308 protein-coding genes, 4 tRNA genes, 5 pseudogenes and 1 riboswitch are annotated in these 336,850 nt (G+C 64.4%); of the genes and pseudogenes, 107 read left to right on the top strand and 210 right to left on the bottom strand.

The genetic code is table 11. From position 1 onward, the window contains the following. Window positions 1-549 precede the first annotated feature (549 nt). A complete protein-coding gene (gene tyrS / locus ABEA18_RS13325) occupies window positions 550-1,860 on the bottom strand; it encodes a tyrosine--tRNA ligase (protein ID WP_345449858.1) in 1,311 nt (436 codons plus the stop codon). Window positions 1,861-1,904: 44 nt separating this feature from the next. Beyond that, a complete protein-coding gene (locus ABEA18_RS13320; RefSeq protein WP_345449857.1) occupies window positions 1,905-4,133 on the bottom strand; it encodes an AAA family ATPase in 2,229 nt (742 codons plus the stop codon). A 158-nt stretch (window positions 4,134-4,291) separates the two neighbouring features. Between ABEA18_RS13320 and ABEA18_RS13315 the strand changes: the two genes are divergently transcribed. After that, entirely contained in the window at window positions 4,292-4,927 is a 636-nt protein-coding gene (locus ABEA18_RS13315) for a GNAT family N-acetyltransferase (protein WP_345449856.1), read from the top strand. 19 nt (window positions 4,928-4,946) lie between these two features. On the opposite strand, the gene ABEA18_RS13310 is transcribed toward ABEA18_RS13315, so the two are convergent. Next, window positions 4,947-5,597 carry a DNA-3-methyladenine glycosylase gene (locus ABEA18_RS13310; RefSeq protein WP_345449855.1) on the bottom strand — a complete coding sequence of 217 codons (651 nt, stop codon included), beginning with the start codon at window positions 5,595-5,597 and terminating at the stop codon, window positions 4,947-4,949. A gap of 94 nt (window positions 5,598-5,691) precedes the next feature. On the opposite strand from ABEA18_RS13310, the gene ABEA18_RS13305 reads away from it, so the two are divergent. Continuing rightward, on the top strand, window positions 5,692-7,257 hold the full coding sequence (locus ABEA18_RS13305) for a DNA-3-methyladenine glycosylase 2 family protein (protein WP_345449854.1): 1,566 nt from the start codon (window positions 5,692-5,694) through the stop codon (window positions 7,255-7,257). Here ABEA18_RS13305 and ABEA18_RS13300 read toward each other — a convergent pair. The 9 genes from ABEA18_RS13300 to argC form a co-directional block, all read right to left on the bottom strand. Next, the gene (locus tag ABEA18_RS13300; RefSeq protein WP_345449874.1) at window positions 7,163-7,867 is read right to left on the bottom strand and encodes a maleylpyruvate isomerase family mycothiol-dependent enzyme; all 705 of its coding nucleotides are present in this window, start codon (window positions 7,865-7,867) and stop codon (window positions 7,163-7,165) included. The genes ABEA18_RS13305 and ABEA18_RS13300 overlap by 95 nt on opposite strands. A 112-nt stretch (window positions 7,868-7,979) precedes the next feature. Next, window positions 7,980-9,467 carry an argininosuccinate lyase gene (gene argH, locus ABEA18_RS13295; RefSeq protein WP_345449853.1) on the bottom strand — a complete coding sequence of 496 codons (1,488 nt, stop codon included), beginning with the start codon at window positions 9,465-9,467 and terminating at the stop codon, window positions 7,980-7,982. After that, the gene (locus ABEA18_RS13290) at window positions 9,464-10,669 is read right to left on the bottom strand and encodes an argininosuccinate synthase (protein WP_345449852.1); all 1,206 of its coding nucleotides are present in this window, start codon (window positions 10,667-10,669) and stop codon (window positions 9,464-9,466) included. The genes argH and ABEA18_RS13290 overlap by 4 nt, the downstream gene beginning before the upstream one ends. A 103-nt stretch (window positions 10,670-10,772) precedes the next feature. Beyond that, complete coding sequence (locus ABEA18_RS13285; RefSeq protein WP_345449851.1) at window positions 10,773-11,309, bottom strand: arginine repressor; 537 nt, start codon at window positions 11,307-11,309, stop codon at window positions 10,773-10,775. Then, window positions 11,309-12,310 (bottom strand): ornithine carbamoyltransferase, encoded by a 1,002-nt coding sequence (gene argF / locus ABEA18_RS13280; protein ID WP_345449873.1) that lies wholly within the window; start codon window positions 12,308-12,310, stop codon window positions 11,309-11,311. Before argF ends, ABEA18_RS13285 begins: the two co-directional genes overlap by 1 nt. After that, a complete protein-coding gene (locus ABEA18_RS13275) occupies window positions 12,307-13,554 on the bottom strand; it encodes an acetylornithine transaminase (RefSeq protein ID WP_345449872.1) in 1,248 nt (415 codons plus the stop codon). The genes argF and ABEA18_RS13275 overlap by 4 nt, the downstream gene beginning before the upstream one ends. A 107-nt stretch (window positions 13,555-13,661) precedes the next feature. After that, a complete protein-coding gene (gene argB / locus ABEA18_RS13270; RefSeq protein ID WP_345449850.1) occupies window positions 13,662-14,606 on the bottom strand; it encodes an acetylglutamate kinase in 945 nt (314 codons plus the stop codon). 11 nt (window positions 14,607-14,617) lie between these two features. Then, window positions 14,618-15,784, bottom strand: a complete 1,167-nt coding sequence (gene argJ, locus ABEA18_RS13265; protein WP_284989303.1) for a bifunctional glutamate N-acetyltransferase/amino-acid acetyltransferase ArgJ — start codon at window positions 15,782-15,784, stop codon at window positions 14,618-14,620. Further along, window positions 15,781-16,812 (bottom strand): N-acetyl-gamma-glutamyl-phosphate reductase, encoded by a 1,032-nt coding sequence (gene argC / locus ABEA18_RS13260; protein ID WP_345449849.1) that lies wholly within the window; start codon window positions 16,810-16,812, stop codon window positions 15,781-15,783. The genes argJ and argC overlap by 4 nt, the downstream gene beginning before the upstream one ends. Before the next feature lie 183 nt (window positions 16,813-16,995). Here argC and ABEA18_RS13255 point away from each other — a divergent pair, with 183 nt between their 5' ends. The 4 genes from ABEA18_RS13255 (at window position 16,996) to ABEA18_RS13240 (ending at window position 24,640) form a co-directional block, all read left to right on the top strand. Further along, on the top strand, window positions 16,996-18,084 hold the full coding sequence (locus tag ABEA18_RS13255; RefSeq protein ID WP_345449848.1) for a fatty acid desaturase family protein: 1,089 nt from the start codon (window positions 16,996-16,998) through the stop codon (window positions 18,082-18,084). Window positions 18,085-18,219: 135 nt separating this feature from the next. Continuing rightward, entirely contained in the window at window positions 18,220-19,185 is a 966-nt protein-coding gene (locus tag ABEA18_RS13250; protein WP_345449847.1) for a quinone oxidoreductase family protein, read from the top strand. 165 nt (window positions 19,186-19,350) lie between these two features. Continuing rightward, the gene (locus tag ABEA18_RS13245; RefSeq protein ID WP_345449871.1) at window positions 19,351-23,181 is read left to right on the top strand and encodes a Pls/PosA family non-ribosomal peptide synthetase; all 3,831 of its coding nucleotides are present in this window, start codon (window positions 19,351-19,353) and stop codon (window positions 23,179-23,181) included. 100 nt (window positions 23,182-23,281) lie between these two features. Continuing rightward, on the top strand, window positions 23,282-24,640 hold the full coding sequence (locus tag ABEA18_RS13240; protein ID WP_345449846.1) for a M1 family metallopeptidase: 1,359 nt from the start codon (window positions 23,282-23,284) through the stop codon (window positions 24,638-24,640). 13 nt (window positions 24,641-24,653) lie between these two features. On the opposite strand, the gene ABEA18_RS13235 is transcribed toward ABEA18_RS13240, so the two are convergent. The 3 genes from ABEA18_RS13235 to pheS all read right to left on the bottom strand — a co-directional run bounded on the left by ABEA18_RS13235 (window position 24,654) and on the right by pheS (window position 28,971). Next, window positions 24,654-25,277: a 4'-phosphopantetheinyl transferase family protein gene (locus ABEA18_RS13235; RefSeq protein ID WP_345449845.1), complete on the bottom strand. Its 624-nt coding sequence runs from the start codon at window positions 25,275-25,277 to the stop codon at window positions 24,654-24,656. An 80-nt stretch (window positions 25,278-25,357) separates the two neighbouring features. Continuing rightward, the gene (pheT, locus tag ABEA18_RS13230; protein ID WP_345449844.1) at window positions 25,358-27,907 is read right to left on the bottom strand and encodes a phenylalanine--tRNA ligase subunit beta; all 2,550 of its coding nucleotides are present in this window, start codon (window positions 27,905-27,907) and stop codon (window positions 25,358-25,360) included. A gap of 2 nt (window positions 27,908-27,909) precedes the next feature. Then, the gene (gene pheS, locus ABEA18_RS13225; RefSeq protein ID WP_078105647.1) at window positions 27,910-28,971 is read right to left on the bottom strand and encodes a phenylalanine--tRNA ligase subunit alpha; all 1,062 of its coding nucleotides are present in this window, start codon (window positions 28,969-28,971) and stop codon (window positions 27,910-27,912) included. 186 nt (window positions 28,972-29,157) lie between these two features. Between pheS and ABEA18_RS13220 the strand changes: the two genes are divergently transcribed. After that, window positions 29,158-29,811, top strand: coding sequence for an SIMPL domain-containing protein (locus ABEA18_RS13220; protein WP_345449843.1), 654 nt, complete (start codon window positions 29,158-29,160; stop codon window positions 29,809-29,811). 11 nt (window positions 29,812-29,822) lie between these two features. Here the strand turns inward: ABEA18_RS13220 and pcp are convergent, their stop codons facing one another. Both pcp and ABEA18_RS13210 read right to left on the bottom strand, forming a co-directional pair. Then, window positions 29,823-30,470, bottom strand: a complete 648-nt coding sequence (gene pcp / locus ABEA18_RS13215) for a pyroglutamyl-peptidase I (RefSeq protein WP_345449842.1) — start codon at window positions 30,468-30,470, stop codon at window positions 29,823-29,825. A gap of 60 nt (window positions 30,471-30,530) precedes the next feature. Then, window positions 30,531-30,947 carry a hypothetical protein gene (locus tag ABEA18_RS13210; RefSeq protein WP_345449841.1) on the bottom strand — a complete coding sequence of 139 codons (417 nt, stop codon included), beginning with the start codon at window positions 30,945-30,947 and terminating at the stop codon, window positions 30,531-30,533. Window positions 30,948-31,102: 155 nt separating this feature from the next. Here ABEA18_RS13210 and ABEA18_RS13205 point away from each other — a divergent pair, with 155 nt between their 5' ends. Beyond that, the gene (locus tag ABEA18_RS13205; protein ID WP_345449840.1) at window positions 31,103-31,324 is read left to right on the top strand and encodes a hypothetical protein; all 222 of its coding nucleotides are present in this window, start codon (window positions 31,103-31,105) and stop codon (window positions 31,322-31,324) included. 175 nt (window positions 31,325-31,499) lie between these two features. Further along, on the top strand, window positions 31,500-32,579 hold the full coding sequence (locus tag ABEA18_RS13200) for an Rv2578c family radical SAM protein (RefSeq protein ID WP_345449839.1): 1,080 nt from the start codon (window positions 31,500-31,502) through the stop codon (window positions 32,577-32,579). Window positions 32,580-32,603: 24 nt separating this feature from the next. Here the strand turns inward: ABEA18_RS13200 and ABEA18_RS13195 are convergent, their stop codons facing one another. After that, on the bottom strand, window positions 32,604-33,044 hold the full coding sequence (locus tag ABEA18_RS13195) for a (deoxy)nucleoside triphosphate pyrophosphohydrolase (protein WP_345449838.1): 441 nt from the start codon (window positions 33,042-33,044) through the stop codon (window positions 32,604-32,606). A 146-nt stretch (window positions 33,045-33,190) separates the two neighbouring features. Between ABEA18_RS13195 and ABEA18_RS13190 the strand changes: the two genes are divergently transcribed. Further along, a complete protein-coding gene (locus tag ABEA18_RS13190) occupies window positions 33,191-34,399 on the top strand; it encodes an MFS transporter (protein WP_345449837.1) in 1,209 nt (402 codons plus the stop codon). Window positions 34,400-34,417: 18 nt separating this feature from the next. Here the strand turns inward: ABEA18_RS13190 and ABEA18_RS13185 are convergent, their stop codons facing one another. The 5 genes from ABEA18_RS13185 to infC form a co-directional block, all read right to left on the bottom strand. Further along, a complete protein-coding gene (locus ABEA18_RS13185; protein ID WP_345449836.1) occupies window positions 34,418-35,335 on the bottom strand; it encodes a cation diffusion facilitator family transporter in 918 nt (305 codons plus the stop codon). A gap of 102 nt (window positions 35,336-35,437) precedes the next feature. Beyond that, a complete protein-coding gene (locus ABEA18_RS13180) occupies window positions 35,438-36,331 on the bottom strand; it encodes a TrmH family RNA methyltransferase (RefSeq protein ID WP_345449835.1) in 894 nt (297 codons plus the stop codon). Window positions 36,332-36,382: 51 nt separating this feature from the next. Beyond that, window positions 36,383-36,913 carry a 50S ribosomal protein L20 gene (gene rplT, locus ABEA18_RS13175; RefSeq protein WP_234753143.1) on the bottom strand — a complete coding sequence of 177 codons (531 nt, stop codon included), beginning with the start codon at window positions 36,911-36,913 and terminating at the stop codon, window positions 36,383-36,385. A gap of 117 nt (window positions 36,914-37,030) precedes the next feature. Beyond that, complete coding sequence (gene rpmI / locus ABEA18_RS13170) at window positions 37,031-37,225, bottom strand: 50S ribosomal protein L35 (protein WP_236816733.1); 195 nt, start codon at window positions 37,223-37,225, stop codon at window positions 37,031-37,033. Between the two features lie 119 nt (window positions 37,226-37,344). Continuing rightward, window positions 37,345-38,406 (bottom strand): translation initiation factor IF-3, encoded by a 1,062-nt coding sequence (gene infC / locus ABEA18_RS13165; RefSeq protein WP_425550524.1) that lies wholly within the window; start codon window positions 38,404-38,406, stop codon window positions 37,345-37,347. Between the two features lie 378 nt (window positions 38,407-38,784). Here infC and ABEA18_RS13160 point away from each other — a divergent pair, with 378 nt between their 5' ends. Continuing rightward, window positions 38,785-39,171: a DUF1844 domain-containing protein gene (locus ABEA18_RS13160; protein ID WP_236816723.1), complete on the top strand. Its 387-nt coding sequence runs from the start codon at window positions 38,785-38,787 to the stop codon at window positions 39,169-39,171. A gap of 85 nt (window positions 39,172-39,256) precedes the next feature. Here ABEA18_RS13160 and ABEA18_RS13155 read toward each other — a convergent pair whose 3' ends face one another. The 8 genes from ABEA18_RS13155 to ABEA18_RS13120 form a co-directional block, all read right to left on the bottom strand. Further along, on the bottom strand, window positions 39,257-40,591 hold the full coding sequence (locus tag ABEA18_RS13155) for an MFS transporter (protein WP_345449834.1): 1,335 nt from the start codon (window positions 40,589-40,591) through the stop codon (window positions 39,257-39,259). 58 nt (window positions 40,592-40,649) lie between these two features. Beyond that, entirely contained in the window at window positions 40,650-41,552 is a 903-nt protein-coding gene (locus ABEA18_RS13150) for an SseB family protein (protein ID WP_345449833.1), read from the bottom strand. Continuing rightward, window positions 41,552-42,298 (bottom strand): bifunctional 1-(5-phosphoribosyl)-5-((5-phosphoribosylamino)methylideneamino)imidazole-4-carboxamide isomerase/phosphoribosylanthranilate isomerase PriA, encoded by a 747-nt coding sequence (gene priA / locus ABEA18_RS13145; RefSeq protein WP_345449832.1) that lies wholly within the window; start codon window positions 42,296-42,298, stop codon window positions 41,552-41,554. The genes ABEA18_RS13150 and priA overlap by 1 nt, the downstream gene beginning before the upstream one ends. A gap of 59 nt (window positions 42,299-42,357) precedes the next feature. Then, window positions 42,358-42,516: a hypothetical protein gene (locus ABEA18_RS13140; RefSeq protein ID WP_172465499.1), complete on the bottom strand. Its 159-nt coding sequence runs from the start codon at window positions 42,514-42,516 to the stop codon at window positions 42,358-42,360. 1 nt (window position 42,517) lies between these two features. Continuing rightward, window positions 42,518-43,273, bottom strand: a complete 756-nt coding sequence (gene hisH / locus ABEA18_RS13135) for an imidazole glycerol phosphate synthase subunit HisH (protein ID WP_345449831.1) — start codon at window positions 43,271-43,273, stop codon at window positions 42,518-42,520. Continuing rightward, window positions 43,270-43,896, bottom strand: coding sequence for an imidazoleglycerol-phosphate dehydratase HisB (gene hisB / locus ABEA18_RS13130; RefSeq protein ID WP_345449830.1), 627 nt, complete (start codon window positions 43,894-43,896; stop codon window positions 43,270-43,272). The genes hisH and hisB overlap by 4 nt, the downstream gene beginning before the upstream one ends. Window positions 43,897-43,938: 42 nt before the next feature. Further along, on the bottom strand, window positions 43,939-45,057 hold the full coding sequence (locus ABEA18_RS13125; RefSeq protein ID WP_345449829.1) for a histidinol-phosphate transaminase: 1,119 nt from the start codon (window positions 45,055-45,057) through the stop codon (window positions 43,939-43,941). 91 nt (window positions 45,058-45,148) lie between these two features. Then, entirely contained in the window at window positions 45,149-45,508 is a 360-nt protein-coding gene (locus tag ABEA18_RS13120) for a LysM peptidoglycan-binding domain-containing protein (protein WP_345449828.1), read from the bottom strand. Between the two features lie 366 nt (window positions 45,509-45,874). Here ABEA18_RS13120 and lexA point away from each other — a divergent pair, with 366 nt between their 5' ends. Continuing rightward, window positions 45,875-46,624: a transcriptional repressor LexA gene (lexA, locus tag ABEA18_RS13115; protein WP_345449827.1), complete on the top strand. Its 750-nt coding sequence runs from the start codon at window positions 45,875-45,877 to the stop codon at window positions 46,622-46,624. A gap of 39 nt (window positions 46,625-46,663) precedes the next feature. On the opposite strand, the gene ABEA18_RS13110 is transcribed toward lexA, so the two are convergent. Both ABEA18_RS13110 and hflX read right to left on the bottom strand, forming a co-directional pair. Then, complete coding sequence (locus ABEA18_RS13110) at window positions 46,664-48,727, bottom strand: ATP-dependent DNA helicase (RefSeq protein WP_345449826.1); 2,064 nt, start codon at window positions 48,725-48,727, stop codon at window positions 46,664-46,666. Further along, complete coding sequence (gene hflX / locus ABEA18_RS13105; RefSeq protein WP_345449825.1) at window positions 48,720-50,282, bottom strand: GTPase HflX; 1,563 nt, start codon at window positions 50,280-50,282, stop codon at window positions 48,720-48,722. Before hflX ends, ABEA18_RS13110 begins: the two co-directional genes overlap by 8 nt. A 402-nt stretch (window positions 50,283-50,684) precedes the next feature. Between hflX and ABEA18_RS13100 the strand changes: the two genes are divergently transcribed. Continuing rightward, a complete protein-coding gene (locus ABEA18_RS13100) occupies window positions 50,685-51,299 on the top strand; it encodes a class I SAM-dependent methyltransferase (protein ID WP_236816702.1) in 615 nt (204 codons plus the stop codon). Here ABEA18_RS13100 and dapF read toward each other — a convergent pair. The 7 genes from dapF to ABEA18_RS13065 form a co-directional block, all read right to left on the bottom strand. After that, window positions 51,280-52,248, bottom strand: coding sequence for a diaminopimelate epimerase (dapF, locus tag ABEA18_RS13095; RefSeq protein WP_345449824.1), 969 nt, complete (start codon window positions 52,246-52,248; stop codon window positions 51,280-51,282). The genes ABEA18_RS13100 and dapF overlap by 20 nt on opposite strands. Window positions 52,249-52,279: 31 nt before the next feature. Then, window positions 52,280-53,221 carry a tRNA (adenosine(37)-N6)-dimethylallyltransferase MiaA gene (gene miaA / locus ABEA18_RS13090; protein ID WP_345449823.1) on the bottom strand — a complete coding sequence of 314 codons (942 nt, stop codon included), beginning with the start codon at window positions 53,219-53,221 and terminating at the stop codon, window positions 52,280-52,282. Window positions 53,222-53,227: 6 nt separating this feature from the next. Then, a complete protein-coding gene (gene miaB / locus ABEA18_RS13085) occupies window positions 53,228-54,856 on the bottom strand; it encodes a tRNA (N6-isopentenyl adenosine(37)-C2)-methylthiotransferase MiaB (protein WP_345449822.1) in 1,629 nt (542 codons plus the stop codon). After that, entirely contained in the window at window positions 54,831-56,093 is a 1,263-nt protein-coding gene (locus tag ABEA18_RS13080; RefSeq protein WP_345449821.1) for an aggregation-promoting factor C-terminal-like domain-containing protein, read from the bottom strand. The genes miaB and ABEA18_RS13080 overlap by 26 nt, the downstream gene beginning before the upstream one ends. Window positions 56,094-56,222: 129 nt before the next feature. Next, window positions 56,223-56,783 carry a regulatory protein RecX gene (locus tag ABEA18_RS13075; protein WP_345449820.1) on the bottom strand — a complete coding sequence of 187 codons (561 nt, stop codon included), beginning with the start codon at window positions 56,781-56,783 and terminating at the stop codon, window positions 56,223-56,225. Between the two features lie 46 nt (window positions 56,784-56,829). After that, entirely contained in the window at window positions 56,830-57,879 is a 1,050-nt protein-coding gene (recA, locus tag ABEA18_RS13070) for a recombinase RecA (protein WP_234753124.1), read from the bottom strand. Window positions 57,880-58,119: 240 nt separating this feature from the next. Next, the gene (locus ABEA18_RS13065; RefSeq protein WP_345449819.1) at window positions 58,120-58,359 is read right to left on the bottom strand and encodes a DUF3046 domain-containing protein; all 240 of its coding nucleotides are present in this window, start codon (window positions 58,357-58,359) and stop codon (window positions 58,120-58,122) included. Between the two features lie 41 nt (window positions 58,360-58,400). Here ABEA18_RS13065 and ABEA18_RS13060 point away from each other — a divergent pair, with 41 nt between their 5' ends. Then, on the top strand, window positions 58,401-58,898 hold the full coding sequence (locus tag ABEA18_RS13060) for a MarR family winged helix-turn-helix transcriptional regulator (RefSeq protein WP_284989330.1): 498 nt from the start codon (window positions 58,401-58,403) through the stop codon (window positions 58,896-58,898). A gap of 166 nt (window positions 58,899-59,064) precedes the next feature. Here ABEA18_RS13060 and ABEA18_RS13055 read toward each other — a convergent pair whose 3' ends face one another. The 16 genes from ABEA18_RS13055 to ABEA18_RS12980 all read right to left on the bottom strand — a co-directional run bounded on the left by ABEA18_RS13055 (window position 59,065) and on the right by ABEA18_RS12980 (window position 73,798). Next, complete coding sequence (locus ABEA18_RS13055) at window positions 59,065-59,517, bottom strand: helix-turn-helix domain-containing protein (RefSeq protein ID WP_345449818.1); 453 nt, start codon at window positions 59,515-59,517, stop codon at window positions 59,065-59,067. Window positions 59,518-59,649: 132 nt separating this feature from the next. Beyond that, a complete protein-coding gene (locus ABEA18_RS13050; protein WP_345449817.1) occupies window positions 59,650-60,153 on the bottom strand; it encodes a CinA family protein in 504 nt (167 codons plus the stop codon). Further along, window positions 60,150-60,752, bottom strand: coding sequence for a CDP-diacylglycerol--glycerol-3-phosphate 3-phosphatidyltransferase (pgsA, locus tag ABEA18_RS13045; RefSeq protein WP_345449816.1), 603 nt, complete (start codon window positions 60,750-60,752; stop codon window positions 60,150-60,152). Before pgsA ends, ABEA18_RS13050 begins: the two co-directional genes overlap by 4 nt. A gap of 9 nt (window positions 60,753-60,761) precedes the next feature. Continuing rightward, a complete protein-coding gene (locus ABEA18_RS13040) occupies window positions 60,762-63,614 on the bottom strand; it encodes an FtsK/SpoIIIE family DNA translocase (protein WP_345449815.1) in 2,853 nt (950 codons plus the stop codon). A 207-nt stretch (window positions 63,615-63,821) separates the two neighbouring features. Continuing rightward, window positions 63,822-65,513: a ribonuclease J gene (locus tag ABEA18_RS13035; protein WP_345449814.1), complete on the bottom strand. Its 1,692-nt coding sequence runs from the start codon at window positions 65,511-65,513 to the stop codon at window positions 63,822-63,824. 27 nt (window positions 65,514-65,540) lie between these two features. Then, window positions 65,541-66,452, bottom strand: coding sequence for a 4-hydroxy-tetrahydrodipicolinate synthase (gene dapA / locus ABEA18_RS13030; protein WP_345449813.1), 912 nt, complete (start codon window positions 66,450-66,452; stop codon window positions 65,541-65,543). 86 nt (window positions 66,453-66,538) lie between these two features. Next, window positions 66,539-66,901, bottom strand: coding sequence for a hypothetical protein (locus tag ABEA18_RS13025; RefSeq protein ID WP_345449812.1), 363 nt, complete (start codon window positions 66,899-66,901; stop codon window positions 66,539-66,541). Between the two features lie 59 nt (window positions 66,902-66,960). Next, window positions 66,961-67,449 carry a hypothetical protein gene (locus ABEA18_RS13020; RefSeq protein ID WP_236816689.1) on the bottom strand — a complete coding sequence of 163 codons (489 nt, stop codon included), beginning with the start codon at window positions 67,447-67,449 and terminating at the stop codon, window positions 66,961-66,963. A gap of 4 nt (window positions 67,450-67,453) precedes the next feature. Beyond that, the gene (gene dapB / locus ABEA18_RS13015) at window positions 67,454-68,212 is read right to left on the bottom strand and encodes a 4-hydroxy-tetrahydrodipicolinate reductase (protein ID WP_345449811.1); all 759 of its coding nucleotides are present in this window, start codon (window positions 68,210-68,212) and stop codon (window positions 67,454-67,456) included. A gap of 52 nt (window positions 68,213-68,264) precedes the next feature. Next, the gene (locus ABEA18_RS13010) at window positions 68,265-68,510 is read right to left on the bottom strand and encodes a hypothetical protein (protein WP_345449810.1); all 246 of its coding nucleotides are present in this window, start codon (window positions 68,508-68,510) and stop codon (window positions 68,265-68,267) included. Between the two features lie 4 nt (window positions 68,511-68,514). Next, a complete protein-coding gene (locus ABEA18_RS13005) occupies window positions 68,515-69,300 on the bottom strand; it encodes a hypothetical protein (protein ID WP_345449809.1) in 786 nt (261 codons plus the stop codon). A 2-nt stretch (window positions 69,301-69,302) separates the two neighbouring features. Then, window positions 69,303-70,202, bottom strand: a complete 900-nt coding sequence (locus ABEA18_RS13000; protein WP_345449808.1) for an ABC transporter ATP-binding protein — start codon at window positions 70,200-70,202, stop codon at window positions 69,303-69,305. Next, window positions 70,199-71,668, bottom strand: a complete 1,470-nt coding sequence (locus tag ABEA18_RS12995; RefSeq protein ID WP_345449807.1) for a PH domain-containing protein — start codon at window positions 71,666-71,668, stop codon at window positions 70,199-70,201. Before ABEA18_RS12995 ends, ABEA18_RS13000 begins: the two co-directional genes overlap by 4 nt. After that, the gene (locus tag ABEA18_RS12990) at window positions 71,665-72,150 is read right to left on the bottom strand and encodes a PH domain-containing protein (RefSeq protein WP_345449806.1); all 486 of its coding nucleotides are present in this window, start codon (window positions 72,148-72,150) and stop codon (window positions 71,665-71,667) included. Before ABEA18_RS12990 ends, ABEA18_RS12995 begins: the two co-directional genes overlap by 4 nt. A gap of 107 nt (window positions 72,151-72,257) precedes the next feature. Beyond that, window positions 72,258-72,419 carry an aureocin A53 family class IId bacteriocin gene (locus tag ABEA18_RS12985; RefSeq protein ID WP_345449805.1) on the bottom strand — a complete coding sequence of 54 codons (162 nt, stop codon included), beginning with the start codon at window positions 72,417-72,419 and terminating at the stop codon, window positions 72,258-72,260. A gap of 194 nt (window positions 72,420-72,613) precedes the next feature. Continuing rightward, the gene (locus tag ABEA18_RS12980; RefSeq protein ID WP_345449804.1) at window positions 72,614-73,798 is read right to left on the bottom strand and encodes a sensor histidine kinase; all 1,185 of its coding nucleotides are present in this window, start codon (window positions 73,796-73,798) and stop codon (window positions 72,614-72,616) included. A gap of 264 nt (window positions 73,799-74,062) precedes the next feature. Between ABEA18_RS12980 and ABEA18_RS12975 the strand changes: the two genes are divergently transcribed. Further along, a complete protein-coding gene (locus tag ABEA18_RS12975) occupies window positions 74,063-74,722 on the top strand; it encodes a response regulator (protein WP_345449803.1) in 660 nt (219 codons plus the stop codon). Between the two features lie 23 nt (window positions 74,723-74,745). On the opposite strand, the gene ABEA18_RS12970 is transcribed toward ABEA18_RS12975, so the two are convergent. From ABEA18_RS12970 to ABEA18_RS12940, 7 genes are read right to left on the bottom strand one after another with little or no spacing between them, the layout of a single operon-like run. Further along, on the bottom strand, window positions 74,746-75,201 hold the full coding sequence (locus ABEA18_RS12970) for a molybdenum cofactor biosynthesis protein MoaE (protein WP_345449802.1): 456 nt from the start codon (window positions 75,199-75,201) through the stop codon (window positions 74,746-74,748). Further along, window positions 75,191-75,691, bottom strand: a complete 501-nt coding sequence (locus ABEA18_RS12965) for a MogA/MoaB family molybdenum cofactor biosynthesis protein (RefSeq protein ID WP_345449801.1) — start codon at window positions 75,689-75,691, stop codon at window positions 75,191-75,193. The genes ABEA18_RS12970 and ABEA18_RS12965 overlap by 11 nt, the downstream gene beginning before the upstream one ends. Beyond that, window positions 75,688-76,263 carry a cyclic pyranopterin monophosphate synthase MoaC gene (gene moaC, locus ABEA18_RS12960; RefSeq protein WP_345449800.1) on the bottom strand — a complete coding sequence of 192 codons (576 nt, stop codon included), beginning with the start codon at window positions 76,261-76,263 and terminating at the stop codon, window positions 75,688-75,690. The genes ABEA18_RS12965 and moaC overlap by 4 nt, the downstream gene beginning before the upstream one ends. Beyond that, on the bottom strand, window positions 76,251-77,534 hold the full coding sequence (locus ABEA18_RS12955) for a molybdopterin molybdotransferase MoeA (protein ID WP_425550523.1): 1,284 nt from the start codon (window positions 77,532-77,534) through the stop codon (window positions 76,251-76,253). The genes moaC and ABEA18_RS12955 overlap by 13 nt, the downstream gene beginning before the upstream one ends. After that, complete coding sequence (locus ABEA18_RS12950) at window positions 77,518-79,077, bottom strand: molybdopterin-dependent oxidoreductase (RefSeq protein WP_345449798.1); 1,560 nt, start codon at window positions 79,075-79,077, stop codon at window positions 77,518-77,520. Before ABEA18_RS12950 ends, ABEA18_RS12955 begins: the two co-directional genes overlap by 17 nt. Next, window positions 79,074-80,342 carry a sensor histidine kinase gene (locus ABEA18_RS12945; protein WP_345449797.1) on the bottom strand — a complete coding sequence of 423 codons (1,269 nt, stop codon included), beginning with the start codon at window positions 80,340-80,342 and terminating at the stop codon, window positions 79,074-79,076. Before ABEA18_RS12945 ends, ABEA18_RS12950 begins: the two co-directional genes overlap by 4 nt. Further along, window positions 80,329-81,087 carry a response regulator transcription factor gene (locus tag ABEA18_RS12940; protein ID WP_345449869.1) on the bottom strand — a complete coding sequence of 253 codons (759 nt, stop codon included), beginning with the start codon at window positions 81,085-81,087 and terminating at the stop codon, window positions 80,329-80,331. The genes ABEA18_RS12945 and ABEA18_RS12940 overlap by 14 nt, the downstream gene beginning before the upstream one ends. A gap of 151 nt (window positions 81,088-81,238) precedes the next feature. On the opposite strand from ABEA18_RS12940, the gene moaA reads away from it, so the two are divergent. From moaA to ABEA18_RS12925, 3 genes are all read left to right on the top strand, one after another. Continuing rightward, window positions 81,239-82,369: a GTP 3',8-cyclase MoaA gene (moaA, locus tag ABEA18_RS12935; RefSeq protein WP_345449796.1), complete on the top strand. Its 1,131-nt coding sequence runs from the start codon at window positions 81,239-81,241 to the stop codon at window positions 82,367-82,369. Window positions 82,370-82,373: 4 nt separating this feature from the next. Then, window positions 82,374-82,640, top strand: a complete 267-nt coding sequence (locus ABEA18_RS12930; RefSeq protein ID WP_345449795.1) for a MoaD/ThiS family protein — start codon at window positions 82,374-82,376, stop codon at window positions 82,638-82,640. A gap of 80 nt (window positions 82,641-82,720) precedes the next feature. Beyond that, the gene (locus ABEA18_RS12925) at window positions 82,721-83,014 is read left to right on the top strand and encodes a hypothetical protein (RefSeq protein ID WP_345449794.1); all 294 of its coding nucleotides are present in this window, start codon (window positions 82,721-82,723) and stop codon (window positions 83,012-83,014) included. 25 nt (window positions 83,015-83,039) lie between these two features. Here ABEA18_RS12925 and ABEA18_RS12920 read toward each other — a convergent pair whose 3' ends face one another. The 9 genes from ABEA18_RS12920 to truB form a co-directional block, all read right to left on the bottom strand. Beyond that, window positions 83,040-83,501, bottom strand: coding sequence for a DUF1579 family protein (locus ABEA18_RS12920; protein WP_345449793.1), 462 nt, complete (start codon window positions 83,499-83,501; stop codon window positions 83,040-83,042). Between the two features lie 88 nt (window positions 83,502-83,589). Next, on the bottom strand, window positions 83,590-84,933 hold the full coding sequence (locus ABEA18_RS12915) for a M16 family metallopeptidase (protein ID WP_345449792.1): 1,344 nt from the start codon (window positions 84,931-84,933) through the stop codon (window positions 83,590-83,592). Window positions 84,934-85,086: 153 nt separating this feature from the next. Then, window positions 85,087-87,351, bottom strand: coding sequence for a polyribonucleotide nucleotidyltransferase (locus ABEA18_RS12910; protein WP_345449791.1), 2,265 nt, complete (start codon window positions 87,349-87,351; stop codon window positions 85,087-85,089). Window positions 87,352-87,605: 254 nt separating this feature from the next. Next, window positions 87,606-87,875: a 30S ribosomal protein S15 gene (gene rpsO, locus ABEA18_RS12905; RefSeq protein WP_028266602.1), complete on the bottom strand. Its 270-nt coding sequence runs from the start codon at window positions 87,873-87,875 to the stop codon at window positions 87,606-87,608. 188 nt (window positions 87,876-88,063) lie between these two features. Further along, window positions 88,064-88,918 (bottom strand): tryptophan 2,3-dioxygenase, encoded by an 855-nt coding sequence (kynA, locus tag ABEA18_RS12900; RefSeq protein ID WP_345449790.1) that lies wholly within the window; start codon window positions 88,916-88,918, stop codon window positions 88,064-88,066. 9 nt (window positions 88,919-88,927) lie between these two features. After that, on the bottom strand, window positions 88,928-89,911 hold the full coding sequence (locus tag ABEA18_RS12895; RefSeq protein ID WP_345449789.1) for a bifunctional riboflavin kinase/FAD synthetase: 984 nt from the start codon (window positions 89,909-89,911) through the stop codon (window positions 88,928-88,930). A gap of 118 nt (window positions 89,912-90,029) precedes the next feature. Beyond that, entirely contained in the window at window positions 90,030-90,479 is a 450-nt protein-coding gene (locus ABEA18_RS12890) for a hypothetical protein (protein WP_425550522.1), read from the bottom strand. A 2-nt stretch (window positions 90,480-90,481) separates the two neighbouring features. Further along, window positions 90,482-90,835, bottom strand: coding sequence for a hypothetical protein (locus ABEA18_RS12885; protein ID WP_234753100.1), 354 nt, complete (start codon window positions 90,833-90,835; stop codon window positions 90,482-90,484). A 2-nt stretch (window positions 90,836-90,837) separates the two neighbouring features. Further along, window positions 90,838-91,758 (bottom strand): tRNA pseudouridine(55) synthase TruB, encoded by a 921-nt coding sequence (gene truB / locus ABEA18_RS12880; RefSeq protein WP_345449787.1) that lies wholly within the window; start codon window positions 91,756-91,758, stop codon window positions 90,838-90,840. 86 nt (window positions 91,759-91,844) lie between these two features. On the opposite strand from truB, the gene ABEA18_RS12875 reads away from it, so the two are divergent. Continuing rightward, the gene (locus ABEA18_RS12875) at window positions 91,845-92,999 is read left to right on the top strand and encodes a pyridoxal phosphate-dependent aminotransferase (protein ID WP_345449786.1); all 1,155 of its coding nucleotides are present in this window, start codon (window positions 91,845-91,847) and stop codon (window positions 92,997-92,999) included. A 3-nt stretch (window positions 93,000-93,002) separates the two neighbouring features. On the opposite strand, the gene ABEA18_RS12870 is transcribed toward ABEA18_RS12875, so the two are convergent. From ABEA18_RS12870 to rimP, 6 genes are all read right to left on the bottom strand, one after another. After that, window positions 93,003-93,488 carry a nucleoside deaminase gene (locus ABEA18_RS12870; protein ID WP_345449785.1) on the bottom strand — a complete coding sequence of 162 codons (486 nt, stop codon included), beginning with the start codon at window positions 93,486-93,488 and terminating at the stop codon, window positions 93,003-93,005. 115 nt (window positions 93,489-93,603) lie between these two features. After that, window positions 93,604-94,113, bottom strand: a complete 510-nt coding sequence (gene rbfA, locus ABEA18_RS12865; RefSeq protein ID WP_236816645.1) for a 30S ribosome-binding factor RbfA — start codon at window positions 94,111-94,113, stop codon at window positions 93,604-93,606. Window positions 94,114-94,432: 319 nt separating this feature from the next. Beyond that, a complete protein-coding gene (infB, locus tag ABEA18_RS12860; RefSeq protein ID WP_345449784.1) occupies window positions 94,433-97,264 on the bottom strand; it encodes a translation initiation factor IF-2 in 2,832 nt (943 codons plus the stop codon). A gap of 166 nt (window positions 97,265-97,430) precedes the next feature. Then, entirely contained in the window at window positions 97,431-97,739 is a 309-nt protein-coding gene (locus tag ABEA18_RS12855; protein ID WP_345449868.1) for a YlxR family protein, read from the bottom strand. A 256-nt stretch (window positions 97,740-97,995) separates the two neighbouring features. Continuing rightward, window positions 97,996-98,976, bottom strand: coding sequence for a transcription termination factor NusA (gene nusA / locus ABEA18_RS12850; RefSeq protein ID WP_345449783.1), 981 nt, complete (start codon window positions 98,974-98,976; stop codon window positions 97,996-97,998). Continuing rightward, window positions 98,976-99,599, bottom strand: coding sequence for a ribosome maturation factor RimP (rimP, locus tag ABEA18_RS12845; RefSeq protein WP_345449782.1), 624 nt, complete (start codon window positions 99,597-99,599; stop codon window positions 98,976-98,978). Before rimP ends, nusA begins: the two co-directional genes overlap by 1 nt. A 167-nt stretch (window positions 99,600-99,766) precedes the next feature. Here rimP and ABEA18_RS12840 point away from each other — a divergent pair, with 167 nt between their 5' ends. From ABEA18_RS12840 to ABEA18_RS12830, 3 genes are read left to right on the top strand one after another with little or no spacing between them, the layout of a single operon-like run. Then, entirely contained in the window at window positions 99,767-100,768 is a 1,002-nt protein-coding gene (locus tag ABEA18_RS12840) for a DUF4439 domain-containing protein (protein WP_345449781.1), read from the top strand. Window positions 100,769-100,819: 51 nt separating this feature from the next. Further along, entirely contained in the window at window positions 100,820-101,548 is a 729-nt protein-coding gene (locus ABEA18_RS12835; protein ID WP_234753091.1) for a VIT1/CCC1 transporter family protein, read from the top strand. 35 nt (window positions 101,549-101,583) lie between these two features. Continuing rightward, entirely contained in the window at window positions 101,584-102,630 is a 1,047-nt protein-coding gene (locus ABEA18_RS12830; RefSeq protein ID WP_345449780.1) for an aminoglycoside phosphotransferase family protein, read from the top strand. A 72-nt stretch (window positions 102,631-102,702) separates the two neighbouring features. On the opposite strand, the gene ABEA18_RS12825 is transcribed toward ABEA18_RS12830, so the two are convergent. Genes ABEA18_RS12825 through ABEA18_RS12815 form a run of 3 tightly spaced genes read right to left on the bottom strand, consistent with a single transcriptional unit; the run spans window position 102,703 to window position 106,748 of the window. Then, the gene (locus ABEA18_RS12825; protein ID WP_345449779.1) at window positions 102,703-104,088 is read right to left on the bottom strand and encodes a pyridoxal phosphate-dependent decarboxylase family protein; all 1,386 of its coding nucleotides are present in this window, start codon (window positions 104,086-104,088) and stop codon (window positions 102,703-102,705) included. A 54-nt stretch (window positions 104,089-104,142) separates the two neighbouring features. Beyond that, entirely contained in the window at window positions 104,143-104,940 is a 798-nt protein-coding gene (locus ABEA18_RS12820; RefSeq protein ID WP_345449778.1) for a sulfite exporter TauE/SafE family protein, read from the bottom strand. Beyond that, window positions 104,937-106,748, bottom strand: a complete 1,812-nt coding sequence (locus ABEA18_RS12815) for a proline--tRNA ligase (protein WP_345449777.1) — start codon at window positions 106,746-106,748, stop codon at window positions 104,937-104,939. Before ABEA18_RS12815 ends, ABEA18_RS12820 begins: the two co-directional genes overlap by 4 nt. Before the next feature lie 608 nt (window positions 106,749-107,356). Here ABEA18_RS12815 and ABEA18_RS12810 point away from each other — a divergent pair. Genes ABEA18_RS12810 through ABEA18_RS12800 form a run of 3 tightly spaced genes read left to right on the top strand, consistent with a single transcriptional unit; the run spans window position 107,357 to window position 109,487 of the window. Beyond that, a complete protein-coding gene (locus ABEA18_RS12810) occupies window positions 107,357-108,121 on the top strand; it encodes an ABC transporter ATP-binding protein (RefSeq protein ID WP_345449867.1) in 765 nt (254 codons plus the stop codon). A gap of 8 nt (window positions 108,122-108,129) precedes the next feature. After that, a complete protein-coding gene (locus tag ABEA18_RS12805; protein WP_345449866.1) occupies window positions 108,130-108,873 on the top strand; it encodes an ABC transporter permease in 744 nt (247 codons plus the stop codon). Then, window positions 108,870-109,487 carry a TetR/AcrR family transcriptional regulator gene (locus ABEA18_RS12800; RefSeq protein ID WP_345449776.1) on the top strand — a complete coding sequence of 206 codons (618 nt, stop codon included), beginning with the start codon at window positions 108,870-108,872 and terminating at the stop codon, window positions 109,485-109,487. Before ABEA18_RS12805 ends, ABEA18_RS12800 begins: the two co-directional genes overlap by 4 nt. Window positions 109,488-109,563: 76 nt before the next feature. Here the strand turns inward: ABEA18_RS12800 and ABEA18_RS12795 are convergent, their stop codons facing one another. The 5 genes from ABEA18_RS12795 to dxr form a co-directional block, all read right to left on the bottom strand. After that, window positions 109,564-110,451, bottom strand: coding sequence for a GNAT family N-acetyltransferase (locus ABEA18_RS12795; protein ID WP_345449865.1), 888 nt, complete (start codon window positions 110,449-110,451; stop codon window positions 109,564-109,566). Continuing rightward, window positions 110,414-111,580, bottom strand: coding sequence for a flavodoxin-dependent (E)-4-hydroxy-3-methylbut-2-enyl-diphosphate synthase (gene ispG, locus ABEA18_RS12790; RefSeq protein WP_236816619.1), 1,167 nt, complete (start codon window positions 111,578-111,580; stop codon window positions 110,414-110,416). Before ispG ends, ABEA18_RS12795 begins: the two co-directional genes overlap by 38 nt. A 66-nt stretch (window positions 111,581-111,646) precedes the next feature. After that, entirely contained in the window at window positions 111,647-111,940 is a 294-nt protein-coding gene (locus ABEA18_RS12785; protein ID WP_236816616.1) for a YciI family protein, read from the bottom strand. A 32-nt stretch (window positions 111,941-111,972) separates the two neighbouring features. Continuing rightward, window positions 111,973-113,304 carry a M50 family metallopeptidase gene (locus ABEA18_RS12780; protein ID WP_345449775.1) on the bottom strand — a complete coding sequence of 444 codons (1,332 nt, stop codon included), beginning with the start codon at window positions 113,302-113,304 and terminating at the stop codon, window positions 111,973-111,975. 17 nt (window positions 113,305-113,321) lie between these two features. Then, complete coding sequence (gene dxr / locus ABEA18_RS12775) at window positions 113,322-114,506, bottom strand: 1-deoxy-D-xylulose-5-phosphate reductoisomerase (protein WP_345449774.1); 1,185 nt, start codon at window positions 114,504-114,506, stop codon at window positions 113,322-113,324. 38 nt (window positions 114,507-114,544) lie between these two features. Between dxr and ABEA18_RS12770 the strand changes: the two genes are divergently transcribed. Further along, window positions 114,545-116,011: a lipase maturation factor family protein gene (locus ABEA18_RS12770; RefSeq protein WP_345449773.1), complete on the top strand. Its 1,467-nt coding sequence runs from the start codon at window positions 114,545-114,547 to the stop codon at window positions 116,009-116,011. A 4-nt stretch (window positions 116,012-116,015) separates the two neighbouring features. Here the strand turns inward: ABEA18_RS12770 and ABEA18_RS12765 are convergent, their stop codons facing one another. The 7 genes from ABEA18_RS12765 to ABEA18_RS12735 are packed head-to-tail and all read right to left on the bottom strand — an operon-like array spanning window position 116,016 to window position 123,834. Next, the gene (locus ABEA18_RS12765; protein WP_345449772.1) at window positions 116,016-116,852 is read right to left on the bottom strand and encodes an HpcH/HpaI aldolase/citrate lyase family protein; all 837 of its coding nucleotides are present in this window, start codon (window positions 116,850-116,852) and stop codon (window positions 116,016-116,018) included. Beyond that, window positions 116,849-117,397 (bottom strand): MaoC family dehydratase, encoded by a 549-nt coding sequence (locus ABEA18_RS12760; RefSeq protein WP_345449771.1) that lies wholly within the window; start codon window positions 117,395-117,397, stop codon window positions 116,849-116,851. The genes ABEA18_RS12765 and ABEA18_RS12760 overlap by 4 nt, the downstream gene beginning before the upstream one ends. Continuing rightward, complete coding sequence (locus ABEA18_RS12755; protein WP_345449770.1) at window positions 117,394-118,146, bottom strand: CoA transferase subunit B; 753 nt, start codon at window positions 118,144-118,146, stop codon at window positions 117,394-117,396. The genes ABEA18_RS12760 and ABEA18_RS12755 overlap by 4 nt, the downstream gene beginning before the upstream one ends. A 2-nt stretch (window positions 118,147-118,148) precedes the next feature. Continuing rightward, on the bottom strand, window positions 118,149-118,916 hold the full coding sequence (locus ABEA18_RS12750) for a CoA transferase subunit A (RefSeq protein ID WP_345449769.1): 768 nt from the start codon (window positions 118,914-118,916) through the stop codon (window positions 118,149-118,151). A 19-nt stretch (window positions 118,917-118,935) separates the two neighbouring features. Next, window positions 118,936-120,099 carry an acyl-CoA dehydrogenase family protein gene (locus ABEA18_RS12745; protein WP_345449768.1) on the bottom strand — a complete coding sequence of 388 codons (1,164 nt, stop codon included), beginning with the start codon at window positions 120,097-120,099 and terminating at the stop codon, window positions 118,936-118,938. A 2-nt stretch (window positions 120,100-120,101) separates the two neighbouring features. Beyond that, on the bottom strand, window positions 120,102-122,222 hold the full coding sequence (locus ABEA18_RS12740) for an acetyl/propionyl/methylcrotonyl-CoA carboxylase subunit alpha (RefSeq protein WP_345449767.1): 2,121 nt from the start codon (window positions 122,220-122,222) through the stop codon (window positions 120,102-120,104). A gap of 4 nt (window positions 122,223-122,226) precedes the next feature. Beyond that, window positions 122,227-123,834, bottom strand: coding sequence for a carboxyl transferase domain-containing protein (locus tag ABEA18_RS12735; protein ID WP_345449766.1), 1,608 nt, complete (start codon window positions 123,832-123,834; stop codon window positions 122,227-122,229). 150 nt (window positions 123,835-123,984) lie between these two features. Between ABEA18_RS12735 and ABEA18_RS12730 the strand changes: the two genes are divergently transcribed. After that, window positions 123,985-124,614, top strand: a complete 630-nt coding sequence (locus ABEA18_RS12730) for an SACE_7040 family transcriptional regulator (RefSeq protein WP_345449765.1) — start codon at window positions 123,985-123,987, stop codon at window positions 124,612-124,614. 93 nt (window positions 124,615-124,707) lie between these two features. On the opposite strand, the gene ABEA18_RS12725 is transcribed toward ABEA18_RS12730, so the two are convergent. From ABEA18_RS12725 to pdhA, 3 genes are read right to left on the bottom strand one after another with little or no spacing between them, the layout of a single operon-like run. Further along, on the bottom strand, window positions 124,708-126,126 hold the full coding sequence (locus ABEA18_RS12725) for a dihydrolipoamide acetyltransferase family protein (protein WP_345449764.1): 1,419 nt from the start codon (window positions 126,124-126,126) through the stop codon (window positions 124,708-124,710). After that, window positions 126,123-127,133, bottom strand: coding sequence for an alpha-ketoacid dehydrogenase subunit beta (locus ABEA18_RS12720; RefSeq protein ID WP_345449763.1), 1,011 nt, complete (start codon window positions 127,131-127,133; stop codon window positions 126,123-126,125). Before ABEA18_RS12720 ends, ABEA18_RS12725 begins: the two co-directional genes overlap by 4 nt. Beyond that, the gene (pdhA, locus tag ABEA18_RS12715; protein ID WP_425550521.1) at window positions 127,133-128,299 is read right to left on the bottom strand and encodes a pyruvate dehydrogenase (acetyl-transferring) E1 component subunit alpha; all 1,167 of its coding nucleotides are present in this window, start codon (window positions 128,297-128,299) and stop codon (window positions 127,133-127,135) included. The genes ABEA18_RS12720 and pdhA overlap by 1 nt, the downstream gene beginning before the upstream one ends. Window positions 128,300-128,495: 196 nt before the next feature. Here pdhA and ABEA18_RS12710 point away from each other — a divergent pair, with 196 nt between their 5' ends. The 3 genes from ABEA18_RS12710 (at window position 128,496) to ABEA18_RS12700 (ending at window position 130,127) form a co-directional block, all read left to right on the top strand. Then, window positions 128,496-128,981 carry an Lrp/AsnC family transcriptional regulator gene (locus tag ABEA18_RS12710; RefSeq protein ID WP_345449762.1) on the top strand — a complete coding sequence of 162 codons (486 nt, stop codon included), beginning with the start codon at window positions 128,496-128,498 and terminating at the stop codon, window positions 128,979-128,981. Between the two features lie 139 nt (window positions 128,982-129,120). Then, window positions 129,121-129,534 carry a DUF4383 domain-containing protein gene (locus ABEA18_RS12705; protein WP_345449761.1) on the top strand — a complete coding sequence of 138 codons (414 nt, stop codon included), beginning with the start codon at window positions 129,121-129,123 and terminating at the stop codon, window positions 129,532-129,534. Window positions 129,535-129,563: 29 nt separating this feature from the next. Continuing rightward, complete coding sequence (locus tag ABEA18_RS12700; protein WP_345449760.1) at window positions 129,564-130,127, top strand: hypothetical protein; 564 nt, start codon at window positions 129,564-129,566, stop codon at window positions 130,125-130,127. Between the two features lie 145 nt (window positions 130,128-130,272). Here ABEA18_RS12700 and ABEA18_RS12695 read toward each other — a convergent pair whose 3' ends face one another. Then, window positions 130,273-131,889, bottom strand: a complete 1,617-nt coding sequence (locus ABEA18_RS12695) for a solute symporter family protein (protein WP_345449759.1) — start codon at window positions 131,887-131,889, stop codon at window positions 130,273-130,275. Beyond that, window positions 131,886-132,263 (bottom strand): DUF485 domain-containing protein, encoded by a 378-nt coding sequence (locus ABEA18_RS12690; RefSeq protein ID WP_059387841.1) that lies wholly within the window; start codon window positions 132,261-132,263, stop codon window positions 131,886-131,888. The genes ABEA18_RS12695 and ABEA18_RS12690 overlap by 4 nt, the downstream gene beginning before the upstream one ends. Window positions 132,264-132,427: 164 nt before the next feature. On the opposite strand from ABEA18_RS12690, the gene ABEA18_RS12685 reads away from it, so the two are divergent. Genes ABEA18_RS12685 through ABEA18_RS12670 form a run of 4 tightly spaced genes read left to right on the top strand, consistent with a single transcriptional unit; the run spans window position 132,428 to window position 136,157 of the window. Beyond that, window positions 132,428-133,594: a sensor histidine kinase gene (locus ABEA18_RS12685; protein WP_345449758.1), complete on the top strand. Its 1,167-nt coding sequence runs from the start codon at window positions 132,428-132,430 to the stop codon at window positions 133,592-133,594. A 15-nt stretch (window positions 133,595-133,609) separates the two neighbouring features. Further along, window positions 133,610-134,329 (top strand): LytR/AlgR family response regulator transcription factor, encoded by a 720-nt coding sequence (locus ABEA18_RS12680; protein WP_345449757.1) that lies wholly within the window; start codon window positions 133,610-133,612, stop codon window positions 134,327-134,329. Then, window positions 134,326-134,688, top strand: a complete 363-nt coding sequence (locus ABEA18_RS12675) for a DUF485 domain-containing protein (protein ID WP_234753064.1) — start codon at window positions 134,326-134,328, stop codon at window positions 134,686-134,688. The genes ABEA18_RS12680 and ABEA18_RS12675 overlap by 4 nt, the downstream gene beginning before the upstream one ends. Next, window positions 134,685-136,157, top strand: coding sequence for a sodium/solute symporter (locus ABEA18_RS12670; protein WP_345449756.1), 1,473 nt, complete (start codon window positions 134,685-134,687; stop codon window positions 136,155-136,157). The genes ABEA18_RS12675 and ABEA18_RS12670 overlap by 4 nt, the downstream gene beginning before the upstream one ends. Here the strand turns inward: ABEA18_RS12670 and ABEA18_RS12665 are convergent. The 7 genes from ABEA18_RS12665 to ABEA18_RS24670 all read right to left on the bottom strand — a co-directional run bounded on the left by ABEA18_RS12665 (window position 136,154) and on the right by ABEA18_RS24670 (window position 141,820). Next, window positions 136,154-136,738 (bottom strand): DivIVA domain-containing protein, encoded by a 585-nt coding sequence (locus ABEA18_RS12665; RefSeq protein ID WP_345449755.1) that lies wholly within the window; start codon window positions 136,736-136,738, stop codon window positions 136,154-136,156. The two genes, ABEA18_RS12670 and ABEA18_RS12665, sit on opposite strands and share 4 nt — an antisense overlap. 21 nt (window positions 136,739-136,759) lie before the next feature. Further along, window positions 136,760-137,683 carry a phosphatidate cytidylyltransferase gene (locus ABEA18_RS12660; protein ID WP_345449754.1) on the bottom strand — a complete coding sequence of 308 codons (924 nt, stop codon included), beginning with the start codon at window positions 137,681-137,683 and terminating at the stop codon, window positions 136,760-136,762. Next, a complete protein-coding gene (gene frr, locus ABEA18_RS12655; RefSeq protein WP_078105729.1) occupies window positions 137,683-138,240 on the bottom strand; it encodes a ribosome recycling factor in 558 nt (185 codons plus the stop codon). Before frr ends, ABEA18_RS12660 begins: the two co-directional genes overlap by 1 nt. Before the next feature lie 102 nt (window positions 138,241-138,342). Further along, the gene (gene pyrH / locus ABEA18_RS12650) at window positions 138,343-139,080 is read right to left on the bottom strand and encodes a UMP kinase (RefSeq protein WP_059387847.1); all 738 of its coding nucleotides are present in this window, start codon (window positions 139,078-139,080) and stop codon (window positions 138,343-138,345) included. 146 nt (window positions 139,081-139,226) lie between these two features. After that, on the bottom strand, window positions 139,227-140,063 hold the full coding sequence (gene tsf / locus ABEA18_RS12645) for a translation elongation factor Ts (protein WP_234753056.1): 837 nt from the start codon (window positions 140,061-140,063) through the stop codon (window positions 139,227-139,229). Between the two features lie 120 nt (window positions 140,064-140,183). Further along, on the bottom strand, window positions 140,184-141,086 hold the full coding sequence (gene rpsB, locus ABEA18_RS12640; protein ID WP_236816580.1) for a 30S ribosomal protein S2: 903 nt from the start codon (window positions 141,084-141,086) through the stop codon (window positions 140,184-140,186). Window positions 141,087-141,544: 458 nt separating this feature from the next. Further along, window positions 141,545-141,820, bottom strand: coding sequence for a hypothetical protein (locus ABEA18_RS24670; protein WP_425550520.1), 276 nt, complete (start codon window positions 141,818-141,820; stop codon window positions 141,545-141,547). On the opposite strand from ABEA18_RS24670, the pseudogene ABEA18_RS24665 reads away from it, so the two are divergent. After that, window positions 141,720-141,929, top strand: a pseudogene (locus ABEA18_RS24665) (peptidoglycan DD-metalloendopeptidase family protein); the annotation flags it as partial. The gene ABEA18_RS24670 and the pseudogene ABEA18_RS24665 overlap by 101 nt on opposite strands. A gap of 120 nt (window positions 141,930-142,049) precedes the next feature. Here ABEA18_RS24665 and ABEA18_RS12630 read toward each other — a convergent pair. Then, window positions 142,050-143,240, bottom strand: coding sequence for an acyl-CoA dehydrogenase family protein (locus ABEA18_RS12630; RefSeq protein ID WP_345449753.1), 1,191 nt, complete (start codon window positions 143,238-143,240; stop codon window positions 142,050-142,052). Between the two features lie 240 nt (window positions 143,241-143,480). On the opposite strand from ABEA18_RS12630, the gene ABEA18_RS12625 reads away from it, so the two are divergent. Continuing rightward, on the top strand, window positions 143,481-144,578 hold the full coding sequence (locus ABEA18_RS12625) for a hypothetical protein (protein WP_345449752.1): 1,098 nt from the start codon (window positions 143,481-143,483) through the stop codon (window positions 144,576-144,578). Window positions 144,579-144,670: 92 nt separating this feature from the next. On the opposite strand, the gene ABEA18_RS12620 is transcribed toward ABEA18_RS12625, so the two are convergent. Continuing rightward, entirely contained in the window at window positions 144,671-145,033 is a 363-nt protein-coding gene (locus ABEA18_RS12620; RefSeq protein WP_345449751.1) for an alpha/beta hydrolase family protein, read from the bottom strand. A gap of 84 nt (window positions 145,034-145,117) precedes the next feature. Here ABEA18_RS12620 and ABEA18_RS12615 point away from each other — a divergent pair, with 84 nt between their 5' ends. Next, window positions 145,118-145,996, top strand: coding sequence for an SGNH/GDSL hydrolase family protein (locus tag ABEA18_RS12615; RefSeq protein ID WP_345449750.1), 879 nt, complete (start codon window positions 145,118-145,120; stop codon window positions 145,994-145,996). A 233-nt stretch (window positions 145,997-146,229) separates the two neighbouring features. After that, window positions 146,230-147,642: a polysaccharide deacetylase family protein gene (locus ABEA18_RS12610; RefSeq protein ID WP_345449749.1), complete on the top strand. Its 1,413-nt coding sequence runs from the start codon at window positions 146,230-146,232 to the stop codon at window positions 147,640-147,642. Between the two features lie 158 nt (window positions 147,643-147,800). Here ABEA18_RS12610 and ABEA18_RS24660 read toward each other — a convergent pair whose 3' ends face one another. Beyond that, the gene (locus tag ABEA18_RS24660; RefSeq protein ID WP_425550526.1) at window positions 147,801-148,016 is read right to left on the bottom strand and encodes a hypothetical protein; all 216 of its coding nucleotides are present in this window, start codon (window positions 148,014-148,016) and stop codon (window positions 147,801-147,803) included. Window positions 148,017-148,447: 431 nt separating this feature from the next. Next, window positions 148,448-148,756: a hypothetical protein gene (locus tag ABEA18_RS12600; protein ID WP_345449747.1), complete on the bottom strand. Its 309-nt coding sequence runs from the start codon at window positions 148,754-148,756 to the stop codon at window positions 148,448-148,450. A 560-nt stretch (window positions 148,757-149,316) separates the two neighbouring features. On the opposite strand from ABEA18_RS12600, the gene ABEA18_RS12595 reads away from it, so the two are divergent. Together ABEA18_RS12595 and ABEA18_RS12590 are read left to right on the top strand one after the other, a co-directional pair. Then, window positions 149,317-150,168 (top strand): DUF427 domain-containing protein, encoded by an 852-nt coding sequence (locus ABEA18_RS12595; RefSeq protein ID WP_345449746.1) that lies wholly within the window; start codon window positions 149,317-149,319, stop codon window positions 150,166-150,168. A 382-nt stretch (window positions 150,169-150,550) separates the two neighbouring features. After that, window positions 150,551-151,195, top strand: a complete 645-nt coding sequence (locus ABEA18_RS12590; protein ID WP_345449745.1) for a GTP cyclohydrolase II — start codon at window positions 150,551-150,553, stop codon at window positions 151,193-151,195. 43 nt (window positions 151,196-151,238) lie between these two features. On the opposite strand, the gene ABEA18_RS12585 is transcribed toward ABEA18_RS12590, so the two are convergent. Both ABEA18_RS12585 and ABEA18_RS12580 read right to left on the bottom strand, forming a co-directional pair. Beyond that, window positions 151,239-152,237, bottom strand: a complete 999-nt coding sequence (locus ABEA18_RS12585) for an aldo/keto reductase family protein (protein WP_345449744.1) — start codon at window positions 152,235-152,237, stop codon at window positions 151,239-151,241. Between the two features lie 11 nt (window positions 152,238-152,248). Continuing rightward, window positions 152,249-153,301 carry a LacI family DNA-binding transcriptional regulator gene (locus tag ABEA18_RS12580; protein ID WP_345449743.1) on the bottom strand — a complete coding sequence of 351 codons (1,053 nt, stop codon included), beginning with the start codon at window positions 153,299-153,301 and terminating at the stop codon, window positions 152,249-152,251. A 188-nt stretch (window positions 153,302-153,489) separates the two neighbouring features. Here ABEA18_RS12580 and ABEA18_RS12575 point away from each other — a divergent pair, with 188 nt between their 5' ends. From ABEA18_RS12575 to ABEA18_RS12565, 3 genes are all read left to right on the top strand, one after another. Further along, window positions 153,490-154,197 (top strand): FadR/GntR family transcriptional regulator, encoded by a 708-nt coding sequence (locus tag ABEA18_RS12575; RefSeq protein WP_345449742.1) that lies wholly within the window; start codon window positions 153,490-153,492, stop codon window positions 154,195-154,197. Between the two features lie 205 nt (window positions 154,198-154,402). Beyond that, window positions 154,403-155,755, top strand: coding sequence for an MFS transporter (locus ABEA18_RS12570; protein ID WP_345449741.1), 1,353 nt, complete (start codon window positions 154,403-154,405; stop codon window positions 155,753-155,755). 29 nt (window positions 155,756-155,784) lie between these two features. Next, window positions 155,785-156,558: an SDR family NAD(P)-dependent oxidoreductase gene (locus ABEA18_RS12565; RefSeq protein ID WP_345449740.1), complete on the top strand. Its 774-nt coding sequence runs from the start codon at window positions 155,785-155,787 to the stop codon at window positions 156,556-156,558. 312 nt (window positions 156,559-156,870) lie between these two features. Here the strand turns inward: ABEA18_RS12565 and chrA are convergent, their stop codons facing one another. From chrA to ABEA18_RS12550, 3 genes are read right to left on the bottom strand one after another with little or no spacing between them, the layout of a single operon-like run. Further along, window positions 156,871-158,073, bottom strand: a complete 1,203-nt coding sequence (gene chrA / locus ABEA18_RS12560) for a chromate efflux transporter (protein WP_345449739.1) — start codon at window positions 158,071-158,073, stop codon at window positions 156,871-156,873. Continuing rightward, entirely contained in the window at window positions 158,070-159,125 is a 1,056-nt protein-coding gene (locus ABEA18_RS12555; RefSeq protein WP_345449738.1) for a YncE family protein, read from the bottom strand. The genes chrA and ABEA18_RS12555 overlap by 4 nt, the downstream gene beginning before the upstream one ends. Before the next feature lie 17 nt (window positions 159,126-159,142). Then, complete coding sequence (locus tag ABEA18_RS12550; RefSeq protein ID WP_345449737.1) at window positions 159,143-159,475, bottom strand: hypothetical protein; 333 nt, start codon at window positions 159,473-159,475, stop codon at window positions 159,143-159,145. A gap of 83 nt (window positions 159,476-159,558) precedes the next feature. Between ABEA18_RS12550 and ABEA18_RS12545 the strand changes: the two genes are divergently transcribed. Beyond that, window positions 159,559-160,077: a Chromate resistance protein ChrB gene (locus ABEA18_RS12545; protein WP_345449736.1), complete on the top strand. Its 519-nt coding sequence runs from the start codon at window positions 159,559-159,561 to the stop codon at window positions 160,075-160,077. Continuing rightward, window positions 160,074-160,505, top strand: coding sequence for a chromate resistance protein ChrB domain-containing protein (locus ABEA18_RS12540; RefSeq protein WP_345449735.1), 432 nt, complete (start codon window positions 160,074-160,076; stop codon window positions 160,503-160,505). Before ABEA18_RS12545 ends, ABEA18_RS12540 begins: the two co-directional genes overlap by 4 nt. 89 nt (window positions 160,506-160,594) lie before the next feature. Here ABEA18_RS12540 and ABEA18_RS12535 read toward each other — a convergent pair whose 3' ends face one another. The 3 genes and pseudogenes from ABEA18_RS12535 to ABEA18_RS12530 all read right to left on the bottom strand — a co-directional run bounded on the left by ABEA18_RS12535 (window position 160,595) and on the right by ABEA18_RS12530 (window position 162,444). After that, window positions 160,595-160,978: a hypothetical protein gene (locus tag ABEA18_RS12535; RefSeq protein WP_345449734.1), complete on the bottom strand. Its 384-nt coding sequence runs from the start codon at window positions 160,976-160,978 to the stop codon at window positions 160,595-160,597. Window positions 160,979-161,003: 25 nt separating this feature from the next. After that, window positions 161,004-161,291 (bottom strand): annotated as a pseudogene (locus ABEA18_RS24655) (helix-turn-helix domain-containing protein); the annotation flags it as partial. Between the two features lie 283 nt (window positions 161,292-161,574). Further along, the gene (locus ABEA18_RS12530; protein ID WP_345449733.1) at window positions 161,575-162,444 is read right to left on the bottom strand and encodes a MerR family transcriptional regulator; all 870 of its coding nucleotides are present in this window, start codon (window positions 162,442-162,444) and stop codon (window positions 161,575-161,577) included. Here ABEA18_RS12530 and ABEA18_RS24650 point away from each other — a divergent pair. From ABEA18_RS24650 to ABEA18_RS24645, 4 genes and pseudogenes are all read left to right on the top strand, one after another. Further along, window positions 162,443-162,793: pseudogene (locus ABEA18_RS24650) on the top strand (nuclear transport factor 2 family protein); the annotation flags it as partial. The gene ABEA18_RS12530 and the pseudogene ABEA18_RS24650 sit on opposite strands and share 2 nt — an antisense overlap. A 76-nt stretch (window positions 162,794-162,869) precedes the next feature. Next, entirely contained in the window at window positions 162,870-163,460 is a 591-nt protein-coding gene (locus tag ABEA18_RS12525; RefSeq protein ID WP_345449732.1) for an alpha/beta hydrolase, read from the top strand. Between the two features lie 288 nt (window positions 163,461-163,748). After that, window positions 163,749-164,165: a YybH family protein gene (locus tag ABEA18_RS12520; protein WP_345449731.1), complete on the top strand. Its 417-nt coding sequence runs from the start codon at window positions 163,749-163,751 to the stop codon at window positions 164,163-164,165. A 1,066-nt stretch (window positions 164,166-165,231) separates the two neighbouring features. Next, window positions 165,232-165,480, top strand: a pseudogene (locus tag ABEA18_RS24645) (DUF6994 family protein); the annotation flags it as partial. A 15-nt stretch (window positions 165,481-165,495) separates the two neighbouring features. On the opposite strand, the gene ABEA18_RS12510 reads toward ABEA18_RS24645, so the two are convergent. The 3 genes from ABEA18_RS12510 to ABEA18_RS12500 form a co-directional block, all read right to left on the bottom strand. Then, window positions 165,496-165,837: a hypothetical protein gene (locus ABEA18_RS12510; protein WP_345449729.1), complete on the bottom strand. Its 342-nt coding sequence runs from the start codon at window positions 165,835-165,837 to the stop codon at window positions 165,496-165,498. A gap of 190 nt (window positions 165,838-166,027) precedes the next feature. Beyond that, a complete protein-coding gene (locus ABEA18_RS12505) occupies window positions 166,028-166,453 on the bottom strand; it encodes a hypothetical protein (RefSeq protein WP_345449728.1) in 426 nt (141 codons plus the stop codon). Window positions 166,454-166,473: 20 nt separating this feature from the next. Next, the gene (locus tag ABEA18_RS12500; RefSeq protein ID WP_345449727.1) at window positions 166,474-167,040 is read right to left on the bottom strand and encodes a hypothetical protein; all 567 of its coding nucleotides are present in this window, start codon (window positions 167,038-167,040) and stop codon (window positions 166,474-166,476) included. Window positions 167,041-167,089: 49 nt separating this feature from the next. On the opposite strand from ABEA18_RS12500, the gene ABEA18_RS12495 reads away from it, so the two are divergent. After that, entirely contained in the window at window positions 167,090-167,695 is a 606-nt protein-coding gene (locus ABEA18_RS12495; protein WP_345449726.1) for a hypothetical protein, read from the top strand. A gap of 30 nt (window positions 167,696-167,725) precedes the next feature. On the opposite strand, the gene ABEA18_RS12490 is transcribed toward ABEA18_RS12495, so the two are convergent. Together ABEA18_RS12490 and ABEA18_RS12485 are read right to left on the bottom strand one after the other, a co-directional pair. Beyond that, the gene (locus ABEA18_RS12490) at window positions 167,726-168,721 is read right to left on the bottom strand and encodes an NYN domain-containing protein (RefSeq protein ID WP_345449725.1); all 996 of its coding nucleotides are present in this window, start codon (window positions 168,719-168,721) and stop codon (window positions 167,726-167,728) included. 336 nt (window positions 168,722-169,057) lie between these two features. Beyond that, window positions 169,058-169,564, bottom strand: a complete 507-nt coding sequence (locus ABEA18_RS12485; RefSeq protein ID WP_345449724.1) for a hypothetical protein — start codon at window positions 169,562-169,564, stop codon at window positions 169,058-169,060. 421 nt (window positions 169,565-169,985) lie between these two features. Between ABEA18_RS12485 and ABEA18_RS12480 the strand changes: the two genes are divergently transcribed. Next, window positions 169,986-170,123, top strand: coding sequence for a hypothetical protein (locus ABEA18_RS12480; protein WP_345449723.1), 138 nt, complete (start codon window positions 169,986-169,988; stop codon window positions 170,121-170,123). Window positions 170,124-170,240: 117 nt separating this feature from the next. Here ABEA18_RS12480 and ABEA18_RS12475 read toward each other — a convergent pair whose 3' ends face one another. The 4 genes from ABEA18_RS12475 to ABEA18_RS12460 all read right to left on the bottom strand — a co-directional run bounded on the left by ABEA18_RS12475 (window position 170,241) and on the right by ABEA18_RS12460 (window position 171,765). Continuing rightward, on the bottom strand, window positions 170,241-170,420 hold the full coding sequence (locus ABEA18_RS12475; RefSeq protein ID WP_345449722.1) for a hypothetical protein: 180 nt from the start codon (window positions 170,418-170,420) through the stop codon (window positions 170,241-170,243). Between the two features lie 87 nt (window positions 170,421-170,507). Further along, a complete protein-coding gene (locus ABEA18_RS12470) occupies window positions 170,508-170,867 on the bottom strand; it encodes a helix-turn-helix domain-containing protein (protein WP_345449721.1) in 360 nt (119 codons plus the stop codon). Beyond that, on the bottom strand, window positions 170,848-171,225 hold the full coding sequence (locus ABEA18_RS12465; RefSeq protein ID WP_345449720.1) for a hypothetical protein: 378 nt from the start codon (window positions 171,223-171,225) through the stop codon (window positions 170,848-170,850). Before ABEA18_RS12465 ends, ABEA18_RS12470 begins: the two co-directional genes overlap by 20 nt. Window positions 171,226-171,624: 399 nt before the next feature. Continuing rightward, entirely contained in the window at window positions 171,625-171,765 is a 141-nt protein-coding gene (locus ABEA18_RS12460) for a hypothetical protein (RefSeq protein ID WP_345449876.1), read from the bottom strand. Here ABEA18_RS12460 and mobF point away from each other — a divergent pair. Beyond that, window positions 171,743-172,988, top strand: a pseudogene (mobF, locus tag ABEA18_RS12455) (MobF family relaxase). The gene ABEA18_RS12460 and the pseudogene mobF sit on opposite strands and share 23 nt — an antisense overlap. Before the next feature lie 100 nt (window positions 172,989-173,088). Here the strand turns inward: mobF and ABEA18_RS12450 are convergent. From ABEA18_RS12450 to ABEA18_RS12430, 5 genes are all read right to left on the bottom strand, one after another. Beyond that, window positions 173,089-173,162: transfer RNA gene (locus ABEA18_RS12450), tRNA-Ile, on the bottom strand. Between the two features lie 100 nt (window positions 173,163-173,262). Next, on the bottom strand, window positions 173,263-174,459 hold the full coding sequence (locus ABEA18_RS12445) for a glycosyltransferase (protein ID WP_345449719.1): 1,197 nt from the start codon (window positions 174,457-174,459) through the stop codon (window positions 173,263-173,265). 110 nt (window positions 174,460-174,569) lie between these two features. Next, entirely contained in the window at window positions 174,570-175,475 is a 906-nt protein-coding gene (locus tag ABEA18_RS12440; RefSeq protein WP_345449718.1) for a DMT family transporter, read from the bottom strand. Continuing rightward, window positions 175,475-176,098, bottom strand: coding sequence for a CDP-alcohol phosphatidyltransferase family protein (locus ABEA18_RS12435; protein WP_345449717.1), 624 nt, complete (start codon window positions 176,096-176,098; stop codon window positions 175,475-175,477). Before ABEA18_RS12435 ends, ABEA18_RS12440 begins: the two co-directional genes overlap by 1 nt. A gap of 50 nt (window positions 176,099-176,148) precedes the next feature. Further along, entirely contained in the window at window positions 176,149-176,997 is an 849-nt protein-coding gene (locus tag ABEA18_RS12430; RefSeq protein WP_345449716.1) for a phage holin family protein, read from the bottom strand. 178 nt (window positions 176,998-177,175) lie between these two features. Between ABEA18_RS12430 and ABEA18_RS12425 the strand changes: the two genes are divergently transcribed. The 3 genes from ABEA18_RS12425 to ABEA18_RS12415 all read left to right on the top strand — a co-directional run bounded on the left by ABEA18_RS12425 (window position 177,176) and on the right by ABEA18_RS12415 (window position 179,122). Further along, window positions 177,176-178,405, top strand: a complete 1,230-nt coding sequence (locus ABEA18_RS12425) for a multidrug effflux MFS transporter (protein WP_345449863.1) — start codon at window positions 177,176-177,178, stop codon at window positions 178,403-178,405. A 69-nt stretch (window positions 178,406-178,474) separates the two neighbouring features. Then, on the top strand, window positions 178,475-178,654 hold the full coding sequence (locus tag ABEA18_RS12420; RefSeq protein WP_236816563.1) for a glycine zipper domain-containing protein: 180 nt from the start codon (window positions 178,475-178,477) through the stop codon (window positions 178,652-178,654). 60 nt (window positions 178,655-178,714) lie between these two features. Beyond that, window positions 178,715-179,122 (top strand): hypothetical protein, encoded by a 408-nt coding sequence (locus tag ABEA18_RS12415; RefSeq protein ID WP_059387862.1) that lies wholly within the window; start codon window positions 178,715-178,717, stop codon window positions 179,120-179,122. Between the two features lie 105 nt (window positions 179,123-179,227). Here ABEA18_RS12415 and ABEA18_RS12410 read toward each other — a convergent pair. Beyond that, a tRNA-Asn gene (locus tag ABEA18_RS12410) sits at window positions 179,228-179,300 on the bottom strand. 207 nt (window positions 179,301-179,507) lie between these two features. On the opposite strand from ABEA18_RS12410, the gene ABEA18_RS12405 reads away from it, so the two are divergent. The 3 genes from ABEA18_RS12405 (at window position 179,508) to ABEA18_RS12395 (ending at window position 183,571) form a co-directional block, all read left to right on the top strand. Continuing rightward, window positions 179,508-180,278, top strand: a complete 771-nt coding sequence (locus ABEA18_RS12405; RefSeq protein WP_345449714.1) for an MBL fold metallo-hydrolase — start codon at window positions 179,508-179,510, stop codon at window positions 180,276-180,278. 162 nt (window positions 180,279-180,440) lie between these two features. Then, a complete protein-coding gene (locus tag ABEA18_RS12400; protein ID WP_345449712.1) occupies window positions 180,441-183,074 on the top strand; it encodes a fibronectin type III domain-containing protein in 2,634 nt (877 codons plus the stop codon). A gap of 140 nt (window positions 183,075-183,214) precedes the next feature. Beyond that, window positions 183,215-183,571, top strand: a complete 357-nt coding sequence (locus ABEA18_RS12395; protein ID WP_345449710.1) for a cupin domain-containing protein — start codon at window positions 183,215-183,217, stop codon at window positions 183,569-183,571. Between the two features lie 79 nt (window positions 183,572-183,650). On the opposite strand, the gene ABEA18_RS12390 is transcribed toward ABEA18_RS12395, so the two are convergent. The 12 genes from ABEA18_RS12390 to ABEA18_RS12335 all read right to left on the bottom strand — a co-directional run bounded on the left by ABEA18_RS12390 (window position 183,651) and on the right by ABEA18_RS12335 (window position 197,022). Next, a tRNA-Asn gene (locus ABEA18_RS12390) sits at window positions 183,651-183,723 on the bottom strand. A gap of 60 nt (window positions 183,724-183,783) precedes the next feature. Continuing rightward, a complete protein-coding gene (gene dnaG / locus ABEA18_RS12385; RefSeq protein ID WP_345449708.1) occupies window positions 183,784-185,727 on the bottom strand; it encodes a DNA primase in 1,944 nt (647 codons plus the stop codon). Between the two features lie 60 nt (window positions 185,728-185,787). Continuing rightward, window positions 185,788-187,098, bottom strand: coding sequence for a deoxyguanosinetriphosphate triphosphohydrolase (locus ABEA18_RS12380; protein WP_425550519.1), 1,311 nt, complete (start codon window positions 187,096-187,098; stop codon window positions 185,788-185,790). 113 nt (window positions 187,099-187,211) lie between these two features. Beyond that, on the bottom strand, window positions 187,212-188,393 hold the full coding sequence (dusB, locus tag ABEA18_RS12375) for a tRNA dihydrouridine synthase DusB (RefSeq protein WP_345449707.1): 1,182 nt from the start codon (window positions 188,391-188,393) through the stop codon (window positions 187,212-187,214). A gap of 37 nt (window positions 188,394-188,430) precedes the next feature. After that, on the bottom strand, window positions 188,431-189,042 hold the full coding sequence (locus ABEA18_RS12370; RefSeq protein WP_345449706.1) for a response regulator transcription factor: 612 nt from the start codon (window positions 189,040-189,042) through the stop codon (window positions 188,431-188,433). After that, entirely contained in the window at window positions 189,039-190,196 is a 1,158-nt protein-coding gene (locus tag ABEA18_RS12365; RefSeq protein WP_345449705.1) for a sensor histidine kinase, read from the bottom strand. The genes ABEA18_RS12370 and ABEA18_RS12365 overlap by 4 nt, the downstream gene beginning before the upstream one ends. Before the next feature lie 22 nt (window positions 190,197-190,218). Further along, complete coding sequence (locus ABEA18_RS12360; protein WP_345449704.1) at window positions 190,219-190,995, bottom strand: ABC transporter permease; 777 nt, start codon at window positions 190,993-190,995, stop codon at window positions 190,219-190,221. Next, window positions 190,992-191,930, bottom strand: a complete 939-nt coding sequence (locus ABEA18_RS12355; protein WP_345449703.1) for an ABC transporter ATP-binding protein — start codon at window positions 191,928-191,930, stop codon at window positions 190,992-190,994. The genes ABEA18_RS12360 and ABEA18_RS12355 overlap by 4 nt, the downstream gene beginning before the upstream one ends. Window positions 191,931-192,034: 104 nt before the next feature. After that, the gene (locus tag ABEA18_RS12350; RefSeq protein ID WP_345449702.1) at window positions 192,035-193,465 is read right to left on the bottom strand and encodes a YibE/F family protein; all 1,431 of its coding nucleotides are present in this window, start codon (window positions 193,463-193,465) and stop codon (window positions 192,035-192,037) included. A 70-nt stretch (window positions 193,466-193,535) separates the two neighbouring features. Further along, on the bottom strand, window positions 193,536-194,510 hold the full coding sequence (locus ABEA18_RS12345; RefSeq protein ID WP_345449701.1) for a GNAT family N-acetyltransferase: 975 nt from the start codon (window positions 194,508-194,510) through the stop codon (window positions 193,536-193,538). A gap of 2 nt (window positions 194,511-194,512) precedes the next feature. Continuing rightward, window positions 194,513-195,898: a glycine--tRNA ligase gene (locus ABEA18_RS12340; RefSeq protein ID WP_345449700.1), complete on the bottom strand. Its 1,386-nt coding sequence runs from the start codon at window positions 195,896-195,898 to the stop codon at window positions 194,513-194,515. Window positions 195,899-195,981: 83 nt separating this feature from the next. Next, window positions 195,982-197,022 (bottom strand): DMT family transporter, encoded by a 1,041-nt coding sequence (locus tag ABEA18_RS12335; RefSeq protein WP_345449699.1) that lies wholly within the window; start codon window positions 197,020-197,022, stop codon window positions 195,982-195,984. 33 nt (window positions 197,023-197,055) lie between these two features. Here ABEA18_RS12335 and ABEA18_RS12330 point away from each other — a divergent pair, with 33 nt between their 5' ends. Beyond that, entirely contained in the window at window positions 197,056-197,286 is a 231-nt protein-coding gene (locus ABEA18_RS12330) for an RNA-binding S4 domain-containing protein (protein WP_345449698.1), read from the top strand. A gap of 71 nt (window positions 197,287-197,357) precedes the next feature. On the opposite strand, the gene ABEA18_RS12325 is transcribed toward ABEA18_RS12330, so the two are convergent. After that, entirely contained in the window at window positions 197,358-198,011 is a 654-nt protein-coding gene (locus ABEA18_RS12325) for an alpha/beta hydrolase (protein ID WP_345449697.1), read from the bottom strand. A gap of 75 nt (window positions 198,012-198,086) precedes the next feature. Here ABEA18_RS12325 and ABEA18_RS12320 point away from each other — a divergent pair, with 75 nt between their 5' ends. Together ABEA18_RS12320 and ABEA18_RS12315 are read left to right on the top strand one after the other, a co-directional pair. Further along, window positions 198,087-198,923, top strand: a complete 837-nt coding sequence (locus ABEA18_RS12320; RefSeq protein ID WP_345449695.1) for an SGNH/GDSL hydrolase family protein — start codon at window positions 198,087-198,089, stop codon at window positions 198,921-198,923. Window positions 198,924-198,990: 67 nt separating this feature from the next. Next, window positions 198,991-199,383, top strand: a complete 393-nt coding sequence (locus ABEA18_RS12315; RefSeq protein WP_345449694.1) for a hypothetical protein — start codon at window positions 198,991-198,993, stop codon at window positions 199,381-199,383. 1 nt (window position 199,384) lies between these two features. On the opposite strand, the gene metX is transcribed toward ABEA18_RS12315, so the two are convergent. Beyond that, window positions 199,385-200,506, bottom strand: coding sequence for a homoserine O-acetyltransferase MetX (gene metX, locus ABEA18_RS12310; RefSeq protein ID WP_345449693.1), 1,122 nt, complete (start codon window positions 200,504-200,506; stop codon window positions 199,385-199,387). A gap of 13 nt (window positions 200,507-200,519) precedes the next feature. Beyond that, a riboswitch (SAM riboswitch) is annotated at window positions 200,520-200,635 on the bottom strand. A 151-nt stretch (window positions 200,636-200,786) separates the two neighbouring features. Continuing rightward, on the bottom strand, window positions 200,787-202,103 hold the full coding sequence (locus ABEA18_RS12305; RefSeq protein WP_345449692.1) for a bifunctional o-acetylhomoserine/o-acetylserine sulfhydrylase: 1,317 nt from the start codon (window positions 202,101-202,103) through the stop codon (window positions 200,787-200,789). Window positions 202,104-202,349: 246 nt separating this feature from the next. On the opposite strand from ABEA18_RS12305, the gene ABEA18_RS12300 reads away from it, so the two are divergent. Next, complete coding sequence (locus tag ABEA18_RS12300) at window positions 202,350-202,988, top strand: VOC family protein (RefSeq protein WP_028266517.1); 639 nt, start codon at window positions 202,350-202,352, stop codon at window positions 202,986-202,988. A 120-nt stretch (window positions 202,989-203,108) separates the two neighbouring features. Here the strand turns inward: ABEA18_RS12300 and ABEA18_RS12295 are convergent, their stop codons facing one another. Next, complete coding sequence (locus tag ABEA18_RS12295; RefSeq protein WP_234750766.1) at window positions 203,109-203,873, bottom strand: CPBP family intramembrane glutamic endopeptidase; 765 nt, start codon at window positions 203,871-203,873, stop codon at window positions 203,109-203,111. A gap of 100 nt (window positions 203,874-203,973) precedes the next feature. On the opposite strand from ABEA18_RS12295, the gene ABEA18_RS12290 reads away from it, so the two are divergent. Continuing rightward, window positions 203,974-204,654 (top strand): histidine phosphatase family protein, encoded by a 681-nt coding sequence (locus ABEA18_RS12290; protein ID WP_345449691.1) that lies wholly within the window; start codon window positions 203,974-203,976, stop codon window positions 204,652-204,654. 14 nt (window positions 204,655-204,668) lie between these two features. On the opposite strand, the gene ABEA18_RS12285 is transcribed toward ABEA18_RS12290, so the two are convergent. From ABEA18_RS12285 to tdh, 11 genes are all read right to left on the bottom strand, one after another. Beyond that, window positions 204,669-205,460: a DeoR/GlpR family DNA-binding transcription regulator gene (locus ABEA18_RS12285; protein ID WP_345449690.1), complete on the bottom strand. Its 792-nt coding sequence runs from the start codon at window positions 205,458-205,460 to the stop codon at window positions 204,669-204,671. A gap of 23 nt (window positions 205,461-205,483) precedes the next feature. Further along, complete coding sequence (locus ABEA18_RS12280; protein ID WP_345449689.1) at window positions 205,484-206,323, bottom strand: class II fructose-bisphosphate aldolase; 840 nt, start codon at window positions 206,321-206,323, stop codon at window positions 205,484-205,486. After that, window positions 206,320-207,264: a 1-phosphofructokinase family hexose kinase gene (locus ABEA18_RS12275; RefSeq protein WP_425550525.1), complete on the bottom strand. Its 945-nt coding sequence runs from the start codon at window positions 207,262-207,264 to the stop codon at window positions 206,320-206,322. The genes ABEA18_RS12280 and ABEA18_RS12275 overlap by 4 nt, the downstream gene beginning before the upstream one ends. Window positions 207,265-207,272: 8 nt before the next feature. Then, window positions 207,273-208,223, bottom strand: coding sequence for an ROK family protein (locus ABEA18_RS12270; RefSeq protein ID WP_345449687.1), 951 nt, complete (start codon window positions 208,221-208,223; stop codon window positions 207,273-207,275). An 8-nt stretch (window positions 208,224-208,231) separates the two neighbouring features. Next, window positions 208,232-209,149 carry an SIS domain-containing protein gene (locus tag ABEA18_RS12265; protein ID WP_345449686.1) on the bottom strand — a complete coding sequence of 306 codons (918 nt, stop codon included), beginning with the start codon at window positions 209,147-209,149 and terminating at the stop codon, window positions 208,232-208,234. Window positions 209,150-209,400: 251 nt separating this feature from the next. Beyond that, the gene (hutI, locus tag ABEA18_RS12260) at window positions 209,401-210,624 is read right to left on the bottom strand and encodes an imidazolonepropionase (RefSeq protein ID WP_345449685.1); all 1,224 of its coding nucleotides are present in this window, start codon (window positions 210,622-210,624) and stop codon (window positions 209,401-209,403) included. Between the two features lie 11 nt (window positions 210,625-210,635). Beyond that, entirely contained in the window at window positions 210,636-211,748 is a 1,113-nt protein-coding gene (locus ABEA18_RS12255; RefSeq protein ID WP_345449684.1) for an NAD(P)/FAD-dependent oxidoreductase, read from the bottom strand. A 74-nt stretch (window positions 211,749-211,822) separates the two neighbouring features. Beyond that, entirely contained in the window at window positions 211,823-212,293 is a 471-nt protein-coding gene (locus tag ABEA18_RS12250; RefSeq protein ID WP_345449683.1) for a pyridoxamine 5'-phosphate oxidase family protein, read from the bottom strand. A 54-nt stretch (window positions 212,294-212,347) separates the two neighbouring features. Then, the gene (locus tag ABEA18_RS12245; protein WP_345449682.1) at window positions 212,348-213,748 is read right to left on the bottom strand and encodes a 6-phospho-beta-glucosidase; all 1,401 of its coding nucleotides are present in this window, start codon (window positions 213,746-213,748) and stop codon (window positions 212,348-212,350) included. Window positions 213,749-213,754: 6 nt separating this feature from the next. Next, entirely contained in the window at window positions 213,755-214,963 is a 1,209-nt protein-coding gene (locus tag ABEA18_RS12240; RefSeq protein ID WP_345449681.1) for a glycine C-acetyltransferase, read from the bottom strand. Window positions 214,964-215,022: 59 nt separating this feature from the next. Then, window positions 215,023-216,069 (bottom strand): L-threonine 3-dehydrogenase, encoded by a 1,047-nt coding sequence (gene tdh, locus ABEA18_RS12235; protein ID WP_345449680.1) that lies wholly within the window; start codon window positions 216,067-216,069, stop codon window positions 215,023-215,025. 115 nt (window positions 216,070-216,184) lie between these two features. On the opposite strand from tdh, the gene ABEA18_RS12230 reads away from it, so the two are divergent. Then, a complete protein-coding gene (locus tag ABEA18_RS12230; RefSeq protein ID WP_345449679.1) occupies window positions 216,185-217,129 on the top strand; it encodes a LysR family transcriptional regulator in 945 nt (314 codons plus the stop codon). A gap of 68 nt (window positions 217,130-217,197) precedes the next feature. Here the strand turns inward: ABEA18_RS12230 and ABEA18_RS12225 are convergent, their stop codons facing one another. The 11 genes from ABEA18_RS12225 to ABEA18_RS12175 form a co-directional block, all read right to left on the bottom strand. Next, window positions 217,198-218,382, bottom strand: coding sequence for a Gfo/Idh/MocA family protein (locus tag ABEA18_RS12225; protein ID WP_345449678.1), 1,185 nt, complete (start codon window positions 218,380-218,382; stop codon window positions 217,198-217,200). Between the two features lie 11 nt (window positions 218,383-218,393). Further along, complete coding sequence (locus ABEA18_RS12220; protein ID WP_345449677.1) at window positions 218,394-220,115, bottom strand: DUF4091 domain-containing protein; 1,722 nt, start codon at window positions 220,113-220,115, stop codon at window positions 218,394-218,396. 64 nt (window positions 220,116-220,179) lie between these two features. Continuing rightward, on the bottom strand, window positions 220,180-221,154 hold the full coding sequence (locus tag ABEA18_RS12215; protein WP_345449676.1) for a carbohydrate ABC transporter permease: 975 nt from the start codon (window positions 221,152-221,154) through the stop codon (window positions 220,180-220,182). Then, window positions 221,147-222,097: a carbohydrate ABC transporter permease gene (locus tag ABEA18_RS12210; protein ID WP_345449675.1), complete on the bottom strand. Its 951-nt coding sequence runs from the start codon at window positions 222,095-222,097 to the stop codon at window positions 221,147-221,149. Before ABEA18_RS12210 ends, ABEA18_RS12215 begins: the two co-directional genes overlap by 8 nt. Further along, window positions 222,094-223,416, bottom strand: coding sequence for an extracellular solute-binding protein (locus ABEA18_RS12205; protein WP_345449674.1), 1,323 nt, complete (start codon window positions 223,414-223,416; stop codon window positions 222,094-222,096). The genes ABEA18_RS12210 and ABEA18_RS12205 overlap by 4 nt, the downstream gene beginning before the upstream one ends. A 302-nt stretch (window positions 223,417-223,718) precedes the next feature. Further along, on the bottom strand, window positions 223,719-224,723 hold the full coding sequence (locus ABEA18_RS12200; RefSeq protein WP_345449673.1) for a LacI family DNA-binding transcriptional regulator: 1,005 nt from the start codon (window positions 224,721-224,723) through the stop codon (window positions 223,719-223,721). Between the two features lie 82 nt (window positions 224,724-224,805). Then, a complete protein-coding gene (locus ABEA18_RS12195) occupies window positions 224,806-225,423 on the bottom strand; it encodes a DUF5666 domain-containing protein (protein ID WP_345449672.1) in 618 nt (205 codons plus the stop codon). 243 nt (window positions 225,424-225,666) lie between these two features. Then, a complete protein-coding gene (gene gatB / locus ABEA18_RS12190; protein ID WP_234750787.1) occupies window positions 225,667-227,175 on the bottom strand; it encodes an Asp-tRNA(Asn)/Glu-tRNA(Gln) amidotransferase subunit GatB in 1,509 nt (502 codons plus the stop codon). Beyond that, on the bottom strand, window positions 227,175-228,746 hold the full coding sequence (gatA, locus tag ABEA18_RS12185; protein ID WP_345449671.1) for an Asp-tRNA(Asn)/Glu-tRNA(Gln) amidotransferase subunit GatA: 1,572 nt from the start codon (window positions 228,744-228,746) through the stop codon (window positions 227,175-227,177). Before gatA ends, gatB begins: the two co-directional genes overlap by 1 nt. Before the next feature lie 4 nt (window positions 228,747-228,750). After that, on the bottom strand, window positions 228,751-229,047 hold the full coding sequence (gene gatC, locus ABEA18_RS12180; RefSeq protein WP_078105822.1) for an Asp-tRNA(Asn)/Glu-tRNA(Gln) amidotransferase subunit GatC: 297 nt from the start codon (window positions 229,045-229,047) through the stop codon (window positions 228,751-228,753). A 136-nt stretch (window positions 229,048-229,183) separates the two neighbouring features. After that, the gene (locus ABEA18_RS12175) at window positions 229,184-230,608 is read right to left on the bottom strand and encodes a CitMHS family transporter (RefSeq protein WP_345449670.1); all 1,425 of its coding nucleotides are present in this window, start codon (window positions 230,606-230,608) and stop codon (window positions 229,184-229,186) included. A 226-nt stretch (window positions 230,609-230,834) separates the two neighbouring features. Here ABEA18_RS12175 and ABEA18_RS12170 point away from each other — a divergent pair, with 226 nt between their 5' ends. Both ABEA18_RS12170 and ABEA18_RS12165 read left to right on the top strand, forming a co-directional pair. Continuing rightward, window positions 230,835-232,652 (top strand): sensor histidine kinase, encoded by a 1,818-nt coding sequence (locus tag ABEA18_RS12170; protein ID WP_345449669.1) that lies wholly within the window; start codon window positions 230,835-230,837, stop codon window positions 232,650-232,652. Further along, the gene (locus ABEA18_RS12165; protein WP_284751375.1) at window positions 232,649-233,323 is read left to right on the top strand and encodes a response regulator; all 675 of its coding nucleotides are present in this window, start codon (window positions 232,649-232,651) and stop codon (window positions 233,321-233,323) included. Before ABEA18_RS12170 ends, ABEA18_RS12165 begins: the two co-directional genes overlap by 4 nt. A gap of 58 nt (window positions 233,324-233,381) precedes the next feature. Here ABEA18_RS12165 and ABEA18_RS12160 read toward each other — a convergent pair whose 3' ends face one another. Together ABEA18_RS12160 and ABEA18_RS12155 are read right to left on the bottom strand one after the other, a co-directional pair. Beyond that, window positions 233,382-233,762, bottom strand: coding sequence for a RidA family protein (locus ABEA18_RS12160; RefSeq protein WP_345449668.1), 381 nt, complete (start codon window positions 233,760-233,762; stop codon window positions 233,382-233,384). Window positions 233,763-233,819: 57 nt separating this feature from the next. After that, the gene (locus tag ABEA18_RS12155; protein ID WP_345449667.1) at window positions 233,820-234,332 is read right to left on the bottom strand and encodes a GNAT family N-acetyltransferase; all 513 of its coding nucleotides are present in this window, start codon (window positions 234,330-234,332) and stop codon (window positions 233,820-233,822) included. 471 nt (window positions 234,333-234,803) lie between these two features. Here ABEA18_RS12155 and ABEA18_RS12150 point away from each other — a divergent pair, with 471 nt between their 5' ends. After that, entirely contained in the window at window positions 234,804-236,153 is a 1,350-nt protein-coding gene (locus tag ABEA18_RS12150) for an LLM class flavin-dependent oxidoreductase (RefSeq protein WP_345449666.1), read from the top strand. Between the two features lie 23 nt (window positions 236,154-236,176). On the opposite strand, the gene ABEA18_RS12145 is transcribed toward ABEA18_RS12150, so the two are convergent. From ABEA18_RS12145 to ABEA18_RS12105, 9 genes are all read right to left on the bottom strand, one after another. Then, window positions 236,177-237,382 carry an AAA family ATPase gene (locus tag ABEA18_RS12145; RefSeq protein ID WP_345449665.1) on the bottom strand — a complete coding sequence of 402 codons (1,206 nt, stop codon included), beginning with the start codon at window positions 237,380-237,382 and terminating at the stop codon, window positions 236,177-236,179. A 16-nt stretch (window positions 237,383-237,398) separates the two neighbouring features. Beyond that, window positions 237,399-238,226, bottom strand: coding sequence for an inositol monophosphatase family protein (locus ABEA18_RS12140; RefSeq protein ID WP_345449664.1), 828 nt, complete (start codon window positions 238,224-238,226; stop codon window positions 237,399-237,401). Then, window positions 238,223-240,481 (bottom strand): NAD-dependent DNA ligase LigA, encoded by a 2,259-nt coding sequence (gene ligA, locus ABEA18_RS12135; RefSeq protein ID WP_425550518.1) that lies wholly within the window; start codon window positions 240,479-240,481, stop codon window positions 238,223-238,225. Before ligA ends, ABEA18_RS12140 begins: the two co-directional genes overlap by 4 nt. Before the next feature lie 122 nt (window positions 240,482-240,603). Further along, a complete protein-coding gene (locus ABEA18_RS12130) occupies window positions 240,604-241,224 on the bottom strand; it encodes a hypothetical protein (RefSeq protein ID WP_345449663.1) in 621 nt (206 codons plus the stop codon). A gap of 143 nt (window positions 241,225-241,367) precedes the next feature. Then, on the bottom strand, window positions 241,368-242,126 hold the full coding sequence (locus tag ABEA18_RS12125; RefSeq protein ID WP_425550517.1) for a PP2C family protein-serine/threonine phosphatase: 759 nt from the start codon (window positions 242,124-242,126) through the stop codon (window positions 241,368-241,370). After that, window positions 242,126-243,289 carry an adenylate/guanylate cyclase domain-containing protein gene (locus ABEA18_RS12120; RefSeq protein ID WP_345449662.1) on the bottom strand — a complete coding sequence of 388 codons (1,164 nt, stop codon included), beginning with the start codon at window positions 243,287-243,289 and terminating at the stop codon, window positions 242,126-242,128. The genes ABEA18_RS12125 and ABEA18_RS12120 overlap by 1 nt, the downstream gene beginning before the upstream one ends. Further along, window positions 243,279-243,914: a PH domain-containing protein gene (locus tag ABEA18_RS12115; RefSeq protein WP_345449661.1), complete on the bottom strand. Its 636-nt coding sequence runs from the start codon at window positions 243,912-243,914 to the stop codon at window positions 243,279-243,281. Before ABEA18_RS12115 ends, ABEA18_RS12120 begins: the two co-directional genes overlap by 11 nt. Continuing rightward, complete coding sequence (locus ABEA18_RS12110) at window positions 243,907-244,815, bottom strand: biotin--[acetyl-CoA-carboxylase] ligase (RefSeq protein ID WP_345449660.1); 909 nt, start codon at window positions 244,813-244,815, stop codon at window positions 243,907-243,909. Before ABEA18_RS12110 ends, ABEA18_RS12115 begins: the two co-directional genes overlap by 8 nt. 47 nt (window positions 244,816-244,862) lie before the next feature. Further along, on the bottom strand, window positions 244,863-245,777 hold the full coding sequence (locus tag ABEA18_RS12105; protein ID WP_345449659.1) for an SDR family oxidoreductase: 915 nt from the start codon (window positions 245,775-245,777) through the stop codon (window positions 244,863-244,865). 211 nt (window positions 245,778-245,988) lie between these two features. Here ABEA18_RS12105 and ABEA18_RS12100 point away from each other — a divergent pair, with 211 nt between their 5' ends. From ABEA18_RS12100 to ABEA18_RS12060, 9 genes are all read left to right on the top strand, one after another. After that, entirely contained in the window at window positions 245,989-247,572 is a 1,584-nt protein-coding gene (locus ABEA18_RS12100) for an acyl-CoA carboxylase subunit beta (protein WP_345449658.1), read from the top strand. Beyond that, window positions 247,569-247,823: an acyl-CoA carboxylase subunit epsilon gene (locus tag ABEA18_RS12095; RefSeq protein ID WP_345449657.1), complete on the top strand. Its 255-nt coding sequence runs from the start codon at window positions 247,569-247,571 to the stop codon at window positions 247,821-247,823. The genes ABEA18_RS12100 and ABEA18_RS12095 overlap by 4 nt, the downstream gene beginning before the upstream one ends. A gap of 197 nt (window positions 247,824-248,020) precedes the next feature. Further along, window positions 248,021-249,706, top strand: a complete 1,686-nt coding sequence (locus ABEA18_RS12090; protein ID WP_345449656.1) for a DUF885 domain-containing protein — start codon at window positions 248,021-248,023, stop codon at window positions 249,704-249,706. A gap of 283 nt (window positions 249,707-249,989) precedes the next feature. After that, window positions 249,990-251,402 carry a dicarboxylate/amino acid:cation symporter gene (locus ABEA18_RS12085; protein WP_345449655.1) on the top strand — a complete coding sequence of 471 codons (1,413 nt, stop codon included), beginning with the start codon at window positions 249,990-249,992 and terminating at the stop codon, window positions 251,400-251,402. Window positions 251,403-251,491: 89 nt separating this feature from the next. Further along, window positions 251,492-251,932 carry a YbjQ family protein gene (locus ABEA18_RS12080; protein WP_345449654.1) on the top strand — a complete coding sequence of 147 codons (441 nt, stop codon included), beginning with the start codon at window positions 251,492-251,494 and terminating at the stop codon, window positions 251,930-251,932. Window positions 251,933-251,969: 37 nt separating this feature from the next. Further along, window positions 251,970-252,656, top strand: a complete 687-nt coding sequence (locus tag ABEA18_RS12075; RefSeq protein ID WP_345449653.1) for a TetR/AcrR family transcriptional regulator — start codon at window positions 251,970-251,972, stop codon at window positions 252,654-252,656. 26 nt (window positions 252,657-252,682) lie between these two features. After that, window positions 252,683-255,205 carry an MMPL family transporter gene (locus ABEA18_RS12070; protein WP_345449652.1) on the top strand — a complete coding sequence of 841 codons (2,523 nt, stop codon included), beginning with the start codon at window positions 252,683-252,685 and terminating at the stop codon, window positions 255,203-255,205. 202 nt (window positions 255,206-255,407) lie between these two features. Next, complete coding sequence (locus ABEA18_RS12065) at window positions 255,408-256,109, top strand: Maf family protein (RefSeq protein WP_345449651.1); 702 nt, start codon at window positions 255,408-255,410, stop codon at window positions 256,107-256,109. Between the two features lie 122 nt (window positions 256,110-256,231). Next, window positions 256,232-258,040: an acetyl/propionyl/methylcrotonyl-CoA carboxylase subunit alpha gene (locus tag ABEA18_RS12060; protein WP_345449650.1), complete on the top strand. Its 1,809-nt coding sequence runs from the start codon at window positions 256,232-256,234 to the stop codon at window positions 258,038-258,040. Window positions 258,041-258,116: 76 nt separating this feature from the next. Here ABEA18_RS12060 and ABEA18_RS12055 read toward each other — a convergent pair whose 3' ends face one another. Then, window positions 258,117-259,526: an MFS transporter gene (locus ABEA18_RS12055; RefSeq protein ID WP_345449649.1), complete on the bottom strand. Its 1,410-nt coding sequence runs from the start codon at window positions 259,524-259,526 to the stop codon at window positions 258,117-258,119. Window positions 259,527-259,818: 292 nt separating this feature from the next. Between ABEA18_RS12055 and ABEA18_RS12050 the strand changes: the two genes are divergently transcribed. The 4 genes from ABEA18_RS12050 (at window position 259,819) to ABEA18_RS12035 (ending at window position 265,560) form a co-directional block, all read left to right on the top strand. Then, window positions 259,819-261,225 (top strand): MFS transporter, encoded by a 1,407-nt coding sequence (locus tag ABEA18_RS12050; protein WP_425550516.1) that lies wholly within the window; start codon window positions 259,819-259,821, stop codon window positions 261,223-261,225. 1 nt (window position 261,226) lies between these two features. Beyond that, window positions 261,227-263,473: a molybdopterin oxidoreductase family protein gene (locus ABEA18_RS12045; protein ID WP_345449648.1), complete on the top strand. Its 2,247-nt coding sequence runs from the start codon at window positions 261,227-261,229 to the stop codon at window positions 263,471-263,473. After that, complete coding sequence (locus ABEA18_RS12040; RefSeq protein WP_345449647.1) at window positions 263,470-265,032, top strand: FAD-dependent oxidoreductase; 1,563 nt, start codon at window positions 263,470-263,472, stop codon at window positions 265,030-265,032. The genes ABEA18_RS12045 and ABEA18_RS12040 overlap by 4 nt, the downstream gene beginning before the upstream one ends. Window positions 265,033-265,311: 279 nt before the next feature. Then, complete coding sequence (locus tag ABEA18_RS12035; protein WP_345449646.1) at window positions 265,312-265,560, top strand: SCO4226 family nickel-binding protein; 249 nt, start codon at window positions 265,312-265,314, stop codon at window positions 265,558-265,560. Between the two features lie 164 nt (window positions 265,561-265,724). On the opposite strand, the gene ABEA18_RS12030 is transcribed toward ABEA18_RS12035, so the two are convergent. Beyond that, the gene (locus ABEA18_RS12030) at window positions 265,725-267,515 is read right to left on the bottom strand and encodes an HNH endonuclease signature motif containing protein (RefSeq protein ID WP_345449645.1); all 1,791 of its coding nucleotides are present in this window, start codon (window positions 267,513-267,515) and stop codon (window positions 265,725-265,727) included. Window positions 267,516-267,619: 104 nt separating this feature from the next. On the opposite strand from ABEA18_RS12030, the gene ABEA18_RS12025 reads away from it, so the two are divergent. From ABEA18_RS12025 to ABEA18_RS12015, 3 genes are read left to right on the top strand one after another with little or no spacing between them, the layout of a single operon-like run. Beyond that, window positions 267,620-267,886, top strand: coding sequence for a type II toxin-antitoxin system Phd/YefM family antitoxin (locus ABEA18_RS12025; protein WP_345449644.1), 267 nt, complete (start codon window positions 267,620-267,622; stop codon window positions 267,884-267,886). Next, window positions 267,883-268,245, top strand: coding sequence for a type II toxin-antitoxin system RelE family toxin (locus ABEA18_RS12020; RefSeq protein WP_345449643.1), 363 nt, complete (start codon window positions 267,883-267,885; stop codon window positions 268,243-268,245). Before ABEA18_RS12025 ends, ABEA18_RS12020 begins: the two co-directional genes overlap by 4 nt. 9 nt (window positions 268,246-268,254) lie before the next feature. Next, window positions 268,255-268,791, top strand: coding sequence for a hypothetical protein (locus ABEA18_RS12015; RefSeq protein WP_345449642.1), 537 nt, complete (start codon window positions 268,255-268,257; stop codon window positions 268,789-268,791). Between the two features lie 14 nt (window positions 268,792-268,805). Here ABEA18_RS12015 and ABEA18_RS12010 read toward each other — a convergent pair whose 3' ends face one another. Then, on the bottom strand, window positions 268,806-270,221 hold the full coding sequence (locus ABEA18_RS12010) for an NAD(P)H-quinone dehydrogenase (protein WP_345449641.1): 1,416 nt from the start codon (window positions 270,219-270,221) through the stop codon (window positions 268,806-268,808). Between the two features lie 145 nt (window positions 270,222-270,366). On the opposite strand from ABEA18_RS12010, the gene ABEA18_RS12005 reads away from it, so the two are divergent. The 6 genes from ABEA18_RS12005 to ABEA18_RS11980 all read left to right on the top strand — a co-directional run bounded on the left by ABEA18_RS12005 (window position 270,367) and on the right by ABEA18_RS11980 (window position 278,541). Continuing rightward, window positions 270,367-271,167 (top strand): purine-nucleoside phosphorylase, encoded by an 801-nt coding sequence (locus ABEA18_RS12005; protein WP_345449640.1) that lies wholly within the window; start codon window positions 270,367-270,369, stop codon window positions 271,165-271,167. Between the two features lie 104 nt (window positions 271,168-271,271). Further along, window positions 271,272-271,877, top strand: a complete 606-nt coding sequence (locus ABEA18_RS12000; protein ID WP_345449639.1) for a hypothetical protein — start codon at window positions 271,272-271,274, stop codon at window positions 271,875-271,877. A gap of 116 nt (window positions 271,878-271,993) precedes the next feature. Continuing rightward, entirely contained in the window at window positions 271,994-272,725 is a 732-nt protein-coding gene (locus tag ABEA18_RS11995) for a YcnI family copper-binding membrane protein (protein ID WP_345449638.1), read from the top strand. A gap of 549 nt (window positions 272,726-273,274) precedes the next feature. After that, complete coding sequence (locus ABEA18_RS11990) at window positions 273,275-274,879, top strand: glycoside hydrolase family 68 protein (protein ID WP_345449637.1); 1,605 nt, start codon at window positions 273,275-273,277, stop codon at window positions 274,877-274,879. Window positions 274,880-274,984: 105 nt separating this feature from the next. Then, entirely contained in the window at window positions 274,985-276,640 is a 1,656-nt protein-coding gene (locus ABEA18_RS11985; RefSeq protein ID WP_345449636.1) for a glycoside hydrolase family 32 protein, read from the top strand. A gap of 152 nt (window positions 276,641-276,792) precedes the next feature. Then, window positions 276,793-278,541, top strand: coding sequence for a phospho-sugar mutase (locus tag ABEA18_RS11980; RefSeq protein ID WP_345449635.1), 1,749 nt, complete (start codon window positions 276,793-276,795; stop codon window positions 278,539-278,541). Here the strand turns inward: ABEA18_RS11980 and nirD are convergent, their stop codons facing one another. Then, window positions 278,542-278,913, bottom strand: a complete 372-nt coding sequence (gene nirD, locus ABEA18_RS11975; protein ID WP_345449634.1) for a nitrite reductase small subunit NirD — start codon at window positions 278,911-278,913, stop codon at window positions 278,542-278,544. Window positions 278,914-279,202: 289 nt separating this feature from the next. On the opposite strand from nirD, the gene nirB reads away from it, so the two are divergent. From nirB to ABEA18_RS11960, 3 genes are read left to right on the top strand one after another with little or no spacing between them, the layout of a single operon-like run. Then, entirely contained in the window at window positions 279,203-281,830 is a 2,628-nt protein-coding gene (gene nirB, locus ABEA18_RS11970; RefSeq protein ID WP_345449633.1) for a nitrite reductase large subunit NirB, read from the top strand. 13 nt (window positions 281,831-281,843) lie between these two features. Beyond that, window positions 281,844-282,878, top strand: a complete 1,035-nt coding sequence (gene cobA / locus ABEA18_RS11965) for a uroporphyrinogen-III C-methyltransferase (RefSeq protein WP_345449632.1) — start codon at window positions 281,844-281,846, stop codon at window positions 282,876-282,878. Between the two features lie 10 nt (window positions 282,879-282,888). After that, the gene (locus ABEA18_RS11960) at window positions 282,889-284,049 is read left to right on the top strand and encodes a uroporphyrinogen-III synthase (protein WP_345449631.1); all 1,161 of its coding nucleotides are present in this window, start codon (window positions 282,889-282,891) and stop codon (window positions 284,047-284,049) included. Here the strand turns inward: ABEA18_RS11960 and ABEA18_RS11955 are convergent. Further along, on the bottom strand, window positions 284,046-285,503 hold the full coding sequence (locus tag ABEA18_RS11955; RefSeq protein WP_345449630.1) for a sugar porter family MFS transporter: 1,458 nt from the start codon (window positions 285,501-285,503) through the stop codon (window positions 284,046-284,048). The genes ABEA18_RS11960 and ABEA18_RS11955 overlap by 4 nt on opposite strands. A gap of 133 nt (window positions 285,504-285,636) precedes the next feature. On the opposite strand from ABEA18_RS11955, the gene ABEA18_RS11950 reads away from it, so the two are divergent. The 8 genes from ABEA18_RS11950 to ABEA18_RS11915 all read left to right on the top strand — a co-directional run bounded on the left by ABEA18_RS11950 (window position 285,637) and on the right by ABEA18_RS11915 (window position 293,225). Further along, entirely contained in the window at window positions 285,637-286,647 is a 1,011-nt protein-coding gene (locus ABEA18_RS11950; RefSeq protein WP_345449629.1) for a LacI family DNA-binding transcriptional regulator, read from the top strand. Between the two features lie 141 nt (window positions 286,648-286,788). Then, window positions 286,789-287,670 carry an FAD-dependent oxidoreductase gene (locus tag ABEA18_RS11945; protein WP_345449628.1) on the top strand — a complete coding sequence of 294 codons (882 nt, stop codon included), beginning with the start codon at window positions 286,789-286,791 and terminating at the stop codon, window positions 287,668-287,670. A gap of 184 nt (window positions 287,671-287,854) precedes the next feature. Next, window positions 287,855-288,559, top strand: a complete 705-nt coding sequence (deoC, locus tag ABEA18_RS11940; RefSeq protein WP_234750836.1) for a deoxyribose-phosphate aldolase — start codon at window positions 287,855-287,857, stop codon at window positions 288,557-288,559. Window positions 288,560-288,612: 53 nt separating this feature from the next. Further along, a complete protein-coding gene (locus tag ABEA18_RS11935; RefSeq protein ID WP_345449627.1) occupies window positions 288,613-288,837 on the top strand; it encodes a hypothetical protein in 225 nt (74 codons plus the stop codon). A 357-nt stretch (window positions 288,838-289,194) separates the two neighbouring features. Beyond that, a complete protein-coding gene (locus ABEA18_RS11930; protein WP_345449626.1) occupies window positions 289,195-289,656 on the top strand; it encodes a hypothetical protein in 462 nt (153 codons plus the stop codon). Window positions 289,657-289,742: 86 nt separating this feature from the next. Further along, window positions 289,743-290,585: a COG1470 family protein gene (locus ABEA18_RS11925; RefSeq protein ID WP_345449625.1), complete on the top strand. Its 843-nt coding sequence runs from the start codon at window positions 289,743-289,745 to the stop codon at window positions 290,583-290,585. Between the two features lies 1 nt (window position 290,586). Then, the gene (locus tag ABEA18_RS11920) at window positions 290,587-291,096 is read left to right on the top strand and encodes a hypothetical protein (protein WP_345449624.1); all 510 of its coding nucleotides are present in this window, start codon (window positions 290,587-290,589) and stop codon (window positions 291,094-291,096) included. After that, window positions 291,093-293,225: a beta strand repeat-containing protein gene (locus tag ABEA18_RS11915; protein ID WP_345449623.1), complete on the top strand. Its 2,133-nt coding sequence runs from the start codon at window positions 291,093-291,095 to the stop codon at window positions 293,223-293,225. The genes ABEA18_RS11920 and ABEA18_RS11915 overlap by 4 nt, the downstream gene beginning before the upstream one ends. Before the next feature lie 13 nt (window positions 293,226-293,238). Here the strand turns inward: ABEA18_RS11915 and ABEA18_RS11910 are convergent, their stop codons facing one another. Both ABEA18_RS11910 and mfd read right to left on the bottom strand, forming a co-directional pair. Further along, window positions 293,239-294,045: a metal-dependent hydrolase gene (locus ABEA18_RS11910; protein WP_345449622.1), complete on the bottom strand. Its 807-nt coding sequence runs from the start codon at window positions 294,043-294,045 to the stop codon at window positions 293,239-293,241. A 3-nt stretch (window positions 294,046-294,048) separates the two neighbouring features. Next, window positions 294,049-297,777, bottom strand: a complete 3,729-nt coding sequence (gene mfd / locus ABEA18_RS11905; RefSeq protein WP_345449621.1) for a transcription-repair coupling factor — start codon at window positions 297,775-297,777, stop codon at window positions 294,049-294,051. 159 nt (window positions 297,778-297,936) lie between these two features. Between mfd and ABEA18_RS11900 the strand changes: the two genes are divergently transcribed. From ABEA18_RS11900 to nhaA, 3 genes are all read left to right on the top strand, one after another. Beyond that, window positions 297,937-298,434: a DUF2505 domain-containing protein gene (locus ABEA18_RS11900; RefSeq protein ID WP_345449620.1), complete on the top strand. Its 498-nt coding sequence runs from the start codon at window positions 297,937-297,939 to the stop codon at window positions 298,432-298,434. A 1-nt stretch (window position 298,435) separates the two neighbouring features. Beyond that, window positions 298,436-298,657, top strand: a complete 222-nt coding sequence (locus ABEA18_RS11895; RefSeq protein ID WP_345449619.1) for an SCO4848 family membrane protein — start codon at window positions 298,436-298,438, stop codon at window positions 298,655-298,657. Between the two features lie 186 nt (window positions 298,658-298,843). Then, complete coding sequence (gene nhaA, locus ABEA18_RS11890) at window positions 298,844-300,151, top strand: Na+/H+ antiporter NhaA (RefSeq protein ID WP_345449618.1); 1,308 nt, start codon at window positions 298,844-298,846, stop codon at window positions 300,149-300,151. Between the two features lie 385 nt (window positions 300,152-300,536). On the opposite strand, the gene ABEA18_RS11885 is transcribed toward nhaA, so the two are convergent. The 5 genes from ABEA18_RS11885 to ABEA18_RS11865 form a co-directional block, all read right to left on the bottom strand. After that, complete coding sequence (locus ABEA18_RS11885) at window positions 300,537-300,674, bottom strand: hypothetical protein (RefSeq protein WP_345449617.1); 138 nt, start codon at window positions 300,672-300,674, stop codon at window positions 300,537-300,539. A 68-nt stretch (window positions 300,675-300,742) separates the two neighbouring features. Continuing rightward, window positions 300,743-301,255, bottom strand: coding sequence for a Fe-S cluster assembly sulfur transfer protein SufU (gene sufU, locus ABEA18_RS11880; RefSeq protein WP_345449616.1), 513 nt, complete (start codon window positions 301,253-301,255; stop codon window positions 300,743-300,745). After that, window positions 301,252-302,586 carry an aminotransferase class V-fold PLP-dependent enzyme gene (locus tag ABEA18_RS11875; protein ID WP_345449615.1) on the bottom strand — a complete coding sequence of 445 codons (1,335 nt, stop codon included), beginning with the start codon at window positions 302,584-302,586 and terminating at the stop codon, window positions 301,252-301,254. The genes sufU and ABEA18_RS11875 overlap by 4 nt, the downstream gene beginning before the upstream one ends. A gap of 122 nt (window positions 302,587-302,708) precedes the next feature. Next, entirely contained in the window at window positions 302,709-305,363 is a 2,655-nt protein-coding gene (locus ABEA18_RS11870) for a helix-turn-helix domain-containing protein (protein ID WP_345449614.1), read from the bottom strand. 537 nt (window positions 305,364-305,900) lie between these two features. After that, window positions 305,901-306,143 carry a hypothetical protein gene (locus ABEA18_RS11865; RefSeq protein WP_345449613.1) on the bottom strand — a complete coding sequence of 81 codons (243 nt, stop codon included), beginning with the start codon at window positions 306,141-306,143 and terminating at the stop codon, window positions 305,901-305,903. 1 nt (window position 306,144) lies between these two features. Between ABEA18_RS11865 and ABEA18_RS11860 the strand changes: the two genes are divergently transcribed. Continuing rightward, window positions 306,145-306,882 carry a hypothetical protein gene (locus ABEA18_RS11860; protein ID WP_345449612.1) on the top strand — a complete coding sequence of 246 codons (738 nt, stop codon included), beginning with the start codon at window positions 306,145-306,147 and terminating at the stop codon, window positions 306,880-306,882. Between the two features lie 129 nt (window positions 306,883-307,011). Here the strand turns inward: ABEA18_RS11860 and ABEA18_RS11855 are convergent, their stop codons facing one another. Together ABEA18_RS11855 and ABEA18_RS11850 are read right to left on the bottom strand one after the other, a co-directional pair. Continuing rightward, entirely contained in the window at window positions 307,012-308,391 is a 1,380-nt protein-coding gene (locus tag ABEA18_RS11855) for a glycosyltransferase family 2 protein (RefSeq protein ID WP_345449611.1), read from the bottom strand. Next, a complete protein-coding gene (locus tag ABEA18_RS11850) occupies window positions 308,388-309,569 on the bottom strand; it encodes a polysaccharide deacetylase family protein (RefSeq protein WP_345449860.1) in 1,182 nt (393 codons plus the stop codon). Before ABEA18_RS11850 ends, ABEA18_RS11855 begins: the two co-directional genes overlap by 4 nt. Between ABEA18_RS11850 and ABEA18_RS11845 the strand changes: the two genes are divergently transcribed. Next, complete coding sequence (locus ABEA18_RS11845) at window positions 309,517-309,831, top strand: hypothetical protein (protein ID WP_345449875.1); 315 nt, start codon at window positions 309,517-309,519, stop codon at window positions 309,829-309,831. The two genes, ABEA18_RS11850 and ABEA18_RS11845, sit on opposite strands and share 53 nt — an antisense overlap. A gap of 489 nt (window positions 309,832-310,320) precedes the next feature. After that, window positions 310,321-311,484, top strand: a complete 1,164-nt coding sequence (locus tag ABEA18_RS11840; RefSeq protein WP_345449610.1) for a chitinase — start codon at window positions 310,321-310,323, stop codon at window positions 311,482-311,484. A gap of 203 nt (window positions 311,485-311,687) precedes the next feature. Here the strand turns inward: ABEA18_RS11840 and ABEA18_RS11835 are convergent, their stop codons facing one another. The 12 genes from ABEA18_RS11835 to ABEA18_RS11780 all read right to left on the bottom strand — a co-directional run bounded on the left by ABEA18_RS11835 (window position 311,688) and on the right by ABEA18_RS11780 (window position 331,185). Beyond that, complete coding sequence (locus ABEA18_RS11835) at window positions 311,688-312,131, bottom strand: hypothetical protein (protein ID WP_345449609.1); 444 nt, start codon at window positions 312,129-312,131, stop codon at window positions 311,688-311,690. Window positions 312,132-312,591: 460 nt separating this feature from the next. After that, complete coding sequence (locus ABEA18_RS11830; RefSeq protein ID WP_345449608.1) at window positions 312,592-313,596, bottom strand: dTDP-glucose 4,6-dehydratase; 1,005 nt, start codon at window positions 313,594-313,596, stop codon at window positions 312,592-312,594. Between the two features lie 31 nt (window positions 313,597-313,627). Further along, window positions 313,628-314,872 (bottom strand): nucleotide sugar dehydrogenase, encoded by a 1,245-nt coding sequence (locus tag ABEA18_RS11825; protein ID WP_345449607.1) that lies wholly within the window; start codon window positions 314,870-314,872, stop codon window positions 313,628-313,630. Between the two features lie 630 nt (window positions 314,873-315,502). Continuing rightward, a complete protein-coding gene (locus tag ABEA18_RS11820; protein ID WP_345449606.1) occupies window positions 315,503-318,184 on the bottom strand; it encodes a helix-turn-helix transcriptional regulator in 2,682 nt (893 codons plus the stop codon). Then, a complete protein-coding gene (locus tag ABEA18_RS11815; RefSeq protein ID WP_345449605.1) occupies window positions 318,181-320,958 on the bottom strand; it encodes a helix-turn-helix transcriptional regulator in 2,778 nt (925 codons plus the stop codon). Before ABEA18_RS11815 ends, ABEA18_RS11820 begins: the two co-directional genes overlap by 4 nt. Before the next feature lie 213 nt (window positions 320,959-321,171). Then, complete coding sequence (locus ABEA18_RS11810; protein WP_345449604.1) at window positions 321,172-323,931, bottom strand: LuxR C-terminal-related transcriptional regulator; 2,760 nt, start codon at window positions 323,929-323,931, stop codon at window positions 321,172-321,174. Then, the gene (locus ABEA18_RS11805) at window positions 323,909-326,473 is read right to left on the bottom strand and encodes a helix-turn-helix transcriptional regulator (RefSeq protein ID WP_345449603.1); all 2,565 of its coding nucleotides are present in this window, start codon (window positions 326,471-326,473) and stop codon (window positions 323,909-323,911) included. Before ABEA18_RS11805 ends, ABEA18_RS11810 begins: the two co-directional genes overlap by 23 nt. 345 nt (window positions 326,474-326,818) lie before the next feature. Continuing rightward, entirely contained in the window at window positions 326,819-327,403 is a 585-nt protein-coding gene (pth, locus tag ABEA18_RS11800; RefSeq protein WP_345449602.1) for an aminoacyl-tRNA hydrolase, read from the bottom strand. 105 nt (window positions 327,404-327,508) lie between these two features. Further along, on the bottom strand, window positions 327,509-328,081 hold the full coding sequence (locus tag ABEA18_RS11795; RefSeq protein WP_345449601.1) for a 50S ribosomal protein L25/general stress protein Ctc: 573 nt from the start codon (window positions 328,079-328,081) through the stop codon (window positions 327,509-327,511). Window positions 328,082-328,473: 392 nt separating this feature from the next. Then, window positions 328,474-329,454, bottom strand: a complete 981-nt coding sequence (locus ABEA18_RS11790; protein WP_028266439.1) for a ribose-phosphate diphosphokinase — start codon at window positions 329,452-329,454, stop codon at window positions 328,474-328,476. Continuing rightward, a complete protein-coding gene (gene glmU, locus ABEA18_RS11785; RefSeq protein ID WP_345449600.1) occupies window positions 329,451-330,959 on the bottom strand; it encodes a bifunctional UDP-N-acetylglucosamine diphosphorylase/glucosamine-1-phosphate N-acetyltransferase GlmU in 1,509 nt (502 codons plus the stop codon). Before glmU ends, ABEA18_RS11790 begins: the two co-directional genes overlap by 4 nt. Window positions 330,960-331,113: 154 nt before the next feature. Then, window positions 331,114-331,185: transfer RNA gene (locus tag ABEA18_RS11780), tRNA-Gln, on the bottom strand. Window positions 331,186-331,374: 189 nt separating this feature from the next. Between ABEA18_RS11780 and ABEA18_RS11775 the strand changes: the two genes are divergently transcribed. After that, window positions 331,375-332,061, top strand: coding sequence for a TetR/AcrR family transcriptional regulator (locus tag ABEA18_RS11775; protein ID WP_425550515.1), 687 nt, complete (start codon window positions 331,375-331,377; stop codon window positions 332,059-332,061). A gap of 904 nt (window positions 332,062-332,965) precedes the next feature. Here ABEA18_RS11775 and ABEA18_RS11770 read toward each other — a convergent pair. The 3 genes from ABEA18_RS11770 to rsmA are packed head-to-tail and all read right to left on the bottom strand — an operon-like array spanning window position 332,966 to window position 336,696. Next, window positions 332,966-334,801, bottom strand: a complete 1,836-nt coding sequence (locus ABEA18_RS11770; RefSeq protein ID WP_345449599.1) for an ABC-F family ATP-binding cassette domain-containing protein — start codon at window positions 334,799-334,801, stop codon at window positions 332,966-332,968. Window positions 334,802-334,840: 39 nt separating this feature from the next. Continuing rightward, window positions 334,841-335,818: a 4-(cytidine 5'-diphospho)-2-C-methyl-D-erythritol kinase gene (locus tag ABEA18_RS11765; RefSeq protein WP_345449598.1), complete on the bottom strand. Its 978-nt coding sequence runs from the start codon at window positions 335,816-335,818 to the stop codon at window positions 334,841-334,843. After that, window positions 335,815-336,696 (bottom strand): 16S rRNA (adenine(1518)-N(6)/adenine(1519)-N(6))-dimethyltransferase RsmA, encoded by an 882-nt coding sequence (rsmA, locus tag ABEA18_RS11760; protein WP_345449597.1) that lies wholly within the window; start codon window positions 336,694-336,696, stop codon window positions 335,815-335,817. Before rsmA ends, ABEA18_RS11765 begins: the two co-directional genes overlap by 4 nt. Window positions 336,697-336,850: the final 154 nt, after the last annotated feature.

Below are 336,850 nucleotides of genomic sequence, written 5' to 3'. Positions count from 1 at the left end.
AAAACAGACACAACCACAACCACCGGAAATAACGGACGGCCGGGCTGCACAAAATTTGAAACCAGCTGAAAACCAGACCCCACCCACAGGGGCGGACAAGGCCCGGCAAAATCAACCAATTCATATAAATAAATCGGTATCAACAAACTTGGCACACTATTGAGTTCTCAAACAACAGACGCAATTCGATTACTTCTCGGAACAAATTCAATTGAATTCGATGTTCCGCATTTCCTCGCTGCGATGTTTCTACTTTATTTCATTCATTTCCACTTTGCAAATCCAGGATTTCTCCGGAAATTCACCCAAATGGATCGAATTTCCCCACGGAGTCGATAAATCATCCAAGTCCCAGACTTTTCGCCTAAACCGGATTATTCACATTCAATGGGATTTTGTCGCGATTTATCCGCTTCAGCGGCAGCGACTCAGAAAACGATACACGCTCCTCCGGAGCCGCGCAAGTCGGCCCGGAGGAGCGTGCAATAGAGCGTGCAACAGTCCGTCTGGCTCGCCCCCACAGGAACGCGCCATGGAACTAAATAGGCGTCAGACGGTCACTTCGACAGTGGCCAGATTCTTCTTCCCGCGGCGCAACAACAGGTACCGGCCGTGAAGCAGTTCTGCCTGGTCGATCACAGCGTCGGGGTCGGTCACCTTGCTGTTGTTCACGTAGGCGCCGCCCTCCCCCACCGTGCGTCGGGCAGCGGACTTGCTCTCGGACAGTCCGGAAGCAACCAGGAGGTCGACGATGCCCAGGCCATCCGCACCGATCGAGGCAGACGGCAGCTCGGCAGTTGCGGATGCCAAGGTCATTTCGTCCAGAACCGAGAGATCGCCGTTGCCGAACAGCGCGGCCGAAGCAGCGATCACTTTCTCCGTAGCGTCGACTCCGTGAACCAGCGAGGTGACTTCGTAGGCAAGCCTGCGCTGGCCCTCGCGTGCGAACGGACGCTCGGCGACAGCGGCTCCAAGCTCCTCAATCTCGGCGCGGCTAAGGAAGGTGAAGACCTTGAGGCGGTCAACGACGTCGGCATCGGCGGTGTTGACCCAGAACTGGTAGAAGGCGTAGGGGCTGCACATGTGGGCGTCCAGCCAAATGGCGTTGCCTTCGCTCTTACCGAACTTCGTGCCATCCGAGTTGGTAATAAGGGGCGTGCCCAGGGCGTGGACAACCTTCCCGTCGACCTTGCGGATGAGCTCCGTGCCACTCGTGAGGTTGCCCCACTGGTCCGAACCTCCAGTCTGCAGCACGCAACCGTAGTCGCGGTTGAGCTGGAGGTAATCCATGCCCTGCAGGATCTGGTAGCTGAACTCGGTGTAGCTGATGCCCTCATCCGAGCTGAGGCGGGAGGCTACGGCATCCTTGCGGAGCATGGTACCCACGCGGAAGTGCTTGCCGATTTCGCGCAGGAAATCGATGGCACTCAGCGGCGCGGTCCAGTCAAGGTTGTTCACCATGCGTGCCGCGTTGTCTCCCTCGAAGCTGAGGAAGCGGCGGACCTGGGCCTGAAGGTAGCCGACCCACTCCGAAACGGTGTCCTTGGTGTTCAAGGTGCGTTCCGCCGTCGGGCGCGGATCGCCGATCAGGCCGGTGGAGCCGCCCACCAGGCCGAGCGGCTTGTGCCCGGCCAACTGCAGGCGGCGCATCAGCAGGAGCTGGACAAGGTTGCCAAGGTGCAGGGACGGAGCCGTGGGGTCGAAGCCACAGTAATACGTGATCGGGTCCCCGGCGAGGAGCTTTTCCAATTCCGTTTCATCAGTGGAAACGTGGATAAGGCCGCGCCATTTGAGCTCTTGCCAGATATTGGCAAAGCCCGGGTCGTTGTGTTGGGACTCGAGGTTGTTTACGTGTGACACGAGTTCTAAGTTAGCAGGATTGCCGTTCGGCTTGCTTGCATGGCTCAGCGCTCGATACCCGCGGGCAACGGCGCGGCGGTGATGAGGCGCAGCCGCTGCGTCGGACGGGTCATCGCGACGTAGAGATCGCCCACCTTCCCGTGTTCGTGGTTCAGCATGGCAGCAGGCTCAAGAACCACCACGCCATCGAACTCGAGGCCCTTGGCTTCCTTGGGGCTGATGACCACGATGTCCTGGGAGTAGCTGCCCGCTCCGGTGCCCACGCGGTGGCCATACACCCCGCGGAGGGCGGCTGCGGCGCGCGGCAGGAGGGCGCCGTCGGCGATCACCGCGAGGAGGCCGCCGTCGATCGCTTCCAGTTCTTCCGGAAGGATTTCAACGAGACGGTCCACCATCCCCGCTTCGTCCACGCGGTCCACGATGGGCGACCATTTGCCTTCACGCACGGCCTTGGGTGCCGAGACCACCAGCCCGGCGCGGTTCGCCATGCGGACTGCCGCTTCTGCGATCTGCGAGGGTGTGCGGTAGTTGACGGTGAGTTCTTCGAGCTGCCAGCGGTCCCCGAACGACGGCGCGAGGGCACTTTGCCAGGAATTCGCACCGGCGGAGGAACTCGTCTGGGCGATGTCGCCGACGATCGTGAAGGACTTCAACGGGCAGCGTCGGACCAAAAGCCGCCACTGCATGGGCGAGAGCTCCTGCGCTTCGTCCACCACAATGTGCCCGAACGCCCACGAACGGTCGCTCGTGGCCCGTTCCGCCGCCGTCAACCGCGTTTCGCGTTCCTGGTTCTGGTCCGCCAGTTCTTCGGCCGTCATCAACACGTCGACCCCCATGGCCTCCATGTTGACAAGGGTCTGCTTGGCGTTGGCGATGTCGCGGGCACGATCGTGCTCTTGCTGCGCCAGTCCCCTGCCAGCGGCAGGATCCAGCTCGCCGAGGAGCTCAGCGGCCTCGTCGAGCAGCGGAACATCGGCTTCCGTCCACGGGGCATCCGCCGGGCGAAGCAGAAGGGCACGCTGCGCCGGCGTGAGGTGCGGAGTGCAGGCCTCCAGGATGGCGGGCTTGCTGAAGAGCTCGGAGACAAGCTTCTCGGGAGTCATCGGCATCCAGCACAGGTTCAGGACGATCCTGACGTCGCGTGCCGAGCGGACGTCTTCGGCGAGGTAGGAACGGTCGGCGTTGTTGCCGATATTCGATTCCTCGACGATCTCCGTCAGCTGCTCCGTGAGTTCGCGCAGCAGAATCTTCACGAAGGTCACGCGCGCTTCGTTGTGCGGCTTGCCGGTGGCGCGCGCCCTGTCCCGGGCGCGGCGGACTTGCCGCACGGACAGAGTGAGCTTGCGGGAATCGACCTCGAGGATGCGGTCCTCGGCGGGAGTCCGCTGGCGGTTGGCCACGGCGTTGGCAATCACGTCAGCCATGTTCAGCTTGCCCTTGAGCGCTGCGACGTCGGGATCCTGTTCCGGGACGGCATGGATCCCGGGCATGAGGCGGCCCAGGCTCGCCATGACGACGCCGGTCTCGCCGAGGGAAGGCAGGACCCGCTCGATGTAGTGCATGAACGACGAGGAAGGCCCGACGAGCAGCACGCCCGCGGACTTCAGGCGGTCACGGTGGGTGTACAGCAGATAGGCGGCGCGGTGGAGCGCGACGGCCGTCTTCCCGGTACCGGGACCGCCTTGGACGACCAAGGCACCCGACATGGTGGAACGGATGATCCGGTCCTGCTCGGACTGGATGGTGCCGACGATGTCCGACATGCGCCCGGTGCGCTTGGAATTCAGGGCGGCAAGGAGTGCGCCCTCACCCTGGAGCGAGGCGTTGTCGGCCAGCATGCTGGCATCCAGGACATCGTCTTCGATCGCTTTGACCTCGCGGCCTTGCAGGATCAGGTGACGACGACGGCGGACGCCCTGCCGGTCGAAGGCGGTCGCCTGGTAGAAGTGGCCGGCTTCCGGGGCGCGCCAGTCGACCATAAGCCTCTGGAGGTCCGCGGTGGACAGTCCGATCCGGCCGATGTACTGCGCCTCCCCGGTGTCCAGGTCGAGGCGCCCGAACACGAGACGGTCGTCGACGGCGTCGAGCTGGGCGAGGCGGTCCTCGTACAGTGCCGCGAAGGCGTCCCTTTCGGAAACGTTCTGCATGGTTCCCACCGCTCCGGCGCGCCGGACCTGCGCCAGCTGTTGGCGCTTTTCCTCCCGCAGCTCATCCAGGCGCGAGTAGAGACCGGCCACGTACTCCCGCTCGTGGATCAAATCAGCGTCGTGCATCGAAACGTTCCCCTATCGAAAAAGACGGACCGTCCATTCTACAGCGGTTTTGCTTGACGTGCGTGAAACTGCCCGCACGCCGGTGCGTCATACAATGTTCACCCGCCGCTAACCCCCTGAGCTTTTCCATCCGCACCCAGTGGTGCTTAAATGCTGCAATGCAGCACGACGTTGCCCTTACGCGGCACGGCATCAGCCTGGTCCCGCTCTCCCCTTCACATGCCGGTCCGCTCTTCGATTTCGTAGACTCCGGGATGTGGTCCGGCATGGCCGCCGAGCAGCCCTTGAGCGCCGTGGAACTGGCCGAACTCTTCGCGGCCCGCCTCGAAGATCCGGCGACCATTCCGTTCGCGGTCGTCGAGCAGCGGACCGGCGCGCTGCTCGGAACCACCTCGCTGTGCGAGTACAGTCCCCGCCAGCGGCGCCTGGAAATCGGCGGCACTTTTTACGGGCGCCCGTTCTGGGGTAGCCATGTCAATCCCGCCGCGAAGCAACTGCTGCTGGCCCACTCCTTCGATGTGTTGGACGTCCACCGGGTTGCCTTCCGCTGTGACGCCCGGAATACGCGCAGCGCCTCGGCCATTCAGCGGCTCGGGGCCAGCTACGAGGGCACGCTGCGCGGGCACCGCTTCGCTCCGGACGGCAGCCGTTGCGACACCGCCGTTTTCTCGATCCTGCGCGACGAATGGCCGAACGTACGCGAGTCGTTGCTTGGCCGCCTGGCGCCGTTCGAAGTGCCCGACAACCACTGCGCGTATGTCGCCGAACCGACCCGGAGCGAACACGCTGCGTGAGGGATGCCCCCGGAGGCCTTTAGACGGCGCGGCTCCGGCCCGGCTTGTAGCGGGACACCGTCGGATCCCCGGAGAGCCAAAAGCGCCACGGGTAGTCGGCGGAACCGCCGTCGCCGGATACTCCGACGCGGAGACCACTCGCGACTGCTGATGGCTCAGCCGGGGTGACCGGAAGCTCGAGGCCGAATGGCTCAGCGAGAGCATCGCGGCCGCTGTCCGCCGTGGTCAGCCCCATTGCGGAGGCAAGCCGCGCCGGCCCGCTGGCAAGATCGGTCAGCGATCTCGACGCCGGACGGCGGGACCGTGCCAGGGCTTGCCCGGACACCACCTCACCCGCCCGCAACAGCAGCGCGGACGCAACGCCGTCGGGACCGCAGACAATGTTGGCGCAATAGTGCATGCCATACGTGAAGTAGACGTAGAGGTGGCCTGCCGGCCCGAACATGGGTGCGTTGCGGGCGGTGGGGCCGCCAAAGGTATGGGAGCCAGGATCGGGATGGGCCGAGCCCCGCGGACCCAGATACGCTTCCACCTCGCTGAGCCGGACGGATACCGTGCCCTCGGGAGTCCGGTGGCTGAGCACGGCGCCGAGGAGCAAAGGAGCAACGTCCCGCGGATCTCCGGAAAGAATGGCCCGGATGGCCTCCGTGGATTGGCTCTGCGTTGTCATGCCCAGACCCTAGCAAAATCCATCAGCTCGATCCGCCGCCGGCAATGTCCGATTTCCGCTAGGAAGAGCCTGCCGATGCTGAAAGGATGAAGCCATGGACTTTTGGCAGCGCTACCGTGCCATCGATGCTCGGGATCCCCGCTTCGACGGCCAGTTCTTCACCGCCGTGCGGTCGACGGGCATCTACTGCCGGCCGTCCTGCCCGGCACGGACACCCAAGGCAGAAAACGTGACCTTCTACGAAACCTCGGCCGCCGCGCACGAGGCCGGGTACAGGGCCTGCAAACGCTGCCTCCCGGAGGCGGTTCCGGGCACGCCTGCGTGGAACCTGCGCTCGGACGTCGCCGGGCGGGCGATGCGGCTCATCAACGACGGCGCGATCTCCCGCGTGGGCGTCGAAGGACTCGCCACCAGGCTGGGCTACTCCTCACGCCAGCTCAACAGGATCCTCAGCCATGAACTCGGCGCCGGGCCGCTGTCCCTGGCGCGGGCCAGCCGGGCGCAGACGGCCAGGACGCTCCTGGTCTCGACCTCGATGAAACTCTCGGACGTGGCTTTCGCTGCCGGATTCAACAGTGTCCGCCAGTTCAACGACACCATCAACGAAGTCTTCGCCCTGACACCGACGGCGCTCCGGGCCACCGCGAAGCCCAGTGGCCATCACGGCAGAGAGGGCGAGGCTACCTCCCTGACCCTCAACCTCCCGTACCGGGAGCCGTTCGACACAGGGATTTTCGATTTCCTCGCGGCCCGCGCGGTTCCCGGCGTCGAGCTGGCGAACTCCAGCAGCTATACGCGGACCCTCCGCTTGCCCCGCGGCAACGCGGCGTTCTCGGTGGATTACGACGCCGGGGCGCGCGGCGGCGCGCTGACCCTCGCCGTCAGTACCTTGGATCTCCACGATCTTCCCGTGCTCCTCAGCCGCGTGCGGCGATTGTTCGATCTCGACGCCGATCCTGTGGCCGTGGACGAGGCGTTGGCTTCCGATGCCAGGCTCTACTCATCAGTTCGCGATACGCCCGGGATCAGGGTCCCGGGCGCCGTGGATCCCCAAGAGCTGCTGATCCGGGCGATGATCGGCCAGCAAATCACCGTAGCCGCCGCCCGGACCGCGTTGACGCAACTTTCCGACGCCGGGACCCGCCTGCCGGAAGGGCACGCAGGATACACACTGGGCCTGGACCGTCTTTTCCCCACGGCCGGGGAGATCGCCGGCTCGGGGCGGGAACTGCTGAGAGGCCCGCAACGGCGCATAGATTCCGTGCTGGCCGCGGCAGCAGCCATGGCCAGCAGGGAACTCGACTTCGACTACGGTGACGACCCCCAAACGCTCGCGGACAAACTATTGCCGCTGCCCGGCGTCGGACCATGGACCGTGGGCTACGTGGCGATGAGGGTCATCGGCGACCCGGACGTCTTCCTCGCCAACGATGCGGCGGTTCGGAACGGCCTCAAGAATCTGGCTGCCGCGGAAGGCCTGCCTGCAGACTTCCGCAACGTGAGCCCGTGGCGTTCTTACGCCACGATGCACCTGTGGCGCGCAGCTGCAAGCAAACGCGTCAACGCTAGTGCGCCGCGGGAACGCTCGATGGCCACGGGAGAAGCTCCGGCAAGTCAACACCGTCCGCGTCGGCAGAGGCCCGCAGGCTTCCCAGGGTAGGCGTGCGCCCGGCGAGCCAGGCCGCGATGTCCGTGATCATGCCGTTGATGGCAACGGACTGCCGTCCCGAGCCGATGACCAGCTGCGGCAGGCCCAGGGGCTGAAGCACGAATTTCTGGTCTGCCGGCACGCGGGCAGAGAGGAAATCGAAGAGATGCTCGCAGAATTGCCGGCTCCAGGCCTCCGGGCCGCGACCGACTCCCAGGTCCGTGACGTGGATGACCAGTTCGCGCCAGAGCGCCAGGCCGCCGTCGAGCACTGTTCCGTTCCGGAAGCTGATCCGGGTGTTCCAGCCGGACTCCACAAGCCCGTCGAAGGCCCTCAGGGCCCGGGCGAGGGCGGCCTCGGTGGCGTCAAGGTGTTCCGCGAGGCTGTGGCTCGCCGCCAGCTCAATGGCCTTCGTACGGCCCTCGTAGCCGCCGTCGTAGATGTCAATGGTCTCGCCGCGCGCGGCGTATTCCAGCTGGCGGGCCATGGCGTTGGAGATGCCGGCAATGTGCGCCAGCACGTGGCCGCGGGTCCACCCGGGCAGCTCGGAGGGAGCTGCAACATCGGCTTCGTCGAGTTTGGCGACAACATCGGAGTGATCTCGGTCATAGCGCCATAGTATCCGACAGAGTTAACGGCTGTTAACGAGGATTAACTGGCAACGGCGGGCATTTCGTGGCAGCTTTTGCATAAAACACTGCCGCGAAATGCCCACCGGTGTGGACCTGCTTTGGTTACTGCGCGTACTGCCGAACCAATGCGAGTTCAGCTTCGAGGGCAAGCAGCTGGCGCTCGACGGCGGCCGGGGCCGTTCCGCCCTGGGAGTTCCGGCTATTGAGCGAACCTTCGGTGCTGAGCACGGTACGGACCTCGGGGGTAAGGTGCTCCGAAATGCCCGCGTACTCTTCGTCCGTCAGGTCCCACAGCTCAACGCTGCGCCCTTCAGCCAGTTTCACCGCCGCACCCGCGAGCTCGTGTGCCTCCCGGAACGGCACTCCCTGCCGGACAAGCCACTCGGCGATGTCCGTGGCAAGCGCGAAGCCTTGCGGTGCCAGGGATGCCATGCGTTCGGTGTTGAAGGTGAGCGTGGCGATCATGCCTGACACTGCCGGGAGCAGCACTTCCAAGGTGTCCGCGGCGTCGAAAACCGGTTCCTTGTCTTCCTGCAGGTCGCGGTTGTACGCGAGCGGCAGGCCCTTGAGCGTTGCCAACAGGCCGGCCAGGTTGCCGATGAGGCGCCCTGCCTTGCCGCGGGCGAGCTCGGCGACGTCCGGGTTCTTCTTCTGGGGCATGATCGAAGACCCCGTGGAGTACGAATCATGGAGCGTCACGAAGGAGAACTCCTTCGTGGCCCACAGAATGACTTCCTCGGAGACCCGCGAAAGGTCGATGCCGATCATCGAGCAGATCCATGCGAACTCGGCGAAGACATCGCGCGAAGCGGTGCCGTCGATCGAATTGTGGACCGCCGAGAAGAACCCGAGATCCGCGGCGACGGCCTCGGGATCCAGGCCGAGCGAGGAACCGGCCAAAGCGCCGGAACCGTACGGCGAGACGCCGGCGCGCTTGTCCCAGTCCTGGAACCGCTGCACGTCGCGCAACAGTGCCCAGGCGTGGGCCAGAAGGTGGTGGCTCAGCAGGACAGGCTGGGCATGCTGCAAGTGCGTCCGGCCGGGCATGGCAACGCCCTGGTGGGCCTTGGCCTGCTCAACGAGGGCATCGATCGTGGCGAGCACACCGCGGGCGATGATGCGTGCGTGATCGCGCAGGAACATGCGGCCCAACGTGGCCACCTGGTCGTTGCGCGAACGCCCTGCCCGGAGCTTGCCGCCCAGGTGGGTTCCCGCACGCTCAATGAGCCCGCGTTCGAGGGAACCGTGGACGTCCTCATCGCTCTCGGCGGGCTGGTAGGCGCCACTCGCGACGTCGTCATCCAGCAGGGTGAGCGCCGCGAGCATGCCTTCGAGTTCGCCGTCGTCCAGGAGCCCCGCTTTGTGCAGCACGCGGGCATGTGCCTTGGAGCCGGCGATGTCGTAGCGGGCAAGCCGCCAGTCAAAGTGCGTGGACTTGCTCAGTGCGGCAAGTGCGTCCGCGGGGCCGCCGGCGAATCGGCCGCCCCACAGCGCGCCGGTGTTCGTTGCTTCAGATTTTGTCCCCGAACGCTCCCCAACCTCGCTGCGCTCGGCCGGGGACCCCGGCGTCCGTGGGCCCACCGACGTCATTTGCCCGAAACCCGCAGGTCACGGCCTGCGGCGACCTTGGAGGACATTCCCCACAGCTCGATGAAGCCCTTGGCCTGCGACTGGTCGAAGGTGTCGCCCGTGTCGTAGGTGGCGAGGTCGAAGTCGTAGAGCGAGGTGTCGGAGCGGCGGCCGTTGACGATGGCCTGGCCGCCGTGAAGGACCATGCGGATGTCGCCGGACACGTACTTCTGGGTGTCCTCGATGAAAGCGTCGAGGGAGCGCTTGAGCGGGGAGAACCACTGGCCGTCGTAGACCAGCTCGGACCAGCGCTGGCCGACCGTGGCCTTGAAGCGGGCCTGCTCGCGCTCGATGGTGACGTCCTCGAGGTGCTTGTGGGCGGTAATGAGGGCCATGGCACCCGGAGCCTCGTAGATCTCGCGGGACTTGATGCCGACCAGGCGGTCTTCAACGACGTCGATGCGGCCGACGCCCTGGGCACCGGCGCGGCGGTTCAGTTCCTGGATGACCTGGAGCGGAGTGTGCTTGATGCCGTCAATCGCCACCGGGACGCCGGCTTCGAAAGTGATGGTGACTTCGTCCGGTGCCGGCGGGAATTCCGGCGTGGCCGTGTAGTCGTAGATGTCCTTGGTGGGAGCGTTCCAGATGTCCTCGAGGTAGCCGGTTTCGACGGCGCGTCCCCAGACGTTCTGGTCGATCGAGTACGGGTTCTTCTTGGTGGTCTCGATCGGCAGTCCCTTTTCCTCGGCGAAGGCAATGGCCTTGTCGCGGGTCAGGGCGAGGTCGCGGACGGGTGCGATGCACTTCAAGTCCGGGCCCAGCGTCTGGATGCCGACCTCGAAGCGGACCTGGTCGTTGCCCTTGCCCGTGCAACCGTGCGCAACGGTGGTGGCACCGAATTCGCGGGCGGCCTTGACGAGGTGCTTGACGATCACAGGACGTGAAATCGCGGAAACCAGCGGGTAGTGGCCCTGGTAGAGGGCGTTGGCCTTCAGCGTGGGCATGGCGTATTCGTTGGCGAATTCGTCGCGGGCGTCGGCCACGTAGGCCTCGACGGCGCCGCAGCCGAGGGCGCGCTGGCGGATGGTCTCCAGCGACTCGCCGCCCTGTCCGACGTCGACGGCCACGGCGATGACCTCGGCCCCGGTGGCTTCACCGATCCAGCCGATGGCTACGGAAGTATCAAGGCCACCGGAGTAGGCCAGAACAATGCGCTCAGTCACGAGAGTGCTCCTTTGTTGTTGCTTGCTTCTTTTGAGTCAAATGCTTGGTTCGGGCCGAAGGCCCGGGTGGAACAGTGCCGGGTGGTTCAGTTGCCGGTCTGGACTAGTTTCCCGGTCCGGCTTCCTGGGCCAGCTGGAGGAAACGGGCTGCCAGCTCTGCGCCGCCGTCGGGATCCCGGGCAACCAAAAGCAAGGTGTCGTCGCCTGCGATCGTACCCAATACCGACGGCATCACCGAGTGGTCGATGGCCAAGGCGAGGAAGTTCGCGGCCCCCGGCGGCGTCCGCAACACCGCGATATTGCCCGAAGCCTCCGCGGTGACCAGTAGCTCGCCGCAAAGGCGCGACAGGCGCGCGTCCAGGATTTCCTGGGTGACACCGCTCTTCGCATTGCGGTCTCCACCCTCGCCGGGCACCGCGTAGACCAGTGCACCGTCCTTGCCGCGCACGCGGACCGCCCCAAGTTCCACGAGGTCCCGCGAGAGGGTCGCTTGGGTGACCTGCACGCCGTCGTCCGCCAGCAAGGCTGCGAGCTCTGCCTGCGAGCGCACCGATTGGCCCGTCAGGATCGCGGTGATCCGCGCCTGCCGGGCGGTCTTGGTGGCTGGGCTGGCACCTTGCGATGCAGGATGGGTGGACACTAGAACGTGCTCTCTCCGGTGCCCTCAACGGGGGAAAGCCCGTCGACGAATGCGAGTCCCGAGCGGTGCATCAGCCAGGCCATGAGCGCCTTCTGCGCGTGCAAGCGGTTCTCCGCTTCGTCCCAGACGATGGACTGGGGTCCGTCGATGACACCCGCGGAGATCTCGTAACCGCGGTAAGCGGGCAGGCAGTGGAGCACGACGGCGTCCGGAGCGGCGTGTGCCATGGCAGCCTCGTCCACGGAGTACTCGCGGAAGAGCTGCATGCGGGCTTCTTTTTCGGCTTCCTGCCCCATGGACACCCAGGTGTCCGTAGCGACAACGTCGGCGCCGCTTAGGGCCTCCTTGGCGTCAGTGGTGATGAGCACGGACCCGCCGGTCTCGGCGGCGCGCTCCTCCGCTGCCGCAACGATGTCGGCGGCCGGCAGGTAACCTTCCGGACCCGAGATCCTGACGTGCATGCCCGCCGTGACCCCTGCGAGCAGATAGGAGTTGGCCATGTTGTTAGCGGCATCGCCCAGGTAGGCCATGGTGAGGCCCTTGAGCTCGCCCTTGTGCTCCTTGACCGCCAGGAGGTCTGCCAGCAACTGGCAGGGGTGGTAGTCATCGCACAGGGCATTGATGACGGGAACCTTGGAGTTTTCGGCCATGGCTACGAGGCCCGAGTGCGCCGAGGTCCGCCACACGATGGTGGAGACCATGCGTTCGAGGACCTTGGCGGTGTCCTCGACGGATTCCTTGTGGCCGATCTGCGCCTCACCCGGATTGATGATGAGCGCGTTCCCGCCCATGTCCGCGATTCCGGTAGCGAAGGACACACGGGTCCGGGTGGAGGTCTTGTCGAAGATGACAGCGACGGTCTTGCGCCCATTGCCGGCAGCTGCGAACGGTTGGACGCTGTACGGAGCGGCCTTCATCCGAACGGCGAGCTCAAGCACTTCGGCTTGCTCGGCCGGTGTGAGGTCAGTGTCCTTGAGGAAGTGACGGGTGGTGTTCACTATGCGTCCTTAGCGTTCAGGGGTGCAGCGTTCTGGGCTGCCGCGTTCTGGGCTGCCGCGGCTTTGATGATGCCCGGCAGCGCGTCGAGGAAACGGTCCGCTTGCTCGGTGGTCAGGATCAGCGGTGGAGCCAGCCGGATGGTGTGCGGGCCGGGGCTGTTGATGATGAAGCCTGCATCGAGCGCGGCCGTCACCATGGCGGGCGCGATGTCGGCGTCAAGGTCGAAGCCGATCAGGAGACCTTCGCCGCGCACTTCAGTGACGGCGTCGACGTCGGACAGTCCAGCCTGAAGGTGAGCGCCGACCCTGAGCACATTTTCCAGCACGCCTTGGTTTTCGATGGCATGCAGGGTAGCGAGCGCGGCGGCCGTGGCCACCGGGTTCCCGCCGAAAGTGGTTCCGTGCTGGCCCGCGGTCAGGAGCGACGACGTCGGCTCGCCGAAGGTGATGAGCGCGCCCACCGGGAAGCCGCCGCCGAGGCCCTTCGCGAGGGTCACGGCGTCCGGGACGATGCCGGCGTCTTCGCTGGCCAACCATTTGCCGGTTCGGCCGATACCGGTCTGGACCTCGTCCAGGACCAGCAGCGCGCCGGCAGCGGTGGTGGCTTCGCGGGCCGCCTGCAAGTACTCGACGCTGAGCGGGCGGACGCCGGCTTCGCCTTGGATGGGCTCGAGGAACACTGCGGCCGTGTTTTCGTCGACGGCGGCACGGAGGGCCTCGATGTCGCCGAACGGGATGTGCACGACCCCACCGGGCAGCGGCTCGAAAGGCGCCCGGTACGCTTCCTTGGCGGTCAAGGCGAGCGCGCCCATCGTGCGGCCGTGGAAGGCACCTTCGAGCGCGATGATCTTGGTGCGCGTGTCAGAACTGTTGCGCCGCGCCAGCTTGAACGCGGCCTCGTTGGCCTCAGTGCCCGAGTTGGCGAAGAACACCTTGGAGCCGGCAGGAGCGTTGGTGAGGGCCAGAAGCTTCTCGGCGAGCGCGATTTGCGTGGGACTCGTGAAGAAATTGGAGACGTGCCCCAGGGTGGCGAGCTGGCTCGCGATGACCGAGGTGACGAACGGGTGGGCATGGCCCAGGGCATTCACGGCAATGCCACCCAGGAGGTCAAGGTATTCCTTGCCGTCGGCGTCCCACACAAGGGCCCCTGCACCACGGACCAGGACACGCTGCGGGGTGCCGAAGACGCCCATGAGCGAAGAAGAGTAGCGGGCCAGCCAGTCGCTTCCGCTACTTACCCCAGTCATGACGGAAGCTTTGGTGCTCGATCCGGCGATGGGGGCCCGGGTGTGGTCGGGCACCGCGGAGCGGGCGGGGCCCCTATCGCCGGTCGGGCTCAAACCAACAGTTTCGTTCATGCGTTCACTTCCTCGTCGGGGACAACCTGGGTTCCGATGCCCGCGGTCGTAAAGGTTTCCAGGAGCATGGAGTGCGGCAGGCGGCCATCCACGATGTGCGCCTGCACCACTCCTTCGTCAATGGCCTTCAGGCAGGCCGTCATTTTCGGGATCATGCCGGACTCCAGTCGCGGCAGCATCTCCCGCAACTCAGTGGCCGTCAACGAGGAGATGAGCGAGGACTTGTCCGGCCAGTTGGCGTAGAGGCCCTCGACGTCGGTCAGGATCACGAGCTTGGATGCGCCCAGCGCCGAGGCGACCGCCGCCGCGGCGGTGTCAGCGTTGACGTTGAGGACCTGCCCCGTGGTAGAGCCTGTGCCGTCGCCTTCGTCAAGGATCTCGGGGGCGACCGTCGAAATCACCGGGATGCGGCCCGCGGCGAGAATGTCCTCGATACCCGTGGGATCAACACCCACTACTTCGCCCACCAAGCCGAGGTCCACTTCCTCGCCGTCCACCACAGTGCCGGTGCGCACGGCGCGCAAAAGGCCGCCGTCCTCCCCCGACATGCCGACGGCGTACGGCCCGTGGGAGTTGATGAGGCCTACGAGTTCGCGGCCCACTTGGCCGGTGAGCACCATACGGACCACGTCCATGGCCTCAGGGGTGGTGACGCGCAGGCCACCCTTGAATTCGGATTCGATGCCCAGCCGGCCGAGCATCGAATTGATCTGCGGGCCACCCCCGTGCACGACGACGGGGTGGATACCCACGTGGTGCAGGAAGACGACGTCTTCGGCGAAGGCGCGTCGGAGTTCCTCGTTGACCATGGCGTTGCCGCCGTACTTGATCACCATGGTGGTGCCGGCGAAGCGTTGGATCCACGGCAGTGCCTCGATCAGGGTCGCGGCCTTGTCCTGGGCATCACTCATGGAGGTGTTTTCGCGGGTGTGCGCAGTCATCGTCATCCCGTCTAGCTCGAGTAGGCGCTGTTCTCGTGCACGTACTCGTGCGTGAGGTCGTTGGTCCAGATGGTGGCCTCGGCGTCGCCGGCCTGCAGGTCGATTTCCACGAGCACCTCGCGGGGCTCGAGATCTACCAGGTTTCGGTCGTCGCCGATGCTGCCGTTGCGGCAGATCTGGATGCCGTTCATGGAGACGTTGAGCTGGTCCGGTTCGAAGACCGCGTCCGTGGTGCCCACCGAGGACAGGACGCGGCCCCAGTTCGGGTCCTTGCCGAAAATGGCCGTCTTGAAGAGGTTGGAGCGGGCCACGGAACGGCTGACGATTTCGGCGTCGCGCTCGCTCGCCGCGTTGAATGTGCGGATGGCGATGTCGTGGCTGGCACCTTCTGCGTCGCCGATCAACTTGCGGGCAAGCTCGGCGCACACCTGGGTGATTCCTGCGCCGAGCTGCTCGGCGGACGGGATGGCCTCGGAGGCCCCGGAGGCCAGCAGGACGACCGTGTCGTTGGTGGACATGCAGCCGTCCGAGTCGGTGCGGTCGAAGGTGACGCGCGTGGCGTCGCGGAGGACGACGTCGAGCTCTTCCGCCGGGACCTGGGCATCAGTGGTGAGCACCACGAGCATGGTTGCGAGGCCTGGCGCCAGCATGCCGGCGCCCTTCGCGATGCCCCCGACAGTGAACGAGTTGCCTTCGGAGTCGGTGCCGCTGAAGACTGCTTCCTTCGCCACGCTGTCCGTGGTCATGATCGCCGTAGCGGCGGCAGGACCGCCGTTCTCGGAGAGTTCCGCGAACGCCGCTTCGATGCCCGGGATGATCTTGTCCATAGGCAGCTGCTCACCGATCAGTCCGGTGGAGCAGACCACGACGTCGGAGGCAGAGATCCCGAGCACGGCTGCCACTTTCTCTGCGGTTGCGTGCGTATTTTGGAATCCCTGGGGACCGGTGCAGGCGTTGGCGCCGCCGGAATTCAGCACCACTGCGTCAACGCGCCCGTCGGAGAGAACCTGGCGGGACCAGTGCACGGGAGCCGCGGCGACGCGGTTCGAGGTGAAAACGGCTGCCGCGGCTTTCAGGGGGCCGTCGTTGACAACCAGGGCAAGGTCCGGATTCCCGGATGCCTTGATGCCTGCTTTGACGCCGGCGGCCCGGAATCCCTGGGGGGCGGTGATGGTCACGGGGCAACTCCTTGGACGTTGAGGCCGGCGGATTCGTCCAGGCCGAGGGCAATATTCATGGACTGCACAGCGCCGCCGGCGGTCCCTTTAGTCAGGTTATCGATGGCGCACGTGACAACCACGCGGCCGGAGTGCTCGTCGAAAGCCAACTGCATGACGGCGTGGTTGGAACCCTGCACCGATTTGGTTGTGGGCCACTGGCCTTCGGGCAACAGGTGGACGAACGGTTCGTCGTCGTACGCTTCAGCCCAGGCACTGCGGAGTTCGGCAGCGGTGACGCCGGCCTTGACCTTGGCTGTTGCAGTGCTGAGGATGCCGCGGCTCATGGGCGCGAGGGTGGGAGTGAAGGACACGGTGACCGGTTCGCCGGCGGCGTTGGAAAGTCCTTGTTCGATCTCGGGGGTGTGGCGGTGGCCGCCGCCCACGCCATAGGGACTCATGGAACCCATGACCTCGGACCCGATGAGGTTCACCTTGGCCGCTTTGCCGGCACCCGAGGTGCCGGAGGCCGAAACAATCACGACGTCGTCCGGCTGGAGAAGCTTGTTGGCGAAGCCAGGTGTGAGGGCGAGGAGGGCCGACGTCGGGTAGCAGCCGGGTACGGCAATCCGCTTCGCCCCCTTCAGTGCGTCGCGCTGGCCGGGGAGTTCCGGCAGCCCGTAAGGCCAGGCCCCGGCGTGCGCCGAGCCATAGAACTTTTCCCATGCCGCGGGGTCTTCGAGCCGGTGGTCCGCGCCGGCGTCTATCACCAGTGTGCCTTCCGGCAGCTGTGCCGCGATCCCGGCCGAAGCTCCATGCGGGAGGGCAAGGAACACCACGTCGTGCCCAGCAAGGTTTTCCACGCTGGTGTCTTCGAGAATCCGGCTGGCCAAACCATGGAGATGCGGCTGCAACTCCCCTAGTCTGGAACCGGCATTGCTGTGCGCAGTGATGGCACCGATGGTGACGTCCGGATGGCCTGCCAGGAGGCGCAGCACCTCTCCCCCGGCATAGCCGCTGGCACCGGAGACGGCAACAGAAATAGTCATGGCACGACTATACAGCAAAACTATTCATGGTTGCCGATATTTATGCATGATGTTTCGAAGCCCCCAAGAGGGCAGATCCCGGCAGGGCCGATTTGGGGGCGTATGCTGAGTAGAGGGTGATCTAGACCGTGCAGCCGATCGTCGGTTGCGCGTTGCCCGTTATTTATTACGGGGCAACTGCATATGTCACCGACTTCCACCACGGAACGTCCTACTAAAGGCGTCCGGCCGCCTAACGCCGTCGTGCTCAGCTATTCCGAGCTCCTCAAGACCGTCCGCGCGGAAGGTCTCTTAAAGCGCCGAGTCGGCTTTTATATCAGCGTTTTTGCTGCTTTGGTCCTCCTGCTGACCGGTACCTGGTTCGGCTTCGCGCTGATCGGTCCCAGCTGGTACCAGCTACTCATCGCCGCAGCCCTGGGCATCCTTTGCACCCAGCTGAGCTTCCTGGCCCATGAGGCCGGCCACCGCCAGATTTTTGCCTCCCGCAGGGCCAATGACTGGTCCGCCCGCATCCTGGCCACTTCGGTTGCCGGCATCAGTTACTCCTGGTGGGAACAGAAGCACGGCGCACACCACAACAATCCGAACGTGATTTCCAAGGACCCGGACATCAAGACCGGAGCCCTGGCCTTCCACGTTGAGGCCGCCGCAGGCAGGCAGGGACGCTTCGCATTCCTCACTCGCAGGCAAGGCTGGTTCTTCTTCCCGCTCCTCCTGCTTCTCGGCATCAGCCTGCAGTGGGAGTCGTTGATGTACATCTGCCGCCCCGGAGCCATCAAGCACCGCTGGGTGGAGACCCCCATCCTTCTGGCACGGCTTCTCGCACTGCCGGTCCTCGCCTTCACCTTCCTGCCGATTGGTATGGCATTTGCCTTCCTGGGCGTCCAGATCATGGTGTTCGGCTTCTACATGGGTGCTTCCTTCGCCCCGAACCACAAGGGCATGCCGGTTCTGCCGACCGACTCGCGCGTCGATTTCCTGCGTCGCCAGATTCTGACCGCCAGGAACATCTCCGGCGGACCCTTCATGAATATCCTCCTGGGCGGCCTCAACCACCAGGCGGAACACCACCTGTTTCCGGACATGGCCCGCCCACACTTGCGCCGCGCCTCGGAGATCGTTCGAAGCTACTGCGAGAAGCACTCCATCGCCTACACCGAAACCACGTTGATGCAGTCCTACGCCATCGTCGTGAGGTACCTCAATGAGGTCGGACTCGCCGCGGGCCGCGGCTTTGACTGCCCTGTTGCATCCGCGCACGGCAGGAACTGACACGCCCGGAATACCACCGGACACATTACGGCGAACCGCGGCCCCAAGCCGTTGACTGGACACTCGACGGACTCCGCTCCCTAGGATGGTTGTGTGAATGCGGGCACGAAAGTGCCTCGACGGAGAAGGAGACCCATGACGCATGCAATCATTGCCCGGCAAGCAGGAGGACCCGAAGTCCTCGAAGTCACCGAGGCAGAGGTTCCGGTCCCGGGCCCGCGCCAGCTCCTCGTCAAGGTTGCAGCCGCCGGCGTGAACTTCATTGACACTTATCAGCGCAGTGGCACCTACAAGGTCGAGTATCCGTTCACCCCCGGCTCCGAGTCGGCCGGCACCGTGGTGGCCATCGGCGCGGACGTGGTGGATTTCACCATCGGGGACAGGGTCGCTACCGCTGAAGGATCCCGCAGCTACGCGGAGTACACCCTGGTAGACGCCGACAAAGCGCTTCCGGTACCGGACGGCGTCGACGACCACACAGCGGCAGCCCTGCCGCTGCAAGGAATGACCGCGCACTACCTGATCAACTCATCTTTCCGCGTGGAACCGGGCCAGACGGTCCTGACCCATGCAGGCGCCGGAGGCGTGGGACTCATCCTGACGCAGTTGCTCAAGGCCCGGGGCGCCCGCGTCATCACCACGGTCTCCTCGGACGAGAAGGAAGCCCTTGCCCGGGAAGCCGGCGCGGACGAGGTCCTGCGCTACGCCGGATTTGCGGACAAGGTCCGCGAACTCACCGACGGCGTAGGAGTCAATGTGGTGTACGACGGCGTCGGCAAGGATACCTTTGACGGTTCCCTTGCGAGCCTGCGCATCCGCGGCTCTCTCGTCCTGTTCGGGGCGGCGTCCGGACCCGTGCCTCCCTTTGACCCGCAGCGACTGAACGCGGGCGGATCGTTGTCCCTGACACGCCCGACGCTTGGCCACTTCCTGCAGAACCCGCAGGAGCGGCGCTGGCGTTCGGCCGAAGTTTTCGGCGCTGCCGCCAGCGGTACGCTCAAGGTCCGGATTGGCGCAACGTACCCGCTGGCCGAAGCCGCCCAGGCACATCGCGATCTGGAAGCCCGCAAGACCACGGGCAAGGTACTGTTGGTCCCATAATCGAAGCAACGGCAACGCGACCGCTGACACTTTTTGTTCACCTCAATCCGAGAAGCTTCGAACGTGACCCAGGAACATGAAATCCCGGCGGACAGCTTGGAATTGCAAGTAGTGCATCTGCCCCAGCTGCAAGGCTCGGCAGCCGCACCGCCGGCACGCACGCTCATGGAGATCCTCCAGGACACGGCCCGGAGATTCCCGGAGGCCTCGGCCCTCGATGACGGGCACAAGTCGCTGAGTTATTCCGAGCTCTTGGCGCAGGTGCGCGGTTTTGCTGCCTCGCTCAACGCAGCGGGGCTGGGCCCCGGAGACAAGATCGGCGTGCGGGTCCCCTCTGGATCCAACGATCTCTATATCGCAATCCTGGCGATCCTCTCGATTGCGGCCGCCTATGTGCCTGTGGACGCGGACGATCCCGAGGAACGGGCTCGGCTGGTTTTCGGAGAAGCCAAAGTGTCCGCCGTCGTCACCAAGGGCCGCAGGATCGAAGTGTCTGCGGAGCGCCCGGCACCGCACCCGGCTCCGCGTTCCCCAAGGCTGGATGACGATTCCTGGGTCATCTTCACCTCAGGTTCCACGGGCACGCCAAAGGGTGTTGCGGTGCAGCACCGTTCCTCCGCCGCTTTTGTTGACGCCGAAGCCCGGATTTTCCTCCAGCAAGATCCCATAGGCCCGCAGGACCGGGTCCTCGCGGGCCTTTCAGTGGCCTTCGACGCTTCCTGTGAGGAGATGTGGCTGGCGTGGCGGAACGGTGCCTGCCTCGTCCCGGCCCCGCGCGCCCTGGTGCGTTCCGGCATGGACCTTGGCCCCTGGCTCATCAACCACGGGATCACAGTGGTGTCTACCGTTCCAACGCTCGCGGCCCTGTGGCCGACGGAAGCCCTCGAGAACGTGCGCCTGCTCATTTTCGGCGGCGAAGCCTGCCCGCCCGAACTCGCTGAACGCCTCGCGGTGGACGGCCGCGAAGTGTGGAACACCTATGGACCCACCGAAGCAACCGTCGTGGCCTGTGCGGCTCCCCTGGGCGGGGATGGCCCAGTCCGGATCGGATTGCCGCTGGACGGCTGGGACCTCGCCGTCGTCGATGCCGCCGGGGTTCCGGTCGCAGAAGGCGAGACGGGCGAACTGATCATCGGCGGCGTCGGAATGGCCCGCTACCTCGATCCGGTCAAAGACGCCGAAAAATACGCTCCCATGCCGTCCCTGGGGTGGGAACGTGCGTACCGCTCCGGCGACCTCGTCCGTTACGAGGAAGCCGGTCTCATCTTCCAAGGCCGCGCGGACGAACAGGTCAAGCTGGGTGGCCGGCGCATCGAACTCGGCGAGATCGACGCCGCCCTGCAGGCCCTCCCGGGAGTCGCAGGTGCCGCGGCCGCGGTCCGCACGACGGCGGCAGGGAACCAGATACTGGTCGGCTACCTGGCTCCGGCCGGACCCGAGGATATCGACCTCGCCGCTTCCCGCGAGTTGCTCACGGAAAGCCTTCCGGCCGCGCTGATCCCCCTGCTGACGGTCGTGGATTCGCTTCCGACGAAGACCAGCGGCAAAGTGGACCGGCATTCACTTCCCTGGCCGTTGGCGGGAGCGGGCGCGGCGGATGCCGACAAGGCACCCCTGAACCTGCCCGAGGACGCCCAATGGGTCGTTGAGCAATGGGAAAGCGTCCTCGGCTCCGGCGTCACCTCGCTCGACGCCGACTTCTTCGCCTATGGTGGCGGCTCCCTCGCCGCTGCCCAGCTCGTCTCGGCGCTGCGCGTGCGGTACCCCACCATTACGGTGGCCGAAATCTACGCGACACCCCGGGTCGGCGCCCTGATCGACGCCGCTCGCCAGTCTTTGCCCGAAGGCGGCATCCAGGGACCGGCGGCCGAACGCACGGTCCGTCCCACCTCCCGGAAATCGCAGATCTTCCAGACCCTGATGGGGATCTTCCTCAACATCCTGGTGGGCATGCGTTGGCTCACGTACCTCATGGCCGCGAACCATTTACTGGCCGACTTCGCCGGTTTCACAGCCGCTCCCGTGGTGTCCTGGTGGTGGATCCTGGCATCTTGGCTGGTGTTCGTCAGCCCGCCGGGACGCATGGGCATCTCGATTCTCGCCGCGCGAACCCTCTTGCGTGGAGTTAGTCCCGGAACCTACCCGCGCTCAGGCAAAGTCCACTTGAAGCTGTGGCTGGCCGAACAAATCCAGGACCTTTCGGGCGCCATCAGCCTCGCCAGCGCTCCGTGGGTTCCGTACTACGCCCGGGCGCTGGGTGCGAAGATCGGGAACAACGTCCATTTGCACTCCTTGCCTCCCGTCACAGGACTCCTGTCATTGGGCAGCGGCTGCAACATCGAACCCGAAGTGGATCTCTCCGCCTGGTGGATCGACGGTGACCACGTCCACATCGGCGCCATCCATGTAGGTGCAGGCGCCACTGTGGGCTCCCGCAGCACGCTCATGCCGGGAACCAGCATCGGCGCGGGTGCGCGCGTGGAGCCCGGTTCCGCGGTGTTGGGCAAGGTCAAGGCCGGGCATCTTGTTGCCGGCTCCCCCGCCGAACGCCGCGGCAAAGCCAAGAATGGCTGGCCCGAGACCCCGTCGTCGCACCATCTGATCGGCAGACTCTGGTTTGCGGCATTCGCTGCGGCCTCGGCGCTGCTTGCCTTGATCCCCTACATTTCGGCATTCGTCGCGGCGATGGTCATCCTGGCCTTCATCCAAGGCAGGAGTTCCCTGCAGGATGCCTTCCCGGAACTCCTGCTTGCCATTCCCTTGGCGGCACTGGCCTGGTTCCTGTGCAATCTCCTGCTGATCCTCGCGACCACCCGGATGCTCGGCGTCGGTCTCAAGGAGGGGTACTACCGGGTCCGCAGCCGCGTCGGCTGGCAGGTTTGGGCCACCGAACGCGTGCTGGACATGGCGCGGGACCTGCTCTTCCCCATCTACGCCAGCCTCTTCACCCCGGTGTGGCTGCGCCTGCTGGGCGCCAAAGTAGGCCGCAATGTGGAGGCTTCCACGGTGTTGCTGCTGCCACGCATGACGACCATCGGCGAAGGCGCATTCCTCGCCGACGACACCATGGTGGCTTCCTACGAGCTCGGCGGCGACTGGATGAAGATCGCGCCGGCCAAGATCGGCAAACGCTCGTTCCTCGGCAACTCCGGTATGACTGCCGCAGGCCGCAGCGTTCCCAAGAACTCACTCGTCGCGGTCCTGTCGGCGACGCCGGCCAAGGCAAAATCGGGCACCTCCTGGCTGGGCAGTCCGCCCGTCAGGCTGCGCCGGACCGCCGTCAACGCAGATCTGAGCCTCACCTTCAACCCACCGCTGGCCCTCAAGACCAAACGGGCCCTTTGGGAACTGTGCCGCTTGGTGCCGGTCATCTTGACCGTGGGGATCGCCGTCGGCATCATGGTGGTCCTCGACTGGATCGCCACCGAGACCTCCTACTGGCTTGCCGCCGTCCTTGGGGGCGTCGTGGTCCTCGCCGCGGGTGCCGTTGCCGCGGCAAGTTCGGTCGCCGCGAAATGGATACTGGTGGGACGCATCAAAGAGGGCGAGCACCCCCTGTGGAGCTCATTCATCTGGCGCAACGAAGTGGTGGACACCTTCATCGAGATGGTCAGCGCTCCCTGGTTTGCGCGTTCGGCATCCGGCACGCCGGCGTTGGTGTGGTGGCTCCGGGCCCTCGGAGCGAAAATCGGCCGGGGTACCTGGTGCGAGAGCTACTGGCTGCCGGAAGCCGACCTCGTCACTCTCGGCGAAAGCTCCACGGTCAACCGTGGCTGCGTGGTCCAGACACACCTCTTCCACGACCGCATCATGAGCATAGACACGGTGGTCCTCGGGGACGGCGCCACGATGGGCCCGCACGGCGTCATCCTGCCGCGCGCGAGCATCGGGGCGGGCGGAACGGTCGGACCGGCGTCGCTGGTCATGCGCGGTGAGACTGTTCCCGCAGGCACCTACTGGATGGGCAACCCCGTCAGCCCGTGGTCAGGACCGTAGCGTAAATTAGCAACAGGGCGTGAAATACCAGCCCACGACAACAGCAGCACAACGAGCTATACGGAGGCAGCCAGCACACATGAGCCCTAGCGAACCAGGAATGACCACAACTGCCGCCGATCCCTACACCCTGCACCACGGAAGCACTGCATTCCAGGTGCTGAGGTATGAATTGGATCTGGACTACAGCCTGGGCAGCAACCGGCTCAACGGCCGCGCCGTGCTTCGCTGCATGGCCTTCGAAGACGTGGACTCGGTGATGCTCGATCTGGTGGGCCTGAAGGCTTCCAAAATCCTCGTCGACGGCAAGAAAGTGCCGAAGTTCAGTACCCGCGGCGAGCACCTCGTGATCACCACCAAAGACCGCTTGCGGGCAGGCCAGCACTTCACGGTTGAACTCCGCTACGACGGCAACCCTAAGCCGCGCCGGGGCCTGTGGGGCGAAGTCGGGTGGGAAGAGCTCGAGGACGGCGTGCTGGTTGCCGGGCAGCCGAACGGCGCCGCTTCCTGGTTCCCGTGCAACGACCATCCGCGGCACAAGTCCAGCTACTTGATCAGTATCACCACCGACGACAACTACCGTGCGATCTGCAACGGCCGCCTCGTCTCCCACAGCAGGAAATCAAGCCGCGAAACGTGGGTCTACGAACAGGCCGAGCCGATGGCAAGCTATCTCGCCACGGTGCAAATCGGACGCTACCGGCTTCACCAGCTCAGCCCCGCCCTCAGTGGGGTCCGCACCGGGACGGCCCATCATGCAGAAGCCCTGCGGCAGGCTCCGGTGCCCCAGTTCGTTGCGGTCTCCCCCGGTTTGTTGACCGAGGCCCGCGAAGGCCTGGCTCGGCAGGCCGACATGATGCGCACCTTTGTGGAGTGTTTCGGTCCGTATCCCTTTGCCGAATACACGGCCGTGGTGACCGAGGACGAGCTGGAAATCCCCCTTGAGGCCCAGACCCTCTCGATCTTCGGCCGGAACCACATGGAGCAATCGTGGGATGCGCAGCGCCTCATCGCCCACGAGCTATCCCATCAGTGGTTCGGCAATTCGCTCACTGTGAGCAGTTGGCGGGACATTTGGCTGCATGAGGGCTTCGCCTGCTACGCCGAGTGGATCTGGTCCGAGGAGGCCGGCGTCATGTCCCTCGCCAACCGGGCAAGGGCTGCGTGGCGCAAGCTCGACGCCGGGGCCCAGGACCTGGTGATCGGAGACCCCGGACCCGAGCACATGTTCGATGACCGCGTCTACAAGCGCGGGGCCCTCGCCCTCCACGCCATCCGCCTTGAATGCGGTGACGCGGCGTTCTTCGGATTGTTGCGGCACTGGACCGGGGCCAAGCGCCACAGCTCGGTGTCCACGGCGGAATTCATCGCCGCGGCCAACGCTTACGTCCCGGGGCTCGACGCGGCCGGTGTCCTGGAACCGTGGCTGTACCAAGCAAGGCTGCCCGCTTTCGGCTGATCCTGAAATTCGGCTAATCCAAGGATTCAGCGGGCGATACCGCGAGGGCAGCAACCAGTCCGGCAGGAAGATCACGGCCGTCGGCGCTGGCCGGAAGCTCCAGGTCCCACAGCCCCGGCCTATCAAGCACCTCGAGGGAATCCGGGGCCACCCTGAGCCCTTCCCCCGTCATCTTCAACAAGGCTTCCTTGCGCGCCCACAAGCGTGCGCGCTCTTGCGCCCGGCGCCCGGGTCCCAGCGCCTTGAGATGGCGCCGCTCCTGTGCGGTCAGGGCAACGTCGTCAAAGCCGGCGAACTCCGTACCCGTCGCATTCTCCAGATCGACGCCCACCCGGAGCCCCGGTTCCGGATGCACGACGGCGGCAAACAACACCCAGCCCGACGACCGTGAGGCGCTGAGCGCCAAGGGTGCGGGGCCGCCGTCGAGCACGTATCCAGGCCGGCCATGCGCGATGTCCGGACCAGCACCGCATTCCGGGCACTCATAGACCGCCTGGAGCTTCGAGGCTGGAACACCCAGGAGGGTCGCGGCAAAGTTCTGCTGGGCCAACCTGGACGCCAGGAATTCCAGTCGCAGGACCGGGGCCATGGCGTCTGCCCGAAGGGTCTCGGCCGGAGACAGCAATTCCGCCGCCATCTTCTCGATGGCGGCGGAATCGGCAAGATCCAGGGACTGGAGGTGAACAGCCAGCCCTTGGATCCACGGGTTGATACTCGTCAGCGCTGGACTGCTCCGAATCGCTCTGCCGCGACGGCGACGGCGGCCTCGCGTGCCTCCGATGCCTCGTCGGCGGTCAAGGTGCGGTCCGTGGCACGGAACCGCAGCCCGAAGGCGAGCGACTTCTTGCCGTCTTCGATACCCTGGCCCGCGTAGACATCGAACAAGGCGACGTCTTCGAGGAGTTCGCCGGCGCCTTCCCGCAGGGCGGACAGGACGGCGTCCGCCGGAACCTCTTGCGGCACCACGAGGGCAACGTCCTGCGTGGCCACCGGAAAACCGGAGATGTGCTTGGCAACAATGACGTCCGGAGCGGCGTCGAACAGTGCGTCCGCGTTGAGCTCGAGCGCCACGGAGCGTGCCGGCATGTCATGTGCGGCGAGCAGCTTGGGGTGCAATTCGCCGGCGTAGCCCACAACGTCGCCGGAGCGGAGCGCCAACTGGGCGGCACGGCCCGGGTGGAACGCCTGGTGGCTGCCTTGGCTGACCACGAGCTCCACTCCGAGGACGTCGCCGACGAGCCGGGCAACATCCAGGGCGTCGGCCCAGTCCCAGGCCCGTGGAGTGTGGGACGCGGCTGCCGGGGAATCATGGCCCGTCAAAACAGCGGCGATGTGCAGCGGCTGGTCCGGGACGCCGTCGTACAGTCCGTCAAGGACCTCGTCGGAAGGCTTGACGCCCAGCGGCGGGATGGACGCCGTGCCCAGCTGGCCGTCGGGAAGGAACACCGAGCCTGCCTCGAAGAGCGCGAGGTCCCGGAACCCGCGGGAATGGTTGCGGCGGGCAACCTCGATCAGGCCGGGAAGCACGGAGGTACGCAGGTAACCGTGTTCCTCGCTGATCGGGTTGGCCAGTTTGAGGGCGGTGCGTGCGGCGCCCTCTTCTGCCACGCCGAAGGTGTCATTGGCCGACTTGGAGACGAACGGGTACGAGAGGACCTCGGTGAGCCCGGCGTCGGCCAGCGCCTGGACCACGCGGCGTTTCTGCTGCTGGGTCCGGGTCAGCCCGCGGCCGGGAGGGGCGACGGGAAGCGTGGCCGGGATGTTGTCGTAGCCAACCAGCCTCGCGATTTCCTCGGAGAGGTCTTCCTTGGTTTCCAGGTCATTGCGCCAGCTCGGTGCCGTAACCACATAGGAGCCGCCCACCTCGTCCCTCAGGACGATGGCGCCGAGGTCCTTAAGGGAACCCGTGATCTGCTCATCCGTGAAGTCGATGCCGATCCTGGAGGCCGCGTAACCGGCCGGCAGCTCGATGGTCACGGCGTCCGGTGCTGTCCCGACGTCGGTGCCGGCTTCGTCTGCCGTTCCACCGGCCAGTTCAACCAGGAGGTCAACGACGCGTTGGGCAGCAACGTTGGCAACCTGCCAATCCACTCCGCGTTCGAAGCGCTTGGACGCCTCTGACGGCAGCTTGTGCCTGCGGCGGGACCGCCCGATCGAGACCTCGTCGAAGTGCGCAGCCTCGACCAGGATGTTGGTGGTCGAATCGGAAACCTCGGTGTTGGCTCCGCCCATGACGCCGGCGATGCCGATCGCGCCGGAGTCGTCGGTGATCAGGAGGTCTTCGACGTCGAGCGCACGCACTTTGTCATCGAGGGTGGTGATCTTCTCCCCCGCGACGGCGCGGCGGACCACGATGTCGCCCGAAAGCTTGTCGAGGTCGTAGCAGTGGTTCGGCTGGCCGAGTTCCAGCATCACGTAGTTGGAAATGTCCACAGGCAGCGAAATGGAGCGGATGCCTGCCAGGCGCAGCCGGGAGACCATCCACGGCGGGGTGGGGCGGGTGGCGTCCACACCGCGGACCGTGCGGGCCACGAAGCGGTCACAACCGGGCTTGCCGTAGATGGGAGCGTCGTCGTTGAGCTTGACGCCGTAGCCGCCGGAGAGTGCCGCAGGGGCATTGACCTTCGCTGCCGGGTCCGTGAAGACGGTACCGGTGGCGTGGGCATATTCGCGGGCCACGCCGCGGATCGAGAACGCGTAGCCGCGGTCCGGAGTGACGTTGATTTCGGCGGCTTCGTCGTAGAGGCCAAGGAGGGTCATGGCGTCGGTGCCGATTTCGGGATCCAGGCCAATGCGGGAAAGCACCAGGATGCCGTCGTGGTCCTCACCGATGCCGAGTTCACGGACGGAGGCGATCATGCCTGCGGACAAGTGCCCGTAGGTCTTGCGCGCGGAAATGTGGAAGTCACCCGGGAGCACGGCGCCCGGGAGGGTCACCACAACCTTGTCTCCCTCGACGAAATTGTGGGCACCGCAAATGATGCCCTGTACGCCGGAGGGGTCGATGCCCTTGCCGGTCAGTGTCTGCTCCTGGCCTTCGGGGACCACGCGGACCTGGCACCAGTTGATGGTCTTGCCGTTGCTCTGCGGTTCCTTGACGAGGCTCAGGACCTGGCCCACAACGATCGGACCCTTGAGTTCGTCCGTGGGGCGGTGGACCGCTTCTTCTTCGAAACCGACCTTGACGAGTTCCGCCATGACGTCTTCGGCCGTTGCGTCGGCCGGAACCTGCGCGAATTCACGCAGCCATGAAAGTGGGATACGCACTGTTAGATCTCCATCCCGAAGTGCTCGCTGAAACGTACATCGCCTTCGATCATGTCGCGCATGTCGCCGACCTCGTTGCGGAACATGAGCGTGCGCTCGATGCCCATGCCGAAGGCAAATCCTGAATACTCGTCCGGGTCGATGCCGGCAGCGCGCAGGACGTTGGGATTGACCATGCCGCAGCCGCCCCATTCGATCCAGCGAGGGCCGCCCTTGGCACCGGGGTGCCAAATGTCCAGCTCCGCGGACGGCTCGGTGAACGGGAAGTAGTTTGGACGCAGGCGGATCTGTGCCTCGTCACCGAACATCTGCCGGGCGAAGTGCTCCAGAGTTCCGCGCAGGTCAGCCATGCTCAGCTTCTTGTCGATGGCAAGGCCCTCGAACTGGTGGAACACGGGCGTGTGCGTGGCATCGAGTTCATCGGTGCGGAATACCTTGCCCGGGCACAGCACATAGATGGGCACTTCGCGCTCCAGCATGGAACGTACCTGCACCGGGGAAGTGTGCGTGCGCATGAGCAGGTGCGCCTCGGGAGGCTCCACGAAGAAGGTGTCCTGCATTTCGCGGGCGGGGTGGTCGGGTTTGAAGTTGAGGGCGTCGAAGTTGAACCACTCGGACTCGACCTCGGGCCCTTCGGCGATTTCCCAGCCCATGCCGACGAAGATGTCAGCCACACGGTCCTGCAGCGTGGACAGCGGGTGGCGGGCGCCGGCACGGCGCCGACGCGGCGCTGCCGTGACGTCGACGGTTTCCTCCACAAGGATGCGGGCGTCATTTTCGGCTTCGAGCACAGCCGTCCGTGCCGCGAGCGCCTGGTTGACGCGGCCACGGGAGGAACCCATGAGCTTGCCCGCGGCGGCCTTCTGCTCCTTGGGCAGGCCACCGATTTCACGGTTGGCAAGGCTCAAGGGCGACTTCTCGCCAGTGTGCGCCAAGCGGACGGCTTTGAGTTCTTCGAGGGAGGATGCGGCAGCAATCGCGGCGACGGCTTCCTCAACGGCAGCGGTGATGGCGGCTTCATCCAGAGGGTTCGGGATGGCGGCGCCCGGCAAAGTGTCAGTCATCTACTGTTCTTAGCTACGAGTCGGAAATGGTCTTCACCAGGCAGAGCCATGGCAAAAGCAGGAGCGATGCTCGCTGGACGCGTCCGGCGGGCACTAACACCCAGTCTAGTAGAAGGGTTCGGCGGGGCTTTAACCCGTGACACCCTCCGGACGGCGTTCGCCGGCGCCCGGGGCTAGCATGGCCTCATGACACCGGTCCGCACCATCACTGTCACCGGAGAGGGAACCGCTGAAGCCGTTCCCGACCTGCTCACGCTCACGCTCGCCGTCGAGGTCAGGCGCGACGCCGCCGAAGCGGCCTATGACGACGCCGGAGAGATCGCCTCGGCCGTGACGGAGGCTTTGCGCGGGCATGGTGTGGCCGGTCTTGACCTGCGGACCCGCGGCCTCAATCTGCGTGCCGAACTCGTCTGGGCCGAAAACCAGGGGCAAAAGGTCAGCGGCTATGTTGCATCAACCACGCTGGTTGCCCGGGTCGGGCCGCCGTCAGCGGCCCCCGCGGCCATCTCCGCCGCGGTGGCTGCAGGCGGTGACAGCCTCCGCATCAACGGGATCGAACAAGGATTCACGGATGCCTCGGCTGTTGCGGCGCGGGCACAAGAGGCCGCATGGCGGGAAGCCGAAGCGAAGGCGGCCCGGTTTGCCGCACTTGCCGGCGGCCGGCTGGGGCAGGTGCTATCCATCGACCAGCGGCCGGTGCATGGATCGCCGGTGCCGATGATGGCCGGTATGCAGCGCGCCGCAGCGAGCGAAGGAGTGCCCATCGAAGCGGGCTCAGTGGCGGTTTCCACGAGCGTTGTGGTGCAGTGGGAGCTGGATTCGCCCGCGCCAGCCGAGTGAACAGCACCGGCCTAGTGAACAGCTCCGGCGGACAGCTTCGCGTCCACCGGATTCCCAAGCGCGGTGCGAACGACGACGGCGATCCCCCGGCCCATGTCCTGCGTCGCCATGCCGGGCGCGGCACTGCCCTGCGGCAGCTGCGCTGCGTCATAGGGGACGTGGATGAAGCCGCCCCGGGGGCGGGGCGCAACAGCTCCCGCGAGCTTGTGCATCAGGGCATAGAACACATGGTTGCAAACGTATGTCCCGGCAGTCTGCGAGACTTCGGCGCGGATTCCAGCGATCTGAAGTGCTCGCAGCGCGGACTTCAACGGCAGCGTGCTGAAGTACGCCGCGGGCCCTTCCGGCACCACCGGCTCGTCGATGGGCCTGTTTCCGGCGTTGTCCGGGATTCTGGCATCGTCGCAGTTGATGGCCACACGCTCCAAGGAGAGCCGGTCCCGGCCTCCGGCGAGCCCGACGCAGATGACCAGCTCCGGGCGCACCCTCGCCATGGCCTCGCCCAGGACCGCAGTGGATTCACCGAAAACGCACGGTAGCTCGAGCGCTTCCACTCCATGCCCTTCGGCGCGCAAAATTTCCTGCGCTTCGAGGACGGCAGCCCACGAGGGGTTGTTGGAATCGCCGCCAAAGGGTTCGAATCCCGTCAGCAGAATCATGAACCCACCCTAGCAACAGCCGGCCCGGCTTCCACGTTCTCCGTTCGAACTTATTGTGGATCACCGGATTCCGTGCGCAGCCTTGGTGGTGAAGCCGGCGCCCGCGCGGTGCAGGCACTCGGCGAGGAGTTGGAGGTAGCGCTCGTAGGGCTCGTCAGGGCCCCAGAACTGGTAGGCGGTCCGGTTGGCGGCCAGGGCCATGTTCAGTTGCAGGGCCGCGGAGACCTCGTCGCCCTCACGGGTGAGCACCCAGTCGCGCAGGTCCTCCAGGAACTGCTCCCCGAGGTCCCGTGTGGACTGGGCCAGGGTGGGCGAGTCGGCCTTGAGGCGGCGCTGGAGCGGCATGAGGGATCCGTGCTGTTCGGCGAATGCCGAGAGGACCGTGCTCAGGGCGGTCCATAGGGGCTCCTCGGCGGGGCGCGCGGCCATCAGAGCCCACCAGACCTTGCGTTCGTCCGGATCGCGGTCGAAGACCACGGCCTCCTTGCTGGCGAAGTAGGGCGCAGGCTCAACGCCGCGCTGGCCGCGCCATCTACACCGGCGCGCTCGCCTACACGCTTGCCCTGTCGCAGGCGCTGCGGGCTGAGTTGGATGGCACCGGCGTCGGGGTGCACGTGGTCTGTCCTGGCGTGGTGGCAACCGAGTTCCACGAGGTACAGGGCATGGACCTCTCCGCAGTCCCGCGGATGTCCGCCGACGACGTCGTCGCTGCCGCGCAGGCGGGCATCGCGCTCGGCGAAGGCGTCATCGCCCCGGGCCTGGAGGACTACAGCCTCCTCGACGAGGTGTTCCGTGCCGACCTGGCCGCGTTCGGCGGCCAGAGCCCGAAGCTCGCTTCCCGCTACCAAGGCTGACCGCCCACGCGCCTGGCCGGGCGCCACGAGCCGTAGCGCCCCTTCGGCAACGGGGACACTCTCGCCTCAGAATCCGCCGCCTTCCAGGGATGGCGCTACTTCAGCCAGGCAGATACCCAAGACGAACTTTCAACAGGCCTTGACAAGTGTTCGAACATATATTCGAATGGAGGCCATGAGATGGGACGCACAAGCACTTTCGCCACAACGTGGTCCGGCACCCGGAGACAACAGCAACAGCGGTCCGTCCGGAGCCGCCCCAGCAACGGACGCACTGCTGCCGCTGGCCGGGCTTGTGCGTTCCGTCTCAACCCCCGAATTCTCCGGAGTCACCTTCCATGAGGTCACCGCCAAATCGGTGCTCAACAAGGTGGCGTCCGGTTCCCAGATGCCTTTTGAATGGACGGTCAACCCCTACCGCGGATGCAGCCACGCCTGTGTCTACTGCTTTGCGCGCAAGAGCCACACCTATCTGGAGTTCGACGCCGGACACGATTTTGATTCCCAGGTGATAGTGAAGATCAACGCGGCGGAGGTCCTGCGCAGGGAACTGTCCAAACCGTCGTGGGGCCACCATCATGTGGCCCTCGGCACCAATACGGATCCCTACCAGCGGGCAGAAGGCCGCTACCAGCTGATGCCGGGGATCATCCGGGCCCTGGCCGATTCCGGTACGCCGTTCTCCATCCTCACCAAGGGAACCCTCCTGGGCCGCGACATTCCCCTCCTCAAGCACGCCTCCAGCCAAGTGCCCGTGGACCTGGGCATCTCGCTGGCCATGACCGACGAAGCCCTGGCCTCGGCGGTGGAACCGGGCACGCCTGCACCGCGCGCGAGGCTCAAACTCATCCGCCGGCTGCGCGAGGCCGGGCTGCGGTGCGGCGTCATGGCCATGCCTATCCTGCCGTGGCTGACGGACAGCGATGACGCTCTGGAGTCGCTCTTTGCGGCCCTGTCCGACGCCGGTGCCACTGGCGTGACGGCCGGGGCGTTGTACCTGAAGCCGGGCACGCGGGAATGGTTCATGCAATGGCTGGCGGCGCATCACCCCGGCCTGGTCGGCAAGTACCGGCATCTCTACGGTCAAGGCTCGTACGCTTCGAAGGAATACCGGACCTGGCTAAGCGGCCGTATCAACCACTTCAAGGCCCGTCACGGTTTCTCCGGGAGCAGCGGTTTCAGCCACAGGAACGCCACGGCGGGCAAGGAAACCTCGGCGTCCCTACCACCGGCTGGTCAGTCCACTCTTTTCTAGCAAATCGTTTCTAGCCAATCGTTTCTAGCAAATCAGCCCGGAGGCCACCCGCTCCAGCAGTGCACGGACAATCGGGAGGTCAGCAGGAATCCACGGCAAAGTGAACGCCTCGTCTCCATTGCCGAGCTGAACCCACCGGAGTTCGTCGTGGTCCTGGAGCGGACGCGGTTCGCCGTCAAGCAGTTCGGCGAACCATACCCTCATGACGGCCCGCTCGTTCAAGGGCCATCCGGCGGCTGCGCCCGGCTCAACCTCGGCCCCGAGTCGGACAGTGATCCCGAGTTCCTCGAGCAGTTCGCGGTGCAGCGCGTCTTCGAAGGACTCCCCCGCCTCCAGCTTGCCGCCCGGGAACTCCCACATTCCGGCGAATTGCGGCGGGGCGCTCCGTCTCGCAACGAGCAGCCTTTTCGGGTTTTCAAGGGAATCGACGACGGCGGCGCCCGCCACGCTTATCAGTCCAGTCACCGCAACAGTCTATGGGCCGTCAGATCGTCACCCCTGCCTATGGAAGTTGTCACATTCCGGGACATTCGCCGGAGACCCGCACTAAGCTTGAAAGTCGGCTTTATTCCCTACGAGTGGCATCCCGCTCGCCCCCAAGAAACAGGACGATGACCACTACCGCTGTCAGCAAGACCTCCCGAAAGACCGGAAGCCGCCACGTGTCGCTGGCGATCTTCGCCCTTGCCATGGGTGGATTCGCCATCGGGACCACGGAGTTCACCATGATGGGCTTGCTCAAGGAGATCGAGCAGGGACTCAACATCAGCACTCCCGAGGCCGGGAACCTGATTTCCGCCTACGCATTGGGGGTCGTAGTGGGTGCGCCGATCTTCGCGGCGCTGGGCGCCCGGCTCCCCCGCAAGCAACTTGCCTTGGGACTCATGCTGTTCCTCTCCATAGCGAACCTGACGTCCTTCATTGCACCGGACTACGGAACCATGTTGATCACGAGGTTTGCCTCGGGACTGCCGCATGGCGCCTTCTTCGGGATCGCCGCGGTCATTGCAGCGAGCCTGGTTGCTCCCACCAAGCGCGGTTGGGCGATTTCGATGGTCATGGGCGGACTGACCATCGCGAACGTCATCGGTGTTCCTGCGGCTACTTGGCTCGGCCAGACGTTCGGGTGGCGCCTGCTCTTCGTCGTGGTGGGCGTTATCGGCCTGGCCACCAGCGTGTTGTTGTGGAAGTTTGTCCCCTTTGAGCCTGCCCACCCCGAGGCAAGCATCCGGCGGGAACTTGGTGCCCTCAAGCGCATTCAGGTGTGGCTGGCGTTGCTGATCGGAATCATCGGTTTTGGCGGCTTCTTCGCCACCTACACGTATATCTCCCACACCATGACTTCGGTGGCAGGGATTCCGCAGGCGCTGATACCCGTGGTGGTTGCCCTCTACGGACTCGGCATGGTGGCAGGCAATATCCTGGGCGGCCGTATCGCCGACAAGTCGGTCATGGGAACCATCTACCGGGTCCTTCCGCTCATCGCCTTGGCGCTGGTGGCCTACGCCGTCGCGGCCCACTGGGCGTGGTCCGCATTCATCATGGTCTTCATCGTCGGCGGTATCGGCTCCATGCTTATCCCGCCGTTGCAGACGCGCCTCCTCGACGCTTCGCCGGACGCTCCGTCCTTGGCCTCTTCGCTCAACCACTCGGCCCTCAACATCGCTAACGCCCTTGGCGCGTTCCTCGGCGGCGTGGTCATCGCTTGGGGCTGGGGATACGTTGCCCCTGCCCTCGTCGGAGCTGTCCTGGCAATCCTGGGGCTCTGCGTCGCGGGCATCAGCGGCTGGCTGGAACGCAAGCGGCCACTGGCGGCATAATGCTGCCGACGGGCTTCCTCAGACCTGGACCCGCTCGACGTCGGGCTCCAGGTAGATGACCCTGGCGATCGGTACTGCAGTGCGGATCCTGAGTTCGGCGGCGTCGATCGCTTTGGCAATGGCCTGACCGGTATCTGCCGCGCCTACGCTGATCTTCGCAGCGACAAGCAACTCTTCCGGGCCCAGGTGCATGGTCTTGAGGTGGATGATGCGCGTGCCGTCGGACTCAATGGCTTCCGTGATGCGAGCGTTGTCCTCTTTGGTGGCTGATTCGCCCAGCAGCAAGGACTTGGTTTCCACCGCGAGCACCACGGCGATTCCCACAAGAAGCAACCCGATCATTCCTGTGCCCGCCGCGTCCCACAAGCCGTTGCCCGTGATGAGGGTCAGGCTCACCCCGAACAGCGCGAAAACGAGGCCCAGGAGAGCTCCGAAATCCTCCAGGAGAATCACGGGAAGTTCCGGTTGCTTGGCGTTGCGGATGAACTTGATCCAGCTTTGCTTTCCGCGCTGGGGATTGGATTCGTGAATGGCGGTGCGGAACGAGAAGGATTCCGCCACAATGGCGCCGAGCAGCACTGCCAGCGGCACCCACCAGAAATCGCCTTCGATGGCGTGCGGGTGCTGGAATTTCTCCCAGGACTCGTAGAGCGCGAAGAGGCCGCCAACACTGAACAGCACAATAGAGACGATGAAGGCGTAGATGTAGCGCTCACGGCCATAGCCAAAGGGGTGTTCGGGACTTGCGGCCCGCTGCGCCCGCTTCCCGCCAAGCAGCAGGAGCAACTGGTTCCCGGAGTCGGCGACGGAGTGGATTGCCTCTGCCAACATGGACGACGACATCGTCAGCACGAATGCGACGAATTTGAGCACAGCGATCGCCAGGTTGGCACTCAATGCCGCCACGATTGCCTTGGTACCGCCATTTGCAGCCACGAAAGCTCCACCTCTTCTTCGGTTCAGGGGATCTGAGTGAATCGGCACGAACGGACCGCGGGGTCGCGTCCTGCAAGCAATACCGTACCGGTTGAGAAATTGTCAGGAGTGCTGGGAGCGCGCGCTGGCGTAAAGGCATACTGTGGCGGCTGTGCCGAGGTTCAGGCTTTCCGCCGAACCGTAGACGGGCACTGCGACACGATGGTCAGCAAGCGCAAGCTCGGAGTCTGAAAGTCCTTGCGCCTCGTTACCGAACAGCCAGGCCGTCGGGGCTTCGAGGGCGTAGGCGGAAGTCGCTGCCGATGCACCTAGGCGGCGTGCCGCATTCTCGTCCTGAAGTTTGTCCAGGTTGAGGGTGCCGTAACCGTCCGCTGCGAGGATCCCGATGCCGCGCTCCTTGCAAAGGGCCACGAGCTCTTCAACGTCCGCACCCAGGACCACCGGCAGGTGGAAGAGCGAACCGGCCGTGGACCGCACGGCCTTCGGATTGTAAATATCCACGCTGGAGGCCGTCAAAACCACGGCATCCGCACCGGCAGCATCAGCGGCCCGAAGCACCGTCCCCGCATTGCCAGGATCGCGCACCTGGCACATGACAGCGATCAGCCGCGGACCGGCGTCGAGCACCGATTCAAGACTGACGTCCACAAAGCTGCAGACGGCCACAATCCCTTGGGGATTGACGGTGTCCGCCATGGCAGCCAGGACATCATCGTTCGCAAGCCGCAAGGCAACGCCGTCCGCGAGCTCGGCCAGTTCGGGAAGCCGGTCCAGGCAGCTTTCGCTCGCGAAGACTTCGTGTACGACGCCGGGCTCCCCTGCCGCGGTCCGCTCCCGGTGCAGGAGCAGCGCCTCGCGCACGGCCTGGGGGCCTTCGGCGAGGAACCGGCCACGCTTTAAACGCGCCGGGCGCCCTGCAAGCCTTGCGACATCCCTGACCCGATCGGCTCGGGGGTTGGACATCGGAAGTTCTTGCGGGCGCCCGGTTTCGTTCATATACAGAACTTTAGTGGCAGTTGCCACCGTCCCATGAACTGAGGCTACGTGCTACTCAGCAGCTTCAGCGGCAGGCTTCTTCGCAGCCTTGGCCTTGGGGGCCTTGGCAGCGGGCTCTTCCTCGGAAACGGAGGCCTTGACTGCCGGAGCAGCCTTGGTAGCCGCAGAAGTCTTGGCGGCAGCCTTCGGAGCGGCTTCGGCCTTGACGGCCGGAGCGGAGGTGTCGGCAGGCAGGGAATCCTTGGCAACCTTGACCAGCGCGGCGAAAGCGTTGGCGTCGGAAACGGCCAGCTCTGCCAGCATGCGGCGGTCAACCTCGACCTCAGCGGCCTTCAGGCCCTGGATCAGACGGTTGTAGGTCAGGCCGTTGGCGCGGGATGCAGCGTTGATGCGCTGGATCCAGAGGCGACGGAAGTCGCCCTTCTTCTTGCGGCGGTCGCCGTAGCTGTACACAAACGAGTGCAGCAGCTGCTCTTTTGCCTTGCGGTACAGGCGAGACCGCTGACCGCGGTAACCCTTGGCCCGTTCAAGGACAACCCGACGCTTCTTGTGGGCGTTTACCGCCCGCTTCACACGTGCCACGTGCGTACTCCTTCAAAATTCTTATCCCAAGCTGCTACTGCCGGAAACCCGGCCGGCCTGAGAAGGCTTTGGTGTAGTCGGCAGCTGCCGGATGGCAGCAACCAGAAAACTTGGAACTTAGATGCCGAGCATCCTCTTGATGACCTTGGCATCGCCCTTGAAGACGATCTTGTCGCCGGCAAGGCGACGGGTCAGGGTGGAGGACTTGTGCTCCAGGTAGTGGCGGCGGTTGGCCTGCTGACGCTTCAGCTTGCCGGTACCGGTCAGCTTGAAGCGCTTCTTAGCACCACTGTGGGTCTTCATCTTCGGCATGGGAACCGATCTCCTTACGTGTCCGCAGACTGGGTCTGCAGTTCTTTCGTGCAGCCACCCCATGAAGGGCGGCTACTGCTTTCGTGCCGGGCAGAGGGGATGCCCCTCCTGCGGCGTGACTAGTTGGTCTTGCGTGCCGCTGGCTTCGGAGCGGCCTTGGGGGCTGCCGGTCGAGCTGCAGGCTTTGGAACCGCGGGCTTCGCCATCGGTTTCGGTACTGGTGTAGCAGCAGGCTTGGGGGCAGCTGGTACAACAGGCTTCGGAGCTGCCTGCTCAGGAGCCTTTGCCGGTGCCGGAGCCTTCGCCGGCGCCGGTGCGGCAACCGGAGCGGCTTCCACCACAGGAGCCTTTTCGGCAACCGGAGCTGCTTCAACTACGGGAGCCTTTTCGGCAACTGGAGCTGCTTCCACCACGGGAGCTTCTTCGACCACCGGAGCTGCTTCAACCACGGGAGCCTCTTCGACAACCGTTTCCTCAGCGGCCGGAGTCTCTTCGACTTCAGCGGCCTCCGCCTCAACGGCTTCCGATACGGTCTCCTCGGCCTGGGTTTCCTCGGCCTGGGCCAAGAGTTCCGCCGGCAGCAAGTCCGCGAGTGACTGGGTCAGGGGAGCATCCTCGCCTGAAACGTCAATCCGGCCTGCGGCCTTGGCTTCATTCTGGGCCTTGGCTTCTGCACGCTGCGCCGCTCGGCGGGCCTCGGCCTTGGCCTCAGCCTTGTTTTTCAGCGGACCGATCACCATGACCATGTTGCGGCCATCGATGCGCGGGCTGGACTCAATCACGCCGACTTCGGCAACGTCCTCAGCGAAGCGCTGCAACAGGCGGATGCCCATTTCAGGGCGCTGCTGCTCACGTCCGCGGAACTGGATCATGGCTTTCACCTTGTCACCGGCACCCAGGAAGCGAAGCGCGTGGCCGCGCTTGGTCTCGTAGTCGTGGGTATCGATCTTCAGGCGGAAGCGGATTTCCTTGAGGACCGTGTTGGTCTGGTTCTTGCGGGCCTCACGGGCTTTGACAGCGGCTTCGTACTTGTACTTGCCGAAGTCCATCAGCTTGCACACCGGAGGCTTCGCCTGCGGTGCAACTTCAACGAGATCCAGGTCAGCCTCGGCAGCCAGACGCAGGGCGTCCTCAATACGGACGATTCCAACCTGTTCGCCGGCAGGGCCGACCAAACGCACCTCGGGGACGCGGATACGCTCATTGATTCTTGGCTCGCTAATGTCAAAGCTCCTGTTGTTGTGATGAGTATTCCACCGGCAAATAGAGAAGGCCCCCAATTGCTGGCGCAATCGAAGGCCTCGAAGATCGGAAACGGCCCCTCAAAGGAGGCGTTCGCACCATCCAAGGCTGACCTTGAACGGTGTCCGACCAGGTACCCGGCAACTTACATCCCCGAAGGGAAACGGCTGACGCGGGTGGGAGAGAACTCCGCTTGCAAACTGAAAATCAATTCTACAGAAATCGGCAACCAACCGCACATTAACGTTGGGTGGCCGAGCGCTGCGTGAGCCATGGAAAATGGCAACTTCCAGTCGGTCTGTGACAAGCTTACCAGCATGAGCACTTCAGACAGCAATTCCCTCGACCACGAGCCCGCCGGCACCGACGCCGGAGTAGGCCAGCAGATCCGCGACATTTCGGAAGTTCCGGCTGTTGAGGTCATCACCACCGGCGCCGTTCACCTCATGAGCGCCGCGGCCGTCAAGGTGGGCTTGGCCGACGACCCCCAAGCCGAGGAGCTCAAGGACCTGGACGAAGCGCGCAAACTGATCACCGCATTGGCCGGCCTGGTCACGGCCGCAGCTCCGGAAATCGGTTCGCAGCACGCGGGCCCCTTGCGCGATGGCCTCCGCTCCCTGCAACTTGCGTTCCGCGAAGCTTCCCTGATCCCGGACGAACCGGGCAAGGGCCCAGGCGAAAAGTTCACCGGCCCGGTCAACTGACACGGACTAACCCGTAGGACCGCGACGGCGGGCTGGCCTCTTTGGCCGGCCCGCCGTCGTCGTATTCTGGCGGCTTAGGCGCGACTCAGTTGGCGGGATCCCCGGCGCCAGCCTGGGTGATGGTCATGCTCCGGCGCCGACGAAGCTGGAGGAACAGCCCGGCAAGGCACAGCACCACTCCTGCCGTCCCGATGGCGACGAAGCCGGCCCACGGCCCCACGCCGTCGATGAAGAGCCCGGCGACCGGCGAACCGAAGGCCACGCCTGCTGTGAGGGCCGAGCCATACCAGCCCATTGCCTCGCCGCGCCGGTCCTCATCCACGATGTCGGCGACCTTTTCCGACGCCGCGGACAACACCGGCGCGCAGAGCAGACCGGGAAGCAGTGACAACAAAGCGAGGGTCCAGGTGTCCCCGGCGAAGCCCATCGGGATGGTCAGGGCCGCCATGCCCAGCAGGAGCAGGATGGGCGAGACGGGCCGGTGCATGGCGCCGTAGATGAGCCCGCCGACTACCGAAGAGGCGCACCAGAAGAAGAAAACAATTCCGATCTCGCTCTCGTGCCCGCCGCGCTGCAGCACCGCGACGATCCCGACGTCGGTGCCGCTCAGGACCATGCCGGATCCTGCGGCGACGGCAAACACGGCGGCGACTGCCGCAGTGAACCAGGTGAAGTTCCGGGCCATTTTTCCCCGCAGCCCGGAAGCTTGCGAGACCGTCGGTGCCATCTCTGAAGCGGCTTCCTGGAGATGGGCCGGCGCCGAGGCCACCACTGCGGCTTCGGCCGCATGGAGCTCATCGGCATCCCGGTCAGCCGTCTGGCCGGCATCCAGGACGCCCTCGCTGCGGGTGGGCGGGTTGAACCACAGCAGGAAGAGCCCGGCGGCCGAGGTGCACACGCCCACGATGGTCAGGCCGAGCACAGTGAACCCGCTCGTAGCCACCACTGCGCCCACTGCGGGGCCGATCATGAAGACCACTTCGGTGCCGATCGAGTCCAGGGCATAGGCCGAGCGCCGCTGCTCTCCATCAACCAGCACACCGAGCGACTGCCGGATGACGCTGAAGATCGGCAGCGTCAACAGGCCCCCCACGAAGACGAGCGGAAGGATCCATTCGTAGCTGACGTGCGGCACCACGGACCAAATCACCAGCTCAGACACCACCGAAGGAATAAGCGCCTTGCGCAAGCCGACAGTGTCCACGCGCCGCCCTCGCCACGGAGCGCCAATCGCGATGCCGATAGTGAACACCGCGGCGGCAGCACCGGCGGCGGCGTATCCCTTGCCCAGGGTCAGCACGATGTGCAGGGTGAGCAGAACTCCCGCTGCCGAGTGCGGTATGCGGGCCACCATGCCCACCAGCAGGAGACGCCGCACGGACGTGATGGACAGCATCTCCCGGTAGAGAGAGAAATTCACGAGCTACATCCCCTGTTCTGCCGAGGGCAGGACAAGGACGTTCCCCCTGTGCCTTCGGCTACTGTGCCGCCCGCTGCAGGCTGACTTCGATCGAGTCAACCCGCTCGGCGAACAATTCGTTCTGCGCCCAACGTCCGTTCAGCCCGGAGACGAGATCCTGCACCGCGGCGGCGTCCAGGCCGTCTTCGAGGTACAGCACCACGCGCAATTCAGGCCCGGGTCCCCCGCCGGCCATGGCCGATCCGTCGGCCGTGCGCGAAGCCATCCCCGATCCTGGCCGCATCTCCAGGCGCCGCACGGCCGGGTACATCCCTGCCAAGGAATTGAGAGCAGCCTCCAGTTCATCATCAAGGTACGACGGCGTCCAGTCGCGCTGCTGCGCCAATGACCACATGGCAGGCCTGCGCACCACGAAGGTGACATCCGAACCCGGATCCAAGACGAGCAGCTGGGCTCCCTCTGACACGGCAGACAACGCCGCCCGGGCCGCATAAACGGCGACGGGGCGGGCCTGCGGGTGCCACGATTCAAGGGCGGCAGCCGAGGTGAACACGGGCATGGCCGTGCGGCCGTCCGGCGCTTTCAATGTCACGAGCGCCATGTCGGCCTGCTTGTCGGCATGGAGACCGTCCACGCCCTCGGCTTCCTCGGCGAGCTGGGCCACCACCGGGACAAAGACCCTGGCCGTCGCCAACGAAGCCACCACACCGGCCTCGCTGCCGGTACCGGCGAGCAGGGCCGCGACGGCGGCGAGGTACCCGGCGTCGGCCGTTCCGTCGTCGTCGTCGAAATTATGGATCTTGGCGGCGTCTCCGCTCAGGTCGCGGCCCGCCCAGGGCTGGCCGGCAGAATCGCCTGATCCCCCGGCGCCCGCCAGGGCAGCAGCGATGTGCCCGGGCAACTGCCGGGGTGCCGGAGTCGAAGCCTTGTCAGCAGCCGGGGACTGTGGATCCTGCGACATCAGCGGCGGCCGGCGACGTCCAGGGCTTCCGGAAGCGTGAAGGCACCGGCGTACAGCGCCTTGCCGACGATCGCTCCTTCGACCCCGAGCGGCACAAGCTCCCGCAGGACGCGCAAGTCCTCGAGGCTGGAGATGCCGCCCGACGCAACGACAGGTTTGCCGGTCTTTTCCACCATCCGGCGCAACAGCTCGACGTTGGGACCCTGCAAGGTTCCGTCCTTCGTGACGTCGGTGACCACGTAGCGGGCGCAACCGGCCTCCTCAAGGCGGGCCAGCACCTCCCAGAGATCCCCGCCCTCCTTGGTCCAGCCCCGGCCCGCGAGCGTCGTGCCGCGGACATCGAGCCCGACGGCGATCTTGTCACCGAAGCGGTCGATGGCCCGACGGGTCCATTCGGGATTCTCCAACGCGGCCGTTCCGAGATTCACGCGGGCGACGCCGAGCTCGAGCGCGCGCTCGAGGGATTCGTCGTCGCGCAGTCCGCCGGACAGCTCAACCTTGACGTTCAGCTGCGAGACGACCTCGCTGATGAGGTCGGCATTGTTGCCGCGGCCGAAGGCGGCGTCGAGGTCCACCATGTGCACCCACTCGGCTCCGGCGTTCTGCCAGTTCAGTGCGGCTTCCAGCGGAGTGCCGTAGCTGGTCTCGGAGCCGGCTTCTCCCTGAAGGAGGCGGACTGCCTGCCCGTCCACGATGTCGACGGCGGGCAGGAGTTCCAGGACGGGCAGTTCAGAGGGGGTAGTCATTGATGTCCTCGGTGTCGTGGGGACGGGCGTCAGTTGCCCGGCAAGTTATTTGGCAGGCACTATTTGGCAGGCAAAGTGAAGAGGTAGGCAGCCAGCAGTGCCAGACCGGCGAGTACGTAGAACGAAATGGAGACCCAGGCGGGGCGTTTCTGCTGGTGGAAGGAGATTCCGCCGCCAACCAGCAGCCCGGCCGCGCCCATGAAGATAACGGACCACATCTTAGGTGGCGCCTCCGGCCTCGGTCGCTTGCGGCTGGGTTTTTGCTTGCGGGCGCAAGCCATCGACCCAGTTACGCAGGAGCCGGGCTCCGGCGTCGCCCGACTTCTCGGGGTGGAATTGCGTAGCGCACAACGGACCGTTTTCCACGGCGGCGATGAAGCGGGCACCGTGCTCGGACCAGGTCACCTTCGGCGGAGCCATGCGGGGCTGGACGACGTCGAATTCCCACTTCTGCACGCCGTACGAATGCACGAAATAGAAACGTTCGTGCTCGACGCCGGCGAACAACTTTGAGCCTTCCGGCACGTCTACGGTGTTCCAGCCCATGTGCGGGACAACGGGCGCCGGCAGGAGTTCCACCTTGCCGGGCCACTCGCCCATGCCTTCTGCCTCGGTTCCGTGCTCCACTCCGGCCTCAAACAAGACCTGGAGCCCGACGCAGATGCCCAGGACGGGCCGACCCCCGGCAACACGACGGCCGATCATCCGGATGGCGTCTACTGCCTTGAGTTCGCGCATCACCGTTTCGAAAGCGCCGACGCCGGGGACCAGGAGCCCGTCAGCATTCAGGACATCTTCGGGCTTGGCGCTCAACGTGACTGCCGCTCCGGCACGCTCAAGCGCCCGGACCGCAGAGCGGACATTGCCCGAGCCGTAGTCAAGGACCGTTACGGTCGGTTTTCCTTCAGGCGAGATAATGCGGCTGGCGGCCTTCGGATCCACGACAGCGCCATCCTTGAGGATGTGCCTACTCACAAGGCGCCCTTGGTGGACGGAATGCCTTCGACGCGGGGGTCGGACTCAACAGCGGAGCGGAGCGCACGGGCGAACGCCTTGAACTGGGCCTCCACGATGTGGTGCGGATCCCGGCCGGCCAGGACATTCATGTGAAGGCAGATGCCGGCGTGCAGGGTGATGGCCTCGAAGACGTGGCGGGTCAGCGAACCAGTGAAGTGTCCACCGATCAGGTGGTATTCCTGGCCGGCGGGCTCACCCCCGTGAACGAGGTAAGGGCGTCCGGAAACGTCGACGACGGCGTGGGCCAGCGCTTCATCCAAAGGGACCGTGGCCTCGCCGAAGCGCCGGATGCCCGCTTTGTTACCCAAGGCAGTGCGCAGGACCTCACCGAAAGTAATGGCGACATCCTCCACAGTGTGGTGGGCGTCGATGTGGGTGTCTCCGGTCGCCTTGACGGTCATGTCGATGAGCGAATGCTTGCAGAGCGCCGTCAGCATGTGGTCATAGAACGGCACCGAGGTACTGATATCCGAGACTCCAGTGCCGTCGAGGTTGATTTCAACCAGGACGGAGGACTCGCTCGTGGCGCGTTCCATGCGTGCTGTCCGGGCGGCCGCCGTGCTGGCGCCGTTTTCGCTCATTGATGATCCTTAGGAGGAAGGAGTGGTGGGACTTGTTCAAGTCTAGGCCGGTGCGGAGACCTGGCCGTCCAGCAAGGCTTCGAGCGCCTCGAGGAAGGCGGTGGTCTCGGGCTCCGTACCGGCTGTGACGCGGAGGTGGCCCGGTATGCCGACGTCGCGGATCAGGACCCCGCGCTCCAGGAGGCCTTGCCACAGGGCATGGGGGTTTTCGATTCCGCCGAAGAACACATAGTTCGAATCCGAGGCGGCCGGCTTGAAGCCCATGCGGCTCAACTCGCTGACAATGCGATCGCGTTGGACCTTGATGTCCTCGACGTCGGCCATGAGGGCTTCGCGGTGCCGGAGCGCGGCTAGCGCGGTTGCCTGGGTGATAGCGGAGAGGTGATACGGAAGACGGACCAAACGGATCGCATCGGCGACCTCGGGGGCAGCTGCCATGTAGCCGATGCGTGCTCCGGCGAGGGCGAAGGCCTTGCTCATGGTCCGGGAGACGATAAGGCGCTCCCGGCCAGGGAGGAGCGTCAACGCACTCGGAGTGTTGTCGTGGGCGAACTCGTGGTAGGCCTCGTCCACGATCACCACGGTCTGGCTCGCCTCGCCGGCCTCGTACACGGCTTCGACGACGTCCAGCCCGAGCCCCGTGCCGGTGGGGTTGTTCGGGGAGCAGAGGAACACAACATTCGGTTTGAGCTCGCGAACCTGCGCAGCGGCCGAGGCCGCATCGAGTCCGTAGTCTTCAGCGCGAACTCCCGCGATGTATCCCGTGTCGGTTCCGCTGGCCAGCAATGGGTACATCGAGTACGTGGGCGGGAAACCGAGCGCGGTCCGGCCCGGACCACCGAAGACCTGGAGGATCTGCTGCAGCACCTCATTGGAGCCGTTGGCTGCCCAGATGTTCTCGGCCGCGAGGTCATGGCCGAGGTATTCAGCAAGGGCCTCGCGTAGTTCGGTGAACTCGCGGTCCGGATAGCGGTTCAGTCCGACGGCGGCTGCCGCTACCGCTTCGGTGATGGCTGCCTGGACATCGGCCGGCACGCCATGCGTATTTTCGTTGACGTTGAGCAGAATCGGAACATCAAGCTGCGGCGCACCATACGGGCTCAGGCCGCGGAGGTTGGTCCGGAGGGGAAGTCGGTCAAGTCGCTCAAGCTGGTCACTCACCATGACAGTTTAAGGTGCCGCGGCCGATGCCCTGAAACTGTGACGGCCCGGCACCCTTCCAGACAAGCTGCCAGCCCGGTCAGCGTTGCTATTAAGTGGCCGGAATGAACAGTTGCTGGCCCGGCACGATGTGGCCGTCCTGAAGGTTGTTCAGCTGGATAATCTCGGCAACGACGTCGCGTGGATCCCGGGAAGGCGCGGCAATTCCCGCGATCCCCCACAAGGACTGGCCCACTTGTACCGTGACGCTCGTACTCGAGGTGGGCTGCAGCTCGGCGGCGGAATCAGCAGCCTTGGCCGGCGAATTCAGAAATCCCGCCAGGCTGAGCAGCACTGCGACCACGAGCATTGCCGGGACGCCGAAGAAGACCATGCGGCCCCGGCGGGTCAGGCGAAGCCGGCCCGGTGCCGTACTGCGGCCGGACCGGTGGGTGATGGTGATTGCGGACATGAGCTGAGCCCTTCTGAACAATGCCGCGTTCCGGAATCTCTGGTTGCGGCTGCCAATTCTTGCCTTCAGTCAGTGCTTGCAGGACGGCTATTCGTTGATCTGTTCGAACGATTCGAACGAACACTCGGATCCTGCATCACTTTTATAGAACACATATTCGAACCTTGCTATGACATTTTTAGCACCTATCAACGAACGATGTCGAGACTCGCTAGAACAAATGTTTGAAAAACGCCAGTGCCTGCCCTACGTTTGAGTGAAGGAAGAGCACTGAACCAGTGCAACAGGAGGGTCTGACATTTCAGGCCGACAGTCCCGGCAGGCGCCTCAGGCCGAACGGGCGGAACGGAAAGGGCGTTGGCGAACATGGCAGCGAAAGCCAATGGCAGCGGGCCGGCCTCAGCGCGGAGCCAGCAGCCGCAGAAGGCCCCCAAGAGCCTGACCGTCCGCCAGAAGAAAATCCTGGAGACCATCCAACGTTCGGTGAACGATCATGGCTATCCGCCGTCGATGCGCGAAATCGGGGACACCGTCGGCTTGGCGAGCCTGTCCAGCGTCACGCACCAGCTGTCACAGCTCGAGAAGCTCGGCTATCTTCGTCGCGATCCCAAGCGCCCGCGTGCAATGGAAGTCCTCATGCCGTTGACCCTCGACGGCGGCTCTGTCATACCCGGGGTTGAATCGCCGGCGAAACTCCGCAGCGCGGGCGGACTGGCCGTCACGGAACTCGCGAGTGCCAGTGACACGGCCATGGTCCCCCTCGTCGGACGCATTGCTGCCGGTGGACCCATCCTGGCGGACCAGACCGTTGAAGACGTACTGCCTCTGCCCCGCCAATTGGTAGGCCATGGCGAGCTCTTCATGCTGAGAGTCGCCGGTGATTCCATGATCGACGCCGCAATCTGCGATGGAGACTGGGTGGTGGTACGGCGTCAGAACGACGCACTCAACGGTGACATCGTGGCCGCACTCCTGGACGACGAAGCGACCGTCAAGACGTTCCGGCAACGGGACGGCCACACGTGGCTGCTCCCCCAGAACACGCAGTACGAACCCATCCTCGGCGACCACGCCACCATCATGGGCAAAGTCGTCTCGGTCCTGCGCTCCCTTTAGGACGCGCCCGCCCAGGACGGGTCCTTGAGCAAGCGCGCCTTAAGCCTTGGCTGACTCGGCGTAAAGCCGTTCGAGCGCACCCCGCACCACGGAACGGTCCGTGGTGGGCCAGAAGGGCGGCAACGCTGCCCTGAGGAAATTGCCGTAGCGCTCCGTCGAAAGCCGTGAATCCAGGACCGCCACGACGCCTTTGTCCCCCGTTGAGCGAATGAGGCGACCGGCGCCTTGGGCCAGCCGGATGGCGGCGTGCGTCGCCGAAACTGCCATGAAACCATTTCCCCCGGCCTGCGCCACGGCGCGTGACCGTGCGGTCATCAGGGGATCGTCCGGACGAGGGAACGGTATCCGGTCAATCACTACCAGCCGGCATGAACCGCCCGGAACGTCAACGCCCTGCCAAAGGGACATGGTGCCGAACAGGCACGTGTCTTCCTCCTCGGCAAATTGCCTGACCAACGCGGCCATGGTCGATTCGCCTTGGCACAGGATGTCCACGTCCAGCCGTGAGCGCATCGCCTCCGCGGCTTCCTCAGCCGCCCGTCGGGAAGAGAAGAGGCACAAGGCTCCGCCGTGCGAGGCCTTGATGAGCTCTTCAAGTTCGTCGAGGGCTTCGGGCGAGGTGCCGCGCCCCGGCTTGGGCAAGTGCTTGGCGACGTACAGCATGCCTTGCTTCGGGTAGTCGAAGGGCGAGCCTACATCCACGCCGGTCCAGCTGGGGGCGCCTTGGCCAGTCAGGCCCAGTCCTCCGGCTGTGGCCTCGAATGCAGAGCCGATAGCCAAGGTGGCGGAGGTCAACACCACGGTATGGCCCGCGAAGAGCCCTTCCCGGAGGCGTCCGGCAACGCTCAGTGGTGCGATATTGATGAGAGCAGGCGAATCCTCGTCGGGCGCTGTGTAGCCCTGTTGCGGATCAAAGGTACTGTTCCGGGAGAGCCACACGACTTCCCGGTTTTCCCGGGCTGAGAGCAGCCGTTCGCACAGCTCGAGGATCAACATCAGCCGGGAGCGCGCGAGCTGGCGTCCGCCGTCGACCGTATTGGACGAATCTCCCTTCGAGTCGGAAAGCGCTGCACGGCAGGCTTCCCGGAGCTGGTCCACGCAATCAAGTTGTTCGTCATTGAGCCCGTTGGGCAGGAGGCCCGAGGGCGCGCCGATGATCGCGAGTTCCAAGCGGTCCGCGGCGGCGTTCAGGGCGTCCACAGTGATGGCCGTGTGTTTGCGGGCACTCGAGGCAGCGGCATGGATCATCGCGACGGACAGCTGCCCGGACACAGCCCCGGTCACGCGGTCCTGGAGCTCGTGGGCCTCGTCCACCACGACAACGTCGTATTCGGGCAGCACGGCCAGGCCTTCGAAGGCGCTGACGGCGAGCATCGCGTGATTGGTGACCACGACGTCGGACTCCGCGGCACGGTGGCGGGCCAGCTCGCTGAAGCACTCTTCGGCCATGGGACACTTCTGCGCCCCGAGACACTCCATCGATGTGACGGATACTTGGCGCCAGGCCCGGTCCGTCACGCCCGGCATCAGTTCGTCCCGGTCCCCCGTCGTGGTCTTGCCGGCCCACTCGCGAAGCCGCAGGACTTCCTTGCCGAGCTGCGAGGCAGGCCCGCCGATGGCTGCGGCGAGATGCGGAACGCTCGTGTCCTCGCCGAGGGAGAACAACTGCCCCTCAGACGGCTCCTCGCTGGGGAACCCGCCCTCGAGCTTGTGCCGGCACACATAGTTGGCCCGGCCCTTGACCAGGGCGATGCTGACCGGGCGCTCCAGCTCAGGATTGATGCTTTCCAGGAGCCGGGGCAAATCCCGGCCTACGATCTGGGTCTGCAAGGCGAGGGTGGCCGTGGATACGAGCGTGGGCTTGTTGCTCTCCATCGCGTGCGCAATCAGCGGAATCAAGTACGCGAGAGACTTGCCCGTGCCCGTGCCAGCCTGGACCAGGAGGTGTTCGCCGGTCTCGATCGCCCGTGCCACCTGCCTGGCCATCTGGTGTTGGCCCGTGCGGTTCTGTCCGCCCATGCCGGCAACGGCTTTGTCGAGGAGTTCGAGGGCGGTCCGTTCCCCCACGGTTTCGCCGCGCTCCCCCGCCTCAGGATCAACCATTGTTGACGAACGACTCCAACTCGGCTGCCAGGTTCTCATGGACCATGGCCACCACGCGGGTGCCCTCCTCCTCATGCTCAAGGCTCAGGATTTCGGCATCGGTGTTGTGCAGCTTGTTGATGAGCTCACCCCGGTTGTACGGAATCAGAACCTCAAGGCGCACGCCAGGGCGCGGGATGGCTTCGCTGATGGCTCCAAGGAGTTCGGCAATGCCCTGTCCTGTGCGGGTGGACACGACGACGTGGCGGGGCTCTTTTTGCTTGAGCCGCTCCACGACAAACGGATCCGCGACGTCCGCCTTGTTCAGGACAATGATTTCCGGGATCTTCCGGGCATCCACTTCGCTGAATACCGTGCGGACAGCCGCGATCTGGCCTTCCGGATCGGGATGCGAAACGTCCACCACGTGGAGGATCAGATCGGCGTCGGCCACCTCTTCCAGCGTGGAGCGGAAAGCCTCCACGAGCTGGGTGGGCATCGAGCGCACGAAGCCGACGGTGTCCGAGAGGGTGTAGCCGATCCCGTCAGGCGTCTGGGCCTTCCGGACCGTGGGATCCAGGGTGGCGAACAACGCGTTCTCCACGAGGACACCGGCATCCGTCAGGCGGTTGAGCAGGGACGACTTTCCGGCGTTCGTGTAACCGGCGATGGCGACCGAAGGAACGGCATTACGACGGCGGTTGGCGCGCTTGGTCTCGCGCGATGGCTTCATCGCGGCTATTTCACGCCGTAGCTTGGCCATCCGCGTGCGGATTCGCCGGCGGTCCAGTTCGATCTTGGTTTCACCAGGACCACGGGAACCCATACCGGCGCCGGCACCACCCACCTGGCCACCGGCCTGGCGGGACATGGAATCGCCCCAACCACGCAGGCGCGGCAACAGGTATTCCAGCTGTGCAAGCTCAACCTGGGCCTTGCCCTCGCGGCTCTTGGCATGCTGCGCGAAGATGTCGAGGATCAAAGTGGTGCGGTCCACCACCTTGACCTTGACGATGTCCTCAAGGCCACGCCGCTGGGATGGAGCCAGTTCGGCGTCGACCACCACGGTGTCCGCGCCGGTGGACATCACAATGTCCTTGAGCTCGATGGCTTTGCCGGAGCCGAGGAACGTTCCGGGGTCCGGCTTCATGCGGCGCTGGACGATCCCGTCCAGGACTTCCGAGCCGGCCGTTTCGGCCAGGGCGGCAAGTTCCCTCAGGGAATTCTCGGCGTCGGCCAGGGTGCCTTCGGTCCAGAGGCCCGCCAGCACGACGCGCTCAAGGCGCAGCTGCCGGTATTCGACCTCGGTGACATCTTCAAGTTCCGTGGACAGACCCGCAGTACGGCCCAAGGCCCGGCGCTCGGCCAGATCCTCTTGATCGCCGTCGTAGATGCTGTGTTCTTCGTCCAGACGGGAAATCGCCTGGGCCTTGCCAAACACGCCCCGGGGTTCGTCGCGGTCCTGGACTATGGCAGGTGCGTCCTTGGAGAGAATCCGGTCGATGACAGCCTGGATTTCTTCAGGACTCATGTCCTGGGCGTCGGAATCGGGTCCGGTGTTCTTCTGCGTGGTCATGGTCTCCTTTAGGGGGTTCGGCATTTCCAGAATAGTGCCGATTCGTCTCTTGTGGCGCGGAATTCGCGCAGGGCTGATGCCTGGCAAGGCTCGGCCGATGGTCTGGGCTCTCCATCCGGAACGGTCTGCGCGGATTGCGTGCACAGATCCCAGGAGGGGAAGGGGACGATCTGCTGAGTGTCCAGTCGTCAAGAAGCAACGTCTGGAACGGACATGCCAAGGCGGAATGGCGCTGCAATGAAGCAGGCCTGCGTCGCGGGCGGTGCCGGCTACTCGGAGTCGGTTACTCGGAGATCAAGAACATGCGCATCAGACTATCAGACCCCGTCAAGCCCAGGTTGGACCGGTTTGTCGCGGTGCGCGGTTTCCCTTGCCCGCCGCTGGCCACTAATCTGGCAAGCTATGGAGTCTGCTCACTATTTCAGCGCACAGCCCGCGGGGCCGTTCACCCGCAAGCCCCTCACGGTGGAACTGGCCGGCGCGACCCGCCGGCTCCAGACATCGGGCGGCATCTTCAGCCCCGACGGGATCGACAAGGGAACAGCGATCCTGCTTTCCGAGGTTCCACCGCCGGCACCGCAGGGAAATCTGCTGGACATCGGCTGCGGCTGGGGTCCCATTGCGTTGACGATGGGGCTGATGGCGCCGCACGCGCGCGTCCACGCGGTTGATGTCAACGAGCGTTGCGTCACCCTGACCAACGAGAACGCCGCCCTGCTGGAGCTCGGGAATGTCACTGCGAGCCTGCCCGACGATGTCGACCCTGCCGTGATGTTCGACACCATCTGGTCAAACCCGCCCATCCGCATCGGCAAGGATGAACTCCACAATCTGCTGCTCAGGTGGCTGCCGCGTCTCGCTCCGGGTGGAAACGCCTGGCTTGTGGTGCAGAAAAACCTTGGAGCGGACTCGCTTCAGCGTTGGCTGGCCGATACCCTCGACGGTTCCTTCTCGATATCCCGGGAAAGTACGTCGAAATCCTTCCGCGTTCTGCGGATCAGGAAAGCGTCCCGCTAGCGACAATCACGGCGGGGCCGCTGAGCTCCACGTGTTCACGGCCGCTTTCTCCCGGGAAGAACCGCACGCCGACGACGCCGCCCGGCACCTTGACGCGCCATGTGTCGGGAGCGCCTTCCCCGGCCCAGTGGCGGATGGCGACGGCGGCCGCGCAGGCACCAGTGCCGCACGACTGGGTCTCGCCGACGCCGCGTTCGTGGACCCGCATGGTGATGTTGCCTATGCCGTCGTGAACGAGGGGCTCCGCGGGAACCACGAATTCGACGTTGGTGCCGTTGGTCGGCTTGGGATCAACGACGGGCGCCTTGAAGAGCTGCGTGGATTTGAGCTCGGACAGTTCAGCCAATGCCACTACAGTGTGCGGGTTGCCCATGCTGACAGAAAGGGCAGGCCGGGCGACTTCCAGCCCGTCGGCGCTGACGAGGGAGTCCATGGCCTTGCTGGTGGCATCCTTGGGGAAAATGAACTCCCAAGGACCCATGTCCACCGCAAAGCCCTCAGCGGTCCGGACAATCTTCTTGATGCCGCCACGCGTCCCGATGGTCAGGGATTCACCGGCGTTGAGCGTGACAAGGCCCTGCTCGATCAGGAATTGGACGAAGACGCGGACGCCGTTGCCGCACATCTCGGACAGCGAACCGTCGCCGTTGCGGTAGTCCATGAACCACTCGGCATCGGAGTCTGCTTCGAGCAGCTGGAGGCCTTCGGACAGAAACCGTGAAGGGACCGCCCGGATGAGCCCGTCCCCGCCGATGCCCACGTGGCGGTCACAAAGCGCTGCGACCTGCTCCGGGGAAATCTGGTGCGCGTCTTCGGGGTCCGCGATGAGGACGAAGTCGTTGCCCGTACCGTGCCCCTTGGAGAAGGCCAGGCCGTGAAGACCGGATGCGGGTACGGCACCGCCGGCAGCGGCAGGCTGCGGGGCGGAAAATGCAAGGGTTTCATCCATGGCTCAAGGCTACCTGCACTAAGGGTTGCGCCTAAATCACCGACGCCGGGCTCGCGCAAATTTCTGCCGCTTTGGCCACCAAATCCGGATCCTGCCAGTCAAGCCAATGGATCCGGGGGTCCGCCCGGAACCAGGTGAGCTGGCGGCGGGCGAATTGCCGGGTGGCGACGATGGTTTCTTCAGCCGCGGTAGCCGCGTCGGACTGGCCGTCGAGGACCCGGAGGAACTGGGCATATCCGAGCGCCCGCGATGCTGTCTTGCCTTGCCGCAGTCCGGCGGCGTCCAGCCGCGCGACTTCTTCAAGAAGTCCCGCGTCGACCATCCTCAGGACGCGCTCGGCCAAACGCTCGCGCAGTACTCCGCGGTCGACGTCGAGCCCTATCTGCACGGCCGGCTGGAAGTACTCTCGCTTCGGCATGAACGAGCTGAACGGGCGCCCCGTGAGCTCGAAGACTTCCAGCGCGCGGATGACGCGGCGTGCGTCACCGAGCCTTCCGGCGGACACGGGGTCGACGCGCTGCAGACGTTCCTGGAGGCCTGGAAGACCGGATGTCTCGTGCTCCAGCTCCAGCCGTTGCCGTACGCCGGGGTCCGTGCCGGGAAATTCCAGGACATCCAACGCTGCCCGGACATAAAGGCCGGAGCCGCCCACCAGAATCGCCCTCTTGCCGCGGTGATGAATATCGCGAATGGCGGCTCGGGAGTCGGCCTGGAAAGCAGAGACGCTCGCTTCCTCGGTGACATCCATCGTGTCCAGGAGGTGGTGGGGCACTCCCCTGCGTTCAGGGACGCTGATCTTGGCTGTGCCGATATCCATTCCACGGTAGAACTGCATGGCATCGGCGTTGATGACCTCGCCGTCGATCGCGAGGGCGAGCTGGACGGCGAGATCGGACTTACCGGAACCGGTGGGTCCGACGACGGCGATCACGGGCGGATTCGGATCCGCTGATCCGGCCGATACTGCTGTCATGCCGGGCTAGCCGCGCCGCACGGGAAGCGACGGCATGCCAAGGGAGACGCCCTTCAGGCTGCCGGACCCGGCGCCCCCGGCGCCCGGTGCCGGAGCGCCACAGGAATCGGCCTGCGAACGGTCCCAAGCGTCGCCGGCACGAGAGCGCCTCAAGCTGTAGTCCGCCGTCGTCGCCGGATCGGAGACGAGGTGGAAGGCAGCAGCCCCGGTGATCGTCACGGTGACGAAGTCGCCGGGCCTCGGGGTCTCTGCGCCCTCGGGCACGGAGAAGTGGACCAGCCGCTGGTCCTGGGAGCGGCCGGACAAGCGATGCGTTTCTTCTGCCTTGCGTCCGGACTGGGCCGTGACCAGGAGTTCAACCCGGCGTCCGAGCTGTTTCGCGTTCTCCTCGGCCGCGATGCGGTCCTGGAGGGCGGTCAGCCGCTCATAGCGTTCCTGGACAACGGCCTTGGGGAGCTGTTCCGGAAGCTCCGCGGCGGGGGTGCCCGGGCGCTTGGAGTACTGGAAGGTGAAGGCTGAGGCGAAGCGCGACTTCTCGACGACGTCGAGCGTGTCTTGGAAGTCCTCTTCGGTCTCCCCGGGGAAGCCCACGATGATGTCGGTGGTGATCGCGGCGTGGGGAATCTTGTCACGGACCTTGTCCAGGATGCCCAGGAACTTGGTGGAGCGGTAGGAGCGGCGCATGTCCTTGAGGACCTTGTCCGAGCCGGACTGGAGTGGCATGTGCAACTGCGGCATGACGTTGGGGGTCTCGGCCATCGCGTCGATGACGTCGTCAGTGAAGGCAGCCGGGTGCGGGCTCGTGAAGCGGACACGTTCGAGGCCCTCGATGTCACCGCAGGCGCGGAGCAGTTTGGAGAAAGCCAGGCGGTCCCCGAATTCCACGCCGTAGGAGTTCACGTTCTGGCCGAGCAGGGTGACCTCGACGGCGCCGTCGTCCACCAAGGCCTGGATTTCGGCCAGGATCTCGCCGGGACGGCGGTCCTTTTCCTTGCCGCGGAGCGACGGGACGATGCAGAACGTGCAGGTGTTGTTGCACCCGACGGAGATGGAAACCCATCCCGAGTACACGGAGTCACGCTTGGTCGGCAAGGTGGACGGAAAGACGTCGAGCGATTCCAGGATTTCGAGCTGTGCCTCGTTGTTGTGGCGGGCCCTGTCCAGCAACGCCGGGAGCGCCCCCACATTGTGGGTGCCGAACACGGCATCCACCCACGGAGCCTTGCGCACGATGGTTTCGCGGTCCTTTTGCGCCAGGCATCCGCCCACGGCGATCTGCATGCCCGGATGGGCAGCCTTGACCTGCTTGAGCTCCCCGAGGTTGCCGTAAAGCTTGTTGTCGGCGTTCTCACGGACTGCGCAGGTATTGAAGACCACGACGTCGGCGACGCCGCCCTCGAAGGGTACGTATCCTGCATCCTCCAGGAGTCCTGCCATGCGCTCGGAGTCATGGACATTCATTTGGCAACCGAAGGTGCGGACCTGGTAGGTGCCCTTTGCACCCTGCTCGGACGCGGGCTCGCTGACAGGGCCCGGAGCGGGCTGCTGAATGGGGGCTGGTGCTGGTGCTGCGGAAGGGGAACTCACCAATCTAGGGTAGCCCCTCGGACTAGTACCAGTTGAAGCCCATCTCATGCTGCCAAGCGTTGCAGGGCGAACCGTAGCGGTCGCGGATATAGCCTAGGCCCCAATCGATCTGTGTCCGGTAGTTGCTGAGCCAATCGCTGCCTGCCGAATAGTACTTGTCCGGCGGCAGCGCCTGCGCAACTCCGTAGGCACCGCTGCTGGGATTGGTGGCATCTGTCATCCAGCTTGATTCCTGGGTCCACAGCTGGGACAGGCACTGCATTTGGTCCTGGCCCCAGCCGTAGGCGCCGAGCCGGGAGGACGCATATTGCCGTGCACCTGCGGGGTCGTTGACGACGTTTCCTCCGCCACCGCCTCCCCCGCCTACGAAGCCGCCGCTGTTGTTGCTACTGCTGGCGCCTCCGCCGCTGCTGATGGGGGGCTGGACGGCTTGCTGCTGCGCCGCCCGCTGGTTGGCTGCCGCCAGGGCGTCGGCTTCAGCCTGGCGCTGTGCCGCCTCCCTCTTGGCCTCCTGGGCAGCCTGATAAGCGGCAAGCGCCACCTGGCCGTCTTGGTATTTCTGCGCGACTGCAGCAGAAGTGGACGTCAAGGACGCGAGCTGGGCGACCATGGTCTTTCGCTGGCCGTCCGTGGCGGCAACACTGTCTTCGGCGGCGCGCCTCGCAGACTCCGCGGCCTGGGCCTTTGCCGCGGCGTCACTGTCCAACTGGGCCAAGACATCGCGGGCAGCTTGTTCCTGCGCCGTTGCCGCGGCGGATGCCTGGGAAGCGCTCAGCGCGTCATCGTGCAGCTTCGCCGTACGATCGAGGACCTTGTTCAGCAAGGCGAAATTTTGAATATTGTCCGGTGCGATGGCGGCATTCGCTAGGGACCACGGCCCAGGATCGAAGCCGCCCGACTCGTATGCCTTGACCACCAGGGAGGAAGTGGCCTTCTTCAGTGAATCCGCTTTTGCCTTCGCCTGTTGGGACGCCTCAGCCAGTTTCTGCGTGACTGCCTGCTGATGCTGCAGGGCGTCATGGGCCTTCGCGTATTCAGTTCCCGCCTTGATGGCTGCCGCCCCGAGCTCGCCGGACTTCTGTTGAAGGCTGGCCAATAACTGGTTGATGCGGTCCACTTCGGCGCTTGCGGCGGCTTCGTTCCCTTGGGCCTGCTGTACCTCTGCCCAACTGGGGTACCCCGACGGCGGGGCATCGTCGTCCGCGGAAGCCGGGCCTGCTTGGAGAAGCGACGCGACAAGCAAGGGCACAATGATTGCCGAAAGCCGTAACGACAACGGATTCATTGGATCTGACCTGCTTCCCGACTCGGAACACTAGTCCAGAACCCTAGCCGAAGACCGCCAAGAAGCCATCCCTCCCCGCCGCCCGGGACAATACTCACAGGCAGCTCTCAGTTACGCCGGCGACGCCGCCTAGCCGATGTCGCCTGCTTCACCACCACCGCGCACCCCTGCACCGTGGGACTCCGCGTCCCCCGACGATGCTTCGTCCAGGACCTCGCCGACAATCCGGAACGCCGCCGATGGTTGGTAGCCCTTACGGGCAAGCATCGACGCGAGCCGCCGGGTTTGCTTGTCCCGCTCGGTCCTGTCGGAGAGGTCTGTTCCGGCCCTCAAACGGCGGGCGACCAGGTCCCTGGCAGCGTTCCGCTCGTCGTCATCGCTCACTTGCGCGAGCGCTTTCTCGGCCGTTTCAGCGTCGATGCCTTTGTCTGCTAATTCGCGTCTCAAGGCACCCCGGGCGAGTTTCCTCGACTGCGCACGGCTGCGGACCCACATCTCCGCGAAGTCGGCGTCATCAATGAGCCGAACTTCCTCGAAGCGATCCAGAACGGCTTCAGCCACGTCTTCCGGCACATTCCGTTCAGCCAGTTTGCGCGCAAGCTGAAACCTGCTCTTGGGAGAATTGGTCAGTTGACGGAGCACAATGGCCCGTGCAACTGCTTCCGGATTGGCTTCAAGGTCTGCTGCCACGGACGAATCCGCAGACGGACCCCAGGACCGGGAGTGGCCCTCGCGCTTAGCCGTCAACGGCCTTCAGCTTCGGCGATTTCTCGGCTTCGGCAGGCTTGACTACTCCGACGCCAAGCTTTTCCTTGATGAGCCGCTCGAGGTCCGCTGCCAGCTCCGGGTTGTCGCGCAGGAAGCGGCGGGAGTTCTCCATGCCCTGCCCAAGCTGGTCACCGTCGTAGGTGAACCATGAACCGGACTTCTTGATGATGCCGTGCTCGACGCCCATATCGATGATGCCGCCCTCACGGGAAATGCCCTGGCCGTAGATGATGTCGAACTCCGCGATCTTGAAGGGCGGAGCCATCTTGTTTTTGACGATCTTGGCCTTGGTGCGGTTACCTACAGAATCCGCGCCTTCCTTCAGCGTCTGGATGCGTCGGACGTCGATGCGGATGGAAGCGTAGAACTTCAGGGCCTTACCACCGGTAGTGGTTTCCGGGGAACCGAAGAAAACGCCGATCTTCTCACGGAGCTGGTTGATGAAGATAGCAGTCGTCTTCGTCTGGCTCAGGCGGCCGGTGATCTTACGAAGGGCCTGGCTCATGAGACGGGCCTGGAGGCCGACGTGGGAATCGCCCATTTCGCCTTCGATTTCAGCGCGGGGAACCAAGGCGGCGACGGAGTCGATCACGATGACGTCCAAGGAGCCTGAGCCGATCAGCATGTCCATGATCTCGAGCGCCTGCTCACCCGTATCCGGCTGCGAAACCAGCAGGGCGTCTGTATCGACGCCCAGTTTTGCAGCATACTCGGGATCGAGGGCGTGCTCGGCGTCGATGAATGCCGCGATGCCGCCCTGGCGCTGGGCGTTGGCCACAGCGTGAAGTGCGACGGTGGTCTTACCCGAGGATTCCGGACCGTAGATTTCGACGACACGGCCACGAGGCAGCCCGCCAATACCAAGAGCGACATCCAAGGCGATGGAACCAGTGGGAATAACTTCGATGGGCGCCCGGACTTCGTCCCCAAGGCGCATGACCGAGCCCTTGCCGAATTGCTTGTCGATCTGGGCTAGCGCTGCCTCGAGCGCCTTCTCACGATCCTGATTTGCCGCCATGGTTCACACCTCTGATGCTTTCTCGCTGTGGACTGGCCTGAACGGCCGCTTTCCTGTCTCATCCGACGCTAGTACCTGCCGCTGACAATTTTGTGTGCGACTTCGCCTATGTGGACAACTACGGGTGTCGAAAGACACGGAAACCGCTCCGCCAGGATCAATTTTCCTCTGAATGGAGCATAGCCTCATCCGAACAGATATTCGAACAAATTTGCGGGCGTGTCCGCCAGGAACCGGAACTCAGAACGTTCCGGAGCCCTTGTCTGCGGGCTTGATGTCCCTGCCGAGCCGTCGCTCCGGAGGAACGTCCTGGACGTCGCACAGGGCAAGCCAAACGTCGCGGGGGCTGTAGCCCGCTGCCAAGGCATCGTCTGCCGTGCGGCCGCCGACGCCGGCCAATACAAGGGAGCTACTGAGGACCCGGGAGTAGCCAGCCCCGAATTCATCGTCCATCAGCCGCCAGAAGTCACTGATCCGCACCAATAGAGTCTCTCATGGGAGCGGACTCTAGAATGGTTGTCATGAGCAACACTCCCGACGACGCGCCAGAGATGGTGGAGGTTGGCGACAACGTCGACGCCGCCCTCCAGCAGGTTGAACACCAGCTGAGCATGTTCTGGCGACGCGCACGATCGCTGTCCCACCAGTTATCCCGCCAGGTCCATCCCGACATGGAGCCGGCTGCCTACGGACTGCTGACGATCATCCGGAAAGAGGGGCCAATCCGCCTAACGGAGCTCGCCTCGTGCATCGGCGTCGGGAAGCCGTCGGTGAGCCGCCAGATCGCGTTCCTGGAGAGCATCGGCATGGTCTACAAAGAGGCCGACCCCCAGGATGGCCGCGCACAGTCCATCCGGCTCACCCCCAAGGGGGAAGAAAAGATGCACCAGGTCCAAGACGCACGCCGGCAGGTGTTCCGGGAGCGCCTGGGTGAGTGGCCTTTGGAAGAAATCCAGACGCTGGCGGACTACATTGAACGGCTCAACGCTGCCTACGGCGAAGGAATCGGCAAGGACTGACCGCGCCAAGCCCACAAGAGACCAAAGAAGGAGGGCCTCCATATGGAGGCCCTCCTTCTTGCTTCAAGCATGTGCCGATGTTTCGGCGCAGACGTTTCGGCGCAACGGGATCCCGCAGCGAGGGCTGAACCTCACGCCGCCAACTGCGTGCCGGCGCCCGGTCCGCCTAGCGGGCTCCGGAGAGCAGGCCTTGGGTGAAATCGTCGTTCAGTTCGGCGCTCAGCTCGCGGTCAAGATCGCGGCCATAGCGCTGCGCAAATTCCTGCGGGACGGTGTCCGGAACAGCGACGCCTTCGGCGACGGCAACCCGGTCACTGACTTCGCGGAGCATGCCGGACAACGGAACGTCCAGAGCCGAGCAGATCGAGGACAGCAGCTCTGAGGATGCTTCCTTCTGGCCGCGCTCAACTTCGCTCAGGTAACCAAGGGAAACGCGGGCGCTGTGTGAGACTTCGCGGAGCGTACGGCCCTGGCGCTGGCGGACGTCCCGCAGGACATCACCAATTTCGTGACGCAGAACAACCATTTTGCGCTCCTTCTGTTCGCTCGGTGCCTTCTCGGCCAAGCCCACATCCTTCCAGCGGACAACGCCGTTTACGGATACGGGCTGCTTAACCATCTGTATCGCCTTGCTCCCTCGTGAGTCCGGTTCACCTTGCCGGTGTACCGGTTGTTTTTTACATCCTAGGCGCCCCGGCCATTCCGGGGCGACACAATGTAACAACTATTGGGCCGCTGTTTTTGTTCCCGGCTACTTTACGTGCGGTAGGTCGGCATGGACAAGGCACTCCAGCAAGCGCTCCAGTGCAGCTGCTGTTGCCTGCGCACGGATACTTGGCCGATCTCCCGGAAAGGAGTAGGCATGCGCTGTGGCTCCGCCCTGCGTGGCCACGCCAATGAAGACCGTGCCAACCGGCTTCCCGTCGTGCGGCAAAGGCCCCGCAACCCCCGTAGTGGAGACCCCGACGTCGGCCCCGCATGCGTGCCTGGCACCGTCGGCCATGGCCGCAGCCACCTCTGCGTCGACGGATCCGACCGCGGAAAGCAGCTCTTCGGAGACCCCCAGGATTCCGGCCTTGACCGCGTTCTGATAGGCGACCACCCCGCCCTGGAGCATGCCTGACGCCCCTGGAGTATCAGCGAGGGTGGCGGCAACCATCCCGGCGGTCAGGGATTCCGCGGTAGCCACAGTGATGCCCCGCTCGATGGCGAGAGCGACGGCGGACGCGGCCACCTCATGAGCGGCGGGGCTCATGCGCGCTTGCCGGCCGCGCGAAGTTTTGCGGCTTCAATCACGTATTCGACGCCGGTCCACACCGTGATGACGAGGGCGACGGTCATGACCCAGAAGGCCACGCTGAGGAGCCACGGAGCGAAAGAATTCAGCGGCAGGATGTAAAGGAAGATGGCGACAGTCTGGACGACGGTCTTCAGCTTGCCGCCACGCGAGGCCGGCATCACTCCATAGCGGATGACGAAGAAGCGCAATGCCGTGATGCCCCATTCGCGCACGAGGATGAGGATGGTGATCCACCATGGCAGCTCTCCCAGCGCCGAGAGGAGAACAAGTGCCGAGCCGATCAGCAACTTGTCGGCAATCGGGTCCGCGATCTTGCCGAAGTTGGTGACGAGGTTGCGGCTTCGGGCGATGTCGCCGTCGAGCTTGTCCGTATAGATCGCCACGGCGAAGGCCACCACGGCGGCCCAGCGCCAGAGGCCGTGCTGGCTGTTGTCCTCCAGAAGGAACCAGACGAAGAACGGAACCAGGACAATTCGGAGCATCGTCAGGATGTTGGGCAGATTCCAGATATCGGAGCTGCTGGAACCGGCTTTGCTGCCGTCGGATGTAGTCACCCCTCTAGGCTACCGTCCGGTCAATGACCAGGCGTCTTCGCCGCCCTCGTCTTGGTCCTCGATACCATCTGCGCCGTCGTGGTATTCCGTGACCTGCTTGCGGCGCTCGAGATCGGTGGCCACGAGGTCCTCTGCGTAGCCGCCGACCGCGATGTTCGCGTTCGCGTTCTCGCTCAGGGCGGCCGTGTGCGCGTCGGGCGTGGCCGGAGCGTCCTGGCCCTTCATGGCCGCAAGCACGGGAGCGAGGTCGTCGGGCTTGACCAGGACATCGCGGGCCTTGGAACCCTCGGATGGACCCACGACGCCGCGCGACTCCAGCAGGTCCATGAGGCGGCCGGCCTTGGCAAAGCCGACACGGAGCTTGCGCTGCAACATCGACGTGGAGCCGAACTGGGTGGTGACCACAAGTTCGGTGGCCTGAAGCAGGACTTCAAGATCGTCTCCGATGTCGTCGTCGATCTGCTTCTTCTGCGCCTCGGGCGCGACGTCGTCACGGTAGACGGCCTTGAGTTGTCCCTTGACGTGTTCCACTACCCGGTGGATTTCGGACTCCGTAACCCAAGCGCCCTGCACGCGCATCGCCTTGGAGGCGCCCATGGGCAGGAAGAGCGCGTCACCCTGGCCAATGAGCTTTTCCGCGCCGGGTTGGTCCAGGACCACCCGGGAGTCGGTGACAGAGGACGTGGCGAACGCCATACGGGAGGGGACGTTCGCCTTGATCAGGCCGGTGACGACGTCGACGGAAGGACGCTGGGTGGCCAGGACCAAGTGGATGCCGGCAGCACGGGCGAGCTGGGTGATGCGGACAATCGAGTCTTCGACGTCGCGTGGGGCCACCATCATGAGGTCGGCGAGCTCGTCCACGATCACCAGCAAGTAAGGGTAGGGCTTGATGATGCGCTTGGAGTCAACCGGTGGAACGACCTTGCCAGCGCGGACAGCCTTGTTGAAGTCATCGATGTGCTTGAAGCCGTAGTTGGCGAGGTCGTCGTAGCGGGCGTCCATTTCGCGCACTACCCACTGAAGTGCCTCGGCAGCTTTCTTGGGGTTCGTGATGATGGGCGTGATGAGGTGCGGAACACCCTCGTACGCGGTCAGTTCGACGCGTTTGGGGTCCACCATGACCATGCGGACCTCGTCGGGCGTCGCGCGCATCAGGATCGATGTGATCATGGAGTTCACGAACGACGACTTACCGGCACCAGTAGCACCCGCCACGAGCAAGTGGGGCATCTTGGCGAGGTTCGCGACAACGTAGCCGCCCTCGACGTCCTTGCCGACGCCCATCACCATGGGGTGGTCGGTCCGCCTCGCGTTCTGGCTGCGCAGGACATCGCCGAGGGACACAGTTTCGCGGTCCGTGTTGGGGATCTCGATGCCGATGGCCGACTTGCCCGGGATGGGGCTGAGGATACGTACGTCACTCGATGCAACGGCGTAGGAAATGTTCTTGGACAGGGCCGTGACGCGCTCCACCTTGGTGCCGGAAGCAAGTTCGATCTCGTAACGGGTCACGGTTGGCCCCCGGCTGAAGCCGGTGACAGTGGCGTCCACGTTGAACTGTTGCAAGGTGTCCGTCAGGGCGGCCACGACGGCGTCGTTCGCTTCCGTGCGTTCCTTCGGGATGGAACCGGGCGTCAGGTTGTCCGAGGACGGCAGGGTGTAGGTGACGTCCCCGGCAAGCGAAAGTTGCTCGGTGCGCTGCGGGATCGGCGTCGGGGGTGGTGGCGGACTGACGGGCGCCGAAGGCACGATGACCGGGGGGACGACGGCGGTTGGCACGACCAGTGGGATCGCTTCGGTCGCGTTGTCCGCAACCGCCTTCGGGCTTCCAAGTCCCTGCGCGGCTTTGATCTTCTCGACGGCGATTTCGGCCTGCGTCGGCCTCCGAACCCCGGGCGGAACTGCCGGCCCGCCCTTTGCGGGAGGGGCGTCGTCGTCGACGATTGCGTGTTCGAAGGCCTCGTCGCCGACATAGCCCTCAAGCGTGGGGTCGTCGTCGTGATCCTTGCCGAAGAAGCGCTTCCGTCGCTTCTTCTTTGGTTCAACGGCCGCTTCGTTTTCGTAGAGGTAGCTGCGGTCGTGGGAATCGCCGCGCTGCGCGTCGGCATCCACCAAGTCAACGCCCATGAGGTGCTCGTAGGCGCCGCGTATACGCCGGGGTATGGCGCCGAACGGCGTGGCCGTGACAATCAGGAGGGAGACGAACGCCAAGGCGCCGTAGACGATGACAGGCACTGCGGGGTGGATGGCGGCAAGAGGCGAGGCTGCGAGGAAGCCGAGCATCCCGCCCGCGCGCCGGAGGCCTTCGAAGCCATCGGCGACAGTCGGCTGACCCCCGATGATGTGGGCCAGTCCTGTGCCGGCGAACGTCATGATCAGGAAGCCGATGCCCACGCGGTTGTTGCCACGGCTGTCCCACGGCTGCCGGAAGAGCCGGAAAGCGCAGACGAAAAGCATGAGCGGAAGAAGCAGGGATACCCAGCCGAAGGTTCCGTTGACGATGCTGTAGACAACGTCCGGGAACCAGCCTTTGAATCCCCACCAGGCGAAGGTTGCTATGAAGACACCGAGGGCCAGGTTGAAAAGCGCGGCGCCATCCCGGCGGTCCGCGGGATCAAGGTCACTGACGTCGTAACCGATCCGGCGGACGCCCGCGCCCACCACGTGCCCGATTCCCAGCCAGACGCCGGCAAGCGCGCGCAGGATCCACGGCTGTTGGGGTTCGACGACGGTGGCTTGCTTGCCGCGGGCCGTGCCTGTGCCGCTCCGGCCGGTCTTAGCCGGGGTCCGGCCGCTGCCTGAGCCGCCGGATTTGCTATTGGAGCTGCCTCTAGGCGCGGAGGTAGTACGAGTCGCCATATTGGCCACGCTACCCCAACCCGTCCGGAAACCCGCGGATTTCAGGGGCACGGAGGAACCATGTTGCCCCTCCTGGACATTCTGCGGACCCGGTATTGAGGCGAGCCCGGCCTGAAACACGAACGGCCCGGTTCGCTTGAACCGGGCCGTTCGGAGCCTGACACCGATGCCTGTGCCGGCGCCGCCTGCAGGCCTATGCCTCCGGGATTAAGCTTCCAAGACCAACGGGATGATCATGGGGCGCCGGCGAAGCTTGCGGTTGACCCACGTGCCGATCACACGACGCACCACTTGCTGGAGCTGGTGGGTGGTGTGTTCCGCGTGGTGGAGCACTGCGTCTTCGAGGGCTGCGTTGATCTTGGGGATAATCTCGTCAAAGACGGAATCGTCCTCGGCTACGCCGCGGGCGTGGATTTCCGGGCCCGAGACGATCTTGCCGGTGGTCCGGTTGATAACGGTGATAACGGAGATGAAGCCCTCGTCGCCGAGGATCCTGCGGTCCTTGAGGTCGGCGTCGGTGATTTCACCCACGCTGGAGCCGTCCACATAAACGAAGCCCACTTCCACCTGGCCCACCACATTGGCTTTGTGGTCCCTGACGTCAATGACCGTGCCGTTGTCGCTGAGGATAACTCGGTCCGATGGGACGCCGGAGTCCTCCGCCAGGTTGCCATTGGCGATGAGGTGCCGCATTTCGCCGTGCACGGGCATCGCGTTGAGGGGCTTGAGGATGTTGTAGCAGTAGAGCAGTTCGCCCGCAGCGGCGTGGCCGGAGACGTGCACTTTGGCGTTGCCCTTGTGCACGACGTCGGCGCCAAGCTTGAGCAGCCCATTGATGATCCGGTAGACAGCATTCTCGTTGCCCGGGATGAGGCTCGAGGCCAGAATGACGGTATCGCCCTGACCGACCACCACGCGGTGGTCACCGTTGGCCATCCGGGACAAGGCCGCCATGGGTTCACCCTGTGAGCCCGTGGACATGAGGACCACCCGGTGGTCCGGAAGGTTGTCGATGTTCTTGATATCCACGAGGATTCCAGGCGGGACGTCAAGGTAGCCCAGTTTCGCGGCGATAGCCATGTTGCGCACCATGGAACGGCCCACGAAGGCGACATTGCGGCCATGCTTGGCGGCGGCGTCGAGCACTTGCTGGACCCGGTGCACGTGCGAGGAGAAGGACGCAACGATGATGCGCTTCTTGGCTTGGCCGAACAAGCGGTCCAAGGTGGGACCGATTTCCTTTTCCGCGGTGGTGAAGCCAGGGACGTCCGCGTTGGTGGAGTCGGCCATGAACAGGTCCACCCCTTCTTCGCCGAGTCGGGCGAAGTGGCGCAGGTCCGTGATGCGGCCGTCCAGCGGCAATTGGTCCATCTTGAAGTCGCCCGTATGCAGCACGTTGCCGCCGGCGGTGCGGATGAAGACGGCCAAGGCATCCGGAATGGAGTGGTTGACGGCAACGAATTCGCATTCGAAGGGGCCGAACTGCTCCGCCTGTCCTTCGGCGACCGTGAGCGTGTACGGCTTGATCCGGTGTTCCTGGAGCTTGGCCTCGACGAGGGCAAGCGTCAGCTGGGAGCCGACCAACGGCAGGTCCGGACGCAGGCGAAGAAGGTACGGCACAGCGCCGATGTGGTCTTCGTGGCCGTGCGTCAGGACGATGGCAACGACGTCGTCCAGCCTGTCCTCGATGTAGGAGAAATCGGGCAGGATCAGGTCAACACCCGGCTGGGTCTCTTCGGGGAAGAGCACGCCGCAGTCAACTACCAGCAGCTTGCCGTTGATTTCGAAAACGGCCATGTTGCGGCCGATCTCCCCCAGCCCGCCAAGGGGCACAATCCGGAGTGTTCCCTGCGGAAGTTTGGGCGGGGTGACAAGTCCGGGAAGGGCGGTTTGGGTCATAATGCGCTACTTTCCGGCGGAATCGTTCTAGACAGTGAAGTCCATTCCAGCTTCCGCCAAGTCCTCGCGGATGATTGCGATCTCGGCGGTGTCCGGCTCCACGAGGGGCAAACGGACAACCGAGTTGGGCAGGACTCCCTGCCATTTAAGAATTTGTTTGGCGGCAACGGCGCCTTGGACCCGGGTCATGGTTGCGCGGATCACGGGCTCGAGTTCGAAGTTGATCTTGCGTGCCGTGCCAAGGTCGTTCGCGTTGATGGCGTCGATGAGCTCACGGAAACGGCGGGTAACGACGTGGGTGGTGACGCCAATCAGGCCTACCGCACCCATGGCCATCCACTGGAGGGTCAGGCCGTCGTCCCCCGAGTAGAAGAGGAGGTCGGTTTCGGCCATGACGCGGGTGGCCGCGGCGAAGTCGGCTTTGGCATCCTTGACCGCAACGATGTTGGGGTGGGCGGCCAGGCTGATCATGGTCTCCGGCGTGATCTGGATGGAGGAGCGTCCGGGAATGTCATAGAGCATGACGGGGAGCTCGGTGGCGGACGCGATGGCCTCGAAGTGGGCGCGGACGCCGGCCTGGCTCGGCTTGTTGTAGTACGGAGTGACGATCAAGAGTCCGTCGACGCCGAGCTTCGCGGCTTCCTGGGAGAGGTGCACCGAGTGCGCAGTGTCGTTGGTTCCGGTTCCCGCGATGATGGCCGCGCGACCGCCTACGGCATCCTTGACGGCGCGGAACATGCCAAGGTTTTCCTCATCGGTGAGCGTGGATGTCTCCCCGGTTGTTCCGGTGACGACCAAGCCATCGCAGCCGTCGTCAACAAGCTTGACTGCCAGTTCCGCTGCCTGCTTGTAGTCAACTTCGCCGTCCTTGGTGAACGGGGTGACCATGGCGGTCAGAAGGGTACCGAGAGCAGGAACGTTCGCACGAGAGTCAGACATATGAAAAACGTTACCCTGTCAGCTCCGGGTTAGGAGAATGGGGCCCGCGTGATTGTCGTCAAATTCAACGAAATGGGAGCAAGGCCTCAGGCTGAAGCGTCGCTATGGCGCCCGGGCTTGGCCGGCGCCTCCGGCGAGCAATACAGCGCAACCGCTGACTCCCGCAAGCGGTCCGCCCACGCTCCCAGCCGCTGGGCGGCCCGCACATAGTCGAACAATTCAACGGGGGTCAACGATTCGAGGTCAGCCTCCTCGAGCCGCCTGGCGAGTTCGGCGCCCGGCTGCTGTTCGCCCAGAACGGTTCCCTCGCGCCTCCACTGCACATCCTCAGGCGGCTCGCCCGCCACAAGCTGCCGGAAGAGGAAATCGACGACGCCCGGGCTCATCGCCTTCATGGGCCCATCCAGGCCTTGGGGATAGCCGTTCGGCCGCTTCGAAGGATCGTTCATGCAGCCATGGTATTCGAACATATATTCGAATACAAGGTGTGTTTCCTTAGCGACAGCCGCTACCGCTCCGCTGCGGTGGGCTCAGTGCGGAAGAGGCGCACGGCGTCGCGCATGGATTCCCTTGCGCGCTTGCGGTCGCCCGCGGCATCGTAGGCGCAACTGAGCCGGAACCAGGAACGCCAGTCCTCGGGGGCGGCCTCGGCCTCCACGCGGTACTTCTCAAACTCGGCGTCCGCGGCGGCACGCACGATGCGGCCTCCCGGTGTGCGGGGCAAGTTGTCCACGGGCAGCCCGCCTTCGGCTTCGAGCACCTTCGCCATCTTCTCCGTGCGCGCACCGAACACAAGCTCGCGGATCAGCGCCCACGCTCCGATGATGGGAAGCACCAAGTAGGCAGCGCCGATTCCCTTGGCTACCAGGTTCGCGTCACTGAGCAGCAGTATCGAGCGCTCGAAGGTGACCACGAGGTAAAGAACCAACAACAAGGTGACGGCACCCACCCAGATCTTGGTGCGGTTCTGCTTGAATGCGTTCCAGAGCGAGCCCATGCGCCTACAGCCCCAGATCCAGATAGCCGTCCAGGCCGACCGTCAGCCCGGGGTGGGACGCCACATTGCGCAGACCCAGCAACACGCCGGGCATGAAGGACGCCCGGTCGAAGGAATCGTGGCGTATGGTCAGCTGCTCTCCCGGCCCGCCGAGGAGCACTTCCTGATGTGCCACGAGTCCCCGCAAGCGAACGCTATGGACTCGGACACCATCTACATCGCAACCACGGGCACCGTCAAGGGCGGTGTTCGTGGCATCCGGGCTAGCCGGGACGCCGGCTTCTTCGCGGGCGGCGGCAATGAGCTGGGCCGTGCGGACGGCTGTGCCCGAGGGAGCATCAACCTTGTTCGGGTGGTGCAGCTCGATGATTTCCACCGATTCGAAATACTTGGAAGCCTTGGCGGCGAAGGCCGAGGCAAGGACGGAGCCGAGGGCGAAGTTGGGGGCGATCAGGACGCCTGCCTCCGGGTTCGCCGCAAGCAAGTCCCGCAGCGTCGCGAGCCGCGCGGCGTCCCAGCCGGTGGTGCCGACAACAGCGTGCATGCCGTGTTCGACGGCGAAACGGACGTTCGCTTCGGTGCTGTCCGGAACGGTCAGGTCCACGACATACTTCGCGCCGGCGTCGAGCAGGGTATCAAGGGAATCGCCGCGGCCGAGCGCCGCGACGAGCTTCATGTCGGCGGCTGCCTCCACCGCTTTGACGGCTTCGATACCCATGCGGCCCTGGGCGCCGAGCACGGCGACAGCAAGTTGTTCGGTCATGCCCTTAACCCTACCGGGCTGCGCGCCGGGGATTTTCGCCGGTGGTTCACTCCTAGTCGCGGGATGAAGCGGCAGATCGCGGCCGTACTAGCTTTCGAAGGCCCAACACGATCAGCCCCAAAACCGAGCCAGCAACGACTGCGAGGATGAGCATGGCAACGATTGGAATCACCAGGGAATCGGCGCCGATCTCTTCCTGGGCCGCCTCGAGCCCCGGGATGCTGATTGCGATAACGAGCGCCGCCACCACCAGCGAGGGCACAAGGAACCAAAGCCACGATCGGGTCTTCTTGGACATGGGATCACTTTCCTTTCAATCGCAGGGCAGCGAGAAGAAGCACTCCGCAGGACCAAATCGCAAGAAGCAGGAGCGCTCCCCAGGGCCCGAGGTTGTCCCCTGGCTCGGGGGTGGTGCTGATCGCTTGCCCGACCAGTATCCCGACGGTGATATTCGCTACTGCCGTAGCGCCCTGCACCCCGCTCAATCCGGCGATGAGGAGCGTGATCGGCGCAAGCCAAAAAACGGTGATGATGACGATCGCAGCGACCGTGGCTGAGCGCACTGCGTACCCGAGGCCTGCGCCGAAGCATGAAGCGAGCACGACCGTAGCGATCGAACGCACTACCCCTCCGAGGGAGTCAAAAGAGAAGGGCGCAGGTGTCCCGCCCGACACGGCAGCGAACACGCCGACCATGAGCATGGCGAGCAACGCAAGCGCGGCCGCGACCCCGCTGTACCCGAGTGCGCTCGCCGCAAGGAGCCGTCCGCGGCGCGGGACGAGCAACATTCGAAAACCGATCGCTCCCGTCTGGTAATCGCGGCCAACGCCGATTGCCGCAGCCAGAGCTGCCACGAACGCGAAGATGTCGATCCCGGCCGTCGCGATACCTGTCAGATCCGGTGCCGACGAAGACACCTTTCGATAGATCGCTTGTCCAACGCCGAGCGCGAGCGGCACGGCTACTCCAAGCGACAGCACGGCTACAGACGTTCGGGTCCGGATGATCCGGGCCGTCTCTGCAAACACGAGGTCGGCCGGCCGTTGCGCGTCTTGCCGGCGAGCGATTCGGATGGGTGGGCGCGGCATCCTCAACGAGCCTCTCCTTCGATCTTCGTGTCCACGATCCGTCGATACACATCGTCAAGCGAGACGCTCTCGGTGCGTAGCTCATCCAAGACAAGCCCATGGGCAGCCGCAAGGGAGAACAGCTCACCCGCTGTAAGGTCCGCGACGACGACGGCGCGACCGTTCGCTTCGACGATGGTGGCGCCGTTTCCCTCTGCGAGCGCAATGAATGAGCTGACGTCCTCGCTGACGACGTGGACCCGCGCCCCGGCTCCTCGTGCAAGGTCGGCAAGGCTGCTTCGGAGTTTGAGCACGCCGTTGTTGATCAGCACGACGTCGTCAGCCACGAGCTCGAGCTCGGTGATGATGTGCGACGAAAGGAGAAGCGCCGCGCCCTCATCGCGAAGTTGGATGAGCAAGTGACGCAGCCACTGGATACCCGACGGGTCGAGACCGTTGAGCGGCTCGTCGAGGACGTAGTTGCCCGGGTTGCCCAAGATGGCTGCGGCGAGGGCGAGACGTTGTCTCATGCCCAGGGAAAGCTCGCGCACCTTCCGTCTGCGGGCGTCACTAAGGCCGACCATGTCCAGCACGCGTTCGGCCCGGGCCTTGTCCACGCCCTGAACACTTGCGCAGTACCGCACGAGCTCGATCGCGCGGAGGTCAGGGATCAACGCCCCGGCGTCGAGTACCGCCCCAACGCTCTGGCGTGGGTTCGGAAGCTCTCCATATGGGCGACCGTCGAACAACGCCCGTCCCGAATCGGGCTTCTCAAGGCCGAGAGCGGTTCGCATTGTGGTGGTCTTGCCAGCGCCGTTAGGCCCGATGAAGCCGACGATACGGCCGTCGCCAACGCTGAAGGTAACGTCATCAACCCGTGTCCGTCCACCGTATGACTTCGTGAGTCCGATCACTTCGATCATGATGCGTGCACCTGGACACGCGAGAGCGCCTCCATCAGCGTCGCGTGACCCGGGTCCGGAAGGAAGCCTCTGATCGTCCGTGGCACTGTGCCGCCGGCACGGAACGCGACCACACAAAATCGCCGGCCGGACGCGTTGCCGTAGACCGTCATCGAGGTGGGGCTTGTTGAGGGGAGTACCCACGTCCTGGTGCCAAGCACCCCAGACCTCAGTCGCCACAACCGGCCGTCAGTGGAGAAGTCGGCGCGCTTAACCGCCGCTTGCGCCACTGCGGTCGCGATCACGGCGGACGCTATGATCGTGACGACAAGCGGCGGTGAGACCAAAGCCGCAAGCGTGCCCGCCGCGACGCTGCCCGCAAGCAAGCCTGCGCACCACCCCAGGACCGGATTGATGCCGGCGACCTCATCGCCGCTGACGATCCGGAATTGCGGAAGGTACTGTTCGAGGAATCCGTCGATGTCTGAGTGGCGTGCAATCGGGATCACAACTGTACGGCTCGCGCTGCCGGCCCCCTGCGCACGCACGATTACGCGCAGCGAGTACCGCCTGAACACGCGCATCACCACGTTTTGCCGCATTTCAAGTGCGTCGATTCGGTCGACGCGAATGGATTGGTCCATGGTCGATATCAGCCCGTGCGATACCCTCATCTTCACCGTGCCGTCGGAATCGGGTTCCACACGGACGAGCATCTTCGCATATTTCAGATAAGCCACTAAGGCTCCGTACGCGACACTCGCGGCGAGCAGCAAGGGCATCGCAGCCAGCACAAGGGCCGGATGCGCTTGCCACTGGTCTCCAACCCACTCGAACTGAGCAACACCGCTGTTCCCCGTGATCCGGGTGGTCAACGACCAAAGCACCGGAATGAGAAGCACGTACTTGCCGTAGGTGATGGAGATAAGCCAACAGTCCACGTTCCGAAGCGAGACCGTGCTCGCCACTCCTGAGGACGTTTCGATAACGCATCCCACAGGTGCCTCTTGCCGGGCGGACCCTGCGGCAGTATTGACGTCCTTGGCCCTCAGGGTCGGACGAACACCGTAAACGCGCGCGATCTCATCGACCTGGTCACGTGTGACCGCGTGGAGAAGCGGGCTGGCGCGCCCTCCCGCTGTACTCTGCACCCGCACTTCGAACAGCTTCCACAACCGGTCCAGGCCGCCCTGCGAGAGATGGACACCAGCGATATCGCTGCGAGCGATGGTCAAGGTCTCCCGCGAGAAGAGGCCTCGTCGATAGTGGAAGCCGTCCGAGCGGACATCCCACGTGGTCGCCACGTAATCGTAGAAGATCACATAGATGCGCGTGTAGACGAAGTATGCGAGGAGCACCCACAACGCCACGGCAATCCCGCCTTGGAACGTGGAGATCGCGACTGCGAGCCCGATGACGATGAGTACAGACTGCGGCAGCGCCTTCAGGAATCTGACAAGCATCAGCAGTGGTGAGTTGTGCATCATTCGGCCCCCCTATCGACGTTTTTCAACGCTCCACGCAACCGCTCAGCATCCCGGTCGTCGAGACAGGGAACCATGAATTCCCTGCCCAGTACGCCTACGTGCACACTTGCAAGTCGAAAGTTGCGCAGCACGGGACCGCGTCGAAGCCGGACGTAGAGAATCTGTGCCCTCGGCACAAAGGTCTCACGTTGAATCCACCGGCCTTGACCGATCGACAGGCCCATCGGCTCCACTCCATAACGGAAGGTAAGGGCTCGTCGAGGGTTGACCAGCAGGCACTCCGTGACCGTCGAGGCAACGGTCACTCCCACCAAGACAGTGAGGACGATTGCGAGCCAGCCTTCGTGAAAGACCAGGCGCAAGCCGAACAGCACCATGCAAGCAATCAGCCCAGTACAGACAGACGCGATGTTCCACACTGTCACCGCGCGGCGGCTCACCGCTGCCGAAAACATCGCGCCGGCGACATCTGTCTCCGCCACTCTTGCCATCCCCCTCGCTGTAGTCATCGCGCGAGTTGCTCGCGCACGGGTGGTGTGAAACGGGAAAGGGCGACTCACGTGTGGCTGAACGCGCCCTTTCCCACTGCTCACAGCCCGAGGATGTCTCGGATCCGCCGAACGATCCAATCGATCGTCCTGCCGGCGTTGAGCCAGTCCAGCACCGTGCGCCAGTTGGCCGTCACCCAGTTGACCGCCCGGGAACCCAAGTGCATGACTGCTCGGATGACAGCCAGAATGATGGCAGGCATCGACCCACCTCACCTTCCTCTCAGTGCGACATTGTTGTCGCCACTGACTACGATTCATCCCGACCTCCCGTCTCAAACACCGTCATCCGTATCGAGTTAGACATCGTTCGAATGCACCCGTTTCTCTCGCAATGCGACCCAACGTTCGCGGACCCGAATCCTCTGACCGCGAAATCTGTTGGACTACTGGACCGCTAGAGCCTCGGCAACGTCGCCGTCACGGTCCACCCCGTTTCATCACCGCCTGCCTTGAACGTTCCGCCCAGCAGCATCACTCGGTCGTTCATCCGCTTGAGCCCATACCCCGTCGCTTCAGCCGTCTCGTCCCGCCTGCCGCCGGACGGAGCATTCCAGACCTGCAATGTGATGCATTCGCGATCAGACGTCACCGCCAAACGAATCGACGGACTCTCGCGAGCGTGCCTCATCACGTTGGTGGCTGCCTCACGTGCGATGTGCACGAGAGTGGTCTCGATGCTGTTCGAAATTGACATCTCACTACCGGGGAAGGAGAGCTCTACCGAGGCTCCCATCGAGCCGAGTCCAAGACGTAAGGACTCCAACGTCGCTGCCAAGGACACTGCACCTGCCCCGGATTCTCCGACCGTCTCGTCCGTCCCCTGGACTAAACGCAGCATCCGTCGGATGTCTGTGAGGGCTTGTGTCGCGGCATCGGTGATCGCACGCCTTGATGTCTCGCGAGCCACGGGGTCGTCCACCAGTTCGAGGGCCCGGGCCTGCATCACAACGGTCGTGATGTCGTGGGCAATGATGTTGTGCAGCTCATCAGCGATTCGATCCCGCTCCATCTGTACGGCGGCCGCCGATTCTCTTTTGAGCCGATCAATGTCAGCAGCAAGCCGATGTTCCCTCACTCGACCTCCGCGGAACGCCCAACCGATCAGTCCCGAAGCAAGGCCAACGGCAACGCTGCCGATCCCGCCGCCTTGTGCAAGCCCTTGGCCAACCCCTGCCGCAGCCATCCCCCACCCCACTGTGATGACGCAGTATGAGACGCTCAGCCACCGACCGCACGTACTCGTGACCAAGCCGACCGAGACGGCGAGAGCCAGAGAGTAAGTCCCACCAGCACCAAGAAGTATTGCGACGAGGCCGCATGCCGCGAGCACTGTCGCCGCTATGGGAGGCCGCCACGCGAAAGCACCGATTGCGATGAGCGCGCCCACGTAAACCGTCGCGGTGGGCATCGGTGTCCGGGCAAGTAGCGCCAGCACACCATCCACCAGCAGCCCCACCGCGACGACGGCCGCCAATGCGAGACGAGCACCAGCCGGCAACGCTGTGTACGCCCAGAAGCCCCGCCAACCGGCAGACCCGTGGGGTTTGCGGGTAGCCTCTGCCGGAGCGCTTCGCTTCATCCCCCAATTATCCAGATGAAGCGCGCGGACGCTCAGGCACATAGGCTGATTGCCCTACCCGGCCGGTCGAAGATCGGCGGGCTCCAGGCGGAACGCCAGCCCGCTTACTACGCTCGCTCCGAACACGGTCGAATCCCTTCTGCCTGAAAGCACCAGCAAGCTAATCGTCGCAGCCGGCCGGCACAGGGTCTGCCGACGAAAGTCGACTCCTTGCGCAACTTTCGTCTGATCTGAGAGTCGACTCCCGCCGCCTAAACTGTAGGAATGGAAGGCGTGCGTGTTCTGATCGTCGATGACGAAGCCCTCGTGCGACACGCATTGCGCATCTTCCTCGAGTCAGCTCCGGCCACAGTTGTGGTGGGAGAAGCCGTTAATGGAACGGAAGCCGTCGAGCAGTACCGCATATTGCAACCGGACGTCGTGCTCATGGACATACAGATGCCGGTGATGAACGGCATCGAGGCGACAGAGATGATCACTGCCGAATACCCGGACGCCCGGGTGCTTGCAGTGACCACGTTCTCCTCCGAAAGCCACGTCATAGCCGCGCTCAGGGCCGGAGCCTCTGGCTATCTTGTGAAGGACACGCATCCGGACGAGATCGTCAGCGCCATCTTGGACGTGCACGCTGACAGGTCAGTGCTCTCGCCGCGCATAGCTCGTGGACTCATTGCAGCCGTCCGCGACACGGCCAACCCCAACGGTCATGTCGCGCTCTCCCGCGCCCAAGCGCTCACGGAACGCGAGCTATCGATTGTGGTGTTTCTCGCGCAGGGTATGTCAAACGCCGAGATAGCACAGGCTCTCCACCTCTCCGAGGCGACCATCAAGTCGAACCTCGGCCGCATCATGAGCAAATGGGACGTGCGCGACCGCGTCCAAGTACTCATCCATGCGGTGCGCACAAATCTCGTGACGTTGTAGCACTCGCGATGCCTGCGCCCGTGCTACTCCCCGGCCCCGACCCACTCGACCGTGCCGTCGCTGAAGAACTGTTCCTTCCAGATGGGCACTTGGGCCTTGATCCTGTCCACAAGCTCCGAGCACACAGCGAAGGCCTGTCCTCGGTGTGCGGCGGCAACGGCGCAGACGAGCGCAGGTTCGCCGATCTCCAGCATGCCGATCCGGTGTGCTGCCCAGATACGGACAGGCTGGGCTGCCTCCCCCGAGTGCTCCGCCACGAGCTTCGCGACAACATCGGCCATGACCTGGTGCGCAGTGGGGTGGGCGCTGTAGCTGAGCCTGTCGACGGGTTTGCCGCCGTCGTGGTTGCGGACCACGCCGCTGAAGCTCACTACCGCTCCCGCCGTGTCCGATTCAACCGCCGCTATGGCCTGGTCCACGGAAATCGGCTCCGCGCTGAGGATCGCGCTGATGACTTCGAAGTCGGTTTCAGTGGTCATGACTTCCCTCCAATTGATCGCAAAGGTGGGCGATGACGGGATCAAGGACGGCAAGGCCGTCCATTACGCCCTTCGGCGAACCCGGCAGGTTAACAATGAACGTCTTGCCGGCTGTACCTGCATGGCCCCGGCTCAACATCGCCATGGGGGTCTTGGCGGCACCGGCGCGCCGGATGCCTTCCATGAGCCCCGGTATTTCGCGGTCAAGCAAAGGCAAGGTGACTTCCGGAGTGCGGTCATCGGGGCTCAGCCCGGTGCCGCCGCTGGTAATCACGACGGCGGGTTCCAGGGTCAGCAGCGCACGGATGGCGGCACCGACAGGCTCACCATCCGGGACCACCATGACGGGGATGGTCTCGTAGCCGTGTTCGACCAACCAGTCCAGGATCACGGGGCCGCTCTTGTCCTCGTAGATTCCTGCCGCGGCACGGTTGGACGCGATGACAACGCCGGCCTTCCGCGGACCACGGGCAGGTTCGCAGGCGTTCATGCGCTCTCTCCTTCGCCGGCCGCACCGGACGAGGCAGGAAGGGCCCAGTCGCCGCTCTTTCCGCCGCTCTTGGCCAACACTTGGATACCGCTGATGACAGCGTGCTTATCCACGGCCTTGATCATGTCGTAGACGCTCAAGGCAGCAACCGAGGCCGCAGTCAAAGCTTCCATCTCCACGCCCGTGACGCCCCTGGTCTTCACCGTTGCCAGGACAACCACGGTGTCCGGGCCGAGTTCGAAGTCCACAGTGACCTTGGAAATCGGCAGCGGGTGGCACAGCGGGATGAGTTCGGGCGTCTTCTTGGCTGCCATGATGCCGGCAACGCGCGCCACCGCAAGGGCGTCGCCTTTCGGAAGGTCACCGGCGCCGAGCAGGGCGAGCACCTCGGACGTGCTGTGGACGGTGGCGGTGGCGGTGGCCTCCCGCGTGGTCACGGCCTTTTCGGAGACATCGACCATTTGGGCTGTTCCGTCTTGGCGCAAATGCGTGAGGCCGCCGCCATCTTGGCGCAAGTGGGTGAGGCCGCCGACGATGCTTGCGGGATCTGGAGTGTCATTCACAACATCCATACTTCCACTTCCGCCCCGGCGTCGAGTTCCGTGACTGCTGCAGGCACCTGGACCAACGCGTTCGAGTTGGCCAGCGCATGGATGAGATGCGAGCCGGGACCCCCTTCGAGCTTGACCGTTCCGCCGGGAAGAAGGGTGCCCCGGCGGACCTGGTGCTTACCGGCGGGCGAGGTCAACGACTCCGCAAGGCGCGCCTGCAGGCTCGGCCGCAATGCGGGGCTGCCCACGACGGCCGCGAGCGCCGGGCGAAGGAACATTTCGAAGGACACGAGGCAGCTCACGGGATTGCCCGGGAATCCCAGGAAGGGCAGGCCGTCGAACGTTCCAATCCCTTGGGGGCCGCCGGGTTGCATGGCCACCGACACGAATTCAACCGGCTGGTCCGTCATGGCCTGCCGGACCACTTCGTAGGCACCCTTGCTGACGCCTCCGGTACTGACGATGAGATCGACGGTACCGCCCAGGCTGCGAAGGAGCGCCAGCAGCTCGGTGGGATTGTCGCCGCTGATTCCCGTCCGCGTGACGTGGAGGCCGGACTGCAGCATGGCGGCTTCGAGCAGGGTTCCGTTGGAATCGTAGATCTTCCCTTCCGGCAGGGACATACCGGGTTCCACGACTTCATCGCCGGTGGTGACCAGGAGCACGCGCACAGGCGTGCGGACCTCGACGGCGGTCATCCCCAGGGCGGCGAGCAACCCCAATTGCCCGGGTCCGAGGGCCGTTCCCCCGCGCAAGGCAACGGTTCCCGCGGTGATGTCGCTCCCGGCGTCGCGGACGAACGTTCCGGGCTCAGTGGTGGGAAGGCGGACGGTTGACGGGACACCGGGGACGGGAAAGACATCAGGCACTGCCTGTTCGATGGGCACGACGGCGTCGGCACCCTCCGGCATCATGGCGCCGGTCATGATCGGGGCTGCGGTGCCAGGCATCAGCCGGACCGGTGCCGCGCCGGCCGGGACGGGATCCACGACCGTCAGCTCCGCACCGGCGTCGCTCCCTGCGTGAGGGGCGAGGTCCGCCGCGCGGACGGCAAAACCGTCCATCTGGGAGTTGGCGAAGGGCGGCAGGCTGAGCGGGGCCAAGACGTCGGCGGCAAGTACCCGGCCGAGCGCCCCCATCAACGGCAGCTCTTCGGTGCCGTCTATGTGTGCAAGGCCGGACAGCAGCTCCTGGACGGCTTGACGGTGGGCTGCGACGGATCGTGCCACGAGGGTTCCTCCCGGGTTGTTTCGCTCAGACCTACCCAGCCTAGTGTCAGTTTGCGGTGACATGGATGGTGTGGAACCCCGTGGCGCCGTCCGGTGCCACGGGGGTTTGGGCTTCGGGCTGCGGGGTACCCGTGGCATCGGTGGCACGGACCTGGACTTCATGGTTCCCGGAGCCCAACTCAAGGCCCAGCTGCCATTGGTACCACGTGTCCGACGAGATCCCCGGGGCGAGCTTGGCTTCGTGCCAATTGCCGCGGTCGACGCGCAGCTCCACACGGGAAACGCCGCGGTGTTGGGCCCAGGCGACACCGCCGAACTGGACCGTTCCGGCCTTGACCGAGCGGCCGTCGCGGGGCACGTCGATGCGGGACTGCGTCTTGATGGGACCGTGGTCGCTCCAACCGCGCGGGACCCAGTAGCCCTGGTCGTCGGCGAAACGGGTGACCTTCAGTTCGGTCAGCCATTTGGTGGCCGAAACATATCCATAGAGGCCCGGGACGACCATCCTGACGGGGAAGCCGTGCTCCAGCGGCAGGGGTTCGCCGTTCATTCCGACAGCGAGGATCGCGTCGCGATTGTCAGTGAGCGCTTCGAGGGGGGTTCCGGCGGTCCAGCCGTCCGTGCTGCGGGACAGCACCATGTCCGCCCCGGGCTTGGGTCCGGCCATGGCGAGGAGTTCGCGGACCGGCCAGCCCAGCCAGAGGGCGTTGCCGATCAGGTCTCCGCCGACTTCGTTGGATACGCAGGCGATGGTCACGTAGCGCTCGATCATCGGCTTGCTCAGCAGCGTGGCGAAGTCCAACTGGATTTCGCGTTCCACCAAACCGGTCACCTTGAGGGTCCAGTCCGGCGGATTCACGGCCGGCGGGATCAACGCAGTGTCGATCCGGTAGAAGTCGGGGTTCGGTGTGACGAGCGGCTGCAGGCCCGGCAAGGAGAGTGCCGCGCCGTCGGGAACCTTTTGCGGGGGCGTCACCGGGGCGGGCAGGGCAACCCCGCGGCGGAAATCGGATGCCACCGTTCCCGCCCTCCGCACCAAGGTGGTGATGATGCCTGCCGCCGCCGCGGCGATTGCGGTTCCACCCAGCAATTGCATGAAGCTTCGGCGGGCCAACGGCATGTCGGCTGCAACGGGCACGGGTCGCCAGGTTTCCAGCCTCTGGATCAGGAGCCGGAGGAACAGCATGGTGACGATGGTGGCCACGACGGGCGCGATTGCCGCAGTGGGCGCGGCTTGGGCACGGGTCAGCACGGCAGCCAGCCCCGCTGCTCCAGCGAGCAAGGCAAGGGCCAGCCCCGCTCCCTTTCGCCGATACTCCAGGAGGCCGGCGACCGCGGCGAGAACCAAGGTCACCAGGGCGATGCTGACGATCAAGGCAAGTTTGTCGGCGGTGCCGAAAAGGTTGACGGCCAGTTCCTTGGCCCAACCCGGCACGGCGTCGATGACCACACCGCCCAGCGCGGAGACCGGCGAGACGGACGGGCTCAGGAACCCGGCCAGCAACTCGCCGGCCGCCACCCCGAGTCCGATGGCCACCACGCCGCACGCCGCCGCCCACCGGACGGCCGTCCTGGTACTGGCTTTCTTCGAAGTGGTCCTGCTCATGATGTGCCTGCCTGTTTGGGGCTCTCTGACGGAACAGTGTCCGCATGAACTGTTTGCATCGGAAATACCTCGGCGTGGGCTGGGGTGGCCTGTGCACCCGAAGGAAGGCGGAGCGTGAAGCGGCAGCCCTCGCCGGTGTTCGCCACCGTGACCGTGCCGCCGTGCGCCTTCACGATGCCCGCCACCATGCTGAGCCCCACGCCTGCTCCGCTGTACCGCGGCGGACCCCCTTCGACGGGCTTTCCCGCTCCGCGGGAACGGTCCTTTTGCCAACCGGTCTCGAAAACGTGGGCGAGATCCTCGTCGTCGATGCCGCCGCAGCTGTCCACGACGTCGACGACGGCGTCGCTTCCGTCGCGTCCGACGCGAACCATGACCCCGCCGTCGGGCCGGCTGTAGATAATCGCGTTAAGCACCACGTTCCGGACGGCCCTTCCCAGGCTCGGGCCGTCCGCGACGGCCATGCACTCGCGGTCGCCGCCGCCGTCGAGCCGGATGCCGCGCTGGGCGGCGAGCGGTGCGAGATCGGCGATGGCGTCGCTCACGAGGTCGTAGAGGTCCAGGGATTCCGCGCTCAGCCGGAGCGTTCCGGCCTGGATTTTGGACAATTCAAGGAGGTCGTTGACCATGACGGCCATCTGGTCCGTCTGGGCGATGATCTTGCGGTAGTAGGCGGGCACGTCGGAGGCCATGCCGTCTTCCAGCGCTTCGGCCATGGCCCGCATGCTGGCCAAGGGCGTCCGGAGGTCGTGCGAGATCCAGGAAACCAGTTCGCGGCGGGCGGTTTCGACTGCGGCTTCCCGTCGCCGGGATTCCTCGAGTTTGATGCTGCTCGCTTCGAGTTCCTGGGCGAGCTGGGCAAGCTCGGAGTTCATTGCCGGTCCGGCCCGCCGCGATCCTGATTGTGGCAGGAAGGAGCCATCGAGGGCTTCTCCGCTGCCGAGGCGTCGCGTTGCCGCCACGAGCCGGATGGCGTTGCGGGACACCCCGGCCCCGAGGACAAGTGAAATCGCTATTGCCACGGCCGAGGCCACCCCGAGGATGTACCACATGACTTCGAGGTCCACGGCGGAAATGAACATCGCATTGAAGGCGCTCACCATCCCGGCCACGAGAACGGCAACCGTGGCAACCACCACGAGGCAGATCTGCACCAGGATCGACGCGCCGCGCAGGAAACGCAGCAAGGCAAGGGTCAAGGCGCCGATGAGGACAGCCCACAGCAGCATCCAGCCCAGGATCGTGAACATTTCAGCTGCCTGCATGTCCACCTTCCTTCGCGTCAAAGCGGTAGCCGACTCCCCAGACGGTCTTGAGCAGCACCGGGGTGGTGGGGTTGTCCTCGATCTTTTCGCGCAAGCGACGGACGTGGACTGTCACGGTGGACAAATCCCCGAAGTCCCAGCCCCACACTGCCTTGATGAGGTCCTCACGGCTGAACACTTGGTTGGGCCGACGGAGCAGGAAGGCCAGCAGATCGAACTCACGCACCGTAAGCATGAGGGGTTTGCCATCCTGGAGCACTGTGCGGGACGCCGGATCCAATTCGAAGCCGGCGAGTTCCACGGGAGGTTCCGGGCTGAATTCCCGGATGCTCCGGCGCAACACGGACTTCACGCGGAGGACAAGCTCGCGGGGTGAGAAGGGTTTGGTGACGTAATCGTCCGCTCCGGTTTCCAGGCCCAGGATCCGGTCGTCTTCCGTACCAAGAGCGGTGACCATGATGATGGGAACGCTCATGGCCAGGCGCAACCTGCGGCACACTTCCACGCCGTCGAGTCCTGGCAGCATCCGGTCCAGGATGACAAGGTCGGGCCGCCTGGCGGCCGCGAGGCTCAGTGCGGTGAAGCCGTCGCCCGCGAGATCGACCTGGAAGCCAGCCTGGACCAGGTAGTCCCGGACGACGTCGGCGATGGTCTGTTCGTCTTCGACCAGCAGAATGCGGCGATTGCCGACTTCGGCAGGGTGCGGGGCGGACTGCGTGTTCACACCTTCAGCATAGATTCGCATGGTGCCCGCGGTATGTGTTCCGGGCGCCGCCGGGCCAACCGTATGCATTCCGTAAGAAGTCACGCCATTCCTTGCCTTCCACGGGAGCAGACGACGAACGTGACCGGTGTGCGATATCACGCTCGGGCCCTGCCTGGCGTAGCCTGAACCCATGAGTGTTCAGCTAGGCATGCCGTTGCCCCCTACGGGCGACGGGACGGGAAGCAGCGTTTCTGCGCCCCCGCCGCGCCCTGCAGGAACTCCCCTGGGCCTGTTCGACCGTTACGGACGCCGGGCCACCGATATGCGTTTGTCCCTGACTGACAAATGCAACCTGCGCTGCACGTACTGCATGCCGGCCGAGGGCCTCGAATGGTTGTCCAAGCAGGCTGTCATGACCGCCGCCGAGATTGTCCGGCTGGTGCGGATCGGCGTCGAACAACTCGGGGTCCGCGAACTTCGCCTCACAGGAGGCGAGCCCTTGGTGCGTGCCGACCTGGTGGACATCATCTCGGCCCTCCGCAAGGCGCACCCCGAGCTGCCGATCTCCATGACCACCAACGGCGTCGGACTCGACAAAAAAGCGGCGGCGCTCAAGGACGCCGGACTCACACGCATCAACGTCTCGCTCGACTCCCTGCACGAAGAAACGTTCACGAAGCTCACGAGGCGACCCTTCCTGGACAGGGTATTGGCCGGCGTCGATGCCGCCTGGGCTGCAGGGCTGGGTCCGGTCAAGATCAATGCCGTCCTCATGCGCGGAATCAACGACGCCGAGTCCCCCGACCTCCTGGCCTGGGCCGTGGACCGCGGCTATGAGCTGCGCTTCATTGAGCAAATGCCCCTGGACGCCGATCACGGTTGGACACGGCGGGACATGATCACGGCGGCAGAGATCCGCGAACTGCTTTCACGCGACTTCGCGCTGACCCCGGACCCGCGCGAACGGGACGGGGCACCGGCTGAACGATTCGAAGTACGACGGCGGGACCCGGCATCTGCGGACGCCACGGGTCCGCTTCTGGGCACCGTCGGCATCATCGCCTCCGTCACCGAGCCGTTCTGTTCCGATTGCCGGCGCACACGGATCACCGCCGAAGGCAAGATCATGAGCTGCTTGTTCTCCCGCGAGGAATTCGACCTGTTGGGACTACTTCGCTCCGGAGCGGACGACGAGGAACTCGCCCAACGCTGGCAGGACGCCATGTGGATCAAACCCAAGGCGCACGGCATGGACCACACGGGCCTCGGCGCACCCGACTTCGTCCAGCCGGACCGCAGCATGAGCGCGATCGGAGGCTGAGGCTTTGCTCGTACGATACTTCGCTGCCGCGCGCGCCGCGGCGGGCGTCGAAGAAGAACACCACGATCTTCCTGAAGGGACCGGCCTGGACGGGCTGATCGCGGCCGTGCTCGCCGTCGAACGTCCCGAACCACCGGCTGGAACACCGCCCCTGGCCCGGATCATTTCGCGCAGCAGCTTCCTGCGCAATGAGGTAGCGGTCCGCGACCGATCGGCGCCTCTCGGTGCGGACGACGTCGTCGACGTCCTCCCGCCGTTTGCCGGCGGCTGAGCCAGCCACGGCCGAGGGGTGGTTCCCCGGGTCCAAGGAGCCTACGCTGTGCCTATCCGCGAAACAGCAAAGGAACAGCCATGTACACCCTCCTGATCGAACACGCTGTGAACGACTTCGGCGCATGGAAGCGGTCGTTCGACTCGGATCCGGCGGATCGCGCCGGCTCCGGCGTTATCTCCTACCGGGTCTCCAGGCTTGTGGACGATTCGCAGCGGGTCCTGATTGAGCTTGATTTCGCCGAACGGGAGCAAGCTGAATCAATGCTGAACACCTTGCGGATAAAGGTGTGGAGTGGACCAGGAAGGCCGGCCTCGCTCGACGGGATGCCAGATGCGCGGATAGTCGAGTCGATGGAGGCCAGGGTCCTCTGAGTGATGTGCCTGCTGGACGTGAGCCTTAGACACGCCTGCAGACAGAGACCATGAACGGGCTGAACGTCGGGGCATCCCCGAGCCTCAGCTCCGCCATATGGGTCAGCACGCCGCCGTCCACCTTGAAAGTGTGCCGCGCCGTCCCGCGGGGGCTGCGCCGTTCCAGCCTCAGTGTGCCGTCTTCCCAGTGACCCCGGGCCGGAGCTTCCGGGGGCCTGCCCATGCTGTCCACGTAGTACCACAAGGTGTCCCCGTGGTCCGGGTCAACGGTGAAGACACCGTGCCCCTCGAAATGGGTGCCGTCGGGCTCAATGTGCCGGTAGCTCTGCACCAAGGCGTAACCCCCTGCCGCGCGCGAGAAGGTCACCTCGGCGTCGGCGGTCCGGGCAGGTCCCCAGGGCGACGCCGAGAGCTCGGTGCTCCCCCGCCAATGCCCCAGGAATGCCTCCAGCGCAGTATGTGCATGACTCTTCAATGGCTCGTTCATGGCGACTCCTGCGCAAGACGGTGGATACGTCACCATCATGTTCCCGATCGAGCAGGCGCGTCCAGCCTTCCCCACACCGGACATCGGTTCAGAGGCCGAACGTCTCGGTTTCCTCGAAGGGCCCGACGACGGTCACGGTGCGGGGGGCTTCGGCGAGCACCCGGGCGAGTTCCTGGACCTGGTCGGCTGTGACGGCCTTGATGCGGGCCAGCGTTTCATCGATGTCCTGGAATTCGCCGGAAACGAGTTCGGCGCGGCCAAGGCGGGACATCCGGGATCCGGTGTCTTCAAGGGCCAGGACGATTCCGCCGCACAATTGGCCCACGGCCTTGCGCAGTTCTTCGTCGGTGATTCCGTCGGCAGCGAGCTTGTCTAGTTCGGCGCCCAGGAGTTCCAGAACCTGCTTGACCTTCGACGGCGTGCAGCCGGCGTACATGCCGAAGTAGCCTGCGTCCGCGTAGGCGGAAGCAAAGGAATAGGTGGAATAAACGAGGCCTCGCTTTTCGCGGATCTCCTGGAAGAGACGCGAAGACATGCCACCGCCAAGGACCGCGTTCAGGACGCTCATCACGAAGCGCCGATCGTCTGTAGCCACGATCGAAGGGCAGCCCATGATGATGTTGGCCTGCTCCACGGGACGCTTGATCACATGCAGCCCTGCGGTGCCCGTGATATCCGCCCGCTCGGTGGAGCGGCGCTCGACGGGGGCAGCGGTGTCCTTCAGCTCCCACCCGGCCGTCCGCAAGGCATCGACCACGAGGCGGCAAACGACGTCGTGGTCCAGGCCGCCGGCTGCGGTGATGACGATTTCGTCCGGCCGGTAGTAGCGCTGGTAATGTGCCCACACGGAATCGCGGGACACGGCCTTGATGGCGGCAGGGGTGCCACCGATCGGGCGTCCCAGCGGATGCACGCCGAGTACCGCGGCCACGAAGTTTTCATGTGCGACGTCGGTGGGGTCATCGCTGTCCATGGCGATTTCCTCAAGGATCACGTCGCGTTCCTGTTCAAGTTCCGCAGGATCGAGCACGGCGCCAGTGATCATGTCGGCAATGACGTCGATGGCCATGGGGAGGTCCGTGTCCAGTACCCGGGCGAAGTAGCAGGTGCTTTCCTTTGCCGTGGCCGCATTCGATTCACCGCCGACCTCGTCGAAAGCGGACGCGATCTCAAGGGCGGTGCGCTTCCTGGTGCCTTTGAACAGGAGATGCTCCAGGAAGTGGGTGGAGCCGTGCTGGCCGTCTGCCTCGTCCCGGGAACCGACTCCCACCCAGAATCCGATGGTTGCCGAACGCTGCCCGGGCATGGCCTCGGTGAGCACCCGGACGCCTCCCGGAAGCACTGAGCGCCGGACAACGGAGCCGCCTTCGGCGCCATGGATCAATTCGCCGCCGGGCACGGTCTGCGCCAATGGGAGGGGTACGACAGTCATCAAGACCTTTCAGTTCTGCGGGAAATCACGGGTGCCAAATCTGGCTGCAATCGTACCAGCGGGCGCATCGCCCCCGGGACGGGAATTCATTGTTAAACCGGGCAGGACCGGTGGACATGTCCACCGGTCCTGCCGCGTGTTTGCCGGTTCAGGCTACTCGGCGGAAACTTCAGCCTCTTCGGCGGGAGCTTCTTCAGAGGCGGCGCCTTCTTCCTCGGCCACAACCGGGGAGAGGGAGAGCTTGCCGCGGTCGTCGATCTTGGTGATCTCGACCTGGATCTTCTGGCCCACGGAGACGACGTCGTCGACGTTGTCCACGCGCTTGCCGCTGGCCAGCTTGCGCAGCTCCGAGATGTGCAGCAGGCCGTCCTTGCCCGGGGTCAGGGAAACGAACGCACCGAAGGTGGTGGTCTTGACGACCGTGCCCAGGTAACGCTCACCGATTTCCGGGATCTGCGGGTTGGCGATGGCGTTGATCGCGGCGCGGGCTGCTTCTGCAGACGGACCGTTGGTAGCGCCGATGTAGACGGTGCCGTCGTCCTCGATGGAGATGTCGGCGCCGGTGTCTTCCTGGATCTGGTTGATCATCTTGCCCTTGGGGCCGATGACCTCACCGATCTTGTCAACGGGGATGTTGACGGCGATCACGCGCGGTGCGAACTCGGAGAGCTCGTCCGGAGTGTCGATGGCGGCGTTGATGACGTCCAGGATGTGCAGGCGGGCTTCGCGGGCCTGCTTCAGGGCTGCAGCCAGGACCGATGCCGGGATGCCGTCGAGCTTGGTGTCGAGCTGGATGGCGGTGACGAACTCGGAAGTACCGGCAACCTTGAAGTCCATGTCGCCGAAAGCGTCTTCGGCGCCGAGGATGTCGGTCAGGGCGGCGTAGCGGGTCTGGCCGTCAACCTGGTCGGAAACCAGGCCCATGGCGATACCGGCAACAGCGGCCTTCAGCGGCACACCTGCATTGAGCAGGGACAGCGTGGAGGCACAAACGGAACCCATCGACGTCGAACCGTTGGAGCTGAGGGCCTCGGACACCTGGCGGATGGCGTACGGGAATTCCTCGCGGGACGGCAGCACCGGCATGATGGCGCGCTCTGCAAGGGCGCCGTGGCCGATTTCGCGGCGCTTCGGGGAGCCGACGCGGCCGGTCTCGCCCGTGGAGTACGGCGGGAAGTTGTAGTTGTGCATGTAGCGCTTGCGCGTGACGGGAGACAGCGAGTCGATCTGCTGTTCCATCTTCAGCATGTTCAGCGTGGTGACACCCATGATCTGGGTTTCGCCACGTTCGAAGATGGCGGAACCGTGAACGCGGGGCAGGACCTCTACCTCGGCAGTCAGCTGGCGGATGTCCGTCAGGCCACGGCCATCGATGCGGATCTGGTCCTTGAGGATGCGCTGGCGCACAACCTGCTTGGTCAGGGAGCGGAAGGCTGCGGAGAGTTCCTTCTCGCGGCCCTCGAACTCGCCGGCGAGGGCACTGAGGACTTCGTCCTTGAGTTCGTCGGAGGCGTTGTCGCGGTCCTGCTTGTCGGCGATCTGGAAGACAGCGGCAAGCTTTTCGGCGGCGGAGGCTTCAACCGCGGCGTAAACGTCGTCCTGGTAGTCCAGGAAGATCGGGAACTCAACCGTCGGCTTGGCAGCGCGGGCAGCCAGGTCGGCCTGGGCTTCGCACAGCGCCTTGATGAAAGGCTTGGCAGCTTCGAGGCCCTCGGAAACAACTTCTTCGGTGGGTGCGGTGGCGCCCTGTTCCTTGATGAGGTTCCAGGAGTTGTCCGTGGCTTCGGCTTCAACCATCATGATGGCGACGTCGTCCCCGTCGGGACCCGACACAACACGTCCGGCGACAACCATGTTGAAGACGGCGTTTTCGAGCTGGGAGTGCTTCGGGAAAGCAACCCACTGCGAACCCTGTTCGTCGGCGACGAGGGCAACGCGGACGCCGCCGATCGGGCCGGAGAACGGGAGGCCGGAGAGCTGGGTGGACATCGACGAGGCGTTGATGGCAACGACGTCGTAGAGCTCGTCCGGGTTGATCGCCAGGACGGTGACGACGATCTGGACCTCGTTGCGCAGGCCCTTGACGAACGCGGGGCGCAGCGGGCGGTCCATGAGGCGGCAAGCGAGGATAGCCTCAGTGGACGGGCGGCCTTCACGGCGGAAGAACGAGCCCGGGATGCGGCCGGCGGCGTACATGCGCTCTTCGACGTCGACGGTCAGCGGGAAGAAGTCGAAGCCTTCACGCGGGGACTTGCCTGCGGTGGTTGCGGACAGCAGCGCGGTGTCTTGGTCGATGTAGACCATCGCGGCGCCGGCTGCCTGCTTGGCGAGGCGGCCGGTTTCGAAGCGGATAACACGCTTGCCGAAGCGGCCGTTGTCGATGATGGCTTCTGAGAACTGGATTTCGGGACCCTCCATTGAGAGTCACCTCCGTTTCTTGTTTAGCGGAAGTCCTCCCGCATCGACCCAGGCCAGCGTCTGTTCCTGGCCTGTACGACACCCGGTCATCGATCGAGACCCACGGGCTGCGCCTTCATCACAGAAGGCTGTTCCCGGGGATCACTACCGAGGACCGCGAATGCGCGATGCGGTTGAACTCCTGTTAAGTGTTGGATTTAGTTATGGAGAAAAGGCGGCCCGGTCCGCGGAGGATCGGGCCGCCCGAAGTCAAACTAGCGGCGCAGGCCGAGGCGCTCGATGAGCGCACGGTAGCGGGCAATGTCAGTCTTCTTGAGGTAGCCCAGCATGCGCTTGCGACGACCAACCATAGCCAGCAGACCGCGCTGGGTGTGGAAGTCGTGCTTGTGCTCCTTCATGTGCTCAGTCAGATCCTTGATCCGCTGAGTCAGGACTGCAATCTGGACCTCCGGCGAACCAGTGTCGCCCTTGGACGTTGCGTATGCCTCGATGATGGACTGCTTAACAGCGGCTTCAAGTGCCACGTGAACTCCTAGAGTTGTGCCGTGCGTCCCGATTCAGCGCCTCGCTGCCGGGTTGTGATGTGCCAATGACCGCACACAAAACAGGTCCAGCCGCCACGGACTGCAGCCGGATCCATCCCTCAGTTTACCGGCAGCCCGGCAATCTTGTCGAAAGCTGCCGTGTGACCCTCCTCAAAGAGGAGCGCCACTCACTGCCCGATCTCGGTCCGGACTGCGAAAAGCTCAGGGAAGAACGTCAAATCGAGCGCCTTCTTCAGGAAGGAAACGCCGCTTGAACCTCCGGTTCCCGTCTTCATGCCGATGGTCCGCTGCACCGTACGGAGGTGCCGGAAGCGCCACAATTGGAAGTTGTCTTCCAGGTCCACCAGTTCCTCGCAGGCTTCGTAAGCCGGCCAGTTGTCTGCGGCATTTTCGTAGATGTGCTTGAAAAGGGGCAAGAGCCCAGGGGTGAACTCGTGGGCCTGCGTCACGTCCCGGTCCAGGACGGAGCGTGGGACGGCGTAGCCGTGCCGGTCCAGGTAGGCCAGGAATTCGTCGTAGATGCTCGGAGCGTTCAAGAGCTCCTCCAGCATGGTTCTGGACTCCGGATCCGATTCGAACACCGGCAACATCTTCGCGTTCTTGTTGCCCAGGATGAACTCGACGGCGCGGTACTGGCTCGACTGGAACCCGGACGCATTGCCCAGGAAGCCGCGGAACTGGGAGTACTCGGTAGGGGTGAGCGTGGCGAGCACCGACCATTGCTCGGTGAGCGTCTTCTGGATGTGCTTGACCCGTGCGATGGCCTTGAGCGCGGAGCCGAGGTCGTCCTGGCGCAGCCAGGTGGCCGCACTCCGGAGCTCGTGCAGGACGAGCTTCAGCCAGAGCTCGGTGGTTTGGTGCTGGATGATGAACAGGAGTTCGTCATGGTGCTCCGGCTGGCTGACAGGTTGCTGGGCGCTGAGCAGCAAGGGCAGCTGCAGGTAGGAGCCGTAACTCATGCGTGAGCTGAAGTCCTTGACGATGCCTTCGTCGAGTGGCCGGGTGTTCTTCTCAACGCTCACGGCGCGGGGCTACTTGTCCAGCAGGAGATCGTGGGCCTGGGCGACGTCCAGGCGCATCTGCTCTACGAGGGCCTCGGGTCCGCGGTAGGCCACCATGCCCCGCAGCCTCGAAGTGAATTCCACCACGACGGTCTGGCCGTAGAGGTTGAAGTCCTCCACTTCCTCCTCCGGGCGGTCGATCACGTGGGCTTCCACCTGCCGGCTCACGCCGTCGAACGTGGGGTTGGAACCGACCGAAATCGCGGCGGGCCAACGGGTTCCGGATTCGTCCACGAGCCAGCCGGCATAGATTCCATCCGCGGGGACGTAGCCCGTGGCGCCGTGGTCCAGGTTCGCCGTGGGAAAGCCCAGGGCGCGTCCCCGCGCGGCGCCGTGGACCACTTCGCCGCGCATCCTGTGCGGGCGGCCGAGGACGGCAGCCGCGGTCTCGACGTCGCCCTCGGCGAGGGCCTCGCGCACCCAAGTGGAGGAACAGCGACGGTCCGTGCCGCCGTCGTCGTGTACGGGAAAGCCTTCCGCCCCGAATTCGTTGACCACGTGGACGCCGAATCCGAGTTTCTTGCCCAATTCCTGCATGGTGCCGACGTCGCCGGAATTTCCCACGCCGAAACGGAGATCGTGGCCCACAACAACGTGTGCCGCGTGAAGCCCGTCGAGCAGGACGTTGACGACGAATTCCTCGGGCGTCATGGCTGCAAGCGTGAGGTTGTACTTCATGACGAGGACGGCATCCACGCCCGTGTCGGCCAGGGCATCGAGCTTGTCCTGCAAGCCCATGAGGAGCTCCGGTGCGGAGCCGGGCCGGTGGACCAAGGCCGGGTGGGGATCGAACGTCACGACGACGGACCGCGCGCCGTGCTCCCCCGCGGTGCGCAGAAGCTGCGTCAGCACCTGCTGGTGTCCGCGATGGACGCCGTCAAAGTTGCCGATGGTAACGACGCTGGGACCGAAATCCTCGGGGACCTCGGTGGGATCGTTCCAGATGTGGACCATCAACCTCGCCTTTTACTGCTGGTATTCGCTATGCCCGGGCGCCTGGTCCGGCGCCGGAATTCTCTAAGGTTACCCGCTATCCCAAGGCTGGCATGCCCGGGTGGCGGAGCCCCGATTTCTAGTGCGGGAGCCGTGCCGGGCGCCGACGGTAGAGCCACAACAGGCCCAGGACCGGCAGGATCAACGGCACAAAGCCGTATCCGCGTCCGAACAAGGACCACACGGTGTCGTGCGGGAAAGCCACAGGATCGAAAAGGCTGATAGCGCCAACCACCACCACTCCGACCATCTCAACAAGGACGGCCGCCAGGGATACCTTGAACCACGTGCGGCCCGGCTTCGCGAGGGAGACCGTGGCCACGATATACACCACAGCGGCGAAGGCCGAGAGGATGTGGGCCAAGGGAGCATCCGAGAACTTGGTCAGGATCTGGTAGCCGGCACGGGCCGTCGCCGAGATAGCAAAGACTGCGTAGACCGCAATCAATAGCCTCCCGGGCCCGGTATTGCGGGTGTCCTGGTTCTTCTTCCCGGTGGTTTCAACAGTCACTTCGTGTGCTTCTTCCAATGTCAGTACCAGATCTGGTTCATGCGGGCCGCCATGACCAATGCGGTGACGCCCACGGCGCCCATGACGAAATTGCTCCAACGGGTCCGTTCCAGGATGGACCAGTACACCGCGACGACGGGGAGGATGAGCGCCGTGATGATGTAGCCCCAGAATTCCCAGGGCTCCCCCGCGATCTTTTCACCCATCGCGACGCGGATGATCGATCCCACCAGGTAGACCAACAGGACGAGTTCGACGGCGGCAACGGACAGTATGGTGACGTCGTTGGGGGCCTTCTTCATGATGCCCGCCACGACGCAAATGATGGTGGACAGCAGGCCCACTACAAGGACAGCGTAAAAGTATCCGTCCATGGCTAGTGTGCCTGCTTTTCGTTGTCAGGCGCGAACACCAGGACGGGCTTGGCGAAACTCCCCGCATCGGCCAACAACGCCACGAGCTCCCCTGATGGCGAGAACGCAGCAGCTGGATTCTCGGCGGTGGCTGCGTCGGCCGTGCCGGCAGCGGGTCCCGCGGCGATCCTGCGGCCAAAGGAGATCTCGGTGGTTTCGGCGTCGCTCAACTCCCGGTTGGGCATGAGCGCGCGGGCGGCGGCGGACATGTCGAGGACTTCCAGTTCCTCGGCAAGCTGTTCGAGGGTGCGGGCCTGCTCCAGGGAGTACGGCCCCACTTGGGTGCGGCGCAGCACCGTGAGATGGCCGCCGACGCCGAGAGCCTCGCCAAGGTCGCGCGCCAGCGCGCGGATGTAGGTGCCCGAGGAGCACTCGACAGTCACATCGACGTCTACGACCCTGCCGTCGTCGACCCTCCGGATGGCGTGGATCTCAAAACGGTGGATGGTCACCGGCCGGGCGGCGAGCTTGACCTCTTGACCCGAACGGACGCGCGCGTAGGACCGTTCGCCGTTGACCTTGATGGCGCTGACGCTGCTGGGAACCTGCTGGATCTCGCCGCTGAGCTGCGCGACGCCGGCACGGATGGCTTCCTCGGTGACTTCGGCGGCGCTGCGGCTTTCGGTGATGTCGCCTTCGGCATCGTCCGTGATGGTTGATTCACCGAGCCGGATGGTGGCGGAGTACGTCTTGGAGGTGCCGACGATGTAGGTCAACAGTCTCGTGGCCTTGTTGATGCCAAGCACGAGGACCCCGGTGGCCATGGGATCCAGGGTCCCTGCATGGCCCACTTTCCGGGTACCGGCCAGTCGCCGCATCCGTCCAACCACATCGTGGCTGGTCCATCCTTGCGGCTTGTCAACGATTACCAGTCCAGAAAGCACGCCTCCCAGTATATCCGCGCCGAGGCATGCATCCTGCGGCCCGCTGCTTCCCTGAACGGTCCGGGAGCGCGGCTAAGATGGCTCCCATGCATGAGCTTGCCGCACACGTCCGCGAAGTGCCCGTCAACCAGATCCGCGAAATTACCGAGGCCGCCTGGAGCACCCCCGGGGCAATTGTCCTCAGCATCGGCGAGCCCGGCTTCGCGCTCCCCCGGCACATCCTGGACGCGGGGATCGCCTGCCTGGACAGGGACGAGACCAACTACACCCCCAATGCCGGGATCCCGGCGCTGCGGGAGGCCTTCGCCGACCGGTTCCGTGCCCACAACAAGGTGGATCTCGGGGCGGAGCGTGTGTACGTCGTCGACGGGGCCCAGCAGGGACTGCACTTCGCGATGAGCCTGCTCCTCTCCCCCGGCGACGAGATCCTGATTCCCAATCCGGGCTACCCCACTTTTGCCATGACAAGCCATTTGCTGCACGCCGTCCCGGTGCGGTACCCGCTCTATCCCGAGCACGAATTCCAACCCCGCATCGCGGACATCGAGGCACTGATCACTCCCCGTACCAAGGTGTTGGTCCTGAATTCGCCGTCCAATCCCCTGGGCGCGGTAATCTGCGAGGAAACAACACGCCAGCTCGTGGAATTGGCCGTCAAACACGATCTGTGGATCATTTCGGATGAATGCTACGAAGCCTTCACCTTCGACGTTCCGCACACGAGTCCCGCCCGCTTCGACAGCACCGTTCCCGGGGAGGCGCGCGTCTTCACGTCCCTGACTTTGTCCAAAACGTACGGGCTGACAGGGCTGCGGATCGGGGCGCTCATTTGCCCGCCGGGCCTGGAACCGAAGATGAACAACGTCATGGAAGCGATCGTTTCCTGCGTGGCTTCGCCTTCCCAGTACGCGGCAGTCGCGGCGCTGACCGGGCCGCAGGACTATGTGGACACCGCTCGGGAGCATTACCGTTCAAACCGCGACGCCGCCTCGGCAATGCTCGCGGAAAAGCGCATTCCCTTCTTGGGCGCGCAGGGGGCTTTCTATCTCTGGGCGGACGTCTCGCATGTAAGCGGCGGGGACGTGCGTGCTTGGGTGCGCACCTTCCTGGCGGACTCTGGAGTGGCCGTGGCGCCGGGCACCGCGTTCGGTTCCATCGGCGAGGGGTGGATCAGGATCGCGTTGTGCGGTGACCACCAGCAACTGCTCGACGGCGTCGGGCGGCTTCCGGCAAGGCCGTGAACCTCAGTATTTGGTCCGGTTCTTGTGCCCGCGCCACGCATCGAAGGGAGCCTCCGATGCGGCGACCTCCGCGTGTTGGACGGGCAGCAGTTCAGGCCTGTTGCCGTCGAAGTATTCGTAGAACACGGCATCGTCGAAGCCAGCGGCCGCGGCCCCGTGCCGATCAGCGGCAAAGTAGACCCGGCTTACCCTGCCCCATAGGGCAGCCGAGAGGCACAAAGGGCACGGTTCGCAGCTTGAATAGAGCACCGAGCCGCTGAGATCGAAGCTTCCCAGTTCCGACGCCGCCCGCCGGATGGCCACCACTTCTGCGTGCGCTGTGGGGTCGTTGTCGCGGGTGACCCGGTTGACGCCGTCATGGAGCCGTCCGTCCGGGGTGACCACGACGGCGCCGAAAGGGCCGCCGCCGTCGGCCACGTTCTGAACCGCTAGCCGCACGGCGTGTTCGAGGTAATCTTCGGGACTCTGAGCTGCATCGTGCGCCGACATGCTCCGATCTTAGCGACGGCCCATCAATTTGGCCCGGCTATTCCGCTTAAACAAGAAGGACCGGATCCGGCAGCCCTAAGAGCTGCGGAACCGGTCCCACCCGGGAAGCGCTGGACTACTTGCCGCCGTCTTCGTCGATGTCTTCATCGGCACGGAGGTCGATGTCTTCTTCATCAAAGTCGTCTTCGTCGATGTCCGCATCTTGCGGGGCATCGCTCTTGTACGGGTCAGCATCGCCTGCGTGCTTGGCTCCGGCGGCCAGCGCGGCCACCTCGGCGTCGCGCTGCTTGGCGGTGCGCAACAGCTCCTCAAGGTTCGAGGCGTTGACCGGAATGAGGTCGGCAACGAATTCCAAGGTGGGAGTCAGCCGCACGGTGATGTTACGGCCCACTTCCTGGCGCAAAACACCCTTGGCCTTCTCCAACGCCCGAACGGCATCAGAATGAGCGGCTTCGTCGCCGAAGACGGTGTAGTACACGGTGGCGTGCTGAAGATCGTTGGTGACGCGGGCATCGGTAATAGTGATGCCCTCGACCCGAGGATCCTTGATCCGCCGGCCCAGTGCCTCAGCAACAACAACCTTAATCCGCTGCGCCAACTTGGCAGCGCGTGCCGGATCAGCCATTTCTACTCCTAAATTTCGCGTACGACGGCGCGTTAGCAACTTGCGTACTTAAGTCTAAAAAATGCCACTCGCTAAAAAGGCCCGGAACGGACCGAGAGGTCCCCGCGGAGGCCCGTGGAGCCGATATGGGGGCCCGGAACGGACCGAGAGCTTCCCGCTGAGGTCCGTGGAGCCGATATGGGGGCCCGGGAGTGGCATCGGGCCTGCCGAAGCTGGGCGGCCGACGTCGTAAGACGTCAGCCGCCCAGCGTAGGGGCGGGGCCCCCATATCGGCGGAACGGGCCGGAGCCGCCCGAGAGCAGCACCGGCCTGCGACACCTTAGACGCGCGGCTTTTCGCGCATCTCGAAGGTCTCGATGATGTCACCTTCGTTGATGTCGTTGTACGAGCCAAGACCGATACCACACTCGAAGTCCGTGCGGACCTCGGTGGCGTCGTCCTTGAAGCGCTTGAGCGTCTCAACGGTGAGGTTGTCGCCGATGACCTTGCCATCGCGGCTGACGCGTGCCTTCGTGTTACGGCGGATGATGCCCGAGCGCACGATGGAACCGGCGATGTTTCCGAACTTGGAAGAACGGAAGACTTCGCGGACCTCGGCGGTACCGAGCTGGACTTCCTCGTACTCCGGCTTGAGCATGCCCTTGAGGGCCAGCTCGATGTCATCGATTGCCGAGTAGATGACGGAGTAGAAGCGCATGTCCACGCCTTCGCGATCGGCAAGGTCGGCCACGCGCTCGGCGGGCTTGACGTTGAAGCCGATGATGATGGCGTTGTCCACCGTGGCGAGGTTGACGTCGTTCTGCGTGATGGCACCCACACCGCGGTGGATGACGCGCAGTTGAACGTCTTCGTCGCCGACGTCGATCTTGAGCAGTGCGTCTTCGAGGGCTTCAACGGCACCGGAAACGTCACCCTTGAGGATGAGGTTGAGGGTGTCGATCTTGCCCGCGGCAACTGCCTGGTCGAAGTCTTCCAGGCTGATGCGCTTGCGACGCTTGGCCAGTGCCGCGTTGCGGTCGGCTGCTTCACGCTTTTCAGCGATCTGGCGGGCCGTACGCTCGTCGGATGTCACCAGGAAGGTGTCACCTGCACGCGGAACGTTGGACAGACCCAGGACCTGGACCGGACGGGACGGAAGCGCGACGTCGAGGGCGTTGCCGTCTTCGTCGAACATGGCACGGACGCGGCCGTGGGCCGTACCGGCCACGATCGTGTCGCCGACGGCCAGGGTACCGGACTGGACCAGGACGGTGGCCACGGAACCGCGGCCCTTGTCCAGGTTCGCTTCGATGGCAATGCCTCGAGCGTCCTTGTCCGGGTTGGCGCGCAGGTCCAAAGCGGCGTCTGCGGTCAGCAGGACGGCGTCGATCAGTTCGTCGATGTTGATGTTCTGGCGGGCAGAAACCTCAACGAACATGGTGTCGCCACCGTATTCTTCGGGAACCAGACCGTACTCGGTGAGCTGGCCCTTGACCTTGTCCGGGTTCGCACCTTCCTTGTCGATCTTGTTGACCGCGACGACGATCGGCACGTTGGCCGCTTGTGCGTGGTTGAGTGCTTCCACCGTCTGCGGCATGACGCCGTCGTCGGCTGCGACAACCAGGATGGCGATGTCGGTGACCTTGGCACCACGTGCACGCATGGCGGTGAACGCCTCGTGACCGGGGGTGTCAATGAAGGTGATGTCGCGCGGAGTGCCTTCGTGGATGTGGCTGATCTGGTAGGCACCGATGTGCTGCGTGATGCCGCCGTGTTCGCCGGCAACCACGTTGGTCTTCCGGATGGCGTCGAGCAGTCGGGTCTTACCGTGGTCAACGTGACCCATGACGGTGACAACCGGGGGACGCGGTTCGAGGACGTCGTCGCCTTCGGCTTCCAGTTCGGCATCGAGGTCGATATCGAAGGAGTCGAGGAGCTCGCGCTCTTCGTCTTCCGGCGAAACTACCTGGATCTTGTAGCCGAGTTCAACACCCAGCAGGCCGAAGGTGTCTTCGTCCAGGGACTGCGTAGCCGTTGCCATTTCACCGAGGTGGAACAGTACGGTCACCAGCGCGGCGGGGTTCGCCTCGATCTTGTCGGCGAAGTCCGTAATGGACGAGCCACGACGGAGCCGGACTACGGTGTTGCCGTCGCCGCGGGGTACGGATACGCCGCCCAGCGACGGAGCACTCATCTGCTCCAGTTCCTGACGCTTTGCACGCTTCGACTTGCGCTGCTTGCCACGTCCTGCGCCACCCTTGCCGAAGGCACCCTGGGTACCGCCGCGTCCGCGGCCACCCTTGCCGAAGCCACCGCCGGCGGGAGCTCCGCCACCGGTGCCTGCGCCAGGAGCGCCACCCGGACGGCCGGGACCGCCACCACCGGGACGGCCAGCGCCACCCGGACGGCCTGCGCCACCGGGAGCGGGACGCTCGGTGCGGTTGGGCATCATGCCCGGGCTGGGACGGTTTCCTGCGGGGCCACCTGCGGGACGCGGAGCGCCCGGACGGGGAGCACCGGGGCGCGGAGCACCCGGACGCGGACCACCGGAACCGGCTGCGGGACGGGGACCGCCTGCGCCGGCCGCGGGACGCGGACCGCCGGGACGTTCGCCGTCAGTGCGGCCACCGGAACGCGGCATGCCCTGCGAGGTTGCGAAGGGGTTGTTGCCCGGACGGGGAGGACGCTCGCCGTCGCCACGGCCGCGGGGCATGCCCTGCGAGGTCGCGAACGGGTTGTTGCCCGGACGGGGGCCGCCGGGCCGCGGAGCCTGGCTGCCCGGACGTGCCGGGGCAGGGGCTTCGGCCTTGGGTGCCGGACGGGCACCCGGCTTGGCGGAGATTGGACTTGCTGCAGCTGCGGGAGCCGCAGGCGCCGCCGGGGCCGGGGCCTCAGCCTTGGGGGCGGGAACCGGAGCCTTGGGCGCAGCGGGGCCCGGAGCCGGGCGGGATGCTGCGGGGGCAGCGGGGGCTGCAAGGCGAGGTGCTGCCGGGGCAGCGGCCTTTGCGGCGCCGGCACCCGGGTAGGCGTCGCGAAGCTTCTTCACGACGGGTGCCTCAATTGTTGAAGAGGCGGAGCGAACGAATTCGCCCAATTCCTGCAGTTTCGTCACTGCATCTTTGGAAGTAATACCGAGCTCTTTGGCGAGCTCATGTACGCGGACCTTGGCCACATTTCTCCTGTCTCGGTCCGCACCGAGCCAGGCACGAACCGTCTAATTCTTACTGCGGGCCCCTGCCGCGAACGCGGCGGATAGGCCCTGTGCAGAGCGCAACAAAGTTGTCATCGTTGCGCACTCATCGTTGCGCACTCATCGCTGGGAACTCATCGGGTTTCCATCAGTTTTCTGACCCGCTTTCAGGTTTGGACGGTTTTCCTGCTTTCACTTCAGTGTCAGCAGGGGGTATGACTGCCGCCAGGTAGCTTTCGACGGCGGTGACTTCACTTGCGCCCGCGAGGGCCCTAGCGAAAGCACGCCGTTTGCTTGCCAGCGTCAGGCATGTGGTGCTGGGGTGCAGCCACGCACCCCGGCCAGTCATCCGGCGTCGTTCATCCACCAGGACGACGGGTGACCCGCCCCCTTCGGCGACAAGCCGGATCAACTCGCTCCGCTTGCCTTGTTTCCGGCATCCGATGCAGGTGCGCACAGGCTGGTGCCTGGTGTGAAGCAGTTCAGTCACTGGGTGTATCAACCTGCCTCAGTGTCTTTACCTGTCTTCTGCGGTTCTGCTTTGCTCGGCGCCCGCCCTTGCCTTGCCGGGGTTATTGCCCCGCAAGTCGCGAGCACGCCAAAGCGCACGGATACCGGGCATAGACCCGGTTCCATTTATTCTAAGCCCCCGAGGGCCCGGCCACCGAATCCACAAGGTGCGCGGATCCGGGGCTGGGCGCCATGTGGTCTGTTTAGTTACCCTTGTCCGGAGCGGCGTCAGAGACGATGTCGATCCGCCAGCCGGTCAGCTTGGCTGCGAGCCGGGCGTTCTGGCCTTCCTTGCCGATGGCGAGGGACAGCTGGTAATCGGGAACAACCACCCGGGCGGAGCGCGTGGCTTCGTCGGTGATGGTGACGGAATTCACGCGCGACGGCGACAGGGAGTTGGCGATGAAGGTCGCCGGGTCTTCGCTGAAGTCGACGATGTCGATCTTTTCGTCGTTGAGTTCGGTCATGACTGCGCGGACGCGGGAGCCCATTTCACCAATGCAAGCACCCTTGGCGTTGATGCCGGGGGTGTTGGCTTTGACGGCCATCTTGGTCCGGTGTCCGGCTTCGCGAGCCAGTGCCACGATCTCGACCGAACGGTCCGCGATCTCCGGGACCTCCAGCTCGAAAAGCTTCCGGACGAGGCCCGGGTGGGAGCGCGACAGCGTGATTGAGGGTCCCTTGGCGCCGCGGTGGACGTCCACAACGAACGCACGCAGGCGGTTGCCGTGGGTGTACTTCTCCCCCGGAACCTGCTCGGGCGGCGGCAGCAGCGCTTCCACGGAACCGAGGTTCACCTGGATCATGTGCGGGTTGTTGCCCTGCTGGATCAGGCCGGCGACGAGTTCGCCTTCACGGCCCTTGAATTCGCCGAGGACGTTGTCGTCCTCGACGTCGCGCAGGCGCTGCAGGATGATCTGCCGTGCGGTGCTCGCCGCAATGCGGCCGAATCCCGCAGGAGTGTCCTCGAACTCGCCGATGGCTTCGCCGTCGTCGTCGATTTCCGTGGCCCAAATGGTCACGTGCCCGCTCTTGCGGTCCAGCTCGGCACGGGCCTTTTCGAAAGCGCCCGGCGTCTTGTGGTAAGCCACCAGGAGCGCCTGCTCGATGGTGGGAATCAGGAGGTCCAGCGGGATTTCACGCTCACGCTCCAGGAGTCTCAGCGCACTCATGTCAATATCCATTAGGCCTCCTCGGAAGGTCCGTTGTACTCGTCTTCCAGCACGGCCTCGTTGAGGTGGCTGAACTCTATCTCGACTTTTCCTTGGCGGATCCTGTCGAAAGGAATTTTCACGGGTTCGCCCTGCTTGGGCTTCATGCCCTTCTTGACCTCTTGCTCGGGAACCAGGGTGACGCCGTCGTCGTCGACGGACTGGATACGCCCGGTCAGGTTCTCTCCCTGGATCACGTTGACCTTGACCATGCGTCCGCGGGCCCGGTGCCAGTGGCGGGGCTCCGTCAGGGGCCGGCCGACGCCGGGCGAGGAGACCTCGAGGTCGTAGGGGCGGCCGTCGGTGCGGGGATCGTTGTCCAGTATGTCCGAAAGGGCCCTGGAGATTTCCGCGATGACGTCAAGGCTGACGCCGCCGGTTTCCTCCTGGGGCAGGTCGATGACCACGTGGACTACCCGGTGCGAACCGGCAACCTGGATGGCAACATCCTCAAGATAGAGCCGGCTCGCCAGGACGGCAGGCGCCAAAAGCGCCTTCAGCCTGCTCTCCTCGGGGTTGCGGACCTCGTGTTGCGCTGGACTCGTCGGATCCGTTCCAGCCTGGTCTGTTGAAGTCGTGGCTTCCGAATGACTCACTGGCCAGCCGCCTCCCGATAGATGATGTTGTGACTACTAGCTTAACGACATTTACGGCGGCGTGGTGCACGGGGGCTCCTCTGCGGGGAGGCAAGTTGTCCGCGGGCGTGACACCATAGTCTGTTGTGAACCACGAGACTGTTGAGAAACCACGGAGCCATGGCTGGATGAGGACCCTCCTGCTGGCTTTCCTCGCAGTCCTCGTTCTAGGAGTCGGCGCCGTGCTTGTCCCGCGGGACGCCCCAAGGCCCCCAGCGGTGCCGTTTTCCGAAACTGCCCGTTCCGAAGCGCTCTCTTCGACCGAGACGCTCCTGGGGAGCGCATCGCTCGTGGAGAGCACGGACACTGTGACGTTGCTGACAAGCCAGGCGCAAGCGCTGCTGCAACCTTCCGGCTCTTCGGGATCGAATACCTCCGCGGCTTCCCCAAGCCTCGGTGCCACCCAGGAGCGCCCAACGAGGGCCGGCTTTGTCTCCTCGCTCGCCTCGAGCGCTTCCCGTCGCTTGGCGGACGCCGCGGACGCCGACGGCGGCATGGCGCGGCTGCTAGCCGCCGTCGGGACTGCCCAGCTGCTTGAGTCATCGCGGCTGGCCGCAACCTGGGGCTTGCCGCTACCGGCGACCCCGGCCGGGGCGAGTACGGCCCCGACACCGCCGCCCAGCTGCACTGCCTCGCCGGCCACGTCGACGGCACCGACACCCGGAACGGCGGCCACCAAGGCCGATCTGCCCGCAGCCCTTGCCGCCGTCGTCAGCTCCGAACAGGAGGCGATCTATGCCTACCAAGTGGCCCTGACCAAGCTGGACGCGAAGGCATCGGCGACCGCAGCCACCTGGTTGGCGCGCCATCAGGAGCTGCTCCGGGGAGCGGAGGCCCAGGGTCGGCTGCACTGCATCGCGACACCGCCGCGGGAAGCCGGCTATCGCCTGCCTGCCACTTTCGCCGCCAAACCCGCACTCGCGTTGGGAAGCATGGAAGCCAGCTCGCTGACTGCCTATGCCGACCTCGTGGCATTGTCAGAGGGCGAGACGCGCCAATGGGCTATCGACGGGCTTGTCGACGCCGCCAAACGCAGCCAGGCCTGGGGAACTCCGGTTGGCCCGTTCGCCGGACTGTCGATCGACACCACGGCACTCCCCCCGCTGCCGAGCGGCACTCCGGCTCCATAGGAAAGCCTTTCTTTGCTGGCGGCAGCAGTGTTCAAGTGCTTGGCTTGTACCATGGCTTCCATCGAAACTGCAGCCCTGCATGAGAACGAACCACACGCCAACGACCTCGCCCACCGGCTCAACTGGCTTCGGGCAGGCGTCCTTGGCGCCAACGACGGAATCGTCTCCGTTGCCGCCATCGTGGTGGGCGTCGCCGGCGCCACGACGAACACCGGCGCCATCCTCACCGCTGGAGCGGCCGGACTCGTGGGTGGGGCGGTGTCCATGGCACTCGGCGAGTACGTATCCGTCAGCAGCCAGAGCGACAGCCAAAAGGCGCTCATCGAGAAGGAACGGCGGGAGCTCGCCGAGGAACCCGAAGAAGAGCTGGCCGAATTGACTGCGATCTATGAGGCCAAGGGCCTGCGGCCCGAAACCGCGCGGAAAGTCGCTGCGGAGTTGACGGAGCACGATGCCTTGGCCGCTCACCTTTCGGCCGAATTGAATATCGACGAGGACGACATCGTCAGCCCGTGGCATGCGGCCTTCGCGTCCGCCATTGCCTTCACCCTCGGCGCGGTGCTGCCCATGCTTGCGATTCTGCTCCCGCCCCCGGGGCTGCGTGTACCGCTGACCTTCATTTCCGTTCTGCTCGCGCTCGCAATCACCGGAGCCATAGGAGCATGGATCGGCGGCAGCTCGAAGACCCGCGCCGCCGTGCGCGTCGTCATCGGCGGAGCCCTTGCGCTTGCCGCGACGTTCTTCATCGGAAGCCTCCTGGGCTCCTCCGGAGTGGTCTGAACCACTCCCGGACCGGCTTGGGTAGGCTGACAGTGATGACTACCTTCGTTTCGATCCCTGGCGACCTCCAGGCACGCTACTCCCGCACAGCGGAGGGGCGGGCGTGGCTCTCAGGGCTGCCCGGTCTGATCGACGCCAGCCTGGATCGCTGGCAGCTGACCGTTGACCTGGAACCCGGCGCGCAACCCTGGAACGGCCACGGCGGCATCGTCATTCCGGTCCTCTACAACGGCGCCCGTTCGGTGCTCAAGATAGCGTTCCCGCACGAGGAGGCCCTCGTTGAACGGCATGCGCTGGCCCTCTGGGGCGGTGCCGGGGCCGTAAAGCTGCTCGACGCCGATGCGGCCTCCTGCGCGATGCTCCTGGAGCGGCTCGACTCCGTCAGCTGGCTGCAGGGCGCCCCGATGGAAGAAGCCCGAGACGTCTGGGGATCGCTCGTGAGGGAACTCGGCATCGAGCCGGACGAGCGGCCAGAATGGAAAGAGTTCGAGCACATCGCGGCCCGTGCCGAGCGCTGGAGCGATGAGTTGCCCGCCGACTGGGAGCAACTTGGCCGGCCCTTCCCCCGATGGCTCCTCGAAGCCGCTTTGGAGGTGTGCCAGACCCGTGGCGCTGTCGGGCGCCGGGCGGGCAGGGATGTCCTGGTCCATTGCGACCTGCACTTCATGAACATCCTGCCCCATCTCAATGGCACCCCGAATGGCGCCCGCAATGGCGCTGCGTCCATCGGAGAACGCGCATACGTGGCGATCGATCCGCAACCGAAGATCGGAGAGGCGGAATTCGCCGTCGCACCGATCTTGTGGAACCGTATCCGCGATCTCTCCACGACGGCTCCGGAAGTTGCCCTTCTGGAGCGCTGCGCGGACTTCAGCGCCGCGGCCGGCCTGGACAGCGAAGCCGCCAGGGAATGGAGCCTGGTCCGCGAGATCGAAAACGCCCTGTGGTATGCCGGAAAACCACGGCATGAGGGCGATCTGGCACGCTCGTTGTGGGTGGCCAGCACCCTCGCAGGACGGCCCCTGGACGGGCTGCCCGCCGCGCACGATCTGCCCGAACCGGGACTGGCAGCATCGAACTAGCTTCAGTGGTCCGGGCGCCGAGTCGTCCAGACGCCCGGCTTCCGGACGCGCCGAGTCTTCCGGACGCGCGGCTTAGGCGGTGGCCTCCAGCGCATCCTTGATCGCCTGCACCGCGATATCCAGGTCTGCCGAATCCGTGGACCAGTTGGTGACCGAAACACGCAGGATATCCCTGCCCTGCCAGCGCGAACCGGACATCCAGACCCTTCCGTCGGCCATGATGTAGTCCGTCACGGCTCGGGTCCTCTCGTCTGAACCGAAGGCCAGGGACAACTGCGTGAACACCACATCGTTGAGGACCTCGACGCCGGGCACTTCGGCGAGCCGCCTGGCCAGTTCCGCGGCACACTCCGCACGTCCCGCCACAAGCTCCCGCACGCCATCGGCGCCCAAAGACCGCAGGGCCGCCCACACCGGCACTCCCCTGGCACGGCGGGACAACTCGGGTACCTTCTCCATGGGGTCGCCGGGGCCGTGGTCATCCTGCATCAGGTATTCGGCATGCATACCGACGGCGGACCGCAGGGCAGCCACGTCGCGTACCACCACGATCCCGGCGTCGTATGGCACGTTGAGGGTCTTGTGGGCATCGGTTCCCCACGAATCGGCCAACTCGACGCCCTCGACCAGATGATGCAGTCCCGGCACCGCCGCCGCCCATAAGCCGAAAGCCCCGTCAACGTGGACCCACGCGCCGTGATCCTTCGCAGCCGGAATCGCCTCGAGGAAAGGATCGAAGGCTCCGGAATGCAGGTTCCCGGCCTGAAGACACACGATTGCCGGACCGGAACCGGATTCCAACGCAGCCCGCAGGGCGGCTGGATCGATCGCGCCTTGATGGTCCGCTGCGACAACTTCGGGTGCGCCGAAGCCCAGGAAGCGCAGTGCCATGTCCAGGCTCTCGTGCCGCTCGGCTCCGACCAGGACACGCAGTTTCGGCGCGCCTTGGAGTCCTCCGGCGTTGACATCCCAGCCGACGTTGGCCAGCTGGCGCCATCGGGCCGCCGCGAGGGCCGTGAAGTTGGCCATGCTGGCGCCGGTCGCGAATCCGACGTCGGAGGCTTCAGGAAGTCCGAGCAGCTCAAGGAGCCATCGCCCGGCGGCCTCTTCGATCCCGGCAGTGGCGGGTGTGGCGAAGCGCAGGCCGGAGTTCTGGTCCCATGCGGAAACCATCCAGTCCGCGGCCATCCCGGCCGGCACCGTACCGCCGATGACCCAACCGAAGAAGCGCCCCGATTGCATGGCCATCAGCCCGGGCTCGGCGTGTTCGGCGAGGAAATCTATGACCGAGGCCGGGTCCAGTCCCCTGGCCGGCAAGGCTCCGCCGAAGGTCGCCGTGATGTCATCGGCCGCGGTATTTGGCCGTACCGGCCGCCCAGGCAAGGCCCTCAACCACTCCCGGGTGTGTTCCAACGCACGTTCGAGTGCCCGTTCATAGTCGCCGGAATCGACCCACATGAGTGCATGCTACGCCCGCGGCTTCCCTCCGGCCATCGCTTTCGACGCCGTGCGCTACTTGGCGAAGTAGTCGTTCCAGACGTCCATGCCGAGTTTGACGATCAACGCGCCGACCACGATCAGGAACACGATCCGCACAAAGCCGCTGCCTTGTTTCACTGCGGTCCGCGCGCCCAAATAGCCGCCTGCCATGTTGGACAAGCCCAGCACAGCCCCGACGCCCCAAAGCAGCGATCCGTGCGGCAGGAAGAAGAACAGGGCACCGGCGTTCGTGGCCATGTTGACGATCTTCGCCTTGGCGCTGGCCTCAAGGAAGGCATAGCCCATGGCGGAGACGAGGGCGATCACCAGGAACGAGCCTGTTCCGGGACCAATCAGGCCGTCATAGAACCCGATCACGGCGCCAATGGCGCACGCCACGACGTAGTGCGTGTGGCCGTCATGACGCAGCGCGGTCAGCTCGCCTGCATTGGGCCGCAGCGCAGTGAAGAGCGCGACGGCGATGAGGGCCACCACGATGATGGGTTTGAAGACGCTCGCTGGAAGGTTGGCCGCCAGGACGGCTCCGCCGAAACTGCCCGCGAGGGCAATCACCGCCATGGGTATGGCCGTCTTGAGGTCAGGGCCAACCCGGCGGTAGTAAGTGACAGCGCTGGTTGTCGTCCCGAAGATGGAGCCCATTTTGTTGGTGGCCAGCGCCTGGACCGGGGTGATCCCCGGAACCAGGAGCAAGGCGGGGAGCTGGATCAGTCCCCCGCCGCCCACCACTGCATCGATCCAACCGGCCGCGAATCCAGCCACCACGATCATGATGAGCGTGGTGAGCTGGACCGACTCGAAGCCGGAGATCACTTCTGGCGTACGGCGTTGACCACGTAGTCGGCAGCCTTCTCGACTGCCACGTTTTCGGCCTCGCCGGTGCGACGGTCCTTGATCTCCACAACACCGTCTACCAAGCCACGGCCGACCGCCACGATGGTGGGGACGCCCACGAGCTCGGCGTCACCGAACTTCACGCCCGGGGAAACCTTGGGGCGGTCGTCGTAAATCACGTCGAGGCCGGCCGCCTCGAGTTCGGCGGAAAGCTTCTCGGCTGCCGCGAAGATTTCCTCGCCACGTCCGACGGCGACCACGTGGACATCCGCGGGGGCCACGGAGCGCGGCCAGATCAAGCCACGGTCGTCGTTGTTGGCCTCGGCCAGGGCGGCAACGGCACGTGTCACCCCGACACCGTAGGAGCCCATGGTGACCACGACCTGCTTGCCGTTCTGGTCGAGGACCTTCAGGTCGAGGGCCTCTGCATACTTGCGTCCGAGCTGGAAGATGTGGCCCATTTCGATGCCGCGGGCAGTCTCCAGGGGACCGGAGCCATCCGGGGCTTCGTCTCCCGCGCGGACCTCGGTGCATTCAATGACGCCGTCCCAGGTGAAATCGCGCCCGGCTACGAGACCGAAGACGTGCTTGCCGTCTTCGTTCGCTCCGGTGACCCAGCTGGTACCGGAGACAACCCGGGGGTCAACAAGGAAGAGCAACTTGGACGTGCCTTCGAGCCCGAGAACGGCCTCGGCGAGGACCAGTCCGGGGCCGATGTAGCCCTTGACGAGTTCCGGGATCTTCTTGAGGTCTTCCTCGTTGGCCGCTTCGAGCCCGATCTCCCCGGCAATGGGCAAGAATGAACCGATGTTGGCTTCGACGCGCTTGAGGTCCACCGCGCGGTCACCGGGAACGCCGATGACCACGATCTGACGCTCGCCAGTGGGCAGCGTGACGGCGAGGACCACATTCTTGAGGGTGTCGGCGGCAGTCCAGGCGCCGCCGTCGGAATCGCTGCGCGGGGCGAGCTGGTTGGCAGCCGTCACGAGGGTGTCGATAGTGGGTGTGTCCGGGGTGTCCAGGACCCGTGCCGGAGGCGCGTTGCTGAAATCGATCTCGGCCGGGGCCACGGTGGTCACGGCTTCGACGTTGGCGGCGTAGCCGCCTGCCGAGCGCACGAAGGTGTCCTCGCCGATCTCGGTGGGGTACAGGAATTCCTCGCTCTTGGATCCGCCCATGGCGCCTGCCGTGGCGGCAACGGGGATGACCTCAAGGCCAAGGCGCTCGAAGATTTTCAGGTACGCGGCGCGGTGGGCCGCGTAGCTCGCGTCCAGGCCGGCGTCGTCGACGTCGAACGAGTAGGAATCCTTCATGATGAATTCGCGGCCGCGGAGGAGGCCTGCCCGGGGGCGTGCTTCGTCGCGGTACTTGTTCTGGATCTGGTACAGGCTCAGCGGCAGGTCCTTGTACGAGGAGTACAGATCCTTGACCAGGAGGGTGAACATTTCCTCGTGAGTGGGGGCGAGAAGGTAATCGGCACCCTTGCGGTCCTGGAGGCGGAACAGCCCTTCGCCGTATTCGGTCCAGCGGTTGGTGGCCTCGTAGGGTTCCCGGGGCAGCAGCGCCGGGAAATGGACTTCCTGGGCGCCGATGGCGGCCATTTCCTCGCGGATGATCTGCTCGACTTTGCGCAGGACGCTCAATCCCAAAGGCAGCCAGGTGTAGATGCCCGGTGCGGCACGGCGGATGTAGCCCGCGCGGACCAGGAGTCTGTGGCTTGCGACTTCGGCGTCGACGGGATCTTCACGCAAGGTGCGCAGGAACAGCTGGGAGAGGCGAAGGACCACGGGTCAGAATCCGTTTCTATGGCAAGAGCTGGCAAAAACTACTGTGTACCAATCTACCGGCTTGCGGCCGGGGAACCTGCCGGGGCCCATCCCCCGGGTTTCTCCCGAGGGCGGCACCCCACCAAACGAAGATGAGCCACGCCATGGTGCGAGGAAGCCCCTGGCCGCTGGGCGGCTGGTCATCCTGCCATGGCGTGGCTCAGCGGCTGGTCGGCCGCGCGCGTTGTCTCCGAGGCTTAGTCGGACGTGCCGAATGCCTTCGAAAGATCAACGCTTACAGTCATTTGTTGGTGTTTCCTCCCTGAAACCGCCCGCGCCCCAGCGACACGGCTGGTTTTGAATTTATGTGATGGTGGACACTTTTTTCAAGGGCTTGGACTAACCAATTTTTGCAGGCCCTGGCCCTGGCCCTGGCAACGAACAACGCGGGGTCACTTAGCGCCCATCCGGAGGTCCGACATGGGCCGTAAGTGACCCCGCGTTGCAGATCCGTCCCCGAGGCTCACAGTTGACGCGCCTGTGTATCGGACTTACCTTTTATTCATCACCTGATGAATAAATCGGAGGCCGCGATGTCCCACAGCCCAGCGGAAAGTCCCGCACCAGGCATGTCCCCTGCGCCCCCGGCGGTCACAGTGGAGGGCCTGCACGTCACGCGCAGCCACAAGAAGATCCTGCGCGGCCTGGACTTCGCCATGCGGCCTGGGCGCATCACGGGCCTGCTGGGACCGTCCGGGAGCGGCAAGACAACCCTCATGCGCTGCATCGTCGGAGTCCAGCGACTGACAGCCGGCAGCGTGGAAGTATTGGGCCGTCCAGCGGGTACGCCGTCATTGCGGCACGACGTCGGATACGTCACCCAGGCGCCGAGCGTCTACACGGACCTCAGCGTCGAGGCGAACGTCAGGTATTTCGGAGCCATGCACGGCGTCTCGGCGGCCGACACGGCGGAGGCGATTGCCGCCGTCGGGCTCGAATCACTGGCACGGCGGAAGACAGCAGACCTTTCCGGTGGTGAATTCAGCCGGGTTTCGCTGGCCTGCGCGCTCGTCTCGCATCCGAAGCTGCTGGTCCTCGACGAACCGACGGTTGGCTTGGATCCGGTACTGCGTGCCGAGCTGTGGGAACGGTTCGCCGCGATGGCCGAATCGGGCACCACCTTGCTGGTCTCCAGCCACGTCATGGAAGAGGCCTCGCACTGTTCCTCGTTGCTCCTGCTCCGCGACGGCTTGCTGCTGGCGCAGCTCAGTCCCGCGGAACTCAGCGAACGGGGACACAGCAACGATCTGGAACAGGCCTTCCTGCACATCATCCAGGAAACGAGCGCCACCTCGAACCGCCGGGGTGCGAATGAAAGCCAGGTGGCGTCATGAATCCACGGATGATGTTTGCCACCACCAGGCGGGTCTTGGACCAACTGCGGCACGACCACCGCAGCGTCGCGCTCATCATGGTGGTTCCCGCGCTTCTCCTCACGGGCGTCTACTATCTCTTCGAGAACGAAACCCTGCCCCCCGGATTCCCCCGGACCTTTGACCGTGTGGGACTCATGATGCTGGCCATTTTCCCGTTCGTGGTGATGTTCCTGGTCACGTCGATCACGATGTTGCGCGAAAGGACGTCGGGGACGTTGGAACGGCTCCTGACGACGCCCATCCACAAGGCCGATCTCCTGTTCGGCTACGCGTTGGCGTTCTCCATCATGGCTGCCCTGCAATCCCTTGTAGCCACGGCCGTGGCGTACTGGATCTTCAATCTGGATATCAAGGGTGGTCCTGGTTACGTGGTGATGATCGCCGTCATCAACGCAGTGCTCGGTGTCGCGCTCGGCCTCTTGTGCTCGGCCTTTGCGCGGACCGAATTCCAGGCGGTGCAATTCATGCCGGTGGTGGTGATACCGCAGATCCTGTTGTGCGGACTCTTCGTGGCCCGGGACCACATGAACAGCCTCCTGGAGAGCATTTCCAATGTGCTGCCACTGACGTTTTCCGTCGATGCGCTCCAGCAGATCGCCGACAACACCGAGGCGACGCAGGCCATGTGGCAAGATGCCGGGGTCATGGCGGCGATCGTCGTCGGAGTTTTGGTCCTGGCTTCGTTCACCCTCCGACGGCGGACCTCATGAGCGGCGGCTTGCCTCCCCTGCGGCGGGGACGCCGCAGCGGCGGGAGTGACTCCCGGGAACTGATCCTGGCCACAGCGCGCCGGCTCTTCGCCGAACACGGGTTCGACGGCACGAGCCTGCGGCAAGTCGCCCGCGAAGCAGAAGTGGACCCGGCCATGGTCCACCACTTCTTCAAGGGCAAGGACGAACTCTTCGCCCAGAGCGTCGAGCTCCCCGCGGATCCCGACGAGGTCCTTGCCGGCGTCGAATCGCTCGATCCGGCGAAGCGCTCGGAGGCGATCGTCCGCGCCGTGTTGCGTCTGTGGGAAAGCCCGGCGCAACACGGGCTTGTCGCGTTCGTCAGGGGAACAATCGGCTCCAAGGCCAAGACCGCCTTGCTGCGGGAGATGGTGGCGAGGACCATCCTGTCCAGGATTACAGCAGGTCTTCCCGGCTCCCCCGAAGAGGCAAAGATGCGTGGCAACCTCGTTGCCACGCAAATAGTGGGGCTCATGCTGATGCGCTACGTGGTCCGGCTGGAACCCCTGGCTTCGGCGTCCCAGGACGAGGTGGTGCGGCTCGTGGCCCCGAACGTCCAGCACTACCTCACCGGCGAACTCGCGCCTCCCAACTAACTCGCATTAGATGTCGTTATGAGCCCTCAAAACGACAACAACTGCGAGTTAGTTGGGTTGGGTAGGACGGGGCTGGCTAGTACAGCACCGTGGCGAAGGTTCCGAGGCGTTGGAAACCGACCCGCTCGTAGGTGGCGCGCGCCCTGGTGTTGTATTCGTTGACGTAGAGGCTCGTGATCGGGGCGAACTGTTGGGCGAGGACAACCACTCCCGCCATGTACCCGGCACTGAGTCCCTGGCCGCGGAACTCGGGGTTCATCCAGACGCCCTGGACCTGGGTGGCCTGCGCCGTGACCGCCCCGAGTTCGGCTTTGAACTTCACGGCCCCGCCGGCGTCGATGTGTACCAAGGAATGGCCTTGCCGGATCAGTCCGGCCACCCTGCGGCTGTAGAAGTCCTCGCTCCCGAGAAAGGGCGAATAGCCCACTTCCTCTTCGAACATGGCTGCGCAGGCGGGCAGGATCCGGTCGAAGTCCGCGATGTTTCCGAAGCCGAGCTGTGGATTGGGTTCGACGGCGGGTGGCCCCGAGATCGCCAAAAGCGGCTGGTCGGCGCGTACCTCGTGGGCGAAATGGCCCAATTGCTCCAAGCGGGAATGGAGCGCCAGCACGGTCTGGGCAGGCCCGAAGATCGAGGCGTAGCGACGTCCGGCCCGGTGTGCAACGGCCGCAACGCGGGAAGCCAGTTCGGGGTCCAGCTGCACCGGAACCAGGTTGGCGCCGGCCCAGCAGGCACCCACCAGGGCGTCGCCGTCGAACACTCCAAAGACGCTCGCACCGCCGGAAGTGGGTGCGGCGCTCCCCGACGAATCGAGGTGCGCCAAAATGAAAACGTTCGCTACGGGGTCTTCCATCGCGAGCACGCGAAGGGCCCGGGTGTCGGCAGCGCCGAGCACCCGGACCGAAATCCCATCGGCGGCTGCCTCGTTACGAGACGCTAACCACGGGGCTACCCTTGACAGCATCTTCGCCATCGGCCTCCCCCATCTCTTCGGCGATACGCATGGCCTCTTCGATCAGTGTCTCAACAATCTGGCTCTCGGGAACAGTCTTAATGACTTCGCCCTTCACGAAGATCTGGCCTTTGCCGTTTCCGGAGGCCACACCCAGATCGGCTTCACGTGCCTCACCCGGGCCGTTCACGACACAACCCATGACTGCAACGCGCAGCGGAATCTCCATTCCTTCGAGCCCGGCCGTGACCTGCTCGGCGAGTGTGTAGACGTCCACCTGGGCGCGTCCGCAGGAAGGGCAGGAGACGATTTCGAGCTTGCGGGGGCGCAGGTTGAGGGACTGCAGAATCTGGTTGCCGACCTTGATTTCCTCAACAGGCGGCGCGGAAAGGGACACGCGGATGGTGTCACCGATGCCCCGGGACAGAAGCGCTCCGAAGGCCGTCGCGGACTTGATGGTGCCCTGGAAGGCCGGTCCGGCCTCGGTCACGCCAAGGTGCAGGGGCCAGTCGCCTTTTTCGGCAAGCATCTCGTAGGCCGCCACCATGATGACGGGGTCGTTGTGCTTGACGGAGATCTTGAAATCATTGAAGCCGTGTTCCTCGAACAACGAAGCTTCCCACACGGCCGACTCGACGAGGGCTTCCGGGGTGGCCTTGCCGTACTTCTTCAGGATGCCGGGCTCCAGGGAGCCGGCGTTGATGCCGATCCGGATGGACGTGCCGTGGTCCTTGGCGGCCTTGGCGATTTCCTTCACTTGGTCGTCGAACTTGCGGATGTTGCCCGGATTGACGCGCACAGCGGCGCAACCGGCCTCGATCGCGGCGAAGACGTACTTCGGCTGGAAGTGGATGTCCGCGATCACCGGAATCTGGGACTTGCGGGCGATGATCGGCAGCGCCTCGGCGTCATCCGCGGAAGGGCAAGCGACACGCACGATGTCACAGCCGGACGCCGTCAGCTCCGCGATTTGCTGCAGCGTGGCGTTGATGTCCGTAGTGGGGGTGGTGGTCATCGATTGCACGCTGATGGGCGAATCGGAGCCGACGCCGACCGAACCCACCTTGATCTGGCGGGTCTTGCGGCGGGGCGCGAGAACGGGGGGCGGGGCTGACGGCATTCCCAGGCTGACCGAGGTCACGTGGACTCCTTGGGTTGAAATGGGTGGATCGTAGGGCCGGGGTCAGGACCCCGGCCGGTCATGCTGCTAGGAAGCGTGGGCGGCAAGCATTCCGATAATGGGGTTCCACTCCGAGGTCCGGATGCCTGCAATCCCCCGGACGGCTGCGAACGGATCCTCCTTCAGCGTGGCGTTCAGCTCCGACTCGTCGGCGGCCTCAAGCAGCAACAGCGCACCCGCGCCGTCGGTGTAAGGGCCGCTCGCCAGCAGGGTTCCCTGCTCGGCGAGGCTGGCGAGCCAGGCGCGGTGGGCAGGGCGGTTCGCGTCGCGCACCTCGGCGGACTCGGCGTCGTACACGTACTCAACAGCGAAAACAGTCATATGGATAGCCTATCCCCCCAGCCCAATCCGGATCAGCCGAAGAGGTTGACGGGCTTGACGATGTCCGCGTAGATCAGCAGAGCGCTCATAGCCATAAGGACACTCGCCACGACGTACGTGAGCGGCAAGAGCTTGGCGATGTCGAAGGCGCCTGGATCCGGTTTGCCGAACAGCTTGGCGATTCGACGCCGGGCTCCCTCGTAGAGCGCGCCCGCGACATGTCCGCCGTCGAGCGGCAAGAGCGGAACCAGGTTGAAGACGGCGAGGGCAAAGTTCAGTCCGGCGAGGAGCCCCACGAGAGCGCTGACGCGCGATTGCAGCGGAACCTGATCCATGGCAGCCACTTCACCGGCCACCCGGCCGACGCCCACCACGCTGATCGGCCCGTTGGGATCGCGCGGTTCGGAGCCGAAGGCCGCTTGCGCAACGCCGACCACCCTCGCGGGGAGGTTGAGGATGACTCCCGCGATTTGCTTGATGTTCTCGCCGGCCATCGGAAGAACGGTCGACGCCGGCTGGGGCACCATGGCAGCCTGCGGGCCGATGCCGAGGAACCCGACTTCCTCGTACAACGGCTTGCCGTCCGCGCCCTTGGCCTGGAGTCCGTTGTCGCCGATGACGGGGCGTGCAGACAGCACGGGGGTTACTTGCGTGGTGACGCTCTTGCCGCCACGATCCACCGTGATTTGCACGGCCTTGCCGGCGGACGCCCGGATCCAGCCACTCATTTCAGCCCAGCTCGTCACCGGCTTGCCGTCAAAGCTGGTCACAACGTCGTTGGGCTGGAGCTTGGCCACCGCGGCCGGGGTCAGTTGGCAGTTCGGCGAGTTCGGATCGACGGTCTCGCCGGCTTTGACCTGGCACTTGGACACCTCGGCAATGGTGGTGGTGGCCGTGGACACTCCGAAACCCATGAGCAGCACCGCGGTCAGCACCAAGCCGATGAGCAGGTTCATGGCCGGCCCACCAAGCATGATGATGACCTTTTTCCAGACCGGCAGCCTGTAGAAGACCCTGTTCTCGTCCCCGGGGCCCACTTCCTCATGCGCCGCGGACCGGGCCTCGGTGGCGAGGGTCTGGAACATGCCGGTGCTCGACGGCCTGACGCTGCCATCTTCCTTGTTGGGCGGGTACATGCCGATCATGGCGACGTAACCGCCCAGCGGAATGGCCTTGACGCCGTACTCGGTCTCGCCTTTCCGCGTGGACCACAGGGTAGGGCCGAAACCGATCATGTATTTCGTGACGCGCACTTTGAACAGCTTGGCGGGAAGCAAGTGCCCCACCTCGTGCAGCGCAATGGAGACGGCCACGCCGATAGCGACGAAGACGACTCCGAGAATGAACAGAATGACGGGATTCATGCCTTAAGTACTGCTTCCTAAAGGGTGCTGTTGGCTAAACGATCGTGGGTGCGCGTGCGTGCCCACCTCTCAGCATCCAACACAGAATCAACCGTCAGCTCCAAGGATCCTGAATGTTCGCTGAGGACGGACTCCACTGTGTCCACGATGTCGGTGAAGCGGATCCTCCCGGCGTGGAAGGCTTCCACCGCTTCCTCGTTGGCCGCATTGAAGACGGCCGGAAAGGTGCTCCCCTGCTTCGCAGCGTCCTTGGCCAGTTTCACGGCCGGGAAGGCCACCGAGTCAAGGGGCTCGAACGTCCAACTGGTGGCCTGGCTCCAGTCGCAGGCCTTGGCGGCGCCGGGCACACGGTCCGGCCACCCGAGGCCGAGGGCAATGGGCAGCCGCATGTCCGGCGGAGAGGCCTGGGCAATGATGGAGCCGTCCACGAACTCCACCATGGAGTGCACCACGGATTGCGGGTGCACCACGACGTCGATCCTGTCCAAGGGAACATCGAAGAGCAGGTGCGCTTCGATGACCTCCAGGCCTTTGTTGACCAGGCTGGCCGAGTTGGTGGTGACCATGAGGCCCATGTCCCACGTGGGGTGGGCGAGCGCCTCGGCCGGGGTCACGTCGCGGAGTTGCTCGCGGCTGCGGCCCCGGAACGGCCCGCCGGACGCTGTCAGGATGAGTTTCTCAACCTCTTTGTCGGTTCCCGCGCGGAGGCATTGGGCGATGGCCGAGTGCTCGGAATCCACGGGCACGATCTGGTCAACGGCTGCCGCGGCCTTCACCAGCGCACCGCCGACGATGAGGGATTCCTTGTTGGCCAAGGCCAGGATGGCGCCGGACTTGAGGGCTGCCAGCGTCGGCGCCAGCCCGATGGATCCCGTGATGCCGTTGAGCACGACGTCCGCTTCGATCGCGGCAATCTTGGTGGACGCATCCGGTCCCGTGATGATCGCCGGATCATAGTTCCGGAGCCCGGCGGCGGAAGCGGCCTCGCTGATGAGTTTCCGGAGTTCGTGGGCGTCGCCGTAGGCGATGCCCACTGCTTGGGCCTTGGTGTGGACGGCCTGCTGCGCGATGAGTTCCAGGTTCCCGCCGCCCGCGCTCAGCGCCACGACCTCGAAGAGATGGGGGGCGGCGTCGACGACGTCAATCGCTTGAGTGCCGATGGAACCAGTGGACCCGAGGAGGATGATCTTGCGCGGCTGCATTGCTTAAGTATCCCGCACCCCAGGCGTAACGTTGTTTTGTGGACTGGGTCTCGTGGTTCGAGGCGCCGGACTATGAATTCGCCCGGCAGGTGCTCCAGCGTGGCACGGCCGCGCTCTATTTCATCGCGTTCCTGTCCAGCCTCAACCAGTTTCCCGCGCTCCTTGGCGAACACGGACTCCTGCCTGTCCCGAGGTACGTGGACGGATACAGGGTTTTGCGCAGGCCCAGCCTGTTCCGCTGGAAGTATTCGGACGCCCTGCTCCGTGCCGTTTGCGCCGCCGGGCTTGCCGTTTCCCTGACGCTCGTGGGCGGGCTGCCGCAGCTGGGCCCGCCGTGGCTTCCCCTGGCCGCGTTCCTGGCTTTGTGGTTGCTCTATATGTCGATCGTCAACGTCGGCCAGACCTTCTACGGCTTCGGCTGGGAGATGCTGCTGCTGGAAATGGGCTTCACTGTGGGCTTCCTTGGTTCGGAACAGGTTCCCCCGCCTAGGACCATCCTTGTGCTGCTCGTGTGGCTGCTGTTCAGGCTGGAATTCGGCGCGGGCATGATCAAGATCCATGGTGGAAGCGAGTGGCGTGATTTAACCGCGCTGTACTACCACCACGAGACACAGCCCATGCCCGGACCGTTGAGCCGCCAGGCGCATCTCCTGCCCAAACCGATGCACCGCATGGAGGTGCTCGGAAACCACTTCGCCCAGTTGGTGGTGCCGTTCTTCCTGTTTGCCCCGCAGCCCTTGGCCACCATCGCCGCAGGAATTGTCGTATTCACGCAGCTGTGGCTTGTGGGAAGCGGAAACTTCGCGTGGCTCAATTGGTCCGCGATCGTGCTTGCCTTCGCTGCGGTGAGCGACCCCGTCGCCCAGGCTGTGCTGCCTTTCATCCCGCAACGGCCGAACCTGGCCGCGGCCGTTCCGCAGACCCCGGTCTGGTGGCTCGCCGTCGTACTCGCGGTGACGGCGCTCCTTCTGGTCCTCAGCTATTGGCCCATCCGCAACCTGCTCTCGCGGGGGCAGCTCATGAACGCGAGCTTCAACCGATGGCAGTTGGTCAACACTTACGGGGCGTTCGGTACGGTGACACGGCACCGGGTGGAAATCGTGGTGGAAGGCACCCAAGCCGAGGTTCCCGTCGATGAGGCGGACTGGCGCGAATACGGCTTCAAGGGCAAGCCCGGCGACGTCCGCCGGCTGCCCCGTCAGTGGGCGCCGTATCACCTGCGCCTTGACTGGTTGATGTGGTTCCTGCCCTTGCGCACGGTGCACGAGGAGTGGTTCTACGCGTTCTTGGGCAAACTGCTCGACGCCGACCGGCCCACTTTGCGCTTGTTGCGCCAGGACCCGTTCGACGGCGCTCGGCCGCGTTGGGTGCGTGCGCGCAGCTTCCTCTACCGCTTCGCCACGAGGGCCGAGTTCCGCGAGACAGGGCAGCGCTGGATCCGGATGGAACTCTACGAGGTCATCGCCCCGTTGTCGCTGCCGAAGTCACGACGGCGCGGTCAATAGCCCTTCAGGACAGCCGGGCCCTGAGCAGCGTGGATTCGGCATGTTTCAGGATGGGACCATCCACCATTTTCCCCTTGTATTGGAACACACCGGTTCCAGCCGCGGCCGCAGCTTCAAGCAGTTCACGGGCTCCTGCAACGGCTTCCGGCGACGGTGCGTAGGCTTCGCGGACCACGGCGACCTGGTTCGGGTGGATGCAGGCCTTGGCACCGAATCCGCTGGCCACGGCGTCGGCGGATTCCGCGGCCAGGCCGGCAAGATCGGGAATGTCGACGTAGACCGAGTCGATGGCTTCCTTGCCTGCGGCTTTGGCGGCCAGCAGCACGGTGGAGCGGGAGTGCGTTGCGACGGCGCGGTAGCCGCCGTCGTCCTTGCGGCTCGAGGTGCCGCCCATGGAGGCGATCAGATCCTCGGCGCCCCACATCAGCCCGACGACGTTGGGAGCCTGGGCGATCTCAGCCGCGTTGACGATTCCTATGGCCGTCTCGCACAGCGCGATGACGTGGTAACCCTCGAGCGCCTTCAGCTGTTCACCGGTCTCGGCCTTGGCCAGCATGACGGTGCGGTAGGGGGTGTGCGCGAGGCAGTGCAGGTCCTTTTCGAAGTCAGGAGTGCCCACTGGATTGACGCGGACGATCGTGCGGCTGGGGTCGAGCTCGGCGGTCTCCCCGCCGGAGCCGAGCTGGGCAAGGATGGCGCCCCGGGCCCGCTTCTTGGCCGCGGGCGCGACGGCGTCCTCGAGGTCCAGGATGACGGCGTCGGAACGCTCGGCGGCCTTTTGGTACCGTTCAGGGCGGTCGGCGGGGCAGAAAAGCAATGCGGGGCCCATGGTGAAGGTCATGTATTGATTGTCCCCTGTTGCGCCTCCAGATGCGCGTTTCGGGTCCACATGAGGCAGGCCCGCGTGGCCAGCGCCACAACTTTCCCGTCCTGGTTGCGGCCGGTGTGCTTCATGGTCACTACGCCTTGGCCGGGACGCGACGACGACTCCCGTTTCCCGGCGACGACGGTCTCCGTGTAGAGGGTGTCGCCGTGGTACAGCGGGTGCGGGAAAGAGACGTCCGTGAGTCCCAGTTGGGCAATGATGGTGCCCTGCGTCAGTTGCGTGACGGATTGTCCCACCATGGTGGACAAGGTGAACATTGAGTTCATGAGCCTCTGTCCGAAGGGCTGCGTGGCGCTCCAAGCCGCATCCAGGTGCAGGGCTTGGGTGTTCATGGTCAGCGTGGTGAACAGGACGTTGTCCGTTTCGGTGACGGTCCTCCCGGGCCGGTGGGCGTAGACAACGTCTTCTTCGAGTTCCTCGAAGTACAGCCCCCGCTGCTCAATAATGCGGGGGTCGGGGACACGGGGTTCAGGGAGGCGGGTTTCGGGAACGTTGGTCATACAGTCAGCTCCTGGTCCTCTTCGAAGAGTTCGACGCCGGTCGCGGCCGCCACGTCCTCGGCGGAGACATTCGGTGCCAGCTCGCGCAGGACGAGTCTCGAGGCCCCGCCTTCGGAGACGACGTCGATCACAGCGAGGTCGGTGATGATCCGGTCCACGCAGCCTTTCCCCGTAACGGGCAACGAGCATTCCTTGACGATCTTGGGCTTGCCGTTGCGGTCCACGTGCTCCATCATCACGATCACCCGCTTGGCGCCGAAGACCAGGTCCATGGCGCCGCCCATGCCCTTGACCATTTTGCCGGGGATCATCCAATTGGCCAGGTCCCCGTTGGCCGCGACCTCCATGGCTCCCAGCACGGCGACATCCACATGGCCGCCGCGGATCATGCCGAACGACGTTGCCGAGTCAAAGAATGCGGCGCCGGGGTTGACGGTGACCGTTTCCTTGCCGGCGTTGATCAGATCGGGGTCCACGGCGTCCTCGGCCGGGTAGGGGCCGACGCCCAGTATCCCGTTCTCCGAATGCAGGATCACCTCGACGCCCTCGGGGATGTAGTTGGGGATCAGGGTGGGCATGCCGATCCCGAGGTTGACGTATTGCCCGTTGCTGAGTTCACGGGCTACGCGGGCAGCGAGTTCGTTCCGCGTCCAGCCCTTGCCCTCGTGGTGCTCGGCGCCGGCGCGGCGGTACTCGTGCCTGACGGCCTCGGGACGCGGCGGCACATCCTGGGTGATGTTCGATTCCATGGCTAGGCTCCTGCCTGCTGGGTCAACGCGACGGTCCGCTTTTCGATGCGCTTCTCGGTGTCCGGTGCCACGACGACCCGCTGGACGAAGATGCCCGGAGTGTGGATATGTTGCGGATCGAGTTCGCCGGGTTCCACAAGCTCTTCGACCTCGGCAATGGTGATCCGGGCAGCCATGGCACACAGCGGATTGAAGTTCATGGCCGTCGCGTGGAAGACGAGGTTCCCGTGACGGTCGCCCTTCCAGGCGTGGACCAGTCCGAAGTCGGGTGTCAGGGATTCCTCCAGGACATAGTCCGCGCCGTTGAAGGTGCGCACTTCCTTGGGTGAGGACGCGATCGCCACGTTGCCGTCGCCGTCGTACTTTTGCGGCAGGCCGCCTTCCGAGACCTGCGTCCCGACGCCGGCCGCCGTGAAAAACGCGGGGATGCCGGCGCCGCCGGCGCGTAGTTTCTCGGCCAAGGTGCCCTGCGGGGTGAGGACCACCTCAAGCTCGCCGGCAAGGTACTGCCGCGCGAACTCCTTGTTCTCACCGACATAGGAACTGATGGTCCGGCGGATACGCCCGTCCTTCAGCAGGATGCCCAGGCCCCAGTCGTCCACCCCGCAGTTGTTGCTGACTGTTTCAAGTTCCTTGGTGCCTTGATCGTGGAGCGCATCGATCAGCGCCACCGGGATACCGCACAGGCCAAACCCGCCGACGGCGAGAGAGGCGCCGTCGTGGATGTCCTTCACCGCTTCCGCGGCGCTGGCAACAACTTTGTCAATCATCGTTTACCTTCCCTGACGGTTAAAGGCCCAGCTCGCGGGCGATGAGCATCAACTGGACCTCGGTGGTGCCTTCCCCGACTTCCAGGATCTTGGAGTCGCGGTAGTGGCGTGCCACCGTGAATTCGTTGATGAAGCCATAGCCACCGAACACCTGGGTGGCGTCCCGTGCATTGTCCATGGCTGCCTCGCCTGCGACCATCTTAGCGATGGCCGCCTCGGTCTTGAACGGCTTGCCTGCCAGCATCCGCGCGGCCGCATCGTAATAGGCCAGGCGTGCCGTGTGGGCCCGTGCCTGCATGCGGGCGATCTTGAACTGGATGGCCTGGTACTTGCCGATATTCTGCCCGAACGCGACGCGTTCCTTGGCGTATTTCACGGACAAGTCGACGCAGCCCTGGGCCGCACCGGTGGCGAGCGCGGCGATGGCGATGCGGCCTTCGTCCAGGATGGACAGGAAGTTGGCGTAGCCCCGTCCCTGGACACCGAGCAGGTTCTCTTCCGGCACCCTGACGTTGTTCAGTGTCAGCGGGTGGGTGTCGGAAGCGTTCCAGCCCACCTTGTTGTAGGCCTTTTCCGCGGTGAAACCGGGCGTGTCGGTGGGAACCAGGATGGTGGAGATTTCCTTCTTGATGCTCCCGTCCTTGCGTTCGTGCTGCCCGGTGACGGCGGTAACGGTGACGAGCCGCGTGATGTCGGTCCCGGAGTTGGTGATGAACTCCTTGTTGCCGTTGATGACCCAGCGGCCGTCCTCGAGGTGCGCGTGCGTCTTGGTGCCTCCGGCGTCCGAGCCGGCTTCCGGCTCGGTCAGGCCGAAGCCTGCGAGCGCTTCGGCCGAGGTCAGCTGGGGCAGCCAGTGTTCCTTCTGCGCTTGGGTGCCGAAGCGGTACACCGGCATGGCGCCGAGCGAGACACCGGCTTCGAGGGTGATGGCCACGGACTGGTCCACGCGGCCCAGCTGTTCCAGCGCGAGGGCGAGGGCGAAGTAGTCTCCGCCCATGCCGCCGAACTCCTCAGGGAAGGGCAGGCCGAACAGGCCCATCTCACCCATCTGCTTGACTACCTCGTACGGGAAGCTGTGTTCCTCGTCGTGCTTCGTGGATACAGGGGCCACTACCTCGTCGGCGAATTCCCGGACGGAGTCGCTCAGGTCCTGGTATTCCTCGGTGAGTTCAAAACTTGCCATGGCTAGACTTCCTCGTCTTTCTGGTTTTCAGTCGGTTCTGCTGTGACTTCAGGGGTGGGTTCTGCCGACACGTGGATGGTGGCGAGGACTTGGTCAGCCTTGACGAGGTCCCCGGTCTTGCTGCTGAGGTGGACGGTGCCGGACACCGAGGCCACCAGCTGGTGTTCCATCTTCATTGCCTCTACAGCGAGGAGGACGTCGCCCACTTCCACATGGTCGCCGTTGCGCACTGAAACGGAGACGACGGTTCCCGGCATGGGAGACCGGACTTCGGGATCCGCGGCGCCTTCTTCGCGCTGGATGCCCGCGAGGATGCGTTGGAGCCGGGCCTCGCGGTCCAGGATCTCGAGCCGGCAGGACCAGCCGTCGCTGCCGAGCCAAAGTTCGCGCGCCCCGGGCCCCGGAGACGGTGAGCCGTGCGCGAATTGGTGCTCAACGCCGTCGAGCACCAGCACCGCAGCCCCGGCGGATCCCTGCCGCAGGGCGGCAGAATGCTCGACGCCGCCATCCACGCGTGCGGTGAAGCCCTGCCCGTTCACCGTCAGGCCCACGGTGGCCAGGCCGCCGTCGGGACGGCCGATGGTGGTCTTCCACGGCGCCGGGGCGCCGACGCGCCAGCCATCGGCGGTATTCCACGGTGCTGCCGGCCCGAGCGGAGCCAGTTCTGAGCGGTTGAGCAGTTCCGAGCGGTTGAGCAAGGCTGCGGCGATCAGCTCGACGTCGGTCACCTGACGGAATTCCATCCTGTCCAGCTTGCGCTCGATCAGCCCGGTGTCGAGGCGCCCGGCGCGGACGTCGTCGTCGTTGATCAGGAGCCGAAGGTACTCAACGTTCGTGTGCACACCCAGCAGGGTGTAGTCCCCCAGTGCGTGATCAAGGGTGTCCAGCGCCGCTTTGCGGTCAGGGCCCCAGGCAATGACCTTTGCGAGCATGGGATCGTAGTCGCCGGTGACGGAAAGTCCGGGAAGCATGGCGGAGTCGACACGGACTCGCGGATCGTTGCTGGCCCGTTCCCGGAGCGTCACGATCTCGCCGATGGATGGCATGAAACCGCGTTCCGGCACCTCCGCGTAGACGCGCGCCTCCACCGCGTGGCCGTCAAGCACGACGTCGGACTGCGCCACTGTGAGGACCTCGCCTGCGGCGATGCGCACTTGCCATTCGACAAGATCGACGCCCGTCACCATTTCCGTGACAGGGTGCTCCACCTGGAGTCGGGTGTTCATCTCCATGAAGAAGAAGTGTTCCGGATCCTGGTCCGAGACGAGGAACTCGACCGTGCCCGCGCCGCTGTACTTGACGCTTCGGGCAGCCTGGCAAGCGGCCTCACCGATCCGGGCCCGGACTTCGGCGCCGTTCACGAGGGACTCCAGCAAGGGTGACGGTGCTTCCTCGATGACTTTCTGGTGGCGTCGCTGGAGCGAGCATTCGCGTTCGCCGAGGTGGATGACGTTGCCGTGGTTGTCGGCGAGGACCTGGACCTCGATGTGCCGGGGCGACTGGATGAGCCGCTCAAGGAACAGGGTGTCGTCACCGAAGGCGCTCGCCGCCACACGGCGGGCCGTCAGCAAGGTGGCCGCCATATCCTCGAGCCGCTCCACGATGTGCATCCCTTTGCCCCCGCCGCCCGCCGAGGGCTTGATAAGCAGAGGGAAGCCGATGCCGGGCGCCGCCTCGATCAGTGCCTCGTCGCTCAAGTCCGGTTCGGCGATGCCCGGAACGCACGGGACGCCGTAGGACATGACGTGGTTCTTGGACCGGATCTTGTCGCCCATGATCTCGATGGCGTCAATGCCGGGGCCGATGAACGCGATGCCTGCCGCGTCCAGGGCCTTGGCGAACTCCACGTTTTCGGCCAGGAATCCGTAGCCCGGGTGGACCGCCTGGGCACCGCTTTGCAGGCAAGCCTCGATGATGGCGTCGATCCGCAGGTAGCTGTCCGCCGCAGCCGCTGTACCGATGCGGACGGCGGCGTCTGCTTCGCGCACGTGGCGGGCGCCGGCGTCGGCGTCTGAATAGACCGCCACCGACCGGATGCCCATGGCCTTGAGGGTGCGGATGACGCGGCAGGCGATCTCGCCGCGGTTGGCGACGAGGACGGTGTCGAAGGAGTTGATTGTCATGGGGTCACATCCGGAAGAGGCCGAAGGAGGTTTCCGGCAGTGGTTGGCGGGAGACGACGTCGAGGGCCATGCCCAGGACACGCCGGGTGTCTGCGGGGTCGATGATGCCGTCGTCCCATAGCCGGGCGGTGGAGTAGTAGGGGCTGCCTTGGCCCTCGTATTGCTGCTTGATGGGGGCTTTGAACGCTTCTTCGGCCTCGGCGGACCATTCCTCGCCCCGGGCCTCGTATTGCTCCCGTTTGACGGTGGCGAGCACGCTGGAGGCCTGGTTGCCGCCCATGACCGAGATCCGGGAGGCCGGCCACATCCAGAGGAAGCGGGGTGAGTAGGCCCTGCCGCACATCGAGTAGTTTCCGGCACCGAAGGAACCGCCGATCACCACGGTCAGCTTGGGCACGCGGGCGGTGGCCACGGCGGTGACCATCTTGGCGCCGTTCTTGGCGATGCCGCCGTGCTCGACGTCCTTGCCGACCATGAAGCCGGAAAGGTTCTGGAGGAAAACCAAGGGAATGCCACGCTGGTCACAGAGCTCAATGAAGTGCGCGCCCTTGAGGGAGGACTCGCTGAACAACACGCCGTTGTTCGCCACGATGCCCACTGGATGGCCATGGAGCTTCGCGAACCCCGTCACCAGGGTGGTGCCGTAGTTCTTCTTGAACTCGTGGAACCTCGAGCCGTCCACGAGCCGGGCGATGACTTCGTGAACGTCGTATTGGGCGTTGACGTCCGTGGGAACAGCCCCATAGATTTCGCCCGGGTCCACAACGGGCTCGACGGCGGTGTCCACGTCCCATGCGGGGGCTACCGGCTTGGGCAGGGTGGCGACGATGTCGCGGACGATCTGCAGGGCATGCTCGTCGTTTTCGGCGAGGTGGTCCGTCACACCGGAAATCCGCGAGTGGACGTCCCCGCCGCCGAGTTCCTCGGCCGTGACGATCTCACCGATGGCGGCCTTCACGAGGGGCGGGCCACCCAGGAAGATGGTGCCTTGGTTGCGGACAATGACGGTTTCGTCGCTCATGGCAGGAACGTAGGCACCGCCGGCCGTGCAGGACCCCATGACCGAGGCGATCTGCGGGATCTTCGCCGCGGACATCTTCGCTTGGTTGAAGAAGATCCGGCCAAAGTGCTCCTTGTCCGGGAACACCTCGTCCTGCTTGGGCAGGAACGCTCCCCCGGAATCCACGAGGTAGACGCACGGCAGCCTGTTCTCCAGCGCGATTTCCTGGGCCCGGAGGTGCTTCTTCACCGTCATCGGGTAGTACGTGCCGCCCTTGACCGTGGCGTCGTTGGAAACCACCATCACCTGGCGGCCATGGACCAGCCCGATCCCCGCGATCACACCGGCGCCCGGCGAATCATCGTTGTACATCCCGTTGGCCGCCAGCGGGGCGACCTCCAGGAACGGGCTTCCCTCGTCCAGCAAATAGTTGATGCGCTCGCGCGGCAACAGCTTGCCCCGGGAGATGTGCCGCTCACGCGAATTCTCCGGGCCACCGAGGGCGGCCACGGCAAGGCGCTTCTTCAGCTCGTGCACCAGTGACAGTTGCGCTTCCGCGTTGACCGCGAACTGATCGCTGCTGGTATCCAGCTGGCTGGCGAGTGTCTCCATCGACTGTGTCCCATCCCGGCCAATGGCCATCTCAGTTAGTACCGCATAACTGGAATTTAGGTTAGTCTCTATTAACTGTGTTGTCCATCACCCCGGCACCGGGCCTGTCCGGTACCGGCGCTGAAGTGGACGCTTGCAAAAGGAGGAATTGTGGTCACCTTCCAGCGGAGCTCCCAGCAGGACGGTCAGGCACCGACCCAGCGAAGCCAAGCCAAGGAAACGCGGCGCAAGGCCCTCCTGACCGCCGCAGCCGGGTTGTTCGCCGCCGACGGTTTCAACCGCGTATCCCTTGAAGACCTGGGGGCCGCGGCAGGAGTCAGCGGCCCTGCGGTATACCGGCATTTTCCGGGAAAACAGGCCGTGTTGGCCGAGCTGCTGTTGAGTGTGAGCCGGAATCTGCTCGACGGCGGCCGCACCGTGGCGTCCGAGGCCCTCGATGCCGAAGCTGCGTTGCGCGGACTGGTGGAGTTCCACGTGGACTTCGCCCTCAGCAATCCCGATGTCATCCGGGTCCAGGACCGCGACTTCAGCAACCTCAGCGACTCCGACCAGGCCGAAGTCCGCACCCTGCAGCGCAACTATGTGGAACTGTGGGTGGGAGTGCTCGGCGAGCTGCATCCGGACACGGATCCTGCCGAGCTTCGGGTCCGCGCCCACGCGGCCTTTGGCCTCATCAACTCGACGCCGCACTCGGTCCGGCACCACGGACGACGCATGGCCGTCAAGAGTGCCCGGCCCATCCTCGAACGCATGGCACTGGCCGCTCTGATGGTGCGCTAGCTTCCTGCTTGCTAGGCCCAACTGACTCGCAGTTGTTGTCGTTTTGAGCCTCCAAAACGACACTTACTGCGAGCTAGTTGGGCTGGAGAGCCGCTAGATCATCGTCATGACTGTTGCGGGGTCGGACAGGATCGCGCCCAAATCGGCCAGGAATTTCGAGCCCTGTTCGCCGTCCACCAGTCGATGGTCGAAGGACAGGCTCAAGGACATCACCTGGCGCACCGCGAGTTCGTCGTTGTGCACCCAGGGAGCTTTGCGCACAGATCCCAGCGCGACGATGGCAGCCTCGCCCGGGTTCAAGATGGGGGTTCCGGCGTCGATCCCGAACACACCGATGTTCGTGATCGAAATGGTGCCGCCCGTCAGATCTGCCGGGGAAGTCTTGCCTGAACGTGCCGTGTCCGTGAGTTCGGACAAAGCCGTAGACAGTTCCAGCAGCGTCATCTTGTCCGCGTCTTTGATGTTGGGAACAGTCAGTCCCCGCGGCGTGGCGGCGGCGATACCCAGGTTCACGTAGTTGAACTGCACGATCTCCTGTGCGCCTTCGTCCCAGCGGGAGTTCAGCGTCGGGTTCCGGCGCAGGGCAATCAAGACTGCCTTGGCCGCGATGGTCAACGGCGTGAGCTTGTACCCGGCAAATTCACGGCTGGACTTGAGCCGAGTCAGCAGTTCCATGGTGGGCGTGACGTCAACGGTCAGGAACTCCGTCACATGCGGAGCCGTGAAGGCACTTTGCACCATGGCAGCGGCTGTGAACTTCCGGACTCCCTTAATAGGGGTGCGGGTCTCGCGTTCAGCGGAAACCCCGACGGCGGGCGCAGCGACCGGTGCGACCTCGGGAGCCGAAACCTCCGCCTGGGATCCGGCCGCGAAGTCCTGGACATCCGAACGGGTGATCAGGCCTCCCGGCCCGGTTCCCCTGACCAACTCGAGGTCGATTCCGAGATCCCTCGCCAACTTGCGGACCGGAGGCGTGGACCGCGGACGCTCCTGCTCCACCACGGGCCCGTTTGGAACGGCGAGCGGTGCGGGCTGTTCAACGACAGGAGCGGGCTCGACGGCGGGAACGGGTTCCCGGACCGGCTCGCGTTCAGCGGCGCCCCCGTCAAACATGCGCTGGCGTCGGGCCGGGCGTCCGGACTTCTCGACGACGGCGCCATAGCCTACGAGATTCGGCTCACGCTTCGCTGCGGCCTCCGCCGTGCTTTCCGTAGAGGCGGCCTCACCGGAACCGGCAACGCCGGAAGGCGCCGTTCCGTCGTCGTCGACTTCAAAGGAAACGATCGGCTTGCCGACCTCCACAACGGAACCGGCCTGTTCGTGCAGAGCGGCCACGGTTCCGGCGAAGGGTGAGGGCAACTCAACCACGGCCTTGGCCGTCTCGACCTCGGCAATGACCTGGTTCAGCGTCACGGTGTCCCCCACAGCGACCTTCCAACTGAGGATTTCCGACTCAGTGAGTCCTTCGCCGAGGTCGGGCAGCCTGAATTCCTTGATCATGGTGGCGCTCATCCTTCCAGCCCGCTCAGGGAGTTGCCGCGGCCGAGTGCGCGGTCCACGCCGTCAAGGATCCTGTCCAGATCCGGCAGGTGGTGCATCTCAAGCTTTGAGTACGGGTACGGGATGTCGAATCCAGTGATCCGGACCGGCGCGGATTCAAGGTAGTTGAAGCACCGCTCGGTGATGCTGGCGGCGATTTCGGCGCCGAGCCCGCCGGACTGCGCGGCCTCGTGGGTGATGACGAGCCTGCCGGTCTTGCGGACGGATGCCTCAACTGTCCGGAAGTCAATCGGAGCCAGCGAGCGCAGGTCGATAACCTCCACGGAGAGTCCTTCGTCGGCGGCTGCCATGGCCGCGTCATTCGCGGTTTTCACGAGCGGGCCATACGTCACCAAGGTGACGTCGCTGCCTGGCGTGACCACCTTGGCCTTTTCCATGGACAGCGCCGTGGAAAGATCTGCGGTCTCATCCACTTCGCCCTTGTCGTGGTAGCGGCGCTTGGGCTCGAAGTACAGTACCGGATCGTCCGAGGCGATTGCCTGCTGGATCATGGTGTAGGCATCCTGCGGGTTGGAGACGCTGACGACGCGCAGTCCCGAGGTGTGGGTGAAGTAGGCTTCCGGGGACTCGGAGTGGTGCTCGGGCGAACCGATCCCGCCGCCGAAGGGAACCCGAATGGTGATGGGCATCTTGACGCGGCCCTGCGTCCGGTAATGCATCTTGGCTACCTGGCTGACGATCTGGTCGAATGCCGGGTAGATGAAGCCATCGAATTGGATTTCGCACACCGGGCGGTAGCCGCGGTATGCCAATCCGACGGCGGTGCCGATAATCGCGGATTCCGCCAAGGGGGTGTCAACCACCCGGTGTGTGCCGAAGTCTTTCTGGAGGCCGTCGGTGACCCGGAAAACGCCGCCGAGCGCACCGATGTCCTCGCCCATGAGGACAACTTTGGGATCGTTCTCGAGGGACTTGCGCAGCCCGGCGTTGATGGCGCGGGCGAAGGTCAGCTTGCTCATCAGAGTGCACCTTCCTGGGTTGATCCGCTGAAGCTTTCCAGATAGCGGGAGTAGTGGTCCTTCTGGCGTTCGATCCAGGAGTTGGGGGTGCTGTACACGTGGTTGAAGAGGTCGAGCGGCTCGGGATCGGGCATGTTGATGACTCCTGCCCTCAAGCTCTTTGCGACCTCGTCCGCTTTGGCCTGGGTCTTGGCTTCAAGCTCTTCCGTCAGGAGGCCCTTGGTGCGAAGCAGCGCCTTGAGCCGGCTGATCGGGTCCTTGGCTGCCCAGTCCTCAAGCTCGTTGGCGTCGCGGTAACGGGTGGGATCATCCGCCGTCGTGTGCGGGCCCATGCGATAGGTCACGGCTTCGATGAACGTCGGTCCGCCGCCCTTGCGGGCCCGGTCCAGCGCGATACGGGTGACGGCCAAAACAGCCAGGACGTCGTTCCCATCGACGCGCATGCTGGGGATTCCGAAGCCCGAAGCACGGTCGGCGATCTGGATGTGGGACTGAATCCGGACGGGTTCGGAGATGGCCCAGTGGTTGTTCTGGCAGATGAAGACCACGGGTACTTGGAAGCTCGCCGCGAAGACCATTGCCTCGTTGACGTCGCCTTCGCTTGTGGCGCCATCTCCGAAGTATGCAACCGCTACCGAGTCGGCGCCGTCGTGCTGGATACCCATGGCGTAGCCGGTTGCGTGCAGCGATTGCGAGCCGATGATGATCTGTTGGGTGGCAATGTTGTGCCGGTACGGGTCCCAGCCGGAGGAGGCATTGCCGCGCCAGGCACGGACCAAGTCCGTGGGCTCCACACCGCGGCAATAGGCAACGCCGTTGTCCCGGTAGCTGGGGAAGACAAAGTCGTCGTCCCTGAGGGCTCTGCCCGAGCCGATCTGTGATGCCTCCTGGCCCAGCAGCGGTGGCCACAAGGCCAGTTCGCCCTGACGCTGCAAGGCGGTGGCCTCGGCGTCGATGCGGCGGATGACCATCATGTCCTCATACAGAGAGCACAGTTGCTCGTCCGTGACATCGCTGACCCAGAGATCGAACTCCGGGTGGCTGATGCGTTCCCCTTCCGGGGAAATCAGTTGGACCAGATCCCCGCCGGTCCGACGCGGGCTTGCTGCACTGATTCCGGGATTCGAAGCCTTGTAGGCGTCCTGGCCGGGTTCGTCCGTCAACACAGTTGATCGCACCTTTCAGCTCGTGCTCGCAGGCCTTTTGGAGGGACTTGTGATCCAGCCGCGGGCCAGCATCCGGGCGTCGTCGCCTGGATTAATTGTGACCCTACTCACAATGCTCATTGGGTACAACCACCGCTGAAAATTCTGCGCATTCTGCCCTATCAAGGCGTCCCGCACCGTGCTAACGTTGCGCATTATGCAAGCTTTAGATGGCACCGACACACGCCTGCTTTCGGCCATGGCGAAGGACCCCCGCGGCACGGTTGTCGCCTTGGCACAGAAGCTGGGATTATCGCGGAATACGGTTCAGGCGCGGATGGCGCAGCTTGAAAGAAAGCACGCGTTTCTGTCCTTCGAACGGCGCATCAACCCTGCGGCCCTCGGCTACCCCCTCATGGCGTTCATCTCGGTGCATGTGCAGCAGCAAAAGCTTGGACAGCTTGCCCTGGACCTCGCCGAAATCCCCGAAATCCTGGAGGGGTACGGCCTGACCGGTTCGGCTGACCTGCTGCTGCGGGTGGTAGCGCTCGACGCCGAGGATTTGTTCCGTATCAACGGCAAGATCCTTGCGTGTGACGGAGTGGAACGAACGGACACTGCGATGTCCATGGGCGAATTGATTCCCTTCCGCGTGCAGCCGTTGTTGAACCGGAACACCAAGAAAGCGCTCCGTACCGGCTGAATTCGGACAACCTCGAAAAAATTCGTCCCATCCCACCCATCCATAGCTCCGGGTGGTCCGAATCTCTGGTTGAGAGCCCCGTCCGGGGTTTCGAACACAAGGCCGGATATAAAATCGGCCATACCGGAAGGTTTGGACCATGCGCACTTCGCCCAACCGCCTGATCGCCACCATCTTTGGAGCCGTCTACCTGCTCGTGGGTGTCGTTGGATTCTTCGTCACCTCGGGAATTGGATTCTTCGCTACCGAGGGTGCCAATCTGATCATCTTTGCGGTAAACCCCTTGCACAACATCATCCACCTCGCCATCGGCGCCGCCCTGCTCTACGCGGGCATGAACAGCACTGTGCTGTCCAAGACCATCAACACCACGGTCGGCGCGGTCTACTTGCTTGTCGGCATCCTCGGACTGTTCCTTGTGGGCTCCCCCCTGAACATCATTGCCCTCAACGGCGCAGACAACGTCCTGCACCTCGCCAGCGCAGTGGTGCTTCTCGGCATCGGTCTCTCGCAGGACAAGGTTCCGGCCACAACCGCCAGGGCGCACGTCTAGAAAACCTCGAAACCCGTAAGGAGCCGTCCGTGTCAGCTCAAGCAGCGACGTCCGTAGGACCCACCGCCGGGGCATCCCTCACCCTGTTTTCGTGTTTCGCGGGAATGGGGGCCGGCCTCGTGGAGCTTTCCATCGCATCCAGCTACATTTCGGGCCGGGGACCCCTTGTGTGGGCGGGCGGCATCTTCGCGGCCTGGGGCCTGGCGCTTCTCGCCAGCTCGATTGGCAGCCTCCAACGGGGGCGGCTCCGGTTCCGTAAACCAACAACCCTGGGCCTCCTCGCGGCCGTGCTGGTCCACGTCGGATTCCTGGTTGCCGGTATGGCCCAAAGAGTGCTCGACGGCGGGCATCTGGCAGCTCTGTTCCTGGTCCTGATGGCACTGGGATCCTCTGCCTGGCTCGCCCGAAGGTTCCGCGACGACGTCGGCGGAGTAGCGCAGGCTCCCCCGCGGGCCGGCGCGCTTTTGGGCGCTGCCTTTGCCGCCGCCGTCGTGGTCGCAGCAATTACGACGCCGGGGCTCGCCGCCTCGGTGGCCGGAGCGCACGCCGTCCCCCACGGAGAACATTCCCTGCCGGGCGGCCATAACCACTAAGCCCGGATGCTCGCTCACCTTTGGTTGAAAAATGCGAATCCCTCCTGCAGATCTTTCTGCAGGAGGGATTCGCCATTTGGCCTTGTTTGTGAGCGAGCGTCACGCCGAAGGGCCCGATATGTGAGCGGGCGTTGGACCGGTACGCCTAGTGGTTCACCGCTTTCTCGGCTCCAACGCCGGTCAGGGAGCGGACTTCCATTTCGGCCTGCTTCGACGTGTCTTCGCGCCGCTTGTCCACGACGGTTCCGAGCCAGCCAAGCAGGAACGCTAGCGGAATGGACACGATTCCCGGGTTGCTCAGCGGGAAGACGGCGAAGTTGGCACCCGGGATCATGGACGTCTTGGCACCGGAAACAACCGGCGACAAGGCTATCAGGATGATGGCCGCCGACAGCCCGCCGTACATGCTCCACGTGGCACCCTGGGTGGTGAACTTCTTCCAGAACAGGGAGTAGAGGATGGTCGGCAAATTCGCTGACGCCGCCACTGCGAAGGCGAGGGCGACGAGGAACGCTACGTTCTGGCCATTGGCGAAAATACCGCCAATGATCGCAAGGACCCCGATGACCACCACGGTCCGCCGGGCCACTTTGACCTCGGTTCCGGCGCCGGCCTTGCCCTTGGAAATGACGTTCGCATAGATATCGTGGGCGAACGATGCCGCTGCCGTGATGGTCAAACCGGCCACCACCGCTAGGATCGTGGCGAACGCGACGGCCGAGATGAAGCCCAGCAGCAACGGCCCGCCCAGGTGGAACGCCAGGAGCGGCGCAGCGGAGTTCACCCCGCCCGGGGCCGATTTGATGGTGTCGGCTCCAACGAGGGCTGCCGCGCCGTAGCCGAGGACCAGGGTAAACAGATAGAACAACCCGATCAGCCAGATGGACCAGACCACCGATTTGCGGGCTTCCTTCGCTGTGGGCACAGTGTAGAAGCGCATCAGCACGTGGGGCAGTGCGGCTGTGCCGAGGACGAGCGCCATCCCAAGGGACAGGAAGTCGAGCTTGGAAGTATCGGTCTTGCCGTACTGCAGGCCGGGGTTCAGCACGTTGGGATTCTTGGCGGTATCCGCCGCCGCACCCAACAGGTTCGACAGGTTGAAGCCGTAGATGGACAGCACCCAGAGCGTCATGACTGCCGCACCGCAGATGAGCAGCACGGCTTTGATGATCTGGACCCAGGTGGTGCCCTTCATGCCTCCGATCAGCACGTACATGATCATGAGGGCGCCGACGACGACAATCACCAGGGCTTGTCCGCCCCAGTCGCTGATGCCCAGGAGCAAGGAAATGAGGCTTCCGGCGCCGGCCATCTGCGCCAGCAGGTAGAAAAAGCAGACGACCAAAGTGGTCAGGGCCGCGGCGATCCGCACCGGGCGCTGGCGCAGCCGGAACGAAAGAACATCGGCCATGGTGAACTTACCCGTGTTGCGCATGAGTTCGGCGACAAGCAGCAACGCGACAAGCCATGCGACGAGGAACCCGATCGAATACAGGAAGCCGTCGTAGCCGTTGACCGCGATCGCCCCGGTGATCCCGAGGAAGGAGGCCGCGGACAGGTAGTCGCCGGCGATGGCGGTGCCGTTCTGCGAACCGGTGAACGAGCGCCCGGCGGCATAGTAGTCGGCAGCCGTTTTGTTGTTCCTGCTGGCCCGGAAGACGATCACCATGGTGACCAGGACGAACAGGGCGAAGATGCCCATGTTCAACAGCGTGGTGTCCTTCAGAGCGGCAACGTTGACCATCGGGACCATGGCACTCATTTCGCTGCCCCCCTCACGGTGCTGCCCTTGTCGAACTCATGGCCCTCGATCTCATTCCGGATTTCCGTGGCTATCGGGTCCAGTTTCCTGTTGGAGTAGTGAACGTACCAGCCCGTAATTCCGAAAGTTGAGACGAACTGCAGCAGGCCCAAGACCAGGCCGACGTTGATGTTGCCCCACAGTTTGGTGGACATGAAGCCCACCGCGTAGTCAGCCAGCAGGACGTAAGCGAAGTACCAAAGCAGGAATGCGATGGCCATTGGAAAGACAAAACTGCGGTGGCGCTTGCGAAGCTCCTGAAACTGCCCCGTTTGCTGGACTTCCTGGAAATCAACGGACGCTGCTGCGTCCGGTGTCTGGGCCTCGTTACCCATGGCTTCCTCCTGGTTGTGGACGTCTCCATCGACCACACACTCCTGGCCGATGTGACTGGAATCACTATCCGCCCGGCGGCTGCGCCACTTCCAGATTCACCGGCACAGGCGTCGCCCAGCGGGCACGTTGCTGCGCCGAACGGCGGGTTCGCTAGTCTTGCTCCATGCCGGATTCCCCGCTCGTCACCGCCGCCGCCATTTCGGTCATCGTGCTCGCCGTGGCGATCGTCGTCGGGGTCGGCCTCAAGGTGATCCGTTCTTTCCGCGAGCTGGGAACCGACGCCGAGCGGGCCACCTACCAGACCCTGCACGCGGCGTCGCGCGCGGGACAGCACCTGCGCACCGGGCTCCACGCGGCGGGAGCGGCCAAGGCGAGCAAGCAATTGCGTTCCCTGCTTGGCTGCGACGCCCTGGCGATCGCCGACACCGAGTCCGTCCTCGCGTGGGATGGTGCGGCGGAAGAACTCAAAGCGGTACTGATGGACCTCGCCTCGGGAGTGCTCTCCGATGGGCGGACCGTGGTTGTCCCGGCTTCGCACGCATTGAACGCCGTCGTCGCGCCGATCAGGGCCGGAAACCGCGTGGTGGGAGCCGTCGCGGCCTTCGCCCCGCAAACCGGTGCCGGGTTGGTCCGCGCGACAAGCGAGCTGGCCGACTGGGTGGCCGTGCAAGTCGAACTGGCAGAACTCGACGCTTCCCGCACCTTGCTCATGGAGGCCGAAGTCCGGGCCCTGCGCGCACAAATCAGTCCCCACTTCATCTACAACTCCCTCAACGCCATTGCCTCGTTCATCAACACTGATCCCGCGAGGGCGAGGGAGCTGGTGGTCGAGTTCGCGGATTTCACCCGGTATTCCTTCCGCCGCCACGGCGATTTCACCACCTTGGCGGAGGAACTTCGGAGCATCGACCGCTACTTACTGTTGGAGAAGGCACGCTTCGGAGACCGGGTGCAAGTGAGCCTCAGGATCGCGCCCGAAGTCCTGAGCACTGTGATTCCCTTCCTGAGCCTGCAACCGCTCGTGGAAAACGCCGTGCGCCATGGGCTTGAAGCGAAGGAAGGACCCGGGCACATCACCATCTCCGCCAACGACTCCGGGGCCTTCGCGGAGGTCACCATCGAGGACGACGGCGTGGGCATTGATCCGGAACACCTGCGCTCGGTCCTGGCGGGGCACGCCGACGGCGACCACGTTGGACTCCGAAACGTCGATGCCCGCCTTCGGCAGGTCTACGGCGACGAACACGGCCTCGTCATCGAAACCGCGCCGGGCGAGGGCACCTTGATCACCATCCGCGTGCCAAAGTCCCAGCCGAGCCATGATGCCTGAGGCTAATCTATAACCATGATCAACGTACTCGTCGCCGACGACGAGCTCCCCGCCGTTGAAGAGCTCGCCTACCTGCTGGGTCGGGACGAGCGCATCGGTGCCATCCACCGCGCAGTCTCAGGCGCCGAAGCCCTCAGCGCCCTCGAATCGGAATCCGTGGACGCCGTCTTCCTGGACATCCACATGCCCGCGCTTTCCGGCTTGGACATCGCCCGCGCCATCTCGCGCAGCCCCCGCCCTCCCGCCGTCGTCTTCGTCACCGCCGACGAGGACTGTGCGCTCGAGGCGTTCGAACTGGCCGCCGTCGACTATCTGCTCAAACCCGTGCGTGCCGAGCGCCTGGCGAGGTCCATCAGCCGCATCAGCGAGCTCATCAAGGACGGCAGCAAGGTGCCCGAGATGATCACCGTCGACCAAGGCGGAACCACCCGCATGATCCGGAGGGACGACGTCAGCTACGTCCAGGCCCAGGGAGACTACGCCCGGCTGCACACCGCAGAGGCGAGCTACCTGATCCGGGTACCCCTGAGCGACCTCGAACAGCAGTGGGCGGAAGCCGGATTCATCCGCATCCACCGCTCCTATCTGATGTCCCTCAACCACGTGGGGCACATGAAACTCGCCGCGGCACGGCCAAGTGTCACCGTGGCCGGAGCCGAACTGCCGATCAGCCGCAGGCACCTTCCAGCCGTGCGGGACAAACTCGAGGCCACCCGGATCCGGCCACAAGGATGACGCGCGTCAGGGTCACGGCCCCCCAGTCAGCTGCCCGGATAGCCCCCAAGCGTCCATACCATTCGCGCGAGGCGGCCGAGGACTCGGACGTCGGGCAGGTCTTCGTCCGGTCACTCATCCGTTCGCAGTTGCGCCTGGCTGTGGTGGTGGCTTCGGGATTCCTGCTGGTCCTGGCCGCCTACGGCTCCATGGTGGCGCTGGTCCCCCAGCTCGCGCAAATGCGGATTCTGGGCATCCCGGTCAATTGGATCATTCTTGGAGCGGCGCTTTATCCGGTAATCGGCCTGAGCGCCTGGCTGTACAACCGCTCCGCGGCAAGGAACGAAGCCCGCTATCGCGATCTTGTGGAGGAGAAGTGAATCCCGCCGTCGGGCTCGCCGCTTTTCTGGGTGTGGCGCTCGCGACGGCGGCGATCGGCTTCTACGGCCTGCGCATTTCGCGCACCACGGGCGACTTTTACGTGGCATCCCGCACTGTCCGGCCATGGTGGAATGCCTCGGCGATCGGCGGCGAATACCTGTCGGCCGCGAGTTTCCTGGGCGTCGCAGGACTGATCCTGCTGACCGGAACGGACGCTTTGTGGTTTCCCGTGGGCTACACGGCCGGCTACCTGATGCTGCTCCTGTTCGTGGCCGCCCCCTTGCGCCGATCGGGCGCCTACACGATTCCGGATTTCACGGAGGCCAGGCTCGAGTCGAAAGCCGTCCGGCGCGTGACGAGCCTTATCGTCGTGGCTGTCGGATGGCTCTACATCGTGCCGCAGCTTCAAGGCGCCGGGCTCACGATCCGGATCAGCACGGGATTGCCTTCCTGGGTGGGCTCCATCGCCGTCGTCGCCGTGGTCTGCGTGACGGTAGTGGCCGGTGGCATGCGTTCCATCACCTTCGTCCAGGCTTTCCAGTACTGGCTCAAGTTAACGGCGTTGGCCGTTCCTGTCGTGTTCCTGCTGCTGAACCAGGCAGGCGGCGGCTCACCGGTCCTGGCGGAGGCATCCAGCAATCCCACCGGCCTGCCCGCAGCCGGGCTCTACCAAACTGTCTCGCTCCTGGTGGCACTGCTTTTCGGAACGCTGGGACTCCCCCACGTCCTTGTGCGCTTCTACACCAACCCGGACGGCCAATCGGCCCGCCGGACCACCCTTATTGTGCTGGGCCTGTTGTCGGTCTTCTATTTGTTCCCGACGGCGTCCGGCCTGCTCGGGCGGGTCTTCGCACCTGAGCTTGCACGCGACGGACGGCCCGACGCCATGGTCCTGCTGCTGCCTGGAAAGCTGCTGGGTGGCGTGCCCGGCGATCTGCTGTCGGCGTTGGTGGTTGCCGGCGCATTTGCCGCATTCCTCTCAACGACGTCGGGATTGGTGGTTTCGCTGGCCGGCGTTATCAGCCAGGACCTTCTTGGCGGGAGCGTCCACGGATTCCGGGTGGCCACCCTCCTGGCGGTCGCTGTCCCCCTGGCTTTTGCGTTCACCACGGATTCGATGGCCCTGGCCGGCAGTGTAGGGCTGGTGTTCGCTTTCACGGCGTCCACCATTTGTCCGGTCCTGGTCCTGGGCATTTGGTGGCGGGGCCTGAGCGACGCAGGCGCGATTGCCGGCATGCTGACGGGAGCCGTCCTGTGCGGGGGTGCGCTCGTATCGAGCACGATCATGGGTTCCGCCGCTCCCGCATGGATTGCCCAGCCCGCGGCGTGGACGGTGCCGGCCGCGTTTGCCGTGATGGTGCTCGTCTCGCGGGCCACGAAACACCGGATCCCCGGGACCGTGACCCGGCTCATGACCAGGCTTCATGTCCCGGAACGACCGGTGGCCACGGAGCGCCAGCTCCGCTAGTCGATCGCCGCCATGAGCTCGACGACCCGGTCGAGGAAAGCATCAACCTGCGCCTCTTCGTAGCCGTCGCGCCCGCGGGCCTCGGAGAAGGCGGCTCGGCGGACGTTGTCGACGCTCAGCGGTTTGTCGTTCTCCAGGTAACCGATCAGGGAGACGCACAAGGCATCGACCTCGGCGATGTTGTAGCTGCGCGCACGCTTCTTGTCCGGCCGGCGGAAACGTTCGCCATCGGGCCGGTGCAAACGGCCGCGCAACACTCCGGAGAGTTTGCCGATTTTCAGCAACCAGGCTTCCTCGCCCTCGGCAGCTATCAGCTCGTCGCGTTCACGCCGTGCGAAGGCATCTTCGAGGCGGTCCAATGCGGCGTCCACAGCGGTGGCGTCGTAGCCGCCCTTGACGGGATCAAACGAAACCGCGCGGACATCGCTGCTGCCGATTTTCTCCGATGCCTCGGCCCTGTTTTCAAACGACAACCGGGCGCGCTGGAAAAACTGGTCCACTTGCTTTGCGTTGTAGCCGTACCTGCTGTGCGCCACGCGCTCAAATGCTGCGGGGATCTGGCGACGAATGTCCACTGCCACTGCTTTCCTTCTGGGTGGTTGTCAGGCGCCGCTCAACAGCGCGAAAAGAATATATGCTGCCGGAGCCGCGAAGACGATCGAGTCGAGGCGGTCCATGACCCCGCCGTGTCCGGGCAGAATGCTGCTCATGTCTTTGACGCCAAGTTCCCGTTTGACCATGGACTCCGCCAGGTCACCGGCCGTAGCCGCGGCCACCATGCCTACGGCAAGCACCACGCCGACCCACCAGGGCCTGCCCAGGACGAAGATGCTGGCGAGGATCCCGATGACCATGGCACCTGCCACCGAGCCAGCGAACCCTTCCCAGGTCTTTTTGGGGCTGATCTTGGGAGCCATCGGATGCTTGCCGAACAGCGCCCCGACGAGGTACCCGAAAGTATCGTTGGACACAACCAGCAGCAACATCACCGCAATCTGCCAGGCACCCGCCGGAACCTGCCCGGCGGGCCAAGGACCCGCCGTCGTCGCTCCCCCGCCTGTATGGAGAGGCAGGATGGCAAAGCTGATCAGGAAAGGCACCCAGGCAAGCGTGAAGATTCCGGAGAAGACGCTGCGCGGAGCTCCGGCAGCGCTTTCAAGCGAACGCCAGAGCAGGACGGCCGTGCTGCTCAGCACCATCGCGAAGAGCAGGCTTTCGGTGCCACCGAAGTAAGCCGCCAGCGGCATCGCCACGGTACCGGTCAGCACGGGGATGATCGGCATCCTGGTGCCCTGGGCTTCGAGCGCACGAAAAATTTCCCACACGCCGAGGACCGCAAACGCGGTGGTCAGGAGAACGAACCCGAGCGGCAGGAACAGCAGCCCGCCAAGAACGGCAAAGAGCATGGCGAGCCCGACGCCGATGGCGGCCGGAAGATTCCGGCCGGCCTTGGGCGTTGGGTTGCCTCGTTGGCGTCTGGCGCGTGTGGGAATTCCCTGCGCGGGCGCCGGCTCAGCCTCGCTCATCAGACCTCGAGCAGCTCGGCTTCCTTGCGCTTGAGGAGCTCGTCGATACCGTCGACGTGTGCCTTGGTGATTGCGTCGAGTTCCTTTTCGCCACGGGCACCCTCGTCTTCGCCGGCTTCGCCGTCCTTGACGAGCTTGTCCAGGGCGTCCTTGGCCTTGCGCCGGATGCTTCGGATGGAAACCTTTGCGTCCTCACCCTTGCCCTTGACGATCTTGACGTATTCCTTGCGGCGTTCCTGGGTGAGCTCCGGGATGGTGATCCGGATGACGTTGCCGTCGTTGGACGGATTGGCGCCGACCTCGGAGTCGCTCAAGGCCCTTTCGATGTCGCGCATTGAGGTCTTGTCAAAGGGCGTGATCAGGATGGTCCTGGCGTCCGGAATAGCGAAGGAAGCCAGCTGCTGCAGAGGTGTGGGGGTGCCGTAGTATTCCACGATCACCTTGTTGTAGAGTCCGGGGTTCGCACGACCGGTACGGATCGACGCGAAATCCTCCTTGGCTACCTCGACCGCCTTGTCCATCTTTTCCCCGGCTTCGAGCAAGGTTTCTTCGATCACGGTTTCTCCTCAGAAATAGTCGCGCCCCGGTCCACGGGCCGCAATGCACAATAAATTTCCGCCCCTGCGGGCGGAAGAGTCCTAGAAATATCCTAGCCCTTGCTAGGGGGTGACCAGGGTGCCCAGCTTTTCGCCGAGAATGGCCCGGGTGACGTTCCCTTCGCCTTCCATGCCAAAGACAACCATGGACAGATTGTTGTCCTTGCACATGGTCATGGCGGTCTGGTCCATGACGCGGATGTCACGGCGCAGGGCCTCGTCGTAGCTGAGCTTTTCGAGCTTCTCGGCCGTGGGATCCTTCTTGGGATCCGCCGTGTACACGCCGTCCACACCGCTCTTCGCCATGAGGACGACGTCGGCATGCACTTCGAGTGCACGCTGGGCCGCCACGGTGTCAGTGGAGAAGTACGGAAGACCTGCGCCCGCACCGAAGATGACGACGCGGCCCTTCTCCATGTGGCGGATGGCACGGCGCGGAATGTAGGCCTCGGCTACCTGTCCCATGGTGATGGCGCTCTGAACGCGGGTCTCGACGCCGGCCTGCTCCAGGAAATCCTGCAGCGCCAGGCAGTTCATGACAGTGCCGAGCATTCCCATGTAGTCGGCGCGGGAACGGTCCATGCCGCTCTGTGACAGTTCGGCGCCGCGGAAGAAGTTACCGCCGCCGACGACAATTGCCACCTCGACCTCGGAAACAGCAGCGGCGATTTGCTTGGCGATGGCGCGGACGGTTTCCGGGTCCACACCAAGCTTCCCGCCGCCGATGACCTCGCCGGACAGCTTCAGCAGTACACGACGACGGGTCTTCTCCGGATGGATTGCAGTGTTCTCGGTTTCCATGGTGCCTTCCCGTTTGTGGACTCTGGCTAGATTATCTTGCTGGGGGCCGGGCAGAAAGCTGCCGGCTGTGGATGCACTAGGTGCGGGCCTGTCGTTGCATGCAAAAGGGGCGGCCACCGAAGTGACCACCCCTTTTGTATGTCTAACTAGTTTCCGACGCGGAAACGGGCAACGGCAGTTGCCTTGACGCCGGCCTCTTCGAGGACCTGTGCAACAGTCTTCTTGGAGTCCTTGGCGAATGCCTGGTCCAGGAGAACTTCACCCTTGTAGAAGCCCGTCACGCGGCCTTCGACGATCTTGGTGAGAGCGGCTTCCGGCTTGCCTTCGGCCTTGGCGGTCTCTTCGGCGATGCGGCGCTCGGACTCGACCAGTTCGGCCGGGACGTCTTCGCGGCTCAGGTAGTTCGGGGCCATTGCTGCAACGTGGACGGCAACGTCGTGGGCTGCGGTAGCAGCGGCGTCGCCCTCGCCCTCAACGGCGAACAGGACGCCGACCTGGGCCGGGAGGTCCTTGGAGGTCTTGTGCAGGTAAGCGTCAACCGTGCCGCCTTCAATGCGGGCAATGCGGCGGACAACAACCTTTTCGCCGAGAACGGCGCCTTCTTCGACGACAACCTCGGAAAGGGGCTTGCCGTCCACGTCGATGGCCAGCAGGGTCTCGAGGTCGGCAGCGCCGGACTCGACGGCGACGGCCAGGACCTTGTCGGCCAGCTGGATGAACTTGTCAGCCTTGGCGACGAAGTCGGTCTCGCAGTTGACCTCGATCATTACGCCAACGCCGCCGGTGACCTTGGCTGCAACCAGGCCTTCAGCGGTGGAGCGGCCTTCACGCTTGGTAGCGCCCTTGAGGCCCTTGATGCGGATGATCTCGATGGCCTTCTCGGCGTCGCCGTTGGCCTCGTCAAGAGCCTTCTTGACGTCCATCATGCCGGCGCCGGTGCGCTCGCGCAGGGCCTTGATGTCAGCAGCAGTGTAGTTCGCCATGTGAACCCCTCTGTCTAGAAATTTATGTGTTTACGGACTGACAGGACGGCAGCCCACCTGATGGGCCGCCATCCTGTCAGTAGCTCCCCGCGCGGAAATTGGTGCGGGAAAGGTCCGGATTTACTTGTCTGCTTCGGCTTCGCCAGCAGCAGCTTCGGTGGCCTCGGCGGCCGGGGCTTCGACAGCTTCCGCAGCCGGGGCTTCGACAGCCTCGGCTGCCGGAGCCTCAGCAGCCGGAGCTTCAGCAGCTTCGGCCTTGCTGCCTTCGAGGAGCTCGCGCTCCCACTCAGCCAGCGGCTCTTCCGGAGCCTCTGCAGCACCGGTTGCGCGCTGGTTACGGGCGATGAGGCCCTCAGCAACGGCGTCGGCAACCACGCGGGTCAGCAGGTTTACGGAGCGGATGGCGTCGTCGTTACCCGGGATCGGGAAGTCAACTTCGTCGGGGTCGCAGTTGGTGTCCAGGATGGCAACAACCGGGATGTTCAGCTTCTTGGCTTCGTCAACAGCCAGGTGTTCCTTCTTCGTGTCAACAACCCACAGAACGGAAGGAGCCTTGGTCAGGTTGCGGATGCCACCGAGGTTGGTTTCCAGCTTGGTGAGTTCACGCTTGAGGAGCAGGAGCTCCTTCTTGGTGTAACCCGAGCCTGCGACGTCCTCGAAGTTGATCTCTTCGAGTTCCTTCATACGCTGGATGCGCTTGGCAACGGTCTGGAAGTTGGTGAGCATACCGCCCAACCAACGCTGGTTGACGTACGGCTGGCCAACACGGGTAGCCTGCTCGGAAATTGCTTCCTGAGCCTGCTTCTTGGTGCCGACGAACAGGACGGTGCCGCCGTGGGCGACAGTAGCCTTGACGAACTCGAAAGCGCGGTCGATGTAGGACAGCGACTGCTGAAGGTCAATGATGTAGATGCCGTTGCGCTCCGTGAAGATGAATCGCTTCATCTTCGGGTTCCAACGACGGGTCTGGTGTCCAAAGTGGACGCCGCTGTCAAGCAGCTGGCGCATAGTTACGACGGGCATGCCGACGCTCCTTCCGGCAGGTCATTCATGAGAGAGCCACACGGGCCGCTCTTACCCTGCCAATAGTTGACGGTTAATTAGCCGGACCCGAACGGGCCTTGGCTCCTGGCATCCATTGCACTTCTCATCCGGCCAATGACTCGCCGGACCGCAAGAGGCACAATCCTCCGCAGCACTGAATCCGCGAGGATTCGCAATTGGAGGGTTGGATACGCGTAGTCAGCCTGGGACCCCCGCGCAACTGAATGAGAAGCGCTTCTGAACAAGCTTGAGGGCACAGCAAACTGCTCCACCAAGTGTACTACAGCGCCTCCAGCCTTATGACCGCAAAAGCCCCGGATTCAGCCTCCATCCTTCGGCAGGTTTCCCGCACCGTTTTCCACATAGCCGAACTGGCGGCTTCCGGAGACTCCGGCGCCGGCGAAGGCTTGTTCCATGAGAGCTGCACATCTTCCGGCCTACGTACTTTTGCTCGCTGCCTTGGGCGCGGCGCCTGCCGCTGCATCCGCGCCGCCGGGCGCTACCAGCCCGTCCGGAACCCGCCCGGGCTGGGCGTGGCCGCTCTCCCCCAAGCCCGCGGTTTTGCGCGGCTTCGACCCTCCGGACAAGCCGTGGTTGAGCGGGCACCGCGGCGTGGATTTACGAGCAGCGGACGACGGCGCCACAGTCGCCACGCCCGCCGACGGCACCGTGAGATTCGTGGGCGTCGTGGTGGACCGTCCAGTGATCACCATCGACCACGGGGGTGGGCTACGGAGCAGCTTTGAGCCCGTGGACAGCGAACTCGCAGAGGGGGCCACGGTGAACAAGGGCCAAACGATCGGGGTAGTGGAAACCGGCCACTGCGCGGGATCACCGTGCCTCCACTGGGGAGTGCGGCATGGGGAGGACTACGTCAACCCGCTTGCCTTCGTCACGGATCTCCGGCCTTCCGTGTTGCTGCCCCTAGATGATGTGCTGCCTCTAGACGATGGCGGAAATCCCCGTGATCGCCCGGCCCGTGACAAGGGTGTTGATTTCGTGGGTGCCCTCGTAGGAGTAGATCGCCTCGGCGTCGGCGAAGATCTTGGCCATCTCATAGTCCGTGACAATGCCGTTGCCGCCCAGGATGCCCCGGCCCAGGGCAACGCTTTCGCGCATGCGGGCCGTGGTGAAGGCTTTCGCCAGCGCGGATTGCTCATCCTTGGCCACACCGGCATCCTCAAGCTGCGCAAGCCGGACCATCATGCCCATGGAGCTGACCGTATTGCCCAGGATCTGCACGAGTTGTTGCTGCACCAATTGGAACGATGCCAGGGGCCTCCCGAACTGCATCCGTTCAACCGCATAGCGGCGGGCGACGTCGAATGCCGCAAGCTGCTGGCCCACAGCCTGCCACGCGACCGAAAGCCGCGTGACTTTGAGGACCTTGTTGGTGTCCCTGAAGCTGTTGGCATTGGCCAGTTTGAAGAAGTCCGGGACCACCACGTTTTCAAGGGTGATATCGGCGTTCTGAACTGTCCGCAGCGAGATCTTGTTCTCGATCTTGCTGGCCTTGAATCCGGGGAGGCTCGTGTCCACCAGGAAACCCTTGACCTGATTGTCGCCAAGGTCGCGGGCGAAGACCACAACCCAGTCCGAGAAAGTGGCGTTGCCGATCCAGCGCTTGGCCCCGTTGAGGATCCAGTTGCCGCCGTCGCGGCGCGCGGTAGTCCGGGTGCCGCCTGCGACGTCCGAGCCGCCCAGTGGCTCGGTCAGTCCAAAGGCACCGATCTTCCTGAGGGAGTAAATGTCCGGCAGCCAGGCGTCCTGTTGCTCTTGAGATGCCAGCGCCTCGATGGAGCCAGTGAACAAGCCGTCGTGAACGCCCATGAATGTGGCAATTGAGGCATCGGCGCGGGTTGCCTCTGCGTGGACAAGGCCAGCGAAAAGGTTGGAATAGCCTTGGCGCCGGACCGGACTGACGAGGTCAATCTCAGCCAGTTTGGGAATCAGGTCCATGGGGAATTCCCCGCGGTTCCAGCAATCGACGGCAATCGGCTTGACCTCACGGGAAAGGAAGCTCCGGATCTCAGCCAGCCGGTCCTGCTCCTTGCCCGTGAGCAATTGCTCAAAGCCATAGAAGTCGCCGTCGGCGTACGGGAGATTCTCGAGGTCGATTGCTGCCTTGGACATGGCACTCCTTCGCGTAAGTTACTGGTGAGTAACTTACAGCAATGACAGTCCTCCACACAAGCAAGCAGGCGCACCGATCTCTTGGCGGACTGCTGTCTTGCGTAGCGTCATCGTCCGGAGCGGGAACGGTTGCCGTTAACCTCGGGGTCTCCCGGTGTTTGCCCTTTGCACGGTTCCCTCCCAGCCCGCCTCCATAGCTTGGCAGGGACATCGTTTTCCCCAATCTAAGGACGATTTTCAATGCCTGTTACACCCAACAAGCTCAAGCAGACCTCGATGGTTTTGGTGGGCGCCGCAGTCGCCGCCTCCACTCTCGCCTCCGTTGCCCTGCCGGCATCCGCCGCTGACGCGGGCGAAGCACACGCCCCGGCCGGATTCACCGTGAAGACCTTCTCCCAGGTCGGCAACGAGTCAGCACCTGATGACATCACGCTGATGGACGACTCCGTGTACGTCTCGTTCCAGAATGGCGTAGGCCCCTTGGGCGAGGCCTCTGCAAACGGCACCACAGCCAGCACCATTCAGCAGTTCAGCCTCGACGGAAAGCCCGGCAAGTCCTGGCAAGTCACTGGCAAGGTTGACGGGCTTACGGCCGATCCGGAACACCATCGTCTCCTCCTCACCGCCAACGAGGACGGCAACTCGAGCTTCTCGACCCTCAGCCCTGAGCAGGCGAAGCCGCTGACCACCTACACATATTCGGGCCTCACCCACGGTGGGGGAACCGATGCCGTATCCGTCGTGAACGGCAAGATCCTCGTCAGTGCCTCAGCACCGGCTGATACTTCGGGTCCCGCCGCCTATTCCGTCGCATTGGAAGGCGCCACCGCCAAACTGACGCCTCTTTTCGGCGACAGCGCTACGGCTACCGCTGCCAATGGCCCCCAGGCTGGAAAGGCGACCACGCTCGGCCTCACCGACCCGGACTCCAACACACAGGTTCCGGCGGCCGCTCCGCGGTTCAAGAACTCCTTCATGCTTGATGCGCAGGCGGACCAGCAGTTGATCTTCGCTTCCAACCCGGGGAGCAGCAAGCAAGCTCTCCAGGTGCTTTCGGTTGCCCAGCCCTTGGATGACACCGTGTTCGCGGCCCACTCCAACCAGACCCTCCTGGTCACGGATCCGAAGGACAACAAGGTCTTCTCCATCACTGGCCCGTTCAAGGCCGGCGAAGCCGTCTCCACGGTGGTGCCCGACGCCGGACCCGCCTACCTGGCAAACCTGGACTTGGGAACGGGCGCTCTCGCCCCGATCAAGGAACTCGCCTCCATCCAGCCCAAGGGCTTGATGTTCACCGGCGGCGGGGACAACTCGCACGACGGCCAGGGCTCCGAGTAGCGCTCACATTCGGAAGAAACCCCTGACTGCGCTTCCGCGCGTCAGGGGTTTCTTTTTTTCGGGCTAGAGGGCCCCTCACGTGTCTTGTTGTCCTAAAGGGTTAGACGACTCGCTGCAATACCCAGCGCATCCGCGAGCCACCTGTTGCGAACGTCGCTCCCGGCGGCCGAGCCCATGTAGAAGCCGCCGCCGTGGATTTCCAGGAATACGCCCGCCGCCGGGGCGCTGGCCGGCACGTGGATCCGCACCGGAACACTTCGGCCATGTGCGCTTGCCAGTTCTGCGATTGGCCGTGGATCGCACTCCGCCGGTGCCGCCGGCCTCGCTCGGAATGCGAGCAGCTCTTCCCGACTGCCCGGACCACGGCCAGCCGGTCGCCGGGCGTAGAAAGCGCGGGATTCATCGACGAGTGAACACAGTTCAGGATCGATCAGCGAGGGCAATTCGAAGCTCACAGGACAACTCTAGGATGCGCATCCGGCGAGCGAAGAAGAGTGGCCGCCGTGGCGCGTTCGGCCTGGTAGGAGCAGTATGGAGGGATGAACGCTCCCAGCGCCGATAGTCCGGCGCAGGGTGGCCCCGTTGTTTCCGGCGCCCGCCTGCACCCGTGGAGCCGTTATGTGGCCTTGGGTGATTCGTTTACCGAAGGGGTAGGAGATCCGGAGCCTCGCAGCCCTGGGGGCTTGCGAGGCTGGGCGGACCGGGTCGCGGAGGAACTGAGCACCGGACACGACGATTTCGCTTACGCGAATCTGGCGGTCCGCGGACGGTTGCTCCATCAGATCCTGGATGAGCAGGTCGGCCCTGCACTTGCCCTGCAGCCGGATCTGATCACTCTCAATGCCGGGGGCAATGACCTGATCTTCCGCAGAAGCGATCCCGACAAACTCGCCGTCCGGATGGACGCCGGCGTGCAACGCCTCGCCGCTGCCGGCGCAACGGTTGTGCTGTTCGCCGGACCGGACTGGGGCGCTACGCCAGTGCTGGGACACACCCGCGCCAGGGTGGCCATCTTCAACGAGAACCTGCGCACCATCGCGGCACGCCACGATGCGGTAATCGCCGATCTCTGGGCTCTGCGTCAACTCACCCACCCACGAATGTGGGATCCGGACCGGCTGCACTTCTCCCCTTTGGGACAGCACACCATCGCAATCATGGTGCTGGATACCCTCAACGTCGCCCATACCTTGGAACCGATGACACCGAAAGACCTACCCGGGCGCAGCTGGCGCGAGGCTAGGACCGATGACATTGTGTGGGCACGCGAGCACTTGTTCCCATGGGTCCTGCAACGTCTCAAACAACGAATCTCCGACGACGGGCGGCACGCAAAGCGGCCGGATCCCGGGCCCGTGTTTGGCGCCTGGATGCCCCCCGGAACGTTCGTGGGAGACGATCCAACGCCAACTAACTAACTACATAAGAACGTCTACCTAACGGAGCGTCAAAAGGAACGAGTGATGACCACTCGTTTTTGCGGCTACCTGTTAGTCGTAGCCTCTAAAGTACGCGTGTGTGAACTAATCACAACCGGGTGCCGCCTCCCCGGAACCCAGATCGGACTCCCTTTTCGAGCGGCACCTTCTTGGAAATCAACGAACGATCACTCGGTTTCTGGTGCAGTACCCAGGCTGGGGAGGAGTTGACCATGAGGACCACGGATGAGCAACTGGGGGCAATCGTATCGCGGCTCGAGGGCCGTGCAGGGCCTGACGTCTCAGGAACTCGGCTCGCTGGGCACTTTCGCAAACGCTGGACCGCTTTTGGCAGCACGGCGCTGATTGTTGCCGGCCTGCTGGCCGGGGTGGGGTTCGCCGCACCGGCGCAGGCAGCGGCAAACACGGTGGTGTCGCTGACCTTCGATGACGGCAACGCGGACCAATTGACCGCGGAAGCCACGATAAAGAGACTGGGCCTGGTCGGCACGTTTTTCATCACCACCGGGTGGATCGGCCAGCCCACCTACCTGACCACCGCTAACCTGCAACAAATCGCCGCCGACGGCAATGAGATCGGCGGCCACACCGTCACCCACCCGGACCTTGTGTCCGTGACCCCGGCTGAGTCGACACGGCAGATCTGTAACGGCCGGGTGGCGCTGATGAACATGGGCTTCAAAGTCACGAGCTTCGCCTACCCCTTCGCTTCCGAAGACCCGGCCACCGAGGCCCTGGTGAAACAGTGCGGTTACAACAGTGCCCGCGGCCTGGGTGACACGGCCAGCAAGGACCCTGCCTCGGCGACGCTTCCCGCGGCAGACACCATCCCGCCCGCCAATGCTTTTGTCACTGCAGCACCGAGCGAGGTAGACAGCACCTGGACACTGGCGAATCTGCAGAACCAGGTGACCCACGCCCAAACAACCGGTGGCGGGTGGGTCCAACTGACCTTCCACCACATCGCCGTCGGCACGGACCCCACGCTGACAATCACCCCCACCCTGTTCAACCAGTTCGCCACCTGGCTGGCACAGCAAAAGACCGCCGGTACCGTCGCGGTGAAGACCGTGGACCAGGTCATCGGCGGCACCCAGCAGCCCGCTGTCCACGGCCCTGCCGTACCTCCGCCACCCCCTCCGGGGACGAACATGATTCAAAACCCCAGCCTGGAAACCTTGGTCAACACGATTCCGCTGTGCTGGGCCGCCGGCGGGTACGGCACCAACACCCCCGCCTTCGCTGTTGTCTCCCCCGGCCACTCCGGCACGAACGCCGAACAGCTAACGCTGACCGGCCGCTCGTCAGGGGACGCGAAACTCCTGCCCGCCCTGGACCTGGGCGGCTGCTCACCGACCGGCACAACCGGACATCGATATCAGCTGAAGGCCTGGTTCAAATCCACCGCGCCAACGCAGTTCGAGCTCTATTACCGCGTCGGTAACGGGTATTGGAAGTACTGGACCGCAAGCCCCCTCCTCGTCGCCGCGGCGAAGTGGACCCAGGCCACTTGGACCACGCCTCCCCTACCGGCCGGTGCCTCGGGGATCAGTTGGGGCCTGAACATCCAAGCCAACGGCACCATCACCACCGACGACTACGAGATGTACGACATCGGCCCCTGATTCTCGACCTCGCGGTTTAGCCTGACGGCGGCGTGAACTGGCTGGCAGTGAACTCGGCGCCCTCCCGATCTGCCAGCGGCACACTGCGGCCGCCGTCGCACGCATCGGCAGGCGCCGACAGCACCGTGGCGCCGACCGACAGCAGTCGCTGCGCGGCGTCATCCGCGTCGTCGACGGAAGCGCAGGTGTTCCACGCCGCGGCACCCTCCCCAATTCCGATGCCGATGCCGGCGACGGCACTCCAGAGATGACCCGGGCCGGCCTCGAGCTTTTCTGGAGAATTTGCGGCGGGCCAGCCTGCCCAGGCTGTCACCGGTGGCGAGGGCAGTGCGGTCGCAGATTTCCTGGACTGCCATCATCATCGGCAACGTCACCGGTGCGGTCCAGAGCATGCCGTTGGAGAAGGTGGCGCCCGCTTGGGCGTAGGTCGCAATGCCTGACGGGTCATCATCGGCCGATCCGGTCACTAGGCCCGGTCCAAGCAGACCGAGGAACCGACGGAGAGGCGACGGCTGGTCCGTCCTTGAAACGGGCGGATCCTGGCTAGAGGAATGCTTTCCCCAGCCTCCGGCAACGGGTATGCGCCGCTTTGGCTCAGAGGCATGGATGGAGTCCATGGCTTTCTCCCGCTCTTCACTGGATCACTATGATCAGCGTGCTTACTTTCTCCAGATTAATAGGCCAGCTATTGGCCTATCAATAGGAGGTCTGGTTTCTGCCCGTTGAAGCCAAACCGGGGTATTGACCCTCGTGGTCCGTTCGCTCCCATACGTGGTTATGCGCTAAGCGGTGGCGCTAGTGATCCTCAACCAGTGGCGTTGTGGCGCGCTTCAGGCGGCGCTTTCCTGACAACTGGCAAAGCTGCCGTGTCGAAGAATCGGTATTCTCCCGCGGGAACGCGGATTGTTCCGGCGGCCTCGGCTTTCTCCCGGAGAAAATCGTGGTCTTCGCGGGATAGTACAACCTGCCCGTGCGGGTCGCACGCAATATCCTCTTGCGCGTCCTTGCCGACCTTGGCCGACATAGCCGGGGGCAGGACCAGACACGCCGGATTTTCCAGAAGCCATGTCCGGGTCTCGGAATCGAGCCGGTCCCACTCGTCCTTTAGGCTCACGCTCGGGGTACCGCCTTCCTGTCTGACTTTTGCTGAATTCCGTCCAGATTACTCCTGACGTCAAGAGGATGACAGGACCTCTGTAGGATGTCGCGACCGCCAAAACCCGCAACAGCGTTTCAGTCCTTGCGCAATACTCGCTTCCATGAAACTTCAACTATTCCGGCCGCTGGAAGGCATAACGTGTATGGATGACGGCCGAATAACAGGCCGCGCAACTGGGGAACAGTCGTCTGCCTCCATCAATGGGCGCAACAATTCTCGTCCCTCGCCCGCAGAAGATGAATTTGATGTTGGTCCGCTGTCCGGGCATGTTTCATCATTGGGGGTTCCTTAGGGCCTTTGCCCATGTCCGTGTTTCCTGGTTTATGATGCCTGACCGGGCGCCGGGCGCACCAACGGCGTCGATATCATCTGGCCGAACAGGGCCTGGACCAGATCGAGCGCCGCTGCGCGCTCACCCATGAGCTGATGCACCTCGGGATGGCCCCTCGGCCAACCATCTCTCGTCAGCTCACGAAGCCATTGACGCCGCACGGCCGCGCGCCCACGCTTGGAGCATGGCCACCAAACTATCCGGAGTGATCCTCGGGACGTTTCCGGAGCTGCGCTACGAACCCACCGCCAAGCGGATCCGCGCGAGCCTGGGGGGCAGCACCGTCGTCGACACCCTGCACGCGTGGCTGGTCTGGGAACCGAAGCGCATTACCCCGGTTTATGCGGTACCGGAGGCAGAACTGCTGGCAGAGCTGACGCCGCCGGGCGGCCCTGCAGCCGACGTCCCGGAACTCGCCGTCAGGCTGTCCGCGGACTCTCTTCCGTCGCTGGATCCGCGCACGGGGTTCGGCCGGCACACCACCGCCGGCGAACAGCTCGACATCGTGACACGGACGAGCACGGCGCCCGGGTCAGCGTTCCGCCCGGACGACCCTGACTTGGCCGGGTATGTCGTGCTGGATTTCGCCGCCTTTCAGTGGCGGGAAGACGACGAGGAGATCATCGGCCACCCCCGCGATCCCTTCCACCGAGTGGACATCCGGGCCTCGTCCTTGGCCGTGGAGGTCTCCCTCGACGGGGTCACGCTCGCTACCACGAACGGCGCGCAACTCCTGTACGAGACGTTGCTTCCCGTCCGCTACTACATCCCGCCCGGGGATGTGCGGCTGGACCTCATGGAGGAGAGCCCCAAGAGGACCGTATGCCCGTACAAAGGGGAAGCCCGCTACTGGACGTACCCCGGCACCGAGGACGGCAGGAACATCGCCTGGAGCTACGACAGGCGTTTCCGCGACGCCGCGCAGATCCACGGTCTGGTGAGCTTCTTCAATGAAAGGGTTGACCTGACCGTCGACGGCGTCCTGCAGCCCCGCCCGGTGACGCCCTGGTCTCGGCCGCAGGACCGCCGCAACTGAAGGGCGGCAGAAAGGGTGGCCGTGAGGGGCCGGCCAGAACAGCGAGCGATTCCTTGACCGACGCGGACCGCGTGCCCTCTGCTCTGCCCTTTTCGACGACCGAGCTTCCCTCGCCACAAATGGCGCGTCATCAGGGCTGTGGGGAGCCACCGCGGCCTGATTGTTCCCTCGCATCGACAGCGCGGATTTTCCAAAATCGTGTTACGTTATTTTAGAGATTCGGGGAGTTTCGACTATCAGGGCCGCGCGTTTCGAATCAGAGAAGGAGGGCCCGATGCCCGAGGAACGACTCACCATAGCAGGGCCGAGATCCACGACGGACGGCGCCGGGACATTGTCCCCCGACTCAGCTTATTCTGGACCCGGCGGACGGGGGCGTGCCATGACTCCTCTGGCCATGGTCCGCACCCGGGTGCAGATCCCGCTCAGATTCGCCGACGGCTTCCGGTCGACGGCCGATGCATTCACTTTCCGAGGCCTCGCGGACCGGAAGGAGCATCTGTTACTGGGGCTCGGTGATTGGCAAGGCGCCCTCGCCGGCGCCAAGGCCGGGTCTATCGCCCCCTTGGTGCGCCCTCACAGCGAATGCCTCACCGGGGACGTCCTCGGCTCGCAGCGGTGTGACTGCGGGCCTCAGCTCCGCGAAGCGGCCGAGCGGATCACCTGCGAGGGTGGCTTCCTGCTGTACCTAAGGCAGGAAGGAAGGGGCATCGGGCTCTACGAGAAGCTTGACGCCTACTCCCTCCAGGACCGCGGTCTGGACACCTACGCCGCCAACCTCGCTCTCGGCCACGGCGAAGACGAGCGGGACTACCGTGCCGCGGCCCAGATGCTGCTCGCTGTCGGGGTGGATCGGATCCGGTTGCTGAGCAACAACCCGGACAAGGCCATCCAGCTCAAGGCAAACGGCATCACCGTGGCCGAGCGCGTGCCCACCGCTGTCCACCTCTCCCCCGCGAATGCCCGGTACCTGACTGCCAAGCGCGATCACACCGACCATACGATCGACCTCGGGCCACTCCCCTAGCTCACGACGGTTCCAGGATCACGTTGGGACGCGCGGCGTTGCCTTAGACGCGTTCCGGGAAGGATTCGACTTTGGCGGGGTCCCGCTCAATGACGTCGCCCAGCGCGCCGTCGATTCGGTCGAGAGTCTCCGGGTCCAGGACCAGGTCGGCGGCTTTGACGGTGTCGTCGAGTTGTTCGGGCCGGCTGGCGCCCACGATTGCGGCGGAAACGTTGGGGTTGGCCAGAACCCAGGCGACGGCCAGGGTGGCCAGCGGCACGCCGATGTCTTCGGCTATCGGCTTGAGTTTCTCCACCCGTTCAAGTACCTGCGGCTGCATGAACTTGTGCTCTGTCTTCAGCGCGCCGTCCTCGGAAGTGAAGCGCGATGCGGACGGAACGGATCGGCCGCCGTCGTACTTTCCCGTCAGTACGCCTTGGGCAAGAGGGGACCAGCAAACCTGGGTGATCCCGAGTTCTTCGCAGGCGGGAACCACCTCTGCCTCGATGACCCGCCACAGCATGTTGTATTGAGGCTGGCTGGACACCAACTGGATGCCCAGCTCGGTGGCCAGCGCTGCCCCGGCCCGGATTTCCTCCACGGTCCACTCGGAGATGCCGATGTAATGGGCCTTTCCGGCGTGGACGATGTCCGCGAAGGCGCCCATGGTTTCGGTCAGCGGGGTCTCGTAGTCATAACGGTGCGCCTGGTAGACGTCCACGTAGTCGGTCTGGAGCCGGCGCAGCGAACCGTTGATGGACTCCATGACGTGCTTCCGGGACAAGCCCCGATCGTTCTTTCCCGTACCGGTGGGGAAGAACGCCTTGGTCATGATCTCGATACCCTCGCGGCGCACGCCCTTCAGGGCCTCGCCGAGCATGGTTTCAGCCTTGGTGTTGGCATAGGCGTCGGCCGTGTCGAAAGTCGTGATGCCCAGGTCCAAGGCCTTGCGCACGCAGGCAGTAGCGACATCCTGGTCCACGGTTTCGCCATGGGTCGCCCAATTGCCGAGCGCAATCGCGCTCACGTACATGCCACTGTTGCCGAGTTTGCGGTATTGCATGGAAGTTCCTTTCAGAAGGTTGCCGGAAGATCCGGCTGAGCGGTGGAATTCTTGCGCAGGACCCGTGGAGGTGCCGTGCTCTCGCGGATCACAAGCCGCGCAGGCCGGCCGAGGGACCTGGGTTGTCCGCCGTTCATGGTGTCCAGGAGGAGCCGGGCAGCGTCCTGGCCCTGACCGGCCACGTCGTGGTCCATGGTTGTCAGGCCCAAGACCTCGCAGAGTTCGTGATTGTCGAAACCAAGCACAGAGAAATCCCGGGGGACGTCCAGACCCGCCCGACGCAGGACCATCAGCGCACCGAAGGCCATCTCGTCAGAGGCGACGAAAGCCGCGGTCGGGGCGCGGGCCGCAACCAGCAGCCTTGACATGGCCGCTGCTCCCCCGCCGACGCTGTTCTCATCGAACTGTTCCAGGACGCCCTCCCGGGCCAGCCCAGCCTCCACCAATGCCTTGCGGTAACCGATGAGCCGCTGCCGGGGCGGTACCCCGCCCAGATTGCTGCCTTCCTCATCTCGGATGCCGATGAACGCCACCCGCTCGTGGCCGAGGTTCAGCAGATGCCTCACCGCGTCCCGCCCAGCCCCTACGTTGTCCACGGACACGGATCCGATACCGGGCCCTTCAGCACCGAGCAAGGCTACCGCTTGTCCTTGGGAGGCGAGCGATTCCAGTTCTTTCTTGCCGGGCTGCAGGGCAATAACGATGACCCCGTCCGAGCGGCCGTGCAGGCGCGGGGATCCGAAGAATCTCTCACGCTGCCCAGGGGTGGCGAGCTCGTAGAGGAGAACGTCGTACCCTGTGTTCCGGAGCTCCTGTGTGGCCGCGCCGATGGTCTTGCCAAAGAACCACTTGGCCAGCACCGGCACAACGATGGCCACGGTCATGGTCCGGCCGGTCGCGAGGCGCGACGCGGCCGGGGACGCCGTGTAACCCAATTCGGCGGCCGCCTCTTGCACGCGCTTGCGAGTTTTCGACGAAACGCCCGGCACGGACCGCAAAGCCCTGGACACGGTAGATATCGAAACCCCTGCACGTTCCGCAACTGACTCAACGCTGATAACCACGGACTCAACCGTAGACGCCCGCGTGGAGGAATCGCAAGCGCTTGCAGCATATTTCAACTCTGCTTGCCCGTCAGACGCATCGCCCCCGGGCCATTCCGACACCGCGGGCGGATGGGTGGAAGGGGCACCATGGGATCCTGGCCTTCTGTAGTGTTGGTCTTCGAGACCGAACGAAGGCGGGATGCTCTTTGGGCCGCAAGACACTTGTTGACGATGTCGTCGACGGGCTGCTCGATGACATCCTTGAGGGGAAGCTCGGCCCCCACACTGCGATCCCCAGCGAGTCGGAGATCGCCGCCGCCTACGAGGTCAGCCGACTCACCGTGCGTGAGGCACTGAAGGCGCTGCGGGCGCAGAATATCCTGTACGTAAAGGCCGGCCGCGGCACGTTCGTGAACCCGGCCGACGCCTGGACCGGGCTTGGCGCGATCTTCAAGGCCGCTTCCCACGGAAGCGGTGCGGATCAGGTGTCTGTGGGCCTCATCGAAGTGCGGCGCATGGTGGAAACCGGGGCGGCCGGGCTCGCGGCCATGCGGCACTCTCCGGAAGACGTGGACTGGATGCAGCAGTGCATTGCCGACATGAAAACCTCCCACGCGGCGGGTGACCTGGACCGCTTCGTGGCCGCCGACATCGGATTTCACGACGCCGTGCTCAAGGCCTCCGGCAACCCCTTTGTCCGGGCACTCTTCGCCCAGCTGGGGCAGCTCCTGTACACGGCTAGGCGGGAAACCTCCGCCGTCCCCGAGATCCAGCTCCATGCCATCGACTACCACCAGCGCGTGCTGGACAGTATCCTCAGCGGCGACGCCGAACTCGCCCGCCGGGTCATGGATGAACATATGGACCAGACGTACGAAGACTACGAACGCTACGTCCACGGCACCAAGCCCTGACACAGGGAGCAGCTCCGCATGCCGGGCCGCCACGCGAAACTGGTTTTCGATCCGACTATTGACCCCCCACTCACTGCATCGTATGATTTTCGTCATATCAGATGTCTGACATCTGACTTAGATGGATCGAATGACTCCCACACATCCCCTGGATTCCCGCTGAGCGCAGTTGCCCGGTGCGGATCCGACAGACAGAAGGTCAAAGATGACTTCCCTCACGATGCGTTCGCCCGCCCTCAGTGAACTGGGTGAACACACGCTTCGCAAGGTCCGCCGCCGCATCATGCCCCTCATCGTCCTGCTGTACTTCGTCTCGTACCTGGACAGGAACAACGTAGGTTTCGCCAAGCTGACCATGAGCGCCGACATCGGCCTCAACGCCGCCGCCTACGGTCTCGGCGCCGGCATCTTCTTCCTCGGATACGCGCTGCTCGAAGTTCCCAGCAATGCCGGAATGTACCGCTTCGGCGCACGCAAATGGCTTGCCCGGATCCTCATCACCTGGGGCCTGCTCGCCGCAGCAATGGCCCTTGTGAACGGCGAAACAAGCTACAACATCCTCCGCTTCCTCCTGGGAGCGGCCGAGGCCGGATTCTTCCCGGCCATCCTCTTCTACCTGACACTCTGGTTCCCCGCGGTCCAACGGGTCACCGTGCTGGGGATCTTCATCCTCGCGCAGCCGTTGTCCAACGCGCTTGGCGCTCCGGTATCGGGCCTGCTGCTGCAAATGGAAGGCCTCATGGGCCTTCACGGCTGGCAGTGGCTCTACATCCTTGAGGGCATCCCCGCGGTCCTACTGGGTCTTCTCACGCCGATTCTCATGACAGACCGGCCCCGCGACGCCAAATGGCTCGAAGACGACGAGCGCGAATGGCTCGCCAGCACCATGGACGCGGAACTTGCTCTCAAATCGGAGTCCGGACACCACAACTTCCTGGCCGGACTCAAAGACAAGCGCACCCTCGCATACTCCGCCCTGTATTTCGGTCTGGTCTGCGGTATTTACGGCCTCGGCCTCTGGATGCCCACCATCGTCGCGGCGCTTGGCAAGTTCTCGACGACGGAAATCGGCTTCATCGTCTTCATCCCCTATGCCATCGCCGCGGTGTTCGTGTACTGGTGGAGCAAGCGCGCAGACAAGACCGGCAAGCGCGCATGGCACACCGCCGCCAGCATGATCCTCGCCGGCACCGGCCTCCTCGCGGCGGGATTCCTGCTCCCGGTCAACCCATTCCTCGCAATGGTGGGCCTCATTGCCTCGGCCATGGGCATCTACGGCGCCATCGCACCGTTTCTCTCCATGCCCTCGGCCGCGCTCACCGGCGCAGCGGCAGCCTCAGGCCTTGCCCTGATCAACTCACTGGGCAACCTCGGTGGCTTCGTGGCACCCTACGCGGTGGGCCTCTTGAAAGACGCCACGGGGAACAACCAGAGCGGCCTCGTCTTCCTCTCCCTGTGTCTGGCCGCCACGGGCATAGCTACCTACCTTTACGCACGCAAACGCCCCGAAGGCGACGCCACGCTTGCCCAAGCAGCCGAGCCTTCCGACCCCTCCTGATCCCGAACTACCGAAGGAAACCAAAAGCAATGACCTCCACCACTTTCCCCGCTGAACGCACCGTTGTGCTTACCGGAGCCGCGTCCGCCCGAGGCATCGGCCGCGCTGCCGCCGACCGCATGGCCAGCGAAGGCTGGGCCGTGGCCATCCTGGACATCAACGGCGTCGACGCAAAAGCCGCAGCCGACGAGATCGCCGCGAGGCACGGCGTCCAGACGATCGGGCTGGCCGCCGACGTCTCCGACAAGGATTCGGTGGACACCGCAATCGCCCGGGTGGAGGCAGAACTGCCTCCAATCGTCGGCCTCGCCAACATCGCCGGTATCAGCAACCCCACCCCGTTCATGGAAGAGACCGTGGAAGGATGGGACCGAGTTTTCGACATCAACATGCGCGGCACCTTCCTGGTCAGCCAGGCCGTCCTCAAAGGCATGATCGAACGCAAGGTCGGGCGCATTGTCAGCATCTCCTCCATCTCGGCCCAGCGCGGCGGCGGCACCTTCTCCAAGGTGGCTTACAGCGCCTCCAAGGGTGGCGTCATCGGCTTCACCCGCGCCCTGGCCCGCGAAGTCGGCGAGCACGGCGTCACAGTCAACTGCGTGGCACCGGGTCCCATCGATACCGACATCATGGGCGGCACGCTCACGGAAGAACGCAAAGCCGAAATGTCCCAAGGGATCATGATGGGCAGGGTTGGCACCCGCGAGGAAGTAGCCGCACTGATGAGCTTCCTCCTCGGCGCAGACGCCGGCTACATCACCGCGGCAACGTACGACATCAACGGCGGGCTCCAGGTCTCCTGATCGTTCATAACACCAAAGAAGGGGTGTCCCCCAGCTCCGGCTGTGGGGGCACTCCTCATGCGAGCCGAGCACGGCAGCGTCGATAAGGCGCTTTGTCCGGATGACGTCCCGGCCGTGAAGGTCCTGCACGTGCCTTCGTTCCGTGGGGGTCCCGGCAGGGAAACGCTCCCCGTGCATTGACGATGAGGCATCGGGCTCCGCGATCTCTGACCGGGGCCCGACGCCGGCACAGCCGCACTCTATGAGGGCCCTTCCGCGCTGGTCGGCACCCCGGAACGAGCATGGAGCTTTCGGCGGTCGCCCGGAGGTTAGTCAGTGACGCAGAAGGAGCCCGATGAGGCCGGCGGCGAGGACGATGTAGGGTTCGTTGATTTTGAAGCGCCAGAGCAGCCCAAGGGAGGCCAGGGCGATGGCCGCGGTGATCCAGTCGGTGACGGCCTCTCTGGTCAGTATTACGACGGCCCCGGAGAGGGCCCCCGCCGCTGCTGCGGTGGCGCCGACGACGAAGGCCTTGACTTGTTTGTTTTCGCGGTGGCGGATGAACCAGCGTCCCGGGAGGACGACGGCGAGGTAGATCGGGGTGAAGATCCCGACGGTGGCGACGACGGCCCCCGGAAAACCGCCGACGAGGTAGCCGATGAAACCCGCAGTGATCACTACGGGGCCCGGGGTGATCAGCCCCATTGCGACGGCGTCGAGGAACTGGCCCTGGTCCAGCCAGTTGTGCTGGGCGACGACCCCGTCGCGGAGCAGGGGCACGATCGCCAGTCCGGAACCGAAGACCAGGGCCCCAGTCTGCAGGAAGAACAGCCCCAGGGCCAGCAGTGTCCCGCCCGCGGCGACCGGGGCGGCCAACATGGCCAGAGGCAGGAGCAGCGCCTGCGAAGCCGGCGGCTGTGACCCTGAGGGTGGCTTGGGGATGCGGTGGCGCCGTCGCGGCCAGAGCGTTTTCGGGCCCGCGTCCAGCAGCAGGATCGCGAGTCCGGCGGCCAGGATCAGCGGGATGGGTTCGGATCCGGTCATCGCGGTCACGGCAAAAACGAGGGCGCTGATCGCCCAGAGCCGCCAGTCCCGCCGGTCCGTGAGCTTGAGGAGTTTGTAAGCGGCGATCGTGATGATCGCCATGACGGCGGGGGCGATGCCGTAGAAGAGGGCATGGACGATCCCGAGGCCGGAGAATTCGGCGTAGAGCGCGCCGACGGCCACCACGATGGCAAAGGAAGGGGCGATAAACGCCGCGGCGACGGCGAACGCTCCCCACGCTCCGCGTTGGAGGTAGCCGATCCACATGGCCACCTGCGCTGCGAGGGGGCCGGGCATCGTCTGGCCCAGGGCAACGCCGTCGAGGAAGTCTTTCCGGTCGATCCAGCCGCGCTTTTCGACCAGGTCCCTTTGCATGTAGCCGACGGTGGCGATCGGGCCGCCGAACCCGACTGCTCCCAGCCGCAGGAAGTACATCACGAAACGGCGGAAACGTACAGGTTCCTGACCCGGCGAGGGCTCGCTCGCGCTCATCGGATCGCGTCCATGACGCGCAGGACGGGGTGGCCGTTGACGTCCTGGAGCGGGAAGTACACCCGGTGGGTTCTTTGGTCGACGGCGACCGTGTGCGCGTTATCGGCAAGCTTCCCGGAGGCCTTCAGGACCAGGGCATGGTCCTGTTCATCGAAGACTGTGACCACCCCGCTTTCGGAAGCGACGTAGAGGCGGTGCAGGCCCTGATCGAATGCCAGCACGTCCGGGCTCGCGCCGGTGTCGAAGCGGGCGGTGACATGTTTGCTTTGAAGGTCGACCACGAGGAGCTTGGCGTTGTCTTCGCAGGCGATGAACGCAAGCTTTTCCGCGCCGTCGACGTAGAGGCCGTGATTGCTCACGCAGTCACTGAGTTGGATCCGGGTGTTGACCATGTCCGTGGAGGGATCGATGCCCAGCAGCTCACCGCGGCTCTGAACGTTGACCAGGATGTTCCCGCTGACGGGATCGAACACGCTGTTGCCGGCCTCCCCTCCAATCTCGATCGATCCCTTCGCCCGGCCGGTGGCCAGATCGATCACCGTTTCGGCGTGGTCGTGTTCGTTGGAGACATAGGCCTTGCCATGGACCGGATCATAGGCGATGCCGTCGGGGGTATTCCCGGCCGGCACCCTGCCCGCCACGGCAAGGCTGCCGGTGTCGATGATCGCCACGTCGTTGGTCCCGGATGCGGCGGCCAGGAGCAGGTGCCGGTCCGGCACGAGGGTCACACCGTGAACGGAGGAGACCCCCGGGACGGTTCCGGCAACCGTGCCGGCGCCCAGGTCGACGGCGTGGACGGTGCCGTCTCCGAGGTGGGCGATGTAGAGCCGTTTGGCCCCGGCGTCGAGGGCCTGGTAGTCCAACCTGCTCGCCGCGCCGGGCAGGGGAATGTCCTGTACTTGCGTCAACGGCAAGGACGACGCCGGAGGCGGCCCTGAGCAAGCAGTCACGGACGCCGCGAGGAGCATCAGCGAGGCGGCGATGCGCACGGATGGCGCGGTCCACGCGGTCCACGCGGTCCACGCGGTCCGGCACGATGGTGCCGGTCCCATCGCTGTCTCCGTGCGGCTCACAGGATGATGACGTTGGCGATGAATGCGACCAGCCCCCCGGTCAGTACCGGAAGGGCCCGGCGCCCCAGGTCCCGGTCGACGAAGACAACCACGGCAGGCGGCAGGGCCCCGGCGATCAGGCATACCGCGTCCCCGACACTGACGGCGGGCATGAAGTCCTCGTTCAGGAGAAGGATGTTGGCCGCCACCCGCCAGGCAATGACGGCCACCAGGGTGCCCGCCGCGGCCGCACCCAGATCCCGAGCCGGCCAGCGAGCAAACCGGCAGGCAAGGGCCACCGCGGCGGCCGCGATGATCGCGGAGATCACAATGAGCAGAGGCGAAATCATGTCTTCTCCTGAGGCGGCGAAGGGCGCGCACCGCGCGTCCGGACCGAACAATACAAGTTCAAGGTAACCACGGTTACAATTCTATGGTGAAGAGTGAACCACTGATACCCGGGGGCTGGGTGCTGCTCAACTACCGGATGCCACGGAACCCCTCCAGCCCCAGGGTGGCGGTCTGGCGGCGTCTGCAGGCCCTGGGCGTGGCCCAGCTCGGTGACGGGCTGGTGGCCCTGCCCGCGGACGCGAGGACCCGCGAGCATTTCGACTGGATCGCAGGGGACATCACCGAAAACGGGGGCACGGCGGCCGTCTGGCTCGGCCGGCCCGCCTCCGAAGCCCTGGAACGGAGCATCGCCGAAACCATGGCCCGGGACCGAGGGCAGGAATACCTGGCCCTGGCCGAGGACGCCCGGGACGCCCTCCGGCTCGAGGAACCCGCACGGGCCAGGACCGCGAAACGCCTCCGGGCGCAGCTGCGGAAAATCAACCGCCGCGACTACTTCCCACCACAAGCACGCGCCCTCGCCGCCGAAGCCATCGCCGCGGTCCTCGCACCCGCCGACACACCCGCCGAAAGCGTTCCGGCAGAGAGCAGAAGACGATGAAATGGGCCACCAGATCGGGCGTGCACGTCGACCGGGCCGGGTGCGCCTGGCTGATCCGCCGGATACTCGACCCGGACGCGGTCTTCGTGTTTGTCGATGACCCCGCCGAGGTCCCGGCCGACGCGACCGCCTTCGACATGCCCGGGGTGGATCTGTCCCACCACGGTCCCGACTGCACCGCAGAAACCATCCTGCGCCGCTACGAAATCCAGGACCCCGTCGCCTGGAAAATCGCCGAAATCATCCACGAAGCGGACCTGGAAGACGAGCGCTACGACGCCCCCGCCGCCCCGGGCCTGGACATCATCATCCGGGGCCTGTCCCTGACCCTGGACGACGACGCCCTCCTGGGCATCACCGGTCCGGTGTTCGACGGTCTCTACGAATACTTCAAACGCGGCATGATCCTGGGCCGCGAACCCGCCTGATCCTTGGCAGCCAACGACGCTGCCACCCCCGGCTGGCCCACACCTTCCCAGGCCCTTGTGGGCGGGCAGGTTGTCCAAGATCACATAGATCAGGGCATCGTCCGGGCGGGCCGCCCGGACGACCGCAGTGCGGCCAGCGTGTTCGTGGCGCCCTTCTTACGTCGGTTGACACCCGATAAGGTGTCGTCGCCGATCGAGTAGCAGCTGTGGAAGTACCGCACCCCGTGGGTGCGGTGGTACGTCGCGGGATGCCGCTCGGGGCAACCGGCAGGGGCCCAGCACGACCCGCCCGTGGGGCGGATGCCGAGCGGCCCGAACTCGTCGAACGCGAACCCCCGGTCTGGGAACCGCTCCAGGACTTCCTCGATGCGGTCGAGCTTGGCATCCCGGTCGGGATCCGGGGGACTCGTTCCACGTCTTGGTGCGCTGGAAGGTGACGCCACGGCGGGCCGGCAGGCACCGTGACGCCTCACGGCCGATCCGGATCACGCGGCCGTGGACTTTGCGCAGGTAGGCGGCGAGCTTGCGTATCGACCAGCGCGTGAAGGGCTGGCCGAGTTTGGTCGGGCGGGTGACGGCCGTCGCGACGACGAAGTCGTCGTCAGGACTGAGCCGGCGGGGACGGCCTCCCGCCCACCGAGGGTCCAGAGCGGCCAGGCCTATCTCGTTGAACCGGTGGATCACGTCCCGGACGGTGTCCACGTCAGCCTGGACCAGCTGGGCGATGACTGCGACCCGGTTCCCGCCGGCCGAGGCCAGCAGCATGATCGCCCGCCGGTAGCGCACCGAACTGGTGCTGCCCCGATGCACGATCTGACGGACGTCACCTTCTCCGAACTAACGGAGGACATCAATTTCTTCGGCGCCATCAACGTCGACGTCGAAGCGGAACTGGCCAAGCTCGACACTCGCGGGTGGCGGCCACTACAACCGGCAGCCCTCGGGGATCTGGGCCTGTGGCGCTTCCCTATCTGCGGGTGCGGCGCGCCTGCTGGTAGCCCCCGGAGTTTCGATATCGCGGTGTCGGCGCGTTCAGCGCCTCAGGTTCCGAGTGCCATCTGCACACCCACTACCCATCGCCGCCTTCGTGCGTGCGCGCTGCGGGTTCGTCGGGCGACGGTCCGGTGTGGAAGATCGGCCAGCAGATCTCGGTGCGCCACTCGGCCGCCTCTGCGCTCTCGTGGCGCCCGACGGGGTAGTACTCGCGGATCGGGCCGTCCACGGCGAGGGCATGTTCAGCGACGTACGTGCCGAGGGCTCCGTAAGCCAGGTCGATATTCGTATGCGGGCCGCGGTGCACAATCGTCGCCAACTCGACCGCCGGGATGACCAGCGCGTCGACCCGACCCATGGGGCGCAGCGGTCCGGCGCAAGGCACGAAGATCGTCGCCGGTCCGCGCCCGTGGGTGAACAGTTCGGTACTGAAGATCCCGCCAGCCGGCGCGTCGGCGGCCAGGCCCTGGGCGTCGAGCGTCGCATAGATCTCACCGAGCGCACCCTGGTACCAGGTCAACGCCTCGGCGATGTCCACCGTCTCGGTGATCGCAGCCGCCGGCGTGGCCGGAACGCTCCGGCGCCCGATCTCGGCCCGGGTGCCGCCCGGCGGGCGGGTAAGCAGGTCGCGCAGCGAGGCGACCGCAGACTGGCTGCGCTCCAACTCCCGCTCCATCTGGTTCAGGTGCGCGGCCAGCAGCGCGTTGCGGGTGTCGAGGTCGGGCGCGGCCAGCACTTTGGCGATCTGCTCGACCGGCATGTCCAGGGCGCGGAAGCGGCGGATGATCTGCGCGGTCGGGATCTGCGCGGTGGTGTAGTACCGGTGGCCGGTATGCCGGTCCACCTCGTCCGGTTCCAGCAGGCCCACCTGGTGGTAGTAGCGCAGCGTCTTCACGCTCAGGTGCGTGGCTCTTGCGAAGTCCCCGATCGGCAGTGTCGCGTCCATGCCTGCCACTATGCCACCTACCCCAAGGGGAGATACACGGGCGCGCGCGGGTCTTGCACCTCTCGTCGGGGCACGCCCGAGCCTGCTTGCAGCCGGTCGACCGGGCCGCCGGCCGAAGGGAGCCGAAATTATGACCACGCCCACGAGCACCGCCCTGCCGCCCGTCGTCGCCGAGTCCCTGGCGGCGGTCAACGCCTTCGACCTAGACCGGATGGTCGCCACCTTCGCCGAGGACGCCTGCGTCAACGACGCGCGCCGTGAGATCAGCGGCATCCCAGCCATCCGGGCCCGGGCCGAGAACGAGATGATCGGCGACCACGTCACGATGCAGCCGCTCGAGGTCGTAGCACACTACGGCCAGACCATCGTGCGCTCGCGCTATGACGGGACCTACGACAAGACCAGCCTCCCGGCCGAAACTGGTGATGTCGGACTACTTCAGCGTGCGCGACGGCAAGATCGTCGGCCTCGCCGTGATCCGCAACCAGCCCTCCGCACTGACAGCCACCGCTGTGTCCGACCCGACCGGTGCCGCGGCGCACGCAACCGGCCCGCCGACCCGCGTGCGCCGCCACTTCGTTGCGCACCCATCCGTCCACCTCCGGAAAGCGGGAACCACTTCCCATGAACTACACCGTCGACCCCGAACTCGTCCCCCTCCTGGCCGTCCGCACCGAGCAGGCCGCCGGCGTAGCGTCGCGCACAGTCGGGTGCCGTTCCTGTCCGTCGGCTACCGACTGGCCCCCGAGGCCATCGGCACCATGCTCGCCGAGGACGTCTTCGCCGGCCTGACCTGGCTCACCGACCACGCGCACGAACTGGCCGTGGACACCGGACGCATCGCGGCGATGGGCGACAGCGGCGGCACCGCGGATGTCTCCCCGATCGCCGCAACCGCCCGCCTGACCGACTTCACCGGACTGGCCCCTGCCTACATCGACACCGCGGACCTCGACATCTTCCGCGACGAGGACATTGCCTACGCCGCGCCTGGCCGCTGCCGGCGTTCCCGTTGAACTGCCAGTCCATCCCGGCGTTCCGCACGGATGGGAGCGCCTCGCCCCCCCCAGTTCGGGGCCGCCCGACGGGCCTTCGCTGACCGCATCCGCACCCTGGCGGCCCTCTAAGTGGCCGACTTCGCGGAGGAAACCCCCGATGTCCAGCGCTGACGACAGGCCCTGGGCAGGCGATCTCCCGTGAGGGGAGATCTCGTCGCGGGGCTGGGTCTTGCACCTCCCCTGACGGCACGCCGCAGGGTTGTCCGTAGCGGCCGATCAGGGCCGCGAGATGAAGGGAGCAAAGTCATGACGACGACCGAGCAGGACAAGGAAGCCATCATCGCGATCGTCCGCGAGATGGCGGCGTCGATGACCGGTGCGCAGAGCACCCGGCACTGGGCGTCCGACGTGCTGTGGTTCGACATCCCCCCGTTCGCGTCCAGGGGCGTCCCCCCGGCGCGCAAGCTGTTCGACGACACCTTCGCCAACTTCGAGTCCTGTAACGTCGAGATCCTCGAACTGGCCGCGAAGGTCAATGGGGACATGGGCATCGTCTGCACGGTGCAGAGCACGAACATCGTGCTCAAGAACGGCTCCACCAAGCACGTCATGGCCCGGCAGACCGACTGCTTCGAGCGGCGTGAGAACGGCTGGGAACTGATCCACCAGCACGCCTCCGTCCCGGCCGGCGGCGCGTGGGACGGCAAGATCACCACAGTGTAAGGCCTGATCTGCGACGCGACCGGCCTCCCTGCCGAGCGGATCTCCTCGGCGACGGCGGCGCCCGCGACGGCAGACTCTCCCAGCCTCGTCGCGGGCGGCAGGAGCCAGACGGGCGTCGACCGGCGAATCCGCAAACGCAACCAGAGCGGATAGGTCCCCGTCCAGGGGGCAAGCAGTCGCCGAGAACGCGATCTCCGCTGCTCGCCTCAGTGGTTGCAGGCCGGACGAACTGAGGCGAGCATCAACCCCGGTCGATTTCGACCAGCCTCAGCCTGCCATGCGACTCGCCAACTTCATCCAGAGCGTGAAGTCACTAGCGTCCCGAGTCGCCCGGTCCCAATGGATCTCGAACGCCCATACGTAGCGCCACCCAAGGTGCCCCGAAGTTGATCCATGCCGTACGAACGGGGGGGTCAGCGGCGAACAGTCCGCCGCCATCAGATCCTTGAGGAACTCCGCGGCCGGCTCGACTGGCTTCCCGTGCGGGCCCAGTAGCTTGACGGGCTCCCAATGGCTCCCTTAGAACCCCAAAATGAGCGAGCCCCTGATCTGCGTTTCCGCAGCTCAGGGGCCTTTCAGGTAGGGCTACTCGGACTTGAACCGAGGACTTAGGATAATGATTTCGCGTTTTTCATTAGTATTCGGTGGATGCCAAAAATGCCTAGATTCCGTGGCAAAATGGCCCACATCGGGCGACGGGCATGTCATCATTTTTCGTTACGCGCCATCGTTTCCGGTGGGTAAACGGTGGGCGAATCGCGTTATCGGGTTCAACTCGCGCCGCAGGGTCCACCGCGCCGTCATGCCGCCTGGCTCTTCATTTCCCATGAACCAGAAACGCAGCTGGCACCTACGCCGGCAGTTAAGCCGCGGACACGACGGAGGCACCGATGACCACGAAGCCAGAACGAAGCAGCACGGTGGAGACTGCCGAAGAACAATGGCTGACCCCGAAAGACATTTGCACCCAGTTGCAGATTCCGGAGCAGACGTTCTACCAGTGGCGGGTGAAACATGTCGGCCCCCGCGCCTACCGAATGCATAGACAAACTTTGGTCAGCCGAACCCTCTTGCAGACACGCTCCTCAGGTATGCGGATTTCTTCGAGCTTTTCGAAGACTTCGCCGGGTACGTCAAATTCTTCCTCTTGAAGGACCTCGTGGAAGATGACGACCAGACCATCCGGTTCTTCCACCCGTTCGCCGACTTCAGTACGCCGGCCGTTCCGAGGACCTCTGAGGAGTACCTGAGCTACTTACGGGCCAGCAATGCTTTCATCCGTGCCCGCAACCGCAGGATCGACGAAAACCCATAAAGGACCGTCTGGTGCTTAGCGGCTGGTCTTGCCCTCGGGCGCAGTCTCGTTCAGTGAGGAAGGTCCCCACGCGTCACCTTTGGGCAGGGTCTCGTCGATTTCATACCACCGCTCCCAAACCGCCTGACGTGTGACTCCGAGTGCGTTGGCGATCTCCGCCCAAGTCAGGCCGGCCTTCCGCGCGTACTTCACCGTCACCAGCTCAGTGTGATCACACTCTTGGCGGACCTGCTGGATCGCCTGCAGGGTGTCGACCACCTCGACCTTCCAACTCTGGGGGCTTGACGTCGCCCCTCCTGTTGCCCGAGGTCCCGTCATTGCCCTGTGAACGGTGGGGCCGCCGCTGTATCTCGCCATGGCGTCACCATGTTCCTTCGGCACTGAACTGTCAAGGTATCTTGGCAAGGAAACCCCACACACCCGTGCTGGCGACCGCAATCCCGGCCAGATTGCCCAATGGCGTCGGAACGTCCCGGGCGCGGAACCTAAAGACCGGTTGCCAAGGAGAGGATTACGATTACACACCCGAAGTGACCAAGCGGTACCACTAGATACCTGCAATGTCGAGCATTGCGACCAGGTCCCGTTGTGCCGTCGTGTCGTAGCGCAGCCGATTGGCAGGTGCCCAGGAATCGACTTCATCCAACGCCGCTAGGATCCACCGAAGCAGGAACCTCACAGGGTCCTCCGGAACTTCCACCGGAAGGGCGGCCTGGACTTTGAGGAGGGAATCCGCCGCTCTGAACACACCGGTCCTGACCCCCTCGAATTCCGGAACCCGGAGATGGCCCGGCACATGGAACTTGACGTTCAGTTTGATGTCCGACTCGATGCCTTCACGGTTAACAATGGCAGCCCGTGCCAAGACCCGCACTGCCTCGATCCAAGGAGCGTTCGCCTGATTCCGGCCACCGACGACCATGCCTATCGACAGCACCTTGGACGGGTCGTACGCGTGCCTGACATTCCCCATTCAGTGCCCCTTTTCCGTCATTACAGTTCGTCGTCCCCGAGCACGTCTGCCAGCTCGGACCAAAACGGAATCCGTGGCCGTGGAGTTGGATGAGCTGGGGGTGCATCGAACTCTTGGGCGACATAGTCCAGCAGGTTGTCACCGTAATAGACCACGTCAGTCTGGTACACCGAGAAGACCGGGCTCGGCACGTCTCCCGGCCCCGCGGCGAGATACCGGTGAACGTAGACGGGGATGAGTCGTGGAACTTTTTCAAACCGGGTCCGGGCGTGAGCCAACGCGACCTCTAGATCGGCGGGCTTCTCGCCCCAGGACGCAGGCCAGAAACTGTTCTGTTCGACATCGAACAGGGCGCTTTCCACAGGCCAGGAAAGGCGGCCCTCGATCTCTTCACGTTCCCCGTGCCGCCAGTCCACCCATCCTTGCCCGAGGGGCAGCACCGCGGCGAGGAATCGGCGGCGCGTGAGGCTGAACGAGAACCCGAAACGCTCCTCGACCGAGTCCAGTTCGGCCTCGCTCAGCCCTCCTTCCAGCACGACCCCGGCGCTCCGTAGCCGCTCCACAGCCTGACCCACAAGTTCTGACATGGAACCATCATGCGGCCGGTGCACCGGAGATTGTGGCAGGCTCATCGATATGGGGTTTGATCCAGCGAAGGTGCCAGGCGATGACGTCGCGGCGTGGGGTGCACAATGCCGCGAGAAGGCCCTGGCCGGGCTAGAGGCAGGTGACTGGAAAGCCGTCCATGACTGGACCAGGAGCTGGGTTGGCTGGGGCGGTGGCGCCTGGATCCCCGACACGTGGCTGCTGTACGCTGTCTCCGCCCTTGGCCAGGGCAAGCCAAGGATCGCGGTCCACAGCATCGATCTTGGCCTCAAATACTGGTTGCCCGGTCCAATCGACCAAGCGGTACTGGCGTGGTGCCGCGGCGTGATCGTCATGGACCGGCTCGGCGACCCGAAGACTGCCCTGATTGATCTCGAAGCCGCCGCGCCGCTGCTTCCCGTCTGGCTGGCACCCGCTGCCGCCGAACGCCTTGCCAGATGCCGCGAGGAAGCGGCGAAAAGCCGGAAACGAACCCCATCAGTGAAACCACGGCCGGAATTTACCGGACCCGACCCAGTACTGGACTCCGTCGCTCCACCCGCGGCTGCCCACCACGACGGAGACAAACCCTCCGTCTGGGAAACCGTGGCAACCTTCTTTGCAGGAAAGATCAGCACCTCAGCCGAGGGTCGGTGATGTGCCATCTACGCACCGGCAAAAAGGCTCCTACATGAGTGCGTCCAGCTTCTCCCAGAACGCGGTGCGCAGGGCTTTGCGGACCGCTTGCAGGTCGGTCTTGTATTCGCCGATCCGCTGCGCACAGTCTTTCAGGAGAACCCGGTCGATCTCGACGGGAAGGATGGGCCTGTCGGCGAGCAGCTCGTTCAGTTCTCCTTGAGACACCGATCCGTACCAGCTTGCAGCGACGCTTTCGCCGACTTCCTGTGCGACGTCCATGGGGCTGTCCTCGGGGACGAAGGTCGAATCGGTCCCTCCGGAGCTGTACACAAGATGTGCTCCTGCCTGTACCCCAGCCGGATGTGGCCGCTGGAGAGGATGATGAAGCGGACGCGTTGGCGGCCCGGGCTTTGCCGCCGGTTTCGGTACCGGACGCGGCAACGGATGGCCGGCGAAGGCAGGAACCGCAGGAGCAGGCCGTGGGGCATCCTGGACGATCCTGGTGAAGCACTCCTCGATCAGCTCCGCGGGCAAGGTAATGATGCTGTCCACCCGCAGCGCCAGGTGCTCGGCGACCGACATCACCCCGAGACGGTGCGCCGCGTCGGCGACACCCACCAGGACAACCTTCATCCCCAGGTCCTGGGCTTCCTCGACCGCCTCAGCCAGATCGTCATCACCGGACACAAGGTAAGCAACCGAGGCTGCACGGTTGCGGGCCACACCAACCAGATCCAGTCCCAGCTTCAGGTCAACACCCTTCTGCTCGCCGTTGAACGAAATCCGTCCGAGCCTGACCTTCACCCCGGGCAGGAGACCGATCTGCTTGTGCTGATCGGTGAACAACGCGTCCTTGGACGCGTCATACCAATACGTCCGCAGCACATCCAGCCCGGAATGCACCTCCGTGCACTTCATGATGCCCTGGATAAGCTTCTCGAAGTCGACGCGGAAAGCTGACCGGAGGGATGTCCCCGCAATCTGTGTACCGCCTACGGCCAGAAGAAAACCTGCATCGACGAAGATTGCACGCTGGGAGACCATGGCCCCGATGATACCCGCCGGCACTTCCCGAACCCGCGAACCGGAAGGGTGCAGCCTGTCGGGGGGGTGAGACAGCGTTCTTTGCCGGTCCGGGCCAAGGGTCGGCATCGGAACATCCAAACAGTTCGTAGGTCGTTCGGCAACCGAGGGCGGCCCGAAATCAGGGACAAAAGCAGGTAGTCACGGCTCACGTTGAGGCGTCATTGCTAGTCGCCTACCTAGGAACGAATGCAGGCCATGCCCCGGCATGGCCTGCATTCGTCGTCTTCAGTTGAACGATTTTCACGGGCCTTCGTGGGTGACCTGCCACTGAAAGACCTAAAACCAGATCACTGGTTATGAGAGGGCGGCGCAGATGTCCACTGACTGGCCGGAGGTGAAGTCCACGGAGAGGGTGTTGGAGAGGGTGGAGTCGGTGGTGACAACCAGGCGCCCGGTGTACTGGATTGCCCGGGGGCCGGTGGCGTCCGTGCTGAAGTAGACGTAGCCATTGTGGCCTGACAGGTAGGCGGTGTAAGTTCCGTCGGCGTTATGCACAAAGCGGTCGACCGAACCGGCAGTGTTCACCGTGTAGGACTTCCCGGTTGTGTGGTTGGTGTATGTGAGCAGTACCCCTTTACCAACGTTGAAGAAACTGCCGTTGTTGAAGCTGATCTGGGTTAATTGTCCATTTGTGCCGGTGATGTCGAGTTGGAATGCACACCCGTTTCCGGCCGGAACGGAGACGCTGAATGCCTGAATTTCCGGTGGTTTGCTAGCGGCTGCGCTGGCTGGTTCCGCGACGAGCAGAAGTGCAGCGATGGCGCCAAGTGGCGAAAGCCGGCGCACGGTCTTACCAAACATGATTTCTCCTTGCGAGTTTGTGCTGAAAGCGGCCGCGCAGCGCCGCGGGCGGAATTGTGCGCGGGTGAGGTTCGGGCCTTGCCCTGACAGTCGCGTCACCGCGGCGAAACTGGACCTTGACGTCCTTGGCGCAAGCTCTTGGATGCTATTGGCGCGAAGCCGTTGCCTTCACGAGTAGGGATCTCTCGTCTTCGTCCCGAAGGACGTCATCCTGCACTTACACAAATACTTGACCAATTCGACGCCGCTCAACACGCCATGAGAGGCGTGGAAGTCATCGAGCCGTGCCTGAAGCGACGGGTGTGCCGGATGCCTCTCTTGGTGATTCCCAGCACCGACTCGGCAAAAGAAAGGCGGTCAGGCCACGGTATGCACACACCAAAGACTTCAGCGTGCGCCTGGCCTCGATCGGAGGCTTTCAGTGCGCCTTACCGAAGTGTCCCCGGAGGCAATCAAAGTCATGAAGGACGACTGGAGCACCGTGGACGCACTCCAGCTGCACTTCACGCTTCCCTTCCCGATGCCAGCCCGGCTACGGGCATCCGAGACGTCCTCCTGACCGGCCCTGGCGCCGACACCCGATGCAGACGGTGAAGTTGGCGCACGCGCTGGCTGCAAGGTGGCCCGAGGATGCTCGTCTGATCGTTGTGCAGGCAGACCCGACGCCGGGCCCGGCTTATTGTTGTTCTCCAAGACTGGTTTCAGCACCCAGCCGCCGGCCGCTCACACGCTCGTCCTTACCGGTGGGGGTGTTCTGCCGGTTGGGGGTCGTGGTCGGCTGCCCGGCTGGCCAGGAGGCGGGGGCGCCTTCGGAGTCGCTGCCCGGTTCGGTGCCGTAGGTGAGTTGGGGCTTCATCCGTGCTCGATCCGGGCAGTGGTCTGGTTGCCAGCCATTGGGCGGTGCATGACGGTCGAGGTGCTGAGAACCTGCGCTAGTACCGTTTTAGCCTTGCACGTGATGCTGCAGGCTGCGAAGGTCCAGTTCTATTTCGCGACCGTTCACATGAACGACCATCTTTGCGTCTTCGACGCCCGCGGCGGAAAGATAATCCATAAGAGTCGACAGCAGCATGTCTTCGCGCCGCTCCGTCTTCGAGACAACGCTCTGATCAATCCCGAGCCTTTGCGCCAACTCGTCCTGAGTCAACTCCGCAGCCTTGCGGATCGTGGCCAGGTTCATTGCATAGATGCGGTCCTCGCGCGCAGACGCTTCCCGTATTTCAGCGACACGCTCGGCCATGCCCGGCTTTGCCAGGATATGGTCGAGCCGGTCGTTGCCCTTCCTAAATGTCTTCCTCACCATTTTCCTCACCCTCCCCTTCTCTGATCCATTGATCGATGATTTGGTCCGCCCTGCTTCCCACGCTGTCGTAGAAAACGTCCCCCATGTTGGCCTTATCCCCCGAAAACAGGGCCACTACTGCGGTATTCTCATCGGGAGGAAACCAACAAATGAGCCGCACCGCAATGCCGTGATGGTAGGGGTGCGAGACCCGCCACACTTCATGCTTCTTCGACTGACGAACGGGCTTGAGGGTCGGAGTCTCGGACGTTGGAGGTGCCGGCAACCGCCGCAGGTAGTCCATCTCCGCGACGACGTACTCGAATACCGCTCTGGCCCTCTCATCACCATGATCAGCTTCGCCTTCCAGCCGGTCCAACTGCTCGTCAAAGCTTTCCGGGCCAGAAAAGTTCCATATCTGATTATGGCTTCCAAGCCATATGCATTACAAGTCATCCTGGCCGTCGCTCACGGTATTCCGTCGAGCGGCCTCCGGCCAAAGCGTCCCATCCCACCCCTCTCGTCTCTTGCCGGAATCCAAAGCAACCTACTTCGCCGAGCCGACAGAGCCACCGTCTTTGAGCTTGCCTCCGCGTGAGCACGCCTATAGGCCCTTCAACGCCACAACTCTGGCATTCAAGGCTGTCGCCGTGGGCGCTGACTCACGGCACGTCATGTTGCCGGCGGGCTAGGCGTTGACGAACCGACGTGAATGAGAAAATTTGCGACGAATGTCGTGAATGCTTCGAACCTTCTCGCACCTCGCAGCGATTCTGCTTTACATGTTGCGGCAACGGGCAGCGAGGCCGTCGACGGCGGATACGGACACGGCCATGACCATGTCGATCGCCAGGCTTTCTGCCCAGTCTGGCCTGAGGTACCTGTTCAAGACCACGATGATGGACGACGTCTCGCCCACTCCCCCGGATGCAACCAGCTACTACAGTAAGGCCGGGACCCCGCAGGGACGCTGGCTTGGCTCCGGCCTGGACGGCATCAGCCGGGCCCGCGGCGACGCCGTCACCGAAACCGATGCTAAAGCCATCTTCGACCGCACCGTCCATCCGGACTCCGGCGCTCCCCTGGGCCGGCCGCACGGCCAACCAACCGTCGTCCAAAACACCCAAGGACAAACCGGTACGCGACGTGCCGTTGCCGGTTTCGACCTCACATTCAGCGTCCCGAAATCCGTGTCCGTGCTCTGGGCGCTGAGCCCACGGGCCCTCCAGGACCAGATCCTGGCAACCCATCACGACGCCGTCAACCACCCTGGAATGGTTGGAAGAATCGGTCATCCACACGAGGGCGGGGCGCAACGGCGTCGCCCGGATCGGCACCCAAGGCGTGATCGCCGCCGCGTTCGACCACTGGGAATCACGCGCCGGGGACCCGCAGCTGCACACGCACCTGGTCATCGCCAACCGCATCCAGCGCATCACCGACGGCGCCTGGGTCACCCTGGACTCCAGGACCCTCTACAAGGCAGCCGTCGCCGCCAGCGAACACTACAACGGCCTCCTCTTCGACGCCCTCCGCCTCCAGCTCGGAACCGACACCGACATCCGCGAACCCGCAGCAACCACCCACAACCCCGGCGCGCACCTCGCCGGCGTCGACGACGGCCTGATTCGCGAATTCTCCAAACGTTCCCGCCTCATCGAGGCGGAGACCGACCGCCTGGTGGCCGAATGGACCAAAGCCCACGGCACTCCTCCTACCGCGACCACCACCATCAAGCTCCGCCAGCAGGCAACCCTTTCCACTCGAAAGCCCAAGCCCGAGACGGTCACGCCGCTGCGTGAGCTCTCCGCACAATGGCAAGCACGGGCCCTCGCCAAAGGTTTCGAACCCCGCCTCGTGCTGGCCAACACTGTGCGACGCGCGCATGCCACCCCTTTCCGAGGCTGCGACTTCGAAGAGTCCTGGGTCGACGCCGTCGGATCACTGACCCGGGAACGTGTCGCGGCCAAGCGCTCCACATGGAACCGATGGAATCTGTTGGCCGAGGCGGCCTCGCCAGGCGTGGCCGTGGCTTCCGCCCAGCTTGGCCACTCGAGCGAAAACGTGACGAGGAAGCACTACGTCCAGAAGACCCACGAGGCGCCGGATAACACCTCGCTGCTGGAGGCGTTCGGTAAATAGCTCAAAACGTTTCCGGTGGGTTTCTGGTGGATCGCTACCCCAGAACGCAAAAACGAGAGTGCCCCTGATCTGCGTTTCCGCAGCTCAGGGGCCTTTCAGGTAGGGCTACTCGGACTTGAACCGAGGACCTTAGGATTATGAGTCCCGCGCTCTAACCAGCTGAGCTATAGCCCCGAGTCACCGGGGACGCTTTGTCAGCGTCCCCGGCCAAAACACTCTAGCAAAACAATCCGGCTCCCGACGCCAAGCGAGAGGCTACGCCGGGTCTGCGTGACTAGATGACCTTGTCCTCATAGCCCGCCCCGCGGTAGAGGTCCTCGAACGTCTGCAATGTGCCTTGGATGCTGTGCGGCTCCACCATGGCGCGACTGGCCTTGCCCATGGCTTCGAGTTCGCCGGCCGGCAGACGGAAGAGCTCGGTGATCCGGGCTGCCAGCTCATTGCTGTCCCCTGGCGTGAACAGATGCCCGTTCTCGCCTTCACGCACAAGGTGCGGCAGCGCCATCGCGTTGGCGAGAAGAACCGGCGTCGACGCCGACATCGCCTCAAGCGTCACGAGGGACTGCAGTTCGGCGGTTCCGGGCATGCAGAACAGGTCCGCGCGAATGTACGCCTTCCTCAGGTCCTCGTCGCTCGCGAGACCCAGGAACCTGACCCGCTCGCCCAGGCCCAGGCGCTTGGCTTGCGCCTCCAGTGCGGCACGGACCTCTCCGCCGCCGACGATTTCAAGATGCACATTGAGTTCGGCGGGTGTTTTGGAGACGGCGTCGATCAGGACGTTCACATGCTTTTCTTCAGCAAGGCGGCCGACGAAGAGAACGGTGGGGTTGGCATGCGGTTCGATTTCTTCGCCCGGCGCCAGTTCATAAGCCGACGCGTCAATACCGTTGGACAGAGGCAGGACCTTGCGGAGGAAAGCGTGCTGGTGCATGGCCTTCGCGGCCAGCGGCGTGGGAGTAGTGACGACATCGGCCTGGCCCATGACCTTGCCCATGTCTTTCCACGAGACCCGCCCGATGATGTCCTTGAACCACTGCGGGAACGGCAAGAACGGGTTCAGGTTTTCGGGCATGAAGTGGTTGGTGGCGATGATCCGGATGCCCCGCTTCTTCGCCTCGTAGAGAACGTGTTCGCCGATCATGTAGTGGCTTTGGATGTGAACGACGTCGGGCTGCACCTTGTCGAAGAGCATCCGAATGTCGTTCTTGATTTCCCAGGGGTAGCAGATGCGAAAGTACTCGTGCGTAAAGACTCCGTGGGACTTCAAGCGGTGCACGGTGCCTTCATCCCCGAACTCGGTGAAGCTCTTGCCGTTGTCCGCCCGGCAGGCCAGCACATGGACGTTGTGCCCCCGCGCCTTCATGCCTTTGGCAAGCCGGTACCCGAACTGTGCAGCACCGTTGACCTGCGGGCGGTAGGTCTCCGCCGCGATCAGGATGGTGAGGGGTTTGTTGGTTTCGGGAACAGTCACGTGGAGAACTCCTGATGGTCACGGTGCGAACATCGCAAGACGTTTGGCCCTGCGGTGTCTTCGCCGGTTGCCTGCCGCGGGTGTGCGGGGCACGGTTGTCGAACTTTGCCCTAGGCCTTCCGGCTTGCAGCCGCCTTCGCGTCACGTTTTCGCTTGGTGACCTCGGGATGGTGCCGGCTCAGGGCAATAACCCCCACGATAGCAAGGGAAGCGGCCACGGCCATGCCGATTGCGAGCACGGCGTGGACATCGGGACGAAGCTCACCCAAAATTGCGATCCCGATGGCAATTCCGACGATGGGGTCCACCACAGTCAGCCCTGCGATCACCAAATCCGGTGGCCCACCGGAGTAGGCGCTCTGCACGAACCATGAACCAAGCCCGCCGGCAGCGGCGATTGCCACCACCGTGTACCACTGAACGTTAAGCAAAAAATGCCCGTTCGGATCCAGCAGGTGCCGGCCGATGATGCGCGTCAGCACCGCGACGAATCCGAACAACACCCCGGCTCCCAGGATGTACACGAAAGCACTCAGGCGGTGCCGGAACATGACCGCCAACGTTCCAAAGAGCCCGACGGCGAGGGTCAACAGGAGCACGATGGTGATTTCGTCCTCGCCGCTGACGTGGTGGTTCTCCTGGGTGGCGTTGACAGCCAGCAGGACGAACATCGCCGAGCCGGTCACGCAAGCCGAGATCGCCACCACCGTGCCGCGATTGATTGTAAGTCCCTGGTCCTTGGCATTGACCACTGTGGTGATGACCAAGGCGATGGCTCCGATGGGCTGCACCACCGTCAAGGGTGCCGACACCAAGGCGATAGCGTTCATGCCCATGCCCAAGGCAAGCAACAGCAGGCCGAGCATCCACCGCGGATTTCTGAGAAGCCTCAAAAAACCCGTGGAACTGAGGGCGAGGCCGCCGGTATCGGCCTTAACCGCGCTGCCTTGGCGCTGGGCACCAATGGCAAGGCAAAAGGCGCCAAGCACCGCAAGAAGGACTGCGAACCAGACCATCAGCTGCGACCGCCGTCGTTGGCTTTGAGCTCTTTGCCCTTGCGGAGGATTGCCCAGAAATAGTTGTAGGCCGCCACCCAGTGCCCCAGCAGACCCAGGCCCAGGCAGATCCATGCGATCACGAAGTACACGCCGGTGTAGGGAATCGCGAGCTTCGAAAGGACCAGGAGAGGCGTGCCCAGGAGCAGGAACGCGGTCCTGATCTTGCCGATCCGGCTCACCGGGAGGTCGGGGTGGCTGTGGAAATAGAACAATGACGCAGTGGCAAGCACGACGTCGGGCACCACGAGGGCGGCCAGGTACCACCAATCCACCACACCGGCGATGGCGAGCGTGACAGCGACGGCGATGAGTGCCAGGCGGTCCGCGACGGGATCGAGGATGCGGCCCAGTTTGGAGGTTTGGTTGAAACGCCGCGCGACGTAGCCATCCACCCAGTCAGTGCCGCCCATGATGGCCAGAACGAGTACGGCGAAACCGTATTCTCGTTGCCACAGCACCAGCCACACGAACAGCGGGACGCCCATGAAGCGCAACACGGTCAGGAAATTGGGGACAGTGAAGATGAGATCGTGGTCGATCTGTGGCTGGCCCGGGCGTGCGCCTGCACCGATGAACTTCACCTGTCCCCCCTTCCGTAGTCCGCAGCCGACGCTGCTGCTTGCCGTCCCGATTACTTCTTGAACAGCTTCCGCAGTCCTACTGCGGCCACCGTGGCGGAAGCGGCGAAGAGAAACAGCTCTTTCCAGCGCGCGGCGAGCCGCTCCGGCAGCCCGGCAGGAACTTTCTCACTGAAATCTGCGAGCTTGTCGGCAGCGAACCGGCGTCCGTCGTCGAACTTTTGCCCGGCAACGTCGCGGAGGATCTTTCCCTGGGTCTTGACGTCGAGCTCGACGCCGAGCTGATCGCGAACGTCGGCGAGGTGCTCGCGGCGCTGCTCCAGACGGCGGAGCAGTTCAGCTTCGCTTGGGGCGGGGGGTTGCTCTGCTTTATGTGCTTCTGCCTTGGCGGCTTTTTCAGCCTTGGCTTTCTCAGCTGCGGCGGCTTTCGCTGCCTCCGCTGCCTTGTAGGCTTCCGACGAGGGGTCGAGGATGGAGGCATCGAAGGAAGTGCCCTCCTTGACTATGCCGAGATCGTGCTTGATGCCGCGGATGGTCTTCTCAGGCACAAGCGGCATGGCGCCTTTGAACCCGCGGAATGCGACGAGTGACCCGATAAGAATGATCAAAAGGAACGCGGCCGCAACCACAAGCGCAGCCAGCCACGGTGGCATGACCGTGGCCAGGCCCAAGATTGCCGCCACAACCAAGGCGATGACGAGCAAAGAGAGAAAGATCAGCGCAACGCCAGCGAAAGCGCCGGCAACACCCAGCTGTTTGCCTTTGCCCTTAAGTTCAAGCTTGGCCAGGCTGATTTCGTCGTTGAGCTGCCGCGGCGCGAGCCGGGCTGCAAGTTTCAGGGTGTTCGGCAACGCCGAAATGCCCGGGCGTTGGCCAGCCCGGCCGCTGTGACGTCCACTCATAGGTTCCGCCTCACTGCTTCCATCTTGCTCCTACCCGGCTCCGGCACGGAGACGAATACAGCCGCCCACGCGCACCTGTCCACAAAACTACCATTCAGCTTCAGCCTCAACTTCCGGGGCGGTCCTGCGGCGCGCCCCCGCCATCGCTGATAAATATGATCTGTCGCACATAGGATTGATAATCGTGAACACTCCCCCTGTACCGGGCGATTCCCTTAGTCGACGCGAAAAACTCCTCTATATCCTGCTACTTGGCGCATTGACCGCCTTGGGTCCATTCACAGTGGATCTCTATTTGCCGGCGTTTCCCGCGCTGGAGCATCATTTCGACGTGTCAGCGGCTGCGATCCAACTCACACTCACCGGCACAACGGTGGGCTTTGCCATTGGCCAATTGATGGTGGGGCCGTTCAGCGACAAGTTCGGGCGCAGAATGCCCTTGATCCTGGCAACGGCCCTGCACATCGGGTCTTCCCTCGGCGCCGCCCTGTCCACCGACATCAGTACACTTGCCCTTTTTCGCGTCCTCATGGGCGTCGGTGCAGCCGGCGGTGGCGTAGTGGCCATGGCGATGGTCCGGGACCTCTTCGCGGGCTACGCCATGGTGCGGATGTTCTCCCGCATGTCGCTGGTGAATGGCCTGGCGCCAATTTTGGCTCCTATCATCGGTTCGCAACTGCTGTTGGTGATGCCATGGCCCGGGATCTTCTACTTCCTGGCGAGCTACGGAATCCTCGTGTTCATTGCCGCGGTTTTCCTTATCCGGGAAACGTATCCTGCCGAACTCCGCCGGCAGACGACGTCGACGGCGGGCCAACGCTACAAGGCCGTGTTCGCCGACCGGATCTTCGTCGGGATGCTGCTCGTAGGCGGGTTCAACTTCGGCGGACTGTTTGCCTACCTATCCGCGTCCACTTTCCTGTTCCAACAGGTTTACAACTTTTCCCCGCAGGAATACGGCCTGCTGTTCGGCGTCAATTCCTTGGGCATCGTCGCCGGCGTCCAGATCAGCTCCAGGGTTATCCGGCGGGTGGCACCCCAATGGATCATGGCGTTCGCCACGGCCTGGATGCTGCTCATGGCCCTTTTGATTGTGGTGTTCGATCTGCTCGGCTTCGGCCTATGGGGTGTCATGGTCCCGTTGTGGTTCTACATCCTTGCCACCGGGTTCATGTTCCCCTGCGTCCAGGTCATTGCCCTGGCCAACCATGGCGCGCAGGCCGGAACCGCGGCCTCCCTGCTGGGTGCCTCGAACTTCCTGATGGCCGGCATCATCCCACCCGTGGTTGGCTGGCTGGGCGTCGGTTCTGCCGTTCCCATGGGGGCCGTCCAGGCGGTGTGCCTCGCGGGCGCCGTGTCGGCCCTCTGGCTCGTCGTGCGGCCCCGGTCCGTCCCCTCCATCCACTGATCCGCCCATCCACAGCTGTCCACTGATTCGAGAAGCCCGGACGTCGCCACGGAGAAGTAGGCTCAAACCATGACGCGCAAACCGCACCGCAACGGCAGGGGCCTTTTCCTCGGAGCGATGCTCGGCGCCGTCGTCGGCTTCCTGCTGGGCCGTGGGGCCGGAAACCCTGTGTTCGGAGCGCTGCTGGGCGCCGTCGTCGGTTCCGCAATCCTCTACCGGATCAATCCCGGGCCATGGAAACGGGACTAAGCAGGCCTTCCGTTGCTTCGAGGCCTGTTGCCGGTCATGGCCCGGCGATAAAGTTGAGATGTGCCCCGTTGGCAGGAACTGCAGCCTATTCCAGCCCCATGGCAGCGCAAGGATGATGGCATCCTGCCGCTGTGGTGGGATCGTCTATGCACCGTGACAAGTCCGCAATCCGCGGCCCTTTACGCGGCCGGGCTCTTCACCGAGGACCGCCGCCGGCCGATCGCGCAGTGGTTCAATCCGACAAACGGCGCGGCCCTGCTCGTGGCTCCGGAGACCTCCCCCGAATGGCCCGTCCAACGCTTCGGAATCTTCTACGCCCCACCTGGCGGCGGATTCACCCGCGTCCACTCCGCCGCGCACGAATGGCACCCGCGGGAGCCGAGGACGCCGCCCACCGAAGATGACGCCTTCCAGTCCGCCGTGGCCGAGGCAGCGAGATTCCTTCAAGTGGAAATGGATTTCGTTTGACCACTTGGCGATGAGAATCTGCCCATTCGAGCAATTGCGCAAAATCAGACAAACCGAGGCAAAAAACAGGTCCCGCACCAATAAAACCGGTGCGGGACCTTTGCGCTCCTCCGACTGGACTTGAACCAGTAACCCTTCGATTAACAGTCGAATGCTCTGCCAATTGAGCTACGGAGGAATGAAGCGGTTATGACTTTAGCAAAGGTTTTGCCTCAAGTGAAATCGAGCCTCGGACCCTGAGGGAAGGGCCGCAGAATACCCCTCCGGGGTATCAGCAATGCCGCGGAGCCGACGCCGTCACCGAGGATAGGATGGTCCGGCGCGCCTGAGGCGCATTCGTGGGGCCTCAGAAGCGCATCCGTGACCGAAAGGAACCGAAGGAAGCATGCCTAAGAACTGGTCAGCCGAGAACAATGTGACGGAAGTTGCCGAGGACGTCTTCTTCGTCCAAGGGCCTGCCGTCAACTGGACGATCCTCAAGCAGGGCAAGGAATTCACTCTCATTGATACGGGCTATCCCGGGAACTGGCCATTGCTCCAATCGAGCATGAATTTCCTTGGACTGGCTATGGAAAATGCTGCCGGAGTTCTCCTGACGCATGGTCACTCGGATCACATAGGCAATGCCGCCAGAATATCCGCGATGGGCATTCCGGTATTTGCGTCCCATGCGGAGTTGCCGAACATCCGCCGGGAGGTCCTGGAACAAGTCACGGTCAAAGATCTTGGATCGCGGATCCTCCGCCCGAGGGTCGGCGCGTGGGCGGCACACGCCATCCGCTCGGGGGGCTTGTCCGACGTCGCGGTCCCGGGCGTCGCCGCGATGACCCAGGACATTCTCGACGGGCTCCCGGGATCTCCCCGGGTCGTCGCCACCGGCGGGCACACCAGCGGCCACGTGTCCTTCTTCGTCCCTTCAGCCAAGGCCGTGGTCACCGGGGACGCGCTCATCACGGGCCACGCCGTCAGTCCGGTCCGCGGTCCGCAGTTGTTGCCCGCTGTCTTCCATCACCGCCCGGCGGAGACCTTGGCCAGCGTTGAGGTGCTTAGGCAATTGGGCGCTGAGACCATCCTGCCGGGTCATGGGCCGGTGGTGAGCGTGCTCGACGGGACAATCGAGCTCGTGTCTGAGGGAAGGTACTCCCCTTTCGTTTGAGTCGGCGGCCTTGGGGCCGGATACGCGCATCGGAGCCTGAGTGGACGAGCGGGAGACCGGGCCTAAAACGGGTACCACCCACTCTTAACCCGTGCGATAGATAGCCAATAGGCTCCGGACCTGGGGATTCTGACCCGGTCTGTTCAGAAAAAGGGGAAGCCGATGCGGCTCCTGACCATACTGTTCCGGCGGCCCACTTGGTTCCGGTGGGCCACGGCCGCGTCCGTGCTGTTTTTACTGGGCTACTCCGCTGTCTACTTGGCGCCTGCCGCGCGTGCGGCACTTCCAAAAACAATCATCAGCCTGACCTTCGACGACGGCAATGCCGATCAGCTCCCCGCCGAACAGTTACTGAAGTCGCTCGGATTGCACGGCACCTTCTTCATTACGACCAGCTGGATCGATAATCCGTCATGGCTGACCCGTGCCAACCTGAACAGCATCGCCGCGGATGGCAACGAGATCGGCGGCCACACCATCACCCACCCGGACCTCACCACGTTGTCCACTTCGGCTGCAACCAACGAGGTTTGCGGCGGGCGGACCACGCTCGCCAGCTGGGGATTCAACGCCACCGATTTCGCCTATCCGTTCGCCGCTGAAAACTCTTCCGTCGAGCAAATCGTGAAGAATTGCGGTTTCGCGAGTGCGCGCAATTTGGGTGATATCCGTTCGCCTGCGAGTTGCTCGAGCTGCCCCTTCGCGGAAACGCTCCCCCCAGCCAATCCATACAACACAGCGGCACCGGACGAAGTCGACAGCACGTGGACGCTGCAGAACCTCGAGGACCTGGTTACGAACGCGGAACCGGGAGGGGGCTGGGTCCAGCTGACCTTCCACCACATCGCGGTAGGAACAGATCCCACTTTGACTATCGACCCCAATCTCTTCAAGACTTTTGTCACATGGCTGGCTGCGAGAACGGCCAACGGGACCACGTCAGTTCAAACGGTCGCCCAGGCATTGGGCAATGTGCCCAACCAGCCCCCGGTAGCCGCCTTCACATCCTCGACGGCGGGTCTGACAGCCACGTTTGACGGTTCGACTTCGACCGATCCGAACGGGACCGTGGCCTCTTACAGCTGGGACTTCGGCGACGCCTCCGCGGCAGGCACGGGCGTGAAGCCATCGCACACTTACGCCGCAGCAGGAACGTACCAAGTGAAGCTGACGGTCACCGATAGCTCGGGCCTCACGGGGAATGTCACGCACGCGGTAACTGTAGCTGCCGCGCCGACCGCGCCTGCCGCACCGGCGGGTGTGAGCGCGACGGCGGGCAACGCCTCCGCCACCGTGTCCTGGACAGCGCCGGCCAACGGCGGGTCCCCGATCACCTCCTATACGGTGACGCCTTCGTTCGGCGGCACGGCCCTGGCCCCGGTGACTGTTACCGGAAATCCGCCCTCGACGACGGCGACCGTCACCGGACTGACGAACGGCACCGCCTACACGTTCACGGTCACTGCCACGAACGCCGTCGGGACCTCCACGGCTTCTCCGGCCTCGGCTCCCGTCACGCCGACGGCCCCGGTTCCGGGCGTCACCAACGGCGGGTTCGAATCCGGGCTCACCTCCTGGACCACCGGCGGCGTCAAGGCACCCGTGGCCTCGACCACCGCCCACACGGGCACCGGCTCCGCGCTCCTCGGCCTTGCCTCCGGGGCCGAGCCGCTCGGGGACAGCAACCTGTCCCAGACCATCACCGTCCCCGCCGCCGGGACGTCCACGCTGTCCTTCTGGTACCAGCCGCACACCGCCGACGACACGTGCAGCGGCACCACGTGCCGTTACGACTGGATGGAAGCACAGGTCCGCAGCACCAGCGGCACAGTCCTGTCGAGCCTGTTCAAGCTCAGCAGCAACTCCGGCGCCTGGACCCAGCTCAGCGCAAACCTCTCCGCCTACAACGGCCAGAGCATCGTGCTCTGGTTCAACGTCCACCTCGACGGCTCCAGCCCCGCGGATGACACCTGGATGTACCTCGACGACGTGACCCTCACCAACAGCCAGGCCACCCCCACGGCACCCTCCGCCCCGACAGGGGTCACCGCGACGGCGGGCAACGCCTCCGCGACCGTGTCCTGGACCGCCCCGAACAACGGCGGCTCCCCGATCACCTCCTACGCCATCACCCCGCACGCCGGCGCCACCACCCTGGCCCCGGTCACCGTCACCGGGAACCCGCCCGCCACCAGCACCAACGTCACCGGACTCAGCAACGGCACCGCCTACACCTTCACCGTCACCGCCACCAACGCCATCGGCACCTCCCCGGCCTCGGCGGCATCCGCGCCGGCCACCCCCACGGGAACCACCACCTCGGCCATCACCAACGGCGGCTTCGAATCCGGGCTCACCGCCTGGACCACCGGCGGCGTCAGGGCACCCGTGGCCTCCGCCACCGCCCACACGGGCACCGGCTCCGCACTCCTGGGCCTGGCCTCCGGAACCGAGCCCCTTGGCGACAGCAGCCTGTCCCAGACCATCACCATCCCCGCCACCGGAACCACCACCCTGTCCTTCTGGTACCAGCCCCACAGCCAGGAAGACCCCTGCACCGGCAACGCCTGCCCGTACGACTGGATGGAAGCACAAGTCCGCACCACCACCAACACCACCCTGGGAAGCCTGTTCAAACTCTGCAACAACAACGGCACCTGGACCCAGCTCACCGCCGACCTCACCGCCTACAAAGGCCAGACCATCACCCTCTGGTTCAACGTCCACCTCGACGGCTCCAGCCCCGCCGACGACACCTGGATGTACCTCGACGACATCACCCTCACCACCCGATAGTCGCCCCCACGATCAGGTATACGAATCAGACGCCAAAAATCCCCGCCCTCTACCGGGGACGGGGATTTTTGAGCAGCGTTGCAATGGGCCTTCAAGTCTTGAAGCACCTACGGCATCAACGTCAAGGAAGAGGAAGAGCCATGGCAAAGCCCGAATTTGAGTTCACCCCTACGGAATCGGTGGACTTCACACCCTGCAACCCGCATATCGAGGGCCTGTCCGAGGCGATCCTGGCGCGGGATTCAGACAACGACTGCGTCACGCGCATCCTGAAGTTCGAGCCGGGCACTGACACCTCCCCCAACGGCGTTCTGACGCACGAATTCTGGGAAGAGGTCTTCATCTTCGAAGGCTCGATTGTGGACAAACGGCTCGGCCGGACCTTCAAGGCCGGCGACTGGGCCACCCGTCCTCCGGGCATGGAACACGGTCCGTGGGTCTCCGAGAATGGGGCCAAGATGTTCGAAGTCCGGTACTACACGGAGCGGAGCCACTGAGAAAAGCCTGGCCCCCACGAACGGGCTGGGTACGAAAAATCCCCGCCAGCACGCAGCTGACGGGGATTCCGACTCAAAGCTCCTCCGACTGGACTTGAACCAGTAACCCTTCGATTAACAGTCGAATGCTCTGCCAATTGAGCTACGGAGGAATGAAGCGTGTACAAGCCTAACAAAGGGCTGCCGGGAAACGAAATCGGGCAGGAAAGGCTTCAGCTATCCATGCGGAGGGCGCGGCGCTGCATTTCCAGCTGCATGAGTTCCCGGTTGAGGCGTTGGAACTCTTCCGGCTGGGCCGAGGCATCCAGGCGCTGCAATTGGCCCATCTTGTCCGCCTTGACCCTGGTGATCTGCAGTTCGAAGAGTCGGGCCAGGATGTCGCGGCAATAACGCTGCAGCGCTTCGGGAGTGCTGGCCGGCAGCGGAACGACTGCAAGCTCGGAGACCAGGCCTTGGAGTGGTTCCGGGACTTCCCGCCGAATCCCTTCCACCCAGGCCACAGGGTCACCCGCGTGGGCCAGCCCGGCGGCCCGGACGGCAGTGTGCACGGCTGAGTAGGCAGGAGTGACGAAGTGGCAGGCTTCAAACCGTTCCCATGCGCCACCGATGAGCGCAGCTTCGCCACCCAGGACGGCGGGGTTCTGGATGACCACTTCGAGGGCCTGCCGCTCCATGGCGGCAATGGGATCCCTCGGATCCGGGCGCATAAAGGCGATGGGAGCGTCCGACGGCGGTGCTGCCGCCGGCTGGCCGGCCTGGCCCGGCGTTGTGCCCTGCCCGGCCCCCGTGGCTCCTGCGGTGCTCGCAGTACCCGGCGCGCCGGAAGCAGCGCGTTTGGCAGCCAAACCCACCGCCCGGCTGACTTCCTCAATGGGCATGCCGAGCCAGCCTGCCAGCTCGCGGACATATGCTGGGCGGATGCCCGAATCACGGATCTGCGCAACCACTGGGGCCGATTCCCGCAGGGCTGAGACGCGGCCTTCCACGGTGTCCAGGTTGTGTCGTTTGAGGGACGCCCGGATCGCGAATTCGAAGAGCGGCCGGCGGGTGGCGATCAAGTCCCGGACAGCCGCATCCCCCTTGAGTTGGCGCAAGTCGCAGGGGTCTGCTCCGCTCGGTTCCACGGCCACGTAAGTCTGCGCGACGAAACGCTGGTCCTCCTCGAAGGCGCGCAATGCCGCCTTCTGGCCGGCGGCGTCGCCGTCGAAGGTGAAGATGACCTCTCCCCCGGTGCCGTCGTCGGACAGCAAGCGGCGGGCGATCTTGATGTGGTCCGTGCCGAAGGCCGTACCGCACGTGGCCACGGCGGTACCGACTCCGGCAAGGTGACAGGCCATGACGTCTGTGTACCCCTCCACCACCACCAGCTGCCGGTCCTTGGCGATGTTCCTTTTGGCGAGGTCGATTCCGTAGAGGACCTGGGACTTCTTGTAGAGCACGGTCTCCGGAGTGTTCAGGTATTTCGGGCCCTGGTCGTCTTCGTACAGCTTGCGGGCACCGAAGCCGATGGTGTCGCCGGCGATGTCCCGGATGGGCCAAATGAGCCGGCCCCGGAAGCGATCATAGATACCCCTGTTGCCTTCGGAGAACATTCCCGTCAGCTTCAGCTCACCGTCCGTGAATCCGCGTCCACGCAGGTGTTTCAGGAGTGAATCCCAACCCTGGGGCGCGTAGCCTACGCCGAACTGCTCGGCCGCGGTCCGGTCGAAACCGCGGCCATGGAGGAAGTTCCGGCCCTCGGCGGCACCTGCCGTGAGCAGCTGGGCGCGGAAGAATTCGTCGGCGATCTTGTGGGCATCCAGCAGACGTTGGCGCTTGCCGACCTCTTCGCGGTTGGGACCGGTGCCGCCGTCTTCATAACGCAGCTCGTAGCCGATCCGGGCTGCAAGCTTTTCCACGGCTTCGTGGAAGGAGCTGTGGTCCATTTTCTGGACGAAGGAGATCGCATCGCCGTCTTCGCCGCAGCCGAAGCAATGGTAGCGGCCGACCTGCGGACGGACAGTGAACGACGGCGAGCGCTCGTCGTGGAAGGGGCAGAGGCCCTTGAAAGTGCCCAGGCCCGCGCCCTTGAGGGTGACGTAGCCGTCCACTACTTCCTTGATATCGGTGCGCTGGCGTACTTCGTCGATATCTTCACGTTTGATCAGGCCAGCCACGTCACCATCCTAGTCGCTCCACGGGGGCGCCCCTGAGCGAGCCGGCAACTCGCGCGCGGCCTACCAGAGCGACGGCAGGCTACCCACCAGGCGTTCGTACATCGCCAGCGCCGAAGCGTCCGTCAGGGACGCCACCTGGTCGATGACGACGCGAAGCCGGGCGCCGTCGTCGGGGGCATCCCGCCAGTCCGCGGCGAACATGGGTTCCAGATGCCGGTCTCCGCTCGCGTTGAGTACGCCCACCAGGGCGTGCAGGACTTCGCGCTGCCGCTCATAGACGGGCTGCCGATGGTCGGTGGAGATCACGAACGTCGTGGCAAGGCCCTTCATGGCGGCGATCTCCGTGACGGTTTCCTCCGCGACCATGAGTTCGGCGCCGTAGCGCGTGAGGTGGTCCGGGCCGAAGTGCGCCCTCGTGGTCTCCAAGGCACTCTGGCAGAACCGGCCGATCAACTGGCTGGTCATGTCCTTCAGCGCGGCCATCGACTTGCGGCTGCCGTCGGCCTCGCGGACCCACACGCTCGTGGCTTCGAGGCGGGCCAGGGCGGCGTCGATTTCAGCCGGATCGTTATGGGGCAGGTACCACTGCTTGGTATACCCCACCACTCGGGCCCGGTGGTCTGGATTGTCCAGCCACTTCAACTGGAAATGGCCGGCAACGATGGCGTCCTCGACATCGTGGACCGAGTAGGAGATATCGTCGGCCAGGTCCATCACCTGGGCCTCTATGCAGGAGCGGTGGCCCGGGGCGCCATCACGAAGCCAAGCAAACACGGGCAGATCGTCTTCATAGGCACCGAACTTGCTGCTCCGCTGTCCGTGGATGACGGGGGCATCGACGGCGGACCACGGGTATTTGGACGCGGCGTCGAGGCTGGCCCGGGTCAGGTTCAGGCCCGCAGGCCGTCCGTCGGCAGCAAGGACCTTGGGTTCAAGGCGGGTCAGCAGGCGCAAGGTCTGGGCGTTACCTTCGAAGCCGCCGATTCCGTGGGCTATCTCGTTGAGCGCGGATTCCCCGTTGTGGCCGAAAGGCGGATGGCCAAGGTCGTGGCTCAGGCAGGCCGTGTCCACAACATCCGGATCGCAACCAAGCGCCCGGCCCAACTCGCGGCCCACCTGGGCCACTTCAAGGCTGTGCGTCAGGCGGGTACGGACGAAGTCGTCGGTGTCCGGGGCCACCACTTGGGTTTTGGCCCCGAGCCGCCGGAGGGCTGAGGAATGCAACACTCGTGCCCGGTCCCTCTCGAAGTCCGAACGGTAGGTATTCTTCCGGGGTTCCTGGACCCAGCGTGCCGAGTCGGCTTCCACATAGCCTGGAATGCCCGTTGCGTTTTCGGCCGGGCGTGCTGCAGACATCGCTTCAGTTCCCATGGGTATCTGCCTCCTCCGCTTGCCGTGCACCGGCGTCTCTTCAGCCGGTGCCTATGCAGCCAGTTTTCCATGACTCTGGCCGTGCGCGTGCACGCGGCGGCCCCGGCCGCGCTTTAGCCGCCTGAGACGTCGAGTTCGGCTGCGGCGATATCGCGCGTCTGATCCGCGTCCATCTGCCGGCTGAGCAGCCAATCCTTGGGCAAGGCCGGCTTCTTCGGGGAACCCGCCCGTCCACGCGGGCCCTCCGAGTCGATGCCCGGGTACGGCAGGTCCATGTCGAGTTGGTCCAGGAGCTCGCGCAGGACCTCGAGTGTTGGCACGGTGGCCAGTTTGGCGCGCAGTTCGCCACCCACGACGTAGCCCTTGAAGTACCAGGCCATGTGCTTGCGGATCTCTCGCAGCGCCTTGTATTCGTCGTTGCCGAAGGTTTCGATCATGAGCTCGGCGTGCCGGTAGACGCCGTCGGCTACCTCGCGCAGGCCCGGACGGTGGCGCTCGTCGCTTCCCTCAAACGCTGCCTGGAGGTCACCGAAAAGCCACGGGCGGCCTTGGCAGCCACGGCCCACCACGACGCCGTCAATCCCGGTTTCACGAACCATGCGGACTGCGTCTTCTGCGGACCAGATATCGCCGTTGCCCAGGACGGGAATGTCGGGGAGGGCCTCGCGCAGCCGTGCGATCGCGGACCAGTCGGCCTGGCCGGAGTAGAACTGCGCGGCCGTGCGGCCGTGGAGCGCGACGGCAGCTACGCCGGAATCGCGGGCGATGCGGCCGGCGTCGAGGTACGTGAGGTGGTCCTCGTCAATGCCCTTGCGCATCTTGATGGTCAGCGGGATATCGCCCTTGGAGGCTTCCTTGACGGCGGTCTGGACGATCGAGGTGAAGAGGTCGATCTTCCAAGGGAGGGCGGATCCGCCGCCGCGCCGGGTGACTTTCGGCACGGGACAGCCGAAGTTGAGGTCGATGTGGTCCGCCCGGTCTTCCTCGACGAGCATGCGCACTGCCTGGCCAACAGTGACGGGGTCAACGCCGTACAACTGCACGGACCGGACCTTTTCGTCGTCGTCGTGGGAGATGATGCGCAACGATTCCGGGGTGCGCTCCACCAGGGCACGGGAGGTCACCATCTCCGCGACGTACAGGCCGCCGCCGTATTCACGGCACAGCCGGCGGAAGGCCGAGTTCGTGATCCCGGCCATCGGGGCAAGGATCACGGGGGTGTCCACGGTGATCCGGCCGAGCTGCAGCGGGGGCAGTTCGAGCTTGGGCGAAGGGGGCGTTGCTACTACAGTCACCCGTCCATTGTCTCAAAGCGGGGCAAATCGACTGGACCTAGAGCAGCCAGCCGTTGTCTTCGGCGATCCGCACAGCCTCGGCGCGGGTCCGGCCGCCGGTCTTGGCCATCGCGGCGGAGAGGTAGTTCCGCACGGTCCCTTCCGAAAGCATCGCCGACTTCGCGATATCGGCCACCGTGCCGCCGTCGGAGGCTGCCTTGAGCACCTCCCCCTCCCGTTCGGTCAGCGGGCTGTCTCCCGCGGTCAAGGATTCGGCGGCGAGCACGGGGTCCACCACCCTGAGCCCCTGATGGACGCGCCGCACCGCTTCGGCCAATTGCCGCGCCGGTGTGTCCTTGACGACGAATCCGGAAGCACCGGCCTGCATCGCCCGCTTGAGGTAGCCGGGCCGTCCGAAGGTGGTCACCATGAGGACCCGGCACGACGGCGCGGCCCGCCGTACGGCCGCAGCCGCGCTGATGCCGTCCAGGCCAGGCATCTCGACGTCGAGCATGGCCACGTCGGCGGAGTACTCGACGACGGCGGCCGCCACCCCGGTCCCGTCGCCCAGTTCCGCGACCACCTCGATGTCCGGTTCCAGTCCCAGCAAAGCCGCGAGTGCTCCGCGCACGAGCGCCTGGTCGTCTGCTATCACCAATCGGATGTTCATACCTCAACCGCCAATCTGAACCCTCCCAGGTCACTCGGGCCAATGCTGACGGTTCCCCCGGCGGCACCCACGCGTTCGCGGATCCCTGCCAGTCCGTTCCCGGGGCGGCCCCCGGAGGCCGGGCCGACGCCGTCGTCCTCCACCAGGACGCTCGACGCCGTCAACCGGACGCGGCAGCGCGCGGCACCGGAGTGCCGCACCACGTTGGTGACGCCTTCGCGCAGCACCCAGCCGAAGAGCTCCCTGTGCCGCGCCGGAACCTGCTCCACGGTTCCCGGCAGTTCGGCGTCGATCCCGGCCGATTCCAAGGCAGTCCGGGCGACTGCGAGCTCCGCCAGGACGTTGACCCCGCGGTAACCCGCCACCGTCGCCCGGACGTCGGCGAGCGCGCCGCGGGCCAAGTCCTGCACCGCGGAAATTTCGGCGGCTGCCCGGTCCCGGGCAGGGTAGTCGCCGGGGACGGTATCCAGCATCCTGCCGGCCAACTCAGCCTTCACGGCGATCACCGTCAGGGAGTGCCCCAGGATGTCGTGCATGTCCCGGGCCACACGGCTGCGCTCTGCTGCGACGGCTGCGTCGGCCAGTTCAGTCTGCGCTTCCCGGAGCCGTGCTGTCTGCCGGATCAGCCGCGCGAAGGCGGACATCATGAGGCCAAGGGACAAGATGATCCCGGCCTGGAGCAAGGCCTGCTCCCCGTTGCCCGTCACCAGCTGGGAGGTGAAGGAGACAAGGGCCAAAGTGACGATGAGGAAGAAATCCGTGCGCGGCGGAAGTGACGTCATGGCGATGGCGCACGCGAGGAACGTCCAGGTCCACAAGGCTTCCCGTCCGATGATGAGGATCATCAGCCCGTTCAGCGCCAGCAGGATGCAGACAGACACGATGCCGGCGCGGGTGCCTAGGCGCCAACTGATTTGGGGCAGGAAGACGTAGGCCGCGAAGAACACGATCAAGGACGCCGACGCCGCCATTTTCCAGGCCAGCGGCTCGTCCACGGACCACACGATGTTCCACGTCGGCCAGGCCCAGAGCAGGATGGAAAGTCCCGCGCCGATGAACCAGCCCCGTGGCCCAGGACCGCGGAACACGGTGCTGCGGAACACGCTTCCGGTGATCACATCCCTGAAGGAGGTTCCGCCTGCATTGCTGGTCATGGTGCCAACCTTAGCGGCCTGTTCAGACACGTTTCGTGTCGCGGCGGAACGCCATGGCAGCCCCGGCCACGAAGATCACGAGCCAGATCAGCACGTTGAGAACCCACGCCCAGTCGAACTCGCCGGTGATGGGGCTCCGGGCCAATTGCCCGATCCCGTATGCGGGCGTGAACTTGGCGATGTTACCGAAGGTCTCGCCCATGATCTCGATCGGCATGAACAGTCCACCGAGCATGGCAAGGATGGCCAGGGCCGGGCCGAGGATCTGCATGACGTTCTGGCTCGGCATGAGGTATCCGACGAACAAGCCAAGGGCCGCGAAGACCAGGGAGCCGAGCCAAGCGACAAGCCCCGCTGTCAGCCAGGTCTGGGCATCCATGGTGACGCCGGCGAGGGCACCGATGACGAACTGGGCCACGACGGCAATGAGGGACAGCGTCAGCGCAGCCATGGCTTTCACCGCGATGTACGCTCCTGGCAGGAGGGGTGTGAGGCGAAGCTGGCGGCTCCAGCCTTGGGCACGCTCCACCGCCACTTGGCTACCGGCGCCCGTAGCGGCGGTCATCGCGGCATAGACCGTGAGGCTGATGAGGATGTACTGGCCGTAGCTGTGTCCGTTGGGCAGGAGCTTGTCCTTGTTGGACAAGCCGAAAATGAAGAAGAAGATGGCCGGCATAAATACCGTGAAAATGATGGTCCGGCGGTTCCGGAGCATCCGCTTGATCTCGATCCAGAGGAAGGTGCGGTTGACCCCGCCGGTGGACGGCTTCCGTTCCTGGACGACTGTTGCCGTGCTCATACGAGGTCTCCTTCAAGTGTGATGCTCGTGGATTCCGGTACGGCATCGTCTCCGGTGAGGGCGACGAACGCCTCCTCGAGGTTGTTGGCCGCCACCTCGACGTCGTGGGCACCCGTGTTGTTGAGCAGGAAGCGCACGACGGCGTCCGAGTCGCCCGTGCGGACGGTGAGGCGGCCGCCGTCGTAATCCATGCTTTCGACGGGCGGCAACCCGGCCAGCAGACCGCGCTCTGTTGCCGGAAGTGAAGCCTTGACGGTGCGGCCCGAGGCAAGGTTCTTGATCTGGGCGGCGGTGCCGTCCGCAACGATGCTGCCTTGCCGGACCAGGACAATCCTGTCCGCGTAGGCGTCGGCTTCTTCGAGGTAATGGGTGGCGAAGATGACGGTCCGTCCCCGCTGGGCGTCGGCCCTGATGGCGTTCCAGAAGTCGCGTCGTCCCGCGACATCCATGCCGGTAGTGGGCTCGTCCAGGATCAGCAATCCGGGATCGGAGACGAGGGCCATGGCGAAGCGCAGCCGTTGCTGCTGGCCGCCTGAGCACTTTTCCACCTTGCGGTCGGCGATCTCCAGGATGCCCGCCCGCGCCAGGACTTCGTCCACGGGCCGGGAGGAGTCGAACATGGCAGCGTTGAGCTGCACGGTCTCGCGCACGGTGATGTCCCGCAGCAAGCCGCCGGTCTGCATCACCGCTGCCACCTGGCCGCGGGCGATGGCTCCCCGCGGAGTGTGGCCGAAGATGGAAACGCTTCCCTGGTCCGGGGCGCTCAATCCGAGGATCATGTCGATGGTGGTGGTCTTGCCCGCCCCGTTGGGACCGAGGAACGCCACCACTTCCCCCGGCTGCACGGTGAGGTCGAGGCCGCGGACGGCATGGACCTTCCCGAAGCTTTTGTGCAGTCCGGCGGCGTGGACGGCCGGCACACTCGCTGTTGTCATGACTCTCCTTGGCTTTTGTTTACTCCACTACCCATCAAAACCCGGATCCGTGTCCGGTGCCCGGGCGTGTGTCACCAATGAGGGATGACAAATGTCATCGACGGCTAGCGGCGCTCGGCTTCCCTGCGTGCCCGCCTGGTCATGACGACGGCGGCAAGCTCGCCGGTGTCGAACGATTCGAAGGCCTCGGCTGACCCGGCAGTTTCAAGCTCGCGGACCTTCCCGTCGTCGTCGGATGCTTCCAGATCCCCCGTGCCAGCAGCCGCGAGCCGCCTCGGACCGGTCGCTTTGACCACCAGCACGGCGATCAGGGTGGTCACCGGGATGGCCAACACCAGGCCGATGGACCCCACCAGGGTGCGGATGACTTCCTCGGACAACTCGGCACTGGTGAGGGCATCGACCAGCGGGCGGTTGTACAGCATGACAATGATCAGGATGGGCAGCGCGGCACCGGCGTACGCGAAAGCGATGGTGTAGACCGTGGAGGCGATGTGGTCCCGGCCGATCCTCATGGCTGAGCTGAACAGCTTGCGTGCGCCGGTTTCCGGCGCGAGCTCGTAGAGTTCCCACACGGCCGCGGACTGGGTAATGGTCACGTCGTTGAGGACTCCGAGCCCGGAGATAATCAACCCGCACAGGATGATGCCGGACAGGGAGATCTTGTCCGACATGTTCACGAGCGTGGCGCCCTCGCTCGTGGCGATCCCGGTCAGGTTGGCGGCATCCGTGGCCCAGGCCGCCAGCAGCGCCGTAATACCGAGGCCGAAGATCGTGCCCAGCAACGCGGTGGAAGTCTTGGCCGAGAATCCGTGGGCGAAATAGAGCACCCCCATCATGATGGCCGTGGAGCCGACCAAAGCCACGAGCAGTGGCGGTTTGCCTTCCACCAATCCCGGAAGCATGAAGCTGACCATCACCACGTAGGCTCCGGCCAGTCCAAGGAGCGCCCTGAAGCCGCGCCAGCGCGCCACCGCAATGACCACCACGGCATACAGGAGAGCCAGAAGCGCCATGGGAACGGTCCGCACGAAGTCCAGGAAAACGTACGACGGCGAGCCGTTGCCTGCCGCTGCGCCTTGCACCCTGGAGAGGTTCAAGTAGCGGATGCTGTCCCCCACTTTGACGCCGTGGGACTTGGCGACATCCGGGTTGATGACCACTTTGACTGGACTGCCGCCGTTATCCGGTTGCGTGGACGCGAAGGTGCATTGGGACCCTTGCGGCTGTGCGCCACTACTCTGGTTCGTGCCGTTCGTACTCGGCGCCTGCGTCCCTTGCGTGCAGCTTTCCTGGGTGACGGCTTGGATCTTGCCGGTATCGAACGTCACCCCGGGAGCGGCCGTGTAGGGGCTCGCGAAGGTGATGCCTTCCTTGCTCCCGGACGGCCACATGACGAGCATGGCTACGATCGTGAGCACGGCAATCGGGGCCAGTACGGCAACGAGTAACCAGTTGGCCCGCTTGCGTGCCGCGAGTGCCTGCGGGCTTGGCTCGAAATGCTCTGTGTGTCCGTGTGAATGGCCGTGACCCATTAGCTGCAAAACCTCATGCCCACAAGCCTACGTGGGGCGGCGCGAGGACCCGCCAGGCGGGGAAGAACAGCTATTCGCTGACCACCAGGGTGTCCGCCCCGCGGAGCTTCGCCTTGCCCAGCTCCAGCAAAGGATCGACGACGGCGCGCACCGCCGTCATGGAATCGTCCACCTCGAGGAGCACGGGGTGCTGATAGGCAATAAGCGCCAGCAGGTCACGGATTGCGGCGCGCGCCTCGCCATCCTGCAAAAGCGGATCGTGGCCAAGGAACACTTCCGAAGGCTCGTCCGAGCTGCCTTGGGCGTAGCTGATGGCGAAGGCCTGCAGCTTGCCCTTGCGGGTGGCAGGAACGCCCGAGCCAAAGGCACTCGCCTTGGGCGCTCGCAGCACCACCGCACCGTGTGCCCCCGTCAGGTCATCGAGGAACAGCCGCTGCACAGTGGGGATGCCGAGCACTCCGGGGTTGTCCCAGTGATGCACGGCGGTGTAGTACCGGCCTACGACGTCGCTCAGTTCCACTGAACCCGTGGCGAGGTCTTCCACTTGCTCGGAGGCCGCTGCTTCGGAGCCGTCTCCAAACACCGGAAGCCTGAGCGGCTCGGGATCAACCACCACAAGCTGCGAACGCTGGATGGGTGCAAGTCCCGCCCACTCGGCGAAGGCGGCGCCGGCCGTGCCGGGCTCCACCTTGCTGCGCAGCTTGCTGACGCCCGACGGCGACTGCTCGGCTTCGCGCCGCAGCATGGTCAGGAGCGTGGCCCCTATCCCGCTCCGGCGGTGGTCCTTGGCAACCTCGATGTAGGCCCAGAGCCGTTCCGGGTGCAGTGAGGCCTCGTGGACCACACCTGCCGCCACCGGGATGCCGATGCCGTCCACGACGTCTTCGGCAACGATGCACCGGCGCCAAGGCTGGCCTTGGCCGCTGTTGCTCGACGGCGCCAGGGCCGCGCGGAATTGCTGGGCCGGCAGGGTCTCGGGCCCGCCCCACATTTCCAGGAGGACGAGGTCGTCGCCCTCACGCCATTCGCGGTATTCGATGGCCACGCTTAGGCGCCGATCAGTCGCGCGGCCAGGTAGCCCTCCACCTTGTCCAGGGACACACGTTCCTGGCTCATGGTGTCGCGCTCACGTATGGTGACTGCCTGGTCGTCGAGGGTGTCGAAGTCCACAGTGATGCAGAACGGAGTGCCGATCTCGTCCTGGCGACGGTAGCGGCGGCCGATGGCGCCGGCGTCGTCGAAGTCGATGTTCCAGTTCTTGCGCAACTGGGCGCCCAGGTCCTTTGCCTTCGGGGACAGGTCCTCGTTGCGGCTCAAGGGCAGCACGGCCGCCTTGACCGGTGCCAGGCGCGGATCAAGCTTCAGGACGGTGCGGACGTCGACGCCGCCCTTGGCGTTGGGTGCCTCGTCCTCCGTGTAGGCGTCCACAAGGAAGGCCATGAAGGAACGCGTCAGGCCGGCGGCCGGTTCAATGACGTACGGCGTGTAGCGCTCGTTGGTGGCCTGGTTGAAGTAGCTGAGGTCCTGGCCGGATGCCTTCGAGTGGGTCGACAGGTCGAAGTCGGTGCGGTTGGCGATACCCTCGAGCTCACCCCACTCGGAGCCCTGGAAACCGAAGCGGTATTCAATATCCGTGGTGCCCTTGGAGTAGTGGCTGAGCTTGTCCAAAGGGTGCTCGTAGAAACGCAGGTTCTCCGGCCGGATGCCCAGATCGGTGTACCAGGACATGCGTTCCTTCATCCAGTACTGGTGCCATTCTTCGTCCGTGCCCGGCTCGACGAAGAATTCCATTTCCATCTGTTCGAACTCGCGGGTGCGGAAGATGAAGTTGCCCGGCGTGATCTCGTTGCGGAAGGACTTGCCGATCTGACCGATGCCGAACGGCGGCTTCTTGCGGGATGTGGTGAGCACGTTGCTGAAGTTGACGAAGATGCCCTGCGCGGTCTCCGGGCGCAGGTAGTGCAGGCCTTCTTCACTGGCCACGGGGCCCAGGAAGGTCTTGAGCAGCCCGGAGAACTCCTGAGGTTCGGTCCATTGGCCGCGGGTGCCGCAGTTGGCGCAGGCAATGTCCTTGAGGCCGTTTTCGGCGGGACGGCCCTTCTTTTCCTCGTACTCTTCCTCGAGGTGGTCGGCACGGTAGCGCTTGTGGCAGGAAAGGCACTCGACCAGGGGGTCGGAGAACACGTCGACGTGGCCGGAGGCTTCCCATACTTGGCGGGGCAGGATCACGGAGGAATCGAGGCCCACAACATCTTCGCGGCCGCGGACAACGCTCTGCCACCACTGGCGCTTGATGTTTTCCTTGAGTTCGGCACCGAGGGGGCCGTAGTCCCATGCGGACCGGGAGCCACCATAGATTTCACCGGCCTGGAACACGAAGCCCCTCCGCTTGGAGAGGGAAATGACCTGGTCGAGGACGGATTTTGCTGCCATGGGTAACTCCAATGTTCTACAGGGCCGCTGGGTGCGGTCCGTGCTTGTGCGCGAAGGTAATGCTGTGCAGGAAGCTGCGTGTCCTAGCCTACCGGCCTTTGGTTGCTGTCCTGCTTCCGGGACTGGCCCGGCTGGCCCTTGCCGGGGCGGCGGGAAGAGAGCGCACCCTTCGGCCACGGCAACGTGGCGACGATGATGGCGAACAGGGTCAGCAAGGTGCCAAGAATCGTGGGCATGGCCACCACGGTTCCGGGAGCCGGCAGGACCAGGTCAAGCGCGAGCGATCCGAGCAGCTGGCCCGCGATCATTCCCAGCCCGGTGACCAGGACACCGAGGCTGCGGACCAACAAGGCAGCCAGGCCGATAAAGACGCAGCCCATGGGCCCGCCCAAGTAGTACCACCATTCGGCGGGCAGGGCGTGGCCATGACCAAGCAGCGACAACTTGACGAGCCAGGCGATCCAGAGAATGACCGTTCCGGCCACGAAATTCACCAGCGTCGCGGCGATAGGGCTGCCGTAGTGCACGGTCGCTGTGCCGTTCATCGCCTGCTGGAAACTCATGAGGCAACCCGCCACGACCGGCAACAGGATCGGCAGCAGCAAAGACCCGACGTCGGCGGCTGCCCCGAGGCGCGGCGAGACGGCCCAGACGACGGCGGCGATCGTCAGGACGCTGCCGAGGATGCGGACCCCGGTGATCGAGCGTTTGCCGCCGGGACCGATGCCGAGCCGGTCCACGAGCAGTCCGCTCAGGGTCTGGCCCGTCACCGCGGCGACCGTGAACAAGGCCACGCCAAGCAAGCCGACCGTGAATGATTGCGCGAACACGAACAGGGCGCCGATACCGCCGGCCAGGACGTAGAACCGCGGAAAGCTCCGCTCCCTGAGGGCGGGCAGGATCCTTCGCAGTGCTGCGCGGCCTTTCGGCAGCGCCAGCCCGATCGCCGCGATCAGTACCAGCCCGGTGGTGAAACTCACGACGGCGGCCGCGATGCCGTCGTCGAGCGTTGCTCCCAGGGCGCCATTGATCCGGCCCTGAAGGGGGATCACGAGCCCGGTGGCCACGGCGAGGAGCAGTCCGGTGAGCAAAGGGCGGGACGTTGGGCGGGACGACTGCGGCATTTTCACCACCTTACTTCAGGCATCATTGCTTGTATGAGCAACCCGGAAATCGAAGAAATCCCCATCCGCGACGACATGATCCGCCTTGGTCAGCTCCTGAAGCTCGCCAACCTCGTGGAGGACGGCGTGGAAGCCACGGAACTCATCAAGAACGGCCTGGTCAAAGTCAACGGCGAGATCGACGATCGGCGCGGCCGCCAACTCCATGTAGGCGACACCGTGACCGTCAACGGGCAGACGGTGCGGATCACCGCCGCTTCCTAGTTCGGCAACGCGGGGTCACTTCTGGCCCATTACGTGCCTCGGAATGGGCCGTAAGTGACCCCGCGTTGCTGTCAGACGGACGCGAGGACCTTGTGCTCCAGGAATTCGCATACGTGGCCGATTTCCTGCTGGTTGATGCCGTGCCACATACCCGTGTAGAGCACCTTGGTGAGGTCCATGTGCTTTCGGACCCACTCCATGGTGTATTCGATCTTGTCGGGGGTGATGACGGGGTCCTGCTGGTCCCGCCCCCAGAAGATCGGCACGGATCCGTCCAGTTCGGCGTCCCGGAAGGCTGGGTCGGCATCGGCGTCGACGACGAAGCCGGAAAGCCCGACGACGGCGGCAAAGTCCGCCGGGCGCTGCCGCAGGAGCGAAGTGGCCATGGCCATGCCCATCGAAAAACCGAGGAGCGTTACTGAGCTGTGGTTGGACTTGCACGAATCCAACCAGGCAAACACGTACTCCGCGGCGTCCTTGACGGCGTCGAGGGAGTAGTCGATGGAAGCCGTCAGCGGGAACCACGTGAAGCCCGGGCCCGTCGCGATGGGCGCGCGGAGCGAAGCGACGACGAAGTCCTGGGGCAACAGCCCGGAAAGGCTGAAAAGGTCTTGCTCGTTGGATCCGTAACCGTGCAACAGGACCAGCAATGGCTTGCCAGCCCGTTCCTCCTCTTCGTGGGACCACAAAACGACCGGGGCGGGAAAGGCGGAAGCTTGACTCATGGGACTATTCTTGCAGTTACCCATGAGTAACAAGCTACGGGCGCGTAGCGTTGCAGCGAGAGGCAGGATATCGACGTGAGTGACACTGATTCCACGGTGGGGCCAAAGCCGGACGAACGGATTCATCCGTGGACCCGCTACGTGGCATTGGGTGATTCCTTTACCGAAGGCATCGGCGACCCTGAGCCCAACAATCCCGGGGGACATCGCGGCTGGGCCGACCGCGTAGCCGAGGAACTGAGCCGGGGGCACCGGGATTTCGCCTACGCCAACCTGGCCATCCGCGGGCGGCTGCTCCAGCAGATCCTCGACGGACAACTTGGCCCGTGCATGGACCTCAAGCCGGACCTCGTGAGCATCTCCGCAGGCGGCAACGACCTCATCCGCCCCGGCGGCGATCCCGACACCCTGGCCGAGAAACTCGATGCCGCCGTACAGACCCTGGGCTCCGAAGGCGCCACCGTGGTTCTCTTCAACGGCCCGGACACCGTGTCCTCAGTACTCGGCCGGATCCGCGGCAAGGTGGCCATCTACAACGAAAACCTCCGCACGGTCGCCGCCCGCCACGATGCCGTGATCGCTGATATGTGGTCCCTTCGCCAACTCTCCAACTCCCAGATGTGGGACGAAGACCGCCTGCATTTCTCTCCGCTCGGCCACCACACCATCGCCGCGATGGTCCTCGACTCACTCAATGTGCCGCACAACCTCGAGCCGCTGTTCCCCAAGCCGCTCCCCCAGCGCAGTTGGCGCGAAGCCCGCTCGGGCGACCTCGTATGGGCACGTGAGTATTTTGTCCCCTGGGTCATCCGCCGGATCCGGCACCAGTCCTCCGGCGACGGCATCCTGCCGAAACGCCCGACGCCGGGACCCGTCTTCGGCCCTGCCGACACCTTCCTGCCCCGGAGTTGAGCGGGAACCACAGGGCGGGTCACAGGGAGCGGGGCTAAGCTGGTGAAAGACCTAGGAGGCCTCTACCGTGAACAATTTGATCTTCTGGATCATCGTCTGCTCTTGGCTGATTCCGATGGGGATCCGCATGTACAACCGATCGCGCCAACGCAGGCTCCGGGACTTCCCTCCGCAGAATTACCCCGCTCAGCCCTATCCTCCACGGAACTACCCCGTCGGATACCCGGAGCTGCCCCCGGTAATCTTCCCGGCTGAGCCGCAACCCCCGGTGGCGACGCCCGTACCGCAGGCCGCTCCGCCGTCGTCGGCTGCTCCGCAAGCGAACAGCGCGACCCAGCCGAACAGCGCGCCCCAAGGCTACCGGGCACGGAAACTGGCCGAACTGGACCAGGAGTACAGCGACGGGAAAATCGCCATGGAGGATTACATGAAGCTCCGCCAGGAGATCATGAACGGCTGATTCAGCCGAAGAAGGCTTCGCGCAGCTGGGGGCCGAGCTGGCCGATCTCGGTGAGGAAACCGTCGTGCCCGATCGGCGCCTCGATCACATGAACGGGGACTCCTCCGGGCAAGGCCTTGGCCAGCTCGTGCGATTGTTCCGGGAAGTAGAGCCGGTCCGAGTCCACCGAGGCAACGAAGAACTTCGCTGTAGCCACGGACAGCGCATCCTCCAATGAGCCGCGGCCGCGGGTGATGTCGTGGCTCATGAGGGCCTCGGTGATGGCGATGTAGCTGTTGGCGTCGAAGCGCTGGACCAGCTTGCGTCCCTGGTGGTCCAGGTAGCTTTCCACCTGGTAGCGGCCCCGGTCCCCTAATGCCGCAGCCCGAAGGGGTGCCTCGCCGCCTTGGGCGTTCCGGCCGAAGCGGAAGTCCAGTTCATCCGCTGAACGATAGGTGATGTGGGCGATCCGCCGGGCAAGGGCCAGCCCTGCCTCGGGCGCGGCCTGGCCATAGTAGTCGCCGCCGTTGAAGTCGGCGTCCTGCCGGATGGCGAGCGTCTGGGCCTGCGCGAACGCGATCTGTTCGGCAGTGCTGTACGCCCCGATCGAAATCACGGCGCATCGCTTGACGCGGTCCGGATAGCTGACGGCCCATTCCAGTGCGCGTGCACCGCCCATGGACCCACCTACGACGGTATGCCAGCTGTGGATCCCCAAAGCGTCGGCCAGCCGGGCTTCGGCTACGGTGCTGTCCCGCAGGGTCACGAGCGGGAAGCGGGAGCCCCACGGCTTGCCGTCAGGAGCGCTCGACGACGGCCCGGTGCTGCCGTAACAGCCTCCCACGATGTTGACGGAGACCACGAAGTAGCGATCCGTGTCGATGGTGGCGCCGGGGCCGACGAGTTGCTCCCACCAGCCTTCTTCGTCGCTCTCGCCGCGGGCCACATGGGTGCTGCCTGTCAGGGCGTGTTCCACCAGGACAGCGTTGGAAGCGTCGGCGTTGAGCCGCCCCCATGTTTCGTACGCAAGGAGGACCTCCGGCAGGAAACCTCCGGCCTCGAGTTCGAGCCCGCCCACGGAAACATACTTGACGGTTCCGTCCTGGGTACCGGAAAGGGGTATGGCTGTTGCAGCAATTGTCATTCGTTGACACCTCACATCGCGCTTGCCCGCCGCCAACACAGCGAAGGGCCAGGTCTTCACCCGGGGCACCCCGCCGCGATTGGAGGGTTGCCGGCCAGCAAGCCGGGGCTGTCGCTGGCACTCATGACCTATAGGAAGAGTCTAGGAAAACCGGACCCCTTCTGACGAAGATTATGACACCTTTGTGACACTTGACCGTGTTTTGTTCACGAAGAAGGGACCTAGGAGGCCAGCCGACGAAGATTCCGCCCGCCGGCCTCTTGCACCATCCGGAGCGGTACTAGCTGCCCTTCGCCGCCCGGAATCCTGACTCGAGGTCCGCGAGGATGTCGTCGATGTGCTCGATCCCGACGGACAGCCGTACCAGGCCCGGGGTCACTCCGGCCACGGCCTGCTGTTCGGGGGTCAGCTGGCTGTGTGTCGTGGACGCGGGGTGGATGACCAAGGATCGGACGTCGCCGATGTTTGCCACGTGCGAATGCAGTTCCAGGGCGTCCACGAAGCGTTTGCCGGCGTCGATCCCGCCGCGGATGGTGAAGGACACCACCGCGCCGGTGCCGCGGGGTCCGTACTTCCGCCCGCGTTCGAACCACGGACTGGAAGGCAGCCCCGCGTACGCGACCGATTCGACGTCGTCGCACCCTTCGAGCCATTGCGCCACTTTGGTGGCGTTGTCCACGTGGCGTTCCACCCGCAGGCTGAGGGTTTCGATTCCTTGGGAGATGAGGAAAGCGTTGAACGGGGACACTGCCGAGCCGAGGTCCCGCAGGAGCTGGACCCGGGCCTTGAGGATGTAGGAGAGGTTCGCGCCGAGGGCACCGTCCTTGCCGAGGTCGCGGGCATAGACCAGGCCGTTGTAGCTGGGGTCCGGAGTGTTGAAGTTGGGGAACCGCTCGGGGTCCTTGCCGAAATCGAACTTGCCGGAGTCCACAATGACGCCGGCAATGGCGGATCCGTGCCCTCCAAGGTACTTGGTGGCCGAATGCACCACAATGTCCGCGCCCCACTCGATGGGCCGGATCAGGTAGGGCGTGGCGAGGGTGTTGTCCACGACGAGCGGGACTCCGGCTTCGTGCGCGATGCGGGAGACGCCCTCGATGTCCAAAACGTCCTGGCGGGGGTTGGAGACGACTTCGGCGAAGAACAGCTTGGTGTTCGGCTGCACGGCGTCGCGCCAGTGGTCGAGGTTGTCCGGGTCCTCGACGAAGGTGACCGAGATTCCGAATTTCTTCAGCGTGTGCGCCAGCAGGTTGTAGGTGCCACCGTAGAGGCTCGGGCTGGCGACCAGGTGGTCGCCAGCCTCGGCGACGTTGAGGATAGCGAACGTTTCCGCGGCCTGGCCGGAGCTCAGCAGGAGTGCCGCGAGTCCACCCTCCAGGCTCGCTATGCGCTGTTCCACCGCATCCTGCGTGGGGTTGCCGATCCGGGTGTAGATGGGTGCCAGCTCGGCCAGCGCAAAGCGGTTGGCCGCGCTTTCCGCGCTGGGAAAGACGAACGAAGTGGTCTGGTAGATGGGAAGTGCCCGGGCGCCGGTGGCGGCGTCCGGCTCCTGGCCGGCGTGGATCTGGCGCGTTTCGAATGACCATCCTTGGGACATGCGGACTCCTGGTTGTCGGGGCTCTTGCCGTGCTTCAACCTGCCGGGTTGAAGTATTCCGCCTGCCGGCGTTCGGTTGCCGCCAGTCTAGGGACGGTGTTGCGGGCTCCGGAAGCTTTGTGACGAACACGGTAGTTTTCGGTCCCGGCGCGTCCTGAAGTGACTCTGAGCTGCCTTTTCGATACATCCCACCTTGGTTAGGCTTGACTTAGCTGAGAGCTCCATCACAAAGTGCCAAGATGAAGCCATGCGCATGGATCACGTCTCTTACGCTTGTGAACGAGATGGCCTCTTGGCCACCACCGAGCGAATTTCCGCAGCATTGGGAGTGGACGCAGTCCGGGGCGGAGTGCATCCGCGCTTCGGTACCCGGAACATGATCATCCCCCTTGCTGACCACAAATACCTGGAAGTTGTCGAGGTCCTAGACCACCCGGCATCCGACAAGGCACCTTTTGGACAAGCCGTCCGTGCACGCTCCGCCGCAGGAGGCGGTTGGATGGGCTGGTGCGTCGCTGTTGACGACCTGAGCCCGTTCGAACAGCGGCTCGGACGCGCCGCCGTCCCCGGCAACCGCAAGTTTCCGGACGGCCGCGAACTCGTCTGGTCGCAGATCGGCATCCTGGGACTCATCGCCGATCCCCAAGTTCCGTACCTGCTCCGCTGGGAGGGCGACCCTGCACTTCACCCGTCCCTCGTCTACCCAAGCGACGTCAAGATGTCCAGCCTCACCATTGCCGGCTCCGCGGAGCGCGTTACCGAATGGCTCGGAGAACCCGTGGAGAAGCCGCTTGAGGACGTCGCAGTCCAATGGATGGCTCCGCACGGAACGCCGGGCATCATGTCGGTAACGTTCGAAACCGCCAACGGAGCCGTCACGATCTGACGGACCCTCGCATCACCTTCTGAGGGACATCGGGCGAGGAGGCCCGGAAAACTTCGGCCGCCATTATGCGGGTGCCAATGACGTCACCCCGCAATGGCGGCCGAAACCTTTTAAAGCGCCTCAGCCCAGCCCGATGGCCTTGCCGAAGACACTGAAGCCGACGAACGCCACAATGTCCAGGAGGGCGTGGGCCACCACGAGCGGCATGACCCTTTTGGTCTTCGTGTAGATCCAGCCGAACACGAGGCCCATGACGGCGTTGCCGATGAAAGGTCCGAAGCCTTGGTACAAGTGGTAGCTGCCGCGAAGGAGCGCGCTGAGCACGATCGCCAGCGGGGTGCTCCACCCGAACTTCCCGAACCGGTCCAGGAGGTAGCCCACCACGATCACTTCTTCGACGACGGCGTGCCGCACCGCGGAGAGGACCAGCACCGGCACGGTCCACCAGTAGGAGTCCAGGCCGCTGGGGATGATCGCTGTAGTGATCCCCAGGGCGCGGCCGGCCGCATAGAGCCCCAGCGACGGGATCCCGATCAGCGCGGCGAGGCCTAGTCCTTGCAACGCGTCGCGGCCCGGGCGGGCGAAGTTGAAGCCCAGCCGGGTGAAACCCGAGGGGCTCTCAGCCGTTTGGCGATGCAAAGACAGAAAGTAGAACACCAACACCACCGGGACCAGGGCGAACGCGATATCCAGCAACTGGTAGGTGAGGTCGAAGTACTCGCGCGTGCTCTGCGAGCGGTTGAGGGTGGACGTCGCATGGGCCAAAGGCCCCTGGGTCATCTTGTCCAGCAACTGCACCACGGAGTACACAGCCGATTGGCCGAGGGACAGGCCAAGGACAATCAGTACTTCGGCGCGCAACCGGCGCGTTGAGGCTAGGAGCATGCTCCTATCTTGCCTTCATTTGCCTGATGTTTCCCCTGAGCCGGGTCCCCGGATGTCCGCTTGCATGGGCCGGGCGTCTCCTGACCCTATGCTTGGTGGGATGAGCGCGCCAGCACGAATCTTCATGATCCGGCACGGCCAGTCCGCCGCCAACGCCGACACTTCCATCTACAACCGTGTGCCCGATTACCGCATCCCGTTGACGGAGCTCGGCATCGAGCAGGCACGGGCCGCGGGTGAGGCACTGCGCAGGAAGCTCGACGGCGAACCCGTGTGCGTTTATGTCTCGCCGTACCTTCGGGCATACCAGACCCTCGAGGCACTGAATCTCGACAGCCTCACGGAAAGGGTCATCGAGGAGCCCCGGCTGCGTGAACAGGACTGGGCCAACTTCCAGATTGCCGGAGACATCGGGGACCAGAAGGAGCTCCGCAACCTCTACGGGCATTTCTTCTACCGGTTCCGCGAGGGCGAATCAGGCTCCGATGTCTACGACCGGATTTCCTCGTTCATGGAAACCCTGTACCGGCATTGGGAAAAACCCGACTACGCACCCAACACCCTGCTGGTAACCCATGGCCTCACCATGCGGCTCTTCTGCATGCGATGGTTCCACTGGTCGGTGGAGTACTTCGAGTCCCTCAACAACCCGGGCAACGCGGAGCTACGGACACTTGTCCGCAACGACCAGGACAAATACGATCTCGACACGCCGTTCAGCCAGTGGGTGCAGCGCAGCACGGACGAAACCGTGCTGAACGCTCCCCCGATGGTCTTCTGACGGGCACAACGCCGCTAGGCGTCCTTGGCCACGATTACTTCGGTGCCGCCGGCTTCAAATGCAGCTTTATCCTCTGCCGTGATGCCCGAATCCGTGATGAGCCGGCGGAAATCGTACCCGGCCATCGCCGCGAAGGCACGCTTGCCGATCTTCGTGGAGTCGGCGAGGACATAGGAGTCGGTGGCGCGTCGTGCCATGACCGTATTCACCATGGCTTCTCCCTCGTCGGTGATGGTGGGGCCGATTTTCGGATCGACTCCGTTGACGCCGATGAAGGCGATGTCCAAGGCAACCTTCTGCATGATGACATCGGTGTAGGGCCCGACAAGTTCGTAGGAACGCGGGTTCAGGATGCCGCCGGTGACCATGATCTTGATGTTGGGACGCACGGCAAGCTGGGCGGCGATGTTGATGGCGTTGGTGACCACCGTCAGCATGGGCCGGTTGGAGGGCGCGTTCAGGTCTTCGCGGGTGGACAGCACCTGGGCCAGGGCCGTGTTGGTGGTGCCACCGCTGAGTCCGATCACTGCCCCGGGCATGATGAGCTCCGAGGCTGCCAAGGCAATCTGCTGCTTGGCCTCAGCGTGATCATCCCTGTTGTAGCGCCCCGGAAGTTCGTAGGCCACTGATCCCGTGGTTGCGCCGCCGCGGGTACGGCTCAGGAGCCGCTGCTTGGCGAGGCTGTCCAGGTCACGGCGCGCCGTGGCTGGAGAGACCGCCAGACGGGTCACGATATCCTCGACCTCAACATGCCCTGACTCAGCGAGGAGATCAAGGATGGCTGTCAGTCGATCGTTGCGGGTCATCACGAACCTTCCGGAAATTGGGACTAATTCACTTTCGCGAACAGCGTCAGCAGACGTGCGGTTTCCAACACCAGGGCGTCCCGTCCGGCCTTGATGTACTTGCGGGAGTCCACCACCGAGGGGTTGGCATCCAGGTACTCACGGACGGCGCGGGTGAAGAACCCGTTCAAGTGTGTGGATACGTTGATCTTAGTCATACCTGCCCGGATTGCCGCCACCAGCGTTTCATCTGCTACGCCGGAGGATCCGTGAAGGACGAGCGGCAGCTGGACGGCCTCCTTGAGCCGGGTGATGAGGGCCAAGTCCAAGGCTGCGCTGCGTTCCGTCATGGCGTGCGAGGAACCGACGGCGACGGCGAGTGCGTCGACGCCGGTGGCTTCCACGAAGGATCGGGCCTCGGCCGGATCCGTCCGGACTCCCGGGGCATGCGCACCGTCCTTGCCTCCCACTTTCCCGAGTTCGGCTTCGACGTAGACCCCGTGGTCGTGGGCGTATGTGGCGACCCGACGCGTGACTTCAACGTTCGAGTCATAGGGCAAGTGCGCACCGTCGTACATGACGGAACCGAACCCGAGGTCGACAGCCTGCATAGCCAGCTCTTCGGATTCGGCGTGGTCCAGGTGCAGGGCCACGGGCACCGAAGAGTCCCGGGCGATGGACATGGCACCCCGGGCAATCGGGACGAGTCCGCCGTGGAACCGGACGCAGTTCTCCGATATTTGCAGGATCAGCGGGACACCAGCCGTCTCCGCCCCGGCAACAAGGCCTTCGGCGGTTTCGAGGTGGATGACATTGAAGGCGCCCTGTCCGATTCCGTTGGTCGCGGCGGTATCCATGAGTTCCCGTGTACTGACGAGCGTCACAGGGTCTCCTTCCAGCTGAGAATGAGTTGGTCTTCGAGGTCCGCGTAGAGCGGTGAGATCTCACCGGCCGCTGGCATGAGCACCGCGGCGGCGGACCAGGCTGTCGCCCGGCGGAGGATCGTGGGGATGTCGGTGATCCCGTCGGCGAGTGCGGCGGCGGCCGCTGCCACTCCGGCGTCGCCGGCTCCCGTGGGGTTGCCGCTGAGCGGTTCCGGGAGCCGGGCGCTCCAGTAGCCTCCGGGGGACGCATGGTGGAACGCGAGCATGCCTTCAGCGCCGGCACTGACCAGGACAGTCTTGGCCCCGAGGGCGATCAATCGCTCTGCGGCCACGTCAAGGCTGCTTTCCCCTGTTGCTTCAAGGAGTTCGTGATTGTTGGGCTTGAGGAGGTCCGCCCCGGCCCGCGCGGCGGCGATGATCCCGGGACCGGAAGTATCGACAACGGCGGGAATCCCGGCGTCGTGCGCCAGGCGCACCAGCGCCGGGTAGAAGTCGGCCGGCGCGCCGGGTGGCAGGCTGCCGGAACCGACAAGCACTCCCGCGCTTTGCCCGTCGAGGGCGTCGACGACGGCGGCGGCCAGCGCCTGCCATTCGTGCGGTTGGAGGGCGCTCCCCTCTTCATTGAAGATGGACGTTTCCCCGCCCACCGTGTCCGCGAGCGCAATGCTGCGCCGTGTTTCCGCGGCGACCGGAATCAGGCGATGCGGTACGCCGCTGCTGAGCAGTTCGGCGGCGAATTCGGCACCGGACGTGCCCCCCGAGGGCGCGATTGCCAGCACGGGATGGCCCAGTTGGTGGGCCACGCGCGCAACGTTGAGGCCTTTTCCGCCGGCGCGGCTGAGGGGCGCGGCAACACGATGGCTTGATCCGGGGGTGATCCCGGCGACTTGGTAGCTGAGGTCGATGGCCGGATTAGGCGTGACGGTGATGACCCGTTTCATGGCCCGGTTCACCGCCCCGTCCCCTTGCCGGAGGCGGCCTTCGCGGCCGGGAGCAAGGCCCGTGCCCTCATGGCGGCGCCGAGCAAACCCGCATCCTGGCCAAGCTGGGCGCGCATGATGATGGGCCGGCGCTGGAAATCGAGCAGCTCATCGAGGCGCGAACGCAGTGGCTGCAGGAGTCCTTCACCCGCTTCGGCAAGCCCGCCGCCAACCACCACTGCTTCGGTGCCGATGATGCTGACGCATTGGCTGAGGCTGAAAGCGAGGGCGTCCACCGCGTCGGCCCAGATCCTGGCCGCAAGTGCATCGCCCGCTGTGGCCCGTTCGAGGACTTCACGGGCACCGGCGCGCGGTGTTCCGGCCTTGTCGCTGTAACGCCGGGCGATCGCTCCGGCGGAGCCGACGGCCTCGAGGATCGTGTGGCCCGGACCGTCGGGGTCCGGAATGAGGGCGTGGCCCAGTTCCCCGGCGAAGCCGCCTGCGCGCACCGGATACCCGTCGGAGATGACGGCTGCGGCGATCCCGGTGCCGACCACCATCACCACGACGTTGCGAAAATCGCGGGCCGCTCCGAACCGGAATTCGGCTTCGGCGGCCGTGCTGACATCGTGGCCGAAGGAGACCGGCAGTCCGAGGCGTTGCGCGGCCTTTTCCCCAAAGGGAAAGTTCCGCCAGCCCAGGTTCGCCGAATAGATCCCCACTCCGCTGTCGGAATCAACGATTCCCGGAACCACAATGCACGCGGCCTTCGCCGGGTGTTCGGGGAATTCAGCGGCAAATTCCGAGGCCAATGCCTCGACTGCGTCCAGGATCGCCTCGCCCGGCCGCAAGGGATCACGCGGCGTAGCGGTGCGGCGCAGGCCAAGGACATTCCCGGCTGTGTCGACAAGGCCTGCCTTCAGATCCGTCCCGCCGACATCGAAGGCCAGGACTGCGGATTCAGCGGCTCCGAGAACCATGGGATTGCCTAGGCCGTGGCGTTCAGGACAACAGAGCGCGTGAGGTTGCGCGGCAGATCGGGGTTGAGGCCGCGCGCGCGTGCCCGCTCCAAGGTGACCTTATGGACCCGGGCCAGCTCGGCGAGCGGATGCTTGCCGGTGTTGACGTAGAGGGCGCCTGTGCGGCCCATGTCGGCGTCGAGGCCCTCCGGCTGCGGGCCGAAGATCCACGTCACCCTGCCTGGGGCGGCAATGGAAATGGGACCGTGCCGGTACTCCATCGCCGGATAGGATTCGGTCCAGCCCTGCACTGCTTCGCGCATCTTGAGTCCGGCTTCGTGGGCCAGGCCAACGGTCCAGCCGGTACCGAGGAAGGTGAACTGTTCGGCGTCGAGCAACTCCTGGGAAACAGGCTCGGTCACGGCAGCGCGGGCATCCTCGATTGCCGGGCCGAGTTCGATGCCCAGGCTCGTCAGGAGGTACACGAGGGCTGTGGTGGCAAAGCGGGTCTGGACCACCGATTTCTCGTCCGCGTAGGGAAGGCCGATCACGGCGTCGGCAAGGCTGGTGATGGGCGAATTCACGTCGCCGATCACCGCGATGGTGCGGACTTTTCCACGCAGGGCTTCGAGCAGCTCGAGTACCTCCGTGGTGGTGCCGGAGCGGGTGATGGCGATGACGGCGTCGTACTGGCGGCCCGCGCTGTTGTGATTGAGGAAGGCTTCGGACGCTGCGAACGCGTCGGTGACGCCCTTGCCTGCGGCTTCGCGGGCAGCGGCATAGCTTTGCGCCATGAACCATGAGGTACCGCAACCGACGACGGCGATCCGCTCGCCGTCGGCGGGAAGCCGGTGCTCCACCGTGGATTGCTCGATGGCCCGCTTCCAGACCTCGGGCTGCGAAACAAGCTCTTCTTCCATGAAGGCCCCGAGGGTGTTGTTACTCATCGCACTTACCATTCCTGTCCGCGCATCTTCGACGCACTCTTCAACGCTCAACCATTTGACGTTTTATGATCCATATAAACACTAAACGATCACATTCAATCGCACAAGGATCGTGACGGCGCCAGACACGCCTGGCAAATGGGAATGCCTACCCCTAGGGAGGAACCCCGCCTTGGCGTCGCCAGAGTGCACAAGCAAAAGCAGGGCCCCTCCATTTGGAGGGGCCCTGCTTTGTTGACTCGAGAGCTCCGCTAGACCGCCCGCACGCCAGCCCGCCACACCGCGAATGTCAGCGGAATACCCGGCCGGTACGCGAGGTGCGTCGCCGACGGCGCCTTGAGCATGTGGAGGTCGGCGCGGTGCCCGACGGCGATCGAACCCACCGCCCGTTCGCCGTCGACGTCGTTCCCCGACTCCCTGCCCAGCGCGAGCGCACCGCCATACGTGGCCGCCCGGACGGCCTCGTGGACGCTCAGATGCATCTGCAACACTGCAGTAGTGACGCAGAAGGCGATGGAGCTCGTGTAGGAGGTGCCGGGGTTGCAGTTCGCGGCCAAGGCGATCTGCACCCCCGCGTCAATGAGTGCCCGGCCGGGGGCGAGCGGCTGGCGGGTGGAAAGATCGCAAGCGGGCAGGCACGTGGCCACCGTGCCGCGCGGACCCGTTCCGGTGGATGCATCCCAGCCGCTCCAGGTTCCGGCGAGCGCCTCGATGTCCGCCGCTGAAAGGTAATTGACATGGTCAACGCTGGCCGCACCGAACTCCACGGCCAACTGCACGCCGGGGCCTTCACCCAATTGGTTGCCGTGGACACGCAGGCCCAGGCCCGCATCGCGGCAAGCGGTCAGGACCCGACGCGACTGTTCTTCGGTGAAAGCGCCGCGCTCGCAGAAAACGTCGGCCCACTTGACGAACGGGCGAACGGCGTCAAGCATCGGACCGCAGACGAGGTCCGTGTATGCCTCGGCGTCGGCTCCGGCCGGAACCAAGTGCGCGCCGAGGTAGGTGACTTCATCGACGGTCGCTGCCGCGATGCGTGCACTGCGTGCCTCGTTCTCCAGGTCCAGTCCGTAGCCGGTCTTGCTCTCGAGATAGGTGGTGCCTTGGGAGACGGCTTCGGCCACGCGCCCGGCGGCGAGGCGGGTCAGTTCCTCGTCGCTCGCGGCGCGCGTGGCGCCCGTGGTGACAGCAATCCCGCCGGCGCTGTAGCTCTGGCCGGCCATCCTGGCCTCGAATTCGGCGGTGCGGTCGCCGGCGAAAATCAGGTGCGAGTGCGAGTCCACCCAGCCCGGGAGCACCGCGCGGCCTTCCGCGTCCACGTGCTCATCAGCCGCGGGAGCCTCCGACGCCGGACCGATCCAGGAAATCCGCTCACCTTCGATCACCACGGCGGCGTCCTTGAGAACGCGATGCTCCGCGTCCTGGGTCATCAGTTCGCCGATGTTGCTGATCAGTGTGCTCGTCTGCCCGCTCATGAACCTATTGTTCATCGGCGGATGGACCAGCGGGCCGCCGCGAGCTCCCTCGGTGTCCGGGATGCCGGACTGATGCCCGGCGCGGAGGCAACGTTCGCCGATCCCAGGATCTCCGCGGCGGCGAGCTCGGCGATTGCCGAGGACGTCTGGAAACCGTAACCGCCTTGGCCCGCAAGCCAGAAGAAACCGGGAGCCTCGGCGTCGAAACCCACCACCGGAACCCCGTCGGCAGCTTCGGTGCGCAACCCTGTCCAGGCTTTGGCCACGGAGCGGATGCCCAGCGACGTGATCGAATTCAGCCGGGCCACGAGCTCTTCCACGTCGCCGGGCCGCGGCTGTGCGTCTTCAGGCCCGCTCGGCACCGTCTCCGACGGCGAAATGAGCACTTGCTCCCCCTCGCGCCGGAAATAGTAGGAATCATCCGCTGCCGCCACCATCGGGGTGCCTGGCGCAAGCGGGCGTTCGACGTCGACGATTGCCGCCGTGCGCCGGAACGGCTGCAAGCCCAGCTTTTCCACCCCGCTGAGGACCGCGAGTTCGTCCGCCCAGGCACCTGCTGCGTTCACGACGACGGCGGACTGGAAACCTTCCAGCCCGGCGCCCAATTGCCAGCCGGAACCGAGCCGTTGGGCAGAATGGACCCGGGCGCCGGTGATGATATCCACTCCCCCGGCCTCGGCGCGTTGGCGGTGGTCTTCCAACAGCACGGGCGCATTGCAAGCGAACGAACCCGTGTCCAGGCCCGCGGCCGTGAAGGCTCCGGGATTCAGGGCCGGGCACAGCTCAAGGGCTTCGGCGTGCGTGATGGGGTGCATGTGCCCGCTGGCTTCTGCCTTGACGGTGGCTTCGTCGCCCACCAACATGAACGAGCGCGGTTCCAGCACGGGTACCGGCAACGCTGCATCTCGGGCTGCCATCAGCTCCAGCGTGCGGACAGTGAGTTCCTGTACGACGGCGGGTCCGTAGCTTGGGATCAGCTGCCGGGCTGAGCGGGAAGACGTGTGGTAGGCCAGTGTCTGTTCGGCTTCCACGAGCGCCACCGAACACCGGCCGGCCAGCGCTGAAGCCAGCGACAGCCCGGCGATGCCTCCGCCGACAATTACCACATCATAATTCGCAGCCATCCCACCATCCTGTCAGCGCATACGCCCAGATGCGAGGGGCCGGCTCGGGACTCGCCGCGCCCGTCCCAGCGGGCCTATTCCAGCGCGGACGGCTTGATGCCGCTGTAGGGGGTCCACCACGTGAGCGGTTCCGTGACGGTGAAGCGTCGCCCGGAGATCGAATCCGCGGGAACCCGCACGAAATGGTCCTTCTTGCCGGATTCCCAAGGAAACAGGGGCAGCGAGAACGAGTTGATGACGTCGTCGAGCTGTTTGACGGGCGCCGCTTTGCCATGGAGCACAACGCTCCACGCGACTCCGGTGTTCGCGTCGACGCCGTCCACCTCCATGGCCACCGGGAACTCGCCCAGAGCGGCGGCGAGCTTTGTGCCCGCTCCCGTCCTGAAGACAACCGTCCCCTGGTCCACGGTGTAGTTGATCGGAAAAATGTCAGGGTGGTCTCCGAGCCACACGGCCAGCCTGCCGACAGACACGCCCCTTAGGAGATTCCAGCATTGCTGCGAATCCAACACCTCGGTTACAGGTTGTGCTGCATCTTTGTCCATGCTGCAGATACTAGGCCTCCGATCCCCCGCGGGACAGGGCTTAGGCGAAGGGGTTCAGCGCAGGTATTGGAGCTCCTTGAAATGGCTGATGTAGTCGTCCAGGAGCGCTTCTGCCACCCTGACCGAGTCCACGAGCGGGTTCATGGCCATCGCCTTGTAGGCGGAGCGCCGGGAACCCGTGAGCGCAGCGTCGATCGTGGCGCGTTCCACCGCTTTGGCGTTGACGACGAGCCCGCGCGCGTAGTCCGGAAGAACCTTGGCCGGGAGCAAGCGGGCTCCGCCTGCGTCCACGAGGCAGGGTGCCTCGATGACGGCGTCGGCGTCGAGTTCTGCCAGGGTGCCGTTATTGGGGAGGTTCAGGATCAGTCGGGCCGTTTCCCCCTGGCTGATGGCACGCATGATCGCCAAGGCCACGGCCTCGTAGCCGCCGGAGACCAGGTCCTCGGCTTGGCGTTCGAACGTACCGGCCGCGTCCCTGTTGCTCTGCATATACGTCTCTTCGCGATCGAGCTTGGTCTTTTCCCAGAGCCTGAGGGCCGATTTCGACGACGGGACCCCCAGGGTGGGCCCCGCACCGCCGTCGTTCGCTTCCGCTAGCCCGTTGTAGAAGGACGACTGCTGCCGCGCCAAGTAGGCGCCACGGGTGGTCTCGGCGCGCCGGTCGGCGTCGAGGGCTTCCCGCCTGAAGTAGTAGTAATGCAGATACTCGTTGGGAACCGCGCCCAATGCTTTGATCCACGAAGCGCCGAAAAGCCGGCCCTCTTCAAACGATTCGATGGCGCCGTCGTCGGACAGGAGCCGCGGCAGGACATCTTCACCGTCGACTACCAGCCCGCGCAGCCAGCCCAGGTGGTTCAGGCCAATGTAGTCGATCTGCACGGAACCGTCCCGAAAGTCCGCCTCGCCGCGCTGGATTCCCGCTGCGAGCAGGCATCGCCTGGCCAGTCCCACCGGCGAATCGCAGATCCCCACCACCTTGTTGCCGAGGACCCGCGTCATGACCTCGGTGATGACCCCGGCCGGGTTGGTGAAGTTGATGAACCAGGCGTGCGGGGAATGGCGCTTCACCGCCTCGGCGATGTCCAGGACCACGGGAATGGTCCGCAGGGCATAGGAAATCCCGCCGGCGCCAACGGTCTCCTGCCCGATAACCCCATGCTCCAGGGCAATACGTTCGTCGGCGGCGCGCCCGTCGAGTCCGCCCACCCGGATGGCAGAGAAGATGAAGTCCGTGCCGGGCAATGCTTCGGACAGCTCCGTGAACATCCCCACTGCGGGCGCGTCAGGCACCCCCTCCGCCATCTCGGCGAGGACCCTGGCCACCACGCCCAGGCGCGCGGGGTCAGCATCGAACAGCCTTAATTCGGTGACCCGGCCGGGCCCGTGGTCAGACAGCAGTGCTGAATAGACCAGGGGTACACGGAATCCCCCGCCGCCCAGGATGGTGAGGATCATGGGAACTCAGAGCCCCGCGGCTGCGCGGCTCTTCACGAATGCCTCGACACACGCCTCGACGTCCTCAGAGCTGTGTGCGGCCGAGAGCTGCACGCGGATACGGGCAGCTCCCTTGGGCACCACGGGGTAGCTGAACGCCGTGACGAACACTCCGTGGTGGAGCATCTCGTCGGCGACCTTCGCGGCCGCCACGGCGTCGCCGAACATCACCGGAATGATGGCGTGCTCGCCGTCGAGCAGTTCGAAGCCTTCCTCGCTCATCCGGCGGCGGAACAAGGCAGCGTTCTCGAAGAGCCTGGAGCGGAGCTCGCCCGAACCCTGGACCAGCTCAATGGCCTTGATGGTGGCTGCGACGATGGCCGGGGCAAGGGAGTTGGAGAACAGGTACGGGCGGGCCTTCTGGCGCAGCATGGCGACGATTTCGCTGCGGCCGGAGACGTAGCCGCCCGAAGCACCGCCAAGGGCCTTGCCGAACGTGCCGGTGTAGATGTCGATCCTGTCGGAAACACCCGCGTGTTCCGGGGTTCCGGCACCGGTTGCTCCCATGAAGCCTACGGCGTGGGAATCGTCCACCATGACCAGCGCGTCGTGCTTTTCCGCGAGATCGCAAATGGCCTCGAGCGGAGCAAGGTAGCCGTCCATGGAGAAGACGCCGTCCGTCACGACGATCTTGCGTCGGGCCGGTGCCTCGCCGGTTGAGGCCTCGATCAGCTTGGCTTCGAGGTCAGCCATGTCCCGATTGGCGTAGCGGAAGCGCTTGGCCTTGCTGAGCCGGATGCCGTCGATGATGGAGGCATGGTTCAGGGAGTCGGAGATGATGGCGTCCTCGGCCCCGAACAGGGACTCGAATACGCCTCCGTTGGCGTCGAAGCAGCTGGAGAACAGGATGGTGTCCTCGGTTCCGAGGAACTGTGAGACCCGGGCCTCGAGCTCAAGGTGCAGGTCCTGTGTGCCGCAGATGAAACGGACGGATGCCATGCCGAAGCCGCGCTCGTCCATAGCGGACTTCGCTGCGGCGATGATGTCCGGGTGGTCTGCCAGGCCAAGGTAGTTGTTGGCGCAGAAGTTCAAGACGGTGTTCGCCGGTTGGCCGAGCTGGCCTGCGGAGATGTGGCTGGCCTGCGGCGAGTCAATGTGCCGTTCGGTCTTGAAGAGGCCTGCTGTGCGGATCTCTTCAAGTTCGCCCTGCAGCTGGTTTTTGATGCTTGAGTACATGGTGGCTCCTGGTACTGGGGTCTTGGGGAGGACTTTACGGTGTCTTAGATTGCTGCGTTCTAAAGTTCGGTCCAGTCGAGGACGACCTTGCCGCCCGTGCCGGCGCGGGCGATTTCGAAGCCCTTTTCCCAGTCGGCGGCGGACAGCTTATCCGTGACGACGGCGGAAATGTGGCTGTGCAGTACGGGGTTGGAGGACAGCATGGCGCTCATGGCGTACCAGGTTTCGTACATCTCGCGGCCGTAGATGCCCTTGAGGGTCAGCATGTGGGTAACCACTTTGCCCCAGTCAATGTCAATGGACTGGCTGGGCAAGCCAAGCATGGCGATGCGTCCGCCGTGGTTCATGTTGTTGATCATCTCAGGCAGGGCCGTGGGATGCCCGGACATTTCCAGGCCGATGTCGAATCCTTCGCGCATGCCGAGCTCGAGCTGGGCATCCTTGACGCGCATTTTCGACACATCGACGGCGAGGTCCACGCCCATCTTCCGGGCGAGTTCAAGGCGGGGAGCGGAGACATCCGTGATGGCGATCTTGCGGGCACCGGCGTGGCGCGCGACGGCGATTGCCATGAGTCCGATGGGTCCGGCACCTGTGATGAGCACGTCCTCGCCGACGAGGGGGAAGCTCAGGGCGGTGTGGACGGCGTTGCCGAAGGGGTCGAAGATGGCGCCGAGCTCAGGAGTGATGGAAGGATCCTGGTGAACCCAGACGTTGGTCTCCGGGATGACAACGTATTCGGCGAAGGCGCCGTCGCGCTGCACGCCCACGGACACCGTGTGGATGCACATCTGGCGGCGGCCCGCGCGGCAATTGCGGCAGATGCCGCAGACTACGTGGCCTTCCCCGGAGACGCGGTCGCCGACTTTGACGTCGCGGACGTCTTCGCCCACGGAGACCACTTCGCCGTAGAACTCGTGTCCCGCGATCAACGGAGTCTCGATGATGCCCTGCGCCCAAGCGTCCCAGGACTGGATGTGCAGGTCTGTTCCGCAGATGCCGGTGGTCATGACGCGAATCTTGACGTCGCTGGGACCTGCCTCCGGCTCGGGCCGTTCGACGAGTTCAAAACCAGCGTGGGGACCGGACTTGTAGAGAGCCTTCATGGGTCTTCCTAACTCAAGGGATTAGGCCGTTTGTGTGCCGTTTCACTTCATTGAAGCCCCACGGACGGTTTAGCACAACTAGGTTTTTCTCAATCAACGATTTAGCATTTGCTAAATGGAAGTACACCAGCTCCAAATGCTCAGGGAACTAGGAGATCTAGGCAGTGTCAAGGCCGTGGCCGAGACACTCATGGTCACTCCATCGGCCGTCTCCCAGCAGCTCGCCCTCCTGCAGAAGTCCGTGGACGTGCCCCTGACCCGGAAGGAAGGCCGGGCCCTGGTGCTCACCGATGCGGGCCGGGTCCTGGCCGACGCCGGAGCCGCTGTGGTGAATGCGCTCGCGGACGCCCGGGCCGCCATTGGCGCGTACCATGACTCACCGGGCTCCACTGTGACCGTGAGCGCCTTCCACAGCGCGGGCCAAGCTTTGTTCGCTCCGCTCGCAGCCTTGCTGACCTCTGCGCGCAACGCGGGTCCCGAAAACAGCGTTCCCCGCGTGAAGCTCGCCGACGAAGACGTTGCCCAGGAAGACTTTCCGGGCCTCGCCGCGCGCTATGACCTCGTGCTGGCGCACCGGATGGAGCACAGCCCCGGGTGGCCTACCGACAAAGTCGCCGTGATCCCGCTCGCCGACGAGCCGCTCGACGTCGCTTTGCCTGCCGGACACCCGCTCGCGGCGCGACGCGAACTCAGGCCGGCCGACGTCGTCGGGCAGCCCTGGGTGACCAGCCGCGCCGGATACTCCCCCGCGGATGTGCTGGCCGCCGTCGTAACCGTCAGCGGGCGCCCGGCGGATGTCCTGCACCGCATCAACGACTACTCCACCGTGGCCTCGCTCGTGGCGGACGGTGGCGCGATAGGGTTGCTCCCGCGGTTCACCGCCCAGCGCGTCCTGGACGCCGGCGTGGTGCTGCGACCGCTCGCGGGGGTGAATTCCGTGCGCAAGATCGACATCCTGGCGAGGCCGGAGACCCTGAAACGGAAATCGGTCATGACGGTCTGCGAAGCGCTGCAGACCGTCATGACCGAACTCGCCGGGGGCACGCGACAGCCCAACTGACTCGCATTTAATGTCGTTATGAGGCCCCAAAACGACAACGACTGCGAGTCAGTTGGGGGCACGCGACGCTAGCGTTCCCGTACCCGGGCCGGCTGGCCCGCGTTGAAGTACTCCACGAGCTCTTCGGGCAGGGCCGGAACCAGCTTCGCGCAAGCGTCGCCGCGGAGGGACTCTGTGGCGAGCACGCCCGCCGCTACGGCCTCCCGGGCCGCGATCGGCGAAGTCGCGGTGGTTCCGCCATCCCTGGCGAAGCGCAGGAACTCAGCGATCAGCAAGGGGTCAGCGCCGCCATGGCCGCCTTCACCGTCACGGATCTCCACCTTCTGGTCGGGCTCGGCGAAACCGGAGGTTGTCCGGGTGGTCCAGACATAGATCTGGTCGCCGGCTCCGTCACCGAAGTTCTCGATCCTGCCCTTGGTGCCGATCACCGTGTAGTTCCGCCAATAGTCCGGGGTGAAATGGCACTGCTGGTACGAGGCGAGTACGCCGTTGTCCAGGACCATGTTCATCATCGAGATGTCCTCGACGTCGATCGTCTCGGCGAGGTCCGTCTGTTCGGTGGGGGGCCAATTGTCCACGGAGAACCAATCACCCATCCGGCGTGCCGTGTTGTCGCGGCGGGAACCGACGTCCCCGTAGACGGCCAGTTCTCCGATCGCCTGCACCTTGGCACTGTACCCCCCGGCGAGCCAGTGGATGACGTCGATATCGTGTGCCCCCTTTTGCAGCAGCAGCCCAGTGGTGTTGGCACGCTGGGCATGCCAATCCTTGAAATAGTAGTCCCCGCCGTTTCCCACGAAGTGCCGGCACCAGACTGCCTTGACGTCACCGATGGTCCCGGCCTGGATGATGTCGCGCATCTGCACCACCACCGGCATGTGCCGCATGTTGTGGCCCACATAGAGTCGCGTTCCGGTGTCGAAGGCCGTCTGGAGGATAAGGTCGGCTGCCTCCAACGTGACATCAAGCGGTTTCTCGCAGAAAGTGGGGATGCCGGCTTTGAGCGTCCGGACAGCGACGGCGGCGTGCTGGTTGTCCGGCGTCAGGACCAGGACCGCGTCCAGGCCGGAGTCCAACAGGACGTCCAGGTCGTCGGTGACTACCGCCGTCGGGATCTTTTCTGCTGCGTCAGCCCTGCCGCGCTCGCCCAGGTCGCACACGGCCGTGACTTCCGAACCGTGGCCGGGCTTGTGTGCGTGGCGCCACAGCGACGACCGCAAGCCGAATCCGACGATGCCTACTTTGAGGTCCATAAGTACTCTTCCTAACTAGATAAGTTGATGCGCGGGCGTGTTTGACCCACCCGCTGCGCGATTCCCTGGTTGACCAGCTCGCGGACCCTTCGGTAATGAAGGGGGTCGTAACTGAAACTGTCCATGGCGAGGCTCCCGCCCGAGCCGTTCGTATCGATGAGCGCGAGTGCCTCCTCGCGACCGGCCAGCCTTGCCAGGAGCGAGAGTGCCCGGTGGTCCCACATGGCCTGGGCGAACACCTTGTAACGGATCGACTCCCACGGCACCCCATCCGGTCCCGGGTAGACCATGAAGGCGTCGCCGCCCGGAAACGCTCCTCCGGCACAGGTGTCCTTGAACGGGTCCACAGGCGCCAGCGAGTTGGCCGTGTTGTAGAAGTTGAATCCCCAATGCAGGAAGCCCGCGCATTCCAGGGCGAAGAGCTGGTGGCCCAACACCCGGTTTCGCACTGAAGGCATGGAAATGAACCGGTTGGCAACGCCGGTGTCCTGCGCGACGCAGTAATAGACCCACAGATCCTTCACGCCCGCCGCCAGGAACGGTGCCACGGCATCGCTCGCCACCACGGGATTCGGCACTACGCCGCTACTGTAGAACTCAAAGTCGCTCAGGGCGTCAACCACCGTCAGCCCGTCCAGGAGATCCGCGACAACGGCCTTTGCCTGTTGGTATCCCGCCAGGGCTTGCGCCCCCGCTGGTTCATCGGAAATGTGGAAAATGACCCGGTCAAGAGACCAGTGCTCTGCCAGGAAGGAACGCAGGGCAGGCAGCAGCCCGGCCATCAGCTCCCGGTAAGACGGAGACGTCGACGGCACGTCCCAGCCAAAGCGCCGCTCCATCCCGTGGGCAGTCTCGACATAGATCGCCGGCGTCGCCTTGGCCCCCCATTGCGTGAACAGGTGGGCAATTTCCAGGTACTGGATGCCATGTTTGGCACAAAGGTCCACCCATCGCAGCAGCTTGCTGAAATCAAAGCGGTAGCCGGAATCTTCGCGGATCCCGATCAGTTGGGTGGGCAGCCGGGTTCCCCCGACGACTGTGTCCAGCGGAGGAGTCCACGTGGGCGTCAGCAGCGAGTTGGCTCCCATCCTTGCCGCAGACCCGATGAAGGCATCGATGATCGACCAATGCTCTTCGCTGAAGACGCCGACGCCGTAATGGCTCGCCAAGCCGTCGCAGTGGAACCAGTGTGCGTTCACGATCTCCAGTTGCGGGGCTTGCGCGGGCACCACAGTGACGCCGATGTGGGTGCTGAAGAGCAGGCGGCCCTCCACGTCCCGTACCGAGATCCCGAGTTCGTGATCGCCCGCATTCTCCGCGGATGGCACCACGAAGTCGATCCATGCGGCCGTCCACTGACCGTAGAGGGGCTTGATCAGACCATCCGGGGTGGGTCGCAAAAGGTCGGGGTACAAACCGGGAGTGTCCCGGTCATAGCCACCGTCATGCTGCGGGAATGCCGCCAATGAACACGGCACCAGTTCAACCTGCGAAATGGTGGCAATTCCTGCCGCCGGACCATCGATTGCCACTTCCAACGCCCCTGACAGCCGAAAATCGTGTTTCATGGGCGGCCGGAGAGCCACCTGGATAGACGCAGTCTCGCCGGGGAAAACGGACACCGGGATGGTCCTGTCGAACGGCCGTGGTGGAACGTCCGGGTAGACCTTTTCCAAGGAGTCCACCAGCACGAACGACCAGCCGTCCGGCTGGACCGGGTTCTGTTCCGTCAAGGGCTGCGATCCTTTCCTACGTGGGTTTTCGCGTGGGTGTCTGCTTGGGTTTCGCCTTGGGTTTCTACTTGAGTCCGGAGCGGCCGATGCCTGCCATCACACGCTTCTGCATGAGCAGGAACATGATCAGGATTGGCGCCATGGCCATGAGCGATGCCGCCATGAGGATCGGGTAATTGTTGGCGTGCTCACCCTGGAGGTTCGATAGCCCGACGCTCAACGGTGCGGCGTTCGCCGTCGACGTCACCACCAAAGGCCACAAGAGGTCATTCCAGGACCACAGCACGGTAATGATGACCAGGGCCCACAAGCCGTTTGCCGCAAGGGGCAGCATGACCCGGAAGAAGACCTGGAAGGGATTGGCGCCGTCGAGCCGTGCCGCGTCTTCGAGTTCGTCCGGGAGCCCCATGAAGAACTGGCGCATCAGGAACAGGCCGAAAGCGCTGAAGATGCCCGGAGCCACGATGCCGGCAATGCTGTTCAGCCAACCCAGGTTCTGGATGATCTGGTACTGCGGGATCAGGAACAACTGGGACGGCACCATGATGATCGACAAGACTATGGCCAGGATGAGCCCTTTGAACCGGAACTGCATCCGCGCGAAGGCGTAGCCCGCCAAAGAGCAGAGGAGCACTTGGCCGATCACCCGGATCACGGTGATTGCCACCGTCACCCAGAGCTGTGAACCGAAATTCATGGAGGTGAAGACGTCCGCGAAGTTGTGCCATTGGACGACGGTGGGCCACAGGGTGGGTGGCGTGCTCTGGACTTCGGCATTTGTCGAAAGTGACATGACGATCTGGTACAGGAGCGGCGAGATCATGGCCAGCCCGCCAATGCTCAGTACACAGTGTGCCAGCACGTTGGAGCCTTGCTTGCCGCCTTTGGTGCCTTTGGTGCCTTTGGTGCCTTTGGTGCCGCGGATCTTGCCGTCGCGCCCGGCGGGTTCCGAGGGTTTGCCTCCAGCGTGAGATGGCCTTGCTGAAGCGATCTGTCGCGATTCGACACCGCTTTTTGTGGAGAGCATCGATTCAGACATAGTTGACCCACCTCTTCTGGATACGGAATTGGAAAGCGGTCAGAAGAGCGATGATGACCAGGATCAGGATGCCGATGGCTGCCGCATAGCCCTTGTCGTTCTGCAGGAAGGCCTGGTTGTAGAAGATGTACACGAGGCTTTGCGTCTGAGGCATGGCCAGGTTCGCTTTCCCCATCATCACGTACAGCAAATCGAACAGCTGGAAGCCGCTGATCACGGTGACGATCGTGACGAAGAAGATACTCGGTGTCAACAACGGAACGGTGATGCTGAAGAATTGGCGGACCCGGCTGGCCCCGTCCATTTCCGCGGCTTCGAAGAGTTCCCGCGGGATCTCGCGCAGTCCCGCGCTGATGATGATGAGGTTGAATCCCAGCGACATCCAAAGCCCCACGGTAGCCACGGCAAGGAGTGCAAACCCCGGCGTCGATGTCCAGTAAGGCCCCTGGATCCCGAACAAGCCCAGGAACCAGTTGATGGGACCGAAGTCACCGTTGTAGATCAGCCTCCACACGATCCCGACGGCGGCCGGCATGGTGATGTAGGGAATGAAGTACAGCGTCCGGTACAGGGCCGCAAAGCGCAGGCCGGGACGCTCGATCAGGGACGCAAGGATGACAGCGATGGGAATCCCCAGCAGGACGACGACCGTATAGATCAGCGTATTGAGAATTGACTGCGGAATAGTGGAATCCGCGAACATCCGCAAGTAATTGTCCAGGCCGATGAACTTGGTTCCGCCGAAGACACCCCACTTGGTGAAGCTGTAGTAGAACGTCTGGACGATCGGCCAAAGATAGAACACGCCGATGCCCGCAACAGTAGGCACCACGAACAACCATGGCCACCAGCCGTCCGACTTCGATTTTCCTCTGCGACGCTCCCCCGCTGGTACGGCGGCGCGATCGCTTTTGGACGCCGGCGTCAGGGTCTGGGCTTTCATGATTCTTTGGCCAGCGCGGCATTCATCTGGCTGGCAAGGTCCTTGGCGACGTCCGCAACCGGCTTGGTCCCGGCGAACGCCTGCGGCAGCAAGGTGTTCTCGAGTTCATTCCAGGCTGCCGTATTGGCCGACGCCGGATAGGGCGAGGCATCCTTGGCCAGGTCAAGGAAGACGCTGAGGTCAACGGAGGGAACAGACTTGACCCAGGCGTCCTGGGTGCCGTTGAAGGCCGGGATGACCGTTCCCGTTTCCGCCTGGATCTTGGCGGCATCCTGGGTTCCCAGGAAGGCGACGAACGCCTGCGCCGCGGCAGGGTTTTTCGCATTGGCGGGAATCACGTTGGCAAGTCCGTGGATCACGCTCTGGTTGGTCTTCGGACCCTTCGGGAGGCTGACAATGCCCAGATCGTCACCGAGGGCCTTTTGGGCCGGCCCGACGGTCCAGGAGCCGTCCATGGTCATAGCCAATTTCCTGGACGTGAACATGTCGCTCGAAGAGGTGTCCGTCAATTGCTGCATCGAAGGGGATACGCCGGATTCGATCAGGTCGCGCCAGAATTGAAGGCCGGCGATTGAGCCGGCGGAGTCGTATCCGGACTTCTTGCCGTCAGTGGAGATGACTGTCCCGCCCGCTTCGATCATCGTGTTGTAGTAGCTGGTCTGGCCGCCCGTGAGGTCGCCGGCATACCCGTAGATACCCTTGCCCTGGTAGAACTTGGAGAGCTTGGCGCCGGCGGATTTCACGTCGTCCCAGCTCCAGCTGGACGTCGGCTCCTGCACCCCGGCTTCCTTGAAAAGGGCCTTGTTGTAGAAGAGCGCGCTGGTATCGAAGTCCTTGGGGACCCCGAAGAACGCCCCGTTGACGGTGTACAGATCCACCAGCGCCTTGGGGTAGTTGGCCGTATCCACCGCCTTGCCGGACACCAGGCCATCCAGGGGCATGAGCTGGTTGTTTTGCGCGTAAAGCTTGATGTGCGGACCATTCATCCAGAAGACGTCCGGCAGGGTGTTGCTGCTTGCCTGGGTCTGGATCTTCGTCCAGTAGGCCGAACCCTTCGACGGCGTGACGTCGATGGTGACCCTGATATTCGGGTATTGCTTGTTGAATTCGTTGACGATCTTCTGCATCGCGGGCTTTTGTGCCGCGTCCCAGATGGCGTAGCTGAGCTCGGCGTTCAGGTCCTTTGCGGGAGCAGCGTAGGCGTCCTTGGCTGCGCTACCCCCGGCGGCACTGTTCCCGCCGCAGGCGGCGAGCGAAACGACGGCGGCACCGGCAGCCGCAAAGGAAAGGAATGACCTGCGGGTCACGTTGTGGTTCATAAGAATTCTCCGATGTCTTGGTCAGAAGACCGACGGTCCTTCGGGGGCGGGCCCGCATTCGGCGAACAGCCAACCCAACTGGTGTTGTGCAGTTGATCACACCATGTTAATCGTTTAAAAGCAAGATCTCAGATGATCTTTCCTTAACTTTTACGGGCAGAAAACGTCACCAAAGTGCATGAAGGGCAGGTTGCGCGATCATCGGGCACGTGCCTCGACGTACCGTAGGGATAGCCCCCGGCTCACGCCGAGGGCCTTCGGTTTCGCATTAGGGCCCCGGTTCACACCGTAGGCCTTGGGTTTCACACGGAGGGCGCTGAGTCCCTCACGATGAGCTTCCAGGGGAATTCCAGAATGCCGGCAGGCCCATCGGGATTCTCTGCCCGGTCGAGCAGGAATGCGGCCAAGCCATCGAAAAAGCCCTCGGGACCAACGGTGGTCAACGACGGCGTCATGCGCTCGCCTTCAGTGGTGTTGCCGATACCGAGCACTTCAACGTCTCCGGGAATGCGAAGTTGCAGCCGCTGGGCCGCATGGATGGCGGCTATCGCCGCGAAGTCCGTGGTCGCATAGATCGCGGTCGGCCGATCCGCCCGCTGCAGGAGCCGCAACGCTGCGTCGAACGCGCTGAGCCCGTCGCGGTCATACGTCTCGACGTAGTCGTCCCGGTAGTCCAAACCAGCCCTGGCCAGGCCGCGGGTGTAGGCGCCAAAGCGGATGTCGAGGGTGCTTGTCGAATGTGTCGAGGAGATCAGGCAACCCACCCGGTGGTGCCGCCCCGTGAGGTGATCCACCGCCTGGTCGCAAGACGAACCGGCCACGGGCCGTACGACGTCGAACCCTTCAGGTTCCATGGTGTCGCTGAAGACCACCAAGCGCTGCAGCCTCGCCGCCTGCGCCAGCAGTTCGGCATCCCCGGGTTCCTCGGCGCCGTCGATGAACGTCACGTCCGCGTTTTGGCGTTTGAGTGCCACCCGCCAGTCAGTGTCGGCCAGGATCATCGGCGTAATACCGCGCTGAGCCGCGGCCGTACCAACGGCACGGCTGACATCCAGTGCCCATGGATCCGAGATCATGGTCAGCGACAACATGAGCAGGTTCGTTCGGCCAGTGCGGATAGCCCTTGCCGATTGGTTTGGGCGGTATCCGAGAGCCAGGGCAGCCTCTTGAACCCGCAACACGGTAGCGGGGGCAACGCCGGACCCGCTCCTGCTGCCGTCTTTGCCGCTCCTACCTGAAAGCACGTAGGAAACAGTCGCCGTCGAAACCCCGGCTACCGCCGCCACGGACTTGATCGTGGGGCGCATTCGTCTCCTTCGTGGCTGAGCCGCCGGACCTCGGGCGTGGTGCGGCGGTAGTAGCATCATAGCCAGACGAACGGGCGCGGGTTCAGGAAGAGACGCTCCCGTAGCCCAGCCGCCGTCCGCCATCATTGGGCGCAGCAGGCAAGGTACCCCCGATAATGCGTGTGGCCGTGACCGTGGTGCCGCTCTTCGTACCGGAGACTGCCACGGTGTCGCCTGCCTTCAGGTCGGTGGCCTTGATGGTTTGAAGCGATGGACGGCGGCCTTGCGTGCCCGTTCCGGCAGCAGGGAACCTGACAATGGTGGTAGACGATGTGATCGCGTAGCTTTGCGTGAAGCCGTCGTCGCTCTTCACGGAAATGCTCGAATCGCTGACGGACTGCACGGTGCCACGCTGTGACACGAGGGTCGTGTAGCTGCCGTCCTTGTTCTTGACCGTGAACTCACCGTGCATCCCCGGGCCTGCGAAGCCACGGGGAAGCACCGGGAACGGCCGGGCCTTCCCGGGCGACGGGGTGGTGGGCGACGTAGCCCCGGGCGACGGGGAGGCAGGCGATGCCGTACTCGTCGGCGTCGCGCTCACTACGTAGGCGGGGATGATCTGGCCGGCAGCCCAGACTGCGGCTACACCACCGCCGGTCAACACGACGGCGATACCGCCCGCGATGAGGGTCTTGCGAAGCCCCGGAGTCATGGTGGACATGGCCGAATCCTTTCTCCGCTCCTCCCCGGGCCGGTAAGGGGCGGGCAGCAAAGAACTGATGACTCCATAATGACGCTTGAAGCTGTGTGAGGGCTGTGGATCCAGACACAACTGGACCCCACCGCCTCCCTCGCCTCGCAAGCTCGGCGAGGGAACCCTGGCGGTGTGGGCCCATGCAGTTGTTGTCGTTTTGAAGGCTCAGAACGACATTAACTGCGACCCAGTTGGGTGAGGCGCGGGTGGTCAGCCTTCGACGCCGAGCCTCTCCAGGATCAGCTCCTTGACACGGCCGGCGTCGGCCTGCCCACGGGTGGCCTTCATGACTCCGCCGACGATCGCACCGATGGCCTGAAGCTTGCCGCTGCGGATCTTCTCCGCGACGTCGGGCTGGGCCGCCAGTGCGGCGTCGATCGCTTCCAGCAGGGGGCCGTCGTCGGACACGACGGCGAGGCCGCGCTTCTCGACGATCTCCGCCGGGGTGCCCTCGCCGGCGAGGACGCCGTCGAGCACCTGGGAAGCCATCTTGTTGTTGATCTTGCCGCCCTCGACGAGCTTGTTGAGCTCCACGATGGTTTCCGGCGTGACACCGAGTTCGGAAGGATCGACGTCGGCCGTCTTGGCGCGTCCGACGATCTCGCCCATCCACCACTTGCGGGCCACGGAGGCGCTGGCACCGGCGGCGATGGTTTCCTCGATGGAGTCCATGACGCCGGCGTTCACGACGTCGCGGAACTCGAGGTCCGAATAGCCCCAGTCGGCCTGGAGCCGCTTGCGGCGGGCCGCGGGCGGCTCGGGCAGCGTGGCGCGCAGCTCTTCGACCCATTCGCGGGACGCCAGGACCGGAACGAGGTCCGGCTCCGGGAAGTAGCGGTAATCGTCGGCGTCGGACTTTGCGCGGCCCGACGTCGTCGTGCGCGTGTCCTCGTGCCAGTGGCGCGTTTCCTGGATGACCGGCTCACCGGAGTCCAAAACGGCGGCGTGGCGCTGGATTTCGTAACGGACGGCGTGCTCGACGGCGCGCAGCGAGTTCACGTTCTTCGTCTCGGAACGGATGCCGAAACGTTCGCGGCCGTGCGGGCGCAGCGAGACGTTCGCATCGCAACGGACGTTGCCGCGTTCCATCTTGGCGTCGGAAACGCCGAGGTTCTTGACGATTTCGCGCACTGCGGCAACGTAGGCCTTGGCGAGCTCGGGTGCCCGGCTGCCTGCGCCCTCGATCGGCTTGGTGACGATTTCCACGAGCGGAACACCGGAACGGTTGTAGTCCACCAACGAGTAGTCGGCACCCTGGATGCGGCCCGTGGCGCCACCCATGTGGGTCAGCTTGCCGGCGTCCTCTTCCATGTGTGCGCGTTCGATCTCTACGCGGAACACGGTGCCGTCCGAAAGTTCGATGTCCAGGTAGCCGTCGTACGCGATGGGTTCGTCGTACTGCGACGTCTGGAAGTTCTTCGGGGTGTCCGGGTAGAAATAGTTCTTCCGGGCGAAGCGGCAGTACTCGGCGATCTTGCAGTTCAGGGCAAGGCCGATCTTGATGGAGGACTCCACCGCCGTCTTGTTCACCACGGGCAGGACGCCGGGCATGCCGAGGTCCACCTCGTTGACGTTGGTGTTCGGCTCGTCGCCGAAGACGTTCGGGGCGGAGGAGAACATCTTGGTCTTGGTGTTGAGCTCCACGTGGACCTCGAAGCCAAGGACGGGATCATACTTCTCCATGGCCTCTTCGAAGCTGAGGATGGCGTCGGTAGACATCAGTTGGAACCTCCGGCGATGGTGGGGCTGGAATCGAGAACGGGGGCCCGCAGTACAGGGGCACGGTCCAGCAAGGGGCCGCCCCACTTCTCTTCGAGCAAGGATTCAAGGACAGCGCCCACGCGGTACAGGCGTGCGTCCTCGCGGGCAGGCGCCAGCAGCTGGATGCCTACGGGGAGGCCGTCCTCATCTGCCAGGCCGCCGGGCAGGGACAAGCCGGGGATACCGGCCATGTTCGCCGGGATCGTGGCGACGTCGTTGAGGTACATAGCCAGCGGATCGTCCAGCTTCTCCCCCAGCTTGAAGGCCGTGGTGGGAGCCGTCGGCGAAATCAGGACGTCGGCCTGCGCGAACGCGGCCTCGAAGTCACGCTGGATGAGCGTGCGGACCTTCTGCGCCGAGCCGTAGTACGCGTCGTAGTAGCCGGCGCTCAGGGCGTAGGTGCCCAGGATGATGCGGCGTTTGACCTCATCGCCGAAACCCGCGGCTCGGGTGGCTGCCATGACGCGTTCGATCGTCATGGGGCCTTCCTCGGGCAGGACACGCATGCCGTAGCGCACGCCGTCGAACTTGGCCAGGTTGCTGGAAACCTCGGACGGCATGATCAGGTAGTAGGCGCCCAGCGCGTACTTGAAGTTGGGGCAGGAAACCTCGACGATTTCCGCGCCGGCCTCCTTGAGCAGCTCAAGGGACTCGTTGAAGCGGTTCTCGACGCCGGCCTGGTAGCCCTCGCCGTGGAGTTCCTTGATGATGCCGATCTTCATGCCCGTGACGTTTCCCGTCTTGGCAGCGGCAACGAGCGTGTCGAAGGGGTCTGTCAGCGAGGTGGAGTCGAAGGGGTCGTGGCCGCCGATGACTTCCTGCAGCAGGGCCGAGTCCAGCACGGTCCGCGATACCGGGCCGATCTGGTCCAGCGACGACGCCATGGCAATCGCGCCGTAGCGGGAAACGGCACCGTAGGTGGGCTTCATGCCGACCGTGCCGGTGACAGCACCGGGCTGACGGATGGATCCGCCGGTGTCCGTGCCGAGGGCCAGCGGAGCTTCGAAAGCCGCGACGGCGGCCGCCGAGCCACCGCCCGAGCCGCCGGGAATGCGGTCCAGGTCCCACGGGTTGCGGGTGGGGCCGTAAGCCGAGTGTTCCGTGGAGGAACCCATGGCGAATTCGTCCAGGTTGGTCTTGCCCAGGATGGGCATCTTCGCAGCGCGCAGCTTCTTGATGACAGTCGCGTCGTACGGGCTGTGCCAGCCCTCGAGGATCTTGGAACCGGCCGTGGTGGGCTGGCCGATGGTGACGATGAGGTCCTTGACAGCGATGGGCACGCCGGCGAGTTCGTGCAGCGCTTCGGCCTCGGCACCGCCGGCGGCGCGGATCGCGTCCACCTCGGCGGCGACGGCGAGCGCCTCTTCAGCGTTGACGTGCAAGAACGCATTGACTTGCCCGTCAACGTCGGCAATGCGGTCCAGGTACGCCTGGGTGACCTCGACGGACGTGACCTCGCGCGCGGCCAGCTTTGCGGCCAGCTGAGCTGCGGACAGGCGGATGAGCTCGGAGTTGTTCAATTCAGTCATTCGCTTAGTCCTCATCCAGGATTGCCGGAACCTTGAAGCGGCCCTCGAAGGAATCCGGAGCCCCGGACAACGCCTGCTCTGCCGTGAAGGTGTGGCCTACGACGTCCTCACGGAACACGTTGCTCAACGGAATCGGGTGGGACGTAGCCGGGACATCGTCCCCGGCGGCTTCGCTGACGGACTTCACCGAATCCACGATGACGGCAAGCTCGCCGGCCATCCTGTCCAGCTCTTCGGCACTCATTTCAATGTGAGCCAGACGCGCAAGATGCGCGACGTCGTCACGGTTGATCGCAGCCATGGATCTCCCCTGCAAAGTTCAAATGGTTTTCCGGACTAGTCTACGTGGGTTGGACGACGAACAACGCGGGGTCACTTACGGCCCATCCGGAGGTCCCGAATGGGCCGTAAGTGACCCCGCGTTGCTGGTTGCTTTGTTACCCGATGCCGATGGCTCCCGTCAGCATGCCGACTGCGAGCATGACGACGGAGATGACCGCCGTGCGCCAGAGGACCTTCTTGTGGTGGTCTCCCAGTTCAACCTTCGCCAGGGACACCAGGAGCAGGATCGCCGGGACCAGGGGGCTCTGGAGGTGGAAGGGCTGGCCGGTGATGGAGGCGCGCGCCATTTCCGCGCCGCTGATGCCGTAGTGCGCGGCGGTTTCGCTCAGGACCGGCAGGACGCCGAAGTAGAAGGCGTCGTTGCTCATGAAGAACGTCATAGGGATGCTGAGCAGGCCGGTGATGACGGCCATGAACGGACCCATCTCGGCAGGGATGATGTGTACCAGCCACGCCGACATTTCCTTGACCATTCCGGTGCCGTTGAGGACACCCGTGAGGACGGCCGCCGCCATGACCATGCTGACCACGGCCACGATCGACGGCGCGTGGGCCACCAGCTGTGCGCCTTGTTCCTTGACCTTGGGGAAGTTCACCAGCAGGGCAATCGCGGAGCCCACCATGAAGACATACGGCAACGGCACAAGGTTGGCCACGAGCATCACCATGACAGCGACCGTCAGTCCGAGGTTGAACCAGAAGAGCTTCGGACGCAGGGTCTTGCGGTTGGGATCGAGTGCGGTGGCGGTCAAGCCGGTGTCGGCGAGGTCAACAAGGGTTTCAGTGCGTTCCAGGACCACGACGCCGGAGCCTCCGCCGGTGCCAGTGCCGTTACCGCCGCGGCGCGTGCCGCCGTCGAACATGTCACCGGCGTCGGCGACGTCGCCCCAGATCTCGGGAGCCGTGGCGCGGAGGCGGTTGCGTTCCTGCAGGCCCAAGAGCCAGGAGAACACGAAGACGACGACGAGTCCTGCGATGAGCGACGGGATCATCGGAACAAATACGTCGTTGACATCGACCTTGAGGGCGGTGGCCGCGCGGGCGGTTGGACCACCCCACGGCAGGATGTTCATGGTGCCGTTGGCCAGGCCGGCCACGCAGGTCAGGACCACGGGGCTCATCTTCAAACGGAGATAGACGGGCAGCATCGCCGCGGTTGTGAGGATGAAGGTGGTGGAACCGTCGCCGTCGAGCGATACTGCGGCGGCGAGGATGGCGGTGCCCAGGACCACTTTGGCGGGGTCGTTGCCCAGCTTGCGGAGGATGAACTTCACCAGTGGGTCGAACAGTCCGACGTCGATCATGAGTCCGAAGTACACGATCGCGAACATCAAGAGGGCAGCCGTGGAGGTCATGGACTTCATCGAATCCATGACCATCGGTCCAATGCCAAGACCGGCACCGGCAAACAATCCGAAGATGGTGGGAACGATGATCAGCGCCAGAACGGGCGTCAACTTCTTTGTCATGATCAGGACCATGAACACCGCAATCATTGCGAATCCAAGCAATACCAGCACAGCCGGCTCCTTACTACAGTGAACGGCATCACGTCGATGTGATGCGCGATACAGAACGTATAGTGGCGACGCTCACGGCAAGGCCTTTGTGGGATTTGATGGACATACTGCTGATTGAGAGCATTTTGCTCATTGTGCTCAATGCTTCAATGGAGAGGTAGACGTAGAAATACAGCGCCGCTGCTGCCCCGCTCCAGCCGGCCAATCCCCGCCGGAAGGAGGCAGCATGCCCAGGCTTGCCCTGCGGTTCTCGACGCAGACCCTGCTCCTGCAACTCGGCGTCGTCCTCTTAGTCGTGCTACTTAGTGGCACCGTGCACGCGTGGCTCGTCTATGGGCGCATCGGCACGGAGGCGGAGAACCAGGCGCTGACTTTGGCGCGCACCGTGGCCTCGGAGCCCGCGCTCCGCTCCCAGGTCGAAGCCATCAGCAAAGAGCCCGGAACCCCGCCCGCTACCGTTCTCGCGGCCGGACCTATCCAAGCTGCTGCCGAGGCTGCCAGGAGCCGCACCGGTGCTTTGTTCGTGGTGGTCACGGACGAGACCGGCCTGCGGCTGGCCCACCCGGACCGGGTCCGTCTCGGCGAACGGGTCAGCACGGACCCCTCGGATGCCCTCTCCGGGAAGGAAGTCACCACTCGGAACACCGGAACCTTGGGACCATCGGCGGGCGCCAAGGTCCCCGTCTTCGCTCCCGGTTCCGCAGCGACGGTGGTGGGCGAAGTCAGCGTCGGCTACTCTATGGAGTCTCTCGGCCAAAGCCTTGCCGAGGACATCGTCCCGATTGCCCTGACCGCGGCGGGCTCCCTAATGGCCGGCGTTCTCGCGTCCTTCCTCCTACGCCGACGTTTGCAACGCCTGACGCTGGGCCTCGAACCCGAAGAAATCAGCACTCTGGTGCATGACCAGGTCGCCGTGCTTCAAGGAGTGGACGACGGCGTGATCGGCATTTCCGCCGATGGCCGCATCACAGTCTTCAATGCCGCGGCGAGGCGGCTGCTCGGCATGCCGGAAGGCTCAGGAACTCCTGGCTCCCCCGCCACGGCCGGCTCGGCCCGGTCCGGCACCGACCTGGCGGGCACTGACTTGGCGGGCACTGACTGGGAAAGGGCCGCCGTCCCGGCGCAGCTAAAGGCCCTGACTCAACCCTCCGCACACGACGCCGAAGCAGTGGAAATCGTGGCGGGCGGCAGGGTCTTGGTTGCCAACGCCCGCAAGGCGCTGCACCGCAAGGAGGATCTCGGCTGGGTGGTCATGCTCAGGGACCGCACCGAGCTGCAGCAGCTGACACGCCAGCTCGACGCCGTAGGCACCATGTCCGCCGCACTGCGGGCCCAACGCCACGAATTCGCGAACCAGCTGCACACGATCGCCGGCTTCATGAGCATCGGCCAACACGGCCAGGCCAAGGACTACCTCGCCAGGATCTCCGCCACCGGCCCCCTGAAGTTTCCCGTGCAGCAAGCCGAGCTCCTCCAGGATCCTTACCTCCAGGCGTTCGTCGGGGCGAAAAGCGTGGAAGCGGACGAGCGAGGGGTGGCGTTGCGGATCGGCCCCGAGACCTTGGTGCGGGGGCACGTCACCGAGCCGCAGGACGTCACCACCGTGCTTGGCAACCTGATCGACAACGCCGTCAACGCCGCCGTCGCCGGCTCTTCGACGCAACGCTGGGTGGAGCTTGAGCTGCTCGACGAACCAGGGCCCGACGGCGGCACGCTGCACATCGTCGTCGCGGACTCCGGCGACGGCCTCGGCGGGGTCGAGCCCGAAAGGGTTTTCGTGGAAGGGTTCACGACGGCGGAACCCGCCGAGGGCGGTATCGCCAAGGCAAGTGGGCAAGGACTCGGGCTTGCGCTGGTCCGGCAACTCGCCCGTCGTCGCGGTGGCGATGTGCGCGTCTTGGACCCGGGCTCGCCCGGCGGCCCTGGCGCCGTCTTTATGGCCACGATGCCGGGCGTGACGGGCACGCCGCACAATGCCCTCCGGGCCGAACCACCCGCAGCTGAACGCTCCGCAGGCGCCGAACGCAGGGAAGGACACCAGTGAGCGAAGACTTCAGGGTGTTGATCGTGGATGATGATTTTCACGTCGCCAAGCTCCACGCCGCCTACGTGGACTCCGTGGCCGGTTTCCTGGCCCTGGCCCCCGTGGGATCGACGGCGCAGGCGCTGCAGTCCGTCCATAGCCTTCGGCCGGACCTCGTGTTGCTGGACGTTTATCTGCCGGACGGTTCGGGCCTGGATCTCCTGGGGCAGCTCGATGTGGATGCCATGATGCTGACCGCGGCTTCCGACGCCGTGTCGATCAGGACGGCCCTGCGCCGAGGGGCCTTGGCGTACCTCTTGAAACCGTTCACGGCTGAATCTCTGTCGCAGCAACTGCGTTCATATGCCAGATACCGGCGGATCCTCGGCCGCCAACATGCCGTGGACCAGGACACGATCGAACGGGCCAAGCGGGCGCTCGTCGCCGGTGACGTGGCGCCGTCGGGAAAGCCTCGTTCGGCGACCGAAGCGTCCGTGCTGGAATCCTTGGCACCGGGGGAACAATACTCGGCCACGGAAGTGGCCGAACGGGTGGGCGTCTCGCGCGCCACGGCGCAACGGTACCTGTCCTCGCTGGCAGATGATGGCGCCGTCGAGATCCAGCTGCGTTACGGCAGCACCGGCCGCCCCGAACACCGCTACGGCGTCCCCGCGCGAACTGGCAGCAAATGACCCTTCCCGCCGTTCTTGAGGGCATCTACTGCCAGCTCGCGCCAACCTTTGATAGTTCTTAGGCGCTCTTCTGGGCTACCAGTTCGATTTCGACCAGCATTTCCGGGTCGAGGAACGGCAGGACGTGGACGAGTGAAAGGGTGGGACGGATCTCGCCGAAGACCTCGCCGTGTGCGCGGCCGGCGTCTTCCCACTTGCTGATGTCGGTCAGGTAGAGCTTGGACTGCACGACGTCATCGTAGGCGAAACCGGCGTCGGCCAGGACCGCACCCAGCTTTTCGAGGATGTACTTGGTCTGCGAGTAGAAGTCGTTGCCGACGATGCCATCAGGCCCGGACGCCGCCGTGGCCGAAATGAAGAGTGTATTGTCCACCTGGACCGCACGGGAGTATCCAAGGGTCTGTTCCCAGACCGAGCCCGTGCCGAATGTCTTGCGCATGCCGCGCCTTTCTCAGTTTCCGCACCCGGCCCGATAGCCGGGGTTTACGAGGAAACTTTATGGCTGGCGGACATCCTGCCGATAAACGAACAGTTTTATGTCGGTCCCAGGTACGAACCAATCACGCTCCGGCTCGCGCTCGAATCCGGTCTTGGCGTAGAGGGCATTCGCGCTTTCCCACGTTGCGCCTGTGGTGAGGGAAACGGCGTTAATGCCATCCATGGAACGGGCTTGGTCTACTACTGCCTGGACGAGTGCACGTCCCGCGCCCGAGCGCTGAACCTCCGGATCAACCACCAACGTGCGCATTTCGAGTTCGTCCGGAAGGCCGATGTCCGAAAAGTCGCCTCCGGCCTTGGCCGACGTGACGGAGCCGATGACCTGGCCATCGCGCTCGGCGACGAAGACGTCGGCATTCTTGGCGCGGCCCGCCACATCGCGCAGCTTCTCCAGGTATGGGTGGTCCGGGCTGCCATAGTAGCCAGCGGTCACGTAAGACGCCATCGTGATACGGGCTACGGCGTCGTAGTCTTCGGGCAGGGCGGGACGGACGGTAATCTGCGAATGCACTGATCCATGGTAGTCGGGTCCGCATGGGCCGGGGTGCCAAAGCGGCGTTTCCGTGACCGAACTATCACCCGGGATCCGACGCTCGTTCAGATATAAGTGAGCGAGCGTCGAAGGAAAACCCCATATAGGTGAGCGCGCGTCTTAAAGTACGACGGCGGCGGCCGGCTTCGCGGCGCCCCGCCCCCGACGCTCGCTCAGATATACGCCCCAATCCCACAACGCTCGCTCAGATATAAGTGAGCGAGCGTCGGGGGAAAACCCCATATAAGTGAGCGAGCGTCGGGGGAAAACCCCATATAAGTGAGCGAGCGTCGGCGGCCGCTCAAACATTGCTTCGCGTGGCGCCAGATTGAGTCCGGTTTCCGGCTGTGAAGCCCGGTTTCCTGCTGTTGCGGGAAGGTTTCGTGATGCTGGCGCGGGGCGGTTGTCTCGTGGTTGATTGGCGGCCAGGAGACAACGAAAGGAACACAGATGAGCCCCCAGCAACGCACACTCCACCTCAACGCATTCCTCATGAGCACAGGTCACCACGAGGCTTCGTGGCGGCTGCCCGAAAGCAACCCGCGCGCCAGCACCGACATCCTGCACTACCAAAACCTCGCACGGATTGCCGAGCGTGGAACCTTCGATTCCATCTTTTTCGCCGACTCCCCCGTGATCTTCGGCGACGTCGGGCGCCGTCCCGCGGGCAAACTGGAACCGACGGTGCTGCTTACCGCGATTGCGGCTGCGACCGAAAAAATCGGCCTCATCGCCACGGCGTCCACTACTTACAACGACCCCTTCAATTTGGCCCGTCGCTTCGCCTCGGTGGACTTCGTGAGTGGCGGGAGGGCTGGCTGGAACGTGGTGACCACAGCCGGGCCGGAAGCAGCGCGGAACTTCGGCATAGACGATCAGCCCGCCCACGCCACCCGCTATGAACGGGCCGCCGAGTTCCTGGAAGTGGCCGCCAAGCTCTGGGACAGCTGGGAGGACGACGCTGTCATCGCTGACAAGGAAGCCGGCGTCTGGGCAGACTCAGCCAAGGTCCGGCCCATCAACCACGTGGGCAAGCACTTCCGGGTCCGCGGGCCGCTCAATGTGCCGCGCTCTCCCCAAGGCCATCCCCTGATCGTCCAGGCGGGCTCCTCCGAAAATGGCAAGGGCCTGGCCGCCAGGTACGCCGAGGCCGTGTTCACGGCCCAGCAAACCCTTGAAGATGCCCAGGCGTTCTACGTAGACCTGAAGGCACGGACAGTCGCACTCGGCCGGACGGCTGAGAGCATCAAGATCCTGCCGGGAATTGTCCCGGTGATCGCCGCCACCCATGCCGAAGCGCTGCTCCTGGAACGTGAACTGGATGAGCTGATCCGCCCCGAATACGCGAGGGCCGAGCTGGCCAAGACGCTCCGCGTGAAGCCCGAGGACTTGCCTCTCGACCGCCAACTTCCCGCCGATCTTCCCAACGAGGACTCGATCGAAGGAGCGAAGAGCCGCTATACCCTCATTGTGGAGCTTGCGCGCCGCGAGAAGCTCACGGTACGGCAGCTGATCGGCAGGCTGGGAGGCGGCCGCGGCCACCTGACTTTCGCAGGAACGCCGGAGCAAGTGGCCGACGCGATCCAGCTGTGGTTCGAAAACGGCGCGGCCGACGGCTTCAACATCATGCCGGCCGTTCTACCGTCGGGTCTCGAAACCTTTGTTGACCACGTGGTGCCGGTGCTGCGTGACCGGGGGCTGTTCCGCACCGAATACACGGGCAGCACACTGAGGGAACACTACGGCCTGGACCGCCCGGCGAACCGCTTCTCGGAGCTTGGGTCGCTCGCCGGAGCCTGACATCAGGATGTTCGGTGCACGAGTCACCGGCGGGGCCAGTTCCAGGGCGGCCCCTCCAGTGCACCGAGGTCCTTGATCCTGGTCTCCCCCACGTCCTTGTACAGCTCGTGCTGATGCACGCGTCCGCTCTCCCGCAAGGCAGCGATCAGGGGCGCAGAGTGGGAGACCACAATCAGCTGGCTGCGCTCACCGGCTTGAACGATGAGCTGGGCCAGCGCCGGCATCAGATCCACATGCAGACTGGTTTCCGGCTCGTTGAGCACCATGAGCTCCGGCGGCCTCGGCGTCAGAAGTGCCGCAACCAACATGAGGTAGCGGAGTGTGCCATCGGACAGTTCGGCGGCCGCCATGGCCCGAAGCATGCCGGGCTGTTGGAGTTCGACGCTGAAGCGACCGTCGACGACGGCGATCCGCAACCTACTGCCTGGGAAAGCGCTGCCGATCGCGTCGTCGAGCAGACCGTCCTGGCCAGTTTCGCGGAGTGTTTGCAAGGCTGCCGCAAGATCACTCCCAGAATGGTGGAGGACGGGAGTCCTGGTGCCGATTTGCGCCTGACGGGCTGGAGCTTCATGGTCGGTACGGAAGTGGTCATAGAAGCGCCAGGACCGCACCATGTCCCGGACCCTGAGTACCTCCGGGGCCCTGTCGTGGTCAGAGACTTCTGTGAGCATGCTTTCGTAAGCGTGCAGGCGACGGGACAGTTCCACCCATTCGCCTTTCTCGCCTCTCAGCCGGGCAACGGCCCCTTTGCGGTCCACGAGCACCGACCCGGGCCTCGCTACAGGGCCGGAAAACACCTGCTCTCGTTTGATCTCCGGATCCCTGTTGAACGCGGACGGGACGGGCCTGCCTATGGCGTCGTCAAAAGCGCCACCGGAAACGGGCAGTCCCAGGTCGATCAGATAGCCGAAGTCATCTCCGGAGAAACCCAGTTTCAGGTTGACCGATTCCTTCCGGACTGTCCCTTGCACCGGCGCTTCACCCCGCCGCATGGCATCGCTGATGGTTTCTGGTCCGGCCCATAGCGTCGAGCTGAGTCCTCCATCGCGGGCCAAGGACCCCACGACGTTCCCGGAATCGCTCCCGGCGCACTCCGACAAGAGCCGCAAAGCACGGTAAAGCGAGGATTTGCCGCTGCCATTGGAGCCGGTGACCAAGTCCAGTTCATGCAGCTCCATGGTCAGGTCCCGGATGGAGCGGTAGTTCGAAATCGCCAGCGTCCGTATCACCGAAGCCTCCGCGATCTTAAAGCGGGAACTTGCCCGAGAGCTCAAGGGTCCCCGCGCACGTCCACGCTTCCAAACGGTCCGCATCTGTGGGGCCGCCGTCCAGCGGGCTGGTCAGCCGTGGGCGGCGGACCCAGCAGCCGGCTTCCTCTGCGATCAAGGCACCCGCCGCGTAGTCGTGTTCGTTGAGCCCGCGCTCTCCGAAGGCGTCGTGGGTTCCATCAGCCACGAGGCAGAGATCCAATGCGGCGGAGCCGAGCCGGCGGAGATCGGCAAAGCCTTCCATGAGGTTCCCAAGCCCGGCGAACTGCTCGGCCCTCGTGGCGGGATCGTAGCTGAACCCCGAGGCCACAATCAGCCCTGTACGGCCAAGCAGCGGTCCACTCAGTTGGGTGCGTTGCCCGTTTTCTTCAAGCCACGCTCCGTGGCCACGTGCCGCCGAGTAGATGCGTCCCAGCGCCGGGGCGTTGACGACGCCGGCCAGCCAGACGCCGTCGGCATCCGCAACTGCCACGGACGTGGCGTAGTAGACGATATTCCGGATGAAGTTCGTGGTGCCGTCCAAGGGGTCGATGGACCATCGGTAGCCACTGGGCTCCTCGGGCCGGGTGGTGCCGTGCTCTTCGCCCGTGATGGTGTCGTGCGGGCGGGCCGCGGTAATGGCGCCCCGCACGGCGTTCTCCGCCGCGACATCGAAGGCCGTCACCCAGTCGCCGGCGTCGCCCTTGTTCACGACGCCGAGGTTCCCCGCCGAGTTGGGGCCGGCAGGCCGGGCGGCGAGCACCTCCGCCCCTGCCGCAGCAGCGGTGTGGGCGACAGCGAGAAGCTCCAAAATATCGGCCGTCATTCGGCGGGGTCCAGTTCCGCCGCGGCAGCGCCTGCCACAGCAACGGCTGCGTCTTCATCATCCTGAGCCGTGCCGCCGGCGGGTTCCAGAACGCCGTCGAGCAATGCTTTGAAGCCGTCCTCGTCCAACACCCGGATACCAAGCTGCTCGGCCTTGTCCAGCTTGGAGCCTGCGTTCTCCCCGGCCACGACGTAACTGGTGTTCTTGGAAACCGAGCCGGCTGCCTTGCCGCCCCTGATGATGATGGCTTCCTTGGCTTCGTCCCGGCTCAGCGTGGGCAGGGAGCCCGTCACCACGATGGTGAGTCCTTCCAGGTTCCGCTGGATGCCGGCGTCGCGATCGTCAACCATGCGCACCCCGGCCGCGGCCCAGCTGTCCACGATTTCCTGGTGCCAGTCAACGGCAAACCATTCCTTGAGTGCTGCTGCAATGGTCGGCCCTACCCCGTCGACGTTGGCCAGCTCCTCCTCGGAGGCGGCCCGGATGGCTTCCATGCTCCCAAGAGCCGTGGCCAGGGCCCGGGACGCTGTGGGGCCGACGTGCCGGATGGACAAGGCAACCAGGACGCGCCAGAGGGGTTGGGTCTTGGCTTTCTCCAGTTCCTTGAAGAGTTTGTCCGTGGTGGCTGTAGGTTTCGAAGGGGTCTTGGCAGTGGCCTTGGAATAGAAATACGGCACCAGTTCGTACGTTCCCGTGCCCACGCCTTTGGAGCGCTTCTCACGGCGGATGCGGACCTCGGCGAGATCCTCCGGAGCGAGGTTGAACAGGGCCGCCTCACTGCGCAGGGGCGGAGTTTCCGGCTCCGCCGGCTGGGTGAGCGCGATGGCTGCTTCCCACCCCAGTGCCTCAATGTCGAAAGCGCCCCTGCTCGCCACGTGGAAGACACGCTCGCGTAGCTGCGACGGGCAGGACTTCGCGTTGGGACAGCGGATATCGACGTCGCCTTCCTTCGCCGGCGCCAAGGGCGTGTGGCAGGACGGGCATTCCGTGGGCATCACGAACTCACGCACCGGAGGATCCTGCTGGTCTCGCAACGCCAATACCGGCCCGACGATCTCAGGAATGACGTCGCCGGCCTTCCGCAGAATCACGATGTCGCCGATCATGACGCCCTTGGCCTTGACCACGTCCTGGTTGTGCAAGGTGGCCATCTCCACGGTTGATCCGGCCACCTTGACCGGTTCCATCACCCCGTAGGGAGTGACGCGGCCGGTGCGGCCGACGTTGACTTGGATGTCCAGCAGCTTGGTGTGGACTTCCTCCGGCGGGTATTTGTAGGCAACCGCCCAACGAGGCACCCGAGAGGTGTAGCCGAGGGCACGCTGCGTGGCGAAGTCGTCGATTTTGACCACGATGCCGTCGATCTCGTGCAGGAGGTCGTGCCGGTGTTCACCGAAGTGTTTGATGAATTCGAGGACCTCCTCGAAGGAGTCCAGGACCTTCAAATAGGGGCTGACCGGCAGGCCCCACTCCTCCAGCAGCTTGTACGTTTCCGACTGGCTCGCGGAGTCAAGGCCTTCGCGGGCCCCGATGCCGTGGACGAACATCCGCAAGGGGCGTTTGGCGGTTTCCGCGGGGTCTTTCTGCCGCAGGGAACCGGCCGCGGCGTTGCGGGGGTTGGCCAACGGAGCCTTGCCTGCCTCGATCAGCGCCTCGTTGAATTCAGCGAATGCCTTGGACGGAATGAAGACTTCGCCCCGGATTTCCACCTCGGACGGAAATCCGCTGCCACTGAGCTGGCGCGGGATCTCCTTGATGGTGAGCACATTGTGGGTGATGTCCTCGCCCGTAGTGCCGTCTCCGCGCGTGGCGGCACGGACCAGCTTGCCGTCGCGGTAGAGCAGGTTCACTGCCAGGCCGTCGATCTTCAGCTCCGTCAGCCACGCAATACGGGATGCCGCCGTGCCCAGTTTTTCGACCGAAGCCTCGGCCTTGCGGACCCACGCTTCCAATTCGTCCAGCGAGAAGACATCCTCCAGGCTGTACATCCTCTGGCGGTGCTCGACGGCGGCGAAAGCGGCCGAAACCTCTCCGCCCACTTCCTGCGTGGGCGAATCGTTGGACACGAGCTCGGGATGCAAAGCCTCGAGCTCCTCAAGGCGGCGGTAGAGGGAGTCGAACTCGGCATCCGAAACAGTCGGCGCATCTTCCTGGTAGTACGCATAGCGGTACTTGCGGACGAGGTCTGCGAGGTTTTCGTACTCTTCCCGTACGGCTTCCGTTGGAACTGCGGTTTCGCTCTCTGCTGTGCTCACGTACCTATCTTGCCGCAAAGCAGCGACAAAATACGGCCGCTGGGCGACAAGCAGGGATCACAAGCAGGGATCACAAGCAGGGATCACAAGCAGGAATCACAAGCAGGGACCACAAGCAGGAATCAGTGCGAGAAGCGGTGACGGCTCCACAAAGCGAAGGCAATGCCGCCCGCCGCCACCAAAAGCACGCCGCCCATGATGGCGATCACGGCGAACATGTCAGAACCCGGCCCTTTTGTACCGCTCACCGCGGCAGCCTGGGTCGCCTTGAGGCCGTCTTGGATGGGGGTATTCCAATTGGACGACGCCGACGGCGAGGCGCTGCTCGTCGTCGGGGTATCCGACGGGGTAGCCGAACTCGAGGCCAGCGGAGCCTCCGACGGCGCCACGCTGGGTTCCGGTTGCAGGGTCACCTGTGTCATGGGGGCCGGTTCGGGCGCGGCGGGTGCCGGCACCGCCGGGGCGGGTGCCGGGACCACCGGCGCGACGACGGGTGGCTTGGTGGGCGCGGGATCCACGACCTTCGGCTGGGTTGGCGTGGGCTCGGTTGGTGCCGGGTCCGGGGCCGGGGCGGGCGAAACTTGTCCCTGGCCGGGAGGCCCGACGGTCTCGGCATGGGCCGAAAGCAACGGGAAAGCGCACATCACCACAGCCATGGCAATGCCCGCGAGGACAACGGAGAACGGGCGTCGCACGGCGGTACGGGTCGCGCCGCCAGAGCGCGCGGAGGAGCGTTGTGTCATGTTTACCTCTGCAGGACGGCACAGGCCGCCCGGAGTTGGGGTGGTATTGACCGGAATCTTCCTACAAAGTCCGGGCGTGTCGCAAATCCCGTCCCCCCAAAACGCCATCGGCAGAAGCCGGTGCGGGTCCCTTCGGCGTCGTTCTACTCGATCCTGGCATCCACCACAATCGCGGTGACATTGTCCCGTCCGCCACTTAGCAACGCCTCCTGAATGAGGGCATCCACCGCGTCTTGGGGCTTCTCCACCGCGCTCAGGATCCGGGACATGTGCTCGTCGCTCAGCTCCCCGGTGAGTCCGTCCGAGCAGATCAGCATCCGGTCCCCATCCTGGATGGGCAGCAACCAGAAGTCCGCTTCGTTTTCGCCGCCGGTGCCGAGGGCGCGGGTCACCACATGGCGGCGCGGATGCACCATGGCCTCTTCCCGCGTGATGCTGCCGGCCTCCACGAGTTCCTGGACTTCCGAATGGTCCACGCTGATCTGCCTGAAATCGCCCCGGCTCAAGCGATAAGTGCGCGAATCGCCGATGTTCATGACCAGCCAATACGGGACGCCCATGTGCTCGGCCACAACGACGCCTGTGAGCGTAGTTCCGGCGCGGCCACCCGTGGCATTCCGGATCTGGGAGTCGGCGGCAAGGATGCACTCTTGCATGGCAACAGCGGTCGCCGAGCGGACTCCCGACGCCAATTGAGGCATGCTGCCGAGGGTCCGTACGCACAACGCGCTGGCAATCTCGCCCGCCTCATGGCCGCCCATGCCGTCAGCGACCGCGAAGACCGGATCCTCCGCGATGAGCGAATCTTCGTTGAGTTCCCGGCTGAGTCCGCGGTCCGTCCCGTAGCCATAGCTCAACGTGAATCCGGGCTCAGGGGAGGTCGCTGCGGAGGGTGAATTCATCAGTCGAGAACCAGTCCCTTGCCAAGGCCGCGGGCAAGCCGGACGGGGAGGATTTCCCCGAAACCACGAACGTTCTCGGCCGTCTGTGGAACCAGGACGAAGCGTTCGTCCTGGCCCAGCGCTGCCGCCGTCATCTCGTCCACGAGGACCGTGCCGGGTTCGGCCAAGGCGGTGAGGCGGGCCGCGAGGTTGACGGTGGGGCCGTAAATATCGCCGAGGCGGGAAAGGATCCGTCCCCAGACCATGGCGACCCGGGCTTCCGGCAGGATTTCGTCTTCCGTGAAGGCCTGGGCGAGGGCCAAGGAGATCTCAGCGCCGGCGGCCGGCGTCTCGGCGATGTAGAGGACTTCGTCGCCGACGGTCTTGACGAGGCGTCCGCCGCCGATGGAGATAATTTCCGCGCATTTGTTCTCGAAGCGCTGGACCAACTGGGCCAGGGTTTTCTCGTTCATGCGGCGTGACAGGCTCGTGTAGGAGACGAGGTCGGCAAAACCCACGGCGCGCGCCAAGGGCAAAGGGGCATCGTCTTCGTCCCCTTCGCGGCCGGCTTCGCTGGCTTGAAGACCTGCCTCTGCACGGACGGCCAGACGCTGCACACCGGCGTTCATCTGGCGGCGCCACGAGTACAGGAGGATCTCTTCCATGGCATCGACGAGGTTGGGCAGTTCATTGACCAACTGTTTGCGGGCAACGGCGTCGGGAATGCCTTGCTGCATCACCATGTCTTCGATGAGGGCCTCGACTTGCCACACCACCATCCGGTCGGTCATCTGGCCGATCGCGCGCGTCACGGAAATGGCAGCTTCCTCGGTGAGCTTTCCTGCGCGGACGAGGTCAAGGATGGTGGAAAGCGCAGCGAGGTCGCGCTCAGTGAACGCGACGTCCTGGTCGCCGAAGTTGGGGAAACCCAGCGCTCGCCACAGCTTGCGGGCAGACAACAGCGAGACACCTGCTCCGGCCGCCACTTCGCGTCGCCGGAGTTTGCGTTCGCCGCCCAGGAGCCTGGTTTCCAGGGCCTTGATGGCAAGCCGTTCTGAAGACAGGGCGCCGGTTGGCGGGGACACGACGGGGAGGACCCCCGTTGGTGCCTGGTCCACGGAAGGTTCGGGCACGGCGTCGGGCTCGTGGTCCATGTACTCAGGCTCCTGCTCGTCAACGCTCATCTCTTCCACCTTCTCTCATATCCCAGGGCAACGCGGCATCCGGGTAGTCAACTGGTCCAGCAAAACTGTCAAAGTCGCCGGTCTCCTGCACGGCGCCGGGGCCGAACCTGACATTCGTCGGAAGCTCGGCCATGGCATCCAGGATGAAACTTCGAAACTTGCCGACCTCCGGGACGTCCGCGAGAACGGCCTCGCCAGGGTGCCCGGTATCCAAGGATATATTCCCGGAGCGCAATATCCGTTGGAGCAGCGATTGTTGAATCCCCACGCTACGCACCGCAGCCAGCGGAACCTGCCAGTCGCCGCGGCGAAGCATTCCGAAACGGGCAACTATCCGGCCGCTTGTCAGGATGTACCGTATGCTGCGCCAGCGGATGAATCGCGGGAGGCTGTAGCCGAGCAGCACGATCGCCACAATGGCAAGGCACGCGGCAACCAACCATTGGGTCCAGTCGCTTGTGATGACCGGAAGCAACTTGCCCGGTCCGCCCTTGACAATCCATGCACAGGCGAACGCGGCGGCCGCGGGAACAAGTATGAATGCCAGGACGGGACCAAAGAGCATCCTGGGCTGCTGCCGCGTGATCACGATGACTTGCTCCCCACGCAGGAGCTCTTTACGCATAACCGCTTTCGGTAGCCCTCAGGTGGACGACATCGCCGGCGGTCACGACGTGCTCGCGGCCACCGTGGTCCACCACTAAAAGGGAACCATATTCATCCAACCTGGACGCATGCCCCACCAATTCGTGGTCGCCGGGCAAGTGAGCTTTGACTTCGCGTCCCAAGGTGACCATGACAGCTTCTACCCGCTTGTGCAGGGAGGAGCCGCCGGCCAATCCCGCTGTGGGGTCGCCGTCGGCGTTGCAGAAACTGCGGTACAGCGTTGCGAAGCGGGAGAGATAGTTGCGAAGAAGGACCGTGCGGTCCGTGGTGGTGGCACCTTCAAGCAGAACTGAGGTTGCCGTGGGGACAGGCAATTCATCCTCGCCGAGCGTGACGTTGAGGCCGGTCCCCAGGATCACCGCAGGAACCGAGCCATCGCCCATCGGCCCCATCTGGGCCAGGATCCCGGCGATCTTCTTGCCCCGGACGAGGACATCGTTGGGCCACTTGATCTCGGCAGGCAGGCCGGCGGTTTCCAGGAGGGTCTCACGCAAGGCCAGTGCGCCAAGAAGGGAGAGCCAGGAGTAGCTCTGGGTCGGGACGGGCAGGCCTTGGGAATTCACGGGGCGCAGGACGATCGAAACGGAAATCGCCGAACGTGCGGGAGATTCCCAGTGACGGTCGAGCCGGCCCCGCGCCGCGGTCTGGTGCTCGGCGGTGAGGACGGCGAGGTCTGCCCATTCCTTGGGCTCCGAAGTAACGGCGCGCAGCAGATCCGCGTTCGTGGAGCCTGTGGTCTCCACGATCTTCAATTGCGAAATACCGGCGGCCGCGAGGAAGTCGGGGTGAAGCAGGGCATCACGGTCCAGACCCAGGCGCGGGGCACGTGGTTCGCTGCTGGCAGGCTGTTCGACGTCCATAGACAGAATCCTATCCAGCCAGGCTGGTCCCGGAAGAAGTTGTCCGCTTAGAGGAAGATATCCGACACCAGCTTCTCCTCCGGGGCGCCCAGACTGTAGGGCCTGAAGTCCGAAACACCCGCAGCCCTCAACACCTGTTCGTCCGTGTAGAAGTTGCCCGTTTTACTTGCTGAGGAACTACTTGCCGAACCGCCTGAGTCTGCGGTCAGGTGCGCCCCGGTCAGGACAGCGTGCGCCGCGTCGGCCATGATTTCCGGCCCCCTGGCGGCTTGCGCGATCTGTGCCCCGCCAGGCATATTCCGAATGGCGGCAGTGTCGATCAGGGTGCAGGGCCACAGCGAGTTGACCCACACGCCGTCGTTCTTGAGTTCTTCGGCCAGTCCCAGCGTGGTGAGGCTCATGCCGTACTTGGCCATGGTGTACGCCAAGTGCATCCCGGCCCACTTCGGATCGAGGTTCAACGGTGGGGAGAGAGTCAGGATGTGCCCGTTGCTCGATTTCCGCAGGGCTGGAAGCGCGAGCTTGGACAGCAGGAAGGTGCCCCGGACGTTGATGTCCTGCATGAGGTCATAGCGTTTCATGTCAATCGCGTCAGTGCGTGAGAGATCTATCGCCGAGGCGTTGTTGACTACGACGTCGATTCCGCCGAAGCGTTCGACGGCGGCGGCAACCGCCGCGGCAACGTCACCGTCGTTGCGGACGTCCCCAACGAGCGGCAGCGCCTGTGCGCCCGCTGCTTCCAGTTGCTCGGCGGCCGTGAAGACCGTTCCTTGCAGCTTGGGGTGGGGTTCTCCGGTCTTGGCCATGATGACGATGTTGGCGCCGTCGCGGGCCGCGCGGGTTGCGATTGCCAGGCCGATGCCGCGGCTGCCGCCGGACATCAGGATGGTGCGGCCCTTCAGAGATCCACGCGCCTGGTAGGGAAGGGCAGGGTTTGCAGAAGCATCGTTGCTTGAGGTCATGAGGACACTGTAACCCAACTATGTTACCGGCGAGTAACATAGTTCGATGCTCGACTTGAAGTCGGAAAATTGTAGGGTTTCTACAGCGGTCTGTGGCTTTTGCGTCATTAGACTAGCCAACAGGGCCCGCACTTTGTACGGATGCTACTTAAGAGCGCATGCCTAACGAAGCAGTGCCAGCGTAAATCAGCTACAGAGCCGGAGACATTTGATGAGCCACGATCTGACAACGACAGCGGGAAAGATTGCCGACTTCCGCGACCGCCAGGCCCGTGCAGAACAACCTTCCGGCCCCGAAGCGATCGAGAAGCAGCATGCCCGCGGCAAGAACACCGCCCGCGAACGCATCGACATGCTCCTCGACGGAGACTCCTTCGTGGAGTTCGACGCCCTGGCCGTCCACCGCTCCACCGCGTTCGGGATGGAGAAGAAGAAGCCCCTCGGCGACGGCGTTGTCTCAGGCTATGGAACCGTCGACGGCCGCCTCGTAGCCATCTACAGCCAGGAATTCAGCGTCTACGGCGGCTCCCTGAGCCAGGTCAACGGTGAGAAGATCGTCAAGGTACAGGAATTCGCCCTCCGCAACGGCTGCCCGATGGTGGGCATCAACGACGGCGGCGGCGCGCGTATCCAGGAAGGCGTCGCCTCGCTCGCGATGTTCGCCGACATCTTCCGCAACAACGTCCACTCTTCGGGCGTCGTCCCCCAGATTTCCCTCATCATGGGCCCGTGCGCCGGCGGCGCGGCCTACTCCCCCGCCCTCACCGACTACATAGTGATGGTGGACAAGACCTCCCACATGTTCATCACCGGACCCGACGTCATCAAGACCGTCACCGGGGAAGACGTGGACATGGAAACCCTCGGCGGCGCCCGCCAGCACAACGCCACCACCGGTACTGCAACGTACCTCGCAAATGACGAAGCCGACGCGATCGAGTTCGTCCGCGAACTCCTGGACTTCCTGCCGTCAAACAACCTGTCCGAGGCCCCCGTCCTGGAGCACGAGCAGGAACTGGAGCTCGACGACGACGACCTCGCCCTGGACACGCTCATCCCGGACTCGGCCAACCAGCCCTACGACATACGCAAGGTCATCGAGCAGATCGTCGATGACGCCCATTTCCTCGAAATGCAGTCGCTCTACGCCCCCAACGTGATCATCGGCTATGGCCGGGTTGAAGGCCACACGGTCGGGATCGTGGCAAACCAGCCCATGCAGTTCGCCGGCACCCTGGACATCTCCGCTTCGGAAAAGGCCGCCCGCTTTGTCCGCCACTGCGATGCCTTCAACGTTCCCATCATCACTCTGGTGGACGTCCCCGGCTTCCTGCCCGGCAAGGACCAGGAGTTCCAGGGCATCATCCGCCGCGGAGCCAAGCTGCTATACGCCTACGCCGAGGCCACGGTGCCCAAGCTGACGGTCATCACCCGTAAGGCCTACGGCGGAGCGTACATCGTGATGGGCTCCAAGAAGCTTGGGGCCGACCTCAACCTGGCCTGGCCGACGGCCCAGATCGGCGTCATGGGCGCACAAGGTGCCGTCAACATCCTGTACCGCCGCGACCTTGCCGCCGTCGCCGAGGCCGGTGGGGACGTCGAAGGCAAGCGTGCCGAGATCATCCGCCAATACGAGGAAGAACTCCTCAACCCCTACCAGGCAGCCGAGCTGGGCTACGTCGACGCCGTCATCGCGCCGTCGGAGACCCGCCTGCAGATCATCAAGGGCCTCCGCGCCCTTCGCGACAAGCGCGCAAGCCTGCCCACCAAGAAGCACGGAAACATCCCCCTGTGAGCGTCGAACAGAACCTTCCTGACTCCGGGCCTGATTCCACTGACGTGGAGCCGGCGCAACCGTTGCTTTCGGTCGTCAAGGGAAACCCGACGCCGGAAGAACTCGCGGCGCTTGCCGCCGTCGTCGCCTCCCTTGGAGCGCCCGAGGAAACCGAAACTCCAAAACCGAGCACTCGGCACTGGCTGCGACGGCAGCAACTGCGCATGGACCCCACGCCGGGGCCAGGCGCCTGGAGGCGCAGCAGGGGTTAAGTTCCGTGGTGACCCAACTGTCCCCACCGCCACCCTCGCCTCGCAAGCTCGGCCAGGGAACCCTGGCGGCGTGGGCCCACGCATTTAATGCCGTTTTGAAGGCCCAGAACGACATTAAATGCGAGCTAGTTGGGTTGGCGGCCGGATCATCTGCAACAACCCTTTCACAAGAGTCTTGCCGCGGTTAGGCTCTTGGGGTGACTACTCCTAACACAGCTCCGGCACGCCTCCAGACTGCCATCGATGCGGTCGCCGACGCCTACACGGACACCCTCCTTGCCCTCAACCCGACCCTGGCCACCACCCTCGGCCTGCCCGGACACGAAACCGAGTACCAGGACTTCTCGCCTGCCGGCGCGGAGGCATTTGCCAAGGCAGCGCGCGGCACCCTCGACGAGCTCGCCACCCTCGAACCCACGGACGCCTCCGATGTCGTCACCCTTGACGCGATGCGGGAACGGCTCGGACTGGCCCTCGAGATCCACGAGTCAGGCTGGGACGCCGCGGACCTGAACAACATCGAGTCTCCGGCCCAAACCATCCGCGCGATCTTCGACCTCATGCCCACCGACACTGCCGAACACTGGGAGCACATCGCCGGCCGCGCGGCCAACATTGCTGAAGCGATCGACGGGTACATCGTTTCCCTTCGTTCGGCCAAGGAGGCAGGGAGGGTCTCCGCAGCCCGCCAAGTCGAGATCGTCATCGAACAGACCAGCAAGTACGCGGCCGAGGACGGCTTCTTCGCCAAGCTCGCTTCGGAAGCCTCCCTCGACGGGCAGCCGCTGCCTGCGGAACTGCAGGAAAAGCTCGACGCCGGTGCCGCAGTCGCGCGGTCCGCTTACTTGCGCCTCGCCGCCTTCCTCGAAGCGGAGCTTCTGCCCTTTGCTCCCGAAAAGGATGCGGTGGGCCGCGAACGCTACGCCCTGGCGTCACGTTTGTTCCTCGGAGCAACCGTGGACCTCGAGGAAACGTACGCCTGGGGCGTGCAGGAACTCGACAGGATTATTGCCGAACAGGAGCGCGTAGCAGAGCAAATCAAGCCCGGCGCGTCCATCGAGGAAGCCAAAGCCATCCTCGACAACGATCCCGAGCGGCAAATCAAGGGCACCGAGGCCCTCAAGGCCTGGATGCAGGACCTCTCCGACCGCGCTGTAGCCGAACTGGCTGACGTGCACTTCGAAATCCCGGACATCATGAAGACGCTCGAATGCCGTATTGCGCCCACGGACGAAGGCGGCATCTACTACACAGGTCCCTCTGACGACTTCTCCCGGCCCGGCCGCATGTGGTGGTCCGTCCCCGCCGGCGAAGACACCTTCACCACCTGGGCCGAAACCACCACGGTGTTCCACGAAGGCGTCCCCGGCCACCACCTCCAGGTGGCCACCGCCGTCTATCGCCGCGAACTCCTCAACAACTGGCGACGGAACGTCTGCTGGGTCTCCGGGCACGGTGAAGGCTGGGCCCTCTATGCCGAAAAGCTCATGCTGGAGCTCGGCTACCTCAAGGACCCGGGCGATCACATGGGCATGCTGGACATGCAGCGCATGCGCGCTGCCCGCGTCGTATTCGATATAGGCGTCCACCTCGAGCTGGAAGTTCCCGAACGCTGGGGCAGCGGCACCTGGACCTCTGAAAAAGGTTTCGAATTCCTCAAGTCCAACCTTCCCATCAGCGCGGGCCAGCTCCAGTTCGAATTCACCCGGTATCTCGGCTGGCCGGGGCAGGCTCCCTCGTACAAGGTAGGGCAACGGCTATGGGAAGAAATCCGGGCTGAACTCGAACGCCGCGACGGATTCGACCTGAAGTCCTTCCACACGGATGCCCTGAACATCGGTTCGGTTGGTTTGGATACGCTCAAACGCGCTTTGCTGGGTTAGTCCGGCGTGTCGGTCGCCCTTGGCGACACGCATCCTCGGCGTGCTGCTCCTTCGTCGCTTTGACGCACGCTGCCGGATGCCTGTCGTCAAGGGCACGGTGCGGAAGGTGCCCATCACCTAGCCAAAACGCTGTTACATTCCCCACATTCCGTCCGGGAATAACTTCATAAATGGTGGATTGGCGGCGAATTCATGGGCCTTTTTGGTAGTGGGTCGAATGTGAGACCGTAACATTTCTCAACCTCGGCTCGCGGTGGTATTTGTCGGGGCCTAGTTTGTTCCGGTGAGCAATTCATCCAACACTTTGACTTCCGCCGGAAAGACTTCGTCCCGGCTTCCCAAGTGGGCAACGTCCTTCGGCGTCCAGATCATCGCGGCCCTCGTGATCGGCCTGGCACTCGGTCTCCTGGCCAAAGCCACCGGCAGCACCACGAAGACTCCCAACGGGCTCGGCGCCACGCTGCAGACCATCGGCTCGAGCTACGTCTCGCTGCTGCAGACCGCCGTCGTGCCCTTGATCTTCACCGCTGTGGTGAGCTCCATCGCGAACCTCCGCCAAGTGTCCAATGCAGCGAAATTGGCATGGAACACTTTGCTCTGGTTCGCCATCACCTCGCTCATCGCAGTGATGATCGGCATCGGACTTGGAGTGCTCCTGCAGCCGGGCTCCGGCACCGGCATCACCAAGAAGGCCGAGTACGCCGGAAAGACCGGCGACTGGTGGGCGTTCCTCACCGGCCTCTTCCCTAAGAACTTCCTGGGCATCGGCGCGAGCACGAGCGTCACGGACGGCGTCGCCAGCACTTCGATCAGCTTCAACGTGCTGCAGATCCTGGTGATCGCCATCGCTGTCGGCGTCGCCGCCCTCAAGGTCGGCAAGCAGGCCGAACCGTTCCTGAACCTGAATGGTTCCGCTCTGGCCGTCATCCAGAAGGTCCTCTGGTGGATCATCCGTATCGCCCCGCTGGGTACTATCGGCCTGATCGGCAACGCCGTGGCCGTTTACGGTTGGGACACCATCGGTTCGCTCGGCAAGTTCACGGTGGCCATCTACGCAGGCCTCGCCCTAGTGCTCTTTGTCGTCTACCCGATCCTGGTCAAGACCCATGGACTGTCCGTCAAGCAGTACTTCTCGGGCGTGTGGCCCGCAGTGCAGCTCGCGTTCGTCTCGCGTTCTTCGATCGGCACGCTGCCGCTCACACAGCGCGTCACCGAACGCAACCTCGGGGTTCCCCAGGGTTACGCATCCTTCGCCGTGCCGCTCGGCGCCACCACCAAGATGGACGGTTGCGCCGCCATCTACCCAGCCGTCGCTGCGATCTTCGTTGCCCAGTTCTTCGGCATCAACCTGGACTTCAGCCAGTACCTGCTGATCGTGGTGGTTTCGGTCCTTGGTTCGGCAGCAACGGCAGGCACCACGGGCGCCGTCGTCATGCTCACGCTGACCCTTTCCACGCTGGGGCTGCCGCTCGCCGGCGTCGGGCTCCTCCTGGCGATCGACCCGATCCTGGACATGGGCCGCACGGCCGTCAACGTCGCAGGACAAGCGCTGGTTCCGGCCATCGTCGCCAAACGGCAGGGAATCCTGGACGAATCGCTCTACAACGCACCACGCAAGGGAACAGCATTCGCAGCCGAGACCGAGTCTGCGGAAGCATCCGGGGACACCCGGGAGCTCGCTGGCGCCAAGGCCTAGCTGCGGTCCATCGTCGCATGGACAAATCCCCGGGAAATGCCCCGGGGATTTGTCCTTTTAACGGGGTGAATTCTGGATAGGCTCTGTCCATGCTGATCGTCACCTCAAACAAGATTCCGGGCCACAGGATCGACGCCGTCTTCGGCGAAGTCATGGGACTTACCGTCCGCTCACGAGATATCGGCGCCCAAGTGATGGCCGGCTTCCGTTCCCTCGGCGGCGGCGAGCTGCCCGAAATGACCAAGGCGCTCTATGAGAGCCGCCAGGAAGTCATGGCCCGCATGGTCAACGAGGCACAGCAGCGCGGCGCCAACGCTATTGTCGCCATGCGCTTCGACACGTCCGAGATGGGCGGCAACTGGACCGAAGTGTGCGCCTACGGGACCGCAGTGTTCGCCATCCCCCTGGCCGAAGGCGAGCCCGGCGCCACTGGCCAGTCGATCTACCTGACCAGCACCGCTGCCCAGCAGCCCGCACAGCCCGCGACGTCGGCCGCACCCCAGGCCCACACGGCACCACCGGAGATTTAACTTGCCCTGAGTGCAAAGTTGCACTTAGTGTAAGTACGTGACAACCTCCGACACCGCCTCCCTGCCCTCGCGCCGGGAACAGAATAAACTGGCTACCCGCCGAGCCATCGCGGACGCGGCCCTCGCCATGCTGCGCAGCAGGGGCGCCGGCAATTTCACGGTGGAAGACCTCGCGGAAGAGGCCGGCGTATCCCGGCGCACCTTCTTCAACTACTTCCCCAGCCTCGAGGCGGCGTTGGCCTCGGTGACCGAGGGCTTCCTGGACCATGCCCTGGAACAATTTCGCCTGCGCCCGTCGGACGAACCCATCCTCGATTCCGCCCGGGCCGCTCTCATGGCACTGGCTGACCCCATGACGGTTTCCCCCATGGCCGAGCTCTTCAGCCTGACCCACGACAACCGAGCCCTGGTGCGTTCCGAACTCGAAGCCTGGGACCACTGCACCATGCAGATCATCGACGCCGCCCGTCTTCGCCTCGGCCCGGATGTCGATGAGCTCTATTTGCGGGCCTTGGCCGGGTCCATCATTTCGTGCGGCAAGGCAGCCATGAGCGTCTGGTTCGAACAACACGGCCCGGATCTTTCCCCTGAATCCCTCGGGAGCCTGCGGCAGTACTTGATCGATGCCATTGGCTTGCTCGGTTCAGGCTTCACGGCACCCGCCCCTCGAAGCCCGGCGTCGCGCGGCACTCAGCCCGCGGCTGACGCACAACACTCGGCATAACCACACACCGACAGATCGGTTCCGATATGGCACTCCTGCTCTACCGCCTTGGCAAGTTCTCCTACCGTCACCGCTGGCTGGTGATCTCCCTCTGGCTGGCCGTGCTCGTGGCCGTCGGCGGCTCCGCTGCTGCCTTCCACGGCACCATGTCCAACAACTTCCAGATCCCGGGTACCGAGACCCAGCAGATGCTGGACAAGCTCAAAAAGGACCTTCCGGCATCCTCGGGTGGTTCCGCGGGGATCGTCTTCGAAGCCGGCGACGCCGGATTCAACCAAGCCGGCAAGGACGCCATTGCGTCGGCCCTCGCCCAACTGGAAAAACTGCCCGATGTCCAGTCAACGGTCAACCCGTTCACGACTCAAGCCACCTTGGACAAGGCACCGTCCGATCTTGCGGCCGGGGAACAGAAAGCGGCCGCCGGGCAGGCTGAGCTGGACAAGGCGCGGGCCACACTCGATGCAGGTGATGCCCGACTCAAGGCCGCCGAGCAGCAAATGACCGCAGCGGGCATGCCCGCTGCGCAGATCCAGGCCCAGCTTGCCCCGCAGAAAGCCGAACTCCTGGCCGGGCGCCAAAAGCTCGACGCCGGCCAGAAGCAAGCCACTGATGGCGCCGCCGCGCTTGCGTTGGCCAAACGCCAGGTCACGGCTTCCCAAGGCATGCGTTTCGTCTCCCAAGACGGTAAAGCGGCGATCGCCCAGGTCCAGTTCAAGACCTCGATCAACGGCCTGACCCCCGCCGTCCGGCAGCAAGTCCAGGACATCGTCCACGGAGTCTCCTCGGCAGGTGTCACGGCCCTGGCCAGCAAGGAAATCACCGAGGACGTCTCCCAGTTGTTCGGAGTCTCCGAAATCATCGGCATCGCTGTGGCGGCGATCGCCCTCATCGTGATGCTGGGAACGCTCGTCGCCGCCGGCCTGCCCCTCCTGATGGCGATCATTGGGGTGGCCGTTGGCGTCGGCGGAACCTTTGCCCTCACCGGCGTCATCGACATGAGTTCCATCTCCCCGATGCTCGCGCTCATGCTGGGCCTCGCCGTCGGAATCGATTACTCGCTCTTCATCGTCAACCGCCACCGCGGGCAATTGCTTTCAGGGATGGACGCAGAGGAATCAGTCGCCCTTGCCACCGGCACCTCAGGCAACGCCGTTCTCTTCGCGGGTCTCACCGTCGTCATCGCGCTTGCCGCGCTGGTTGTTCCGGGGCTCCCGTTCCTGGCCGTCATGGGCCTGTCAGCCGCCGCGACAGTGGCAGTCGCCGTCGTCGTCTCCCTGACACTGACCCCGGCGGTCCTCTCGCTGGTGGGCCGCAAACTGATCTCGAAGCGCGCGTGGGCCAAAGCCGAACGCCACAATGCGGAGCCGGAGCATGCCTCAGCGGACCGCGCCGAGGACCAGCGGCGAAGCAGCCGTGGGTGGGGCGGGCTCGTGACCCGGCATCCCTTGGTCTCGCTGCTTGCCGGCGTCGTGCTGCTCGGGGTGCTGGCCCTCCCGGCTTCCCAGCTGCGCCTCGCTTTGCCCGACGGCGGTTCGGAACCGGTCGACTCGCAAGCGTTCAAGGCCTATGACCTCACCCGGACGAGCTTCGGCGAGGGCATGACCGGCCCCATCGTGGTTGTCGGCACGTTCCCGTCCGGGCTCAGCGACGACCAGGCCAAGACCAAGCAGTTCGACGTCGCGGACAAGCTGCGCGGCGTCGACAACGTCGTTGCGGCCGTTCCGGTAGCCCTCAGCGCGGATCACCGCACTGCCGTTTTCCAGGTCATCCCCAAGGACGGCCCCGCGAGTGCCAGCACCGTCCAGGTGGTCTCGGAACTGCGTGCCAAGGGTTCCGAAATCCAGCAGGCCACAGGCGCCACCATCGGCCTGACGGGACAGACCGCCGGCAACATCGACGTCTCCGCGAAGCTCGGTGCCGCGTTGCCGCCATACTTGGCGATCGTCGTCGGGCTCTCGCTGGTCCTCCTGCTGCTGGTGTTCCGCTCGATCGTCGTTCCGCTGCTCGCCACCGGCGGCTTCCTGCTCTCGCTCGCGGCTGCGTTCGGCGCCGTGGTGGCCGTGTACCAGTGGGGCTGGCTGGGCACCGTGTTCGACGTGCCCAATCCCGGAGCCGTGCTGAGCTTCCTGCCCATCATCCTGATTGGTGTTCTGTTCGGCCTGGCCATGGACTACCAGGTGTTCATCACATCGGGCATGCGCGAATCGTTCATGCATGGCGAGAACGCGAAACAAGCAGTCCGAAGCGGCTTCAGCCATGCCTCAGCGGTGGTCACGGCCGCCGCCATCATCATGGTCAGCGTGTTCGCCGGCTTCATCTTCAGCCACCTGACCATGGTCCGGCCGCTCGGTTTCGCGATGGCGTTCGGCGTGCTCGTGGATGCGTTCGTGGTGCGGATGACCATCGTTCCGGCCGTCATGTACCTGTTGGGCGAGAAGGCCTGGTGGCTGCCTCGGTGGCTGTCCCGGATCCTGCCCGACGTCGACGTCGAGGGCGCCAAGCTGCAGCGCACGACAGCGGCAGGCGGGGCCAAGGAGCTGGTCCACTAAGCGACTGGTCGTCTTGAGGCGGGCGTCGGTTCTGTGTTCAGAACCGACGCCCGCTCACCTTTAAGGCCCTTTCCCCAAACGCCCGCTCACCTCGGTGAGCGAGCGTCCGGCCAGACACCCACATAAGTGAGCGAGCGTCCGGCCAAACACCCACATAAGTGAGCGAGCGTCGGTGGAAGGCGGTGCGTACTACGCTTGAGCCGTGACCCGATTGATCCTGGCTTCCCAGTCCCCCGCCCGCACCAAGCTCCTCACCGAGGCCGGCATCCACCACGAGGTGCTCGTCTCGGACGTGGACGAGGACGCCGTGCAAGCCCGGTACGGAGTGACCGACGCTCATGACACCGCTCTCCTCCTCGCTCGCGCCAAGGCCGAGGCCGTCGCATCCCTGCCCGACGCCGACGGGGCCCTGGTGATCGGCTGCGATTCCGTGTTCGAATTCGACGGCGAATCGCACGGGAAGCCGTACACGGTGGAGGTGGCCAAGGAACGGATGCTGCGCATGAGCGGCTCCAAGGGCGTACTCCACACCGGGCACTGGCTCGTGGACTGCCGCGAAACCGCAGCGGACATGAACGACGGCGAGACGGCCGTCGGCACCGGGGCAACAGTCGGCGCCGTATCCAGCGCAGAAGTCCACTTTGCCGAGATGAGCGAGAAGGACATCGACGCCTATATCGCAACGGGCGAGCCCCTGAACTGCGCCGGTTCGTTCACGATCGACGGCTTGGGCGGGGCCTTCATCCGCAAGGTCGACGGCGACCCGCACGCCGTCGTCGGGCTCTCAATCTCGACCCTCCGCGATCTGCTGGGGCAGGCGAACGTTGGAATCACCGAACTCTGGACCCACAACGGTTCCGAAGGGACCAACGAAGAGGGCCGCTCCGAGGCGCCGGCTTGGTAGCCGGATTCCGGTCTTTGTAGCAACCCTACAAAGACAGGCCCTCTCACACACGGAATCCCCCATCAATATGGGCGGAACCCTCAAAATCACGCTAGGCTCCCTGAAGGACAGAAGGAGTCAACTTGTCAGCTAATCCGGCGCAGCCCATTTCCAGCCCTCTCACCAAGGTCTTGATCGCCAACCGAGGCGAAATCGCGGTCCGCATTATCCGCGCAGCCCGGGACGAAGGCATCGCTTCCGTGGCCGTCTACGCGGACCCCGATCGCGACGCCCTGCACGTCCGGCTGGCAGATGAGGCCTACGCGCTGGGCGGCAACACTGCCGCTGAGTCATACCTCGTGATGGACAAGTTGATCGAGGTCGCCAAGCAGTCGGGTGCCGACGCCATCCACCCCGGCTATGGCTTCCTCGCCGAGAACGCCGAGTTTGCCGCCAAAGTCATCGACGCCGGCATCACCTGGATCGGCCCGTCTCCGGACGCCATTTCCGCGCTGGGCGACAAGGTGCAGGCCCGCCACATCGCCGAAAAGGTCGGCGCTCCCCTGGTTCCCGGCACGGCCGACCCCGTGGAATCCGCCGACGAGATCCTGGCCTTCGCCAAGGAATTCGGCCTCCCGATCGCCATCAAGGCCGCCTACGGTGGTGGCGGCCGCGGCATCAAAGTGGCCCGCACCATCGAGGAAATCCCCGAGCTTTTCGAGTCCGCGGTGCGCGAGGCCATTGCCGCCTTCGGCCGGGGCGAGTGCTTCATCGAGCGCTTCCTGGATTCCCCGCGCCACGTCGAGACCCAGTGCCTCGCCGATGCCTACGGCAACGTTGTGGTGGTCTCCACCCGCGACTGTTCCCTCCAGCGCCGCAACCAGAAACTCGTTGAAGAAGCCCCTGCCCCGTTCCTGAGCCCCGAGCAGAACGAGCGACTGTACGAGTCCTCCAAGGCCATCCTGAAAGAAGCCGGCTACCTGGGCGCGGGAACCTGCGAATTCCTGGTCGGCCAGGACGGGATCATCTCCTTCCTTGAGGTCAACACCCGACTGCAGGTGGAGCACTGCGTTTCGGAGGAAGTCACGGGCCTCGACCTGGTCCGCGAGCAGTTCCGCATCGCCCGAGGCGAAAAGCTCGGCTACGGCGATCCCGAGGTCCGCGGCCACTCCTTCGAATTCCGCATCACCGGCGAAGACCCGGGCCGCAACTTCATGCCCGCACCGGGAACCATCAGCACCCTGAAGAACCCGACGGGTCCGGGCATCCGCATCGATTCCGGCGTCGAACAGGGTGACGTCATCAGCGGGAACTTCGATTCCATGCTGTCCAAGCTGATCGTCACCGGCGCCAGCCGCGAACAGGCCCTCCAGCGCTCCCGCCGTGCCCTTGAGGAAATGGTCGTTGAAGGCATCCCCACCGTTATTCCTTTCGACCTCGCAGTGGTGACCGATCCCGCGTTCGCTCCGGCCGAAGGCCCGTTCAAGGTGCACACGCGCTGGATCGAGACCGAGTTCGTCAACAACATCCCCGCATGGACGCCTACCGGAACCGGAACAGAAGCCGCCGACGCCGGTGAGCGCCAGCGCGTCGTCGTCGAGGTTGGCGGCAAGCGGCTGGAAGTTGTCCTTCCCGCGATTCTCGGCTCGGTTTCCCCGGTTGCCAGCGCGGGCGCCAAGGGCACGAAGGTCAAGAAGCGTTCCCGCTCTGCAGGCGCCACAGCTGCAGTCGCGGGCGGCAACGCCCTCACCTCGCCGATGCAGGGCACCATCGTCAAGGTGGCTGTAGCCGCCGGCGACGTGGTTGCCGAGGGCGATCTGATCGTGGTTCTGGAAGCCATGAAGATGGAACAGCCCCTCACCGCCCACAAGGCCGGCACCATTCACGGCTTGGTGGCCAAGGCGGGCGAGACCGTCTCCGCGGGCGCCGTTATCGCGACGATCGAGGACTGAACAGACTTAAATGGCTCCGGCCCCGCACCATTGGTGCGGGGCCGGAGCCATTTAACGCGAGCCTGTTAATACAGGGTCAAGCTACATTGTTCTCGTAGTCAGTGTCCTTGGTTTCCTTGGACAGGAACAGTGCCACGAGCGTCAGGACTGCCATCGCGCTGAGGTAGACGCCCACCAGGACCGTGCTGCCCTTGGCCGATTCCCAGAGCCAGACCGCGATGAACGGAGCCACAGCCGCGCCGAGGATGCTGGACATGTTGTAGCTGACGGCAGATCCGGTGTAGCGGACGTTGGTGGGGAACAGTTCCGGAAGCAGCGCACCCATGGGGCCGAAGGTGAGGCCCATCAGCGTGAAACCGATGATCAGCAACGCCATAGTGCCGACAAAGCCGCCGCTGAACAGCGGCACGAAAAGCAAGCCGAACACCAGGATTCCCGCGGTGACCGCCAGAAGCATCTTACGGCGACCATATTTTTCGGCCAGCGGGCCCGCCACAAGGGTGAAAATGCCGAAGAAGACGACGCCGGCAATCAGCATCCAGAGGAAGTCGTTCCGGCTGAAGCCCAAGCCCGGGACGAACGCCGCGGCGGCCGCGTCGGTCATGGGCTTTCCGGCCTTGACCGCCGCGGCTTGGGCGCCCGCGAGCGTGGGCTTGGTGCCGTAGGTCAGCGTGAATGTGGTCATCAGGTAGAACAGGACATACGTGGCCAACATGATGAAGGTACCGAGGATCAGCGGGCGCCAGCTCTTCTTGAAAACGCGTCCGATGGGCAGCTTGGCCACTTCGTTCGACTCCAGCACCTTGGTGAACGCGGGAGTTTCAATGAGCTTGAGGCGCACGTAGAGGCCGAGGATCACCATGACGGCGCTGAGCAGGAACGGCACGCGCCAGCCCCAGGCGGCGAAGGCCTCGGGAGTCAGGGTGTAGCTGAAGACCAGGAAGATGATGTTGGCCAGGATGAAGCCGATCGGCGCGCCCATCTGCGGAAACGTTCCATAGATTGCGCGTTTCTTGGCCGGCGCGTTCTCGGTTGCGAGCAGCGCGGCGCCGCTCCACTCACCACCCAGAGCCAGGCCTTGGGCGAACCGCAGCACTACCAGCAACGTGGGGGCCAGGAAGGTCCAGCCCGGGACCTGCGCCGTCGGGAGGCAACCGATCAGGAACGTGGCGATACCCATGGTCAGGAGGGATGCAACCAGCGTTCCCTTGCGACCGAACTTGTCACCGAAGTGGCCGAAAATTATGGAGCCGAGCGGTCGGGCGACGAAAGCGACACCGAACACCGCGAAGGAGCTCAGCAACTGCGTGGTCTCGTCCGCCGTCGGGAAGAAGAGTTTGGGAAAGACGAGGACAGCAGCCGTGGCGTAAACGTAGAAATCGTAGAACTCGATGGACGTCCCGATGAGGCTGGCGAAGATCACCCGCCCCCGCGAGTTGACCGGCTTGACTGACTCGCTTTCCTTGGATTCAGCGATGGAAGACATGTAGTGGTTGCTTTCCGTTCACGCCGGCCCGGCGTTCCTGAGCCTGCCGGCAAAGATTATTGAGAGTTCAATAATAGTTCCCGGTATCCAACCAATGGACAATCATGTCCATTATGCGGACGCTTTGGAAAGTCTCACTCTGTGGTCCGCACCACACAACCTCACCATGGCCTCACGCACCGGTGACCCCCTCCGATAGGCAAATGTCACAGCACGTTTACAAACCGCGACGGTCCGCGAAACGCGCCATCCCTAACGTGGAAGTACAACGTCCCCACAAAGGAGGCACTCCGTGACAGTTGACCGAAGCACCGAAATCCTCACCAACGAGCAGGCGCCCACCGCCCTCGTCCCCGAGCTTGACCACCGCCCTGGCCGCTGGATTGCCAACTGGGATGCAGAGAACAAGGAGCAGTGGGACGCCGTTGGCCGTTCCATCGCCAAGCGCAACCTGTACTGGTCCATCTTCGCCGAGTTCCTCGGCTTCGTCGTCTGGCAGCTCTGGTCGATCGTCGTCGTCCAGCTCCCGGCAGCAGGCTTCAAGTTCGACACCAACCAGATCTTCTGGCTCATCTCGATCCCCAGCCTGGTCGGTGCCACGCTTCGTATCCCCTACACCTTCATGGTCCCGAGGTTCGGCGGCCGCAACTGGACCATCGTCTCGGCCCTCCTGCTGCTGATCCCGACGGCGGGCCTCGCCCTGTGTGTCTCAAACCCCGGCACGCCCTTCGGCGTCATGCTGCTGGTAGCAGGCCTCGCAGGCTTCGGCGGCGGCAACTTCGCCAGCTCGATGGCAAACATCACCTTCTTCTACCCTGCCCGTGAAAAGGGCTGGGCACTGGGCCTGAACGCCGCCGGCGGAAACCTTGGTGCCGCCGTCGCGCAGCTCATCGTCCCGATCGCAGTCACCGTCCTGGCTGCCGGCACCGTGAACCTGCCCATGGCCGGCCTCATCTGGATCCCGCTCATCCTGGTTGCCGCGTTCGGCGCTTGGAAGTACATGAACAACCTCACGAGCGCCAAGGGTGACGTCGCAGGCTCCATCGCCGCACTCAAGGAACCGCACCTGTGGGTCATGGCCTTCCTGTACATCGGCACCTTCGGCTCGTTCATCGGCTTCTCGGGAGTCTTCCCCAAGCTCATCAAGGACTACTTCCCGGCCTTCTCCTCCATGCACCTCGGCGCGGTTGTCCTCTCGCTCGCCTTCCTTGGCCCGTTGGTCGGCTCCCTCGCCCGTCCCTACGGTGGACGCATGGCCGACCGCATGGGCGGAGCCCGGATGACTGTCACGGCGTTCGCAGCGATGGCCATCATCACCTTGACCATGATCTGGACCCTTCCCCTCAAGAACTTCTGGCTCTTCCTGGTCCTGTTCCTGTTCCTCTTCACGGCAAGCGGCTTCGGAAACGGCGCCACCTACCGCATGATTCCGGTCATCTTCGCCACGTCCAGCCGGGCAGCCCGCTCGGGGGCAAGCGCCGCCAGCACGGCACGGCTCGCGTCGTCCTCACTCGGCCTGATCTCGGCGATCGGCGCCTACGGCGGATTCGTCATCCCCCAGGTGCTCAACGCATCCAGCGCTTCCGGCTCCTACACCCCCGCGTTCTATGGCTTCGTCGGCGCCTACGTGCTGATGCTCATCGTCTGCTGGGTCTGCTACCTCCGGAAGGCCAACCGTAACGCGATGGGACACATCTAATATGCCCGATGGCGCCAACACCCACTGCCCGTATTGTGCTCTGCAGTGCGCCATGACCCTGACCCCGGCGGCGCCCTCGGCGCAGCCGGGGTCAGACCCCGCTCCCGCAGCAAAGGCACTTCCGCTCCTGGAAGTATCCGGGCGCGACTTCCCCACCAACCGGGGCGGCCTGTGCCGCAAGGGCTGGACATCGCCGTCGTTGTTGAACCACACGGGACGCGTCACGGAACCCATGCTCAAAGGGTCCGACGGCGTCCACCGGCCGGTCACGTGGGACCAGGCACTCATGCTGGTCACCGGAGCCGTCAAGCAGGCCCGCGAGCAATACGGACCGGACGCCGTCGGCGTGTTCGGCGGCGGCGGACTGACCAACGAGAAGGCTTACCAACTGGGCAAGTTCGCCCGCTTGGCCCTGGGAACCTCGCGCATCGACTACAACGGACGTTTCTGCATGTCTTCCGCCGCGGCAGCCGGAAACCGCGCGTTCGGCGTGGACCGCGGCCTCCCGTTCCCCGTGGAAGACCTTGATTCGGCGAACGTCATTTTCCTTCTCGGCTCGAACGTTGCCGAGACCATGCCGCCGTTCGTCCAGCACTTGCAGGGCGCGCGCGATTCCGGCGGGTTGATCGTGGCCGATCCCCGCCGTTCCGCGACCGCCGCATTCACCGGCGACGGCGGCGGCATCCACTTGCAGCCGACCCCGGGAACGGACCTCGCACTGCTGTTGGGCATCTCCCACGTGGTAGTGCACGAAGGCCTCGCTGACACCGAATACCTCCAGTCCCGCACCACCGGCTATCCTGCGATCGTTCGTAGCCTCGCCGGCTTCTGGCCGGAGCGCGTCCAGTCGATCACCGGCGTGCCCGCCACACTCATCCGGGACACCGCCCGCCGCCTCGCCGACGGCGCCCGGCGCGGCGGCAGCTACATCCTGACCGGCCGCGGGGTCGAGCAGCACGTCGACGGCACGGACACCGCCACAGCCGCGATCAATCTCAGCCTCCTCTTGGGCCTCCCGGGATCCTCCCGCAGCGGCTACGGGACGCTGACGGGCCAAGGCAACGGCCAGGGTGGCCGCGAGCATGGCCAGAAGGCCGATCAGCTCCCCGGCTACCGCAAGATCACCGATCCCGCCGCCCGCGCCCATGTCGCCAAAGTGTGGGGCGTGGACGAATCCCTCATCCCCGGCCCTGGACTGCCTGCCGTGGAGCTCTTGAAGTCTTTGGGACAGCCCGACGGCGTCCGTTGCCTTTTCGTCCACGGCGCCAACGTGGCGGTGTCAGCCCCCGACGCCGGTGCGGTGATCGGGGGCCTGCGCAGCCTGGACTTCCTGGTTGTCTGCGATTTCTTCATGTCCGAGACCGCGCTGGAAGCAGACCTGGTCCTCCCGGTCACCCAATGGGCCGAGGAAGAAGGCACCCTGACCAACCTCGAGGGCCGTGTGCTCCGCCGTCGTAAGGCGCTCACCCCTCCCCCGGGCGTCCGCAGCGAATTGTGGCTCATGGCCCGGCTCGCCGAATCGCTTGACGCCCCTTCAACGTTCAGCGACGATCCCGAGACCGTGTTCGAGGAGCTCCGGCTCGCCTCGGCAGGGGGCCTGGCCGACTACTCCGGAATCGACTACGCCATGCTGGACCGCGGAGAAGCCGCCTACTGGCCTTATCCCACCGGCAGTTCGGGAACGCCGCGACTCTTCCTCGACAGCTTCGCGCACGCCGACGGACGCGCGATGATGGTCCCGGTGGCACCGCAGAAGCGGTCCCGGCGATCCGCCGTCGTCGGCTCTGATCCCGATCCGCTGACGCTCGTCACCGGACGGCTGCTGGAACATTACCAATCGGGCGCCCAGACCCGCCGCGTGGCCGAACTCGCGGCCGCGCAGCCCGAGCCGCTCTTGCAGATCCACCCCGCGACGGCGGCGGTGAGGGAAATCTCCAGCGGCGACTTTGTCCGGGTCTCCAATGAGCGTGGAGAGGTCCTGTGCAGGGTTGAACTCAGCAATGGCATCCGGACGGACACCGTCTTCCTGCCTTTCCATTTCCCCGGACTAGGAAGCGCCAACCGGCTCACTGAGGCGGTCACGGATCCCATTTCGGGCATGCCTGAATTCAAGACCAGCACGGTCTGGGTCCGGAAGGCGGCACTAGCACATGCCGAACCGGGGTTGGCCGCCCAGTTGGCTGTGCCGGCGGCGGTCGGCTCGTCAATGCAGGACAGCTTGTCAATGCACGTCAAGGAGGCATCGTGAGCGAGCGAATTGTGGTGGTGGGATTCGGACCGGTCGCGTCCCGGCTGGTGGACGAGTTGTTGCCAGCCGTGCGCAGCGGCCTTGTCGAGTTGCTCGTCGTCGGGCAGGAAGCCGAGGCCGCGTACAACCGCGTCATGGTGGCAGAGCTCGGCGTGGGGCGGACCACCGCGGAGGCTCTCGCGATGGCGGACGCCGGCGATTTGGCGACCGACGGCGTCGAGGTCCGGCTGGGCGTCACCGTCAAGCGGATCGACCGTGCACGTCAGCAAGTGGTCCTATCGGACGGGACCACGCCTTGCTACGACCGCTTGGTGTTCGCCACCGGCTCGAGGCCCGTCATTCCGAACCTCACCGGCATCAACCCTGATCCTTCGCATCCTGTGCTCCCTTTAGGGGTGACGGCCCTCCGCGATCTCCGAGATGCCGGGCAACTGCGCGACGCCGTGACTGCCGGCAAGCGCGTGATCGTCCTCGGTGGCGGCGTGCTTGGCCTGGAAACTGCCTTGGCCGCGGCGGAAGAAGGCGCCCTGACCACAGTGGTGCACAACGGTTCCTTCCCGCTGGGCCGCAATATCGACCGCGGCGGTGGAGCCGTTCTCGCGGCGAGCTTGCGCAATAGCGGGATCACCATGGTGGGCAACGCCCGCTCTACGGCGGTGGAGCACAATGGCCCCGACGGCATGTTTTCCGCGCTGGTGCTCAACGACGGATCGAGGATCGAAGGCGACCTTCTTGTCCTTTCCTGCGGCGTTCGCCCACGGATCGAACTGGCCGAAGGTTGTGGGTTGCCTGCAGCCACCGGGATCTTGGTGGATCACCACCTGCGGACCTATCCCGAGCCGCACATGTTCGCGATAGGCGACTGCGCCGAAGTCCGCTGTGCCGATGCCGAGTGCCCCGAATGCCGCACCGCGCTGGGTCCTTCCGGGCTGGTGGGTCCGGGCTGGCGGCAGGCCGAGTGGCTTGCCGAGTACCTGATCCTCCTTGCAGAGGGCGGCCAGGGCGCTGCCGACACCTTGGCACCGCTACCGCAGGAGAAGCCCGGCGTCGTGGTGTTGAAGGCGCGCGGCATCAACCTGGCGGTCGCCGGCGACAACAGCGCCGAACCGTGGGATGACGAGCTGTTGTCCGTCGGCGTCTCCGAGGGAATGCCTCGGCGCCAGGTTGCCCAATGGGCCGATCCGGAACACGGCCGCTACGTCAAAATGACGACGTGGGGCGGCGCGCTCGAAGGACTCGTTACCGTAGGCATGCCCCGCACGGCCGCGGAGCTCGTGATGCTCTTCGAACGCGGCTCCGAGCTGCCCGCAGACCGTTCACTCCTGCTTCGCTTGGATGGGCCGGACCAACTGGATTCAGCTGCTTCGAACGATGACCCGCAGCGGACCGTGTGCCGCTGCGCGGGCGTCAGCGGTGCGAGCATCGCGGAAGCCGTGCTGGATGGCTGCTCTTCCGTGCCGGAGGTTTCCAAAGCGACCCGCGCGGGGACTGGGTGTGGCGGGTGCCATGGGGACATCAAGGGGATTATTGAGAAGCACTTTCAGGGGGTTGCGGCGTAGGGGTGCGTTGAACTCGGGCGTACAAACATGACTCCCTGCTACCTCATGAGTTCGCGCGTCCCGGCGCCAGCCCGTCAGCTCGACCACTTCGTCCGGGCTCCAGCCCTTCCAGTCCCGGCCACCCCCGAACCAGCCGGAGAAATACTTATGAGGCAACGAATGCTCCATTGCGGAGGTTTTCAATGAGTCAACGCGGACTCTTGACGAACTGATACCACGCGTCTAGCGTCTGCATTACACCGCTACCGTCAATATCGACCACGATTGAGGAGCATTGTCATGCCTGAATTTATGGACGTTCACCACAACATGAAGGGGCTAACCAAGGAGGATCTGAAGGCGGCGCACGATGCCGATCTTGCCATTCAGGGCGAGGAAAACGTCGTCTTCAAGAGCGCCTGGGCTGACCCGGAAGCAGGCGTTGTGTATTGCCTATCTGAAGCCCCTTCCGCGGACGCTGTAAGGCGCATTCATGAACGCACGGGTCACCCTGCGGACGAGGTGCATCCCGTTCCACTCGCGGTGTAAGGGCCTACCACCACTGGATATCGCGGCGCCCGCCCGTTCGGGCATCGCCGCAACGGGCTGCAGAAAGTAGAATGCCGTGCCCGCCAAGCCGTGGTCCCAGTAGTCGGTCCAGCACTCTTTTTTCCAGGCACAGCACACCCTCAAACACCTCACACAGCACGTGGTCACACCTGGAAGTAGCGGTTTTTGCGCGCTTTTTGGCGTGGGTCGATGTGGGGTGGCGGGATGAACCAGGGCACGCCTGCCTGGACCTGGATGCGCCACTCTTCCTTATGGATCAGGTGGTGGTGGTGGCTGCAGAGCAGGACACCATTGTCGACGCTGCTTGGTCCACCCCGGGACCAGTACGTGATGTGGTGGGCTTCGCACCACGGGGCCGGCATCGTGCACGAGGGGAACGCGCAGCCTTTGTCCCGGGCGGTGATCGCTTTACGGATGTGGGCGGGGAAGATCCTCGAGGCCCGGCCGATGTCCAGGACCTGGCCTTCCCCGCCCAAGACGACGGGGATGATGTCCGCATCGCAGGCGATCTTCCGCAATGTGGCCGCCGAGACCGGACCAGTGAACGTGAAGCTCCCCGTGCCCTGTTGCGACCCGCCGGCGCGCCCGGCTTGTCCGGATTGGCCCAGGAAGGTGAGCTGCCCGGCTTCCTTCAGCGGTGCCAGGAGGTCGCGGTGGTCGATGGTGGCCATGACCTGGGGGCGCTGGCCTCCGGCCGCGGGCAACGCACCCGTGGCGAGGGCAATCTTGCAGGCACCCAGCAACCCGTCCAGCAGTTTCTGCGCCCTCGTGCGGCGGTCCAGGGAGGCGTCATCATCGAGGGAACCAGCCGTCAGATCCTTTGCCGGCGCGCTCCCGCCGCCGGCGTCCACGGTATTGTCCCCCGGTCCGGGCTCCTGGGAGGCGCAGCTCCGGGGATTGGTGGCGGTGTTCATGACGGTAAGCAGGTGTTCGTATTGGTCCTGGGTCGCGAAGATCTCCACATGCTGTAGCCCGTGTTTGGGTTTCCGGAGGAAAGCGCCCTGGAGGTGGCGCAAGGCTTCTTCGCTAGGTTCGGCACCGTCCTGGTCGATGGCTTCGGTCCAGCGGCGGGCGATCCTGGCCAGGAAATCGGCATCGTTCTCAGCCGCTGTCATGGTCAACGCGTGCTCCATGTCCGCAACAGTCTCGGCGTTGCACAAGGGCCGGACCCGTTCCAGAGCCATGGTGATGGTGGTGGCCTGTCGGGACGCGATGCTTCCGCAAGCCAACGCCGCAGCCACCTCCCCATACCGCGGCTGGATCCGCTGCCCCGTCAGGGAGTGTCCCGGCAGCAGATCCTCAGCCAAGGCAAGACGGCGGCGCGCCTCTGCTGCGCTGATCCGCAGCAGCGAGCGCAGGTGCTCGCCCGTGTTCCTGAACTCCCGGAACCCGGCGACGGCGGACCTCGCGACGAGACTGCCGTTCCCGACGCCGGCACTGGCACCGGCTGCTCCGCCTTCAGTTTCGGGGCAGCCGGGACCATCGCTGGAGCCGGCCGCCCGCGCTTCGGCTCCCCAGCCGGTCGTCCAGCCGGTCCCGCCGGCCGGCTCCTCCTGCCGCACCCGGTCCAACTGCCCCGCGGCGACGAGCTGCAAGTAGTCCAGGGTGCGGGAGAGTTCCTCCACACCGGAAGCAAACGCGGCGGAGTCCTGCAGGCCCAGCGGCCCGACGTCGTCGACCGCCGTCCGCGCCAGGGAGCGCAATGCCGTAACAGCACTCTCCAAAACTCGCTGCGGACCACGGCGATCGCCGCCGTGGTCGCCTGCGGGATCCTCGGGGGGATCCAGCAGAGCGAGCCGGCGTAGCCCCGGCATTTGACCCGGCGCTTGAGCAACCGCAGTCACCCTTCGCGGCTCGCGCGCCTTATGGAACACGACGAACCCGCCGCCGGGCGTGGTGCCTTGGCGGGTAGTGAGGTGTCCGATCGCTTCCATACCCAAAGCATCTCAGGAGGCACTGACAAAATAGCCCGAACCTACGTAATCGACAGTTCTGTACACAACGTACATTTTGCTGCACATGGCGAACTATCGACTCCATGACCGACATAGCCATCACCGAAGCCCGGAACCACCTGGAAACTATTGTGGACACGGCACATCGCGAGCGTGAACCGGTATTCCTCACTCGCCGCGGAATTCGGGTCGCCGCAGTTATCGATTCCGCCGAGCTGGAGCGCCTTCGTGAAGCCGCGGAAGAGCTTGAAGACATCCGGGCCGTGGACCTGGCATGGGAAGAGATGGAACAGACCGGTCAGACCCCTATCCCTTGGGAGGACGTCAAGCGCGATCTGGGCCTGACGTGAGCTACAACGTCACGGTCCTGCCAGCGGCTCTTCGGCAACTGCGCAAACTTCCTCCCGAGGGCCGCCGCCGGGTCCAAGCAGCCATCGAGTTGCTGGCCGAGACTCCGCGCCCGCCCGGCGCCAAGAAGCTGGCAGGGCGGGTCGAGTGGCGCGTCCGAACGGGAGATTATCAGGTGCTCTACCGGATCGACGACGGCCGACTCGTGATCGTCGTCGTTCAGGCCGGTCATCGACCTATCACCAATCCCCGTATGCCCGCTGCCTCAGGCGTCTGCAAAAGCGACGCAAGGTCCCGCCGCTCCCCGGGCCTTGCCCATGAGTCAACGCGGGCCCTGTCGCATGGCGGCGCGCTTACCTAGGATTGGCCCATGAAGGAATGGGCCCAGCAGCACCCATATCTTGCCATGGCCATCGGTTATGTTCTCTTCTTTGTGTTCGCCACAGCTGTCTGGATGGTAGTTGGAGGGCACGGCCTAGCGGACTCCGTCACCACTGCCTTCGTGTGGACATTGGGCTACTGGCTTCTTGCGGTCTTCGGAATCCGGCGAAGCCGAAAGACCAGAGCCCGCCTCGAAGAAACCGGCCAAATCTTGGTCTACATCCGCTACCCGGACTCCCGGCCCGGTTCGCTCAGCAGCATCTGGAACCAAGGGATCGCGACGCCGAGCGCAGGGTCTATCCATTTCCAGCCCGCGGTCTACGACACCCTGGAGCCGTCCGGACGGGCGACGACGATCAAGGTCCAGGATCTGCTACCAGAGCGCCAAAAACTCAGCGGCAAGGACCGTAAGTACATCCAGGTGAATGGAATTCAGGCAATGACCGTGTTGACGGACGAAGGCAAGTTGGAGATTGCTGCGCACCCTGAATCACTTGACAGGCTGAGTGGGGTTCTACGGCGTTAGGCCCGCTGCAACCGTCACATATGCACGTGCAGCCGTCGCGCCGCTTCCGAGATGGAACCGGTCAGCGAGGGGTACACCGTAAAGGTGCTCGCGAGGTCGTCGACGTGCAGCTTCTGCTTGACGGCAACAGCGATCGGGAAGATGAGCTCGGAGGCATTGGGACCGATGACGACGCCACCGATCACCGTTCCGGAACCCTTGCGCGCAATGATCTTGACGAAGCCATCCTTGGTGTTGCGCATCTTGGCGCGGGCGTTGCTCAGCAAGGACAGCATGACCACGTCGCCCTGGTATTTGCCTGATTCGAGGTCGGCCTCGGAGACGCCCACAGAGGCGATTTCCGGGGAAGTGAAGATGTTGGAGGCCACCTGGTGTAGCTTGATCGGCATGACGGCGTCGCCCAGGAAGTGCGCAACAGCAATGCGGCCCTGCATGGCAGCGACCGAGGCGAGAGCCAGGATTCCCGTGCAGTCGCCAGCGGCGTAAATGTTCGGCGCGGTGGTGCGGGAGACGCCGTCCACCTTGATGTGGCCGGACTCCGTGACAGCCACGCCCGCCTCTTCCAGCCCGATTCCGGCCGTGTTGGGAATAGAACCCACGCACACCAGGCAATGGCTACCGGTCACCACGGAACCGTCGCCGAGCGTCACCTTCACACCGGCGTCGGTCCTTTCAACCGCCTCCGCGCGTGAGCGGGACAAAACGCGCACGCCGCGGCGCTTGAAGACACCTTCAAGGACCTGGGCTGCGTCCGTGTCCGAGCCGGGCAGCACCTGGTCGCGGCTCGAAATCAGGGTGACGTTCGAGCCAAGGCCGTTGTAGGCCGAAGCGAATTCGGCGCCGGTGACACCGGAACCGACGACGATCAGGTCTTCCGGAAGTTCTTCGAGGTTGTAGATCTGCGCCCAGTTCAGGATGCGCTCACCGTCCGGCTTGGCCGTGGGCAGTTCGCGGGGGTGCGCACCGACCGCCAGGAGGATGGCGTCGGCGGTGATTGTCTTGGTGCCGTCCGCTGTGGTGACCTCGATGGTGTGGTTGTCCAGAAGTTTTCCCGAACCCATCAGGATCTCGACGTCAAGGTGCTCGAGGCCCACCCGGATGTCGTCGGACTGCTCCCGCGCGAGGTGCAGGACGCGGTCATTGATGTGGCCGAGGTCCGCGCGCATGCCCGGTGCGACATCGCTGCCGTCGACGGCGAACTTGACTCCCAGCTCCCCCGCCTCGCCGACGCGGGTCATGAGATCCGCCGTCGCGATCAGGGTTTTGGAAGGTACGACGTCGGTGAGGACGGCTGAGCCGCCGAGCCCGGCGCGCTCGATGAGGGTTACCCGCGCTCCCAAGTGGGCCGCGACCATGGCCGCTTCATATCCGCCTGGACCTCCGCCCAGGATCGCGATTCGTGGTGAGCTGAAGTCAGGATGCATGGTCACAATGTTCAATTCTCACTTAATGCCGGCGGACCTGCCACTAAGCCCCACCTGAGAACGCCCCCGGAGGCCGTTTACCTGCCCAATTGCGCCCTGTTCAACAGCGCGCGCGGCACTGTAGTTTGTACCAGTGAGTAACACAGAGCTGATGAACACAGACCCATTCGAGGCCGCCAAAGCTGCGGCCGACTACATCGCGGCGGAGACCGGCGTCGAATCCCACGACGTCGCGCTCGTGCTCGGCTCAGGCTGGGGCGCGGCTGCGGATCTCATAGGCGAGACGACGGCGACCCTCACGGCGTCGGAAGTTCCCGGCTTCCACGCGCCTGCCGTTGAGGGGCATGTGGGCACCATCCGTTCGGTCCTGACGAAAGAGGGCAAGCGGGCCCTCGTCCTCGGCGCGCGTACCCACTACTACGAAGGCAAGGGCGTCCGGGCCGTAGTGCACGGCGTGCGCACTGCCGCGGCGGCCGGATGCAAGACCCTCGTAGTGACCAACGGCTGCGGCGGTCTGAACGAAGCCTGGACCCCTGGCACTCCGGTGCTGATCAGTGATCACATCAACCTGACCGCGGCTTCTCCCCTTGAAGGTGCCACGTTCGTCGACCTCACGGACCTGTACTCCTCGCGCATCCGCGGCCTGGCACGCGAAGTGGATTCCACGCTCGACGAAGGTGTCTACGCCCAGTTCACCGGACCGCACTACGAAACTCCGGCTGAGGTTCAATACGCCAAGCGAATCGGCGCGGACCTGGTGGGCATGTCCACCGCTTTGGAAGCTATCGCCGCCCGGCACGCAGGCATGGAGGTCTTCGGCATCTCCCTCGTGACCAACCTGGCCGCAGGCATCAGCCCGGTACCGCTGAGCCATCAGGAAGTCATCGAGGCAGGCCAGACGGCGGGCGCACGCATCTCGCGCCTCCTGGCGGACATCATCGCCAAGCTTTGATCCAATCGCCGGGGAGTCAAGGCTCCCCGGCCATTCCGGAGTTCTTAGCACACTAGAATTTGAGTGATTCTCCGCCGTAGCGCTCGAACCGGAAAGGACCGCCGATGACGACATCCGCGCCTTTCCGGTTTTTGCGAACGGGCCTGATCGGTTCAATCATTCTGGGATTGGCCGCGGGCGGGCACCTGGCTGGTGGCGGGGAACTTCCGGCACCAGCCATTTTGACGGCGCTCTGTGCCCTGACGATCCTGCCCGTCGCCATCCTGACGCGCGTCCGACTTTCGTTGCCAGCCCTAGCCGGGCTGCTCGGGGCCGGGCAGCTCTGCCTTCACTGGGCGTTCTGCGCCCTGTCCGGAACTTCCACCGCGGCACCGCTGCAGTCCGGGCACGCAGGGCATGTTCCCTTGGCGCCCGCTTCGGAAACCGTAAGCGCTATCGCCTCGACCCACGCCGCGGCAAGCGACTGGCAAATGCTCGCGGCGCACACTGTGGCAACCTTGGGCACGGCGCTGGTGCTCGCTCGCGGCGAACGAGCACTGTGGGCGCTGGCTGAGTGGCTGCGCCCGCTGGTCCAACTACCCGCCGCCACAGTGGTCCAGCCACTTCGCGCCCCCGTCCCGTGCACGGCCCCCACGGTGCGTCCTCGTGCCCTTCCCGGCCTCCGGCTTCCTTCCCGGCGCGGTCCACCGGCCCTGGTGTCCGCCGCCTAAGACTCTCCCCTTTCACACACGGGCAGGGACGGGCGGCAGCTCCTTGCCTTCACCGGTCCGGACCTCCGTCCGCCCCGGTCCCAACCGCTCTCCCTTTGTGAAAGGGCACCATTGCCATGAAGACCTCCCACCGCCGTACCCTCAAAACCGCCTGCGCCGCCACCATGGTCGCCGGGCTGCTCGCCTTCGGCGTCTCGGCCGCCTCCGCACACGTCAACGTCAATCCCGACGACCCGGCAGCGGGCGGCTATACCCACCTGACTTTCAACGTCCCCAACGAGTCCCCGACGGCCAAGACCAACAAGCTCGAAGTCTCACTCCCCACCGACACACCCTTTAACTCGGTGTCCGTGAAGCCGGTCGAGGGCTGGACGGCCGAGCTCGTCACCATCACCCTGCCAAAACCCGTCACGATCGCAGGAGCAACGGTGACCAAGGCTGTCAGTTCGGTCGTCTGGACCGCGGACGCAGCACATCAGATCGGGCAGAACGAATACCAGGCGTTCTCGATCTCCGTCGGTGTACTGCCCGACGCCGGCACCACGGTGACGCTGCCCGCCACCCAGAGCTACACCGACGGCACTGTAGTGAAGTGGGACCAGAAGACCGTTGAGGGACAGCCAGAGCCCGAGCACCCGGCTCCCTCGTTCGTCACCACCGCCAGCGACGCAGCCGCATCGGCGGCTCCCACGTCCTCCCCGTCCGTGACCCCGGCCCCGTCAGCTGCGGCTACGACATCCAGCGACGCCGGATCCACGGCCGGTTGGTTCGGACTCGCGGCCGGCCTCATCGGCCTGGCCGCGGGGGTCACCGCCTTGGTGCGAACCCGCTCCACGAAGGCCAAATAGCCCCACCACCAACCACGGAACTGCCCGCGTCGGATCCCGGCGCGGGCAGTTTTGCATCTGAAGCGAGGGGGTAGGAGCGGTCCGGGGTTGCCCGCCAGCTCACGCGCCCCCGATCCAAACAAGCAGCACGCGACAGGCGTCGTCACGGCAATTTTCCGACTCCTGTCAAGTCAATTCACCCAAGTGTTAATGGCGTGTGAACTTTTTGAATAAATCAGATTTATTCAGAAACATTTGACCCGCCACGCTTTCCATGGCACGCGCGCGGTGTAAAAATGTAAACGCTTGCGCACATATGTCTGACATGTGGCCTATGGTCCGGAATGCCGCGCGAAACACGAGTTGCGGCCACATTCAGCGCGCGTCAAGCTTTGAACGGTCCCGGCAAGTCGACGTGCCGGACCGAAGGATGGGGGCTTCCAAAGAATCCCCCATCCACCCGACACGATGGCGTTCCTGACGACGCCATTGGTGTTACCGGGAACGCCGGAGTTCGGACCAGGGCTTGCGCCCATTCCACGTAGTCCAACCTCCGCGAGAAGAGCAAGCATGAAATCTCACTCAACCCCCAACAGGCCGCGCCGACGCCTGCGGTCGGCGGCCGCCTTTGCGGCCGCTGCCGGCGTGGCTGCCACGGTGCTCATGGCATCACCGGCAGCCCAGGCAAACCTGCCTGCGGACAAGCCGGCCACCACAATGCCGGCCCCGACGCCGGGATTCCCGCTGCCGACGGTCCACACGCAAGAGGCCTTTGATCCCGCAGTAGCCTTCACGTCCAAGTGGACGCGGGCGGATGCCAAGCAGATCATGGCCCAGAGCAACCCGAACGTGGCCCCCGGCCAGAACTCCATGAGCCCCAACGTCACCATGCCGGAAATCCCCAAGGATTTCCCCGCCATGAACGACGACGTCTGGGTCTGGGACACGTGGTCCCTGACCGACCAGAACGCCAACCAGATCAGCTACAAGGGCTGGGACGTTATCTTCTCCCTCGTCGCCGATCGCCACGCGGGCTACGGCTTCGACCAGCGCCACTGGAATGCCCGAATCGGCTACTTCTTCCGCAAGACCAACGCAGACCCTGCGAAGGATAAGTGGAACTACGGCGGACACTTGTTCCTGGACAACACCTCCATCGGCAACACCGAATGGTCCGGTTCCACCCGCCTCATGCAGGGTGACCACGTCAACGTGTTCTACACGGCCACCACGTTCTACGACCGTGCAGAGCGCAACGCGGGCGGCGGCGGGATCGCTCCCGACGCAGTCATCGCCAAGGCCCTCGGCAACATCCACGCCGACCAGAACGGCGTGACCTTCGACGGCTTCCAGCACACCAAGCTGCTCGAGCCGGACGGAAAGCTGTACCAGACCAAGGCGCAGAACGCCGGCTTTGCCTTCCGTGACCCGTACACCTTCGAAGACCCGGCGCACCCGGGCCAGACTTTCATGGTCTTTGAGGGCAACACCGCAGGAAACCGCGGCTCCTACAAGTGCACCGATGCTGACCTTGGTTACCAGCAAGGCGATCCGCACGCCGAGAACACCAACACGGTCAACACCACCACCGGCTCGTGGTTCCAGACCGCGAGCGTCGGCCTGGCCGTCGCCGACAACAAGGACTTGACCCAGTGGCACTTCCTGCCGCCGATCCTGTCCGCCAACTGCGTCAACGACCAGACCGAGCGCCCCCAGATCTTCATCCAGAATGAAAACGGCAAGAACAAGTACTACCTGTTCACCATCAGCCACCAGTTCACCTACGCCGATGGCATGCGTGGTCCCGACGGCGTCTACGGCTTTGTTGGCAACGGTGTCCGTTCGGACTTCCAGCCTGTGAACAACTCGGGCCTCGCGCTCGGCTCGCCGACCGACTTGAACTTGCCGGCGAACAACCCGAGCGGCACCCAGTCGGCACAGCAGAACGGCCGCCAGTTCCAGGCCTACTCGCACTACGTGCAGCCGGGCGGCCTGGTGCAGTCGTTCATCGACAACGTTGACGGAGTCCGTGGAGGGTCCCTCTCCCCCACGGTAAAGATCAACTTCGCCGGTGGCGTCACGCAGGTTGACCGCAGCTTCGGCAAGAACGGCCTCGGCCCGTTCGGCTACCTCCCCACCAACGTCCGCGTCGGCGGGGAAGGCCTCTACAAGTAGGCCACAGTCAAAAACAGCCGGGCAGGCAGGGGATTCGCTGCCTGCCCGGCAACATGGGGCGCCCGGTTCACCCCGGGCGCCCTGCTCCACAACCCAGGAAGTCCCATGCTCCACTCTCCCCAACGCCCGTTCCGGCCCGCTCGCAAGGCGGCACTCGTCGTCGTCGCCGTCCTCCTGTCAATGTTCGCGAGTTCCTGCACCCCGACGCCGGACGCGTCGCCATCCACTGGCGGCACCGCCGTCGGAACCGCTGCCCCTGCACCATCCGAATCGGACCCGTGGCGGCCCGCCGCGCACCTGACAGCGTCGCAAAACTGGATCAACGATCCCAACGGGCTCGTCTACGAAAACGGCACCTATCACGCGTTCTACCAGCACAATCCGCACGGCAACTTCTGGGGAGACATGTCGTGGGGCCATTCCACCAGCACCGATCTGGTGCACTGGACCCAACAGCCTGTAGCCATGGAAGGCTCCGCCAGCGAGGAAATCTTTTCCGGCGCCATCGTTCCGGACACCAAGAACGCCTCCGGCCTGGGCACCGCTGAAAACCCGCCGCTGGTAGCCCTCTACACCAGCTCATACGGAGAAGGCGGGGCCCTGCCCAAGGGTAGCCAGGCCCAGTCCGTGGCCTACAGCCTCGACCATGGGACATCCTGGACCAAGTACAAAGGCAATCCGGTGCTCAGCCTGCAGCCGGCGTCGAACAACTTCCGCGATCCAAAGATCACTTGGTATGAGCCCGGCAAATACTGGGTCATGACCACGGTGGTAGCGGACGCCCAAGTGGTGAAACTGTTCAAATCCACGGATCTGCTGCACTGGAGCTTCCTCAGCGATTTCTCCGGGGTGGGCGCCCAGGGCGGCCTCTGGGAAGTTCCCGAACTTCTCCAGATGGACGTCGACGGCGGCAACGGACTGAAGAAGTGGGTCATGATCGTGAGCATCAACCCCGGAGGTATCGCAGGAGGCTCCGGCATGCAGTACTTCGTGGGTGATTTCGACGGCACCCGGTTCACGGCAGAAAACGCTGCGAAGCCGGGTGACCGGCTGAGGGAATCACAATGGCTGGACCATGGAGCGGACTTCTACGCTGCCAACACCATCACCGCGGCTCCTGGTGGAAAGCCGGTGCTTCTGGGCTGGATGGGGAACTGGGACTATGCGCAATCCGTCCCGAGCACCCCGTGGCGCGGGTCCATGGCCATCCCCCGCCAGCTCACTCTCGTGGCCGCGGGAAGCCGTTTCGAGCTCCATTCGACCATCGCCCAGGCTGCCGCGGATGCCCTCATGAACGCCAAGACGAGTGAAGTACATGGCAAAGACCTCACCGTCACCGACTCCACGGAGGCCCTGGGCAGCGACTTCGGGTCCCGAAGCCAGCTGATCGACGCCGAAATGGACGTTGCGGGCTCAGCTGAGGCCGGCATGGTGCTGCGGGCTTCCGCGGACGGGAAGGCAGGCCTCCGCATCTCGTACAACCGCGCAAGCCAAACCCTGAAAGTGGACCGTTCGGCGGCCGGAACCTCCAACTTCTCGCCGAAATTCAGCCCCTACCACCAAGCATCCGTGCCCATGAAGGACGGCAAGGTCCGCCTCCGCATCCTCCTGGATTCCTCGTCCGTGGAGGTCTTCGCACAGGACGGCTCGGTAGTCATCTCGGACATTTTCTTCCCGCAGTGGGGCAACACGGGTGCGGCCGCCTTCAGCTCGGGAGGCACCGCGAGCTTCAAACTCAGCAGCACGCGGCAGCAACCCTGACGCTGGGCAGCCCAACTAGCTCGCAGTTGTTGTCGTTTAGACGGCTCATAACGACAACAACTGCGGGTCAGTTGGGTGGGGCGACCGGACTGTGACGGCTGACATAGCCCGTGACCTCGGCATTCATTCCCTTTGACGATAGCTTTATCCCTATGACATCGAGCGATGCCGAATTTGAAAAGCTGATATCCGACGCCGGCGAATGGGCTGCCCAGGATCCGGACCCAATCACTGCGGCAGCCCTGTCCGAGCTGACCGGACTCGCGTCAAGCGGCGTCGCTGCAGCCCGTCAACAGCTCGAAGACAGCTTCAGTGGAACACTGCAGTTCGGTACCGCGGGACTCCGCGCAGCCCTCGGTCCCGGTCCCAACAGGATGAACCGCGTGGTGGTGCGGCGGGCAGCGGCAGGTTTGGCGTCCTTCCTCAAGGACGCCGTTGAGGCGGCTGCCCCCGGAACTCGGCCGCGCGCCGTCGTCGGCTATGACGCGAGGCACAACTCGGATGTCTTCGCCCTGGAGTCTGCTGCCATCTTCACGGCCGCCGGGATCGACACTTTCCTGATGCCTTCCGCGCTTCCCACCCCACTGCTGGCTTACGCGGTCCGTTCCCTTGATTGCGACGGCGGCGTCATGGTCACAGCGAGCCATAACCCTCCGCAGGACAATGGTTACAAGGTGTACTTGGGCGGCCGGGCCGTAGAGGAAAGCGGCCGTGGATCCCAGATCGTGGCACCTTACGATTCGCAGATCGCCGCAAGCATCGAAGCAGTAGGTCCCTTGGATTCCATTGGATTGGCTGAATCCGGCTGGACTGAGCTGCCCGATTCCATCACCGGCGAGTATGAGGCCGCGATGGCTGGGTTGGCCGACGTCGAGAATTTCCCGGCCCGTGAGCTGAAGATCGTTTTGACCCCTATGCATGGCGTGGGCGGTGAAACCGCGGTCTCGGTTCTCAGCGCGGCCGGCTTCACGGACGTCTCGCTCGTCGAAGAGCAGGCAGCACCGGACCCGGACTTTCCCACGGTCAGTTTCCCCAACCCGGAAGAGCCTGGCGCGCTGGATCTGGCTTTGGCGGCAGCGGCGCGCTTGGGTGCCGATATTGTGCTGGCCAACGACCCCGACGCCGACCGCGCGGCTGTTGCGGCGCAGGACCCGGATACGGGCGCTTGGCGGATGTTGCGGGGCGACGAAGTAGGCGCCCTGCTTGGGGCGCATGTGGTGGCCCGGCACGCCGCGGATGCCCGGCAAGGCGACGCAAGCCGGGGCGTTTTTGCCAATTCAATCGTCTCGTCGCGGCTGCTCTCCCGCATCGCGGCAGCTGCTGGCTTCGCCCATGAGGAAACGCTGACGGGATTCAAGTGGATTTCCCGGGTTCCGGGACTTGTGTACGGCTATGAGGAAGCCCTGGGCTACTGCGTGGCGCCCGAACTTGTCAGGGACAAGGACGGCATTTCCGCATCCTTGCTCATCGCAGAACTGGCGGCGGCTGCCAAGGCCGAAGGAAAGACGATCTTCGACACCTTGGACGAGATCTACCTGGTGCACGGCTTGCATGCGAGTGACCAGCTCAGCATCCGGGTGGCGGACCTTGGTTTGCTGGACGCCATGATGAACCGGCTCCGGGCCGATCCGCCGGAGTCCTTTGGCGGCTCGGCCATCGAGACCTTTGTGGATTTGGCCGAGGGAAGCGAACAACTTCCGCCAACGGACGGCCTCCTCTACCTGACAAAGGACCTCAGCCGCGTCATCATCCGACCCAGCGGCACCGAGCCAAAGCTCAAGTGCTACCTGGAGGTCATCAAATCGGTCGGTTCCGCGGCGGAACTCGCAGAAACCCGCCACGCCGCGCGGACCACTTTGAACCACATACTTGCGGACGTCCGCGAAGCGCTGGGGCTCTAGTTAGAGTTCGACTTCGATGAAGCCGTCAACCATGCGGGTCTTGAATGCCGGAAGCCGGAGCCGGGGGTTGGAATAGCACTCACCGGTCTGCAGGTCGTAGACCTCCTTGTGCAACGGCGAGGCGATAGTGGGGCGTGATCCCCGGGAACCGGTGATCCCGCGGGCCATGACATTGGCCAAGGTTGCAGGGTCCTGCTGGGCGACTGCGTAGACATTGTCGGCGTCGAGGCGGAAAAGCGCCACCTGCACGCCGTCGATCAACGCTGCCTCGCCCCAAGCCGGTTCCAATTCATCCAAGGGGCACACACGGTGCCAGCCGGACGTGGTCGGTGCGCTCGTCAGTTGTTCTTCCCGTTCCAGAATGACGGTCATGCCAACCCCTCTCGCTATGCCTGCGACCCCTGCGACCGGACAAATGCTGCCCTTTCCTTTCAGGCCGTGGCCGCCTAGCGGCCATACCTTCAAGGTAGGTGGGGAGTGTTTCACCGGAACGCAGTCAATGTGTCCGCTGCGTAAAAGAGACCTCACGGGTCCCGACATCCAATCGTGACCCAGAAGTTAAGACCACGAAACAAAAGGGAAACTGAAGAGAAACTGCCCGTCCGTAGGCTGAAGTGACAAGTTGCGGAGCACGTTCTGCGGCGTATGCGAAAGGCCACCAGTGACCGGACACACTTCCACCCCAGAAAACCAGCGCCGTATTGTTGTCGCGGGCGGAGGGCCTGCGGCCCACCGTTTTGCCGATGCCATGCATACCCGCGGTCTCGAGGGCTGGCACGTGACGGTCCTGACCGAGGAAGCGCACGTTCCGTATGACCGGGTCACGTTGAGCAAGGCCCTGACCGATGTGGACTATGACCTCACCCTGGGCGACATGTCCATGTGGGACCACGAGGCCCTGGAGCTGCGCACTGGCGAGCGGGTAATCAAGATCAACCCCGAAGCCAAGTCCGTGGAGACCGCGGCCGGCAACACTTACGACTACGACCACCTGGTGGTGGCCACCGGTTCGGACGCGGCGGAACTCCCCTTCCCCGGCGGCGAGCTCGCCCATGTCTACCGCACCCTCGACGACGTCTGGGCCATCAACGAAGCAATCACGCAGCTCACGGAAAAGCTGGGCCGGACCGTCAAGACCGTGACGATCGGCGGCGGCCTCCTCGGCTTGGAAGCAGCGGCGGGCACCATGGAGTTGGGCGCGCAGGCCACCGTCATCAACGGTTCGCGCTGGCTCATGAACGCCCAGCTTGATGAAGGCGCCGGCCAGGCATTGGGCCGGCTGGTCACTGCCAAGGGACTCGAAGTTCTTACGGGAACCTACCCCGCCGAAGTATTGTCCGACGACGACGGCCAGGTCACCGGCGTCCTCATGAAAGACGGGCGCATCATTCCCGCCGACATGGTCATCGCGTCGATCGGCATCCGCCCCCGCGATGAACTGTTCCGCGCCGCTCAAGACCCCACCGCTGGCAAAGAACAGCTGTTCGAACTCGGCAAGAAGGGCGGCGTGGTCATCAACGACCACTGCGCTACCCCGGTCCCCGGCATTTGGGCCATCGGTGAAGTCGCGAACTTCGAGGGCATGTGCCTGGGGCTCGTGGCGCCGGCGAACACGATGGCCGAGATCGTGGCCGACCGCCTGCACGGCGGGCAAGCGACTTTCCCCGGTTTCGACACGGCCACCAAGCTCAAGCTCTCCGGCGTGGACGTCGCCAGCTTCGGCGATGCCTTCGCCACAACCGAACACTCGCTCGAGATCGTGTACGCCGACCCCGCCCGGGGCGTCTACCAGAAGATCGTCACCACCGACGACGCCAAGACGCTGCTCGGCGGCATCTTCGTCGGCGACGCCACCCCCTACATGAGCCTGCGCCCCATGCTCGGCCGGGAGCTCCCCGCCGAACCGGGCGCCTACCTCACCGCCGCGGGCGGCGGGGAGGCCCCTGATACCGAACTTCCCGACGACGCGATCCTGTGCTCCTGCAACAACGTCCCTGCCGGCTCCATCCGCGACGCGATCAACGGCTGCGGCACCTGCGACGGCAACACCCCCGTCCGGGAACTCGGCGAACTGAAGACGTGCTCGCGGGCCGGCACCCAGTGCGGCTCCTGCGTGCCGATGCTCAAGAAGCTCCTCGAAGGGGAGCTGAAGAAGTCCGGCATCGAAGTCTCCAAGGCGTTGTGCGAGCACTTCAGCCTCTCCCGCCAGGAACTCTTCGACGCCATCCGCGTCCTGGAACTGGACTCCTTCGAAGACATCCTGGCCAAATACGGCACCGGCGCGGGCTGCGATATCTGCAAACCCACCATCGCCTCCATCCTCGCCAGCCAGAACAGCGAATACGTCCTGGGCGCTGGGCGCGGCACCCTGCAGGACACCAACGACCGCGCCCTGGCCAACATGCAAAAAGACGGCACCTACTCCGTGGTCCCTCGCATCGCAGGCGGCGAAATCACCCCGCAGGGCCTGGGCGTGATCGCCCGCGTCGCGGAGAAATACGGTCTTTACACGAAAATCACCGGCGGCCAGCGCATCGACATGTTCGGCGCCCGCCTCGAACAACTCCCGGAGATCTGGAAGGAACTCGTCGAGGCGGGCTTCGAATCCGGGCAGGCGTACGGCAAGAGCCTGCGCACCGTGAAATCCTGCGTGGGATCCACCTGGTGCCGCTTCGGCGTCCAGGACTCCGTCGCCATGGCCATCAACCTGGAAATGCGCTACCGCGGCCTGCGCAGCCCGCACAAACTCAAAATGGGCGTCTCCGGCTGCGCCCGCGAATGCGCCGAAGCGCGCGGCAAGGACGTCGGCGTCATCGCCACCGACAAAGGCTGGAACCTCTACGTCGGCGGCAACGGCGGTTTCCTGCCCGCCCACGCGCAACTCCTCGCCCAGGACCTGGACGACGATACCCTCATCAAATACATCGACCGCTACCTCATGTACTACATCCGCACCGCGGACCGGCTCCAGCGCACCGCCCGCTGGCAGGAGGAGCTCGAGGGCGGGCTCAAACACATCGAAGACGTCATCATCCACGACTCCCTCGGCATCGCCAACGACCTCGAAACCGCCATGGCCCGCCACATCGACACCTACCAGGACGAATGGGCCGAAACACTCAAAGACCCAGAACGCCTTCGTCGCTTCCGCTCCTTCGTCAACGCCCCCGACCAGAAAGACGAAGCCATCACCTTCGTCCCCGAACGCGGCCAGATCCGCCCCGCCACCAACGAGGAAAAAGGCGGCGTCCTCATCGCCAGCACGATCCCCGTTCGCGGCCAGGACTAAGGAGCAAGAAGCCATGCAGCTCACCATCGACCTCACAGGCCGCGACGTCCTGGTCATAGGCTCCGCTCACGCCGCGCGGCAGGCCGTCCGGCGCTACGAAGCCGCCGGCGCCGTCGTCTATCGGCTCAGCACCCCCGACGGCGCCGACTCTGACGGCCCGCTGCCCGAACGCCCCTTCCTGGTCGCGGCCGTCGACGACGGCCAGCCCGGTTGGGAACCCCTGCTTGAACGCTGCCGGAAAACGGGGATCCCCGTCGCCAGCGAACCGGCCCCAGGCGAGTCGGGCCATGTAACCTTGGTCGGCGGCGGCCCCGGCGCGCTCGATCTGTTGACCATCGGCGCGGTCAACGCACTGCGGGACGCCGACGTCGTCTTCTACGACCGGCTTGCCCCCTACGCAGAACTTGCGCAACTGACGTCCGCGCAAATGGTGGACGTCGGCAAACGCCCCGGGCACCACAAGGTAGCCCAATGCGACATCGAAAAACTCATGGTCGACGCCGCCCTGACCGGGAAGAATGTGGTCCGGCTCAAGGGCGGTGATCCTTATGTGTTCGGCCGCGGCGGCGAAGAAGTCAGCGCCTGTGTGCGGGCGGGCATCCCCGTCCGCGTCATCTCGGGTGTCACAAGCGCCATCTCTGTCCCGGCGGCCGCGGGCATTCCCGTCACGCACCGCGAGGTCAGCCACATGTTCACGGTTGTCTCGGGCCACGCACCTCTGACCGAGAAGGAGCATACGCACCTGGCCGGGCTCGGCGGGACCATCGTGGTCCTCATGGGCATCGGGACCCTACCGCAGCTCGCCGCCGGGCTCCGCCGGGCCGGGATGGACCCGGCAATGCCCATGGCCGTCGTCGAGCGCGGTTACCGCCCCGGACAACGCACTACCATCGCCGAACTCGGCACCATTGAAACCGCGGCCGCAGGCTGCACCAACCCGGCCGTCCTGGTCATTGGCGAAGTGGTCCGGGTGGCCGAAGCCAACCGCAATCACACCGAAGCCACCACAGACCTCAACCTCCTCGCAGCTTCCCTCCTTGAAGCCTGAAAGAACACACATGACTACGTTGAATGCCCTAGACTCCATCGATGCAGGCTCGCCGTTGGCCACCCCCGTACCAACCGACGATGCGCCGCTGGACGGTTTCCGCATCGGAGTGACTTCACACAGGCGTTCACGTGACTTGATCGAGGCGCTTGAACGGCGCGGCGCTTCCGTGTTGCACGCTCCGGCTTTGAAGATCGCGCCGGTCCAGGAAGACGTCACGCTCATCGAGGACACGAAAACGATCATCGCGGCCAAGCCGGATATCTGCATCGCCACCACCGCCTACGGCATGCGGCGCTGGTGCGAGGCTGCGGACTCCTTCGGCATCGGCGAGCAACTTCTCGACGTCCTGGCTGCCTGCCGCATGTTCGTGCGGGGGCCAAAAGCTCGTGGTGCGGTCCGCGCGGCAGGCCTTGCCGACGTCGGGATCAGCAGTGACGAAACCACCGCCACACTGGTGGACATGCTCCTTCACGAAGGCGTCCGGGGGAAGACCGTCGCCGTGCAATTGCACGGCTACACCGACGTCCGCCAGTTGGAGCGCCTCCGGATGTCCGGCGCCACGGTTCTCACCGTCACCCCTTACCGCTGGGTAAAGCCCGACGGCGAAGACAAGCTGCCGCGCTTGATCGAAGCCGCCTGCAGCGGAGACTTGGATGTGCTCACCTTTACGAGCGCGCCCGCGGTAGACGCCATGTGGAGCACGGCCCACGAAATGGGCATGTACCGCCAGCTCATCGAGGCACTCAAGACCCAGGTGACCGTCGCCGCCGTCGGGCCCGTCACCGCACAGCCATTGATTGACGCCGGACTCAGCCCCCTCATACCGGACCGCTACCGCATGGGTGCGCTCATCCGCCTCGTCACCGAACATCTGGCCCTGAACCATGTGCGCCGGCTCGACACTCCCTCAGGGCATATCGAGCTGCGCGGGCGTTGCTTGAGGATCAATGGTTCCGTGGTGGAACTGGCCCCGGCTCCGCTGCTCCTGCTGCGCGCGCTTTTGGGAGCCGGGGGCGCAGTGCTGTCCCGCGAGTCGCTTTCCGATCTTCTCGAACTGCGTGGCTCGGTCCACGCCCTGGACATGACCGTGAGCCGTTTGCGGTCCTCGCTCCCGGACGGAAAGCTCGTGGAAACCGTCGTCAAACGGGGTTACCGGCTCCGGGTCTAGCCCTGGTTCTTGTGGACGAGGTAGATGGCACCGGTGGTGACGTCCTCCTCCAGTGCTTCCAAGGTGCGGCCACGGGTTTCGGGAACCTGCTTGACGACGAAGACCAGGGCCAGCGCCCCGACGACGGCGAAGAGGAAGAACGTGCCGGTGATCCCGAGCCCCGCGACGAGCGACGGGAAGAACAGCGAAAGGAAACCGTTCACGACCCAGAGGAAGAAGATCGAGACGCCGGTACCAAAGCCGCGCATGTGCAGCGGGAAGACCTCGGACAGGTAGACCCACACCGCGACGTTCAGGAACGTCTGCATGGACCCGACAAAGGCAACCACCAAAAAGAGGATGACGTACGGGCGGATCGGGTTGCCCACGGGCAGCATCATTGAGGCGAACCCGATGAGCAGGTGGCAGCTGGTGGTCAGCGTAAGACCGAGGATGAAGGTCTTGCGACGGTCGATCCGGTCCATCAGCGACAAGGCGATGACTCCGCCGACCACGGCGATCACACCCGGCGCGATGTTCGCGATGAGCGCGCCGCTCTCGTTGAAGCCCGACTCGACGAGCACCGTCTGGCCGTAGTACATGATCGAGTTAATGCCGGTCAGCTGTTGGGCGACGCCCAGGCCGATTCCCACGAGCAGGATGCGGAACAGGTTCTTGTTGCTGAAGACCGCACGCCAGCCGATCTGCTGGCTTTCCTGCTCCTCCTTGGCGACGTTCTCGACCTCGCCAAGCTCCGCAAGGGCACGTTCCTCGGAGCGGACGGACCGGAGGACGGCGAGGGCCTCATCGTGCCGGCCCTTCTCCACGAGCCAGCGCGGCGACTCGGGCACGCGGAGCATACCGAAGAACAGCGCGATCGCCGGCAACGCGCAGACCGCAAGCATGATGCGCCAGACGCCGGGAATGTCGCCCCACACGATGCCGATGATGGCGTTGACGACGAAGGCCGCCAGCTGGCCGACGACGATCATGAGCTCGTTGCGGCCCGCCAGGGAGCCCCGGATCTCGTACGGTGCCATTTCCGCCAGGAACACGGGGACCACGGCCGAGGCGCCACCGACGGCGAGGCCAAGCAGGACGCGGCCGACCACGAGAACCCCGAAGCTCGGCGTGAACACGCACACCAAGGTGCCGGCGAAGAACAGCACCGCTAGCAGGATGATCGTCTTGCGGCGCCCCCACCCGTCGGAGATGCGTCCGCCCGAAAGCGCGCCGATCGCCGCCGCGAAGACGAGTGAGCTGGCAACGATGCCCTCGGTGAACGGTGTGAGGCCGAGTGCGGCCGTCATTGGCCGGAGCGCCCCATTGATGACACCAGTGTCATAACCGAACAGCAGGCCACCGAAGGTGGCAATCAGTGCGACCAGGCCAAGGCGCTTACGATGCGGGCCGTTGCTGAGTGGAGGAAGCGCGACCGCGCTACTGACTCCCCTGTGGCTTTGCGTAGCAGACATCAGGACTCCTTTGTCTTGTGATACGGGTCATACACCCGCTCTGAATAACAGACTAACGCGCGAAAGACTTAAATGTAAGGTCAATCTAACAAATGACTTAATTGCGACTTCCTCGCCGTGGGAAGATGAGGGCATGGGTCTTGACCGGCAGCTCCGTCCCGCAACACAGAGCGATGTGGCTCGTGAAGTGGGCGTCTCCCGCACGCTCGTGTCTTTCGCCTTCCGCGATGCACCCGGCGTTAGCGGCGGGACGAAGCAAGCCATCTTCGACGCGGCAAAACGTCTCGGTTACCGGCCCAACGCGGCCGCCGCCGACCTTGCACGCAAGCACCGCTCCGCCGTCGGGCTCTATTTGATGGACATCCACAACGAGGTTTATGCCGATATCCTCAGCGGCGTAAGGATGGCACTCCCCCAGGCCCGTAACCGACTCATCCTCAGCGTCTCCCAGTCTATCGACGGCGTGGACGCGGGAGCCGTGGACTCGCTGATTGAGGCGCGGGTGGGGATCATCATCGCCGCAACGCTGCTCGACCCGGACGAACGGGTGCAGGAACTTGCACAAATAGTCCCGATCGTGAGCGTCGCGCGGCCGGTACCCGGCGTCGACAGCGTGTATTCGGACGATGAGGCCGGCGCCCGCGCCGCCACCGAACACCTTCTGAGCCTTGGACACACCCGGATCGCCCACCTTGGCGGACCCGACTACGACGGCCATACGGTCCGCCGAAGGAGCTACGAGAAGACAATGCGCGGCGCAGGAATGGTTCCCCGGACCGTACCGGCCGATGACTTCACGCAAGACGCCGGAATGCGTGCCGCAGTTGAAATCCTTGACTCCGCGGACCGCCCGACAGGCATTTTCGCCCACAATGACCAGTTCGCCTTGGCGGCACGAGAAGCCGCCTACGCGAGGGGTCTGGCCATTCCCGGGGACCTGTCGCTGGTGGGCTATGACAATTCAAGGACCGGCCGGCTCCACGGGATCGAGCTGACCTCAGTCGACCTCCACGCGATGGAACTGGGAAACATCGCTGGAACCGTGGCCATGGACCGGCTCAACGATCCCGAGGCTCCCGTCGCGGACGAGCGCCTCACGCCCGAGTTGGTGGTCCGCAACTCAACGGCACCCGCCGCCATGTGATCCAGCTCATTACCGGCCGGTAACCATCAGGGAACGGGCCACCGGCAAATGGCAACAGCGGGGAAACACCAGCGAAAAACCCCGCGCCTACGCTGGGTACAGGCGCATCAACCACAGCTCAGTTCAGCGAAGGGACCCACCATGTCCATCACCCCGTCCGCAGGTTCCATCCACCTCGTCATCGCAGGAGCCGGGCCCGCAGCCCAGGCCCTGGTCCGCCAACTGACAGGCAGTAGCACTACGTCGCGACAGCCGGGAACGGCAGCGTTCCACGGCACCATCACGGTCCTGAGCAACCGCGACGACTGCCCTGATGCGCTGCTGGAGCTAGCCGCCCTCCCCCAGGTCTCCGTGCGTTTCGGCCAGGCCGCGAGCTTCATCGATGTCCAGACCCGCACGGTCACCACCACCGAAGGCCTCGAGTTCCCCTACGATCAGCTGGTGATCGCCACCGGCTCGTCCCCCTTGTACCCGCCGGTCCAAGGCGCAGCATGCAGCCTCAACTACTCCACCATCGACGACGCCGAGCAGATCGGCACCGCGGTCAAGGACATCACCAGGGTCCTGGGCCGTCGTCCGCTGGGGATTCTGGTAGGCACCGGTCCGGCGGCCGGCCAGGCCGAGGCCGTGCTGCGCGCCCGCGGAGTCCGGCCCATCCGCACCACCTTGCGTCCAACGGCTGTCATGCCTTCCGTCGCCGGTTCGGCCCTGCCGGCTACCGGGATCGTCTTCGAGGACGGGAGCAGCATGAACGGCGATCTTGTGGTGCTCGCCGAGGAACGGCTCCCCCGCAATGGGCTCGCTGAAAGCGCGGGCCTGCAGACAGCTCCCGACGGCGGCATCAGGGTGGGGCGCGATTTCTCCACATCGGTGCCGGGCATCTGGGCGATCGGGGACGCCGCCTCGCGGGACGGCATGCGCCTTGGGCTCGTCTTCTCCTCGAATGCCGCCGCGGCACACTGCGCTGCCCGGCTTGAGGAAGACGCCAGGCTCCGTTGCGCGCGCTCCGACGTCGCGGCCTGAGGGGCTAGCGGGTCCAAGGCGAGGCGGGGGCCTGAGGGAGGGCTGGGGCAGTCTCAGGGAGCCCGATACCGGGCCCGCCAGCCCCGCCGAGGGAGCCTCCACGGGGGCCGGGCAGTGTGGCAAGATGGTCATTTGACGAGCCGCGACCCTTGCGGCACACCGGGCCCGCCACGGAAGGACCTCCATGAGCAACGAAGCCTCCAGCGCACTGGACAACAGTGCCAGCATCGCTTCATACATCGACCACACGCTTCTCAAGCCCGAGGCGAGCGAAGCAGAGGTGCGCCAGGTCTGTGCCGAGGCGGCCGAGTACAAGTTCAAGTCCGTGTGCGTCAATCCGATTTGGGTCAAGACTGTCACGAAGGCCCTCAAGGGTTCCGGAGTCCTCACCTGCTCGGTTGTCGGCTTTCCGCTCGGCGCCACTCCCAGCGACGTCAAGGCCTTCGAAGCACGCGGCGCCGTATTGGACGGTGCGGATGAAATCGACATGGTAATCAACATCGCCGCGGCCCGTGCCGGCGACAAAGGCGCATTGGTGGATGACATCACGACCGTAGCGGAGGCTGTCCACGCCGGTGGCGCCATCCTGAAGGTCATCATCGAGACTGCCCTGCTGAATGACGAGCAGAAGGTCCTGGCTTGCGAGGCATCGGTGGAGGCCGGAGCGGACTTCGTGAAGACCTCGACCGGTTTCAATGGTGGCGGCGCCACGGTGGAAGACGTGGCCCTCATGCGCAAGACTGTGGGCCCGGATCTCGGCGTCAAGGCCTCCGGTGGAGTACGTTCCCTGGCCGATGCACAGGCTATGATTGCTGCTGGTGCAACACGTATCGGTGCGAGCTCCGGAATTGCCATCGTCAAAGGTGAACAAGGTTCATCCGCGTACTGAGTTTCCCGGCAGCCGCCATAGTTTTTGAGCCCCCCGGGGCCGAGGAGGAAAGCATGTCCCAGAACGCCAGCCAGCCCATCGAAAAAGAAAACCCTATGGGCCAGAGCATTCTGCTCTTTGTATTCAGCATGGCCCTGTTCCTCGGCGCCATCTACTCCTTGACTTACCTGACGCTGGAGAACACCTGGCCGATGGCCATTTGCTTGGTCCTCTTTGGCCTTGCCTTCTGGATCCCGCAGACCGTTCTCGGCCGCTCCAACTCGGCTGGCGAAAGCTAAGACCTAAATACAAAAACTGTGGCCCCGGACTTTTTAGTCCGGGGCCACAGTAGTTTAAATGCGACTCCACCGCTTCTGACCTCTTTTGAACTCGGACGACGGCGACACGCCCCAAAATAGGGCGTGTCGCCGTCGTTGTCCCGGCAAAGAAGGTCAGAAGTGGTGATCGAAACCAAGTAGTACCACTCGCTTCTGACTGCGAAAGACGGGTAACACCACTCGTTGTTAGTTAAAGACCGCCCATGCAAGCATTTGGTCATCGATTGAATGGGCAATCGAAGCAAGGGTTGGAATTTTCGAATTCATTGCCGCTGTCGCCTGTTCTGGGGAACACCAATTCAAAAAGGAGTCTCACTCATGCGCAAATTGAGTAAAAAGGGAAAGGTCTACGCGGCCGCAGCAACAATCGCCCTCGTGGCGGCAAGCGGCGGAGCCGCGTACGCCTACTGGACCACCACAGGAACTGGTTCTGGATCAGCGGCCAACTCGGCCGGCGGCGGAACCGTCACGCTGCGCGCAAACTTCGACGCGGGCAGCCTGACCCCAGGCGGCTCGGTGGTTGTGACATACGTTGCGGACAACGGGAGCCTCACGACGGATACAAAAGTAGGGGCCCTCACCGTGCAGTCAATTACCACCGACAGTTCCGGCTGCCTGCCTGGGTGGTTCACGGCCGACGCAAACACGGGCAACGCAACCGTGCTGCACAATTCCACGAACACCACCGTGGGAACAGGCACTTTGGCGTTTGTGAACAGCACGGCCAATCAGGACGCCTGTAAAGGCGCCACGGTCACCATCAACGTGACCAGCAACTAATCATCAAGCTGGTGGGCCCGTCACGGGCCCACCAGCTTGGGCTGTCCCCACAGAAACCACGCAGGACAACGCTAGAGGAGGAACCGGTGCCACGCATTCCGGAGCTGTTCCGATCGCCGATCCGCACCGTTCGCACGGGAGTCAAAATACTCCTGGCAGGCCTCCTTTTGGTGACCCTCACATCGGGCGTCGTGCTCGCCAGTACTAGTGGCAATGGAAACCAAAGCACCTCAAAAGCCGTCACCTTGCAGCTTGCGACAAGCAGCAGAACCGTCACCCAGGGAACGACGGCCGGCTACAACGTCGTGGTCCAGCCCTCAGGCGGGTTTGCTGGCAACGTCTCACTCTCGATCTCGGGTCTGCCAGCGGGCGCCACCGCATCGTTTTCGCCCGCAGTCGTCGCCGCCGGGCCAGGATCCGGGTCAGCGAACCTCGACGTTTCCACCACGTCGGCCACACCCCTTGGTACCTACTCCCTGAGCCTCAAGGGCAGCAGCGGGACGCTACAGTCCGCCGTCGTCGTCGCTTCTTTGACGGTGACGGCTGGCCAGCACCAGCCGTTCACCATCTCAGGAGACCCCACAGGCTTGCTGGCACCGGGCAACGCAGTACCGATCAATCTTCAATTGACGAACCCGGGCAATTCCAGCCTCAATGTCACGGGCCTGACCGTTTCCGTCACCGGAGTCACCCGGACCGCCCAGGCTGTGGCGAACAACCGGCCGTGCAGTGCCTCGGACTACACAGTGACCCAATTCAGCGGCAGTTATCCGATCTCTGCCCCGCCCGGCAATTCCTCGCTTTCCGGGAGCGGAATTCCGGCGTCTCGGTGGCCGCAGATAAGAATGCTGGACACTTCGCTGAACCAGGACGGTTGCAAAGGCGCAACCCTCCAGCTTTCCTACTCCGGAACGGGACAGGGTAATTGAAATGACTTCCAACGGATGGCTGAAGATCAGCGGTGGCCGCCGCGGCACGGCGGCATTTCTGGCAGGCGCGCTCACCCTGGCACTCGGTACGGGGACTGCGTATGCATACTGGACGACGAACGGCTCCGGCAGCGGCTCCGCTGCCGCCGGCGACATGCAAACCGTCACCGTGGACGCGCTCGTTCCCGGTGACACTCCGGCGTCGGCCCTGATCCCCGGCGGGACTGCCGACGTAGTGCTGCGGGTGACCAACCCGAACCCGTACCCGGTCCAGGTGTACAGCGTCACGGGCAACGGATCCGTCACCGCCGACACCGCTCATCCGGCCTGCACCATCACGGGCGTCACCTTCGCCGGCTCTCTCGTACCACTGAGCCCAGCCGTTTCCATCGCTCCAAATTCGACCGCATTGGTCACTCTTCCGGGGGCGGCGAGCATGGATGCGACGTCTCAGTCAGCTTGCCAAGGCGCCACCTTCCACCTTCCAGTCACGTTGGCGGTCCGAAAATGAGCACTCAACCGCGACACCACATGCCCCGCGCCGCAGGTTGGCTTAGAACCCGTGCCCCGTGGGTACTGATCGGAATCCTCCTGGTGTCCGGCATCGGTTCGGCGGCCTACGCGTTCTGGCAGTCCATCAGCAGCAGCAATTTCGCCGCCGCCGCCGGGGACACCGTTATGCCCGGAAGCAAGCCATCCGCGTCTGCCAGTGGGGCCGACATCTCAGTGAGCTGGACACCTGGTACGACGGCCAGCGGCCGGGCTGTTACCGGCTACACCGTGGCCCGGTACAACGCGGCCTCGGGCGGATCCAAAACCCCTGCGACAGGCGCCTGCGCAGGTACCGTTACGGTCCTCAGCTGTGCCGAACACAACGTCCCCGGCGGAATATGGTTCTACACCGTCACCCCCGTCATCGGACTCTGGACCGGCGCGGAAAGCCCACGCAGTGGCGCCGTCAGCAGTGACAGCACGCCGCCAGTGGCCTCCGTTGCCTCCATTTCCCCAACTCCCAACGCGTCCGGCTTCAACAACAGCAGCCCCGTCATCGTCAACCTCACGGCCCAGGACAACACAGGCGGCTCAGGCGTCGCCTCGATCACGTACGCGGTTGATTCCGCGACCCCGACCACGGTGAACGCCGCCAACGCGGCCGTCACCGTGAGCGGCGACGGAACGCATGTCGTGAGCTATTTCGCGACCGACAACACAGGCAACGCCAGCGCGTCCCAGAATCTTGCGATCAAGATCGATACCGTGGCACCCGGCGCGCCGTCGATCATCGTGCCCACGTACGTGAACAGCGCCAATGTTTCCACTGTCCCGGTCAGCGGCACAGCCGAGCCCGGATCGACGCTGACCCTTACAGTGACCGATCCCGGTGCCGCCCACACGCTGGCACGAACAGTGACAGTGAGCGGCTCCGGAGCCTGGACGGCAAGCGGTCTCGACTTGACCTCCCTGAACCAAGGCACCGTCACGTATGCCGCCAAGGCCACTGACGCTGCGGGCAACACCGGCGCTACTGTAACCGTCACCAGCACCAAGGACACCCTGGCTCCAGCCGCCCCAACGATCTCCGCCCCGCTGTACATCAACGGCGCCAACGTTTCCAACGTCCCCGTCAGCGGCACGGCGGAGGCAGGCGCATCGGTAACGCTAGTCGTCACCGACGGCGCCGCCGATTCGGTGACGCAGACTGCGACGGCCACCGGCACCGGCGCTTGGTCCACCACCGGGCTCAACCTGACAGCCCTCAACCAAGGCGCCGTCACGTACACTGCCACCGCTACCGACGCCGCCGGTAATTCCGGGGCTTCCTTTGCGGTTACCAAAACCAAGGACACGCTCGCCCCCGGATTACCGTCGATCAGTGTTCCACTGTTCGTGAATGCCGCCAATGTGGCCAACGTCCCCGTCAGCGGCACCGCCGAACCGGGCGCAACGATTGCGCTGAGCGTCACAGACCCCGGTCCGGCGCACACGGTGCAACAGACGGTGACCGCTAACGGTACCGGTGACTGGTCCACCACTGCACTCAGCCTCACGGCGCTGAACCAGGGCACGGTCACCTACCAAGTGACCGCCACCGATGCGGCCGGAAACGTCAGCGCCACCAAGACCACGACGAACACGAAGGACGTCGCGCCGCCTACAGTGACAGGGGTTGCACTGACGAACATTAACGGAACCGCAGAAACGGGAGACTCGGTGACTATCACGTATTCGGAACCTATGGATGCTTCTAAGTTCTGCACAGCTTGGAATAACACCGGAAGTCAGATTCTGAACAGCAACAACGATGTGGTTGTCACCCTCCAAGACAACGGAGCCAACGACACGCTGACGGTCTCCAGCACTACATGTCCCTCCCTCAACATCGGGACAGTGAGCCTAGGCGGAAACTACATCAGCTCGGCGACGGCAACGTTCAGAGGTAGCCAGGGCAATAAGTCGACTGTTCAATGGGATCCGCTGACCCTCAAGCTCACGATTGTCCTCGGCACCAACAAAACCGGGACTCTAGCATCGGGCGCCGCTGGATTCCCGTCCTACACCCCCGGCACGGGTCTCACTGACCTTGCCGGGAACGCTCTCAGCACAACGCCCTTTACCTCTGCAATTAGGTCCGGGTTCTAACGCCGGGCACCCCTCATCCACCCAACCCCAACATGAGCCCCAGGAGTGCTGGCCACTGGTTCCGGAGCAATGCCCACGCCGCCAGGCCAAGTCCAACCATGGCGTAGCCGCTCACGGGAATCAGGACCAGCCATTCCCGCCGCGAACCGGCTTTGCCAAGCAAGGGGATGGAGAAAGCGCCGTTGGACCGCCAGATCCCGCTGACGAGGGGCAGTTTGCGCCAGAACTTCGGCGGCTTGATGACGATGGGCCACAGCAGCGGCACTCCCCCGGTGGTGATCATGTCGCCCACAATGTGGATCCCGACGCCGGTGAGCATGGACAAGGGCAGCCAGCTCCACTGATGCGGGGCGAACCACGTGACCAGCCCGGCCATGGCAAGTGCGAACACCCAGTTGGCGATCCACCCGGTATTCGGGAACAGCTTTAGTGCTTTGGCGGCCAGGTTGATCATGAACATGCACAACAGTCCGGCACCCACGGACAAACGGCCCACGGGAGTATCCAGCTGGAACTGGGCAGCCATGGCGGCGAGGACCACGAAGGCCGAGGCGCCCAACAGTGAATGGGTTCCCTGCCGGTGCCCTCCGCTGGCCTTCTCGATCCCGACGGCGATCACGTTGGACAGCGGCGGCAGGGAGTGGGCGATGGTGCTTGAGCGGTGGTCCCAATCGCACACCAAAGCAGTTCCCGCCGTCGTCATCGCTCCGATGAGGATTCCGGTGGCGTCCAGCGGGTACCAGCCCAAGGCGTACGGGCCGGTTGAAGCGATAGCTATCCACGCCGCGGCCCCGGACGCGGCGTGGTGTCCTCCCATCATCGCTTAGCCTGCGGTCTGCGAAGCGCTGGACGTCGGCGAAGCCGAGAAGAAGATAGCTTCGATTACTGTGTTGGCCCACTCCAGGATCTCGGCGTCCTGCAGGTCGCGGCCGCCGATCCTCGCCGTCTTGGGCTTGGGGAGCAGCACGGCGTCGAGCGCCGGCTTGATCTGCGAGCCGGGGTACATGCGGTTGAGCCGCATGACTTTCGATTCGGGCAGCTGGGCGGGCGAGAAACGGATGAAGTTGCCTTGGAGCGCGACGTCGGACAGCCCGGCCTCGCGGGCCCCCACCCTGAAGCGCGCGACGGCGATCAGGTTCTTCGCGGGCAGCGGCGGCTCGCCGTAACGGTCCACGAGTTCAGCCAGCACTTCGTCGATGGCCTCGTTGGTGATGGCCCCGGCCAGCTTCCTGTAAGCCTCGAGGCGCAGGCGTTCGCCGGGCACATAGTCGTGCGGCAAGTGGGCGTTGACGGGCAGCTCGATCTTCATGTCGGCGGCCTTCTCTTCGGCCTCGCCGCGGTACTCGGCCACGGCTTCGCCCACCAGGCGGATGTACAGGTCGAAGCCGACTCCTTGGATGTGCCCTGACTGTTCCCCGCCCAGCAGGTTGCCGGCACCGCGGATTTCGAGGTCTTTCATGGCCAACTGCATACCCGCGCCAAGCTCGTTGTGGGCTGCCACGGCCTTGAGCCGTTCAAGAGCCACTTCGCCCAGGGGTTTCTCGGAGGGGTACAGGAAGTAGGCGTAGGCGCGTTCGCGGCCACGGCCCACGCGGCCCCGCAGCTGGTGGAGCTGGGAGAGGCCGTACTTGTCCGCGCCGTCCACGATCAGGGTGTTGGCATTGGAAATATCCAGGCCGGTCTCAATGATGGTGGTGCAAACCAGGACGTCAAAGCGCTTCTCCCAGAAGTCCACGATGATCTTTTCCAGGCGGCTCTCGGACATCTGTCCATGGGCCACTTCGACGCGGGCCTCTGGGACAAGTTCCCGGATCTGGGCGGCGATGCGCTCAATCGAGGACACACGGTTGTGAACGAAGAACACCTGGCCTTCGCGCATGAGTTCACGCCGGATCGCCGCGGACGTCTGCTTGTTGGTGAACGGCCCGACATACGTCAGTACCGGGTGCCGCTCCTCCGGCGGTGTGGCCAGCGTTGATGTTTCGCGGATACCGGTGAGGGACATTTCCAAGGTACGCGGGATGGGAGTGGCGCTCATGGCGAGGACGTCCACGTTGGTGCGCATCTTCTTGAGCGCTTCCTTGTGCTCAACGCCGAAGCGCTGCTCCTCATCGACGATCACCAGGCCGAGATCCTTGAACTCGAAGTCCTTGGACAGCAGGCGGTGCGTGCCAATGACCACATCCACGGAGCCGTTCTTGACTCCCTCTATGGTCTCCTTGGCTTCCTTCGCACCTTGGAACCGGGACAGCGGCTTGACGCGCAAAGGGAACCCGGAGAAACGCTCGGTGAACGTCTCATAGTGCTGTTGGGCTAGCAGCGTGGTGGGAACCAGCACCGCGACCTGTTTGCCGTCCTGGACTGCCTTGAACGCGGCCCGGACCGCGATCTCGGTCTTTCCGTAGCCGACGTCGCCCGAGACCAGGCGGTCCATGGGGATCTCGCGTTCCATGTCGGCCTTGACCTCGTTGATGGTGGTGAGCTGGTCCGGCGTCTCGACATACGGGAAGGCTTCCTCAAGCTCCCGCTGCCACGGCGTGTCCGGAGCGAAGGCATGCCCGCGCGAGGCCATGCGGGCCGAGTACAGCCTGATGAGCTCACCCGCGATTTCCTTGACTGCCTTGCGGGCCTTGGACTTGGTGCTCGCCCAGTCCGCCCCGCCCATCTTGCTCAACGACGGCGTATCGCCACCGACGTAGCGGGTCACCTGGTCGAGCTGGTCCGTCGGGACGAAAAGGCGGTCGCCAGGGGCACCGCGCTTGGACGCCGCGTACTCAAGCACGAGGTACTCGCGAAGACCCGCGTCTCCCCCGGACGGACCGGCAGAGGAGCCAGCCACTTTGCGCTGGATCAGCTCCACGAACTTCCCGATTCCATGCTGTTCATGGACCACGAAGTCGCCGGCGTGCAGCTGGAGGGGGTCGACGGCGTTGCGCCGTTTGGAGGGCATGCGCCGCATGTCCTTCGTAGACCCGGCCGAGGTGCGGCCCAGGAGGTCGGCTTCCGTGAGCAGCCCCAGCTTGAGGCCGTCCAGGACAAAACCGCGTCCGACGGCGGCGGTGGTCACCTCGATGATTCCGGCCTGCGGCTCGTGGGCCAGGGATTCGACGCGGGAGCACGGGATGTCGGCATCATGGAACAACTCGGCGAGACGCTGGGCAGGCCCAGGCCCATCCGTCGCCACCACGATGCGCCATTGGTCCCGCACGTGGGAACCGATGAATTCGAGCATCTCCGCGACGTCGCCCTGGTAGCCGCGCGGTTCACGGGCGTGCAGGTTCAGGACGTCGATGTCGGGGACAAGTTCTTCGTCCGTGGCCAATGAGGTGATGGACCACCAGGAAACACCGTGGGCCAGCGCCGCGTGCCGGGTGGCCGTCAAGGACTGGAAGCTGGCCGCATGCAACGCTGAAGCGGCTTGGGAGCCCAACACCGAGTCGAGATCGAGGGGCGCCGACCCGCCGTCGGACGCCGTGGACCAGGCCGCTTCGAGGAACTCTTCGTTTGTGGCCGCGAGGTCATGCGCGCGGGTGCGGACCTTCTCCGGTTCGATGACCACACCGATGGAACCTGCCGGCAGCTGGTCCACGAAAGGCACCATCGCGTCCACCAAAACCGGAGCCAGAGACTCCATGCCCTCGACGGCGATGCCGCCCGCGATCTTTTCCAGCATGTCGGCGGCGGCCGGCATCTCGGCCTTGAGCTTGGCGGCCCGGGACATGACCGACGGCGTGATGAGGATTTCCCGGCACGGCGGGGCGTGCAATTCGCTCGGGTGGTGCACGCTCGGTCCGGAGAGCGAACGCTGGTCTGCCACGGCGAACCAGCGCATCTGGTCCACCTCGTCGCCGAAGAATTCCACCCTGATCGGGTGGTCCTCGGTGGGTGGAAAAACGTCCAAAATACCGCCCCTGACGGCGAATTCACCGCGGTGGGTAACCATGTCCACGCGAGAATAGGCAGCGTCGGCAAGGCGGCGTACCACGTCAGTGAAGGGCGCTTCCTGCCCCACCTTCAACGTCACCGGAACCAGTTCTCCCAGTCCCTCTACCACTGGCTGGACCACTGCGCGAACCGGCGCCACGACCACCCGCAGGGGACCCGCCGTCGAGCTCTCCGGGTGGGCCAGTCGGCGCAAAACCGCGAGCCTGCGGCCCACCGTATCCGAGCGCGGGGAGAGCCGTTCGTGCGGCAGGGTTTCCCAGCTGGGGAAGGCCGCCACCGAGTCCGCGGGGAGATAGGCAGCCAAGGCCGCGGTAAGGTCCTCGGCTTCTCGACCCGTAGCCGTCACGGCCAACACCACAGCGCTGGCTTCAAGATCCTGGGAGGCGAGTCCGTCGGCCATTTCCGCGAGCAGCGCGGCCCTCAAGCCCGCCGGGGCGCTGATCTGGTAATCGGAGCTGCGTTCGGTGAAGGCCCGCGAGGCCTCGGGCCTGACCCGGGCGAAGGTCCGGTCCTCACCCAGGGCCCGACGCAATCCATCAAGGGATGCGACAGTGCCGGCGGGGCTGATTCCGGAGTTGACCGCTGACGGTTGGCCTTTGGGGCTCATGGATGGCACTCCTCGGAAGAGGGAAGTCGGATGGGGAAAGGCAGCACGAAAACCCGAAATTCTCTCGAATCCCGGGGCGTTCCTAGCCTACCCCGACCACACCGTAGGATGTTTGGGAGCCGCAAGAGCTTTCAACCGAGATATTCACGGAGGACCCCCATGGCCCTGAACGCATCCACCACCCTGCCCTACGGCGTCGACCGCGTAGCCGCCACTTTCATCGATGAAGACTTCCTACGCCACACGAGCGAGTACGTCGGCGGCACGTTGGAATCATTCCAGATCGACGGCGACACCTCCGGCGCCTTCACGACCATCACGGTCCGCACCCTGCCCACCACGCGCCTCCCGGAGATCGCCCGCAAGTTCGTGGGCGAGAAGCTCACCGTCACCCAGACCGAGAAGTGGGACGCCCCGACGGCCGATGGTTCCCGGACCAGCAACATCTCCCTGAAGATCTCAGGCGCCCCGCTGGATGTCACGGCAGCGCAGCGACTGGTGGCCGACGGCGGCAACACCCGCGTTGAGCTCGAAGGTGCCGTCACGTCGTCGGTTCCGTTCCTCGGCGGCAAGATCGCCGACGCAGCCGAACCGATGGTGGGCAAGGCCTTGAACATCCAGTCCCAGCAGGCCCAGGCCTGGCTCGAAAGCCACTAGCGTGCATCTGGCAGCCGGGCTGTCGATTGTGCTGATCGTCGCGGGGGCGTGGTCCCTCATCGTGTGGCCGCAGTTCCTGCGCCGTGTCATGGCAGACTCGCGTGCCCGCGACGCCAACGGGAAAGCCACGAAGTTCCTCACGGTCCACGTCGTGTTGGTCACCATCTCGATGGTGCTCGGACTCGCGACGGCGGTCATCGGGATCGCGGCGCTGCTTACGTAACGCCCCTTCCGAGCCCAACTGGCCCGCATTTGTTGTCGTTTTGACGGCTCATAGCGACAACAAATGCGGGTCAGTTGGGGGGGCGGCGGCAGGGTGCGTGCCCCCTTCCGCTAAAATGGAATACAGGTGCGCCGGGAAGTCTGGTCGGCAACAGTTTTGTCGACCCGCAACTCCCCAAGGAGCCATATGGCGAACCGCCCGCACCCTGCCGCCCCTTCGAAGGTTTTCAGCCGCTCCAGCTTCCCCGAGTACCAACGGATCCTGGCTATTCTCCGCACTGAAACCGTTGGTGGCGCACTTCTGCTCGCCGCCACGGTGGCCGCGCTCGTTTGGGCAAACTCACCCGTTGCCGACGGCTACTTCGCGTTGCGCGAAGTCAAGATCGGCTACGCTCCCTGGAATCTGGAATTGAGCTTGGGCCACTGGGCCTCGGACGGGCTCTTGGCCGTTTTCTTCTTCATCGCGGGGCTGGAGCTCAAGCGTGAATTCGTGGCCGGGGAACTGCGGAAGCCCGCAAAAGCGATCGTCCCGGTTGCGGCGGCGGTGGGCGGCGTGGTCCTTCCCGCGCTCATCTACGTGGTCGTCAACCTCGGCGCGGGCGCGGAAACACTCAAGGGTTGGGCCATCCCTACGGCCACTGATATCGCCTTCGCTTTGGCTGTCTTGGCGGTCATCAACACACATTTGCCTGCGGCGTTGCGGACCTTCCTGCTCACCCTGGCTGTGGTGGATGACTTGATAGCCATCGGCATCATTGCGTTCTTCTACTCAAGCGGCCTCGAGCCCCTCATGCTGCTGGCCGCCCTCGTGCCGCTGGCCCTCTTTGCCTTCCTGGTCCAGAAGCGTGTCCGTAGCTGGTACGTCCTCCTCCCCCTGGCCGCGGCCACCTGGGCCTTCGTCCATGCTTCAGGCATCCATGCCACCGTCGCCGGGGTCCTGCTCGGTTTCGCCGTGCCCGTCGTGGCCTCAGGCAAGAAGGGCGAGCCCGCGGCCGGGCTCGCCGAAAGCTTCGAACACCGCTTACGTCCCTTCTCCGCCGGCTTTGCCGTACCCGTTTTCGCGTTCTTCTCCGCCGGCGTGGCTTTGGGCGGCGCCGAGGGACTCGGAGCTGCCCTGCGCGATCCCGTGGCGATAGGGATCATCCTGGCCCTCGTGGCGGGCAAGACGGCAGGAGTCTTCGGCACCACATTCCTCGTCACCAAGACTACCCGTGCGCGGCTGGACGACGGCCTTGCGTGGATCGACGTCGCGGGGCTGGCCATGCTGGCGGGGGTCGGTTTCACCGTCTCCCTCTTGATCGCCGAGCTGGGCTTCGGTTCCGGTTCCCCGCACGATGACCACGCGAAAGTGGCCATCCTCGCAGGTTCGCTCGCGGCAGCAGTGCTTGCCGCCGTCGTGCTCAGGACCCGCAACCGGCACTACCGCAACTTAGCGCGGGAGGAAGAAAGGGACGACGACGGCGACGGCGTGCCTGACGTTTTTACCCGCGCCTGACGTGGCGGGGCCGCATACGAGTAGCCCGCATTTTAATTGGAGTAATGCCCCTTTCAATTGGGGTGGTCAGCACCCTGTTCGGGCGGTATCGGCAGGAATACCTTGCTGCTATGGACGCGAATAGTATGGAACGAGTGTGGCATGGGGCCCACAGGAAAACCCAAGAGAAGAACTGGTCATTGTTCTTTGTTTGGGCAATTCTCGGTCTCATGACGATTTCGGTGCTCATCGCAGCGGTACCCAAATGATGCGGTGACTAGGCCAACGGTACAAAAAAGCTCGGACCGGTTATTGCGGGTCCGAGCTTTTCTTTGCCTTACGGTTTTCCAAGCTATAAATAGTCAGCCGTGAACGCCGCAGCATGCTGCGTTGGAGTATTCGCCCCTTACTGCATCAGTCCCGCGACGGCGGCAAGAATTGTCGCCGCGACGAGGGCGAGCAACAATCCCACAACAACGAATTCCGCCCGGCGGACCCGATGCCGGCTCTGGCGCCATTCGCGCCTGCTCTCCAAGGTAATCATGCTTCGAGGCTAAGTCCGGACCACTGCCCGAAATAGAGTGGACGGTACTCGACCTCGAACCACCCGCGTTAGAGAGCCTGGGACACCCCTTGGCTCGCCTCGGCCTGGCGCAGCGCGTCCTCCGCAGCAACCCACGCGAGCATGGCGCACTTTACCCGGGCAGGATATTTGGCAACGCCGGCCAGCGCGGCAGCGTCTTGGAGCAGTTCCTCATCCGCTTGCAGCTTGCCGCGCGAACGCATCAATTCCCGGAAGTGATCGATCGTGTGGCGAAGAACCCCCGGGGACATGCCCGGTGCCATTTCACTGAGTATGGACGCTGACGCCATCGAAATGGCGCAGCCGTCACCGTCCCAATGGATTTCCGAGACGGCCTGCCCGTCTCCAGCGGTGCCGAGACTCAGCCGTAGGGTGATTTCGTCACCGCAAATGGGATTGAGCTGGTGGCTCTGACCCGTGTAGCTCTGTCCCGTGCCGGGGCTGCCCGTTCCGGCGGCCGGAAGCTTGGCAAGGTCTCCGCCGCTTCGGGCCTTGGAATGCTCCAGGATCAGCTGCTGGTACAGGGAATCCAGGCCGCTCATGATGCGGCTCCGGCAGCGGTTACCCCGAAATAGGGCCTGACCTGGGCAACGGCCTCCACCAGCAGGTCGACTTCGTCGAATGTGGTGTAGAGGTAGGTACTGGCCCGCGTGGAGGCGCTCAGGCCCAACCTGCGGTGCAAGGGCTGGGCACAATGGTGGCCCACGCGGACAGCGATGCCCAGGTTGTCGAGGTACTGCCCGACGTCGTGAGCGTGCACTCCGGCGACATCGAACGCGGCAAGACCGGTCCGTTCTTCCCCTGGCCCGGGGCCCAGCACACGCACTCCCTCGATGGCGCTGAGGCCCGTAACAAGCCGTTGGCCGAGCTCCGCCTCACGAAGGGCGATCCGCTGCATTCCCGTTTCGCTGAGGTAGTTCGCTGCGGCAGCGAGGGCTACAGCCTGCGAAATAGGCTGGGTTCCGGCCTCGAAACGCTGGGGGGCAGGCAGGTATTGGGCTTCCTCCATGGTCACGGTGGTGATCATGGAACCGCCGGTCAAGAACGGGGGCATGGCATTGAGCAGTTCGCTGCGGCCATAGACCGCACCGATTCCCGTGGGCCCCAGCATTTTGTGGCCGGAGAACACTGCGAAGTCGACGTCCAGGGCCTTGAAGTCCAAAGGGAGGTGCGGCGCGGACTGGCAGGCGTCAAGGACCACCAACGCGCCTACTTGCCGTGCCATTCCGACCAACATGTCAACGGGGTTGATATTCCCGAGCACGTTTGAAGTGTGGGTGAAGGCCAGTATCCGGGTGCGCGAAGTCATGAGGCGTGCTGCTTCCTCGAGACGCAGCGCACCGGTGCCGTCGAGGGGAATGTACTTGAGGCTCGCTCCGGTCCTTCGGCACAGTTCCTGCCACGGGATCAGGTTGGCGTGGTGTTCCATTTCGGTGACAAGCACTTCGTCGCCCGGCTTGAGGGCGAAGCGCCCGGCTTCCCCGCCCACCGGGCCCACGCTGGCGTTCGAAAACGAATAGGCCAGGAGGTTCAGCCCCGCGGTGGCGTTGGCGGTCCAGATCAACTCATCGTCCTGCACGCCCACGAAACGGGCCACGGTGGCACGCGCGTCTTCGAAGGCGTCCGTGGCCTCTACCGCAAGGTGGTGCGCGCCGCGATGGACGGCTGAGTTCCGCTGTTCATAGAATTCCTGCTCAGCCTCAAGCACGCTCCGGGGGTTCTGCGAAGTTGCGCCCGAATCCAGGTAGACCAGCGGTTTGCCATTGATTTCCTGCCCAAGAACGGGGAAGTCGTTGCGGATGCGACGGACTTCATCGTCATCAAGTGCGGAAACCTGGGCATCTCCCCGCGCGGGGGTGGAAACCATTGTCAAAACCGGTGCTCCTCATTAGGACTACGTGGCAATCGCCAGCGGCTGACCGCCAGGAGTGGCGGCGTCACCTAGTAATTGTCCCACCAATCGGCTTCTCTGCCTTCATCCGCGTAGCGTTGGCCCTACTCCTCCGGCTTCGCCAACTCGTCCCACAGTTCGGAAAGCTTCTGCCTACGTGACACTCCAAGCTTGCCGTAAACCCGCTGCAGGTGGGCGTTGACCGTGTTCACGGCGATTCCCAACCGGGCAGCCACCTCCGCGCTGCTCAGCCCGGAGGCCACCAAGGCAGTCACTTCGCGTTCACGCTGGGAAAGCTTGACGACGCCGGGAAGGACCGCGGATCCGGCCTCCGCGCTGGCCGGATGGGGCTCGTCAAAAACGAAAGCCTCCTCCTGATCCACCGCTTGCTGAGGTTCTCCAATGCCTACCTGTCCTGTTCCCATTTCCTGTCCTGCTTCCTGTCCCGACGGCATGCCGGACTCGACACTCCACACCAGCTCGGACACTCCGGCCCCCAGCTGCCGGTCTCCCCGGCTGCCGGTACGGGCCGCAAGGCCGAGATTCAACATTTCAAGCGCCCGGTGCCCCTTCTTGGCGGCAGACCCGGCAAGTTGGAGCAGTTTCCGGTGCGAGTGCTCAGCGCCAATCAGCACTGACCGGGCGGCGGACGAATAGCTTTCGGCGAGCTGCGAGGCAAGATAGTTCCCTCCGCTGGACCTCGAATCGTAGGCCGCCAGTGCACGGCGTACCTGGTTGACGTCGCCCAGCAACCACGCAGCCGCGGCAAGTCCGCCGAGGGCCGGTGGGAGGAGCCCTTCAGGGTCGGCTTCATCCAGCCGGGCCTTGGCTTGGCGGAACTGTTCACATGCCAGTTCCAGGCTCCCCTGCCTGGCAAGTACGAGTGCCCTGTAGAGATGCGCAGACCCGCCGAAATAGCTCATCCGGTTGCTAAAGCTGGAACTTCCGGCGCAGAACATTTCGGGGCCACCCCATTGCCCGCGCCAGATCAGATTGGACCCGTGGATGGTCAGCACAGTGGAGTGGAAGTCCACGGGGCACCGTGGCAGCCGCCCCACGGCTTCGAGGGCCAGCGTCGAAAGAGCGACGGCGTCAGCGAACCTCCCGCTGACGGCCAGCCCTTGGGAGACGAGCGCCATCAACAGCACGCCGGCCTGGACGGGCGGTGGCGGATGGTGCTCCGTACGCAATCCAGGATCGACCAATTGGCTATGGCAAAGCCTTTGGAACAGCTCACCGTTGGCTGAAGGCCAGCTGCCGTTTTGGGCCTCCAGATACAGCTGGAGGACATCCAGTTCGTCCCGGACCGCAGACTCGTCAAGGTGGGCTGGCTCGCCCGGCTGGATGCCGACAGCGGCAGCCTCCAGCCGCCGTCGGGCATCCTGGAGGACCGCCTGCAGGACGCTCGCCCCGGGCGAGGTCGGCAAAAGGGCACGCAGCAGAAGCCATACCGCGTGGGCGAAGTCCACAGTCAGGACGTCCGGGGTGTTTGCCACCAAACCCTTCAAGACCGTCACCGCCCCGGGGAAATCCCTTGTCTGGTAGAGCGCCCGTGCCAGCTCCACACCGGCAACCAGTTCGAGTTCCGGGTCCCGCACCGCTTCCGCGGCCCGCCGGGCCCTTCGATTGTCGTGAATATCGTTGGCGGCAATGGCCACGGTCAAAAGATCGGCGTCGGGCACCGGCAAACCGCTTGCCTGTTCAAGGTCCACGCGGCGGAACAGTGTCCAGAGCGAATCATCGGCAACGGGTGAGCTAGTCGCGTAGATGCCCCGTCGAAGTTCGAGGATCCGTTCAGGTCCCAGCTGCTGCCGGGCCAGCCGCGCTTCGATGGCGTGGCTGAGCGTTGCCGTCTCCTTACCCTCTTTCAGGACTCGGATCGTTCCATCGGCCCGCAGCGCTTCGATCGCCCGCTTTTGGCCAAGTTGTTCAAGGACGGCCAGCGGTATTGGCTCCCCCACTGCCAGGATGTCCACGACTTGCCGCTGTGGCACGGAATAGCCCTCAAGCCGGTGGCGGGTCAGCTCGAGCGCTTGCGAGCCGTCCAAGCGGATCGGTCCGGACAACATCCAGGAATCAGCCTGCTCCACGATCTCGCCACGCGCTGCGGCTTCGTCCAACAGCAACTTCGCAGTTTGCAGGTTTCCTCCAGTGAGGGCATGGATGTCCCGGACCAGGCTGCTGGCCGCCCGTCCCCCGAGGCGATCATCAAGGAATTCGCGAAGCTGCTCCTGCGTGAGGTCGTCCAGCGTCACCACGGACAGCTGCCGCGACACCACGGATTCCATGAGTTCCATTCTCAAGGGCCGGTCGGAGCGGTGGGTGGCAATCAGGCGGATGTCCGGTTCGAGAAGCAGCTGGCTCAGGAGCCAAAGTGACATGTCATCCAGGAAATCTATGTTGTCCAGCACCAGCAACGCAGCGGATCCGGGTGTCGCTGCGCCACGCACTGCTTTGCGGCAAGCCGCCACGATGGAACCCGGCCACACCTTGGCCCTGGCCGGCAGCTCCGGAACAAGTGCCATGGCGATTCCAAACGGAATGTCCGCGAATGACTCCGAAACGTTGTGGGCGATCACGCTGAAGGAACCGCTCAGCACTGAGGCCGCTGCGTCCAAGAGCGTGGTCATTCCTGAACCCCCCGGCCCCGAGATGACTATCCCGGCCGGTTCCGGCCCTGACAAGGCAATAGCAATCTCCTGGAGCTCCGCCGCCCGAATGATCGGGGGCGAGGTGTGGGTCCCTTCGGTATCGTCCATGGTCCTGTCTCATCTTCGGGCCGCCGGACACACGTTCCTGACGGCAGTGGCACGGACCGGTGTCATTTCCAAACGTTACCTTCGGGTTTCGGTCCTGGATTGAGTGGTAACTACTTGGTTTTGCGGGGCCACTTGCACCAAACATCCCTGCTCCACGGAGCCTCCCCCGCGAGGTACCACGGCGTCGTTTCCAACCCGGTTTTCCCGCGGGATTTGCCTCCTCTGTTACCGCCCTGTGATCTGACTGTGTAAGCTGGTGCCGCAAGAGTAAGTTCCGGCTGGCTACTTCTGGGGAGTTGAAGCGCAGCCGATTTTCCCGACAACTCTGTCGTGCACACCATTGGCCGTGTACGACACTGCGGCGTGATCGCCTGCAGTTCGCCCAATCCATTGCCAGGTCTCGTATGTCTATGTCCCCAACAGATATGTCACCCAAAATATGAAACACCTGCTCACAGCTCTCGTCGCCGTGGCGCTCCTTGCCTTCGGCGGGTTCGCCACCATCTCCGCTGTCCAGTCATCGCACAAATCCTCCTATCAGGCCGGCGACCGCGGTTCATATTCGCGGCCCAGCTCATCACCCTCCGCTTCATCCGCGCCAACGCGCACCGCCACGCCGGCACCGACGCCGACGCCGACGCCCAGCAATGCTCCGGCCGCGGCGCCGTCGAGCGCGCCCGCTCCAGCTGCGCCTGCTCCGACCGCAACAGCCGCCAGCGCGCCCGCACCAACGGCTGCACCCCTGCCTGTGACGGGAACATACCCCCTGCACACCAACATCGTGAGCACCACCTTCTGGGTGGGCGAGATCTTCAACGCCAGCCTCTCGGACGGCTCCCAGGTCTGCTCCACTTACAACGGCCAGTGGGCTTTGCAGCACACTGGCGTCAACATGGGAACCACTCCGTCCAGCGCAAGCGGTTGCCCCGGCAGCACTTACGGCGGTTGTGACGGAGTCAGTTCCGGCACCGGCACGAGCTTCCAGTGCGCCACGGAACAGCGCGTAGCCAGCAATGGGTACTTCCCGCTACACCAGCCCAAGCCTTTGCAGAACCCGTTCTACTTGGATCTGCCTTACGACGACGTCAATGACAGCGTCGCTTTCGGCGAGCGTTGCAAAGTGATTCCGTGGGCCGCCGCGGACAACGCCAAAACAGGCGTCAACCACTGCGCGGACTCGAGCTACAGCTACATGAAGAACGCATGGGTCCAGATCACCGGCCCCAATGGCGGCGTTTGCTACGGACAAGTTGAAGATGCCGGCCCCTCCAGCGGCTCGCTCTACCACGATTCCGCCTACGTGTTCGGCGCGAACAACGCCCGTCCGGCCAACAAGTCCTTCTCCGGCGACCCGAGCCAGGGTGCAGGCATGGACGTGTCCCCTGCCCTGAACGGCTGCCTGGGCTTCGCTGAGTTGAACGGCGACAATGACCACGTATCGTGGCGTTTCGTTGACCGCGCCAGCGTGCCGGCCGGTCCTTGGCTCAACGTTGTCACGACTTCGGGAGTCACCAACTAATATCCCGGGACCCCCCGGGTCAGCAGGACACTACGCACTCCGGGAGTGTCGGACGCCCATGCCACAAAGCCGCAATGGCTGCCTGGCATGGGCGTCCGCGTGTCCGCTCATTAGGCCAACGCCTGTGCTCTAGCCTGTCCGCACTACAGAGGGCCCCGGGGTCGCGATTTCCTGAGGTTCGCGTTGGATCCGCCGGACGGGGCTGACCCAGACTCCCGACGAATTCGCCGAGTACGCCCTGGGCAAGACCTGGAGGCAGATGACCGCATCCAGGATCCGCATCAGCGGAAAGAAGGGAGCCAACAACAGAAAGCGGGGGCTGCGCATCGTGACAGCGGCAAGGACTGTCAAGAAGAGGTCCGGCAGGAAGACTCCGATGAGAACGTCCTGAGGCCGCAGGACACCCGACAGAAAGATAAAAACTTCCGATCGATTGCCAAAAATCCACACTTCGACAGCAGCGAGGGACGATAGCAGGAATGCCGGCACCAGAAGCACGAAGAAGAGGCAGCTGGCTATGAGCTCAACAATGTACAGCCCGAGGACAAACCAGAATCTGCTGAACTGCAGTCCGTGCCGCCTGACGGTCTGCCAGAAACCAAGTATCCACCGCCGCACCTGCTTGATGTAGTCTTTCAGGTTGTCCGGATCCTGGGTGTACGCAACAGCCGCGGAGGGATGGAACGCGATCCGTCCCAGTTTCTTCGCGTGGATTTCAAACGTCATGTTAAAGTCTTCGATCACCAGCCCGGGCGCAAGGACCTCGATCTTTGCGAGCGCGCTGGTTCTGTACATGCTGGCAAATCCAGGCACGATGGAGACGACGTTGGCGCCCTGCGCTGCCTGGCCGTACTTGAGCAGCAGTTGGACCACAATGTACAAACGCTCCCGGTAGGCCACCAGGAAGCGGCCGATCGCCGTCGGAGGCGCCGGGCTCATGATCGACTTGGCTCGTCCCGCGACCGCGACCACGGTGGGATCGTCAAACAACGGCAGCCCGGTTTCGAGATAGTCCGGTGTCGGGCGGGTGTCTGCGTCCAGGAGCAGGACTACCTTGAACCGCCTGCACAGATCGAAATGGGCGATGCCCGCGGCGAGTGCGCCGGCCTTGCCACGGTTCGGTTCGAGGTCAAGGACCTTCACACCTGCGGCCCGCGCAATGGCGGCCGTGTCATCAGTGGACATGTCCGAAACGACGTGGATGTTGCGTCGAGGGACCAAAGCGGCCGCAGCGAGGATTGTCTCCCTGATGACCAAAGCCTCGTTGTGGGCGGCCACGAGGACCGCGACATTCGCCGGGTAGATCCGCACCCCCTTCGAACGATGGCGGGCCCGTTGACGTCGAGGGATCGGCACCTTGCCGCCGCGCAGCAGGGCGATCCATCCGCGGATCCGGGAGGACAACCCCTGGACCCGCCACCACTCCTCACCAGTCAGGCGGACCAGCCCGGCAAGGGACCAAAAGATCGTGCTTACCCCCAGAACCAAAAAGATCGAAAGAACTATCACGGCGACGGAGCTCCCACTGTGTCGTACATTTCGTAATCATCGGTAGCAAGCTGGCCATCGCTGAAGAGGTTCATTCCAAAGCTGATGGCCTCGGCTCCTGCCGGAACGGGCGGCGTATCCCAGATCGCCTGCTCATAACTGGTGTTGGCCGCGAACCACGGACTGGCCGTCCAGTAGGTCCACGTACCCAGCTTGTTGCGGTAATACACTTCGAACTGGGTCTTTGCGGTGGACTGGTACCACGCCCTGAGCGAATAGCTGTGGCCGGCACTCACGCTCGGAGCGCACGCACCCAGATCGAGGACGGGAAGCAGTTTCGCGTCACCGGACGAATATTCGGTCACGTCCAGGCGGCGGGCCACCGCACCACTGTGTCCCGGGGTCAAGGTGCTCAGGACCACGGCATTCTTGCCATAGGACGATACCTGCCAGCATTCCGGTAAGCCATACTTTCCAGCGGTTTCCAGCCCCGGATTCCGAAGGGCATTCTCCCCAGGTGCTGCCGGCGCCGCCCCAGGACCGTTCACCACGGGTTTCGCCACGCCGCCGATCACGTCATGTACCGTCCGCACGGCCATGGTCCCTTGTTGGGTCCTGGCCGCCAGCCAAGTGGCGAATTGTTCGAACAACGCGGGGCTGATGGAGCGGGGACTGCCGCTGTTGTCGATGTCGTAGAAGGTCAACTGCAACCAGCCCCCGGCCTTTTCGGCCTGCGTTACTGTCGCCTCAAGATCGGCCAATGTCCACTTGCTGCCGACCTCCGATGTTGCCTTTGTCCGGAACAGGTCGGCGGGGCGGACAGTTTCCGCGGCCGCGCAGCCCGCGCAGTCGATCGGGGTGGTTATCTCGCCGAGTCCACGCGCGCTGTTGTAGCCGCATCCGGCGACCTGTTCTTCCGACTTTGGCGTTGAAGCCGCAAACGGATAGGCAAAAGAGGTGACCTTGAAGCCCCAGTCCGTGAGGTTCACCCGATCGTTGCAGATCTGCCTCGAGGCTTCGTCCGGCTCTACCGAGGTCACATCGGCAAGAGTGACCGTATGGCCACCGATTTCATTCTGATCAGCGGCCAAGCTGTGGAGATTGTCCGTTGTCATGTAGTCAGGCGCGCCAACGAAGCCGGAGTCGATGAAAAAGGTGCCCCGGAGGCCGTGGTCCTTCAAGATCCGGGCCGCCTCCATCTGGCTTGACCGGCCCGCATCAAACGTCAAGCTGACGGATGAGAGCGGGGCGGCAGAAGGTGTGGGGTTGGGGTTGTCGTTCCCGGACGCGGAGGGGGCCTGGCTACCGCCGATCAGCGATGTGGCGCCCGTCAACAAGAGCAGCACCGACACCCACGAGGCAGCCCACAGGCCTGCCCGCTTCCTCGAAGTGCGGATCGGGCCGGATACGATAGCCTTCCCCCGGGAACTCATAGCCAACCCGCGCTGCCGCGGTTCCTGAAGGGGCCGGTGGCGACTGGGGGAAGCCTCGGTCTCAAAGGCTTATTCACCACCGGCCCCCGCTCAGGGGCCCTCTCTATGAGGGCGCGCTGCCCTTCGGCAGCACCGTCAATTGGCGCGGGGTCGATGGGAGGGACTGTGCTGAATCCCCCAAGAGCAGGCTCGAACTCCAGGTAAACGCCTTCTCGGATAAATCCGCCGCGTCCTGTTGTCGCTCGGACCAGAGCGTCCGTTTCCATTGCGAGACCTGTCTTTCCCCCGTTGCCCTCCACCAACTGACACCATCAGCGTATGAATTGAGGCGGCGACGGACACGAGTAGGCTCTACCCGTCTTTACACTCAATCTTGACGTCCGGACACCGCCACTACTCGTGTGCTATGCGCGAAAACATCGGGACCAAACCCTGGGGCGCTGCAGGGACGAATCCGATCTGTTCGTGGTCAAATGGTGCAATCAGGGCAGTCGGAGTTTAAGGATGGCGGAAGAGAGTGTCCAGGAAACAGGGAAGCGGCACTTCCGTTACGCCTGAGGCGGGCGGCGCGCGTGAAGTCCGTGGCTGGTCCGCCCAAACCCTTGGACCTCTCCGCCGGCTGTCAGGTTTCGCCCGGGCCTGCATTGCCGCAGTCCTTGTGGTGCTGGGGATGGGAGGCATCCTCGTGTGGCGGTTTACTACGGACGCAAACGGTTCCCTCCAGCCCCCGTGGTTTTCCGGCTACGTCGACGTCACTGTGGTCCCTCAGTACGCATTCGAGACACCCGTGGGCGAGGGCACCAAGAATGTCACGCTGGCTTTTGTGGTGGCAATGGCTGGACAGGCCTGCACACCGAGTTGGGGTAGCACATACAGTCTCGATGCCGCGAAGACTTCGCTCAAGCTCGAAGAGCGTCTCGCCAAGCTACGGTCAAACGGCGGCGCCTTCGCTGTGTCCTTCGGCGGCTCAGTGAACAGTGAGCTCGCCAACTCCTGCCAGAATGCAACAGATCTGGAAAGGGCCTACCGGGCCGTGCTGGAGCGCTACAACCCCGCAACTATCGACTTTGACATCGAGGGCGACAACCTAGCGGACAGCGCGGCCTGGCAGCGCCGAGCTGCAGCCATCGCTGCCCTCCAGAAGGAGCGGATCAAGGAAGGGCACGCCCTTTCAATTTGGCTGACCCTTCCGGTCACCCCGCAAGGGCTGACCGACGCCGGGACGTCAGCTGTTGACCAGATGCTCGCCGCCGGCGTCCAGCTCTCCGGGGTCAACATCATGACCATGAACTACGGTTCAAGCCGGAGTCAATCGCAGAGCATGCTCGATGCCGGAACCTCGGCGGCCCAGTCCACCCACGATCAGCTCAGCATCATCTATCAGCGCGCAGGAACCACCCTCAACAGCGAACAGATCTGGGGAAAGATGGGATTGACCCCCATGATCGGCCGGAACGATCTCCCAGGCGAGATATTCGACCTCGCTGCGGCTCGCGGATTGAACTCCTTCGCCATCGGCAAGGGAGTTCAACGAGTGTCCATGTGGTCCTTGAACCGGGATATGCCTTGCCCGCAGGAGACCCCTGAGGATCCGGCCAGCCACGTGTGTAGCGGGATCGATCAAGGAACCCAACGCTTCTCCGACTTGTTGAGTGCAGGATTCCACGCCAAACTGCCTTGACCCCGCCGATTAACAAGCGATCATGCCTGGCTTGGACGTTCCGCCCTGTTCTGGTCCCTGGCTTCGGCCGGGCGGGCGAGGTGCCTCCCGTTGCCGTGTCGAAACAGCTTCTTTAGCCATTGCATGGATACCTCCAATTTTCGAGGGACTTCCCGGTCCGGACTGCCCGTACCGGATTGCTTGGACGGCCCCGGCGGCCGGTGCTACTTCACTTGGCTGACCGTGACGATCTTCAGCCACGGTCCCGCGGGAACCTGGTCCCGCGGCACGAACTGCCAGTCGACTTTGTCCGACTCGCCGTCAAGCTCGGAGAAGCCAAGGCACCCGTTAAGCGCAGGCGAGACATCCATTCCGGCTCCGTTGAAGTTCTTGTTGACTGGCCGTGCATCATTGGAGCCGAAAACGTAATTTTTGTCGTGATACTGTCCGGGACCGGCATCTTCAATCTGTCCGTAGCATTCGCGGTTGCCCATCCGGATCCTGACCCACTGGTTCTTCATGTAGCTGAAGGAGCGGTTCTGGGCATTGCCCGCGAAACCTGGATCGTTGGCCCACGGAATGACACTGGCCCGTTCGGCGAACGCGGTGGGATCGTTGACGTCATCGTAGGGAAGATCGAGATAGAACGGGTTCTCCTTCGGAGTCATGCTGGTGGGCGCGTATCCTTTGGCCTGCGTTCTCGCCTCGGTCTTGCAGCCGTTTGTCACGACCCCGTCACAGCCTCCATAGCTCTGCATCCATTGGGAGTCGTATGTCGACATCACTTGGCTCCCGTCTGCAGCCTTTGGATCAAAGATCTCGCCAACCCAGAAAGTCGTGGACACGATCCCGGTGTGCCAGGGATACCGGCCGGCGGTTGTGGCTGATTGTGTCGGACTCGGGGACGGACCTGGACCGGTGCAGGCCGCCGTCAGCAGGGTCAGGACGGCAAGTACAGACACTCCGCCCCGGCTGTGGCGCCTTGGTCCGGATGCTGGGCGATTCACATCGTGCTCCTGGAAAAGGGTTCGTCGGATCTTTCCTTGGACAGGAGCAGGGGACCGGTCGGCCCATACTCCACTCACCCAGCCGCCTGTCCTTACTCTGCAGGCTTTCCCGTCCCTTGGTTCAAGATGCGAGGGTGATCTTCCAACCGGCTGGATCCAGGACTTTTGCCGGTTTGTAGTCGGCCGCGACGTTGAGGATGATTTCATCCAAGGTGGTCTTCGGCTCGAAGCCAACAAGCCCGAAGGACTTGCTGTTGTCCGGAACCCGCCGGCGCATGTCCTCGTAGCCTTCCGAGTACGCCTGTTCATAAGGCACCAAGGTGATGGTGCTGCCGCTCCCAAGGAGTTCAACAATCCTCTCGGCCAACGTCAGGATGGAAATCTCGTAGCTACCACCGAGGTTGTACGCATTTCCGTAGGCAAGCGGTTCCTCGGAAATACGGACGATGGCGGGAACGATGTCGCCGACGTAGGAAAAGCACCTGGTCTGGTGGCCGTCTCCGTATACGGTCAGGGGCTCACCGGCGAGCGCCTGCCGCACAAGTCGCGGAACAACCATTCCGTAGCGGCCCGTCTGCCGCGGGCCCACCGTGTTGAAAAGCCGCACGATGGCAACCGGCAACCCGAATTGGCGCCAGTATGCGTGGGCAAAAGCCTCGTCAATACCCTTGGCCGCAGCGTACGTCCACCGGGATTTGAGCGCGGATCCCAGAATGCGGTCCGCTTCCTCCGAGAGGCTGTCCGAGGTGTTCTTGCCGTAGATCTCGCTTGTGGATGCCAGCAACAGCGAGGCACCTGATCCCAGGACCGAGTCCAGGACCACTTCGGTGCCGTGGATATTCGTGCGGAGGCTCTCCAACGGGTGGTCGACAATCAGGTTCACGCCGACTGCAGCGGCCAAATGGAAGACCCTGTCGGCACCGGCCACCACCTTGTCCACTGCGTCGCGGTCCAGAATGGTGCCTTCAACGAAATGGAAGTTCCTGTGGCCGATGACGCCTTTGAGATTCTCCAAGCGCCCGGTCGACAAGTTGTCCAGCACGGCGACCTCGTCTCCGGCCGCCAGCAAGTGCTCAACCAGATGGCTTCCTATGAACCCGGCACCGCCGGTTATTGCTGTTTTCATTACTCCTGCTTCCGTCGAAAACCTGGTGGATCTAGAGCCGGGTTACGTTGTCGGCTTTGGGCAAGCGGTACGTCGTGTCCAGGACGGCTGATGCTCCGGCCAGCCAATCAAGTTCCATCTGGCTGTGCCTCGTGTGCAGGATCACGAGGTCCGCACCCCAGTCAGCAGGCGATTGCTCGGATTGGAGTGTCCCGCCGTGACCGTCGGGCGCCGTCTGGCACCAAGGATCGGAGAATGCCACTTCCGCTCCGTCGGCAATCAAGGCGGCAATGATTTCCAACGCCGGGGATTCCCGGAGATCTTCGACGTCGGGCTTGTACGCGACCCCAAGCACCATGACGCGGGCACCGGCAATACCGTGGTTGCGGTCCGACAGGATACGGCGGGCCTTCTCCACCACCTGGTGCGGCCTGCCTGCAATCCCGGCCATCGCTTGCTCGATCACCGGGGCCGTCAATCGGGCTTTGCGCAATTGCCACAGCAGGTAGTGCGGGTCGCACGGTATGCAGTGTCCGCCGACTCCGGGACCGGGGGTGAATGCCATGAAGCCATACGGCTTCGTGGAGGCCGCATCGATGACATCCATGACTTCCATGTTGAGTTCGTGGCAGATATCAGCGAATTCGTTGGCCAAAGCGATATTGACGGCCCTGAAAGTGTTCTCCACCAGCTTGGTCATTTCGGCGACATCCGCAGACGGCACAACGTGAACCAGTTTGGTGCTGGCGCTCAGGAGCCGTTCGGCAACTTCGCCGCAGGCCGCGGTCACGCCGCCAACTACCCGGGGCACGTCTTCGTGGGAGAACGAATCCACGCCAGGATTGATGCGCTCGGGCGAGAAGGCCACGAAGACGTCACGTCCTGGAATGAGTCCCCTCGCAGCCAAGGGCAGAGCCAGAAGGTCGCGCGTGGATCCCACGTAGGTTGTAGAGGTCAGCATCAGCAACTGGCCGGTGGTGGCGAAATCGACCACCGAGGCACAGGCCGCCCGGAGAATACCGAGGTCCGGGACCAAGTACTCGTCCACGGGGGTGGGAACGCAGACAACCACCGCCGCCGCGTGGGAAAGCAACGACAAGTCGCTGCTAAGCATGAAGGTCGGATCCAGCAGCGCGTTGCTGAGCCGCTCCTTGTCGGAGTCCAGAAGATCTGCACGTTGCTCGCGGATCACGGCCAGACGGGCGTCGGACACGTCGAGGCCGAGAACACGCCGACCGGAGGCGTTGATCGCCAGGGCCGTGGGCAGGCCGACATAGCCCATTCCTACGATCGCCACGTCGAAAGTAAAAGCCTGGTCCTGTGTGGTTGTCCGTGTTCCCGCGCCCTCAGACCACGCTGGTGCCTGCGTGTGCAAGGATTGCGGACTCCCGCCCGGCTGTGCATTGAGGGTCTTTACTTTCGTATGCGGTGCCATGGTCAGTCGACCTCCCGGTGCCTGTTGTCTCCAATGTGAAAGAAAGCCGGCGGCGAAACGGGATGTGTCCTGGTCTCAGAGGGCACATGACCGCCGGCCGCCGGCTCGATTGTTGGGGTACCCGCCGGATGGGAGAGACCGGTCGCATTGGAGTTGACTTCTCGCCGGATCACCGGGAGGTTTTCCTGTTGCATAGAATTCTTCCTGCGCTTCATCTCGAGACTCACTTATCCCCAAATGAGTGGCGGTTGCCATCAGGAAAAGCGTATTAACGAACCCCTAGGGCGGGCGCGAGTGGGCTCTACCCGTCTTTGGATGCGCGGTCCCTTGCGAGGCTTTTGACTACCCGTCCGAGCGCTTTTAACCACTCGATTCAGTACTCGCTTTTGGGCCTCGCGCCCTTGCGTGCCTTTGCTGGAGCGCACGACGGCGGAAGGCGGCTTCCGGGAAGCGGTCACCCCATCGCAGTGGGCATACGGGTCGCGCGTGCGATCAGCCCACGCCCTGCATGCCGCGGGCACCGTTCATCAAGTCTTCCCGGTGGCTGATGCCAAGCTTCGCAAACATTCGGTACAAGTGACCTTCAACGGTGCGCAACGACAGGCCCAAGCTGAGCGCAATGTCCTTGTTGCTCGATCCGGACTGGACGAGCGTTGCGATTTCCTGTTCGCGCCGGGTCAGCTTCTGGAGATCCGGGGAGACTCCTTCAGCCGCCGGGCCGGCCTTGTCGAGAGCAGCGGTGCGGCGCTTGAGGAGTCGCTGTCCCTCGAGCTGGCGCGCCTTATCTCCCCTGCTTTCCAGGATCCGCAGGGCGTGGCTCGCGCAGTCAGCGGCGGCAAGCTCCAGCCCGTCCCTCGCTGCCGAATCACTCAGCTCAATGAGGCGATCCGCGTCCTTGTGCGTGAGGGCAAGCCCGACGCTCAAGGCGAACTCCGCAGTGCGGCCTTCGCTGCCCTCGGCTACTGTTATCAGCCGACGTGCCACACCGGGGTCTCCCAGTCTCAGGACCAACATCAGGATGTCTATCTCCGCTCCGATGGCTCCGTCCGCGGCCGCGGAATCCGCAAGGGACATGAGTCTCGCGATCGCTGTTTGCGTTCCGGTATGCTCGGCTCGCGCTACTGCCGCATGACCCTGTGCCAGCAGCGACGGATGCAAGCCTTCCCGGATTAATGCGTCGTATTCGTTTGAGTACGTCATTGCAGTGTCCCGGCGTTTCAGGACCGACGCCGCGTACGCGGCGGCAGCAACGGCGTCGGGCAGGTCGCTTCCCATGTCGGAGACACGCAGCATGCTGACCGCCTGGCGAAGCCGTGGCAGCGCCACCCCCAGGTCTCCCCTGCGCAGGTCCACCATTCCCGCAGCCAGGTGGAACATCCCGCCTGAATAGATCAGGGAGTTCGGTGCCTGGGAAACATGGTTCTTGAGGAACGTTTCGAGGACGCCGAACTCGCCTGCCTGTAGCAGGGCAAGGATGTAGCGGCGCATCACCATCCCTGCGTACTGGAGGCTCCAGTCGCCGCTCGTGGCGACCATCTCCTGTATCTCCATCAGGATCTGGATGGCGGAGACCGGCCGTCCAGTGACAGCCATGGCCTCTGCGAGGAGGGTGCCCGCGACGAGGCGGGACTCGTCGTCGTCCGCCTCTTTCCAGATCTGGCGGAGCTCACGCTCCGTCTCGATGTAGTGGCCTTCGGTTTGGCGGCCTTCCAGCGAAAGGAGCCTGCTTCCCAGCTTCCCGCGTTCCAGCTCATCAGGGCGGATGCCCTGACGGGATTCGGCGAGTCTGGCCAGGGCTGCTTCCCATTCGTACGCTGCCTGTTTGATGGCGTTCGGCCCGACGCCTTGTCGCCCGGCAAGCTGGGCCGCCAACATCGATGCCTGCCGGACCGTCCGCGGATCATTTGTCCGATCCACGACCCCCGCAAGCGACGACACCGCTCCCCGGATGTCGCCCCGGTACCATTTGGCCCGCGCCACCTCCACTTGGGCGGCCAGCCTCAGGGAAGGATCCTTGATTGCGCCGGCTACCCGTTCCACGTAGCTGGGGATGAACAACCGGTTGGCCAGCTGGGCCGCTTCCAGGATGTCGGAGTCCGGAATCTCGGTGCCCGATTCCAATCCCCAGGAGACGTAGCGCAGCAGTCCGTCCATGGTCTGGGGCTTGGACTCCATGAGGTTCACGATGCGCCGCCGGATGGTCATGCTGTGGGCGGTCGGGACCAGCTGGCGAATCACTTCGCCAACCAGCGGCTGGGCCAGCCGGACATGCCGCTCGGGGTCGGACGCGATCTCGATGAAATGCAGTTCCTGCAGTTCGTCCACGGCGCTGGAGTCGCTGGCCTGTTGCACTACATTCAGCGGGACGGGCTCCGCAAGGGCCACGGTCTCCAGGGTCTCACGCTGCGCGGCTCCCAGCATCAGGATCTGGTTCCGGACAAGGTCCATCAAACGCACGCTGGTCCCCCGGAGCTCGCCCGAAAGCATCCAGGCGTCGTTGCGGCAGACCAATTGGCCCATCGATTTGGCGTGCTCGATGAGTTCGAGCAGGAACATCGGGTTTCCGCCGGAGTACTTGCAAAGGACTGCGCTGGTGCCTTGGACGACGGGCGAATCCAAGGCCTGGGCGCAAAGTTGGTTGACTTCCTGCTCGTTGAGCGGCTGCAGGTCGAATCGGTCCACGAGCCCTTCGGACCACATCGAGAAAACCTCTGCCGGCGGCGCGGGATACGGACGGCACAAGAACACGACTTTTGCGGCTTCCGCTGCCGCCAACTGTGCCAGGACAGCCACGCTGCTGTCATCGATGTGATGTGCGTCCTCCACGATCAGCACGGCTGGGGCCGGATGCGGCTGTCCTGCCGGGTTCAACGCCGCGACTACGGCCCTCAGGACCGACAACGGTTCGTTGATCTGGCTTGGGGTCAAGGCGGTCAGCAAGGGTGCCAAGGCAGCAAACGGTACCGAGGCCAGGGTGGGGCCGGCAAAGACCCTGAACGGGCGGACGCGTTGCCCCAATTCATGGACCACTTCGTTAATCAGTGCCGTCTTGCCGATGCCCGGGTCACCGAAAAGCAGGACCCCGGGACCATTGACGTCAAGAAGGCAGTCGACGACGGCTGCCATCACGTTGTATCGTCCGACGAGCGCATCGGCCGCAACCACTTCAGTCATTTCGCACCACCTTCGACGTTGCCAAGCGCGAAGCTCAGCTCGGAGCGTTCAACGATTTTCAGCTTGCCGAAGATCTGGTACAGGTGGCCCTCCACGGTGCGAACTGAAACATGGAGCTTCGCGGCGATACCTTTATTGCTCTCCCGGTTCGCCGCCAGCTTGGCGATCTCCATCTCGCGGGCAGTCAGCTTCAACCCCTCTTGGTTGCCGCTTTGCGGGGTGCGCAAGCGCTGCCGGCACGTCTCCGCGAGTTGCCGCGCCTTCCTGAGGGCCGTCTTGTCCAGCTGAACCTGGTCCAGGTGCAACACGGTCTCAGCGATATCGAAGGCGAACCTGTCGTTCTGCATGTCTTCGGCCAACCGTGCCGCCTCAAGAAGAAGCTCTGCGCTGCCGGACATCGTCGCCCGCGCATACGCAACGCACAGTTCGGCGAATCGTCCCTGGCACCGGAGTGCCGAGTCCATCAGCCGCGGAGCGGCTGCAACTGCGCCAAGCCGAACCGCTGAACTGAGGCAAAAGATCTCGTGACCAGGGGCACCTTCGTCCCGGTCGGCGTCGGCCAAGCGGAGGAGCTCCTCGACGGCGTCCTCCGGGCCGTCGACCCGGTCCCGGGCCAACGCCGCGAGGTACCTCTTCGTCCGCTCCTTGCGCCACGTCGGCCGGCGCGGCTGGGTGGAAGCTTCCTTCAGATAGCGCAGGGCCTGCTCCTGCTCACCTTGCAAGGCCGAGGCGTAGGCCGCCGCCGTGCAGGCGACATCCAGCATGCCTTCGTTGTCCTGGACCCGCAATTGGCTTATCACCGGAATGAGCGCGTCCAAACCGTCCTGGCCCCGCCCTTGCAGGCACCGGAAGATCGCTTTGGGAAGGTCGATCGCCGTGGGCAGTGCCTCGGCCGCGGAAACCAAGAGGTCATCGCCGGGTTGGACCATTTCCGCCTCTTTATCCCACCGTCCTGCAAGGACGAAGGCGAACCGGAGCCGCGACGTGGCGCGCCGGGCTGCGGCGACCGAAACAGCGGGATCATGGCAGTCAGCCATCAGCTGTTCCGCCATGTCCGCCGCCTCGGATTGCCGTCCCGTCAGGGCCCACGCCTCGCACAGCCAGCTTCCGGCAAGGAGGCGGAATTCGGTGCCGTGCGATTCAAAGTCTTGAAGGAACTCTTCCAGTCTTGCTGCCATCTCGACGTAGGAACCCGAATAGCTGGCTGCCTGCGATTCGGCCAGGACAAGTTCCTCGCGCAAGGCGGCGATGTCCTGTCCTTCGCCGACTTTTTCTTCGAGCCGCTGGCGGACGTGGGCCAGCGTTTCGCACGCTTGCGCCGTAGTTTCGGGAAGGGCCAGAAGAACCGCGGCCTCGGCCAGCTTGAGCCGGACCCATTCGGCAAGGGTGGATTCATCCCCAGGTCCATCCAAATGAAGGCTCAGCAGGTCCCTGGCCCCGGCAACGTCACCCAGGGTCATCATCGCCCGGGCTTCCTCGGCTATTGCCCCAGGCATGGTCGCGTGGCCTGGAATGGACTGGACCAGGCGCAGGGCCAGCCGCGCATCAAGCTGCCGGTTCGCGATCGCGGCAGCTTCGAGCGCTTCTTCCCTTCCCAGCTTGGCTCCGCAGTCCAATGCCCACGCGGCCATGGATAGCAGCATCGAGCGTTGGCCAAGGTCCGGATTCATCGACCTAAGGAGCAGGCCCCGGAGTTCGTTGCTGCGGCCAGGGGGAACGTTCGCCCGGACCACGTCGCCCACCAGCTGGCTTTGGAGCCGGGCCATCCTGGGCAGCGAATCGTCGACGACGAGGACGCTCCTTTTTTCCAGGGAGTCCACATCGTCCGCCGGTGCGAGTGACAGCAGGGATTCCAGGGGCACGGCCCTTGCCAGCGAAAGGATCTCCAGGACTTTGCGCTCACCGTCGCCCATTCGCCCAAGCCGCGTGGTGATGAGGTCGGTGATCGCCCTGCCGTGCTGTTCGCTCCGGGAAGTCAGGACCCAGACGCCGTCGCTTTTCAGTAGCGAACCGGATTCGGCGAGCTCCGCCGCGAGCATCTTGAGGTAGTGGGGGTTGCCTCCGCTTGCTGTCCACAGGGCATGGGCGCCGGACGCGGAGACCTGTGCTCCCAGTCCGGCCTCGAGCCAAGCGTGCGATTCCTGGAATGTCAGTGGTTTGAGGTCTATCCGGTGCAGGAACCCATCACCGCAAAGCCGCGTGATCTCGCCGCAGAGGCGCTGCGGGTCGGTGCAGGTGAGGACAAGCTGAGCGGTGCCGTTCCTCGCGAGTTGGGCCACTGTCATCGCCGCCAACTCATCAAGCTCGGCCGCGTTTTCTATGACCAGGTATACCGGCTTTCCCTCGGAGCGCTCACGGAGCAAATTGGTGAGCGCCGACAGCACCAGGACGGGATGCGCCAGGTATCCCGGGTCAAGGTCGCTCAAAAGGATATTGAGGGCGCCGTACGGTGATCTCGCCAACGCTGCGCTGCCCCGGATGACGACGACGAAAGAGCGTCCGCGTAGTTCGTTCACCGCGCGAGTAGTCAAGTAGCTCTTGCCGCTCCCCGACGGGCCCGTAACAAGGACACCACCCTTGGAAGCTGCCAGTGCGACGGCTATGTCTTCAACAGCGGCCCTAGGTCCAATCGGCGGCCAGGCCGTCGAAATTGCCGATTTGCCTCCGGTTCCATCAGGCGAGGACGGAGCCGAAGATGCGTCGAATGCCTGGTACCGGGATCCGCTCCCGGACCGAACGGCATGGACCGTAGATGCACTGCCTGCTGTCAACATGAGCGAGACCCCCAGTGATCGAGTGGTGACACCCCCCAATTAACCAGCTAGCCGTCGGGCCCACACCAGTAGTGAGTACTCGACTTTCATACCGCCGGATACTCGTATGCGGGTGTGAGTACCTTTTCCCCGGGTGGCAGGTACTCGTCACTGGCAGTGACGCCCGTTCGAAATCGAGAGTGCACTACTAGTGCCCTGCGGTCATTCCCGGCGTCAGCTTGTACTCGACGCTCCCTGCGCGACGGCGGCGGCCCCTGCAAGTTCGTCTCTGCCGGTGATCCCCAATTTCGAATAGCAGCGGTACAGGTGCCCTTCGACGGTCCGGACCGAGATAAGCAAGGTGTCCGCAATCTGCCGGTCACTGAGGCCCTGAACCGCCAGATTGACAATGTCCCATTCCCTCCTGGTCAGCTTCGGAACTACCGACTCGTTCTGTGTCTCCTCGCTGCCCTGGCCCAGTTCTTCGTTGCAGCGCGCCAGCCCCGCGCGCGCAACGGCACTGAGCTCTTTGGTGCGGCCGCGATCCGGTGCTGCCAACGCCAAACCATAAGCCTTCGCGGCTAGATGGTACACGGTGGCCGCCTGCAGCTTCTCCCCTGCGGATAGATACCGGGCAGCCCCCCCGAACTTAAGTGCCCGCCCATATTCGGCGAGCGCTTGCGCCCACTCACCCTCCGTTGCAGCCGCGGTTTCACAAAACCGGTCCAGCCTGCTGAGATCGCCCAGGCCAAGGGCAAGCTCCAGTGCATGAAGTTCAAGGTACGTGGCGTTTTCCTTCGCCGCGTTGTCAGCGTTGCGGTGCAACCCTTCCACGCCGGAACCGTCGGCGTTGAGGAGTTCAAGCGCGGCGTCGAAAAAACTGTTTGCCTGTGCCGCGAGAAGGTGGGTGCTGTGTTGTCCCCAGTCCTTATAGTCTGCCCGGAACCGTTCGGCTTCAGTCAACCCGGCGCCGGCTGCGGCGTAGAAAGCCATGGCTGCACACAGTCCGAAGAGATTCTGCGGATCGCTGTCCCTCAAGGCTTCGAGTCCCGCAGTGAGCAACGGCAAGGCGTCGCCGGACTTTCCCTGCCTGATGGCAATGTACCCGGCCACCACGTAGGCCGCGCCGCCGAAGGTCGCCATCGAGACACCCGACGATTCGTAGTACCTGTCGAGGAGCGTTTGTGCGTCGGCCCAGTCACCTACAGCCAGCGCGCAAATGACGAGGCGGGCAGAAATGAATTCGGGGATGAAGAAGACATCGTTCTCCTGGGGCTGCGCCAAGCCGGCAGCCTCGAGAACCAACAGCCTTGCCTGCCGCCCGCGGCCGAGGGCACAAAGCATTTCTGCCTTCAGGGCCAGCGCCAGGGCCCTGAACAGGGGGGCCAAAGAGCCTTCCACGGTTCCCGATTGGAGGAGTACGTGCTCCAGTTCGGGGCCCATCCTCTCGTAGTCGCCGTCCACGGAGCCGGCAAGCAGTCCGATCATGGTGACGGCGAGCGTCACCGAGGCTTTCGCGTCCGGCGTCCGCTGGCCCTCGATGCCTGGCTGCTGTTCGCCCCATTCGCGGAGGACCTCGGCCTCTGCCCGTATCACGGAAGCGGACTGCCCGACGGCGGCAAGCGTGACCGCGCGGAGAACGCTGCTGGATACGACGTGGGAGGGTCCGGCAGCGCCATCCACTGTTTCTTGGGTCAAGGCTGCCGCAGCCTCGTCCCGGCGGCCGAGATTGAAGTACGAGCGGGCGATAACCGCTTGAGCAACCGATTGCCATTGCATGTCCCGTACCGCGCCCGCCATGCGCAGTGCCGTCTCGCTCTGCAGTAACCTCGCCGAAAGCACCGCGGCCCGGATCAAAAGACGATCCGGTACGTCCGCTCCGCAGTCAAGTGACCACGTCACCATCCGCAACAAGGAATCCGGGTTGTCCTCCAAAACATCCATCCGGGAGATCAACTGCCGATGCAGTTGGAGGCTCTGCGCGGCCGGAACGATGCTTCTAAGCACCTCTCCGTAGACCGGATTGACGAGTCGAAGGTTTGGCAACCCATTGCCACCGGGTTTGATTAAATGCTGGTCCACGAGCTCTTGGACGGCGGCTTCTCCGGCCACAACGTTGATCAACGTCTCGTCCACCGGTTCTGCCAATGCGATCAAGCTCAATGCTTCCCTGCCCGCGGCCGAAATGCGCATCAGCTGAAGTTTGACAACAGCTTCCAGCTTTACCGTGTGGACCGGTGTCGCGGCTGTTTTGAGCCAAACGCCGTGCCTCTGGACGAGGGTACCCGAGCTCTCGGCTTCGCGGACAAGGGTCTTCAAAAGAAGGGTGTTGCCGCCCGCCTCGGTCCAGAACCCATGGCTCGTGCTGTTCAGGACGATTCCCCCCAGCAATGCCTCGCACAGTTCGTGGCCTTGCTCAGCGGTCAAAGGCTCCAGGTCAAACCACTCGGCAGTCCCCTCGTGCCACAAGCGCAAGAGCGGCCCGGGAACTCCTGGCCGTGGAATGCATGCGGCCACGATTTTGGCCCATCCTGCCTGGACAAGCTCGGCCAGCATCGCGCATGTGGCATCGTCAAGGTAGTGCGCGTCATCGACGAGCAGCAAAGCTGGTCCGGTGCCTACGCGGATGCCCTCAAGATAATCCCAGAGTGAGCGAAGCACGGCGACCCGGGAGGATACGTCGGCAAGCGAAAGATGGGCAAGAAAAGGAGCCAGTACCCCGTACGGGACGGCGGTCAGTGACGGACTTCCGTGAATCGGGACTACCGCACGTTCCCCGCCAAAGGCGCTTCCCAGTTGGGCCAGGAGAGATGACGCGCCGAGACCTGAATCGCCCACGATGAAGACGGCCGAACAATCATCCGCACGGATGGCAGCTGTAATTCCAGGAAGCAAATGCCCATAGTCGAGCCACGGTTCGGGCGGCCTTGTACCGCGTTCTCCGACATGACCATGCACCGCCGCAGCGTTGTCATGACTGCGCGGTTCCTTCAAGCTCGCTCCTCGATGAGATTCCCATTTTCGTGAAGATTTGGTAGAGGTGGCCTTCGACTGTTCGCACGGAAACTTGCAGCTGGTTGGCGACCTCTTTGTTACTCAACCCTTGACTGGCCATCTTTGCAACCTGACGCTCCCTTTCCGTCAGTTCGGGTCCGAAAGTGTGTGGTGTCAGGGGTAGTACCGGCACGGTCCCGACCAAGCGGTCCAGCCGCTGTTGGGCCAGCCTGGCGGACGCTGAATCGCCGGCTTCCCGGGCGATGTCCAAGGCCAGGACGGCACAGCGGGACTCTACCGCATCCAATTTCAGTTCCTGGGCAACCGAAGCAGCAAGAAGCAGCGTCTTCGGGTCCTTCTTGCGGGTTCCCTCCGCCACCATCCGGTTCACTGCGGCCATCTTGCCCTGGCGGCGGGATGAGACCTGCTCCAGGAGCAGCAGCTCCTCCTCGGTGCCGTGCACGGTGGCGCCGAAGAGGCTGATTGATGCCGTGGTGATCCGTCCCTTCGCCAAATCCCGGTTGGCCGACTCGATGAGACTTTGCTTCGCCCCGGGATCCTTCAGCCAGCGTCTTGCCATCTTGACGCAGAATTCGGCCATCCAGGCGGGGAACCAGGCTGTTTCCCCTTGTCCCTTTTCCGCTAATTCGAGAAAAGTCCGGGATTCCTTCACGTCTCCGGCCTGGGCGTACGCAAAAGCGAGCGCCGAGTAGGCCAATACCGGTCCGTAGTAGTTGCGCCTGATCTCCAACTGCGCCTGGGCCCCCAGCAGGGTGTCGATCGCGACTGAAGCCCGTCCGGCATAAGTGTAGGAAACGCCCAGGGCAAGTTCTGCGGCACCGCCGAGGTAGTGGATGTTCTTTGGTTGCTGATCGAGGGTCGCCGTCAGCATCCGGGCAAGTTCTTCCCACTGTCCGCTGCATAGGAGTGCGGCAAACAAGCCTTCGGACAACCAGTTATGCAACCGCGGCTGCGCCTTTGCGCGCTGAATCTTGTGTCTCAGCTCGCGCGCCAGCTCGATCGCCTCCATTTCCCTGCCTAGTACTGCCCAGGCCATAATCAGCAGGCTCCCGCAGCTCAGCCTTTGCTGAAGATCAACGCCATCCCGGTACTCCTGCTCCAAGGCTTCGGCAACTTCGGCATACTCGCCCTGATGGACGTGGAGCTCGAAACTCGCGAGCCTCAGCAGCCCGCACGCCCGTTCGATTTCAGTGGCATCCGCTCCGGCTTCCTGCGATCGGCGGGAAAGATCCTCCCCCGCCTCAGCGATGACGCCCGGGATCTGGAGGTGCCCGCCTGGAATCCACAGCAGCGCACTGCAGAGTTCCTGCACATAGTCCGCATAGTCATACGCCGGGAGGCGCCGAAGCTGCTCGGGCGCCACATCCTTCAATGCGGCCACCGCAGCCTCGTGCTCGGCCAGAATGACGTGGGAAACGCAGCGTTGCTGGGCGGCAGCCACCCATTCCTTGTCCTCGCGTCCGATCTGCCGGGCGCATTCCAAGGCGAACCAAGGATCGAATTGCCTGTTCGCCGCCGTTGCAGCCGCGAGGGCCACCCCGGGTTCAAGGGTTTCGCGGACGTTCAGCGTCGAAGAGGCAAAGCCCAGGAGCGCCTCGGCATCCAGGTCCCGGGTAATGCTGCCGATCACCCCGGCGGCGAGCCGCCGCAGTTCATTCCTCCGTGGCAGGTCCATCCAGCCCCGAATGACCTCCCCCATGTACTCGTCGCGCAGCGCCACCCGGCGGGCCCCTGACGCTTCGATGCGGAGGTAACCGGACCACTCCATCTCGGCAACCACTTCAGGTTCCAGGACGTCCAACAACACGGCTAGTGGGGCCGTTCGAATGAGGGCAAGTAGCTCCAGCGCTTCCCGGACCGCGGGGCTCTCCCTGGCCAGGCGCGAGCGGACCAGATCGGTCAGGACTTCGGCGGATGAAAGGTGGATCTCGCCCTTCATCGCCCAAACCTGCCCGGCCAGGTGCAGGTTGCCTGAGCGGAGCTGTTCAGTGACGATGGCTTGGAGCACCAGGGGATTTCCACCACTGGACGCGTGCAAAGCGCTTGCAGCCGTAGCGGTCACCCGTTTCCCAAGGACGCCGCTGAGCAATTTGGCAACTTCCGCGCGGGAAAAGACCTGAAGTTCAACTTCGTCCAGGAGGCCGTCTTTCAACAGCCTGACCAGATCTTCCGGCATGTCCGTGGCTTGGCGGACAGTGACGAGGACCTTTGCGGTCCCACTGATTAACAAGTGCACGAGGAGTGCTGTGCTCATGGTGTCCAAAGCGGGAAGTTCCGAAAGGACCAACAGCACTTCGCGTCCCGCGGCGTCCGAACTTATCAAATGCGAGATGCCGTGGATAATCGCGCCAGGGGAATCTGCAGCATCGATTGGCAGCCTCGCGAGCAGATGGGCCAGGGCTCCAAACGGAGTGGTGACGTCCGTGGAGCCGTGCAGGTGCAGTACGTGGGTCCTTGGAGTGAGGCGGGCCTCTACCGAACGGGCAAAGGTCGCTTTGCCCACGCCCGGCGCGCCAACCACGACCACTCCATACAAAGACGGGTCACCGAGCGCTTCAATCACCGTGTTCTGAAGTTCCTGCCGGACCAGTGACGACCATTTTCGACGCTCTGCAGCGCCCAGTGCTTGCCGCTCCGTTGCGGGTCGCTCTGTTTCAGATTCCGGTGTTGCTCGCAATTTAGATCACGCTACCTTCGCAGCTCTGGCGGACGTGACGTTCAGCGGGTCGTTTGCCTTTGTATTTCCTCTTCACCCCCAGCAGTGATTTGCAAAGTATCATAGCGATCGGCGCGAATCAATTAGTCAGCCGACGAACCACCAGAGTACTTGTTAACCATTGAAATGAGTGCGCATGGGGCCCCGCCGCTAGGCCTTGACGGGGTGGAACTTTTGCTGCGCGGCAAGCAAACCTTCAGTCATCAATACCTCAACAGCATCCGCTGCTTCATCCAGGAGGAACGGCAGCTCTTTCCTCTCGGAGGGTGCAAAATCCCTGAGGACATAATCCGCAGTGTCCATCCTCCCGGGTGGCCTGCCGACCCCCACGCGAACCCGCAAGTAGTCCTTTGTAGCCAAAGCCTTGGAAATATCGCGCAGGCCGTTGTGCCCGCCTTCCCCACCGCCGATCTTCAATCTAACCGTATTGAAGGGAATATCAATTTCGTCGTGGACAGCAATAACGTGATCCGGAGCGATGTCGAAGAACCTGGCGAGGCCGGAAACGGGTCCTCCGGAAACATTCATATAGCTCATCGGTTTCGCCAGTACTACGCGGGGCCCCCCGATTCCTAGCCTGCCCTCGACCACCTGGGCCCGGGCCTTGTGGGCTTTGAAGCTTCCGCCCATCCGCGAGGCAAGTTCGTCCAGGACCATTTGGCCGACATTGTGCCGGTTGTGGCTGTATTCGGCACCGGGATTGCCAAGGCCTACGATCAGCCAAGTGTCTGTCATGGAGTCATCCTAGGGAATCAAGAGGGTGGAATGAAAAAGAAGTGGCCGGGACCCCTCGGGGACCCGGCCACTCACAAAGGCTAACGCCTCGATTAGTCCGAAAGACTACTCAGCAGCAGGAGCTGCCTCTTCCTCGGCTTCCGAGGTGGCCTCCGAGATGTGAATGACGAGCGTCTCCGGATCGGTGAGCAGCTCCGAGCCAGTCGGCAGGACGATGTCCGAAGCGTGGACGTGCTCGCCGGCCTTGCGGCCTTCGATGCTGATTTCGACGAAGGTCGGCAGGTGGGTGGCCTCGGCTTCGAGGGAAACCGTTGTGGCTTCCTGGTTGGCGACAGCGCCAATGGCAGCTTCCCCGATAACGTGGACGGCCACGTCAACGGTAACCTTCTCGCCCTTGCGGACGGTCAGCAGGTCGATGTGCTCGATGATCTGCTTGATCGGGTCGCGCTGGATGTCCTTCACGAGGGCGAGGTGCTCTTCGCCGTTGACGTCCAAGGCCAACAGCGCGTTGGAGACGCGGACGGCCAAGGTGGTGGCGCGGCCCGGCAGGTTGATGTGGAGGGGCTCAGCGCCGTGACCGTAGATGACGGCCGGGATCTGGCCAGCCGCACGGGCGCGGCGGGCGAAACCCTTGCCGAATTCGGTGCGCAGTTCTGCTGCGAGCTTCTGCTCAGACATGTGTACTCCTTGATTACTGTGGCGCCGGCAAATTGCCGGCAAGTCGATCAGCAAGGGCGGAGGTCTGTGGTGACCTTCCACGCCCGGCAGAGGACCAGCCGCTAAGCAGCAGGTTCAGTCCGCCTTCGTTGAAGGAGATTCAGACCCAGTCGATAACGGAGACCCGCAATCCGGTTTTAACCCGGATGTGCTCTCCCTCGCCAAGGTATCCCCAAGAGTTTAGCAGCCGCGTCCCGCCAAAGGGAAAACGGCCCCGACCCGACCCAACTCACTCGCATTTGTTGTCGTTTTGAGGCCCGAGAACGACAACAACTGCCAGTCAGTTGGGTGGGTGGGCCCACGCCGGCGAGGGCCCCGGCCTGAGCTTGCGAAGGGCTGGGAGCCGGTGGGGACTACGCGTTGCCGTCGAAGAGGCTGGTGACGGAACCGTCGTCGAACACTTCGCGGATGGCGCGCGCAATCAACGGTGCGATCGACAGCACGGTGAGCTGCGGGAAGCGCTTGTCGGCCGGAATCGGCAGGGTGTTGGTGACGACAACCTCGCGGGCACCGGAATCGGCCAGGCGCTGCGCCGCCGGCTCGGAGAACACGGCGTGGGTGCACGCGATGATGACGTCCTTGGCACCGGCGTTCTTGAGAACCTGGACAGCGCCGGAGATCGTTCCACCGGTGTCGATCATGTCGTCGATCAGGACGCACGTGCGGCCTTCGATCTGCCCGACGACGGTCTTCGAGACAGCCTGGTTCGGCACCGTGAGGTCGCGGCTCTTGTGGACGAACGCCAGAGGCGCGCCACCCAGGCGCTCTGCCCACTGTTCCGCAACGCGGACGCGGCCGGTGTCCGGCGAGACAACGGTGATGTTGTCCGCTTCGACCCTCGTGCGGATGTAGTCGGCAAGCAGCGGGATGGCCATGAGGTGATCCACGGGGCCGTCGAAGAACCCCTGGATCTGGGACGTGTGGAGGTCCACGGACATGATGCGGTCCGCGCCGGCGGTCTTGTAGAGGTCTGCCACCAAACGCGCGGAGATCGGCTCGCGGCCGCGGCCCTTCTTGTCCTGCCGGGCGTACGGGTAGAACGGCGAGACAACCGTGATCCGCTTCGCGGAGGCACGCTTCAGGGAATCGATCATGATCAACTGCTCCATGAGCCAGTTGTTCAGCGGGGCCGGGTGCGCCTGGATGACGAAGGCATCGGTGCCACGGACGCTCTCCGCTGAGCGCACATAGATCTCCCCGTTCGCGAAGTCGTAGGCGTCGATAGGCAGGAGTTCGGTTTCCAACTCCTTGGCGATTTCCTGCGCCAGCTCGGGGTGCGCCCGTCCGGCGGCGAGAACTAGTTTCTTCTCGCCGTGTGCGGTAATTTCGCTCATGCCTGTGTGCCCTCTTCTGTGGTTGCCGGAGTACTTGAGGAATCGGGGGTGGCATTGGAGCCATGCGCGGCTTGCGCAGCCTGCGCCAGCCGGGCCGAGTTGCTGCCCTGCCGGTTGGCGATGACCCAGCCTTGTGCATTGCGCTGGGGAGCGACACTCAGGGTGAGGGCTCCGGCGGGAACGTCGTTGCGGATGATTGCGCCGGCACCGCTGTACGCGCCGTCACCCATCGTTACCGGGGCAACGAAGACGGTGTTGGAACCGGTCCGTACGCCGGAGCCGATCACCGTACGGTGCTTCTTCTCGCCGTCGTAGTTGGCCGTGATGTTGCCGCAGCCGATGTTGGTGTCCTCGCCGATCTCGGCGTCGCCCGCATAGCCGAGGTGGGACAGCTTCGAACCGCGGCCGATCGTCACGTTCTTCGTTTCGTAGAAAGCGCCGATCTTGCCGGTCTCCCCGAGGACAGTGCCGGGCCGCAGGTAGGTGAACGGGCCCACGCTTGCCCTGGCGCCAATGGTGGATCCCGAACCGTGGGTGCGGGTCACCTTCGCGCCTTCGCCCACCGAAACGTCGGTGAGGGTCGTGTCGGGCCCGACGACGGCGTCGCGCGCCACGGTTGTGGTGCCGTGGAGCTGTGTGTTGGGCAGGAGGCGGACGTCCTCGTCCAGGGTGACGCTGGAATCGATCCACGTGGTGGCCGGGTCAACCACCGTGACGCCGGCACGCATCCAGGCCTCGACGATGCGGCGGTTGTGCTCGGCACCGAGCGCGGCGAGCTGGAGACGGTCGTTGGCGCCCTCGACCTGCCAGCGGTCTGCGGTGACGACGGCGGAAACCCGGCCTCCGGCGTCGCGCGCCAGTTCGAGAACGTCCGTGAGGTACTTTTCTTGCTGAATGTTCTCAGTTGTCACTTTGCGCAGCTGCTCGCGAAGCACTTTGGCGTCAAAAGCGTAGATGCCGGAGTTGACCTCGCGGATGGAGCGCTCGGCGTCGTTGGCGTCTTTGTGTTCGCGGATGCCCAGGACGGTGCCGTCCTCGGCACGAAGGATGCGGCCATAGCCATTGGCGTCGTCGAGAACCGCAGTCAGGACCGTCACCGCGTTGCCCTCGGATTCATGCGTGGCGACAAGCTCGGAGAGAAGGGAACCGGTCAGCAAAGGCACATCGCCATACGTGACCACTACCGTGCCAGTGAGTTCGGCCTTCGCGTCCAAGGCGTCAAGGGCTACTTCCACCGCGCGTCCGGTTCCCGGAACATCGTCCTGGTCCACGATGACGGCGTCGGGATCGATCAGTCCAATGTGCGCCGCGACGAGGTCGCGTTCGTGGCGGACCACGAGGGCCAGCTGCTGGGGATCGATGGAACGCGCTGCGAGGAGGGCGTGCGCCACCATGGAGCGTCCGCCGATTTCGTGAAGGATTTTGGGAGTCCGTGACTTCATCCGCGTACCGGCTCCGGCAGCTAGGACAATTACAGCGGCGGGGCCAGTAGTATCGGGGCTCACGAAGTCGCTCTCCTTGCTCGGTTACGTCCGGGCGAACCCGGCTGCGGCATCTGCTCTATCCTACCCTTGCCGATTCACAGCCTTCCGTGCAGCCAGTGGACAGCTTCGGGAGAGACGGTGCCTTCAGAGGCGGTGCCGGCAGACCACCGACAAGTTCCGCCCATAGGATTCGAACCTATACTCCACGGCTCCAAAGGCCGGGGTGCTGCCATTACACCAGAGCGGACCGTGCGCACGTGGCCCTTACGGACGCAGGGTCCTAGGGCTTCCCGATTGACCGGGTCGCACACACAAGAATCTAGTTTGCCATGACCATTGCGGTGTTCGCGACTTGGTGCATTCCTGAGTCCTTTTCATCGGTACTGACAGGCCCTCCCGAGGCCGCTGCACGCTTGACATGAGGCATGATGGATGCGTGAGCAACAGCACAGGACTTCCCCGGCAATCGACGGGTTCCAGGGTGATCAACCACGCACCCGCGGCCCAGGTTGTCCGTGCCCGGATGACAGGCTCCCAGCGCCGCTCCCAGCTCATCGAAATTGGCCGGGGCCTCTTCGCCGCCCGCGGCATGGACGCTACGACCATCGACGAAATCGCAGCGGCCGCAGGCGTGTCCAAGCCCGTGATTTACGAGCACTTCGGCTCGAAGGAAGGCCTCTACACGCAGGTTGTGGAGTTCGAATTCCGGATCCTCCTCGACGCCATCAACGAGTCCCTCGCCGCCGAAGCCAAACCGCGCGTCCTCGTTGAACAGGCGGCCCTTGCCTTGCTTGGCTACATCGAAGAGCGGAGCGACGGCTTCCGGATCCTCATGCGCGACGCCCCGCCCTCCCAGCCCGAAGGCGCCTTCTCCACCCTGCTCTCCCACGTGGCGGATCGCGTGGAAAACCTGCTCGCTGACGAATTCTCCCGGCGCGGATTCAGCGCAGCCGACGGCGCCATGTACGCCCAGATGCTCGTGGGCATGGTGGCCATGACCGGCCAATGGTGGTTGGACCACCGCGAGCCCGACAAACGCGCAGTAGCCGCCCACCTCGTCAACCTGGCATGGAACGGCCTGACGGGCCTGCAAAAGGAGCCGGAACTGCGGAGCGAGGGGTAGGGGCTCTGGTCGCGTTTCCGGTTTCGTCCGTAGTCGCCTTCCCACGTGTCCGCGGTCGCCTCCGCGGTTGCGTTTCCGTGGTCGCCCACGCGGCGCAACGGCCCTTTCGCACGCATCCGTGCTCGCTTCCGCGGCGCAACGGGCCTTTCGCACGCATCCGTGCTCGCTTCCGCGGCGCAACGGGCCTTTCGCCGTCGCTTAGACACAACGCAAAGGGGCTAGTCGCTCGCTGAGCGAGCTTCCTAGCCCGTTGCGTCGCGATGCGCTCCTACCCGAAGGCCCGCAGCGCCGCTCCTGCCAATCTTCCTTTTGGGATTCGCCTCGATGTGCACCAGTTCCGACGCCGACATGCGCTCTCGACGCGCAAAATTCCTATCGACACCGGAATCCGCGGAGCGAATTCCTCTTTCCGGGTCGAGGGCACATCTCGGTGTCGAAACCCGCCCCCGCTTCACCAAACAACGGCTTCGACCCGCGCCGGGACCTCCGACGCCGATCCCGTCCTGTCGACACGCAAAATTCCTATCGACACCGGAATCCGCGCAGCGGTTTTCTCGATCTGCGTCGCTGGCAAATTTGGGTGTCAAGAATTGCCGAAGTTTCACCGCGCCTCGAGTTCCACGGACCCCCTACCATTTCACCTCAGCGGACGACGCGGCAGTCCGCCCTCGCGAGGTGACTTACCCCGCCGGGGGCGGTTCTTCCGAAAGGAGCGCATCGCGACACGACGGGCCGGAGGTCGCTCAGCGACCGAGCGGGCCCTCTTGCGTCGAAGCGGCGTTCCGAGGGCCCCGAAGCGAGCTTGCGAGCTTTGGGAAGGAACCTCCGCGCTAAGCGACGCGGAAGGGCCGGCTCCGGCACCCAAGGTGCCACGCAAAGGATGCCGCCGCCCGTCCCTGCCCGCTTACTCCCCCAGGATCTCGGCAGCCTCGAGCCATTCGAGCTCCAGGCCTTCTTTTTCTTCGAGGAGCTCCTGGAGCTTGGCGTTCAGTTCGCCGAGGGCGTCGAAGTCGCCGGATTGGGACTTGGCCGCCATTTGGACGTGGAGCTTCTCTTCTTGTTGGGCTATTTTGCTCAACTGCCTGTCGATCCGGTTCAGGTCCTTCCGGGCTTCACGCTTCTCTGCTTCGCTCGGACCGGAGGCTGCCGCGCTCGAGCCGCTTGCCGCCGTCGGCCTGGCGCTGCCGCTCGACGCGCCGCCAGTTACCGCGCCGCTCGCGAGCGCGGCTTCGCGCAATTCCAGGTACTGGTCCACGCCACCCGGAAGTCCGCGCAGCTTGCCGTCGCCCAGGAGCGCCATTTGGGAATCGGTAACGCGTTCCAGCAGGTACCGGTCGTGGCTGACTACGACGAGCGTGCCGGGCCAGCCGTCCAGGACGTCTTCGACGGCGGCCAGGGTGTCGGTATCGAGGTCGTTGGTGGGTTCGTCGAGCATCAGGACGTTCGGTTCGCCCACGAGCAGGCGCAAAAGCTGCAGGCGTCGCCGTTCGCCACCGGAAAGGTCGGTGACGGGCGTCCATTGCTTTTCCTTTGTGAACCCGAGCTGCTCCACGAGCTGGCCGGCAGTGAATTCCTTGCCGCCAACGCTGAAGGAGCGCTTCTCGCGTTCGATGACCTCGATCACGCGAAGGTCGGACACATCGTCGAGCTCCTTCACGTCCTGGCTGAGCACCGCGGTGACAACGGTCTTGCCGCGCTTGACCTTTCCGGAACTCGGCGTGATCTCGCCGTTGAGCAGCCGCAGCAGTGTGGACTTTCCGGCACCGTTGACGCCCACCAGCCCGAGCCGCTGCCCCGGCGCCAAGCGCAAGGTTACGTCGTCGAAGAGCTTCCGGCCGGCGTCGTCGCCCTTGAAGTCGAGGGAGACGCCTTCGAGGTCCAGCACGTCCTTGCCGAGCCGGGCGGTTGCCATCTTGCTGAGGGCCACCGAGTCGCGCGGATCAGGAACATCGGCGATCAGCTCGTTGGCGGCTTCGATGCGGAACTTCGGCTTCGAGGTTCGCGCCGGGGCGCCCCTGCGCAGCCACGCCAGCTCCTTCTTGACCAGCTGTTGCCGTTTGCTCTCGACGACGGATGCGCTCCGGTCGCGCTCGGCGCGGGCCAACACGTAGGCCGCGTAGCCGCCGTCGAACGGGTCCACCATGGCGTCGTGCACTTCCCACGTCCGGTTGCAGACTTCGTCCAGGAACCAACGGTCGTGCGTCACCACAAGGAACGCGCCCTGGTTGGCCCGCCAGCGGGTCTTCAAGTGCCGGGAGAGCCAAGCGACGCCTTCGACGTCGAGGTGGTTGGTGGGCTCGTCGAGCATGATCACGTCGTGGTCCTCGATGAGCAGCTTGGCCAAGGCGACCCTGCGCTTTTGTCCGCCGGAGAGGGCATGCACGTTGGCGTGCCAATCGACGTCGGCCACGAGGCCGCCCATGATCTCGCGGATTTTGGGGTTCGCGGCCCATTCGTGGTCGGCTTGGTCGCCGACGATCGCGGCCCCCACGGTGAGGTCGCCGTCGAGCACGTCGGACTGGTCGAGGTAGCCGACGTTGACGTCGCCGCGTTTGGTGACGCGGCCGGAATCCGGCGTCGCGCGCAATGCCAGCAAGCGCATCAGCGTGGATTTGCCGTCGCCGTTGCGCCCGACCATGCCGATCCTGTCGCCGTCCTCCAAACCAAGGGTTACGCCGTCGAGGATGGTGCGGGTTGCGAACGAAACGGTGAGGTTTTCACCGCCGAGCAGGTGGGCCACTAGGTACTACTTTCTGATGTGAACAGTCAGGGCGACTTGTCAAAGGAGGGTATCGGAGATGATCCGGGCACCGGGAACCGGGCCGTGCACAGCAAGGGCGTTGTGTCCCAGGTGCCGAAGGTCTTCGGCGAGCCCTTCGGCCGCCCGGGGGTTGTGGGCGAGCAAAGCCACGGTTGGGCCGGAACCCGAAACAATCCCGGCGAGGGCACCGCTCGACTCCCCCATCCCGATGGTGTCCCGCAATTGCGGAGACAGCTCGATCGAGGCGCGCTGAAGGTCGTTGACAAGGACTTTGCTCAGGGCGACGGGATTCCCGTCGCGCAGCGCCTGCAGGATCTTGGCGTCGACCTCGAGCGGTTCGGGGATGTCGAGTCCCTCGGTGTTCCGAAGCCTGTCCAAGGTGTGGAAGACCTCGGGTGTGGAGAGTCCGTAGTCAGCGCAGACCAAAACCCAGTCCATCTGTGCTTTCGCAAGGGCGGGTGAGAGTTCGTCGCCGACGCCAAGCCCGACGGCGGTACCTCCGAGGAGCGAGAACGGCACGTCCGCACCCAACTCGGCGGCAAGGTGGGCCAGTTCCTCACGGGACAAACCACTGTTCCAGAGCGCATCGCAGGCCAGGAGCGTCGCCGCGGCATCGGCCGAGCCGCCGCCCATGCCTCCGGCAACAGGCACGCGCTTGGTGATTTCCAAGTGCACCCCCGTGGCGTTCTCCGAGACATCCCTCATGATGGCGGCAGCCTTGTAGGCCAGATTCCGCTCGTCCAGCGGGATGTCCACACCGTCGAGGTCCAACGTGCTTGAGGGAGCGATGCTGACCGTGATCCCGGGCCCCTCAGTGCTCGTGGCGGCTACTTCCTCGTACAGGGATACCGCGAGATACACGCTGGCCACCGAGTGGTAGCCGTCGGGCCGCAAGGGGCCGACGTTGAGGGAAACATTCACCTTGCCTGGCGCCCGGACTCGGACGGTCCGTGCGACGAAGCGGCCGCGGATCGCGCCGCTGATTGCCGGATTCATGCGTCCAGGGGGTGGCGTGCCTCGGCGATCCGGACAAACGCGTTGATATCGAGCACCTCTCCGCGGGCCGTCGGATCAACGCCTGCAGCCACGATGAAACGTTCGGCCTCGGCCGCGCTCCCGGCCCAGGTCGCGAGGGCCGCGCGGAGTGTCTTGCGGCGCTGGGCGAATGCGGCGTCGATGACCGCGAAGACTTGCTCGCGCGTCGCGTGCGTTGCCGGCGGGGTACCGCGGGTGAAGGACACGAGTCCGGAGTGGATCTTCGGCGCCGGCCAGAAGACATTCATGCCGATCACGCCGGCTTTGCGCATGTGGCCGTACCAAGCGGCCTTGACCGAGGGAACTCCGTAGATTTTGGAGCCGGGCCCGGCGGCCAGCCGGTCCGCCACTTCGTCCTGGACCATGACCAGCCCGTGTTGCAGGCTCGGGAAATGCTGGAGCAGGTGCAAGACCACGGGGACCGCCACGTTGTACGGCAGGTTGGCCACGAGGGCCGTGGGCTGTACCGGAAGTTCGGTGATCTTCATGGCGTCGGAGAGGACGAGATGGAAATCGTCCACGGACTCCGGGCGCCACGCGCGCACCGTGTCCGGCAACTTGCCGGCCAGTACGGGATCGATTTCGACGGCGACAACTGTTTTGGCGGCGTCGAGCAAGCCGAGCGTCAACGAACCAAGCCCCGGCCCGACCTCGAGCACGGTTTCCTCGGGATCGATACCGGCGACAGAGACGATCCTCCGGATCGTGTTGCCATCGATGACGAAGTTCTGGCCCAGGGTCTTTGTCGGGCGGACACCGATTTCCTCGGCGAGCCGTCGGATGTCCGCAGCTCCCAGAAGGGGTGCGACGGCGGCGGGTTCGGAATTCGGTTCAGTCACCTAGGTATCGTATCGTCTGAGCGACTAGCGGGAGCGCCCGCTCCCCATCTTCGGCACGCGAAAAGGCCGGGCCCGAAGTGAACTGGTCCCCGAAAGTTGGACTGGCTAAGTAAGATCCTAAGCCGCGAGGGCCTGGGCACGGTATTGCACCGGG

Origin of the sequence: Arthrobacter gyeryongensis, from assembly GCF_039543785.1 — a bacterium.
Classification (GTDB): Bacteria; Actinomycetota; Actinomycetes; order Actinomycetales; family Micrococcaceae; genus Arthrobacter; species Arthrobacter gyeryongensis.
Note: the sequence above shows the minus strand (reverse complement) of the source record. Positions and strands in the feature narration are given on the sequence as shown.

Excerpts from the sequence above, each read along its gene's own strand:
- ABEA18_RS13320 (WP_345449857.1), bottom strand. The coding sequence starts at position 4,133 with ATGCACGACGCTGATTTGATCCACGAGCGGGAGTACGTGGCCGGTCTC.
- ABEA18_RS13315 (WP_345449856.1), top strand. The coding sequence starts at position 4,292 with ATGCAGCACGACGTTGCCCTTACGCGGCACGGCATCAGCCTGGTCCCG.
- ABEA18_RS13310 (WP_345449855.1), bottom strand. The coding sequence starts at position 5,597 with ATGACAACGCAGAGCCAATCCACGGAGGCCATCCGGGCCATTCTTTCC.
- ABEA18_RS13305 (WP_345449854.1), top strand. The coding sequence starts at position 5,692 with ATGGACTTTTGGCAGCGCTACCGTGCCATCGATGCTCGGGATCCCCGC.
- argH (WP_345449853.1), bottom strand. The coding sequence starts at position 9,467 with ATGACGTCGGTGGGCCCACGGACGCCGGGGTCCCCGGCCGAGCGCAGC.
- ABEA18_RS13275 (WP_345449872.1), bottom strand. The coding sequence starts at position 13,554 with ATGACTGGGGTAAGTAGCGGAAGCGACTGGCTGGCCCGCTACTCTTCT.
- argB (WP_345449850.1), bottom strand. The coding sequence starts at position 14,606 with ATGACTGCGCACACCCGCGAAAACACCTCCATGAGTGATGCCCAGGAC.
- argC (WP_345449849.1), bottom strand. The coding sequence starts at position 16,812 with ATGACTATTTCTGTTGCCGTCTCCGGTGCCAGCGGCTATGCCGGGGGA.
- ABEA18_RS13255 (WP_345449848.1), top strand. The coding sequence starts at position 16,996 with ATGTCACCGACTTCCACCACGGAACGTCCTACTAAAGGCGTCCGGCCG.
- ABEA18_RS13250 (WP_345449847.1), top strand. The coding sequence starts at position 18,220 with ATGACGCATGCAATCATTGCCCGGCAAGCAGGAGGACCCGAAGTCCTC.
- ABEA18_RS13245 (WP_345449871.1), top strand. The coding sequence starts at position 19,351 with ATGGAGATCCTCCAGGACACGGCCCGGAGATTCCCGGAGGCCTCGGCC.
- ABEA18_RS13240 (WP_345449846.1), top strand. The coding sequence starts at position 23,282 with ATGACCACAACTGCCGCCGATCCCTACACCCTGCACCACGGAAGCACT.
- ABEA18_RS13235 (WP_345449845.1), bottom strand. The coding sequence starts at position 25,277 with ATGGCGGCGGAATTGCTGTCTCCGGCCGAGACCCTTCGGGCAGACGCC.
- pheS (WP_078105647.1), bottom strand. The coding sequence starts at position 28,971 with ATGACTGACACTTTGCCGGGCGCCGCCATCCCGAACCCTCTGGATGAA.
- ABEA18_RS13220 (WP_345449843.1), top strand. The coding sequence starts at position 29,158 with ATGACACCGGTCCGCACCATCACTGTCACCGGAGAGGGAACCGCTGAA.
- pcp (WP_345449842.1), bottom strand. The coding sequence starts at position 30,470 with ATGATTCTGCTGACGGGATTCGAACCCTTTGGCGGCGATTCCAACAAC.
- ABEA18_RS13200 (WP_345449839.1), top strand. The coding sequence starts at position 31,500 with ATGAGATGGGACGCACAAGCACTTTCGCCACAACGTGGTCCGGCACCC.
- ABEA18_RS13190 (WP_345449837.1), top strand. The coding sequence starts at position 33,191 with ATGACCACTACCGCTGTCAGCAAGACCTCCCGAAAGACCGGAAGCCGC.
- ABEA18_RS13180 (WP_345449835.1), bottom strand. The coding sequence starts at position 36,331 with ATGAACGAAACCGGGCGCCCGCAAGAACTTCCGATGTCCAACCCCCGA.
- rpmI (WP_236816733.1), bottom strand. The coding sequence starts at position 37,225 with ATGCCGAAGATGAAGACCCACAGTGGTGCTAAGAAGCGCTTCAAGCTG.
- ABEA18_RS13160 (WP_236816723.1), top strand. The coding sequence starts at position 38,785 with ATGAGCACTTCAGACAGCAATTCCCTCGACCACGAGCCCGCCGGCACC.
- ABEA18_RS13150 (WP_345449833.1), bottom strand. The coding sequence starts at position 41,552 with ATGTCGCAGGATCCACAGTCCCCGGCTGCTGACAAGGCTTCGACTCCG.
- priA (WP_345449832.1), bottom strand. The coding sequence starts at position 42,298 with ATGACTACCCCCTCTGAACTGCCCGTCCTGGAACTCCTGCCCGCCGTC.
- ABEA18_RS13140 (WP_172465499.1), bottom strand. The coding sequence starts at position 42,516 with ATGTGGTCCGTTATCTTCATGGGCGCGGCCGGGCTGCTGGTTGGCGGC.
- hisB (WP_345449830.1), bottom strand. The coding sequence starts at position 43,896 with ATGAGCGAAAACGGCGCCAGCACGGCGGCCGCCCGGACAGCACGCATG.
- ABEA18_RS13120 (WP_345449828.1), bottom strand. The coding sequence starts at position 45,508 with ATGTCCGCAATCACCATCACCCACCGGTCCGGCCGCAGTACGGCACCG.
- lexA (WP_345449827.1), top strand. The coding sequence starts at position 45,875 with ATGGCAGCGAAAGCCAATGGCAGCGGGCCGGCCTCAGCGCGGAGCCAG.
- ABEA18_RS13110 (WP_345449826.1), bottom strand. The coding sequence starts at position 48,727 with ATGGTTGATCCTGAGGCGGGGGAGCGCGGCGAAACCGTGGGGGAACGG.
- hflX (WP_345449825.1), bottom strand. The coding sequence starts at position 50,282 with ATGACCACGCAGAAGAACACCGGACCCGATTCCGACGCCCAGGACATG.
- ABEA18_RS13100 (WP_236816702.1), top strand. The coding sequence starts at position 50,685 with ATGGAGTCTGCTCACTATTTCAGCGCACAGCCCGCGGGGCCGTTCACC.
- dapF (WP_345449824.1), bottom strand. The coding sequence starts at position 52,248 with ATGGATGAAACCCTTGCATTTTCCGCCCCGCAGCCTGCCGCTGCCGGC.
- miaA (WP_345449823.1), bottom strand. The coding sequence starts at position 53,221 with ATGACAGCAGTATCGGCCGGATCAGCGGATCCGAATCCGCCCGTGATC.
- miaB (WP_345449822.1), bottom strand. The coding sequence starts at position 54,856 with ATGAGATGGGCTTCAACTGGTACTAGTCCGAGGGGCTACCCTAGATTG.
- ABEA18_RS13080 (WP_345449821.1), bottom strand. The coding sequence starts at position 56,093 with ATGAATCCGTTGTCGTTACGGCTTTCGGCAATCATTGTGCCCTTGCTT.
- recA (WP_234753124.1), bottom strand. The coding sequence starts at position 57,879 with ATGGCGGCAAATCAGGATCGTGAGAAGGCGCTCGAGGCAGCGCTAGCC.
- ABEA18_RS13060 (WP_284989330.1), top strand. The coding sequence starts at position 58,401 with ATGAGCAACACTCCCGACGACGCGCCAGAGATGGTGGAGGTTGGCGAC.
- ABEA18_RS13055 (WP_345449818.1), bottom strand. The coding sequence starts at position 59,517 with ATGGTTAAGCAGCCCGTATCCGTAAACGGCGTTGTCCGCTGGAAGGAT.
- ABEA18_RS13050 (WP_345449817.1), bottom strand. The coding sequence starts at position 60,153 with ATGAGCCCCGCCGCTCATGAGGTGGCCGCGTCCGCCGTCGCTCTCGCC.
- ABEA18_RS13040 (WP_345449815.1), bottom strand. The coding sequence starts at position 63,614 with ATGGCGACTCGTACTACCTCCGCGCCTAGAGGCAGCTCCAATAGCAAA.
- ABEA18_RS13035 (WP_345449814.1), bottom strand. The coding sequence starts at position 65,513 with ATGACCCAAACCGCCCTTCCCGGACTTGTCACCCCGCCCAAACTTCCG.
- dapA (WP_345449813.1), bottom strand. The coding sequence starts at position 66,452 with ATGTCTGACTCTCGTGCGAACGTTCCTGCTCTCGGTACCCTTCTGACC.
- ABEA18_RS13025 (WP_345449812.1), bottom strand. The coding sequence starts at position 66,901 with ATGAACGATCCTTCGAAGCGGCCGAACGGCTATCCCCAAGGCCTGGAT.
- ABEA18_RS13020 (WP_236816689.1), bottom strand. The coding sequence starts at position 67,449 with ATGGGCTCGCTCTGGAACGCATTCAAGCAGAACCGCACCAAGATCTGG.
- dapB (WP_345449811.1), bottom strand. The coding sequence starts at position 68,212 with ATGACCGAACAACTTGCTGTCGCCGTGCTCGGCGCCCAGGGCCGCATG.
- ABEA18_RS13010 (WP_345449810.1), bottom strand. The coding sequence starts at position 68,510 with ATGTCCAAGAAGACCCGATCGTGGCTTTGGTTCCTTGTGCCCTCGCTG.
- ABEA18_RS13005 (WP_345449809.1), bottom strand. The coding sequence starts at position 69,300 with ATGCCGCGCCCACCCATCCGAATCGCTCGCCGGCAAGACGCGCAACGG.
- ABEA18_RS13000 (WP_345449808.1), bottom strand. The coding sequence starts at position 70,202 with ATGATCGAAGTGATCGGACTCACGAAGTCATACGGTGGACGGACACGG.
- ABEA18_RS12995 (WP_345449807.1), bottom strand. The coding sequence starts at position 71,668 with ATGATGCACAACTCACCACTGCTGATGCTTGTCAGATTCCTGAAGGCG.
- ABEA18_RS12985 (WP_345449805.1), bottom strand. The coding sequence starts at position 72,419 with ATGCCTGCCATCATTCTGGCTGTCATCCGAGCAGTCATGCACTTGGGT.
- ABEA18_RS12980 (WP_345449804.1), bottom strand. The coding sequence starts at position 73,798 with ATGAAGCGAAGCGCTCCGGCAGAGGCTACCCGCAAACCCCACGGGTCT.
- ABEA18_RS12975 (WP_345449803.1), top strand. The coding sequence starts at position 74,063 with ATGGAAGGCGTGCGTGTTCTGATCGTCGATGACGAAGCCCTCGTGCGA.
- ABEA18_RS12970 (WP_345449802.1), bottom strand. The coding sequence starts at position 75,201 with ATGACCACTGAAACCGACTTCGAAGTCATCAGCGCGATCCTCAGCGCG.
- ABEA18_RS12965 (WP_345449801.1), bottom strand. The coding sequence starts at position 75,691 with ATGAACGCCTGCGAACCTGCCCGTGGTCCGCGGAAGGCCGGCGTTGTC.
- moaC (WP_345449800.1), bottom strand. The coding sequence starts at position 76,263 with ATGGATGTTGTGAATGACACTCCAGATCCCGCAAGCATCGTCGGCGGC.
- ABEA18_RS12955 (WP_425550523.1), bottom strand. The coding sequence starts at position 77,534 with ATGTCACCGCAAACTGACACTAGGCTGGGTAGGTCTGAGCGAAACAAC.
- ABEA18_RS12950 (WP_345449798.1), bottom strand. The coding sequence starts at position 79,077 with ATGAGCAGGACCACTTCGAAGAAAGCCAGTACCAGGACGGCCGTCCGG.
- ABEA18_RS12945 (WP_345449797.1), bottom strand. The coding sequence starts at position 80,342 with ATGCAGGCAGCTGAAATGTTCACGATCCTGGGCTGGATGCTGCTGTGG.
- ABEA18_RS12940 (WP_345449869.1), bottom strand. The coding sequence starts at position 81,087 with ATGCGAATCTATGCTGAAGGTGTGAACACGCAGTCCGCCCCGCACCCT.
- moaA (WP_345449796.1), top strand. The coding sequence starts at position 81,239 with ATGAGTGTTCAGCTAGGCATGCCGTTGCCCCCTACGGGCGACGGGACG.
- ABEA18_RS12925 (WP_345449794.1), top strand. The coding sequence starts at position 82,721 with ATGTACACCCTCCTGATCGAACACGCTGTGAACGACTTCGGCGCATGG.
- ABEA18_RS12920 (WP_345449793.1), bottom strand. The coding sequence starts at position 83,501 with ATGAACGAGCCATTGAAGAGTCATGCACATACTGCGCTGGAGGCATTC.
- ABEA18_RS12915 (WP_345449792.1), bottom strand. The coding sequence starts at position 84,933 with ATGACTGTCGTACCCCTCCCATTGGCGCAGACCGTGCCCGGCGGCGAA.
- ABEA18_RS12910 (WP_345449791.1), bottom strand. The coding sequence starts at position 87,351 with ATGGAGGGTCCCGAAATCCAGTTCTCAGAAGCCATCATCGACAACGGC.
- ABEA18_RS12895 (WP_345449789.1), bottom strand. The coding sequence starts at position 89,911 with ATGGTCCACATCTGGAACGATCCCACCGAGGTCCCCGAGGATTTCGGT.
- ABEA18_RS12885 (WP_234753100.1), bottom strand. The coding sequence starts at position 90,835 with ATGGACGGATACTTTTACGCTGTCCTTGTAGTGGGCCTGCTGTCCACC.
- ABEA18_RS12875 (WP_345449786.1), top strand. The coding sequence starts at position 91,845 with ATGCATGAGCTTGCCGCACACGTCCGCGAAGTGCCCGTCAACCAGATC.
- ABEA18_RS12870 (WP_345449785.1), bottom strand. The coding sequence starts at position 93,488 with ATGTCGGCGCACGATGCAGCTCAGAGTCCCGAAGATTACCTCGAACAC.
- rbfA (WP_236816645.1), bottom strand. The coding sequence starts at position 94,113 with ATGGCTGATCCGGCACGCGCTGCCAAGTTGGCGCAGCGGATTAAGGTT.
- nusA (WP_345449783.1), bottom strand. The coding sequence starts at position 98,976 with ATGGATATTGACATGAGTGCGCTGAGACTCCTGGAGCGTGAGCGTGAA.
- ABEA18_RS12840 (WP_345449781.1), top strand. The coding sequence starts at position 99,767 with ATGAGGACCCTCCTGCTGGCTTTCCTCGCAGTCCTCGTTCTAGGAGTC.
- ABEA18_RS12835 (WP_234753091.1), top strand. The coding sequence starts at position 100,820 with ATGGCTTCCATCGAAACTGCAGCCCTGCATGAGAACGAACCACACGCC.
- ABEA18_RS12830 (WP_345449780.1), top strand. The coding sequence starts at position 101,584 with ATGACTACCTTCGTTTCGATCCCTGGCGACCTCCAGGCACGCTACTCC.
- ABEA18_RS12825 (WP_345449779.1), bottom strand. The coding sequence starts at position 104,088 with ATGTGGGTCGATTCCGGCGACTATGAACGGGCACTCGAACGTGCGTTG.
- ABEA18_RS12810 (WP_345449867.1), top strand. The coding sequence starts at position 107,357 with ATGTCCCCTGCGCCCCCGGCGGTCACAGTGGAGGGCCTGCACGTCACG.
- ABEA18_RS12805 (WP_345449866.1), top strand. The coding sequence starts at position 108,130 with ATGATGTTTGCCACCACCAGGCGGGTCTTGGACCAACTGCGGCACGAC.
- ABEA18_RS12800 (WP_345449776.1), top strand. The coding sequence starts at position 108,870 with ATGAGCGGCGGCTTGCCTCCCCTGCGGCGGGGACGCCGCAGCGGCGGG.
- ABEA18_RS12795 (WP_345449865.1), bottom strand. The coding sequence starts at position 110,451 with ATGCTGTCAAGGGTAGCCCCGTGGTTAGCGTCTCGTAACGAGGCAGCC.
- ABEA18_RS12785 (WP_236816616.1), bottom strand. The coding sequence starts at position 111,940 with ATGACTGTTTTCGCTGTTGAGTACGTGTACGACGCCGAGTCCGCCGAG.
- ABEA18_RS12780 (WP_345449775.1), bottom strand. The coding sequence starts at position 113,304 with ATGAATCCCGTCATTCTGTTCATTCTCGGAGTCGTCTTCGTCGCTATC.
- dxr (WP_345449774.1), bottom strand. The coding sequence starts at position 114,506 with ATGCAGCCGCGCAAGATCATCCTCCTCGGGTCCACTGGTTCCATCGGC.
- ABEA18_RS12765 (WP_345449772.1), bottom strand. The coding sequence starts at position 116,852 with ATGACCTTCACCATGGGCCCCGCATTGCTTTTCTGCCCCGCCGACCGC.
- ABEA18_RS12760 (WP_345449771.1), bottom strand. The coding sequence starts at position 117,397 with ATGACCAACGTTCCCGAAACCCGCCTCCCTGAACCCCGTGTCCCCGAC.
- ABEA18_RS12755 (WP_345449770.1), bottom strand. The coding sequence starts at position 118,146 with ATGGAATCGAACATCACCCAGGATGTGCCGCCGCGTCCCGAGGCCGTC.
- ABEA18_RS12750 (WP_345449769.1), bottom strand. The coding sequence starts at position 118,916 with ATGATTGACAAAGTTGTTGCCAGCGCCGCGGAAGCGGTGAAGGACATC.
- ABEA18_RS12745 (WP_345449768.1), bottom strand. The coding sequence starts at position 120,099 with ATGGCAAGTTTTGAACTCACCGAGGAATACCAGGACCTGAGCGACTCC.
- ABEA18_RS12740 (WP_345449767.1), bottom strand. The coding sequence starts at position 122,222 with ATGACAATCAACTCCTTCGACACCGTCCTCGTCGCCAACCGCGGCGAG.
- ABEA18_RS12735 (WP_345449766.1), bottom strand. The coding sequence starts at position 123,834 with ATGGAGACACTCGCCAGCCAGCTGGATACCAGCAGCGATCAGTTCGCG.
- ABEA18_RS12725 (WP_345449764.1), bottom strand. The coding sequence starts at position 126,126 with ATGAGCGCCACCATGATCAAGGAATTCAGGCTGCCCGACCTCGGCGAA.
- ABEA18_RS12720 (WP_345449763.1), bottom strand. The coding sequence starts at position 127,133 with ATGAGCAAGCTGACCTTCGCCCGCGCCATCAACGCCGGGCTGCGCAAG.
- ABEA18_RS12710 (WP_345449762.1), top strand. The coding sequence starts at position 128,496 with ATGCAAGCTTTAGATGGCACCGACACACGCCTGCTTTCGGCCATGGCG.
- ABEA18_RS12705 (WP_345449761.1), top strand. The coding sequence starts at position 129,121 with ATGCGCACTTCGCCCAACCGCCTGATCGCCACCATCTTTGGAGCCGTC.
- ABEA18_RS12695 (WP_345449759.1), bottom strand. The coding sequence starts at position 131,889 with ATGAGTGCCATGGTCCCGATGGTCAACGTTGCCGCTCTGAAGGACACC.
- ABEA18_RS12690 (WP_059387841.1), bottom strand. The coding sequence starts at position 132,263 with ATGGGTAACGAGGCCCAGACACCGGACGCAGCAGCGTCCGTTGATTTC.
- ABEA18_RS12685 (WP_345449758.1), top strand. The coding sequence starts at position 132,428 with ATGCCGGATTCCCCGCTCGTCACCGCCGCCGCCATTTCGGTCATCGTG.
- ABEA18_RS12680 (WP_345449757.1), top strand. The coding sequence starts at position 133,610 with ATGATCAACGTACTCGTCGCCGACGACGAGCTCCCCGCCGTTGAAGAG.
- ABEA18_RS12675 (WP_234753064.1), top strand. The coding sequence starts at position 134,326 with ATGACGCGCGTCAGGGTCACGGCCCCCCAGTCAGCTGCCCGGATAGCC.
- ABEA18_RS12660 (WP_345449754.1), bottom strand. The coding sequence starts at position 137,683 with ATGAGCGAGGCTGAGCCGGCGCCCGCGCAGGGAATTCCCACACGCGCC.
- pyrH (WP_059387847.1), bottom strand. The coding sequence starts at position 139,080 with ATGGAAACCGAGAACACTGCAATCCATCCGGAGAAGACCCGTCGTCGT.
- tsf (WP_234753056.1), bottom strand. The coding sequence starts at position 140,063 with ATGGCGAACTACACTGCTGCTGACATCAAGGCCCTGCGCGAGCGCACC.
- rpsB (WP_236816580.1), bottom strand. The coding sequence starts at position 141,086 with ATGCCCGTCGTAACTATGCGCCAGCTGCTTGACAGCGGCGTCCACTTT.
- ABEA18_RS24670 (WP_425550520.1), bottom strand. The coding sequence starts at position 141,820 with ATGGTGATCACTGGACGGTCCACCACGACGCCCACGAATCTCACGGTG.
- ABEA18_RS12630 (WP_345449753.1), bottom strand. The coding sequence starts at position 143,240 with ATGTCCAAGGCAGCAATCGACCTCGAGAATCTCCCGTACGCCGACGGC.
- ABEA18_RS12625 (WP_345449752.1), top strand. The coding sequence starts at position 143,481 with ATGCCTGTTACACCCAACAAGCTCAAGCAGACCTCGATGGTTTTGGTG.
- ABEA18_RS12615 (WP_345449750.1), top strand. The coding sequence starts at position 145,118 with ATGAACGCTCCCAGCGCCGATAGTCCGGCGCAGGGTGGCCCCGTTGTT.
- ABEA18_RS12610 (WP_345449749.1), top strand. The coding sequence starts at position 146,230 with ATGAGGACCACGGATGAGCAACTGGGGGCAATCGTATCGCGGCTCGAG.
- ABEA18_RS12595 (WP_345449746.1), top strand. The coding sequence starts at position 149,317 with ATGGCCACCAAACTATCCGGAGTGATCCTCGGGACGTTTCCGGAGCTG.
- ABEA18_RS12590 (WP_345449745.1), top strand. The coding sequence starts at position 150,551 with ATGACTCCTCTGGCCATGGTCCGCACCCGGGTGCAGATCCCGCTCAGA.
- ABEA18_RS12585 (WP_345449744.1), bottom strand. The coding sequence starts at position 152,237 with ATGCAATACCGCAAACTCGGCAACAGTGGCATGTACGTGAGCGCGATT.
- ABEA18_RS12570 (WP_345449741.1), top strand. The coding sequence starts at position 154,403 with ATGACTTCCCTCACGATGCGTTCGCCCGCCCTCAGTGAACTGGGTGAA.
- ABEA18_RS12565 (WP_345449740.1), top strand. The coding sequence starts at position 155,785 with ATGACCTCCACCACTTTCCCCGCTGAACGCACCGTTGTGCTTACCGGA.
- chrA (WP_345449739.1), bottom strand. The coding sequence starts at position 158,073 with ATGAGCGCGAGCGAGCCCTCGCCGGGTCAGGAACCTGTACGTTTCCGC.
- ABEA18_RS12555 (WP_345449738.1), bottom strand. The coding sequence starts at position 159,125 with ATGGGACCGGCACCATCGTGCCGGACCGCGTGGACCGCGTGGACCGCG.
- ABEA18_RS12550 (WP_345449737.1), bottom strand. The coding sequence starts at position 159,475 with ATGATTTCGCCTCTGCTCATTGTGATCTCCGCGATCATCGCGGCCGCC.
- ABEA18_RS12545 (WP_345449736.1), top strand. The coding sequence starts at position 159,559 with ATGGTGAAGAGTGAACCACTGATACCCGGGGGCTGGGTGCTGCTCAAC.
- ABEA18_RS12540 (WP_345449735.1), top strand. The coding sequence starts at position 160,074 with ATGAAATGGGCCACCAGATCGGGCGTGCACGTCGACCGGGCCGGGTGC.
- ABEA18_RS12530 (WP_345449733.1), bottom strand. The coding sequence starts at position 162,444 with ATGGACGCGACACTGCCGATCGGGGACTTCGCAAGAGCCACGCACCTG.
- ABEA18_RS12525 (WP_345449732.1), top strand. The coding sequence starts at position 162,870 with ATGTCGGACTACTTCAGCGTGCGCGACGGCAAGATCGTCGGCCTCGCC.
- ABEA18_RS12520 (WP_345449731.1), top strand. The coding sequence starts at position 163,749 with ATGACGACGACCGAGCAGGACAAGGAAGCCATCATCGCGATCGTCCGC.
- ABEA18_RS12510 (WP_345449729.1), bottom strand. The coding sequence starts at position 165,837 with ATGGCGAGATACAGCGGCGGCCCCACCGTTCACAGGGCAATGACGGGA.
- ABEA18_RS12505 (WP_345449728.1), bottom strand. The coding sequence starts at position 166,453 with ATGGGGAATGTCAGGCACGCGTACGACCCGTCCAAGGTGCTGTCGATA.
- ABEA18_RS12500 (WP_345449727.1), bottom strand. The coding sequence starts at position 167,040 with ATGTCAGAACTTGTGGGTCAGGCTGTGGAGCGGCTACGGAGCGCCGGG.
- ABEA18_RS12495 (WP_345449726.1), top strand. The coding sequence starts at position 167,090 with ATGGGGTTTGATCCAGCGAAGGTGCCAGGCGATGACGTCGCGGCGTGG.
- ABEA18_RS12490 (WP_345449725.1), bottom strand. The coding sequence starts at position 168,721 with ATGGTCTCCCAGCGTGCAATCTTCGTCGATGCAGGTTTTCTTCTGGCC.
- ABEA18_RS12485 (WP_345449724.1), bottom strand. The coding sequence starts at position 169,564 with ATGTTTGGTAAGACCGTGCGCCGGCTTTCGCCACTTGGCGCCATCGCT.
- ABEA18_RS12475 (WP_345449722.1), bottom strand. The coding sequence starts at position 170,420 with ATGAAGCCCCAACTCACCTACGGCACCGAACCGGGCAGCGACTCCGAA.
- ABEA18_RS12470 (WP_345449721.1), bottom strand. The coding sequence starts at position 170,867 with ATGGTGAGGAAGACATTTAGGAAGGGCAACGACCGGCTCGACCATATC.
- ABEA18_RS12440 (WP_345449718.1), bottom strand. The coding sequence starts at position 175,475 with ATGGTCTGGTTCGCAGTCCTTCTTGCGGTGCTTGGCGCCTTTTGCCTT.
- ABEA18_RS12430 (WP_345449716.1), bottom strand. The coding sequence starts at position 176,997 with ATGAGTGGACGTCACAGCGGCCGGGCTGGCCAACGCCCGGGCATTTCG.
- ABEA18_RS12420 (WP_236816563.1), top strand. The coding sequence starts at position 178,475 with ATGACGCGCAAACCGCACCGCAACGGCAGGGGCCTTTTCCTCGGAGCG.
- ABEA18_RS12405 (WP_345449714.1), top strand. The coding sequence starts at position 179,508 with ATGCCTAAGAACTGGTCAGCCGAGAACAATGTGACGGAAGTTGCCGAG.
- ABEA18_RS12400 (WP_345449712.1), top strand. The coding sequence starts at position 180,441 with ATGCGGCTCCTGACCATACTGTTCCGGCGGCCCACTTGGTTCCGGTGG.
- ABEA18_RS12395 (WP_345449710.1), top strand. The coding sequence starts at position 183,215 with ATGGCAAAGCCCGAATTTGAGTTCACCCCTACGGAATCGGTGGACTTC.
- ABEA18_RS12380 (WP_425550519.1), bottom strand. The coding sequence starts at position 187,098 with ATGGGAACTGAAGCGATGTCTGCAGCACGCCCGGCCGAAAACGCAACG.
- ABEA18_RS12370 (WP_345449706.1), bottom strand. The coding sequence starts at position 189,042 with ATGAACATCCGATTGGTGATAGCAGACGACCAGGCGCTCGTGCGCGGA.
- ABEA18_RS12365 (WP_345449705.1), bottom strand. The coding sequence starts at position 190,196 with ATGACCAGCAATGCAGGCGGAACCTCCTTCAGGGATGTGATCACCGGA.
- ABEA18_RS12360 (WP_345449704.1), bottom strand. The coding sequence starts at position 190,995 with ATGAGCACGGCAACAGTCGTCCAGGAACGGAAGCCGTCCACCGGCGGG.
- ABEA18_RS12355 (WP_345449703.1), bottom strand. The coding sequence starts at position 191,930 with ATGACAACAGCGAGTGTGCCGGCCGTCCACGCCGCCGGACTGCACAAA.
- ABEA18_RS12350 (WP_345449702.1), bottom strand. The coding sequence starts at position 193,465 with ATGGGTCACGGCCATTCACACGGACACACAGAGCATTTCGAGCCAAGC.
- ABEA18_RS12340 (WP_345449700.1), bottom strand. The coding sequence starts at position 195,898 with ATGGCAGCAAAATCCGTCCTCGACCAGGTCATTTCCCTCTCCAAGCGG.
- ABEA18_RS12335 (WP_345449699.1), bottom strand. The coding sequence starts at position 197,022 with ATGCCGCAGTCGTCCCGCCCAACGTCCCGCCCTTTGCTCACCGGACTG.
- ABEA18_RS12330 (WP_345449698.1), top strand. The coding sequence starts at position 197,056 with ATGAGCAACCCGGAAATCGAAGAAATCCCCATCCGCGACGACATGATC.
- ABEA18_RS12325 (WP_345449697.1), bottom strand. The coding sequence starts at position 198,011 with ATGAGTCAAGCTTCCGCCTTTCCCGCCCCGGTCGTTTTGTGGTCCCAC.
- metX (WP_345449693.1), bottom strand. The coding sequence starts at position 200,506 with ATGACAATTGCTGCAACAGCCATACCCCTTTCCGGTACCCAGGACGGA.
- ABEA18_RS12305 (WP_345449692.1), bottom strand. The coding sequence starts at position 202,103 with ATGTCCCAAGGATGGTCATTCGAAACGCGCCAGATCCACGCCGGCCAG.
- ABEA18_RS12300 (WP_028266517.1), top strand. The coding sequence starts at position 202,350 with ATGCGCATGGATCACGTCTCTTACGCTTGTGAACGAGATGGCCTCTTG.
- ABEA18_RS12295 (WP_234750766.1), bottom strand. The coding sequence starts at position 203,873 with ATGCTCCTAGCCTCAACGCGCCGGTTGCGCGCCGAAGTACTGATTGTC.
- ABEA18_RS12290 (WP_345449691.1), top strand. The coding sequence starts at position 203,974 with ATGAGCGCGCCAGCACGAATCTTCATGATCCGGCACGGCCAGTCCGCC.
- ABEA18_RS12285 (WP_345449690.1), bottom strand. The coding sequence starts at position 205,460 with ATGACCCGCAACGATCGACTGACAGCCATCCTTGATCTCCTCGCTGAG.
- ABEA18_RS12275 (WP_425550525.1), bottom strand. The coding sequence starts at position 207,264 with ATGAAACGGGTCATCACCGTCACGCCTAATCCGGCCATCGACCTCAGC.
- ABEA18_RS12270 (WP_345449687.1), bottom strand. The coding sequence starts at position 208,223 with ATGGTTCTCGGAGCCGCTGAATCCGCAGTCCTGGCCTTCGATGTCGGC.
- ABEA18_RS12265 (WP_345449686.1), bottom strand. The coding sequence starts at position 209,149 with ATGAGTAACAACACCCTCGGGGCCTTCATGGAAGAAGAGCTTGTTTCG.
- hutI (WP_345449685.1), bottom strand. The coding sequence starts at position 210,624 with ATGAGCGGGCAGACGAGCACACTGATCAGCAACATCGGCGAACTGATG.
- ABEA18_RS12255 (WP_345449684.1), bottom strand. The coding sequence starts at position 211,748 with ATGGCTGCGAATTATGATGTGGTAATTGTCGGCGGAGGCATCGCCGGG.
- ABEA18_RS12250 (WP_345449683.1), bottom strand. The coding sequence starts at position 212,293 with ATGGACAAAGATGCAGCACAACCTGTAACCGAGGTGTTGGATTCGCAG.
- ABEA18_RS12245 (WP_345449682.1), bottom strand. The coding sequence starts at position 213,748 with ATGATCCTCACCATCCTGGGCGGCGGGGGATTCCGTGTACCCCTGGTC.
- ABEA18_RS12240 (WP_345449681.1), bottom strand. The coding sequence starts at position 214,963 with ATGTACTCAAGCATCAAAAACCAGCTGCAGGGCGAACTTGAAGAGATC.
- tdh (WP_345449680.1), bottom strand. The coding sequence starts at position 216,069 with ATGAAGGCTCTCTACAAGTCCGGTCCCCACGCTGGTTTTGAACTCGTC.
- ABEA18_RS12230 (WP_345449679.1), top strand. The coding sequence starts at position 216,185 with ATGGAAGTACACCAGCTCCAAATGCTCAGGGAACTAGGAGATCTAGGC.
- ABEA18_RS12225 (WP_345449678.1), bottom strand. The coding sequence starts at position 218,382 with ATGGACCTCAAAGTAGGCATCGTCGGATTCGGCTTGCGGTCGTCGCTG.
- ABEA18_RS12215 (WP_345449676.1), bottom strand. The coding sequence starts at position 221,154 with ATGTCTGAATCGATGCTCTCCACAAAAAGCGGTGTCGAATCGCGACAG.
- ABEA18_RS12210 (WP_345449675.1), bottom strand. The coding sequence starts at position 222,097 with ATGAAAGCCCAGACCCTGACGCCGGCGTCCAAAAGCGATCGCGCCGCC.
- ABEA18_RS12205 (WP_345449674.1), bottom strand. The coding sequence starts at position 223,416 with ATGAACCACAACGTGACCCGCAGGTCATTCCTTTCCTTTGCGGCTGCC.
- ABEA18_RS12200 (WP_345449673.1), bottom strand. The coding sequence starts at position 224,723 with ATGCGCCCCACGATCAAGTCCGTGGCGGCGGTAGCCGGGGTTTCGACG.
- ABEA18_RS12195 (WP_345449672.1), bottom strand. The coding sequence starts at position 225,423 with ATGTCCACCATGACTCCGGGGCTTCGCAAGACCCTCATCGCGGGCGGT.
- gatB (WP_234750787.1), bottom strand. The coding sequence starts at position 227,175 with ATGTCTACCGACGCCATCCTCAGCTTCGAAGAGGCCATGGAGAAGTAT.
- gatA (WP_345449671.1), bottom strand. The coding sequence starts at position 228,746 with ATGACTGAATTGAACAACTCCGAGCTCATCCGCCTGTCCGCAGCTCAG.
- gatC (WP_078105822.1), bottom strand. The coding sequence starts at position 229,047 with ATGGCTGCGATCAACCGTGACGACGTCGCGCATCTTGCGCGTCTGGCT.
- ABEA18_RS12170 (WP_345449669.1), top strand. The coding sequence starts at position 230,835 with ATGCCCAGGCTTGCCCTGCGGTTCTCGACGCAGACCCTGCTCCTGCAA.
- ABEA18_RS12160 (WP_345449668.1), bottom strand. The coding sequence starts at position 233,762 with ATGCGCAAGACATTCGGCACGGGCTCGGTCTGGGAACAGACCCTTGGA.
- ABEA18_RS12150 (WP_345449666.1), top strand. The coding sequence starts at position 234,804 with ATGAGCCCCCAGCAACGCACACTCCACCTCAACGCATTCCTCATGAGC.
- ABEA18_RS12140 (WP_345449664.1), bottom strand. The coding sequence starts at position 238,226 with ATGACGGCCGATATTTTGGAGCTTCTCGCTGTCGCCCACACCGCTGCT.
- ABEA18_RS12130 (WP_345449663.1), bottom strand. The coding sequence starts at position 241,224 with ATGACACAACGCTCCTCCGCGCGCTCTGGCGGCGCGACCCGTACCGCC.
- ABEA18_RS12125 (WP_425550517.1), bottom strand. The coding sequence starts at position 242,126 with ATGAATTCACCCTCCGCAGCGACCTCCCCTGAGCCCGGATTCACGTTG.
- ABEA18_RS12120 (WP_345449662.1), bottom strand. The coding sequence starts at position 243,289 with ATGAGCGTTGACGAGCAGGAGCCTGAGTACATGGACCACGAGCCCGAC.
- ABEA18_RS12115 (WP_345449661.1), bottom strand. The coding sequence starts at position 243,914 with ATGCGTAAAGAGCTCCTGCGTGGGGAGCAAGTCATCGTGATCACGCGG.
- ABEA18_RS12110 (WP_345449660.1), bottom strand. The coding sequence starts at position 244,815 with ATGGACGTCGAACAGCCTGCCAGCAGCGAACCACGTGCCCCGCGCCTG.
- ABEA18_RS12105 (WP_345449659.1), bottom strand. The coding sequence starts at position 245,777 with ATGACCTCAAGCAACGATGCTTCTGCAAACCCTGCCCTTCCCTACCAG.
- ABEA18_RS12100 (WP_345449658.1), top strand. The coding sequence starts at position 245,989 with ATGAGCCACGATCTGACAACGACAGCGGGAAAGATTGCCGACTTCCGC.
- ABEA18_RS12080 (WP_345449654.1), top strand. The coding sequence starts at position 251,492 with ATGCTGATCGTCACCTCAAACAAGATTCCGGGCCACAGGATCGACGCC.
- ABEA18_RS12070 (WP_345449652.1), top strand. The coding sequence starts at position 252,683 with ATGGCACTCCTGCTCTACCGCCTTGGCAAGTTCTCCTACCGTCACCGC.
- ABEA18_RS12055 (WP_345449649.1), bottom strand. The coding sequence starts at position 259,526 with ATGTCTTCCATCGCTGAATCCAAGGAAAGCGAGTCAGTCAAGCCGGTC.
- ABEA18_RS12045 (WP_345449648.1), top strand. The coding sequence starts at position 261,227 with ATGCCCGATGGCGCCAACACCCACTGCCCGTATTGTGCTCTGCAGTGC.
- ABEA18_RS12035 (WP_345449646.1), top strand. The coding sequence starts at position 265,312 with ATGCCTGAATTTATGGACGTTCACCACAACATGAAGGGGCTAACCAAG.
- ABEA18_RS12030 (WP_345449645.1), bottom strand. The coding sequence starts at position 267,515 with ATGGAAGCGATCGGACACCTCACTACCCGCCAAGGCACCACGCCCGGC.
- ABEA18_RS12025 (WP_345449644.1), top strand. The coding sequence starts at position 267,620 with ATGACCGACATAGCCATCACCGAAGCCCGGAACCACCTGGAAACTATT.
- ABEA18_RS12015 (WP_345449642.1), top strand. The coding sequence starts at position 268,255 with ATGAAGGAATGGGCCCAGCAGCACCCATATCTTGCCATGGCCATCGGT.
- ABEA18_RS12005 (WP_345449640.1), top strand. The coding sequence starts at position 270,367 with ATGAACACAGACCCATTCGAGGCCGCCAAAGCTGCGGCCGACTACATC.
- ABEA18_RS12000 (WP_345449639.1), top strand. The coding sequence starts at position 271,272 with ATGACGACATCCGCGCCTTTCCGGTTTTTGCGAACGGGCCTGATCGGT.
- ABEA18_RS11995 (WP_345449638.1), top strand. The coding sequence starts at position 271,994 with ATGAAGACCTCCCACCGCCGTACCCTCAAAACCGCCTGCGCCGCCACC.
- ABEA18_RS11990 (WP_345449637.1), top strand. The coding sequence starts at position 273,275 with ATGAAATCTCACTCAACCCCCAACAGGCCGCGCCGACGCCTGCGGTCG.
- ABEA18_RS11985 (WP_345449636.1), top strand. The coding sequence starts at position 274,985 with ATGCTCCACTCTCCCCAACGCCCGTTCCGGCCCGCTCGCAAGGCGGCA.
- ABEA18_RS11980 (WP_345449635.1), top strand. The coding sequence starts at position 276,793 with ATGACATCGAGCGATGCCGAATTTGAAAAGCTGATATCCGACGCCGGC.
- nirD (WP_345449634.1), bottom strand. The coding sequence starts at position 278,913 with ATGACCGTCATTCTGGAACGGGAAGAACAACTGACGAGCGCACCGACC.
- cobA (WP_345449632.1), top strand. The coding sequence starts at position 281,844 with ATGCAGCTCACCATCGACCTCACAGGCCGCGACGTCCTGGTCATAGGC.
- ABEA18_RS11960 (WP_345449631.1), top strand. The coding sequence starts at position 282,889 with ATGACTACGTTGAATGCCCTAGACTCCATCGATGCAGGCTCGCCGTTG.
- ABEA18_RS11955 (WP_345449630.1), bottom strand. The coding sequence starts at position 285,503 with ATGTCTGCTACGCAAAGCCACAGGGGAGTCAGTAGCGCGGTCGCGCTT.
- ABEA18_RS11950 (WP_345449629.1), top strand. The coding sequence starts at position 285,637 with ATGGGTCTTGACCGGCAGCTCCGTCCCGCAACACAGAGCGATGTGGCT.
- ABEA18_RS11945 (WP_345449628.1), top strand. The coding sequence starts at position 286,789 with ATGTCCATCACCCCGTCCGCAGGTTCCATCCACCTCGTCATCGCAGGA.
- deoC (WP_234750836.1), top strand. The coding sequence starts at position 287,855 with ATGAGCAACGAAGCCTCCAGCGCACTGGACAACAGTGCCAGCATCGCT.
- ABEA18_RS11935 (WP_345449627.1), top strand. The coding sequence starts at position 288,613 with ATGTCCCAGAACGCCAGCCAGCCCATCGAAAAAGAAAACCCTATGGGC.
- ABEA18_RS11930 (WP_345449626.1), top strand. The coding sequence starts at position 289,195 with ATGCGCAAATTGAGTAAAAAGGGAAAGGTCTACGCGGCCGCAGCAACA.
- ABEA18_RS11920 (WP_345449624.1), top strand. The coding sequence starts at position 290,587 with ATGACTTCCAACGGATGGCTGAAGATCAGCGGTGGCCGCCGCGGCACG.
- ABEA18_RS11915 (WP_345449623.1), top strand. The coding sequence starts at position 291,093 with ATGAGCACTCAACCGCGACACCACATGCCCCGCGCCGCAGGTTGGCTT.
- ABEA18_RS11910 (WP_345449622.1), bottom strand. The coding sequence starts at position 294,045 with ATGATGGGAGGACACCACGCCGCGTCCGGGGCCGCGGCGTGGATAGCT.
- mfd (WP_345449621.1), bottom strand. The coding sequence starts at position 297,777 with ATGAGCCCCAAAGGCCAACCGTCAGCGGTCAACTCCGGAATCAGCCCC.
- ABEA18_RS11900 (WP_345449620.1), top strand. The coding sequence starts at position 297,937 with ATGGCCCTGAACGCATCCACCACCCTGCCCTACGGCGTCGACCGCGTA.
- nhaA (WP_345449618.1), top strand. The coding sequence starts at position 298,844 with ATGGCGAACCGCCCGCACCCTGCCGCCCCTTCGAAGGTTTTCAGCCGC.
- ABEA18_RS11885 (WP_345449617.1), bottom strand. The coding sequence starts at position 300,674 with ATGATTACCTTGGAGAGCAGGCGCGAATGGCGCCAGAGCCGGCATCGG.
- sufU (WP_345449616.1), bottom strand. The coding sequence starts at position 301,255 with ATGAGCGGCCTGGATTCCCTGTACCAGCAGCTGATCCTGGAGCATTCC.
- ABEA18_RS11870 (WP_345449614.1), bottom strand. The coding sequence starts at position 305,363 with ATGGACGATACCGAAGGGACCCACACCTCGCCCCCGATCATTCGGGCG.
- ABEA18_RS11865 (WP_345449613.1), bottom strand. The coding sequence starts at position 306,143 with ATGTTGGTGTGCAGGGGGTATGTTCCCGTCACAGGCAGGGGTGCAGCC.
- ABEA18_RS11845 (WP_345449875.1), top strand. The coding sequence starts at position 309,517 with ATGAAAAAGGTGCCCCGGAGGCCGTGGTCCTTCAAGATCCGGGCCGCC.
- ABEA18_RS11850 (WP_345449860.1), bottom strand. The coding sequence starts at position 309,569 with ATGGAGGCGGCCCGGATCTTGAAGGACCACGGCCTCCGGGGCACCTTT.
- ABEA18_RS11835 (WP_345449609.1), bottom strand. The coding sequence starts at position 312,131 with ATGACTCCGAAGGAGAACCCGTTCTATCTCGATCTTCCCTACGATGAC.
- ABEA18_RS11830 (WP_345449608.1), bottom strand. The coding sequence starts at position 313,596 with ATGAAAACAGCAATAACCGGCGGTGCCGGGTTCATAGGAAGCCATCTG.
- ABEA18_RS11820 (WP_345449606.1), bottom strand. The coding sequence starts at position 318,184 with ATGACTGAAGTGGTTGCGGCCGATGCGCTCGTCGGACGATACAACGTG.
- ABEA18_RS11815 (WP_345449605.1), bottom strand. The coding sequence starts at position 320,958 with ATGTTGACAGCAGGCAGTGCATCTACGGTCCATGCCGTTCGGTCCGGG.
- pth (WP_345449602.1), bottom strand. The coding sequence starts at position 327,403 with ATGACAGACACTTGGCTGATCGTAGGCCTTGGCAATCCCGGTGCCGAA.
- ABEA18_RS11795 (WP_345449601.1), bottom strand. The coding sequence starts at position 328,081 with ATGTCTGAGCAGAAGCTCGCAGCAGAACTGCGCACCGAATTCGGCAAG.
- ABEA18_RS11790 (WP_028266439.1), bottom strand. The coding sequence starts at position 329,454 with ATGAGCGAAATTACCGCACACGGCGAGAAGAAACTAGTTCTCGCCGCC.
- ABEA18_RS11765 (WP_345449598.1), bottom strand. The coding sequence starts at position 335,818 with ATGAATCCGGCAATCAGCGGCGCGATCCGCGGCCGCTTCGTCGCACGG.